Raw genomic sequence first — 443263 nt, 5'->3', positions numbered from 1 at the left:
CTCGGCGGCCGCCGGCGGCCACGACGTCACCCAGGCGGCCTGTCGGGATTGGAAGGTTTAACGACACCCTCTGATTGGGTCCCGCAAGCCCTCTCGAAAACCTGCGCGGGTGGGCGCGCGGGAGCCTGGCCGGGGGAGCGCTGGCGGTCAGGGGGTGGTGCTGGCGATGCGGGCGGCGTGGCGGTAGTCGGCGGCGGTGGTGCGGCGGGTGAGTGCTGCTGCCCGGGGTGTCGCGCCTGTGCGCTGACCTCCTCCAAGCCGGCCGAAAATGATCAGGCCCGGCTGGCCTGACTTTCCGCGACTCGCCTGATGCCCTCGGCCCACCGGTTCACCGCAGCCTGAAGTTTGCGGCTGTTCATGAACAGGCCCAGCAGCGGACCGGACATCGACTCGGTGACCGTCAGCGCGGACGAGTCGTCCTGTCGCCGGCTCAGCACGTGCCTGTGCACGGCCTTGGCCCCGAAGGACACGCCGGTCCAGGTCAGCTGTCGGCGGGGGTCGACGACGGCGAACCGCGAAGCGATCTTCGCCTTGCCGTTGGTCCAGGTGAAGGGGGCGTCCACGGTCACGCCGGCCGGGAGGTTCACCTGGCTGACGGCCGGATCGATCCGCGGCCAACTCGTCGGATCGGACAGCACGCGCCACACTTCCTCGACCGCGGCATCGATGATCACTTGGGTCACCGCCTGGACGGGAGCGACGGCGTCGACGCCGTCGCGCTTGGCGTACTGCTCGTGCAGGACCTCCAGTGAGGGACCGGAGTACAGCAGCGACTTCAACATGGGGATGATCCCTTTCGGGAGTGGGAGGGGCTCGAGAACGTCCGGGCGAAGCGGCGGCTGATTCAGACCAGCCGGTGCAGGGCGGCGATGACCTGTCGCCCGGTGGGCGTGGTGAAGTCGCGCACCATGTCGGTGGCGAAACCCGCCACGGAGGTCACCACGCCGCCCGCGGCCTCGATCTGCCGGAGGGCGGCCTCTTCGGTACGGGGGGTGATGCCGCCGCAGGCGTCTACCAGGACCTGCACGGCGATGCCGTCCGCGAGGGCGTCGAGGGCGGTGCGCAACACGACGATCTCGGTGGTCACCCCACAGATCACCAGGGTGGGACGGCCCGCGGACAGAACGGCTGCGCGCCAGGCGGTGTCGTCCCAGCAGGACGGGCCGGTGCGCACGTAAGGCCGGCTCTCGGGCAGTTCGCCGATCGTCCCGGGGCCGCCGGGACGAGGTGCGGCGGAGACGGTGAACGGCAGGTCGAGGGCCGTGACGATGTCGTTCAGGACCGCGACAGCCCGGCGGATGGAAGCAGCCGGATTGGTGGCACTGGCTTCCACGATGCCTTCCTGCAGGTCGGCGAACACCAGTTGGACAGAAGCGTCATTCAGCATGATTCTCCCTAGAAACCATTCAGCTCATGAATGATTTAGCTACGGTAGCGTACAGGCCATGAACACTGTCAAGCTGACCTCCACGCTCGCCTTCCGGCTCGGCACGCTGGGCGCCGTCGTGAGCGAGCGATTCTCGGCACGACTGGCGGCCCACGGCCTCAAGCCCAAACATGTGGGACTGCTGACGGTGCTGGAATCAGGAACGGCGACTTCTCAGCTGGACATCGCCAAGCTCATGAACGTGGCGCCCAGCCTGGTGGTGTCGCTTGCCGACCGGCTGGAGGAGCTCGGGGCGGTGCGGCGAGAACGCGATCCCTTCGACCGGCGCAGGCAGACGCTCGCGCTGACGCAGGAGGGCCGGGAACTTCTGACGGTGTGCACCAGGGCGGCGGCCGAACTCGACACGGAACTGACCGGCGACCTCAGGCCCGAGGAGGCGGAGGCGCTGCGCAGCGTTCTGGGCACGCTGGCCCGGCACAGCGGCCTGCCGACCGACTGATCCGTCCCGCCGCGGCCCCTTCACGTGAAGGGCTAGAGGCGCGGACTTGATCTCGGTCCTCGCTGGTAACGGCCGGGCTTCAAGATCGACTCATGGCCGGTTTTACCCGTATCTCCTGCCAGTTGACCCGGTGATCCTGTTCACCATGCCCGGGTAGGTGGTGAAGCTGTCTCGCCAGCGCTGTTGTTCCGGCTCCGGGGGTGCGGGCGCCCCGACCCAACAGGTTCCGGCAGGCGGACGATGCGAACGGTGACCATCAGCGTCCCGGTGGCCCTGTGCTCAGCGTCACTGTCTCGTTTGCGAGCTGGGGTGCCTGCGACGCCAGGTCCTGCGAACACTGGATGGTCGTTCGATGTCCGGGACGGGGACCCCGGCATTTTCACGGCCCGACCGGACGGGCCGGCAGGCCGCGATAAGGGAGCGGCTCGCTGTAGACGAGGTTGGTGGTAGTGCTGCCGAGTTCCAACAGCTCGTCCACGACCTCCTCGAGGTGCCCCATGGAGGTCGCGGCGATCTTCAGCACGTAGCAGTCCTCGCCGGTGGTCCGCAGGCATTCGAGGATCTCCTCGCGCTCCTGGAGGAGGTGGTGCAGCGGGGTGTGCCGGTTGCCTGGATACTTCAGGCGTACGACGGCCAACACCGGCAGCCCGGCCTTGGCCATGTCGACGCGGGCGTGGTAGCCGGTGATGACGCCTGCCGACTCCATCCGCCTGACCCGCTCGGTGGTGGCGGAGGCGCTGAGGCTGACCCGCTTTCCCAGCTCGGTGAGGGGGATGCGGCCGTCGCGCTGCAGCTCGGTGAGGATCGCCCAGTCGGTCGCGTCAAGATTCTCGGTCACCAGGCCAAAGTACCGTCAGATCCACGGCCAGACCGCAGCTAAGCCGGGAAGACTCCCTTCAGATAGGCCCGATCAGCTGGATAGCATGAGCCTGTGAAAGTTGGAGTCAACGTTCCGAACTTCGGGCCCGGCACTGATCCGGAGAGGCTGCGCGGCTGGGCTCAAACCGTCGAGGGGCTCGGCTTCGACCTGCTGATGGTCTCCGACCACGTCGCGGTCACGCCTGATGTCGCCGAGCAGTACCCGGCCCCCTTCTACGAACCCTTCACCACGCTGTCGTGGCTCGCGGGCGTCACTCACCGGGTACGGCTGGGGACGACGGTGCTGGTCGTGCCCTACCGGCATCCGCTGCTGGTCGCCCGCATGGCCGCCAACCTCAACCGGCTCAGCGGCGGACGGCTGGTCCTCGGCGTGGGTGTCGGCTGGGCGCGGCAGGAGTTCGAGGCGCTCGGCGTCCCCTTCGAACGCCGCGGCAGGCTCACCGACGAGCACCTCCAGGTCCTCAGGTCCGCCTGGAACGACGCCGACGACTACCGGAGCGGCCAGATCCCCATCTGGGTTGGCGGCAAAAGCGACGCCGCGCTCCGCCGCGCCGTGCTCCTTGGCGACGCGTGGCACCCGCTCCGCTTCACCATGCACTGGCTCGACGAGGCGGTGGAGCGGCTCGGGACGATCGCCGCAGCCGAGAGCCGCCCGACCCCCGCCCTGGCTCCCCGCATCGTGCTGCGTCTCACCGCCGAGCCCCTCACCGAACGCCGCGCGGGCGAGGGGACGATCGACCAGGTGATGGCCGACCTGGAACATCTGCGCCTGCTGGGCGCCGAGAGCGTCCTGCTCGACCCTTTCCTGGGCGACCCGGACGAGACCCACCACCCCGAGACCGCGTGGCAGGCCCTTGCGACCGTGGCCGCCCACCGAAAGGAGCACCCATGACACCCGACGACGAACGCCTGCTGCGCAGGGCCATCGACCTCGCCGCCAAGTCCCGCGCCGCCGGTCACGCCCCCTACGGATCGCTGCTGGCCGGTCCTGATGGCGCCATCCTCATCGAGGAGCACAACACGGTGCGCGCCGACCGGGACATCAGCGCCCACCCCGAGATGAAGCTGGCCCGCTGGGCGGCCCGCGAGCTCGATCCGGCCGCCGCCGCCGCCACTACGATGTTCACCAGCTGCCAGCCCTGCGGCATGTGCACCGGCGCGATCGACCGCTCGGGCCTGGGCCGGGTCGTTTACGCCCTCTCCGCCGAGCAGCACGCCGAGCTCAACCCGAAGGGCGGATTTCCCCACGTCTCCCAGGATGGGCCCGCCCTCTTCGACGAGGCCCGAGTCCCGATCGACGGCTACTACACCTGACACAGCCCTGGATGGTGTGGCGGTGGAATGGACGTAGGGCGACATGCGGGCCTTCGATCTGGGCCGCACATTCGACTTCGTGTTCATCACAGCCAATTCCCTGCTGCATCTGCATGAGGCTGAGGATCTGGTGAGCTGCTTTCGGTCGGTCCGAAGACGCCTTGGCGCCTGGAGGGGTCCCAGTAGCAATGAAGAAATTTCCAACGAAGTAGCGCCTGACCTGCGTAAACGTAGGAGTTGACCGCCTGTGGCGGGTTGATGATCACTACCGCTACGGTCGTTCCGGTACGGCACGTGGAGTGGTGCGTTGTCAGAGAAGATCTTCTCCGAGGAGCAGTTGGAGCAGCTGCGCTCGTTCCCGGAGATCAGCGCAGATGAGTTGATCCGGTATTTCACGCCGACGTCGGCTGACGTGGCGTTCGTGAGTCCCGGCGGGCGAGGCCCTGTCGACCGGCTGGGCATGCTGGTCCAGCTCTGCACGCTGCCGTGGCTCGGGTTCGTGCCCGACGATGTGGCCTCAGCGCCGCCGGCGGCGGTGGCCCGGGTCGCGGAGCGGCTGGGCGTGGCGCCAGCGGCGCTGCGGCTGTACGGCAAGCGCGATCAGACTCGCTCGGATCATCTGGGCCTGGTCGCCAAGTATCTGGAGTGGCAGACCGCCCCGGCGGGCAGCCAGGCGATGAAGGAGCTGGAGCAGTTTCTGCTGGACCGGGCGATGGAGCACGACTCGCCCACGCTGCTGTTCAACCTGGCGCGCGAGTACCTGATGGCGGCCAAGGTGATCCGGCCCGGTGCACTCATCTTGGCCAAGATGGTCGGCACTGCCCGCAAGGGCGCCTCCGATCTTACCTCGCACCTGGTGGGGCACCCTCCACGGCATCGCCGCCGCCCTGCCGCACTTCCGCCGGCAGGGCGGCGGGCACTTCGTGACCGTCGCCTCCATCGGCGCCCACCGGGTGGTCCCGACCAGCGCCGTCTACTCCGCCACCAAGTACGCCGCCTGGGCCATCACCGAAGGACTGCGGCAGGAGCTCGAACCGGGCATCAGGGTCACCACCATCTCCCCCGGCGTCGTGGAGTCCGAACTGGCCGCCTCCATCACCGAGCCGGGCGCGAAGGAGGCGATGCGGACCTACCGCGCGGTGTCAATCCCGGCCGACGCCATCGCGGGCTTGGCGCGGGGCGGGAATTCATCGCGTACTCGGTATCGGTAGCGCAGCGGTGACTCTCCCACCTCCCGTTTGAACGCGGTGCTGAAGGCGCTCTCGGAGGCATAGCCCAGCTCGGAGGCCAGCGATCCGATGCGGACTTCCCCATCACGGAGAGCGCGCTGCGCCAGCAGCATCCGCCAGCGGTTGAGATAGGTCAATGGCGGCTGGCCCGCCACGCTCCGGAAGCGTTCGGCGAAGGAGGTTCGTGACATCGCCGTGGCGCGTGCCAATTCCAGCAGGCCCCAGGGCTTTCCGGGTTCGGTGTGCATGAGGCGCAGCGCCGGGCGCAACCGTTCGTCGGCCAGCAGCCGTAGCCATCCTGGTGGCAGTTCGGCCTGGCCGACGTAGGCGCGCAGCACCTCCAGGAGCAGGAGCTGGCCATACTGCCGGATCGCGAACGCCGAACCGATCCGGTTGCCGGTCACCTCGTCGAAGAGCCGGTCGAGGCTGCCGCGCAGGTTGGTGGCGGCGGTGGATGCCCGGACGTGACCCACAGCCGGGAGCGCCTGCAGCAGCAGCGCCTGACCGGCCGGGTTGAGATCGACGGCGATCCCGATGACGACATCGACGGTGCCGCGGTCGGCGTCGGCGAGCAAGCTGAAGTTCTCCTCGGGAAGGATCTCTTGGCGCGGTCCGTCGCCGGTGCCGCCCTCTTGCTCGATCCATGACCGGTTGTTCAGGATGGCGACGTCGCCCGGTTCGAGCTCGATCGGCCCGTCTACGCCGTCGGTGGTCAGCCGGGCCCGGCCGTACACCATCGCGATGAGCTTCAGCGGGTCCTCGATGGGGGCGCGCGCCACCCAAGGACCCCGAGTCGCGAAGCCGCCTGACACCAGGCCATGGATCTCGATGAGGTCGAACACCTCGGAGAGTTGATCAACGACCATTTCCGTACTCTCGCGCAAAAAGTACGCACTGTCAATTATTCAGAGTTCGTACGCGTGGCGGCAGGCTGGTGGCATGACACACAAGCAGCATCCCCTCGAATCCGGATTCACTGCGGCCTCGACGGCTGATGAGGTCCTCGCGGGTATCGACCTGTCCGGTAAGAACGCCGTCGTCACCGGCGGCCACGTCGGGCTCGGTCTGCAGGCCACCCGTGCGCTGGCCAAGGCCGGCGCCTCGGTCACCGTCGGGTCGCGCGACACCGGCCGCGCAGCGTCGGCACTGGCCGGAATCGGGGGCGTCGAGATCGACCGGCTGGACCTGCTGGACCCGGCCTCGGTCGACGCCTTCGCCAGCCGCTACCTGGAGTCAGGTCGCCCGCTTCACATCCTGCTCAACAACGCCGGCATCATGGCTCCCGCCGAGCTGGTTCTTGACGCGCGCGGCTACGAGATACAGTTCGCGACCAACCACCTGGGCCACTTCCAGCTGACGCTGGGCCTGTTGCCCGCACTGCGCGCGGCTGCCGGCGCCCGCGTGGTCAACACAACGTCCGGTGCAACCCGCATGTCCGACATCCGCTGGGACGACCCGCACTTCGCCACCGGCTATGACGGCCACCTCGCCTATGCCCAGTCCAAGACCGCCAACGTACTGTTCGCCATCGAGCTGGACCGCCGATGCTCTGAGGACGGGATCCGTGGCTACGCCGCGCACCCGGGCATCATCGTCGGCACGAACCTGGGCGGCTCGATGCCCGTAGACCGGGTGCGAGCCATGCAACTGGCCATGGGGCTGGTCGACGAGTCCGGCCGGCCGATCATCGACCCCGAGAGCGGGAAGAAGACGCCGCAGCAAGGTGCCGCCACCATCGTGTTCGGGGCCACCAGTCCCCTGCTCACCGACATCGGCGGCGTCTACCTGAAGGACAACGACATCTCGCCGCTGGACGACGCCGTGGATCCCAACGCCCAGGGGGCCGACCTGATCCGGTCGCAGAACGTCGTGCCGCACTCCATCGACCCGCAGTCCGCGCGGCGCCTGTGGGAGATGAGCGAGCGACTGATCAAAGCGTAACCGCCCTGCCGAGATGACGCCCGCCCGCAAGATACGCCAGAGCCCGGTTGCCCGATGCGATCGGTCGCTTCTCGCGGTCCCGGCCTCGCGGTTCCGGGCTGATCGGTACGCAGCCAAGCCGTCGGCCCCTCACCTACGACCGATTTTGCCGCCACGCGATGGCGGAGAAGGAGCTACGAATGTCATTACAACCTGCAGATGAGGCCCGAACAATCGTCATCACAGGGGGAAACAGCGGCCTGGGTTACGGATGTGCCACTGCGCTCGTGAGCTCTCTCGAGGGGCCGTGGCACGTCATCGTGGCGAGCAGGGACGCGGGCCGCGCGCAGGAGGCGGTCGACAAGCTGGCCACTATTACGCATGCGGGGAATACGGTGGAGGCGATGTCGCTGGACCTTGCGTCCCTGGACTCGGTCCGAGCGTTCGCCGCCGAGCTGACCGGCCGGATGGCCTCGGGCACGGTTCCCCCCTTGCAGGCGCTGGTGTGCAACGCGGGAGTTCAGGCCGGGACCAGGCACACCCAGACCGCCGACGGCTTTGAGTCCACGTTCGGAGTCAACCATCTCGGTCACTTCCTGCTCGTCAACGAGCTCCTGCCGGTTCTGCGGGCACCTGCGCGGGTAGTCGTGGTGGCGAGCGGCGTCCATGATCCGGCGCAGAAGGCCGGCGTGCCCGTTCCCGCGTGGAACAACGCGCCCGCTCTGGCGCACGGCGAGCTCGGGCCCGACGCCGCGTCCGACAACGCCTTCGTGGCCGGTCAGCGCCGCTACAGCACTTCCAAGCTGGCCAATATCTATTTCACGTACGCCCTGGCCCGCCGTCTGCCCGAGGGTGTCACCGCCAACGCCTATGACCCTGGCATGATCCTGGGGACGGGCCTGCAGCGATCGGCTCCGGCCCCGCTCCGATTCGTCGCCAAGCATGTTCTGCCGCACGCCAAGCCGTTGGTGCGTCGGTTCGTGACGGACAAGCTCTACACCACCGAGGAGTCCGGCGCCGCGCTGGCCTGGCTCGCGACCGCCCCCGAGCTGGCCGACACCACCGGCGCGTACTTCCACCAACGCCAGGCCATTCGTTCGTCGCACGACTCCTACGACGTCGCACGCGCGGATCAGCTGTGGGAAGACAGCCTGGTACTGACCGCCCGGCCCAGCTGAACCCAGATGCCAGGGTTTCGATTCGTTGCTGGTTCTGTCATGCAGAACGTTCTTTTGACCCGGATGCCGACCACACCGACGGTCTCATCCGTCGCTGCGAACCTGAGGAGAACGATATGAGCGATCAAGCAGTCCCTACCTTCTCGACGGCTGAGCGTGATCGCAGATGGGATGTGGCGCGCGCGTTCATGAAGAGCGAAGGCCTCGACGCGCTGCTCGTCTTCGGCGAACACGAAGACGCAGGCCCGGCGCCGTTCGCCTACGACATGTGGTTCACCAACGGCAGGGCCGGGACGACGGTCGTCTTTCCGCGAGGCGGCGACCCGATCTCGCTGTTGCCCATGCCGTTGTTCACCATGGACCACCTGGAATCCACGCGCAGAGGCGACATCATGTGGATTCCGCCGGAGAACGTCCGGCTGTCTCGCGACTCCGGCGCGATCGCTGAGACGCTCAACGAACTGGGGCTGGCGAAGGGAAACATCGGTGTTGTCGGCCTGGAACCCTATCTCCCGTGGCACCCCGAGGCCATGGTGCCGTACCAGCTCTGGAACAGCGTCCTGGGGCACTTCCCAGGCGTCGAGTTCAGGCCGGTTACTGTGGCCCTTTCCCGGCTCATCCTGCCACTGAGCCAGGAGGAGATCGCCGCTGTGCGCTACTCGGCGAGCATCGGCGACGCCATGGTGCGGGCCATGGTCGACACCGCCGCCCCTGGAGTGCCAGAGAGCGAGGTGTACGCGGCGGGCATGTCCGCGGGATACGCGCGCGGGACGATCCCCCCAGCCATGCACCTCTGGTCAGGCCCGGACCCCGTCTCCACAGGCTGGCCGCAGTGGGGCTACCGCCCGCAGGCCCCCCGCATCCTGCAGGATGGCGACATCGTCTTCTCCGAGGTGTTCTCCCAGTTCGGTGGACGCCACACACAGCACCAGGTCACGATCACTATCGGTGAAATACGCGAGGACTTCCAGCGCGCCGCCGACGTTGCTCGTGCGTCCTACGACGCGGGCATGCAAGCGCTGCGCCCCGGCCGAACCTTCGGCGAGCTTGTCGACGCGATGCTCACACCGATCAAGGCAGCCGACGGCTGGGTGCTCCAAACAGGAATACACTCGCTCAACCCGATTTAGCGGTGGGCGGCACCCCCAGAGGCATCAGCCGCTTCCCCGGCGCCGAAACCGAGGTCTACCCTCCCATGCCCGACGGCCACCACACCCTCCTGGCCGACCTGGAACTTAAGCCCGGGATGACGTTCGCCTTCGAGCCCAACTATGCATTCGGGCGCCACCTGGTCCACCTCGGTGGCACGGTGATCGTCGGCGACGACGAGCCGATCGAGCTCAACCCCTACACGGCGCAGATACTGCGGGCGGCAGGGACGACGTCTGCCACGTAATGTAACCTGCGGCCGCTGATGATCAGGGGCTGCATGGCTCGCCCGCATGGGCATCGTCCTCATCCTGCCCGCGCGGTCCGCAGACGTTCTGATCGGCCGGGCGCGTCCGTCGTATGGAGGCCACTTCCCAGTCCGGGCTGGGAGCAGATGATCTCAGCGGCCGGGTGCTGCCCAAATGCGCCTCGACCTCCTTGTGCAGGGCCGCGACCTGCTGGTTCAGGGTGGCAAGGCCGGCGATCAGGGCGCGGACGGAGGCGGCGTAGGCGGCGGTGACCACCCGGCCCCGAGAAGGAAGCGCTCGGCGTGCTGGCCATCGAGATCGAACTCCTCCAGCCCGCCACCGCATAACCCTCAGCAAACCCCACAACGGATCAGGGCCCGCGCGGCGCGCAGGCCCTGATCGCGTCCGGGTGTGCGTCCCGGCCTCGGGCGTTACTGACCAGCGGCCGGGAAATGCCGGTCCAGGACGTCGGCCCACTCCGGCAGCGGGACAAACCCGCCGTGGCTATTGAAGCGGCGCGCCTGCAGGGCGACCAGCTCGGCGAGCGCCGCGGCGAACGGGCCGGCCTGCTCAGCAGGCAACGCCTGCACGGCGGCCTGGAAACGAGCGTGTGCGTCCGGGAACAGTTCCCGAGCCTCATGCACGGCGTTCCCGGCTGGCACGAACTGCGTGTTCGGCGACTCTTCCCGCAGGAAAGCACGAGCTTCGTGAGGGACGGTCAGGTCATAGGCAGGCCTCACTGAGGTCCATCGGTGTGTGCTTGCTCATGCCCGGAGCCGTACCCAGCACTGAGCAGGCCGCAGGAACGTCATGGTCAAAGTCCTCGGCAAGGACCGACCCGGGGCTCGCGACACGGCGGCGGTCACAGGAACGCACATCAGTGCACGTCAGGCACTTCGACCCAGATTTTCACCAGGCCTCCGCCACCCGTTAGCGAATCGAGACCTTAGCTCATAGGGCTCAGTATCACTGCAGGTCAGGTGCTACTTCGTTGGAAATTTCTTCATTGCTACCGGGACCCCTGACAGACCGGTGAGGATCTCGTTGGCCTCGGCCATGTTGCGGGCGAACCGGTCGAACTTGGTCACCGTGAAGACGCTGCCGTCCCACACGGCGGCGAGGGCCTGGTCGAGGCCGGCGCGGTTGCGGCGGGTGGTGCCGGAGAACCCGCGGTCGATGTAGATGCGGTCTTCGGGGACGCCGAGGGTCAGGAGTTGCTCGGTCTGGATCACGACGTCTTGCTCGTCGGTGGAGCAGCGGGCGTAGCCGACGCGGGTTCCGTTCACGCGCTCCAGTGTTCCGGATACGGGGGCCTTCAACGGAACAGTTCGCGGAACACCTATACGGAACACCTTGACCTGGGGCGGTTGTCCGGGCGGCTGGTGTTCCGGTGGGGGATCCTCTTACGGAACACCACTCTGATCAACGACACGCTCGTGCTCGCGCTGACCGTCGCCTGAGTGCGACCGGCGCAGCCCGTCCAGCACGAGGGTGATGACACCGTCGGCCTCGGCCCGCCAACCGGGGCGGTCATGGGCCGCACCGATGCCATGCAGTGCCATCATGACGGCACCGGCACCCACGTCGTCGCGGACGGCGCCGTCCTTCACGGCGGCGGCCACCAGGTCGGTGACAGCCTGCTCCAGCGCCCGACTACCCTCGGCGAGCGCACCCGAGCCGGTGGCCATGAGCGTGGCCAGCGTCCGGGCGAGGCCCTGGTGGGCATCCATGTAGCCGACCATGCCACGCAGGAAGGTCGCCAAGGCCTCCTCCGCAGGCAGCGTGGTCTGCAACTGGCGGGCGCGGTCGCACAGCGTGGCGACCTCCTCGTGGTAGACCGCCTCGGCCAGTGCCTCCCGGGTGGGGAAGTGGCGGTACAGCGTGCCGGTGCCCACTCCGGCCAGGCGGGCGAAGTCATCGAAGCGCAGGTCGAAGAAGCCTCCGGCGTCGAAGACCTCCCGGGCCTTGGCGAGCAGGGCCTCGCGGTTGCGCTGGGCGTCGGCCCGCAGCGGCTTGTCGGTGGTCATGCGCTACCTCACGTTGACAAGTGGAGATGACCTCCATATTTTGAAAACTGGAGATGACCTCCAAATCGATCGTACCCCACGAGGTGCAGCGTGAAGATCCTGATGTTCGGCCGAGGCGTGATCGCCACCGTCTACGGCTGGGCCCTGCAACAGGCGGGACATGACGTCGAGTTCTACGTCCGGCCGGGCAGCGCTGCGACGTACGGAGACGCGGTGGACCTCGACCTGCTCGATACGCGGCGCCGGGTGTGGGGGCAGCGCGTCGCCGAGAAGTGGCCGGTGCGCTACCGCGAGGCGCTGGAGCCGGACCACGACTTCGACCTGATCGTGCTCAGCGTGCCGCACCACCGCCTCGCGGAGGCGACGGCCTTCCTGTCCCCGCGAGTCGGCCAGGCCACGGTGCTGGTCTTCGGCAACATCTGGACCGAGCCCCTGGCCGCGATCGGCGCACTCCCGCTCGACCAGATCGCCTGGGGCTTTCCCCAGGCCGGTGGCGATTTCGGCGCGGACGGCGTGCTCCGTGGGGCGCTGCTGCCGTCGGTCATCTTCGGCACCTTCGGCCAGCCTCCGACCGACCGGGAGCGGGCCGTGCGCCAGGCGTTTCGCGAGGCCGGGCTCCGGATCAAGGAGCAGCCTGACTTCCGCGGCTGGCTGTGGGTCCATTTCGTGTCGGATGCCGGCCTGTTCTCGCAGGGCCTGCAGCTGGGTTCCCTGTCCAAGCTGGCCGGGGCGACGGGCGACCTTCGCGAGGGGCTGCTGGCCGGCCGCGAGCTCCTGCCGCTCCTCGAGGCGCGCGGCGTTGACCTGCGACGGCACCGGGGCGGTGTGCTGCTGTTCCGGGCGCCCACCTGGCTGACGGCACCCGTGCTCGCCTGGCTGACTGCTCATGTCGCGCCGGCGCGCGTGAGCCTCACGGCGCACTCCGACCCCGACGCCGAGGAGCCGCGTGAGATCTGCCGGGACACCCTGGCGGAAGCACGCCGGTTGGGGGTCGCGGTACCGCGACTGGAGGCGGCGGAACCGAGCTTCGCCCGCGAGGTGACAGGCTGAGTGAGCGGCTACGAGACTTCCCCGCAGTTCCGCTGTGATCATCCCTTGGCGACGAGGGGTAGGAACGTCGACGACCTCGCCCCACGCCGGGTGCACCTCCTCAGCCGTCCGCGCATCCTTCGAAAGATCGGCCAAAAGGACGGGATCGCACAGCCAGGCCGGGCACGGTGGACGATTCTCCGAATCCCTGGGGTCTACCCCTCCTCCTCCACGCCGCCGCCGTCGGGGAGAGCGCACATCCTCATCCGCCCGAGTCGACTCGCGGAACCCCAGCGCATCCCGCACCTGCTTGCGGTGATACTCGATCGTCGACCCCGACCACCGGTACTCCGCGAACAGGACCGGGTCGACCTTCACCTGCCCCGCCACGTAGTCGACAGCGGCCTTGGGGGCCTCACCTGAATGCCGCGGGAACCGGCCCTTCTGCTCGAAGAACTTCAGCAACAGACCGAAGCCCAGCCGCGTCACGCCCGTCTTGTTCCCCACCAGCTCCCAGTCGCCGTCCAGCAGCGTCCACGTCGCGATCAGTTCCTCCGGCTCCCACTCCCGACGCACCCGAAACTGCCCTCCACCTGACCGTCTCCGACACGAACACGATCAAGCAGAAATTCCGACCAGCCTCATTCACTCACCGTGACGACCACGAACCGCAATCGTGATCTCTCACACAGCTACTTTGGGGCTGGGGTCAGCTTCGGGAGTGGAGGGCCCTGTCATCCCATCCTGGACGACGCCTTACTCGCTACCTTGAACGTCGACGTTAAATAGCGCCGCCGCGCCTTGCTTGACCACCCGTCACCCTCGCCAACCGCCGGGAACAGGAAAGCGCCGAACGGCTCAGAGCCCAAGTTCGCGCAGTTGCGCAGGCCGCAGGGGCCGCCACCCGGTGGTGTCGAGCTTGGCCAGTTCCGCTTCCGCGTCGACGTTGATCACCCCGAAGAAGTTGATGTTGTCGCTGTGTCCAGGCCGGTGGGGCGGCCGTCAGCCGACAGCATCCGGACCAGGTCGTAGGCGCGCACCGTCCCCATCGTGAGCGAGCCGGCCACGCGCAACATGTCGCCCCAGTGCGCGTGGATGCGATCCAGACGACGACGTGGCTGGAGGCGTGCTCCAGCGGGCCGTAAGTGGCACTTTGAGCAGGTTCTCGGCACGCTCGTACGACAGTTCGGCCGCAGCAGAAGAGGTTGGCGGCGGCCGCGGGTGTGCGGAGGTCACGTCGCCGCGACGCTTGACCCTGACGCAGGGTCAACCCCTCAGCATGGTTGGCATGACCACGAAAACCAGTGCGATCGAGGTCGCCGGACTGCGCAAGTCGTACGGCGACCACGAGGTGATCGCCGGAGTCGACCTGACCGTGTCCGAAGGCACCGTCTACGCCCTGCTCGGGCCCAACGGGGCCGGCAAAACCACCACAGTCCGGATCCTGTCCACGTTGCTCCCTGCCGACGCCGGGGAGGCTCGGGTCGCCGGGTACGACGTACGCCGCGAAGCCGACCAGGTGCGCGCGTCGATCGGAGTGACCGGACAGTTCTCGGCCGTGGACGAGTTGCTGACCGGGCGGGAGAATCTGCGGCTGATGGCCGACCTCGGCCACCTCGACCGGCGCCGCGCGAAGAGCGTGGTCGAGCGACTGCTGGAGCGGTTCGACCTGGTCGATGCCGCCGACCGGCGCGCGGTGACGTACTCCGGCGGCATGAAGCGGCGGCTGGACCTGGCGATGACCCTGGTGCCCGGGCCGCGGCTGATCTTCCTCGACGAACCGACCACCGGTCTCGACCCGCGCAGCCGCCGTGGCCTGTGGGGGATCGTGCGGGAGCTGGTGGCCGACGGGGTCACCGTCTTCCTCACCACCCAGTACCTCGAGGAGGCCGACCAGCTCGCCGACCGGATCGGTGTGCTCGACGGGGGCCGGCTGGTCGCCGAGGGCACCGCGGCCGAGCTGAAGCGGCTGGTCCCCGGCGGCCACGTCGAGCTCCAGGTCTCTGACATCGAGCAGGTGGCCGAGCTGGCGCGTCGGCTGCCCGAAGCGAGTCCGGACGCCGAGGCGCTCACCGTGACCCTGCCGCACGACGGCAGCCTCACCGCGCTGCGACGGCTGCTGGACGAGATCGACGACGACGGCGCGGTCACCGGGCTCACCGTGCACACGCCGGACCTGGATGACGTGTTCCTGGCCCTCACCGGCCACCCCACCACCGAGGAGGTGCCGGTATGAACACCGCGACGTACGCCGTCCGCGACTCGGCCACCATGCTGCGTCGCAACCTGAAGCGCATGGCCCGGTACCCGTCGATGACGCTGATGCTGATCGGGCAGCCGCTGCTGTTCCTGCTGCTGTTCGTCTATGTCTTCGGCGGCACCATGGGCGCCGGTCTGCGGGGAGCCCCGGCGGGGGACCGCGGCGACTACCTGACGTTCATCACTCCCGGAATCTTGATGATGACGGTGGCAAGCGTGTCCATCGGCACCGCGGTCTTGGTCGCCACCGACATGACCAACGGGATCATCGACCGGTTCCGGACCATGGCCATCGCCAAGGTCTCGGTGCTCACCGGCCACGTGCTCGGCGCGATGATCCAGACCACGCTCGCGCTCGCGGTGGTCTTCGGGGTGGCGTTCCTGCTCGGCCTGGAGACCGCCGCCTCAGCGATGCAGTGGTTGGGCCTGGTCGGCCTGCTCGCGCTGCTGTCGTTCGCGATGACCTGGTTCACCGTGGCGCTGGGGCTGGCCAGCCCGGACCCGGAGACCGCGAGCAACCTGCCGATGATCTTCGTGCTGCTGCCGTTCGCAGGCAGCGGGTTCGTGCCGGTCGAGTCGATGCCGACCGGGCTGCGGTGGTTCGCCGAGCACCAGCCGTTCACGCCGATCATGGACGCCTTCCGCGGTCTGCTGGCCGGATCGACGGTTGGTTCGGACGCGCTCTGGGCCACCGGCTGGTGCGTGGTGATCGGGTTGGCCGGCTACCTCTGGTCGCGGCGCCTCTACCGGATCTGCGCCGCGAAATAGGAGACTGGTCCGATGCTGACCATCGGCGAGCTGGCGTCGTACGCCGGAGTGACGGTGCGCGCGGTGAGGCACTATCACGCCAAGGGGCTGCTGCCGGAGCCGGAGCGGGACCACTCCGGCTACCGGAGGTACGGCGCCGGCGCCGTGGTCGAGCTGATCAAGATCCGGACCCTCGCCGAGGCCGGGGTCCCGCTGGCGCGGGTGCGGGAGCTGCTGCAGGCCGACGAGGAGGAGTTCGCCGCGGCGATCGCAGACATCGACAGGCGGCTGCGGGCGGAGATCCGGGAGCGGCAGCGGCACCGGGAGCGGATCGCCCGGCTCGCCGCCGGGGACAGCTTGGCGCTGCCACTGGAGGTGGTCGAGTTTCTCGACCGGCTGCGGGCGCTCGGGGTCGACGAGCGGATCGTCCAGGTCGAACGCGACGGCTGGATCCCGCTGGCCGCGCACTCACCCGAGGGAGTCCCGGTGTGGATGGCACGCAAGCGGGAGCAGATCGCCGACCCGCAGCTCATCGACTTCTATCTCACCCTGGGCCAGGCTCTCGACTGGAACGCCGACGACCCGAGGCTGGTCGAGCTGGCCGACAAGATGGCCGCCTACATCACGCGGATGGCCGACGAGCAGGGCGAGGACTATGTCGACGATGCCGACATCGAGCCACCGTTCGCCAAGCTGCTGGACACACTGGCGTTCGACACCGCGCCGCCGGCCCGTCGACTGATCGAGCTGCTGGAGAAGCGGGGCTGGACCGGCTGGACCAGGCTCGAGCGCGTGGACCCGACACGGGGTGCAGCAGAAAGACACCGCGGGTAGCGTTCCCGGGGTTAGCGGTGACGGCGGGCGGTGCCCCCGATCAATCCTCGGCGGGTGCCACTTCAGAGGACTTCCCAGTCGAGCTCGCCGTCAACTGCCTTGGGCTTCCAGTAGCCGATGGATTCGCCGTTCTCCATGGCGTCGGCGGTGGCCTTCAGCAGGGCGTAGTACGAACGGATCCGGATCCCGCCAGGAGTGAAACTCATGCTGCCCTCGTGATCGGTGTCGCCGACGTCACGCTTCACCGAGTCGATGACGAGATGATCTCCCATTCCGTCGGCGCCGACGGCCAGCATGCGCCCGTCCCACCATTCCGATCGGGGATCGGAATATCCCGGATCCCCGACGTCCTCGTGGTCGATCTCGCACAGTCCCCGCCATGTATCCCGGATCTCCGAAACACTCGCGCTCGTGTTGCCCAGGAAACCGAAGGCCCAGGTCTCCTTCAGGTGGATGGACCCGTCGTGCCGCAGCAACGACGCCCGCAGGTCGTCAGGGAAGCGCAGGCCCATCTCGGCCTCCGCCGCCGCGATATCCGCTGCTTTTCCTGGCTTGCCGAGCGTGCGGTAACTCCTTGGGGCATTGGCCTTCAGCCATGACTCGATCCGCCGCCATTGCCGATTGACCGCCCGGGCCACCTTCGCGTTGAGCTTGCGTACTGTCGGGGCGGCGTCCTTGGGCCGGCAGTCCTCGTCGGGGGTTTCCGCAGCGGACGCTGCCGGCTCCCGAGCAGGCGTGGACATGGACGCGGGCGGATCGTCGTCACTCTGGATGGCCAGGAACAAGCAGGTAGCCGAGCTCTCCGAGGGCACCTCATCGCATGCCCCGTCCTGGAGCGGTTTCCCCCTCGTGATGACGACCTCGTTGGCAGTCACCGCCGCTGGTTCCTTGGAGAAGACCGCGGACTCGAGCGCTTGCGTGCCGGAAGCCAGCAGAACAAGCACTAATCCGGCCGCACCCCAGCGGGTCAGACGGCGGCGATCTGATGCGCTCAGCGGCTCCCGTGGCGGGCGAACTCTCGCGGGGCGGTCCAACCAGGACGGCCTGGTGGCGTAGCGCTCGAAATCGCTTTCAGTGGGGATCCCGAGAATCGGGACAGGAGGCCGCTCCTCAGAAGCCGGAGGGCTCGCAGGGGGAGAGGGCGAGGTGCCGGGCTCCTGCTGCACCGGCTGCGGTTCAATGGCGGCGCGCCGACGAGAACACACGATCATCACGGCTACCGCTGCCGCGATGGCCATCGCGAGCGCGAGCCATACCGTCCGTGGAGTCATTAATCGCCGCACGCCCGGCAGAGTATCTGGAATTGGTCTGTAAGGAGATCAAGAACCTGGTGTGTGGAGACGCGCACGCCGGGTGCGGCGGCCGGGCGGGCCGGGGAACCCACCGTGGGCAATCACGACAGGGCGCCCCGCCGCGGAAGACAACGTCGAACGCGGCGACGTCGTACGACGAATCGGCAGGTGCGCCTGTCCCCCGTGCGAGCTACCCGCGAATGTCCACCGTGCGGGGACTGATTCCAGACCGCCGGATCCCTAGCGTTTCCCTACGTAGCGGCGGCGCCCCGTCGCGCAGTCCCCCACGTAAGGGAGTTGTCATGCGGTTGTTGAAACAGTTCGTGCCCGTCGCGGTGGTCGCATTCGCCGGCGGCGCGATCGTGGGCGCGGTGCAGGGGAGCCCGCTCCTCACCTTGCTCCTCGGCGTCGCGACGGCCGTGCTCGCGGTCTTCGTGTACACCAGGGTGGTGCGGTGGTCCGAGCGCCGCGCGCCGGTGGAGGTGGCGGCGCAAGGCGCCGCCCCCGCCCTCGTCCGGGGGACGCTGATCGGTGTCGCGGGGTTCGCGGCCGTCATCCTGAACATCGCCTTCATCGGCGGCTACCGGATCGACGGTATGGGCTCGGTGGCGGGCGCGGTCGGGCTGTTCGGCTTCATGGCCGCCGCCGCGGTGACGGAGGAGCTGCTGTTTCGCGGCATCCTGTTCAGGATCGTCGAGGAACGTACCGGCACGTGGATAGCGCTGGCTCTGACCGGCCTGCTGTTCGGCCTGTCGCATCTGTTCAACCAGCACGCCAGCCTGTGGGGCGCGATCGCCATCGCGATCGAGGCCGGCGCCATGCTCGCCGCCGCCTACGCCGCCACCCGCACCTTGTGGGTGCCGATCGGCCTGCACTTCGGCTGGAACTTCGCGGAGGGCGGCATCTTCGGCACCGAGGTCTCGGGCAACGGCGCGACGCAGGGGCTGCTGCACGGCGTCACGTCCGGCCCGGGCCTGCTCACCGGCGGCGAGTTCGGACCGGAGGCGAGCCCGTACGCGGTCGTGTTCGGCCTGCTGCTGACGATCGTGTTCATGTGGCTGGCCCGCCGGCGCGGCAACGTGGTCCCGCTCCGGCGCGGCGCGACCGCTACGCTCGCCCAGTGATCGATCTACGGCGGGTCACTGACCTGTGGCGGCGGTGCGACGTCGTGGTCCGGGATTTACCTTTCGGGCTGCTGCTGGCCGTCGCATCGCTCCTGCCGGCGCTCCACGGCAAGGGGACGCAGGTCGGCGACCTGCCGGCCCGGCCGTTCGACGCGCTGGCGTTGGTGATGATCGCCCTGGAGTCCCTTCCGCTCGCGGTGCGCCGGCGGTGGCCGGCAGTGTGCCTGGCTCTGGTGTCGCTCGGCTTCGTCCTCGACCAGGTCCACGCCTACCACGTGTTCGCGAGCAGCGCGATGCCCATCGCGCTCATCAGCGCAGGCGCCCACCTGGAGCGCCACCGGCGCGTCACCGTGGTCCTCCTCTCCATGGCGTACGTGCCGCTGGCGCTCGCGCTCGGCCGGCTCGGCGCGACCGAGAAGGTGGAGGGTTACGTGGTGTTCTACCTGGCACTGGCCCTCGCGTGGGGCATCGGAACCTGGCTGCGCTCCACCCGGGCCGCCGAGGTCGAACGCCGCCGCCACCTCGCCGAGGCCACCCGCGCCGCCGAACGCACCCGCATCGCCCGCGAACTCCACGACGTCGTGACCCACCACGTGACGGCGATGGTCGTGCAGGCCGAAGCGGCACGCTACCTGACCGCCGCGCCCGATCGCCTCGACGCGACCCTGAGCGCCGTCACCGACACCGGCCGGCGGGCCATCACCGACCTGCGGCGCATGCTCGACCTGCTCAAAGCCGATCACGACACCGACGTCAGCATGCCCTCCGCCGGCGAGCTCCACACGCTCGTGGAGCACACCCGCCGGGCCGGGCAGCCAGTGGAGTTCACCGAGGAGGGCAGTGCGGCGGAATCGGCGGGCAGCGCCGAGTTCGTGGCCTATAGGGTCGTGCAGGAGGCCCTGACGAACGCCCTCAAATACGCCCACGGCAGCCCCACCGCGGTCCGGGTGCGCTACGGCGAGAAGGAGATCAGCGTGGAGGTCGGCACCGACGGCTCCGGCTCCCGGACCGCCTCTCCCGGCGGGAGCGGGCGGGGCCTGGCCGGGCTCCGCGAGCGGGTCGACGCCCTGGGCGGCGAGTTCAGCGCCGACCAGCAGCCGGGAGGCGGCTTCCTCGTACGGGCCCGCATCCCGGCGGGGAACCCGTCGTGAACGCACCTATCCGAGTCCTGATCTGCGACGACCAGGCGCTGATCCGCACCGGCTTCGCGACGATCATCGACGCGCAGCCCGACCTCGAGGTGGTGGGCGAGTGCGGTGACGGCCGAGCCGCGGTCGACCTCGCCCGCCGTCTCAAGCCGGACATAGTGGTGATGGACGTACGGATGCCGGTGCTCGACGGCATCGAAGCTGCCCGCCTGCTGGCCGGCGCCGGTGTCGACAATCCCGTCAAGGTGCTCGTGGTCACCACCTTTAACCTGGACGAGTACGTCTACCAGGCGCTGCGCGCGGGGGCCAGCGGCTTCCTGCTCAAGGACGCCCCACCGGCACAGCTCCTGCACGGCATCCGCACCGTCGCGACCGGCGCCGCGCTGCTGGCCCCCGAGGTGACGCGGCAGCTCGTCGGCAGGTACGCCTCCCGCATCCGCCCCACCCAGACCACGCCCGACGAGACCGCGCTGACCCCGCGCGAGCTGGAGGTGCTGCGCCTCATCGCCGACGGCCGGTCCAACAGCGAGATCGCCGCGACGCTGGTGATCAGCCAGGAGACCGTCAAGACGTACGTGTCGCGCATCCTCACCAAGCTCGACGTGCGTGACCGTGTGCAGGCGGTGGTCTACGCCTACCGCAGGGGCCTGGTGACCTGAGGCGCACCGCCCGGGAACCTTCATGGTGTGATCGCCCCAGACGTCAGGAACTGTCCGTGACCCTGTTCGACCATCAGCGCCCGGCCGTCGGCCCCGCTACGGCGTGTGTACCCGGCGAGCAGGGTGACGAGCCGATCAAGCTGTTCCGGGTCCAGGCGGCCGGTCGCGGGCGCCAGGCACGCCGGATGTCGTCCTCCAGGCTGGGCCTGTCACCGGCCGACGGCGACCACCGCCGGGTCCGGGCGGTCCTCACCTACCTGGGGATCTGACCTTCGCGTGTGCGAAGAAGGCCAGCCCGGACGGGTGCAGCGCGTCGCCGCGATCCCAGAGCGCGGGGTCGACGGAGTCGCGCTGACTGACCTGCTCGACCACCTCGAACCCGTACGCACCCAGCAGGGCGGCCATCTCCTCGGGGCTGAAGAAGGAGACCCAGGGCTCGCCTCCCTGGGCGGCGGCACCCGCGATGGCCTGGGCGTACTGCCGGCCCGCCTCGTCGCGCAACTCCTCCGGCACGAGGTAGTCCAGGACGAGTTCGGTGCCGGGCGCGAGGGTGGTGAACAGGCCGAGCGTCCGGCCGATGGCCTCGCGGGTGAGATACATGCTGACGCCCAGCCAGCTCACGAACGCCCGCCGGGACGGGTCGAACCCGCCCGCCACGAGCTGCTCGGTCAACGGCTCGTTCTCGAGGTCGACGGCGACGAACGAGACGGTGCCGGGTAGCGGGATTCCCGCTTCGGCGAGGAGTTCGCGTTTCCATCGCGAGGTCGCGGGATGGTCGACCTCGAAGACGCGTGTCTTCTCTGCGCGGTAGGCGAAGGAATCGAGACCCGCGCCGAGAATGACGTACTGATCTGGAGCACTTTCGGCCAGGCGGTCCTCTGCGTATCGGCTGCGCGTTACTGCGGCGGCCCGGGCGCCCGCCAGGATGGGGTGGTCACCGCTGGCGCGGTGGTAGCCGATCGCCTCGTCCGCACGGCCCGCGAGCAGGGGCTGCGCCAGAGTGTCGGCGAAGATCCGGGGCTCGTCATCGACGATGAGGTGGGCGGCGCGAGCGGCTGCCGCCATCAATGCGGTTCTACTGGGATTCACACAGAATAGATTAACTACACAATTCTGCATTATATCACAATAGAAAAAATTATAAAAGCATTTAGGTGTGACAATTAAGCGTCAATACCGCAGTTGTCCATCTGACGGCCGGGAAATCAGTCAGCGCGTCCACCAGCGGGCGGTCGAGCGGGTGTCGCGCAGGGCGTTCGTGGCGCAGTGCACCTCGCCGCCGAGCAGGTGCGCCCACGACAGGTCCGCCACCCAGCGCACGTGCACGCCCTGAGCCGCCAGCACGCCCCGCGCGGCCTGCCGGAACAGATCGTGCCCGCCGACGACCGGGCCGTGCGGGTCGGGCGCGGCGAACTCGCCGGCCGTCAGCGACAGCCCGTTGGGGATCCCGGGCGTGTACGCCTTCAGCAGTGATGGATCGGCCTCGCTCGCGCTGAACAGCACGGGCACCCGCACGATTTCCGAGTGCCGCAGGCCCGTCGCGGCCAGCATGGTGTCGAGCTGGGCATCGATGTGCCTCGCGGCCCTGTCATTGGCGGTCATCAGCGCCTGGTCGCCCAGCAGCCCTGCGACCGTAGGGGAGCCGGGGAACAGCCGGGTGCCGCCCGCGCCGGCGGCCTCGGCCCGGCGCAGCAGCCGCGCGGCCATGCGGGGGTCGGCGACCATGAGGGTCCATCCGCGCGCGTTGCGTGCGCGGACGACATGCATGGTCTCGTCCACGTGGCCGACCATCAACCAGCCGGTGTCGAGCACCACGGGCGGCTGGAGGCCCTGCCCCATGCCGGTCAGCAGGCGGACGAAGGCGGGATCGGGACGCCGGGTCCGGCCGGTGCCGTAGACCAGCCGTCCCTGCGGGTGGCCGGCATACGGCGGGAGCGACTCGACGTTGCCCGTGGAATTGCGCAGGTCGGTCAGGTGGTCGCGGCGGGTGAGGCTGAGCTGCTGCACCACGGCGACCCCCGGTCCGCGCAGGTCGCGGAAGAGCAGCCGGGCCATGGGCCGGGGCGTGGGCGCATTCGCATCGCCCAGGTCCAGCACGTTGCCCGACCTGACCAGCACACGCATGGTCCTGACGCCGCCGGCCACGGGCATGGAGGCGGTGGTCGGCTCGAAGATGTCCTGCCACCAGGTGTCCTTCCACCACTGGGACGTGCCCGCGACGAACCTGGGCGAGCGCACACCGGCCGCGCGCGTGGCGTCACGCAAATCGCGGGCGAACTCCTGCCACCCTCCAGGCAAGCCGTCGGGGAAGGGCAGCGCGGGCGGTGAGCCCGGGCCCGTGCCGGGCTTGCCGGCCAGCACCTCGACGGCCGGCTGCAGGTCGTTCTGGAGCAGCAGGGGGGCCTCGCGCATGCGGACGCGGGCGGTGGAGCGCCGGCCGCGGTCGGTCACGGTGAGAGTGATCGTTACCCGGCCGTCCCACCGGGTCCCGTCGCGTACGATGTCGCGTCCCTCGACGCCGAGCTCCAGGCCGGCGCGCAGATCCGCGGCGGTGAGCAGGCCGCCGCCCTCGGGCAGCGTGGGCCGGAAGTCGTCGGTCAGGCGGTCGCCGTAGCGCCGGGCGAAGATCCGCACCTTGTCCTGGGCGTCGGCACTCAGCCTCCCGGTGGCGGCGTCGCCGAGGCCGGGCATGGCAAGCAGACGCAGCCTCGCCAGGTCGGCGGCGTCGCGCTCGCCGTTCACCCGGGCGTCGGCGGCGTCGTTGCAGGCGGCCAGCCGGGCGTCGGCCGCGCCGCCGGGAGCGTCCAGGTCGACCTCGGCCACCCGGCAGCGGCGCTCGCTGTCGTCGAGGTTGGGCAGGAAGATCGCCTCCCCGGCCGTGCCGCCGCCCGGCGGCGCGGCATCGACCTCGCCGTCGTGGTCGGCGTCGGCCAGCAGCACCGGTGCGGGGGAGCTTGTGACCGGCCCGGCGGCGGGGGTGGAGAGCGGCCAGGCTCCGGTGAGCGTGGCCACTGCCGCGCAGGCAGCGGTGGTCGTTTTCGCGGGCATCTTGGGCCTCTCTGGTCGAAGATTTAGCATGGTCGAGCTAAATACAAGATATCACGGCTGTGATATAAAAGCAGCGTGCCGAAAGTGGTCGATCCCGTAGAACGCCGTCGCGAGGTGGTGGACGCCCTGTTCAGGGTCGTCGTACGCGACGGTCTGCAACGCGCGTCCCTGCGCACCGTCGCCAGCGAGGCCGGGCTCAACATCGGCTCCCTGCGCCACTACTTCGCCACGCAGGAGGAGCTGATGCGCTTCGCGATGACGTCGATGATCGAACGAGTGACCGAGCGGTTGCGGGCAGCGGTCGAGGAGGCGGGCGACCTGGCGGCGCTGTCCGCAGAGGAACTGCTGGAGCTGTCCGCCCGGTTGCTGGGTGAGCTGCTGCCCCTCGACGAGCGGCGTCGCGCCGAGGTCACGGTGTTCCTCGACTTCGCCGCCGCCTCCAGAACCGACCCCGCGCTGCGGGACCTGGCCAGGCAGGTCGCGGTGGGCACGCGCGAGTTCGTCAGCCGCGTGCTCGAACGTCTGGAGGTGAGGGGCACCCTGCGCCGGGGGCTGCGGCTCGACCTGGAGACCGAGCGGCTGTCGTCCCTCGTCGATGGCCTCGGCATGAACGCCGTACTGCGTCCCGAGCTAGTGAGCGGACACGACTGCCTGCAAGTCGTGCGCGCCCACCTCGGCGCGCTGGCCGCGTAGGGTCACCGCCGGCCCGGCGCGGCCCGGACCGCAAGGACGCCGTGCTGCCCGAGGCCCTGGCCCGGGCGCTGCGCCGACTGGACGCGCACCCCGAGATCGTCCGCATCGTGCTGCGCTGCGGCCCGCCCGATGTGCACGTGCACATGTGCACGCTCGTTCCCGACCACGCCCGCCGTACCCTTCGGGTCGACTACAGCGGCACCCGCCGCCGTGCCCTGGCTGCCGATGTCGCCGCCATGCTGCGCGCCGGTCAGCTCGAGACCGGGCAGCAGGCATGGACCCTTGCCGAGGCCGCCGGAGAGAGCTGAGCGCTCCAACGCCTCTTCACGAGCAGGTATTCAGACAGTTCCAATATCCGAGGGTGCCGTTAGGCACCAGCGACTCCGGCTTGCGCGCCAAGGGTGAAACGGAGCAGGCCATCGCCCGCGGCGAGGTCCACATAGAAATGATCGAAGCTCACCAGCACACCGACCTCGCCGGCCCTTCGGCCCGGGGTGATCTCCACTCCAGGGTGGAGATCACGCTGTCTCATGCCGTGGGTTGAGGACACCCGGATGGGGCACCGATAGCGTCTCTCGACATGCGCCTGATGCTCCCCGAGCCCGCCGTGCGGGGCAAGCTGGCCCGGGGCGGGGCCGCCGAGGAGGTCGAGTTCGCCGCTGCGATAGCAGATCGTACGGACACCGGCGTCGACCGCGATCGATACCCGCGGCTGGTGGCCGCCACCGTCAGCGCGGCGGTCCGGTCCGCCACGCTGCGCTGGGTGCACGCCGACATGCCGGGTCTGATCGCAGCGCAGCTCAAGGATGCGATCCGTCAACCCGCCGCGGGCCTGCCCGTCCCATAGGCCACCCCCGAACGCATCTCGCACCTTCGCAGACATCGGCGCCGATGCCGGCCTGGCCGGCGCCGCGTACACCCTTGCTCCCAGGAGAGGACCCTCATGCGTCGCATCCTGCCCGCGATCGGGCTGTTCTTCCTGTCGCCACTGATAGCGGAGTACCTGCTCGGCGACCTTCCCATCACCGCGCTGTACGCGCTCGTCGCGCTCGCCCCGATGTACGGCGGCGCCTCGCTGCTGATCCGCGAGGTCTGCCGCCGCTTCGGGTGGGGCTGGCCGAGCATGCTCACCCTGGCGCTGGCCTACAGCATCCTGGAGGAGACGATCGTCACCCAGTCGCTGTTCGACCCAGACTACGGCGGCATGCACCTCCATCTGCTCGACCGAGGCTACGTCCCGGCGCTCGGCATCGCACTGCCGTACACGCTGTTCGTCCTTGCCCTGCACGTCGGGTGGAGCATGTCGGTACCGATCGTGCTGGTGGAGTCGATCGTCCGCGAACGCCGCGACACTCCATGGCTCGGGCGGATCGGCGTCGCGGTCGTCGCGATCGTCTGTGCGGCCGGATTGACCATAAACCTCCTGCGGTCGCGCAAGCCGGGCGGGTTCGTCGCCTCACCCGCCCGACTGGCGGTGAGCGCGCTGGCGGTGCTCGCGTTGATCGGGCTGGCGGTATTCCTCGGTCGTCGGACTCGCCGGACGCGAGCGGTCGACGCGCCGTCGCCGGCGGTCGGCGGACGGTCGGTTGGCGGGCGGTCGGTTGGCGGGCGGACGCCGGCACCGCTGCTGCTGGGCCTGGCGTCGCTGGTCCTCACGTCCGCGTTCATCATCGCGTGGTACGGGGGCCGGCCCTCGCTCCCGCCGTGGGTGTTCGTCGGCGCCGTACTCGTCGCCTACCTCGCCGCTGTCCTGCTGGTCGCCCACTGGTCGGCCCGGACGGGTTGGACGCGGGCACACCAGCTCGCCCTCGCCGGCGGCGCGCTGCTCACCTACACCTGGCACGGGTTCCAAACCAGGACGTTCATGCCCACCCCGCCCGCGATCCTGCTGGTAAGCCACATCGTGATGGCGCTCGGTGCGGTGCTCGTGCTCGCGGTGGCGGCCGTACGGCTGCGTGCCGACAAACTCTTGAGCCGGTAGCGGCCGGCTCACTAACGAGCTGACGACGGTGTGCCTGGGGAGGCTCACGGCACCTCGTAGCCAACACCGAGCAACGCTTTCCGCGCATCCGTGACAGCCCTTGCTGAACCTATCGAGATTCGATAGATTTTCATCGTAACTCGATGGAAGGATGGGTCATGGGAACGCTGGCAGTGCGTGCGCTTCGCGCCGTGCTCGTGGTGGTGCTCGCCGGCACCGTGCTCGTACAGGCATCGATGGTGTGGGTGTTGGTCAGCGGGAGCGACCCGGAGGACGGGGCGCTCCCGCTGACCCCGCTGCGCGTGATCACGATCCTGGGCATGGTGTCGGTCCAGGTCGCCCTGGTCTGCGTATGGCGGCTGGTGACGATGGTGCGACGCGGAACCGTGTTCTCCCACGCCGCCTTCCGGTACGTGGACGGCGTGATCGGCGCGATCGTGGCGGCCGCCCTCGTGTGGTTCGCGGTCACGGCTATCAATGCGCCGGGCCAGCGGGACGACCCGGGCGTCACCGTCATCATGGGCGGAATTGGCCTGGCCATCCTGGGGGTCGCGCTCATCGTGTACGTGCTGCGGATGCTGCTCGCCCAGGCCGTCGCGCGCGACGTCGAAGCGGCGCAGATGCAGGCCGAGTTGGACGAGGTGATCTGATGCCGATCGTCGTCGACATCGACGTGATGCTGGCCAGGCGCAAGATGTCCGTCGGCGACCTCGCGGACCGCGTAGGAATCACGCCCGCCAACCTGGCGGTACTCAAGAATGGCCGCGCCAAGGCGGTGCGCTTCGCGACGCTGGCCGCGCTCTGTGAGGTACTCGAGTGCCAGCCGGGCGACCTGCTGCGCTGGGAGGCCGAGGACGCCGCGGGCGGGCCGGTTGACTTGCACCGCACCGTCTTGGTCGACGACCGCGACCTGCGGACGTGACCCCCCACCGAAATCCCCGTCCTTCCAGCGCGGAAGGGCGGGGGTTCGTCGCTGGGCGGGCAGCCAGGGCTTCGCCAAAGCCGCTTTACACCCGATTCGCGATGATCTGTCAGGTCGACAGGGTTCTGGAAACGTGACAGGTACGGCAGTGCGCGGGTCCCTACCACGACGAGGACCAGGACTACGACGACTGAGAGCATCGGCGGGACTGCCGAGTTGCCGACACATCCCGGCTGAGGTCGGACGACCGGCAGACTTCGGTGTCCGCTGTACGGACCGGGTGCCGATCGCCAAAGGTTCCCGAGGTCCTGGCACCCCCGTCACCATACCCACTGATCGACCGAGTGGCGGCTGGCCGGAGCCATAGGAGTTCCGGGCCGTCTCGGCGGTCTCCTGCTGCTGGGCGGTCTGTGCCGCGGCCTGGGCGGCGGTGAGCCGGCCGCGCCGCCATCGCGCGGATCTCCGAGCTCAACCATATGTGACCGTGTGGCCCTCGGCAGGTTCGCCCGGCTCCTCGGCTTCGGGCACGTTGCCGATCGCCAGGGTGAGCTTGTCCGCGCTGGGCGCGCTTGAGGAGGTGGAGGGCAGTCGCCGCGAAACTGTCGTGCTGTCGGATCGCTGACGATCGGCGCCCCCGGAAAATTCTTCAAAGAAATCCGGGAGGCGGTGTCGGATCGGGGCGGTGGTGTTCGTAGCAGGGGTGAGGCCGCCCGCAAGGGGGACGGCGCCGAGGTAAAGGAACCGCGATCATGAAGCTGACGACCGTGACTCAGGTCACCATCGATGGAGTGATGCAGGGAAACGGCGGTGCGTCGGATGAGGACCGCAGGAACGGATTCGAGCGCGGCGGATGGGCCCCGGGGGCGGGTGACGACGAGACCAGGACGTTCATCACGCAGACCTACCAACGCGCCGAGGCGTTCCTGTTCGGCCGGCGCACCTACGAGTTGTTCGCCGGCTCCTGGGGATCAATCGACCAGATGGGCGCACATCCCATCGGCGTGGCCCTGAACGAGGCCCCCAAGTACGTTGCTTCGACCACGCTCACCGCGCCGCGTTGGGAGAACACGACTGTTCTCCGCGGTGACCTCGCGGCGGCCATCAGTGAGCTGAAGGCCAAGCCCGGGGATGAGCTGCAGGTGCACGGCAGTGGCATCCTGACCCAGTGGCTGCTGGAGAACGACCTGGTCGACGAGATGATTCTGATCGTGATCCCGGTGATCCTCGGCCAGGGCGCGCGATTGTTCCCGGAGACCGGTCCGGACCTTGCGCTCGACCTGGTCGAGTCGCGGGTCGACTCGAAGGGCGTGACGATCCAGGTCTACCGGCCGGCCGGGCGCCCCCGGTATGCAACGGCCTGAGGTCCCTACCGCCGAACCACGCTGTCTTGACACCACAGGAGATGATCTTCAGATGCGGTACCTGGTTTCCGTGATCGATGACAAGAGCAATCCCGGCAGCACGGACAGGCTGCCTGCCATCAGCGCGTTCAACGAACGACTGATCGCCGAGGGCTACTGGGTTTTCGCGGGCGGACTCGCGGACACCGACGCGGCCACGGTCATCGACAACCGGGGCGAGCAGGCGGTGTTCAGCGACGGGCCTTTCGTGGAGTCGAAGGAGTACCTCGCCGGCGTCTGGGTGTGGGAGGCCCCCGATCTGGATGTGGCGCTCAAGCTCGCCGCCGAGGCGTCGAAGGTCTGCGATCGGAAGATCGAGGTGCGGCCGTTCCAGTGAGCGACGTCGAGGAGGCGATCACCCAGGCCCACCACGACGAGTGGGCGCGGGTGGTGGCCGCCCTGACCAGGCGCTTCGGTGACCTCGGCATGGCCGAGGAGGCAGCGGCCGAGGCGTTCACGACCGCCGTCGAGCGGTGGCGGGCCGACGGCCTGCCCCCAACCCGGGCGCGTGGCTGACCACCACCGCCAACCGCAAAGCGATCGACCGGATCCCCATCGAAACCCCGCGCGCAGCGGCAGGCGTTCGGCTGGCCCGGCAGGCGAACCCGTTCCCGGACGCGTCGCCGGTGCAGGTCACCCTCTGAACAGACTGGCAAGCAGATCGCTCTGCACGTTTAGTGCTTGTACAAGGTCGCTCTCGACTTCCTGACGGCCACCTGGGCGGTGGAGCTCGCGCCCAAGGGCGTGCGTGTCGTGTCTGTGGCGCCCGGCATCACCGCCACCCCGTGCTGCCCCACGCCGCGTTACCGCCGCTGGCCGGGTGTGTCGATGTGACTGTGCTGATGGCACAGGCCAGGGCGGACCTGGCAGACTGCCGGCTCAACGGAGATCCATTCTGTTGACGGATGGTTGTGGAAGATCACCCGTTCTGCTGGATCTCCGTTCTCAAGTCTCCGGTGTCCGTCGATCCCTTGACGTCCCACCCCAAGCGCTAACGGGCCGGCCGGGGGAAGCGTGCGACGAACCGGGCGCCGGATGCGCTGTCTTCGATGGTCAGGGTGCCGCCATGGTCTTCGGCGATCTGCCGGGCGATTGGCAGGCCCAGGCCGCTGCCGCCACTGTCCTTGGCACGGGCGTCCTGCAGGCGGGCGAAGCGCTCGAAGATGACCTCCCGCTGCTCGTGCGGCACCCCGCTCCCGTCGTCGTAGACTTCCAGCACCGCTGTGTCGCCTCGGTGCTCGACGGTGACCATGACCGTTGAGCTGGCGTGGCGTTCGGCATTGTCCATGAGGTTGTTCATCAGTCGGGTGAGACCGATCCGCTCTCCGTAGACCATCACGCCGCTGCTGAACCTCCTGACCACCCTGACCTTGCTCTGCCGATGGTCGAGCTCGCCGTCCACCAGGACGGCAAGGTTGAGGAGGTCGTATTGGCCGGTGCCACCGGCCTCAAGCCGGGAGATCTCCAGCAGGTTGGTCACCAAGTCCTGCAGTCGCTCAACAGACTCCAGCAGCCTGCCCGCGGTTTCCACCCAGTCGGTCTCCTCCCGCCGTGTGAGCGCCTCCTCGATCTCGGTATGCATCGCCGTGAGCGGGTTGCGCAGGTCATGGGAAGCGTCCGAGGCGAACCTCAACTGGTCCTGGATCGCCGCCTGGGCCCGCTCCAACGTCTGGTTGGTGGTCTGCGCGAGATCCTTGAACTCGTCATCATGGCTCGGCAGCGGAACCCGCTCGCTCAGATTAGAGGGCCGGATCGTGGCAAGTTTCCCGCTGATGGCGCGCACCGGTTGCAGGATCTTGCTCATCATCCAGTACGTCCCGAGCGCTGTCGCCGTGATCAGCAGGAGCGAACCACCGATGAGTCCAGTCAGTACGGCCGCGCTGCCGTAGAGCGGAGGCTGGGGAGCGGCAATCAACAGCAGCAGTGTGGCGGAGACGCAGACCAGCGCCATGACGGCGCTCGCCACGGTGGTCACACGGGTTTTGACGGAGTAGTGATGCCACTCTCTCAAGCTGATCATTCCGGAAACGTCCTGCACGTGGCTGTGACAGGTCCAGCAATCAAACAGTAATTGAAGACGCACGCTCGCCAGCCAGGGACCTCCTTTAACGGGACTTTCGTTCCGATATTCGTCGACCCCGGTGTCTCTGCGCACAAGGGTCTTGACCCTCCGTGCGGGTTCGCGCGATCAGCCCCAAAGTAGCTCTACGTAGCGACGACTACCGTTCGTGTTCTCAGAACACGACATCGAGCTGGAACTGCTCACCGACCCGTGCCGGGCATCTACATACCCCCTCCGAGCACGGGGCGGCGTTGTACGCCTCCTTCGCCGGCACGGCCGGGTCCGAGCGGGAGCACGTGCCAAGGCCAGGCCCCCACCCGTGCGGCATTGCCGTGCCATGAGCCATGGGCACGGCGGGCAGGGGATCCGGCCGCCGCCCGCTACCAGTACGCCGCCTCCCGACGATGGGGGAGGGTGTAAGTCTTGACGGGTAGAGCGAGCAGAAAGCCACTGCACTGTACCGTTACTGATCAGTGGGGTCCGTGCTCTCGTCGATGGGTGGCGGCGCCAGAGCGGGACGGTAACAAGGAAGTGGGACGGGCTCAATAGGGCGCGGCGGCCCGCTGCCACTGCTGGCTGGCGCTGCCCTTTTGACAGGTGTACTGGATGGCCCGCGCTCCGGCCCGGGTCGAGCCGTAGCGGATGTCCAGGCACTTGCCGCTGTGGCGGGCGGTGAGCAGGCCGCCGCCACGAACGTTGATGATGTCCCACTGCTGGTTCGCGCCGGTGCCGCAGTTCTGCTGTGTCACCGGTACGCCGTCGGCGGTGGACGAGGATGGCACGGTGAGGCACTTGTGGCTGTGCCGGGCGATGAGCCGGTAGTAGCCGGTGCCCAGGTCGAGCACTTGCCAGTGCTGGTTCTGGTCCGCGGCTGTGCCGCAGTTCTGCTGTGTCACCCTTGCCCCGTCGGCGGTGGACGACGATGGCACGGTCAGACACTTGCCGCTGTGTTGGGCCCGCAACTCCTCATACGCGGACCCGGAGCCGACACCGGCCACCACGCCGGTCGCGGTGTCGATGGAGACCCGTGGGTACCAGCTCATCAACAGCGACCTATCGGAGGGGAAGCTGAGCGGCAGCCAGACGTACTCGGAGTCTTTGACCTTGCCGCCCCAAGCGTTTCCATGCCGGTCGCCCATGTAGAGGTAGGAGGTCGTGTCGCTGCCCTGCACCGGTAGGACGGACGAAACCTGCGAGCCGTAGGCGATGCTGTCACCGACGTTCGCCAGGTCGCTCCAGGGGCCGGCGATGCTGGTCGCGGTAGCGTACTTGGCCTGGTTGGGTTGCCAGCCGGTGACGCCCGAGGTCACGAGGAAGTAGACGCCGTTGCGTTTGAACATCGCCGGCGCCTGCCGTCTGACGCCGCGCAGGGTGGCCACCCTGGCGGCGACCCGCAGGTAGTTGGGGGTCAGGCGGAAGATGGTGAGGTCCTTCTGCTCATTGGTCGTCGAGGTCAGGTACGCGCTGCCGTCGTCGTCGCGGAATACGGCCACGTCGAAGGATTTGACCCCGAGGGGCCGGAAGCTGCCCCAGTACTTGTAGTCGCCGTCCACCGTGAGTGACGCGGCGACCGCGACCCGTCCCTCACTGGAGTCTCCCTCCTTCTTCTCCTTGCGCATCCACAGCACGTACTGCTTGATGCGGTCGTTGTAGATGACCTTGGGCTGCCAGAGGGCGGCGGCCACCCGCAGCTCGGGGGCCGAAGCCTCGGTCAGCACGTTGTTGCGGAACTCCCAGGTGCGCAGGTCGGTCGAGCGGTACACCGAGATATACCGGAAGCGGTTGTTGGGGTAGGGATTCTCGCCGAACCAGTAGTAATAGCCGCCCACCTTGATCATGCCGCCGTCGTGCCCGTGCAGCACGTCGCCGGCGGAGTCGGTGAACTGTACCCCGTTGGTCACCGTGACGGGGGTGGCGTCGGCCTCGCCTGCGACCGGGAACGGTTGTAGCAGGCCGACGCAGGCTGCGGCGGCCAATCCGAGGACGGTGTGCAGTGCCCTGCGCATGGAAACGTCCCTCCATTGAGCCCTTACGGTAAGCGCGGTTCCATTGAGGTCGGCGCTCTTGCATGGCGGCGGGTTCATCGCGGTCCACTCGGCTGCGTACCGGCAGCGGGCTGCTCGTACGGCGGCTGCCAGCTGGCCACCTCCTGGTCGGCCTACTGGCGGCTGGCGCGGGCGGTGACCGCGACCAGGTGCCAGGGCTCGTCCAGGTCGTTGGCGTAGGCTTCGCGCTGGACGGCGCTCCAGTCGTATGCGCCGGAGTCCCACGCTTCGGCCAGCGGGACGTGGTCCACGTCGAGGCGGGCGGCGTCGCCGGTGGTCTGGTCGTCGTAGTAGGACACCCAGGCCCCGCCCGACAGCCGACAGCAGGTCCCGACCTGGGGCGGGGTGACGGGCTTCGTCGATGAGGACCTCAGCACGGGTGTTATAGCCGTCGCGGTCGGCGTCGACCCAGTGACGGAATGACGTGCGCTGGTAGCCCTCGCGCCGCTCGGTGGCCACCGCCAAGGCGACGACCGCGTCGGCCAGCAGCGGCCCCTCCGCGCGCTGCGCCACCGCCAGGGGCGCGTGCTGGGCAGCGTGCGCGGCCGTCGCCGCGGCGGGCAGGGGGCGGTGGCCATCAGAGTCATGCTCGCCATGAGGGTTGCGCCGTGATGCCGGTGGTGCTGATCGGATGGTTGCGCCGCGGGGGGGTGGAACATGCTGGTCCTCTCGCAGTTCACTACACACGGCAATGTTCGACTACTGACTGTAGCCACACTCAGCTGAGCGATCTCTACCAGCAGAGTGACACCCGCCTAACGACCAATCCGCCGAGCTCGCCGATGACCACGACGCAGCCAGGAGCGAAGAAGCCAGGCGGCGACACGGTCAGCCCAGCCCTCGGCACACGCGCCATGCGGCGGCCAGCGGGCGCAACGCGGACCTGGCGGCGCCCGTAGCACCGTTGCCCTTGCCCGGCGCTGGGCAGTCAGGCATGCCCGAGCAAAGGAACCACCCGATCAGAGAAGACCAACCATGATCGTGCGTCGCCTCGATCTGAGGCAGATCCAGGCACACAGCCCCAGAGCAACTTCGCGGGCATCGGGTGTCGTCGACATCAGGATGACTGCGGTCGCTGTAGTCCCTGGAGGAGCAGGTCGACCAATCGGCGAGGGTCATAGCGCGGGTCGCTGTCACGTCCGATGCAGAGGTTGCCGATGCCGCGCATCAGTTCGTAGGCGTGCGTACCGGGCCTGATTTCGCCGGCGTTGACTGCGGCGTCGAGCAACTGCGCGCAGACGGGCACCAAGCGGTCGAGGAAGTAGGCGTGAAGCGCGTCGAAGCCGCTGCTGTCCGATTGCAGTGCGTTGGCGAGCCCGTGCTTCGTGACGAGGAAATCAACGAACAGGTCGACCCACTGACGGAGTGCTGCGAACGGAGAATCGGCGTTGGTCAGCAAGGCAGGGCCGGCCTCGGCGCAGGTCTCGATCTGGTGCCGGTAGACGGCGATGATGAGATCCGCTCGCGTCGGAAAGTGGCGGTAGATCGTGGCCGTCCCGACGCCGGCCTTGGCCGCGATGTCACGGATCGGCGCTTCCACGCCTGACGTGACGAAGATCGCGGCCGCCGCGTCGAGCAGAGTCTCCTTGTTGCGCCGGGCGTCCGCCCGTTTGGGCCGGGCTGCATGCCCTGCACCCCGGTCGCTGTCGTTCATCGCGCCGTTCCCTCCGCTACCCGGTTGCTAAACGGGACAACGTCCCATATCGTCAAACGGGACAAGGTTCCGTTTGCTCATGATGTCAGAGCAGGGGCCCGTCAACCAAACCGCGCATTGTCGCCACGCAGGCTCGACGCCGGGCCTGCGGCGCGTCAATCCGGCTACATCACCCACGAAACAGCAAGGAAGATCTTCCTATGAGCGAATCAGCCATGGCGATTACGGACGAGGCCATCAGTGCTCCTGTCCTGTCGGTCAGTCCGGTAGTGCTGTCAGCTCCCGGCCGCGCCGTGGACCTGCAGGTGCGAGTCTCCGCGCCCATGACCGGAAGCGAGCTGCCGATCATCCTTCTCTCGCACGGTCAGGGCTACTCGAACAACCTCTCCTCGCTGAACGGCTACGCCCCACTCGCCAATTTCTGGGCGGCGCACGGCTTCGTCGTGGTCCAACCCACCCATCTGAGCTCGAAGACGCTGAACCTGAATTCTGACGACCCTGAGGCGCCGCTGTACTGGCGATCACGGGCCGAGGACATGAAGCGCATCCTCGACCAGCTCGACGAGCTCGAGGCCGCCGTCCCGCAACTCCTCGGGCGCCTGGACCGAAGCAAGGTCGCCGTGGCCGGGCACTCGATGGGCGGGCACACCGCGAGCCTGCTGCTGGGCGCGCGGCTCACCGATCCCCACGACGGAACGGAAGTGAACCTGGCCGAGCCCCGGATCAAGGCGGGTGTGCTGCTTGCCGCGCCCGGCAGAGGCGGCGATGCCGTAACCGAGTTCGTGGCCGAGAACTATTCGTTCTTCTTGACCACGGACTTCTCCGAGATGACGACGCCCGCGCTCGTGGTCGCCGGCGACAAGGACACCTCTGCCCACCTGACGGTTCGGGGTGCGGAATGGCACACCGATCCGTACTTCCTCTCCCCGGGCCCCAAGTCCCTGCTCACCCTGTTCGACGCAGAGCACGGGCTCGGCGGGGTCTCTGGATATGACGTCGCCGAGACCACGGACGAGAACCCCGAGCGAGTCGCCGCGGTCGGCCGGCTCACCTGGGCCTACCTCCGCACCGAGCTCTACCCCGGAGATTCCGCCTGGCAGGCAGCGCGTGACGCGCTGACGGCCGGCCCCAATCCGCTCGGACGGGTCGAATCCAAGTAAGCCCAAACCCGACTGCGGGCCGCACCCGGCGCGGCGTCCCAGCCGAAGGGATCATCCTCGCAGGCCCAGGCCGGGCGGCAACCCCGCCACGTTGTGTACACCTGTCCGGGACCCGGTCTCGTTTCCCTTGGAGATCCCCCTGCTGTCGTCCGGGTCGTCTTGACAGGAACCCGACCGCCGACCCGCCACCGCGTACTCGCCCGCGTCTGTGGTGAAAAGGTGCGCGCTGAAGGCTCAGGGCGGGCGGCCGGGGCCACCAGTGCGGGACGCGGCGCTGAGACGCGCATCGATGGCTATCTTGGGTTCTCGGCCTCTTCTCGCAGGTCAGAGCGAGATGATCTTTTCAGGCACGTTGACCGGCCTTGAAGGCATGTTCCATCGAAGGCGTGCCCGGGTGTTCGGCCGAGCTCGCGATTCCGGTTGGGGCCGATATCGACGCTGGTGGCTGGTCTGGTCGGCGGCTGCGTCGGCAGCGCCGGGCGGGGGCGCGCTGTTCCGGTGGCACGGCAGCGAGTACCTGCCCAGCCTGTGGGGCTGCAGGTCACATCAACGATGGCGCCAGCCACCTCGCGGGCCTTGATGCGGGTCCCGAAGTTCCCGAAACTCCATTTCTCCGGTCAGCGGTGAATCAGCGCTGACCATCTGTCGCGGGCAGGCGGGGCCGAACCCCTCAAACCGTCCCGCTTCGTCAGCGCCACGCCCCAGAGTCCCATCCGTGCCCCGATCCGCAGGTAGAGGAAGCGCGCCCCTCCCCGCCACCCGACACCCGAGTTGAGGACGGCGCGCGCGGCATCATCCCTGTCCTGCTGGCCTACCTCGCGCCGGTATCCCTGTGGGTCGGGGGTGGTTCATGGCGGCGGCGCTCCTGATCAGCAGCGAGTCGATCGCGTTCACGGCGTACGCGTCGTTCCGAGAGAAGTCCATCTCCGACGACAACGAGGAACGCTTCAGCCTGTACGTGGCGATGGCGGTGCTCGGCCCAGTGCTCGCGGTGTGGCTCGTGATCGCCCCGCAGTGGCGAACCAATCGTGGTCGGGATGCAGCAACGCGGTGCGCCGCCTGTCCTCATAGCCCACGACGCTCGCCTATGCCGAGTGGAGGGCCCAGAACGGCCCCGGTCCATATGGAGGGACCGGGGCCGTTCGTCGTCGCCGGGCTTGGTCTACCTCTCCCTCGGAAGCTGTAGGTCACAGGCTGCGGGCGGTGATGTCGCCGTTGGAAGTGGTGGCGTGGATGTCGAGTTCGGCGGTGCCGTCGTTCTTGAGGGCGTTGGTGATGCGGCCGTGGCTGGTGCCGGCGTCCAAGGCGGCCGAGACTCCGCCGGCGGCGGCGATCGAGATGTCACCGGACTGGGTGCGGAGCACGACCTTGCCGCCCGTGGCCTCGGCGATGCGGATGTCGCCCCGTGCGGTGCTGATCTCCGCCGGGCCGCCCAGCCGGCCGACCTCGACGTCGCCGTCGACCGCGGTGAGGCGCAGGCTCGCGGTCTCGTCGAGCTTGATCTCGCGGTACGCGCCTTCGAAGGCGACGTCGCCGAGACGGCCGACGGTCCGGAGTTCGGCGCTGGCGGCTTTGGCCTCGATGCGGGAGCCGGCGGGCAGCTTGACCGTCACCTCGATGGATCCGGACGGGCCGAGGTACTGGTTCTTCACCGAAGTCTCGATCCGCAGGACGCCGTCAGCGTATTCGACCGTGGTCTGCTCGGCCGCCGTCACGTCGCGGCTCTTTGAGGCGTTCGTGGGCCGGACCTCGACCGCGGTGTCGGCCCGGTCGGCGGCGATGAGCTGGACGCGTCCCGCGGGGATGTCCAGGACGGCGGAGATCGGGGCGGGGGTGTCGAACTTCTGCATGATGGGCTCCTTGTGCTGTGTTCTTTCGAGGTCCACCATCGCCGTCCGCTCTGATACGGGGCCGTCGCCGTCCTGACGCAGCCGCTGACACACGGCGGAGAGTAGCCACGCCTACCCGCGTGGGTGGGCGCGCTCGGGGCCGGCCGGGTGAGCGCCGCTGGTCAGGTGAGGGGTGCCGGCGATGCGGGCGGCGCGGTGGTGGTCGGCGGCGACGATCTGGTGGCTGCGGGCGGTGCCGGCGAGGGTGGTGGCCACCGAGGCGGTGCGGCGGGGGAGCTCGGCAAGCGAGGGCTCCCACCCGGTCGACCGGCCATGCCCCGGGTTGCCGACGGCGAGCTCGGCGTGCGCCTGGTCCAGCTCAGAGGTCAGCTCCAGGAGGTTCTGGAAACCGGCGGCCAGGCCGCGGTCAGCGCGAGCGCCATCAAGGCCGCTGATCTTCTCATGGCGATCACTGTGATATCGGCTCCGGGCCGCGCGGGCCGGCGGTCGGCGAACACCGCGGGCGCGCTCGCCGCCGCCGCCACTGCCTCGACTGCCGCCTCGCGGTCGCCCCCACGCACCGCGTCGACGAGCTCGACCTGCAGATCCAGGAAATCTTCCGCCGCCCTCAGCCACAACCGCCCGAGCAGCACCGGCAACGACCCGAACGCGTGGTAGATCGCCCCGTTCGACACCCCGGAGGCCGCCGCCAGCGCTCGCACCGTGAACCGCTCCGGACCACCGTCGGCCACCAGCTGCTCGGCGACATCCAGCAACCGATCGAGATCATGCGTCCGACGACGAGGCATGCCCACCACTATAACAGAGCACGTGCTCTGGAATTGTGTATCGTTGTCAGCATGATCTTTCGACAGCCAGGAGTTGTGATGTTCGACCACGGGAGTGGCTCATGAATCCGCAGGATGCCCAGTCTTCGCTCAATCAGATCCGCGCCTCCCAGGACAAGTCCCGCGAGGAGGTCGTCCGCCAGATGTTCCCCTGGCCCTATGTGATCGTCTCGGCGCTCGGGCTCTTCGCCACGTTCGCGTCGATCGATCTCGAGCTGCCTTGGCGCGCCATCGCCTCAGGGCTCGGGACTGCCATCTACGTGGGCGTGGGATGCCTGTACTCGTTGCGGGTCTCCGTCCGCGTGAAGCCCACGCTTCAGATGATCGGGGTCTTCTTCGGGGTTACGGTCGTTCTCCTCCCAGTCTTCTTCGTCGTCTTCGTCGTCGGCCGAATCGCCGGCTTCGCCTTCTTCGGTGTGCCGGCGCACGGACTGCTGTCCCAGGCCGCGGTCGGCGCCGCCGCGGCGGCCGTGGTGTACATCGCGATCATGCCCGTGGTCCGCAGGATCATCACGTTGATTGCACTGCGGGCTTATGGACCCACAGTTCGATGACGTTCCTGCACGTACCCGCGCGGTTGCGGAAAGCGGCGGCGTGGGGCCTGCACGCCGCTGATGATCCGGCCGCGGAGGAGCGCTCGTGGCTGGTCTGATCGCGACCGGCCTGATACACCCGGCCGTACCCGCTCGCGGTCGCCTTCATCACCAACGAACCGACCGCTCCTGATCGGCTGGCTCCACCACCCGCTTGAGCTCTGCCGCCAAAGACGGGTCGAGGCGCAGTAACTGCTGCAGCCGAACCCCGGTTGGGATGGGCGAGTTCCGCACCAGTGTTGTTGCACCCCTGGAGCCCAGGGTGCAAGGCGCGGCGATAGGCACCAAGGGCATGGTCGTATGGCGGCCAGGTGGTCTTTCTGCTGTCGATGGTGGTCTTGAAGGGGCTGGCGGCCCGCCATGCGGGCCGTGGAGTCATTGGGGTTGGGTCGACCGGGGGAGCCTCACCAGAGCAGAGCTTCTTCCCGACGGGCGTACGCCTCGCTCAAGCGGTAGGTGGCCTTTACTCGAGCGGCAGGGCGTGCCGTCCGGCAACCTGGCGGATCTCCTCCAGCGGGTACGGCGTCTTCCTGCTCTCACTCTGCAGATCGTGGTAAAAGTCGTTCAGCACAGTGGCCAGCGGGCTGTGCCGCGACAGCAGGGCCGCGACCCCACCAGACACGCCGGCCGGCCGCTCTCCCGCGGCCCATCCCCGCACCAGCTCGCGACGCCGCGGCAGTCGGCGCGGTGGAAGGCGCCGGTCAGCCAGTTCACCTGGTACGTCAGCGTGTAGGTGCGGTCAAAGGTGAGGTGTCGGCGATAGAAGGCCTGTTCCTCCTCTGACAGGTTGAACCGGGTCGACACGGCCTGCCCGACCGACCCGGCCAGGCGGTCCAGATGCGGCGCGATCGCATCCAGCGCGCGGCCGATCCGGTCATCGTTGAGCAGGGCGGGCTCGACCCCGAACGCCTCACCCACCGCCCACTCGCGGGCCCAATCCTGCACATGCACCAGCGGCGCGGGCGAGGTCAGCCGGTTGGCCACCAGCACCTCGATCACCTGCCCATGGGTCAACTCCGCGACATCCCGCACCGGACAGGCCGCATCCACCAACTCCCGAATCCGCAACCGCGAGCAGAACCCCGCGATCACCGGTAATGCTCCGAGCATCTTCTCGACACTGGCCCGGCCCCACTGCGCACGCTGTCTCACCCGCCACGTCCTACCGCGACGACGATCACCACAGCAACCCGGCGATCTTCGAACCACCCGACGTGCGGAAAACGGGGCTAGCGGAAGCACAGGAAGCTATCGCGAACAGCTGAGCTCGTCGAGCCAGTCAGGCCGGGCCCGAGGCGGTGTTCGCCGCGGTGCCCGGCCTGGTCAATCGGGATCTTCTTCAGATCGATGGCGATTCGCCCGGCGCTCAGTTCGTAGCTCACCAGTCTGCCGTTGGTGGCGAGCCAGAAAATGGCCAGCGTGCCAGCCGGGCCGTCGTGGTCTACTTGTCGAATGCGGAGTCATCATGGGGGCGGTGTGACCTGGCGGGCGATGCGCTGGTACGGGGAGCGCGAGTTTCCTCGACGCGCTGTGTACTCCGGCTGGATACCGCGACGACGGGCCGCGCCGGATCCGCGGCAGCATCGGCGGTTGCTCTACGCCGGCTCCACGCTCGTTGATCTGGCCATGTTCGCGTCCTTGCCCGACGCGCGGGTGCCGGCCCGGCCCGGCGGGCGGCCGGTGCCGAGTCGCTGCGCGACGACGCTATGCATCACTCGCGTGCACCCCGCCGGCTGCCTCATCGGGGACGTTGCGGCGATCCGCGACCGCGTTGTCGCGCTGGTTGGCGACTCGGAGGCGCTCGCATGACCATGGACCGGCGGGTCCGGCGGACGCGATCGCTGCTGCGCCAGGCGGCCATCGAGGTCATCCGTGAGAAGGGCTTTCGCGCAGCCCGGGTACGCGACATCACCGAGCGCGCAGACGTCAACCGAGCCACCTTCTACGCGCACTATGCCGACAAGTACGCGTTCGCCGAGGCGATGGTGCGCGATGAGATCCGGCACGGGTTCGCCACCCGGCTCCCGGCTGCGCCGGTCGCCGACCTCGTCCACGCCCTGGCGGTGCTGCTGTGGGAGGATTCCAGCCGGGCGGACGGCTGCCGGCGGAACATCGACGATCTGCGCCCGCTGATCCAGCGCGCGGTGCGCACCGAGGTGTCTCGCTTGCTCGTCGAACGGTGCGCGTACGAGTCGGCCGTGACGGCGCACATCGTCGGCTCGACGATCGTTGGCGCGGTTTGTTGGTGGCGGGAGAACGGGTTGCCGGCCACCTCACCCGGCGAGGTGGCCGACGAGGTGACCCGAGCGGTGTTGTACGGGCTGAGGCCGGCCTCAGGGTGACTCGGGTACTTCTGCGGTCATGAGCTGCTCGCCGTTCGGCACCATGCCCGCCTGCGGCGGCGTACAGGATGCCGCTGAACGCCGCCAGCTCGCGGTTCCGTGCGCACCATGCCCGTCCACCAGCGGGCTCACCATCGAAGCTCCTCCCCGACCGGTGGGCGGCCCGCCCGCGGGCCGTCGAGGAACAGTGCCGCAGCCTGGCTGTGCAGCTGGAATGGGAAGTCATTGACGACGCGCTGCTTCCACGGTCGGCTGAGGATGGCGTGCGTCATCCGGCGCGCGCCACGCGGACGTCGCATGATCATGTCAGCGAGCTCCCACGCCCGGTCCACCAGGTGCTCGCGCGGCACGATCTCCGACACCATGCCGTACTCGAGTGCCTGCCGCGCATCCACCGCCTGGCCGGTGTAGATGTGGTACGCGGCTCGCTTGGTGCCCATCAGTTCCTGGAACGTGAGGCTTTGCCCGTCACCGGGCGCGGTCGACACCAGGAAATGCGGGTCGAAGAAGCGTGCGTCCTCGGTGCAGATCGTGATGTCACAGGCGAGCGCGATCTCGGTGTGCGGTCCGGGCCCGTTGACCGCTGCGATCGTCGGGACGTCGATACCGAAGACGAAGTTCTGCAACAGCTTCGCCGCGTCCTCGTACATCTTGGCAATGTCGTCAACCGTCCGATCGAAATGCCCGTCGGCGCTGCGCCGCGCGTCCAGCCAGTGGTCGCCGGTACCCGTGAGGATGAGCACCTCGTTCTCCGGGTCGTTACCGACCTCCAGCCATGCCTGCCCCCAGGCGTTGTGACCGGCAAACGTCTGGACGTACGAGTCGCCGTCGGTGTGCATGCGGAGCTCAAGGATGCCGTCGCGGCGGCGCATCACGAAGAAGTCGCGATACTTCTCCGCGTACTCGGAGAAGTCAGGACGGCTGACAAGCCCCGCCCATCTGGCTGTGTTCAACTGATCGGTCATGCCCATCATGTTCCTCACCGGCCACAGCTGACTCAATCCTCAAAAAACGGCCCGTGATGGATACCCGACAAACCACGGAAAACGTTGGTTTCGGGCCGAGCGGCTTCGCCATCACCTCCTTCTCCGCGTCATACCGAGAACCGCCTCGCGCCGACCGACACACAGACCACCTGGCCAGCGGGTAGGAGCGGTACGGCGCAGCCCCACCCGCCAGATACGTGCACGCCTCGGCATGCAGCCCGAGATCTTCATCGACCACCATCCACGACACCGACTCGTCTGCGGCCACCGCTCGCTCAGGCCAGTAGTACCGCTCGAGCGCATCTGACACGGCTGACATGCCTGAAGACCCCTGAATACTGTGAAGGCAAGTGCGCGCCCACGTTACTTACCTGACATGGCTGACTACTAAAAGTCCATTCCGGACCGGACAATGACCACCGGCGACTCACTCCCCGAGGGGGCATGCAGCGTTCCGCTGAGAAACCCATGATCAGGCCGCTGTAGCCAGGCGAGCGGGATGGTCCCACCCAGATCCTCGTGCACCTCAGCGATGCGTTGTTCCTCCTGCTCTGTGCAGGGGCGGCCGAGCACAGCGACCAGATCGAGATCGCTGCGGGTCGGCTGGTAGTCACCGCCCGCGAGCGACCCATGCGCCCACATTGAGACCAACGGCACCACTGGCCGGATAGCGGCGATGAAGCGGTCGAGAAGGCATGTGGTGGCGTCATCGGTCATGAGGCCGACCCTCTTTTCTAACGGATCCTTCGGTAGGACGCGGGGGAGAGAACACCTCTCGAAGCAATCGCGATACCCATGGAGTTGATCGACTCGAAGCGCTTGGTCTCGCCTGCCGCCGAGACTGCCCGGTCCGGAGCATCCCCCCACGCCGTAACAACCTTGCGGGCGTCGGTTGGGCTGCTCCTTCACCGGTTCCGCAGGCCGGGCCGGCAGCAGGGCGAGCACTTCTCACTCCGCCTCGAGCCCGCTCCCGAGGCCGCCTCCGGGGTCGCTCGCGAGGCCGGCTGGGTTTCCTGATGCGGCGGGCGACGGCGGGTAGTCGTCGACGGTCATGGAGTTGTAGAGGCGTGCGCTCTTGGTGGTGAGGCGGAGGAGGGCGCGGCTGGGCCCCGCGGGCAGGGCGGAGAGCAGGCGGGCGCCCTGGGCCAGTCCCGACACGCCGAGGCGTGAGGTGGGGATCAGGGTCTTGGCCGCGCTGAGCGCGGCCGCGCGGCTGCCGCGTATCTGCTCGGCCATCGTGCGTTCGTAGGCGGGGAAGGCGCGCTCGTGGTCGCCGTCTGCTCGCGCCAGCTCTCCGGCGAGGACGTAGGCGCCGACGACGGCCAGGGTGGTGCTGCCGCCGACGGCCGGGCCGGGGCAGTAGCCCGCGTCGCCGACGAGCGTCACCCTCCCTCGTGACCAGGTGTCCATGCGGAGTTGGATGATCGAGTCGAAGTAGAACGCCGGGGTGTGGTCGAGCTCGTCCAGCCAGTGGTCCACGTCGGGGTGCATGCCGTCGAACGCTCCGCGCAGCAGTTCCTTCTGTCGGGGCACGTCGTGGTGGTGGTAGTCGAGCTCGTGCTCGCTCCGGAACAGGAACAACGCTCGGGCGTCGCCGAGGTGCCGCGCGCCGTACATGCCGGCCGTGCGGCCGACGCCGACGTGCATGAGGAGCTCGCCGTCGAGGCCGGAGGTGTTGGGCAGGGTCAGCACTCCGAGGTAGGCGCCGATGAAGGCGCTGAAGCGGGACTCGTCGCCGAACAGGAGGCGGCGCACGTTGGAGTGCAGCCCGTCCGCGCCGACGACGAGGTCGAAGCGGCGCGGCGCGGCGTTCTCGAACCGCACCTCGCCGTCGGGCGAGATCGCGGTGATCGAGTCGCCGAAGATGTATTCGACGTCGTCGCGCGTGGCGTCGTAGTAGATCTCGCTCAGGTCGTCGCGCATGATCTCGACGTGCCGGTCGGAGGTGGCGCTGAAGATCTTGGAGAGGTCCACCCGGATGGGACGCCGTGAGCCCTCCCGGTAGACGGTCATCCGTTTCGTGCCGGTGGCCCGCTCCTCGACGCGCGGGAGCACGCCCATCTTCTCCGAGATGTTCATCGCGGGCCGGAACAGGTCGACCGCGTGGCCGCCGGTCTTGCGCAGAGTCGGCGCGCGCTCGACGACGGTGACGGAGAAGCCGTGCCTGGTGAGCCAGTACGCCAGCACCGGACCGGCAACGCTGGCGCCGGAGATGAGAATCCGCATAAGCATGTCTCCTTACACGCGAATGTCTCGTTCAGCCCGTCTGTGCGGCGTGGATCGCCATCTCCGGTCGTCCTCACCGAAGATCACCAGCAGCGGTTTGCCGAGGGGACTCAGCCGCTCCGGGAGCGCCCGCTGCTCCAGGTAGTCCCGGACTGCCTGCATCGCCGCGGCGAACGCACGGAAGCTCATACCGCGCAGATCGTCCACGAGCTCTTGCGGGATCTGGTAGCCCTCGCGGCTGAACCCGGTGCTCGCCATCTGGCGGATCTGCTCGTCGGTCGGCGGCCACTGCGAGGGACCGATTTCGGCGGACTCCTGCGCGATGAAGGCTTGCATGTGGGGTCCGGTGTTGATGAGCGCGAGCGCGGTCACCAGGTCGGGTCGCTGTTCGGCGAGGGCGGTGGCGACCACGCCGCCGCTGGAATGTCCGACCACGATGGTGTGCTTGACGCCGAGCCTGTCCAGTGCCTCGCCGACCCGGCGTCCCTGGTCCGGAAGCGCGTAGCTGCGGTCGGCCGGTTCGGCTGACCGGCCGTGCCCGGGCAGGTCGATCCGGATGACGCGATGGGATCCGGTCAGCATCGGTACCAGCGCGTCCCACGAGCGGGTCGAGGAGGCGGACCCGTGGATGAGCAGGAGTACGGGGGCGTCGCGGGGACCGTCCTGGCACACCTGGATGTTGCCGTCCTCCAGGGACAGGGTCGCACTCTCGGTGGCCTCGGCGTCGCTTCTCAGGTGCGGTCGCCCGTCAAGAATAGTCATGAGGCCACTGTCGCCGCCGGTAGGCGCCCGCGTATTGAACGAATGTTCCCTCGGTCGGCCCGCGTAGCATGGGACGGTGCAGACGTTCGTGCACGGGGCGGCTGTGTGGGACGTCGCATCCCCGCAGCGGCCCAGCAGGGTGGCCGGTGTCACCATGGCGGGGTTCCGTGTCCGTGACCTGGACGCGCTCCGGATGGTCCCGCACCCGGCCGTGACGCTGCTTGTGGAGTTCGGCACCGGTTCGCCCGTCGTGGACTACACCGCCGGGCGGCAGCAGCGGGGAAGTGTCGTCGCCGGGCCCGGGCTCGGGTCCGAAGGCCCGGTCCGGGCGCGGGGTGAGAACGTCGAGTGCGTGCAGGTGCGCCTGTCCCCGGTGATCGCCCGCGCGGTTCTGGGCGCCTCGCCCGCCGACCTCGACGGCGCCGTGATCGCCCTCGACGACCTGTGGGGCCGGGAGGCGTCACGGATCCGCGAGCAACTGGGCGATGTCTCGTCGTGGCAGGATCGCTTCGCGTTGATGGACACGCTGCTCGCCCGCCGGCATGAGGCGGGGCCGCCGGTGGACCCGGAGGTGGCCTGGGCCTGGCACCGGATCGCCGGCAGCCGTGGCCTGGCCCGGGTCGACGGACTGGCGGCCGAGGTCGGGTGGAGCCGCAAGCGCCTGTGGTCCCGATTCCGGTCGCAGCTCGGCCTGCCGCCCAAGCGCGCCGCGAAGCTGGTCCGCTTCGACCATGCCGCCCACCGCCTGGTCGCGGGTGAAGGCCCGGCCCAAGTCGCGGCCGACGCCGGCTACGCCGACCAGTCCCACCTGCATCGGGACGTCGTGGCGTTCACCGGCGCAACCCCCGCGACCGTGGCCGGTGAGCCGTTTCTCGCCGTTGACGACATCGCATGGCCAAGCCTCACCTCCAGGGATCTCCGGCTCGGTCGCCGGCCGGAGGTGAGGCGGCTACCGCTGTGAACGTCGCCGCGGTCACCTGCGCTGGGCGGGCCCGGCGCCGCTCAGCGGTCAAGGGCGCCGGCCGTACCGGTCCGATTCAGCCGAGAATCAGCGGTAAGCGTAGTGATCTGCAGGAGGTGTGGCTGCCCGGGAGGGCCAGGCCTTATCTGGTGGATGCTGCCTGCCTGGTGGCCTTGATGGTGGTGATGACTTTCCGTATCAGGGCAAGTGCGTGGTAGGCGATCAGCGGCGGTGGGGTTGAGCCAGTATCGGGCTTTCGTCTAGAGGCGAGCCTACAGACCGGAACATTTGTTCAAGACACGGCGCGCACCGGCGGCGACAGTAGGCCCATGATTATTTCCCTGGGGTTCGATGACCCCGCTGTTTCGGCGACGCCGACCTGCGGTTTCCGCGCCGGCAGGCTGATGTGAGCAGCGCGGCACGGCGCCGGCGGCGCCTCTTGATCGCCTCGGCTGTCCTCTTCGTCGTCGTCGGGTTGCTTCTCGTGAACGCGGTGGTGGTGTCGGGGCAGAGCGCCGAGGCCAGTGGGAATCCGACCCTGTCCCTCGACGGCGGGGACATCTACGTGCGCCAGGACGGCCCCCCCGATGCCCCGGCACTCGTACTGATCCACGGGCTCGCCGCGTCGACCCGCTCGTGGGACGCGCTCGTTCCGCTGCTGACCAAGTCCCATCGCGTCGTCCGGATCGACCTGCTCGGGCACGGCCGGTCGGCCAAACCGGCCGGCGCCGGCTATGGGATGCCGGAGCAGGGACGCCGGGTCGGTGAGGCAATGGACCGGCTCGGGGTCAAGCACGCCGTAGTGGTCGGCCATTCCACCGGTGGCGCGGTCGCCACCGCTCTCGCCGAGCAACGCTCCGACCTGGTGACCGCGCTCGTGATCATCGACACCGCACCCCGTTTGGACGCCGCCATCTCAAGCGGCTTCGTCGGCGGGCTCTTGGACGACCCCGTCATCGGGCAGCTGCTGTGGCGGCTTCGGACCGACAGCATGATCCGCAACGCCGCGAGCACCGCGTTCAGCCGCCCCGGTTACAAGGTCCCGCAGGCGGTCGTGGACGACGCGCGCGGCATGACCTACCACGCCTTCATCGCGACATCGCAGGACGGCGACGACTATGTGAACCAGCGCGCGCTCCCAGAGCGGCTGAGTCCCCTCGGCAAACCGCTGCTGGTGATCTTCGGTGAGGACGACCGGAGATGGCGATCGTCCTCCGCCGCCGAATACCGCGCCGTTCCGGACGCGAAAGTCGAGTTGCTGCCCGGTGTCGGGCACTCGCCCATCATGGAGGATCCGCCGCGGACCGCCGCGCTTCTTCTGGCCTTCGCCGCGAGCCACACCACCCAGGCGCACTGAACGAGATGATGCGCCCATGGCGGGACCCGGTGCTGCCGGCACAGCGGGACCGGCCTGCGGTGCGGGTGGCTCTGGCCGATGTGCTCAAGCCGCACGTGTACGCCAACGACAACAAACTTCGCCTAGGCTAGGGAGATCGCGATGCCACACACCAGTTCGGACATTTACTGGGAGGAACACGGCCAGGGCTCTTTGACACTTGTCATGTTGCCAGGATTCGGCGCCTCGACCGACCTCATGACCGGAATCGCGCGACACCTCAGCGGGTTCCGCGTCTTGATCTTCGACTTGCCCGGACATGGTCAGTCCGTACGCGCGCCGGCGGACGGGAGACTGCCCACGCTGGCCGCGACCCTGCATGAGGCGATCAACGACGCGTGCGCCGACGCTTACTGCCTGGTCGGCTATTCCCTTGGTGGTGCGATCGCGGTGCGTATCGCGCTTGACCACCCGGATGAGGTGCGTGCGCTGGTTGGTGTTGTTCCGTGGAACGCCGCGGGGACGACTGCCGGGGACGAAGTGATCGCCGGCTTCGATGCCGCGTACGGCAATCTCGAGGCCCTCACGCAAGCAGTGGCGGCAATCTCCGTGGATCCGTCGAAGACCTCGAGTCTGACGAGCAGCATGCTGACCGTCACCGAGCAGATGTGGCACGGCTGGCTGGCCGGCGGTGCGCTGACAAGCCAGGCCGACGAGCTGCCTGAGATACGCATACCGACCTGCTACATACTCGGCGGAAAGGACATCGTCGTAGATCAAGCCAAGCAGCTCGACGACGTGCGGCGCATCCCCGGAAGCCGTGCGGTCCTGCTGAGCGAGCTCGGACACCTGTGTGGTCTCGAGATGCCCGACGTCGTCGCGAACGAGATCTCGCACTTCCTGGAGAAGGAGATACGCGCCGATCCAGTTGAAAGCCGTTGAGAGGCCAGAACGCCGAGGGAGTGCGTGGTGAGCCCCACGATGACCAGGCAGGTGAGGAGCGCGAGGCTGAGCAGTAACACGATCGTCAGCCGCCGCCGGTTCGCTGGTGCACAGGGATCTCCTGGGCGGTGTCGGGCGAGATCATCGCCTTGGACAGTATCGGCAGCGCCGTCGCTGCCTGTGGTCAGCGGGGTTGGTTGCGGATGGTCCGGCCACGTTCGGTGATGAGCTCGTCCAGGGCGTGGTCCGTTGCTCCGCGCCGTCCTTGGTCAGCAGATGATCGCCCTGGATGACCTGGTGGAACCGGTTGATGCGTTCGGCCGCGTCGAGGCCGCGAATGCCGATGGTGATGCTGGTCTGGGTGGCGTGGAAGGTGGTGACCGGCCTTCAGCGGCGGTGCGGGCAGCGGCATTCATGCGGCCACGCGGGCGCATCTGCTTGCGGGCGTCGGCGGGGTCGAGACCGTCGATGGCGAGGTAGCACAGGAACGGGCCGGGGGCCTGGCGGGCATGCCTTCGGCGGAGAGGGACGGTGGGGGCGTCCGTTGGCGTGGCGGCCTGCCGTTGCTGACCGGGGTTCGGGCGAACCGGTCAACTTGCCGACGGTGAAGGCGCTGCCGTCCCAGACGGCGGCGAGGGCCAGGTCAAGGTCGGCGCGGTTGCGCGGGCCGCGTTCGGCGGGGTGTCGACGGATCAGGGTGGGGACGTGGGCCTGCCGGATGGTCCGCTTCAGCATGTTGTGAATCTCCCGCAGGGTGTCCGGATCGTCAGCCACTGTCGAGGACTCGTTTGAGCAGGTCGGCGATCATTTTCGATTCCGAGGGGGAGAGGGCGTGCAGTAGTTCATTCTGGGCGTCGGCGATGAGGGCGCTGAGCCTCTCCAGATGGTCTTTCCCCGCGGGGGTGAGCGTGACGATATTGCGCCGGCCGTCGGCCGGGTCGGGACGCTGCTGCAGAAATCCTTGCTCGACCATCGCATTGACCCCCGTCACCACATCGCTGCGATCGATGCCGGTGCATCTGCCCAGATCGGCTTGGCTGGATGGGCCGAACTCATCGAGGGCCGACAGCATCGCGAACTGGCGTCGGGAACTCGTGCCGGCTAGCGCTCGGTCGGTCAGCCGGTTGGCCGCGATCGCCGTCTGATTGATCAGCCAGCTCGGCAGGGCGCGCAGGCGGGCGGGTGTCGGGTGCGTAGTGCTGTCCACCTCGCCAGGTTAACCGATTGTTGGTGTCACCATCAATCTTGTGTATGGTTGGTGGCACCATCATTGGTGGCACCCACAGAAGTCGGGGTGCTGCCTGACCGCCACGTCACAAGGAGACTCGGATGACTGTGAATCCCGCATCGCGCCCCAGCCTGGGCCGGGCGCTCGGCGAGCTCAACCGGCTGGTCGGCACGTTGCACCGTCGCGCTCTGGCGGACTTCGATTCGGATTTCGCGACCTGGATGCTGCTGACCCTGCTGGAGGAGGAGGGCGTGGCTCTGTCGGTGGAGGAGGTGGTTAGGGGGCTCGACCAGCGTATGGACCTGACCGAGGCGGACACGCTGCGGCTGCTGGAGCGCGCCGCGGCAGCCGGCCATGTCGCCTACCTTCACGACAGCATCCCCGCCACGGCGGAACTGACCGAGGCCGGCACGGCTCACTTCGCGGCGTTGTATGCGCATGCGCGCGAGAGCACTGACGCGGCTTTCGAAGGCATCGATCAAGCCGATCTCGACACCGCTCTCACAGTGGCGTTGGCGGCCAAGGAACGCGCTGCGGCCGCGCTGGCCGAGTGACTCGACACCAAAGGAAACACTGCCATGTCATTTCTTTCTCGATTCGCGCGAGCGAGCGCGGTCACCGCGCAGACCCCGCTCGCGCTACGTGCGGCTGTTGTCGCGCTGTTAGTCAGCCTGATGGCGGCGCCGTTCGGGGTGACCGCGGCGTCGGCTGACGCTGACACGAATGCGGCGAAGTACTACGGCATGTGGAATTACGACCAACCCAATGTCGCGACGCTGAACAACGTCGCTGTGCTGGCCTGTCCCGACGGCGGTGGCGAATGCGACCAGCTACTGCCGCTGCCGCTGCAAGTACCCCAGGTCGGCTGGGTGGTGTTCTCCCCTGGTCCCAACGGGACGGTCAACGGGCACACCGATCAGGGCTGCACCTGGAATTTCCGCGTCCATCCCACCGGGCTGGAGTTGTCGTCCACCACCCAGGAATGCTTCAACCCGGCGATCGGTCACTCCAGCAACCTCACGAAATGGTCCGTCCAGGTCAAGGGCAACCGGGAGACGGAGCAGATCACGGCTCTCAGCCATCAGCCCAACGGGGCAGAGCTCATCGGCACCATGAAATCCGGCTCCCGTACCAAGGTGGTCGGCGGCCAGGACAACGGCAAGTTCGTCAAGCGGTTCCTCGGCGACTACCGCTACAACCCGGCGGACCGCCACACCCTCACCAACGTCGTCTCCACCGACAAGGGCACGGTCTACCCGGAACAGGGCACGGTCCGGTTCAGCCCCAAGCCTAAGAGCCGCGGCAAAATCAACGCGCACACGCCGGACGGCTGTGACTGGACGCTCTCCGTGCGCGGCAACACCGCCGAACTCGATCCCGCCACACAAACCTGCCACACCGCGAATGGCGACAGCTCACTGCACTACTGGGGGCTGGTCACCGACGACGGAAAGCACATGAACGGCTTGCGCGCCGGATCCACCACCGCACCGGGCCAACCCCCGACCAACACCTTCCTGTTCGTCGGCGCGCTGACCAGACCCGCGAACAACTAACCCACACCCGTGGGGATGGTTCACCGCTTCCCCGGAGGTGAGCCATCCCCAATCCTCAAGGCTTGACCGACCCCACAATCCGGGTGTCGCCATCGACCCCGTGGCGGTGGCGCTTGCGGTCACGGCCGAAGCGTATCTCTCGGTCGCTGAACGAGCCGATCCCTGGGAAGCCTGCTCTCCCCAGTCCGAGGTCCACCAGGACCCGGTGCGCGCCGGTGTCGATAAGGAAGGAGCCGATGCTGACCGGGAGCCGGCCGTCGGCATCGAGGTAGGGCGCGTGGGCGGCCCACCCGTCCGGACCGACGCGGGGAACAGGACGGCCGGGTCGAGATGCGCCTCGCCGTCGGGCAGGTAGGTGACGGTGGTCGTCCCCAGGGCGATCTGACTTCGCGATGCCGCGTCGAGCACGATATCTCCTCATGTGTCAGGCGAGCTTTACCTCAATAACAATTGGTTAGTAAAGCGGCGAGCGACAAGTACGCACTTACAAGTGCGTACTGTGCTGCCCGGCCCCACCAGGACGAGCCGGACGCGTCCCCGACCGGAGCGGGAATTCCTACGGCGGGATGAGGGCCCCGATCACACGTCACCGCCGGCCCAGCAGAATCGGCGGCATCGCTCGTGCAGCGCTTGTCCTCACACATTTCGAGTACGACTACCTACCGGCAATTCGCTGAGATCACGTCAGTGGGTCGAGTTCCCACTTGGTGTCTGCATCGCGTGACCTGCACCGCCACACGGACTGAGCCTCAGGCGTAAAGGCGGAGTGGGAGATACGGTGGTGCTGAGCGACCGCGACAGCCTCACGCGTGAGCAGGGCCACCCGGATCCTGGCTGAGCCGCCGGGCTGCGGACCCGGCCGATGTGACGCTGATCACATTCCTTCGAGTGGCGTCACACTTCGGCGCCCAAAGCAATCTTAAGGGTGTTCTCAATGAGAGAGCCCGCCGCATGGAGCCGCTCCGTGCACAAGAAGTCAAGCACCTTTTTGACTCGACGTACTCCGCGACGCCGGACAGGTCGTCGAGGAGCTCCCAGAGCAGCAGATCGCCCGCCACGTCCGCGTAGAGCAGGCGCCGCAGCCACACCACGTCGCGCGGCAGCGCCCCGGCGCGCGGCGAGGCCGGGCCGCGCAGGATCTGCCACAGCGCCCACGCGTTGAGCACGCAGATCGCCGCGGGCAGGAGCCGCGCCCCGTCGTCCCACGGCCAGAAACTCGCTGTCGCGACGACGGCGAACCACCGCCCGCCGTCGTACCCGGCGGCGACCGCGGCGGCAGTCAGGTAGAGCGCGACGGCGACGGCGGCCGGACGCCCGAAGCTGGTAGCGGGCGACGGCGGCCCGGAGTAAGGCGACGATGCGGATGATCTTATTGGACCGGCCGGGCCGCTCGGGCCGGTCAGCCGAGGCCGAGGTAGGACAGGACGACGGCCACCCGCCGGTGCAACAACGCGTCCGAGTACTGCGACAACACCACGACCCCGACGACGGGATGCGTGGCCCGGACGCGGTGCGCGGCTTTGATGCCCTCGAAGCCCTGACGCCATCCGCCGCCCCGCATACGGATGGACGATCACGTCGGGCGCCGCGGACGCTCGCGCGCCGCGGGGCCTCGCAACGGGCCACCCTGCCGCCGTCGGCTTTCCTCGGGATGGCCGGTTCGAGGCTGGCCGGCATCCGGTCGGCGCCGCCGCCCAGTGTGACCCTCAGTCGCCTGACCAAGGCCAGGTCGCAGTGGACCACGTGTCCGTTGCCGGCCGTTGACGCGGATCAGCCCGCTGGACAGGTCGTTGTCCACGCCGCTGCCGGCCTCCTACAACTGCCGCGACCAGGCCCGTGGCGCCTCATCGGTGCCGCTGGCCAGCCACCGCTGCTCCCAGCCCTCTCCAGGGAACTCGGGCAGCCACTCCAGCACTCTCGTCACTCCGATGCGTGATCTCTCGCCGTGCCCGATCGGGCACGGGATGCAGTTCACAACGCGGGCCGCCGCCTGTCACCCTGTTCCAGCCCGAGCAGCAACAGGCAGCTCAGGTGTGGCTCAGCGCAGTTCGCCGGTGATGATCCACAGATGGCCGAATGGGTCGCGGATGCGGCCCGAGCGCTTGCCATAGGACCGGTTCTCGATCGGCACGACCACCTCGGCGCCGTGGGTGATCATGCGTTCGCCGACTGCGTCCGGGTCGGCCACCTCGATCTCGAGGAGAACTGCGGAGCCGCCGAGATCACTTGGTGAGAGCCACCCCCACGATGAGACGGCGGGCGAGACTCGGAAGGACGAGCCACCGATGCGGTGATCAACGACGGTGGGTCGGCCATCGTCGCTCAGTGGAGCCCGGAACACTTGCTCGGCGCCAAGGGCGTCCTGGTAGTACGCCGACGCGCGGTCCGGGTCAGGCACGATTAGACGAGGAGAAATGTTGATATTTGGCGTCATACACCCATCGTGGAGTCGGGCGCCGGAGGTGTCTTGAACATTTGGGAACGAACCGCGCCCGCATCGACCGTCAACTGGGGCCTGGTGGCCGGTCGCCGGCTGACATACTCTGCACGGTCAGGCCTTCGGCCCGCAGCCACTCGGTGGGCGTGCACCCGGTCAAGGCCCGCCACTCCCGAGTGAAGTGCGCCTGATCGGCGAATCCCGACGCGGCGGCCACCGCCGCCAGAGCGACCTCTCCGGCACCGGCGGCGGCCACGAGCCGGCCCCGGGCAGCCTCGAAGCGGACGAGCCGTTGATACTCCTTCGGCGTCACCCCGAACTCGGCACGAACCATACTGCCCAGGTGCCGCCGGGAACGCCCGAGCAGCTGAGCGGCCTCCTGCACCCGGGTGGTCCCGGACAAGACCGCGAGCGTGGCCCGCAGTTCGTCGTCGTTGGCGCGTGCGCCGTGCCGGGCCAGGCCGGTGAGCAGGGAGTGTTCGACGAGGGCGCGACGTTGCGGCCAGGACCGGCAGGCCGCCAGGCGCTCCGGCAGGTCCGCCATCGCCGGGACGACGTCGGCGAGGTCGGCGATATGCCCGGCCAGCGTCGCCGCCGGGAGTCCCAGCAGTGCGCTGGCACCCAGTGGGCTGAGCGTCACCCATACGCCGCGCGTACATCCCTCTTGCCTCAGCTCAGCCGCGCTCAGATGGAGTCCGGCTACAACGGCCCGGAGCCGTGTGCGCGAGCCGGGCCGCCCGACCCACGCGATCTCGAGCGAGTCCTCCTCGGGGATCGTGATCGACACCGTGGACGAGGGAAGCCCGCGATGAACGCCGACCGAGCCAGGCCCAAGATCGTACGCATCCAGCGTCGTCACGAACGGCGCCAGCGCGGTGGACATCCGATCAACAGGCACGGTCACCCTGCCACAGTACGGCGGCTGAGGCCGTGTAGCCGACGCATGCCGGCAACAAGGGATGCCCGTAACTCGGATCTGCGGCTGGACGAGCACGTGCGCGTCCACGGCAGGGCAGCGGCGTGTGCACCGTCCTGCTGGACGACCGCGGCTACGTCGCGCTACTGAAGCTGGCGGAGATGGACTGGGCGCAGGAGATGACCGACAGCGATGAGAAGCGGCTGTCGCTGATGGTGTGGCTGAAGTGCTGTCAGCGGCTGGGGCGGTTCCCGCGGCTGGCCGAGATCCCGGCCCAGGTGATCGAGCACGTACGGAATGGGCTGGGCCTGCCGGAGCAGGTCGGCATGATGGACGTGGCTGAAGGGGGTGCCCCCTTCCAAGATCGCCCATTTCGCGGCCGAGGCGCGGATGACCGGCGTCGCCGCGGCCGTGGACGCGGGCTATCCCGAAAACGCCGACCTGGCCATTGATGAGCAGGGCCGGCCCTCGCTCAAGACCAACAAGTCCGCCGGGCGCAGCGCCGAGGCGCTCAAGCCGGCCACGGCGGTCAAGGGCCGGCTGCCGGAACGCTCGCTTCTGGAGATTCTGACCCGGACCACCCGGCATCTGCCCCGGTTGTGGGGGGAGGGGAACGCGGTGGCCGCCGACGGTACCAAGTACGACATCTGTGGACAATCTGATCGCCGAGTTCCATATCCGGTACGGAGGCTTCGGCGGCGTCACTTACCCCCACATAGCCGACAATTACATCGCGCTGTTTTCCAGGTTTGTGCCGTGCGGGGTGTGGGAGGCGGTCTACATCCAGTCGTTCCCCGTCCTTGGTTCAGTGCGCCTGTTCGGGTTCGAGCTGCTGCCGCGCATCCGCAACTTCCGGGCCCTGACCTTCCATCGGCCTGAGCCGGGTATGCGCAACCGGCACATCGACGCGCTGTTCGGCGAGCCGATCCATTGGCAGCTGATCGAGGATCGCTGACAGGATCTGACGAAGTTCGGCGACTACGTCTACAACCTGAAGCGCCGCTGGAGGACATGGAAGTCCACCTCGACCTCGAGGGGGAGGCGGGGGCTCGGCGTTGACGAGCCCCCGCGCCTGGCGGGGGGTGGCGAAGAACACGCCGACGCGCGCCCGCCACGGGGCGATGAGGTGCCGCGAGCCGCGGTTGGCTCAGTAGTCGGCGTCCCAGGTCGGGGCGGTGTCGCGGGCGATGCGGATGTCGTCGTTGGAGGCTCCGGCCGCGATCATCGGCCAGACCATCTCCTGCTGGTTCACGCGGAAGTCGATGACGACGGGGACGTCGTTGATCTCCATGGCCTTGCGGATGGTCGCGTCGAGGTCCTCGGCGTGATCGCAGCGCAGGCCGACACCGCCGTACGCTTCGCCCAGAGCGGCGAAGTCAGGCAGCTGCGGGGTGCTGCAGTCGACGCCGAAGTGACGGTCGTCGAAGAACAGGGACTGGAGCTGGCGCACCATGCCCAGGCCGGAATTGTTGATGACCGCGACCTTGATCGCGATGCCCTCGACGGTGCAGGTGGCCAGGGTGCGGCAGGTCATCTGGAAGCAGCCGTCGCCGTCGACGGCCCACACGGTGGTGTCGGGATGGGCCAGCTTGGCGCCCATCGCGGCGGGCAGCGCGTATCCCATTGTGCCCGCGCCGCCGGAGTTCAGGAACGAGCGGGGCCGTTCCAGCGGAAGGTAGTGGCTGGCCCACATCTGATGCTGCCCGACGCCGGAGACATAGACGGCGTCGGGGCCGGCGAGCTGCCCGATCCGCTCGATGACCTGCTGTGGCGCCAGCGAGCCGTCGGCGGGCCGGTCGTAGGTCATCGGGTGGGCGGCGCGCAACGCTTCGATGGCGTCCCACCAAGGTCCGGAAGCCGGCCAGGGGGTGGGGCCGCCGATCTGGCGGACCGCTTCTATCAGGCCGGTCAGGACGTCGCGGGCGTCGCCGACGATGGGGATGTCCACCGCGCGGTTCTTGCCGATCTCCGCCGGGTCGATGTCGGCGTGCACGATCTTCGCGTGCCGGGCGAAAGTCTTCGGGTCGCCCGTGACGCGGTCGTCGAAGCGGGCTCCCAGCGCGACGACGAGGTCGGCTCGCTGCAACGCGGTGACCGCGGGCACCGTGCCATGCATCCCCGGCATGCCCAGATTCTGCGGGTGGCTGCGCGGGAACGCGCCGCGGGCCATCAGCGTGGTGACCACGGGGACGCCCGTGAGCTCGGCGAAGGTCATCAGCTCGCCGGCCGCATCGGCTTTGATGATCCCGCCGCCGGCGTACAGGACCGGCCGCTTCGCCGCGCGCAGGGCGGCCGCCGCCTGCGTGAGACTGCGCGGGTGCGGGCGCGACGTCTGGGGCACTCCTGGCAGGTCGATCCGCTCCGGGCGCACGTACGGCGCATGTTCCTGCAGGACATCCTTGGGAATGTCGACCAGGACCGGGCCGGGGCGGCCGGTGGTGGCGACGTGGAAGGCTTCCGCGATCGCACGCGGGATGTCCACGGCCGCGCGCACCAGCCAGTTGTGCTTGGTGATGCCCTGGGTGATGCCGCAGATGTCGGCCTCCTGGAAGGCGTCGGTGCCCAGCAGGGGGCGAATGACCTGGCCGGTCACCGCCACCACAGGCACCGAATCCATCGCGGCATCGCACAGCGGCGTCACCAGGTTCGTCGCGCCGGGCCCGGAGGTCGCCATGCACACCCCGGGCCGGCCGGTCGCGGTGGCGTAGCCGGCCGCCGCATGACCGGCGTCCTGCTCGTGCCGCACCAGAATGTGGCGCAGCCGAGTGGAGTCCATCAGCGGGTCGTAGGCGGGCAGGATCGTCCCGCCCGGCATCCCGAAAATGAGCTCCACGCCCGCTTCTTCCAGGGCCTGGACCAGGATCTGGGCACCCGTCATCGTCTCTGTCACAGCGTCTTCCTCATGTGAGCGCGCGTGTGCGTCATCCCCGATGGGCTCGCAGACATCGCACGTTGCTGGATTCGGACGGCTCTCACCATTCCGCGAAGAGCGGATCGCGTACGGATCGAGCGACGCGATGGAGAGCCGGAGCAGACAACCGCACGAGGATCTACTCGAAGCAGTAACGACGAACCCGCCCGCGACCCCGTGATTTCAGGGCCTGCCCGGTGTCTCCGCAGGTTCCGTCCGCCCACTATAGGCGCCCGCGCCAACTGATCGGCAACCACCCCCGAGGCACGCACGCGAATTACATGGCGAGATCAGAGGCAAACCCCTCGATTCCCAACGTGATCAACAAGTTGCTCGTCATGGGCCGCCAAGAGAGCCGAGAGCACCGATGCTCAACCACGGCTGCCTGGCATCCGTACCCGCCCCCTCCCTGGTCTGCTGCGTCAACCGCGACTTCGTACTGACCGTCCGCCACGGCGAAGCCCCCGACCTGGCCGCCGTGCGCCGCCGCCTGGAAGACCAGCACGGCCTCTGGCCCGCGGCCCAGAGGCCGTGCGAGACCGAACGCGCCCAATTCACTGCGGTGTTGCAGACCATCCGATCCTCCGGAGCCGGCCTGGAGGGGTCGCGCATGGTCGGCCGGGACCTCGCCGACAAGCTCCGCATTGTGCTCCCCGGCGTGGAGGAGGTGACGATCGGCCGCGTGCTGCACAAGGCGGGCATCGAGATCGCCATGCGCGTGCAGGCGGGAGCCTCTCCAGGAGACATCGCTGCGGCCTTCACCATGGCCGTTATCGATTTGGTCGCACCCGCGCTGGGCGACGACCAGCCCGGTGAACGCGCCGAACCTCCGCCGGGCCCGTGCTGGATCAGGAACGGTGCCACGATCGCCACGGCGCCCCGGTCGCTCGTGCCAAGGCATCCCTCGCCACCGCTCGGGGTGGCTGCGCCAGCTACCACCCCCGGCTTCGCGAGGTCATGCGGATTCGCCGAAATGCATCCATGCGGCCCGGAGGGCCGCCGTCGACATCCTTCGGGAGGGTCCCGGTGACAGCGGACACCGGACACCGATGACCTGGCCGTACTCGAGGGTGTGCCGGGGACGGCACCGAACCTGGAGGCAGGGCTTCTGGCGCTCGCGGCGCTGTCACTGCCGGCCACAGCCGTCCCGGGTGCTGAGGATCGCATCGCTACCGCCGCGGCGATGAAGGACCCGTACGACACCTACCTGGCCAGCTTGGACAGCGACGAGTCACGGCGCAGCATGGGCGGATGCCTCGACCGGATCACCCGCCTCATCCTCGGCTGCCCGCTCGATGATGCGAGCGTCAGCGGACGCGGCCCAGCAGTGGTGGCTGCTGCGCTACGAGCACACCGTGCACCTGCGGGCCCAGATCCTCCGGCAGGGCTGGTCTGACGCCTACGTCAACAAGCATCTGAGCGCACTGCGCCGCGTGCTGGAGGAAGCCTGGCGGCTGGGCGGGATCACCGGAGAGGACTACCAGCGCGCCCGCAGCGTCAAGGACGTCAAGATCGAACGCGGCCCCGCCGGCTGCTACATCCCCGACGAGGTGATCGGGGCGCTCCTGGCCACCTGCCTGGCCGACGACACCCCCGCCGGCGCACGGGACGCCGCGCTCATCGCCGTGCTCGACAGCTGCGGCCTGCGCCGCGCCGAAGCAACCAACCTAGCGATGAACGACTACGGGGCCTTGACCGCGGGCAGGCTACGCGTTGTCGGCAAGGGCAACAAGGAACGGCATCTGCCGCTCTCGTCGTTCGCCACCGGGCTGCTGGAGCGCTGGCTGGCCATCCGCGGCGACGGCGCCGGAGCGCTGTTCCCACGCCTGGAACGCAACGGCGCCCCGCGGATGAAGAACGGCCGGCCCCGGCACATGCAGCCCCAGGGCATCGCCGACATCCTGACCAAGAGAAGCCAGCAGGCGAAGACCCGCCGAGTACGGCCCCACGACATGCGCCGCACCTTCATCAGCAACATGCTGCCGGTCGTGGACGCCATCAAGGCCGCCAGACTGGCCGGACACGCCAGACCGGAGACGACCATGGCCTACGATCTGCGCCCCGCCACCGAGCTTCGGGACGACATCGAGAGGCTGCGCGTTCCGCCTGTCCGCCCTCTGAACCGCCGCCCGGACGACCAGCGCGCCCTGTATAGCAGCCCCGGCCCGGCGGCCGAGCTTTCCGGCGCCCTGGAGAAGAGGTAACGATGTTCAACCTTCGCGCCAGCGAGGAGTGCGGCCAAAGGGTTCAGCCCCGAGCGCCTGCGGCCCCTCGCCTCCCGGTCGATGACCCTGCAGGATGGCCGGCAGAAGCTGGTTGCCGTCCCCGCGTGCCCGCACTGCGAGGTGGACTGAACGTCCGCAACGACGGCCGGGACCGGGGTGCGCCTCCAGCGGGCCGAAGGTGTCCTGGCCGAACAGCGCGGACGCGATGGACCCGGCGCTGCTCCCGATCGCTGACGGCCACGGCTGCCCCGAGATGGAGGCCGGAGTGCCCGGTACCGGCGGCGACAAGCCCTGCGAGGTCTGCGGCGACCCCCTTGAGATCTGCGCAGATCAGCGGCGCCTGACCTACGAACGTTGCTGCCCAGCGTGCTCGACCCGGGACACCCACGCGTGTGGCACGTTATGCGGCATCAGCTGGGGCGTGTGCCCCGATCATGGAGCGACGCTCGCGGTCAGCAGCGCGGCCACCGCATGCCAGGAGTGCGGCCGCAGCTGGCCGGACGACCGGTTGAACCAGCCGTGCCCGGACCCGATCACCAGGACTGAGGAAGCACGACATCTCATGCGTACGGGCATGTGCGGTGGCCACGCGATGGCGCTCGCCGCGGTGTACGGCATCGAAACCGAACCGCTCCGTCCAGGTCAGGCCGCCCCCGAAGCCGGGGAATGGGACTACGGGGGTGAGGCCGCCCTGTACGTGCGCCGCCGCTACCAACTGCCGACGGCCAAGCGGCGCGCCCGCATCATCGTCAACGGTCTGCCGGGCACCATCCTCGGCTTCCGTGGCGCCTACCTGCAGGTGCGCTTCGACAGTAACCCCACCGGCCGCGTCCTGCGCCACCCGACCGCACACGTCACCTACCCGACAGCCGAGCAGCCCGGGCCCGAGCCTGCCCGCCGGCCAATCGGCCCGCCTCCAGCAAGGAGATGCCTTGTGACCACGCAGCCGCCTCGGCTCACCCGCGCCCATGCCACGCCGCTGCTCCTGCCCGCACCTGCCGGACACCTCCCCCGAACGGTTCTGGTGCTCACCGACGATGAACGCCTCACCTACGCCACCGCGCAGGCCGTGCTCGATGGACAGGCCGGGAGCACCGTCCTCACCCGAGCCGAGCTGCTCAACGCGGAGATCCGCGTGCTGCCCGGCACCGGCGGCCGTCTCGCCCCGGCTGCGTCCTCCGGCTGGACGACGTGCTCCACTACCTCAACGAATGGCTGGCCAGCGAGCATCTGACATCCGCTTCGGACCCGGCGACACACCTGAGCAGGGGATGACGACCTCAGGCAAGCAAGGAGCCGCCGGCACCCGCGCAGGGAGACACCGCGACATGATCCATCCACACGCAGCATGTTCCAGCGCCGAGTTCGCCGCCGCGTGGTGGGCGAACTCGGGCACGGGCGGCGAGTCCGGCTCCAGGTGAGCCACCACGCCGTGGACCCGATCCTGGGCGACGCTCTGGCCGAGGCGGAGATCGACCTGAGCGACGGGCGTCTGGCGTTCGCTCTTCCTTCTGCCGCCATGGAGATCACCCATGACGCTGTTGTCGTCCAGCACGCCGACACCGCTGATCCTCCGCAGATCGTGTGGCAGCCAAGCTCCGATCAAGCCGGCTCGTAGGTTCCGCGCGGCCGCACGATGCCTGGTGCGATTCCGCCGCCCGGCGAGGCTCTCGCTGGGCAGGAGCGGGAGCACCTCGTGGTTCCACAGTCGCGGTTTCGCAGGTCCGCGGCTGGTGCATCAACGAACGGAGACGAACGTGAGCGGACTGTACGACGACGGCGCCCGCGACGGATCTGCTGGCCCAGCGGGCTTCGAAGGTCAGGACGCCGAGGATGACATCGGCAGCTACGACGACGGCGCCTGCTACGGGCCCGATGACAGCGAAGGACGGCGATGAATCACCGGCAGCAGATCGGCGTCACCTGTCTAGCGCTCAGGCGTATGAGCGGCGCAGCGCCCGCGTCGTCTTCGTCGAAGAGCTGGCCGACGCCGCTCGGCAACTGCAGGTCCAGCGCGCCGAAGTTCGCCGACGAGAACGCCACGGCGTTCGCTGCGGACACACGCCGGCTGTTGGCCGCCGCCGGTGAGCTTCACATGCGCGCTGGCCAGCTGGACACCCTCGACCGGCGCGCACGTACACGCCCACGCCCGGCGGGCTCGCCCTACCGTGACTGGCCGTACTGATGTCGGTGGCCTACGGGGGCCTCGGCTTAGCTGATGAGATTCACGGTGCGGCGGAAGGTCGCGGCAGCGGCTTCCAGGTCCGCGAGGACCATGCGCCAGTCCGCGGTCTCGTCCTCGTCCATGTCGACCTAGTTCTGTTCGCCGAACTCGCGGGCGAACTCGCCAACGTGCTCGGCGGTCTCGGCCAGCTTGTTCAGCACGGTCCCGACGCTCATCCCGCCGGTGGGGCGGTGCGGAATCGGTAGAGCAGCAGCGGGATCTTCGGCAGCGGCACGACGTTCTCCTCAGGAGGTCAGGGGCTGGTCAGTGGGGTTGCCTTCAGCAGCGGCCGTGAGGGTCTTGTGGACGACGCCGACGGAGACCTTCACCCCGGCGGCGATGGTGCGGATGGATTCCCCACGCCGGCGACGGTCGAGGATCGCGGCGCGTTTGTCGTCGTCGACCACCGGGCGGCGGCCGCCGACCTTGCCCTGCTTTCGGGCGGTCTCCAGGCCGTTCTTGGTCTTGCGGACGATGTCGCGGCGGCGATCCTCGGCCAGGGCGAGGGCCAGGTCGAGGATGAAGGAGCGTTCGGTGTGCTCGCCGACGGCTATGCCCTCCAGCACCTTGACGCCCACGCCTTGCTGGAACAGGTCGTTGAGGACGATCAGTCCTTCCAGGAGGTTGCGGCCGAGCCGGTCGACTTCCTGGACGGTCAGCAGGTCGCCTTCGCGGATGTAGGACAGCGCGGTGAGGAGGTCGGGCCGGTCGCTGGTGGCGAGCTTGCCGCTGGCCTTCTCCTCGATGACCGTCAGGCAGATCGGATCGAGGGCGTCGTGCTGCCGCTGGGTCTTCTGCTTGTCGGTGCTGACCCGGACCAGTCCGATGAGCGCCATGGCGAAGCACCTCCGTTCATCAAACGTCACGCGCGAGGTACCTGAACGGCAGCAGAGCGCGATCGAAGATGAACGGAAAAATGAACACCCGAACCGGACACGGCGCACGGAGGTCCCCGTTCGGCCGGGTGTTCTTGGTTGCGTTCGTCAAACGGTCGTTAGATGAACCTGGACGAAGAGCGCGACCTGATCACCGGAAGGCGCGACGCCACGCGGCTCGGCTTCGCTTCATGGGGTGTGGTGATGAGTTTTGACTGGGCGCGATGAGTTCTGCTGTTGAAAGCGGTCCACCTCAGGACCCCATGTAAGACGGGCCGGGAATCACCGGGCCGAGCAATACAGAGGAGGACCCTCATGGGCAAGATCTTCAGCCACATGACGATGTCGTTGGACGGATACATCGCGCAACCGGATGACCAGGTCGGCGAGCTGTTCGACTGGTACGAGTCCGGAGACGTGGCCGTGCCGAACCCCAACGAGGACATCTCGGTCAAGGTCGATGACGCGGGTGCGGAGGCATGGCGAGACCTGACCGAGAACACCGGCGCGCTCATCGCCGGCCGCCGCCTGTTCGACATCGCCGGTGGCTGGAACGACAAGCATCCGGCCGGCGCACCCGTTGTCGTGGTCACGCACCGCCCGCCGGCGGATGCCGCCGCCAGGTGGCCGACGACGACGTTCGTCGACGGAGTCGAAGCGGCGATCAATCGGGCGAAACAGATCGCCGGCGACCGGAACGTCACGATCGCCAGCGCGAACGTGACGCAGCAGGCACTCGCTCTCGGCCTGGTGGACGAGGTGTGCGTCAGCCTCGTACCGGTGCTGTTCGGCGAGGGTATCCCGTACTTCTCCAAGATCGAGGGCGGGCACCTCCTGCTCGACGACCCGATCGTCATCCAGAGCCGACGTGCCTTGCACTTGCGGTATCCGGTCCGTCGCTAGCCTCTGTTCGGGGCCGGTCGCACGCGCGAGCTCACCGATGAGGCCGCCGCCATCGCGGTCCGGCCGGCCAGGGCCCGCCGCTGCCGCGTGATCATGACACGTTGCCTACTCTAAACGGCGGGCCGCCAGGGCTGAGCGGTGCCAGCCCTGGCCCAGCCCCCGTGCGTCACGGGGTGCTGGGTCGCCCGAGTGGGACGCCGTCCAGCTCCAGGTGGCGACTCATGTCGAGCTCGAAGCGCCCGTACAGGTTCAGATGGGACCAGAACAGAGCCGTCAGCCCGCGCCGGTCGGCCGGGCTCAGCCGTTTTCGCCCGGTAGCGCTCATCCGTTAACGCTACGTGGGGATCCCGAGACATTACAGAGAGCTACTTTGGGCTGGTTGCATGGACCCGAGTGGGGGGCCGGCTGCGCCGCGCCGAAGTGGTCGGCCTGGACCTGGACCAGCCGGAGCCAGCCGACCCCGCCCGGCTGCGCCAGGCCAAGAAGGCGCGCCTCGTTGGTCTGCGCGGTAAGGGCCGCACCAGTTGCACCGTCTTCCTCGGCCGCGACGCCCGCCAGGCGCTGGCCGACTACCTGGCGGCGGAGCGGCCGGGTGACGCCGCCGCCAGCACCGTGGCGGCCGCTCTGCTACTGTCGACCCCCTCCATCGCTGCCTGCCGCCCCGACGGCCGCCTGTCACCCCGCTCGATCAACACCATCCTCGGCGAGATCGGCCGCCTACACCACGCCCAGGTGTCCGACCCCGAGCACAGGCTCGGCACGCTTCGCCCGCACGACGCCGGCACACCTTCGCCTTCGCGCTGTCTTAGGACTCCGGCCACAACCGCGCCGAGCTCGAGCGGCGCCTCGGCCAGGCCAACGACCGCTACCTGCGCCTGTGCGCCAACCCGCCCGACGACGTCGCCGCCGGGTATATCGAGAATCTGTGCCCCGCCGAGATCCCCACAGTGCCGCTGCTGCCTTCTGACCTGCGCAAAACGCCCATCGCGTGTACCGGGTGATCGCAGTCTTACAGACACCCCAAATCGGGCGGATATGGCTCTGAGTAATAGTCTCCTGAGGGAAGCAAACCGTACACCGTCCCCGGCAGCCGAAGCGCATCACGTCAGGTCAACGCCGTGGCCGCTGAAGTCGACGGCGACCTGGTGACCATCATTTGGACGCGGAAGTCGTGGGGATGGGGACCGAAATCTTGGCCTGAACCGGTCAGGTGACGCTCTCACGTCGCCGGAGACGTGGGTGAAGTGGTCCAGGTAGCCGGTCCAGGAGTGCACCTCCAGCAGGGCTTCGGGCAGGTCCACGATGGGCATGCGGGCGTCGATGTCGGCGCGCAGCGCGGTCAGCGAGGCGGGCTCGTCCAAGCGGTCCAGGCCGGTGAGCACCAGGTGGTCCTTGCCATTTTCGTCTTTGGCCAGGCGGACCCAGTCGTTGCGGCCGTCGTCGTCGCCGGCCAGGCCGGCGGCCAGTTGGCGGTAGGCGAAGTCCAGCGTGCCCGCCCATCGCTCCACATCGGCGCCGGGCCGCGGGGACAAGTTCAGCTCATCGCAGATGCGGGGCCGGGACCGCTCCCACTCGGCGCCCTTCAGCAGCCCGGCGGTGGGGTCGCCCCACTTGCGCAGGCCTGGCACGAACACCTCATGGCGGCGCAGCGATTCGCGCAGCCGCTCGACGGCCGCCACGGTGTAGGCGCCCTTGTTGAAGGTGCCCGCGTGCTCGCCGCGCTTGGGGAAGACGCGCCGGTGCCAGGCCGAGGTGAGCAGGTCCGCGGGAACCTCGCGGGGGTCGATGTCGGTGCGGCGGCGCTCGATCGCTTTGAGGAAGTCCACCGCTTGCAGGACCTCATGGCCGCGCCGCACCCCTTGCCCAGGTGTCTCGGCCACGCCGGCGTCGAAGTCGAGGTGCTTGAGCAGCTTGGGCAGGAAGCGCCGGACGGTGGCGTAGCGATCCAGCAGTTCTTCTTGGAAGTCTTCATCCGGTTCGCGGGCGATGTCGCCGATGACGTCGGCGGCGGCGTGGATGGCGGCCAGATCCATCTCATCGAGGGCGGCGCGGATGTCGCCGTCGAGGATTTCGGCGACGGAGCGGATCTTCAGCCACACTTCACGCAGCACGATCGCCGCGGTGTCGAGGTCTTTGAGGGTGCGCATCCGCTCCTTACCGGCTCGATGCGCCGAGGTGCGCAGCAGATCGCCGACCGCCAGGTCGAACACCTCGATCGCGTCGTCGGCCGACTGCGGGGCCATGGTCGCGGCGAAGGCGACCAGGGTGGCGAGCCTACGGTCGCCGGCCAGTTCGGCGACGGCCTGGGCGCGGGCGGCGTGGGCGAAGCGGGCCAGCGCGGCGATCTTGCCGGGCGGCACCGCGCTCAGGTCCCAGCCGGCCGCGCCCAGGTCGCGCAGTTCCACATGCCGATCCAGGGCTTTGACCAGGCCGGTGCCGCTGACGTCGGTGGGGCTTTTGCGTAGGCGGTCCAGCCGGGAGACCCGCAGGCCCGCCTCGACCTTGACCAGGTTCTCCAGCACGACGACCTGGTTCGGGCTGGGGGCGGCGGCAAGCAGCGCGTACTGGCGGGCGGCGACGCGCTCGCGCAGCGCGGCGATCAGCCGCTCCAGGGTGGTGACGCCGGGCAGCAGGATCTTGGCCTCCAACAGGCGGTGGGTGGCCAGGTCGAATAGCACGATCGGGCGCTCGCCCGTGGTCCAGGCCCGTTTGTAGAGCCAGCAGGCCAGCGCGAACCACTGCTCGCCGGCGAAGGCGGTGAAGCCGTAGGCGGTGCGGATCTGCTCCTGATGATCCCAGCGGGCCTCCTTGCTGCCGTACCCCTTCAGGTCGGCCGCCTGCAGGCCGAGCTGCTCGGCGACGTAGTCGACCACCGCGGCGGGAGCGTGCTCGGGATCGTCGAGGAAGCAGTTCCGCTGTTCACCGGCATAGCCGAACGCGTGACGGCCGTACTCGGGCACGAGATAGATGCGGATGGGAACTACGGCAGAAACGGGCCGCGCTCTTGGGGATGAGGGGAGGCTCACTACGTTCCCAGGGGATTGACACCCACGCCCTCCTCCGACACCGGCAATAAACCGAATGCACGGAACCGACCGGGTGGTGTTGCATACAGACGTGACCGGCGGACCCCTCGCACTCCTCCAGGAAGCAGTCGACCGTACACGGGCGCTGACGCAACGCCGGCCGCCGGCTCAGCGGCGACGGCTGCAGCACGGCGCTGCCTCGGGGTGATCCGGACGTGAGCGCTCTCCTTGACCGTCCCCTGACGGCACGGGACGACGACGGCCTCGGGGTCCGCTATGCCCGGCCGCGCCGACCTGGTCACGACGCGTCAGACGCTCGGCCGGCCCAAGGGCCTGCGCCGCACACATCAACTCCGGCAGGGAGAGGCACCGAACACATGAAGGACACCGAGATCCCGCGGGCGGTGGCCGCGGCCGTCGACACGGCCGCCGAGTACGGTCTGGGCGCCGACGACGCCGCTGTGCTGCACAACTCGAACCGGATCGCCGTCCGGCTGCGGCCCAGCGGCGTGCTCGCCCGGGTCGCGCCCCTCGCGCACCGCCTCGACTTCGAGGTCGAGATCGCCCGGCACCTCGCCGGGACCGGCAGCCCAGTGGCGGGTCTCGATCCGAGGGCCGAGCCCCGCGTCCATGTCCGCGATGGCTTCGCCGTCACCCTCTGGACCTACTACGAGCCCACCGCCGCACCCGAGAGCCACCCGCCCGCTGCCTACGCCGACGCCCTGGCCCGGCTGCACGCCGGCCTGCGCCGCATCAACCTCGCCGCACCGCACTTCACCGACCGCGTCGCCGACGCCCTCCGGGTGGTCGAGGACCCCGCCGTCAGCCCGGACCTCGGCGCCGCGGAACGCGCCCTGCTGACCGACACCCTCCACGAAATCAGCCGCGCGATCCTGGACCGCGGCACGCGGCAACAGCTCCTGCACGGCGAACCGCACCCCGGCAACCTGCTCGCCACCGCGGACGGACCGCTCTTCATCGACCTGGAAACCGCCTGCCGCGGCCCCGTCGAGTTCGACCTCGCGCATGCTCCGGAGGACGTCGCCGCGCACTACCCGGGCGCCGACTCCGGGCTGCTCGCCGACTGCCGGATCCTCAGCCTCGCCCTCGTGGTCTCCTGGCGTTGGGACCGCGACGACCAACTCCCCGACGGACGCGGAAGGGGCCGGGAGTGGCTCGCCCAGCTGCAGGCCGCCCTCGACCGCCGGGAGCACGCCGCCAGTGGCGGCCGCTGAGCGGCGCCCCCGCCGAACTGGCCACACTGCGCCGCCTGGTCGGCGACGGCGTCTCGGTCACCGAGGCCGCCCGCACCCTCAAGATCGGCCGCTCCACTGCCTACGAGGCGCTGGCCCCGCCCATCCGCCGGCCATTACGCCGCGTGACTTTGACAGCATCCGAGCGAGCGAACACGCGACAGCTGATTACGCGAGGTCGCCAGTTCTGAACCCGTAGAGGAGAGCGCCCTGCCGCTGCCCCAGATCCCGCTCGACGACCCGCGTGTCCTGGCCCTGGCCCTGGCCAAGGCTCACCAGCAGCTCGCCCCACGACGGGCGCTCGCCCCGACCTGGGAGGAGCTGACTGACAAGGAGCGGGAGGGCTCCCTTCCCGATGCCCGGACACCACTCCGCGTCCGAACTCCAGGCGAAATCCTGGGCACGCCTGCCTCTTCCGCCTCGGCGCAGACACAGCCGAACGCATCACTCGCGAAGACGCCCCGCCAATCGCCGCTGCGGACCCCAACGGGCTTATTTCGTTACCGGCAGGCCTTTCACTGTGGGATGTCCATCACCACTGAGCGCGCCCAGCAGGCGCAGCCCGTCCTCGGTGGGGCTCCCGGGTGCCGCGGACAGCACCAGCAGCTCCATGCCCGATTCATCCGGCAGCGCGAAGTTCTCCTGGTGCAGTTCCAGCAGTCCGACCAGCGGGTGCCGGTACGCCTTGCGTCCATGTGTGCGGGCGCGTACGTCCGCGCGGGCCCAGAGGCGGCGGAAGCGCTTGCTGCCCATCGCCAGCTCGCCGATGAGCGAGGCCAGGCGCGGGTCGTCGGGGTATTTGCCGGCCGCCAGTCGCAGGTGCCCGACGACGTCGAGGGTGCATTCCTCCCAGTCGGCGTACAGGCCGCGTTCGGCTTCCTCAAGGAAGATGTGCCGGGCGGTGTTCAAGCCCGGCATCTCCCGGCCGTAGAGGAGCCCGGCGAGGCGGTTCGAGGCGACCACGTCCAGCCGGTGGTCCATGATCAGGGCGGGCGCGTCGGTGACCAGGTCGAGTACGCGCAGCAGCTCCGGCCGCAGGCGCCCGCTGGGCGACTTCGCGCGGCGGCGGCGCTGCCGGGCAAGCCGGTACAGGTGCCCGCGTTCGGTCTCGTCGAGGCCGAGGACGCCGGCGAGCGCGTCGAGGACCTGCTCGGAGGGCTGGGTGGCGCGGCCCTGCTCCAGGCGTACGTAGTAGTCGACGCTGACCCCGGACAGGTGCGCGACCTCTTCGCGGCGCAACCCTTCGACGCGGCGGCGGCTGTCGGTGGGGATGCCGACGGCGGAAGGGTCGACCCGGGAGCGCCGGGTGCGCAGGAAGCCCGCGAGATCGTCCATGCCCCCAGTATGGCTCCGGTAGCGCACGTGAAGGTGGTCCTGCTGTTACCAGGAAGTCCCGTCCGATGGAAGAGGCGTCCCTGAACGACGCGGCCTCGGCGGCCGAGCATCTATGGCGACACACTTCCTTGAAGGGAACAGCCATGAAGACGCTCATTGTCTACGCCCACCCTGAGCCGCGTTCACTGAACGGCGCACTGAAGGACCTCGCCGTGTCCACTCTCGAAGCCGCCGGGCACGAGGTGCGGGTGAGCGACCTGTACGCGATGAACTGGAAGGCCGTGGTGGACGCGGCGGACTTCGGCGAGCACGCCACGAGCCCGCTGCAGGTGATACCGAGTTCGGCCGGGGCATACGACGCCGGCGCGCTCACGCCCGACGTGGCGGCCGAGCAGGAGAAACTGCTGTGGGCCGACACGGTGATCTTCCAGTTCCCCATGTGGTGGTACACGATGCCCGCGATCCTCAAAGGCTGGGTGGACCGGGTGTTCTCCTACCACTTCGCGTACGGCGTCGGAGTGCACGACGAGACCCAGTACGGCGAGCGTTTCGGTGAGGGGACGCTGCAAGGGCGGCGGGCGATCCTGTCGGTGACCGTCGGGGGCTTGGAGTCCCACTACACCGATCGCGGGATCAACGGCCCGATCGAGGACCTGCTGTTCCCGATCCACCACGGGATCCTGTACAACCCGGGCGTGGAGGTGCTGCCGCCGTTCGTGCTGTACGGCACCGACCGGATGACCGACGAGGACTACCCGGACGTCGCCAAGGCATGGGAGCAGCGCCTGCTCACCCTGGAGTCGACCGAGCCGATCGCGTTCCGGCGCCAGAACTTCGGTGACTACGAGATCCCATCACTGCGGTTGAAGGAGGGCCTGGAAGTGCCGGGCCGCAAGGGTTTCGGCCTGCACGTGCGGGATTAGCCGCCAGCGAGGGACAGGACGAGCGACCACCCGCATCAGAACGGCCAGTGACGACAACCCGAGCCCCGACGGCTCGCTGCGGAACCGGCCCCGGTCCGGGGCCGGCGTCTCATTGTCGGACGGTGGCCGGCCAGCGGCGGACGTCGGTCATCGCGGTGCCGTCGCTGTCGGCGTCGATCCAGGCGGCCAGGTCCGCGATGGAGATGTGGGCGAGCGCACGAGACCAGGCGTCCTGGGCAGCCGCCATGGCTCGGGCGATGGCGCATGGTCGCGAGCATCGTTCGGCGGGGAGGCCGAGCGGCCCCCGCTGTCTGATCTCGGCACATCGGTAGGCCGGTTCGTCTCCGTCGATGGCCTGCAGCACCTCCAGCGCGCTGATCTATGAGGCAGTCCTGGTGAGGGTGTAACCGCCGATCTGGCTCGCGACAGCGCCTGCAAGTGCTTGGCCGGTAACGCCGGGGGAGTGCCGTGCAACTCGGCCAGCCGTGCCGCCGGCACTGGCTCCTGGGCCCGGCTGAGCGTGACGCAACTGTGCAGTGCCCATTCCACGCCGGCTTCACCGGGCTGTGCCGCCGCAAGCGGTGACCTTACCGGCCCTCCGTAGGCCTTTAGCCTCTCCGCCCACCCGGCGGCGAGGATGTAGCTGGCGGGGGTGAAGCCCTCCAGGAATCGGATGCCGGAGGGAGCGAGAAGGGCCCGGCCGGGGCGGGGGAGAGGGCGGTCACGGTCAGCCTCCGTGTGCGGTGAGTGTGTAGCCCTCTGGGCCCTCGAAGGAGAACATCGGCCCGAAGGGGCTGTCCGTCATCGGGGTGAGGATCTTGATCCCGGCGGCAGTGAGCTGGTCGTGGAGCTTGTGAGCATCGGAAGTCTGGAACCAGAGCACCACGCCGAGACCAGGCCGTGCGGCGTTGGCGAGGTCGATGCCCGGGAGGAGCTCGCGGACGGCGAACGGGGTCGGCTTGGTGTCGAACACGACCCCATGCGGCGGCGAGACTGCGGCCCGGCGCAGGCCCAGATGCTGCTCGCAGAAAGCCGCCGCTGCGTCCACGTCGCGGACCTGCAGGGCTACGAAGTCGGGGCCGTCGATGGCGACAGACATGGTCTTCCTCGATTCTTATGTCAGAACTTTGACATAACCGAGACTAGAACGCCGGGGTCGCCCATGTCAAAATGCTGACATGATGGAGAGCATGCCGGCCGAGCCACCCCACCTCGCGGAAGACGTCACCCAACACGTGGGATACCTGATCAAACGCGTTCAGGCGGCCCTGCGCGGTGCCATGGACGGGGTCCTGCGCGAGCACGGGCTGACCGTGCCGCAATACGCCACTCTCGAGCTCCTGGCCCTGCACCCCGGCATGTCCAACGCCGACCTCGCCCGCGCGACCTTCGTCACCCGGCAGTCCGGAAACGTCGTCCTGCGGGGCCTGCAGGAAGCGGGACTGATCACCCGCCCCGCCACCGCCGACCACGGCCGCGCCCGGCCCGCCCACCTCACCGAGGAGGGCCACAGAAGCCTGGCCGCGGTCCAGGCCGCCGTCTACGCCATCGAACGGCGCATGGTCAAGGCGATCCCGCCACAGCGCATGGCAGCGCTCCTCACCGACCTCGACCGCATAGCGGCAGCCCTGGAGGAATGACCTGCCAAAGCCGGGCACTGCGTCCTGCAGACCGGGCCAGTGGTTCGCCGGCATTGCCGCACGTCACCGCTCGTGCATCATCCTTTGAGGCGCGGGCCGGCGTGCCCGGCCAGACACAGCCAGCGGCCCTCTTCCTTGACCCAGGTCTGGGTCATCGGCATCCGGAACGTCAGGCGGTCGCCTTCGCCGGTAACGACGTCGTCGGCCGCCACGCAACGCAGCACCGCGACCTGCCCGACCACCACCACCTCGGCATCGGTCAGGGACTGCTTCTTCCACCTGATGGCCCCGGCTGTGTTGGACAGCACATAGTCGTCTCGATCGAACTGCTCGCCCAAATGCGACGTCCAGTGAAAGTCCGGATGCAGCAACCGGCGTAGCCGATCAGGATCTCCTGCGGCCAAAGCGCGGGCGCGCTCGAAGGCCGCCTCGATGACCTCCTGCTCCGCATTCATGTCCGGAGTCTCAGCGTTGACACGTAAGAGATCAAGGCTGGTGTCCGATGTGGTGCGGCAGGTTCCGTAACCGGCGCGGGCGCGAGTCACCTTGTGTTCGAGGACACCCCTGCCGTTCACCTCGACATTTGACGGCGATGTGGGTGGCGCCCTGTCGGCGATGGCGGGCAGGGCTTGGAGCGCGAGGTCGAGGACGTGAACAGCCCGTCCCCGTGGGGGTCAGTCGTCGCTTGGGAGCCTGGCCTCGCCTGCCGGCTGGCGAACCGCGGTCTCGACGAGCTTGCCGACGTGCGCTGCGGGAACGACGATGCCGGGAGTCTGGAGTGTCCAGCGGAGGAAGGCCTCAACGCTCATGGCGGGCGTTTCGCCGAGATAGGGCCTGATGTATACCGGTGTGTTCGGTTCACTGCGCCAGCTGGCGGCGAGCGCGCCGATGTCCACCGCGTCATAACCGAGGACGTCCAACAGCCGGGCGGCCTCTGTCTTGGCCTCCGCGTCGTCACCGGCGATGGGCAGGGCACTGCGGTCCGGCGCGCCCGAGGGCCGGGCGAGGGTGAACAGCTGGTGCGGGGTGATGTTGTTGAATGCCTTGACCACCTGCGAGCCCGCGAGGTGGCGCTGCATCAGGGTGCTGGAGGTCAGTTCGCCCGCATCCAGTTCGGCCAGGTGGCCGTCCCGCTCGGGGTAGTAGTTCGCCGTGTCCAGCACTGTCTTGCCGGCCAGAGCTTCGGCGGGGAGCAGTTCGTACGCCTTAAGCGGGATGGCCGCCACCACCAGGTCTGCGGCGCGTGCCGCTTCTGCCGGTGTGGCCGCTCGGGCATGCCCGCCCAGCTCAGCGACAAGATCAGCGAGTGTCTCAGGCCCTCGCGAATTACTGAGGACAACCTCAAGGCCGGCCGCGACGGCCAGTCGGGCAACGGAAGAACCGATCATTCCACTGCCGATGAGTCCGAGCGTTTGGGGCACGGATGCTCTCCGTTCGTTCGTGTAGATGCCGCGATATGAGCCGGTCGCGCGTGGCTCGCCACACAGCGTGGAACCGCCGCGACCGCCCGACCAGAGCCGCGTTCTGCGTACTCACGGCGTGATCACCCGCCGCACGCTCAGACGTAGGGTTGTCGCGTGGACGACCGGACCGAGCTGAGCGAGTTCCTCAAATCACGCCGTGCCCGCCTGCGCCCGGAGGACGTCGGGCTGCGCGATTACGGTGGAGTGCGCCGGGTGGCGGGCCTGAGGCGTGAGGAGTTGGCCAGGCTGGCGGGCGTGAGCATCGCCCACTACACGCGGCTGGAACAGGGCAAGGGCGACAGCGTCTCCGGCGAGATCTTGGACGCCGTCGGCACGGCGCTGCGCATGGACACCGACGAACTGGCTTACCTGCACCGGATCGCACGGCGTCCCGTGCCGTGTGCCGCGGCCACAGCCTCGTCGGAGGTGCCTCCCAGCTTGCGCTACCTGCTGAAGTCGTTCGTGATGACGCCGGCGCTGGCGGTCGGCCGGCACACCCAGATCATCGGCTGGAACCAGCTCGCCGTGGCGGTGTTCGGCGACTTCCCCGCGCTGCCGGAGAACCGCCGCACGTTCTCGCACCTGCTGTTCACCGAGCCGTACCTCCGCGAGCTGCACCGCACCGGCTGGGAACGGGCGGCACGCGAGCACGTGGCGCATCTACGCGTTCTGCTCGGGCGGTATCGCGGGGACTCCGGACTCGCGGCGCACATCGACCACATGCGGGAGCTGAGCGCGGACTTCGCGCGGATGTGGGCGGAGCACCCGGTCGCGCAGGTCAGGTCCCGGGCGTACGTGCTGCACCACCCGGTCGTGGGGGAGCTGACCCTGCACGGCGAGCTCATCAAGCTGCCCGACGAGCCGGCGTGCTGCGGGCTGGACCTGTTCGCCGCCGAGCCGGGCTCGGCATCTGAGCAGGCACTGCGGAAACTTGCGAGCCTGTAAGCCGGCACGCGGGCAGCTCCGGCCATAGTCGGGGGGCCGATCCGGTTCTTCACGATGTCGAATTTCGGTACCCCTTCGAGGGACGCTGTGCGAAGGTTCTGCAGAAGATCACGCAACCGGGGAGTTTGATGTGGAACGGGCGCAGTCGTCCATCGTGGACGGTGCCGCGAGCGTCTTGGGGGAGCGCCGGTGACCAGCGACGCGGTACCGATGTGGATGATCGAAGCCGCGACCGAGCGGCGGCTGGCCGGTGATGTGGAGGGCGCCTGCGCGGCCACGGGTATCGACCTGGACATCGATTTCGCGAAGGTGGCCGAGGCATGCGGCCTGGAGACCGCCGACGTGATCGCGGACGACCTGCGCCATCTGGCCCCTGACCTGCCGCGCTGGCACATGCCCCGGGTACTCCACCCACCGGGCGCGATCTGGAACTGGACAGGCGTGCTCCGCCGGTACCTGGCCGGAGGCGGCGCGAACCTGACGGTCGGCCAGGCGTGGAAGGACCCGGTGCGGCTGAAGCTGCAGGTGCGGACCAAATGGGAAGGGAACGATGTGTTGGCCGTGGACGAGCGCGTGGCGGAGATCGAAGCGCTCCAGCGCCGCCTGAGCGACCACACGAGGCCGAGCGAGAAATGACCCACCCAGCAGACATGACTCCGGCCGACCACCCCGCGCGCCTGGAGCAGGGACACCCGTTCCGGCAGTGGAAGACCTGGCGGATACCCGGCACCGAGCTGACCCTTACCGGCTACTCTCGCGCGAACGACAAGACGTTCTTCCACATCCCCGAGTTGCGGTGCAGCCTCGACGCGGGGCTGTGCGAAGGACGACAGGTGGATACGGTCTTCCTGACCCACACCCACCACGACCATTCCAAGGACCTCGACTACCTGGCCGCCAATCCCTCCGGCACGGACATTTACCTGCCCGCCGAGGCGGTGCCGTACGTGGAGTCCTACATACGCGCATCCGCGGAACTGAACCACGGAGCGGGGTTCGATCCCGCCCTGGCCACGGGCCACCGCCTGCACGGAGTGCGGCGCGACGACGAGTTCAGCTTCGGACGCCGGGGGCACCACGTGCGGGTGGTCGAGTGCGAGCACAAGGTGCCCTGTGTGGGATATGCCTTCTCGCAGCGGAGCAAGGCGCTACGGCCGGAGTTCGAAGAGCTGCGGCAATCCCTGGTACGGCAGGGCAGGGGCGGCGAGTTCGGCCGGATCATGGCGCGGAAACGCCAAGAGGGAGTCGAGGTCGACCACGAGGTCCGGCGACCGCTGTTCGCCTTCCTCGGCGACACGCACGTGAACGTGTTCGGACGTAATCCGTGGCTGTTCGAATATCCGGTCATCATCACCGAATGCACCTTTCTGGACGATACCGAACTGGAGCGCGCGAGCCGGATCGGGCACACGGTCTGGAGCCAACTGCGACCCGTGGTCGAGGCCCGACCACAGACGCTGTTCGTCCTGACCCACTTCAGCCTGCGCCACTCCGACCGGCAGGTCCTCGCGTTCTTCCGGCAGCAGTGGGAGCAGGCGGGAGGTGCGCGGCCGGACAACGTCCTCCTGTGGGTCCACCCGGACAGCCACCTGCCCGAGCAGCACCAGCACCGCACGTCCTGACCCGCCACGCCAGGACCGCAGCCCACCCGAGCTCGCCCAGACCTGCACGCCGACCACTCCGGCCAGGTGGAGGGGTCGGCCGATGGCCCTCTGGACCTGCTGATCTCCACCCGCCTGCCGGCGGGAGCCGTCGAAGGAGAAGCTGCGCACGCTGCCGCGGGTGGAGAGGGCTCCGGCGACACCGGCCGCAGCGGTGCGGGTGCCGGTCGAGGCCACCGACGACCAGATCGACACAGCCACCGGCGAGCGAAGCGATCCGAGCCCACCCTGCCAGCCGATTCGCGTGGTCCAGTCCTTCCTGCCGCGGCGGTGAGGTGATGGAGTGCGGGACGAGGGCCAAGGGCTGTCCCCTTGATTACCCAGGGTCGCCGTTCGGACCACCGAGGTTGAAGATCAAGCCAATAGCCTTGGCGGCGTCCGGAGCCTGTCTGACGCCGGCCTGATATGCGGGTTCCCAAGCGGCGCGGTCGGTGATATCCGGTCCGAACGCCTCTATCGCCTCGGCGTCCGGCACCAGCCGTACGACCACCCCTTCGTCTGCCGAAACACCGTTGGTACCGGTCATGTGCGCCATCGGCTCAGCGACGATCAACACACCCGCATCGGCGGCCAGATCGACGTTGGTGCCGGCCCTGAGAGCACCGTCGATATAACGACGCCCATCGATGGTGATCGGCGGCGCGGTCGCGGGGAAGGCGATGCTGGCCGCCACGGCCTCAGGCAGAGATGCGGAGCCGTGCCTGTCCCATATCACCGCCTCGCCGGTCTCGGCGTCCACCGCTGGGATCAGGAGCGGCCGATCTGGCCATTCCGCTGCGCCGACCAGCGACCGCATCCGGGCGATGGCGGCATCCTCGCCGCCGGTCGAGGCGGTGATAGCGAGTCGGCCGACCCGGCGCAGGGCCTCGGCTCGCTCAAGCCCGGTATCGCCGAGCGTCGCAAACACTTCCGCAAGTCTCTCCGGATCTGTCCGTACACCGCCACCAGGATCGGTCGGCGGGGGCAGCGCGGCGAGCCGTTCGAGGTCTCCTCCACTGGCCAGGATCGCTCCCACGATCGCGCCCGCCGACGTACCCACGATCAGATTGGCCGCGCCCAGGTCCGTCCCTTCCCAGCGCAGCCCCGCCGCCAGCCCGGCCAGCCACGCCGTACCGACCGGGCCGCCGGGCCCCAGAACGACCGCGGTCTCCACCTTCACTGCCCAGCCTCCTCAAGCACGATGTCTCGGCCGAGGAAACCCGGCCGGTCCTCCAGGAAACGCATACCAGACGCCCCTTCGCCCATCACGTCGTCCACCCGGCGGGTTTGTGCTGCGGGGTGCCATGGGGCGCGGCCGTCGCCGGCCGTCCGCGTTCCCGACCAGCCAAATCCGTCGCTTCAACAGAGGTGAAAGCCATGACCAGACCCTAGAGAACAGCAGCGACACTCGCATCGGCCGAAAGCCCCAGCCTTCACCGTGACGATCGGCCTAGGTCTCGTCCCGTCACATCGAAACTTCCTCGAGAACCACCCGCTCACCGTAGACGCTCGACGGAGCGGTGATGAGCGCCACCAGGGCGGCTTCCTTGGCCTGGCGACTCGCTCTGTCAGAGGTGAGCAGCGCCGAGGCTTCCGTCGTCCTGATCGCCGGAGGTGGTGAGCAGGAAATCGGGCGGTGAGCCGTCCCAGTCGGCGTCCAACGTGTTGAGAGCCGCGACGATTTTTCTCTCTTCGTAGGTGAAGTGCGATTCCAGCAGCGCGGCCAGGCCGTCCAGTTCGGCTCGCACACGCTGGGGCTGGGCCGCGTCGTCGGTGCCGAGACCCTCCAGCAGGTCCTGCAGCCTGCGCAGGATCTCGCTGACGATCCGGTGGTCGCGTGTCAGTTCCTGAAGTACGGGCCGCAGCCGGGGGAACTGCTCGGCCAGCGCGGGAAATGCCGCGGCATCCTCGCCGGTGTGATGACGCTCCAGGACCGAGCAGAAAGCCAGGCAATGGGCCCGCAGCTCGCGGGGTCGCTCGGCGTGGCCCGCCAGGTGGGCGTCAACGTCCTCGCTTAGCCTGGCGAGCTCTTCGCGGAGCCAGAGGTGCACGTTGAGCAGTTGGTTACCGAACGCGCTGAGGCGGTCGTCACGGGTGGGTGTTTCCATGGGTGTCCCATGTTCCGGCGCCTCCATGCCCTCGGCGATCTGCTTGCCGGGTACACCGCGACGCTGACGACGGATCTCATCACTCTTCTCGCCGGCAGTCAAGCCGGCCATGGCGGTATGCCGGAGGAGGACGACCCCCGGCAATGCGTCTGCCTGAGCAAGTCAGGAATGTCGGGTCCTCAATACTCGCGCATAGCCTCGTTGCCACCGATGGCGTGACAGCAGCCAGTCCGTCCAGGATCAGCAGCCGCAGGCGACGGCGTGGACGGGAGCCGTCAGCGGGTCGGCAGGCCGCCTCTCCACGCCGGAGCCGGTCACGACGGGGAAGCCCTCGCGCGCCCAATACTCGAAGCCGCCGATCATCTCCTTGACGCGATAGCCGTGCTTGGCGAACTCCAGCGCCGCGCGGGTCGCGCCGTTGCACCCGGGCCCCCAGCAGTACGTCACCACGGTCACGTCGGGGGAGACGATCGATGGCGCCCGGGCGGCGATCTCTGCCGTGGGCAGGTGAAGCGCGCCCTCGATGTGGCCCTGGCGCCAGCTCTCCCCGCTGCGCGAGTCGACCACGACGATGCGGGAATCGCCCGCGGCGAGATCGGCATGGACATCGGACACGTCCGTCTCGAACGCCAGACGGGCCGAGAAATGAGCGACGGCGGCGGCCGGGTCGGCGGCCGGAGTGACGAGAACAGCGGACATTTTCGGGACTACCTCCAACTCGTTTCCTCTGATGGTGCCGCCCGCCCCCGTACTCTCACGAGTGGCATGAATGCCCAATACCGCTAATATCCAGCCATGCTCCAGCGCTATGACAGCAACCGCACCGTCTCGGTCCTGGCCTTCGACGGCATGAGCCCCTTCGAACTGGGGTGCGTCGTCGAGGTCTTCGGGCTGCCCCGGCCGGAGCTGGACATCCCGTGGTACGACCTGGTGGTATGCGCCGAGCACGACGGCCCGCTCCGAGCGGTCGGCGGCTTCACCGTCCAGGCGACGCACGGGCTGGACGTGTTCGCCGAGGCGCGGACGGTGATCGTCCCGGGTGTGCCGGACGTCCACGCCGAGGTCTCTCCCGCGCTCATCGGCGCGTTGCGACGGGCGCACGAGCGGGGCGCCCGCATCGTGTCGATCTGCTCGGGGGCCTTCGCCCTCGCCGCGGCCGGGCTCCTGGACGGCCGGTCGGCCACCACGCACTGGAGGTACGCCGACCTGCTACAGGAACGTTTTCCTCAGGTCGGGGTCGATCCCGGCGTGCTGTACGTGGACAACGGCGACGTTCTGACGAGCGCGGGTAGCGCGGCCGGCATCGACTTGCTGATCCACCTGGTCCGCCGGGACCATGGCCCGAGCGTGGCCAACACGGTGGCCAGGAGGCTGGTCGTGCCGCCGCACCGTGAGGGCGGCCAGGCGCAGTTCGTCCAGGCCGCGGTCGCCCCCGTCGAGGACGACGACGCCGTGGCGAGGGCGACTGAATGGGCGTTGGCCAATCTCTCCCGTCCGATCACGGTGGCGGTGCTGGCCCGTGTCGCCGGGATGTCGCAGCGCAGCTTCGTCCGGCATTTCAACCGCAGGACCGGCACAAGCCCGCTGCGCTGGGTGATCGCACAGCGGATCGCGGCCAGCCTGCCCCTGCTGGAGTCGTCCACGGTGCCGGTCGAGGAGGTCGGGGCCGCCGTCGGTTTCGAAAGCCCGGTGACCTTCCGCCACCACTTCAGCCGCTCGATGCGTACCTCCCCGTCCGCGTACCGGAAGGCGTTCGGCCGCTGACTTGGCCGCCTGCTCGCGTCAGGCGTCGCGCCTGCGGTGAAGGCCGCCTCGCCAGGACGCGACCAACCCCTTGACGACAAGCCCTTGTGTATCGATAAAGTTGCGAGCGATTTATCGATACATATCGCGCTGAAGGATTGTCCAGTGAGCAATGTTGTCGTGCCCGCCATCATCAACCTCGATGTCGAGGGTCCGGTGATCAACCGGCATCTTTACGGCCACTTCGCCGAGCACCTGGGCCGGTGCATTTATGGCGGGTTCTATGTGGGGGAGGACAGCGACGTCCCGAACGCCGATGGGATCCGGCTGGATGTGGTGGAGGCGCTGCGTGCGCTGAACATCCCGAACCTGCGCTGGCCGGGTGGCTGTTTCGCCGACGAGTACCACTGGATGGACGGCATCGGGCCGAAGGACCAGCGTCCGGCGATGGTCAACACGCACTGGGGCAACGTCGAGGAGAACAACCACTTCGGGACGCACGAGTTCATGGCGCTGTGCGAGCTGCTCGGCGCCGAGCCGTACATCAGCGGCAACGTCGGGTCGGGCACGGTCAAGGAGATGAGCGACTGGGTGGAGTACCTCACCCGCGACGGCGATTCGCCGATGGTGCGCCTGCGCAAGGCGAACGGGCGCGAGGAGCCGTGGCGGGTGCGCTTCTGGGGGCTGGGCAACGAGGCGTGGGGCTGCGGCGGCAACATGTCCGCCCAGCAGTACGCCGCCGAGGCGCGCCGGTTCGGCACCTACTGCCGCGACCACGGAGACAACAAGCTCCACCGCATCGCCGCCGGCGCGAACTCCGGCGACTACGCCTGGACCGAGACGCTCATGAAGCAGCTCGGCGAGCTGGGGTGCGCGTATCGGCCCGCGGGCTTCATGCAGGCGCTGTCGTTCCACTACTACACGATCCCGGGAACGTGGCAGGACAAGGGCGATGCCACGGTGTTCGACACCGACGACTACTACGCCACGATGGCCCAGGCCGCACGGGTCGACGAGCTGATCACCGGCCACTCCAACGTCATGGACTGCTACGACCCGGGCAAGAACGTGGGCCTGGTGCTGGATGAGTGGGGGACGTGGTGGAACGTCGAGCCCGGCACCAACCCCGGCTTCCTCTACCAGCAGAACACCCTGCGCGACGCCCTCGTCGCGAGCCTGCACTTCGACATCTTCCACCGCCACGCCGACCGCCTCGTCATGGCCAACATCGCCCAGACGGTCAACGTGCTGCAAGCCATGATCCTCACCGACCCCGACTCCGGCGCGCTCGTGCTCACCCCGACCTACCACGTGTTCGAGATGAACAAGGGCCACCAGGACGCCGCCTCCCTGCGGGTCGACCTCCCCGCCGGCGTGCCCGCCCGTGAGACGCTGAAGACCGTCTCGATCTCGGCCAGCCGCAAGGACGGCCGCGTACTCCTCTCACTGTCCAACCTGGACGCGGCCGAGCCGATCGACATCGACCTGGACCTGCGCGGCGGCGCCGTGGCCGACGTCCGCTCCCGTCTCCTCACCGCCGAGAAACTCCAGGCTCACAACACCCCCGAGACGCCTGCCGCCGTCGCGCCCCGAGCGCACGATCAGGTCACGACCACCGCGTCCGGGCTGCGGGTACACCTGCCCGCACACTCCTTCGTCACCGTGGAGGGACGCCTCGCATGAGCGCCCCCGGGCGCATCACCATCGGCCGAAGGGCAAGCCTTCCGGCTCTCGTTCTTGGCCCGCTCCTCCACGCGGGCAGCCGTCCGCTGTGGCCATACTTGCCTGGTGCGGCGCAGTAGGCTCAAGTAAGCGGCGACCGCAGTCGGACGTGGTCGGATCGGATCCGGCCGAAGGAGGCAGGACCTGAGGAGCGGCATGGTCACCATGAGCGACGTCGCCAAGCTGTCCGGGGTGTCGAAGATGACGGTCTCCAACGTCATCAACGGCCGCGCCGGAGTCAGCGACCAGGTCCGCCGCCGGGTGCTGGAGGCGATCCGCCAATCGGGTTACCGCGTCAACGTCTCCGCCCGGACCCTGAGATCCGGGCGGACCGGCGTCATCGGGCTGGCCGTGCCCGAGATCGACCGACCATACTTCGGCCAGCTGGCCGCCCACGTGATCGACCAGGCGCGGGCTCACGGCTTCCACGTCGCGATCGAGCAGACCGGCGCGGCCGCGACGGGGGAGCTCGAGGCGATCACCCATTCGCACATCCTTCACTTCGACGGGCTCATCCTCAGCGCGGTCGGAGTCGATCCTCAGGATTCACGGCTGACCGCGGGCGACTACCCGATCGTGATGCTCGGCGAGCAGAACTTCGAGGCCAAATTCGACCACGTCGCCATGCCCAACGAAGAAGGCACGAAAGCGGCGACCACCCATCTGATCGACCGTGGATGCCGCCGGATCGCGATCGTCACCGGCAGCACCCTCGACGGCGTGAACGTGGTCACGCGCCGCTACCAGGGCTACCTCGCCGCGCTCGCCGAACGGGGGCTCGACGCCGATCCGGCGCTGCTGTACGCCGTCAACGGGATGACGCTCGAATCGGGCCGCGACGCGGCCCACCACCTTGTCGACGCCGGTCACGAGGTCGACGGCGTGGTCGCGGTGACCGACACCGTCGCCCAGGGCGTCCTCCGCGGCCTCGCCGATCGCGGCGTCCGAGTCCCCGGCGACGTCCGTATCGTCGGCTTCGACGACATCCCCGAGTCGGCGTACATGGTCCCCTCGCTGTCCACCGTGGCGCCGGACCACCGGTGGATGGCCGCCAAGGCCGTCGAGCTGGTGACCGCTCGCATGCAGGACCCGTCACGCCCGGCCCGCGAGTACACCGCGCCCTTCGACCTGATGGCTCGCGAGTCCACTCGCTGACGCACGCCCCGCATGACCGAGGAAATTCGGTCGACGGCCGGGTGCGGCCGCTGCCAGCATGGGACGTGATGTACCGAGCGTAGAAACACTTCGATCACTGCCAGGGGATGGTCCCCGGGCCCCGCGGCCCGGCGTTTCGACCATCGCCCCCTTCGGGCTGCTTTTCATGCAGCATTCCCACCTGTGATCGAAAGGACTCTTCGTGGAGCTCCACGAGTACGCAAGGTACGACGCTGTCGGCATCCGTGACCTGATCAAGTCGGGTGAGGTCACCGCCGACGAGGTAGAGGCGACGGCGCGGCAGGCGCTGGAAGCGGCGAACGCGAAAGTGAACGGCCTGGCGCTGCCGGTGTTCTCCCCGGCGCTCGACCACGCCGCCGACGGGCCGCTGTCCGGTGTGCCCTTCCTGATCAAGGACCACGGGCCCGTGGCCGAAGGGGTGCCGTTCACCCTGGGAAGCCGTGCCCTGCCGGGCATCCTCGCCTGGCGCGACACCGATCTGATGACGCGCTTCCGGGCCGCCGGCCTGGTCACCCTCGGCCTGACCACCGTGCCGGAGATGTGCGTCAGCTTCTCCACCGAACCCCTCAGATACGGCCCGGCACGCAACCCATGGAACCTCGACAGGGGTGTGGGCGGGTCGAGCGGTGGCGCCGCCGCCCTGGTCGCCGCGGGGGCGGTGCCTGTCGCGCATGCCAGCGACGGGGCCGGCTCCATCCGGGTCCCGGCTTCCTGCTGCGGGCTGGTCGGGCTCAAACCGAGCCGGGGCCGCATCACGCCCGGACCCGATGCGGGAGAGCTGATGCTCGGCATGGCCTATGAGTTCGCGCTGACGCGCACTGTCCGCGACGCCGCTCACCTGCTGGACGCCGTCCAGGGGCCGGGGATCGGCGACAAGTACACCGCGCCGCCCCCGCGCCGGGCGTACGCCGACGAGATCGGGACCGATCCCGGCCGGTTGCGGGTGGCGGTGACCACCGAAGGCTGGGCGGGGACGACGGTGGATCCCCAGGTGGCCGCGGCGGCGGTCCAGGCGGGCCGAGTGCTGGAGCAGGCCGGGCACACCGTCGCCGAGGCGAGCCCGGTGGTCGATCGGGAGGCCGTCATGCAGGCCTGGGTGTGCGAGGGAGTCGCGATCGCCGCCACGCTGCTGCTGGCTCCCCGGGGACCTGACGAGGCGGAGATGGAGGCCGTCTCCCGGCAGTTCTTGAAGGCGGCCAGGGAGTACAGCGCGCTGGACATGCTGGCCGCGCTCAACGCGCAGAACCGGGTGAGCCGGTCGGTGGGCGCGTTCTTCACCGGCTATGACCTGCTCGTCACCCCGACGCTGGGCCGCCTCCCGGCGCCGCACGGCACCCTGCGGTTCGACGATCCCGGCCAGACTCTGACGAGCTGGCTGGAGTCGTTGACCGAGTACGGGCCGTTCACTCAGGTGTTCAACGTCACCGGCTTGCCGGCGATCAGCCTTCCTCTCGCTCACAGCGAGGACGGGCTGCCGATCGGCGTGCAGATCGTCGCCGCTTACGGGCGTGAGGACCTGCTGTTCCAGATCGCCGCTCACCTGGAACAGGCCATGCCGTGGAAGGACCGTATTCCGCCGGTCTTCGTCGGAAATCTCTGACGCGGAAGGCGGGCCTGCTCTCCAGCGGGGGAGCGGGCCCGCGCTTGCGAGGTCACTGATCCCGTGGGCCTTCGGGTGGCGTGGCGGGGCAGACGCAGGACAGGGCATGGCGGAGGACGGTGGCGAAGGAGTCGGTGTTGCCGGGTTGGAGCCAGTGCCGTCCCGCCACGCGGATGGCCCCGGCGACCGCGGCGGCCATGACGGCGGGGAACAGGTCGCGTCCGGGATCTGTGCCGGTGCGCGCCGCGATCGCCTCGGTGAGCGGGCCCTCCGCCATGGTGAACGCTTTCAGCGCTTCGCCCTCCAGCTCGGGCGTCGACATGATCATGCGCAGGCCGGCCTTGTCGGGCTCGGGGTCGGTGTAGAGCTCGATCATGGCCGCGATGATGGCCTGGTCGAGCCGCTCGTCGGCGGGCCGGGAGCACAGCGCCTGGCCGGCGCGCTTGGACTGGTCGGACTGGAAGGCGCAGATCGCCTCCCCTCTGCTGGAGAAGTAGTTGTTGTAGGTGCGGGATGAGACACCCGCGGCCTCGGCGATGTCATGGACGCGCACAAGGGCCAGCCCGTGGGGACCCTGCTCTATGGCCAGGCGCAGCGCGGCATGGCTGATCGCTTCCCGGGTGGCCTGCTTGTTGCGCGCCCGGAGGTCCATGGCGTCATCGTTCATGGCCCAACCCTATCCGATATTGCGTGACGCGCACTAGGTGCGCGGCACGCAAGTTGTGGGTAGAGTGCGATGGGACGCCTGGCACTCGCACCTGGAGAGTGCCAACGGCAAGGCGTGTGCCGGGACAGCGAGGTCCGCCTTCCGGCGGACCGTCCGTCGCGGGCGCGGTCCCGGCAACCCCCATCAAGAGCAGGAGCAATGATGACTTCGAAGATGATCGCGTTCGACGAGGACGCCCGGCGCGGTCTCGAGCGCGGCATGAACCAGCTCGCCGACGCCGTCAAGGTGACCTTGGGTCCCAAGGGCCGCAACGTGGTGCTGGAGAAGAAGTGGGGCGCTCCCACGATCACCAACGACGGTGTGTCCATCGCCAAGGAGATCGAGCTCGAGGACCCCTGGGAGAAGATCGGCGCAGAGCTGGTCAAGGAAGTCGCCAAGAAGACCGACGACGTCGCGGGTGACGGCACCACCACCGCCACCGTGCTCGCCCAGGCGCTGGTGCGTGAGGGTCTGCGTAACGTCGCCGCCGGCGCCAACCCGATGGCCCTGAAGAAGGGCATCGAGGCTGCCGTCGAGCGCGTCAGCCAGGAGCTCTCCAAGCTGGCCAAGGACGTGGAGACCAAGGAGCAGATCGCCTCCACCGCCTCCATCTCCGCCGCCGACCCCGAGATCGGCTCGCTCATCGCCGAGGCGATGGACAAGGTCGGCAAGGAAGGCGTCATCACTGTCGAGGAGAGCAACACCTTCGGCCTCGAGCTCGAGCTCACCGAGGGCATGCGCTTCGACAAGGGGTACATCGCCCCGCTCTTCATCACCGACTCCGACCGGCTCGAAGCGGTCCTGGACGATCCGTACGTGCTCATCGTGAGCGGCAAGGTCTCCGCCAACAGAGAGGTGCTGCCGCTGCTGGACAAGGTCGTCCAGTCGGGCAAGCCGCTGCTGATCATCGCTGAGGACATCGAGGGCGAGGCCCTGGCGACCCTGGTCGTCAACAAGATGAAGGGAGTCTTCCGGTCGGTGGCGGTCAAGGCCCCGGGCTTCGGCGACCGTCGCAAGGCCATGCTCAACGACATCGCCATCCTGGCCGGTGGACAGGTCATCGCCGAGGAGGTCGGTCTCAAGCTCGAGAACGCCACCCTCGACCTGCTCGGCCGCGCCCGTAAGGTCGTGGTGACCAAGGACGAGACCACGATCGTGGACGGCGCCGGTGACGCCGAGCAGATCGCGGGGCGGGTCAACGAGATCCGCGCCGAGATCGAGCGCACCGACTCCGACTACGACCGTGAGAAGCTCCAGGAGCGCCTGGCCAAGCTGGCCGGCGGCGTGGCGGTCATCAAGGCCGGTGCCGCGACCGAGGTCGAGCTGAAGGAGCGCAAGCACCGCATCGAGGACGCCGTGCGCAACGCCAAGGCGGCCGTCGAGGAGGGCATCGTCCCCGGTGGTGGCGTGGCGCTGCTGCAGGCCGGCGCCAAGGCCTTCGACAAGCTCGAGCTCAACGGTGACGAGGCCACGGGCGCGGCGATCGTGCGCAAGGCTCTGGAGGAGCCGCTGAAGCAGATCGCGGTCAACGCCGGCCTCGAGGGCGGAGTCGTGGTGGAGCGCGTTCGCAACCTCACCCCGGGTGAGGGCCTGAACGCCGCTTCCGGCGAGTACGTCAACATGTTCGAGGCGGGCATCCTCGACCCGGCCAAGGTGACGCGCTCCGCGCTGCAGAACGCCGCCTCCATCGCGGCGCTCTTCCTCACCACCGAGGCCGTCATCGCGGAGAAGCCCGAGAAGACCCCTGCCGCTCCGGCCATGCCGGGCGGCGGCGACATGGACTTCTAGGGCGGGTGGGGTAGTGCCGCGTGGCACTACCCCAACGACAGGCACTGCACCGCGGGACGAAATGCGCTCCCTGCCGGCCGACTGCGTCTCGGTCGGCCTCCACCGGGCGGCCGCGATCGCGGGCCGTTTCCGCGGCGGCGTCCGCGCCCTTGTCGCGCACGGGGTTCGCGGACTACAACCGCGGCTGACGGCCGGGACGTCCCGGCAATGCGAGCCAGCCCGCGCCGATCACCGTCGCAGCGCCGGCCACGACCACCCCCAGCAGTACGCCGGCGACCACCAGCGTGAGCTCGTCGGGGCGGATCAGCGGCTGGCCGCGCAGCGCCTGCCACAACGTGAGGCCGGTGAGGCCGGCGTACCCGGCGGAGGCGATGAGGACGAGCCGGGTTCGGACGGTCTCCGCACCCAGCAGCGGTACCTTCCCGGCCGGCAGTGACAGCAGTATGGCCAGCAGAGGCAGCACCTGCAGCGCATGGATGCCGATGAAGTGCGTGACCCGCAGGTCGCCTCCGGCGGTGTTCCAACCGGTGACCGGCATGATCGGCCCACCGTCCACGACGCCCACGCTGTGCCCGCCGATGATCCCGGCGAAGCCGCCGTCGCGCAGCGAGTCCCGCTGCGCGGTGGTCGGCCGGGTCATCATGAAGGCCATCCCCATGCCGAACAGCGAGATGACGGTCCCGGCGCGCACCGCCCAGGTGAGCGGCCGGCCGCCGATCTGGCGGCGCATCAGGAAGACGGCGACCACGAGGTTGGCGAGCCAGAGCAGGGCGATCGACGTGGCCATGGTGGCCCACAAGACGGCGTCGAGGGGAGTGGCGACATTGAAGTGACTCTGGCGGCCCCGCACCACCTGGCCGACGATGATCACGTACTCGATCGCCAGGGTGGCCGCGATGACCGCCGCGGACCACCGGACCAGCCGATGCCGTGGCAGATAGGCCACCAGCCACGACCAGGTCACCGCGTAGACCACGATCGACACCGCGAACTTGAACGGTTTGAACCAGATCGGCGCACCGACCAGGACGCGATCGTCCAGCACGATTCCGGCGAGCGAGATCACAACGAACGGCGCGGTCGCCGCCGCGACCAGCAGCAGCGGCCGGTGCCACGCCTTGACGCCCGGCCACGGAGTCGTCTCGTGCATCGCTGCCATCTCCCTGTCGTGAGCGCGGAGGGGACGTCGCGCCAGGTGCGGACCGTGCGACGCATGCCAGCAGCATGATGGGACAGGAGGTTCGGGGATCGCGGCGGCGGCGAGCTTGTCCGTTTCGCTGGGATTTCTGTCCGCACAGCTCAGCCGCTCACTCGTATGGTGTAGCCATGATGGGGCGGCTGATCGTCGTTGTCGGTTTCGACGGCATCGAGCTCGTCGATGTCGCGTGCGTGACCACCGGCTTCGACTTTGCCAACAAACAGGGAGCCGACCCGGCGTACCAGGTCGTGTTCGCGACCCCGATGGGCCGGCCCGTGCGGTGTGACTCCGGGCTCGAGTTGTCCGGGCAGGGCCGGATCGACGGGATGGACGGCCCGATCGACACCCTGATCATCTCGGGTGGGCAGGGCCACGAGGCCGCCGCCGCCAACCCGCGGTTCGTCAGCCACGTCGTACGGCTCGCCGGGCTGTCGCGGCGGGTCGCCTCGGTGTGCACCGGGGCGACCGTGCTGGCCGCCGCCGGGTTGCTCGACAACCGGCGGGCCACCACGCACTGGTACGAGGCCAGACAGCTCGCTACGCGTTTCCCGCAGGTGCACGTCGACCCGGCGCCGATCTTCGTACGGGACGGCGCGGTGGCGACGTCGGGCGGGGTCACGGCTTCTCTGGACCTCACGCTCTCCTTCATCGAGGAGGACCACGGAGCCGAGATCGCCCGGCGCGTGGCCATGGGCATGGTCACCTACCTGAAGCGTCCTGGGAATCAGGCGCAGGTGAGTCTGTTCAACAAGATTCCGCACTCCGACCAGGTCCTGGTGCGGCGGGTCATCGACCACGTGATCAGCCACCTCGACGGCGATCTCAGCGTCGCCGGGCTGGCCGCGCTCGCGGGGGTGAGCGAGCGGCACCTGAGCAGGCTGTTCGTCGAGTACGTCGGCCGGACCCCCTCGCGGCTGGTGCGCGATGCGCGCCTCGAAGCGGCTTCCCTGCTGCTCACCGCGACGCGCGAACCGGTCGCCGCCATCGCCCGCCGCTGTGGGTTCGCCTCCGCCGAGTCCTTACGGCAGGCGTTCGTGGCATGGGCCGGCGTCTCGCCGTCGCGCTTCCGCTCCAGCGGACCCCGGTAACGCGTAGCCGGGCTCCCCGGCGTGCTCTTCTGGGGCGTACCGGCCGCCGTCTTGCTGCCTCACCAGGCGACCGGCAGCCGCCACACCCCGTAGGCCAGCGCGCTCTCGCGCATCGGGACCTCCTCCGGCGCGACCGCCAGGCGGAGGGTGGGGAAGCACTCGAACAGCGCACGGTAGGCGATGCGCATCTCAATGCGGGCGAGTTGTTGTCCCAGGCACTGGTGCACGCCGTGCCCGAAGGCCAGGTGTTGCCGGGCGTTGTCGCGGTCTAGCCGCAGGGTGGCGGGATCGTCGAACCGCTCCGGGTCGCGGTTGATCGCGGGCAGCCCCATGACCACGGTCTCGCCCTTGCGGATGAGCCTGCCGCCCACCTCGACGTCCTCCAGGGCGGCGCGGTTGGGCGCACCCCTGTGGACGATGGTCAGGTAGCGCAGCAGTTCCTCGACCGCGGTGTCGGTCAGCGAGGCGTCGGCGCGGAAGGCGTCGAGCTGCCCGGGGTGCCGCAGAAGGGCGAAGGCGCCGAGGGCGAGCATGTTGGCGGTGGTCTCATGCCCGGCCACGAGCAGGGTCAGGGCGATGTTGGTCAGCTCCTCGTCGCTCAGGTCGCCGTCGGTGATGAGGCCGCTGATCAGGTCTTCCGCGAGTTGGGAGCGCTTGCGCCCGACCAGGTCGCGCAGGTAGCCGGCCAGGTTCGCCATGGCGGTCATGGCCTGCGCCTCGGAGTTGTCCAGGTCGACGAGCAGGGTGGTCTCTTTCTCGAAGAACTCGTGGTCCTCGTACGGGACGCCGAGCAGTTCGCAGATCACCAGGGAAGGGACCGGGAGCGCGAACGCCTGCACGAGGTCGACGGGCGGACCTGCCTCGGCCATGGCCTCCAGCCGGCCGGCGACGATCTGGGCGATGCGCGGTTCGAGGGCCTTCATCCTGCGCACGGTGAACTGGCCGGTGAGCAGGCGCCGATACCCGGTGTGCTCCGGCGGGTCCATGCTGGCGAACCAGCCGGGCGCGGCCGGCTTGTCGTGTCCGCCGGGGCAGCGGGGAGTGCTTGAGCTCCGGCCGGACGCTGAAGCGGGAATCGGCCAGGATCGAGCGGGCGGGGTCGTAGCCGGTCACGAGCCAGCCGACATGGCCGTCGGGGAAGGCCAGGCGGGCCAGCGGCTGGGAGGCGCGGTGTCGCTCCAGCTCGGGAGGCGGATCGAACGGGCAGCCGGGCTCACGCCGGACGGGCAGGGTCACCGGGGTCTCGGCGTTCTGATCGTTCATCGGGTCAACTCCAATGCGGGGTCGCAGCCCTCTGCCTTTCTGACAGTGGACTCTCTTATGAGAGTAAACCATCATTTTCTAGTACGGCAGAATGAGCACATGGGCAACGGCGGGCTACGCGAGCGCAAGAAGGCCAGGACCAGGGAGACGATCCTGCGCGAAGCGTTCAGGCTCTTCCGCGAGCGGGGCTACCACGCCACCACCACCGAGCAGATCGCCGAGGCCGCGGAGGTTTCTCCAGCCACCTTCTTCCGCTATTTCCCGACGAAGGAGCATCTGGTCACGCTCGATCGGTTCCCGCCGCTCATGGAGGCACTCGCGGCCCAGCCGCCGGGCGCGCCGGTCACCGTCCTGCGGGGTGCGTTGCGCGCGGCGTTCGCCTCCTTGACGGCCGAGGAGATCGCGGCCGGACACGCGCGGGAGGTGTTCGCGACGACCGTTCCCGAGCTGGTGGCGGCCAATCTGCGCAGGACCCCCGGCTTCCTGCGGGAGGTCAGCGAGTTGCTGGCGGACAAGACGGGATGCGGGCGGGACGATCCCCGGCTGCGGAACGCCATGGGGGCGGTCTTCGGGATCGTGGCCCTGGTCTGGCTGGAGTGGGCGCAGGACGCCTCAATGGACGGGCCCGCCGAGCTCGACCGGGCGCTGGAGCATCTGGAGTCGGGGCTGGGCGGGTGACCGCGCCGGTCAACGCCAGACGACGTCGTCGAGGAAGGCTTCCACGGCCGTTGTCACCTGACCGAGGACCTCGGCGCTCCTGACGAGCGGCCCCGGCACCATCATGCCGTGGCCGGCGCCGGCGACCTCGAGCACGTACGGCGTCAGCTCCCGCGCCAGCGCGCCGTCCCAGAAGTCATCCGCGGTGCCGCCGACGAGGAGGAACGGCTCCGTGGCGCGGCGCAACGCGTCCACGCACGCGGGAACCGTGAGCAGCGGCGTCAACCAGACACCCGGCAGGCCGCGCTCCGCCGCCACGGCGGCGCCGAACGAGCCGAGCGACTTACCGATGAGCAGCGGCGCCGCGAGCCCGTCCACGACCGGCGCCACCTGCTCACGGACCCAGGGCAAGCGCTCCTCCAGCGGCCGGCCTGGCGGTGGTGTCCACGAGATCAGCTCGAGGTGGGCTCCCCGGCGAGCGGCGGCTTCGCCCGCGTAGGCGAGCAGCCCGGCCAGCGGTCCGTAATTCCCGCCGGGGATGACGACGGCGTGCCGGTCGGAGGCGGCATTCATGAAGGTCAGGCCAGGCCGTGCGCCCGGCACCATTCTTCGACGCTTCCGGACCTGGCCTCGGCCGTCTGCCGCCAGCTCGGATCCTCGGCGATCGCCTCGGAGACCGAAGCGTAGGGAGGCAGCACGGTGACGAGCCCCGTGATCCGGAAGACGCGCAGGATGCGCTCCACGTCAGTGACGAGGGTGAGCGTGCCACCCTGCGTGCGCTGCCGCTTGAGGCCGCCCACCAGGACCCCCAGGCCGGTCGAGTCGAGGAACTCGACTCCGCTCATGTCTGTGATGACGTGGCGGATGCCCTTGCCCGCCAGGTCCACCAGCCGCTCACGAACCAAGGGAGCGGTCTCCACATCGACCTCGCCCGCGACCTTGAGCACGGCGCAGTCGCCGACCGGGCCGATCACCTCTAATTCAAAGTCTCGCATGTGCGACCCACTTGTCATCGGTGACAGTGACAGGTAAATCTGTAGCGGTACAGTAGCTTGCCTGAGAAGGCGCTGTCAATGCGTACATATCTATGTCATTGTCCACGATGACACCAGGGGGACGGATGCGGGTGGAAGAGGCCATCGGCCGGCAGATCGCGCGCCTGCGCACTGAGCGGCGGCTGTCGCTCACCGAGCTGGGCGAGGCCCTGGGGCGCTACCTGGACAGGCCGTGGAGCCGGCAGGCCGTTCACCAGGCCGAGCGTGGCCAGCGCTCCTTCACGGCCGCGGAGCTGACCGGCCTCGCCCTGGCGCTGGACACGTCCATCCCTGCGCTGTTCCGGGTGGAGGACGGCGGGGTCGAACTGCCCGGCGGGGCCGTCACTCCGGAGGATTACAGGGGCGTCCTGCTCAACAGGGAGCGGGAGTCGCCCATCGACGGGGTCGAGGAGTTGATCCTCGCCTTGCACGACATCAAGGCCGTTCTCTCCCGCCCCGCGCTGGCCCGGCTGGCGCGGATCGGGAGAGTGGCCGATCAGGTGTAGGGGACCGACCTCAGCCCAGGTTCAGCAGGGGTACGAGGTACTCCTCCTCGTAGTCGAGGTGGGCCTCGACCTCCCCGGTGAGCCGGTTGACCTCGTTCAGGAGCGTGCCGGGGGACAGGTCGTCGGCGGCGAGGAGGGTCTGGAGCTGTTCGAGCAGCCGCTGGACCACCTCGTGCTCGGCACGCAGCCGCGCCATGACCTCGGCGAGCTCCGGATAGCGGTCCTCCAGCGCCGGGAACACGAACCCGTCCTCGCGCGAGTGGTGCTCGTGCAGGTTGTTGCACATGGTCAGGCAGTTGACGCGCAGCTGCGCACCCAGGCTCGAGCCCGACGCGGCGACCTCCGCGCGGATGCGGGCCAGCTCCCTGCGGAAGGCGTCGTGCACCAGCTTGAGCGCGTCGCCCAGAGGGCCGGCGGGCGGGCCGAAGATCGGGATGAGCGCCACCACGGGCAGGATCCGGCCGGATGTGGCCTGGTAGCGGCCCCAGCCGGGATCGGCCTCGACAGCACGGGCGAACAAGCGCTCGCGTTCCTGGCCCTCCAGCACGAGCGCCTTCGCCTGGTAGGTGAAGACGCCGTCCTCCACGGTCACCTGCGGGTCGGCGAGCAGGTTGTGGTACCAGGCCGGGTGCCGGGGCGCGCCGCCGGCCGAGGCGATGACCAGGATGCGGTCGCCGTCGGGCAGGTAACCGAGCGGCGTCGTATGGGACGCGCCCGTCTTCGCTCCGACGGTCGTCAGCAGGAGCAGCCTGGCTCCTTCGAACGGGCCGCCGACCTGGCCGCGGTTGGCCCGGAATTCCTCGATGATCTGCTGGTTGAAGTCAGTGGGCATGCGTGTATTCGCTCCAAGGCGGGATGGATGTGATGACGTGGGAACCTCGCGCGCGCAATGCGCGGCGGGGGCAGGTGCGCTCAGGCACGCCCAGTGATATGTGAAGCCACGGTGTCATCCCCCTTGATACGGCGCCTCCATGCCACCGCCGTCCTCCGGGCCGGCGTCACGCGACGCGACGGCCATTACAAGCGAATCCCGGGGAGGATGTCAACCCGGATATCGAAGAGACGCAGGCGAGAGTCGAACTCGCTCGGACAGGATTTGCAATCCCGCCTCCGCAACCGGCGAACTGCGCCAAGCCGCCCCGGCCCCCGTCGGGTCGAGGCGGAAGTGCGCGAGGACGGAGTCGAACCGCCACAGCCGAAGCGTCCGGTTTACAGCCGGGTGGGCTCACCGACGTGCCCAGCTCGCGCATGGTCGGCCCGCGGCCCCAGCAGTGTGCTGGTTCAGGACATAGGAAACCCATGTCGCAAGACATAGGAAACTTCAGCGGAGTGTGTCTCGAGACATAGGCAACCGCCGCGATCAAGAGCCTGGGCAGTGTGTCCAAGGCCAGAGTTGTCATCACCGCCGTTGTCGTCGAGGGCCGGTCCCAGGCAGAGGTCGCCCGCGCCTACGGGGTCTCCAAGGGCTGGGTGTCCAAGCTCGTCGCGCGCTACCGTGCCGAGGGTGATGCGGCGTTCGAGCCGCTGTCGCGTCGGCCGCGTACCTCGCCGAATGCGGTCGACGCCGAAACGGTCGAGTTGATCGTCCGGCTCCGCAAGGAACTCGCCGAGCAGGGACTGGACGCCGGGCCGGACACGATCGCCTGGCACCTGCGGCAGCACCACGGGCAGACGGTGTCACGGGCCACGATCAGCCGCTACCTCACTCGCCGCGGCCTGGTCGTGCCTGAGCCCAAGAAACGTCCCCGCTCGTCCTACATCCGCTTCCAAGCAGAGCTGCCGAACGAGACCTGGCAGGCCGACTTCACCCATTACCGGCTCGCCGACAGCACCGACGCCGAGATCCTGTCCTGGCTGGACGACCATTCCCGCTACGCCCTGTCGGTGACCGCGCACGCCCGCGTCACCGGCCCGATCGTGCGGGCCACCTTCCGCGCCGCGGTCGCCGCCCACGGCGTGCCCGCCTCCACACTGACCGACAACGGCATGGTCTTCACCACCCGCCTGGCCGGCGGCCGCGGCGGCCGCAACGCCTTCGAACACGAACTACGCCGCCTGCACGTCCAACAGAAGAACTCCACCCCCAACCACCCCACCACCTGCGGCAAAGTCGAACGCTTCCAGCAGACGATGAAGAACTGGCTACGCGCCCAGCCCCACCAGCCCACCACCCTGGCAGCCCTGCAGGCACTTCTCGACCGCTTCTGCGACGCCTACAACCACCACCGCCCGCACCGATCCCTGCCGCACCGCGCCACCCCGGCAGCGGCCTACGCCGCCTCGCCCAAGGCCCTGCCCTCCGGCAGCCGCGACGCCGACACCCACGCCCGCGTACGCCACGACCGCATCGACCCCTCCGGCGTCGTCACCCTGCGCGTCAACGGCCGACTGCACCACATCGGCATCGGACGAACCCACGCCCGAACCCACGTCATCCTGCTCGTCGACGACCTGCACGTCCGCATCGTCAACGCCATCACCGGAGAACTCCTGCGCGAGCTGATCCTCGATCCCACCCGCGACTACCAACCCCAGGCAAACCCCAACAAGACGAAACCCCCGAACCCGTAGGTTCGAGGGTTTCCGATGTCCTGAGACATCACAACCGCGGCCCCAGCAGGATTCGAACCTGCAACAGACCCGGCTTCGTAGGCCGGCGCTCTCTCCATTGAGCTATAGGGCCAGAAAATTAATGATTCGTACCCCGTACCGGACTCGAACCGGCGATTTCCTGGGTGAAAGCCAGGCGTCCTGACCGCTAGACCAACGGGGCCTTGAATTTCGTCGCCGACATGCTCTGACGTGGACCGACAGGATCTCGAAACCTGAACTCCTGCTTGCAAGGCAGGTGTGATGCCTTTTCACCATCAGCCCAAAGAAAAAGGCCGCCCGGTACGTACCCGGCGGCCTCTGGACGGTCTCTCGCGAGGGTTATCCAGAAGCCGTGCCGGCGAGCACGAGCGCGCCGCGGCACGCCGCGTGGCGGCAATAGACGCGTTCGGCTGCGAATCGCATGGCTGGCCTTTCCTTTTGTTCATCCGACGTGCTCGACAATAACCGGTGAGGCTCGGCGATTGCCAATGATTTATGGTGAGGTATGCGGATCGGAGAGCTCGCCGCGCTGATCGGGGTGTCCACCCGTACCGTGCGCTTCTACCACCAGCACGGGGTCCTGCCGGAGCCGCCGCGCTTGGCCAACGGCTACCGCGAGTACGGCATGCGCGACGCCATCGCCCTGGCCCGCGTCCGCCGCCTCGTGGAGCTCGGGCTGAGTCTGGAGGAGGCGCGCGACGTGATCGCGGACGACCGCTCCAGGCAGCTGCCCGAGCTCCTCGCCGAGATCGACGCGGACCTGGCCAGACAGGAGCACGAGATCCGGGCGCGCCGCGCCCGCCTGGCCGAGGTGCTCGAGCGGGCCGAGACCGGAACGCTGGGCCCCGACGACACGGCCTCGCCCGACCTGCTGGCGTTCCTGCGCGCTGTGGACCTGCCCGCCTCGAAGGCGGCGGCCTGGGACCGTGACCTGCTGGTGCTGATGGACAGCGTGGCGACGGACGGCGATCGGGAGCGGGCGTTCGCGATGTTCGGCTCGCTGGCCGCCGACCCGGAGGCGGCGGCGCGCGGGCACGAGTTCTACCGGCGGCTCGACGCGCTCGCCGACGCCTCGCCGGACGATCCGAGGGTGGCGCCGCTGGCCGCGATGCTCGCCGACTACAGCGTGGAGCACGTGCTGGCGCACACGGGCCCGCACGGCTGGGAGCCGGGGGCGGTGGAGCCGTTCCTCGACGGACTCGCTCCCGCGCAGGCCGAGGTCGTACGGCAGGCGATGCGCCTCATCGCCCGCCGCTGACGAGCGGGGCGACTCCGTCGAGCACGCAGTCGAGGCCCTCCTCGAAGTCGGGGTTGGCGTCTTCGCCCTCGATGACCCTGGCCAGCGCGGGGTAGCGGCCGGTGGCCAGCATCCGGGTGAGGTACGGGCCCGAGGCGATCTGCCACTCCTGCTCGTTCATGCCGGTGGCCCGCTCGGCCCGCAGCTCGGTGATCTCGCGCCTGACCGCGCCCAGCACGTACGCGTTCACGGTGCCGACGACCCGCATCACGGTGCCGACCGGCGCTTCGCCCATGCAGGCCAGTGAGGCTTCGAGGAACGCCAGCGCATTGGGCCCGAGACGGGGCCGGCTGCCCAGCAGGTCGGCGAACCACTCGTGGCGCAGGGCGGCCTGCCGGGTGCGGCGCGAGAGATCCCCCAGCACCACCCGCCAGTCGTCTCCGGCCGGCCCGGAAGGGACGATCTCTCCGTAGACCTCGTCCACCATCAGATCCAGCAGCTCTTCCTTGGTGGACAGGTAGCCGTACAGCCTCATCGGGCCGGCGTCGAGCGCGGCGGCGACCTTGCGCAGGGACACCGCGTCGAGTCCATCGCGGTCGGCGAGGTCGATGGCCGCGCGGACGATCCGCTCCCTGCTCAGCGGGCTGGGCGCCGGCCGGCTCGGCGGCTCCGGCCGCTCCCAGACGAGAATCGGCTCCTGTGGTGCCGTCATCGCATCGCGCCTTCCGTAGAACCTGCAGCCTGATGATACACCGTCCATCCTGATACAGTGTATTGCCCAATACAGTGTATCGAAGGGAAGTCTCATGATCTCTCCCCGCATCGCCGTCGTCGGAGCCGGGCTCGGCGGCCTCACCCTCGCCCGGGTCCTGCAGGTCCACGGCCTCCCCGTCACCGTCTTCGAACGCGAACCGTCGCCTGACGCCCGCTCCCAGGGCGGCACCCTCGACATATACGCCGGCGGGGGTCAGACGGCGCTGGACAGGGCTGGGCTGCTCGACCGGTTCCACGCCCTGGCCCGGCCGGAAGGGCAGGAGCAGCGGATCCTCGACGAGGCCGGGACCATGCTGCGCCACTGGGAGCCCGCCGACGGCGACGCGAGCAGGCCGGAGATCGACCGGGGCCAGTTGCGCGGCCTGCTCATCGACTCGCTCGCCGAGGACACCATCCGCTGGGGCCGTCCGGTGGACGAGGTCACCGGCGAGGGCCGCGTGCTCTTCCGCGACGGCCCCAGCGAGGAGTTCGACCTCATCGTGGGCGCCGACGGGGCCTGGTCCCGGGTACGTCCGAGCCTGTCGAAGGACGTGCCCGCCTACACCGGCGTCACCTTCGTGGAGACCGGCTTCGACGAGGCGCGCCACCCCGAGCTCGCGCGCCTGGTCGGCAACGGCTCCATGTCGGCGTACGGCGAGAACAGGGCCCTGGTCGCCCAGCGCAACAGCAACGGCCACATCCGCGTGTACGCCGCCTTCCGGGGGCCGCAGGACCTGCCTGCCTCAGAGGTGCCGGCGATGTTCGACGGGTGGGCCGAGAACCTGCGCGATCTCCTGCGGCACGCCGACGACGAGTTCGTCACTCGCCCCCTGTACACCCTGCCCGTCCACCACACCTGGGAGCACACGCCAGGCATCACCCTGCTCGGCGATGCGGCGCACCTGATGCCGCCGCTCGGCGTGGGCGCCAACCTCGCCATGATGGAGGGCGCCGAGCTGGCCGACGCTCTCGCCGCCGCGGCCGACCCCGACGAGGCCGTCCGCGCTTACGAGAGCGTCATGCTGCCACGTTCGGCACACTTGGCCCGGCTCACCACGGACGGCCTGGCGGCTCTCTTCTCACCCGAGGGCGCCAAGGGCGCGCTGCGCTTCTACGATCAGGTCAAGGGCCCCCAGTAACGGCCGTCGTAGCTGCTGTTCAACGGATCGCGAAGGCCCGGCGTGCGTGCGCGAGCAGCTCGCGTACGGCGGGGCGGTGCCCGGCCCGCCACACCAGCGCGAGCAGGGCGGGGGTTTCGACGTCGGCGATGGTGCGGGCGACGAGGCGGTCTCCGTTTCGGGCGGCCATCGAGTCGCTGAGGATGCCGACGGCCATGCCGCGGGCGGCGAGGTCGGCGATGGCGTCGGCGGCGCTGGCCTGCAGGGTGATCACGGGCTGGAGGCCCTGCGCGGCGCACGCCTGGTCGAAGACGGCGCGCAGCCCGGTGCCCGGCGGCATGCACACGATCGGGTACGTGCCCAGGTCGCGCAACGTGACCTGGGGGAGCGCGGCCAGGGGATGGCCGGGCGGAACGGTCAGGACGAGGCGCTCGCTGATGATCGTGAGCGCCTCAAGCCCCGCTGGGGCGGTGGTGGCGGTGCCGACGAGGGCCAGGTCGAGGGCGCCGGCGTGGACGCCTTCGACGAGGCGGTCGGAGTTGTCCTCCTGGAGGGTGATCTCCACGCCGGGATGCGCCCGATGGAAGGCCGCCAGCGCGTCGAACAGCGGCGTGATCGTGCACCCGATCACCATCCCGAGGGTGAGCTGCCCCCGGATCAGGCCGGTCACCTCACCCACGGCCTCGCCGACCGCCCCCGCGGCGGCGAGCGTTGCTCTGGCGTGCTCGAGCGCCGCCTTGCCCGCGACCGTCAGCGTGGCGGTGCGCCCCGACCGGTCGAACAGCTCGGCTCCCAGCTCGCGCTCGAGCTGGCGAATCTGGGCGCTGACGCCGGACTGGCTGATGTGCACCCGCTCGGCGGCCCGCGTGAAGTTCTGCTCCTCGGCTACCGCGACGAAGTACTCCAACTGCCTCAGTTCCATGACTGGAAATTCTAGTTCCTATGAGAACCATCTGTTGGACTTCTGGAAAGGGCGGCGGCAGGCTGGACGCAGCGAACGCCTGAGGAGGAATCCATGCCGGACCATGACAAGGCCATGCGGCCCGAGGACATCACGCGCCTGTTCGTCGAGCGGTCCAACGCCGGCGACGCGGCCGGGGTCGCCGCGCTGTACGAGGAGGACGCGGTGCTGGCCTACCCGCCCGGCAGCCAGACGGTGGGCCGGGAGGCGATCCGCGAGCTGTGGGAGAAGGTGCTGGCCGGGCGGCCGCACTTCGAGCGGGAGGAGCCTCTGCCGACGCTGGTTGCCGGGGACATCGCGCTCACCTCGACGCCGCCCAAGGACGGCGCCGGCGCGCGGGCGCAGGTCGTACGGCGCCAGCCGGACGGGAGCTGGCTGCGTATCATCGACCAGCCCGAGTTCGTCGCACCTGCCGGCTGACCGTCCAGCCGGAACAAGATCCCCCGGAACCGGGTGGCGCCGGGGGATGGGTCTCTCGTTCGTTCTTGGTCAGCGATCGCGGCTGCGGGTCATTGCTCCGGCGTGCCGTACACGCTGACTTCAGTGAGGTGGAAGGACAAGTTGGCGCTGTTGTGTGTGCCGACCACCCGGACGTACCGGGCCTTCGCCTCGGTGTTCAGTGTGTCTCCAGCGTCGGTCACGGCCCGGGCGCCGCGGCGGCCACCGAGGGTGTACCAGGTGGTGCCGTCGAGACTCCCCTCCAGCCGGTACTCGTAGTAGCGCCCGCCCCCGACATAGTTGCGCACGTTGACGCGTGAGATGTCGTTGACCGTCCCCAGGTCGACCTGCCACCAGGTGGTGTCCCAGGTCATCTGACTGGCGAAGTACGGGGAGTTGGCCCGGTTGCCGTCGTTGGCGTGCTCTGGGCCCCGGCTCGGCTCCCAGCTCAGCGCGGTGACCGGTTTGCGGAGGCTTTGCAGCGTGTCCCGCGCGCCGTCGCGTGCGGTCGAGGGTGTGGATGCGGGATCGGTCAGTATGGCGATTGCCTCCTGGCCGGTGTGCCGGTTGGCCGCGCTGACGAACAGGCCGACGTCGAGCGTGGCCCCGGCGCCCGGGACGCGGGCCGACCCGACCAGCGACCAGTTCTTGCCGTCGCTGCTGCATGAGCCGGTGAGCTGGTCGCCGGACTTGCCGATGCGCACCTGCACGGGTGGTGTGAACCCGCCCACTTCGGTGTACGAGTCGAACTGCCCGTTGCCATCGGAGTCCCAGCTGAATACGCAGCCGTGACCGGGAGTGATGGCGATGTTCGCGTAGCCGGTGGACCCGGGGGCGGCCAGGTCGTCACTCACCACCAGCCCGGTCCGGGTGAACTCCGACGAGCCGTCCTGCCGCAGCACCGTGCTCGCGAGCTGCTGCCCGTCGGCCAGGGCGTCCGTGCGGTAGGCAGTGGCCAGCTCGTTGGTCTCCCGCCAAAGGTCCGCACCACCCGCCGCGATCGCGATCCCGTCGCCGGTGGGGGCGAATTCGGCCTGCGTGTTGCTCATCGTCTGGTACGACGCGGGCACGGCTCCGGCGATCAGCAGGCTTGTCGAGGCCATGTCCTGCTGGGCGACGTCGGCGGATCGCCAGGACGCGGTGACGTCCAGCGCCGGAGTACCGCCTGGGGCCTCGCCGGCAGGAACGGTCACCGTCCACGTCGTGGTGAGCCTGTCGCCTGGGGCGACGTGGTCGGCGCGGGCCGGGGACGTCGCCTGCACCCGGTATCCGTCCGGGGCATCGAGCCGGAGCGTGACCTTGCCGGTGGGCCGCAGCGCGTTGTCGTTGGTGAACACGGCGGTGACCTGCACCGTCCCGCCTGGCTTGACGCCCTTGCGGTCGACGCCGACGGTCACGGCGCCGTCCGGCAGTGCGGCCACCCGGCTCGCTTCGAGGTAGGAGTCGCCGCGTGGCTCGGAGGCCAGCTCGGTGCCGGCTCTGGCCCAGTCTTTGGCGACTGCCGCCCAGTCGATCGGCTCGGGGTACTCCTTGCCCGAGCGCAGCGCGGTCTTCAGGCTGTCGAAGAACAGCTGCCACCGCTTGGCGTAGTACTGGCCGACGAGGCCGTTCATCTCCCTGCGCGCGTAGTCCTGCAGACGGGCGCCGTCGGCCCAGAGCGTGACCAGCGACTTGAGGTTGTAGTCCAGGGTCGCCGCCTCGGCCGGGGTGGCGGCCTGCCGGTGGGCTTCCTTCTGCCACACCCCGAGCAGGAAGTGCTCATCGGTGCCGAGCAGCCGGTCCATCAGCCGCATCTGGTCCATCCACCGGCCGGTGAGTCGCTCGAAGCGTTTGAGGTCTTTGGCGTGGTAGGCGGCGCGGATCTCGGGCAGCTCCAGCCGGCTGTGGTTGGCCAGCACCTGCCGTGCGACGTCGACAAGGTCGTAGCGGTAGGCGCCGGAACCGCGTAGGCGCCGGTCGATCTGGAGCAGCTCGTCGAGCGCTTTGTCGAAGGTGGCGATGTCGTACTGCAGCGGGTAGCCGGTGTTCGCCAGGCCGGGCTCGTCGTCGTACAGGCCGGTGACGTGCCGGCTGTCCGCGCCGGCGGGCCAGCTGTAGACGGTGTCGAGGAGGATCCGCCAGGCCGCCTTGGCATGCGGGTCGTCGCCGCCGTACCGGGCGGTGGCATAGTCGTCGAACCACTGCCGCATGTCGACCGGGCCGTCCTGCCACGGCATGTCGGTGAAGAACGCGACCGCGGCCGGGTTGTTGTCGATGGCCTCGGGCATCAGCGCGATGCCGTTCATCGCCGTGCCGGGCTTTTTGCGCCAGGCGTGGAACTTTTCGTTCCACAGCGTCAGTCTGGCGCCGAGGTTGACGTGACCGCCGAAGTTCCAGATGGTGCCGAACGCGTATCCGGTGCCGAAGAAGTCCTTGTCCCGGTCGGTGGTGCCGGATTCCTCGCTGATGCCGTCGACGATGAACATCTTGCTGCGGTCGATGGCCTGGAGCGTCGCGGGCAGTGGGTTGCTCTGCCAGCCCAGGATCGTCCACAGCGCATCGGGATGGGCGGTGTTCAAGGCCCGCTGCACCGCTTGTGACGCCTGCGCCACGTTGACCTTTCCGGCTGTGCCGCCCTCGTGCAGCAGGTCCATCTTGTACATCGTGCTGGAACCGAACAGCTCGGTCTGCACCCGGTAGAACGTGGCCGCGACGCGCTCGAAGATCGGATCTGTCGGGTCGAGCCAGTGGGGGCGTTCGAGCTGGTTCCAGGTGCCCTGCGGGACCGTGTTGGCTTCCGGGTTGCGGACCTTGAAGTCGGTCGGCACGGTGCCGAAATAGCCGGGCAGCACGGGGACCATGCCCAACGAACGCAGGCGGTCGGCCATCTTACGGCCGAGTTCGATCCGTTGATCGATGAGTTGCTGGGAGATCGGGCTGTCGGTGCAGCACATGTTCTGCAGCAGCCACCAGGATTGGTGGCCCGGCTGCGGGATCCACTCACGCATGTCCTGGCCGGAGTAGCCGAACTCCATGAAGGTGCGCTGGTAGACCGCCTCCTGGCCCTCGTAGACGAGCACCTCGTTGATGCCGTGCAGCGCCAGGACATCGATCCGCCGCTGCCACTCCGACCAGCTCAGATACGCGCCCGCGTAGCCCTGGTTGGTGTCGTTGAGGGCGAAGCGGTGATCCACCGAGGAGGTCTTGGCGATGGGTGCCGCGGGTAGCGGGAGATGCTGGGGCAGGTCGACCTGCGAGCCGTTGATCGCGACGTCGGCGTGTGCCACCTGGCGCAAGTAGTAGCCGAAGCCGGTCAATTGCACCGCGGGCGTCGTGCCGGCGACGACGAGGCCGCCCTTCTCGGCATACACCTCGAACCGGTCTCGGCCCGTGCCCTTGTCGATCGCGCGCAGGGTGACCTGCTTGGCGCGCGATGTCCCGATCAACCGTTCGAGGGCCTGCGCCGCCGGACCGTCGAGCCGGGCAGGCGCCGACTGTGCGGGCGTGTCGGCCGCCGCCCTGGGTTGGGATACGAACGGGGCGGCGAGCATCGTCAGCAGGACGGCGAGCGCCATCAGGGGCGGTCGCCATCGTCGCGGTAAGAGTGCGGCGGGGCTTTGCGGTTCGCGGGAATGGGTCATCGGCGGCCACCTCCGAGGGGGGCGAGCAGGGGCAGCAATTATGTAAAGACTTTTAGTAAACTCTTTGCGAAATATACTCAGCCGTAGCGACCGAGAGGTCAAGACCCGGCGACGGTGAGGGGGCGTGGATGAAGGAGGAACGGCCGGCGGGCACACCGGTGCTGCGCAGAATGAACCGGGCGGCGGTGCTCGACGCCGTTCGACGCCGCGCGCCCGAGCCGGTGCGGTTGGCCGAACTCACCCAGCTGACCGAGCTCACCCGCCCGACGGTCGCCCAAGCTGTAGAGGATCTGCTCGCCGCCGGCTGGCTACGGCAGCACGCGCCGCAGCCGGCCACGGTGGGCAGACCGGCGACGCGGTTCTCACTGAACGGCCGGGCGGCACCCGTACTCGGCCTGGACGTCGGGCCGCACACCGTGACGGCGGGGATCGCCGACCTGGCCGGTGAGCGCCTTGCCGTGATTCGCCGGGCGGTCCGTCACCGCCGCGCCCGGCACCTGCTCGAGGCGGTCGATGAGACAGCGGGTGAGGCGCTGGCGACGGCCGGCCTGGCCGCCGAGCAGATCACGGCCGTCACCGCGGCGACCCCGGGCATCGTCGAGGTGACCACCGGCCGGGTGCTGTTCGCCCCGAGTGTGCCGGGCTGGTCGGAAATCGACCTCGTCGGCCACCTGCGGGCTCGATTCAGGTGCGGGGTCACGGTGGAGAACGATGCGAACCTGGCCGCTCTGGCGGCGGCTCACCAACGCACCGGCTCGGGCACCCTGCTCGCGGTTCAGTGGGGCGAGCGGCTCGGAGCCGGTGTCGTCATCGACGGGCGGCTGCATCGGGGCGCGGGACAGGCCGGTGAGATCGGATTCATCCGTCCGGTCGGGGACCTTCCCGACGCGACCGGGGACGGCCGGGGGCCGCTGGAGCTCGCGATCGGCGGCAAGGCGATCGTCGATCTCGCCCGCCGCCGCGCCGCGGAGCATCCAGGGTCCAGGCTCGCCCGTGCGACTGACGCGGCCGCCGTCTTCGCGGCCGCCGACGGGGGCGACCCGATCGCCGCCGAGGTCGTCGACCGGGTCGCCGCCGTCTTCGCCGAGGCGATCGCACCCGTCGTCCTCGTGCTGTCCCCGCACGCGATAGTGATCGGTGGTGGCATCGCCCGGGCCGGCGCGGTCTTGCTGGACGCGATCGCACGGCACCTCGAAGACCTGACCCTCACCCCGCCAAGCGTGGAATTGTCGGAGCTGGCCGAGGGCTCCGTGCTCGGCGGCGCGATCCAGATGGCCCTGGACGAGGTGTGGCGCGACACCCTCACTGCCTGCTGAACGACCTTGGCGCTGTGGCGCAGGACGGCCGGTCGGACGCCGATGGCGTGGCGCTCGCCTGCTCAGAGCTGTTGCAGCCCGCCGAGCACCCGTTCCAGCAGGCCGGGGTCAGGCCGTCCGCCGGGCAGCCGCGGATGGTGCAGCCGCAGCAGCCCCTCGGCCGCCATGTCGGCGATGAGCACGCGGGCGACCCCGAGGGGGATCCGCAGCACCGCGGCCACCTCGGCCACTGAGCGGACCTGACGGCACAGCTCGCTGATGGCGGCGTACTCGGGGGTGATGAGGGCGAAGGCGTGCGGCGGGGCGTCAGCGGAGCAGACCAGGGCCTCCATCGCCAGCTTGATGCGGGGCGCGGTACGCCCGCCGGTCACGGCGTACGGCCGGACGGGCGAGTCCTGGTCCTGCTCGTCGGGGTCGGGCGGCGGCTGCCAGCCGCCGCCCCAGCGCGGGTCGGTCATCCGCGCTCACCTGGTCTGCCGGGAGCGCAGCGCCGGGGTGAGCACCTGCCCGGCCCGGTCGGCCAGGAGCGTCATCTGGTACGCCACCACGCCCATGTCGCAGTCAGGGGCGGCCAGCACGGCCAGGCAGGATCCGTCGCTGATGGACACGTTCAGCATGAGCCCGCGCTGCATCTCGACGGCGGTCTGGATGACCGGGCCGCCCCCGAACAGTGAGGCCGCGCCCTGCGTCAGGCTGGCCAGCCCCGAGGCGACGGCGGCCAGCTGGTCGGCGCGCTCGGGTGGAAAACCGGCAGAGACGGCGAGGGGCAGCCCGTCGGAGGTGACGACGGCGGCGTGGGCCACGCCGGGAACGGACCGGACGAAGTCGGTGATCAACCAGTCGAGGTTGTTGTCGCGGGTCATGGGCCTTCCTCGCGGGTCGTGCTCCCTGATGCGAAGGGAGGAATGCTGCGCGTGCTGATCTCGTCGCGTGCGGCTCGGAAGCCCCGCTGGTAGCTGGTCATGCGGTCGCGGACCTCCTCGGGAGAGGTCTGCGGGATGGGTGCGACGCCCTTGGGCACCGAGGCGGTGTCGGCGCTGCCGGGCACCAGGTTGGCCTTGGGCACGCGTTTGGGCAGGCCGGAGGCGGTGGTGCCGTCGTTGGCGGGGAAGGCGGCGGCCTCGGCGGCGCTCCACCCGGCGTCCACCTCGGGTGAGCCCCAGCCGCTGTCGGATTTGTCGCGGTTGAACCAGGCCGACTCCACCGCGGCGAAGATCGGCAGGTAGCCGTCGGTGACGGGCTCGGCGGCCGAGCGGTCCAGGCTGCCGGAGAGCGGGTCGCCGGGGATGGCGGCCCGGTCGCCCGGACGGCCGGCGAGCGGGTCGCCGGCGATGGGCCCGGCGCCGACGTGGCCGCCGGGGCTCGAGTCGTTGGCGATCGGGCCGCGGAGAGCGGGGCCGGGGGTGGGAATGGGGGTGCCGCCTCGCAGGACGTCGAATCGCGCCCTGGCCGCGGGCGTGTCGAACGTGCCGTACCAGCCTGCCGCGGGCTCCTCGGGTGCGGGATCGGTGGCGAACGACGGCCAGTCGGCCATGTCCGGCGTGCGCTGGCGCGGCGGCGGGGGCACGGGCGGACGAGGGTCCCAGGAATCGGGGCCGGCGAACGGCCGGCCGAAGGCCGCGCCCGGAGTCGGGTAGGCGGGCGGCTGCAGCAGCGCCTCCGGCAGGAACACCGTCGCGGTCAGGCCCCTGGCGTCGTTCTGGCGCAGTTGCACGCGGATGCCGTGGCGGTTGGCCAGCCGGGCGACCACGAACAGGCCCATACGGCGCGAGACCGAGATGTCCACCGCGGGCGCGCGGGAGAGGCGCTCGTTGGCCTGCGTGAGCTCGTCGGGGACCATGCCGATGCCGGTGTCGGTGATGGTCAGCATGATGCCGCCCCCACCGCCGGCGCCGTCGACGGTTCCGGCGGCGACGACCACCGGGGTGGTCTGGGGCGAGAACGACAGCGCGTTCTCCACCAGCTCGGCCAGCAGGTGGATGATGTCGTTCACCGCCTGCCCGGAGACGGCGCTGGGAGTGGTGATCCGGGCCGTGACCCGCTCGTAGTTCTCCACCTCCGACAGGCACGCGCGTACGACGTCGGCCACGCTGACCGGTTTGTTCCACCGCCTGGGAGGCTCCTGGCCTGCCAGCAGCAGCAGGTTCTCGTTGTTGCGCCGCATGCGTGTGGCCAGGTGGTCGAGCGTGAACAGGCCGGCCAGCCGCTGCTCGTCCTGCTCGCCCTGCTCCAGCCCGTCGATGAGCTTGATCAGCCGCTGCACCATGGTCTGGCCGCGCCTGGACAGGCTGACGAACATGGCGTTGACGTCGGCGCGCAGCCTGGACTCCTCGCCGGCGAGGCGGACGGCCTCGCGGTGGACCTCGTCGAAGGCCCGGGCGACCTCACCGACCTCGTCCAGGGAGTCGACCCCGATGGGGGCGATGGCCACGGTGGACTCGTCGCCGGTCTCGCGCAGCGTGCGCACGGTCTGGGGCAGGCGGACGCCGGCAATGTGCAGCGCCTCCGTACGCAGCCTGCGCAGGGGCCTGACCAGGGATCGGGCCATGATGGCGGTGGCGATCAGGACCGCGAGCAGCAGCAGGAGGCTGTAGGTCGCGGCCAGGAGCGCCTCGCGGCGGGCGGCGTCCTGCAGCGTGCGGCTCTGCACGATGATCGACTCGCCGAGGCGCCGCTGGACCGTCCACATGCCGTCGACGGTGCCACTGATCGCCTGGAACCAGCGGTCGGCGTCGTCGCTGCCCTCCGGATCGAGGTCGATCCGGTCGCCCTCCGTGACCTGGGCGAGCGCGCGCAGCCTGATCACCTCGGCGCGGTCCACCAGCGTGCCGGTGACGGTGTCGTCGTAGGTCTGCAGCTCGTCCAGCGTGGCCACCGACCGGAACACGGAGACCTCGCTCTCCTGCTGGGCGCGGGCGGCCGTGAACCGGTCGAGCTCGCCACTCTGGAAGCGGCCCACCGAGGCCACCGCCGCGAGCAGGCCGCGTTGCTGCGAGGCGGCGTCGTGCGCCTTGGCCAGGGCCGACAGTGCCCGGACGCTGTTGGCCAGTGCCTCCTGGTCTCCACCCTGGCTGATCTGGTCGTGGAACTGCTCGAAGGCGTCGATGATCTGGGAGTACTTCGTCAGCGCGGGCAGGGCGAGCAGCTGGGTCTTCAGCACGGTGTCGCGGGTCGCGGCGATCTCCGGCAGGCGGCTGAGCATCTGCTGGGTGATGGTCCAGGCGCTCTCGCCGTGATCGGTGGTGATCACCCGGGCCTTGGCGCGGACAGCGGCGGCCGCCTGGTCGACAGGGGCGAACTGCCCGCGCATCGGCTCCTCGCGTTCGGGCGTGCGGCCGGCGGCGATGTAGTGGACCGCGAGGTCCCGTTCGTAGGCGAGCTGGTGGGTCAGCTCGATGACGGCGTCGCCGAGCTCGGCCTTGTCCAGCACGCGCTGGTACTGGCCCGCCGCGGCCCACGAGGTGATGACCTGCTGCGCGCCGACCACGACCCCCACCCCGGTGGGGATGACGATCAGGGCGACGAGACGCGCGCGCACCCGCCAGTCCCGCAGCCGCAGCCTGCGCTTGTGTCTCCTGTGGGTGTGGGCTAACCGGGGACGAGGGCCGAGCGCGGTCGGTTGCTTCGTCACTGGCTCCCCACTCTTTCGCCTGAACGCGCGCCGGCATGCGAGACGCGTGATGCGCGCCCGGAGACGAAGAGCAATTTGAGCACACACCGGCGAGCTAGGCCAACCTTACAAAGCACGTGACTCCCATTGGAATGGTTGATTGACCGCGAATTCGGTCCGGCCCCTCCTGATTGCCGAAAAGTGGACAGCTACGGACAATTCGTGAGGATCTTCCAAGTCATGAGTCATGACATTTCATGGCAATTACCTCAGTCCCTCCTGTACGATCACCGACTGTCCGCGTGACTGCTGCCGGTTCTCGCTTGTCAGGCGTTCAGCGCGGTCTTTCGGATGCGTGACCCGCCAAGGAGAAACCACAATGGAATCCGGTTCTGCTTTTCGCGCGTTCCTGGCGTTACTGGCCACCACCACGCTCGCCGCGTGCAGCGGCGGCACCGGCTCCGTCACCAGCACGGCTCCGTCGGGGCCCCTGGAGAAGACCACGCTGACCATCGGCGTCAGCCCCACGCCCTCATCTGCGCCGGTGTTCATCGCCGACCGCAAGGGGTTCTTCAAGGCGGAGGGCCTGACCATCAAGACGGAGATCATCCAGGCGCCGCAGGCGGTCATGCCGAAGATCCTCAACGGCAGCATCGACATCTTCAAGGGCAGTTACGTCTCGCTCATCAACATCCAGGACAGCGGCGCCGCCAAATTGAAGATCCTTTCAGATAGTTTGCAGGCCGCGCCCGGCATCGCGGGCGTCGTGGTACGCAAGGATTCCCCGCTGCAGACGCCCAAAGACCTCATGGGCAAGACGATTGCCGTCAACTCGCTGAACAACCTCGGCACGATGTCCATGAGCGCGCATTTGAAGACGCATGAAGTGACGCCTGAACAGGTGAAGTTCGTGGCCATCGATTTCCAGGCCCAACTGGCCGCGCTAACGAGCGGTCAGGTGGACGCGGCGTGGATGGTGGAGCCGTTCCTGTCGGCCGCCCAGCAGGCCGGCGCCCGGCTGCTGCTCGACACCAATACGGGGCCCACCGACGCGCTGCCGATCGACGGCTTGGCCGCCACGGACCAGTGGGTGGCCAAGAACCCGAACACCACGGCGGCCTTCCAGCGCGCGGTCGCCATGGCGCAGCGCCTGGCCGCGACCAACCGCGCCGAGCTGGCCGAGGTCGTCCCGCTCTACACGCAGACGCCCAGGCAGGCGGTTATGACCATGGCGATGGGCACCTTCCCGACCTCGCTCAGCCCCAAGCGCATCCAGCGGGTGGCCGACCTGATGTACGAGTTCGGCTACCTGAAGTCGAAGGTGGACGTGGCGTCCATGGTGGTCCAGGAGCCCGGCAGGCCGGCGGGCTAGCCGGCACCGTACAGGCGCTCGATCGTCTCCACCTGCCTGGCGGTGAACCACGCGCGCTCGCGCACGCCCTGCGACAGGCCGCCGGGCCGCTCCCCGTCGTGCCTGGCGTACTCCTCGGCCCACAGCCCGGTCTTCACCCGGCTCGGCAGGTTTCCCATGCCGGGCCGCCGCCGCAGCCGGCGCAGCGCGCCCAGGTCCAGTTCGGCGGCGGCCACCAGCGACTCGCCCGGGCCCGCCTGAGCGAGCACCCGCCCCTGGTGGTCGAGCACCTCCGAGCCGCCGTTGGTGGAGTCGCCGGGGATCGCGATGCCCGTCAAGCCGCCGCTGTTGGCCGAGACCACGTAGGCGAGGTTCTCGGTGGCGCGGGCGCGGCGGGCGATCGCCTTCGGGGTCAGCGCCGGGGATGAGGCCTCGGAGGTGGGGTGGCAGAAGACCTCGGCGCCGCGCAGGGCCAGCGCGCGGGCCAGCTCCGGCATGAGGATCTCCTCCGAGGCGAGCACGGCCAGGTTGCCGATCTCGGTGCGGGCCACGGGCAGCACGCCGTCGATGCCGTAGATCTCCAGATAGCGCTCCCACACGTCGTACGGGCTCGGCGTGAACATCGAGTGCAGCCTGCGGTAACGCAGCACGACCTCCCCTTGCGGGGACAGGATCACCGAGGCCTGGAAGTACAGCTCCGGGAAGTGCTCGTCGCTCTCATAGGCGTTCACGCACAGGAACACCTCATGCCGGGCGGCGATCTGGGCCAGTGCCTCGTATTCAGGGCCGCCGGGGTCGAGCGCGGCCTTCTCGCGCCACTCGGCGAAGCTCTCGCGCATCGGGAACCCGGTCATGACGTATTCGGGCAGCACCACCAGGCGCAGGTCGCGGCCGAGCCAGGCCTTGCTGCCGCCGACCTGCTCGCCGATCCGCCCGATGGCGGCGCGGATGGCGGCGCGCGGATCCGGGTCGGCGTTGACGGCTCTGGTCTCCATCTGGAGCGCCAGGGCCGTGTAGGCGGTCACGGGCGCCCGTTGGCCGCGCACCAGCCGGCCCAGGTGGTGGCGCCCTTGCCGAGCTGCTTGTTGTAGAAGGAGCTCCAGGAGTTCTCGCCGGCGCCGGGCGCGGTCGGCGCCGCCTTGTAGAGCGGGTAGTTCGCCTCGACCTCGGCGCGCAACCACGGCTCGACCTCGGCGTAGGAGTTCAGCGACCAGCTGCGGGCGTGGTAGGTGAGCTGGCCGCGCACCTCGCTCTCCGCCAGACACATGAACGGCGCCCACGGGCTCGTACGCGCCCAGCTGATCTTCGTTTTCATCGCGCCGGAGGGGACGGTGCCCGGGATGGTCCTGACGGCCGCCTCGCGCTCGTCGACGGAGAAGTCGAACATCTCCTGCGCCGCGTACACGCCGCCCACGAGCCCGAACCGCTCGCCGAGCGCGGTGCCGAAGTCGGCGCGCACGCCGATGTCGCTGGTCCACACCGTCTCATCATGCATCGCGCGCACCGGCGGGCCCGCGTAGGAGGGGGTGACGTTGAACGGGCCGAAATTCACCGTGTCGTTGTTGATGGGGATGACCGGATAGGTCTTCTGGTCGATCGGGTTCTTCCACTCCCGCAGGATCCGGGTCGGGTCGGCCGGGTCGGTGTAGAAGACGATCTCGCGGGAGAGCTGGTAGAGCTGTGTCGTGTCCGGCACCCGGTACAGGCGCCTGATGTTGTAGCCCTCGATGTTGAACAGCTTCTGGCCGTGCCGTATCGCCGGGTCGAGGCTGTTGCCTTCGACGTTCGCGTACACGCTGCCCGAAATCCGGAAAACCATATCCCTGCCGTCGGGGCGTCCAAAAGTCTGGAGCGAGAGAAGGCCACTTCGGTCCGTGACCGTTTTGTAGACCGATCCCGGAAATGTCGGATTAATGCTCTCATCGTCGCCGCCGCCCCCGGGGCGCTCACGCTCACGAAGAGAGCGGCGAGAGCCAAGGACCTGATGACTTTGCGCTTGACCATGGGTGCGCTCCGGGCGGTTGAGCGGACTGGGGGAGCCCATTGTGATCATGTCCCGCGCGGCACTGTCCATCGTACCCTAAAACTGCAGTCGACTTAAACTTTGCAGTAGACTGCAGGCATGGGTGAAGGGCTGCGGGAGCGGAAGAAGCGTCAGACCAGGCAGCGCATCTCGGACGTGGCCGTCGGGCTGTTCGTGGAGCGCGGCTTCGAGAATGTCACGATCGCGGAGGTGGCCGAGGCCGCCGAGGTGTCGGTGAACACCGTCTACAACTACTTCGCGGCCAAGGAGGATCTCGTCCTGCCGCCGGAGGAGGCCTCGCCGGATCGGCTGGCCGGCATCGTACGGCGGCGGCGGCCGGGCCAGTCGGCCGCCGCCGCGGTGCTGGCGATGCTGCGCGAGGAGGTGCGCGGGCGCGAGCGCAGCGTCGGGCTTACGCCGGGCTTCGGGCCGGTGCTGGAGATGATGCGGGCCGCTCCCACGCTGGCCGCCCGGCTGGAGGACCTCGGCCACAAGATGACCGAGGCACTGGCCGCCGAGCTGGTCGCGGAGACCGGCGCGGCCGAGAGCGATCCCTTGCCGCGGGTGATGGCCTGGCACATCGGGTGCCTGCACGCGCTGGTCTACGCCGAGATCGGCCGCCGCACGGCGGCGGGGGAGCGGCCCGACGCGATCGCCGCGGCGGTGCTGGAGTTGCTGGAAGTTGCGGAAGGCGTGCTGGGCGAGCAGGTGCTGGCCTATGCCGTACGAGAGGAGTGAGCGGTGTTCAGGGTGACGATCAGGGGAAAGTTCAAAGGGCTCGACGACGCCGGACGAGCCGCCGTGCTGGCCGCGAGCGGTGCCGCCTACACCGAGGCCGGGACTTTCACCCATGACCAGAGCGTCACGGCGTTCACCTTCCGCTGCCAGGTGCCGGCCGGGCCGGACGGCGGCGAGGACGAGGCGGCGCTGGAGGCGATGGCCGCGCTGGAGGCGCATGGGCATCCGCACGAGATCCTCAAGCTCGCGGTGACTGACATGCGCGACATCAAAGTGCGGCGCCGCCGCTAGTCCCATATATGGGATATATTCCCTGATATGAGACAGGCTGAGGAGGTGGAGGCCCGGCTCGCCGGGCGGCTCTCGGAGCTGCGCCTCGAGCGGGGCTGGTCGCTGGAGGAGCTGGCGGGCCGGTCGGGGATCAGCCGCTCGACGCTGTCGCGGCTGGAGCGGGGGGAGATCAGCCCGACCGCCGCCCTGCTCGGCAAGCTGTGCCACGTTTACGAGCGGACGATGTCGCGGCTGCTGGCCGAGGTGGAGTCCGAGCCGCCGCAGGTCGTACGGGCCGGGGCGCAGGCGGTCTTCCGGGACGAGGAGTCGGGGTTCGTCCGGCGTTCCGTGTCGCCGCCGCACCCCGGGCTGCGTGGCGAGGTCGTGGAGGGGACGCTGCGGCCTGGGGCGGACATCTCGTACGAAGCGCCTCCGGTGCCCGGGCTGGAGCAGCACATCTGGGTGCTGGAGGGGGCGGTGGAGATCACCGCCAACGGCTACGCCTACACCGTCGAGACGGGCGACTGCCTGCGCTTCCGGCTGTGGGGACCCTCCCGTTTCCGCTGCCCTGGCCCGTCCCCGGTCCGGTACGCCATCCTGGTCGTCCTCCCGTGACCGCCCATCCCACCTCCGCCACCGGCGCGTGTCCGTCGCCTTCCCCGAAGGGCCTCAAGGGAACCCGGCCCGGGCCGGAGCGTACTTGGACCCCAGTCGAGATGAGGAACCGTATGCACAGCATCGAACGCCTGTCCGCCGAGGAGTTCGACGCCACCGTCAAGGACCTGGCCGACCTCCTGGTCGACGCCGTGGACAGCGGCGCGTCCGTGGGGTTCCTGGCGCCGTTCGGCCATGAGGAGGCCGCCGCCTGGTGGCGGGCGCAGGAGCCGGCGGTGGCCGGCGGCAGCCTCCTGGTCTGGACGAGCCGCGACGAGGGCGTCATCACCGGCACCATCAGCCTGGCCCTGGCACGCAAGCCGAACGCTCGCCACCGCGCCGAGATCGTCAAACTCATGGTCCACCGCGAGGCACGGGGCCGGGGCCTGTCGCGCGCCCTGCTGGCCACGGCCGAGCAGGCCGCCCTCGACGCCGGTGCCGACCTGCTGCTCCTCGACACCGAGACGGGCAGCACAGCCGAGCACGTCTACCTCACCGGCGGCTGGACCCGCTATGGCATCGTCCCCGGCTACGCCGGATCCCCGGACGGCACGCTGCAGGACTGCAGCTTCTTCTACAAGCGGCTCACCGCGCCGGGCCCGCTCACAACGTCTGCCTGAGCGCCTCGAGGTCGGCCAGGCGCTGGGCGGGCGCCAAGCGGGCGGCCGCGGCGACGAGCAGCAGCTCGGTGACGGCGATCTCGTGCGCGAGCGGCGCGATCGGCCCGGCGGCCTCGCGTGGCAGCCTGATCAGCACCTCCGCCTCGGCCGACAGGGGCGACTCCCAGGCGTCGGTGACGAGCAACAGCCGCGCGCCCCGGGCGCGAGCGGCTCGCACGAAGCGGGCGGTGTCCGGTGAATACCGCCGGAAGTCGTAGGCCACCACCACATCGGAGCCGCCCAAGTCCAGCACGGTACGGGACCGGGCCTGCGTCGAGTCGGGCACCCGGTGCGCGCCGGGGCGCAGGCTGGCGAGCTGGCGGATCAGGTATTCGGCGGCCAGCTCGCTCAGCGGCCCGCCCAGCGCCCACACGGACCCGGCCTCGGCGAGCAGGGCCGCCGACGCGTCGAGCAGCGGATCGGTGGCGGCGGCGAGCGTGCCGTCGAGGCCGGCGCGAAGGTCCTCGGCGGCGCGCCGCACCTCGGGAACTTTCATGCCGGACGCGGAGCTCTCGGCTGTGCCGGGCGATCGCGTGACGAACTCCAGCAGCCGCGACCGGTCCCGCGCCCCGTCACGCACAGCGGTCTGGAAGTCGGCGAACCCGGCGTAACCCAGGCGGTCGAACAGCCGCGACGCCGTGGGCGGACTCACCCCGGCGCGCTCGGCCAGCGCCCGCAGCGAGCCCAGCGCCGCGAACGGATAGTCGTCGAGCAGCACCCGCACGATCGCCCGCTCTCCAGGTGGCAGCTCGGGATAGACGGCGCTGAGACGGTCGGCTACCGGATCGTTTCCCACGATGACAGATGTTACATCAGATCCCGATTGTGGAGCTTCATGAAACAGATGTTACGGTTCCAGGCATGAGAACCTGGCATGGTCTGATCGACAGCGACTACCGGCGCTGGCTGCCGGTCACCGCCGACACCCCGTCCGTCTCTCTCAACGAGGGCAACACCCCGCTCCTGCGCTCGGCGCACCTGTCGGAGCTCACCGGCTGCGAGGTCTGGCTGAAGGTCGAGGGCGCCAACCCGACGGGCTCGTTCAAGGACCGCGGCATGACGGTGGCGATCAGCAGGGCGGCCGAAGCGGGTGCGCAGGCCGTCATCTGCGCCTCCACCGGCAACACCAGCGCCTCGGCCGCCGCCTACGCCGCCCGCGCCGGGGTGACGGCCGCCGTGCTGGTCCCCAAGGGGCGGATCGCGCTCGGCAAGCTGAGCCAGGCCGTACGGTACGGCGCCGAGATCGTCGAGATCGACGGCAACTTCGACGACTGCTTGCGCGTGGCCCGCGAGCTGGCCGCACACCATCCGATCGCGCTGGTCAACTCCGTCGGCAACGAGCTGCGCCTGTCCGGGCAGCGCACGGTCGCCTACGAGATCGTGGACGCCCTCGGTGAGGCGCCCGACGTGCACTGCCTGCCGGTGGGCAACGGCGGCAACATCACCGCCACCTGGGGCGGCTACCGCAACTACCACAGCGCGGGCCTGGCCGGCCGGCTGCCGCGCATGTGGGGCTTCCAGGCGGCCGGGTCGGCCCCGCTCGTCCACGGCGCGCCCGTGGCCGACCCGGATACGGAGGCCTCCGCGATCCGCGTCGGCAACCCTGCCACCTGGGACGGCGCGCTCGCCGCCCGCGACGAGTCCGGCGGCCTGATCGCGGCGGTGACCGACGAGCAGATCTTCGCGGCGTACCGGATGCTGGCCCGCCGCGACGGCGTCTTCGCCGAGCCGGCCTCGGCGGCGGGCGTCGCGGGCCTGCTCGACCAGCACGCGCGGGGCGCGCTGGAGCCAGGGCTGCGGATCGTGATCACGCTGAGCGGCAACGGCCTGAAGGACCTGGACGCCTCCCTGCGCGACGGCTACACCTCGACGGAGACGTCCTCGTCCACCTCGGACGTGGCCCGAGCCCTCCACCTGGCCGCCTGACCGCCCCTTGTCCGCCGGGGCATGGGCGGTTTGTGGAAGCGGTATCGTGCGTTCGCAGATGAACGCGCGGAAAGTTGTCGGATACCTCCATGCCTGAAGCATGGTGTTGTGGTGTGGGATCGACCCCATGAAGGATGAAGGGAAGCAGCGCAGGTTCCCTACGGGCGACCTGGCGCGGGTGGCGGTGTTCGCGGCGCTGATCGCGGTGCTCGGCCTGCCCGGCTCGCTGAACGTCTTCGGCAACGCGGTCCCGATCACACTCCAGACGCTCGGCGTGATGCTGGCGGGCGCGATCCTCGGCACGTGGCGGGCCGCGCTGGCCGTCGCGGTGCTGCTGGTGCTGGTCGCCGCGGGCCTGCCGCTGCTGGCGGGCGGGCGCGGCGGCCTGGGCGTCTTCGCCGGGCCGTCGGCCGGGTTCCTGATCGGCTGGGTCCCCGGGGCGGCGCTGACCGGCTGGCTCGTCGAGCGTGCGGGCCGCAATCCGGGCATCGTCCGCCTGGTGGTGGCGTGTCTGCTGGGCGGCGTCGGCGTGATCTACCTGTTCGGCATACCTGTCCAGGCGGCCATCACCGGCGTGTCCCTGGGTAAGACGGCGCTGCTCAGCGCCGCCTTCCTGCCCGGCGACCTGATCAAGGCGGTGCTGGCGTCGATCGTGGCCCGGGGCACGCAGCGGGCCTACCCGGATGCGGTCCCGGCCGTGCACCAGGAGCGACTGCGTACCGGCGCGGGGCGTTGAACCCTCGATGCCGGTAGCAGCACACGTGATGCGGCACGCCGCCGAGCGCCCTTCGCGCCTGGCGGTGTGCGGCCCCGAGGGGGAGCTCACCTACGTCCAGCTCGCCGAACGCGTCCAGGGAGCCGCCCGCCACCTGCTCGGCCTCGGAAGCGGGCCGGGCACGCTGGTCGCGATCGGCCTCACGGACCCGGCCGACGTGCTCACCGCCGTGCTGGCGGCGGACCTGGCAGGCGCGACGCCGCTGGTGGGCGACCCGATGTGGGACCGGGAGCGGTGGTCGCGCGTCGCCCCGGCATCACCGAACGCGGCCAGGCCCGCCGTCCACGTGGACGCGCCGCTGCCGTACGTGGCCGGTCCCGCGGTGACGCATGACCCGCGGCCGGAGGACAGGGCGTGGGCGTGCTTCACCTCGGGCAGCACCGGCAGGCCGCGCGCCATCGTGCGCGCCCGCGCGTCGTGGACGGCGTCGTTCCCGCACCTCAGCGACCTCGCCGGGATCGGCCCGGACGACGTCGTCCTGGTCCCCGGCCCGCTGGTGTCGAGCCTGTACGCATTCGCCGCCGTACACACCCTGGCCACCGGCGCGACGGCCCTCCTGCCCGGCCGCCGGCCCTCCAGGACGCTGGGCGACCTGCTGGCCAGGGCCACCGTCGTGCACATGGTGCCGCACCGGCTGCCCGACGTGCTGGCACACCCGGGGACGCTGCGTACGGCCGTCGTCGGCGGTGCGGCCCTCGACCCGGACACGCGCGCCGCGGCCGTCCGGGCGGGGGTCCGTGTCGTGTCCTACTACGGGGCGAGCGAGCTGTCGTTCGTGGCGGTGGACGTCGACGGGGGTGGGCTGCGCCCTTTTCCGGGCGTGGAGATCGAGGTCCGGCCCACGACCGGCGGGGCAGGCGCTCTCGGCGAGGTGTGGGTGCGTTCGCCGTGGCTGGCCGACGGCTACCTGGGCGATGCGGCCGGGCCGTTGCGCCGTGACGGTGACGGCTGGGTGACCGTGGGCGACGTGGCGGAGCCGTACCGGGTAGGAGAGGTGCTGCGGGTGCGGGGGCGCGGTGACGGTGCGATCCAGACCGGCGGCGCCACAGTCGTGCCCGAGGACGTGGAAGAGGTGCTCAGGAAGGTGCCCGGTGTGGGGGACATCGTCGTGATCGGCTCGCCGCACCCGTCGCTGGGCTCCGTGGTCACGGCGGTCATCGAGGCCGAGTCCGCCTCCCCGCCGCCGCGCGCGCTGCTGGAGGCGATGGCCAGGGGCGGCCTGGACGCGGCGCAACGTCCGCGCCGCTGGTACGCGGTGCCGAGCCTGCCGCGCACTCAGACGGGCAAGCCCGCGCGCGCCCTGGTCGCGGCACGTCTGGCGGACGGCGACCCCGACATCCGGCGGCTGGCCTGACATGCCGGACGAACCCATGGTCGGGACGGCACCCGTCATCGTGGCGGCACGGCGTACCCCCATCGGCACGGCCGGGCACGCGTTCAAGGGGCTGACCGTCGATCGGCTGGCCGCGCCCGTGATCGCGGCCGTGGCGCGCGATCTGGCCGGGCGGCGGGTCGATGACGTGGTGCTGGGCAACTGCATGGGGCCGGGCGGCAACGTGGCCAGGGTGTCGGCGCTGGCTGCGGGCCTGGGCGACGAGGTGCCCGGCCTCACGGTGGACCGTCAGTGCGGCAGCGGGCTGGCCGCGATCCTGGTCGCCGCCCAGGCGGTACGCGCGGGCGAGATGGACCTGGTGATCGCCGGAGGGGCGGAGAGCGCCTCGACCGCGCCCCTGCGTACCCATCGAGGCGCGGCCGAGCCGTACCCCAGGGCGTCCTTCACCCCGGACGGGCGGCCCGATCCCGACATGGGGCCGGCCGCAGAGGAGCTGGCGGCGGCACGCGGCATCGGCCGGGAACGCCAGGACGCCTACGCCTGCCGCAGTCACGCCAGGGCGCTGGCCGCCAGGGAGGCGGGCCGGTTCAAGGGGGAGATCGTCCCGATCGGCGGGCGCTGCGACGATCAGCGGCCCAGGCCGCTGCGGGCGGCGTCACTGGCCCGTCTGCCTGCGGCGTTCGTGGCGGAAGGTACAGTTACGGCCGGTAATTCCTCGCCGGTCAGTGACGGCGCCGCGGCCGTGGCCATCGTGCCCGAGCGGTTGCGCGCGGGCCTGCCGGGGATGCGGCTGGTGGCCGGGTCCGTCGTCGGGTGCGATCCCGAGCTTCCCGGCTGGGGCCCGGTGCCCGCGGTGCGGCGGGTGCTGGCGCGTGCGGGGGTGGAGTTGGAACGGGTCGCGGCGGTGGAGATCGTGGAGGCGTTCGCGGCGCAGGTGCTGGCGGTCACCGACACGCTCGGGCTCGACACCATGGACGACGAACGGGTGTGCGCCGACGGCGGCGCGCTGGCCCTCGGGCATCCGTGGGGCGCGAGCGGCGCGGTCGTGGTGACCAGGCTGTTCAGCCGCCTGGTCCGCGCGGGCGCCCCGCCGGGGACGCTGGGGCTCGCCGCGGCCGCGGTCGGCGGCGGGCTCGGCGTGGCCGCCCTGTTCGAGGTGGTCGGTCCAGGACGAGATGGAGGGCCGGCATGATCGGGATTCGCAGCGTTCCGGGTGGTACGCCGTGATCGAGTTCGCCGACGTGCACGTACGGCTCAGTGAGCGTGACGTGCTGCGCGGCATCACCGCCAGGCTGCCCGAGCACCGGGTCGGCGTGGTCGGCGCCAACGGCTCGGGCAAGAGCACGCTCGCCCGCCTGATCAACGGCCTGGCCCTGCCCACCTCGGGCAGTGTCACCGTGCTCGGCCTCGACACCCGCCGCCACGCGGCCAAGATCAGGCGGGGTGTCGGGTTCCTGTTCACCGACCCGGACGCGCAGATCGTGATGCCGACGGTGGCCGAGGACGTGGCCTTCTCCCTGCGGCGCAAGGGCCTGACGCGCGATGAGGTCGACCGGCGCGTGCACGACGTGCTGGCCAGGTACGGCCTGGGCGACCACGCCGACCACCCCGCCCACCACCTGTCGGGTGGCCAGAAGCAGCTGCTGGCCCTGTGCTCGGTCATGGTGCTGGAGCCGGACATCCTGGTGATGGACGAGCCGACCACGCTGCTCGACCTGCGCCACTCCCGCCAGGTCGCCGACCTGCTGCGCGAGATGCCGCAGCAGGTGGTGGTCGTCAGCCACGACCTGCCGCTGCTGGCGGACTTCGACCGCGTCCTGGTGCTCGACCAGGGCAGGATCGTCGCCGACGACACCCCGGACGAGGCCATCGCCCACTACCGGAAGATCATGGCGTGAACGGCCTGACCGGCGCCTTCGTCCCTGGCGACTCACCGCTCCACAGGCTGCCGCCCGGGGTCAAGCTGGCCGGGCTGGCGCTGGCGTGCACGGTGCTGGTGCTGCTGCGCTCGCCGCTGGCACTTGCCGGGGCGGCGGTCGTCGTGGCGGGCCTGTACGCGCTGTCCGGGGTCGGGGTGGCGGCCGCCTGGGCGCAGGTCAAGCCGGTGCGGTGGTTCGCGGTGATGTTGTTCGGGATGCAGTGGGCATTCGTGGATCTGCAGGGGGCGATGTCGGCGACGCTGCGCGTGGTGCTGGCCGTGGCGCTGGCCGGGCTGGTCACGCTCACCACCCGCGTGTTGGCCATGATGTCCACGCTGGAACGCTGCCTGGCCCCGGCCAGGTTCGTCGGCTTGGACCCGTTCCGGCTGTCGCTGCTGCTGTCGCTGACCGTGCGCAGCGTGCCGGTCGTGGCCGGGCTGGCCACCCGCGTCCGTGAGGCCCAGCGGGCCAGGGGCGTCGAGCGCAGTCTGCGGGCCTTCGCCGTGCCGCTGGTGGTCAGCTCGCTCCGGCACGCCGACGCCCTCGGCGAGGCGCTCAGCGCCCGCGGGCTGGACGACTGACGTCTATCCCAGGTTTGACTTATATAAGCGGAACCTGAAACACTCGGGTCGTGCACGCATTCGACGTCCTCGGCGACCCAGTCCGGCGACGGATCCTGGAGCTGCTGGCGGGCGGCGAGCAGAGCTCGGGCGAGCTCACCGCCGTCATCCAGCGCGAGTTCGGCATCTCCCAGCCGGCCGTCTCCCAGCACCTGCGGGTGCTGCGTGACAACGGCTTCGCCGGCGTGCGGGCCCAGGGCACCCGGCGGCTGTATGCCGTCGAGGCGGGTCCGCTGCAGGAGGTCGATCTCTGGCTGGAACGATTTCGCGGCTTCTGGAACCAACGGCTGGACGCGCTGGCGACGGAACTGGCCCGCGGCAAGCGCGAGCGCCGCACGAACGAAAAGGACACCTGATGGACATTGTGGACGAGCTCCTGAAGGCTCAGCGCGAGCTGAAGGACGGCGAGATCAAGACCGTGGTGCTGCGACGGCACTACGACGCCGAGATCGAGGACGTGTGGGCCGCCTGCACCGACGCCGAGCGGCTGGGCCGCTGGTTCCTGCCCGTGACCGGCGACCTGCGGCTCGGGGGCACGTACCAGCTCCAAGGCAACGCGGGCGGCGAGATCCTGCGCTGCGAGCCGCCGAGCCTGCTGAAGGTCAGCTGGCTGTTCGGCCCGAACCCCGGTTTCTCCGAGGTGGAGGTGCGCCTGTCCGCCCAGGACGGCGGCACGCTGTTCGAGCTGCGCCACAGCGCCGAGATGCCGCCGGAGATGTGGGACCAGTACGGGCCCGGCGCGACCGGCGTGGGCTGGGACCTGTCGCTGCTGGGGCTGGGCCTCTACCTGTCCACCGGCGGCCGGGACGGGATCGACGAGAACACCTTCCACGAGACGCCGGAGGGCCGTCGCTTCATCACGGCCAGCAGCCAGGCGTGGGGTGAGGCCCACCTGGCCGCGGGGGGCCCGCCGGACCAGGTCGCCGCCGCCGTCGCCAACACCACCGCTTTCTACGCTCCCGAATAGTGCCGAGAACGACTGGGCGGGGATGCCTTCGCGCCCGAGGACGGCTGGGCCAAGCGCCGAGCACCCCGAGACTCACCGTACTGGGGTGCCCGGCTCAGTCCTGAGCGTACGGCGCTGCCTCGCGGCCGCATGGCCATGTCAGGGCAGCCGCAGGAAGATCTTTGCGCGTTTCCGCGCGTTCGCAGTGTGCCCGCTGTAGCGCCCGCGAAATCATGCCGCATGTCATATGCGCAGGTCAGGGGTATATTTCCGGCCGAAGTGGGGCGCAACGGGCTGCTGGTCATCGCGGCACGGTCGCTGCGGACCTTCGGCTACGGATGCACCAGCGTGCTCCTGGCCGAGTTGCTCGCCCAGGACGGCGACGCCCCCTGGCAGACCGGCCTGCTGCTGGCCGTTGCCTCGGCCGGCTCGGTGTTCGCGAGCCTGATGCTGGGCCTGTTCGCCGACGTGTGGGGACGGCGGCGGACGCTGATCGGGTGCGGCTGCCTGATGGCGGTGACCGGCGTCGTGTTCGCGCTCTGCGAGTCCTACCCGATCCTGGTCGCCGCCGCCTTCATCGGGACGATCTCGCCCTCCACCAACGACAACACGCCGTTCTCCGGGGTGGAACAGGCGATCCTCGCCCAGACCTGCCCCCAGGCCCGCCACACCGCCCTCTTCACCTGCTACAACGTCACCGCCATGGCCTCCGGCGCACTGGGCGCGCTGGCCGCCGCAGCCCTCGGGCTCCAGCCTTGGACATCGGCCCCCGACGCCGCCTTCGCCCTGTACGCGATCCTGGCCGCCGGCACCGTGACGCTGTTCTGGCACCTGTCGCCGCAGGCCGAGGCGCCCAAGACCGCCCGCCCCGGCCAGAGCGGGCACCGCGTGCGGGTGCCGGGTCAGGTCCGCCTGCTGGCCGGGCTGTCCGCGCTGGACGCCCTGTCCGGCGGGCTGGCCGTCCAGGCCGTGCTGGCCTGGTGGTTCGCCCACCGCTACGGCGCGACCACCACACAACTGGGCCTGGTGTTCTTCGCCGCCAACCTGCTGCCCGCCCTGGCCCAGCTCACCGCGCCACTGCTGGCCGCCCGGCGCGGCCTGCTGGCCACCATGCTCCTTCCGCACACGGTGGCCAACCTGCTGCTGGCCTGCATCCCGTTCGCCCCGGACCTCACCACCGCCGTCGCCCTGCTGCTGCTCCGCCAGACGGTCTCCAAGATCGACGTACCGGCGCGGCAGGCCTTCACGGCCGCGGTCGTTCCCGCCGCACACCGCACGGCCGCCGCCAGCATGACCAGCCTGGCCCGCAGCATCGCCGTCTCAGCCGCCCCCATCGCCGCCACCACACTGCTGACCGGCACCCTAGCCGCACTGGGAGCCCCGCTGCTGCTCGGCGCGGCCCTGGGCCTGGGCTACGACCTCGCACTCTGGCGCGCCTACCGGGACGCCCCCCTGGCCGAAGGCTGAGCGCCCCGGACGGGCACGTGAGGGCCTTGCGAGGTAGGGTGAGTGAATACTCACAAACTCACGAGAGGTGGCACCGATGAGGCTCGCGATCTTCGGAGCGACCGGTGGCACGGGACAGCAGCTCGTGCGCCAAGCACTCGACCTCGGCCACGAGGTCACCGCCGTCGTGCGCGACGCGTCCAGGCTGCCCGCCGAGCTGCGCGGGCGCCTGGACGTCGCCGAGACCGACGTGATGAACCCCTACGCCATCACCTCGGCGGTCAAGGGCCGCGACGCGGTGCTCTCGGCGATGGGCACGCGCGGGAGCGGCCCCACCACCGTGCAGTCCGACAGCATCTCCTCCATGATCAAGGCCATGACGCAGGTCGACGCGCGGCGCCTGCTGATGGTCAGCGCCAGCGGCCTGGTCACCGACGCCGGCGACGGCCCGGTCACGCGGTACGTGCTCAAGCCGCTCGTTCAGCGCATGTTGCGCCACTCCTACGCCGACCTGGCCAAGGCCGAGCGGTTGCTGCGCGCCAGCGACCTGGACTGGACGATCGTCCGGCCCTCGCGCCTGACCGACGGCGAGCGCAGCGCCTACCGCACGGCCCGTGACCTCAACGTCAGGCGCGGCCTGACCACGAGCCGCGCCGACGTGGCCCACTGCATGCTGGAGCTGGTAGCCGACCGCACCTCGATCCGCCACGTCATCTCGGTGGCCTCCTGACCCCGGGAGGTCTATCCGCTGACGAGCGCCGCGGGGTCGCGCTCGGGCGGGCCGGCGGGCCACCATACGCCGTCGCGCTGGGTGAAGGGGTACCAGCGGCCGTCCCGGCCGTAGCGCAGTTGCAGGGCGCCGAGGGTCCAGCGGTTGCGCCACGCCTCGACCTGCGGCGGGCGCTCGCCCTCCCAGCCCGCCTCCAGCAGGGCCTGCGCTCTGGCCAGGTCCCGGCGGGGCGGCGTCCAGGCGCTCTCGTGCACGTCGAGGCCGTGCGTGCCGCCGTACCTCCATGCCTGCACGGCCGCCTCGAGTCCGAGGTCGAGATCGTGTTCGGCGGCCAGGCGTATCCGGTCCTGATACTCGGTGAGCTCCGGCAGGCGCCCGTGCAGCAGCAGCTCGCGCGCCCGGGAGGCGGCCGAGGCGGCCAGCACCCGCAGCGCGGCCACGTCCATGCCGGGCGTACGGTCCGCGGGCGGATCCAGGGCGGGCGGGGCGAAGGCGACCTCGAGCGGCGGGGGCTCGGGCAGCGGTGACACGTCTGCCGCGAACGCCTCAGCCGCCGGCACACCGCCGGCCGCCTGTTCGGCGGCTGTCTCGTCGCCGGGAGCGTCGCGGCGCTGGAGTGCCTCGACCAGCTCGCGCTCGCCTCGCCCGCGCATCAGCAGCAGCACGAACGGGTCCGCGTCCAGCAGCCACGATGCCTGGTAGCACAGGGCGGCGGCGTGCTTACAAGGGTGGCCCCAGTCGGGGCAGGAGCACTCGGGCTCGAGGTCGCCGACGGCGGGCAGCAGCGGCACGGCGGCGTCCTCGGCGGCTTCGACCAGGTCGTGGGGCATGTCGCGGTCGAGCAGGGCGGCGATGTGGCCGCTCTTGGCGGCGACCTGGTCGAGGAAGCGTTCCCAGGCGGCGTCGGTGAGCTGCTCGACGCGCACGACGGTGTCGTACTCGCTCTCGGTGACGGCGGCGATGCGCCCGGGGCTGACGGTGATGGGGCCGATCTGGCCGGCCTTGGCGTACGCGCGGCCCTTGCGCAGCAGGACCTGGTCGAGCGAGGTGTCCTCCATGGCCTTGACCCAGGCGCGCCCCCACCAGGAGGTGGCGAAGCGGGCGCCGGCGCGCTGCGGGGGGAAAGAGGGGAATCCACGTGCGGCGGTCATCTCAGCTCCACGAGAGCGGCGAGTTCGGCGTCGGTCAGCTCGGTGAGGGCGGCTTCCCCGGAGGCGAGCACGGCCTCGGCGAGCGCCCGCTTGGCGGCGAGCATCTCGGCGATGCGGTCCTCGATCGTGCCCTCGGTGATCAGGCGATGCACCTGGACGGGCCGGGTCTGGCCGATGCGGTAGGCGCGGTCGGTGGCCTGGTCCTCGACGGCCGGGTTCCACCAGCGGTCGTAGTGGATGACGTGGTCGGCGCGGGTGAGGTTCAGGCCGGTGCCGGCGGCCTTGAGCGACAGCAGGAACACCGGGGCCCGGCCGTCCTGGAAGCGCGCGACCATCTCCTCGCGGCGGGCGACCGGGGTGCCGCCGTGCAGGAGCTGGGTGCTCACGCCCCTGGAGGTCAGGTGCCGTTCCAGGAGACGGGCCATGGTGACGTACTGGGTGAAGACCAGCACCGCGCCGTCCTCGGCGACGATGGTGTCGACGAGCTCGTCCAGCAGTTCCAGCTTGCCCGAGCGGCCGGTCAGGCGCGGCTCGGTCTCGTGCAGGTACTGGGCGGGGTGGTTGCAGATCTGCTTGAGCCCGGTCAGGAGCTTGACGATGAGGCCGCGCCTGGCCATGCCGCGGGCGTCGGCGATCCGGGCCATGATCTCGCGTACGACCGCCTCGTACAGGCCGGCCTGTTCGGTGGTGAGCGGGACGGGACGGTCGGTCTCGGTCTTGGGCGGCAGCTCGGGCGCGATGCCGGGGTCGCTCTTGCGGCGGCGCAGCAGGAACGGCCCGACCAGCCGCGACAGGCGTTCGGCCGCCTTGTTGTCACCGGATTCGACTGGTTTGGCCCACCGTGCCCTGAACCTGGCCAGCGGGCCCAGCAGCCCCGGCGTGGTCCAGTCAAGGATGGCCCACAGCTCCGACAGGTTGTTCTCGACGGGGGTGCCGGTCAGCGCGACGCGGGCGGCGGCGGGGATCTCCCGCAGCGCCTTGGCGGTGCCGGAGGCGGGGTTCTTCACGTGCTGGGCCTCGTCGGCCACCAGCAGGCCCCACGGGTGTGCGGCCAGGCGGGCCGCGTCCATGCGCATGGTGCCGTACGTGGTCAGCACGAAGCCCTCCTCGGCCAGCGTGCGGCTCGCCCCGTGGAAGCGGCGCACGGGCACGCCGGGCGCGAACCTGGCGATCTCCCGCTCCCAGTTGCCCAGCAGCGAGGCCGGGCACACCACGAGCGTCGGCCCGGTGCCGGCGACGGCGTCGGCGCGGTGCAGGTGCAGGGCGATCAGCGTGATCGTCTTGCCCAGGCCCATGTCGTCGGCCAGGCAGCCGCCCAGCCCGAGCGACGTGAGTCGGGCCAGCCAGCCCAGCCCGGCCAGCTGGTAGTCGCGCAACGTGGCGGCCAGCCCGTCGGGCGGGCCGGCGTCGGCGGGCTCGGACAGGCGTTCGCGCAGCTCATGCAGCCAGGCGGTGGGATCGACGGCGACCTGCTCGCCGTCGACCTCGGCCGTGCCGGTCAGGGCGGCACTGAGGGCCTCGATGCCGGTCAGGGGCTTGAGGTCGCGCTGGCGGGCCTTGCGGGCCAGGTCGGGGTCGATGAGGATCCACTGGTCGCGCAGCCGTACGACGGGGCGGTGCGCCTCGGCCAGGGCGTCCATCTCGGCGGCGGTCAGGCGCTCGCCGCCGAGGGCGAGCTGCCAGTCGAAGCTGGTCAGGTGGTGCCCGCCGAGGAACGACGGCAGGTCGGAGGGCTTGCTGTCGCGTTCGCCGATGACGGCGCGGGCGCTCAGGCCGCGTACGAGGGCCTTGGGCCAGTGCACCTCGACTCCGGCGGCGGCCAGGCGCTCGGCGGCTCCGGCCAGGAGGTCTTCGACGTCGCCGTCGGTGAGGGTGAGGTCGTCGGGCACGGCGCTGTCGAGCAGGCGCTCCAGGCGGGGCCAGGTACGGGCGGCACGGCGCACGGCCAGGGTGGCCTCGATCCTGGCGCGGGGGCCGAAGCCCGGGTCATGACCGCGCCACAGGTCCGCGGCGTCGACGACGAGCGAGGGGTCGGCCAGGCTGTGCAGCTGGGCGACGGCGCGGAACTCGGCGGCGGCCAGGTCGTCGGCCTCCAGGCGCAGCGACAGCCGTACGCCGGAGTCGAGCCCGGCCGCCACCTCCTCTGCCCAGGGGCGCAGGTGCGGCACCTTGACGGGCTTGGCGGCGGCGTAGGCGGTCAGGCCGGTGGCCCGCACGGCGCCGGGGGAGCGCGGCATGGCGTCGGCGACCGCGTCGAGGAACGCCCGCACGAGCGGCTCCGCCTCGGGCAACCACACCTCTCCCGGGCGCTCGCCGCCCCCGTCGCGGCCGTCGGATGCGGAGGTGGGGCGGTCATCGTGGGCAGGAGCCAGGACGTCCCACGAAGTCGCGCTCGGGTTGCCACCTGCGGTGCCGGGGGTGAAGGACCCATCGACGGGGAGGGGGGTGGCGCGGGCGGAGGCGGGCATGGAGGCGGCCAGCTCGCGGATGCGCTGGACGTCGGCGGCGTCCAACGGCCCGGCGCGCCACGAGTCGTGATCGCCCGCCGTCACCCCCGGCAGGATGCGGCCCCGGGTGACGAGCTGGAGGGCCACCAGCGCGACCGCGCCCCAGAAGCGGGCCGCCGGGTGGGCCCGCGGGTCCATGCGTGCCCTGGCCAGCGCCGCCACCGCCTCGCCCACCGGGATGAGCCTGGCCGCGACCTGCCGGGTGCCCTCGTGCGGCTCGGCCACCGTCACCGCGGACGGCCCGTCCGGGTCGAGGAAGACCATATGCCCGGACCTGGGCGGGTCGCCGGGTTGGAAAACTGCCGAGTGCCGTACCAGATCCGTCATCGAGGTCACGGCCGTACAGTGTACGGTACGCTGGGGTGCGGTTTCCCACACCCTCCGATCAGAAGCCCGCCTCATTCCCGGCATACCCGATCATCCCTAGCCTTGACCCCATGACTGATTGGCTGGTTGGACTGATGGAGAGCCTCGGAGCACCCGGGGCGGGGATCGCGATCGCGCTGGAGAACCTGTTCCCGCCCCTGCCCAGCGAGGTGATCCTGCCCCTGTCGGGCTTCACCGCAGGCAGGGGCGAGATGGACCTGCTGGACGTGCTGGTGTGCACGACGCTGGGCTCGGTCATCGGGGCGCTGGCGCTGTACTGGGTGGGGGCGCTGCTGGGCCGCGAGCGCACGCTGGCCATCGCCGCCAAGCTCCCCCTGGTCAAGCCGTCCGACATCGAGAAGACCGAGGCGTGGTTCCGCAAGCACGGGCGCAAGACGGTGTTCTTCGGCCGGATGATCCCCATCTTCCGCAGCCTGATCTCGATCCCGGCGGGCGTGGAGCGGATGCCGCTGGTGACGTTCACGCTGCTGACGACCGCCGGCAGTCTCATCTGGAACACGATCTTCGTGATGGCCGGCTACGTGCTGGGCGACAACTGGTCGCTGGTGGAGACTTACGTGGGCGTCGGGACCAACGTGGTGATCGCGCTGGTGGCGCTGGCGATCGTGGTGTTCGTCGGCGTGCGGCTGGCCGAGCGGCGCAGGGGCAGGCATGCGACTCGCCGTTGAGGGCCTGCGGCTGCTGGGCGCGGTGGCGCTGGGCGCCGTCACCGCGCCGCTCGAGCTGGTGTTCATGCTGCTGGCGCTGCCGTTCCTGAGCCATCCGAACGTCGGCGCGGCGGCCCGGCGGCTGGCCCGCTTCGAAGCCCGCCGCCTGCGCCTGGACCCCGGCGCCCTGCAGGAGGGCGGGCCGGTGCCCTACCTGGCCGCCCGCGTCCCGGTGGGCGTCCTGGGCGGGCTGGTGATCACATTGCTCGTGTACGGGGTCGGCGCGGCGGTCCTCATCCTCGCGGCGTGGGGGCGCGGCGAGGCGTTCGACGGGATGCGGCCGTCGATCCCGCTGGTCGCCTACATGGTGGTGGCCGGGGTCGTGCTGCTGTTCCTCGACCTGTCGGGCGTGGTCGGGGTGCACGCGCTGGAGCGGCGGCTGGCGCTGCGGATGCTGGGCCCCGACCCGACGCGGGCGCTGGAGCGCAGGATCGCCGAGCTGGCCGAGAGCCGGGCCGGGATCGTGGCCGCCGTCGACTCCGAGCGCCGCCGCATCGAGCGCGACCTGCACGACGGGCTGCAGCAGCGCCTGGTCGCGTTGTCGATGCTGATCGGCCGCGCCGGGCGGGGCCGTCCCGAACTGCTGGGGCAGGCACACCAGGAGGCCCAGCAGGCGCTGGCCGAGCTGCGCGAGGTGGCCTGGCGCGTCTATCCGAGCGGCCTGGACTCCCTGGGCCTGGGGGAGGCCCTGGCGGGGGTGGCCGAACGTTCGAGCGTTCCGGTGCGGGTAGCCTGCGACCTGCGGCGTCGGCCGCCCATGGCGGTGGAGACGGCGGCGTACTTCGTGGTGTGCGAGGCCGTCACCAACGCCGCCAAGCACGCCGGCGCCACGCTCATCACGGTCGAGGTGCACGAGGAGGACGCCGCGGTGATCGTACGGGTGCGAGACGACGGCACGGGCGGCGCGCAGGCGATCGGCGGCGGCCTGTCCGGGCTGGCCAGGCGGGTGGCGGCGCTGGACGGCACGTTCGAGCTGAGCAGCCCGGCGGGCGGGCCGACGACGATCACGGCGGTGCTGCCGTGCGGGTGATCCTGGCCGAGGACTCCACGCTGTTGCGGGAGGGCCTGGTGCGGCTGCTGCTGGAGGAGGGCCACGAGGTTCCGGCCGCGGTCAGCGACGGGGACGCGCTGGTGGCTGCGGTGGCCGAGCACCTGCCGGACGTCGTGGTGGTGGACGTACGCATGCCGCCGACCCACACCGACGAGGGCCTGCGGGCGGCGCTGGAGATCAGGCGGCGCTGGAGCGAGGTCAAGGTGCTGGTCCTGTCGCAGTACGTGGAGAAGCGGTATGCCACGGAGCTGATGAGCGCGGACGTCGAGGGCGTCGGCTACCTGCTCAAGGACCGGGTGGCGCAGGTGGGCGACTTCCTGGACGCGCTGGAGCGGGTGGGCGCGGGCGGGGCGGCGTTCGATCCGGAGGTGGTGCGCCAGCTGCTGGCTCGCACCACGCAGGTGGACCCCCTGGCGCGGCTGACGGCACGGGAGAGGGAGGTGCTGGAGCTGATGGCGCAGGGGCTGACCAACGCCTCGATCGCCCAGGCTCTGCACGTGTCGCAGAGCGCGGTGGAAAAGCACGTGAACTCCCTGTTCGACAAGCTGCGGCTGTCGCACACGACCGGCTACAGCCGCCGGGTGCTGGCCGTGCTGCACTTTCTGGAGTCGTGAGGCCGCCGTTGACAATTTTATTTGTCGGTGGGAGGGTGGAGACATCCCACCGAGCAAGGAGCTGAACAACGTCATGTCGAAGACCGTCGCGACCAAGCTGCTCATCAAGCCGGAGTCCAAGGTGTGGATCTCCGACGCCGCCCACCTGCCGCTGGTCGGGGCGTTGCCCGAGGGCGCGCGCCACGTCGAGGACCTCAAGGAGGCCGACGTGGCGCTCATCTTCGCCGCCGACTCCGCCTCGGCCCGGCAGATCCTGGACCGGCACCGCGACCAGGTCACCGAGCCGCCGATCGTGTGGGTCGCCTACCCGAAGGGGAACAAGGCGGACATCAACCGGGACACACTGTGGCCGATCGTGGGCGAGTACGGGCTGCGTCCCAACGGGCAGGTGGCGGTGGACGAGGTGTGGTCGGCGCTGCGCTTCCGCGCGCTCAAGGAGGGCGAGGCGCCCTTCACCGGTGGCCGGTGAGCCCGCATCACCCGATGGGCCCCCGAAGCTCCGGAGCGTCCACACGACGGGGATCAGCGCGCATTGCACGGTCGCCTCGGGGCTTGAGCAACAGCGGCGACGCTTGCCCTCGTTGGTGGTGCGTGAGCAGTTGAGTGAGCAGGTGGGTCAAGGTGGGCCTGTCCTCGGCTGGAAGCGGTCCGAGTAGGTCGTCCTGCACCTTGTCGAGCGCTCCGTCCATGCGTCGCAGTTGCCGATCACCCGCCGTGGTGAGGGTCACCAGGTTGCGCCTTCGGTCATCCGGGTCCGGCGTGCGCTCGACGAAGCCCTGCTCGGCGAGTTCGTTGATCGCCGCCACGACGTCGCTGCGGTCCATGTTGCACCGGCGACCGAGCTCGGCCTGACTGGCCACCCCGAACTCGTCCAGCGCGGCCAGGCGTGCGGGCGTCTCTTCCACTACATCGTTGGCGCAGCCAATGAATCTGTGTATAGTGGGTCGCGCCAATGTTGGAGACGCCAACGAAAGGATGTCATTGCCATGTCCACGGATACTCTGATCGCCGACCGAATTGAGATCGCCGACCTGTTCACCCGCTTCGCGCTCCTGCTCGACCAGAAGCGGTGGGAGGATGCAGGCACCGTCTTCGCCGACGATGTGGCGGTGCACTCGCCGCGCGGGGGCGAACTCCGCGGCATCGACAAGGTCGTCGGCTTCATGCGACAGGGGGAGGTCGAGGGGCAGCAGGCCCAGCACACGACCACTGACCTGCTGGTGGACGTCGACGGCGACCAGGCGGCCGCCTCGGCGAACTCGATCGTGTACTACTACCGCGACAGCCAGGCACCCCATTTCACAGGCGGCCTGCGACTGGCCTCCACCGTCGTACGGACGCGGGCGGGCTGGCGCCTCCGTGAGGTGCGGATCACGCCTGCCTGGACACGCGAGAACTGATCTCTCTCCGGGAAGCTGTGGACACCCACGGGAGTAGGGGTACGCACCACCGGCAAGCATGTCGTCTGCGTAGCGGTCAGATGGGCGCTGCGGGGGCGGAATCGGTCGATGACGCCCCGGCAGCGGATGGGTGCCGTCCGGTCGTGGCAAAGGTCGTGAAGTACATCGTCTCGGCGAGCAAGGTCGTGTCGGACTCGCCTCTGCCTCACCGCCCTGGTGTCCCTCATCGCCCTCATGAGCGCCTGAAACCGCTTGAACGTCATCACCCAGCAGCCCGCCGGCGACTACCAACCCGGCCAGCGGGAGTAACCAGCTCTGATGAGACTGAGAAGGGAAGACCTCGCCATGTCCACGCCCACGACGACTGAGCAGGACGACGTCCGGTCGCGTCTGCCCGACCCCAGCCGGTTCATCCCCGAACTGGCAGCAATCGCCGGAGCCATGTCCAAGGCAACCGAGAACGGTTCAATACGGCAACCACGCTCACCCTGAGCGCGGCCAGCTCGAACCTGTAGCGGCCCGAGCCGTCCAGGAACTCGCGGTCACTCACAGCTTTGCGCCTGACCGCCCAGAACCGAGCCGAAGACCGCGACGGCTGGACGGCAGGGGGGCGGAGCCGGTGGCGGTCTGGGCGAGGAGCGCGCCGGACAACACGATCAGCCCGCCCACGATCTGGAACACGCCGAGCGTCTCCCCGACCAGCCCCCAGGCCACCACCGCCCCGCCGATGACCTCCAGCGACGCCACGGTGGCACCCACGCCGGCCGAGAGCCGCCGCACGGCGTTCACCCCGATGATGTACGCCACCACGGTCGCGACCAGCACCATCCACAGGTACGCCACCAGCACAGGCAACGTCCGGCCACCCGCGGCGGGCGCGGCGGACACCGTGAACGCGTCCCACGGGATGTCCCAGGGCCGCGCGAACGGGATCAGCACGACGGCCGCCCCCGTCATCCCCCAGGCGATGAGCCCGAGCGGGTCCACGTCGTCCCCGAAGCTATCGTTCATCAGGAAATATCCGGCCGAGCATGCCCCGGCCAGCAACCCCAGCACCAGGCCCAGCGCGTCCAGCCGTACCTCCTGCCACGCCTCGACGACGATCCCGAGGCCCACGACCGCGACGACCGCCCCGACATACGCGGTCCGCGCGAGCCGTACCTTCCGTACGAGCCGCACCCACGCCACCACCATCACCGGCGCCATGTACACCAGCAGCAACGCGACCCCCACAGGCAACCGCGTGATCGCGACGAAGTACAGCGACTGCACCCCGGCCACTGCCATGACCGCGTACAGCCCGAAGAACGGCAACCTGGAGCGGGAGATCCGCAACGCCCGCGGCCTGATCAGGGCCAGCACGGCCACCAGTAACAGCCCCGCCCCCGCCATCCGCGCCCACACGGCCTCGATCGGCGTCAGCCCGGCGGTGATGAGGTATTTGGCCATCGGCCCCGAAAACGCGAAACACCAGGAGGACACGAACGCGAGCGCGAGCCCCGCATACCTCATTTCACATCACCTGCACCGTAATCACCGTCCAGCAGGTTTGACACTGACATGTGCGGCATCCCGGGTGCAATGAAATAACGGCACTCCGCTCGGCTCCTGGCGATCAGGCGGATCAGGCGGATCACCGCCAGGGTCGTGGCCGGGTAGCCTTCCCGAGCGGGGAACCCGTCGACCGGGCTCGGACCACGCCGCTGTGTTGACCTTCCCCCTGGGTGAAGCAGCAGCATCGTCGGCACCGGCCACGGTGGCCGGGACGAGGAGGAGTGGTGCGGCTGCTGACGATCGGGGCATTCGCCCGCGCCGCGCGACTGTCGCCGAAGGCGTTGCGGCTGTATGACGAACTCGGGTTGCTGCGGCCGGCCGCGGTGGACGGCGAGTCCGGATACCGGTTCTACGATCCGACGCAACTGGAGCGGGCCCGGTTGATCGCCTGGTTGCGGCGGCTGGGTATGCCGTTGGCGCGTATCCGGCGGGTGTGCGACCTCCCGGCACCCGCAGCGGCCGAAGAGATCGCCGGCTACTGGGAACAGGTGCTGGCCGAAACCGCCGCCCGCGGGCAGTTGGCCACTTTCCTCGTCGACTATCTGTCGGGAAGAGGAAGCACCGTGGAAGAGACGGCGACCCTACTCGGGATCCGTTACGCCGCCCGGTCGGAGTCGGGACTGGGGCGCACGAGCAATGAGGACTCCGCGTACGCCGGCCCCCGGTTGCTGGCGGTCGCCGACGGGGTCCGTGGCTCGGGCGGGGACCTCGCGAGCGCGGCGGCCATCGACGCGCTCAAACCGCTGGAGACCATGGCCGCGTCGGCTGAGGATCTGCTCGGCGCCCTCGCCGACGCGGTCGGTGAAGCCGACCGGGCCATCGGGGAAATCGCCGCGTCAACACCGTCGGGTGAGGCGGTGACCACGCTCACCGCACTGCTGTGGTCGGGTTCCCGGCTGGCGCTGGTGCACATCGGCGACACCCGGGCGTACCTCGTACGTGACGGTGAGCTGTTTCAGATCACCCATGACCACACTTACGTGCAGGCGCTGGTCGACGAGGGCCGGCTGACCGCGGAGGAAGCGGCCTCGCATCCGCAACGCTCGCTGCTCGCACAAGCGCTGACCGGTACGGGCGGGGTCGAGCCGGAACTGTCGCTGCACGGGGCCGTGGCCGGTGACCGGTACCTGCTGTGCTCCGACGGGCTGTCCACCGTCGTACCGGCCGCATCACTGCGCGAGGTACTGACCGGGCCGGGCGCCCCCCAGCAAGTACTCGACGAACTGGTCACGCGGGCGTACGCCGCAGGCGCCCCCGACAACATCTCCTGCGTCGTCGCCGACGTGGTGAGCCTGGAGACACCGGCCGCGGCCGCTTCCGGTGGCACCGGACAGTGATCACGTCAACAGCGCGGTCGCTCGGCGCGTACACGGTTGACCGCCGCCCGCTGGCCATCGCGGCCTACCGGCGGCTGTGGGTGGCATCGGGGGTCTGCGCGGTGGGCGGCTCGTTCAGCGTGGTCGCTGTACCGACGCAGCTGTTCACGGTGACCGGCTCCTCTGCGACCGTGGGCGCTGCGGGGGCGGTGTCGTTCATCGCGCTGGTCGTGGCGGCGCTACTGACCGGCGCCCTCGCCGACGTCATGGACCGGCGGAGAGTGTTGCTGGCGGCCCACTGCGGCCTCGCGTTCACGTACGCGGCCTTGTGGACCCACGCCGTGCTGGGCGGGCGCTCCGTTCCCGTCTTGATGATGTTGGTCGCCTGCCAGGGGCTGACCCTCGGGGCGATCATGACCACGATGGGCGCAGTGGTGCCTCGGCTTGTCCCGATCGAGCTCCTCCCGGCAGCGAACAGCCTCAGCTCTCTGACCCGCTACGCCGGGTCGATCCTGGGACCGGTACTGGCCGGCGCGTTGATACCGGTTGTCGGGCTCGGCGCGCTGTACCTGTTCGACGCCGTCGCACTGCTGGCCGTCGTGCGGGCCGTCGTCAAGCTGCCACCGCTGCCGCCCCACCCTCACCCGGACGGACCGTCGAACGATCCGCCCGCCACGCGTCGCCCCACGATCGGCCAGGTACTGGCCAGTTTCCGGTACTTGGCGGCCAGCCGGCTGCTGGTGGCGGTGCTCGCGGTGGACCTCACGGCGATGGTCTTCGGCATGCCGACAGCCCTGTTCCCGGAACTCGCCCAACACACCTACGGCGGACGTGCGGGAGGCGGCCTGGAGTCGGGATTGCTCTATGCCGCCTATCCGGCCGGGGTCGTCATGGCCGGCCTGTTGTCCGGCACGTTCACCCGCGCCCGACGCCACGGTGCGCTCATGGCCGCGGCCGCCGCCGCGTGGGGCATCACCGTCGTCGTCCTCGGACTGGCGGCACAGCTGTGGATCGCACTGGCAACGCTCGTCCTCGGCGGCGCGGTCAACTTCGTGCTGAGCACCTTCCGCAACGCCATCACCCAGGCACACACCCATGACGCCATGCGCGGCCGGATCCAGGGATCGCTCACCGTCGTCCTCTTCGGGGGTCCGCACATCGCGAACCTTCTACACGGGGCCGCCACATCGATCCTCGATGCCCGAACAGTGATCTGCGCTGGCGGGCTGCTCACCACGGCAACCGTGGCGGCGATCACATGGGCAGCGCCAGAGCTGCGGACCTACACCACTGGGCAAATGATCGAGCGGACTCCACATGGCCGGTCGGGGTCCAGCGCGTGATCCGTGCCTTCTCGGGGATGCTGGGCTGCGGGAGCCACCGGTGTATTTAATTTCAAATGATACCGTTTCGAATGAAACGGATGGCTGATAATATGGACTCATGACCGCCGACGTTCCCCACGGAACCACCGCCTCGCGTGCGACCGACCGCCCCGGGGATGCCTCGCCTTTCGCTCTCGGCTTGCTGTTGCGCCGGGCGCACTGGCGCGTGGCCGCGGTGACGACGGAGGCGCTTCGCCCGCTCGGCATCGAGTTGCGGCATTTTGCCGTGCTGATCGTGCTGGTCGACCGCGGGCCCACGGTGCAGCGGGACTTGGCGGCGGCGACGGGATCGGACAAGGCGGGAATCATGCGGGTCGTGGACGACCTGGAGCACAAGGGGCTGGCCGTACGCAAGACCGTTCCGGGGGACCGGCGGGTGCGGGCAGTGGAGATCACGCCTCAGGGCCTCGAGCTTTTCGACGCGGCCCATGTGGCGGCGGAGCCGGTGGCCAAGCGTCTGGCAGCCGAACTGCAGCCCGGCGAGCCCGAGCTGCTGGCGGATCTGTTGAGCCGGTTTGTCTATCCCGCAGGCGGTGAGGCGTAAGCGCCCGCGCGGTCAGGGCTTCGTCGCCGACGGGGATCGAGCCGTTCTACCCGATGCAGCACGGGTTTGCCGAGGGCGTCACCACGAGAATGTGCCCGGTGGCCGCGACGTGCTCTACCCAGGCATTGTCACGGATAGCTCCTGGACGCGTGGCAGGCGGACTGGTCGATGGTCGCGGGACCGTCACCACTCCACCTGCCATCGCGCCCCGGCGGTCTACAGGTCCGGGATGTCGTGGTGGTGGCGCCGGATGTGCGCCGTAAAGGCCCGCAGGTATCCGGTCAGGAACTCGGCGGTGGACGGCACCTGGATGTCGCCTTCGTCGTCAATCAATTCCTTGGTGAACTGGATGTAGGCCTCGGGCTTACCCAGCACCGGGGAGTTGGTGAAGGACAGGATGGTCTTGAGGTGCTGCTGTGCGACCGCGGTGGAGATCGGGCCGGGTGAGGCTCCAATGATCGCGGCCGGCTTGCCGTCCAGCACGTTGGATCCATAGGGCCGGGTCGCCCAGTCGATGGCGTTCTTCAGCGCGCCCGGGATGGACCGGTTGTACTCCGGGGTGATGAACAGGAGGGCGTCGGAGGCTTTGATCGCGTCCTTGAACTCCTGGGCCACGGCGGGGTAGCTCGCGTCGTGGTCGTGGCTGTACAGGGGCAACTCGCTGATGGGGATCTCCGTGAGGCGGAGTTCCGGCGGCGCGAGACGGCTCAAGGCCAGAGCGAGCCTCCTGTTGATCGATTTCAGGGACAGGCTCCCGACGATGTAGCCAACGGTGTAAGTCATTGCATTTCCTCTCAAGGCATGAACTTGCCATCGTCAAAATTGACGGTCTGGCCGGGGATGAAAGTCGGTGTCGGAAGAGCCGAGCAAGCCGCCCAGGTCACGGGCGGGCGAACGGCTGCACCGGTAAGTGGCACGCGGCGTTGTCCACCTCGGAGGAGATGTCGGCGGCGATGGTGCGCCGCTCAGAGTGCCGGCCAGCCCAGCCGGCCGATGCCTTCGGCGCCTCGTCGCTGACAGCGGTGGCGATGACGGTGTAGCCGTTGCGCGGGAAACGTCCGGGCAGGAGAGCTCCGATGCCTCCGGTGATGACGACGACTCCTTCGGTCTTCATGGTCCTTCTCCAGCGGCCTAACTCTCGACGAACGTGACCGTCTCGTCGAGCGGCGCCCGGCCCGTACGGGCGTAACCCACCGTGACGTCCTCGAACCCGATCGACATGCCGCAGAAGAGGATGAGCTCGTCCGGGGGCGACAGGACCTCCGCGACGGTCTTGCGATACTTCGCCCACGCCATCTGCGTGCAACTGTGCAGCCCTTCGGCGCGGAGCAGCAGCATGACAGTCTGCAGAAACATGCCGACGTCGGCCCATTGGGGCAGGCCCATGTCGCGGTCGATGTAGCAGAACAGGGCGGCGGGCGCGCCGTAACAGTCCCAGTTCGCGGCAGCGGCCCGCTGGCGCGCCTCCAAGTCCTCACGCGAAACACCGAGTGCGCCGTAGTGCTCCTCACCGAAGGCGAATCGGCGCTCGCGGTACGGGGACTTCAATGCGGACGGGTACATCTCGTACTCCCGCTCGTCCCAAGGGTCGCCTGCGGCCAGGCGCTCGCCGGCGCGCTTCTTGACCTCGGCCAGCGGCCCGCCGGTCAGCACGTAGGCGTGCCACGGCTGGACGTTCGATCCGGACGGCGCCCAGGCCGCGGCGGACAGGACGCGCTCCAGCACCTCCTTCGGGACAGGTCGATCAGTGAATCCGCGCACCGCCCGTCGACTTCTCACCGCCTCATAGACGTCCAAGATCGCCTACCTCCCCATCTGCTCAACGTGCCTAGCTTCATTACGTCTACGACGGTATCATTCGCGACAGTATCATTCAATACTATTCAGTCGGCATGATCCAGCACCCGATGGAGGAGAACCATGTCCTTGATCGTCAGCGAGCTCTTGTTCTGTGCGGCTATCGCGGCGGCGCTGGCCGGGGTGTTCCTGCACCGGCGGACGTCAGCCCTGGAGCGGGCTTGCTCGCCGCAGGAGCAGCAGTTGCTCGTCATGCTCGCGCACGACGAGATCGACGAGGAGGAATACCGCCACCGGCGGGACACCACCCCCGCACCCCTCTCGGCGGCGCTGATCAGCGGGCTTGCGCACCCACGTGGCGCCCCTGGCGGCCTGACGAGCGGCGAGGTGACACCATGAGACCGGGCTTGCCGCTGCGGCGGATCAGCCTCGGCTCGACGCGGATCCGGCTCACCGCCATGGCCATGGGCACGGCGTTCGCCCTGCTGGTGCCGCTCGGCATGGTGGGGGCATCGGCCGCCGCGCACGCTTCGGCCGCCCCCGACCGGTCAGGAGCCCGCGACCAGGCCGGGCTCACCGCCACCGCGGCCCGGATCCGGAATCTGGCCGGCACCATCGAGCCACACATACCCGGCATCGACCTGATCCAGGTCGTGGGCGCCGATCAGCGTGTCATCGCCGCCTCGCCCGCGGCACGCGGGCGAGGACCCCTGAGCCAGGTGTGGCCCTCGCCCGCCCAGCCCCAGGCCGACGTCGAGGTGTGCGCCACGGGCACCGGCCGAGGGTGTCTGCGCCTGGCCGCCGTCCGGGTTTCACCGTCCCCTGCTTCCCCGGTGGTCTACGCCGGCCGGATGGTCTCGCCCATGGCGTCGTCCCGGGTCTTCCGTCTGTGCTGGACCGCCCAGATCGGGCTGCTGATCCTCCTGGCCACCGCGGCGACGTGGAGGCTGACCGGGCGCACGCTGGGCCCCATCCAGCTCCTGCGCGCGCAGTTGGCCGCGATCAACGTCAGCGACCTGAGCACCCGCATCCCGTACCCCTCCTGCCGCGGTGAGGTCGCACAACTGGTACGCACGATCAACCACACACTCGGACGGCTCGAGGAGGCCAAAGCCTCCACCGAACAAGCGCTTCAGCGGCAGCGCCAGTTCGCCTCCGACGCCTCGCACGAACTGCGCACCCCGCTGGCCGGCCTGCGCGTGCGCCTGGAGGACGCCCAGATGCATCCCCTCGACACCGACCTGCCCGACCTGGTCCGGCACGCGCTGGACGATCTGGATCGGGTCCAGGGCATCATGACCGACCTGCTCCTGCTCGCCCGGCTGGGTGCCACCGCGCCCCAGGCCATCCAGAAGGTCGATCTGACCAGCGTGGTCCGCACCGAGACAGGCCGGCGTGACGATCGCCACCCGGCGGTCTTGGACCTGCCAGAGCGGGTCGTCGTCGACGCCGTGCCGGGGCAGATCGCCCGGGTGCTGACGAACCTGCTGGACAACGCACAACGGCACGCCACCAGTCAGGTACGGGTAGGGCTGCGCCGCTCAGGATCGCACGCCGAACTGACGGTGAGCGACGACGGTGGCGGAGTGCCACCGGCCGACCAGGAACGGATCTTCCAGCGGTTCGTCCGCCTCGATGAGGCCCGCAGCCGCGACCGCGGAGGCACCGGCCTGGGCCTGGCCATCGCCCGCGACATCGCCACCGCCCACCACGGCACCCTGCACGTCCAGCAGGCTGCGATCGGCGGCACCAGCTTCATCATGCGGCTGCCCCTGGCCGCCCCCGCCGAGCAGGCAAGCCCGCAGCGGCCGCAGCCCACCCCGCCGAACCCCGGCACATGACCGCAACCACCAGGCCAGGGCTACACGCTGTATCCGCCGGCCGCTGTTCTCAGACGTGCTGGTTGACGAGGATGCCGAGGGGTCCGGGTCCGCCCGGACCAGAGGCTTATGGGCTGGTTGAGGCTGTATGAGGAGTGGACACTGCGGACGACCAGCGCAGTTGCGGCGTGATGGCTCCGACCACGGCGACGGCGCCGAGGCATAGCAAACCGCCGCTGATCAGGGCTGTTGTCCCAGAGGTAGCGTCCGCGACTAGGCCCCCGCGCATGTTGCCGATGTCGGCCCGGCTTGCCCGACGATCTGTTCAGCGGCGCTGACACGGCCGAGTAGTTCGCTCGGGGTGTGCGTCTGGAGGATGGTGCTCCGGGACACCACGGAGGCACTGGCGACCGACGTGCTGGCCCGGGCGGCGGCGGGCTGTCGGCGGGGACGATCTCCTCCGACGTAGTACGCCCGGCGGTCTCCGCAGAGGACGCGCTGCGTGGCCACGAACAGCCGGCAAGTGATACGGCGTTACGATCGTTGACACTCTTGGCGGCCGATGTTTGACTCGGCCGGGTGCCGGCTAGATCCTCGGCTGCTCGGCTGCCTCACGAGGCTGGCGTCTATCGGTTCCGCGACCGGCGCGGCCAGATCCTTTACCTGGGGCGCGCCACCGACCTTCGGAGCCGGGTGCGGTCTTACTGGGGTGACCTGCGCGATCGCCTGCACCTGGCGGAGATGGTCGCCCGAGTCGCCCGAGTGGAGGCGGTAGCGTGCGACTCGGTGCACGAGGCCGCGTGGCTCGAGCGCAACTTGCTGGAAGCCGACATGCCTCCCTGGAACCGCGGCCTGGGCGGTGAGGAGACGTCGATCTACATCGTGGTCGACATGCGGCGGGGTGAGAACGAGCCATGTTGCACGGTTGACAGCCGTCCACATGGTGCTGGACGTCAATCACACGGTGGCCGGGGTGTCCCGCTGTCGGCGCCGGAGCAGGAATAACGCGCTGTCGCCGAAGCTGGAGGCGGCGTCCCCAATCAGCAGCCGGCGAAAGCGCGAGTCACGTATCAAGAGGTGCATGGGGGGCGCCATGGAGAAAGATCCGCGCGGACTGGGCGCCTTCGGGGGTGAGCGACGGATCTGACAGTCGGGCCATGTACGGCTCGAGCAGCCTCGTGAGGTCCTTGCCGATCGCGTCGAGCTCCTCAGGGGTCAGGGGGACGCTGACTCCTGAGACGAATGCCGCCTCGTGCCAGGCCTTCGCAGCGGAGATCCGGGTTTCGGCCCATGCGGCCATGCGGGCGGCCTCCCTCTCGATGAACACCCGCTCCAGCTCGACCGCCGCCGCACCGCCTTCCGCGACAGACCATTTCTGCTCGTGGTCGGTCAGCTGCCACAGCCGTTCCCGTTTGTCTCCTGAGGGCTCGGCCTCGGTGACGTAGCCGTACTTGGCCAGTTGGCGGAGGTGGAAGGAGCACGATGCCTGGGAGGTGTCCAGGTGTTTGGCGCAGGTGGTGGCCGTCGCTGGGCCGATCCGTCCGAGCAGGTCGATCAGGTCTAGCCGCAGCGGGTGCGCCAGGGCCCGCATGGCCCGCGGATCGGTGATTCGCATATGTCAAAGATATCTTTGACAGTTGACGACAGGGCGACTTACGATCACAAAACATGACGTATCGTCGGCCTTTCGGGGGCAGAGATGAGTAGTCGGGCCGCTCAGGTCGAGGCCGGGCCGCATCGCATCAGTGTCACCCTGTTCGGCAGTGGAGAACCGGCTGTGATCATTGAGCCTGCGTTCGGCGGAGACGCGGAGTCTTGGCGGGGGGTTGCCGAGGCCCTGGCCGAGGAGACGACGGTGGTGACCTATGACCGAGCGGCCTACGGTTCCAGCAGCAGGGCGCTGGACAACCGAGCGCCAGACGATATCGCCCGTAATCTCCACGAGGTTCTGGATGCGGCAGGCATCGCTCGCCCCGTCGTACTGGTCGGCCACTCGGCCGGCGGCGTGTATGTCAGAGCGTTCGCCGGGCTCTATGACACGGAAGTCGCCGGCATGGTGCTGGTCGACTCCAGCACCGAAGGCCAGGCACAGATTCTTCGCGACTGCCTTCCCTGGCGTGCCAGGTTTTTCGAGGCAGTGACCCTGCCTTTCCTCATCGCTGTTTCCCGGGAAATCCGTAATGGCGCCGACCGGCGGTCGATCATGCGCGAGCACCGAGCTCTGAAGCGGTTGACGATGGCCGACCAGCCCCTGCACAAGGGGGAACTGGGCGACAGGCCTCTCGTTGTGCTGACCCGCAGCCCGGGCAACAGTGACACGGTCCCCGAGGATTGGCGCCGCTGGCACCGCCTCAACGCAGCCTTGGCCCACCTGTCAGCCAACAGCCGGCATGTCATCGCCGATCGAGCCGGTCATTACATTCACGACGACGATCCCCAACTGGTCATCGCCGCGATCAAGGACGTGCTGTGCAGCGTACGGACAGGAAGCCGACTCGACGACGTCACCCCCACCCGGACCGGCCCGTCAGCCACGGACGAGCCCACCGGCTGACCCAGGTCCGAGGAAGCGATCAACATCTTTACAGGTATTCGGCAGATCACCATTGGATTTTGCGAATGACGGAACTCGCCGACCCAGCCGCCGCTGTCGAACGGTTCGATTGCCAACGTGTGAGGCACCCGCGGGGCGCTCGCCAGACTCGCGGGGGCAAGGCCTTCCACGCGGAGACGAACGTGTGCTCGACCCCTCGCTGATCAGGGGGCAGGTGGCGACGTGCCGGCTCGAGCGTCAGCGTCGGACTTCGTGAAGTAGGCGGCGCTCTCCGCGTCCGTCGGGTAGTACGACTCGATCGCGACCTCGTCCAGTGTGATGTCCATCGGGGTGCCGAACGTGGTGGTCGTCGAGAACAGCCGCAGTTCTCGTTCGCCGAAGCGAAAGATCATCGGGATCACGACCTCGGACTCGATCGGGTGGCTCGCGTCCTCGGAGCCGGGCGCCAGAAACTCCTCGTAGAGCGCGGTGAGCTCGGAGTCGGGAGCAGCGGCAAGCTGACGCGCGATTCGGGTACGGAGCACCGCACGCACCTCGGCCAGATTGACGATCCGAGGAGCGAGCCCGCGCGGGTCCAGTCCCAGCCGCACCATGTTGATCGGCGGCCGGAGCAGGTCGGGGGCAACCTCGGCGAGGAACGGGTCGATGGCGCGATTGGTCATGACGATGTTCCATCGGCGATCGAGGACCAGCGCCGGGTACGGCTCGTGTGCGCGGAGCACTCTCTCGATCGCGTCCCAGGCCGCCGACAGCGCGTCCTCGTCGAGCGGCCGCTCGGCGTAGCGGGGTGCGAAGCCGGCGGCGAGCAACAGCCGGTTGCGCTCACGCAACGGCACATCGAGCTGATCCGCGAGCCGCAGGACCATGTCGGCGCTCGGGTTGGACTTGCCGGTCTCCACCAGGCTGACGTGACGAGCCGAGACGTCGGCAGCGATCGCGAGATCGAGTTGGCTGAGTCGCCGGCGATGCCGCCATTGCCGCAAGAGCTCCCCGACCGTGTGCATGACCGCCGATGCTACTCCTCGTGGAGCGGGGCGCCATGAAATCGGAGTTCATCGACAACCGTCGCAGCGGCAGAAACACTCCTTCCATGACTGCAGAGAACAAGAGCATCGTCCAACGGGCGCTGACGGAACTGGTCGGGACGGGCGACGTCGACGCACTCGCGCCGTTGCTGAGCGATGACTTCGTCCATCACAGGCCGGATTCGACCTCGTCGAGCAAGGCGGAATGGCTCGCCGCCGTACGCGCCGCGCTCATCCCGCTCGCCGACATGCGAGTCGAGATCCATCACGTGCTGGCCGACGGTGATCACGTCGTGATGTACTCGCGGCGCTGGCTTCCGGGTGCCGAGCCAGGGATCGCGGTCGTCGATATCTGGCGGCTGGACGACGGGCTGATCGCCGAGGCGTGGGAGATCATCGAGCCGGTGGCCCAGGCGGCCGCCAATCTGGTGTGGTGGGAATCCGCTGATCACTGACCTGGCCACGAGCCGGGAACCGCGGTCGTGGACACCTGGGGCATCGAGGACGGCCCGATGCCCCGACCCCCGGCGGCGGCGTTCCCATAGTGCACGTCGAGATGTCGGTTTCAGGGGCAGATGACGACGCGGCCCCGGGTTCGGTGCGCCACCGCCAGGTAGGCGTCCCTGCCCTCCTCGATGCTGTAGCGGCGGGCGATCGGCAGTGGACGGAATTGACCGGACTCGAAGTATGGGGCCAGCTGTGCAAGCCGTTCACCGGACTCGACCACATCGAGCCTCAGGCTGTTGCACCCGAGTATCCGGGTTTCCTTGCGGTACAGGTCGATCTCTACTGTCCGTGTGCCCACCGCGCTGATCACCACGAGTCGGCCGCCGTGCGCAAGCGACGCGAGTGCGGACGCGGTCGTGACACCACCGACCGCATCGTAGACCACGTCCACACCTCGGCCGCCGGTGAGCCTCTTGATCTCGGTGCCGAGGCCGGTTTGACCTGGTCGAGGCCTATCACCTGGGCGCCGCGGGCGCGGGCGATCTGCGCGACCGCCCCGCCGACTCCGCCGGAAACGCCGAACACGGCGATCGTCTCGCCCTTGTCCAGTTCTGCGGTTTCGACCGCGCCGAGCCAACCGGTGACGAAGTTGACGCCGACGGCCGAGGCCTCTTCGAAGCTGAGGGACTCGATATCGACCTGGCCTTTGAGGGACGTTGACCGGGGTTCGCCCAGCGTGGGGCAGAGGACCGGGCAGGCGAGCGTGGCAGGCCGCGCTCGCATGAACCCAGCCCGGAGGCACAGTGAGGTTCACCAGACGGGAGTTCATGCGCCTGGCCGCGGCGGCGGCAGGTGCCGGAGTGTGCGAAGCAGGGACGACGACGGCTCGCGGTCTGCGCAAGTACGTCGACCGGCTACCTCGTGTGCCTTTGGCGGTCCCGGACACGTCGGTGTACCCGGACGCCGACTACTACGAGGTGACCATGCGCCAGCTGCCATGGCGCTTCCACGCCGACCTCGGCGAAACCGTCGCCTGGGGGTACTGGGCATCCGATCCCTCCGGCCGAGGCAGGCCCGCCGGGCTCGGCTGCCTCGGGCCGGCCCTGGTGGCACGGCGGTACCGGCCCTCGGTCGTCCGCTACCGCAACCATTTGCCGACCACGCATCTGCTGCGCGAGGCGATCGATGAGACCCTCTGGCGGCAGCTGCCCGGCGTATCCCCGGATCCGCCCGGCGGGCGGCACATGAACATGCCCGCCGGCGTCACCGTATGGAACGTGGTCCACCTGCACGGAGGCTGGGACCCGCCGCAGTCGGACGGCAACCCGGCCGCCTGGTTCACTCCCCAAGGGATGCACGGCCCCCTGTACGCCTCCCTGCCGGGAGCCGCGCCCAACGAGGCGATCTTCGCCTACGGCAACCGCCAGCAGGCGACCATGCTCTGGTACCACGACCACGCGATGCAGCTCACCCGGCTCAACAACTACGCCGGCCTGTCCGGGGTGTACGTGATCCGGGATCAGGCCGAGGAGGCGCTCGGCCTCCCTCAGGGGCGCTTCGAGGTCCCCCTGATCGTCCAGGACCGTACCTTCAACCGGGACGGCTCCCTCTACTACCCCTCCAAGGGAGTCAGCTCCTACCATCCCGTCTGGTCTCCGGAGTTCTTCGGCGACACGCCGGTCGTGAACGGCAAGGCCTACCCGTTCCTGGAGGTCCAGCCACGCCGTTACCGGCTGCGGGTCCTCAACGGATCCAACTCGCGCTTCTACCACCTGTGGTTCGGCGACGGCCGGACCCGGCTGCCGTTCTGGCTCATCGGGATCGGCGGCGGCCTGCGCGGCGACGCCCTGCGTTCCACGGACCTGCTGATGGCCCCGGCGGACCGGGCGGACATCATCATCGACTTCGCCGCCGTGCCCTTGGGCAGCGGCGTCACGCTCATGAACGACGCCGCCACGCCGTACCCGAGCGGAGGCGGCGGGCCGGCCATCCCCGAGATCATGCGGTTCCAGGTGACCGAGCCCCTGAGCACCCGCGACCCCACGACGCCGCCGGGGCAGCTGGCGCTTCCACCGTTCGAGCCGATCAAGCCGGATGCGCGGACGAGGTGGCGGGAACGCGTCCTCACCGAGACCACCGACCGGCACGACAACCCCGTCCACCTGCAGATCAACGGCCGCTTCTTCTTCGAGCCGGTGGACGACTTCATCCGAGCCGGCGCCACCGAGGTGTGGGAGTACATCAACACCACCGGGGACGCTCATCCCATTCACGTGCATCTCGTGCAGTTCCAGCTGTACGACCAGCAGAGGTTCCGCGCCGAGGAGTACGCCAGGGACTACGGCCGGTGGCTGGCGGCGGGTCGCCCTCCCGGGAAGAAGCTGGAGCTGAAGAGGTATCTCGTCGGCCGGCCCATGCCCCCGGCCGCGCAGGAGCGGGGCTGGCGCGACAGCTTCATCGCCCTGCCGAAGATGGTGACCAGGATCATCGCCACCTACACCCCGGCGCCACCCATCCCCGGCATCAACGGCACCGCCACCACCTACCCGGCCGACTACATCCACCACTGCCACATCCTCGAACACGAGGACAACGACATGATGCGCCCCTGGCAGCTCGTCAGCTGACCACGGCCGACCGCGTTGATCATCGATTACGCGGCCCGCCGGCGGCGGTAGATGAGCGGTACGCACAGGTTCGTCGCCGATATAGGGTGCGCCAATGGAGCGGATCTTGGTGGTGGGTGTCACCGGTGCGGGCAAATCCACGCTCGCCCGGACCTTGAGCCGTCGTCTGGACCTGCCCTACCACGAGATGGACGCGGTGTACTTCACCGGCCCTGATTGGGCCGTGAACGAGAAGTTGACCGAAGACGTCTCACGAGTCACCGCCGAACCTCTCTGGATCGTCGACTCGCTCGGCTATCCGGAAGTCCGTGACCTGCTCTGGGGCCGGGCCGACACCGTGATATGGCTCGACTACGCCAAACGCGTCATCATGCCCCGGATCCTGCGCCGGTCCCTCCGGCGCACGGTCACCCGCGAGGTTCTCTTCGGCGGCAACAGGGAAACCTGGGCGGACTGGCTGAGCAAGGAGCATCCGGCCTGGTGGGCCTGGTCCCAGCACGCGACCCGCCGCCGCGAAATCGACCGCCGCACCCGCGACCCCCGCTTCGCCCCCCTCAGCACACTCCGCTTCGGCCACCCCGACGACACCGCGGCCTGGGTGGCATCCCTCTGATGCGGATAGGCGTTGGGCGTTCCGGTGGCCCTCGAAGCGCCGTGGACCGCCGGCCGATCAGAGCGGCCGCTGCTTGACTTCGAGCAAGCTCCAAGACCTAGCGTCGTGGTCATGAGTGCTTCAATGCGGCCGGAGCCCACGGTGAGCGAGCGCGGGCCTGTGCGGCGCGACGTGCCCGAACTCAGCCGACGCCGCCGGTTCCTGGTTCTCGCGATCTGCTGCGCCAGCATCGTCGTCGTGGTGATGGACATCTCCATCGTCAACGTCGCGCTGCCGGCGATGCGCGGGGATCTGCACGCCTCGGTGTCCGGCCTGCAGTGGACGGTCGACGCGTACACCCTGGTGCTGGCCGGTTTCCTGGTGCTGGCCGGGTCCACCGCTGACCGGGTCGGCCGTCGGCGGATCTTCCAGGTCGGCCTGGCCACGTTCGGGCTCGGCTCGCTGCTGTGCAGCCTGGCGCCGAGTATCGGCTGGCTGATCGCGGCGCGTGCGCTGCAGGCCGTCGGCGGCACGATGCTCAACCCGGTGGCGATGGCGATCGTCGCCACCACGTTCCCCGACCGGGCGGAGCGGGCCAGGGCCATCGGCGTGTTCGGCGCGATGTCCGGCCTGTCGCTGGGGCTGGGCCCGATCCTCGGCGGCGCCCTGGTCGACGGCTTCGGCTGGCGCTCCATCTTCTGGGTCAACGTGCCGATCGTGGCCGCCGCGATCGTGTGCGTCGCGCTGTTCGTACCGGAGTCTCGTGCCGCCCGGGCGCGCCGTTTCGACCCGGTGGGCCAGGCACTGGTGATCGTGGTGCTGGGCAGCGTCGTCTACGCGATCATCGAGTCCGGCAGGTTGGGCTGGACCTCGCCGGTCATTCTCGGCCTGCTCGCCGTCTCCGTGCTCGGCGTGCTGGGCATCCTCGGCTACGAACCGCGCCGTGTCGACCCGCTGCTGGAGTTGCGCCTGTTTCGCAGTGTGCCGTTCAGCTCGGCGATCGCGACGGCGCTGTTCGCCCTGTGCGGGTTCGGCGCGTTCCTGTTCGTGACCGCCCCGTACCTCCAGGACGTGCGTGGCATGTCGGCGCTGGCGGCCGGGCTGTGCCTGCTGCCGGTCGGGGTGCTGATCGTGGTGCTCTCCCCGCTCACCGGCCGGGTGGTCGGCGGGCGCGGTCCTCGACTGCCGCTGGTGGTCTCCGGGGCCGCGCTGGCGCTGGGCGGCGGCGCGTCGATCTGGCTCGGGCCGGCCACTCCGCTGCCGGCCGTGCTCGCGATCTATCTGCTGTTCGGCGTCGCCCTGGGCACCGTCAACCCGCCGATCACCAACTCGGCGGTCTCCGGGATGCCCGCCTCGATGGCCGGGGTGGCCGCCTCGTTGGCCTCCACCGGCCGGCAGACCGGCACCACCCTGGGCGTCGCGATCTCCGGAACGATCGTGGGACCGGCCGTGGGCCGCGGCGGGACGGCGTTCACCAGCGCGGAGCACGGCGTGTGGTGGCTGCTGCTCGGACTGGGGGTCGGCGTCCTGGTCCTGGGGCTGGTCAGCACCGGGCGCTGGGCCTTGGACACCGCCGCGCGGGCGGCGGCATTGTTCGAAGGCGTGGACACCGGCGCCGCGGCCGGCTGTCGGGTGGAGGCTCGGTAATGTGCTCGATGCCGATGCGTTCACGGTGGCCGCCGCCTTCGACCGCCTCCGGTACCGGCACGCTAGAGCCAGCCGGCGTCGCGAGATATGCGGATGGCATCGATGCGGTTGCGCCCGCCGACCTTGCTGATCGCGTTCGACAGGTAGTTGCGGACCGTGGCCTGCGACAGCGAGAGCTGGGTGGCGATCTGGGCGATGCGGATGCCGCTCGCCGCAGCACAAAGCACCTCGGTCTCGCGGGCCGTCAGCGGGCTGCTGCCCGTCTCGAGCGCCGCCGCGACGAGCTCGGGGTCGATCACCCGCTCGCCTCTCGCGATCCGCCTGATCCCGTCCGTGAGGGTCTGCGCCGGGGCGTCCTTCACGATGAATCCCTTCACGTGCACCTTCAGCGCACGCAGCAGGTTGCCCGGCTGGCTGAGCCCCGTGAGCACGAGAGTGCGACAGCCGGGAAGCCGCGCGGACAGTTGCTCGGCGGCCGACAGCCCGTCCAGCCCCGGCATGTCGATGTCCAGCACCGCGACGTCGGGGCGCACCCGCAGCGCGGCGTCCAGTACCTCGTCCCCGCGCTCGATCTCGGCGACCACCTCCATGTCGTCCTCCAACGACAGCAACGCGACCAGCGCGGACCTGATCATGTGCATGTCCTCGGCGATCAGCACGCGGATCACGCGACCTCCTCGGGAACCTCGACAGACAGCCGGAAGCGGCCGTCGTGGACACCGGCCTCGGACGAGCCGGACGCGGCTTCGGCTCGCTCGGCTACCCCGGCGAGCCCGGAACCATTGCCCAGGCCGGGGGCGCTGCGGACGCCGTCGTTGACGATTTCCAGCCGAATTCTCCCGCGCTGCCGGGAAAGCGTGATGGTGCAGGAACCGGCCTCGCTGTGGCGCAGCAGGTTCGTGGTGCCCTCTCTGATGGCCCACGCCAGGGCGCTCTGCGCGGACTCGGACAGCGACGGCACGTCCGCCACGTCGAGCCGGGTGTCGACGCCTGCGGCGCCGAGCAGGGCCGCGGCGCCGTCGATCTCCGTACGCAGCGACACGGTGTGCTGGTCGCGGGTGATCGCCCGTACATCCCGCAGCGCGTCACGGGCCACGCCGGTCAGGCTCTCGATCTCGGCGCGGGCGGCGACGGTGCCCTTGGCGAGCAGGCGGAGGGCAAGGTCGCCTTTGAGGGAGATGGCCGACAGGCTCTGGCCGAGCAGGTCGTGCAGGTCGCGCGAGACGCGGATGCGTTCGTCGCCGACGGCGGTGGCGGCCAGCTCGGTGCGGGTGGCCTCCAGCTCGTTCAGCAGCCGGACCAGGCGGGCGCCGCCGACCAGCGTGCCGGCGTACAGGATGAGGCTGAACAGTGCGTACGCGCCCAGGAGGAGGGCCTGGGGGATGGTGTGGGCGTCGTCGCGCAGCATGGCGATCACCTCCTTCACCGGGTTGTGCAGGAGCTGCGTGATCGCCGCGAACAGCATCAGACGGCCGCGTAGCAGCATCACGATCGAGGCGAGGGCGAAGGCGGTGAAGGCCTGCCAGTTCGAGCCGAGCCACCACAGGGGGACGTTGGCGAGGACGGCGAGCGCCACCAGGGTCCAGGGCCAGCCCGCCGGGCGTTCGCCCCTGGAGGCGGCCAGGCTGTGTCGCAGGCCCAGGCAGAGGGCCAGGGCGAAGGCGGCGGTGGCGGCGACCGGGTTGCCGGGTGGGCCGTCCATGCCGAGGGTCGTGTAGACGGGGACCTGTACGGCCAGCAGGACGTGCAGGACGATCAGCGGCCAGAGGGGATGGCGCACGACCCACCGCGGCACGATCGGCGGGGTCATGGGCGGGCCTCGGACGTGGCGATGTGGGGCTGCACGTCAATGGTTTCGGTGGTGTCGTCGGCGCGCACCTCCAGGCGTACTCCGCTGGTCAGGACGGTTGCCGTGATCGTGCAGGCGCTCACTCCGTCGGTGCGCAGCAGGCCGGTGACCGTCGCGCGCAGGGCCGCCCGGGGCTGCGGCGCGATCGTGTCGGGGATGCCCGTGCGGGGCAGCTGCAGGCGGGTCTCGATGCCGGCCGCAGAGAGCAGGGCGGCGGCCGTGTCGAGTTCGGCTCGGAGGGACGGCTGGCGGTAGCCGCGTACCCGCTGCCTGGCCTCGGCGAGCGTACGCCGGGAATCGTCGGCGAGCCCGGACAGCTCCGCCACCAGATCAGCCCTCTTGTCGAGCGGGGTCGTCAGCAGGTCCGCGGCGCGTGCGCCGCGGACCGCGAGGGACTCCAGGGCAGTGCCGAGGGTACGACGGAGGTCGTCGTCGATGCGGCGCCGCTCCTGTGCGACCGCCCGCTGGGCGAGCACCTCCCTGGCCGACTGCAGGCGGACGAGAGCGGCGGAGAGCCAGACGAGCAGGAGTATGGCCCCGCTGCCGCAGAGCACCGAGAGGGTGAGCCACGGCGCGGCGTTCCATGGCAGGCCCAGCAGCAGGGAGGCGGGTGCCGCCGCGATCATTAGCGACAGGTACGCGACGAATGACCACGGGCCGGGCAGGACCAGGACGGCCGACACGGCGAGGCTCGCGTAGGCGCGGGGCCACATGTTCCCGGCCAGTGGAGTGGTGGCGAGGATGATGACCGCCATCGCCGCGAATGTCCAGTGGCCGGCCTGGAGGCGGGTGGCACGTGCCGCGTACCAGACGTGGCGCAGGTGCAGAGGCAGGTACACCGCGGTCGCCGCGATGCTCCACAGTCCGGTGCGGGAGTCGTTGCCCACATAGCTGAACGCCAGCGCGACCTGCAGCAAGGGCAGCAGGCCGCTGCAGGCGACCGCGCCGACCGGAGCCAGCCGGACGACGCGGTCGGATCGCCACAGCTCCGCCAATCCGCCCACCTCCCGTCCTCTCACCTGGCTGACCAGAGTAGAGGCCGCGGCCGGGTGCCGGGTGCCGGGTTCGGCTGCCGGTGCGGTCTCTGGTGTACCAGCGTGCCGAGGACCCGGATCCGCGCCGATCGCCGATCGACGGAGGCGGGGGCCGAAGGTGGCGGTGTCGTGGCCGTTCATGGACGAGATGGTGCGCACCACGAGCCCGGCGAGATCATTCTCCTGCGCTGATGACCCGGCCGAGGTTGTCCATCTCGTTGCCGCGACCGGCCGTCAGGCGCTGGGTCCACTCCTCGTCGTGCATCGCGTCCATGGTCATGACGACGTGGACGCCGTCGCCGGAGGGCCGGATCTCGAGCACGGTGAGGAAGTCGTACGGCTCCACGCCCGGGATGAAGTCGGCCAGGGAGGTGTAGGAGAGCCGCGCGGGCTCGTCCACCTCGACGAAGGTCTTGCGCGACTCGGTGCTCAGCGGCAGCCCGGCGCCCTCCATGAACGCGACCTGCTCGGGCGCGGTCGCGGTCATCGTGTAGATCAGCTCGCCGCCGGGCCGCAGGTCCAGCTTCCCGACCTCCACGGTGAAGCCGTCGGGTGACCACCAGGACTCGATACCGGCACTGGTGGTCCACAGGCGCCACACATGCTCCGGTGTGGTCGCGTAGGTGCGCTCGATCCGGACGGTCTTGGCCACGGGTGAGACGGTCATGAATGCTCCCTTTGAGGTGGGGTTACGCGAACCGATCCTCCACTCGAAGGCCCGGAGCAAACAGATGCAAATGTCACCGGACGGGTGATGAGTTTCGGCTTGGGGCCTGTTCGGGGTTCAGGGGCATCGGGTCATTGGTTTGCCGGTGGGGGTCAGTGCGTGTTCGACCCGTGGCGGGACCTCGGCGTGCACCGTCCGGGATACCAGGCCGTCGCGTTCGAGGTTCCGGAGCGTCAGGGTCAGCATGCGCTGGGAGATCCCGGGGATCTGCGCACACGCATGTGCCTTTTGTAGGGCTTTCAATTGACGCATCATGGGGCTACTTACCGCTGGTAACCATCGCGTGACCAGCGCACAGAGCCAGGAGCAGCTCCAGCCGATGATGGGCTGGGTCGACACCGTTCCCATGCCGCTCGTCCGCGTGATCGGAGTCCTGGAAGTCCTCGGCGCGGCCGGCCTGATCCTGCCGCCGCTGACCGGGATCGCGCCCTGGCTCGCCATCGCCGCGGCGATCGGCCTCGTCCTGATCCAGATCGGCGGCATCGCGGTCCACCTGAGCCGCGGCGAGGCCCGGCTGATCGGACTCAACATCGCCCTCCTGGCTGCCGCCGCGGCAACCGTCTGGCTCGGCACCGTCTGGCTCTGAACCGTCTGCCCAACGTCCCGGCCTGGAGTTCGCCGGCTACTCGGGACTTGAGCGACAACCGAACGGCCAGTGGCGTTAGCGGGCCGCCGGGGGTCGTTCCTGGAGGACCCCCTCGATGTGCCGGGCACGGTGCTGGAGTTCGTGGCCGAGCAACCGGAGGTTGAGGACCCGGCCAAGGTGAAGCAGTACACCGAGCGGCGGGAGACGCCGTTCGATCATCTGCGGGACATCCGGCGGCCGTACGGGTGGAAGGACTTCGCAGCGGGCGAGCCGGAGTTCGCGGCGTGGGTCACGGCCCGCCCTGGACGTCGGGCGACGGCCCGAAGGCGATCTTCACCGATGGGTTGGGGTGGCTGCGGGAGCGGAAGGTGCGCGGGGTGGTCGGCGGGTACGTGTTCGGCTGGGTCTCGGGCCGGGCGTCTGTGAGGGTTTTGTGGACGACGCCGATGGAGACCGGGCTTTGGGCTGATCACGACAGGTTCGGGGTCACCACGGGATGACGCCGTCGTCCTCAAAGAACGAACCGGTCGGGCCGCCGTCGGGCAGCGTGGCGAGCCGGATCGCCGTGGCTGCGCCCTGCTCAGGAGTGCGGGGTCCATGGAAGCCGGTGAAGTCGGTCGCGACCAGGCCCGGGCAGGCGGCGTTGATCAGGATGTTCGTACCGGCGAACTGCCGGGCGTACTGCACGGTGACGGCGTTGAGGAACGACTTCGACGGCGAGTAGGCCGCCATGATGGGGCCGATCTCGACGTCCGGGTCCGCCTGCCGGGTCAGCGAGGCGACGGCGCTGGAGACGTTGACGATGCGTGGCGACGCCGAGCGCTGCAGCAGTGGCAGCATCGCGTTGGTCACCCGGATGACACCGATGACGTTGGTCTCCACGACCGTGCGGACCACGTCGAGGTCGAGCGTGGTCGGGTCCTGCACCCACCCCGGCCCCGTCTCTCCCGAGATACCGGCGTTGTTCACCAGGACGTCCAGGCGCCCGGCTCGCCGTTCCATCAGTTCCGCGGCATCGGTGACGCTCTGGTCGCTGGTGACGTCCAGCGGCACCCCGAATGTGTCCACCCCGGCGGCGCGCAGCTTCTCAACGGCGGTCTCGCGCCGGGCCTCGTCGCGGGCTCCCACGCCCACTCGGTACCCGAGGGCGCCCAGCCCGGCCGCAATTTCGTACCCGATTCCCTTGTTCGCGCCGGTGACCAGCGCGATCTTCGTTTCGCTCATGCCGTCGATGTTCGCTCGCGAACGAGCGGCGCATCCAACACCGATACAGTGCCCTGTCATACCTGGTAGGTATCACTGAGGTATGGTGTGGCCGTGGACACCCTGGAGACCCGCGAGTTGAGGTACTTCATGGCGGTCGCCGAGGAACTGCACTTCGGCCGCGCCGCCGAGCGCCTCGGCATGGCCCAGCCACCGCTGTCCCGGGCGATCCAGCAACTCGAGCGGCGCCTCGGCGTCTCCCTGCTGAAACGTAACCGCCGCGGTGTCTGGCTGACCGGCGCCGGAGAGGTGCTGCTGCAGGAGGGCCGCGCTGCCCTCGACGCGACCGCCGCCGCCGCTCGCCGCACCCGTCGCGCCGGTGGCGCCGACAGACCAGGTGCCCCCCGCAACCGCCTGGTGCTGGCAGTGAAGGCCGCCGCGTCTCACGAACTGCTGCAGAAGCTCCTCGACGCCTACGCGGCCGAGCCTGACGCCGCCGAGATCGAGGTGCTACCGAGCGGCATGTGTGAGCAGGAAGAAATGCTGCGCGATGGCCGCGCTGATGTGGCGCTCATGCACGTGCCGTTCAACTCCCTCGCCGGGTTCGACAGCGAGGAACTGATGACCGAGGGGCAGATCGCGATCCTGCCCGCCGGGCACCCCCTCGCGGCGCACAAGACTCTGTCCCTGGCCGACATCAGCGACATCCCCGATCTTCCGCTCGCCCGCTGGTCCCGCAACGGCACGTATCCGCCCGGCCCAGGCCCCGAGATCCACGACCAGACGCAGCTGGCCCAGCTGATCGCCCTCGGACGCACCGTGGCCGTCTTCCCCGACTCCGCCCGCGCCCGGCTATGGGCCGAGCACACCGCCGTCCCCTTGACCGACGCACCCCCCGTCGTCACCCACATCGCCTGGCCCGCGCACAGCCGCTCCCTCGCCCTCGCCGGGTTGATCCGCACGGCCACACAGCTATGACCCTCTCTTGCCTTCCATCACCTGACCCGCCCGCGCCCTGCCCACCCACTCCAACCCGCATGGCATCCTCATCGGAACGGCCGGTGACGACAAGACGGGCCCCGCCCGGCTCCTTGACGTCACGGGCCGTTCGGTTGCCGCTCAAGCACCTACTCCCTCGAACAGCTCGACGAAGGCCGTGTCGCGTCATCGAGCAGGATCTCCTGGACCTCGCTTGGGCGTTGTCGTTGAAGCGATCCGACGTCGCGTCCGTCAGGCGATGCCGCCGTTGGTGAAGATGACCTGGCCGTTGACCCACCGCCCCGGTCCGGCGAGGAAGGAGACGGTTTCGGCGATGTCGTCCGGCGTGCCGAGACGCTCCATCGGGGGCTGCGCGGCGAGGCGGTCGATGGTCTCCTGGTCCTTGCCGTCGAGGAAGAGCGGGGTGGCCGTGGGGCCGGGGGCCACCGCGTTCACGGTGATGTCGCGGCCGCGCATCTCGCGGGCCAGCACCAAGGTCATGGCTTCGACAGCCCCCTTGCTGGCGACGTAGGGGGCGTAGCCGGGGAACGCGAGCCGGGTCACCGAGGTGGAGAAGGTCACGATGGCCCCGCCCGGCCGGACGCGGCGCGCGGCCTGCTGGGCGACCACGAACGTGCCGCGGATGTTGGTGCGGTGCATCCTGTCGAGCGCGTCCAGGTCGAAGTCGGCGACCGGGCCGAGGACCATCACCCCGGCGGTGTGGACGACGACGTCGATCCCGCCGAACGCCGCCTCCACCTGGTCGAACGCGTCGGACATGGCGCTCTCGTCGGCGACGTCGCCCGCGACCGCGACCGCCCGGCCGTGGTCCGCTTCGATGGCCTCTACAAGATCGTCGGCGGCGGCCTTGTTGCCGGCGTAGTGGACGCCGACGGCCATGCCGTCGGCGGCGAGCCGGTGGGCGACGGCTCGGCCGATGCCCCCTGACGCTCCGGTGACCAGTGCGACCCTCTTGATGTTCGACATGGCGATGCCTCCAGGGCTGTCATTTATGAACGCATGGTCCATATAAACATATTGTGGACGCGGCGTCCATATGTCAGGGTTGGGGGAGTGTGGACGAGGGAGGTCTGCGGATGCCAGAGCACGAACCGAACCTGCGGGTGCGGCGTGGCCGCGGGCGGCGCCCGGCGGACGAGGTGCGCGCCGAGATCCTCGCGGCGGCGGGTGCCCTGCTGCTGAACGAGGGCATGGGCACCTTCACCATCGAGGGAGTCGCCGACGAGGCCGGCGTCAGCAAGACGACCATCTACAAGTGGTGGCCGTCCAAGGGGGCGCTCGCCCTCGACGGCTACTTCCACGCCGTCGAATCCACCCTGACCTTCCCCGACAGCGGAGACATCGAGGCGGACCTGACCTCGCAGATCCGCGCGTTCGTCCACCTCCTCACGCGGACGCCCGCCGGACGCGTGATCGCCGAGCTCATCGGCCAGGCCCAGACCGATCCCGACCTGTCCGCCGCCCTCCTGGAGCGCTACTCCGGCCCGCGGCGAGCGCTCGCCGTGGAGGCGATGCGACGCGGGCAGTCACGCGGACAGTTGCGCCCCGACATCGACCCCGAGGTCCTGATCGACCAGCTCTGGGGCGCCTGCTATCACCGTCTGCTCCTGCCCAACCAGCCCATCACCGACGACTTCGCGGTGAGCCTGGTCGCCAACCTCCTGCGTGGCGTCGGGCCAGGCACCGGCTGACACCAAGCGACAAGTCCTCGCCGTCGAAGGCTCAAAGTCACAATTCCGGCTGGGGGAGAAGCGGGGAGGGGCACGCTGACCAGCGGGAACTCTCGGCCGCGCTCTTCGTCATGGCGAAGGACATCTGGTGGGGGCCGGCCATCCGGGTCGCCACGGACGAGGTCGTGACGATGCGGCCACTGTCGCGGAGCAGTGGCACTGGCCGGCTGGATGTTCGGGTCAGATTGGGTGCGGTGGTCAGTGACGGCGGGCTGTGATGATCCAGGCACGCGAGTCGAAGTACACGCCGCTGTCGGTGTTGTGGGCGGCGAGGGTGTCGCGTAGCCGCGTGCGTGCTTGCTCGGCTGTCGCGGTGTCGAGGCCGGCAAGCAGGTCTTTGTATTCCCGTAGGCGCAGCACGTTGTCGAAGGCGGCGGCGGTGTCCGGGCCGTAGAAGACGGGCTCGTGCACGTCGGTGAAGCTGACTTGCGTGAAGCCTGCCGCCGCCAGGATGCCTTGCGTGATGGCCGGATCGGCGAGTGAGAACGGGCCTGGACCGCCGGTGGGAGGTGCGGGTGTGGCCGTTGCGGCGGTGAGGCTCTGGCGGATCGCGGAGGCCCATTCATTGCGGTCGCGATCTTGCCAGACCAGCAGCACGAGGCGCGCTCCGGGGCGCAGAGCGCGCCCGATATTGGTGAACGCGGCGACTGGGTCGGCGAAGAACATCGCTCCGAACCTGCTGATACAAAGGTCGAAATGCGTCGATGGGAAGCGGTGAACCTGAGCGTCCGCCTGCTGGTAAGTAATGTTGGGCAGCCCCTGGTCGTCACTGAGCTGACGGGCCTGTTCGAGCATTGGCGCAGAGAGGTCGACGCCCACCACGCTTCCGGTGACGGCGGCGCGGGCGGCCTCGCGCGTGGACTGCCCCGTACCACAGCCGATGTCGAGCACACGGTCGCGCGAGCCGACGCGGGCAGCGGCACGGAAGAGGTCGTTGTGCAGACGCAACTCTGCGTCGTAGTCGAACAGGTCGGTCTGCCTGGTCCCGTGCTCACCCGCGGTCGGCTCGGAGTTCGGCCGCATCTGGGGACCCTGCTGGTTGGACATCACCGTCATCGGATCCTCTCGATACCGATCAGGCCTTCGCGGAGTACGCCTCGCGTCTGGTCCAGCGACACTGTTTCCGGCGGGAGGTCCGCCGGCCACCAGGTGGCGACCGCCTTGGCGGAGAACGCCGGATCGGCGCCGGGCGAGAGGGCGACGGCGACGTCATACGGGCTCGTCTCTTGCCGGCGGAGATCGGTGATGGCGACGACGATCCCGGCGTGCCAGAGCTGGCGCTTGGCGGCGGTCTGCGCAGGCCGGGTCCATGCCTCGACGCCCGTCGGGCCGGCCGCCGCCAAGGAACGGTTCACTGCTCGATCCTCGTGGCAGACGCGGTGGCCGCGTAGCCCGCCAACATGTCCGCCACTTCTTCGGGGCGGCTGAGTGCGACACAGTGGCCGCCCGCGATCTCGTCGGGGACGATACCCAGGCGCTCGGGCACCAGCCGGCGAAAGAAGCCGGGCGGGAAGAAGCGGTCCTCGCTGCAGATCACGAACCTCGTCGGCACGTTCGGCCACGCATCCAACGGCCACGGAGCGGCCGTCGCGGCCCTGGACGGATGGTCGCGTCCCTTGCCCATCGCCTCCTCGGCCAGCTCCCGGGGTACATCGTGGTAGAAGCTCACGAATGGATCCGCGCTGCCGGTCAAACCGCCATCGCGCTTGGCCTGCTCCTCCACCGCGCTCTGGTAGCCGGTGTTGGCCCACCACTCATCCGGCGACTCACCCGGCGACGGGATCATGCCTGCCAGGAGGACCAGCACATCGACGGGCAGCCGATCGGCGACCAACGGGGCGGTGAACGCACCGAACGAGTGGCCCACGACCACCAGGTCCTGCTTGTCACCGACGGCCTCGACCACGGCGTCGGCGTAGTCCGCCAGGGTCTTAGACTCGTCATCACCTGGAAGGTCGGGAGCCAGCACGTCGTGCCCACGCGCTCGTAGCTCGGCCTCCACCAGGTGCCAGGACCATCCGACGTCCCCTCCGCCGTGGATCAACACGAATGTGCTCATTGGACTCTCCCTTGATCGTTGGAACCCGGATTTATCGGTGGAACTCGGAGCGCACGACGACGGCGACCGCGAGCACCACGATCACGCCGCCGACGAGGGTCGGCACCGTCACTGGTTCGGCGAGGATCAGCCATCCCAGGCACACGGCCACCAGCGGGTTGACGTACGCGTACGTGGCCGCCAAAGAGGTCGCCGTCGACTGCAGCAGCCAGATGTAGGCGGAGAACGCCAGGACGGATCCGAACAGGACCAGGTAGCCCCACGCCGCCCAGGATCGGGCCGAGTAGGCGGCCGGGTCGAAGCGCTCGCCACCGGCCAACCCGATGATCGTCAGCGCCCCACCACCGATGAGCATCTCGTAGACCGCGACCACGAACGGGTCACGAGGCAGCGCAATCCGCGGCTGGTACCACGAGCCGAACGCCCACGACAGGCCTGCGACGAGGATGACTGCCATGGTCCAGACCGGAAAGGCGCCACCGAGACCGTTCGCGGTGACCACCACGACCATGCCGCCGAAGCCCATCGCCACACCCGCCACCGTCCGACCAGCGGGGCGGTCGCCCGACAGGACACGGTGGCAGATCACCCACAGCGGCACTGCCGCGATCAGCAACGCAGTGATCCCCGACGGAGCCCCGCCATTCTCGGCAAGGGTCACCAGGCCCTGGCCCATCACGAGCAGCAAGAGCCCGATCTGCGCGCACCCCAGCAGCTGCTGGCGGGTCACGGCCAGTCGACCCAGACCGTCACGCACCGCCAGCGCACCGCCCACCAGCAGGCCGGCCGTCAGGAAGCGGACACCGGCGCTCACGAGGGGCGGCATCTCCTCGACCATGATCCGGATCGCGAGGTAGGTCGAGCCCCAGACGACGTAGACGATCGCCAGGGCGGCCCCGACGAGCAGGAGAGGGCTTCGAGCTTTCGTCGGTGCAACGGTGGTTACTGTCATGCCAGCCACGCTAGGAGCCAGGCGCCATCGTGAAAAGCGATTGTTTCCGATCAGCTCGATCGCTAGGAGCGATGGTTGGGAGTACGCTGGGACCTGTGACCGATCTCGAACTGAGGCACTTGGCCGCGATGGCCGCTGTAGCCGAGGAGGGCTCGTTCGGCCGGGCGGCGGCCCGCCTCGGCTACACCCAGTCGACCGTGAGCCAGCAGATCGCCGCGTTGGAGAGGTCTGTCGGCGGCCCGGTGTTCGATCGACCGGGTGGGCCCAGACCGGTACGGATCACACCACTCGGCGCCGTCGTCCTCGAGCACGGACGCGAGCTGCTGGCGAAGGCGGCAGCCCTGGCCGAGGCCGTGGACCGGTTCCAGGCCGGCGACGGCCGGATCGACATCGGCACCCTCCAGAGCGTATCCACGGTGATCTTGCCGGTCTTCGTACGCCGGCTGCGCGACGAGCACCCCGGCTGCGACATCCGGCTGTCTGAGGAAGAGCCGGAAGCGCCTCAGATCGGCGATCTCGACCTGCTGTTCTACGACAGCCCCCTCAACGGCGACGTCGAGCATGTCAAGCTGCTCGACGATCCGTACCTGCTGGTGGCCAGGCGCGGCACCTTCTCCGAGCATTCAGTCCCGCTGGACCAGCTCGACGGCGCACCGCTGGTGGCCTGGCCGTCGACCTGCGACCAGCCCAGGATGGAGGAGGCATTCACCCGCGCCGGCGCGAACCCGAAGATCGTCTTCCGTACGGCAGGCAACGAGACGCTGCTGTCGATGGTGCGAGCCGGGATGGGATCGGCAGTGCTGCCGTGGCTCGCCATCCACGCTGCCGACGCCGAGTCCGACGACCGGCTCCGCGTCCACGAACTGCGACCGGCCATTCCCCCACGCAAGGTCTGCCTGCACTGGCGGGCCGGCCGTACCCACTCTCCCTTGGCAGCCCGAGCGATCGAGATCGCCATCGAAGTTGCGTCCGACCTGGCCGACGAGCTGGCCCTTGAGTACTCCGGTCCGACCACGTAAGCAGGGGTGGCGCGGCACCCTGCGCCGGTCACTCGGCACCCGGACCGACGCGCTCAAGGTCGCAGGCATCACCCGCATCTTCGCCGAGCAGATCTCGACCCGCGCCACTGGTCGCCACGGCCGGTTCCCATTCCTGCGTTGGCTGCCAGTCACCGCGCGGGCGTTGTGGACCCCTGGAGGGTCAGGTGGTGACCTCGGCCAGGCGGCGGGTGAGGTAGCGGCGCTCGGGCTCGGCGGTGGCCAGGGCCAGCGCCTGGCGGTAGGCCTCGGCCGCCTCGGCACGGCGGTCCAGGCGGCGCAGCAGGTCGGCGCGGGTGGCGGGCAGCAGGTGGTAGCCGTCCAGAGCCCCTTGCGTGGTCAGGCGGTCGACCAGTCGCAGCCCGGCCTCGGGGCCGTGGGACATGGCGACGGCCACCGCCCGGTTGAGCTCGACCACGGGGGAGGGCAGCAGGCGGGCCAGGCGCTCGTACAGGACGGCGATCTGCGGCCAGTCGGTCGCCTCGGGGACAGCGGCGGTGGCGTGGCAGGCGGCGATGGCGGCCTGCACCTGGTACGGGCCGGCGGCGCGGCGGGCCAGCGCCTCCTCCAGCACACGTACGCCCTCGTCGATGCGGGCGCGGTCCCAGCGGGCGCGGTCTTGCTCCTCCAGGGGGACGAGCGTGCCGTCGGGGGCGGTCCTGGTGGCGTGGCGGGCCTCGTGCAGCAGCATCAGGGCCAGCAGGCCGCCCGTCTCGGGCTCGCCGGGCATGAGGCCGGCCAGCAGCCGGGCCAGCCGGATGGCCTCACCGCGCAGACCCCGCCCGCCGGAGCTTCCTGAGCCCTCGTTGACCGGCTCGTCGGTGTTTCCATGGCCCTCGTTGACCGGCTCGTCGGCGCCTCCGTAGCCCTCGTTGAACAGCAGATAGAGCACGCCGAGCACGGCCTGCAGGCGCGCCGGCAGCAGGTGGGGCGGGGGCACGCGGAACGGGATGCCCGCCGCGCGGATCTTGCGTTTGGCCCTGACCAGGCGCTGCGACATGGTCTGCTCGGGCACCAGGAACGCCCGGCCGATCGCGGCGGTGCTCAGCCCGGCCAGCGTGCGCAACGTCAGGGCGACCTGCGCCTGGAGTGACAGCGCCGGATGGCAGCAGGCGAACATCAGCCGCAGCCGGTCGTCGGGGAAGTCGTCCACGGCCGGCGGCGGGCCCTCCGGCAGCGCGGCCTGTTTCAGCTTGGCGGCGCCGACGGCCTCGCGCCGCAGCCGGTCGGTGGCGCGGTTGCGGGCGGCCGTGGTCAGCCAGGCGCCCGGCCGGTCGGGCACGCCGTCGCGCGGCCAGCGCTCCAGCGCCGCGGCGAAGGCGTCCTGGGCGCACTCCTCGGCCAGGTCCCAGTCGCCGGTCAGGCGGATGAGGGTGGCGACGATCTGGCCCCATTCGCGGCGGAAGACGGTCTCGAGGTCGGTCATAGGTCCAGCAGCGGCCTGATCTCGATCGAGCCGTAGCGGGCCACCGGATGCTTCGAGGCGATCTCGACGGCCTCCTCCAGGCCGGAGCACTCGATGACGCTCAGCCCGCCGATCTGGTCCTTGGTCTCGGCGAACGGCCCGTCGGTCAGCAGCACGTCGCCGTCGCGCACCCGCACCGTGGTGGCCTCGGCGGCCGGCCGCAGCCCGAGCCCGCCCCTGACCACGCCCCGCCGCGTCATCTCCTCGCTCCAGCCGCCGCACCCGTGGCGGGCGATCTCCTCGGGAACGTTGGACTCGTCCAGCCCGATCATGAGCACGTACTTCATGGAAGCCGAGGATACGTTCCAGGCGGTAGGCGAGGACTGCCCCCCGGCCCGGCAGCGCGTTCTTCGGGGTGATCATGCTGGTGCCGAATGCCGTCAGACCGACAGGGCCTGTGCCAAATCGGCCGCCGGGCCGAGGGGAAGGGCGCCGTGCAGCAGCTCGACGCGGTGCACCAGCCGGGGCGAGGCCAGCGACACCCCGCAGGCCGGCGCTGAATGCGGCGATCGCGCGGGCAGGGCGGAGGCGGGCAGGAGGGTGAGTCCGTGGCCGGCGGCCACCAGGTTGACCACCGTGTGCACGTCGTCCCCCCGGTAGTCGAGCCCCACCGGGAACCCCTCGCCCACGAGGTCGCGCAGCCGCGCCAGCGGGCACAGCGGCGTCTGCAGCCAGCGCGCGTCCACCAGGTCGGCCAGCCGCAACGCCGACCGCCCCGCCAAGGGGTGGTCGGCCGGCAGGGCGACGACCAGTTCCTCCTCGGCCGCCCCGGCGGCCGTCATCGGGCCGGCGTCCGGCAGGCGCAGCGGGTCGCTGGGGGCGGCGATGCCGTCGGCCAGGCCCAGGTCCGCCTCCCCTTCGGCGATTTTCGCGGTGACCTCGTCGCGCCCGCACGTGTGCAGCGTCACCTCCAGGCGCGGCTGCGCGGCCCGCGCCCGCGCCAGCCGGGCGGCCAGCAAGGGGTTGATCGCCAGCGGAGAGGCGGCCAGGCGTAGCCGGTGCCGGGGCTGGGCGGCGGCGCGCAGCACGTCGGCGCGGGCCGCGCGCAGCCGCAGCAGCAGCGGCCCGGCGTGTTCCAGCAGCCGTCGCCCGGCCTCGGTGGGCTCGACCGGGCGACGGCTCAGCAGCGGCAGGCCGAGGTCGGCCTCCAGCGCGGCGATCTGCTGGGAGATCGCTGACTGGGTGTAGCCGAGTTCGGCGGCGGCCGCGGAGAACGAGCCGTGCCGGGCGACGGTCACGAACGTGGTCAGCAGATGAGGATCCATCAGCATTGCTTATAGCAGATGCAGAAATCATCGTTGGCGCTTAACCAGGGCCGGTTGCCACGATGGGGGCATGAGAATCGCCCTTGTGGGAGATCGTTCTCCCAGTGTTCGCTCGCACGTCCGGATTCCGCTGGTGGTCGAGGCGCTGCGGGAACGGGACGACATCGCGCTCGACCCGTACTGGATCTCCACCACCGACGTGTCCGGTCTGGAGCGCTTCGACGGCATCTGGATGGTGCCCGGCAGCCCGTACCGTGACGAGGCGGGCGCCGTGGAGGCGGCGCGCATCGCCCGCGAGCAGCGGATCCCGTTCCTGGGCACGTGCGGCGGGTTCCAGCACATGCTGCTGGAGTACGCGCGGCACGTGTGCGGGCTGGACGTGGCGCACGCCGAGAACGAGCCGGGCGCGCGTGAGTTCCTGCTCACGCCGCTGGCGTGTTCGCTGGCCGGGCACGAGGGGCTGGTGCGGATCTCGCCCGGCACGCTGATGGAGCACATCATGGGGCAGTCCACCACGATGGAGTCCTACATCTGCTCCTACGGGCTGAACGAGTCCTACAAGCAGACGCTGGCCGGGCACGGGCTGGTGTTCTGCGGGCACGCCGACGACGGCGCGGTGCGCGCGGCCGAGCTGCCCGGTCATCCGTTCTTCCTGGCCACGATGTTCCAGCCGGAGTTGTGGGGGGACGGGCGGCGCCCGCACCCGGTGATCTCGGCGTTCGCCGCCGCGGTCGTCCGCCACCGTGCCGGGCGCGAGGCGGCGTACACGAGTTAGCCGCCCTACTCGGGCCCGTGGGAGATCATCCGGCGGTGCGTTCGGCGTGGCGGAGCGTGCGCAGGCCCGGGAGCGTCATGGTGCCCAGCCGGGCGCCCGTACGCGGCTCGAGGCGCAGCACCTGCTCACCCGCTCCGGCCAGCAGTTCTCCTTCCAGGTACGCCAGCCCGCGCGCCTGCCCCGGCAGGTCCCAGGCGGCCTGCGGCGCGAGGGTGGCACCGTCGGACACCAGCAGCCGCCTGCCCGCTGCCATGAACAGCCGCCCGCCGCCCGCCACCGCGAACGCCTCACCCGAGCCGCCGGCCTGCCAGGCACCGGAGTCGGAGCCCCGGACCGGCGGGGAGGCCGGACCCGGGGTGATGAGCCTGCCCGGCAGCCCCGTCCGGGTGATGGTCAGGTCGCGGGTGGAGGCCAGGATCACGCGGCCGGTGGAGGCGTCGAACACGTACAGCCGCGCGTCCTCCACCGCCAGCGCGTGCGCCTCGGGCGGGCCGAGCCCGAACGGGGCGGGCAGGTCCAGGCAGTACGCCCAGCGCTGGTCGAGGTGGAGGACGTGCACGAAGGCGTGCACCCCCGGGCTGAGGTCCTTGCCCGCGGCCAGGTCGCGGGTGTGCAGGTGGGCGTCCTGGTGGGTGTAGAGGGTGTAGAGGATGTTCTGGACGGGGTCGAGGACGGCCTGGCGGCCCTGGCCGTGCATCTCCTCCTCCTGCCCGGGCGGGATCTGCCGCTTGTCGCGCGTCAGCAGGGCGCCCATCGTGCCGCTGTCCAGGTCGTACACGCGCACGCGGTAGCGGTCGGGGGCCTGCGGGGGCAGGCGATCCAGGATGTACATCGCGCTGCCGTCGGTGGAGAACGCCTCCGGCTCGATGTTCCCGTCGAGGTCGAGGGTGCGCTGCCGTCCGGCGGTGGCCAGGGTGATCGTGGTACGGGACCGCGGGCCCGGCGGCGGGCCGAGCGCGGCCAGGTCGGTGGAGACGGCCTTGACCTGCCGGGTTTTCGGGCCGGCGATTCGCAGGTCGTCGATGAGGGTGCCGTTGCCGGCCTGGTAGGTGCGCAGGTGGCCGTCGTTGAGCTGGTAGAGCCTGGCCCAGCGGTGTTCGGCGACCGTGCCGGGGTAGGTGGCGCGGACCGTGCCGCTTGCCAGGTCCACGACGGTCAGCCCGGCGGCGGTGTCGGCGAACAGCCGCCCGGGTTGCGGGGCCTTCGCGGGTGCGGTCCGGGGCCGCTCGTCGGCGGCGCAGGCCGACAGGACGGCGGCGGCGCCGCACAGGATGAGCGCTCGGCGTCTGGTGTAGGGAGCCATGTCATGCCTACACCGCCCGCGCCTTCAAGGTTCTCCTCCGTCCAGGAGGGTGACCCCGGCGTCAGGTCCGGTGGGGGAGGGCGGCCAGTTTGCGCAGGCAGTGGCGCAGGATGGCGACGACCACGGGACGGGCGAGCGGCCACAGGGCCCGGCCCAGGAGCCCGAACGGCAACCGCAGCCGCTCGGCCCAGATGACGCGGGTGCCGCCGTCTTGCGCCCGTATCCGGATGACGCCCTCGCCGCGCACCACGCGGCCGGTGTGGACGACCCGCACCAGCGACGGCGGCTCCCAGCGGGTGATCGTCATCGTGTCCAGGAACCCGAACGGCCGCACCCCGGTGTATGCCTCGACGGCGTGCTCGCCCACCTGCCGGGCGTCGGTCATGAACATCCACTCCCGGTGCCGGTCCCAGTCGGTGACCAACGCGAACACGCGTTCCGGCGGTGCCGGTACGTGGACGGCGGCGGCCACGTACACGGGCCTCACCGGGACCCCGGGGGCGGCTGCGAGGTCAGCGGCACAGGGCTCCTCCATCGTTTTCCGGCCGTACGCCGGCGCTGCGGCCATTATCGCAGGCGGGCCGTGGCGCGACCGTCAGGCGGGCGGCCAGTGTCTGAGAACGACGTCGAGCGCGTCCAGCGCTCTGGACCACGAAGTGTCCACGTCGCGCGGGTGGTGGTGGAACAGGCCCGCCGTCTCCAGGGACACATATCCGTGGAAAGCGCCGCCCAGCAGCCGTACCGCATCCGTCTGGTCGGGGTCCGGCAGCTCATAACCGCGCAGTATCGCCCGCGTCATCTCCGCGTGGCGGCGTGCCGCGCCGGCGGCCGCCGCGTCCGGGTCGAGATCGATCTGCATCGCGGCGTACCTGCCCGGATGCTCCTTCGCGTAGTCCCGGTAGGTGTTGGCGAAGGCCACCAGCGCGTCCTTGCCCGCGCGGCCGGCCAGCGCGGCGGCGGCCCTGTCGGCGAGCTCGGTCAGGGCCAGCTCAGCCACTCTTTCCCGCAGGTCCTGCGCGTCCTTGACGTGGGCGTACAGGGCGGCGGGCTTGACGTCGAACGCGCGCGCGAGCGCCGAGACGGTCACGTTCTGAAAGCCGATCTCGTCGGCCAGGTCCGCCGCCGCCCGGGTCAGGCGCTCCGCCGTCAGCCCCGCGCGTGCCATGTGCCGCCCCTTCCCGCCAACTTAAAGGCTTTAATTATTTGCATAATACCCTTAAGCAGAGCTAGCCTCGCCGCTCATGAGACCAGTCACCGAGCGCGACATCCGCGCGTCATTCATCAACTGCTCCAAAGGAGAGATCAAGCGTCTCAACCTCCCCAAAGACTTCACCGACAGCCCCTGGGAAGACCTCGACTTCCTCGGATGGCGAGATCCAGGTGCGCCCGAACGCGCCTACCTGGTGGCCGAACGCGATGGCGGCCTCGTCGGGATCGCCCTGCGGGTCACCTCCAGCGCGTCGCGAGGTTTCACCTCACGCAGCATGTGCTCGCTGTGCCTGACCACGCACACCAGTGGCGGCGTGGCGCTGATGACCGCGCGCCGTACCGGTGAGGCCGGCCGCCAGGGCAACTCGGTCGGGCAGTATCTCTGCACCGACCTGGCATGTTCCTTGTACGTACGCGGGAAGAAGGAGGCACCAGGGCACGGGGTCATCGACGAGTCCCTCACCCCGGCGGAGAAGGCCGCCCGTACGCAGGCCAACCTGCTGACCTTTCTGGACAAGGTGGCCGGGTGACCGGCCTGGCGATCACGTGCCGTTCGTGATCGCCGTTCAGGCGTGCCAGCCGGTGACTCCGCCCGGCACCGGCGCGCCCGGCTCGTACGGGGTGCGGGTGAAGATGAACGTGTTGAGGTCCAGATGGTCGGCCGCCACCCGCAGCGTCTCGCCGGCGTAGTAGCCGTCCAGCCCCAGCCACGTCCCGTCGGGCTGGGCCACGAACCGCGAGGCCCGCCCGCCGCCCCCGACCGGCTCCAGCGCCAGCCCGCGTTCGGGCAGCAGCCGCAGCGTGTACGGCTTGGGCCCCCAATGCCACAGCCCGGTCAGCGCCAGCAGATCGGGATCGGCCGCGACCGGCTGCCATTCGTGCGGCAGGCGCGGCTCGTACTCCTGCAGGATGTCCAGCAGGTCGGTCAGCAGCGTGCCGCTCATCCCCGAGGTGGTGTTGGCCATGAACAGCACCCCGACCCCGTCGGCGGGATCGGCCCACACGGTGGCCAGGAATCCCGGCATCGACCCGCTGTGGCCCGCCAGGCGCCGCCCCGAGACCCGGGCCAGCTGCAGGCCGAGCCCGAAGCCGCCGGTCCAGGCGTCCCCGTCGTCCACGCCGGCCGGCTCGCGCATCTCCGCGAGGGTGTCCGGGCTCAGCACGTCGCCGGTCTCGCCGCCGACGAACGCCGCCCATCGCGCCAGGTCGTGCGGCGTCGACCACAACTGCCCGGCCGGCCCCATCGCGTCGGCGTCGTGCTCGGGCTCGGCCAGAACGACATCGGCGTACGGGTGGACGGCGTAGCCGGTGGCGTGCGGCGCGCGCGGCCGGGCGGTGGTGTCGTTCATGCCGAGCGGCTCGAGCACCTCGGCCTGCAGCGCCTTGAGCCAGGTGGTGCCGCGGACGCGGGCGACGAGCTCGCCGAGCAGGGCGAAGCCGAGGTTGGAGTAGTGGAAGCGCCGCCCCGGCCGGTGCTTGAGCTCGCCGGGCCCCAGGCGTTCGAGCAGGTCGGCGACGGGGACGCCGGGGGTGCGCTCCCACCAGGCGGTGGGCGGTTCGGCGGTCAGTCCCGCCGTGTGCGACAGCAGCTGGGCGATGGTCAGGTGGCCCAGCGGTGTGCCCGGCAGGTGCTCCTCCAGCGTGTCGGACAGCCGTAGCGCGCCCTCGTCGCGCAGCCGCATGACCACGACGGCGACCATGCTCTTGGTGATCGACCCGATCCGGTACTGGGTGGCGGGGGTCGGCGGCGCGTCGTCCACGCGGCCGCGCCCGCCGAACCATGCCTGCCGACCGTCGCGCACGATCGCCGCCGTCAGCGACGGCACTCTGCATTCGGCCTGTTCGACGGCCAGCCTGCGCAGCAGGGCGCGCGCCGTCGCATCTCCCACCTGGCTCATGGGCGACAAGAGTACCGGTTAGATGAGCACCAGCCGCGGGCCGATCAGCTCGCCCTGGTGCGGCTGGGGGTGTGCCTGGTCGTGGTAATAGTGGCCGGCGTACCAGACGACGACGTTGGTGCCGTTCAGGCTCTCGCCGTTGAGGAAGCGGTTGATGGCGGCGCGGTCGCGCGGGCCGGGGTTGCCGTCGTCGAGCTCGCGCGGGTGATGGCGCAGGAACCACAGGTCGGAGACGCCGTAGGCGTCGGCGGTGCCGTCGAGGGGTCCGGGGTGGATCTGGTAGCCGCGGCCGGAGGCCTTGTCGCGTACCTGCCAGTAGAGGGCGGGGTGGCGGCGTTTGCGGCTGGTCTCGCGGATGATCGGCACGGGTTCGGGGATGATGGAGCCGGTGTCGTCGATCTGTTCGATGACGTCGTTGCCGGCCCCGTCGATGTCGAAGTCGAGCCGCCAGTAGGCGTGGTGGCGGTGCACCAGGCAGGTCATGGGGTTGGCGGTGGCCGCGAACCCGAAGCGCGGGCTGATGTCGCCGTTGTCGCCCAGGCGCCAGTCGCTGGCGTAGCGGTACCAGCCGGCGGCCAGCTCGCTGACGATCCGCAGCTCCTGGCCGTCGTGGTGGAAGGCCACGCCCTGGAAGTTGCCGGCGTCGGTGGAGGGGCGTTCCAGGATGGTACGGGGCGGGTGTTCGCACAACCGCCAGCCCCAGCCGACCGGGTCGGTGCCGACGGCGTTGAAGCGGGTTTCGAAACTGGCATCGTCGCGGAAGGTAGTGCCTTCCTCGTATTCGACGTTGAGGACGGGTACGTGGGCCTGGCGCAGCACGAGCCTGCCGCGGTAGCGGACCTCGCGCAGTTCGACGCCGCCGCCCACGCCCGGGTTCTGCGGTGCCGAGGCGCGCGGCCGTACGACCAGCAGGTTCCACAGTTCGGTGGCGCCGCGGTGGACCCGTACCCGCACCTGGTCGGGGCCGCCGTGGTCGGTCAGCGCGTCGACGCCTTCGGGGACGCTGTGCTCGCAGTCGGCGTGCATGCGCACGTTGACGCCGGCCGGTGTCCAGTCGACGGCGCGGCCGGCGAGGTCGACGGCGACGATGCGGTGGCGCAGCCCGGTGGGCTCGCCCGGCGTGTACATCCCGAGGGTGGGGCGGCGCACGGTGGTGCCGTCGGGGTTTTCCAGGTCGGCCAGCGGCGGCATGGGCCGGTAGACGACCACGTCTTCCCCGGTGGGGAAGCGGGGGTCGGCGCGCAGGATCTCGGCGGCGGCCACCAGCTCCTCGCGGCTGGGCGGCGGCCGGTGGGCGCTGGGCCGCAGCTCGGCGCGTTCGGGCCGGTCGAGGGTGCCGCGCAGCTCGACGGCGCGGTTGCCGACCGGGTCGAACACGGTGGCCTGGAACGGCGCGTTCTCGCCGGGGTCGTGGCCCAGGCCGGGCGCGAAGGCCACGGTGAGCCTGGCCGGGTCGGCGACCTCCAGCGCGGCCAGCGCCTCGGGGTGCTCGGCCACCGCCTGGCGCAGCTGCTGCGCGGTCAGGCCCGCGCGGGGGACGGCTTCGATCGTGACGCGTACCTCGTCGCTCATGTGCTGTCTCCTGGGCGCGGGTGACCGGCAAAAGGCCGCTGTGGCGTTATCGGGGCGGGACGGCACGGCGTTAGCGCCCCGCCGCCGGCGGCGGGGCGCCGGAGACTCACTCGGCGGGTGTGGGCTGCGCGGCCTCAGGCAGGATCTCGAACTGCCGGGCGATGGCGGTGAAGAGGGACTCGTCCTCCTCCGGGATCGCCGATCCGCATCCCAGCACGAACCGCACGTCGTCGTGTACGACGAAGTACTCGCTCACGGCCCAGATCCGTCCCGCGTCGTGTTTGGCGAAGGTGAGCCGCGCGCCGGTGATGCCCGCGACCTCGGCCTCCGTCAGTGCGAACTCGGAGAACCCGGCGGCTTCGAGCGAGTGCCGGGCCATCTCCGCCGCCTCCGTCGCCGTCATCTGCGGGCGGTGGAACGCTGGGCGGAAGACGATGATGCTGTGCCGCCTGTCGGAGCGGTCGCCGTACCGGGCGGTCTCCCACGGGCTGTTCTTCAGGTTGGGCGGCCGCTCGTCCCACCCTTGCGGGACGTGGATGGCGTAGCCGAACTCGGGCTTGACGAAACGCTGCCACTGCACGAAGTGCTCCTTGGCGTCGATGCGCCGAAGGTGGAGGAGGGCAGCAGTGTAGGACTCGCCTGTACGCGCGGCGCGTTCACGTACGCGCCGCTTGAAGTTCTTGTTCGCTGTCATCCTGACCCTCGGCGACCACGGGCTCGTCCTCCGGCGAAGAGCCCGTGAAAGGGCAGATGATCAGCGATCCGAGGATCTGTCCCCTTTGCCTCCACCGAGCAGCCCCGCCGGGAGGGCTGAAGGAGGTTGGGCGGTGGATCAACGCCTGGTTCAGGGTAAGCCGCCCAGATCCGGGATCGCAACCTGAGATCACCAGGAGTGGTCGCCTGGATCCGTACGGTCATACACGCAACCGTGAACCCCTGCAAGTCAGGCATGTCTTGATGCGCAGAGTTACTGATACATCTGGTTCGCCATAGTTGAACCCTTTCCTCGGCATTCTCCTCGCTTCTCCGCTTTGAAGTTCCGAAGATGGAGCAGAAACGATCCCGCCCACACAAGGAGGCCGAGGGTGGCTCTAACCTGGGACGTCATCTTCGCTCAGCTCATCCGCAAAGAACGGCAGGGCTACTGGGGCAACTGGTCGCTGAATCCGGCGATCGTTCCCGGCGCGGTCGGTGTCCTGGACCCGAACACGGGGACCTTCACCTCGGCCGGAGTGGTCATTCCCGGCCTGACGACCACGTCCCGGCCGATCTCCCAGCAGTGGTCGGTCATGTCCGAGCACGTCTCGCGCAAGGAGGTCGATCTCGGCGCCGACGCGACGGTCGTCGATCCGGACACGGGTACGAAGGTGAACGCGGAGCTCACGGTTTCCTGGTCACTGGAGCAGACCGGGTCGATGATCTCGGAGTTCGCGGTGACCTCAGAGGAGCTCATGGACAGGAGCCTGCTCAGGAGCCAGTTGGAATGGCTGGAGTCGATCGCCGAAACGCAGAACATGAGCGCCGGCGACCGGATCAGCCAGGGCTTCGGCGTGGTCACGAGCGTCATCTGGGCCGACAGCGGCGTCAACGTCGCAGCGCAGTCGGAGAACACGACGTTCTCCGTGAGCGGCTCCGTTGGAGCGGTCCACGATCTGCTCGGGCAGGGGTCGGGCAAGGGATCGTACGTGACTACTTCTGCCGACAAGAGCGTCTCCAAGCACATCTGGCCCGAGAGTCCCGGTGCGCCGGCTCCGAGTCCCGTGCCCGTCGCCTACACCTTCGCCTCGTTCGACGGCAAGACGGTGATCGAGAACTGGACGAGCGTCCTGCAGGGCTTCGAGCTGCTGCTGAACAGCGTCCCCGGCTGTACCTATGTCGTGGAGGCGAGGTTCTCCTACGACACGGCCGCGGGCAGGCGCGAGAGCAGGGACGCGGTGATTCCCGCCGGGCTCAGCGCGACCTTCGCGGCGATTCCCATCGACGCCGGCAATCTGGTTCTCGATCTGGCTTTCAAGGGCGTGTTCTCCGACGACCACAAGCACCTCGAGTGGCCCACACCGCTGGGCCAGTGGGCCGGCGGCGTGCGCCAGGTCGACCTCAGAGGCGTCTGGCCGGGCAGTACCTCAGCGCTGGACGTCCAGTCGGGCAAGTCGTACTGAAGGGCGGAGGTCGGACGAGGCCCCGCTGTGTGTCGCCGCCCCGGCTGCGGCGGGCAGCGGGGCCCTGGCCGGAGCCGATGTCGCGGCCGGGCTCGTGCGTCAGCTCTGGAGGGATCTCCAGGACTCCACTGTCGCTTCGGCGATGATTTCGATGCGGCGTCCGTATGCCAGATGCCCATCAGACACGAAGCTGCCATCCCTGAATGGCAGCTCGCAGAACGAAGCGCGGAAGTGCCCGGGAGATCCGCCCGGCGGAAGCGGCGCGTACGCCGCGAATGGCGCCATGTCGTAGCTCGGCTGTGCCCCGTGCTTGTTCCGCGCCACCTGATGAGCCGCCACGCGAAGCAGCGCGTCAAGGCCCTTGTCCACGAGGAGCTGCAGCTGGCGGAACTGGCCGTCGAGGTACTTCTCGTGGGCCATGGAAGGATGCTGCAGGAGGTACGCGCAGACCACAGGCGCGTGCCACCTGTACATCTGAGGATCAGCCTGCTCTTCAGCCAGGATTCCGTGGTAGTAGTCCACGCACATGCCCAGCGGGCCGGCAATCGCACCGCAGTCGCACTGACCCGGCGTGGGGCTGTCTGTCATGGCCCGCAACATAGGTGGCCGGCAGCGGCCTTGTCGACGACTTTTCGGCGCAGTCTCATGTTCTACGCCTGGCGGAAATCCGGCTGCCAGGGAGCCGCGGGCACGCCGAGAATGGATGGTCATGGACATCAAGTTCGTCCGTGCCCGGGGACGCCAGGACTGGGTACATGTCACACGCGACGACGGCAGCGGCCTGAAGTGGCCGTGGGCGAAGGCCGGCGACCAGCCTCCCCATGATCTGATGCACTTCCTCATCGAGGGCCACCTTCCCCTGCGGAACGGATTCTGGGACCTGGTCGCCGACGGCGTCGAGTTCGGTTTCCTCAGTGCCGAGGCCGACCGCATCGCCCGGGGCGTGCCCCCGAAGGGCCTGGCCGGCCGGGACCTGGGCGGGCTGGTCCTCGCCGAGTGCGTCGTCGCCGGCATCAGCACCGCCACCTGGGTCGACGCTGATGACGAGCAGTGCCTGGCGTGGGTGGACCAGCAGTGCCGGCGTCGAAACCTGCCCCGGCCGGACGTGCTCACCGCCAAGACGCTCCTTCCCGTGCGGGCCAGGATCCGGGAGGTCGTCGCGGCATGGCGGCGGCTGCCGCTCGGAGAATCACTGGATGTGACCTACCAGCCGTCGACCGGCCGGCGGCGGCCGGCCTGCACCGAGAGAGTTTCTTGATCTGAGCGCGTGTGGTCCTGCCGGCTCGCCACGTGCAGCCGGCAGGGCCTCGTCCGTACGGATATCCCTTTTCCCGGGCAGACGCATTGTTGACCGGACCTATGCGGAGCATTCCTCGTCCGGCGATCACGCGTCCCGAATAATGCGTGTCGAGAAAAGGGAAATCGTGTACTCGCTCTGCTCCTGGAGTCCCTATGCGCCCGCCGACCAAGAACGTCAAGCAGGGATGGCAGAACGGCCTCAGGCTCGGCGTGGCCGTGACCATCGCCGCCGATCGCCTCCCACATCGACCGGACGTACCCCGCCGATGCGCTTGAGACCTTGAAGGCGCTTCCAACTCCGGAATGGTCGTACTGCTGGTCGCGACCTTCGGTGATCGGGGTGTCCCCGCTGAAGTACCAGTCGTGGAGTGGCCCGATGTCGTCGTTCTCGTCGGCGATGAAGCCGTCCACCGACACCACGTTGTGCATGATCACTGTGCCCACAGGTTCTCCTCAGGTCTCCTTGCGCAGTCGCCTCCGATCTTGTCGTCCCCAGGGGAGACTGGCTTGTAAAAAATCAATCAGCGGGCATCGGGCCGCTGTCCGGCGGGAACCCCCGCTCGGCGGGGAATCGGCGCCGCAGGGCCAGGTATTCCGTCGGGGTGTGGCCGGTGAAGTCCTTGAACTCCCTGCTGAAGTGGGCCTGGTCGAAGTAGCCCGCCGTTTGGGCGAGTTGCGGCCAGTCGACCGGACGCAGGGCGTCTACGGACAGGATCAGGCGCGCGAAGCGGTAGATCCGCGCCACCCGCTTCGGGGTGACCCCGACATGAGACTTGAACTGCGTGGCCAGGTGATTGCCGCTCACCCCGGCGGCATCGGTCAGCGCACCGACCGGGACCGCGCCGTGGGAGGTCTCCAAACGCCCGCCTGCGTGCCGGACCAGATCGAGACCGCGCGACGGTGCCTCGGCAAGCCGCGATCGCAGCTCCTGCTCCAATACCCGCAATGTCTCGGTGGCCGATGCGATGTCGCCGACCTGGTTGCGAATCCGGTCCAAAGACCGTTGCCAGACGGCGTCGACCGGCACCCATCGGTCCCGCAGCTCGGTCGCCGGCATGTCGACGAACGGCGAGATCTCCCAAGGCTTGAAGTGCACCCCGATGAGCCGCACCGGTGTGGGGTACTCGAAGAGGAAACGCCTGGTCCATACACCCATGAACCACCCATCGGTGAGCACTGCCGACGGTACCGAAGGGTCGGAATCCCACAGGCGGGCGGGTCCGCCCAGGTTGACGAACAGGTGTGCCGACGGCATCGGCGGGACGTTCATCCGCCGGTGGCGCGGCACTCCGGTCAGGCAGTAGATGTCGTCGATGAACCGGTCGAGCGGCGGGGCGGGCACCCGGCCGACGTATTCCATGGACTCAGTGTGGCCGACGAGAGTCACTCACCAAACCTTCACCCTTAGTGGTCAGCGCACCAGGTCAAGGCCGGGCGTCCCCAGCAGGTCCGTCAGCTCGTGCAGCTGGTAGTAGCCGGGCAGCCGCCCTACGGCTTCCCGTCGCCCTCTCTTCAGCCCGGTAGCGGAGAGAAATCACTGAGCGCGCCCCGGACGCTTTCCCAGATCTGTGTGAGCGTCGCCGCCTTCCAAAGATGCGACGATAAGGTTTCCGATCAGCAGGGCGTCCGCCTCAGCCATCGCTCAGGGGCCGCTCTGACGGGCGAAACGCGGGTCGGAGGGATCGGCTGCGTCGCGAGAGATTTCTCCGGGGCCGTGTCGATCTGCGGGCCACTCATTCGACGTCAGGGTGCGAGAGCCGAGAGGCGGCCCGCTGGACGAGGAGAACGCGATGGCGAAGTACATGCTGATCATGCGGGGCACCGACGAGTCGAACGCGGCCATGATGGCCGACATCGACGAGATGATGGCTACGACCCGCCAGTTCATCGAGGACCTGTTCAAGGCCGGCGTCTACGTCGCGGCCGAAGGGCTGGACGATCCGGGTCAGGGCGTCGTGGTCGACTTCAGCGGCGAGGTCCCGGTGGTCACGGACGGGCCGTACGGGGAGACCAAGGAACTGTTCGGGGGCTTCTTCCTGCTCGATGTCGCCTCGAAACAGGAGGCGGTCGAGTGGGCCAAGCGGGTCCCGGCGGCCCCCGGGTCCAAGATCGAGGTCCGGCGGGTGCCCGGGAGCGACGAGGTCCCGCAGGTCGGCGAGTGATCGTCAAGGACTGGGCCGGGCCCGAGAGCGACGGCCAGATCTGATGGGTACGGCCGATGTCGAGGCGGTCTGGCGGATCGAGTCGGCGCGGATCGTCGCTGCGCTGACCCGGTTCACCGGCGATTTCGGGCTGGCCGAGGACGCGGCCCAGGAGGCGGTGGCCGAGGCGCTGGTGTCGTGGCCGCTCGCCTCTCCGGCGAATCCGGCCGGCTGGCTGATGGCCACGGCCCGGCGGCGGGCGATCGACGCGATCCGCCGCCGGACCGCCCTCCAGGACCGATATGCCCTGCTGGCGGCCGACCCGGCGGTCGGCTCGGCGGCCGACGAAGAAATCGACCCCGACAGGATCGACGACGACGTCCTGGCGCTGATGTTCGTCAGCTGCCACCCGGTGCTCTCCCCCGAGGCCCGGGTGGCGCTGACGCTGCGCGTGGTCGGCGGCCTGTCCAGCGAGGAGATCGCCCGCGCGTTCCTCGTACCCGTGCCGACCGTGCAGGCCCGCATCACCCGGGGCAAGAAGACGATCGCGGCGGCCGGGGTACCGTTCGAGCTGCCGCCGGCCGGCGAGCGCCGGGAGCGGCTGGGCGGCGTGCTCAGCGTCATCTACGTGATCTTCACCGAGGGGTCGACAGCCACGTCGGGCGACCGGCTGCTGCGCCCCGACGTCGCGTACGAGGCGATCCGGCTGGCCCGCACGCTGGCCGCGCTGCAGCCGGAAGAGCCGGAGGTGCACGGCCTGCTCGCGCTGTGCGAGCTGACGGCCGCGCGCTTCCCGGCCCGGACCGGCCCGGACGGTTCGCCGATCCTGCTCGAGGACCAGGACCGGCGGCGGTGGGACTTCTCGGCGATCCGCCGTGGGCTGGCCGCGCTGACCAAGGCATCGACTCGCGGCCTCGGCCCCTACGGCCTGCAGGCCGCGATCGCCGCCGCCCACGCGTCGGCGCCCTCCGTCGAGGCGACCGACTGGGACCGGATCGTGCTGCTCTACGAGGCGCTCGGCCGGGTCGCGCCCTCGCCGGTGGTCGAGCTCAACCGGGCCGTCGCCGTGGCCATGGCCTCGGGCCCGGCGCAAGCCCTGGCCATCGTGGACGAGCTGATCGCCTCGGACCGGCTCCCCGGTTCGCATTTGGTTCCGACCGTACGCGGCGAGCTGCTGGCCCGGCTCGGACGGCGACCGGAGGCGCGCGCCGAGCTGGAGCTGGCGGCCCGGCTGTGCGCCAACCAGCGCGAACGCTCAGTACTGCTGCGCAAGGCGGCCGAGCTGGGCTGACGGTTTTCAGCATCGGATCTTCCAGAAGTGGTGCAAGACGTCGATCGGCAAAAATGTCCATACCTCAACAGTCGGGCGGGCAGCCCGGACATCCGCCGCCATTTGCAGCATGAGGGACGTCGGCTGGCGACTTGGCTACGGATGAGCCGATACCTCGGATCGCGTTTGTGTCATGATCGGATGCGATGAGCAGTGGTGAGGACTCCGATCCCTTACTGGGTGAGGCACGCCGGCGCCACCTGAATCAGGTGAACAGTGTGCTTCGTCGCCCTGGCATGTACGGCAGGGATGAGGCGGCGGAACGGCTTCTGCTGGAGGCGATGGCCGCCGTGGACGGGAGCCTGACGCGGTGGTGGGCGGAGTGCGATCGACTACGCGAACGCGACGCATTCGCCGCGACGGGCGTCATGGGCGCCTACAGCGATATTCTTCCCGCCAACGCCTTGCGTGATGCCACGGCCTCCGTCTACGCCGGGATCGCTCATCGTCTCGGCTGGCTGGAACTGGATCGGGTGCTGTCGGGGGCGGAGTTTCAGCAGTTGAGTGCCGACATCGGCGGGTGGGTGACGCAGGACCGCACGCTGTCCGAGGTCATTGAGACGTTCGGGCCCCCGTCGCTGTGGATCGGCGGAACCAACCCGTTCTACTCCAAGACCCTTGCCTACATCACCGCCAATCGCGACGACGACTTGATTTGCCTTCACCTGTGGAATGCCTTCGCGAACACCGCACCCGAGACCGGTTTGCGGGGCGCCCACCCCGAACCGGTGGTGCTCGCCGTACGTCATCGGCCAGGCCCTTTTTCCGGCGCGTTCTCGTTCACGCCCGAGGGCCTGCACCGCAGGCCCGGCGCCGGCCGGCGCAGTCCGCTCAGGCCAGCCGTCTGGATCTTCCACGGTGACCACGCCCGACAGGCCTCCGGCGTGTTCGACACGCTGGACGCCGGACTCGCCTGGGCAGCCGAGCACCAGGTGACCGGGATCCTGGCCGAGTACCCTCACGGCGGCGCCTACGACGTCGCAGTCAGCGAAGGCCGCTTCACACCCTCGAAAGCGCACCATGGCACCGCCGATCACGTCGCCACCTTCAGCCCGGGGTTACGTCATATCCACCTGACCGGCGGCCGTCCAGACCAATAGACGTCCGCTCATGCCGCTGATCGGTTGCATCGCCGCGTACGCCCTGCGTTTTCCTCGAGCCTCGTGTTCCAGATCGATGCTCAGGCTTGTGATCAGTGGTCGAACGCTTCGTCGCTCCACCGCCACCACGCCTCACCGTTGTCGATGCACAGGAGGAACTCGGGAATCTCACCACCGTCCGGGTACTTGAGGGTCACGGCTGCCCGGACTTTCTCGTACGCGGCCTCCCATTCCTCGACGTGGTTGTCCACGTCATCGGGCAGGCGGAATCCCTCGCTTGGTCATGGGGTCGATCATGGCGTGACGTTACCCGGGCCATGCTCATTTCGCGTGCGGTCTCGGCTGCATGGCGTGCGGCGCGGTCCGCTTGCGCCAAGCCTTCAGGACGGACTCGGCGAGCGTGGCGGATACGCCCGCCGATGTGTCCACCTCCAAGTCGTAGAGGCCGAAGGTGTGGATCAGGTCCTCTTCGACTCGGCTCCGGCGAAAGACGAGGTGCGACAGCGGTATCGGCGTCCGGCTGCGGAGCCGGACGCCGATACCGGTCAGGTCAGGCCGCTGACGTGCCGGCCCGGCCGAGATGCCGGGCCAGGAACTCGTTGTCGACCCCGACCCAGCGCATGGCGCGGTGGGTGCCGGGGTTGGCGAGCAACGTCTTGTCCTTCGAGGCGAAGGTGTCGAACAGCGCGAGAACGGATTGGCGGTCGACGTACTCCTCGTCCAACGGGAGCAGGAACTGGATCGGGACGGTGATGCGTTTCGCCGCCTCGATCAGCGCCTGGTGCACGAAGAACCCGCCACCGAAGATGGCGGCGGTGATCCTGGGTTCGACCGCCGTCAGCGCGATTCCGATCGCGGTGCCCAACGACATGCCGCCGCCGTAGCCGATCGGCGCCTCGGTGCCGATCTCGGGCAGTCTCTGCAGGGCGTCCAGGGTCGCCTGCCATTCCGGGACGGCACGCTCCGCCAGTGACGTGACATAGCGGACGCTGACCGACTCGAAGCGCTCGATGTCGCCTGCCGCCAGAGCCTGCTGGAGGTCGGCGCGGGCCTGCTCGTCTTCGGCCGTGCGCGGGCGGTCGCCGTGTCCGGGCGCGTCGATGGCGACCACGGTGAAACCCCAGGTGGTCACGGTGTCGTGGGCGCGGGCCAGGAGGCCCGGTGTCTTCTTGTGCAGGCCGCCGCCGTGACCCATCAGCACCAGGGGGGCGTGATCGGGGCCGGATACGGGCGACCAGAGCACGCCGGGGACCTCGCCCACGGTGAAGTCGCGTTCGAGGACACCGTTCGACGATGTGTCCGTGGTGAAACGCACAGAATGCATAGGTTTGTTGCCTTTCGGGAGTGCCTTGTTGTTGCGGCGCTCCCGGCGATACCTACGTCAATCGCCGACCGTGAAGACGAGGGGGAGCACCCACGTGCGTACAGCGTTCATGGGTCTCACCTCCTTGCGCGGTGTCACGGCTCCGGGAACGTTACCAACCCGAACGCGGCCCGCCAAACTTTCCTGTCGACCAACGTGGCGGGCCGCCACTGCACTCATCTGCCGCGACCGCGTGGTCGCCGGACTCGGACCGAGCGCACGGCAAGCGGCATGACAGTGCACGGAACCGGTTGTCCTTGCTCCGCCCGAATGGCAGCTACCGGTCGACCTCATACAGACTCGGCTCCCGCAATCGCCGGTAGGTGAGGTGCTTGTCCGCAGATCGCGCCCACGTGGGGCGCTATCGGACGATCACATCGCCGACCGGCGGATGTGGCGCCGTTGCGGCGATCCTCCCCGAGAAGGCGGCTATTCCCCGCCGGGCACCTGGTCCTTGACCTCGTCGTAGCCGACCTTGGTGGGTGCCTCGGCCGGCGAGTAGATCACGCGGATCACGCCCGTCGGAAACGCCTCCGTCGCCGTCATCCTCAGGTGGTACGGCGCGTCGCCGTCGTCGAACAGCCTGCGGCCCTTACGCGCCGCCACCGGGTGGACCAGCAGGCGCAGCTCGTCGACCAGCCCCGCGGCGAGCAGCTGCTGCACCACGGAGATTGAGCCGGGGATGAGGATGCCTCTAATGCCGGCATCGGCCTTGAGCGAGGTGACGGCATCGAGGAGATCGCCCGTGATCAGCTCGGAGTTGCGCCAGGAGAACTCCAGCGGCTGGCGCGAGACGACCACCTTGCGCACGTCCCCCAGTTGCTTGGCGAACGGTGCGTCGTCTCCACCCGCCGCCTCACGGCCGGGCCACGCTCCGGCGAAGCTGTCGTAGGTCTCGCGACCGATCAGCAGCACGTCAGCGGTGTCATAGTCCTCGCCGACGGCACGGCCCATGTTCTCGTCGAAGTACGGGAAGTGCCAATCGGGATCGATCTCGGCCACACCGTCGGCCGAGATGAACAGCGTAGAGATGACCTTTGCCATCGCGGTGATCCCTTCGAGTCGGGTGGTGTCGGTAGACAGACCGGCGCAGCATCCCAAACTCATCGGCCGGCCACAAATCCGTCCCGACGGAGAGTCGCCATTCCGAGCACGTCGTGATGCATCGGAACAGACCGCAGCGTGGTACGTAACAACCACTTCGGCAAACCGTACGGACGTGCGCGCACATCGGCACGAGCGGGCCCTGAAACTCCCAGCCTCTGCTCCTACCAGCAGCGGACAGGATTGGCGTGCAGATCGCTCTCGCCGCAGGGCCACACGCCGGTGTCCAGCGGAGCCAGATCGGTGTCGGCGATGACGAGGCTGCCATCGCCCTTGGCCCAGTCTGTGGTGAGGACGAAGAACAGCCGTCCGCCCTCCAACAGCAGCATCCGGTCGACGCCTTCCCCTTCTCCCTCGCACAAGACGTGGACGGAAAGGTCAGCATCGATGATGTGGAGCTTGCCGTCGCGCCAGAACGCGGCCCGGCCGTCGCCGCTCAGCACCGGGCCGACGGTGTAGTGGCCGGGTAGGTACGGGCCATCGGTCATGCTGCCGTCTCGATGCAGCCGCCGGACCCTCCGGGCCGAGGACAGGTCATTGTCCATTTCGACGACGCGGATCCTGCCCCGGCTGCTGACCAGCAGGCCACCGTGGCTGGGCCACTCGGCCACCGTCGCGCCGTCCCGGTCGTACAACCGTGTCGAGAACGCGCCATACCCCTGGCTGCCGACCAGGAAACCGCCCGGCCCGGCGATCGCCCGTTCCCCTGTCGGGTGCGGCGGCGTCACCCAGACCAGGTCCCCGGTCGCCAGGTCGAGGCAGAAGCCCATGCCGATACCGCTGGACCACTCGGTGTAGGTGGCCAGTACCCGGTCCGCCGAAACGAGCAGCCCGGCTCGGCGCTCTGGAGCCAGATCCCGCGGCCGCCACGGCGGCATGGGTTCGGCACGCCAGCCGTTCGCCGCGCTCATCTCGACGACGCCCTCATGAGACAGATGCACATCGGGCAACTCGGCCGACCAGCGTCTCGCGCCCGATCCATCGGTGCGCTCGACGCGCACGCTGCGGTACGGGTTGCTCCGCCACGCCACGACGAACCCATCGGGCAGAACGACGAACGTCCCGATCCGCTCATCAGGCGCACGCGAGAGATCCACCCGCCGACCCGGCGCACCCTGTACCGTCGTCTCCACGAGCGCGGCGTCGTCGGCCAGCCAGACACCACCGTCCGGCGCGACGCGCATCTGGCCGCTCAGCGCGCCAACGGACCGGCTCCAGCGTAACCGGCCGTCCAGGTCGACCGCACGCAGGACGGATCCCGACGTCGTACCGCATACAACGTAGACCGGCCCTGTCGCGCCGGCGCAGGCCAGCGGCCCGTACCACCCCGGCTGTCCCACTCGTTCGATTCTCGTCACGAACCGTGATCATCCTGGTACCGGTCCCCATCCACAACCCCGACCGAACCGTCAGAGAACAGCGGAACGTGTACGTGCCGGAACGTCCGCTCATCGGCAAAACGGCAGCTCGTCACCGCCTGGCCCGTGCAGCAGCGGGCGCCGAATACGTGGCGCTGCTGGCCCACGACGGACAAGCCAAGGCGCAGCCGCTCTTAGCTTGCCGCCACCTCACCTTCCGAGGCAGGCGGCGTGTGCTCCCTGGAGTGCGGGCGCGCGGTCGACCATGGAGGTGAGCGCCTCGGGCTTCATGACGGTAGCCGCGTTGACGAGCTGCCAGGCAACGTCCGCCCACTCGCCCTTGACGTCCTGAACGTCGAGGGCGGCGGCTTCGAGTGCGGCCTGGTGCTTGGTCTGCCATTCGCTCGAGGCGGTGGGGCCTGCGTCTGCCCACTCGGTGTCGAGGTGGCCCTGCCGTGCATGCTGAGCTTGGGCATCAGCGTCGTCGTAGGCAGCCAGGAACGTCCGGCATGCCTCGGTGATGGCGTTCGGCACGCCAGAGAGCGTGAGCATTCCTGCGGCGTAGAGGATGCCGAGGACGAGCGCAGCCGTGACGAGCACAGTGGCCGCGGCTGTGAGCGCGAGCTTCATTCTCAGGTCTCCATCGGTCTGTGCGCTACTCTTCGGCGCGGCGATAATACGTCGTGTCACGCTCTTCCCAGATCGCCGCCGAGCTCGTGGGTGTTACCTCATCGCGGACGCGCGAGCCGCGTGTAGTGGACGTCGGCGCAGGTGTTCGGTCGGCTCGTGCGTCACCGGCACCTCTCACACGGTCTTGCTGTCGTCCGACTGAGTGACGACCTCGAGGCGGCGGGTCTCGGGTGCTCTCGTCTCCCGCAAAGATCAGCTGGGTGCCGGCGGCGAGTTCCTCGGCGGTGGGCGCGTCCGTGGTCCGTAGGTGAGCCACGAAAGTCACGCGGATCTCGAGCGTCACCATAGCTCGCCGGCCTCTTCGATGACCTCTCGGCTGGTGCCGCCGATCTTCGCGGCGACCCGAAGGCGGAGGCCCAGGACCCTGCTGTGCACCCATGCGCGGGCTCGCTGCCGCCAGGGGGCGGAGGTGGCGCCGGGCGCGTGTCCGGGATCAGCCCGTACTCCTTGGCCAACTCCTCGGGGATCGGACCAGCAGATCCCCTTACTCGCCAGTCTCGCGCATCGGCTGGTTCCGGAAGGCCGTCGGTTCGTCGCTGCAATGATCAGGGCCCCGCCATCTTGAGAGTGTGGGGCCTGATCGCTGCCCTCCTGCTATGCGGGCCTGCAGTATTTTGCGAAGCCGTCCTCGAATCCTCTGCCGTAGGACAGTTGGAAGGCTTCCTTGTAGCCGACCCCGTAGGCGTCCTCGCTGGCCGTTACGGTAGGCCCGAACGGTTCCTGAACGCAGTAGTTCAGGGCTCGCGATTCTCCCTGCGAGTACCCTTCCGTGCGCCCTCTGTCGTAGCCCTTCTGGTACGGGGTGGGGTCTGACGCAGCTGTCGTCACGGTCGCTTGGGCGTCCGAGGTCGGAACGGGCGAGGCTTGCGCGCCTGCAGGCCAGAGCGCGAAGGCGGCGTAGAGCGCGGCTCCGAGGATGATGGAGTTCCGTTTGATCTGCATGGTTGTCTCCTCTTCTCGGGGATCAGAGACATTTGCGGTGACCGCTTGAGGCCATGGGGCGGCCCCTGGTCGTTACACCCTCATCGTTACCTCCACCCCCGTCGCCGTGCCGTGACGCTGACGTGATGTCGGCGATCAAGCCGCGCGATTACTCGCAATCCCGGCCTTCCAGGCATGTGAGTGGGAGAGTTCTCGAGAGCGCGACCGCCCCGGCATCGCGTGGGGAGTCCGTGGCCGCCGGGCTGTTGCTCTAATCTGGGCGCAGAACGGCAGGGGAGTGAGAGTTTCCGTGGCGCATGGTCCAGACGGTTCAGTCGCTGTAGCCTTAGAAGCCGTCCTTGAACGCATCACTCGGAATCATGAAACGAGTGAACTATGGGGGCGTTAGCGCCATCCGCCCTGGTCAACGAGCAGAAGCTCCTTCCGGCCATCGGCTACGTCAGGGTGTCCATGATGCTGGGGGAGAAGATCTCACCCGAGATTCAGATGGACGCCATCCGCGCATGCGCCGCCCGCAAGGGCTACTACATCCCGGACGGGGAGTGGCCCCGGGGCGGCTGGATCATCGAGCTGGACGTCACCGGCCGGAACTTCAACCGCGACATCAAGATCGCCGTCGAGGCCATCGAGCACGGCAAGGCGTACGCCATCATCGTCTGGGAGTTCTCCCGATTCGGCCGAGACCGCGAAGGCAACCCGATCCACCTGGGCCGGATCGAACGGGCTGGCGGCGAACTGCTGTCCGCGACCGAGGAGGTCGACGCGCGCACCCCGTCCGGCAGGCTTGCCCGGGGTATCCACTTCGAGTTCGCGGCCTACTACTCGGATCTCGTCGGTGCGCGGTGGGGGGAGGCGTTCCAGAACCGGCTCAAACGCGGCCTCCCGCCTCTCGGCGGCAACTACTTCGGGTACATGCGCCGGGGCCGGCAGCCCCACCCGCTGTTCCACGACCGGACGCTCCCCAACCCCGCGGATGGCCCTGAACGCTACGAGCCGGACATCGCAACGGGCATGGCGCAGGTCCTCGCCGACAGCTACGAGTGGTGGCTAAAGGAGCGCAGCTTCTACAAGGGGGCGGTACGGCTCAACTGTCAGGGCATCCGGACACCCGGGGGAGCCGAATGGGGGGAGAGCGAGTTCGGGTGGATGCTCGACCGTGGCTTCGGCGCCGGGTTCATCAGCGTTCATGATCCGGAATGCAGATGCGGGAAAGCGTCGGCATGCAGGCAGAGGGTGCTGTTCCCGGGCGCGCATCAGCCGGTGATCACGCAGGAGACGTGGGAGGCGTACGGCGAAGCCCGCCAAGAGATGAAGGCCCAGCCGCGAAAGGACCGCACACCCCTGCACCCGTTTTCCGGATTCATCACCTGCGGTCATTGTGGCGGGGGCATGCACATGACCACGAAAGGCGGTCTGCCGGGCTACCTCTGTGGGGCGAGGATCCGGCAAGGAGCGAAAACAAACGGGGTGAAATGCACGAGCGTGTTCGTCCAACGATCGTTGGTGCAGGATGCCGTGTTGGAGGTCCTCAAGGACTGGTCAGACGCCATCGAGAGCGCCGCCGCGAACGCACACGTGGCTCCACAAGCCCCCGTTGAGCCTGAATCAGTGCGGCTGGAACGCGATCTCGCACGAGTAGACGCCGATCTGGCCAGGCAGACCGATCTCCTGTCACGCGGCATCATCTTCGAGAAGGATTACGTGCCAGCACGAGATCGGCTCTACGCCGAGCGTGACGCGATCATGCGGCGGCTCGAGGACCTGCTTGAGGGCCTGCAGGAGCCGGAAGAGACGCAGCTCGATGCCCGCGACGCCGCCCCCGTGATCGAAGGACTCATCCAAGAATGGGACATCCTGCCGGTAGAAGACCGCAGACGGCTGCTCATGACGGTCGTTGAGCGGATCGAGGTTTGGCGGGAGCGTCTCGCTCCAGCGCGGATCGTGGTCGTGCCGCGCTGGGCGGACGGCGCACCGATCGTGCATGAGCTGCCCGGCCGGCACCGGATGGAAGCCGTGCGTGGCGCGATCGTCAACGTGCTTGCAGATTCGCCAGCGGGAGAGCGGTACGGAGTGCTCCTTGAGGCTGTCAACGCCGTGCAGCCGTCGTCCAGAGGATTGTTCACGCGGGCGGTGAAAACGCTGACGGAGGAGGGCGTTCTCATTCGTGAGGTGCTGCGCGGGCAGCAGGGCACGGTGTATCGCTTGCTGCAGCGCTCCCGCTAGCGCTTTCGTCAGCGGGTTTCAGCTCTCTGCTGGTCGCTGACAGCTTTCATCATGGTTCGGAGGTCATGGGGTGCGGTGGGTAGTTCGTGCGCTCTCCGTGGATCTGAGACGCTCCCGGGGGTTTCGTGGATCTTCCCTCCGGAAGTCGTTGCGAATCTTGAGCGACTCTGCAACTCTGGTCGTCCGCACCACCCGAAACCCCAGCTGACCAGCGGAAACGCCCACAAAGGAGCGGCATGGAAACCAGGCTCTACACCCGCACCAACCCCGCCAACGGGCAGATCGAGATCAAGCACTTCGCCATCGACCGCAAGGCGGAGCCGGGCGACTTTGGCCCCGTCTGGATGGCCCACTTCTACGGCACCGACGCCCCGGCCGACTTCTACGCCCCCGGCGACCACTACAGCCAGGTCGACGCGCTGGAGGTCGGCGACACCTGCTACATCGCCGACCTCGACGGCACCCTGGACGACTTCCTGCCGAGACTACGCAAAGAGCTCGACGCCGAAGGCTGGATCCTCCTCCCGCCCCGCGGAACCCGCTACCTCGCACACGCCACCGGCGAGGCGGGCAACTGGCACACCCTCACCGGTGAGCCCGTCACCGGCAACCACATCGTGGTCATCACCGAGGCCGAGCCCACCTGCGACGAGGACGGCACGCTGGAACTCGCCCCCACTAACCGCGTCGCCGCCGTCATCGACACCGGCGTCCCCGCCGACGAGCCCGCCCCCTACGTGGCCGAGCGGCTCGACCAGCACGGATGGCTCGTCGTCGGCGAGGGCGACCCCGCCGCCGACGATTTCGGCGGCGACGAGTTCCACGAGGTCGCCCCAGCCGACCCGGCCGCCGCCGTCGCCGTCGACTACGACGCCGGCCGCCCGGTGAGGCACTACGAGGTTGGGCGGCCTGTCCTGGACGAGCGGCGCTCGCTCGCCAGGGCGGTCGTGTGCGCCGTGCATGTCGCGGCCGAGGGCTTCGACGACTCCGACGCGTACGGCCTCACCCGCGACGACGTGCAGGAGATCCTCCTTCCGGCCTCCCGCGCGGCCGTCGACGAGCGGCTCGCCTTCGAGCAGGTCCCCACCCTCGGCGACGCCGACAGCGCGTGCAAGCAGCGGCTGTTCGCCGAAGCGTGCAGCGGGATCACCAACGCGGTCGCCATGATCCGCCAGCGGGCCACCTGCCGCTCCTGCGACGCCCACGCCACCACCCGCACCAAGAGCGGACAGCCCGCCTGCGCCAACTCTGGCCACTAGCACCATCTCGCTATCGGAATCGCTATCGACTTGAACGTCCAAAACCGTGCAGCGGCAAAATGCCGCACCGCTAACAGGGCGGACCTTGCAACTCTGCCCGATTAGAGGGTTTGCGATACCGGCGAACGAGCCACGCAAGTCCAAACATGACTATCGAGCCGGTAGCCGTGAGGGCAAGGCACAGAACAAGGGGAAGCGGCGTGAAGAGGGACAACCCGCTGAACAGCGCGAGGGGAAAGAGGGCCAGATCCAGTACGGGATGTTGCTGGGCCCAGCGCTGCAGTTCGAACCGCGGAACCCAACCAGCCACCGCAAGAGCTCCGTAAAACAGCCCAACAACAATACCTACCGCGATCCCATGCTTCTCGGTTCCCCACGTCGCCGCATGTACAGCCACAACGGCAAATAAGACAGTCATGATCCACCGGCGTAAAGGCCGACCGAATAAGGCGGGTTTGCTGGCGGACTCTCCGTAGTCATTCATGGGCCAAGTGTCGCATCAGTGTGAAAAATAAGCCACCGTCGTCACCTGCCACGGCGACGTCATTGCTCGCATCCAGTAACTACCGGATGGGCCCCCAGCAGGCCCACCTCCATCCGCTAGCGGAATCGCTAGCTGAAAGGTATGACATGATTCGTCCCCCGATCGAGCGCCCCAAGGTCGGCCGCGCCACCAAGATGACCGAAGAAGAATGGGCCGCCTGGCGCGAGCGGCAGCTTCTCGGCAACTCCTGGGCTGCCGCGTCCGCCCAGATCGCCGCCGCGGCGATCCGCGACAACCCCGCCCTGCTGGATGAGTTCCGGCTGTACGCGGCCCAGTTCCCGCACTACAACCGGCACACCCTCGCCAACAGCATGCGGCTGTGGGCGCAAGACCCCGACGCGACCCGCGTCCAGGGCGAGAAGTGGTGGCACGGCGAAGGACGTGAGCTTCGCGACGGCGCCGTCCCGGTGTGGATCGAGTCGCTCTACCAGGGCAACCGGCGCGAGGAACGCGAGAACCCGCAGACCGGCGAGACCGAGGAGATCGTCCGCCGCACCCGGGCCATGGTCGGCACCGCCGTGTACGACGTCTCCCAGACCCTCCCGAAGCAGGGCGCCGCCTGCACCCTGTGCCAGACCGAACCCGGGCAGGAATGCCCCGCCACCTGCCCGGTCTACCAGGGCGAAGCCGGCCACATCCCCACGCGCGGAGCCGTGCTGATGGAGGCGTTCAACCAGCTCAAGCTGGTCGGCGGGCTCGACCTCGAGGAGATCCTCGGCCAGCTCGGCGACGACCCGTACCGGGACGGCGACCGGGTCGAGGGCGTCAACTCGTTCGTCATCAGCGTCCCCAAGCCGGGCGGAAAGGGCACGCGGGCGTTGCGCGTGCACGTCTCCCACGACGACAAGGGCCGCACCCGCTACGCCGTCGTCAGGGTCGGCGTGTTCTGGATCGGCCTGGACGCGCTCGAATACGACCGCAGCACCTACGGCGGCAGCCGCCGTCCGGACTACCTGCGCGTGCAGTACGGCGACGACCCCGAGACCGGCAAGTACGAGTGCGACCAGGGTTACCGGTCCCGCCCGGGCGCGCCTGTCGTCAACACCATCACGCTCGCCGGAGACGGCGTCTACGACCCGTCCAACACCAGCGCCGACGGCAGGCACGGACCGTACGTCGGCAGGCCCGGCCGCTACAACACCGTCAGCGTGCCGGACAAGACCGAGCGGGCCGTGCGCGCCATCGTGCACCAGCTCACTCAGCACTGGCTCAAGCAGCCCAGCCTGGACGAGCTGCGCGACGCGCACGACCGCTACCACGCCCCCTCCCGCAAGGCCGGGCACGACCGCAAGGCCCAGCGGCTGCGCGAGCAGGTCGAGCAGCTCGCCGCCGAACTCGCCGAGCAGGAGGAGGCCGCCGCCGCCCAGGCCGCGCTCCTCCAGCAGGAGGGCGAGCAAGGCGAGCCGGTCGAGGCGAGCGCCTGATCATCCCTTACCTCGCGCGGTGGCCCACCCTGGGCCGCCGCACCCCCTTTCACACAGGAGAACCATGAAGCGCCTCCTCCCTCCCATGCCGCCCCAGATCGCGGCCCTGCCCCAAGAACGCGGCTTCCCCGTCCCGTGGGTCGCCGACTGGGCAGACGGCAAAGAGACCGTCGAGTTCGACCCGGTCTACGGCCGCATCCTCATCTGCGACTGCGTCCCCGGCGAAGGCCGCGCCACGCTCGGCATCAACTGCTCCGTCCGTCAGCGCCAGGGCATGCGCGACCGCCTGTGCGGCACCTGCGGCAACCCGCTCACCGGACCGATGGTCATGATCGGCGAGAAGGACATGCCGTACTCCCTCGAACCCGGCCTTCACCTCGACTGCGCGGTCTTCTCCCTGCTGGCCTGCCCGAGACTCCTCCACGCCAGCGAGCGCGCCGGAGTGGTCGTCCTGGACGGCTACACGCTGATGGAAGACCGGATCCTCGGCGTCCGCGACGGCGAGCTCGTCCGGAGCCTGCTGCCGCCCCTCCTCGGCGCCGTGTCCGGCGGCGCTCTGGCCTTCCTGGTCGCCGTCATCCCCGAGAACGCGCAGCGCTTCCGCAGCGCGGACTGGCTGGACGCGAACCGCCACGTCCTGACCGCCGCCTCGCCCACCCCTTCGGAAGGACACCAGTGACTCACGCCACCCATCTGCCGCTCGACGAGCTCGCCCGGCGCAGCGGCCGCCCGCGCGAGGCCCTCATCGAGGAGGCGCTTCCCGGGCTGCCGACCGGCGTGCACAACATGCTGCGCCGCAACGACGTGCACACCCTCGGCGACCTGCTCGACCGGGGAGAGACCGGCCTGGCCGAGATCCACTACTTCGGGGGGCGCTCCCTGGCCCTGGTCAAGGCCGCGCTGATCCGCAGCCTGCCGTCCATGGTCACTCCAGAGGATGCGGCCCGGATCCTGCGCAGCATGCTGGACCAGGGGGAGCTGTTCACCCGCCTCAATAGTGACGGCAGCACACTCGATGTGCGCTCCGGACGCGCCAACGAGTTCCCCGCGAGGTCGATCACGCACGTCACCGTCAACGCGACGGCGGAGGGCTCGCAACGCGATAGCGCCCCCGACGCTGCCCGGCCGCGACGCCGGACCGCCCCGCGTCATGCGCTGCGCTCGAATCCTGCTACGTGGATGAGAAACCAGAAGCTCTACGAACAAGTTCCGCCGGGACAAAGGCAACCGTCTATTAGAAGGACTCTCTTCAGTATAGTTTAATTTCCAGATTGGAGCCCGACCCGAGAAGCTCTTGGTTGACGATAAAGCGGTGGAAATAGGCCAGCGATTCCCGGGGAGAGATTCCATCGGCCTCTCTGTAGCTAGCGCTTGATCCGAGCGGAAAGAAAACAGTAATTTCCAGATCCCTTCGGCCAGCAAAAGGCATGAGGTCGATTACGCCGGTCGCGCTAATTTCGAGAGACTCGACTCCTTGCATTTGAGCAAGCGGCTGTAGATCCGGAAGTGCACCGGGAGCTGTGCAGTGGATATGTGGGATGCCGTGGAGGGAGGTTAACGCGTCAGCGCATTCGGGTAGCGCGGTTAATAGCGCTTGAATTATGTCCCGGTTAGGTTGGAGGACTTCGCGAGCGAACTCGACCGGATCAAATGAGGTCCAAAATGTTACAAAAAAAGGAGTAGCAGCTACAGCCGGAACCTGCCTAACGACTCGCTTTGCCATGGGCAGGGCACCTTCGAATTTGGTGCCAAGCAGCACTCGCAGTACTCCGGCTGCAGCCTCTATGTCGAACACATCTATATCAGACAAGAGATCAATAGCAATATCGCCCGCAGCGATGAGTACTTGCTCATCGGCTCGAGTTCGAGGAGGCAGAAGCCGAGAGGCTGCCATTTTCACTAGTTCCAGCACTTCTGATGGCAGTCGAGGAGATGTTTCTAGGCAGGCGAGAGCCATGAGTCCCCGTGAACGAGTTTTAGTGCGGTCTCCTCGTATAGGACGCAGCAAAGCTTTGAATATGCGTTCCCTTTGTTGAGGAGTAGCGTGGCCAGCAGCCATCACTAGTGTCTGACTCCACTGTGGATCGAGAGCGTGATCGAGCAATTCCTCAATGGAATCGCCGTCAACTGCGGACTTAGCCGCCAGATACTCCTGGAAGGTTCTATGAATAAAGCCGACCGTTCCAACAGTAGGCTCTTGAAGCAATCCACTCCTAACAAGCAGACTTCGGTATATTTCTTGAGGTGTCATCGTTACCTTGTGAAGTGTGCTACTGGTCCGTGCAATTTGCTGCTCCACCCTATCTATCGCAGCGTCGGAAAGCTTATTGCGTAGCAGCCAGAAAGCAAGATCCTGTAGTATTAAGCGCCTTTCTGGGCGTCCTAGGGTTCCCAATTGCCTAATATTGCGCTCTGGATCTCTTCGTTCAAGCATGGCCAACGCAGCATCATAAATCCCCATCTTGTCGTGAGGCAACTCCGCGTGCCTATCGCGATAGAGAGCACAGATGAGGGCGCAGAGCAGTGGAGTTGTAGCCAGATTACCCAACTGACGCTTGGTGAGAATTTCGTGGATTAGATCTGATTCATACCCTTTTAGTAGGCTCTGCTCCTCTGCGTCGATGATCTCGCTACGCACCGCTGCATACCATTGACGTACGAATCCTTTGATGGCCTCTCCAGACATAGGTGCTAGCATGGTGCTCTTTATGTCGGAGTGCGCGAGCCAGTCGCTAGGTACTGCTCCTGGGCGCGATGTGACCACATAGCGGCAATTCGGATAGTCGATGGTGAGCTGGTGAAGCCATTGTCTAACTCGTTCGTGCTGATCTTCAGGAAGTTCATCAACGCCATCAATAAGGATCAAGCCTCTACCGGCAGCCAGAACTCTTCCCACCCAGCCCTCAGGCATATCATCTGCTACATGACGGCCAACGTGTAGTACGAACTGGCTGGCATCAGGGAGTTGCGCATCTACATAGTTTCTTAAGGGTATAAAGAAAGGCTCCAAGCCGCGCCATTCTTCAAGGCCGGCTGGAAAGTCATCCCGAGCTGCTCTCACAGCGAGCCACTGCAGCAGGGTCGTCTTGCCTGAGCCAGCCTGCCCTCTAACGAAAACACGCGACGAAGTCTTCAGGAGGGACTCAATCGACTTCGCGCCTTCTGAGATCAGAGCTGCGGGGTGATCCATCCTTCGAGACGTCTCTAGGCTCACGTATGCAAGAGTGAGTGGATACCCTCGGACTGTTGTATCAACCCCGAAAAGTCGAAGATGATCCAGGCGGGCTACTATTTGTCGCTTGTATGCGGTTGCGAACACATTATCAAGTACCGTCGCATCAGCTGTGACCGACTCCTTTATTTCCGCCGCTGGCAACCTGGCCAAGACTTCGTCTATCTTCTCAATGATGATAGTGTCTCGCCTCAGAAGCTCTATGAAGGAATTAGCGCTAAACTCGGGCAGGCTGGTCGTTAAGGAAATTATATAAGCGCAAGCCTCGCGAAGTATTTGATCATACATTTCGGCGCCTTGCTCGCTGAGATCGCGAGTCGCATTCCTGTCCCTTCTTTGAATGAGTCGCTTGAGCCGGAGGGCATCTAGATCTCTCTCGAATATCGCCTTATCTGTGAGATCCGCTTTTGTAATGGATTCGGCTACACCCGCTATAGCTGCAGCGCGTTCATTATCTGCGATACCCCTAAACTCCACTTCGATGTAATCCTCAAGTCGGCGAAGCACGCGCTCCTCAAGATCTTCTACCCAGCGTCGAGCTTTTCGTTGATTAAGTGCCCCGGTTACTCTGTCGCGAAAGTAGTCCGTGGTATCGGCCGTAACATTTTCAGCTAAAGCCGAATCGCCCACCCATATCTTGAAAGCAGTCTTCACCACGGCGCCGGCCAGCATAAGCACTATCTCGTTCATACCCGCCATGGTCACATGACTGTGTGCTCATGGGTAGCGCTTTGCGATGTTTTCGAGCAGTTCGTTCGCTCTGCCGTTGGCAATTATCCGATAACTGCCTAATCGCTCCTTATCTCCTTTATTGTCGGATATAGGGGTTTACGTTCCTTAGCCCCAGCCTCTGGAATCGCACAGCTACCACCTGTGGAGGCAACCGATGCGACGGCCTCCCGCACTGCTGCATGAGTCCGCTGATCGTCAGCGTGGCGCAGGCCAGAGGTCATCGAGCAGCGGCGGCGCAAGCTGGCCCGACGTTTCGCCGATCCCGCGTTCCGGCAGGCGTACAGGGACTTCGTCCGCAACCACCGGCCCGGCCGCTAGCAGTGAACTCGGGCCGGGCGGCGCACTGCGCTGGCCAGACGGCGGATCACCACTACGGTTCGGCCAGCCACTGAGTATGATCGCGGCTATGAGCGACCAGTTGGGCGAGCCGCTCACTCCGCAGGAGATCGAGGCGTTCCTGGAGCGGTACGCGGCGGGAGACCCGGTCGCCGAGATCGCGGCCGACTTCGACGTGAGCATCGGCACCATCGTCAGCTACGCCAGCGCGAGGAAGGTGCGGCGGCCGAAGAACACGGCGCGCCGGTCGCGGCACCACACGCTCACGGAGGAGCAGTTGGCCGAACTGCGCGTCGCTTACCCCGACCCGAACCGCCCGGTCGCAGAGATCGCCCGCTCCTTCGGCGTCACGGTGGGAGCTCTGGTGCGGATCGCGCTGGCCGAGGGCCTGCGCCGTCCCAAGTGATGGCGCAATCAGGCATCGTACGGGCTCCGTCCTCGGATGACGGAAGCCTTTCCGTCATCCTCCAGCAGCCCAGGGTATTGACGGCTCCTCACCGTCACATGAGGATCGAGGCGCGCAACAATCCGCAACTCGACAGGAGAGCGATCATGCGCCTCACGTTCGTCGCGAAGGATCCGGACAGCAACCCGACCCAGTCGCCGACGCTGTACCGGACAGACCGGGAAAGCTGGGTCGTGCAGGGCTGGGTCGTCACCGACCCTGACGCCCTCAAGCAGATGAACATCCCTGACGGAGAGACCGCGGTCGAGATCCCGGACAGGCTGGTGCCGTTCTTCCGGACGGACACGTGATCGTCTCGGACCAGGAGTTCGACGCGCTGCTGACCGGCTTCGACCATAGTGCCATCCATCTCGAGACTCGCGAGGCGTACGGCACGGAGATCGAGCTGCCGCACATGGCGAAGTGGGCCGCGGGGGAGCCGGACGACCTGGAATGGCTGCAGGGCTGGTGCGCGACGCTGCGCGAGCATGCCGCCGCCGGCCGAACGGTGCGCCGGGCCCGCCTCGTGTCCGAGCCGCTGAGCGACTACCAGCGCTGGTCCCACAGCATCGCCCACCCCATGGTCGAGGCGGGCGAGGACATCCGGTGGGTCCCTCGGCGACTCCTCACGGTTCCTGGCCACGTCACCATGCTGCCCGCGAACGACTTCTACGTCTTCGACGACCGCGTGGTGGTGTTCTTCACTTACGCCGGGAACGGCCTGGTCACCGAGAAGATCGGATCCACTGACCCGAGAGACATAGCCCTCTGCCGCGACGCCTTCGAGGCGGTCTGGAAGCTAGCCATCCCACATCGTGACTACACGCCCCACTAGCCCGGCCCGGCAGATCGCCGAGGAACTCGGCACTCGCCTACGGGAAATACGCACGGGCGCGGCCCTGACCGGCCGCGCCCTCGCCGCGCAAGCAGGCTGGCACTTCACCAAGGTCAGCCGGATGGAACACGGCGTGAAGATTGCCACCGAGGAAGAGATCCGGATCTGGTGCCGCATCTGCGGTGCTGACGACCAGGTGCCGGACCTCATCGCCACCGTCCGAGCCATCCAGTCGATGTACCAGGAGTTGCGTCGGCAGACCCGGGCGGGCATGAAGCGGCTCATGCAGGCGCCTGTCCCCCTGTACGAGCGGACCCGGCGGTTCCGCATCTACGAGCACAACGTCATCCCGGGCCTGTTCCAGACAGCCGACTACGCGCGGGCCATGCTCTCCTTCTGGTTCGGGTTCCTCGACGCTCCCAACGACCTCCACGCGGCCGTCGATGCCCGCATGGACCGGCAGCGCGTCATTCACGGACCGGGCAGGCGCTTCGACGTCATCTTGGAGGAACAGGCGCTGCGGACCTGGTTCGGGACCGCCGCCGTCCAGGTGGAGCAGCTGGAGCGGCTGCTGACGATCATGTCCCACCCGCACGTCTCGGTGCGCATCATCCCTATGATGATCGAGCGGCCATGTGTGGCGTCAGCCGGATTCTGGATCTTCGATGACGAGTTGGTGACGCTGGAGACGCCAACGGCCAGCCTGGAGGTCACCAGGCCCCGGGAGATTGAGCTCTACGACCGTATGTTCGGGCACTTGGCCAGCGTTGCGCTCATGGGCGCAGCCGCGCGCGGCCTGGTGCAAGCCGTCATAGATGAGCTCCACGCCCACTAATCGGCGCAACAAGTCGCAACTTTCTAGCCGTCGGTGGCCGACCATTCCTACGGTCCGTGATATGGACAGTCACGGGTCCGCAACCCCCACACCATCGCCCGCGTCGGGCGTCACGAGCAGGCCTGCCGGCGCCGCTTCCGTGACGCGGCGTCGGCAGGCCGAACCGGCAATCCAGCCCTCGGGCCTCAAGTGCGCGTGTCCGTCGTGGTGCGTCGAGGACCACGCCACCCAAGAGCCACTCATCCACCGCTCCGAGGCGCGCGGCGTGGCCCTGGTGCTCGAAGGGGCTGGCCTGTCGTACGTGCCGACGCTGCTCCTCCACCTGGAGGAGGAGCCGGGCGAGGCCGGTCCCGCCGTCGTGCTGCGCTTGGACGGGACACACGTCGCCTGCCTCATGCCTGGCGAGGCGACCAGCGCCGCACTGAGGATGATCGGACTCGTTGAGCAGGTGAGCGAAGGATGAGCGAGCCGCTGACCGACGCAGAGCTGGACGAGGTCCTCGCCAAGGCCCACGCCGAGCTGCTCGCATGGGTGGAACGCCACACACCACGCGCGCACATCGCCGAGTTCATCGCCCGGCTCACCGAGGAGCAGCGATGACGATTCAGCTTGGCGCACATCGCGAGGAACCTCCATCCGTGAACGAGAGCGTATGCGTGTTTTGTGACGTCGCGATCGTCAAGGTCAAATACGGGGGCATGGTTCCCACGGAGCACTGGGACGCTGTTGAGCGTCAGCCTGGTGTGCTCTTCACAATGGAGTGCCCGAAACGGCCACGGTCAGGCATGAGCAACGGCTCGTTTGATCTTCACGAGCCCCGATAGACTCCCCGGCCTGCCTGCGAATGGCGGCGGACCGGGGTCGGTGGCCCCGCACAGTCCACACCCAAGGGCGCATCCCTCCGGATGTGCGGGGCCACCTACTAAGCGGCGCGGCGGCGCTGCCCTTCGACCGGTCCCGCCGCCGCGCCTCTTGCCCCGCCCTTCCGGGTGGGCGGGGCAAACCTAGAGACTCCCCCGCCCGAGCTGACCTGGAGGACCTTCCCGGGCGGGGGTGCAGACGCCGTCCTCGGAGGGTGCTCCGCGCCGCCAGGCTGTCCGCACTGGCGTCGCAGCGGAGGTGAATTCCCCCTTCGGGGACGGCCTATCGCTTTCCAATCTGGGAGAAGCAGAAGGCACCGGCGGGAGTCGTCGGATCCTGGGCGCCAGCCCAGTCAGGGCTGGCCGGGGCGCGGGCGCGAGTCTTCGTCCCGTCGGGCACGACGAAGGGGTCTTATGTACGGACGCCGCCATCGGCGAGCTAGTCCTGGCGGGCGCTGAAGGGGATCTTCTTCTTGTGCAGCCAGATGTTCAGCGCCGTCTGGACGAAGTCTTGGGGGCCGTTGCCGGTGATGTCGCAGGCTGCGGTGAGGCGGGCGTCGGTGAGGGGAGTGATGCGTACCCCGAGTTGGCGGTCTTCGTTCTCTTCGGCGGTGCCGTAGCGGCGTTTCTTTGGGGTGCGCTCGCGGAAGGGGCGATCTTCCTTGGCGGGGACGGGGATGTCCTCGGGAACGCCGACCGCTGTGGCGTAGTCGTTGATCGCCTCGTGGGCGATGGCCTGGGGGCCCATGCCGGTGCGCTCGACGGCGGCGGTGAGGCGCTCGTCCATGTCGCGGGGGACGCGTACGTTGAGCGGGTACATGGTCTTCGGCTTGCCGATGCGGCGCGAAGTCGCTGGCGGTTTCGTCTTCGTGGTCGTGGCCGGCGCTGGCTTCGCGTGTTCGCTGAACTGCGCCTCGGGCACGGCCTTGCCGCGAGTTGCCGCCTTGCCTGTGCTGGCCATAAGGGTCCGTCGCCTCCGCTGCCGGTGTCCATTCGCGCCTCCAGTCTTCTGGCATTGCGCACTTTGCGCAACTGTGGTTGCTCGCGGGAGCGCTAGCGTGTCCCGTGATCAGCACGACCGCTCACGCGCTTCCGAGACAGTCTCAGGAGCGCTCATCCCGCGTTCCCCGAGGTGATCGACCCGACCACATCCCCGTACGCTCTGAGAGCGTCTGAGACCCCCACAGAAGTCGTTGCGGATCCGCATGGACTCTGCAACTCTGGACACCCCACCGACCCCCGCACCACCCCAGCAGGGGAATAGGGGACTGCAATCTCGCTAGCGAAATCGCTAGCCTCACCCGAACGGAGCCGCACGTGCACGACATGATGGCCGCCATCCTCGGCGACCTCGACCCCGACACCGCCGCCAACCGCATCGCCCTCAAGCAGATGGTCACCAGACAGATCACCTGCCCCAAGACCGGCGTCGTCCTCGACGTCCGCCAGGCCGTCGCCTGCACCCTCCGCAACCAGGACGGCAGCCACATCATCTGCTTCGTCTTCGAGGCCGCCTACTGGGACGCCAACCGTGCCGAGATCGACAACGCGGCCGCCGCGATCAACTCCACCGTCGAGGTCCTCGACGGCCGCGTGCTCTTCGCCAACTGACCGTCACCCTCGGCCCGGCCGAACGGCCGAGCCGACCCTCCACCCCCTCGAAAGGGACCGACATGCCCAACCAGAACCGCCGCCTCCTCGCCGTCATCATGGACCGTTCCGGCTCCATGGCGCGGGTGAAGCACGACGCCGAGGGCGGTCTCCTGACGCTCCTGCAGGAGCAGAAGGCCAACCCGGCCGAGACGCTCGTCTCCCTCTACGATTTCGCCCGCGAGCACAGCGTCGTGTACGAGTACGCCGCCCTGGACGACGTCCCGCTCTACGAGCTGCGCCCTTCGGGCAGCACCGCGCTGCTCGACGCGATCGGCATCACCATCAGCCGCATCAACGAGCAGCTCGACCAGATGCCCGAAGGCGAGCAGCCTGGCGAGATCAGCCTCGCCATCCAGACGGACGGCGAGGAGAACTGGTCCAAGCGGTACAACCTCGCCCAGGTCAAAGCGCTCATCACCCAGCAGCGGGCGAAGGGCTGGAAGATCGTCTTCCTCGCCGCCGACCAGGACGCCATCACCGTCGCTGGCCGGATGGGCATCGACCCCGACATGGCGCTGTCGTACGGCTCGAACAAGACCGAGGAGTCACTGACCCGGGCCGGGCGGATGCTGTCGCGCGGCGGTGGCGGGTTCACCGACGACGACCGCAACGCCACTAGCTACTAACCCCACAGCGGCCCCGCCCCACAGGCGGGGCCGTTCCCATCCCTCCCCGAAACGGAGAAACCTCGTGACCACGACCGCCAGTGCGAAGAAGTTCGACCGGATCCGCAAGCTGCTCGCCAAGGCCGAAGGCACCACCAACGAGCACGAACGCCAAGCGTTCATGGAAGCCGCCCAGGGACTGATCGCCAAGTACGGCATCGACCAGGCCCGGCTCGGCTACCTCGCGTCCGGCCGGGAGAAGCCCGAACTCCGCTCCATCGCCGTCCTCGACCCGTGGAGCAAGGAACAAGCCGCCCTCCTCCACGGCATCGCCAACGCCCTGCGCTGCCGCGCCGTCGTGAGGCGCATGCCGAGAAGCAAGGTCGGGACCGTGGAACTCGTCGGCTTCGCCTACGACCTGGAACGCGTCGAACTGCTCTACCCCAGCCTGCTGCTCCAGATGCTCGGCGGCATGCACCAGCAGCACGTCCCCAACGGCGAGTCGACGACCATCTACCGCCGCTCGTGGATGTTCGGCTTCATCACCGAGGCCATCGCCAAGCTCGAAGCGGCCGAGAAGCACGCCGCCGACGAGCAGACCGCCAAGGACCAGCCGGGCGAGGTCAGCACGGCACTCGTCCTCGTCAAGAACGACGAGGTCGTGGACACGCTGTTCGCCAAGCTCTATCCCAACCTGCGCAAGTCCCGCGCCGTCAAGGTCAACGGCGACGCATGGAACCGCGGAGCCGACGCCGGCCGCCGGGCCGACGTCGGCGGTGCCCGCATCGGCACGCGACTCGCTGGCGAAATCTGCTAGCAATTCCGCCAGCAATTGTGGGGCGACGCTCGAGATCGTGGCCGCACCCTCCCACCAGCCCATCTGAGGAGAACCATGAACCAGACCAGCTACGACGAACAGGCCGAGCCGATAGACCCCGGCCAGCACGCCCCCGACCTGATCCGCGCCGTCGGCGACAAGCTCAACCAGCACTGGCCGCACCTGCTCAACGACGGCGTCCAGTACCGCGTCGCGGTGGACGCCCTTGATGGTGCCCTCGAGTATCGGTGCGAGGCGGACAGATGAGGCCCTCCGACCTCGACCCGGCCGAGCTGCAGCGGCTCCAGCACGCCGCCGAGCTGCTCGCCCAGCACGCCCACGTCATCACCAACGCCCTGCACTGCCACGCCGAGCAGATGGACACGGCCGCCCAGCGGGCCACGGACGCGTACGAGGCGGGACATAGCAGCCTGCTAATCGCCAACCAGGGCTACCGGATGGCGGCCGAACTGCTCACCGATACCGCCACCAAGGAGCGCGACGTGGCCAACCTCATCGACGCCTGGAAGGAGACCTGATCATGGCCCACGGCTGGATCATCACAGAAGACCACTGCGGCGGCACCTACAAAGGCCGCCTGAGACTGATCGGCACCCCGGCCGAGAAGATCGACCTCGAGGTGCGCCTCCGCTCCAAGGGCGAGGGGACGCCGTTCCTGATCTACGACGGCGACGGGCACCTCGACTACGCCGGGCGGATCATCGTCCCGCCCGGGGAGGAGGGCGGCGAGCTGTGGTTCGCGCCGCTCGACTGGGCCAAGGCCGACACCGGATCGGCCGAGATCCGCTACCACAACGCCGACAACGGCAAGTGGGAGGTCCTGTGAACAGGACTGTAGCCGAGCTGATCGCCAGGGCCGGACTGCCAGACGACGCGGACCTCAAGACGACGCTGCGCACCCTGACCTGGCACGTCACCACCCCGTTGAAGAACGTGGGCATTGACACCATCGGCGCCCTGGCCGCCCGCGCCGAAGCGGAGCTGCTGCAGGTGCCGCAGTTCGGGCTGCGCCGCCTGGACATGCTCAAGGCGGCGCTCGCGGCCCTGCCGCCGCGCAGTCCTCGCAGCATCGCCATCGATGACGACTGCGAGGTCCGCGTCTTCGACCCCGACCCCGACCAGGGCGACGTGTCCCGCATGTACGTGATGGAGGCGCACGGCGTCTCCATGCTGGTCTACGTCCGCAACGACGGCTCGGGCACGTACGTGCACGTCGAGAACGAGGGCATCCCGCCAGAGCATGGGCCGCTGCTGGTCGAGGTGAACAACAGCGGCGAGAACACCTACGACGTGCCGGGCGGCGAGGACAGCCCGCCGGCCGCCACGTTCCATCTGCAGTGCGCCGCCTGCGAGCACGACTGCACCAGCAGCGGCAACTACTGCATCCACTGCGGTCGCCTCGTGGATGGCCGGTGGGTGTTCCCGCTGTGGCCGGACCGCGAGAAGGCCGCCATGCCGGACCACTACGGGTGGCTCATCACCCGCGACTACCGGCACGAGGCCCAGCACCCCGACTGCCCGGACGCCCCCACGTGCCTCGTGGACGCGTGCGGCATGGGAGGGCCCGCCGACGAGATGACGCAGGACATCTCCGACCGGCTCCACATCCAGCGTGAGGGTCTGCCGTTCCGGCTGTTCGACGGTGACGGCACGCTCTGCTTTGAGGGCCGCCTGATCGTCCCCGAGGGCCAGGAGGACGGGCCCGCCCTGTTCGCCCCGCTCGACGCGGCGAAGAAGCATGCCGGATGCACCACCATCGCCTACGCCGATGAGCACGGCGAGTGGAGGCCGCTGTGATCCTCGACCCCAGCCACGCCGAGATCGAGAAGAAGCTCGCGGCCGACCCGATCGTCCAGGCCATGGCCGAGGGCCTGCGCGGCGTCCCGATCGAGAACCTCGCCCACGACGGCGGCACCCCCCGCCACGAGTTCATGGGCGCCGCCAACGACGAGTACCGCAAGCGGGGTGGCCAGATCGGCGGCCACCTGGGCGCGGTGGCTAGGGCGCTGCTGCAGCTCCTCAAGGCGGAGCGGCCGTGAAGCGGCCCCCCATCACCACGGCGGAAGAGTTCGTGCAGGCCCTCGCGGAGGGCGGCATGCCGTTCGCTGACGACGACGCCCGCTACTGCCCGGCCCACGGCTGGGAGTGCGACCACCAAGACAAGTGCTCGCCCGACGAGTGCGAACTGGAAGGAGATTGCTGCCGATGATCACCAAACCGCCTGCCCGGTATCTGGAGGCCGTGGACGAGCTCGCGGCCGACCCCATCGTGAAGAGGATGGCCGCGCGCCTGGCCGACGTCCCCGGCGAGCAGCGCGTCCACGCTGACGGCACCCTCGACTACCGCTTCATGTGCGAGGTCGCCGACGACTACATCGACGCCGGCGGCCAGCACCGCGGCCCCGTGGGCGCGATCGCCCACGCGGTGCTGCGCCTGCGCGCCGAATCAGCTCTGACCGAAGGAGATTCCCGCTCATGAGCATCAGCGCCTACATCGGACGCGAGGACATCAAGGAGGTCGTCGGCCTGCTCGGCGCGGCGCCGGGCGATCCCAACTTCGGCGTGGAGATCATCCCGACGACCGTCAGCGGCGAAGAGGAGAACCCCGTCTCCATCCACCGCGCCGCCGTGACGTGCGCGGAGATGATCGCCGAGGGCGCCATCGACTATGGCGCCCGGCAGGGGCTGTTCAACGTCGAGTACTCCTTCGAGGACAGCAACGACGGGAGGGTCACTTCGGTCACGCCGATCGAGGAGCACGACCCCGACGCGGACCGGCAGGTGGCTCGCGAGATCGTCGCCGAGCTCACCGAGCGGTTCGACCTCGACCGCTACGCCAAGCTCGGTCTGACCGGCGACCAGGTGGCCGACCTCGTCAAGCTCGCCTTGGCCGTGTGCAGCGCGTCGGAGGAGTCGAACCCGCTGCACTGGGCCATGGACTTCTACAAGGACCCGGACGAGCTGGTGCGCGTCGGCGCGGCCGCCTGGCGCAAGATCCGCGACCCGTACGGGGCGATCTGATGGGCGTCCACACCGTCACCATCGATGCCCGCGACACGCGGGTGCGTGTGCTGCCAGCCGACGATCCGGAGCTGGGCGACCTGTTCGACGGTACCCCTCCCGAGGGGTACGCGCTGCAGCTGACCGGCCGCAACGATGAGGCCGTCATCGTCAGCAGCCACATCAAGATCGCGGCCATCGTCCGCCGTCTGGCGGTGGAGGCCCGTCACCGGTTCACCGGCAGCGGCGTGTCCACCCGCTCGGAGTACAGCCTGCCGGTGGACGTCGTTGCGGCGCAGCTGTGGCACGCCGGGCACGTACCGGACGAGGACGGGGCGCTGCTGGCGGCCGGGACGGTGGTCGACTGCCTGCGGAACGCGGCGTTCGACGTGGAGCTGCGGCCGGTGGGCACGCATCCCCGACCCTCCCGACGACAGTACGTAGTGATCTCTATTGGGTACCGGTCTCGGTTAGACCAAGGTCGCCATGTTTGCCTGGATCTAGACCCTCTATATAGAAGTTTCAGGAGCGGAATAGCGCGCGTGCACTACCCTGAGTTTTAGGCAATAGTTTCAACGTTATGGCGCCTGATCCCATCCCGGTCCCGGTTGACCTTTCTCTAGAGGCAGCGTGCTGAGAAGCGGAGTAGTCATGCGCGATTATGGTTGGCTAAGTAAGATTACGCGGATCCTCTTCGCAGGAGCTGTTCTTCCGGCCTCGCTCGCCGTGGCACCGGCCCATGCTTGGCCCGCAGGCTTCTTCCGGCTCTGGAACGCCGAGCGAGGCGTGGAGCCCCGCCACCAGCGCATGATGGACGCAAGGGGTCCCGAGAGGGACATGGACGGGTTTGTCCGACTGACCAACGATCCAACTACCCGTCATGACTCGGAGCTGTGGAAGTTTAGATTTCCCCGCTCAGGCACCCTTGGTCAGGCGAGATTGGTCAACAAACATACAGGGCAATGCATAGCATTCGATACCGCTCCGACGCCAGGTGGTGGTAAAGGGATTCTCCTGAAGCCATGCACTGATCCCAGCACCCTATGGGTTGTCATGCCGCAGGGCGAAAACAAAGTAATGTTTCGCACGCCTGGCTCGCTGACTTGGGCTGCCTGTTTGGTCAAAGGAAGAAGCACCGACGGCAGGATCGATTATCTACGCGCCAGAGCATGTGAGAGCCCTCTATACACCTTTACGAGAGTCTGGGAATACGACTTCCCGCCATGGCGGAACTTCTGACCGGGTCCTCCAGAGCCTGGACGCCGGTCACCGCCACCTCATCGGAGCGGGAGGGATGTACTCGAAGCTGACGAGCCCGAGCCGGCACGGGTCGAGCGTGTCCTTGTGCTGGTTCCGCCGCTTGCTGCTGATGTGGAGTTTGGTGGCGCGGGCCTGCCGCTGCCACCGTGGCGACCGGTCCCGGTACGAGCCCGGAAGGCGACATCATGACCGAATAGGCGCGGGCGCTGCTGCTGAAGGCGGCCGACGTCCAGGAGGCCAACGGGCTGCACCAGCATGGCTGGTACGACCATGCGCAGCAGGCCCTCGACACCCCCGACCCGCGCAAGTCCCGGGTCTGCGCGCTCGGCGCGATCAACATCAACGACTCGACCGGCCCCCCGACACGGACCGATCACTACGAAACAAGATCAGATGGTCTCCAAGTCTCCGCCGTGCATACGTTTAACCAAGGTTCACCCCTGCCATGACATTGGATCTTGGATTTCCGCCTTCGTACCTGTATGCGTAGAAAAGGCCAACACGGGTGGGAGATCGTTTATGTGGCCTTTTTGGCGTCATCGCTCCATTCAAGCACGCCTCACACTCCTTGCCGGGGCGCTATCCCTGATCGTCTTCACCGTGATCGCGGTAGGTCTCGACCTCATGATCCGCACCGCGATCCGGGACAACATCTTCCGCGAGACGCAGCGTGTGGCGACCGACTGGATCGCGTCGATGAAGCCTAGCCGCCCTCCGGTTGCGATCCCAACCACTGCAGTCAACCTCCTGCAACTCGTCGACTCGCACGGACGGGTGGTGACGGCCAGCCCCGCCCTTGCCGGGAAGCCGCCACTCAGCACTGTCTGGCCGCCCTACGACGACCGCATCCTCCACCTCACCGAGTGCTCCCACGGCGGCTGCGTCATGTTCACGGCCAACCGCGTTTCACCCCAGGAGGCCCGCTTCGTGTGGGGGGGCGAGTCTCACATCGTCTACGCCGGAAGGGCCGAACCGCCCGCCCTGGCCTCGCACATCCTGGAGGTCAGCACGCTGACCGCGGCCCTGCTGGCCAGCGTCTTCACCACCTGGATGATCTGGTCGCTGGTCGGACGGACACTGCGACCCGTGGAAGCGATCCGCGCCAGAATGTCGGAGATCAGCGTCAGCGAACTGAGCTTGCGGGTGCCGGAACCGGCCTGCGACGACGAGATCGGGCAACTGGCGCGCACGGCCAACAAGACCCTGTCCCGGCTGGAAGAGGCAGTGGAGCAGCAGCGGCACTTCGCCTCCATCGTCTCCCATGAACTCAAAACCCCGGTGACCGGCCTCCAGACCCAGCTCGAAGAAGCGGTGCTGTATCCAGACGACGTCGATCAGGGCAAGGTGATCCAAGCAGGGTTGGCGACGACAGAGCGGCTCCGAGCACTGATCGACGACATCCTGATCTTCGCCCGAATCCGCACGGTCCCTCCCGAGCCTCCCGAGCCGGTCGACCTCGGGGCGCTGGTAGAGGAAGAGCTGATCACGACGACGTGGCCCGTGCCGGTGCACATCCAGGTAAAGGGCAACGTGACGGTCCTCGGCAACCGCGTCCAACTCACCGAAGTGCTCAACAACCTGGTCGTCAACGCCCAACGGCATGCCGCAACCGGCGTCGAGGTCAGTGCCGAGCGCAAGGATGGCCAGGCGGTGGTCACGGTGAGCGATGACGGAGACGGTATCGCCCTGGAGGACCGCGAACGGGTTTTCCAGCCCTTCACACGACTCAACGATGGGCAGCGCAAGGACCCCACCGGTACCGGGCTCGGACTCGCCATCTCCCGCGCCATCGCCGCCACCCACCATGGGACACTGAAGATCGAGGACAGCACGCGAGGCGCACGCTTCGTCCTCCGACTGCCGCTGCTCCAGCCCGGCACCACAGACCGTCAGGCATGACCGCTCCACTCATTGGTTCGACTCGGCGGACTCAATCAAATAGGAAGCATGGGCGACTGTCAGTGCCTCCGCCGACGTTCGGCCAGGACTGACTACCCACTCGGCGAGATGACGCAGGGCGGCGGGCCTGTACCCGAACGAGCTGACCAGCTCGTACTCAGGCGCGGAGCTGGCACGTGAGGCTGCCCGGCTGCTGGCCGCCCACCTCGTTAAGCACGGGCTGGCGGAGTGGCCGAACGACGGGGACACGATCAGGATCGTGGGCCTGAACTGGGCGGACAAACCGGGCCAGACCGCCGGGTCGATCGCCGCGGTGATGCGGGCGGCGGCTGCTGGCTGATCTCGCTAGCTAATACGCTAGTGGAATGGCCGACACCCCTCCCGGCCTGGCGAAAGGATGTGTTGCGTTGAGCGAATCCCCGCTGTGTGCAGCTCCCCGATGCAGCGGACAGCGGGGGCCTCGCCAGGCCGAACCCGGCCAGCTGATCTGCGCCGCCTGCACGACCCGGTTGCGGCGCGATATCGAGATCACCCCCACCCTCGACCGGTGGCTCGCCCACCACGTCGCTCCCGGGAGCGGGGGAGGGGTGAAGGTGTCCGGAAGCCGCGAGGCGCCAGTCCCGGTACGGCTGGAGGTCATCGACCACGCCGCCCACATGCGGCACGTGCTCACGTCGTGGGTGTGGCTGGTCGCCGAGCACCGCGGCCTGGTGTATCCGGAGCGCGCCAGCGTGGAGGACCTGGCCGTGTGGCTGGCCCGGCACGTCGGGTGGGCGGCTGGGCAGGGGTGGATCGGAGACATGTGTGATGAGCTGGCCGGGCTGCGGCGCACGGCGCATGCGCTCGCGCCGTGGCAGGTCCACGTGCAGGAGCTGGTCGGGCCGTGCCTGAACTGCGAGCTGCGCGCCCTGATCCGGGTGGCGGGGGGGACCTACATCGAGTGTGACCTGCGGGTCGGCGGATGCGGCTATCTGTGGTCGGCCTCGGAGTATCACAGTCATGTGGCCGAGCTAGTCGAAGTCGAGACTGCAAGGACTAATATGCTGGACATGATGAGGCGACACCCCGGCAGGCTGCCGCCCGCCGAGCAACGCGCGAAGGCCGAGACAGCCCTGACCGAAGCGACCGAGCGATACGAGGCCGCACGCAGGGACGCTCAGGAGGCGTACGACCGCGCGATGGCCGAGCCCACCGCGGCCTGGCACGAGGCGATCCGGGCGGCTGCGGCCTCACCCGAAGGGGTTCCTGCGGCGGACAAGAAGAGCCTGGTGACGCGGGTTACGATCAGCAAGATCACCGGCCTGCATTTCAAAGTGATCCAGGCGATTGTCAACACGCCCGCTGAGCCGTAGCATCACGCGCGAAGTCCCGGCACAAATAATGGGGTGCCGGGGCTTCGTCATGTCCGGGGGTGGCCCAGTCTCTCCGGGGACGCTGAAGACGTTTACGCGCGGCAATCGGTTTACAGCAAGCACTCTTTCCTGATCACTTTGCGATCACGGTTGCGGAGCGGCCGGGGTGTCCTTTCCGCCGTTCCTTCACAATTCCTTGCATGCCGTCGCGTATCAGCCCGCCCCTGCGCCGGGCCCAGCTCGGAGAGACACTGCGGGAACTGCGCGCCGCCAGCGGCCTGAAGCTCGACGAGGTCGCCCAGAAGTTGCGCTGCTCGCGCGGCAAGGTGTCCAACGTCGAGAACGGCAACTCGCTGGTGACGCCCGGCTACGTCCGCGACGCCCTCGCGCTGTACGGCGCCGACGAGCCGACCCAACGGCGGTGCATCCAGCTCATCATGGACGCCCGCACCGAGCCGTGGTGGAAGCCCTACGGCAAGGTTCTCGGCGACTACGTCATCTACGAGACCGAGGCCCGCGTCATCCGCTACTGGCAGGCGCAGGTGGTGCCCGGCCTGCTGCAGACCCTCGACTACGCCCGCGCGGTCATCGCCGCCGACCGGCCGTGGGAGGAGCACGACCTGGTGCGGCTGCGCGCCCGCGCCCGCATTGCCCGCCAGACGCTGCTGTCCGCCGACGACCCGCTCGCGGTGGAGGCCATCATTGGCGAGCAGGCGCTGCGCCAGCCGATCGGCGGCCCCACGGTGATGGCCGACCAACTCGGCAGACTCCTCGAGGAGGCCGGCCGGTCGACGACGTCGATCCGCGTGCTCGCCGGTGCCGCGGTCATGTCGTCGTTCGTGCTGTACGCGATGCCGGACATGCCGCCGGTGCTGTACCGGGAAGGAGTGGATGAGATCGTTGATCACGGCGGTGTGCCGGAGTTCGAGCTCCGCTTCGAGCACCTGGCCGCCGCGGCGCTGACTCGAGGAGAGTCGGCTGGTCTCATCCGTTCGATCCGTGAGGAGTTTCTGCAGCTTGTTGACCGAGGAGTGGCGTAAGGCCCCGGAGTCGGAGTCCGCGGGGTGTGTCTGGGTGCGGCTGCATCGCGGCCGTGTGGAGGTGGCCAGGACGCGGGTGTCCGGCGGCGGGCCGGACGAGGAGGGGCCGGTCAGTCAGTTCACCCCGCACGAGTGGCGGATCTTCCTGAACGGAGTCCGCACCAGCAGCCGATTCGATCTCCCCGGCTAGCACCCGACTTCCAGGGCCGCCCCCCGCGGCCCTGGAGACGCCGGTTACCGGCGGCGACTGTGCCTGCTGCCGTCGCGCAAGCCCGCCATGTAGGCGGCATACACCTCCACTGGCTGCCGGGATCGCGCCAGTACGGCCCGCCTGAACGCGACGGTGGAGACGGACGCCAGCACAGCACCGCACGCCATCAGCAGGAGCGACGGCCCGCTGATCACAGCGAGCACGAAGGTGGAGCTGGCCCCGGCACCGGCCAGTGCGGCCAGCGCCCCCGTGGGTGTGGTCATCGGTTGTATCGCCCCTTCGCCGTTGAGGGTGGTTAAACGTTGAACGCCACACTCTGTCACCTCTGGAATCCAGCGTCATCACGCTGATATCGATTGTTACTTTTTTTCACACTCTGCTCTCGGGCACACTGAGTTTCGTTATTGTGCTCGTGGCACTTCGGTGCCAAGGGTGAAATGTGCCGCGCGAATCGGTAGACAAGGCAGGGGTCGGACTAATTGCATAGCCCTTCGGCAGATGACACGTGTCGCTGACTGCGTATCTACCAGTCAGTAGCCAAGTCAGTCGTTGCCTGGACTACTCCTGACCCATTGCCCGAAAGGCTCCTAGCTCATGCTGTCGCGACTTCCCCGAACGACCCGGACCCTCCTCGCCACCGCCGGCGTGGCAACTCTGCTGCTGACCGGAACTGCAGCCGCGCATGCGGAGGAACCCACCCCGACGCCGACCGTCAGCGTCGACACCACTGCGGCCCCGGCACCAGCCGAGACGCCAACCGCGACGGTCACGCCGACGCCGGGCAAGACCACGGAGACGAGCAACACGACCTACACCAAGGTCACCAACCTGGACGGCACCGTCACCGTCACGAAGACCACGACGAAGACGATCACCACGACGGAAACCAGCACCTACCCCTCCACCAGTCAGGTGCCTGCCTCACTCCAGGACCACATGGGCGGCTGGTAGCCACCCCCGCAACCCGTAGGAGGCACCATGCCGCGCCGGTACAACCGTTCGTGGCTGGCATGCGTCCTGGCCACGGCCGCCAGCTGGATGTTCAGCGTGGCGGCCGTGGTGGGCGCGGCCCCGCTCGCCGGAGACGAACTGCTGCTGATCGCCGTCTGGCTGGTCACCGCGGCTATGCCAGTGACGAAGCTGGCGGCCCAGTTGTATCCCGTCCAGCGCCGCACGATCGCCGCCTATCGTGCCTACCGGCTGGGGGTGTTGCACGCAGAGGAGAACTACGCCGCACATGCCGCTGAGCGGATGACCTGCAAGTACTAGCCCGGCCTCTCTCTGGCAGGGGCACTCCACGGGGAGATGATGTACGAGACACTCGGCCTCGGCGAGGATGCCGAGAAAATGTACCGGCGCATTCTGACTGACGGCCCTCTGCCAGCGGCGATGTTCACGGAGGGCACGGCTGAGGCCACCAGCATCGAGGTGTTGCGCGCGGAGGGGCTGGTCTTCGGGCGCGACCGGCTGACCGCCGCGCGCCCGGGCCTGGCCCTGGGGAGCCGGATCCTGCGGCGGGCTGAGGGGGTGGTCGCCGCGCAGGCTCGGCTGGCGGAGCTGGAAGAGCTGTATGTGGCAAACGTGCGCCACCATGCCGAGCGGATCCCGGTCGAGGTGATGACGGACGGCGAGCAGGTGCGGCGTTCGTTCGTCCAGATCGAGCAGGCGGCCCGCAAGGAGCTGATGTCGTTCGTGACGTGGCCGTACCGGGTGATGAGCGAGCCGCCGCCGCCCGCTCCCGGCGAAGAGCATCCTCGATGCCGCATCCTCCTGGAGGAGGAGGTGTTCAAGGACCCGGCGGCGCTGCAGGCGGCGCAGCATTCCAGGGACAGCGGGTGCGAGATCCGGGTGATCGACAAGCTGCCGTTCAAGTTGCTGATCGGCGATCGCAGCCAGGCCATGGTTCCGCAACTGCCGGGCGAATCGCTGCCGGTGCTGCTGGTGCATCCGGGCGTGATCCTGGACAGTCTGGTGGCGGTCTTCGAGACCTACTGGGCGCAGGCGCTGCCGCGCCGGTCGGCCTGGCGCAACAACGGCACCGACGAGGCACGGCCGACCGAGCAGGAGATCACCATCCTGCGGCACCTGGCACGCGGGGCGACCGAGGGCGCGATCGCCACGACGCTGGGCATCTCCAGGCGCACGGTGATCCGGCGTGTGCAGTCGCTCATGGACCGGGCCGGGGTCGACACCAGGCTGCAGCTCGGTGTGCACGCGGTGCGCAGCGGCTGGCTGGGCCGGTTGCTCGACTGATCAGGCGGTGTCGAGGCCGAGCTGGGCGTCGGTGAGGTCGGCCAAGCTTTCGTGGTGCTTGAGCAGCGCCTCTATCATGCGTTTCTTGTCCGTGGGCTTGGCTCCGGGCAGTGTGTTGATTTCCGCGATCTGCCGTTGAAGCCGGGCGGTGAACGCGCTGATGTCCACGTGCGCATCTCCGGTTGACGCCTGGTCGGCGGCGCGTTCGGCCAGCTCTTTGCGCAGCCATTCGGCGGCTTTGCCTCGGCCGAGCTCGTCGAGCTCGTCGGGATCGATGTTGCCGTAGGCGAGCGCCATCATGACGACGAACCGGTCATCGGCGCGGCGCCGGCCACTTTCCCAGTGGGATATGCCGCTGTTGGAGATCTGCTGGCGGGGCGACAGCGCGGAGATCGCCTCGGCGGCCTGGACCAGCGACATGGCGTCCAGGCGTTCGGTGCGTTTGGCCTTGAAGAATGCGCCCTGTTCTTCGAACGCTGCTTCGCCGCGTGTACTGGTGGTTGGCACGAGGCTCGACCCTTTCCTACCTGGCGCTTGGGTGCGCACTTTGCGCTTCGGCGTCACAGTAGCAGTCCGCGTTGCCGTTTGGACACAGGCAACTCCTGTCAATTCGACTCCATATTCAGAGGCGATTGCTCGCTCTGCCAAGTACTGTCATCTCCAAAACGCACAAATCTTGACGCAGCGCACGGTGCGCACTAGGGTCGCAGCGTGCGCAAGATCCGTCCTAAACAAGATCAACTATCGAGCGTGGGAGAGGAGAGGGAAACCGTGAACAAGCTGGGAGAACGCGCTACAGCAGCGTTCAACGTGCTTCGCAAAGCGAGCACCGACGACGTGCGCGACACCGACCCGGACGTACCCGCAGACGTGCTGCGGACCCTCACCGAAACCCGGCTCGTCACCCTCGCGCCCGCAGCGGGCGGCGGCCGACGTATCACCGTCACCACCGAGGGATACACGTCGCTGGCCGCCTCGCTCGGCACCGACTACCGCGTCACCCTGGCGAAGCTGCGCGACGGCCTGCCCGTCTCCCTCGACGAGCTGATGAGCCTGGACCTGATCCGGGTCGCCGATGTCCGCAAGATCCTCGGCGTCAGTCACCGCACCGCCAACCTCCTGGTGGAGAAGGGTCACCTGCCGCACTTCGAGGTGCACAGCCGCTCCCACCGCGTCCCGTACGCGGCCGTCGTCCATTACCTGGCGCAGCGGCTCGTCTTGCCCCGGACGACCACGTGTTCCTGCCCCTGCACCTGCACCGCCGCCTGACCCGAAACGAGACCCCCATGAACCACACCACGCGCGCCGCGAACGCCGATCTCGCTAGCGATTCCACTAGCCAGATGGCGCCCGTTTCGGAGTGCACCGCCCCTCACGGTGATCGTGTAGCCGACGCGCAGAGCCGGGGGTGCCCGCTCGACCCGGGCACCCCCGCCTCCTTCGCCGACCGCTTCACCAGCATCCTCGCCGAACAGGCCCACGCCCTGCCCGGCGAGCAGCTCCTGGCCCTCTACGACGAGGGCACCCAGCTCGGCGGCGTCTCCCAGCTCCTCATGGGCGTCGTCCGCGCCGAGCTGGCCGACCGCAGCGAGCTCCCCCCGACCGCGCCCGCCACCGGAGGACAGCGATGAGATTCGGCCGCCGCCCGTACGACGACGCCGCCGACGTCGATCACCTGGCATGGGTGACCGCCCTGGCCAGCGACGACCAGACCGTCAGCCAGCCCCCGGCCCAGCCGGTGTGGCGCGACCCGGCCAACCCGGCCGAGCAGCTGCTCACGCCCGCCGACGAGCACGACTACACCTGGTTCGAGCGGGGGAGTGCCTGGTGAGCGCGATTCTCTACCGCGAAGGCGACCGGGTCACCCTGACCATCCCCGGCATCATCTACCGGGTCGACCCGGAGGACCCGGCCCGCTACCACCTCCGCCACGGAGACCAGGGCCTGGTGTATTTCCGCACCGACGACGCCAGCATCGATCACACGCTGGTGGCCACGGCCGACTGGCCGCCGCTGCCCGGCGACATCTGGCGCGACCGCGACCGGAAGCGCTGGTTCTGCCAGGTCGAGACCGACCCCGACCGGCCGACGATCATCCTGACCAGCGAGTTCGCGGCCGTCTACACCGGCGAGCACGGCCTGATGAAGGCCGTCCGGAACTACGGGACGTTCCACCTGGAGATCCCCGGCCGCGTCCGCCTCGAACGGGAGGGCGGCCGGTGAGCGACCCCATCTACCGCCTCGGCGACCGCGTCCGGGTCACGTACGAAGGCGTCATCGACAAGGTCGACAAAGGCGACCCGCACCGCTTCGGCTTCCGCGTCGGCCAGTTCGACACTGAGTACTTCCGCACCGACGACGCAACGACAAGGCACGAGTTGGTGGCCGCCGCCGAGTGGCCGCCGATTCCCGGCGACACGTGGACGGACAGCACCGGCAAGGACTGGCTCGCCCACGCGACCGAGGACAACGGGTACGGCATCGGCCTGACCTCGGAGTTCGGTGCCCGCTTCGAGGACAAGGACGGGATCAAGACGGCGGACCAGCTGTACGGGCCGTTCCGGCTGAAGACTCCCGGCAAGCGCCGCCTCGAACGCCCGGAGCGCCCGTGCTGACCGCAACGGCGGGGACCGCCCGCCGGCTCGGCCGGTTCCGCCCGGACAGCCGCCGCGGCCGCAAGGAACGGCGCGGCAGGTTGGGCGGGTCGTCGATCGCCGCGGTGATCGGGAAGTCGCCGTGGGCGTCGCCGTACTCGGAGTGGTGCCTGCAGAAGGGCCTCATCCAGCCGGAGCCGTCGACCCCTGAGCAGATGCGGGGCCACTACTTGGAGCCTGGCATCCGGGCCTGGTTTGCCGACCAGCACCCGGAGTTCACGGTCCGCTCCGGCGGCACGTACGTGCACGTCGAGCGGGACTACCAGCTGGCCAGCCCGGACGCGTTGTGCTTCCAGGACGGCGTGCTGGTCGAGGGTGCCGAGTTCAAGACCGACGCCGACGCGTACGGCTCCGGATGGGGCCGCCCCGGTACCGACGAGGTGCCCCTGTACTACCGGGTGCAGGTGGTCTGGTACATGGACACGTTCGGTGTGCCCCGGTGGCGGTTCGGCCTGCTGGACGGCCGCCTGTCGTTCCGCGAGTACGTCATCGAGTACGACGCCGTCGAGGCGGCGATCTTGCGGGACGCGGCCGAGGACTTCTTGGCGTCGGTGTTCTGGGACGAGATGCCGGACCTCGACCCCCACCCGGCCACGTACGCCACGGTGCGCAAGCTGCACCCGAAGATCGACCGGGACGCCACGGTGCAGCTGCCGCCCGTGCTGGCGGCCGAGCTGCGGGCCGCCGTGCTCGATGTGGGCGCGGCGGAGACGCGGAAGCGGCTGGTCCTGTCCAAGGTCGGCACGTTCATGGGCAATGCCCGACGCGCCATGCACGGCGGCTACGACTACGCGCTGCGCCAGCTGTCGAGCAAAGGCCTGCCGTATGTGAAGCCCGACAACCACCTTGATCAGGTGCCACCGCCTGATCTTCCTGACGACACCACGGAGGAGGCCGCGTGAGCGACAATCTGCCCGCCCTGATCGAGGAGATGAATCACCGCATCGGCAAGCACACCGCCGAGTTCGAGGCCGCGCTGCCCAAGGGGGTGACGGTCGCCCAGCTCAAGCAGGACGCCCTGAACAGCCTGCGCGCGACACCGAAGCTGGCTCAGGCATTTGCGCCCACGGTGCTCGGGGCGCTGATGACCTGCGCGCAGCTCGGGCTACGGCCTGGGGTATCCGGTCTCGGCCACGCGTGGCTGCTGCCGTTCAAGAACTACAGGGAGAACAACCGACTCGAAGCCCAGCTCATCATCGGCTACCGCGGCTACGTGGATCTGGCATACCGCCATCCGGCCGTGCAGGGCGTCGTGTCGCGCATCCGCTACGCGAACGACAGGTACAAGCTCGTCTACGGCCTCGACGGCGACACGCTGGAGCACGAGCCGCCCGCTGACGGCGGTCCCCGCGGCGAGGCGGTGCTGTACTACGCCATCGCCCGGGTGCGCGGCCACAGCATCATCACCGAGCCCATGTCGCGCCGGGAGATGGAGGAGCACCGCGACAAGTTCGCGATGGCTAAGAGCCGGGAGCGCGGCATCGTCGGCCCCTGGCGTGACCACTTCGACGAGATGGCGCGTAAGACGATGATCCGGGCGCGTCTCGTCAAGGCCATCCCGACCGCGCTCGACATGGCGATCGGCCTGTCCGTGGACGAGGGCGTGCGGCTCGACTTCGACCCGACCGCCAACCCCGCCGAGGTGACCACTCATCCCGACCAGATGGACGAGGAGGAGGCGGCAGACCCCGGGCAGTCCGTACGCGAGTCCGTCACCATCCGCGAGTCGTTCCCCAGCGGCGGCTTGACCGGCAGCCAGGACCGCGAGATCTCCAGGCTCATGCGCGACCGCAAGATAAGCAAGGAGCAGGCCCTGGATCTGGTGGAGCGCAAGTTCGGCGAGCGGAAGTCGGCCCGGCAGCTCAGCGAGGAGCAAGCCGCCGAGCTGATCGAGGAGCTGAAGAAGATTCCGCTGCCCACGATGGAGGGCGAGGTCTTCCCGCCCAGCCACCCGTCGACCGAGCCGGACCAGCCGGCCACGGCCAAGGCGGTGCGGATGGCCACCCGCCCGCAGATGAACATGATCCACGCCACGCTGGCCGAGCGGGGCATCACCGACGACGACGCGGTCCGCGCCGAGATCGGCCGCATCCTGGGCGAGAAGATCGAGAGCCGCAAGGATGTGACGTTCGACCAGGCCGCCCGGGTGCTCGACCACCTCGACGCGCCCGACGCGCCTCCGGCCGGACCGCCTACGAGCCCGCCCATGCCGGACAAGGACGAGCTGGTGCGGGAGCACATCGTCGAGCTGATCCGCGCCGAGTGGGCTCGAGCGGGCGGCACCCCGCAGACGCTGGCAGGGGCGTTCCGCAAGGCCATGAACGTCGGCCACCGCGAGGCCGCCACGAACGAGCTGAACGCCTTCCTGCAGCAGTTCCACGCCGGGAAGCACCAGCCCACCTCAGCGGCGGCGCGGCAGCGGGCCAAACTCCTCGACGGGATCAACGCCCGGTTCGACGGGCTCGACGAACAGCTGAGCAGCGACGAACGGCTGCGGGACATGTCGAGGCTGCTCAACCGGCCGGTGCACCGCCTGCAGGACCTTACCGCCGAAGAGGTGGACACGGTCCATGAAGTGCTCGGTGACTGCGCCGGGCTCGCCAAGAAGTGGGACGACGCCATCAAGGCGGCCGAAGCCGCGTGGACGGTACAGCAGTAACCCACCCCTGGATCCACCCCGGCCCGCACATCGCGGGCCGGGCTCCCCAACCCCTCAAGGAGAACCCATCATGCCCATGTCCCACTACGCCATCAGGAACACCCCCACGCCGGATCAGGTCGGGCTCGACGTGACGCCCGCCAACACCACGCTCGTCATCGCCGAGTTCCGTCTCACCGCGGCGCGGGCCGACGCGAAGGATCTGGTGGACACGGCGCTCGTGCTGGACAAGCTGGAGCAGATCATCCCGGCGATGCGTCGCCAGGTCGAGGCTGACATGGCCGCGCACAGGCAGGCCGAGCAGCAGCGCATCACCGCCGCCGCCCAATCCAGCCCGCCGGTGCAGGAGGTCACCGCGCGGCCGCCGTTCCAGCCCGCGCAGCCCGTCCAGCAGCCCGTCCAGGAGCCGCAGCCAGAGCGCGTCCGGCCGTACCTCGAACAGGCACCCGCACAGGCCGGGCAGGGCGTGCAGCCGCAGCCCGCGCCCGAGGCCGGCGACACCACCGTCTTCCCCCGACCGCCGCAGCAGCCTGCGGGGCAGCGGTGATCTTCCGGACGTTCCAGGCGCATCACGGCATCCTCGTGACCTGCGCCTGGGACGCCACCCACCAGACCTTCTACACGCGAGGCATCTCCCGCCACGGCCGCACGCTGTGGGAAGACGCCAGCGGCATGCCCACCATGCTGCTGCTGCGAGCCGCCCTGCTCGGCCACCGCATCGCCCTGCCGGGGCAGGAGGTCGAGCACCTGCTTCATGACCGCAACACCGCTGCCCATCACGCTAGCGGTTCCGCTAGCCTTCCTCGAAACGGATGCCCATGACCACCACCCCGACCGGCGAGATCGAGAACCTGGACCCGGACATCACTCCGGCCATCGCCGCCCACGTCCTGTTCCACTTCCACCGGGGCGGCCTGCCCGGTCCGCTGTTCTACCGGCGGCTCCTGACCGCTATCGAGGTGGCCAGCGCCGACCAGCGCGCCGCCCTCGCCCTCGCTTTCCCCGGCTGGGTGAAGGCGTTCGAGCTGGCCGCCGACCGCGACAGCGGCGGCCCCTCCCGTCTGGTGCGCATCTCCAGGATGGGAGGCACCAGATGAGCCGCCGCATCGGCGACGCGCTCGCCCTCTCGCTCGGGATCGTGGGGCTGGCCGCCGTGTTCGTGGTCGGTCTGGGCGTTTCCGCCCTGCTCATCATGGGCCTGACCTACCTGCTGCACCGCTGGTGGGAGGCCATCCCACCGATGAGCTTCGGCATGGCCGCCGGTGTCGCGGTCCTGCTTGTGCTGCTGGTCAACGTGCTCACCTGGCTGAACTTCGCCGGAGGCAGCAAGTGAACACCGTCACCTACCTGCTCGCGATGGCGGCCAAGGGCTACGAGTTCGCGGCGCGTGTTCTGCTGATCGCGATCGGCTGGATCATCCTGTGGGCCGACGTCCAGCTCCTCGTCCAGCTCGCGTGGGAGCTGTGATGGCGATCTCCACGAACGGCGAGGCCCAGGCCGTCAACCATCTGGCCCGCCTCATCTTCGGCCTCCCGCTCAACAGCATCGCCGTCCCCGACAGCGACACGGCGCGCGAGGCGCTCGCCCTGCTGGCCGACTCCGCGTACCGCAAGTACGGCGCCGGGATCGACGGCAAGCAGGTGCGCGACCTGTGGCCGCGTGCGCGCGGCTGCTCCTGCAACCGCGACCCGGTCGAGTGCAACCACGAGGCGGCTCGCGGCCAGGCCGAGGCGACGATCGCCCGCCTGCGGGAGGGCATCGAGGACGTCGCGATCCGGTCGCTGCTCTACTGCGAGGACCGGTACAGCCACGACAACGCGGCCCGGCTCAACCTGCAGGCGCTGCTCGACGACACCGCGCCGAAGGAGGCGGAGTACACGGTGATCCCCGCCCACGTGCTGGGCGGCGGAGACCTCACCGCGCTCGGCTTCGTCCTCGGCGCCCCGGTCGACGATGACCCGCTGCTGCGGCACGCCACCCTCCCTGAAGGGTGGCAGCAGCGGCCGCCCAAGGATCCCGGGTGGGTCTTCATCGAGGACCAGCACGGGCGGCCCCGCTGCCGGATCTTCAACGACCGGGCCACGAACGGCAGGCGGTGGGCATCCATCACGATCCTCCACGTCGCCATCTACGTCCGCGAGTGCGTGAACGCAGGCATGACGCCCGTCCTCGACGAGGAGTGGGCCACACGCGACGAGGTGCTCGCCGCTCTGGAACGGCTCCGCTTCTACGAGCAGGAGGCCGTCAACATCTGGGGCGACCGCACCACGCCGACAACCGAGCCGATCGTGCGGCGGGCGCGGGCGAACCTCGCCCGCGCCGCCGAGATACGTGCGGCGCTCGGCACCGCAGCGCCATCCACCACCATCACCGCCACCACCGACCAGCAGAAGGGCTAAACCATGGCCAACGAGACCACGAGCACCGAGATCAAGAGCAACGACATCGTCCGGGCCGACATCGAGGACATGACGCAGATCGCCGCCCGCACCAACGTCAGCCTGGCCGACCTGGAGCGGGTTACGATCGTCCGGACTCCGATGGTCGGGCACGGCACCACCAGCGTGGTCATCATGCACACGGCCGACGCCGCGGCGCTCGCCGAGACGGCCATGAAGGACCGGCTGCTGTGACGAGCCGGTACGTGCTGCCGGACCCGCCCGGCTCTCCGGCCGATGCGCTCACCACGACCGGCTGGGATCCGCGGTTCGCCACGTTCTGGGCGCAGAGCTACGTCGGCGACGAGCAGACCGTCTTCCGCTACGGCGTCACCCCCCGGGAGATCCCGACGCTGGAGGAACTCGCCGAACTCCTGCGCACGCACGGCATCCACCTCCCGCCCGAGATCGCCCACCAGCTTGGCCGGGACATGCGGAGCGGGGGCAGCCTGTGAGCCGCGTCCTGGGCCAACTGGCGTTCGCGTTCTTCACGCTGCTCGGCGCGGTCGGCCTGATCGCCGGCCTGTGGCGGATCAGCAGCAAGCCGCGGACCACCCCCAGCGGCGACCCGGTGTCGCGCGGCCTGGAGCCGCGGGTCCTGACCGCCGTGATCGTCGTCGTCTTCGCCGCCGAGCTGGCCGCCGTCTGGGCCAGCTGGCCCACCACCTGAACGAGAGGAACCCCCTCATGAATGCTCTCAAGAACGGCACGGCGGTCTTGACCGTCGCCGTTCTCCTCACCGCCGCCTGCGCGGCAGCGCCCACGCAAGGGCAGGTCACGCACCGCCGCTACCAGCCGCCCCGCATGTGGACGTCCACGAGCTGCGCGGCGTGGAAGACGACCACGTACAGCATCGGCAAGAACCGGCACACCAGGACCACGTGCGTGGCCCGCTACACCAACATTCACCGCAGCCTGCCGGAGTGGTACCTGACCCTCCGCGACGGCGGGAACGAGGGTGAGCGGGTCGTCGACCAGGCCACGTGGCGTCACTGCCCCGAGCGTTCGGTGTATCCCGCGTGCGAGACGGGAGACACGTGGTGAACGGCCTCATCTGGATGCTCGGCTACCCGGTCTTCCTGTTCATCGGCATGGCAATCGGCTACCTGGTCGTCATCCGGCCCGCCGCACGGGAAATCGACCGGGCCATGGACGCGGCGGCGCAGACGCAGAAGAAGCTCCTCGACGCGCGAGCCGACCATCGCGCCGCCCAGGCCCAGGCGGACGCCCACGGCGACGCGCTCAACGACATCGTCGACCTCGCCGACTGGTCCGCCGGTCTGCCCGCGGCCCGCGCCATCGCTGGTCAGGCTCTGGAGACCGGCTCCTACCCGGGCCGGTTGCGCGCCGCCCAGGACGCGCTGGAGCAGGCCGAGAAGGAGATCCAGGACCTGCAGGCGGAGAACGTCCGCGTCGCCGAGCTGGCAGTCGCCCCCCAATGACGTACCAGACCACCGTGTCCGTCTCGGCCTGGCTGCTCGTGTGGCTGCCGGCCGGGATGGGCGTGGCCGGAGCCACGGTCGGCCTGCTGCTCGGCTGGTGGGCGCGCGGACAGGACGACCAGCGGTGATCGCCGTCTACGTCATCGTCGGCTTCTTCGCCGTGATCGGCGTGCTCGTCACCGTGATCAGTCTGCTCGTGGCGGCCAGCGTCGTGCTCGACCTGCGCCGCGACCGGCGCCGCATCGAGCTCGAGCGGCTCGCCGACCCCACCCCTGACCCGGACCTCGACGACCCGTCCCTCGGCGGGCTCGTCGTCGAGGTCCCCACCCGCCTAAGGAGGCAACAGTGACATCACCCCCGCTCATCACGATCACCGTGTACGGCACGCCCGGCTCGCAGGGCTCGAAGCGGCACGTCGGCAAGGGCCGGATGGTCGAGCAGACCAAGACCGTCAAGCCGTGGCGGCAGGACGTGCGCCAGGCCGCCATGGACGAGATCGACCGCCGCATCGCCGCCGGTGAAGGGTTCGAGCGGCTGGACGGCCCGATCGTCGCCGAGATGGTGTTCACGATGGGCGACAAGCCGTCCGGCCGGCCGACCTGGTGGCCGTCCGGTGTCCGCTGGTCGAAGACCCTGTGGTGGCGTCCCGCCAGCGCGCCCGACATCTCGAAGCTTCTGAGGTCTACCGAAGACGCTCTCACGCAGGCCGGGGTGTGGAGAGACGACGCCCGCGTCACCGAGTATCGGCGGCTGGCCAAGGTGTATGTCGGCCAGCCGGGTGAGACGGACGCGCTGCGTGTCCCGGGCGCCGTGATCCGGCTGTGGTCGGAGCTGGAGGTGGCCGAGTGATCCGGCTGATCGCGCTCTTCCTCGTCCTGGCGGCGACGCTGGGCTCCGCATGGTTCGTGTTCCAGGTCGATCAGGGGGTCGCTGTGCTGATCCTCGCGGTCGGCGCGCTCCTGATCACGCCCGCCTTCTACAAGATCATGGACGGCCAGCTGGACAAGCCTGACCAGCGGGCGAAGGACGGCGAGGAGTGACCCGGGCGTCGCAGCCGTGCGGCTACGGTCCCGGTCCGTGCGGCCAGACGCCCACCCGGTTCTACCTGTTCGGGTGGCGGTGCGCCGAGCACGCGCCGCCCCCTCCACCACCGGGCTACTGCGCGCCGCTGCGCTGCTACTGCCCCGACAACGAAGGACGCCGATGTTCATCCCCGAGTACGAGCGCCCCGACCGCAAGCGCGGACAGCGACGCCACAAGCGCGCCCGACTCCAGCTCCCCATCACCCGCGTCACCGACGCCTCCGGCAACGTCCTCTGCGTCATCGAAGGGTGGGGCGTCGACGCCGACGACATTGCCGCCGCCCGCTCCCTCCACCGGCGCGGCCTGCCCGGGGGGCTCGACCCTAGCCCCGACCCGGCATGAGCTGTCGCGCTGCGACGACTGCAAGAAGCCGATCCTGTGGACCATCACCGAAGCCGGGCGCCCGTTCGCGGTCGACCCGAAACCGAACCCGGACGGCAACACGGTGTGCATCCGCGACGGGCTCGGCGTGTGGAGGTCGCGCCGGCCGACCGCCGACCGGCCGAAGGCGCTGTTCGAGCAGGTCTTCTATCCGCACGTCGCCACCTGCACGAAAGGCGTCCCGGAGCAGCTGCCGGACAACGTGACCCGGCTCGACGACGCCCGCCGGAAACGACGCGGCCTCCCGCCCAAGAACCGCCCGTGAGGGCCCGGCACCGCCAAGGGCCGGGCCCTCACCCGATCAACCCCTCAACGCCAGCCTCCTCGAGGCTGGCCAAACGTGAAAGGACCCTGATGAACCACACGAAAGCCGTGGACTCTGAGCGGAAGCGGCCCGCCGACCGCTCGTACGTCCTGTACGAGCGGTCCCACTACCGGGAGATCTATCTGCGCCGCCGGCGGAAGGGCGACCCCGACGTGTGCATCCAGGCGGCGAAGGCCCGCAACGTGCCGTGCGGCCCGCCCATCGCGATGGCGCTCACCGTCAAGACCAGCCGATACACCTCTCACCGCAGCGAGTTGCGGCGCGCTGTGTGCGCCGCCCACCTGCCCGGCTTTGCCGGGACGGGGGCGACGGGCACGAACGCGCGCCGGGCCGCGACGGAACGCGTGCTGGCCGACCACGCCGACCTGTACGAGCGGTACCTGGACGAGGAGATCGCCAAGCGGGTCGCCGACATCACGAAACAGGCCAAGGCCAAGCTGGACCAGCTGCTGGGCGGCGGGGGCGCAGGCTGATGAATGGGCCAACCCTGACGACCGAGCAGAAGCGGCGTTTCGAGGAGATCCTGGAAGAGATCCTCGGCGGCTACCCCATCGACCGGGGCATCGTGGATCACGTCATGGCGAACTTCGCTGCCGCGATGGACTACTGGTGCCAGCCGGACCAGCTGACGATCGTCTACACCGGGTCGCGGCTGGCGGACCGGCAGAAGGTCCGCAAGGACCTGACCGAGCTGTACGACCGGTACGGCGGCTTCCGCCTCCTCATCGGCTACGACCGGGTCAAGGACAAGCCGTCCGGCGGCGACCGGTACGCCTACGAGTGGGCGGCGGCCGTCCCGGATGTGACAGTGGAGCTCCACCCCGCGCCGTGGCACATCCCCGAACTGGCGAAGGCGGCCGGCCCGATCCGTAACGGCTACATGATCGGCCTCGTGCAGGGGCGGAGCGGCCGGTACGGCATGCTCGCGCACCTGTTCGACGGGTCGACCGGGTCCGCGGGGGCCGCCGCGTTCGCCCGGCACGTCGGCATGGCCGTGTGGGGGAGGCCCGCATGAGCCGCAAGAGCGACGTGGAGAAGATGGTCCGCAGCGAGGCCAAGAGACACCGCTTCACGGTGGAGAAGGTCGGCAACGAGTGGAAGGTCACGAACCCGGCCACCGGCCTGTCGCAGTGCGTGCCGGACAGGGTAGGTGGCGAGAACCTGCTGAACGCGCGGTCGAGGGTGCGGCAGCTCGCCACGCGCACCCCCATGCAGGCGGCCGTCGCCGCCGACACTCCCGAGCAGGAGCGGCGGCAGGGCGCCAACTGGGCAATCCAGGAGCTGATCGCCGCCGCGTACCGGTCCGGTGTGACCTTCGACATCGAGCACGGCCGCCTGCGCATCAACGCCCACATGGACAACCGGTCCTGGGTGGACGTGCTGCGCAGGCGTGAGGCCGAGGTGATGACGTTCCTCGTCGGCGAGTTCGCCCGGTACCCCCAGCCCGTCCCCGGGTCCGACCCTGGACCTGAGCCCGACCCTGAACTTGAAACGCCGCAAGGAGCTGATGAGTCAATGCCGAGGATCGGCGACGTCGCCCGTATCGACAGCGGGAGCCGCAAGGAGGACCTGGCCGCCGACGCGCAGGCGCTGTGGGGGCTGCTGCGCGAGCTGGCCGCGAAAGACGGCGACGAGCGGGGCAGCAACGCCCGGCAGGACGGTGTCCTGTGGACGGGCACGCTGTCGTCGATCCTGCGTACGGTCGGCCACGACTGGGATCCGGTCTACCGGGAGGAGGTGGTCACTCACCTGAAGCAGACCGGCCACATCCGCTGCCAGCAGCGCGGGAACCCGTCGATCTGGTGGATCCGCGACGCCTGGGACGACGGCGGACTCACGGTCACCCGCAAGCCGACACCTGCGGATGTGCCGCGCAAGACCGCGAAGCCGGCACCGGCTCCTGTGGCATCCGCAGCGGCACCGGCAGCGCCCGCGCCGGACCAGTTCGCGCAGTTCATCGACATGCTGCAGCAGGCGCAGACGGCGGCCGCCACGATCGCGCAGCTGGAGAGCGAAATCGCCAGTCTGAGGCGCGAGGTCGACGAGAAGGACGCGATGTTCCTGTCCGTGCGGGCGGAGCTGCGGGCCGACATCGAGGCGTTGCAGGCCGAGAACAGGCGGCTCAGACAGGAGCTGGCGAAGCTGGAGCCGTTTAAGCAGTTCATCAAGGCAGTGAAGGAGACGGATCTGTGAGCCTTCTCGCTAGCGAGCGCGCAAGTGAAATGCTGCAGGCGGGGGCCGCGGGCTGCGAAGCGCGCCTCGATACGCCTGACGGCAGAGCGTGCGGGGACGAGCCGGTGGGCCGGTTCGAGTCCCGTTGCCGGTGCTGGCTGGCGCACCGGCGAGTGGCGCTGCTGTGTTCGCACCATCTGCGGGAAGGCCGCACTGGGCTGGGCGGTTGTGCGGCCTGCTGGAGTGTGGGTTACCCGTGCCAGCGGGCGATCCTGCGCGAGGCGACGTGACCGTGGCGTGCAACGTGCGGAGCTGGGGGCCGGACGGGCCGGAGTGCGGCGGCGAGACGGTGACGCGCCTCGTCCTGACGTGCGCCCACCAGCACCTGGAGGCGGACGAGCACTGCCAGGATCACGCCGGGGACGTTCTCGGCGGTGGCGAGCTGTGGTGTTCGCCGTGCGGGCGGCGCGGCCACATCTGCCGGTCGTGGCCGATCGCGGAGTACGACCAGGACGGGAACCGGCGCGACCTGCAGGGGGGACGATGACCGGCCAGGCCGGAGCCCGTGCCGGCTGCGTCGCCAGGAGCGGCCCGCACGAGGAGGAGTGCGGCGGAGAGGTGGTAGTGCGCCTCGTCGCCGGGTGCATCCATGAGCACCTGCTGCTCGCCGCCGCGTGCCAGTACCACGTCCAGGAGTTGGCCGAGCGGCGCATGCACTGCGTGCTGTGCTTCGACGTCGACGGGCACCAGTGCGTCGTGGCTGTCCTGGGCGAGCTGGACGGGGACGGCAGGCTGGTGGTTCTGCGTGGATAGGTCCGGGTCGTACCGTGATCAGCGTGATGCCCTTCCCTCAGGGCGCGCCAGTTCGTCGAGCGCGTTGAGGGGGTTGGGTGAGCGCACGCCTGGTGGGCGAGGTGGCGGCGTGGTTGGCTACGCCCGCGGCGAAGGAATTGACGGCGGCCGAGCGGCTGGTGTTGCTGATCATCGCCGAGCGGACGTGGAAGGAGACGCGGCGGTTCCGTGTGCATGCGATCGACAAGTGGGACAACGGCACGTCCATCACCGCGACGGAGACGATCGCGATGCGGGCTGGGGTGACCGTGGACGGGCTGACGAAGATCCTGCGCCGCCTGGCCGAGCACGGGGTCGAGGTGCGTGTCCCGATCGGGAGACGGCGTGACGGGTCGCCGGTGTTCGCGGTGCGGGGGAGGGCGACCGACTACCGCATCCCGGAGCTGCCCGCGTCGGTCGAGTTGCCCGCCCGCCCGTCCGGGTAACTCGACTGTGCTGGCCTGTGGATAACCCGCTGATGATCATGGTGTGTCCGATTTATGACCGGACGCGCGGGCGGGCATTCGCGGCCCAGCGGGCGGGCAATCGTCTGAATTGCCCGCCCGCGCGGGCGGGCCCAACCCTCTTACAACACCCCTACATAAACCCTCTTCTTGTGGTGACCGTCCACACACCTACAGGTGGAAAAGGCAAGATCATCGCCCGCCGGACTTGTGGACAACCCGCTAGCGAAATTGCGAGTGAGAAGGAGAAACCCATGGCCGCAGACCCCGACATCGAAGCCGCCTGGAAGACCATGCGCGCCAACGTACGCCGCATCCTCCAGCCCTACGTCCAAGACGCCCTCCTCGAGGAGCGCGTCACCGACATCTCCGACTGGCTCAACGCCAACGGCTGGAAACCCCCGCTCCGCAGAATCGACCCGATCATCGCCGCCGGTCGCGCAGCCCGCGACCAGGCCGCCCGCACGGAGCAGCAGTGACCGGCGAGACCGCCCCGTCGTGCTGGTGCGCCGACCCCGGCCGCACCGACGACGAGATGTACCAGTGCCCTGCCGGCGACGCAGGCGAGGACTGCCTCGCGCACGACTATCTCGCCACCGGCGGCGCCCTCCCGTTTCGCGGCCACGGCCGCTACCCCCTGCCGTCCGTCAGCGACTTCGCCAACGCAGTCGACGCCGCCCAGACGGCCCGCACGGAGCGGCAGGTGACCAGCAGCCTCGACGAACTCCGCGTGACCCTGACCATCCAGCTCACCCCGATGTTCGACCAGATCGGGCAGGCCATCCGCAGCCTCGGCCGCGGATTCACGCACATCCTCGACGCCTGGCACAGCCAGGACCCGCGGCAGCGCCGCATCCTCCTCAAGGAACGCGACCGGCTCGCACGCGACGAACGCAACGCCCGCTGGCCGGCCGCCACCCGCACGAAGACCGCCTACCACCAGAGACGACGATGAGCCTCGCCAAGCACCAGCCCGAACCACCGCCGCTCAGCGACGACTGCGTCTGGCTCCAGAGCATCGACCAAGCCGACCCCACCTGCTACCAGCACAACCTCACCGCCGACCAACACCGTCAGGACCAGGGGACACGAATGACCCTCGTCCGCAACAGCGGCATCCCGAAAGGCCCCAAGTGAGCGCCATCCCCGCCATCACCCTCATCTGCAACCACAGCGCCTGCACCACCCACGCCGTCCTCATCGGCGCAACCGACCCCGCCGAAGCCCGCCGCGAAGCCGCCACCCGAGGCTGGACCAGCCACCACCACCAAGGGCGCGGCCACCAGCACGACCACTGCCCCGAACACTCAAAGCCGCCCAGACCAGCCAAGACCAAGCGCACCCTTCGCGATCGAGCCCGCAACCTCGCACGCCAAGCCCTCACCCTTCCACCGCTGCCCGCGCTCGGCATGTCCTCTCGTCGCTGACTGGTTTGTGCTCATAAGTCCGATTCGCAGCGATCGCTAGCGAAACCGCAAGCGTGAATCATCCCCTCGAACCCCCCAGACGCGTCTGCAGACCACCACAGAGACGCGACTGGGGGGTTTCTGGTGTCATCCCATCAAGAGCATGATCAAAAGCTGTCAGCGTGGATCTCAGCGCTTCAAGATCAAGGGAGCGCAGCAGACGAACCCGACAAACCCGGCGTCAGCAACTGGCGCTATTAGACGCGGGGTCCAAGAAAGAGTTACTAGACAAGCCATCCAATAACGCCGATCCACAACCCTCGTCAGTCCAGACTGACAAGCGCCTATGGGTGTCAAGCTGGGCTGACAAGCACCCGTCTCGTCAACCTAGGCTGACGTGATCGCCAAGCGCTGTGTGTGTCTCTGCGACTCGACACGGGGGGGTGACCTGGAGTCGGGGGGTGCGTTCCCGAGCATCCATGAGCGCTCGCAGCGCTCCCTAGGGGGTGCGCGCGGGGGTGTCCTGGGGGGTGTCTCGGGAGGTGCGGCGGGGGTGCGTTACAGGAGATGGCCGCGCGTTACACGTGTCGGCGTATAGTCTGACCTGAGGAAACTACCGTTATCACCTCGTTATGAATGAGTCGGTAACGCACCTCCTTTGACTCTCGATTCCTAGACGTGAGACTCAACGCACGACACAAGATCAGCGCAACGGTGGCCACGGCCGCCGGTGTGCTGGCTCTCTGTGTCCTCACAGCGCCCGCCAACGCGGGCATGTCCATGGACGACTGCCCCGTGGGCGTCGTCTGCACCGAACCGCCCGCGTCCCCAACGGACACGGGCACAACCCCCGGGGAGGTCATCACCACAACGAAGCTGGTCACGGTCACGGCGACGGCTACGGCCACCGCCACGACTACGGCCACCGCTACGGCCACGGCCACGCACACCACTACGGCCACAGCCACCACTACGGCGACCGCAACGCAGACGGTCACGGCCACGCCCGCAGTCTCGTTGCAGACGATCACAGCGCAGCCGCAGCCAACGGCCGCGCCCGTGGTCCCGCCGACGTGGCCCGCCGCCTCGTCCACCGAACGCCAGGCGTCGGAAGAACCCATTATCTTGCCGACTCCTGACAACGGTGGACCGATGGCAAACGCGGTCAACTCGCTAGCGAAACAGCTAGCGAACCAGGCCAACGCCGTCGCCAACACGGGCATACCGCCTCAGGTGGCGGTCGCTGGTGGCGGTGCTGGACTGCTGGCATTCGCCATCATCGGCGGCGTGACCGTGATCATCCTCCGCGCGCGGAAGGCGAACAAGCGCCGCCGGAAGCACGCTGCCCCTAGCGAGACGCCGCAGACCAGCGGCGACGCGCCGACCGAAACCATCCCCAACCCGTAACCCCTATGGCGCGCCCGCAAAGGGCGGGCGCGCCCCCTCTCAACAGGAGAAACAAGTGGAATTCAAGCTCTCGCCGACCGCCATCCTTGACCGCATCCTCGCCGCGATCGACGCCGACCCGCGTCAGTCCGGCTCCGGCGGCTCGTGGGACCGTGACGTCCGCCGCGCCGGACTCCCCGTCATCGCGTCTCACGTGATCGCGGGCACGTTCAAGCTGGGCAAGGACCAGCCGAACTACGCCGACGACATGATCGCCTGCCCCGAAGGCGTCGAGGCCGACGTCATCGACAAGCGCGACGGCAACAAGCCGAAGATCTTCCGCAGCACCATCGGCAAGCTGGCGCTCGGCGGACTCAAGGACGACGACCCGCTGGCGCAGACGCCCGCGCCGACCGCCGAAAAGCTGCGCACCATGCGCGCCGAGATCCAGCGGGCGGAAGAGCTCATGCAGCTCCGCGCGCGCGTGGCGGAACTCGACATGCGCAACGCCGACTTGCAGCAGGAGAACACCCGGCTCACGGAGGAGTTGAACGCCGTCCGTACGGAGCTGAACAACGTCAAGGCCGCGAACCCCAGCCCCAAGCCTGCCCCTAAGGGCGCGGCCAAACCCGCTAGCGGCACCGCCAGCAAGTAACCCCCAACGCCGCGCCCCCGCACCCCCGGGGGCGCGGCACCTACCCGAACGGAGATCAGACCATGATCAGGCCCGACGCGGTCGCCGCGTACGCGACCGCCGCCACCGCCTCACTCAACCGCGTGCTCTGGATTCTCGGCCTGGGCATGCTCGATGCGAAGTTCCCCGTCAAGGACGGGGCCGTACTCGCCAACGTGCCGCGCCGTCCGCGCCGCACCATGTACGCGCGGCTCGTGAACATGCCCGACACCCTGTCGCGCACGGTCGCGATCAGCGCCTGGTGCGTCTATGACGAGATCCTCTCGCAAGTTGGGCGCGGCGAGATGATCAACCCTGCTGTACTCCGCTCCCACACGGCAGCGCTCCGCGATCACGCGCACATGATCGAGGGCGCGAACGTGGTCAGCCTCGCCGAACGCGTCATGGGGCACGCCGCCATGGCGGTCGCCGACACCTTGCCCGACATCCCCGTACGCGACTGACCTACCCAGCCCGCCGCGCCCCCACTTCCCCGGGGGCGCGGCCCTACCCGAAAGCGAGCCACCATGGCTGACAAGCGCCCCACCAACGAACTGATTCAAGACGCCGTACTCATGTTCATGGGGATCATGGCGCGCACCAACGGCCCGTCCCTGGTCATCCCCTGCCCGATCGTGGGCGACACGGAAGACCTGGTAGTGCCGCCCCGCAGCGACACGGCAGAGGCGGCCGTACGCGCCTACGCCGATCACGCGCCATCGTGGATCGGCGGGCCAGTGAGCCGCGCCATCATCGCCATAGATGAACTGTCCTACGTGACCGTGTGCCGCGCGGAGTCGGCGAAGGGCACGCCGATGCGTCACGCGTGCCGCCAGGAGATCCGCCGCTTGCTCGGCGTGCTCCGCCAGATCACGGATGACCTGGCGGAAGCCGCGCGGATCAACTAGCCGCGCGAACCGAGCGCCGCACGCCAACCAGGCGTGCGGCGCTTCCATTTGCCCCGCCCCCCACCCCCCGCCGCCGGCCGCGCGGGCGCCTGCATCCGGCGTCGCTTTTCTGCCTCATGCTGGTGGTGTGTGGGTGGATCTTGTTTCGGCTGCGGGCCGGTGTGGGGTGTCGGTGGGGTCGGTTCGGCGGTGGGTGGGGGAGGGGTGGTTTCCGCCGGACGCGGCCGGGCCGACGACGCGGTTGGATGGGTCGGGTCGGCGGGTGGTGCGGCTGGATCGTCTGCTGGTGGTGGAGCGGGCCATGCGACAACGGCGGTGCAACCGAGGAGCCCGGCCGGGGGCGTTGCGCCCGAAGAGGGCGCGGTAGGCGCCAATCAGTAGGAAGATCAGCACAAGGACGAAGGTGAGCGCGCCGATGATCGAGTTGGCGGTGAGGACGAGCTCGTCGACGAGGTGGCGAAACTCGCTGAGACGCTGGGGGAGCCCGCTGCATGGTCCCAACACTTGGTGTCCACTCTCGATTCGCGCCCCCGCTGGCGGGCCAGCTCCGTTGTGCGGTCGCTCTTCCTGACGACCTGCTGCGGGGTACGAATCGATGTGTGGTTGTGCGGGATCCGGTAGCGGGCGCCTTCTAGGAACAGAACAAGATCCTTTAGAACCCCTCATAATCCTCGTTATGGGGGTGTATGGTGATGATCTCCCCGGGACCCCGGGAGGATCACCACCTACCCGAAAGCGAGCACCATGACGAGTCCCGACGCGCAGCTGTACGCCGCGGTGCTGCAACGCGCCCGCACCCGCTGGCCCGACGTCACACCCGAAGGCATTGCCGCCGCGCTGCAGACCCGCGCGCCGGAGGCCGCCGCCTTGTACGAGGTCGCCGGCCCCGAGCTGGAGCGGCTCGCCGTCGGCAACCCCGCCCTGCAGGAGGCGCTCACCGAGATCGCCACCCGCCCAGGCGAGGGCGCACCGTGACCGCCGAGCTGGCGCCACGGCCGGCCGGTGACCTCGCGTTCCCGCCCGGCCTGCTCGGCTACGTTCAGGACCTGACGAAGGCGTGGCTGCTCAGCTACAACTCCCCGAACACCCGCGACGCCTACCGGCGCGACATCGAGATGTGGTTCGCCTTCTGCACCGACACCAAGCTCGATGTCGCGGAGGTGCGGCGGCCGCACGGCGACGTCTACAAGCGGTGGCTCGACCTGCAGGCCGGCCAGTCCCTCCCCGCGAAGACGCTCGCGCGGCGGCTCGCCACAGTGTCGTCCTGGTACGGCTACCTGGTGGAGGAGGAGGCGGTCGAGTTCAACCCGTTCGAGCGGGTACGGCGGCCGAAAGTGAACCGGCAGCACTCCGAGACGGTGGGCCTCACCCGCGCCGGAGCCCGCGACGTACTCCACGCGGCCGACCACGACCACGGCCGGGAACGGCTCCGCACGGCGGCGCTGATCCGGCTGCTCATGGAGACCGGCATTCGGGTCACCGAGGCGCTGGCCGCGCAGCTGCCCGATCTCGGGCACGAGCGCGGCCACCGCACCCTGCGGATCGTCGGCAAGGGCGACAAGCCGAAGACGCGGAAGGTCCCGCCGGCGGCGGCGTACGCGATCGATGTCTACCTGACCCACCGCGCCGAACGCGCCGGGATGACGGTGGAGCAACTGGACGGGCCGCTGTTCGCGTCCGGCTCCGGCCAGCGGCTCGACCGCAAGGACGTGTACGAGCTGGTAGAACGCATCGGCCGCCAGGCCGGGATCACCGGGCTGCACCCGCACCAGCTGCGGCACACGTTCGCAACGCTGGCGGAGGAGGCGGGCGTCAGCGTGAAGAAGATCCAGGAGGCGCTCGACCACGTGAACTCCTCGACCACCGACATCTATCTGACCGCAGCCAGGCGGCTGGAAGATGACCCGTCCGACCTGGTCGCCGCAGCGATCGAGTGACGTGGAAACTGCCGCTGACGTGGCTATTAGAGTTTCTCCCGAGTATAAACGTGGCCAAAACTCGGGTACCCTCATGGAGTTACTGACTAGTGCGCCAGAATGGCGTACCTGAAGTCTTTTGTGGCGCTAGACTGCCCTTAGTCGTTGCCTGGAAACTTCTCGAAACGCGGGCCGCTGTCGCGAGGCGGCCGAGCATGTTCGGTCTCCTCAGTCCGAGGTATCGATCAACGAGAAGGGATCCTCATGGAGGGGATGCTAGGCACGGGCCCTGAGGGGTCGGGCGATCGGGCTGTACTGGTGCTGTTGGCACTGCTGCAGCTGCTGCTGACCTCGCTTGATTTATACCTCAGGGTGCGGGGGCTCAGCTAGGACACCTAGCCGGGCCCCCGCCAGGTAGGCGAACGGTCCCGTTCCTCGGCATCGATACTGAGAGCGGGGCCGCTTCGTCTGTACTCGTATCTTAGCAAGACGGGGCCGCACTTTCCGCCAGACAATCTGATATCACAGATTATTTAGCAGTCCAGATATTGCTTTGCTGCGAGCTTTTCTATGTTCGTGTCTCGGAAGTTTTAAGATAGTTCCTTGGCGTAGTTGGATGTGTCCTAATCGGTGGAAGCAGTCTTGGACTAGCCGTAGTCGCTAAGACGGCCGACTAACAGGTGTCCGCATCGTAGTGAAGTTAGTGAGGTCCGGCGCGCTTACGGTGGGGCCGGTTGCGGAGTCGTGCGCGCCGCTTGCCATGGCTTGACAACCGTGTGTACCCTCATGATCAGTCTGGGATTCGTATAGGTACGCGAGGTTTCCTCCCGCGTGCACGGTTCAGGCGACGCGCTGAGAGCGTCTCTCCCGCACGAACACGAGCTTCCCGATATCCCGGGGTACCCCCGGGACGATCACGTCTCAGATTCAAGATCGCGAGCTAGGCCCTGGATACTCCCCGGTCCAGGGGCCTTTTGCATGCCCTCACCAGCACCGAAAGGCCCTTCCCTGGCTTGGACAAGGGCCCTCGCCTGCTGACGGACCGCCTGCATCCAACCCTGCGGATCCGCGTCGTAGAACTCGCACTTCTCCTGCCAGCGGGCGAGTCCATCACGGATGTCGTCGAGTGAATGAACCCACTCGCCCTCGTCGGCGGTTCCGTGCCACACGACGCCGGGACGGTTTGCATCGCGACAAAGATCAAACCCATGCAGGTACTGCAGAGCCGTGAGGACCAAGGGAGGGCAGCCGGCGGATGCCCCCTCACCCTCCACCCACGAAGCCGCCCAGGCATGCACGGCCTCACGGGTCACGTCACCCGCAGCTAGCGCTCGCCATCGAGCAGCCACCTCCTCACGGCTTGGCGGTGGCAGCGACGAATTGGGGACGCTCATGCGCCCACCATTTCAGCCATGCAAGCCATGGGTCCACACCGATCAACCTCTTGATCACCCTTGCTGGCGCCGACGACGCGCTTGGCCTCCCTCCGAAGGGCCTCTCATGTGGTGGCACTCGATCGACTACCTCAAGCGGGACGGCCGCCAGCGCGGCATGCTCGTACACCGCGGCTTCTCGCTCCACCGTGTGCCCCGGCTCATGCTGTGGTGCCGCCTGCGCGGGCACCGGCCCGTGGTCGACGGGTACGGCCCGCACAAGCCCGGCCTGGATGCGGCCCGCTGGGTGGCCTGCGGCCGATGCGGCGTCCGCCCCGACCCGCAAGGCAGTCTCGACCCTGACGGCTGGGAGGTCGGCCAGTCCTACGACGGGCCATACGCAGGCGACGAGATGAACGACCCGCTGATGAGGGCACTCCTCGGCCCCGGGAACACGGTCATCAAGGGAGGCATGCACCTGCCCGGCCGGTGGCCCGCCACACCGACTGGGACGCTCGGAGGCGAGCTCGTCATCGGTCGCACGTTCGGCGTCTTCTCCGCCGAGGTCACCATCGGCGCGGCCGGCGCGGAGCACACCCTCGCGGCGCATCTGCGGGTGTGGCCGTTCGGCGCGTTGTACCTGCACACCGAAGGGTTCGGCGCGTGGCTGCAGCGCCGCCTCATCCCCGAGGGCTACACGTCGCGGGCGATCAACGTGTCGGTCGACGACTGGGCGATCCGCTGGCAGCTTTGGGCCCGCGAAGGCGAATGGTCGCGGAATGACCCATGGTGGATGCACGGCCGGATCAGCCTCGACCTGGTCCAAGCGCTGTTCGGCCCGAAGCGGTACAGCTACGAGACGGTCGACGGGCCAATGCTGGGCTGGGTGACGATGCCCGAGGGCGACTCCCACCAGATGCAGTTGAAGCTGGAGCGGGTACGGCTCGGCCGGCCCCGGCTCAACCGCGCCGCGAAGTACCACTGGTCGGTGGAGTGGACCGCGGACTCGCCCGGCATCGAGACCAGGCCCGGTAAGGGCGGCATCATCAGCGCGTCCGTGCGGGTGCCGGACGAGGCTGTCGAGGCCCGTTGCTGGGACGTGCTCGCGTGCGCGCTCATCGCACGGAAGCTCGGCGAAGACCGAACCCGGTACGGCTACCGCCCCGAGAACATGGAGGGTTGATGCGGCGGATCGAGCACATGCGGCTGCACGAGATCCCGCGCGCTGTCCGCAACCCGAAGGAACACGACCTCGACGGCATCCGCGCGTCGGTGGAAGCCTTCGGCTGCACCGTCGCCGGCGAGCTCGACGAGCGGACCGGCCGCCTTGTCGTCGGCCACGGCCGCCTGCAGGTGCTGGAGCAGATGGCGGCCGACCGGGTGTCTCCGCCCGAGGGGATCCTGGTCGACGACGACGGCACATGGCTGGTGCCGATCGTGCGCGGCTGGTCGTCCCGCTCGGACGCGGACGCGGAGGCGTACCTGGTCGCGAACAACCGCACCACCGAAAAGGGCGGCTGGGAAGAGCGGATGCTCGCCGAGGTCCTCGCCGACGTGCGCGACGCCGACCCGGACCTGCTACTCGCGGCCGGTTACACCGATGACGACCTGGCCGACCTCGCCGACGCCATCGCAGGCGCGGACGGCAGCGACCGCGACGAGGAGCTGCCCGACCCGGGCGACGCAAACGAGGACATACGCCCCGAGGTGTGGGGCATCATCGTCACCTGCGACAACGAGACCGAACAAACCCGTCTCCTCGAACGCCTGGCCGACGAGGGATGGCAGGTCCGCGCCCTCATGTAGCCGCTCAGTCTAGTTCGAGAGGACTTTTGCCAGAGCGACGGATCTCGGTGTCTATATAAAGGAGAAACATCCTGTCGGCTAGTCGCACCCATAGAGCATCGAGGAACCTCGGACGATAGGGCTGCTGATCTTTCGCCAATGTGAACCGAGGAATGATCTTGCCGCGATCTCTAGCGAGTGACAACTTAAGGCCACGCGATTGCTGGAGCACGATGAACCAGTTTAGGTAGACGTGCGCGATGGTCCCAAGGATAAGGTCAATGCGTCCCCGGCCTCGGGAGAGGACAGCGGCTGTCGCGAACGCTAGGCCGCTGGCAAGCTTTAAGAGCTTCCCCGGACGCTCGTTGACCAGGGCAACAAGCTCTTCAGCACGGATGTCAGCGCGCCAGCGGTCGACGTATTGGTGGCGGGCCGACCAGCGCACCAACCTGCGCGCGAGCCAGGGCGAGATGTCACACATCTCATTGACTAGGAGTCCTAAAAAGACGCCGATGATGATCTCGACTGTATTCAACGCGTACCACCGACCAGGAGCGCCATAAGACGGGCCAGGGAGACAAACCCGAGCGCTGGTCGCGGTTCGAACGCTGCGGGCCGACGCTGAGCGAGAAGGGACCGGGCGGCGGGAACGCCGTCGCCTGTCAGTCGGTAGAAGCGGCGGCGAGGGCCTGATTGGTCTGGACCGAGTTGTTCCCACTCGCCAGTGATCCAGTGCGCGTCTTCGAGTCGGTCGAGCACCTTGTAGACGGTGGGACCGGCCCGCTTAGTGGCTTTCATGATGGCCCAACCGTGCACCTGCTCGTCGTTGTCGAAGGCACGGACAAGGACTTCGAGTACGTCGAGGGTGGGCTGGGTGATCCGTTCGAGACCTGCCATGTCGCTATCGTACCTAGGTGAAATAAGGGCTGGGCGCCCTTTGGCCAAACTGCTCTGGAGGAGGTGTGGTGCGCGCCCAGATCACAGTGTCGTCGCCCGTCAAACGCTCCGCACGTGTCCTCCAGCTCCAGGGCCTGTTCGATGTGCCCATCGAGGAGAAGCTGACCAACGCCTGGTCAGTGGAGCTGCCCGTCGAGGACAAGCTGTGGAACGTCGGCCTGCTGGTTGGCCCGTCCGGCGCGGGCAAGTCGACGATCGCGCGCAAGCTGTGGCCGGAGGCCCTCGTCGGCGAGCAGGAGTGGACGGACCGGGCGCTGGTCGACGACTTCCCGAAGGGCATGAGCGTCAAGGACGTCGTGGCCTTGCTCGGCGCGGTCGGCCTGAGCTCGCCCCCGGCGTGGATGCGGCCCTTCAGTACGCTGTCGAACGGGGAGGCGTTCCGCGCGGGCCTGGCCCGGGCGCTGGCCGACAGTGACGGCCTGGTCGTCATCGACGAGTTCACCTCAGTGGTGGACCGGCAGGTCGCGAAGGTCGCGTCGCACGCCGTGCAGAAAGCGGTACGGCGGCGCAACCGGCAACTCGTGGCCGTGACCTGTCACTATGACGTGCTCGACTGGCTGCAGCCGGACTGGGTGTACGACGTCACCGCCGCCTCGTTCACCTGGAGGTCGGTTCAACCCCGGCCCCCGCTCCGGCTCGACATCCACGAGGCCGACCGCTCCCTCTGGCAGGTGTTTAGCCGCCATCACTATCTGACCGCCGAATTGCATCGCGGTGCCCAATGTTTCGCCGGATACGTGAATGGCGAATTAGCGGCTTTCACGAGTTACCGCCATTTCCAGCACCCTCGCACGAGGAATCTGAAAATGGCGCACCGCACGGTCGTCCTGCCGGACTATCAGGGGCTGTCGCTCGGCGGCCGGATGACCGAGTGGATGGGGCAGTACCTGTACGAGCGCGGCTACCGGCTGCGCGCTGTGTCCGCTCACCCGGCGCTGAACGCCTACCGCGCCCGCAGCCCGCGCTGGCGGATGCAGCGTAAGGACCGCACGCTCGGCACCAGCAGCAAGCACGCCTGGATGCACGAGCAGTCCCTCGACCCCCGGCGGCTCGGAGTGATCTCCTTCGAGTACGTGCCACCCGTCACCCCCCGTTCAGGGCGGCCAGTAGCGCCAGCTCAGGGTCCACCTTCTTCCTGAACCGGGGCGCGACCTGGTCAGCCGGCACGTCCCGTATCCGGGACAGGCGGATCGCGCCGGCGTCGTGCTCGGCGAACGCACGCCGCCAGTCTGGGGGCGCGCGGAAGAGGCGTCCTTGCTGGCCCTTCGCTTCCAGCAGCCGCACTGCAGGCTTCGGGTTCGACCACAGCCAGTGGAAGCAGCCCAGCCTGGCCCACGGGGATTCCCAGTCGCGGACGATCTCGCCCAGCACGGCGGAGCCGAGAATGACCCCCCGGTGGAGCGGCCCGGCCAGCTCGATGCCGAGTTGGTCCATGAGTTTGAACCCGCGCGGGTCGATCTTGGTTCCGGCCTGGATGAGGAGTTCTCCCTGGTAGGCGGTCGTCCACGTGCGGTTCTCGACCGGTTTGAGACCGGCGATGGTGAGGGCGGCCCAGGGTTGCTGAATGGTGATCATTCGCATTTCTTGCATTTTCGCAGATTAACCCATTAATCCCGACCGCGAACTGTGTGCGTGGTCACATCGATTCTTTCGGGGGTTCCCCTCATGGGCCGTCCCAATAAAGCGCGTGCGGTCGCCATTGCGGAGCGCCGGACAAAGGCCGTTCAAATGCGGCTCGCGGGCCTGCCGTACCGGGCCATCGCCGACAAGCTCGGCTACGCCTCCGACGCCGCCGCGTCCAAGGACGTCACGCGGGCCCTGCAGATGGCGTCCAAGGCGCAGCAGGAGTCCAGCGAGGAGCTGCTGCAGATCGAGATCGACCGGCTCGACCGCATGATGGCGTCGCTGTGGACCAAGGCGTGCGGCGGCGACGTGAAGGCGGTCGAGGCCGTCGAGCGGCTCATCTCGCGGCGTTGCACGCTGCTGGGCCTGGACCTGATCAACCGCAATGGCGCCGAGAACAGCGACGTGATCAGCCTGCTCGGCAATCTGTTCCAGATGATCGAGGCCACCAACGGTCAGGTTGCGCTCCCGGCGTCCGTCACCGCCGACGCGGACTTCGAGGTGGAGGCGGTCGAGGTGGTGGGGTGAGCGGCGTCGTCACCCTGTCGCCGAAGCAGGCCAAGTCCATCGCGGAGGCGACTGCCCGCATCAACATCTGGTCGGGCGCGGTCCGCAGCGGCAAGACGATCGCGTCGCTGCTGCGGTGGCTGATGTACGTGGCCACCGCCCCGCGCGGTGGTTCCCTGGTCGTGGTCGGCAAAACGAACGACACCATCGCCAGAAACGTCTTCGAGCCGCTCATGGACCCGGCGCTGACCGGCCCGGTCTCCCGCCGCATCTTCTACAACCGGGGCGCGCCGACCGCGAACGTGCTCGGCCGCCGGATTGAGATCATCTCGGCGAACGACATCCGCGCCGAGAGCAGGTTGAGGGGCATGACCTGCGCCGGGGCGTACGTCGACGAGGCCACCCTGATCCCCGAGACGTTCTGGGACCAGCTCCTGGCCAGGTGCAGCGTCACCGGCTCGATGATCTTCTGCACCACGAACCCCGACGCGCCGAACCATTGGCTACGGAAGCGGTTCATCCTCCGCCAAGGCGAGCTGGACCTGCAGTTCTGGCACTTCGTCCTCGACGACAACCCATCGCTCGACCCGGCCTACGTGGCCAACCTCAAGGCCGAGTACTCCGGCTTGTGGTACCGGCGCTACGTGCTCGGCGAGTGGTGCATGGCCGAGGGCGCCGTGTACGACATGTTCGACCCCGACCGCGACATCGTCGACACGCTGCCGCTGATGGAGCGGTGGATCGGCGTCGGCGTCGACTACGGCACCGTCAACCCGTTCAACGCACTGCTCGTCGGCGTGTCCGTGCCCGACGAGCACGGACAGCGGCGCATCTACCTCGCCAGCGAGCTGCGCTACGACTCCAAGAAGGAGCGCCGCCAGCTCACCGACGCCGAGTACTCCAAGCGGCTGCAGCACTGGCTGGAGAACATCCCGGCCAGCCACGGCCCCGGCACGTACGGAGTGCGGCCGGACTGGCTGGTCGTCGACCCGTCCGCCGCGTCGTTCATCACGCAGCTGTACCACGACGGGTTCGCCCCGATCGCAGGCGACAACTCGGTGCTCGACGGCATCCGCACCGTCTCCAACCTGATCGCGGCCGGGAACCTCAAGGTGCACCGCTCCTGCGAGGGCTGGCTGTCGGAGATCGGCTCCTACAGCTGGGACGACAAGAAGGCCGCCGCCGGTGACGACGTCCCTATCAAACTCGACGACCACGCCCTCGACGCGGGCCGGTACATCCTGCACACGGCGCAGGCGGCATGGCTCCCGCTGCTGGAACCCGTCCCCGCCTACTGATCGTCTCCTGACCTCCGACTCCCCGGGCCCTGTCCTCGTGCTCCTACGGTCGCACGCCTTCGAGCGGCGACAGGCCCTGGGGTTAGACGGCTCCGCGACGGCACCTTCCGGCCGCCAGCGTCGAGCCCGGTGTGGTCCTGGCCCGCGGTTGTTGAGGGGCAGCCGCCGGCCGGGACCACACTCACACGCCCACGAAGGGAGACGGCGAGCATGGCGGGCGCCAGCAACACCTTCGACGGCGGCGCCGCGGCGACCGAGATCACACCCGCCAACTCCGGCGGATCGTCCGGAACCCCGTTCGCCTCTACGAGCGGCCTCGCCTACAGCTCCGCCGAGGTGCACCGCGGCCCGCTCTCAGCCACGTTCGCCGCGGGCACCACTGGTTCCGCCGGGTACACGCTGAGCGGGACCGGCACGCGCTGGGCCCGCTGCTACGCCAAGCCCAGCGAATCCAGCTTCAGCCTGATCACCCTGAACCTCTCTGGCGGCGTCAGCTTCCGCATCGAGATCGATCGTGGCCAGGCGGGGCTGTCGCAGTTCGCTCCTCCTTTCCAGACCACCTACTTGCATACCGCCGCTTTCTCGCCGCCCAGCGGCTGGATTCGGGTGGAACTGCAGGCTGTCAACGGTTCGGGGACGGTGGCCGCCCGGTTGTATGCCAATCCCGAATCGCTCGTGCACACGCTGGAACTGTCAGGCCCGGTCGCCGTGAGCGGCTCCTGGAGCGGGGTCGCGTTCGGGGGGAGCAACAGCGGCACCAGTCCCTCGTGGATCGACTCGGTGGCCTGGTCAGATCAGGGCTGGATCGGCCCTCTCCTGGATGACCCTGTTGCTGCTCGGCCAGTCAGCGGTAACGCTGCCGCGCACCGCGCCGCCGCCTGGTAGCCCCCGCACCCCACGTCCAACGATTTCCAAGGAGGGCCGTTTCGTGGCCGACTTCGAGTTCAACATCTCCAAGGGGCGGTCGGTGGAGCTGTACCGGCGCGTCCGGACCGGTGATCCCGCCACCAGTGCCCTGGTCATCGTCGTTCTGGCGGCAGCCAATATCGAGTCAGACGCCATCCTGAAGGACAAGGCGTCCCTCGCCGACGTGCTCGCCGGCGCGACCGACGAGGCCACCAACACCGGCTATGCCCGGAAGGTGCTGGCCGCTGCTGACCTGAACGACGTGCTGCCGGACCTGGCCAACGACCGCACGGACATCGACGTCCCCGACCAGACGTGGCTCAACGTCCAGGCGGCTGGTGGCGCCTGGTCGAAGGTGCTGGTCTGCTACAGGCCTGCGACCGGCTCACCTGACACCGCTATCGTGCCGATGACCAGCCATGACTTCTCGATCACGCCGGACGGCTCGAACGTCGTCCTGCAGATCGACCCCAGCGGCTTCTACCGGGCGGTGTGACCCATGTCGAAGTGTGGATACACGGCAGCGACCGTCAACTCGGCAACCCAGGTCACTGTCCCGGTCGCGCTGACCGCGAACACCGCCAAGAGCGTGCTCGGCGTCCTCGCCCCTGCGGGCTTCGGCCTGGAGCTGAAGAAGATCCGCGTCGGCCTGTACGGCAGCGCCGCAGGCACGCCTGGTGACATCGAGCTATGTGCGGCGACGTTCGCCGCCAACGCGCCAGGCACCGCATCTACGGCCGTCACGCCGCAGCAGGTGTACGGCCGCGTCATCGCGCCCGGTTTCACCGCCGCGCACACGTGGACGGCGGAGCCGACCGCGCTCACGATCATCGACACGTTCCCGCTGACCCCGAACGGCGGCTTGGTCGTCTATGACCTGCCTCTGGGGGATTCGCCGGACTGCGCGCCCGCCACGGGTTTCGTGCTGCGCGCCAAGTTCGCGGCAGCCGTCAGCCTGTCGGCCTGCATGTGGGTCGAACGGTGCTGAATGCCTACTGTCCGCCCATCCATCTTTCAGGCGATCAGCGCGACGACTACGGTTACGCCGCCGGGCGGTTATCAGGCGGGTGACCTGCTGCTGGCGTTCCTGTCGTATGAGTCTCTGTCCTGGACCGCCACCCTGACTGGGGGGACACCTGAGTGGGAGCCGCTCACGTCGAAGGTCACCTCCAGCGGCACCGGGTCCAGCACCCTGGGGGTCCTCGCCTCCGGCATCTGGTGGAAACCCGCCACGGCTGGAGAGACGAGCTGGACTCTTGGCGGGGGCCCCGAGGTCGATGGCGCGTACATGGCGATGGCGGTGGTCACTGTCGCTGACGCGCTGCTCGAGGCTCCGCAGTTCGCCGTGTCGGCCGACCAGACGTCCACGGTGTCCGGGACGATGCTCACGTCGATAACCAGTCCCGCCGGGCCGACGCCCGCCCTCGGCGACATGGAGTTGCGGTGGGTCGGCGGCGACAACTACCCCACCTCGGCGAGTCGTGCATGGACGGCGCCCGGCGTGACGACCGAGGTGGCCGACCTCAGCGCCGACTACGTGGCCGCGCAGCTGACCAGGCAGAACACCGCGTCCACGGCCGCCCGCGCCCACACGGTGTCGCCGGGCGTGTACGCCGCTCACGGCTTCACGCTGCGGATACGTCCCGCCGCTGTGGCCACTGCAACTGTGCTGTCACCGGTCGCCGCCGTGCACCGCGCCGCTCACTGGTAGAGGAGGCGGAGCCATGGCCCGGGCCGGCCGCGCATATCCCAACCGTCCAGTGGTCGTCCGAGCGGCCGACGTCGTCCTGGGGCGTGTCGAGGGGCAGGGCCTGGCCCTCGCCGTGCTCGCCGCCCACTCGCGATCCGCTGGCCAGGTGTCCGGCGGAGGCGGACCGCTGCCTGTGGCCGCGACCAAGGTGGTCGTCATCGGTCAGGTGGCCGGGACCGGCTCGGCCGCCTCTGCGGGTGCGGTCCATACGGCACGGATCGGTCAGGTCGCCGGGAGCGGTACGGCTACGGCCGCGATTCGGCGCAAGACCCGCGCGACCGGGCAGGTCACCACGACCGGTTTCGCGTTCCCGGTGCGCAGCGACCCGATCGCTAACCACGTCACCGGCTCCGGCCTCGCCCTTCCGGTACGGGCGGGCAAGGCCCTCGCCATCCACCCGGCGACCGGTATCGGGCAGGCCAGGCCTGTCGCGTATGCGCGGGGTGGGCCGCTCGGTCGCGTCGTCTCCACCGGCGCTGTGCTTCCCCTCTCTGCCACGAAGCTGTTCGCGATCGGCCGCGTCACTGGCGCTGGGCAGGTCAACCCGGTGATCCGGCGCACTCCGCCGCTCCGGGTCGGCCTGCCGATGAGGTCCTGGTCGGCGCGCTATCTCGGGAGGGGGACGGGTGTGGACGCGATGAGCTCGCTGTCGCTGGAGTATCTGCGGTTCTTCGTCACCAACGCGGTCGGGTCGGAGCTGGTGGAGATCGCGTTCACCCAGCCGGGCGTCGAGCCGACCGAGGGCCAATGGCAGCCGGCGTCGTGGGGCGCGGTCGCCCAGGGCGGCGCTGAGGCGCGCATCCGGGTCGGGCCCGGCGGCTCGGTGACCCTGCTTGACGGCACCTACCAGGGGTGGGTGCGCGTGACCAGGCCCGACGAGCGTCCGGTGCTGCAGTCCGGGCTCGTCCCCATCATCTGAGCGAGGTTGACGTGACCGTCGATGAGGCCGTGCAGAACGCGGCCCGGCTGCTGTCCAACGCCGAGCTGGAGACGGATCTGGCCCGGATGGAGCGCATCGAGAAGCTCGCCGACTCGTGGCTGTCGCTAGCGAATCTACTAGCTGAAAGAGAGAGGGTGTGACGTGCCACTCCCCACCACAGACCAGGAGTGGCCGCCCCCGCGCATGAAGCCCGAGCTGCGCATGTACGCCCAGCACGGCGCCTGGTACGGCGGCGACCCGGACCAGTTGGCGAAGGTGTACGGCGGCGGGGTGATCCCGGGGGTCGGGCTCGACCTGAAGGGGTGGGATCGGCCGCTGACGCACGGGGGCGGGTTCCTCAACCGGATCTCGCGCTGGTTCTGGGGCGCGCCGATCCCGGCTGGGCAGTCCCGCTCGACGAAGCTGCATGTCCCGATCGCGGCGGACATCGCGGGCACGTCCGGCGACCTGCTGTTCTCCGAAGCGCCGACGCTGCGGGTGAGCGGGAAGACGGGCAACTCCCGGCTGGAGACGATCCTCCAGGAGGGCAGCGTGAACGCCATCCTGCTGGAGGGCGCTGAGCTGTGCGCCGCCTACGGCGGCGTCTTCCTGCGGGTCGGCTGGGACACCGAGATGCACGACCACCCGGTGGTGGACGCGCTCCCGGCGGACTGCGCCGTCCCGGAGTTCGTCAAGGGCCGCCTGCGGGCGGTCACGTTCTGGCGGATCCTCGAGGAGGATCACAAGGACGTGTGGCGGCACCTGGAGCGGCATGAGTTCGGCCGCGTCTACCACGGGTTGTACCGGGGCGATGACGAGAAGCTGGGCATGCAGGTGCCGCTGACCGACCACCCGGAGACGGCGATCTTCGCGGAGATGGTCGACGCCGACGGCGGGTTCGACTCCGGGTTCCCGCGCGGGCTGCTGGTGGAGTACGTCCCGAACATGCGCCCCCATCGGCTGCTGCGGGGCACGAGTCTGGGCCGTTCCGACTATGCGGGGGTCGAGCCGCTCATGGACTCCCTCGACGAGACGTTCACGAGCTGGATGCGGGATCTGCGGCTCGGCAAGGGCCGCATCATCGTGCCTGAGGTGTACCTGACGAACACCGGCCGAGGCCGGGGCTCAACGTGGGACCCTGACCGCGAGGTGTACGCGCCGCTCGGGATGCTGCCGCCGCCGGGCGGCTCCGGCAGCAGCATGATCACCGTCTCGCAGTTCGACATCCGCGTCGCCGAGCACCAGCAGACCGCCAAGAGCTTGCTCGCGCAGATCCTGCGCGGGGCGGGCTACTCCGTCCAGAGCTTTGGTGAGGCCGGGGAGGGGGCCGCCGCGACCGCGACGGAGATCCACTCCCGCGAACGCCGGTCCTTCACCACGCGCGGCAAGAAGCTCAACTACTGGACGCCCGCGCTGGCGTGGCTCGCGGAATGCCTGCTCGCCGTCGACGCGCACATCTACCACACCAAGGTCGTCCCGGAGCGGGCGAGCGTGGAGTGGCCGGACGGTGTCATGCCCGACCCGGAAGCGCTGTCGCGGACGTTGGACATGCTCAACCGGGCCCAGTCCGCGAGCCTGGACACCCGCGTCCGCATGCTCCACCCCGAGTGGGACGAGACGCAGGTCAAGGCCGAAGTGGACCGGCTGCGCGACGAGCTCGGCCTGAACGTGCCCGACCCGGACGAACTGCGCGACGTCATCGTCCCCGAGGCGGCCGATGACGTCGGCTCCGGCAGGGCGAGCTGATGGCCACGCCCGAGCAGGAGATCGCCTCCGCGCTGGAGCAGGCCCGCGAGGTCGCCCGCATGTACGCCGATGCCGAAAAGGTGCTCCTGCAGCGGATCGCAGCCCGCATCGCCGACGATGTCGAGACGGCCGACGACGACCCGTCCGCGTGGCAGGCCAATCGGCTGGCCGAGATCGTTTATCTCCGTCGCGAGGCCGAACGCATCATCAAGCGGTTGGAGGCGGCGGCCAAGGCCGCTGGCCGCAACGCGGTCCTCGGCGCGTGGACGGCCGGGATGGACCAGGCCGTCATCACCGCCATCCGCGACGTACACGACGCCAAGGTCCGCAAGCGGCTGGAACGGACCCTGCGGGACGCGCGCCGGCTCGGCTCCTCCCAGTTGATCAACCCGGGGCAGGGCGTGAACGAGCTGGCCCGCCAAGCGGTCGACAAGCTCGACGCCGTGCACCTGTCCATCCTGCGCTTGGTCGAGGACATCTACCGGCAGGTGATCGCGGAGACCGCGGGCCGTGTCCTGACCGGCGCCCAGACCCGCCGCCAGGCGGCTCAGGAGGCGCTCGACCGGCTCACCGCCCAGGGCATCACCGGGTTCACCGACGTCTCGGGCCGTAGCTGGGACCTGGAGTCCTACGTGGCGATGGCGATGCGGACCGCGACCGCCCGCGCGGCCGTGGACGGCCACCTGGCCATCCTGCGTGACGCTGGGATCGACCTGGTGATCGTGTCCACCACGCCGTACTCCTGCACGCTGTGCGACCCGTGGGAGGGCAAGGTCCTCACCCAGTCCGGGACGGCGGGCGAGCGGCCGGAGACGAACGCCCTCACCAACGAGCCGATCACCGTCCGCGTCGCGGCGACGGTCGAGCAGGCCCGGCTCGCTGGACTGCTGCACCCGGGCTGCCGCCACTCGCTGTCTGCGTACCTGCCCGGTGTAACCCGGCCCGCGCCGAAACCAGACGTGGCCGCGGACTACGGCGACACCCAGGAGGTGCGCCGTCTGCAACGCCAGGCCCGCCGGTGGGAACGCCGCGCGGCCGCGTCGATCGACCCGGACGCCAAGCGGAAGGCGAACGCGAAGGTACGCGAGTACCGGGCGCGCGCCCGCGAGCTCGCCAAGGACAAGGGCCTTCGCCTGCCCCGCTGACCCCCAGCCCCGGCAGGGGCTGACCTGCACTTTTCTCCACCATGGCCCGCCAGGCGCGGGCCTTCGTCATGTCTGGCTCCAGGAGGGCCCATCGTGAAGCACCACCCGCTGCAGGCCGCTCTGCCGACCGCGCCCGGCGCGCTGCTCGGCTACCGCAAGTCCGGCCGCCCCATCTACCTGATCGCTGGCGGCTCTGAAGGCGCACCCGAAGGCCAGCCCGCCGCCCCCGCGCCGGAGGGCGGGACCGAGGTCACGGGCGCACCCACCGGCCCCGGAGCTGGGGCGGGCACCGGGCCGGAGAAGCCTACGGTCGCGGACCCGCGCGTAGTCGCCGACCTGCCCTCATGGGCGCAGAAGCTGATCCGCGACACCCGGAACGAGGCCGCGGACTTCCGTAATCAGCTCAAGGAGCTGAAGACGGCGTCGGAGGCGAAGCCGGACGGGCCCACCGCCGAGGAGCTGGTGGCCACGGCCCGGCAGGAGGTGGCCGCGCAGATCGCTAAGGCGCTCGGCGTCGCTCCGGAAGAGGAGAAGCCGCTCGAACCGGCGCAGGTGATCGAGCAGCTCACCGCCGACAAGGAGACGCTGACCAAGGACCACGCCGCGCTCGGCGACCGGCTGCGACGCACGCAGGTCGAACTCGCCGTGGTGCGGCAGGCGGTCAAGCTCGGCGCCGATGTCGACGCGCTGCTCGACTCGCGCAGCTTCCTGGCGAACGTCTCGGGTCTGAACCCGGACGACAAGGAGTTCGCCAACACGATCACCTCCACCATCACCAAGGCGGTGGAGGACAACCCCAAGTTCAAGGCGGTCGCCCCGGCGGCGACGCACACCAAGTCCGGAGGGGAGTTCGGCGGCGGGCCCGGCGGACGCACCGGCGATGACCAGCTCACCGTGGACGACTTCCGCAAGCGCCGCCGCGGCGCGAAGGAGTCTCCCACCGCGTAAGGAGACGGCCTCATGGCCAACACTTTTCTCACCCCGCAGGTGATCGCCCGCGCCGCGCTGGCGACCCTGTACGAGACCTGCGTCATGGCGCAGCTCGTGCACCGCGACCTGGACGAAGACTTCGCCGGCAAGGTCGGCGACACCGTCAACGTCCGCAAGCCCGCCACGTTCTCGGCGTACGAGTACGACCGCAGCCAGGGCATCCAGATCCAGAACGCGACCGAGACGGCGATCCCGGTCACGCTCAACCACTTCGCCGACGTTTCCTTCGCTGTGACGGCGGAAGAGATGACCTTGGAAATTCAGGACTTCGCGACGCAGCTCCTGAACCCGGCGATGGAGGCGATCAGCCAGAAGATCGACAACGATCTCCTCGCGCTGCGCGACGACGTCGTGCAGGAGGTCGGCAATGGCGGCCTGCCGAACCTGCACACCTGGGACAGCCCCAAGAGCATGATCGACGCTGACCGGGTGCTGAACGAGCGCAACGTCCCGCCCTCCATGCGCAGCGTCGTGGTCGGCCCGCAGATCAAGGCCAACTGGCTGTCCGACCCGCTGTTCCACCAGCTCGACGTTCGCGGCGACACGGACGGCCTGCGCGAAGCGTCGCTGGGCAGGCGCGTGTTCGGGTTCGACGCGTTCAGCACCCAGAACATCAAGGTGCCGCCGCAGACGTCCGGCAACAGCAAGTCCGAGGTCGGCGTCGCGTTCCACAGGACGGCTTTCTGCCTCGTGACTCGGCCTTTGGTTTTGCCGCAGGGCGCCGCGAATGCCGTGGTCGCGAACTACAAGGGCTTCTCGCTCCGGGTGGTCATGGACTACGACATCGACCTCAAGCAGGACGTCGTCAGCATCGACACCCTCTACGGCACCAAGACCTTGGACGCCAACCGGGCCGTGCTGGTCAAGGACGTGGACGTGCCCTAACCCGTCTCATCCCGCTAGCTGGATGGTTAGCGGGATGGCGGGCTCTCAACGACTTACAGGGAGAAGCAGAGATGGCGTACAAGCCTCGTCTGACCGAGAAGACCATCACGCTCAAGGGCGCCGACATCGCCGCCGGGTCCTTCGTGCTATGGCGCGCGTCCGTGCCGTGCCGGATCATGGCCGTCCGGGCCTACCGCGTCGGCGGCACCGGCGCGGCCGTCAACGCGACCAAGAACGGCGCGTCCATGCTGACCGGCGACCTGTCGGTCAACGCGGCCAGCACCTGGCTGGCCGGGTCGCTCGGGTCGCTCGCCAACCGGCGCATGGTCGAGGGCGACACGCTCGCCGCGACCGTCGTGTCCGCGGCCGGCACGCCGACCGACCTCATCATCCAGATCGACATTCAGAAGGACGCCAACTTCTGATGCCGGGGCCGCGCACTCCCGTCGACCACATGGGCGCCCTGACGGCGCGGGAGAACGTCAACGCGATGGGCGCGCTGGGCACGGTGGAGGGCATCCACGCGGATGTCGCCTCCACCTACCAGTACAAGAACGTCAACACCGGCCAGGTCGTGCAGTACTCGCACCGGTCCGCGCGCCTGGACGCGCTGGACGCGTGGATCCTGATCGGCGCTCCCGAGGAGCCCCCGGCCAGTCCCGTGCAGGGGCAGGCCGGTCCCGGGCTCGCCGACGTCGGCAGCGCGATCATCCGCCCGGCCGAGCACGAGCCGAAGAAGGAATGGGTCGCCTACGCGATCTCGCGCGGCATGGCCGCGCGGGATGCGCAGGCCCTGTCGAAGGCGGCGCTCATCACTGAGTTCGGCCAGGAGGGGGACGACGATGGCCAGGACTGAGCTCACCATCACTCCGATGCCGCGCGCGGGCCTGGACCTGGGGGCCGCGCTGGCGAACCCGGCCACGGTGGACGGCCACATGTTCACCTGGTCGGACAAGCGGCAGATCCGCGTCAAGAACACCAACGCCTCGCCGAGGACGGTCACGATCGAGATCCCCGGCACGGTGGACGGCCAGGACATCACCGACCGGCCGTACGTGATCCCGGCCACCACCGGCGACGTGCTGATCCCGCCGCTCCCGGCCGTGTACCGGCGGCCGGACGGCAAGGTGTGGATCAACTACTCCGACCCCTCCGGGGTGTCGGTCGCGGTCCTCGAACAGCCGTAGGGGGTCGTTGTGCTGGTGTACGCGACCCCGGACGACTATGCCGACTACACCCGCAAGCCCGCTCCGGCCGACATCGAGGGAGAGCTGGAGCGGGCCTCGGAGCGGATCGACGAGCTGCTCACGGTGGCCGTCTACCGCACCGACGACACGGGGATGCCGATCGAGCCGGACGAACGGGAGGCGCTGAAGCGGGCCACGTGCGCGCAGGCGGCCTGGTCGCTGGCAGTCGGTGACCCGTACGGCGTCGCGTCCGCCTACAAGGACGTGCAGATCGGCAGCGTGAAGCTCGGCGGCCGGACCGATGCGGGCGGGCCGCCCCGCTACGCCCAGGACGCCGTGTCGATCCTGCGCAGAGCGGGCTTGCTGCCGGGCTACGTCATCGACGGCCCCTACTGGTAGCCCGGCCTATTCGGGCCAAACGTTGTCATGACGTGCGGGTGTGTGCCCGTGGTCACCGGCTGCCGCCGACGCGGTCGGCCCACGTGCGGGGATCACGGTCTTTGAGCGCGGCAAGGGCCGAGTTGGCTTGTTGTTCAACGGGATCCCCGGTGGCGTCGAAGAAGATCCCGTATTGGTTCCAAGGCGTGTCCTGACGGATCTGCTGCCGTCGCGGGCTGGTGATGAAGAGCCGCACTCTGTCTCGCTCCCACGGCAAGCATTCGACGAAGTCGAGTGTGCAGTCCCACTGAAGAAGAACTTCTGGGTTGCGATGGATCTGCTCCCGGAGAAGACGCGCAAAGGTGCGTCCGATCCATTCCCAGGCTCGTTCACGATCTGCGCGTTCGAGTTCCGCCAGGTAGGCGCTCCGACTGAAACGGAGTTCGGGCGCGTCAAGATGAGGGTTGTCTGGATTTCGCCACTCGTTCCAGATGATCACGTCGCCTTCTTGACGCACTGTGACGTAGAGGGCACCGCAACATCCTTCCGTGCATGGAGCTTCAGCCAGACGTGCCTCATGCGGCTCCGGCTGTGGCACCAGTCTGTCTAGCAGGTAGTCGGGATCGTCGCCTGGCCCAGCTGGGAAGAGCCCGCGCAGAAGGTCACGTCCGTCCACGAGCAATTGTGTGCTGACGACGTCATGCCTTGCCGGGCCGGGCACGATGACGTTGAGAACAAGCTGGTTTGCCACGTCGCCCAGGGTAGGCGCAAGCAACTGGGCCTGAACATCAGCCGATCACCTCCACGCATCCTCCTCAACGAGCGTTAAGTGCTCACGCTGCCCCTGCCAGATGGCTCTGCCTCCAGGGGCGTTGACCACCTTTCAGCGCTGGATCTCAGCTGGAAACGCAAGGAGGAACGTGGGAACCACGCTGCCGCTGTGGATGCTGCCGCACACGGCCGACATCGAGCCGTTCCGAGGTAACGGCGCGTATGGGCCGGTTTACGACCCGCCCATCGTGGGCGAGCCGTGCCTGATCGACGACGAGCGCCGCATGGTGCGCGACGACGAAGGCACCGAAGTGGTGTCGAACACGACGCTGTTCTTCCGGCCGGGCACCCGCTGCCCGGCCGGGAGCAGGATCACCGCCTACGGGCGGCAGATGATCGCCATCACCAGCTTTGACCGTAACGGGGGCCGCCTGCCGACCCCGGATCATGTGGAGGTGGTGTGCCGGTGAGCAGCACCGAATTCCGGGTGCACCACAGCCCCGCCGAGGTCAACGCCCGCTGGAAGGCCGGTGCCGTCAACGGGCTGACCCTCGCGGCCGAGCACATTCTGCAGGTGTCACGCCAGCGGGTCCCGCTGGATGACGGCGTGCTGGAGCGTTCGGGCCTGGCCAGCGTGGACGCCAGCGAGCTGCGGGCCGCCGTCTCGTACGACACCGAGTACGCGGTCTACCAGCACGAAACCCAGGGGCTGCGGCACCTGGCCGGACGCGAGTGGAAATACCTGGAGAACCCGGCGCGTGAAGAGGCCGAGGTGGTGGAGCGGATCATCGCCGCGGCGATCGAGCGGGCCCTGTCGTGAGCCGCACCTTCACCAGAGATTTGCTGACCGGGCTCGCGCAGATGCTGGCCGCCGCCGGCGTCGCAGAGTGGGACCCGGACGGCATCTACACGCCCGCGCAGACGGCGCTGACGATCGGCGGCCTGCCGACGTCGCCTGACGCGGCGATCGCGCTGGCCATGTACGGGTCCGGCACCGGCATGGACGACGTCGTCAACGCCGACACCACGGTGCAGATCCAGTTCCGGATGCGCGGCGGGCCCGACCCCCGCATCGTCGACGACCTCGCCGATGGGGTCTACGACCAGGTGCACGGTCTGGCCAACCACCAACTCGCCACGGGGGCGTTCGTGCTGCTGGCGCAGCGTCGGCTGGTCACGCCGCTGGGCCGCGACGACAGCGGACGCTGGGAGCGGGCCGACTCCTACGAGGTGGTCGCGCACCGCCCTTCAGCGCACCGCAACGGCGACTAACCCGCCCACTCTGACCGATCCCTTTCCCGCTAGCGGTTCCGCCAGCGGGCTTTCTCGCATGCCTTGAGGAGGCACTGACATGGCTCTTCGCAGCCTGCTGGCCAAGGACTGGGTGGTGCAGGTCAACACCAGCCCCGGAGCCGCGCCGACCTGGACCAACATCCGCGGCCTGACCAGCTTCGAGCAGGAGATCAAGACCAAGACCGAGGACGACTCGGACTTCGACGGCGACGGCTGGAGCTCCGACGCCGTCACGCAGCGGACCTGGACGCTGAAGGCCAAGGGCAACCGCAAGCGCGACACCGGCTCGGCGACGTTCGTGCCCGACCCGGGCCAGGACTTCGTCCGCCAGGCCGGCCTGATCGTCGGCGTCGAGGCGAACGTCGAGGTCCGCTGGTACAGGCGGGACGGCAGCCCGGACGCTTACCAGGGGTGGGCGGCCGTCGACTACAAGGGCGGCGGCGGCAAGACGACCGACCTGGAGCCGTTCGAGCTGGAGCTGATCGGCCAGGGCGCGCCGGTCTCGATCGCAAACCCGGCGGCCTGACCCATGGCTCAGTTTCGCGACCTTGACGAGTTCTTCGACGACAGCCTGTCGCTGCCCATCGGCGGCAAGACGTACCGGATCCCGCCCGCCGACGCAGAGACGGGCCTGTTCTGCCAGCGGCTGATGGCGGCCGGGATCGACGCCGCCAACGGCCGCGAGGTCGACGCGGCCAACCTCGACGACGACGGCGAGACCGACCTGTACCGGCGGGTCCTCGGCACCGCATACGCCGAGATGATCGCCGACAAGGTGACCTGGCCACGCATCAAGCACGCCGGGGTGACGGCGTTCCTGTGGATCGCCGGTGACGCCGACACCGCGGCCAAGTACTGGGACGCGGGCCCGGAAGAGGAAGCCCCGGAGGCGGGGGCGGCGAGTTCGACCCCGTCACGGGGCTCTACGAGTGGTACGAGCCGGACCCCGCGCATCAAGGCGGTGACGGCCAAGCGGTCGGCTGGGAAGACCTCCTGACCCGCTGGGCCCTGATCGAGTGCGACCTGCACTCCGTGTACGGCATCGACCTGACCTCGCCGGAGTCGCTGTCCGGCCGGTCATGGCGGTGGCTCCGGACCAGGATCCTCGGCCTGCTCGACGCGGACACCCGCATCGCCCGCGCCCTCACCCCTGACAAGGACTGACTCGGCTGGAGGTGAGAGCGCTGTGGCGTTGAACGTCGGCGAGCTGTTCATGACCCTGGAGTTGCGGGAGCGGGTGAGCAGCGGCCTGTCCTCGGTGATCGCCAAGGCCCGCGCCGCCAGCCCGCTGTTCGGCGCCGTCATGGACACCATGGCGGCGGCCGGGGTGAAAATGAGCGACGCGGTCGCCTCAGCCGCGAAGGAAGCCGGGCTCGCACTGGCCGAAATGGTGATCAACGCGGCCCTGTCCGGGACCCGGCTGGGTGAGGTCGTCTCGGCGGTGCTGGGCAGTCTCGGCGGGCTGTCCGGGGCGATCTCCAAGGTGTCCGCGGTGTCGAGCGTCTTCGGCTCCGCGATGGGCACGATGGGGTTCGCCGCCCGGTTGTTCGAGTCCGAGTCCAGCCGCAGTTTCCTGAAAGTCATCGGGGTTCTGGCGCTCCTGGTGGCCGCCGTAATCGTCGCCCGCAAGGTGATGAACGGCGAGATGTCCGGCCTGCGCGCGGCCATGATCGGGTTCTCGCCCGTTGCGCTGGCGTTCCAGCTCGTGAGCGCCGCGATCGGCAAAGCCATGGACGCGCTACGGCCACGCGTGCAAGCCGCCGCCGGCATCGCGGCCGGGGTGCGCGGCATGTGGACGGCCACGCAGGAGGCGCGAGACCGGATCAGCCAGGCGTACGAGCGGATCTCGAACGCCGTCACGAACCTGCGGCGCGCGCACACCGCGTGGACCGTCATCTCCGGGCTGGTGCGGCTGTCGTCCCTGACCGTGCGGGGCGCGCTCACCACGATGAGCACGGGCCTGCTCCAGTTCGGGTCGGCCACCCTGTCGGCCACGCCGATGGTGCTCGGCCTGGCCAGCAAGGCCGGTCTCGCGCTCGCCGGGATGGGCGCCGCCGGTGTGGCCGCGGGCGGCGTGCTGGCCGGGGTGTTCGCCGGGATCACGGCAGGGATCGCGGTCATCGGCATCAAGGCCGCCATGGAGAGCGCGAAGGTCAAGGCCGCGTTCGACGACCTGAAGAAGAGCGTCAAAGCCGACCTGGCGCAGGCCGCGTCCGTGCTGCAGGGGCCGCTCACGCAGGCGGCCGGGTCGGTCAAGAGCATGTTCTCCACGCAGATCGCGCCCGCCCTGCAGCAGATGTTCCAGCAGATCGCGCCGCTGATCGGCCAGCTGACGGCCGGTCTCGGCGCCTTCATGGGGCCGATGCTGCCCGCCATTCAAGGTGTTGTCGCCGCGGTGGTCCCGATGCTGAGCCAGGTGGCCGGCAGTCTGGGCACCTTCGGGTCGCAACTGGCCGGTTTCCTCGCGCCGCTGTCGGCCGCGTTCGCGGCCAACAGCGGTTTCCTGGCAACCCTGGTGACCGGGCTCGGTGGGCTGCTGCAGGCGGTCGGGCCGCTGCTCGGCTCGCTGGTGCAGCTCGGCGCGACCGTGGCCGGTCCGCTGTTGTCGGCGCTGACGCTGGTGGCGCAGACCCTGTCCGGGCAGCTCGGGCCGGTCCTGGTGCAGCTCGGTCCCGCGATCGGCGCTTTGCTGGCGTCGTTCGGTCAGCTCGTTGCCGCGTTGATCCCGCTGCTGCCGCCGATCCTGCAGCTCGTCGCCACGTTCGCGACCGCGCTGGTGCCGGTGCTGACGCGGGTGGCGCAGGCGTTCGCGGCGTCGTTCGGGCCGGTCCTGACCCAGATCCGTCCCATGATCGGGCAGATCGCGACCTCGTTCGGCCAGCTGATCATGGCGCTGGTGCCGCTGCTGCCGCCGATCATGCAGCTGGTGACCACGCTGGTCACCGGCCTGGTCCCGGCGATCACTCCGCTGATCCCCGTGGTCGGGCAGATCGCCGCTGCGCTCGGCGGCGTCCTGGTCCAGGCCGTGACGATCCTGGTCGGCGCGATCACTCCGCTGCTGCCGCCGATCTCGCAGATGGCGGTGCTGTTCGGGCAGACCATCCAGCAGGCGATCGTCGCGCTGTCGCCGATCTTCACGCAGCTCGCGCAGATCTTCGGCCAGCTGATCGCGGCGATCCTGCCGATCCTTCCGCCGATCATGCAGCTCGCGACCAGCTTGCTGCCGCCGATCGTGCAGCTGGTGACCGCGTTGTCGCCGATCCTGCTCGGGCTCGCGACGATCTTCACGAAGATCGTTTCGGCGGTGACGCCGTTCCTGCCGCCGCTGATCGAACTCGGCACAGCGGTGTTGCCGATGGTCATCAGCATCATCACCGCCTTGGCCAAGGTCTTGACCGGAGATTTCCAGGGCGCGTGGGACACCATCAAGGCCGGGGTCAAGCAGTTCGGCGACACCATCATCGGCGCCTTCAAGAAGCTGTGGGACCTGGGGAAGGACCTGGTCAACGGCATCAAGAACGGGTTCGTCAACGCCTGGAACGGCTTCGTCTCCTCCGTCGGCAACCTGTTCTCCGGCTTCGTGTCCTGGATCAAGAAGCTCCTCGGCATCTCCTCGCCCAGCAAGGTGATGGCGGCGATCGGCTCGGACACCGCCAAGGGCTGGCTGGTTGGCCTGCAGGGCGAAGAGTCCAAGATCAAGGACACGGCGGGCCGGATGGTCGACGCCGTGGTGAACGCCTTCAAGTCCGGCAAGATCACGTCCGGGGTGAAGGACCATCTGGTCGAGTCGATCCGCTCCGGCAACACCGAGCTGGCCAAGCTCGCCAAGGAGCGCGAGACGATCGTCAAGACGATCGCCGACGCGATGGCCTACGCCAAGCAGATCGCTGACCAGACCCGCCAGTTCGCGAACCTGTCGAACATGGGGTTCTCCGACCAGAACCCGGCCAGCGCGGAGAAGATCCAGGAAGGGCTGAAGGCCCGGCTCGCGCTGATCAAGACCTGGGCCAACACGATCAAGAAGCTGGCCAAGCGCGGCCTGTCCAAAGGGCTGCTGCAGCAGATCATCGAGGCCGGGCCCGACGCCGGTACCGAGCTGGGGCAGGCGATCCTGCAGGCGGACTCATCCACCTTCAAGAGCATCAACTCCACGTACGGGATGATCGAGAAGGCCGCCAAGCAGGCCGGGAAGGCCGCCGCCGACGCGATGTTCGACGCCGGCAAGAACGCGGGCAAGGGCTTCCTGACCGGGATCGTCTCGCAGAAGAAGCAGATCGAGGCGGCGATGAAGGACATCGCCAATGCCCTGGTCGCGCAGATCAAGAAGTCGCTGAAGATCAAGTCGCCGTCGCAGATCTTCGCCGAGATCGGCGCGTTCACCATGTCCGGGCTGGAGCACGGCATCGTCGAGGCCGCGCCGAAGATGCTGGCGCGGGCGGCCGGGGTCGCGGGCCAGCTGACGAAGGCGTTCACGCCGAAGCCGGTCGCGACGCTCACCCCGGGGATGGTCGGCGGCCACTACGGCAACCAGACCGTGGTGAACGTGACGAACAACTACCCGCAGGCCGAACCGACGTCCAAGACGGTCAACAAGGGCCTGCAGTACGCGTCGGTGCTCGGCCTGGCCTGATACGCGGGGCCTGACGGCCCGCCCTGATACGCGGGCCTGACGGCCCGCCCTGGAGCGTCGCCCCCCGTCCCTCCCTTCCTTTTCCGGACCCCACCAGGAGGGAGGGACGGGTGGCGATCAACGTCGGCGAACTGTTCATCACCCTGGACCTGCGCGACCACTCGTTCTCCACCCGGCTCACGCGGGCGCTCGCCACCAGCCAGCGAGCCTCCACCTCCTTCCGCGGCTCGATCAACCAGGCCACCACCTCGGTCGTGCGGATGGGCACCGCGATCGTCGCCACCGCCGCCCGCATGGCGCTGCTGTCGGCCGCGACCGGCGCCCTGACCAACGGCGTCGTCTCGCTGGGGGCGGCGCTCGCTCCCGCTGTCGGCCTGGTCGCGGCGCTGCCCGGGGTGGCCGCGCTCGGAGCGGCCGGACTCGCGACCCTGTCGGTGGCCCTGTACGGGGTCCAGGACGCGTTCACGCCCGCTCTGGGGGAGGACGAAGAGAAGTTCCAGGAAGCGATAAAGGGCCTGTCTGGGGCCGCTCAGGCCGCAGCTAGGGAGCTGCGTGCGCTACGGCCCGTGCTGCTCGGCCTACGCAACCTCGTCCAAGACGCGCTGTTCCAGCCGCTGCTCGGCCACCTGACCGCGCTGGTCGACGTGCTGCTGGGGCCGGTCGCGATCGGCATGAGCTCGGTCGCGGCCGCGCTCGGCCGGGTCGCCGCCCGGGTCGCCGAGTTCGCCCGCTCCGACACCGCCATCTCGGCGATCACCGTGACCTTCGCGTCGCTGCGCTCAGCCGTCGACGCCCTGGCGGTCGCGATCGATCCGGTACTGACCGGACTGACCCGCATCGCCACCGTGGGCGCCGGTTTCGCGGCCGGGCTCGCCCCCGAACTGGCGCTGCTCGCCATCCGCTTCGGCAACTTCCTCACCGCTGCGGCCGACTCCGGCCGTGCGCTCGGCTGGATGCAGGACGCCGTCCAGGTGCTGCGCCAGCTCGGCTCGATCGCTGCCGACGTGTGGCAGATCGTCTCCGGCGTGTTCGACGCGATGCGCGCCGCCGGAGGAGACGCGCTCGGCGTGCTCGGCACGATCCTCGACCGGATCAACGCCTGGGTGAACAGCCTGGCCGGGCAGCGCACCCTGACATCCGTCTTCGTCGCCCTCGGACAGATGGCCTCCGCGCTCGCCCCGGCCATCGTCGCCGTCGCCGAAGGCATCGGCCGGCTCGCCCCGCTGGTGGCGGCGCTTTCGGTGCAGCTCGGCCCGATCCTGACCTCCGCCATCCAGTCCGTGGTGCCCGCGCTGGCCGCGCTGTTCCCCGGCGTGTCGGCGATCTTCGCCGCGCTCGGACAGGCCGTCGCCGCCGTCGCGCCCGCGCTGGTGCCGCTCGCGCAGGCCATGTCATCCATCATGATCGCGGCGGCTCCGCTGCTGCCGCTGATCGGACAGCTCGCCTCGCTCGTCGCGCAGACCCTCGCCGCAGGTGTGCAGGCCGCCCTGCCGTCGCTGAACCTGCTGCTCGCCGCGTTTTCGATGGCTGTCACCGCACTCGGCCCGGTGCTTCCACTGCTCGGAGCGCTCGCCGTCGTGGTCGTCAACAGCGTGATCCCGGCGCTGGCCCCGCTGCTGCCGCAGCTCGCCGTGCTGATCGCGCATCTGGTAACCGGGCTGGTCCCGATCCTGGGGCCAGTGATCGTGCTGCTCGGCCAGGTCGGAGGGCAGCTCGGCCAGGTCCTCCTGCAGGCCCTGGTGAACCTCGCCCCGCACCTGCTCGCGCTGATCAGCTCGCTCGCCCAGCTACTGCCGGTGCTCCTGCCGATCCTGCCGCCGCTGCTGCAGCTCGTCACCACTCTGCTGCCGCCACTGATCACGCTGGTGCAGGCGGTCGCGCTGCTCCTGACCGGCGACTTCATAGGCGCGCTGGCCACGGCCGGCCGCGGCATCCTGGACTTCCTGGTCGTCGTCGACAACCTCGGCTGGCAGCTCCTGCAAGGGTTGTGGAACGGCATCCAGGCGGCGGCCGGGTGGTTCCGCGACGTCATCTGGGGCTTCTTCCGGAACATCCTCCCGGACTGGGTGCGGCAGGCGATGGGCATCAGCTCACCGTCCACGGTGTTCGCCGAGATCGGCCAGTTCACGATGCTCGGCATGGCGCAGGGCATGCAGTCCTCGGCCCGCACGGTGCTGGCCACCGCCTCGCGCATCGCCGGGGACCTGGAGCGGTCGTTCCGGCCGGAGCTGACCGCGAACATCGGCTCGACCGGCCGCGCCGTCACCGGCGGCGTGGGCATGGACCGGGCGGCCGGGGTGAACATCCACGTCACCACGATCAATCCGGCCGCCGAGACCACGTCCGAGACCGTCAACAGAGGCTTGGCCTACGCCGGGATGCTGGGGGTGCTGTAGATGCCGACGTACCTGCTCGACGGGGTCGCCCTGGACCATCCGGCCGGGTGCTGGCGACTGAAGAAGGGCACCAAGCGCAGGCCACTACCTGGCCTGCGGCAGGTCCAGGTCAAGGTGCCAGGCCGCGCCGGGGAGCTGCCCATCGTCGGCCTCGATCATGAGACGACGACGATGCCGCTCGTGTTCACCGTGTACGGGCGCACCCCCTCGGGCGCGCCCGGCGGGTACGAGCAAATGGAGCACAACCTGGAGGCGCTCGGCGCGCTGCTCGGCGTCAAGCACCGGCTGATGAAGCTCACCTTCGTCGCCGGGACGGTCGTCCGGCAGGCCGACGTCATCCTCGACGGGATCAGCGAGCCGGAGATCAACACCGATGCGGCGATGGCCCGGCTGACCGCCGTGATGCGCATCCCGGGCGTGTACTGGCGTGACGAGTTCGACACCACCTGGGCCGGGGCCGCCAACGGCGCCGACCAGCTGGTGACGACCCTGGCCGGTGCGACCGGCCCCATCATGGACGCGCTGGTGCGCTTCACCGGACCGGCCGTCAACCCCGCCCTGACCGACGTGGCCACCGGCGCCACGGTTGCCCGATCGTCGGGGCTGCTCGCGGGTGAGCGGCTCCTGATCGACTGCGGGCAGATGCGGGCCCGCCTGGTGACGACCGACACGTGGGACCTGACCGCCGGGACGGATGTGACCGGCCAGATCGCCGCCGTAGGCCCCGGCTCCGCGTTTCGGTGGCTGCACCTGACCCCATCCATGGCGGTCGGCGACCCGCACTCCCGCACGGTGCTCGTCACCACCACGGCGACCTCTACTACGGCGGCGTCCGAGGTCGAGATCCGGGCCCGCCGCGCCTATTTGTAAGGCACTTGACGGGAACGTGGCGCACGGACCTGTACTCGGACGACCGATCGCGATTACAAGAAGCCTCTCACCATCAGCGCCCCCGTGCCCCCAGTCGCGGGTGTCTGGTGGAAGACCGAGTTCCTCAGATCGCTTCCGGCCGCCGAGGAGGCGCGGCCCATGTGGGTCATGATCGAGTTCGGCGAGGTGCAGGGCATGACGCTCCTCACAAACAAGCCGTACAGGCTCGAGCTCACGCAGGGCTTCTGTTTCACCACGACCGACGACACGACGTTGCCGGGGTGGTTCTCCCTCGGGGACTGGAAGCTCGAGTCTCGCGTTCAGCTCGTCACGCTGTACCGATGGGCACGCGCATCAGCGCTTGTGGTTCTGTGCATTCGGCTGTCGCACCAGTGGACGGCTTGGCAATGCCGTTGGCGACTTCTGCCGGTCTTCAGCGAGCACCTCGCTGAAGACCGGCAGAAGTCAGCATGTTACTCCAGGTGATATCTCCAATCTACGCGGGAACGCCCCACTTAGAGACGTTCATCTGTTCGCATCAACGCCGGCCGGTGGTGCAATCGCCACCTATCGAGATACAAATACCGCTCACATCAATCAGCTTTGGTTCGGAATTTGCCGAATGCGGCGCGAACAGACGGGCAATAGTAAAGAGAATATAAACTAGCACTACAGCAAGCCTTCGCCTGCCATAGTCGGAGTAATGGTGGCTCTGGTTCATAGTAAACCTCCACTTTAAGAGCCGCTTTCAACTCGGACGAAGGAAGCCTACGTCAAGTGAAGCCGTGCGGACGACGCACAGATTTCAACCTTCGACTTCGGCCCACACATCTTGAAGCCGAATATCTCGGCGCAAAGTAATCACGAAAGTGACTGATATATCGGAGGCGGTGTGCTCGATCTCCGATTGGCTGCCCATAGTCCGAATGGAGCGCGGATTGGCACGCTGCCGCAGCCGCTCAACGTCGAAGCGGCCTGGCCGCTGAACGACGTCGGCAGCCTCCGGCTGGCCTACTCCTCCAGCGCGGTCGGCGCGGAACTGCTCGCGCAGCCGTGCGAGGTCGCGGTTGAGTGGTCCACGGATGGCGTTACCTGGACCGAGCCGCCTGACGGCCGGTTCCTGCTGATCCGGCGACGCGCCGACCAGGTGGACGAGACCGGGCTGGCCACATGTGAGCTGCCCGGGTATGTGTGGATGCTGCGCAAGGTGATCCTCTACCCGGGTGCTGCTCCGCTGGTCGACGGTAAGCGGCCGTTCCTGTCGGCGATGCCGGGGGCGATTCTGCAGACCTTCCTGCTGGAGGGTCAGGCGCGCGGCGCGCTGCCCGCCCTCACCTGGGACTTCACCCCGACGCACGACAGCGCCGGGCAGCCGTGGGCGAAGATCCTGACGATCTACTACCGGCCCGGCCTCGACGCGCTCACCACGCTCATCAACCTCGCCGAGCAGGGCGTCTGCGACTTCCGCATGAGTGGGCGGACGCTGCAGGTGTTCAACGCCGACACCGCGCTCGCGCGTGACTTGGCGGCCGGGGACGCGCCGGTGGATCTGCGGTTCGGCCGCGACGTCATCGCTGCTCCCGACGTCGGCACGTTCGAGGACCTCGCGTCGGCGGCGCTCGTGGTGGGGGATGACGGGTTCCGCGCGTCGTACACGTACGGCGGCGCGGTTGCGCCGTGGGGGCGGTGGGAGACCTACATCGGGCAGGGCGGCGTCTCGGATCCGGGGACCGCGCAGTTGCTCGCCGAGGCGGTGCTGCTGCGCTCCGGGCACGAACGTGTCCAGCGCACCCGCCAGATCAGCCCCTACACTGCGCGGTGGCTGCCCTGGCGGGACTACCGGCCAGGAGACCGGATCCTCGCCCCCTCCGAGGGCGGGTTGATGGAGAGCCTGCGGGTCCGGCAGCTCACCGTGACCCGCGACAAGGACGGCGTCCTCGGCGGCAACCTCGTGTTGAACGACCGGCTGCTGGAGCGGGACCTGCGGTTGGCCCGCCGCACGGCCGGCATCGTGGGCGGCAGCACTGCTGAGGGCGGGTCGGGGGCGCGGCCCGCGCCGGAATCCCCGGCCCCCCGCACTCCGGCCGCTCCGTCCGGGCTGATCGTGAACCCGGTCGCGTACGTTGACGAGCACGGCCTACCCAGGGGACAGGTGACCGCCACGTGGGGCGCGGTCACCACCGACGTGGCCGGGGTCGCTCTCAACGTCGGCGGCTACGAGCTGTTCATGCGCATCAACGAAGCCGGAGCGCCCTGGTTCCTCGTCGCCTCGACGGAGGCCGCCGACACCAACGCCACCTTCTCCCCGCTGGTGGTGGGGCAGCAGTACCAGTTCAAGGTCCGCGCCGTGAACCTCGGCAAGAAGGGCCCGTTCTCCAGCTCGGTCGCGGTCACCATCCCGGACGACGTGGATGCGCCGCCGGTTCCGACCGCGCCGACGCTGGAATCCCGGCTCGGCGTCGTGCACGTCACCTGGGACGGACTCGGCGTGGGCGGTGCGCCGATGCCGTCCGATCTGCTGCATGTCCTGGTCTGGATGCAGGACCCCCTCAATCCCGGCTGGGAGGACATCGGCTATCTCGACGCGGCCGGGTCGCTCGTCGTACCTGGCCTGCCGTACGGGGCCGACAGGGAGTTCTCGTTCACCGCCGTCGACCGGTCGGGCAACACCTCGGCGCGGAGCTCGTCGGCGACGATCGCCGCGGTGCAGCTCGTCCAGGGCGACGCCGCCGACGAGTCGATCACCACGGGCGCGATAGTGGCCAACGCGGTCACATCGGCGAAGATCGCCGCCGGACAGATCCTGGCCGGGCACATCGCCGCCAACCAGGTCACCGCGGCGAAGCTGGAGGCCGTCCTTACCCTCTCGACGCGGATCGTGGCCGGCGCTCCGGCCGGGGCGCGCGTGGAGCTGAACGGAAGCGGGCTGGCGGCGTACGACGCCTTCTCGGTGCAGACCGTGGCCATCTCGTCGGCGTCCGGCGCGGTGTCGATCGTTGGGCAGCTCGCCACCGGCATCCTCGGACGGCGGATCGTCGTCAACCCTGCGGGCGCGGCCGATCCGGAGATCCGCTTCTACCCGGGTGCGGGCGTCAACTACGCCCGCATCTGGACCGACACCGACGCCGCGATCCGCCTGTACTCCGGCAACAGTCCGGACGGCACCCGACGCTCGGAGGTGATCCAGCGCGGCGACGAGTGGCGCATGCACATGGTGCAAACCGCTGACGGCCTCGCCGGCGGCGGCTACATGTTCGCGCAGCCGGGCCAGCTGGAGGTGGGGTACAACGACATCGCGGGCCGCCTGAACCGGTGGCAGTTCAACAACGGCGGCGCCGGGTCCACGACCGGGTACACAGCGTTCCGGGGCACCTTCAACTACGAGGCCGCAGCGGGACTGGTCATGTTCGCTCGCAACCTCACCACGCCTGCGGCATCGCACTTCGTGTCGTGGCTGGTGACCCTGCAGTCCAACCCGCGCGTGGTGATCACCGCAGACAACCCGAACCCGGCTCGCCTGGTGTTCCATGTCAACTCGCCCGGCACCACCGGGTTCACCCTGCGATCTCACGAGACCTCGACACCCACCAACTTCACGACACTGCTGTACGTGTGGGCCTGGCGACAACATGGAGCGTGATGGGCATGCGTACCTGGCGGATCACCCGCGTCGAAGAAGGACCGGACGCGTGGACGTTCCTGTACGAGCCGGTCGACGGCGAGGGCGGCACGTTCGCCGCCAGCTTCCCGAAGGGCGTCTTCGAACACCGCATGGCCGAGCATGGGCTTAAGTCCCTCGATGAGGCGATCGAGGCGCTCATGTACGAGCCGCTGCTGTCGTGGATGCACGCCGAGGGAGACCCCGACGCGCAGGTCAGGCTGGAAGGTGACGCGGCCTCGGCGCGGGCCCGCCTGCAGGAGCAGATCGCGGCCTGCCGCGACAGGTACGGCCAGGTCCTCACCGACGCGCCCGCCGCCCGATCCGGCTTGAAGGCGCAAGCGGCGACCGATCCGCTGCAGGTGCTGCGCGACCGCGTCCGCATCGACACGGTGCGGGTGGCCACGATCCGGCTGGAGATCGACCGGCATCTGCTGGGGGGCGCGTGACCGAGGACCTCCGCGAGGACCTGCATGTCGATCCGAACGCCGTGGTGGCGGTTCTGCGCAGGCGGATCGATGAGCTGACGTACGAGAACGCGGTCCTGGCTGTCGCCGTCGACCAACTCCAGGCGCAGCTCAAACAGCGAGAGGGGACAGCGCATGCAGGTGATCGTTCCAGGTGAGCCGATGCGGTACGGCCTGCGCTTGGTCGTCTGCGCGCCGAACGGGGCCGTCTCGGTGTGCGTCTCATGAGCGTCGTTTCCAGTAGGTCGCGATTCCAAGAGCTAATGCGGCGCCCGCGCTGAAGGCCACAAAGGTCCGGTTCGGTGCAGGCGCTTTTCTGGGGCGAACTATCGGCCGCGCTGGAATGTGCACTGATTCCTCTAGCTCTTTATCCATGATGCGACAGAACGTGCGATTGCGACGACTATACGCATTAGCGCGATAATGCTTGGATGTGGCCTTCCAGTGCTCTCGGCCTAATTCTCCTTTAAAGTAATAACTCGCGACGTGCCGCATTTCCTCGTCGCGTATCATGCCGAGTGCATACATCGCATACCATTGGCTTGTCCATGCATTGGCGGTGAGCGTCAATCGGGTCATGAAGTCATCTTGTGCGCCGCTCCACGCTGAGCCATCTGCTTGTATTAGTGCGGGATCGTCGAGTGTGAGACGGATCATTTCAAGGTGCAGCATTCGCCATGTTTGCTGGCTTGCGACGCGGACGCTGCGGGCCTGCATTATCGCTGAATATGCGATACCGATCAGCGATAGCGCCGTCAGTATAGTAGCGGCAGGCCCGTATGCCTGTCCTATGTTACTGAGTAGTTCCCAGTCATTTGCTGGAACTAGCATCGTGAAATCTCTAAGGAAGACAGGTGAGGCGAGTAAGACCAAGCCAACGCAGAAGGTGGCGACCAGAAGTGCAAGGGTAATGGTTGTATGGCGCGCCCACTGTTTCATTTTCCATCCCTACCGGATCGTGGATGGGGTATTACCCCATCCACTCCTGTCTATTTCGATGTCTGTTGCGTCATTGATAATTGGGATTCATCTTCTTATTTCGTTCGTGTCCCGCTGGGTTCGTTGTCATAAAGCCTGCGGTTGGGAGGGGCCACGTGCAAGTCATCGAGCCGGGTGCGCCAATGCGGTATGGCCTCCGCTTGGTCCCCTACGCGCCGAACGGGGCACGTCTCGGCGTGCTCGGGCAGCATCTCGGGTGGGAGGCCGCGGCCCCGCTCAACGATGTGCCGTCGCTGCGGCTGACCTACTCGGGGTACGCGGCCGGCGCGCAGTGGCTGGCCTCGCCGTGTGAGGTTGCGGTGGAGTGGTCGGTGGGCGGCGCGTGGGCGGAGCCGCCGAACGGCCGGTTCTTGAGGATCAAGCGGTCGGGCGATGACGCTGATCAGGCGCTGTCGCGGTCGTATGAGATGCCGGGCTGGGCGTGGCAGCTGCGCAAGATTGTGCTCTACCCGAGCCTGGGGATGATCGAGGGCAAGCGCCAGTTCCCCACCACCAACGTGGGCGACATCCTCTCCCAGGTCATCGACGAGGCTCAGGGCCGTGGCACCGTGCCCGGCCTCGACTACGACTTCACCCCGACGCGCGACTCAGCCGGTCATCCGTGGGCGGTCACGATGACGCTCGGCCTGGACCCCGGCACCGACCTGCTGCAGCTGCTGCTGAACCTGTCGGAACAGGGCGCATGCGACTGGCAGATGCAGGGCCGCACCTTGCGCGTGTTCAACGAGAACACGACGCTCGGCCGCCAGCTCTCCAGCGGGCCCGGCCCGGTGGAGCTCCGGCTAGGCCGCGACGTCGACCAAGCCCCGGACGATGCGACGTTCGAGGACGCCGCGTCGGCCATCCTCATCACCGGCGAGGAGGGCCTGTCGGTCGAAGTCACGAACCCGGGCGCGGTCCGGCCGTGGGGCCGGTGGGAGGCTTTCCAGAGCCAGGGCGGGGTGAAGGACGAGGCGACCGCGCGGCTGCTCGCCCAGACGGCGCTGCAGCGCGCCAGCGGGGAACGGGTGCAGCTCACCCGGCAGATCAAGCCGTACGCGGCGCGGTTTCTGCCGTGGAAGGACTACCGGCCGGGTGACACGGTGCGCGCGCCGGGCGATCAGGCGGTCATGCAGGGGCTGCGGGTCCGGCAGCTGATCCTGTCGGTGGACACGGACGGCGTGATCAGCGGCAACCTCGTCCTCAACGACAGATTCCTCGAACGCGACATCAGGCTCGCGCGCCGGGCCAACGGCATCCTCTCCGGCGGGGTGACCGAGGGCGGCAACGGCGGCGAACCGGCCCCGGAGGCCAAGGACCGGGTCCCGGCCGCGCCCACCGGTCTGATCGTGAACCCGCAGGCGTATCTCGATGCGGAGGGCTACTCGCACGGCCTGATCATGGTGTCGTGGCTGCCGGTCAGCACGGACGTCAACGGCGTCGCGCTGGCGGTGGACGGGTACGAGCTGATCGGGCAGACGCCGCCGGGGACGGGCGCGGAACGGGTGCTCGGCCACACCGATGGCACCAGCATTTCCTACAGCCCGTTGACGCCGAAGTCGCAGTGGCGGTTCGGGGTGCGCGCCACGAACCAGGGCGTCAAGGGGCAGCTCGCGGCGTCGCCGGTCATCACCATCCCGGACGATGAGGACCCGCCGCCGAGCCCGTCCACGCCGGTCGTCGATTCCCGGCTCGGGATCGTGCGCGTCACCTGGGACGGCCTCACCAGCTCGGGGACGGGCATGCCGGTCGACTTTCACCGGGTGCTGGTCATGATGCGTGACCCGCTGAACTCGGCCGACGAGGGCCAGGCGGTGGAATGGCTGGAGCAGGCCGGGACCGCGGTGGTGCCGGGTCTGCCGTACAACACGGACCGGGAGTTCTGGCTGGTCGCGCTCGACCGGTCCGGGAACGTGTCCGGCGAGTCGGCTCGGGTGGTGGCCGCGACGCACCCGCTGGTGGATACCGACCTGATCGGCGAGGTCATCGACGGCGCCGAGCACATCATCTCCGGGTCGATCCCGGCGGACGCGAAGATCGTGGCCGGGACGATCACGGGCGGCCTGATCCAGGCGCTCGCGATCCAGGCCGGGCACATCAGCGCCAACGCGGTCACGGCCGACAAGATCGAGGCGGGGGCCATCCAGACCGGCCACCTGGCCGCCGCCGCGATCACGGCCGACAAGATCGCCGCTGACTCGATCACGGCGAGCAAGATCCAGGCGGACGCGCTGAGCGGCAAGGTGATCACCGGCTCGATCGTGCGTTCCAGCCCCACGGGGCAGCGGTTCGTCCTCGACTCCGCCACACTCGACCTGCGGTTCTACCCGGGCGCGCTCGGCAACAACAACTACTCGCGCTTCTACGCCGTCGATGGGCTCTATCCGGGCGAGACGACCTCGTTCATCACGTCGGGCACAAACTCCTCCGGAAGCGCGCGGGCCGAACTCCAGGTCGCCGCCGGCCTGGTACGGCTCGGCATCCGGCAGCCGTCGTCATCCACCCGCAAGGGAGGCGGCCTCGACGTCGCCGAGGGCTACGGAAGGTTCGGCTACGACGACGGCTTTTCCAGTTCGCAGTCCTACATCCACTGCAACAGCTCCGGCCGCTGGTATCTGCGCGGCCGGGTGTGGGACACCGCCACGGCCGATCCGTACGACACCGTGCACGCCGGGTCGTCCGTCAGCCCGCCCGACACCGGGGGTGGGACCGTCACCTACGGGCCGACCATGGCGTCCAACATGGGCCCCGTCTGCACGGTGAGAGACGGCGCGGCCAACGCGAACTTCTACTGGTGCGAGGACCTGTCGAACCAGTCCGCTTTCTCCACCGCCTGGTCTCAGGGCGGCGGCGTGTGGTCCGGCAAGGCGCTGTATTGGTGGGCGCACCGCCATTGATCATCGAAAAAAAAGGGGGGTGCCCACGTGCCCGATATCTGGACTATCTGGGACGCCGAACTCGGCTACAGCACGACCAGCCTGCTGCAGAACGGTGGAGAGCAGGCCAACCAGCTCGCCAGCCACGACGGTGCCGAGCCGATGTGGGGGATCAGCCGGGTCCGGCCGGACGGCGTCCCGCACATGCACATCATCCCGCACTCGACCTGGGAGTGGCGGTGCGCCGAGTACGGGATCGATCCCGACGACATGGACACGCTGCTGGACATCGTGCTGCATGAGCCGTGGATCCCGGACCCGGGCGACGCGCTGGCCGCCGTGCAGCCAGGCGCGGCCGCGGTGCTGAAGGAGATGCACGGCCTGCCGACGTGCTGGACGCCGGGCGTCCCCGACGCTGACCGGCTGGCCGCCCATCTGGCCCGGATCGAGGCGGTCAAGACGCACCGCGTCGTCATGGTGCCGGAGAACCGGAAGTTCCGTCAGGACGTGGTCGACTATGTGGGCCTGGCCATGACAGTGCCGCTTGATCCGCTGGAGCCGGTCAAAACGCTGACCAGGTTGGACCCGGCGCGGGTGGCGGCCCGCCGCAAGACGGTGGACTACTACCGCGCCAGCCGTTCTGGGCCCGTCATGCCGAACTTCGACATCAAGCCGCCGAACACCTTCATGGGGCGCAAGCCGTGGCCGGTGGTGGCCGGTGGATGAGACTCCGAACCTCGCGCTGGCGCTGGCCGAGCTGCGCGGCGCGGTCGAGCTCGGGTTCGAGCGCACGAACGGCTCCACCGCGCTCATCCTGCAGCGGCTCGACCAGGTCGACGACCGGCACGCCGAGCTGGCCAAGTACGTCGAGACGCTCCAGACCAGGCTGGCCGAGGTCGAGAAGACGGCCGTGACGACCACGCAGCTCACCGACCGGACCCGGCAGATCATCGCCATCGTCGGCGTCCTGGTGACGCTCGCAAGCGCGGTGATCGCGCTGATACAGCTCACCAGGAGCTGACCAGCGCCTTGTCCTCCCCTCCTGCCGGCACGGTGTTCCCGTGCCAGGACGGCGTGCTGCTCGTACCCGCCGTCCTCCCGATCCACATCCCCGCCGATGCGTTCGGCCTGACCGTGGCCGAATGGCTCAACCTCCAACCCTCACGAGAGGTGACCCCGTGAAGCAGGTTTCGCGCGCCGCCTGGAACGCCGCGCCCCCGACCGGCACCTACACCCGAGTAGCCTCCACGCGCGGCGTGAAGATCCATTACACCGGCGGGCCGGTGCCCGCCGACATCGCCGGGCCGAAGAAGCACAAGCTGTGCGTGCAGCTCGTCCACCAGATCCAGCAGATGCACATGTCGGGCGGCCGTGGCGAGAAGTACATTGACTTCGGCTACAACCTGGCATGTTGCCCGCACGGGTACGTGTTCATCGGCCGCGGCGCGCACCATCTGCCGGCTGCGAACGGCCCAGGTCTCAACTCGCAGCATTACGCGGTGCTGGCGCTGGTCGGCGACTCGGGGTTCACCAAGCCGAACGACACCATGCTGCACGCCCTCCGGGACGCGATCGAGTACCTGCGCGACAAGGGCGACGCCGGGAACGAGATCAAGGGCCACCGCGACGGCTACGCGACCTCCTGCCCCGGCGGGCCGCTGTACGCGTGGGTCAAGGCGGGCGCGCCGCGCCCGGACAAGCCGATGGAGAAGCCCATCAGGGTCGTCTACAAGGACAGCGTCCCCGTCTGGCCCGGCCGCGTCATCAAGCTGGACGACCCGTACATGCAGGGCAACGACGTGCACGCCTGGCAGTACAAGCTCAAGAAGCGAGGCTGGACGATCGACGTCGACGGCATCTACGGCCCTCAGTCCAAGGCCGTGTGCGCCAGCTACCAGGAGAAGGTCGCGCTGAAGCCGACCGGCGTCATCGACGAGGAGACCTGGGACATCACCTGGTCCTGGAAGCCACCCGCGAAGTGAGGGGCGGGCTGGAGCTCGTCCCAGTCAGCTTTGGGCAAGCGTGCGCGTTCGTCACCGGCGCGCTTCGAAGACGGCCGGAATCCGCCTGGAAGGCGCCGCAGCAGGTGGAGCGGTCTCGGCCGTGGGTCGCAGGATGTCAGGCTGGGTGAGATGGTGGCCCAGATATTAGACGCATCGTACTCCGGGCCCGGACATGGCCCGAGGCGGCCTCGACAAAAGCCAGGAGCGCGAGCTGCGAACGCTTTGCCTGCTCGTCTCGCGCGGCCTCATCCGCGGCATGATGGATGGCAGTGGTGATCTCCAACGCCTCCGACGCGAGCTGATTCAACTCAGCGTCCGGGTTGAGCAGCCGCAGCCTGAACAGCGCCGCCTTTGCGTTCGTGCGCTCGCTGAGCGACTCAGTGCGAGCGCTGATGTACGCCGACCCGCTGGGGTCTTCGCGCTTCCGATACCAGCGGGCGCTCTGGCTGGCTCGGTACGAGGTGATGGCGCCGGCGAATGCACTGTAGGCGGCGAGCTGTTCCTGCCAGAGCCGCTCATCGCGGGCTTCTAATCGCGCCTGCTTTGCGACTCGCGCCTGAAAGACGTAGGTGGCTGCGGCGCCGAGCAGTGTGCCAACGATGGCGATGAGGCTCGTGATCGCACTCTGCATCCCGTCAGTTGAGCATGCTCTGCGTGATCCCGGGAGGGGCCTTCTATGTAGCCCCTCAGATCGTCAAATTGCTGCAGCCCCGGGCTCATCTCGGCACGCGGCAGAGAGGGCCCTGCTGGCCGAAAGCACTGACCTTGAGCGGTCTGTCCATCCGGGCGGGCCCTTTCGCATGTCCAACCCCTTCTTTGGAGGAACCCATGCACGGAGAGCCCGTAACCTACGGCAAGCTGGTTGAGCGGAAGGTCACCGCGTCCACCGCGGGCTCCTACCTCGGCCTGCTCGCGGTCCTGACCGTCCTGCAGGCCATCAACGCCGACCTCGACCTCATCGCGTTCCTGCCCGACTGGCTGGAGTCGCTCACCATTCCGCTGCTGCCCGGCCTGATCACGTACGTGTCCGGGTACAAGGCCAAGCACACGGCCCGGCCGGACCTGCCGCTGGACCAGCGGTAGCATCTGATCATTTCGCGACCCGAGCGGTCCTCCGCGGGAGGCGCGAGGCAGTCATCGTGAGGCGGCGCTTTTGCGCGGCCCGGGACAACGGGCTGCCGCTGAGCATGGAAAGAGGCCCACCATCCTCCGGGATGGTGGGCCTCTTTCGTGCGTGACGCGGCTGACTTCCTGCGCTGTGCCCGACTCAACGAATCCCACCGTTACGGAGTGCTCCGTCAGGTGATGCGCAGCCCTGCCGTATTACTAGGCCGTGTTATCCCGGCGATGTCCTGGTCAAGGTTCGACCATGCAAGAGCGCTGGAGTCGCCGTAGAGGGAATGCCTCAGGATGAGATTCCCGCGAACGAAAGACTGCTCTATGGGCTCGCGCAAAAAAAGCCTGCGAAAGCTGAAACGCCGGATTAAGGAAAAGGCTTACACGGCTGGCCGCGCATGGAAGGAGGCGGGGCCTGCACTCCGCATAACGGCCAAGGTAATGTGGCCGCTTGGGGTGGCCCTGGCCGCGCTCGGCATTCTTGGCGACCTGAATGGCTGGTGGACAGATCGCTCGTTTCTAACCAATCTCCTATCGTCGCTTACAGGCGTGCTATTTGGCATCCCGTTCGCTCTTATCGTATTGCAGCAAGTCGCTGCCCATCAAGCAGAGCAAATGGAAAGAACTGTGTTTAAACGCCTAGCCAGACGAGAGTTTTCTTCCATAACGGAAGCCCTTGATAGGCTCTATGTTCGAGACGACGAGAGTAGGCTGCAACAACTAGAGGACCTGCTTAAGAATGGTATTCGCGCTCTACAGTCGCATGCCGAAGACGCCGATGACGAGCCTCGGAGAAGACACGACAGGGGAGGAGGCGACGTTGCGCGCGATAGCATAGAGGACAGGGTGCGGAGCGTTGCTCGATTCGACGAAGCGCTGACTCTATGGAAAGCAGTTATTGAAGATCAGGAAAAATGCGATCGTCTCTGGGAGAGCGCTCTGCGTACGGCTCGGTATATTGATGACCATATTGGTCCTCGATATCTTGAGTTGGATATACCCTGGGTGCCAGCGGCAGATCGGGGTGGGCTTTCGAGTACACTTGAAAGATGGCCGGCGTTTAACTGGTTCAATGATCTGGAGAGTTTGAGGTTCAACACCGGTACGGAACATGAGGCATTTACAACTGCTCTGAATGCATATGACGCTGCCCTGGAAGCCCTTCAACGTATTGAGCTGGCCCGAAACGTTGCGGTTAAGTGGCTAGGCTATATTCGCGCCGACGATTGATTTGCAGAAACGCAAGCAGTGCGGGTTTCAAAGATACGATCAGGCAGTACCGGCATCTTTGCCAGCGTCCGGCTCGTGAAGATCCGCCAGCCCGAGGCCCAGTGTCTCCAGCAGCTCCGTTAGCTCGTGCAGTTGGTAGTAGCCGGGCAGCCGTCCCACAGCCGCGCCGGCCCGGGTAACGAGGTACCAGACCTCGCCCGGCCGCACATCCGGCATGATCATCTGGACGAAGATCCAGTGCGCGTTGCCGGGCAGAACGTCCACCGGCTGGACGCGGATGCCGCCCGGAGCCTCGAAGTAGCGAGCCATGATCGCGGTTAGCTGAGCGGCGAGAATCGTGGCAGGCCCGTGAGCCAGATCTCACGCAGTTCGTCGTCGGCCTGCTCCGTGGCGGTGCGAAGCCTGCGGATGGCGACGCGCACCTCGTCCAGCGTCAGGTCGTCGCCGAGGGCACGGAAGGCTTCCCGGACGGGCTTCAGCGCGGCCTCTATGGCCTGTTGTGGCTCATCCATATGGCGACGTTACGTCTTTGCTTCGACGTCGTCACCCCCCTCGCGCAGCTCGGCCTGGGATATATGCGAAGCCCCCGCTCGCCTCTTCGGAGGCGAGCGGGGGCCCTTTTGCATGTCCCAGAAGCAGTGTTCCAGCGCGATAAGGAACGGGGTCAGCCGAGCAGGTACAGAACTCGCTCGGCCTGGCGTTCCAAAGCGCCGACCGGGTTGTGGGGCGTGGCGGGCCCATCTGGCCCGAGCATGAGGAACCACCCCAGCGCGGACAGACGGCGAAACTCCCATACGCGGTCAGTTTCTTGCGGGGTCAGGTCGATGCAGGACAGCAGCCGCTCTGCGTCCAGGGTGCCGTCGATGCGGGAGATGTGCTCGGCTACCTCGCCGAGTTCGAAGGCGCGATCGCTGCGACCGGAGTCTTCCCAGTCGATGAGCCGCACCTTGCGCTTGTCCCGATCCCACAGGTAGTTGGCGTGGTTTCCGTCAGCCAAGCCGAGAACGGGTGGCAGCGGGTTTTTGGTGAGTTTGTCCGGGGCGGCGGAGGCCAGCCAAGCTGCACCCGCTTGGAGCGCCTGCCGCACCAACGGGTCCTCGCCGAGGTCGGGTTGCTTTTCGGCCCAGGCGCGGACCTTGTTCACGGCTATGGCCGGCCGCCAGGCGGCCGGCTCGATCTTCTCGACCACGCACGCCGGGACCTCCTGGTGCAACCGGTTGAGAGCATCGGCCATCGCGCGGATCTGTTCTTCGGTGACGTGCTCGCCGCGCAGGACGCAGCCGGGCAACCTGCTCATCACGATCATGGGGGGACAGACGTCGAGCTCTGCCCGGACGGGCGTGGGCGCAAGGCCAGGCACGTGTTCGGCGAGGAGCGTCAGCGCCGCCCATTCCCGGTGGGGCTCGCCTCGCTCCCACGACGTGTATCGCTTGGTCACGATCTCGTCGCCGAGCTGGAGGTTGTGCGTGCTGAATCGATCATCCGTCACGTGTGCCTCCGCCCTTCTGCCCCTGACTTGGAGGACAGGTCCTCCAGGTCCACCCTCCCTCTTCGGAGTTGGGCGGGGGGCTCTTTTGCGTATGCGCTGTTAGAAGGGCCAGCTCGCCGAGCGGCGGGCCTCGAGGATCGGATCAGCTTGATCGGCGGGGTGGCGGGCGAGAAGTGGAGATGCTCGCAGACGTAGCGCCAGGCGGTCGCGATATCGACGCCGACCTCTGCCAGCATCTCCCCTTTGCAGAGGTGGACGAGCACGAGTAGCGCCTGCTGACCGGGGCTGAGGCGTCGCCACAGCCTGCCAGAGCCATCGTCGTTAACAGTGCACTCTGTGAGACATTCGCGACAAATATGCCTCTATCGCACCTTTCGTTACTGGCCTACTATCTGAATGCCTTATCTGATCTTTACACCTGGAGGTCGGGTGCACACCCCCCGCAAGGTCTGCCTTGCCATGCCCAAAAATGGGAGGGCAGGGTACCGAGCAACCCTCGTCACAGGCATAGTGACAGCGTTGCTCCTATCCACCGGCCACACGGCTGGGGCTCTAACTCCGTTATCCGTAGTCCCCACACCCAGTCCATCGGCCAAGCCGCAATCTGTGGCGGAACGACCTGATCGTGTCTCCGCAGCTCTGACCGCGCGACTGCAGGGCAGTCGCGTGTTGGTTACGAATGAGACCACCGAGACCTCGCTGACTTACGTCAACCCCGACGGCACGATCACCCTGGAAGCCTCCAGCGAACCCGTTCGGGTCAAGCAAGGCAAGACGTGGACGCCGATCGACACCAGCCTGATCACCGCCGACGGGGTGCTCAAGCCGAAGGCATCCATGGCAGACGTGGAGTTCTCCGCCGGAGGCGAGGGCAAGCCCTTCGCCAAGTTGGAGCGTTCCGACAAGCAGTCTTACGCCCTCATTTGGCCAAGCCCGCTGCCTGCGCCGAAGATCGAGGGCAGTAGGGCCACGTACCCTGACGCTGCCGGACCTGGAGCGGACCTTGTCCTCACCGCCCTGCCCACCGGCTTTCGCCACGACGTCGTCCTACGTGAGCGTCCGTCCGGCCCGGTCGAGTACAAGATTCCGATCCAGGCTGAGGGGCTGAAGCTCAAAAAGACCAAACAGGGTGGGATCAAGCTCACCGACGACAAGGGCAAGGCGATCGCCTTGGCGTCCAAGCCGGTCATGTACGACACCCTTGCCGGGCACCCAGAATTTACTCCAACGCAGGCAGGCGAGCCAAGAGCAAGCAACGACCCTGGCGGTATCGAGACCCAAGTCGTTTCCGACCGGAACAAGCAAACCCTGGTACTCAAGCCTGATGCGAATTTCCTGGCCGACCCGGCCACGCAGTTTCCGGTTACTGTAGACCCGGTCGTCACGCTGGCATCCACCGCTGCGGTTAGTGTCTACAGCGACGGCGATGTTTATGATCATCAGTTGCAGGCTGGCACCTACCATCCGGCCTCGGGCGGGTGGAAGGGACGTACCTTCGTCCGGTTCGACGTTTCTTCCTTGGTAGGGCAAACGGTCACCGATGCTCGTCTGGAACTTTGGCGTAACTATGTAGTTGGCTGTGAGAACGCCACGGCCTCCGGGGTGGAAGCGCGACAGGTGACCTCGGCGTGGGATCGAGCCACCATCAACTGGTCTACTCAGCCGACCAGCACTGCCCAGGACGCGGTGGTCGATCCGATCGCCGACCCTAACACCTACATGTGCGCTACCCAGAAGGGCACGCGGTCGTTGCGTCTGACGCCGATCGTGCAGCGATGGGCCAGCGGGACTGCCAACCACGGTGTGGTGCTGCAGGGTAAGGACGAAACCCAGGCGGAAAATTACGGTCTGTACGCCTCGGGAACCAACGGCGATGGTCCTGGGCCGAAACTCACCGTCACCTACGGCTCCACTCCTGCCACCGACCGCCTGAGTGTGAGCCCGTCGGCAGCCGCGAGCGGGATCATGTATGCAACCTCCACCACACCCACCCTACGGGCCTGGATAAACGACCCTGATTCCGCATCGCTGCGCGCGGAGTACGAGGTGGAGCACGACCCGAATGCCGCTGGGCAGGGCAGTGGACTGATCTGGTCGGGTGCCGTGGACAACGTTCCCGCGAATACCGAAGCAAAGATCACCGTTCCATCGGGCAAGCTTGCCGACTCCTGGAAGATCCGCTGGCGAGCCCGCGCCTTTGACAACGCGTCGTATTCGGCCTGGTCAACTTGGCAGAATGCGACCGTTGACGCAGAGGCTCCCGGAGTCCCGGCCATTGTCTGCGATAAGTATCCGGCAGGTGCTTGGTCAGCGAGGGTGACTGGCGCGTACTGTACTGCCGAGACCCCTTCCTCCGACGGAACTGGCTATTACTGGGGGCTCGACGACTCGACAACGCCCAACCTTCACGCCAGCCAGAGCAGTGGTAGCACCGTCCTGGCCCTGCCCATCGATATTCCCGATGGCTGGCACACCATCTACGTTCGCGCCCGGGACAAAGCCCACAATGTTTCTGCGGTGGCCTCCTATAGCCTCGGTCTTGGCCCGGGCAGTCTGGTCAGCCCGGCCGACAAAGCCCGCGTCCAGCGGGCGGTAACGCTGGCCACCTCTGCGCCTCCAGATCGAACCTCGGTCCGTTACTACTACCGGCCCGTCGGTGATGTCTTCAACCTCTACGAGATCCCGCCCGCCGACGTAACCGTGCCCGGCTCCGGCGCACCGCTCACGGCATGGCCGCAAACCCGCGATGACACCAGCAAGAACTTTCTCGACCTCACATGGAACATGGCCAAGACCTTGACCGATGCGAAAATCGCAGACGGTCAGATCGAGGTAATGGCGTACCTCTTTGGCGGCAGCAAGCCCGAAGAATTTGTCAAGCACGCCATCGTGACCCTAGACCGCTCGGGATTTGGCAGCTCTTACGCCACCACCGATCTCGGTCCCGGCCGCGTCGCCCTGCAAACCGGAGATTTTGCCGTCGAGGCTTCGGATGCCAGCCTCTTCGGAATCAGTGTCAACCGGACGCTGACCACACTAGCCCCAGCGGCTGATCGCCCAGATGAGCAACTAGCCGAAAACAAGATATTCGGGCCTGGCTGGCGCGCCGGCTTCCCTTCCGTTCCTTCCGGCATCGCCGACTTCTCTCCCACCAGCGCAGGCGAGTCCGGATCTCTCCAGCTGATCGGTGCTGATGGCGCGACCCTGTCGTACGTCAAAGACGGCACCACACTCACCGGCATCGGCGACGCCGCTGACGGCTCTCGGATTACCGCTACTGGCGAGGAACTGACCGTCACGGACTCCGCAGGCGGCATAACGGTTTACACCAAGGTCTATGGCAAGTGGGTGGTGTCGCGTACGCAGACGCCTGCAGCAGAATCCGCTGTCACCTACTACCGAGACAGCCAAGGACGCGTGACGCGCATCCTGGCTCCCGTCCCCACGGATGTAGCCTGCACGACCACCCTGGTAGCAGGCTGTCGGGCGCTCGAACTTTCCTATGCGACCTCAACTACGGCGACGGGTATCGCCTCTGGCTGGGGCGACTTCAAGGAGCAGGTGAAGAGCATCTCGTTCACCGCCTTCGACCCGGAATCGAACGCCATGAAGACGACGACGCTCGCCTCCTATCTGTACGACTCGACGGGACATCTGCGGCAGATCACAGATCCGCGTACCAACCTGTCGACGATGTACTACTACACCGGCGAGGGCCGCATCTCCCAGATCACCCCGCCTGGCCTGGCCCCCTGGCGGATGGAATACGACTCTCATGGACGTCTGGCACACGTACAGCGTGAGGGCGGCGATGTGGACCCCACCCAGGCTGTGGTGTACGACGTGCCGATAGACGGTACGGGCGCTCCGATCAACCTGACCGCAGCCCAGACCGCCAAGTGGGGACAAGCTACTGATCTACCAGTGGTAGGTGCCGGGGTCTTCCCTGCTTCGCACGTGCCTGCCCGCGGTGCGGACGGTGCGTACCAGCCCGCTGCCGGTGATTGGGAGTATGCCAGCCTGGTCTACACCGATGTCAACGGCCGTCCGGTCAATACCGCCGGCTACGGCGCGGGCGCCTGGCAGGTCTCGGCGATCCGGTATGACGACAAGGGCAACACGGTGTGGGAACTCTCCCCGGAGAACCGTGCCCAGGCCCTCACGCCGACAGCCAACACAGACTCATATGTAGCTGGGCGTACTGATACGGCCGATCGAGCGAATCTGCTGGCCACGATCAGTACCTACAACGCCGACAGCGACCCGCTGACCGTCACCGACCCCGCCCGGCAGGTGCAGCTCGCCGACGGCACCATGGTCTCGGCGCGCAAGCTCACCACCACCAGCTATGACGAAGGTAAGCCCTCCTCGGCAACCACCTATCATCTGGCCACCATGACCAAGGCCGAACCAATCGTGCTGGACGGCACCGCCACCCCCATGGCGGCGGACGCGCACACGGTCAAGACCGGCTACGACCCGATTAAATCCGGTGATCCTTCGGGCTGGGATCTGCGCCAGCCCACCAGCACCACCACTGTTATGCCCGGTGGAACTGACATCGTCAGAAAGGTCCGCTACGACCAGGCTGGTCGAGAGATCGAACGTCGTCAGCCCGCCTCCGGTGAAAACGACGCGGGAACCACTCGCACCGACTACTACAGCGCGGGAGCACACCCCAGCTCGACAGAATGCGGTAACAAGCCGCAGTGGGCCGGATTGCAGTGCCGGACGTTCCCGGCCGAGCAGCCGACAGGCAAACCGCTGCCGGTGACAACGACGACGTACGCCTACTACGGTGGGGCGGCGACGAGCGTTGACACCGCCGGAACCACCGTGCGAACCACGACTCGCGTGTTCGACACGGCGGGCCGTCCGTGGAAAGAAAAGATCGAGGTCGTTCCACCGGCTGAGGGTGGTGCCGCGCTTCCCGAGTCCACGATCAGCTACGACTCCGCCACCGGCTTGCGGCTTGGCATCACTGCGGGAACGAATACGCTGTCCAACACCTTTGACAGCTTCGGCAGGGTGAAGACCACCACGGACGCCGACAGCAATACCACCACGATCGGCTACACGCTGGACGGGCAGGTCGCCTCACTGGCTGATACGCGGGGCACGACCACGTACACCTACAACGGTATCGACGCCGCCGGACGTCCGGAGCGGCGCGGACTGCCCACGGCGCTCACCGCGGAGCGGCTGGGATCCTTCACGGCGGCCTTTACCGGAGACGGCCAACTGGCGACGCAGAGCTATCCAAACGGCGTGACCGCGACCACTGGCTACGACAGTACCGGTTCTGCCACACGTCTCGACTACGCCAAGGGAACAACCCCTTGGCTCAGCTTCCGGGACAACAGCGACATCTTCGGTGAGGTCGTGCACAGCACCTCCACAACCGGCAGCACTCAGCTCCATACCTATGATGGCGCTGGTCGCCTGACTGGCACCGCCGATATTCAGGGCGACCGCTGTACCACCCGCCGCTATACCCTGGACGCAAACAGCAATCGCGCCGCTCTGAACACCTATGAATCGAACGGCGCTTGCACCACCGGCACCCCCACCACCAAGACCGGTACTTTTGACACCGCCGACCGCATCACCAATACCGGCTATAGCTATGACGCCCTGGGACGGACCACGACGGTCCCTGCCGCCGACGTCACCGGCAATGGGGACCTCACCGTCACCTACCACGCCAACGACATGGCCGCCTCACTCACCCAGAACGGGACCACCAAGGCCTATGGCCTAGACCCGAGGGGACGAATCCGCACCATCAACACCACCACTGCAGGCGGTGCGATAGGCACGACTGTCAACCACTACACCGGTGCCGATGACAGCCCGTCCTGGGTCGCCGAATCCGACGGCACCTGGACACGCAACATCCTCGCCTTCAACGGTCTCGCTGCCGTCGAACGCAGCGACAACACCGCGCAGATCAAACTGACCAACCTGCACGGCGACGTGACAGCTACCTGCGATAACAACGCCAACGCTGGCCTCGCAGCCTACTACGAATATGCCGAGTTCGGCCAGAAAAAGCAGGGCACGGTCAACGAAGAGAGATATGGTTGGCTCGGCAAAGACCAACGCTCGAGCGGCGATTCCGTTGGCGGAATCATCCTCATGGGAGCCCGCCTCTATAACCCGGCGACGGGGCGTTTCCTCCAAATGGACCCGATCCTGGGAGGCAGTGACAATCGTTATGAGTACGCTTCGCAAGACCCGATCAATAATCTGGACCTTGATGGCAGGAAAAAGACATCTAAGAAGATCCCAGCGGGCGCGAAGAAGCTAATGAAGCCGATGTCGCAGGGCGGCAAGAGCTGGCAAACATGCGGATCAACCTATTTCGGGTTCGGTTGGGACTGCATTGGCCATATCGCTCACGAAGACGTCCCCGATGTGATCCGCGATCTCGCTAAGATAGTCGCAGGCACCGCAATATGTGCGGCTGTGAGCGGAGCTGGCGGGGAAGTGACGGCGTTCATCACAGCCGCTTGCGGACTGGCTACGGCAGTCGCGTCGTACTATATGTCCGAAATTACATGGGCAGACGATAAGAGTAACGGGCGAGGCGTCGACTACCACTGCTGGAACAATCCCTGGAGCAACGGGTGTACGTTCACGCCCACCAAAAAAGAAAAGGTAATGGCAGCATAGGATGGATCCCCAAAGGTGAAATGGACGCCCCTTATCCTCATAGGCGTAGCTCTCATTGTCGCCGCCATTTCGCTTGCCTTGAAGGCAAGCCCTGATCCTGACATGCGCCGACTAGGCGGTCTCCTCGGCGCCGTGGGAATCGTGATAGGCACGGCAGCCCTCGTGGTCTACCAGATCCGCCGCCTCATCGAACGGGATCGAGACCGCCGCATGTGATCGCAAGATTAGGTGTTCCGCATGGGAGATCCCATGCGGAACACCTACGTATATGGTCGAGCCGAGCATCTCGGTTCGACCATTGAAGTCGGCTACCGTATCTGATGCGACTGCTTCGCTCACGCGTTCGATGTAGCCGCGCCGGCTTCATGAATACCAGGGGCACCCCGGAAAGGGGAACGGCCTCCGGATAGCAGCGCTACCCCTAGCGCCCGGAGGCCGACCCATCGCTACCCGAAACGTAGCCCACCATGATCGCCGAAACGGAGGTGGTGTCTCCATCATGACACCTTCGGCGAGTCCTCCGCGACGGGTCGGCCCGGGGTTGTCCCAGGGTGGGGGGTGAGACTGGTCATGGCCTGTAGGAACGTCAGGCCTGTTCCGGTCGCGACGGTGTGACCGTCTGTGTCACGGGCGGTCGCGTTGATGCGGCCGCCCTGACCGGTGCTGAAGGTCAGGGTGATGTCGTGGCCGTCGCGCAGCAGCTGGTCGGCGTCGAGTGGCCGGGCGGGGTCGAGGACCTTGGCGCCGCGATCTGGGACAAGGATGATGACGTGCTGCTCGGCCATCAGGCGGAGGGCGTGCCGTACGGTGGCTCGGCCGGCGGAGTGGCGTTGGGCCAGCTCCCGTTCGGAGGGGAGCCACGTCCCGGGCCGGTATTCGCCTGACTTGATGTCCTCGGTCAGCCGGAGGGCGATGCTTTGCGCCTTGGCGGGTGGCCTAGGCATGCGCGTGGTCCATTCGGCTCCTGGGCGGTCTCGCGGGTCTTTCGGCACGTCGGCCCCACTTTAGACGTGGCTGTGCACGCCGCGTTAGCCGATCGTTTTCCGCCTCTCTCGCCTCGGTACTCCTATGGTTGCTTCTGGTCCAGTTATGGTACATATTGAGTCGGTGCCGCTGCTAGGGCACGACGCAGCCTGATGGAGGCAAGATGTCCGGTTCCGCCGTGCCATGCCGCCTCCCCCTTGACTGACCTGGAAGGACCCCTCATGCCCCCCACAGCTGACGACACTGCCGATGACGCCGTGGATGCCTCGTCCGAAAGGCTCTTCCTGCCCTGGGAGGTCGCGGCACTGATGCGCGTGGATCCCAAGACGGTGACCCGCTGGGCGCAGAAGGGCCGCATCTCCAGCATCCTCACCCCGGGCGGGCACCGCCGCATCCCCTCCTCAGCCGTGCAGCGCCTGCTCAATGGCCCCCAGACGGCGAGCGACCGATGAGCCAGCAGCCTCCGCTGTACGGCCGCGCCGCCCGTACCTACGCCGAGGGCCTGCGCGACATGTCCGCCGCCGAGGCCGAGCAGATCCGCGCCGCCGGCAAGCTCGAGCAGCGCGAGCGCGAGGTGGCGCTGGCCGATGAGCGGGCGCGACTGGCCGACCAGCGCAAGCTCAACCGAGCGCGGGCCAAGCTCACGCTCAAGACCGAGAAGCGCAAGACGCAGGCACGATGGGCGGCTGAACGATGGGCCAAGATGCGCGGTGCCGTCGCCGCAGTGGCGGCCCGGGTCGCCGACGCGGTGCCGTTCCTGATCGGCGGCGTCGCGATGGGCTCGCCGATCGTCATCGCCTGGCGCGGGCAGATGCAGTTCGCCGCCGAGATGCTCGGACTGGGCGGCTGGTCGTGGATCCTGCCGACCGCGCTGGAGGGCGCGGCCTGGTACCTCGCCTACCTCACCCACCGGGCGATCAAGGCCCGCCTGCCCAGCCTGCGGTACCGCATCTGGACGTGGATCCTCACCGCGGCCGCCGCCGGGATGAACTTCTGGCACGGAGCGGAGACGACGACGGCGAAGGGCGTGACGCTCGCGTTGTGCAGCGTGCTCGGCATCCTGCTGTTCGAGCTGACCGCCGGGCAGAACGCGCAGGTCGCGGGCGGCCGGTCGTTCGCCGAGATCCGCACCGCCACGTGGCGGTGGATCCGCTTCGGCCGTCTGCAGTGGGCGGCGCACTCGATCCGGACCGCGCTCGGCCCGGCCTGCAGCGTGGAGCAGGCGTGGCACCTGGCCTGGTGTGACCGGTACGGGATGGGCCCCACCTCGACCCGGGAGGAGCGCACACTCGGCAAGGCCATCCTCGCCGCCCGCCACAAGGCGGACCGGGAACTGGCCGGCGCGGGCGAACTGGTGATCGGCGCGGACGGCCAGATCCTGCGGCCTAAGCGGCTGGCGCCGGAGAGCATCCGCACGGCCGAGCTGTACGACCTGGTCGGCCAGACGGAGATGGCGAAGGTCGGCGACTACCTCGCCGAGAGATTCCCCCTCATCGCCCACGGCCATCTCGCTAGCACAACGGATAGCGAGACGGGACGGGGGAGCGGCGCCTCTTCCCTGGTGCCGCTCCACCCGCTGCGCGGCGTGCACGGTGGCGGCCTGGGCGACCGTGCGCTCGTGCACGCGAACGGCTCGATGGGAGTGCACGTCGACCGGGCGAACGGCCAGCGTGTGCCCGGCGCGTCGACCTCGACGGACCTCGACGCGTCGACCTCGACGCGGCTCGATGCATCGAACCGTCGAGCCCTCGATGCATCGACCTCGACGGACGGGGATTCATCGAGGCCCCGCCGCTCGACGCATCGAACCCCGCCCCCCTCGACGCATCGAGGCGGCAAGCGGCCGTTCCAGGAGCTGCGCATCGACTTCGCCAAGGCCCTCGCCGATGGCCGACTCGACGAGGACGACCTGTCGGCCGAGAAGATCCGCCAGACGCTCGCGTGCGAGTGGAAGCGCGGCAAGGCGCTGCTGGATGAGTTCAACGCCGACCCCATGCAGATCCGCGTGCTGGGCCGCGAGGAGAAGCCGTGAACGTGACCGTACGTAGCCGCCTTCTCGGCTCGGCACTGCGCCGGTCGTCGCCTGGAGGCCTGAAACCGGGGGCCAATACCCGCGCGCGGGCGCGCGCGCCCGCGCGAGGCTACCCGCCCCGCCCGACAGTCACCATCCGTAGCAGCCGGAGGAGTCCGATGCCGAAGTCCGTGCCCCAGGCCCGCCGTGACCGGGCGCTGGCCAGGCGCGCCGCCGCCATGACCCCGGCGGAGGAATTCGCGGCGGCCGTCGACTACCTCAAGCAGGTCCTCAAGGCCCGCGGCGACAGCGCCCTGTACGTGCACTACGCCGACGAGATGTTCAAAGCCGCTGACGACGCGGCCGGTATGTCCGACTCCGGAGGTAGGTGATGGTCGCCGTGCGGCGTATCCGCACCCCGCGCGAGGCCGCCGAGGAGATCGGCACCGTCGTGCAGCTGCCCGGCACCAGCCCGGCCCCCCTCGACGAGCTCGAGCACGACGACCAGGCGGGCGAGCTCGCGCCGGTCGACGAGCGCGGCCCCGGCCGGCTGGAGCGGGCGATTACCACGCTGGCGCAGGCGCGCGAGCGGTTCATCGCCGCCGTGGTGGGCGAGTCGGTGCTGGCCGAGCAGCTGCCGTCCGTCGCTGAACTGTGGTGGCAGACGTGGACGGGCGGTGGCCACGACACGAAGCCCGGCCGGGTCGTGACCCGCGTGTGGGGGTTCGCCGTGGTGCTGCCTGTGCACGCGCTCGGCCAGCTCGCGCTGTGGTTCGTCCGCTATTGGCCGCGTGCGCTGGTGGCCCTGATCGTGGTGCGACTGATGGCGCTGATCAACCCGATGTTCTCCGACGTGCTCGCGTGGCTGATCGACGCGCTCGCGACCCTCGCCCGCCTCCTACTCACCTGACCACTCACCTGAAAGGTGCCCCTCATGATCGCCAAGTTGGTCGCGGCCGGGCTCGGCCTGGCCGTCACACTCGTCTTCCTCGCGCCCGCGCTGGCCACGCAGGCGCGCGGCAAGGCTCCCCGCTTCGTCGGCGCGACCCTGTTCCTGGCCGGGGTCGGGCTGACCGGCCTCGCGTGGCTGTTGATCACGCTCGTCACGTCGGCCCCGTGGCGGACCGGGATCGGCGTGTTCGCGCTGGCCGGGCTACTCGGGTCCGGTTTCGCGATCTTCTGGGACGTCAAGGACGGCAAGCTCGACCGGACCGGCCAGTGGCTGCTGTTCGTGGTGCCGTCGATGCTGGCCGTGGTCCTGTTCACCGGCCCGGACGCGGTGCCGTGGCTGGCCGACCAGGCGGGCGCGGCATTCGCCCAGTTCGCGGCGCAGGCGGACCGGTCATGATCGAGATGATGCTGGTCCTGTCCCTGGCGATCGCCGCCGGGGTGGTCTCGGTCGTATTCAAGAAACGGCCCGATATACGGCAGGCCGCGGCCGCCGGGTGGCGAGCCGGGTGGGAGCAGACCCGGATCGAGTTCACAGCCGGGTACGCGCAGGTACGCACGCAGTACGAGCGGGCGCAGACTCACTTGCGCGGGCAGGACGACGTCGCCTCCAAGATCCTGTCCGGGCTGCTGGCCCTGCTGGCGGGATTCTCGATGACGGTCGGCGGCGCCCTGTACGGCGGCGGGCAAACGATGCTCGCGGTCGGCCGGATCGTCACGACGACCGTGCAGGCCGTCCGAGACGGCTACGCCGACGCCCGCGCAGACGTCGTCGCCGCCGACGAAGTGGCCGAGACCGTCAAGGACGACGCCGAAATCGTCGAGGCGGTCGAGGCGGTCGAGGTGCTGCCCACACCGGCCGCAGCTGCCCACGGGCCGGGGCCGGACCCGCCTGCCGGGCCCGCCTCAGCCCAACTCGCCACCATCCCCTCAACCCCCTCAACGGAAGGAACCTCTCCCATGTCCGACACCATCGCCAGCGAGGCCGCGAACCTCGCCGCCCTCCGCCAGATCTTCCTCACCGCCGCCGAGAACCTGACGCACGACATTTCGGCGCTCGACGGGATCAACGCCGGGATGGCCGCCAAGCTCGCCGAGCACGGCAACATCCTCAACGACATCCGCGTGCTGAAGGACACCCTCGCAACGGCCCGCCACCGCGCGAACGAGATTGCGGTGGAGATCGCGGTCCTGCGTGGCTGACGTGCTGGATGGCCGCCCACCACCTTCCCCGGGGTGGGCGGCTCGTCCTGGACGCCAGCCCCCTCGCTTGGAGACGCGACATGTCGAAGACGACCGCCGAACTCGGCGGCAACCTGTCCCTGCCCGCCCCATTGCCCGCCCCGGCGCCCACCCAGCCGGTGGAGCCGCCCGAGCCGCCGGTGTATGAGATGGCTCCCAAGCGGTGGCTGCGCACGCACAGGCCGATGCTGGCCAACCTCGCCCCGATCGGGATGTGCGGCGGCGCGCACCTGCTCGGCTGGCTCTACACCGTGACCGGCGTGTGGCCGGTGTGGGCGCTGCTGTGGTCGACGGCGGCCGTCCTCGCCGCGGTGGTCGTGGTGGCCCGCACAGGCGGCCGGGTGTGGTGGGGCAGCGCCGTCGGCGTGCTGGTGTGGCTGCTGCTGGCCGCCACGGCTGGGCTGTCGGACGTCGGGGTGTTCGTGTTGTGGACGGCCGCGCTGGTGCGGTCGGTGCCGTTCTGGCGGGCCCACCAGGCGCGGTACCAGCCGCAGGCCGCCGACCCGGACGACCCCGAGGAGGAGCAGGCGGAGGGAGAGGAGCCGCTGACGCGTGAACAGGTGTTGTGGCGGGATGAGGTGGTGCCGAACAACTCCGTGTACGCGCACACCGAGCTCGGCGTGCCGGAGCGGGTGGCGGGCGGGTTCCGGGCGCTGATCATCGGCGCGCGCGGCAAGTCGCAGTTCGGCAGGATGGTGGCCGGTGTCGACACGATCTCCTCGGCGTGGGGGACCGGCTCGTCTCAGGTGACGGTGGAGGAGACCCGGCCGCCGGACAACTCGCGCGCCATGCTGACGATCATCTCGTCCGATGACCTGCTCGCCGCGACCCACTTCCTCGAGGAGGAAGGCGCGGCGATCGACCCGCAGGCGGGCCTGGCCCGGGTCGCCACGTTCTTCGACGGCCACCCCGCGCACGCCCAGTTCTGGACCCCTTCAGGCGGCATGCAGATGGGGCTCATCTTCGGCCGGACCGAGTCCGGCAAGACCCGCTACGCCGAGACCAAGTTCATCCTCGCGCAGCAATGCGCGCAGCTCGTCGCCGCGGTGCTCGACGCCCAGGATGGCCAGTCAATGCCGGAATGCCTGCAAGCCGCGCAGATCAGCGCGGTCGGTGTCGAGGGCGTGTACCGGGGACTGCGCAGCCTGCTGTACCTGTCGCAGCGGCGCAGCCAGTTCCTGGCCACCGTGCCGTGGATCGACGAGCTGGGCCGCGAACGGTCGGGTAAGGCGTTCCTGCTGCCGGGCGATCAGCTGATCGACCCAGCCACTGGCCGCCCGTTCACCATGCCGGGGGTGTGGGCGCTGTTCGACGAGCTGCCGCTGCTGCTGAAGAACGCCGAGGTCGGCAAGGATGCCGTGAAGATGCTCGGCACGGCCGTGATGACGATGCGTAAGGCCGGGATCGGCGTCGAGGGCATCGCCCAGAACATCGGCCTCGACTACCTGGTGGATCAAGGGCTGCGCTCCAACCTGGCCGGTAACGTGGCCGGGTTCCGCACCAAGAGCAGCGACGACCACCACATGGTCGGCCTCGAAGCCGACCCCTCCAAGCTGGAATCGCACTTCGTCTCCACGGGCCTGGCCACGCCGGGCCTGTGCTACCTGAACGGTCCTGATGCGCGCCCGCGAGCGAAGGCGCGGGGCCTGATCTGCAAGGACGTGTACGGGCTGACGCTGCAGCCGCCAGCGGGGCGGCTGGATCACTTGTCGCTCGGGTGGCTGGAGCAGTACGGCGACATGGTGGCGCGCGGCATAGAGCCGGACCTGCTTGGCGATGGCACCGCTGCTGCGGTGGTGGCGGGGCCGACGCAGGGCGACGTCGAGGCCGCGATCGAGCACGTGCTGAAGGACGGGCCGCTGCCGGTCGACCAGCTCGTGGCGCGGATCGGCGGCCGGGTCGCCGACTGCACGCTCGGCCAGATCGAGACCGCGCTGGCCGCGCTGGTCAAGGCCGAACGGTTGTGGAGGCGCGGAGAGGTGTGCCAGTTGCTCGAGCGGGTGGGCGTGTGATGAGGGTCGCGGCGGTCGGGGTGTGGTGGGGCTGGTCGCAATTGCTGGCGGTCGCCGCCGGCGCGGATTCACCACCGTCGCCGACGACCTGGGAGAGCCGCGCACGTTCTGGGAGGAGCGCGGCGAGCTGCTCGTCACACAGTGCAAGCTGCCGGCCAGGACGTACGTTGACGACCGGGCCGTGCGGTTCGCTGGCGACTGGGCTGCGGTGCTGGGCGGCGTCGACGCGCTGGTGGAGACGTGCCCGCGCCACTCGGCGAAAATGATGATCGAGACGCTGTGCATCGCGCAGGCGCGCATCTCCGGCTCCCCGCTCGACCGGCACGAACCAAAGGGGACCTGGAGCGCGCGGGCACACGCGCCGCACTCGGCTAGCGAGTGTGCAGGCGGTGCTGGAGCCGCGCACGCGTCGCTATCGCCCCGAGCGCGATCATCGCGACCCCCAGCACCAGGTGCAGCCAGTTGTCGGCCGTGTTGAACGGGACGAAGTTGGCCCCGCCGCCGTGCGGGACGAACAGCCCGTAGAGCCAGAGCACCAGGTAGATGATGCCGCCGATGAGCAGGAACCCGCGTGCCCCCGCCCACGTCCCGGCCAGCAGGACGCCGGCGACCCCGAACAGCAGGTGGACGATGTTGTGCAGGACCGACACCTGGAACAGGCCCAGCAGCATCGCGCCCGACTCGTGGCTGGCGAACTGCATCTGGCCGTAATTGGTGGTGATGCCGGGGATGAAGCCGAGAATGCCGATCAGCAGGGACACGGCGCCAGCGATGAGTGACGCCAGCTGGACTGGGGTCTTGGTGGCGGAGGAAAGAACGCCGCTCATGGCGCCTCCCTTGTCGTACCGGTGATAACCATCTGCGCCTACCCCTCAGGGCGGCCCTCACGCACTGTGACCTGCGTGAATTCTCATTCGAAGTCGTCCGGGTTGAGCTCCTTGATGCGGAAGCACGGGTCCTCGTCGTAGCGGCTGCGCCCGTCGGCGTCGTCGCCCTCCTCGAAACCGGGTGTCGCGCTGGGTGTGACCTCCAGTACCTGATCGACCTCTACCAGCGGGCGCGTGCGCGGTCAGCTAGAGCTGCGCGCGGCGCTGCTGGTAGCGACCGGTCATGTGCTGGCCGGGACGCGCGAAGCGGCCGAGCTGCGCAAGCACGCGGGCATCTAGTCGTGCTTGGGCCAGATCGGACCCTGGTCGGTCCAGATGACACCCTTGTTGCGGCACAGGCAGAAGGGGTGGCCGATCGGGTCGGTGTAGACCCGCCAGCCGTAGCCTTCGGGGCCGATGAAGTCCTGCTGCAGCGTCGCGCCGAGGTCGAGGAGGCGGCGCTGCTCGGACTCGATGTCGTCCACTTCGAAGTCGAGGTGGAACTGCTTGGGGTGCTCGCTGTCGGGCCACTGCGGGGCGCGGTAGTCGTCCACCCGGATGAAGGCCAGCTCGATCTCGCCGAATTGGATACCGGCCCAGTTATCGTGGCTGCCTTCCTTGATCGGGCGGCCCGTCACTTCGGAGTAGAAAGCCGCCAGCTTCATGGTGTCCGGGCAGTCGATGATGAAATCGGTGAGTCGCAGCATTCCGTGAGCTTGCCACAAGATCACGGGAGCCTGAGAGCTGCCCCGAACACGAGGCCGGGCTTGTAGTTCTCGAGCTTGGCAACGTCGGCTCCGACCGCGTCCACTGCTCATCAAACAGGCTTCGAAACAGGCCTTAGGTGCTGCTGGCCGGTGATCGTCGGGCGGGGGTCTGTGCGGGCGTGTGCGGGCGCTGGAGCGGGTTTCGCGGGCCTGGTGGGTATCGGGTAACACCGGACGCGAAGGAGCGTCCTGTGCGGTTGTGTGCATGCCGTCAATAAGTGTGCCTGTCTGGAGTGGTCATTAGTTGACCAGCGCGCTAGGGTCCATCCGTAACGGACCCTTTGGCCAGTCCGGAGGGGGTCAAGTGATCGGGGAAGGACGTGTGACGATCGGCAGCGCAGAACGTGAATGCGGCGCCCGTCCGCGTGTTTCCGCCCCTCACCGTGGCGTCATCGCCGTGAACGTGAATCGGCGCGAAACCCCAGCAGTGTGCCCCGCTCGGCGTCGACGAGATCGCGGCCGTCGCCTTGCCGCATGGCAGGCGCACGGCGGAGGGGAGAGGCCCCGGACATGAGAAAAGGCCCCGCGTACGGGGCCCTCTCGAAGTCGCGATACCCGCGACCAGATCGTTCAGCTCCAGGCGGCCAACCAGACGAGCTGAGCGGCTGAGTCGCCGGTCCGGCTTCCTCACAACATCGCGTTGAGGTGTTTCGTGCAGCGGCCCGGGGCCGTTGCCGGGGGCTTCTGCGCGCCAAAACCCGTGACGCTTGGAGCCGACCATAGCACGCGCCCAAGCGGCTGCCCCAGCATGCCCGGAATCGGTCGCGTGCAGGACAGCCGCGTCCCCATCGCCCCCCGCCCCCGATCGTCCGGCGGGCGAGCCTCGTCCGCTGATCCCGGACGGGCACATCCTCGCGCCCGCGCACGGCTTGTGGTCCGAGGCGGTGCAGTATCTCGTTGAGGCCACCGGCCGGCGCGCCGACTGGATGCGTAATGCTCTGCGGTTCGCCTGGCAGGTGATGAGCCGCTCGACGTGGGCGATGCTGACCGCGCCGAAGAAGGGTGCCACCTGGAAGCACCTGGCCGCCGACCTCGGACTGTCGGAGCGGACGATCGCGAACCTGTACTCGTGGTTCATCAAGGCGGGGTTGCTGGCCCGCGCGGTGCCCGGCACCACGGTTCGCTGGAGGAAGGGCACCCGGTGCGGGCTGGACGACGATGGGCGCGGTAACGAAGCCGCCCAGTACCTGCTGATCATCCCGGCCGACATCCTCGAAGCGGACGACGAGACCTTGCCCGCGACTGCGGCCCCCTCCGCGAGCGAGGAGGTTCCGTGGCCGTGCGAGACCGTGCCGACCCGCCCGCACCTGGAGCTGGTGTCCGACGTTTCCGCAGGCAGCGCCCCTGTGGATGGATCTTGCATCCCCAAGCCCTCCCCCCTTGCTGTAGGTGAGGAGACTCCCCGTAACGCGCGCGCGAGACGACACACCGCGCTTGCGACACCGGCCAGCGAGTGGCGGGCGACCGTCACGCCGGTCACCAGGAAGGACAGGCTCGCAGCGTGTGAACGGCTGATTCGCGAACTACCCCCGTTCCGGAGGCTTTCGGCCCGCCATCTGCGCTCGGTGCTGCGGTCCGCCTTCGACCTCGGCGCGACCATCAGCGACATCCGGCACGCCCTCGATCACCGGCCGGACGGCTCTCCCTGGATCCACACCCACAACCCGCGCTGGCTGCCGAGCTGGATACGGCACCGACTGTCCGCGTGGATCACCCCGGACGGGCAACTCGTCACCCCCTGGCCAGTCCAGCAGCGCGCTGCCGAACACGCGGCGCTGGTGGCCGAGCAGCACGCCCGCCGCGACGCGTACGAGCGGGCGAACCAGGCCCGGCTCGGCGGCCCCATCAGCTACAGCGAGAGGCGGACACGGTGATCAACATCCCCGCGTGGGCGCGACCTGCCTCTCCGGCGAGGCACAGGGGGCAGCGCCCCCGTATCGGCCCTCAGTGGGCGCAGTGCTGCCAGTACCTCGTTCAGGGCCCGGCCGACGGACCGCCGTCCGGGCTTGAGTTACGCAGCGCGTCGTGAGGCCGTCATGCTGTCCTGGTGTCAGGCACAGTGCCGGGCTCGCCGTCAGACCAATCAGCCACGGCGGAGCCCGGGTCGTAGTGGAAAGTCGCTCCTTCGCTGCAGTGGCCGCGACCGTAGTCGCAGCTGATCCACTGCCCGAGATTCTCGCGGTCCGGCCACTGCGTGGTGTCCCACGCCACTTTCCACGCGTGGCAGCTCTCGTCGCGGAGCTCGAACTGCGGCGGCGGCGTGAACAGGCCTCTACTGCCCAGAGCAGCGAAGACGGCCGTCTGCATCTCAGCCCACTTCACGGAATCCTCTTGGACGATTTGGTTTGGGAAAAAGCCGCTGACGGCGGCGCGGACGCTATCCCAGACGGCGTTGTTCTCGTCTTCAGTCAGGAAGCGCAGGGGCGGGGGAAGCGGGACCGGCGTGGTGGTCTGATTTTCGGACATGCCGTCACCATGGCATAGAGGCGTTGCCCCGTCACCATGGCCGCTTCGCGGATGGTGCCCTTCCCCGGTCTCCTGCGTCGCACCTCGCTGGTCTGCCGCAGCGGGATTCAGAAACGCGGCTCGATGCACCTCTGGGGATTCCGAGCCCATGCAGAGGGGAGGAACGGCGGACGCGCCGGCCGATACCGCGCCACGGCTGCGGCTGCGGGGGAACGCCGGCCACCTATTGGCGATCACCGCGCTAAAGGCCCCGAACTAGGACATATCATCGACCACTCACCGTTTCACACCCTCGTTGACCTGGTGTTCTTTCCGGTAACAATCAGTTACGGACAACAAGGTGCCCGATTTTGGAGCCTTTACGTTATAGATTTGCGGCATATCTGGCGTGCGCGATTGCTAGCGAGATCAGTTCAGGCCAGCTTGCTGGCGCGCGCGAGCCCGGCGGCGCTGCTCGCGGATGATGGCCGTCAGCTCCTCGACGGAGCGGCCCCCGGGGACATAGGCGGCGCGGGCGGCATCCTCGGGGGAGAGAGCGTCTCGGCGGGCCCGCGCTTCCGCGAGGACTCGCCCGGCGGCAGCAAGCGCTTCGGCGCGGGTCGTCATAGATCCACTTTCGCACGAGCGTGCGAACGGCTGCCCGTGAGATGCCTCACGTGCTGGCCGATCCGCCCATCGCTCGGCGGCTCGCCCGTGCTGCTCTACTCTTGCGACGAAAGCAGGCGGGAGAGGGGTTTGCGTGAAGCCGGGCGCGGATGGTTCACTCGTTTCATCCTTCGATGCGGTTCTCGAGCGCATCACCTACGCCAACGAGGAAACCGGCTACACCATCGCCCGCGTGGCCACCGAGCGCTCCGGCTCCGAGCTGCTCACCGTCGTCGGCCCGCTGCTGGGCGCGCAGGTCGGCGAGTCGCTGCGGCTGCACGGCCGGTGGGGCTCGCACCCGCGTTACGGCCGGCAGTTCGAGGTGTGGTCCTACAGCACGGTGCTGCCGGCCACCGTGCAGGGCATCCGCCGCTATCTCGGCTCCGGGCTGATCAAGGGCATCGGCCCCAAGATGGCCGAGCGGATCGTCGACCACTTCGGCACCGACACGCTCGAGGTCATCGAGCAGGAGCCGCAGCGGCTGGTCGAGGTGCCGGGCCTGGGGCCCAAGCGGACGAAGATGATCGCGGCCGCCTGGGAGGAGCAGAAGATCATCAAAGAGGTGATGATCTTCTTGCAGGGTGTCGGCGTGTCCACCTCGATCGCGGTGCGCATCTTCAAGCAGTACGGCGAATCGTCGGTCTCCGTCGTGAAGACCCAGCCGTACCAGCTGGCCGATGACGTGTGGGGGATCGGGTTCAAGACGGCCGACACCATCGCCCAGGCCGTCGGCATCCCGCACGACAGCCCCGAGCGTGTCAAGGCGGGCCTGCGCTACACCCTGTCGCAGGCCGCCGACGACGGCCACTGCTACCTGCCCGCCCCCAACCTCGTCGCCGACGCCGTCAAGATCCTCGATGTGCCCGCCGACCTGGTCGCCGCCTGCCTGGAAGAGCTGGTGGCGAGCGAAGGCGCCGTGCGCGAGCCCATCCCGGCCGGCGAGAACGTCGTACCGGCCGTCTACCTGCCGCCCTTCCACCGCGCCGAGCTCTCGCTCGCCTCCGGCCTGCTGTCGCTGCTGCGCTCGGGCCATGACCGGCTCAAGGCCTTCGCCGACGTCGACTGGGAGCGGGCCGAGAGCTGGCTGCACGGCCAGACCGGCGCCGAGCTGGCCACCGAGCAGCGTCAGGCCGTCCGCCTGGCGCTGACGGAGAAGGTCGCCGTGCTGACCGGCGGGCCGGGCTGTGGCAAGAGCTTCACCGTGCGCTCGATCGTGCTGCTGGCCCGCGCCAAACGCGCCAAGGTCATCCTGGCCGCCCCCACCGGCCGCGCCGCCAAGCGCCTGGCCGAGCTGACCGGCCACGAGGCCACCACCGTGCACCGGTTGCTGCAGCTGCGGCCCGGTGGCGAGGCGACCTTCGACCGTGACAACCCTCTGGACGCCGACCTCGTCGTCGTCGACGAGGCCTCCATGCTCGACCTGCTGCTGGCCAACAAGCTCGTCAAGGCCGTCGCCCCGGGCGCGCATCTGCTGTTCGTGGGCGACGTCGACCAGCTGCCCTCGGTCGGGGCGGGGGAGGTGCTCAAGGATCTGCTGGCCGCCGACGACATCCCGCGGGTGCGGTTGACGCAGATCTTCCGCCAGGCCCAGGAGTCCGGCGTCGTCGTCAACGCCCACCGCGTCAACACCGGCCACCACCCGATCCTGGAGGGCATGAGCGACTTCTTCCTGTTCCCGTGCGAGGAGCCGGAGGAGATCGCCGCCCTGACCGTCGACGTCGTCGCCCGCCGCATCCCCCGCCGTTTCCGCCTCGACCCGCGCCGGGACGTACAGGTCCTGGCGCCCATGCACCGCGGCGCCGCCGGCGCCGGCGCCCTGAACATCGCCCTGCAGGAGGCCCTCACCCCGGCCCGCGAGGGCATACCGGAGCGCCGGTACGGGGGGCGCGTCTTTCGCGTGGGCGACAAGGTCACCCAGCTGCGCAACAACTATGACAAGGGCGCCGCCGGGGTGTTCAACGGCACGGTCGGCATCGTCACCGACATCCGGCCTGATGAGCAGAAGCTGACCGTCGTCACCGATGAGGACGAGGCCGTCGACTACGCCTTCGACGAGCTGGACGAGCTCGCCCACGCCTATGCGGTCTCCATCCACCGTTCCCAGGGCAGCGAGTACCCCGCCGTGGTGGTCCCGCTGGCCACCAGTGCCTGGATGATGTTGCAGCGCAACCTCCTTTACACCGCGATCACCCGGGCCAAGAAGCTCGTCGTCATCGTGGGCTCGCGGCGGGCCCTGGCGCAGGCCGTACGCACCAAGGGTGCCGGTCGGCGGCACACCGGTCTCACCCACCGCCTCTGATCCGAACCCCTTTCAGTCACAAGTGATTGAAATGTGACCGAACTTCCCCAATTGGTTCCTCGTCTTACATGCAGGAGCATTAAGGTTTTTGGGGTGCGTTTGGTGCTATGGGGGAAAGGACAGTGTTGAACGTTACGCCCGCTTGGAGGAAGCCCGCCACGGCAGTCGCGCTGCTGACGGCGGCCACACTGACGGCTTCGTGCTCATCGGGCGGCGGCGGTGGCACCGCCGCTCAAGGGGGAGCGGGTGCGCCCGAGGCCACCACGTCCGCCACCCCCCAGGCGCCGACCGTCAAGATCAGCCCTGCGGAGGGCAGCTCCAAGGTCAGCCCTGAGAAGAAGGTCGTCGTCACCTCCGCCGGCGGCGCGCTGGAGACGGTCACCGTCGAGGCCGACGGCGAGGAGGTCGAGGGCGCCTTCAACACCGACAAGACCAAGTGGATCTCCAAGACGGCGCTGAAGCCCTCCACCGGCTACACCGTCTCGGCCACGGCCGGCGCCACGACCGCCACCAGTACGTTCACCACCGTCAAGCCCGAACGCGCACTGCAGATCGCCGACGTGACCCCCACCGCCAAGGGCGAGACCGTGGGCGTCGGCGCCCCCATCATCGTCACCTTCAACCAGCCGGTCACCAGCAAGGCCACCATCGAGCGCGCCCTGGAGGTCGAGGCGGAAAAGCCGGTCGACGGCGCCTGGCGCTGGATCAACGACACCATCGCCATCTACCGCACCGCCAAGTACTGGCCCGCCCACCAGAAGGTGAAGTTCAACGCCCACATCAAGGGCATCAAGGGCGGCAAGGGCCTGTACGGGGTCAAGGACTACTCCGCCACCCTCAAGATCGGCGCCAAGCAGATCAGCAAGGTCGACACCAAGAAGCACATGATGTACGTCTACAAGGACGGCAAGCGCGTACAGACCATGCGCATCAGCGCGGGCATGGCCACCACGCGCGAGTACACCACCACCTCCGGCGTGCACCTGACCATGGAACGCGGCAACCCCGTGCGCATGATCTCGCCCGGCCGTAAGAAGGGCGACCCCGGCTACTACGACGTCATGATCAATCACGCGGTCCGCATCTCCAACTCCGGCGAGTACGTCCACGCCAAGGACAACGTCTGGGCCCAAGGCGTGCGCAACGTCAGCCATGGCTGCGTCAACGCCCGCCCCGACCAGGCAAGATGGTTCTACGACAACTTCCAGCGGGGCGACGTCGTCGACATCACCGGCACCAGCCGCGAGCTGGAGTGGAACAACGGCTGGGGCTTTTGGCAGATGCCGTTCTCACAGTGGAAGAAGGGCAGCGCCCTCAATGGCAAGGACAAGGCCTGATCTGGTGCACATCCGTCAAGGTCGCGACAGCGACGTCCCCCTCGTCTTGGGCATGTTCGACAGCGCCGTCGCCTGGCTCGTCTCCCAGGGACGCACCGGCCAGTGGGGCAGCAGTCCCTTCACCGGCAACGACAAGCGCACCCGCCAGGTCACCGGCTGGCTGGAGCTCGGCGACATGCGCATCGCCGAACTCGACGGCCGGCCCGCCGGCTGCGTCGTGGTCGGCGCCGCCCACGACTACGTCGCCCCGGCCACCGAGCCCGAGCTGTACGTCCAGGCCCTGGTCACCGACCGCCGCTACGCCGGCCACGGCGTAGGCCGCGCCCTGCTGGACTGGGCCGTCGCCGAAGCCGGCCGGCGGGGCGTCGGGCTGGTGCGGGTCGACTGCTACGCCGGCGACGACGGCCGCCTGGTCGCCTACTACGAAAGCTGCGGCTTCACCCGCGCCGCGCCCTTCACCGTGGGGGAGTGGCCCGGCATGCTCCTGCACCGCCGCCTCTGAGCTGTGGGCCGCTTGCCGCGCCGGGGCCGGCGTCAGGAGAAGCCGGCGGCCCGCCCCAGCGGCGTGGTGTCACCCGGCCGCAGCGGCGAGGCCAGGAACACCGGCGCCTGCGCCATGAACCGCGGCCGGCTGCCCAGATGCTCCTGCGCCGCGTGCACCGTGAACGGATGCACCACATACACATCCCCCGGTGAGCCCGTCGCCAGCGCGATGGGCCGCTCCCGCCCCGCCTCGTCGAACACCGGCCCCATCTGCATGGGATCCAGCACCCGCTCATCCAGCAACGCCGCCATGTCGCGCTGCGAGCCGGCCCGCACCCGCGTCGGCGCGTCCCGCGGCCCCACCTCCGACAGCAGCACCAGCAGCAGCAGCGTCTCCGGCCGGCCGCTCACCCCGTAGCCGCCGTCCGCCCGGGCCGTGTTCGCGTCGATGTGCCAGCCGCGATCATCTGCGGCAGGCACCACCGGGAACCGGATGGGCATGTTGCCCACGCTCCCGCGCGGCACCCAGCCGCCCGCGCCCGCCACCGCGTCCAGCGCCGCACGCAGCCGTTCGCTGTGCACGATCTGCCCGAACGGTCCCTCCCCGGTCAGGTCGGCCGTCCACACCACCGGCTGCGTCCAGCCCGAGGGGTCGTCGGGCGACAGGCCGATCCGCTCCCACAGCAGCGCCCTGGCCGCATCGCCCACCTGGCGCGGCACCACCGCCTCGACCTTGGCGAACCCGTCGGCCACGAATGCCTCGACATCGATCACATCCACAAACGGCACGCTAACAGCGCCGTCCACCGATTTTCCCCCGTGTGATCACCGGTGGTCGCCGTGGCCCCTCGTCTGCACGAGCGACTTTCCTGGCCCGCATCCAGGCCACCGACCAGCGCTACGACACCGGCCACGGCGGCGCCCTGTCGCCGGCCGAGATCAACCGAAAACCGCACCCCTTGCTTCGGGAGCCGCGGCCTCCGGATGGATGACGCCCCGCCCAGCTCACCAGGTCTTGCCGGCCTGCTCCCGGACCGTACGGTTGATGCGGTTGAAGAAGTTGGTCAGCGCGATCTCCAGGTTGATCGCGGACAGCTGCTTGTCGTCGAAGTGGGCCGCGGCGGCGTCCCAGATCTCATCGGTCACACCTGGCGCGCCGTCCTGGATCCGGGTGGCGGCCTCGGTCAGCGCGAGCGCTGCCCGCTCCGCCTCAGTGAAGAAGGGCGTCTCGCGCCAGGCGACCACGTTGTGCAGCCGCTCGTCGGTCTCCCCGTGCTTCTTGGCCGACGCGACCCCGGCAAAGACGCACGGGCTGCAGCCGTTGATCTGGCTGGCCCGCAGGTGCACCAGCCCGAGCACGAGCGGGTCGACTCCGCCGGCGTGGATCGCCTTGTACAGATGCTGGATCGCTGTCATCACGTCGGGATTCGCCGGGCTCTTCAGGCGTGCTTCCATCGGTCGTACTCCTTCATCGGTTACCTGGGCCCCTCTGGGCCCGTCATTACCCATGACGGAGCAGATCCGAGGAAGGTAACAACATGTCCAACACCAGCCCGGCGGACCCGGTGGGCGAGGCGTTCGAGGCCCAGCGCGACCGGCTGCGCGCGGTCGCCTACCGCATGCTCGGATCGCACGCCGACGCCGAGGACGTCGTCCAGGAGGCCTGGCTGCGACTCTCCCGCCAGGACACGGCCACCATCCACAACCTCGCCGGCTGGCTGACCACGGTGGTCGGCCGGATCAGCCTCGACGTCCTGCGATCGCGCCAGGCCCACCCTGAGGCGTCCTACGACGACCGGCTGCCCGAACTCGTCGTGACGGTCGACGACGGCCCCGCGCCAGAGGACGACGTGGCGCTCGCCGACTCGGTCGGGCTCGCGCTCCTGGTCGTCCTGGAGTCGCTCGGACCGAGCGAGCGGCTGGCGTTCGTGCTGCACGACCTGTTCGCGGTGCCGTTCGACGAGATCGGCCAGATCCTCGGCAAGTCTGCCGACGCCACCAAGATGCTCGCCAGCCGCGCCCGCAGGAAGGTGCAGGCGAGCGAGCGGCCGACGGCCGCCGGACGGGAGCAGCGAGAGGTGGTCCAGGCCTTCCTGGCGGCGGCTCGCCTCGGCGACTTCGAGGGGCTGCTGCGCGTGCTCGACCCCGAGGTGAAGCTGACCGTCGACACCCCCACCGGTGTGGTCGTCATCCTCGGCGCCACCAAGGTCGCCGAAGGCGCATCCACTCGAGTCGCCACCGGCGCAGCCACGAGAGGGCGAGCGGTGCTCGTCAACGGCCTTCCCGGGTTCGTCTCCTGGCGCGAGGATGGAACTCCGCTCTCGGTCATGGCGTTCACCGTCGTCGACGGCCGGATCGTCGCCATCGCGACCGTGATTGCCCCGGCCAGGCTCGCCTCGATGGACCTGCCGGTTCCGGGGTGAGTCACCGCCGAGGAGCACGGCGACGTTGTACGCCCTGGCGGATGCGCCCAGTCAACGACGATCCCGGCGGCCGGGGCAGTGACCCGCGTTCGGGGTACTGGCGTTACCTCCTGCACTCCCGCCACCGTGCTTACCCTGGGGTTATGGGCCAGATCGACTACCGCTCCGAGGTCCGCGAGTTTCTCAGCTCGCGGCGGGCGCGCATCACGCCCGAGCAGGCAGGACTACCCGCCTACGGCGGCAACCGTCGCGTCAAGGGGCTGCGGCGGGAGGAGGTCGCGATGCTCGCCGGCGTCTCCATCGACTACTACGTCCGCATGGAGCGGGGGAACCTGTCCGGGGCCTCCGACAGCGTGCTGGACGCCCTGGCTCGCGCGCTGCAATTGGACGAGGCCGAGCGGGAGCACCTGTTCTCGCTGGCCCGGGCTGCCGGCTCGGGCCCGCGGCGTCGCCGCACGCCGCCGACCAGTGTGCGGCCGGTGATCCAGCAGGTGCTGGACGCCATCACCGACGCACCGGCCTGGGTGCGCAACGGCCGCCACGACATCGTCGCCATGAACCGCCTGGCCCGCGCCCTGTACGCCCCCGTCCTGGCCGACCCGCGCCGCCCGGCGAACACCACCCGGTTCGTCTATCTCGACCCGGCGGCGCGCGAGTTCTTCGTCGACTGGGACCGGATCGCCAACGACGCGGCCGCCATGCTCCGGCTGGAGGCCGGCCGCAATCCGCACGACCGGGGGCTGATCGAGCTGGTCGGTGAACTCTCGACGCAGAGCGAGGTCTTCCGGCAGCGCTGGGCCTCCCACGACGTGCGCTTCCACCGCAGCGGCCACAAACGGCTGCGCCACCCGGTGGTCGGCGAGCTCGACCTGAACTTCGAATCGATGGAGCTGCCGTCTGAGCCCGGCCTGACTCTCAACGTCTACACCGCCACCCCGGGCAGCCCCACCGCCGACGGACTCAAGATGCTCGCCAGCTGGGCAGCCACCCAGGACCTCGCCGAGGCACAGCAGACGGCCCCGGACCAGCACTGACCCACGCCACCGGCATCCTGACTCCGCACCCCCAAGAACGCACCCCGCACCGCGCCGATGCCCGGCCGATCCGGCGGGAGGGACCGCCAACCCCGGCTGGGGGGTTCTGCCATTACCTGTAACAGCAGGCCCTGCCGCGTGCCCGAGCATGCGCGTTTGATGGAGGTTGACCAGGGAGAACCCGGGCATTCGGGTGACCGACCTGGACCAGGCCTGCCGGTCGATCGGCTGGGGGTAGGTCCGACGACGAATACGAAATACGGAAAACTCTGATGCGAGCTACTTTCATGTACGGTGCCGGTGACGTGCGCGTGGAGAACGCGCCCGACCCGGCCCTGCGGCAGCCCACCGACGCGATCGTGCGCATCGTGCGCTCGTGCATCTGCGGCAGCGACCTGCACCCGTACCACAATCTGCCGGCCTCGGAGCAGGGCACCCCGATGGGGCACGAGTTCCTCGGCGTCATCGAGGACCTCGGCTCGGAGGTGTCCGGGCTGAAGCGCGGCGACCTGGTGGTGGCGCCATTCGCCTACTCCGACAACACCTGCGTCTTCTGCCGCGAGGGCCTGCACACCTCCTGCCTGCACGGCGGATTCTGGGCCCGCGGCGAGGTGGGCGGCGGCCAGGCCGAGGCGATCCGCGTCCCGCAGGCGCAGGGCACGCTGGTCAAACTGCCCGTCGGCGAGGACTCAGAGCTGCTGCCGTCGCTGCTGACCTTGGCGGATGTGTACGGCACCGGCTACCACGCCGCCAAGCAGGCCCACGTCAATGCGCGCACCACGGTGGCGGTCATCGGCGACGGCGCGGTCGGGCTGATGGCGGTGCTGTCGGCCAAGCGGCTCGGAGCCGAGCAGATCATCCTCATGGGCCGCCACGACGAACGCACCAAGCTCGGCATCGACTTCGGCGCCACCGACGTCGTGCCCGAGCGCGGCGCCGAAGGCGTCGAGAAGGTGCGCGAGCTGACCGGCGGCGAGGGCGTGCACACGGTGCTGGAGGCGGTCGGCTACATGAACGCCTACGAAACCGCGGTCGGCATCGTCCGTCCCGGCGGGGTGATCAGCCGGGTCGGCGTGCCGCAGTACGAGGACGCGCCGATCGGGTTCGGCAGCCTGTTCGGCCCCAACATCACGCTGACCGGCGGCCCCGCCCCGGCGCGCGCCTACATCGAGGAGCTGCTGCCCGACGTGCTGGAGGGCCGGGTGGAGCCGGGCCGGGTGTTCGACCGGACGATCGGCCTGGAGCAGGTGCCCGACGGCTACCGCGCGATGGACGAGCGCACCGCGCTGAAGGTCCTCATCCAGCCCTGACGCGAAGGAGAACGATGGCCGCCTGGACCAGCGATGAACTCACCGCTATCGGCGACGCCGAAGAACTGGACCTCGCCTCCCGCCGCCACGACGGCACACTGCGCCGCCCGGTGACGATGTGGGTCGTCCGCGCCGGCGACGACCTGTACGTCCGCTGCATGAACGGCCGCTCCGGCGCCTGGTACCGCGGCACCCGGACCCGCCACCAGGGCCGCATCTCGGCCGGCGGCGTCGAGGCGGACGTCGCCCTCACCGACGCCGATCCCGCCGACGCCGCCGTCCACGACCGGATCGACGAGGTCTACCGCACCAAGTACCGCCGCTACGGCGCCGGCATCATCGGCGGCGTCGTCAACCCCGAGTCGCGAGCCGCGACGATCAAACTCGTTCCGGAAAGGTGATCATGAAGCACGTCAGGCTGGGCGATCTGGAGGTTTCCCGCATCGGGCTGGGCTGCATGGGCATGTCCCACGGCTTCACCGGCGCCGGCAGCGACGACGCCGAATCCATCCGCACCATCCACCGTGCGCTCGACCTGGGCGTCACGTTCCTCGACACCGCGGAGATCTACGGCCCGTACGCCAACGAGGAACTCGTCGGCAGGGCCATCGCCGGTCGGCGCGATGAGGTCGTGCTGGCGACGAAGTTCGGTCTGGTCTCCCACGCCGGCGGCGGCGCCTGGAACATCGACAGCAGCCCGGCCAACATCCGCACCGCGGTCGAGGGCTCGCTGCGGCGCCTGGGGACCGACCGGATCGACCTGTACTACCAGCACCGGGTCGACCCCAAGGTGCCGATCGAGGACACCATCGGCGCGGTGGCCGAGCTGGTCAAGCAGGGCAAGGTCCGCCACATCGGCCTGTCCGAGGCGTGGCTGGACACCATCCGCCGCGCGCACGCGGTCCACCCGATCACCGCGCTGCAGTCGGAGTACTCGCTGTGGACCCGCGACCAGGAACCGCAGGTGCTGCCGCTGCTGCGCGAGCTGGGCATCGGGTTCGTCGCCTACTCCCCGCTCGGCAAGGGGTTCCTGACCGGGAAGATCCGGTCGCAAAGCGACTTCGGCCCCGACGACTTCCGGGCGACCAACCCCCGCTTCACCGGCGAGAACTTCCAACGCAACCTGGCGCTCGCCGAGGAGGTGCAGGCGATCGCCGCCGAGGTCGGCGTCACGCCCGCGCAGGTCGCGATCGCCTGGCTGCTCAGCAAGGGCGACGACATCGCCCCCATCCCGGGCACCAAGCGGGTCTCGCGTCTGGAGGAGAACGCCGCCGCCGCCGACGTCGAACTGACCGCCGAGCAGATCGCGAAGCTCGACAGCCTGCCTCCGGCCGCCGGTGGGCACCACAACGAGGAGCAGATGCGGATGATCGAACGCTGACAGGTCATCCCTTCCGCGCACCCACAGAGAAAGGACGTCCCATCGCGCAAGTGGTGCTGCGCTGGCTCCTCCAGCGCGACGTCGTCGTGATCCCGAAGTCGATCCGGGCCGACCGGATGGCCGAGAACTTCGACGTCTTCGACTTCGAGCTCACCGACGATCAGATGAGCCGCATCGCCGCCCTGGACACCGGCGCCTCGCAGTTCTTCGACCACCGAGACCCCGCCGTCGTCAGCCGGCTCGGCAACATCCGCCTCACGGACTGACCCTCGGCCGGCGCCGCACCATACCGAGCACGCACCTGGCAACGGAGGAAACCACGCATGAACGTCCTGGAAAAACGCCCCACCAGCAAGGGCCCGGCCGAATGGTTCACCGGTGAGGTCTGGTTCGACGTCATCCACGCCGGCACCGAGCCGTCGCGGATGCGGGTCAACATCGTGCGCTTCGCGCCCTGCTCGCGTACCGCCTGGCACCGCCACGCCGCCGGACAGACCCTGCACGTCACCGACGGCATCGGCCTGGTGCAGTCCCGCGGCGGCCAGATCGTCGTGATGCGGCCCGGCGACACCGTCTACACCCCGCCCGGCGAATGGCACTGGCACGGCGCCGCACCCGACCACTTCATGGCCCACCTGGCCATGTGGGAAGGCACCGGTGGGCCGGCACACCCGAAACCGAGTGGGGTGAGCAGGTCACCGACGAGGAATACCGCGCCCGCCCCGCCACCGGCTGACACCGCGAGGGTGACTGTGACCCCGCCGTTCGCCCGCGCGGCAGGCGAACGGCGGGACCGGACGCTTGGCGGTCAGGGGTTGTGGAAGGCGACCTCGGGAGCGGCCGGCGACGGGCCGTCGAGCAGGGGCTGCTTCTTACCCTTCAGGTGCAGATCGAAGAAGGCGGCCACGTAGGTGCGGGTGATCTCCAGCGAGCGCTGCGGCGGCAGGTCGCCGGCGCCGGACATGCCGGCCGCCTTCTGCAGGATGGACAGGTCGGTGAAGCTGGTGTGGCCGGTACGGGCCACCGTGAGCCAGCGCTTCCAGCCGCTCATCTTGCGCCAGCTGTCATCCCAGGTCTGATCTTTGCCTGGCGCGTGGTCGGCCTGGCTGCCCAGGAGCAGGAAGGGCCGGTCGAGCGTGATGGCGGGGTGGAAGGTGCCGTCCAGGTTCACCGCGGCCCGTACGCGCCTGTCGGCGGCCATGGTGGCGGCGCCGGCGTCGCCACCGAGGGAGTGACCGGCCATGCCGATCCGCTTGGCAGCGATCATGCGGGCCTTGTTCCAGGCGGGGTGCCGGCCGGTCAGCTCGTCGATGACGAAGCTGATGTCCTTGGCCCGGTTCCTGGTGATGGCCGCCTGCCCGCCTTCGGGGGGCTTGGGCTGGTCGCACAGGGGAGCGCAGGTGATCGTCTGCCCATCGGGGAAGGTCGTGCCGGAGGATTCGTAGGCGTGGTCGACCAGTGCGATGACGTAGCCGCGGCTGGCCAGGTCCTCGGCCAGGAAGGTGAGGCTGGCGCGCGGCAGGCCGAGCCCGGGCGACAGCACCACCAGCGGATGGCGGCCGGGTTCGGCGGGGACGCCGGTGCGGGCGTAGGTGCGGGTGGAGCTGATGATCTCGGGAGACAGGCCGGCGCCCGGGGCCTTGCGCTGCAGCAGGGACGCGGCCTCCGCGGTGGTCATGTAGGGGGCCCGGCTACCAACGGGGCCGCCGGTGGCGGAGCTGGCGGGATAGTACATCGAGATCATGAACCGGCGCGGGCCCGATTCGGGCACCCAGGGGTCCTTGCGGCTGTTGTCGACCAGGTACAGGATGTCGCGGCCGACCGGGTCCGGGCCGGAGGGGCGGGGCAGTTCCAGCCGGACCGCTGCGGCCGCGCTGGGAGTGCGGGCAACCTGCCCAGAGGCCGCCGAGGCGGTCGTGGCGCAGGTCACAGCGGCCAGGCTGAGACAGGCCGTCAGCGCGGCGGCGGGCAGGCGCAGCCGGATGGGGTTGGTCGTCATGGCGTCTCCTCGTTGGGGCGGGTCATACGTCGCGACGACGTACGACGATCAGGGTCAAGACGGCGGCTGCCAGCGGCCACAGCGCGAAGGCGGCCCACGAGCCGGCCACCGTGGGCAGGGCGGGGTCGTCGAGTTGCTGCGGCAGGCCCAGACAGGTGCGCCAGACGTAGAAGGGGACCAGCGCGTACAGGTCGTTGAGCCACTGGTGGACGGTGGGCTGGAAGAAGGTGGGCACGATGACCAGCGCGGCGCAGACGGTGACGACGGCGCCGGCGGTGTGCCGCAGCAGCGCGCCGATGCCCATGCCGGCCAATGCCGACACCGGGGCGAGCAGCGCGTTGGCGGCCAGCACGCGCAGCACGCCGGGGTCGCCGAGCCAGACGGCGACGCCGCGGCCGGACAGGATGGCCTGGCTGACGCCGAACGTGCCCGCGGAGATGAGCGTGCCGGTGGCGAGCGTGACGGTGGCGGTGACGGTGAGTTTGGCGGCCACGACGCGGTGGCGGGACGGGACGGCGATGAGGGTGGTGCGGATCAGGCCGGTGGCGTACTCGCCGACGATGGTCAGGGCGCCCAGGCTGCCCGCGCCGATCATGAGCATGCAGGCGGCCAAGGCGCTGAACGCCTCGTTGAGGGGGTTGAACCTGGCTCTCTCCATGGCGGTGAAGCCCGGCCAGCTGTTGTAGGCGTCCAGGCTGCTCTGGGCGGCGAGCGCGACGATGGCCAGCGTGCCCAGGCCGAGCAGGCAGGAGGTCGAGCGCAGGGACCAGAGTTTGATCCACTCGGCGGCGAGCAGGTCGCGGAAGCGAGCGGGCCTCATCGCCGCTCACCTGCCAGGTGGTCGGCGCGGTCCGCGGTCAGCTCCATGAACGCCTGCTCCAGCGAGGCGGTACGCGGGGTGAGCTCGTGCAGCATGATCCGGCGTTGATGGGCGAGCTCGCCGACGCGGGCGGCACTCAGCCCGGTCACGGTCAGCGCGCCGCCGCCATCCAGCCGCACGTCCGGCTGCGCGTGCGCGCCCTCCATGGCGAGGACGGCCGCCAGCTCGACGGGGTCGGGCGTGCGCACCGTGACGGACGCACCGCCGCCGCGGGCGGCGAACTCGGCCAGGCTCTCCTCGGCGATCAGCTCGCCGCGGCCGATGACGACCAGGCGGTCGGCGGTGTTCTCCATCTCGCTCATCAAGTGGCTGGAGACCAGCACGCTGCGGCCTTCGGCGGCCAGACGCCGGAACAGGCCGCGTACCCAGCGCACGCCTTCGGGGTCCAGGCCGTTGATCGGCTCGTCGAACAGCAGCACCGGCGGGTCGCCCAGCAGGGCGGCGGCGATGCCGAGCCGCTGGCGCATGCCCAGGGAGAACCCGCCGATCCGGCGGCGCGCCACCCTGGCCAGCCCCACCTCCTCCAGCACCGCGGCGACCCGGCGGCGGGACAGGCCGTTGGCGCGGGCCAGCGCGTGCAGGTGGGCGGCGGCGGTGCGGCCGCCGTGGACGTCGCCGGCGTCCAGCAGCGCGCCCACCTGACGCAGCCCCGCCCGGTGGCGGGCGAAGGGGCGGCCGTCGATGGTGGCGCTCCCGGCGGTGGGGCGGTTCAGGCCGAGGATCATGCGCAATGTGGTGCTCTTGCCGGCGCCGTTGGGGCCGAGGAACCCTGTGACGTGCCCCGGCCGGACGGTGAACGTGAGGTCCTTCACCGCCGTCACCGCGCCGTAGCGCTTGGTCAGTTGGTCGACTTCGATCACATGACCCACGCTGTCGCAGGTCACAGACGTGCCGCATCTGGCCGCGGGCCGGTTTCCGCGCGGGCGGGGTGGCCTGGGGGCATAGGCCTGCGGGCCGATGCCCGGCTCGAGCGCAGCCGAATACGATCGACGGGTGCGCGACAAAACGCCCAGACCGCCTCTTTGGTCGCGGTTGCCCCGTGGCATGCGGACACTGCTCACCTGGTGCGGCCTGGCAGTCCTGGCGCCGCTGCTGTACGCCATGACGCTGACCGACGGCCAAGACCTGCTCCCCGTGGGGGCCGCCCACGCCACGTTCGCCCTGGCCATGGCCGCCCCTCTGGCATGGGCACGGCGATGGCCCAGCGCGGTGCTCGCGGTGCTGCTGGCGGAGATCGTCGCGGCGACGACGCTGGGACAGCCGGCGCAGCGGATCTGGCCGCTCCTGCCGTTCGCCGACGTCCCGGTCGCGCTCCTCGCGGCCGGCCGCTCGCGCCGCGCGGCCCTGGCCGCGGCCGCCGCCACCGCGCTCGTGCAGGAGGCGGCCTGGCAGGTGGACCTGCTGCGCCAGGGCCTGCGCGCCGGGGCGCCCGGCTTCCTCGCGCTGTCGCTCCTGCTCGGCCTGGGCATCGTGGTCGCCTGGATGGCCGGGACGTCCATCCGGCAGCGGCGCGAGTACGCCCAGGCGCTGCGCGCGCACGCCGAGGTCCAGGCGATCACCGGCGAGCGGCTGCGCATCGCCCGCGAGCTGCACGACATGGTCGCCCACAGCATCGGCATCATCGCCATCCAGGCCGGCGCCGGCGCACGCGTGATCGGCAGCCGGCCGGAGCAGGCGCGCGAGGCCTTGGGCGCGATCGAGGCCACCAGCAGGCAGACACTGAAGGGGCTGCGGCACATGCTCGGCGTGCTGCGCGAGCAGCCCGCCCCGCCGGTGGAAGGGCTGGCCGACCTCGAGCGGCTGGCCGAGACGATCACGGCCGCCGGCCTGCGCGTGGACGTGCGCAGGCACGGCCGGCCCCGTCCCCTGCCCGCCGCCGTCGACCGGTCCGCCTTCCGCATCATCCAGGAATCGGTCACCAACGTCCTGCGCCATGCCGGCACCGGCCACTGCCAGGTCGTGATCGGCTACGGGAGCCAGGAACTGCGCCTCGACGTCGTCGACGACGGACGCGGCGCCGCCGGCGACGGCAACGGGCACGGGATCGCCGGCATGCGCGAACGGGTCGCCCTCCTGGGCGGCGACTTCAGCGCCGGCCCCCGGCCCGGCGGCGGCTTCCGCGTCACCGCCCGCCTGCCGCTCACGACCGCGGCCGGCCGCGCGGCCACCGAGGTGGGGGCGCCGTGACGATCCGCGTCGTGCTGGCCGACGACCAGCCGCTGATCCGCGCCGGCCTGCGCATGGTCATCGACACCGCCCCCGGCATCGAGGTCGCCGCAGAAGCCGGGACCGGAGCCCAGGCCGTCCAGCTCACCAGGCGGCTGCGTCCCGACGTCGTGGTGATGGACATCCGCATGCCCGGCATGGACGGCATCGAGGCCACCCAGACCATCATCGCCGAGTCCCCGGCCACCCGCGTGATCATGTTGACCACGTTCGACGACGACGACAACGTCTACGCCTCCCTGCGCGCCGGGGCGAGCGGATTCCTGGTCAAGGACATGGCGCTGGAGGACATCCTGTCCGCCGTCCACGTCGTCGCCGCCGGAGACGCCCTGATCGCGCCCAGCGTCACCCGCCGCCTCATCGAGGACTTCGCCCGCCGCCCCGCCCCCGCCCCGCAGCCGCGCGAGCTCCCGGGCGTCACCGGACGCGAACGCGAGGTGCTCACCCTGGTCGGGCGCGGCCTGTCCAACGCCGAGATCGCGGCCCAGCTGCACATCAGCCCCGGCACCGCCAAGGCGCACGTAGCCAGCCTGCTCGGCAAGCTCGACGCCCGCGACCGGATACAGCTGGTCATCATGGCCTACGACGCGGGCCTGGTGTCCCCGTCGCGCTGACCCCACCCCGCTGTTGCTGCGGCGCTTGCTCCGGGAGGGATTCGCCCGCACCGGCCGCTGTCGGCCACGTCAGTGGCGGTGCCGCGAAGCCGGGCCGGGTCACTCTCCGGCGGGGCCGATCTGCGTGGCGGGCTTGCCGAGCAGGCGGGCACGTACCCAGCCGAAGATCGACGGCCCGCCCGCGAAGCACCACAGCGCCACGACCGGGTCGCAGATGGCGCAGCCGAAGGAGGAATGCGCGTCGAAGGGGAGAATGGGGCTCCCCTTGAGGTGGTGCACGACGTCCCAGGCGGTGTGGAGCAGCCAGCCGATGCCGATCCAGGTCCAGCTCTTGAGCCCTCGGTAGGCGACATAGGTCATGACGAGCGGCAGGACGAGCTCCCAGTACCCCAGTCCGCCTCCGCTGAGGTAGGCGGCGCCCGCACCGCCGACCAGCACGGCGTTGACCTGGCGTCGATGCGGCTCGGGGATCAGGGATATGAGGCAGACGGCGATCAGCCCGATGACGATCGGCATGATGATGAACATGGGGTGGGGCACTCCGTTCTGAGGTGGGGGTGCGGTCAGTTGGCAGAGGCCGCGGCCTTGTCCAGGCGCCGCAGGGACAGCAGCCCGCCGATCCCCGGCAGCCAGGCCAGGGCGGCGGCCACGAGGGTGCGCCGCGGATCGCGGGCGGCGGCCACGACGGTGAACAGGTACGCGCACCCGTGGATCGGCCCGGCCAGCGAGGAGACGGCGGGCAGGTGCACGGTGGCGAGGTTGCCCAGCAGGACGATGAGCGAGGCGAACTCGACCGCGGCGGCGATGCGCAACGGCCTTGCGGTACGGCTCACACTCACACTCCCGTGGTGGAGCCGGGCCGCACGATCATCAGGACCGTCACGACGGCCCACAACAGGTTGAAGACGCCGGTCGGCATGCCCAGGCGCGCCGTGGAACCCCGCAGCGCCGAACCCCCTCGAGCGCGGCGACCAGGCGCTCCTGCCCCGGCAGGACCAGCAACGCCAGGACGCCGGCCGCCGCGGCGGTGAGCACGATCGAGACGATCAGCCACGCGTCGCCCAGGACATGGAGACTGCCGGCGGTGGCGAGGCCGAAGACCGGCACGGCCAGGCCGATGACGGAGTAGACGCGGCAGATGCGGTGCAGGAGCCGGACGGAGGCGAGCGAGGGCGCGTCCGGTCCGGCCCGGCGCACCGCGGCGGGGAACATACTGGCCGCCACGGTCACGGGGCCGACGGCGATGATGGCGGCCAGGACGTGAACGGACAGGAGGAACTTGGTCACCGGCCGGCCCCCTGCCCGGCGGCCGCGCCCCAGGTGGTGTCGATGATCGGGTTGTTCCGGATGCCTTCAATGGCAGACAACGGCGTACTTTCCTCGGTCGAAGATGTGCGGTGCGGACGGTCACAGGGCCGGGGGAGAGGTCTCGGCTGGACCACACGACGCCGCGGCGCGCGTGGGCGAATGCGTATGCATCAGCGCTGCTCCCTTCTTCATGTGCCCGGATCTCGCAGCGCAAAGGCTAGACCGGCCGCCCCACGGCTCCCCATGGGCTGAATCGACAATTTCCAACGAGTTCCCGCCATTCGGCCCCACCTGCGAAGACGACCGCGTCAGCCGCCCCACCTGCCCCTTTGCGGCTGGCGAGTTCTCGCCTACGGTGTCCTCATGCACACGGTGGCGGTCCTGGCGCTGGACCATGTGGTGGCGGCCGACATGGCGACGCCGATCGAGGCGTTCGGGCGTGCCCGGCTGGCCGACGGACGCCGGCCCTACCGCGTCCTGGTCTGCGCCGCCACACCGCAGGTGGCCAGCGACACCTTCACCCTCATCGCCCCGCACGGCCTGCAGACCCTGCGGGAGGCCGACACGATCGTCGTGCCAGGATGCTCCGAGCAAGCCACCCCGCCCACCCCGCAGGTGCTCGACGCCCTGCGCACCGCCGCCACCGCCGGCACCCGGATCGCCTCCATCTGCGTGGGAGCCTTCACCCTCGCCGCAGCCGGGCTGCTGGACGGACTGAGCGCGACCACGCACTGGGTGGCGGCTCGCCGGCTGGCCCAGATGTACCCGCAGGTGGATGTGCAGCCGGACGTCCTGTACGTCGACAACGGCCAGATCCTCACCTCAGCCGGCGCCGCCGCCGGCCTGGACCTGTGCCTGCACATCATCCGGCGGGACTTCGGCTCGGCGGTCGCCGCGGACTCGGCCCGGCTGTCGGTGATGCCCCTGGAACGGGAGGGCGGCCAGGCCCAGTTCATCCTCCACAACCAGCCTCCCGTCCCCCAAGGCTCACTCCTGGAGCCGGCGCTGACGTGGATCGAGGACAACCTCGCCCAGGACGTGACATTGGCGCAGATGGCCATGCACAGCGGGATGAGCGAAAGGACCTTCAGCCGCCGCTTCCGCGAGCAGACCGGCACCACACCACTGCAGTGGCTGCTGCGAGCACGCGTACGCCGCGCCCAGTTCCTGCTGGAGACCACCGACCACGGCGTCGAACGCATCGCCGCGCAGGCCGGTTTCGGCTCGGCCACCGCGTTCCGGGAGCGGTTCAAACGCGTCGCCGGCGTCACACCGCAGACCTACCGCTCCTCCTTCCGGACGAACGCCTCCTGACCTCCCGCCCGCCCTTACGTGACGGACGAGCCCGCCGTCCTGGCGGCATCGACCGCCTCACACCAGCGCGAGCTGCGCCGCACGCGGCTCGCGCCGCTCGACCGCAGACGCACCGCACCGCATCCCGTACATCTGGCACAACTGCGCGATCTGCCCCGTGATGCGCCCCTCGTAATCCGCCGACGGCAACCCCGAGCGGTCATACAGCTCCTCATACCGCTCCACCAACTGCGGATGCGCCTGCGCCAGCCACTCCAGATACCACGAACGCGTCCCCGGCGGCAGCCGCAGCACCACCGGCTCCACCGCCCCCGCCCCCGTCGCCGCGATGCGCCGCACCGTCGCCGTCAGCTGATCCGTCGCGTCACTGAGCAGCGGCAGCACCGGAGCCATCAGCACCCGGCACTCCACCCCAGCCTCCACCAGCGCCGACACCAACTCCAGCCGCGCCTGCGCACCCGGCGCGCCCGGCTCCACCGCCCGCCGGATCCGCTCGTCCACGAACGCGATCGACACCGCCACCCGCGCCCCCGCCCGCGCCAGCAACTCAGCATCCCGCACCACCAGCGCGCTCTTGGTGTAGACGGTGAACGGCACCGCCGCCTCCGCCAGCGCCCCGATCACCCCCGGCATCAGCCGGTAGGTCTCCTCAGCCGGCTGATAGCAGTCACCGCTGAGACCCACCGCCAGCTCCTGACCGTCCCAGCGCGCCAGCTCCGCCCGCAACCGGGCCACCGCGTTCGCCTTGACCACGATCCGCGTGTCGAAATCACGACCGGCATCCAGGCCCAGCCGCCGATGCCCCGCACGGGCGCCGCAACCCCGGCAGGCGTGGGCGCAGCCACGGTAGGGGGAGACGGCCCACTGCTGGGCGATGCCCGCGGTCTGCGGCACCCGCTCGATCACCGTGCGGGCCTGCAGCTCATAGAAACCGTCGCGCGCCACCGCACGCCGCTCGATCAGCGGACGCTCGTCAGCGGCCTGTTCGACAAGCGAAAGCGCGTCCCAACCCACACCAACCAATGGAACACGCATTCGACTGGGTTTTCAAGCAGTTCCACCACACCCGGACACCATCTCCGCAGGATCCCACGATAAAATTGGCACAGCCGTACCAATTTTCTTATTGGGGGACCCCCATGCCCTGGCTCCTGCTCTCCCTCGCCATCGCCTCGGAAGTCCTGGCCACCTCCGCACTCAAACTCAGCAACGGCTTCACCCACATCGCCTGGACCATCGTCGTCGCCGCCGGCTACATCACCTCCTTCGTCCTGCTCTCCCAAGCCCTCAAGCTCCAACTCGAGATGGGCACCGCCTACGCCGTCTGGTCCGGCGCCGGCACCGCCGCCATCGCCCTCATCGGCGCCGCCTTCATGGGGGAGACCCTCACCCCGCTCAAGATCGGCGGTATCCTGCTCATCATCGGCGGCGTCATAGTCCTCAACCTCGCAGGTGGCCATTGAACCCGCACCAGGACACACCGGCAGACCACCCCCGCCCCGCGCACACCTCGAAAACAGACGCCCGCACCCCCGCCCGCCACGAGCCGGCACCGGCACAGCAGCACCACGCACCCGAACACCCCACGCCGCGCAAGCAGCCACAGCCGGGCAGGCAACCGGGAGAGCGGCCCCACCCAGGCCAAGGATCCCGGCCGGGGGAGCGGCCCAACACCGCGACCCCCACCTCCAGCCCCACACAGGCCCGCGGACGCCGCCGCCGCGCCACCCTCCTGGCCGCCGCCGTCGACCTGCTCACCGAAGGCGGCTTCGCCGCCGTCACCCACCGCGCCGTCGCCCAGCGCGCCAACCTCCCCCTCGCCGCCACCACCTACTACTTCGCCTCCCGCGACCAACTCCTCGCCGAAGCCTTCGCCCAACTCGTCGAAACCGAACTCGACACCACCCGCACCTGGATCACCCACCACGGCCTCACCGCCCTGGCCGACCAGGTCGCCACCGCCGACCGCACCCGCCAACTCGGCCTATGGGAGCTGTACGTCCACGCAGGCCGCGACCCCGTACTCCAGCAAATCGCCCGCCGCTGGACCGACGGCTGCGTCCGCATCGTCGCCGACACCCTCCACCTCCCCGACACCGACACCCGTGTCCGCCTCCTCTACACCACCCTGTCCGCCCTCTGGCTGGAACACGTCGTCGAACAACGCCCCCTCGACCAAGCCCGCGCCCTGCTCACCCACGCCGTCAAAACGGCAGAAAACGCATTGCCGCCCCCCTGACCCCCACCTACACTGCCCCCGTGCTGAAACCCCACTACCCGATCACCACCGACCGCCTCCTACTGCGCCCCTTCACCCCCGACGACCTCGACGCCGTCCACGCCTACGAATCCCGCCCCGACGTCGCCCGCTACCTCTACTGGGAACCCCGCGACCGCGACACCACCGGCACCTTCCTCGACAAAAAGATCACCCGCACCGCCATCCTCGAAGAAGGCGACGCCATCGACCTGGCCGTCACCCTGCGCCACACTGGCAGGCTCATCGGCCAAAGCCTGCTCATCTGGACCAGCAAACAACACCGCCAGGGCGAAATCGGCTACGTCCTCCACCCCGACCACCACGGCCACGGCTACGCCCCCGAAGCCGCCCGCGAAATGCTCCGCCTCGGCTTCGACAGCCTCGGCCTGCACCGCATCACCGGCCGCCTCGACGCCCGCAACACCGCCTCCGCCCGCGTCCTGGAAAAACTCCACATGCGCCGCGAAGCCACCCTCATCGACAACGAATTCGTCAAAGGCGAATGGACCAGCGAAACCATCTACGCCATCCTCCACACCGAATGGACCCCATGATCCACCACCTCGCCCTGCGCGCCGACTGGGAAGCCGCGCAGAAAGCAGGGGAGTACCGCATCTCCACCCTCGGCCGCACCCTCGACCAAGAAGGCTTCATCCACTGCAGCCGCGACCTCACCCAGCTACGCGGCGTCCACACCGCTTTCTACGCCCACCTCACCGACCCCCTGCTCGTCCTCGACATCGACCCAACAAACCTGGACATCCGCGTCGAAAACGGCTTCCCCCACCTGTACGGCCCCCTGCCGATCACGGCCGTCACCGCCGTACACCCCTACACCCCCTGAACGACCGCCCGGACGCGCGGGGGAGCGGCGACCTCAAGCAGACCCGGCCATGTACGAACGACCGCGCCACCCACCCGCCGCGCGGCAGGAGGTGCCGCGGCCAACTCAAGGGAGGGTAACCACAAGGGGAAAGCCCTTGCATGAAGCCGCCCGAGACCGCGGCGCCGCACAAACCGGGCCCACACCCAGCAACCAGGTGACAGGCGCCACGCATCAGGCGCACGAGCAGGGCGTACCAACGCCAGACAACCAGGGGACAGGGGAGCCGACGCTCACCTCACGCCCAGCGGCCACCAGTCGGAGACACGCTCACCCGCACCCGCGCCACCCACACAATGGTTGCCATGGACACCCGAACGGCCGCCCAACGCTTCGCCGACACCTGGCAACACGGCTGGACCCACCACGACACCGCCGCCATCATCGCCCTCTACCGCGACGACGCCGTCCACACCAGCATGCCCTTCCGCCCCCCGCACCAGGGCAGACAAGCCATCGCCAACTACATCCGATGGTCATTCTCCGGCGAGACCGACCCGCACGTCACCTTCGCCACGCCCATCGTCGACGGCGACCAGGCAGCCATCGAATTCCGAGTCCACGCCCACGACAACGGCCGCCCCATCACCCTCGCAGGCTGCGTCTTCGCCCGCTTCGACCCCGACGGCCTCGCCACACAGACCCGCGACTACTGGCACACCATCGACGGCCACCAATAACCCCGCCACCAACTCCGCGCCCCGGCCGGCCCCCACAACCGGCCACGCACCGCAACACACCGAAGCAACACACATGGGGGAAAAGATCAGCGCGCCACCCGGACAGGCGCCGCCGAAGACCGCACCGGCCCACGCGAGGCCATCGGCACAGGCGCCGGAGCCGGCTGCGGACGCGCCATCTGCTGCGTCTGCTGCTGCTCCTCAGCACGCCGCTCGGCGCACCCACCCGCGCAATACCCATTGGTCACGATCAGACGCCCCCGCAGCGGCGTGTACGCATCCTTACCCGAAGCGGGCACAACCCCCTGACACACCGGACATAACACCGACTGACTCCCCACGTGCTGCTCCTCTCGCAGTGCGAATGGCAGGATCTCCCAGCCTAAACAACGCATCCCGCCAAGGACAGCGAATCAACAGAGCGTCAAACCCTCGGTCAATGCCCGGGGGAGCCCCGCCACGCCACCACATCCGGCCACGAAACCCCGGCCCCACCGCGCAATCCGACTCCGGGCGCCCCCGCGCGACAAGCCCCCGCCGCGCCGCCGAGAGAAAAATCACACCAGACCCACCGGCCTCGCTATCCCGTCCCATTCAATCTGGTCCACATCCACGGGTCAGGCTCCGACGCGGGTCGTTCGCGCGAGTTCCGGCCCCACCTCAGCGACAGCCAAGCGCTCATTTACCGCCGCCCGCCGAACTCCCAATCGTGAACCTCGATGCCGGCATACCGGTCCGAGGTCAGAACGACCTCATCCCCAACGAGACGACAGCACTATAGCGATCTTGTGTCAGGTCTACTGAGACTGTGTCAGCTCAATTGAGACGGGACAATGAGCGAGATGACCGACCGGGTCACCCCCTTTCAGAAGGGGCTACTTGACATAATGTTCATTATCAAGCAACCAGAATAAAGCGGCCACACCCGGGCAGACGCTCTGCATGCCCGCCCTGGACATCACAACCCCCAGCCTCATCGCGCTCACAGCCGTCATCACCGCACTCGCCATCTGGCTGATCATCCTGGCGGTCCGGCTCACCCAGCGCCCGCGCAACCGGCCCGGCATCAGCGTCGACCTGGTCGACCAGGTGCGCGAGCTCAAAGCCCTCGGCCAGATCCAGGAAGCCGTCTTCCTCGTACGCGGCGAGACCGGCATGAGCCAGCGCTCCGCCGCCCGCTTCGTCAACCGCCTCTGACCCCTCCCACCCCAACCTGGACATTCAATCTCAAACCAGACAGAAGCTGGATTCTGTCTGGTTTGAGACAAAGTGGTAAATACAGCGACAAACACCCCTTAGTGGCGGTCGCTCGCGCGAAGCGCCCCCGGCCCCTGGGGGCCAGGGGTCCGGGTGGAGTCGCCGCGTCGATGCCGAAGGATGGACGGGACGGTGACGGCCCTCTCCCCCGGGTTGGAGCTCCCGGAAGCGGGGTTTCGGCTCAGGGCGGGTACGCGGCCGAGCCGCTACCACAGGCGGATGATTCGGGCAAAGCGGGTCAACTAGGGCTGGTCTGGGCGGGTTTTTGCGGTGAAATGTCACCGGCAGTGGACGATCCATGTCAGCATCAAAGACATGTATGGGCCATATGGGACTGTCATAAAGGCATGGGACAGAAGGGAACGCCCCTCCCGCTGAGCAGTCCCCTGCCGCCCGATTCCGTGTCCCCCTACCCTGCCTGGAAAGAAGTCCCGCGTTGCGTATCTTGCTGCTGTGCTCCTCGTTCAACGGCCTGACCCAGCGTTGCTGGCTGGAGTTGCGCCGCGCCGGCCATGAGGTGAGTGTCGAGCTGGCCGTCTCGGAGCAGGCGATGGTGGAGGCGGCCGAGCTGGCCAAGCCTGATCTGGTGATCTGCCCGTTCCTGAAGGAGCGGGTGCCGGAGCAGTTGTGGCGCGGCCACCGTACGGTGATCGTCCACCCGGGGCCGCCCGGGGACCGGGGGCCGTCGTCGCTGGACTGGGCGATCCTGGAGGCCGAGCCCGAGTGGGGGGTGACGGCGTTGCAGGCGGTCGAGGAGATGGACGCGGGCCCGATCTGGGGGTATCGGACGTTCGCGCTGCCGTCGGAGGCGCCGCGTAAGTCGGCGTTGTACAACGGGCCGGTGGCGGATGCGGCGGTGGAGCTGGTGGCGGAGGTGGCGGCCAAGGCGGCGGACGCGTCGTTCGTGCCGGTGCCGCTGGATTACCGTTCGCCGGAGGTGCGGGGCCGGTTGCGGCGGGCGATGCGGCATTCCGATCGGGAGTTCTCCTGGGAGGAGCCGACGGAGGACATTGTGCGCCGGGTGCGGGCCGCGGACGGGTCGCCTGGGGGTCGGGCGACGTTGTGTGAGCTGCCGGTGCGGGTGTTCGACGTGTATCGGGGGCCGGATATCGCGGGCCGGCCGGGGCAGGTGGTGGCGCGGCGTGAGGGCGCGGTGCTGGTGCACACCGGCGACGGTTCGGTGTGGGTGGGGCATGTGCGGCTGGAGCAGGAGGGGGCGATCAAGCTTCCGTCGGCGCTGGCGCTGGGTGATCTGGTGGCTTCGGCGCCGGAGCGTTCGGGTTACAGCGAGATCACCTATGACCGGAGTGACGGTGTGGGGGTGGTGAGTTTCGACTTCTACAACGGGGCGATGTCGTCGGATCAGTGCCGCCGGTTGTCGGCGGCACTGCGGTATGCGGCGGCGCAGGACACGCGGGTGCTGGTGGTGCGGGGCGGGGAGGTGTTCTCCAACGGCATTCATCTGAATGTGATCGAGGCTTCGCGTCATCCGGAGTTGGAGGCGTGGATGAACATCAACGCGATCAACGGGGTGTGCCGGGAGATCGTGGGGTGTACGAGTCAGCTGGTGGTGACTTCGATCGGGGGGAACGCGGGCGCGGGCGGGGTGATGATGGGGCTGGGCGCCGACCGGGTGATCATCCGGGATTCGGTGGTGCTGAATCCGCATTACCGGACGATGGGGTTGTTCGGCAGTGAGTACTGGACGTACGTGTTGCCGCGCCGGGTGGGTGCGGAGACGGCGCGGAGGTTGACGCAGCAGGCGTTGCCGGTCGGCGCGGCGGAGGCGGTCGAGGTGGGGCTGGCGGATCGCATGCTGGGTGGTTCGCGGCTGGACTTCGAGCGCAGGGTGCTGGAGTACGCGGAGCGGCTGGCGGTGGATCCGGGTTATGATCGGCTGCTGGCGGGCAGGCGGCAGGCGCGTGAGGTCGATGAGCGGCGTAAGCCGCTGGATGCTTACCGGGCCGAGGAGCTGGCGGAGATGAGCCGGGACATGTTCGACGACCGTAACGAGTTCCGGGCGGCGCGGCGGGCGTTCGTGCACAAGGCGAAGGCGTCGGTGACTCCGGAGCATCTGGCGGGTCATCGTGAGTTGTCCGGCGCGTCGGCCCCCGGGGGCGCTGTGGCATCTCATATGTGAGATATGGTCTCGTGTTGTGGCAGATGATTACCTTGTGCGGATCGGCCGGCTGATCCGGGATGCGCGCCAGCATCGTGGTTGGACGCAGCTTCAGCTGGCCGATGCTCTGGCGACGTCTCAGAGCGCGGTCAACCGGATCGAGCGCGGCAACCAGAACATCAGTCTTGAGATGATCGCCCGGATCGGTGAGGCGCTCGACAGTGAGATCGTCTCGCTGGGGTATGCGGGGCCGATGCATCTGCGGGTGGTGGGCGGCCGCCGGTTGTCGGGCAGCATCGACGTCAAGACGTCGAAGAACGCGTGCGTGGCGTTGTTGTGCGCGTCGTTGCTGAACTCGGGCCGGACGATCCTGCGGAAGGTGGCGCGGATCGAGGAGGTCTACCGGATCCTGGAGGTGCTGGCCTCGATCGGGGTGCGGGCGCGGTGGATCAACGAGGGCAGCGATCTGGAGATCGTGCCTCCGGCGAGGCTGGAGCTGGAGGCGATGGACACCGAGGCGGCGCGCCGTACCAGGAGCGTCATCATGTTCCTGGGGCCGTTGATGCACCGCACGGAGCAGTTCCAGATCCCGTACGCGGGCGGCTGTGACCTGGGCACGCGTACGGTGCAGCCGCACATGTCGGCGCTGAAGCACTTCGGGCTGGACATCACCGCGACCGGCGGGTTCTATCACGCCCGGGTGGATCGGGGGGTGTCGCCGTCGCGGCCGATCGTGCTGACCGAGCGGGGCGACACGGTGACGGAGAACGCGCTGCTGGCGGCGGCGCGGCACGACGGTGTGACGGTGATCCGCAACGCCTCCTCCAACTACATGGTGCAGGACCTGTGTTTCTTCCTGGAGCAGCTCGGCGTGCGGGTGGAGGGGGTGGGGACGACGACGCTGACGGTGCACGGGCTGGCCGACATCGAGCGGGACGTCGACTACTCCCCCTCCGAGGACCCGGTGGAGGCGATGAGTCTGCTGGCGGCGGCGGTGGTGACGTCGTCGGAGCTGACGATCTGCCGGGTGCCGGTGGAGTTCCTGGAGATCGAGCTTGCGGTGCTGGAGGAGATGGGCCTCGACTGTGATCGGGGGCGGGAGTATCCGGCGGCCAACGGGCGTACGCGGCTGATGGATCTGACGGTGCGGCCGTCGAAGCTGGTCTCCCCCATCGACAAGATCCATCCGATGCCGTTCCCGGGGCTAAACATCGACAACGTGCCGTTCTTCGCGGCGATCGCGGCCTCGGCGCAGGGTTCGACGTTGATCCACGACTGGGTGTACGACAATCGGGCGATCTATTTGACGGAGCTGACGCGGCTGGGGGCGTCGGTGAAGCTGCTGGATCCGCATCGGGTGCTGGTGGAGGGGCCGACGCGGTGGCGCAGCGCGGAGATGATGTGTCCGCCGGCGCTGCGGCCGGCGGTGGTGGTGCTGCTGGCGATGATGGCGGCGGAGGGCACGTCGGTGCTGCGGAACGTGTACGTGATCAACCGCGGGTATGAGGATCTGGCCGAGCGGCTGAACGCGTTGGGAGCGCGCATCGAGACCTTCCGCGACATCTAGCGTTTCCTGTCGGTGCCGGCCGCTACGGTCGTCCTTGGATCTTTTCTCGTGCGAGGGGCATTCGAGGGGAAGGTGGCGGCCGGTGCGGCCTGCGGAGCTCGAGTGGGTGACGGTGGCGGAGGCGGCTGACCGTTATGTGGAGCTGGTGCGGGCCAGGACGGTGACGGGGGCGTTGTCGCCGTCGACGGCGGAGGTGTATGCGCGGGATGTGGCGACGCTGGTGGAGCTGGCGGGCGCCGAGGTGGTGCTGGACGATCTGACGGGCGCCGATGTGGACGCGCTGCTGCTGGCGTTCGCGCGCCGGCCGGACGGGCGGCGGCGCACCGCGAGCGGTGGGCAGTCGCCGTCGTCGCAGGCGCGTTTTCGCCGGTCTATCTCGGCGTTGTTCAAGCATGCGGTGTTGGCGGGGTGGGTGCAGGTCAATCCGATGACGGCCTCGACGGTGACGGCCAAGGAACGCGGCGGGCTGCGGCCGCAGCGGCGGGCGTTGACGCGGGAGCAGGCGCAGGGGCTGATCGGGGCGGCGCGCGCGTTGCCGCAGGACGTCCCGGCGGAGGGCAAGCGCCGTGATCAGCGTACGGAGTTGCGGGACGCGGTGATCGTGCTGCTGCTGTCGACGGTGGGGCCGCGGGTGTCGGAGCTGGTACGCGCGAACGTGGAGGATTTCTTCACCAACGACGGGGTGCGTTACTGGCGGATCTTCGGCAAGGGCGGGCGGACGCGGGATGTGCCGTTGCCGGATGACGTGGCGAGGGTGTTGCAGGAGTATCTGGAGCGGGGGCGGCCGGCGGTGGCCGACAAGGCGTTGCTGCTGTCGTGGCGGGGGCGGCGGCTGGCGCGGGGCGATGTGCAGGCGGTGATCGACCGGGTGCAGCGGCGGGTGGATCCCGATCAGCGGCGTTCGGTGACGCCGCATGGGTTGCGGCATACGACGGCGACGCATCTGCTGGCGGACGCGGTCGACATGGACGCGGTGCGGCGGGTGCTGGGGCACAGTGATCTGTCGACGCTGGGCCGGTATCGCGATGAGCTGCCGGGTGAGCTGGAGGTGGCGATGCGCACCCATCCCCTGTTGCGCGGCAAGAGCGGGCGGTGAGGTGTTCGAGGGGGCCGTTCCCCGGGCGGGCGGCAGCAAGAACGGAGATAACTATACCGGTATCACGGGTATAGAGTGGTTTACATGGTGCGACCTCCGCTGACCCCTGAGGAGCGGCTGCGCGGCGAGCAGCTCGGCTCGTTGCTGCGTCAGGCCCGCGGCGAGCGCAGCATCGTCGAGGTCGCCGCGGCCGCCGGCATGTCCGCCGAGACCCTCCGCAAGATCGAGACCGGCCGGATCGCCACGCCGGCGTTCTTCACCATCGCGGCCCTGTCCGACGTGCTCGGCATCTCGCTCGACCGCCTGGCCACCCGCTCCACACCCGCCCCCACCTGACCGGCCCAACCGGGGGGAAGTGTCGGTGCCCTGCCCTAACGTGTTCGCATGGACGACAGCATCGTGATCACCGGGGCACGGGTGAACAACCTGAAGAACCTGTCCCTGCGCATCCCCAAGAACAAGCTGGTGGTCTTCACCGGGGTGTCCGGGTCCGGCAAGTCGTCCGTCGTGTTCGACACCGTCGCCGTGGAGTCGCAGCGCCAGCTGAACGAGACCTCCTCCTGGTTCATCCGCAACCGGCTGCCGCCCGGGTGCGCACCCTCGTCGACGTCGGCCTCGGCTACCTCACCCTGGGCCAGCCGACCAGTTCGCTGTCGGGCGGTGAGCGCCAGCGCATGAAGCTGGCCGGTGAGCTGTCGAAGACGGGAGCGGTGTACGTGCTGGACGAGCCCACCACGGGCCTGCACATGTCCGACGTCGACACCTTGGCCGCCCTGCTGGACCGCATCGTGGACGCGGGCAGCACCGTCATCGTGATCGAGCACGACCTGGAGGTGATCGAACGCGCCGACTGGGTCGTCGATCTGGGGCCGGGTGGCGGCAAGCATGGGGGCCGGGTCCTGTTCGAAGGCACCCGCAGGCGTTGTTGTCCGTCCCGGGCTCGGTGACGGGCGCCCACCTCGCCGACTCGTCGGACCGCGAGGGCGGTACGGTGCCGGGCGCCTGACCCGGGCCGGGGACGGCGTCGTGCTCGTAGACATGGCCGTCGGCCTGGTCCCTGCCGATGTCCCGGGTTACTTGCGGGGTGGGATTGCTCGCTGCGGCGTCGCGAGCGTGGATGGGCGTTCCGGGAGGTACGGGGCAGCGGTGGTGGACGTGGTGCCGGGCGGGGGCTGAGGGGGGACTACCTACACGGAGGCCGAGACGAATAGGTACCTATATGGGGATTTATCCCGTCTCGGTGTTTGGCGTGGTCGAGCAAGCTGAGTAAGTGCTCTGTACACATGCGCCAACACGGGGAGGGGATGCAATGCCAGCCATATTGCAGCCGCAAGTCGAGCACGGCGTCGTTCCGAGCCAACCCGCGCTGCGGATGTTGTCGCGGAACGGGCTTTTGGCCCTGGGGGACGGCCTGGCCGTTCGCGCCGGACTGGTGGGACGCGACCGCGCCGTCTCGTGGCTGCTGTCGGCACAGCCCTCGGCGGTGCCGAGCGCCCGGCGGATGACCGCGGTCCGGTTGGCCGCGTGGGGATTGCAAGAGCAGGCCGAGGATGCCGACGTGCTGGTCGGCGAACTCGTAGCCGACGCCCTGCGGCACGCCACCGGCAGGATCAGGCTCACGCTCTGGGTGGAGGAAGGCCTGTTGCGCGGTGAAGTGGAGGACGTCAGCGCCCAGGCCGCGCCCACAGCCGCCGCACCGCGCCACACCCCGCGGCTGAACCGGCTGGCGTGCTGCTGGGGGATCGCCGGCAAGGTCGTGTGGTTCGAGCTTGTCACCTCCGAGCGGGACTGCCCGCACACCCACCCGGACGGCACCGACCGAAAGGAATGACGCATCGTGCGCCAGACAAGGATCCGCGTCTCCAAGCGGCCACACCGCCCAGCACAGGGCATGGACCTGCGGACCCCGTCAGGGCGGCCGCTGCCGTACTGACACCCATGAACAACAGCGGAACCGGCGGCGTCGGTTCCGCTGTTCAAACGAGCACCTCAAGGCCGGTCATGGCCGTCGGCGCGAGCCCGCTCCCCCACCCACACCGCGATCTGCGCCCGCGAGCTGAACCCCAGCTTGCTCAAAATGTGCTCGATATGCCCCTCGGCGGTCCGCTGGGCGATCACCAGGGCCGCCGCGATCTCCTTGTTCGTCAGCCCCTGGGCGACCAGATCGGCGATCTCCGTCTCCCGCCGTGTCAGCGGCGTCTCCCCCTTGGCCGCCTGCTCGGGCTTGTCCTCCCGCAACGCGTACGCGAGCGCCTCATCCAGGGGTAGGCCGGCGCCACGCCGCACGGCCGCCTCGAACGCCGCCTCCCCCAGAGCCTGACGCATCGCCGCCTGGCACTCCTCGTGGTAGCGGGCCAGGTGCCCGTACCCCGACAGCGGCGCCCCAACGGAGCTCCACATCGTCTCCAAGACCCCCAGCAGCCGCGCGGCCTGCTGGTGGTGGCCCTGACTGGCCGCGATCCAGGCCAGCACCTCGATGTTGAGGCCCGCGCCGAGCCGGTCACCGAGCGAGCGGTTGAAGGTCAGGCTCTGCGTCTCCAGCTCCGCCGCCCGCGCCAGGTCCTCCTGCCGCCACACCTCCACGCCCAGCGCCATCATCGTGTACGCCTTGTGCCAGCCCTCCCCGTAGGCATCGCACACCGTCAGGCACTCCTCGCCCGCCGCGATGGCGCGCGAGGAGTCCCCCAGGAACGAGTGGGCGAGCGTCAGCCGGATGAGCGACAGCGCGATCCCCACCGGGTCGCCGTGCCGGCGGTGGCGGGCCAGGGCGTCCCTGTATAGCTCGATCGCGGCCTCCGTCCGCCCCTCGTACATGGCCACCATCCCGGAGAACAGCGCCACGTAGGCCAAGACCGGCTCGTCGTGCAACCGCTCCCCGATACGGCGGCTTTCCTCCAGCATCGCGGTGGCGGCGGGCATGTCGGCCTGAATGACCGCCAGCCAGCTGGCAGCCCACAGCGCCTCAGCGCGCACCGTGCCGGGCTCGGTGTCGGCGGCCAGCGCCCGCGCCAGCCAGCCGCGCCCCTCACCCAGGTAATAACTGGTGATCCAGTGATACAGCAGATCGCCCGCCATGCTCAGCGCCGCGGGGGCCCCCTGCGGCGTGCTCAGCCAGCTGTCGAGCGCGGCCCGCAGGTTGGCGTGCTCCCTCTGCAGCCGGGCGAACCAGGCGATCTGCTCGGGCCCGAACAGCTCCGCCCGCGCCTGCGCGGCAAGGTCGCGATAATAACCACGGTGCCGTGCCTGCAACTCGGCCTCGCGGCCGGAGCCGGCCAGCTGTTGACGTCCGTACTGGCGAAGCGTTTCCAGCATGCGGTAGCGCACGCCGCCCGGGTGGTCTTCTCGAATCAGCACGGACTTGTCCACCAGGCCGATCACCAGGTCGATCACATCCTCCCGGGCGATTCCGTCCCCGCTGCAGACCGTCTCGGCCGCCTCCAGGTCCAATCCCCCGGCGAAGACCGAGGCCCGCTGCCACAGCAGGCGTTCTTCTTCCAGGCGTAGCGCGTAACTCCAATCGATCAGTGCCCGCAACGTCTGGTGCCGGGGCAGTACCGCTCTGGACCCGGCGGTCAGCAGGCGGAAACGGTCGTCGAGCCGGTCGAGCAGCTGCTGAACCGACAGGGCGCGCAGCCGGACCGCGGCCAGTTCGATGCCCAGCGGCAGCCCGTCCAGACGGCGCACGATACGGGTGACGACGTCGCGGTTGTCGTCGTCGACGGCGAATGCGGGCAATACCGCGCGGGCCCGTTCGGTGAACAACCGCACCGCATCCTGCTTCACCAGCGTCTCCAACGGCGGCCGCGGCACCTCCCAACCCGGCAGCGGCAGCGGCGCCACAGGCACCACCTGCTCGCTGGCGATACCCAGCGCCTGCCGGCTGGTGGCCAGCACCCGCAGGTCGGGGGCCGCGCGCAGCAGCGTCTCGGCCAGCACCGCACATTCGCCCACCATGTGCTCGCAGTTGTCCAGGATCAGCAGTGCCTGCTTGTCGCGCAGGTAGCGGGTCAGCACCCGCATCGGGGGGTCGCCGATCTGATCGCGGATCTCCAGCGCCTCGGCCACAGCCTGGGCGAGCATGGAGGAGCAGTCCAGCTCGGCCAGTTCGACCAGCCAGACGCCGTCGCGAAAGGCCCGCCGTACCTCCTGGCCGACCCGCAGCGCCAGGCGGGTCTTGCCGACTCCGCCCACGCCGGTCAGCGTCACAGTCCTGGAAGCGGACAGCAGCTGCTTGACCTCGGCCACCTCGTGCCGACGCCCCACGAAACTCGTCACCTCGGCAGGCAGCCCGCCGCTGGGCCGCCCCCGGACGGTGCCGGCAGTCACCGCTGTCATTGGCGCCTTCCGCGATGCGGCCGGCGGGTCTCCATCCGACCGCATCCCACGTGGTCCAGGTTATGTCCCGGCCGTTATCCCAGACGAGCACGGTCAAGAACCCACAACAAGATTTGGCCATCGCATGGCGTAACAGCGGCACGGCTACGGCGTACTTCACCGGCAGGCCGGCAGGGGGAACGCAAGAAAGGACGCGCGGCAGGAGAAGGAGTTGTTCGCCCGAGAGCCGGACTAACTGCGCGATGCGCGGCCGTACTCGCCGCACTGACACATCAGGCGTCCAGCGTGGCCGGCACCGGCACGGGCAGCTCGAACCAGACGACCTTGCCCCGGCCCGTCGGGACGCTGCCCCAACCCGACGACAGCACCTCCACCAGCAGCAGCCCGCGCGACCCCTCATCGTCGTCGGCGGCCAAGCGCGGGCGAGGAAGCAGAGGGCTGGAGTCCTCGACCTCGCAGCGCAGCAGCCCATCGGCGGCCGACAGGCTCAGGCGCACGATCCCACGCGCATGCCGCACCGCGTTGGTGACCAGCTCGCTGATCAGCAGCTCGGCGAACTCACACACGTGCTGCAGCCCCCATTCCACGAGCTGGGCCCTGGCCGCATGCCGAGCCCTGAACACCGAGCAGGCCCCAGGCGTGAACGTCCACGACGTCAGCGGCGCGTTCATGCCGCCTGCCCGCTCAGTGCAGGCACGACGCTGCGGCCGTCCGGCAGCAGCTCGCCCGTGTCGTCGAAGAACACGACCCCGTTGCACAGAAGTCCCCATCCTTGCTCTGGGTGGTACGCCACCAGACGCGCGGCCTGATGATCGATGGCGTCCGCGGGAGGACAAGGAGGCTGATGCGTGCACATGATGCTGATCCCCCGTTCCTCACATCCAGCCTTCTCCTACACCTTCAGACTGCCTCACCACCCGCCACAAAAAGACGTGAGAAACCCCTACTTGGGTACCTATTTCGAGTACCTACGTAGTCCCGAGAAGAAGTCAAGCCCACCCCACGGCAAGCTGGAACCCATGAGCTTCCCCGTAGGGCAGGTCGCCAAGCTGGCCGGCATCACCATCCGCACCCTGCACCACTACGACCAGATCGGCCTGCTCACCCCCGGCCAGCGCACCCACGCCGGCTACCGCCGCTACACCCACGCCGACCTCGCCCGCCTGCAGCAGATCCTCCTCTACCGCGAACTCGGCTTCCCCCTCGACGAGATCGCCGCCATCCTCAGCGAAAGCACCACCGACGACCTCGCCCACCTGCGCCGCCAGCACCAACTGCTCACCCGCAAAGCCGAACACCTCCACCAGCTCATCGCCGCCGTCGAACGCGCCATGAACGCCCACACCACGAACATCCCCCTCACCCCCGCCGAACGCCTGGAGGTCTTCGGCGACTTCCGCCCCGAAGACCACGACGCCGAAGTCCAGCGCCGCTGGAGCCACACCCCCGAATACGCCGAAAGCAGCCGCCGCATCGCCTCCTACACCAAAGACGACTGGCTCCAGATCAAAGCCGAAGCCGCCGCCATCACCGCCGACCTGGCCGCCGCCTTCCAAACCGGCCGGCCCGCCGACAGCCGGCACACCATGGACCTCGCCGAACGCCACCGCGGCCACATCACCCGCTGGTTCTACACCTGCACCTACGACATCCACCGATGCCTGGGCGACCTGTACACCGGCGACCCCCGCTACACCGCCGTCTACGACGCCCACGCCCCCGGCCTGGCCGCCTACCTCCGCCAGGCCATCCACGCCAACGCCCGCCGCACCACCTAGGCATATCCACGAGAACTACATCGCCACCGTCGGCACCCTCCGCCCGCGCCCTTCACCACGCCCCGCCTCCAATCGGGTGCGATCACCCACATCGGCGACCCACCATCCACGTCGAGGAGCCGGCGTTTTCCCTCGCAGATAAGGGGTTGCCTGGCGTAATGGATGGCGCTTACATCACCCACGACCTTTACAATGTAGATCACTAAGCTTTGAGGCCGAGCGCCGCCGCCGTCACCGGCCGTGCCCGCCCCGGTTGCATCAGCAGGTCCGTCGAGTCAGACAGCTGATCCACGCACCCCACCACCGGCAGGTCCCTGATCGTGGGATCGGACACCGACGCCATCAACGCCTCGGCGAACCGGTCCCCTCCGATCACCTCGAACGGCCGGTCGAAGAAGGGCCGTACCCGCTCATCCACCGGCTCGGCCAGCGCCACGCGGTTCTGCAGCGCCGCCACCCGCGCGTACGCACCCGACAGTCCCTGCTGCCGCTCCCGCCAGGAGCGGGCAGCCAGTGCCGCCCCGAGGCTCTCCCCCAGTTCGGTCGAGCCCGGCATGCGCGCCAGCGCGCTGCCGAGCCATTTCGCGTACGGCGGGTAGCGCCGCCGCAGCAGCAGCGCCAGCCGCATCACCTCCCGGGCCAGCCGCGCCCCCACCACGGCCGAGCCGAGCTCGTCGCCCACCTCGCCGCACCGGCCGGGGAACGGCTCCTCCTGCGCGATGCGCCGCCACTGACACGCCAGCACATACCGCCACACATCCCGCGGATACCAGCTCAGCGCCGCTCTGGCCGCCTCCAGCCCGCCCCCTGTGACGGCGCCGTCCAGCCCGTCGTGGAACACCTCGCCCCGGGTCACCTCGGCCAGGCTCTGCCACGGCGCCGACAGCCAGTCCAGCAGCGACACCCCGTCCCGGGGGTCGAAGCCGAGCCGTTCCACCAGCCACTGCCCCAGCTCCGTCACCGTCACCCCGGGCTGCATGTTGCCGTGGTAGCCGAACACGGTGGGAAAGCCGCGGAAACGCGCCGGCAGGCCGGCCACCACCTTCGCCCGCACCTCGGCCACCGCCTCTGGGGCCACGAACACCAGCACCCGCGGCCCCCAGTCGTGGTCGGCCGAGCGGGCGGTGTCGAACGCCAGCACCTCCGACCCCGGCCCGATCAATGCGGCACTGTGCGCCACCCCGGGAACCAAAGGCGCCACCACTTCGCCGTAGAAGGCGCGCGACAACTCAATACCAGGAACAAAATTGGACATCACGCCGTCAACTCTGCCCCAGCGCCGTCCGAACCTCACCCGGTTTTCCTCCGGCCCCGACTCTGCGGTGACAGGGCGGGTCAGGGGGTCACGTGGGAGGCCATCACGCGCCGCCGCCGGTAGCCGATCCGCTCGTAGACGGTGATGGCCGCCGCGTTGCCGTCGTCCACCATCAGCGCCGCCCGCCCGTAGGCCGCCAGCAGCTCACGCGACACCCACCGGCACACCCGTTCGGCCAGGCCCCGCCCGCGAAAAGGCGCCCGGGTGGCGACCCCGGCCAGCAGCCCCACCGTGGGCGCCGACCAGGCGTCCGCCGCCACCGCCGCCAGCCGCCCCTCCACGCGCACGCCCGCCCAGCGGCTCACCCCGGCGATGCCTGGCACCGCGTACGACTCCGGCGCGGCCGAGGCCAGCAGCGCCGCGATCTCCGCGTCGGCGGCCGGCTCCAGCCAGCCCACCTCATCAGGCGAAGCACCTTCCAGCGTGTGCAGGCTCATCCAGGAGAACTCCCCGGCCGGCTCCACCCCGTCCAGCTTCGCCGTCACCTCGCGTACCAGCTCCCGTTCCCCGAACGGCCGGAAGGAGGGGCCCAGCTCGGCGAGTGCGTGGCCCACCAGCTCCACCGCGCACGAGACCCCGCCCCACACGCCCAGCCGGTCCCGCCGCGACGCGCCGGGACCGGCGGCCACGACCGCGTCCCCCAGCGCCCACGCCCGCGCGCCCCCGCGCAGGCCCTGCGCCGCCCATACCAGCAGGTCGTCGTCGCCGCACGCCTGCCGCACCTGGCGGACGTCGCGCAGCTCGCGGATCGTCACAAGATCGCGCCGGGCCGGTACGCGGCCGCCTGCGGGTGCGCCGCCACGACCTCGCCCACCCGCTGCGCGACCGCCTCCACCTGGTCGGCCGCCGCGCCGGTGAACGACACCCGATCGGCCAGCAGCCCGTCCAGCTGGGCGCGCTCCAGCGGGAAACGGGCGTCGGCGGCCAGCCGGTCGAGCAGCTCGTTGGCGGCGCCGCGCGAGCGCATCGCCAGCGCCGCCGCCACCGCGTGCTCCTTGATCAGCTCGTGCGCCGTCTCCCGGCCCACCCCGGCCCGCACCGCCGCCATCAGCATCTTCGTCGTCGCCAGGAACGGCAGGTAGCGGTCCAGCTCCGCGGAGATGACCGCGGGGAAGGCGCCGAACTCCTCCAGCACCGTCAGCATCGTCTCCACCAGCCCGTCGAAGGCGAAGAACGCATCCGGCAGCGCCACGCGCCGCACCACCGAGCACGACACGTCGCCCTCGTTCCACTGGTCGCCCGCCAGCTCACCGGCCATCGAGGCGTAGCCGCGCAGCACCACGGCCAGGCCGTTGACCCGCTCGCAGGAACGGGTGTTCATCTTGTGCGGCATCGCCGACGAACCGACCTGCCCCTCCTTGAACCCCTCGGTGACCAGCTCGTGCCCGGCCATCAGCCGGATCGTCTTGGCCAGCGACGACGGCGCCGCCGCCAGCTGCACCAGCGCGCTGACCACCTCGAAGTCCAGCGAGCGCGGATAAACCTGCCCGACGCTGGTGAAACGCTCGGAAAAGCCCAGGTGGGCGGCCACCCGCCCCTCCAGCTCGGCCAGCTTGCCCCGATCGCCGCCCAGCAGGTCGAGCATGTCCTGAGCGGTGCCGACCGGGCCCTTGATGCCGCGCAGCGGGTAGCGGCCGATCAGCTCCTCCAGCCGCCGGTAGGCCACCAGCAGCTCGTCGGCCGCCGTGGCGAACCGCTTGCCCAGCGTGGTGGCCTGCGCCGCCACGTTGTGGGAACGGCCGGCGATCACCGTGGCCTCGTGCTCGACGGCCAGCTGCGCCAGGCGGGACAGCAGCGCCACCACCCGGTCACGCACCAGCAGCAGGCTGTCGCGCACCTGCAGCTGCTCGACGTTCTCCGTCAGGTCGCGCGAGGTCATGCCCTTGTGCACCTGCTCGTGGCCGGCCAGCGCGTTGAACTCCTCGATGCGCGCCTTCACATCGTGCCGGGTCACCCGCTCGCGGGCCGCGATCGAGTCGAGATCGACCTGCTCGACCACCTTGTCGTAGTCGTCGATCGCGCCCTCGGGGACCGACACCCCCAGCTCGGCCTGCGCCCGCAGCACCGCCAGCCACAACCGCCGCTCGGCGACGACCTTGTAGTCGGGAGACCACAGGCGGGCCAGGTCCGGCGAGGCATAACGGGAGGCCAGGACATTCGGGATACGCGGCTTGGACGTCACGTCGGACAAGTCTATTGACCTGCCGGCGCCCGCACGGCACCGGGCCGTACGGGCGCTTCGGCGCCCCGATCAGGAGACTGGGGTGAGGACCTCCGCGGCGACTCTCAGCTGACGTCCTGCGTCAACTGCGTCGATCCCCGTGGGGCGGCGGCTGGTGGGTCGCCAGCGCCTGCAGCGCCAGCCAGGCGATCACCCGGTCCTCGGTGGCGTTGATCGACAGCCCGGTCAGCTCCTCGACCCGGGCGATGCGCTGGCGCAGCGTGTGCCGGTGGATGCCGAGCTGTGACGAGGCGGCCTCCCAGCCGGCGTTCTCGCTGAGGAACACCTGCAGCGACCGCAGCAGCACCGGGTTGTCCAGCAGCGCCAGCAACGGTGAACGCAGCGCCGCCTGCGCGGCCGGGTCGAGGCGCTGCAGCACCAGCCGCCCGGTGGCCAGCTCGCCGAAGACGACCATGGGCTCGGCGTCGGCCACGGCCACGGCCAGTGCCTGCTCGGCCTGCTGGCGGCTGAGCTCGGCGCGGACGAGCGGCTGTGCGGTTCCCATGCCGCAGCGGGCCGGGACGCCGTCGGCGGCGGCCGCGCGCACGCGATCGGCCCAGCGGCCCAGCTCGCCCTCCGGGACGAGCACCGTGACCTGGGAGGAGTCGGAGCTGACGAGCTGCGGCAGGTCCAGCTCGGCACACCAGTCCAGCACGCTCTCCTCCAGCGGTACGGCGCGCGAGCGCGAGCGCAGCAGCGCCACGGCCACGTCGCCGGCGGGCCGGTTCCATCGGGCGGCCACCCGCTCGATGAGGCCCTGATCCCCCGACATGAGCGCGTCCACCGCGTCGGCCCTGGTCAGATGCCAGGTGTCGCCGCCGCTGAGCGGGTTGAGCGCCAGGTCGAGCAGGAGCGCGGCGTGCTGGGCCAGCTCCCTGGTGAGGCTGATCCTGTCGGGGCGCGCGGCCACCACCAGGTGAGCGCGCGGGCGGACGGGGTCGCCCACGCCGTACACGGTGATGTTCGGATGCCGGATGCGCGAGCGCTGGCCGGAGGCGGCGGCACGGGCGTCGTCGATGTGCACCCGCGCGGCGCCCACGGCCGCGTGCACCTTGCCGTGCCGGTCGAGCAGCACGGCCCAGCTGTCGATGCGGGCGGCCAGCACGGTGACGATGCCCTGGGTGCCTGCGCTGCGGGCCACCCTGGTCATGGCCGAGACACCCTCGGCGGTCAGCCGCGCCTGGGCCGCGTCGGAGCGCAGCAAATCGGCGTTGAGCTCGAAGGTGACATCCTGGAAGGCGACCCCGGCGGGCACCTCGAGGACCGGCAGGCCGCACGCCTGTGCCGCCTCGACGAGAGCACGCGGCGTCCTGACATGGTGTGGCCCGACGCCGAACCCGATCGCGGCCACCCCGGCCTCGGCCAGGCGTTCGGCATAAGCACACTGGCCTGCGGGGTCGTCGAGGGTGAGCCCGACCGTCAGCAGCAGCTCGCCGCCCTGCAGCCACGGGGTGGGGTCGGCGAGCTCTGACAGATGGGTCCAGCGGATGGGCCGGTCGAGGGCGGAATCGCCGGACAGCACGCGTAGCCGGAAGCGCTGCGCGACGTCCCCGACCGTCTCCAACATTGCCAATCGTCGCCCTTATCCCCGCTCAATGGACATTTGGCCACATGCTGCGCCCAGGCGCCAATTCATACCATGGCCATCACGTTGCGTAACGCCGGGTGACATCTTCCCTGTTCCCGGCCCTATCGAGGAGGTCACGTGCGAGCCGCGGTATTCGAGTCGGCCGAGTCCCCCGTCACCATCCAGGACGTGGACCTGGCCCCGCCCGGTCCGGGCGAGGTACGGGTGAAGATCGCCGCCGCCGGGGTGTGCGGATCGGACCTCCACGTCCGGCGCGGCGAGTGGGACGTCCAGGCTCCCCTGGTGATGGGCCACGAGGGCTCCGGCGTCGTCACCGCGCTCGGGCCGGGCGTCACCAGCCTGGCCGAGGGCGACCACGTGGTGCTTTCATGGGTCGCCCCCTGCGGCCGATGCCGGTACTGCCGGTCCGGCCACGAAGCCCGCTGCCAGGTCGCGGCCAACGTCGTGGCCCCGGGCGGCGTGCTGCAGGACGGCACCAGCAGGCTCAGCCGCGGCGGCGAGACCGTCTACCACTACCTGGGCGTCTCGTCCTTCGCCGAGGAGACCGTGGTCCCCGCCTCCGGCGCGGTCAAGGTCCGCGACGACGCCCCGCTCGACACGGTGGCCCTGGTCGGATGCGCGGTCGCGACCGGGGTCGGCGCGGTGACCAACACCGCCGCGGTGGTGCCGGGCAGCACGGTGGCCGTGATCGGCTGCGGCGGCGTCGGACTGTCCGTCGTGCAGGGCGCCAAGCTGGCCGGCGCCGAGCGGATCATCGCCATCGACACCCGGCCGGAGAAGACCGCCCTGGCCGCCGCGCTCGGCGCCACCGACCAGCTGCCCGGCGAGGACCCGGTCGAGGCGCTGCGCGACCTGCTACCCGACGGCGTCGACTACGCCTTCGACGCGGTGGGCCACCAGTCCACGCTGGAGGCCGCGATCAAGATGCTCGGCCTGGGCGGCGCGGCCGTCGCGGTCGGGCTGCCGCCCAAGAACACCCTGGCCCGCTTCGACCCGCTCGTGCTGGCCGAGGCCGACCAGCGCATCCTCGGCTCCAACTACGGCAGCGTCCGCCCGGCGATCGACATCCCGGCGCTGGTCGACCGCTACATGGACGGCCTGCTCCGGCTCGACCAGCTGGTCAGCCGCCGCGCCGCCCTCGACGAAGCCCCCCTCGCGCTGGAAGCCCTGGCCAGCGGCGAGGCACTGCGTACCCTCCTGATCCCCTGAGGAGACATCCCCCATGACCCAGACCCCCGTACAGCAGGCCGAAGACGGCCTCAGGCAGGGCGCGATGTCGGCCGGCGAGGTCGTCGCCCAGGCCATCGCCAACATCGCGCCGAGCGCGGTCATCGCCTTCAGCGTGGCCGGCATCTACGCCGGCTCGGGCAACGCCTCGTGGCTGTCGTTCACGCTGGCCACGATCGTGATCCTGGCCGTCGGCTACTGCATCGCCCAGTTCGCCAAGCGGCGCGCCTCGGCGGGCTCGCTCTACAACTACGCCGCGCAGGGCCTGGGGCCCTTCGGCGCCTACCTCACAGGCGTCACGCTCATCATCGGCTGCTTCGGCATCGCGGCCGGCTCCCTCGGCGGGGCCGTCTACCACTTCAACGTCTTCCTGTCGCAGATCGGCCTGCCGATCGAGGGCACGGCATGGAACGTCGTGCTAGCCGTCGCGATCGGCTCGCTGGCCACGCTGTTCACCGTCTGGGGCATCCGGCTCTCGGCCAGGATCTCGCTGATCCTGGAGATCATCTCCATCACGATCATCACGCTGATGCTGGTCGTGGTGCTCTTCTGGGGCGGCGGCCCAATCGTGGACACCGACCAGCTGACGCTCTCGGGCGCCTCCCCGCACGGCATCGCGGTCGGCATGGTGCTGGGCATCCTCGGCTTCGTCGGTTTCTCCAGCTCCGACGCGCTCGGCCGGGAGGCCAAGGACCCGTTCAAGGCCATCCCGCGGGCCATCATGTGGAGCGCCTTCGGCGTCGGCCTGCTCTACATCTTCGCCTCCTACGTACAGGTCGCCGGCTTCCACGCGCTCGGCGACCTGGGCACGAGCGCGAACCCGCTCGACGAGCTGGCCAAGGCCGCCGGACTGCCCGACTGGATCAGGCCGGTGCTCAGCCTCGGCGTCACCGCGTCGTTCTTCGCCGTGGTGGTCGCGCCGATCAACGTCATCGGACGGATCGTGTTCGTCATGGGCAAGGAGGGCGTACTGCCCGCCTCGCTCGGCCGTACCCACCGCACCCAGCAGACGCCGCACCGCGCCATCCTGGCCGTCGCGCCCGGAGTCGTGCTGCTCACCTCGATCCTGTTCGCTCTCGGCGTGGACGGCATGGAGATCGTGGTCAACATCGACACCTACGGCACCTACGGCTACATGATCGCCTATGCGGTCGTCGCGCTGGCCGCGCCGATCTTCCTGCGCCGCGAGGGGGTACGACTGCCGTTGCTGTGGCCCTGCGTGGTGGTGTCGGTGGCCGGGATGGCCTACGTGTTCTGGGTCAACGTGGTGCCCTGGCCGCAGTGGCCGCTGAACGCCGTGGTTCTCGCCTTCCTGGCCACCGTCCTGGTGGCGCTGGCCTGGTACGGCTACCTGCGCACGGCGCGACCGGCCGTGACCCAGACGATCGGCACCACCGAGACCGACTTCCCCGAGATGGCCTGAGACCGGGTCCGGCCGCCAAGGACGCCGGCCTGGCGGCCCGGACCGCGCCGAACCCGTGGACAGCTGAACGTGCCGCGGATCGCGGAGATGTGCGGCCCGGCGCCGATGGCGCCTCAGGACTGCTGCTCGTGACCCGGTGATCTACGGTGGAGGGCGGCGACCAAGGGTTTGAGCAGGGCGTGGAGCTCCTCAACCGAGGGCACGGCCGAGCAGTGGCCACGATCACCTGGTCCAACGCCGCGAGCAGCATGGCGAGCACCAGGCCCGCCATCACCGGACGGACCTGCCCCTTGGACATGCTCATCCCCGCCGCCTTTACTAAGTAGATTTCTACTGTCCGGACACACGGAAGCGCCCGCACGGCACCGGAGCCGTACGGGCGCTTCGACGGGGCCCCGATCAGGAGGCCGGGGTCAGGACCTTCGCCTCGTGCTTGGGCTCGGCCGGCTTGCGCCGCATCCGCTCCTTGGCCCGTTCGACCATCGTGTAGAGCGTCGGAACGAGGATCAAGGTGAGCAGGGTCGAGCTGATCAGACCGCCGATCACCACGATGGCCAGCGGCTGCGAGATGAACCCGCCCGACCCGGTCACTCCCAGCGCCATCGGCGTCAGCGCGCAGATCGTGGCCACCGCCGTCATCAGGATCGGCCGCAACCTGCGCCGGCCGCCCTCGATGACCGCCTCCACCACGCCCATGCCCTGCTCGCGGTACTGGTTGATCAGGTCGATCAGCACGATCGCGTTGGTCACCACGATACCGATCAGCATCAGCATGCCGATCAGCGCCGGCACGCCCATCGCCGTGTCGGTCGCCACCAGCAGCCCGATCGCGCCCGTGGCCGCGAACGGGATCGACACCAGCAGGATCAGCGGCTGCACGAAGCTGCGGAACGTCGCCACCATGATCATGAAGACGATCGCGATCGCCGCCAGCATCGCCATCCCCAGGTCGGAGAACGCATCGGCCTGGTCAGCCGACGCGCCGCCGATCTCGTAGGTGGCGCCCGAGGCCAGCGCGAGCCCGTCCAGCTTGGTCGTCAGCGCCTGGGTCACGCTGCCCAGGTTCCCGGCGTCGGCCACCTTGCCCGACACCGTCGCCGAACGCTCACCGTCGATCCGCGTCACCTGCGTCGGCCCGGCCACCTGCCGCACGTCCGCCACCGACGACAGCTTCACCAGCCCGGCCGCGGTCGGCAGCTTCAGGTCCTTGATCGCCTTGATGTCGTCGGGCGCGTCCGCGCCGCGCAGCACCAGGTCGCTGGAGCGGCCGTCCAAGGTGATCTGGCCCAGCGGCGCGCCGCGGAACGCCTGCGCCACCGCCTGCCCCACCTGCGCCTCGCTCAGCCCGCGCTCGGCCGCCTTCTGCCGGTCCACCGCGACGTCGACCCGCGGCGCGCTGGCCTCCAGGTTGGAGGCCACATCGCGCAGCCCCGACACCTCGCCCATCGCGGTCTTGACCGTGTCGGCCGCCGTGCGCAGCGTCTCGGCGTCGGGCGCCTGCACGATCACGTCGATCGAGTCGGAGGAGAACCCGCCCCCGCCGGCGCCGCCCACGGTGACCTCGCCGACGGCCGACAGCGCCTTGATCTGGTCGCGCAGCTGCTGCTGCACCTTCTCCGGGTCGGAGCCCTCCTTGATCGTCACCGAGTACGACGCCCGGTCCGCGCCGCCGCCGACCGCGCCGCCCTGCATGGCGTTGCCGCCGCCCACGTTCACCTGGTACGTCTCCACCCCGTCGACGTCCTTCAGCACGCCCTCCACCTTCTGGGCGGCCTTGTCGGTGGTCGCCAGGTCAGTGCCGACCGGCATCTTCTGCGACAGGGAGATCGTGTTCTGGCCCGAGGCGTCCAGGAAGTTCGTCTGCAGACCGCCCGCCAGGCCCATCGTGGCGACGAACACCGCCACCCCGATCAGCACCGTCGTCAGCTTGAACCGGGTGGCGAAGCGCAGCACCGGCAGGTACGCCCGCTGCAACGGCGAGCGCAGCTCCTTGGCCTCGGCCTCCTCACGCTGCTTGCGCGCCTGCTCCGGCGTCAGATCCGGCGCCTTCAAGAACCAGTACGCCATGACCGGCACCACCGTCAGCGACACCACCAGCGAGGCCAGCAGCGCCACCGCCACCGTCACCGCGAACGGGCCGAACAGCTCGCCGACCATGCCGCCCACGATCGCGATCGGCGCGAACACCGCCACCGTCGTCAACGTCGAGGCCGTCACCGCGCCCGACACCTCGCGCACCGCCGCCAAGATCGCCTGCAGCTTGGCCTCGCCGTAGCCGAGATGCCGCTTGATGTTCTCCAGCACCACGATCGAGTCGTCCACCACGCGGCCCACCGCGATCGTCAGCGCGCCCAGCGTCAGCATGTTCAGCGAGTAGTCGCCCACGTACAAGACGATCAGCGCGATCACCACCGACAACGGGATCGACACCGCCGTCACCAGCGTCGAACGCACCGACAGCAGGAACACCAGGATGACCAGCACCGCGAACGCCAGCCCCAGCAGGCCCTCGGTCGTCAGGCTCTGGATCGACTCCTCCACGTACGGCGCCTGGTCGAACACCACCGACACCGCCGTGTCCGAGCCGTCGCCCAGCGCCTTGGTCAGGTCCGGCAGCTTGTCGCGGATGTCATGCGAGATCGACACCGCGTTGCCGTCGGGCACCATCGTCACCGACACACCCAGGCTCGACCGGCCGTCCGTACGGGTGATCGTCGTCGCGTCCGCCAGCCCCCGCTTGATCTCCGCGACGTCGCCCAGCTTGACCGGCTTGAGCGGCTTCGGCTTGACCTGCTGCTGTGCCAGGGCCGCCTGGCTCGGCTGCCCCTGGCCCGGCCGCGCCGTCTGCCCGGTGGGGGTCCGCGTCTGGGACTGGCCCGGCTGCTGCGTGCCCTGCTGGGTGCCCTGCTGGTTGACCGCCGCCGGCTGGGCCGGGGTCAGGTAGAGGTCCTTCAGCTTGGCCACCGAGTCGACCCGCGCGCCCACCTGCACCGTCAGTGACTTGCCGTCGGAGGTCAGCGTGCCCGCCGGGATCGGCGTGCCGTTGGCCTTCAGCACCTCGGGGATCTGCGAGGCCGACACCCCGGCCGCCGCCATCTTCTTGGCGTCCGGCTCGATCGTCACGACCTCGTCGCGAGTGCCCGTGACCTGCGCCTCCCGTACACCCTCCACGCCCTGAAGCTCCGGCACCATGATCCGGCGCAGCTTGTCGGCCATCGCCCGCTCGTCGCCGCCGTCGCCCACCGCCAGCACCACCACCGGGATGTCGTCGGTGTTGCCCGCCACCACCTGCGGATCCACCCCGTCCGGGAGCGTGACCCTGCCGATGGCCTGCTGCATCTTGTTCAGCGAGGACTCGATGTCGGTGCCGAAGGCGAAGGCGACCTGGATCTGCGCCAGGCCCTCCTTCGACGTCGAGGTCATCTGCTCCATGCCGGTCAGGCCCTGGAAGGAGTCCTCGATCGGCTTGGTGATCTGGTCCTCGACGATCTCGGGCGAGGCGCCCGGATATGACGCGACCACGAACGCGCCGGGAAAGCTCAAAGACGGCAGCAACTGCTGTTTCAACTGCGGAATCGTGAACGCGCCGAACGCGCTGAGCACGATCGCGATCAAAATCACAAGTGTGCGGTTGACCAAGCTCAACCGGGCGAATGCGGTCACAGGCGTCCCCCTCCAAGAGTTCGCCCCAGACTAACACTTCGCCTTGTACGAATATTTAGACAGATTGAGCTTTCCTGATAACCTTCTCAGGAAGCGAGAGGTGAGTGTGAGCGACGAACGCGAAGACCTGATCCGCCGGATCACCGAGACGCAGCGTGGTCTGGGGCGAGTGTTCGCCCAGCACCGATCCCCCCTGTTCTCCTCCAACCTCACCATGCGGCAGCTCCATGTCGTCATGCTCCTGGCCCTCAACGGCTCCGCCTCAGGACAGGACCTCGCCCACCACCTGGGCGTCAGCCTCGGCACCGTCACCGGCCTCGTCGACCGCCTCGTCGCCCACGGCCTGGCCACCCGCCACGAGGACCCCCAGGACCGCCGCGTGCGCCGCGTCGAGCTCTCCCCCGCCGGCGCCGCCCTGGTCGAGGAGATCAACAACGCCGGCTTCGAGCACTACCGCCGCATCCTCGAACACCTCGACACCGACACCCTGCGCTCCCTCGAACACATCACCCGCACCATCCGCGCGGTGGCCGACAAGCTCTACAACGACTGACCCTCGCCGCCGGTTTCCATCCCCGATCGCGGATCGCGCCCCGTTCCCATGACCCGCCGACACCCCTCGGTCAGATGGCGGCGGGCGATCGGGGCAGCGGCGCGGTGCGCGCGTAGCCGAGAGAGGCGATAGTCAGCGTTGTCCTTCCCGCCGTAGCCCCCGCAGACCAGTACCGCCCCCAAGCAGGTCGAGCGCGCAGTCGGGACCGCCGAGGCGCCGTTCGAGCGGCAGTTCACCGCTGGAGACGCCGCCGGCCGAGATCGGCAAGCAGCAACGAGTGCAAGCCACCGGATTGGCCCGGGCCGCGGACGTGTGCACATCCCGGCCACTGCTTCGCAGGAGCGGGGCTGCCTTCCGGTTCAACGGGAGCGGAGCGACGGGATGAGCGCGGCGATGGCGTCGAGGATGCGGTCGAGCCCGTGCCGGAAACGATCGTCCGGGGCCAGGTGGGCGGTGCGGGAGTCGAGAACCGATCGGCTGAACAGCGGGAAGGCGCCGGACTCGACGACCTCGCGCACGTACGGCCCCATGTAGTCCCGCTTCCAGCGCTCGGGATCCAGGCCGGTACGGCGGGCCTCCTCCAGCCAGCCGATCTCACGGCGGATCGCGCTGTGGATGAAGTCGTTGAGCATGCCGACGAAACCGGTGATGTCGTCGATGTCGAGTCCGATCCCGTCGAACGCGCCGAGCGCGAACTCGTGCACGCGCAACAGGTGGGGGCCCAGCGTGGGCCGGCCGGTGAGCAGCGCGATCAGCCAGGGGTGGCGTAGGCCTGCGGCGCGGATCTGCCGGGCCAGCAGCGTCAGGTCGGAGCGCCAGTCACCGGACGGGCTGCCGGGGAGCTCGATCTCGCCCATCACCAGGTCGATCATGAGATCGGACAGGTCGTCGCGCCGGGGCACGTAGCGGTAGAGCGACATGGCGCCGGTGCCCAGCTCGCACGCGATCCGCCGCATGGTCGCGGCTTCCAGCCCTTCCGCGTCGGCGATCTGGACGGCCGTCCGGGTGATCTGCTCACGGCTGTAGCCGGGGCGCCGTCCCGGTCCGGAGCGCTCGTGCCGCTCCGGCTGCATCCAGATGCTGGTCGGTTCCTCGTCGGCCATGCGCACCCCTTCTCTCCATTTGCGTACATGGTACCTGAATGGCTATGGTCCATTTCAAGTACGCAGTACGCGAAATGGAGAAGGCATGGATCGATCGCTTCGCGCGGGCGTGATCGGCGTGATGCTGGGCATGATCACAGCCCCGTTGGACGGCATGATGCTCGGGCCCGCACTGCCGACGATCATGAAAGATCTCGGCGGTCTGGAGTACTTCTCCTGGGTGGCGACGGCCTATTTGATCTGCATGGCCGCCTCGACACCGATCTGGGGGAAACTCGGCGACCTGTACGGCCGCAAAGCGGTCTACATGGCCTCGATCGTGGTCTTCCTGCTGGGATCGGGCCTGTCGGGAGTCGCTCAGGACATGATCCAGCTCGTCGGCTTCCGGATGGTGCAGGGGCTGGGCGCGGGAGGTCTGATGACCGGGGCTCTGGCACTGATCGGCGAGCTGGTGCCGCCCCGGCACAGCGGCAGGCTCATGGGGCTGTTCGGGACGATGATGCCGATCGCCTTCATCGCCGGACCGTTGCTCGGTGGCCTGTTCGCCGAGCATCTGGGCTGGCGGTGGGCGTTCTTCGTCAATCTCCCCATCGGCGCGGCCGCCTTGCTGCTCATCGGCACCGCCGTACGGCTGGAGCCGCGCCGGATCAGAGCGCGCGTCGATTACCTGGGGGCGCTGCTGCTGACCGTGGCGCTGGTGGCGCTGAGCCTGGTCGCCAGCTGGGGCGGCACCCAGTACGCCTGGGCTTCGGCCCCGATTCTCGGGCTGATCCTGATCGGGCCGGCGGCGCTGGCCGCCCTGGTATTCGTGGAACGGCGCGCGGCCGAACCGATCGTCCCGCTGCGGCTGTTCGCCGACCGCAACTTCACCCTGGCCCAGGTCATCCGCTTCCTGGGCGGCGTCGGCATGGTGGTCGCGGCCACCTTCCTGCCGCAATACATGCAGCTGGTCCACGGCGCCTCACCGATCGCCAGCGGCATGCTGATCCTGCCCTCGATGCTGGGCATGGTCACCGTACTGATCGGCACCGGCCGGCTGATCAGCCGTACCGGCCGCTACCGGATCTATCCGATCCTCGGCGGCGCCACCGTGGCGGCCGGCATGCTCGTGCTGCTCATGCTGCGGCCCGGCACCAGCCTGGCGCTCGCCTCCGGCCTCACGCTGATCGGCGGCCTCGGCGTGGGCCTGCTGATGCAGTCCACCACGATCATCACCGTCAACAGCGCCGAGCCCCGCGACATGGGAGCGGCCAGCGGTTCGGTCACCCTCTGGCACACCATGGGCGCCTCCCTGGGTGCGGCCGCCCTGGGCGCCCTGTACACCGCCCGGCTGCAGGACACCCTGATCGACCGCCTCGGCGCGGCGACCGGCACCCGGATCGCCTCCGGTCAGTTGACTCCCGGCGCGCTCGCCCAGCTCCCGGCCTCCGCCCAGGAGGCGGTTCACCTCGCCGTCTCCAGCGGCATCCACGCCATGGCCCTCGGCGCGGCCGCGCTGGGCGTCCTCGCCTTCGCGCTGGCCTGGTTCATCCGCGAGGTCCCGTTGCGCGACCGGACCCCGTCGGCCGAACCCGCAACCGCGGCCGCGTGAGGGAGCGACGCATGCCGCACAGCGTGAAAGCCCAGATCGTGGTGGATGTCATCTGCTCGCACTCCTACCTCGGCTACACCCGCTTCGCCCGCGCCGCCAACCAAGTCAGGTCCGAGGGCGTGGAGGTGACGGTGGAGTTCCTGCCCTTCGAACTCGCCCCAGGCGCCCCCACCGACGGACGGCCGCTCCTCACCGTCCTGGAACAGACCTTCGGCCCGCAAGCGGTCGCCGGCGCGCTCGACTTCGCCGAAAGCGCGGCCCGCGAAGGCCTCCGGCTCGCGTACGGCAAGGCCATCGCCACCGGCACCTTCGACGCTCACCGCCTCATCGCCGACGCCGCACACCAGAACAAGGCCGAACCCATGGCGGAGCGCCTCTTTCGCGCCCACTTCACCGACGGGCTGCACATCGGCGAGGCCGCCACACTCGCCCAGCTGGCCGCCGAGGTCGGCGTCGCCATCGGCAGCGTGCCTCCCGCCACCGTGCGCGCCCGGCTCGACCGAGTGCGCCGCCTCGGCATCACCGGCGTGCCGGTCTTCCTCATCGAGCACCTGCCCCCGCTCACCGGATCCCAGACCGAGACCACACTGCTTGCGGCCCTGCGAGAGGCCGCCGCAACGAAGGGAGAACACCGTGACCGATGACCCGCTTCGGCTGGCCGTCATCGTCGGCAGCGTCCGCGACGGCCGCCTCGGCCCGACCGTGGCCGGCTGGTTCGCCGGCCAGGCCACAGCGCGCCCGGACCTCGACGTCGACGTGATCGACCTGGCCGACGCGCCGATCGGGGCGGCGGCTCCGTCGATGTCCGTGCCGGAGCCGGTGCTGAGGGCGCTGGGCGAGCTGACCCCGCGGCTGGCGGCCGCCGACGCGTTCGTGGTGGTGACCCCCGAGTACAACCACAGCTACCCGGCCGCCCTGAAGAACGCGATCGACTGGCACAACACACAGTTCCACGCCAAGCCGGTGGCGTTCGTCTCCTACGGCGGCATCTCCGGAGGCCTGCGCGCGGTGGAGCACCTGCGTGCCGTCTTCGCCGAACTGCACGCCGTCACCACCCGGGACACCGTCAGCTTCCACGGCGCCTGGGAGTGCTTCGACGGCAACGGACAGCCGAAGGACCCCGTCGGCCCGGCCACGGCCGCCAAGACCCTCCTTGACCAAGTGAGCTGGTGGGCGCGGATCCTGCGCGACGCCAAGGCCACCAACCCCTACACCGCATAACGGAAAGGCGTGATCATGATGAGATTGACCGGAAAGACGGCGTTGGTGACCGGCGCGAGCCGCGGCATCGGCCGCGCGATCGCCACCCGGCTGGCCCTCGAAGGCGCCCGCGTCGCCGTGCATTACGGCAGCAACCACGCCGCCGCCAAGGACACCGTCGCCGCCATCGAAGCAGCCGGCGGACAGGCCTTCGCCGTCCAGGCCGAGCTGGGCGCGCCAGGCGACGCCGAAGCCCTGTGGGCCGGCTTCGACGCCCACGCCGACGGGCTGGACATCCTGGTCAACAACGCGGGCGTCCTCGGCGACCAGACCGAGATCGACGGCGTCACCCGGGAGGGCTTCGAGCGCCTGTTCGCGGTCAACGCCACCGCCCCGTTCTTCATCACCCAGCTCGCCCTGCCGCGGCTGCGCGACGGCGGGCGGATCATCACCGTGGGCACGATGCTGACCCGGGGCGCGGCCATGCCCCGGGCGATCGACTACGCCATGTCCAAGGCCGCGCTCGACGTCCTGACCACCGCCCTTGCCAAGCAGCTCGGACCGCGAGGCATCACGGTCAACCTCGTGGCCCCCGGCGTCATCGACACCGACATGCACCAAGGACGCCTGGTCGGCGAGGCCCTGGCCTGGCTGTCGTCGCAGACGCCCCTCGGGCGGCTGGGCACGCCGCAGGACGTGGCCGACACCGTCGCCTTCCTGGCCTCCGACGACAGCCGCTACATCACCGGACACCGCCTGGACGTCTCAGGCGGGACGACCATGTAGCCTCCGCTGCCGGGCAACCCGACGCTCGTCTGCTTGCCACGGAGGGCAGATGAGCCCCTACCGCCACTGAGCGTGGAAAACCGGTATCTGAACCTCGATGTGCTGATCACTGTGGCCGTGACGTGCATCCCGCGCCGTTCTTACGGCCGAGCGGCGTGGTGGTGTCCGTGCCGGTGACGGTGATCATGTGCGAGCGGGCGTCCCGGGGAGGGCGCGCGGGGCGCCGGTTTCGAACGGATCGGCCGGCTCCGGCGAACCATGGGCGAAGCTCTCCGCAGTGCGAGCGGTTCGTTCAAGACCGTGCGGTGCCGCGCCGCCGAGACTTCCGGCATGACCGATCGAGCTTTCACCCCCGCGCTGGGCCGCTTCGCCCCCACGCGTCTCTATGACCCGGTGGCCGCCCTGCTGCGCGAGCGCCTGTGGCGCAGCCTGCTCGCGATGCACGTGGCTCCCCAACCCGACGACGTGATCATCGACGTGGGCTGCGGCACCGGCTCGTTGGCGCTGCTGCTGAACCGTGTCGAGCCGCGGGCGCGTCTCGTCGGTGTCGACCCCGACCCCGACGTGCTGGCGATGGCGCGGCGCAAGGCCGATGCCGCCGGCGCGGCGCTGCAATGGCGGGCCGGCATGGGTGATGTGCTGGAGGAGATCCTGGGTGCCAGCTCGGCGAGCACGGTTGTCTCCAGCCTTGTCCTGCATCAATGCCCGATCGCGATGAAGCGGGCGATACTCGCCTCGATGTACGCGGTGCTGCGGCCCGGCGGGAAGCTGGTGGTCGCCGACTACGGGCTGCAGCGCACGAGGCTGATGCGCCTGGCGTTCCGCCTCGTGCAGCTCGCGGACGGCACAGCCGACACCCAGCCCAACGCCGACGGCGTTCTGCCCAGGCTGATGTCCGAAGCCGGGTTCCGTGACGTGCGCGAGGCCGAGGTCGTGTCAACGCTCAGCGGATCCATCTCGGTCTACGTCGCTCGCCGCGATTGACGGGCGCAGCACCGGCAGCACGGCGGCCGGCGTGAGGCCCATCATCTCGCGCATCCGCCGGGTGAAGTGCGCCTGGTCGGCGAAGCCGCCTGTGATCGCCGCGTCGGCCGGCGACTGCCCCTCGCGCAGAGCCTCAGCCGCGCGGCGCAGGCGCAGCCAGATACGCCAGCGTGCAAGCGGCATGCCCAGCTGATGCCGCGCCAGGGCGCGCAGGCGTTGGGGCGAAAGTCCGACTTCCGCAGCCAGGCGCGGCATCGGCTCCCCCCGATCCGCAAGCAGGTCCATCGCCGCCAGCAGGCGGGAGTCGAGCCCGCTGGACGGGTGCGCGCCAGCGCGGCGGACATCCTCCTCACCGAGGCCACGCAGCTCGGCGGCGGCGGTGATGCCGTCGCCGCACCGCTCGCGCAGCCAGTCGGCGAACGCGCAGTGCGGCTCGACGAAGAACGTGAGCAGGCTCCCCGCTGCGAGCATCCGATGCCGCGTCATCGGTGGCACGATCAGCGCCGCGGCATGATGCAGATCATTGGAATCGTCCGCCATGGCCACCTCGCCCTGGAAGGCGATGGCGACCTGGAAGGCGGCATGACGATGCATGGCGCTGTCCGTCGACGGACCGCGATAGAGCGCGTACCCCTCGCGAACGGCGAAGTGCGGCGTCATCTCCTCCCCGGCCCTCACAGCGTCGATGCTGCCAGCCATGAACGGCGCAGGCGAGTTCGGGGTGTCGGCAAGACTTCTGCCACCAGGTACACGCGTTGACGTTTCTTGCGCACCTGAGCGCGGCTATGTGAAGGCCCCTCCTGGTGCAGCGTCCAGCCGCCGCAGCGATCCTTATGATCCTTTAACATCTAGGACTCTAAAGTACTAGGAGCCTAGATAAATGGAGGTGCAGTGATCGAGTTCCATCTGGACGGCAGGTCCGGTGTCTCGCCGTACCTGCAGCTGGTCCATCAGGTCCGGCAGGCGCTGCGGCTGGGTCTGCTGCGTGAGGGTGACCAGCTTCCGACCGTCAAGGACGTGGTGGCGCGGCTGGCGATCAACCCCAACACGGTGCTCAAGGCCTACCGGGAACTCGAGCACGAGGGCCTGGCAGCCGCCCGGCCGGGCGTCGGGACGTTCGTGACCAAAACGCTGACCGACGCCTCGCTGGCCGCGCACGGCCCGCTGCGCCAGGACCTACGGCGCTGGCTGGCCAAGGCCCGCCTGGCCGGCCTCGACGACGAAAGCATCGAGGCCCTGTTCATGACCACCTTTCGGACCGCCTCGCAGGAGGACATAGCATGACCGAGCCAAGCCAGGGCATCAGTAAACACAGCACCGCTGTCCTGCGGGCCCAGGGGCTGGGCAAGAAGTACGGCAAGCGCTGGGCGCTGACAGACTGCACCATCGACATCCCCGCCGGCCACGTCGTCGGACTGGTCGGCCCCAACGGGGCCGGCAAGACCACGCTGCTGAAACTGGCCTGCGGCCAGCTGCAACCGACCTCAGGCACCATCACCGTGCTCGGCGGCCACCCCGCCGGCGGCCCGGCACAGCTGGCCAAGGTCGGCTTCGTCGCCCAGGACACCCCCGTCTACGCCGGGCTCAGCATCGCCGACCACCTGCAATTAGGAGCACGGCTCAATCCCGGCTGGGACGCCGCGCTCGCACGAGAACGCATCCAGCAGCTCGGCCTCGACCCCGCCCATCGGGCGGGAAAACTGTCCGGCGGCCAGCGCGCCCAGCTCGCCCTCACCCTGGGCCTGGCCAAACGGCCCGAACTGCTGATCCTGGACGAGCCCGTCGCCTCACTCGACCCGCTCGCCCGCCGCGAGTTCCTGCAGATCCTGATGGAGGCCACCGTCGAGCACGAGCTCAGCGTCGTGCTCTCCTCCCACCTGGTCTCCGACCTGGAACGAGTCTGCGACTACCTGATCGTCCTCGTCGACTCGCGCGTCGAGGTGGCCGGAGAGGTCGACAAGCTCCTGGCCACCCATCACCGGCTCACCGGTCCACGTCGCGACCCCGATCGCCTGCCCGCCGACCAGCATGTGGTCTCCGCGCGCCACACCGACCGGCAGAGCACCATCGTCGTCCGCACCGACGCCCCGATCCACGACCCCGCCTGGACGGTCACCCAGCTCAGCCTGGAAGACCTCGTCCTGGCCTACATGGACAGGCACACCGCCGAGAACCGGCGAGTCGCCCTGGAGGTACAGCGATGATCTGGCTGACCTGGCGCCAGCTCCGCGGCTCGGCCGCGATGATGGCCGCCGTACTCGTCATCCTCACCGTCGTCCTGGCCCTGACCGGCCCCGGCCTGGCCTCCGACTACTCCGCCGGGATCGCCGCCTGTACCCAGGACGACACCTGCGTCCGCTTCTTCGACCGCTTCTTCGGCCAGTACGACACCCCCTTCGTGGCCGTCAGCCTCGTCGTGCTGCTCCTGCCCGCTCTCGTCGGGCTCTTCTGGGGAGCACCGTTGATCACCCGCGAGCTGGAGGCAGGCACGCACCTGCTGGTGTGGAACCAGAGCATCACCCGCAGCCGCTGGCTGGCGGTCAAGCTCGGGCTCACCGGCCTGACCGCCATGGCCGCCGCCGGCCTGTGCGGCCTCGCGGTGACCTGGTGGTCCGCACCCTTGGACAAGTCGGCCCCGGAGGGCTTGGCCCTGATGGCTCCCCTGGTGTTCGGCGCGCGCGGCATCGCCCCGATGGGGTATGCGGCCTTCGCCTTCGTCCTGGGCGTGACCGTGGGCATGCTGGTGCGCCGCACACTGCCCGCCATGGCCCTCACCCTGGCCGTCTTCGCCGCGATCCAGCTCGCCATGCCGCTGCTGGTCCGGCCCCACCTGATGCCCCCGGTCACCTCGACCTTCGAGATCAGCGAGGCGAACATGGATGGGATCTCCATGTCACGGGACGGAGGTGGAACTCCGCGGCTTTTCCTGAAGTCGGTCGTTCCCGGCCACGCGGGTGCCTGGGTCCTGTCCAACGACCTGGTCGATCCGTCCGGACGCTCGATCGGCGGCGACGACGGAGGCGCCGTCCAGGTCTCCACGACCTCGGGACCCTGCTCACCGCGGGGAGCAGGACCGCGCGCGTGCCCGGCTGAGATCAGCAGGCTCGGCTACCGGCAGAAGGTGACCTACCAGCCCCTTGAGCGCTTCTGGCCGTTCCAGTGGACCGAGACCGGGATCTACGCCCTGCTCACCCTCGGCCTCACGTGGTTGTGCTTCTGGTGGATCCGCAGGCGCCTGTCATGACCGTCAAAACCGTGGCAGCCGGGCTCGCCCTCCTCCTGGCGGCGGCCTGCACGGCGCCGACGCCGCCGCGCAGCCAGGCGAGCACCGCAGCCAGTACGGCCTGCGCGGCGCCCCAAGGAGCCCCCGGCGCGGAGACGCCCACCACGATCGACGTCATCGAGCAGGCGTACTTCTGCATCCTCGGCAACTACTACAGCGGCGCGACACTGGACGCCCGCTCGCTGCTGAGCGCCGGATTCGTCGCCCTGACCCAGGAGCTCAACCGCGACGGACGCGACGTACCCGAGGCCACCATGCCGGCGCTGACCGGAGACCGCAAAGCCGACTGGGCCGCCTTCGAGACCACCTACCGCAAGACCACCGATCAGGTGCCCGGCCTGCGCGACAAGCTGGCCGTCGTCACCCTCGAGGCCATCGTGGCCGGCCTCGGCGACAACCACGCCCGCTGGACGCACGACGTCAAGCGGCCGCCCGGCTACTACGACGGCGACGGCTACGGCCTGGGTCTCCAGGCGAACGTCAACGGCCCGCAGGTGGACGGCAACCCCGGCGTCGCCCTCCCCCCGCTGTTCGTCACCACCGTGCAGGGCGGCGCGGCGCGAGCGGCCGGGCTGCGCCCAGGCGACATCATCGAATCGATCAACGGATCGGCGCCCTTCATCGACGGGAAGGCCACCCCCGCGATCGCCGCCCTCTACCCGCAATACCCGCAAGCCCGCCCGGTCCGGCTGCGGCTCCTGCGGCAGAGCACCGGCCGCCGCTGGAGCGTGACGCTCAAACCCGGCCTCTACCAGCGAGACCTGGCCGCCCTGCAAGTGGTGAGGTCGAAGCTGCTGGATGACGACATCGCCTATGTACGGCTGACCGGATTCGCGCCCGACTCCGCGAACAGGGTTCTCAAGGCGATCTCCAGGGTGCGCACCGGCCGGACGTTGTCCGGCGTTGTGCTGGACCTGCGCGGCAACGGCGGCGGCAGCCCCACCGAGGCGATCCGGCTGCTGAGCGCGTTCGTGCACGGCAAGGTCACCGCCTTCCAGTGCACCGTGGACGGCAGGTGCGCGGCCTCGCGGACCGACGACACCGTGGAACTGCTCAACCTGCCGCTGGTGGTGCTCACCGACCGCAGCTGCGCCTCGGCCTGCGAGCACTTCAGCTCCGCGGTCAAGGACCTGCGTGCCGGCCGGCTGGTCGGCACCAGAACCGCCGGGGTCATCTCCGGCCCGGCGCAGTCGTACCTGCTCGGCAACAACACCCTGCTGGGCTTCCCATCGAGGCATCACCTCGGGCCCGACCGCGAGGTGATCGACCGGATCGGCGTCCCACCCGACCACTACGTGCCCCTGACCCCCGAGGACGCGGCAGCCGGGCGCGACGCCGCCCTGGCGAAGGCCCTGACCTTGCTGCACAAGTGAATGGACCTCTCCATGAGACAGATCCTGGCCGTCGCCGTGGGACTGGCCGTCCTCACCGCGTCCGCCTGCTCCGCACCCGCACCACCCCGGTCTGCTGCCGGCCCGTCGGCCACGCCGACCGGACCCGCCACCCTGCCCGCCCCGACCGGCGCCCATCCGGTGGGCACCACCGCCCTGTACCTGAAAGACCTCTCCCGCCCCGATCCCTGGAACCTCGACGCCGACGCCAGGGAGCTCAAGGTCACCCTGTGGTACCCGACCAAGCAGCGGGACGGGCAGCGGGCGCCGTACATGACGCCGAAGGAGTCGGAGCTCACCCTGAAGGGCTTGAGGGTCACGGACGTGCCGTACGACACGCTGAGCAAGACGCGGACGAACGCCGTCAAAGACGCCGAACCGGCGGGGCGGAAGCTTCCGCTGGTGGTGCTCTCCCCCGGCTTCACCCAACCGATGAGCACACTCACGTCCCTGGCCGAGGACCTGGCCAGCCGAGGGTACATCGTGGCCGGGATCGACCACACCTACGAGAGCTATGCCACGACCCTGCCCGGCGGGCGGGTCGCCGAATGCCTCGCGTGCGACAGCGACGCCGACCCGGGCTTCGGCACGGGGGTGGTCCAGGGACGGGCGGCCGACGTCTCCTTCGTGCTCGACCAGCTGCCATCGAAGTGGGACGGTTCTGACCTGATCGACCGATCCCGCATCGCGATGGTGGGCCACTCGATCGGCGGGGCGAGCGCCGTGGCGGCCATGGTGAAGGACTCCCGAGTGCGCGCCGGAATCGACATGGACGGCACCACCTACGCCCGGATCCCCAAGAGCGGCCTCTCCCGGCCGTTCATGTTCATGGGTTCGCCACCGCACACGCCCGGCGGCCGCGACAATTCGTGGGACCGCGACTGGAAGCTGCTGACCGGGTGGAAGCGCTGGATCGTGCTGTCGGGCGCGGAACACCAGTCCTTCACCGACAGCCCGCTGATGGCGGGCGCCCTCGGCATCAAGACCCCCTCCGGGGTTCTGCCCGCGGCGCGCGCCGCCGAGCTCACCCACACCTACGTGGCGGCCTTCCTCGACCAGCACCTGAAGTCGCAGCGGCAGCCCATCCTGGACAAGCCGTCCTCGCGCTACCCGGAGGTCAAGTTCTGTCCTGCGACTTGCGGTCAGTCCTGAGGCCCTGGGCATGCTCCTCGGCGGCTGGGCTTGTCTGATCGACGGCAGGGAGGAACATGCTCAAGCCCCGCGCCTTTACAATGTAGATTCCGTAGTCAGCCGCGACAGCACCTCCGGCAGATCGCCCTCGTGCACCACCGTCAGCCGCCGCGTCGCCCGCGTCACCGCCACGTACAGGTCCTGGCCCCCCATCGGGGACTGCCCCAGGATGCCCGCCGGATCCACGACCACGACCGCGTCGAACTCCAGCCCCTTGGCCTGCCCGACCGTCAGGGCCACCACCGGCGCGTCGAGATCCGCCTCAGGGAACAGCGCGCGGACCTCCGCGTGGCGGGCGTTCGAGGAGACCACGCCCACCCGGCCCTCGCCGATCAAGGCGACCTCCTCGCCCACCAGGCCGGGCAGCCCGGACAACGGCATGCGCACCGCGCGCGGCCGGGCGCCGCCCTCGCGTACCGACTCCGGCGGCTCCTGGTCCGGCGCGAACGCCCGCAGGACGTCCGCGGCCACCGCCATGATCTCCACCGGCGTACGGTAGTTGACCAGCAGCCGCTCCTCGCGCCAGCGCCCCGCCAGGTGCGGGTCCAGCACCTCACCCCACGAGCGCGCGCCCGCCGCCGACCCGGTCTGCGCCAGGTCGCCCACCACGGTCAGCGACTTCGCCGGCACCCGCCGCATGATCATCCGCCAGGCCATCGGCGACAGCTCCTGCGCCTCGTCCACGATCACATGCCCGTACGCCCACGTCCGATCCGCCGCCGCCCGGTCGGCCGTGGTCAGGGCGAGCCCGTCGTCGGCGTGCCGCTCGGCCAGCACGTCGGCCCGATCGAAGATGCCCTCCTCCAGCACCCCGGTCGACTGCAGCACCTCCTGCGCGTACAGCTCCTCCGAAGCCAGCTCCTGCGAAGCCTGCCGGGCCGCCACCCGGCGGGCCGAGTCGTCCTCGCCCAGCAGCTCGGCGGCCTCGTCCAGCAGCGGCACGTCCCCGGCCGTCCACTCGGCCTCCGACGGGCGCAGCAGCTCGTGCCACTCCAGGCCCGAGGGCGCCACCGCCCAGAGCGTGTCGAACGACGACAGCAGCTCGGAGATCAGCCGCTGCGGCGTCAGCTCCGGCCACAGCTCGTCCACTGCCCGCCGTATCGCCGGCTCGCCCCACAGCCGCTGCGAGGCCAGCTCCAGATCCAGCTCGTCCAGGTCGCCCTCCAGGTCGAGCGGCTGCGACAGCTCCGGCTCGCCCTCGATGACCAGCTCCTCGATGTGCAGCGACTCCTCCAGGGCCCGCGCCTCGGCCTTGGCCAGCTCCTTGAGCATCTCGGTGACGTACAGCTTGCGCGCCATGTTGTGCGGCAGGCGCACCGCCCGCGCCCGGTCGCGCAGCCGCATGCACCTCTCGCGCGGGACCCGCAGGAGCAGCCCGTCCAGCTCGACCACCAGGTCGCCCTGGGGCACCCCCTGGCGCAGCTCCAGCGCGCGGGCGACCACCTCGGCCATCCGCACGTCGCCCTTGACCACCGCCGCCGCCGGAGTGTCGGCCGCGCTCACCCGCACCCCCGGGAACATCTCCCCGACCGTGGTCATCACCACCTGCGTCTCTCCCAGCGCCGGCAGCACCTGGCTGATGTAGCGCAGGAACATCGGGTTGGGGCCCACCACCAGGACGCCGCGCCGCTCGAGCGTGTCGCGGTGGGTGTAGAGCAGGTACGCCGCCCGGTGCAGCGCCGCCACCGTCTTGCCGGTGCCCGGCCCGCCCTGCACCACCAGCGCCCCCTGCAGCGAGGCGCGGATGACCCGGTCCTGCTCGGTCTGGATGGTGGCCACCACGTCGCCCATCCGGCCCGTCCTGCCCCGCCGCAGCGCCGCCAGCAGCGCCGCCTCGCCCACGAGCGCGCGCCTGTCGCCGTCGCTCATCCTCTCCAGGTCGAACACCTCGTCGTCGATGCCGACCACCGTGCGATCTTTCAGATGCAGGTGCCTGCGGCGCACCAGCCCACCCGGATCGGTGGCCGTGGCCACGTAGAACTGGCGGGCGGCCGGGGCCCGCCAGTCGATCAGGACCGACTCGTGGTCCTCGTCGCGCAGCCCGATCCTGCCGACGTACGTGCTGGCGCCCGAGGCGTCGTCGATGCGGCCGAAGCACAGGCCGCGCTCGACCGCGTTGAGCTGGGCCAGCCTCCTGGCCTGCTCCGAGGCCATCGCCTCGCGCTCGACCATCGCCTGGCGGGTGCCGCCGGCCCTGGCGTACACCTCACGAAGCGCCGCCTGCGCGTGCCCCCTGGCGGCGTCGAGCCTGCCGTACAGCCAGGACACAGTGCGCTGTTCGCTGTCAAGGGCTTCCGCGAGACCATCTTGACGATTAGTCATTCGGTGGTATACTCCTAACCGGAGGGCTGTGGAGCTCGTGCGTGCAAAATGGAGCATCCGAGCTTAACTCCGTACGCGTCCGCGCGCAACGTCAACCGGCCTGCGACTGCCGTCAGACGGGGTCGCGCTGGATCGGGCAGGTCATGCAGTGGGCGCCGCCGCGGCCCTTGCCCAGCTCGAACCCCTCGATCTCGATCACCTCGACGCCGTGCTCACGCAACTGCCGGTTGGTGAACTGGTTCTTGTGATAGCCCACCACGACCCCAGGCTCCAGCGCGAAGAAGTTGTTGCCCGAGTCCCACTGCTCGCGGGCCTGCTGGTACTCGTCGCCGCCGGTGGCGATCAGCTCCAGCCGGCCGATCCCCAGCGCCTCCTGCACCGCCCCCACGAAGCTCGCCTCGGTACGCACGTCCAGCGTGCCCGGCTTGTCGGCCGGGCGCAGCGAGTAGGTGGCGGCGGTCTCCAGGAAGGGCGGGTAGACCGCGGCCTTGTCCACGTCCAGGAACGTGAAGACAGTGTCCAGGTGCATGTAGGAGCGACGCCTGGGCACCTCCACGGCGATCACCCGTTCGACCGCGCCCCCGGCGAACAGCGACAGCGCCACGTGCTCCACCGTGCGGGCGTTGGTGCGCTCACTCAAGCCGATCACCACTGTCCTGTTGCCGATGGGCATCATGTCGCCGCCCTCCATCGCGGCAGTGCCGTAGTCCTCCTCGTCGAAACGGCTGTCATCTCCTTCGTACGGGTACCAGAAGGCGAAGTCCCCGCCCGCGAACATCGGGTGAAAGTGGTAGATCGTGCTCTGGTTCATGGTCTCCAGCCGCCGCGCGTGGAAGAACATCGGATTGAGCGACACCCCTCCGTACAGCCAGGCCGCCGGGTCACGCTGGTAGAGGGAGTTCGGCAGCGGCGGCAGCACGAACTGGCCGGCCCGCGCCGAGGCGGCCACCAGCGAGCGCGACTCCAGGCCCTCGATCCCGTACTCCTGCTTGGTCAGCCCGCCGATGAGATGCGCGGCCAGCTTCTGGCCGCTCCAGCCCGCCAGCGTCTCCCGTACCCCGTCCACCAGGGCCGGGCCGAGGGTCAGATGGGTGACCGCCTCCTCCACGGCATGCTGCTTGGCCTCGAACCCGGCATCCAGCGCCTGCGCAAGCAGCTCCTGGTGGTAGAAGACCTCGACGCCCCGCTCCCGCAGCAGGGCGGCGAACTCGTCGTGCTCGCGCTCGGCGTGCTCGACCCAGAGGATGTCGTCGAACAGCAACTGCTCGCGGTTGCCCGGAGTCAGCCGCCGCAGGCTCAGCTCCGGCCGATGCAGGATGACCTTCCGCAACCTGCCGACCTCCGAATGCACCCCGTACATGATCATCCCCTCAGCCGGCGACGTGGCCGGTCAGTACGCCCACGGCCACGGTGACGCGCCCGCCGCGCCATGGCCGTCAGCATCGTCAGCGGGAGCTTGTGCGGTAGTCATGACCGAACAGGTCATTCCGCCCCGGAACCGCCCGAAACAGCGCCTTCGTGATCCTTTGCCGAAGGTTGTGCCAGCAGGGCCGTCGCAGCCGGATTCGTGCCGACCTTACGGCACCGCACCGGGCGGGCGCGCCTCGGCACCATGGCCAACGGCGAGCCCCCAGAGCGAGGGTGCTAGCTTGTCCGATCGTGTCTGACTATCTGCGGGACCTGTTCTCCCTCGACGGCAGGCGTGCCCTCGTGACCGGCGGCAGCTCCGGCATCGGTTACGCCATCGCCGAGGCCATCGGCCGGGCCGGGGCCGAGATCGTGGTGGTGGCCCGCAGGGAGAGCGAGCTCGACAAGGCCGTCGCCCGGCTGCGCGAGCACGGCGTCACCGCCTCCTGGATCAGCGCCGACCTCGCCGACCGCGACGACGTCCAGCGCGTGTGCGCCACGGCCGGCGACATCGACATCCTCGTCAACGACGCCGGCAACAACATCCGCAAGCCCATGGCCGAGCTCACCGTCGATGACTACGAGCTCACCATCGCCGTGAACCTCACCGCCCCCTACCTCCTCGGCCAGCACTTCGGGCCGGAGATGGCCGCCCGCGGCCGGGGCCGCATCATCAACCTCGGCTCCCAGCAGTCCATCAGCGCCTTCGGAGACAGCGGCGCGTACGGCGCCGCCAAGGCCGCCATCGCCGGCCTGACCCGCTCCCAGGCCGAGGCCTGGTCGCCCCGCGGCGTGTGCGTCAACACGATCATCCCCGGCTTCGTGCTGACGCCGCTCACCGAGCCGGCCCAGGCCATCCCGGGCCGCGTCGAGGCGCTCGCCGCCCGCCACATGGTGGGCCGCAACGGCGTGCCCGAGGACTTCGCGGGCGCGGCGGTGTTCCTGGCCAGTGACGCCTCCGCCTTTGTCACCGGCCAGGTGCTCTTCGTGGACGGCGGCTTCTCCGTGCACTGACGGTCAGCCGACCGAACCGGGCGCCTTTACTTTGTAGATTACTTACGCCGGATCTCCCTCACAGCCGCCCCCTCGTGCCAGGTGGTCATGACGAGCTCGTCACCGTCGACCCGCGTCCACACCACCTCGGTCAGCTCGATCCGGAACAGGTGCGACTCCGGGCTGGTCAGCGCCGCCTCATCGGCGACCTCCACGGCCCGACCGGCCAGCTTCACATCGCCCTCCCACGACGACGGATCGGCCGTATCGGGCTCGGGGGAGGCGACGTGGATCGCCATGCGCGGATCCCGCCGCAGGTCGTGAACCTTGACCGCGCCGGACATCGACCCCGTCCACAGCTCGCCGTCCCTGAACGTGGTCTCGATGCCGCTGACCCGGGGCGAGCCGTCCTTGCGCAAGGTGGCCAGCACCCTGTGCTTGCACGTGTCCAGCACGCGCCGCGCCGCCTCGGCCAGCTCCGGCGCCTGCCGTTCGAACTCCTGCCATGAAGCCATGGCGTACATCCTGGCCGCCCTCACCGACAAAATCCTCGAGGAGGGATGCCGACCTGCCCGTCACCGTCCACCACGACCTCGGCCGACTTCTCCACGCTCTGGCCGAGCACGGCACCAAGAGCGTGTACGTCGACGGCGGCCAGGTCATCGCACCTTTCTGCGCGCGGGTTTGATCGACGAGATCACCATCACCACCGTCCCCGCCCTCCTGGGACGGGGTGCCGCCGTTCGGGCCACTCGGCCACGTCTCGACGCAGGCGCCGTCCAATCCACCTACAAGGCGACTCAGGCGCGGCGGCGGGCGCGGTAGGCGCTGGCCTTGGCGCGGTTCTGGCAGGACAGGCCGCAGAACCTGCGCGAGGCGTTCCTGGTGATGTCCATGAAGACCAGTTCGCACCCGTCCGCCTCGCAGCTACGCAGCCGCCGCCCCTGGCCGACACCGATCACCATGGCCAGGGCGGTGGCGGCGTCGGCCGCCCAGGCGTCCACCAGATCCGCCCCGGGCGCGTGGAAGGCCAGGACGGGTGGGTCGCCGTGCAGGTTGGGCACGGCCGCGTGGCGCACCAGGGCCTCGTTGAGCGTGGCGACGTCGCCGGTGAACGCCGGGTGCAGCTCGGCGGCCACACCGGCGAGCCGGTCGGCGTCCACGCCGGTCAGCGCGCGGCCGGGGGTCCAGCCCTGGCGGGTCAACGCCTGCTCCAGCGCCGCCCGCCGGTCGGCCGGCGGGTCCACGGGACGGCCGTGGGCCCGGGCGACGGACAGCTCGTTGACCAGCAGGACGGCCAGCTCCGCCCACCTGCCGACATAACTGTCTATTTGCGATTGACCAGTGATGCGCCAAGCCTCTATCGTCACTGGCATAGCTTATCTAGACAGTGAGGGATTGCCATGAGTGCATCGTCCAGGCTCGCCCGCCGCATGTGGCATCAGCTCGAGCCGATCCACGCTGTGCTGTACTTCTCGCCGCAGGCGTTCGAGGAGGCGGCCGCGCTCGGCTACGACGTGGAGTCCCGCTGGCCGAGCTACTTCGCCTACCGCACGGCCCCGCTCGGGCGCGCGGGCAGCCGGCTGGCCACGGCGGCGTACTACAGCTTCAGTCCGCGCACGATCGGCGAGCACGTGCCCGCGGTCTGGAAGGTCGCCTCTCCCGAGCGGGTGCTCGACGCGCGGCTGACCGCGGTCGACAGGACCTACCGCCACCTGCTGGGCGACAAGGTGACCGGGCCGGACGTGACGGAGGCGGCGGAGCTGGCCAGACGGGCCGCGGAGAGCGTGACGGTGGCCGGGCGGCCGCTCGCGGCGGCCAACCTGGACCTGCCCTGGCCCGCCGAGCCGCACCTGGTGCTGTGGCAGGCCGCCACCGTGCTGCGCGAGCACCGCGGCGACGGCCACCTGGCGGCGCTGCAGGCGGCCGGGCTGGACGGTTGCGAGTCGCTGGTGTCGTTCGCCGCGATCGACGCCGCCCCGGTGGCCAACTTCGCCGGGCGCGGCTGGAGCGAGCAGGAGTGGAACGCCGCCCGGGAACGGCTGGCCGCGCGCGGCCTGGTCGGCCCCGACGGGCAGGCCACCGAGCAGGGACGGGCACTTCGCGACCAGGTGGAGCGGATGACCGACGAGCTGGCCGCCGAGCCGTGGCGGCTGCTGGGCGACGAACGCGCCGAGCGCCTGGCTCAGCTCGCCTCCCCGTTCCTCGGCGCGGTCTTCGAGGCCGGGCTCCTGCCGATGACCAGCACCCTCGGCATCGCCACCGTCAAGGCCCCCGACTAGCCCCGCCAGAGGATGACCGTCGACCTGACGGCATCAGCCGAAGCCCATAGGCACGGCGATGTTCGTGACGTGCAGGTACGTCTCGTGCTCGCGTCGGAAGAGGCCCGGCTGCTCCTGATCCGCCTCTCGGACGCCTCCCCCCGTCAACCACCGTACCGTGTCAGTCGCACCGCCTACCTGATCTTCCCCCAAGGGAGGCAGTGCTTCGGTGGCCGCACCGGCGTCCTCTGCGGCGTAGCAGTGCAACGGTCAACGGGTTGTCGGTCTCTGGCGGTTCCCCCAGCCGTTGTCGATCTCGTCGTCGCGGGTGCCCGCTCTGCCGAGCAGCCGCGGCGCGGTCCGGCGACAGTGGCGGTGGCGACACTCACGTACGCGCTTCCGCAATAATTGCCGCTATCGTTAAAGATTAACAGCGTAACGAAAGCAGGCAACAATTAACACCAACGTTAACGATGTGGACGCCACGCTGGCCGCGCTCGCCGACCCCACCCGGCGCAAGGTCATCGACCTGCTGCGTGAAGGACCGCGACCGGCAGGCGAGCTGGCGCAGGCCGTGCAGATGAGCGCCCCCGCCCTCAGCAGGCACCTGCGCGTGCTGCGGGCGGGCGGTCTCGTACGCGCCGAGGCGGGCGGCGCCGACGCCCGGCTGCGCCTCTACACGCTGCGCCAGGAGCCGTTCGCCGCGCTGCAGGCCTGGCTGGACCAGGTGCAGGCGTTCTGGGCCGAGCAGCTCGGCTCGTTCAAGGACCACGTGGAGCGGGGCCGGTGAGCTCCGTCCGGGCCGGCGTCACCGTCCCGGTCGATCCGGCGACCGCGTTCCGGACGTTCCGGATCTTCACCGACGAGATCGACCGCTGGTACGTACGCGGCCTCCACAGCTGGGTCGACCCGGCCCGCGCGGTGGGCATCCGCCTCGAGGACGGCTACCTGCGCGAGCTGTGGTCCGACGGCGGCCACGTCGACACGGGCAAGATCATCGCCTGGGAGCCGCCGCGCCGCCTCGTCTGGGCCGACCTCATCAACGAGAGCGGCCGGATGGAGATCGAGGTGGCCTTCAGCCCGGTCGAGGGCGGCACCGAGGTGATGCTGGAGCACCGCGGCCTGGACACGCTGCCCCCGGACGTGGCCGGGCGCATCCGGCGCGGCTACTCCTGGAACATCGCGCTGCGCTGGTTCGCCGGCCAGTGGAAGGGCTAGCGGCGGCCGTACTTCTTGTGCACGGCCTGCTTGCTGACCCCGATCGCGTCGGCGATCTGCGCCCACGCCAGCCCCGCCACCCTGGCACGCCGCACCTGGACCGCCTCCAGACGCTCGATCTCGCGGCGCAGCGCGGTGGTGGCGTGCAGTGCCAGCAGCGGATCGTCGTCCTGTGCCTGTCTCACGAGGGTCGCCAGGTCGTTCGTCATGCCCTAAAGGTAATCCAGGAGCAGCTGGTTGATCTCCTCAGGACGTTCCATGGCCGGCAGGTGCCCGGCCCACTCCAGCTCCACCAGCCGCGCCTGGGGCAGCTCACCGGCCAGGTGGCGGGCGCTGGCCACGAAGTACGGCAGATCGTGCGCGCCGGCCACCACCAGCGCGGGAACGTCGATCTCCGCCTGCACGAACTCCCCCGCGACCTGCTCGGGCTCCGGATCGGCGGCCAGCTGCACCTCGAACGCGTGCCGCTGCATCTCCACCACGCGCCCGAACGCCTCCTGCGTCGCCTCGGGGCCGAGAAGGGTGCGCGCGTTCAGCTCGGCCGCCCCCTGGACGTCGCCCAGCTCCAGCAGGCGCCCCTCCTCCTTCCAGTACGCCCGCACGTCGTCCGTGGGCTCCAGCGTGGAGATGGGGTTGAGCAGCACGAGCCGGTCGGCGAGCCCGGCCGCGGCCAGCTCCAGCGCGACCCGGCTCCCTCCGGACGACCCGACCAGCGCCGCGCGGTCCACCTGGAGAGAGGCCAGCAGCCGGGCCACGTCGCCCGCATCGCTGTAAGGCCCGTCCGCCTGGAACGCGCTGCGCCCGTACCCGCGCAAGTCCACTGTGATCACCCGGAAGCGGGCGGAGAGGGCCTCGACCTGGGCGTCCCACATGCGGGAGTCTGCCGCGCTCGAATGCAGCAGCACCACGGGCTCGCCCGTGCCGCGCTCGGCATGCCAGATCGTCATCGCGCCTCCACCACCAGTCGTACACCCAGCCCGATCAGCACCACGCCGGAGATCTGCTCCAGCCTCCGCCGCACCCCGGGGCTGCCGAGCCACGCCTTGGCCTTGGCGACCGTCCAGACGAGCAGACCGTACCAGAGCAGGTCAACCAGCACCCACACCACGGCCAGCGTCACGAGCGTCAGCGGCACGTTCTGCCCCGCTGGGACGAACTGCGGCAGGAACGACATCGCGAACACCGCCGCCTTCGGGTTGGCCAGGCACGTCCCGACGCCCGCCAGGTAAGGGGCGCGCCAGCCCGGCACGACCGCCCCCTCGGGCGCCCCCTCCGACTGCCGGGAGCCCTTGCGCGCCTGCCACAGGGACTGCGCGCCCATCGCCACCAGCACCACGGCGCCCACGATCCGCATCACGTCGTAGGCCAGCTGCGAGGCCACCAGCAGCGCCGACAGGCCGAACGCGGCGGCCAACCCCCACAGCAGGATCCCGGTCTCGTTGCCCAGGGTGGCGGCCAGGCCCGAACCGCGGCCCGCGCGCAGCGTCTGGCGCAGGATGATCGCGGTGCTGACCCCCGGCACCATGGCGATCAGGACGCACGCGCCCGCGAAAGCTAGAAGATACATGCCGGGCATGGTCGCAGAACCGCGTCCGAATATCGCCCGATTTATACGTGCATCGCGTGGGCGGCCTCAGCCGTACATCTTGTGCAGTTCCGCGACCGCCTCGCACATCGCCGCCCGCAACTCCGGCGGCCCGAGCACCTCGACTGCGACCCCCATGCGCAGCAGCAGCCAGCGCGCGTGCGTGATCGACTCGATGGGCACCGTGAGCGTCAGCCAGCCCTCCGGATCGGGCTCTCCCGCGGCGGCCAGCGCGGCGCCCACGACGTCGGAACCCATCGTGTACGCCAGCAGGTCGCCATAGCCGGGGGCCAGCTTGATGACGGCCTCGGCGGTGTACATCCGCTCGCGGAACTCCTTGGCGTAGTCCTGCCAGAACGCGCCCAGGTCGAACCCCTCGGGCCGGGCGAACCGGCCGGGCGTCGTCTCCAGCGTCAGGATCCGCGCCACCCGGTACGTGCGGGGGCTGCCGCCCTGCGGCGCGGCCACCATGTACCAGGACCCGCCCTTGAGCACCAGCCCGTACGGGTGCACCACCCGGTCGACCTCCTGCTGCCCCCAGCGCCGGTAGGTCATGTGCAGCGGCCGCTGCTCCCAGACCGCCTCGGCCACCTCGCTCAGATGCGGCACGTCGTCGGCCGTGCGATACCAGCTCGGCACGTCCAGCAGGAACCGCTCGCGCATCCGCGAGGCGTGCGAGCGCGGCTCGGGCGGCAGCGCGGCCAGCAGCTTCAGCTCCGCGGTGGCCACCACCTCCGACAGGCCCAGCTCGGCAGCCGGTCCGGGCAGCCCCGCCAGGAACAGCGACGAGGCCTCCTCTGCCGTCAGCCCGTTCAGGCGGGTGCGGTAGCCGTCGAGCAGCTGGTAGCCGCCCGCCGGTCCCCGGTCGGCGTAGACCGGCACGCCGGCCGCCGACAGCGCCTCGACGTCGCGGTAGACGGTGCGGACCGACACCTCCAGCTCCGCGGCCAGCTCGGGCGCGGTCATGTGGCCGCGCGTCTGCAGGAGCAGGAGCAGCGAGAGGAGGCGGCTGGCACGCATGCACCCATTGTATTGCGCACATATGTCGTGTTTGTATGAACGCGTGGAGCGTTTGCGAGCCATCATGAACACCCTGCGCACCAACGACAGCGTCTCGGTCGCCGAGCTGGCCGCCGAGCACGGCGTCTCGGAGATGACCATCAGGCGCGACCTGGACGAGCTGGCCCAGCAGGGGGTGGTGCGCCGGGTCAGGGGCGGGGCGCTGTCGCTGCTGCTGCGCGGCGAGGAGCCGCCGTTCGGCGTGCGCGAGCGGGAGGCGGTGGAGGCCAAGCAGCGCATCGGCGCGGAGGTCGCGGCCCTGATCGCCGATGGGGAGGCGGTGGTGCTGGACGGCGGCACGACCGCGCTGGAGGTGGCCCGCGCCCTGCACGACCGCCGCCTGACCGTGCTGCCGCTGGCCCTGCAGTCGGTGTCGCTGCTGGCCGCCGCGCCACGCGTGCGGCTGGTGCTGCCCGGCGGCGAGATACGCCAGGGCGAGCTGAACTTCATGGGGCCGCTGACCGAGAGCTCGTTGAAGGCGTTGCGGTTCGACACGGCGGTGATCGGCTGCTGCGGGCTGTCGGCCGAGCACGGGCTGACCGCGCACGACCTGCCGGAGGTGGCGATCAAGCAGGCGGCCATCGCCTCGGCGCGGCGGGTGATCGTGGCGTGCGACTCGGGCAAGTTCGCGCGTACGGCCTTCGGCGCGGTCTGCCCGATCTCGCGGCTGGACGTGGTGGTGACGGACTCCGGCATACCGGGCGAGGAACGCGACGCCCTGGTGGCGGCCGGGGTGACGGTCAGGGAGGCCGCGTGAGACCCGCGCCCGGCACCCGGCAGGGCGTCCTCAGGCGGGAACGTACGGCGGTCTACCTGCTCTTCTTCCTGGCCGGCACGGCCATGGGCACCTGGACGGCCCGCATCCCCGCCATCAAGGAGCACCTCGGGCTGGGCGACGGCCAGTTCAGCCTCGCCCTGCTGGCCATCGCGGGCGGGGCGATGGCCGGGATGACCGCGGTGGGCCGGCTGGTCGACCGGCACGGCAGCAGCCGCGTCATGATCCCGGCCGCTCTCCTGCAGGGCGTCGTGCTCGTGCCGCCCGCCTATGCCCCGAGCCTGTGGGCGCTGGCGGGGACGCTGCTGGCGTTCGGCATCGTGCACGGGATCCTGGACGTGGCCATGAACGCCAACGCGGTGGAGGTCGAGCGGGCCTACGGGCGGCCGATCATGTCGTCGTTCCACGCCGTCTACAGCATCGGCGGGTTCACGGGCGCCACGGCGGGCGGTCTGTTCGCCCACCTCGGCCTGTCGGCCGCGGCCACGTTCCTGTCGATGGGCACGGTGATCGCGCTGCTGGCGATCTGGGCCGCCCGCTGGGCCCTGCGCTCGGTCCCGTCCTCCGCCCAGGACCCGGACGGCTCTGACTCTGGCTCTGGCGGGTCGGACGCGCGGCCCAAGGGGATCGTGTTCCTGGGCGTGCTGGCGTTCTGCTGCCTGGTGGGCGAGGGCGCCTCGGCCGACTGGAGCTCGGTCTACCTGCGCGAGGACCTGGCCGCCTCGCCGGGGTTCGCCGCCGCGGGGTATGCCGCGTTCTCCATCATGATGACGGCGGGGCGGCTGGCGGGTGACCGGCTGGCGGCCAGGTTCGGCGCGGTGCCGCTGGTGCGCTGCTGCGGGCTGCTGGCCGCCGCGGGGCTGGGGCTGGCGCTGCTGGGCGGGCATCCGGTGGCGGGGGTGATCGGGTTCGGCTGCTTCGGGGCGGGGCTGTCGTGCATCGTGCCGCAGGTGTTCTCGGCCGCCGGCCACCGCAATCCCGCCTTCGCGGGCCGGGCGCTGGCGCGGGTGGCCTCCATCGGATACCTGGGGCTCCTGTCGGGGCCGGTGTTCATCGGCGCCGCGGCCCAGCTGGCCGGTCTGCCCCTCGCGCTGGCCATCCCGGCGGTGCTGGCCGCCTTCGTCGCCCTGACCGCCACAGCGCTGCGCACCCGAACGCCTGTCCGCTAGCTGCTAGCGCGAGGCGTGTTCCTCCCGGGCGGACACCACCTCGGGCATGCGCTCCTCCACCCACTCCAGGAGGGGGATCAGGCGCTCGGCGGCCTCGCGGCCCAGCGGGGTGAGGCTGTATTCGACCCGGGGCGGGATCGAGGTCTCCGCCACGCGCAGCACCATGCCGTCGCGTTCGAGGGCGTGCAGGGTCTGGGACAACATCTTCTCGCTCACCCCGTCGACGCGGCGGCGCAGCGCGTTGAAGCGATAGGGCCCCTCGTGCAGGGCCACCAGCGCCAGGATCGCCCATCGGCCGGTGAGGGTCTCCAGCACCGTGCGCGAGGTGCACCTGCGCGAGAAGACATCGGCCACCAGCTCATCGAACTCCTCCATGGCTGCCAGCTTACGCCTTTGGGCGTACTTTCTTGTAGAAACTACTATCAAATAGAAAGTACCGATGGGAGAGAAACCATGATCGTGGTAACCGGAGCGAGCGGGCACCTGGGCCGGCTGGTGGTCGAGGAGCTCACGAAGCGGGTCCCCGCCGCGCAGGTCGTCGCGGCCGCGCGTACCCCGGACAAGGCCGCCGACCTCGGCGTCGAGGTCCGCGAGGCCGACTACGACCGGCCCGAGACGATCGAGGCCGCCATGCGGGGCGCCGCCAAGGTGCTGCTCATCTCCGGCATCGAACCCCAGCGGGTGCGGCAGCACGCGGCCGTCGTGGACGCCGCGAAGCGGGCCGGGGCCGCGCTCGTCTACACCAGCGCGCCCAGGGCCGACACCACCGAGGCCGCCCTGGCCGCCGACCACCGGGCGACCGAGGAGTACATCAAGGCGTCCGGGGTGACGTACACGATCCTGCGCAACAACTGGTACAACGAGGTCTACGAGCAGTCAATCGTCACGGCGCCCCAGCACGGCGCCGTGTACGGCGCCGCGGGCGACGGCCGGGTCGCCTCCGCCTCCCGCGCCGACTACGCTGCCGCCGCGGCCACCGTGCTGACCGGCGAGGGCCACGACGGCCAGGTGTACGAGCTGGCCGGCGACACCGCCTGGAGCCGCGCCGACCTGGCCGCCGAGATCTCCAAGGTCACCGGCAAGGAGGTCGCCTACCGGAACCTGCCGAAGGACGAGTACGCGGGCGTCCTGGCCGGTGCCGGCCTCCCGGGCCCGTTCGCGGAGCTTCTGGCCGACGTGGACGTCAACATCTCCCGTGGCTGGCTCGACGAAACGCCAGGCACGCTACGCGAGCTCATCGGCCGCCACACGCGGACGATCGGCGACTACGTCCGCTCCCTGCTGGCCTGACCCCCGCAGCCGTCTTGGGGGCGCCCCGCCTGCCATGGAGGCGCCCCTTCAGGGGCCGAACTGCTGCCACCCCAGCCGGGCGACCAGGGCCACCACGACGCACAGCAGGACGATCCGCACGAAGCCGGCGCCGCGCCTGAGCGCCATCCGCGCGCCGAGCTGGGCCCCGGCCACGTTGCACACGGCCATGCCGAGCCCGAGCGCCCAGTTCACGTGCCCCTGGAGGCCGAAGACCACCAGGGCCCCGAGGTTCGTCCCGACGTTGATGATCTTGGCGGAGGCGGAGGCCGAGACGAAGTCGAGCCCGAGGATGGTGGTGAAGGCGATGATCAGGAACGTGCCCGTACCGGGCCCCACGATGCCGTCGTAGAAGGCGATCCCGATCCCCGCCGTCGCCACGGCGGCGAACACCCTGGCGTCGGTACGCAGATGAGGCACCGGCACGGCCCCGAGCGAGGGCCGCAACGTCACGAACGCGGCCACGCCGAGCAGCACCACCATGACGGCGGGCCGCAGCACCTCGGCCGAGATCGCCGCGGCCGCCCATGCTCCCAATCCGGCGCTCAGCACGGCCAGTCCCGCACCGGGGAAGGCCACCTGCCGATCGATCTTGGTGGAGCGGGCGTAGGCGACGGCGGCCGACGCGGTGCCGAAGACCGAGGAGAGCTTGTTGGTGGCCATCGCCTCGACGGTCGGCATTCCGGTCATCATGATCGCGGGAAGCTGCAACAGCCCGCCGCCGCCCACGACGGCGTCGACCCACCCCGCGCCTGCCGCTGCGGCCAGCAACACCAGGACCTGCTCCAGCGGCAACGCCACTCCCCGTTTCCCCCGATAAACGTCAAGAGTTTACAAGGTGCACTTTGCCCGGTTTCCGCCGCCCATCGCCGCCCGTGCCCACTGGTCCACCATCGCGCGGCCATGGGCGGGATAATGGCCAGGAACGCTGGCCACCCCCGGCCAGACCGAGCACGAGGCAAGAGGACAGTCCCCGGTGAGCCAGCTGGTCGAACTCCACTCACGCAAGGCCGCCCGCATCCTGGACAGCGCCCGCGCACTGGTGCTCGACCACGGCGCGGGCAAGGTGACCGTGTCCGAGATCAGCCAGGCGGCCGGCGTCGGAAAAGGCACCGTCTACCTGTACTGGCCCAGCAAAGAAGATCTCATCCGGGGCCTGTTCGCCCGCGACCTGCTGGCCACCCTGGAAGAGCTCATCGCCGCCCTCACCACCGACCCCGCCAATGTCCGCCCCAGCCGCATGGCCCCGCTCATCGTCGGCACCGCCCGGAAGCTCCCGCTGGGACAGCGCCTGCACAACGGCGACCCGGAGTTGCTGCGGCTGCTCGTCCAGGACCCCGGCGACCGCGACCTGTACGCCCGCACCAACCCCGCCGCCATGGCCAACGCCGTCCTGCCGATCCTCCACCGCCACGGCCTGATCCGCCACGACCGCCCCCTGGCCGGCCAGACCTACGCCCTGCACGCCGTGCTCATCGGGTTCCTGGCCACCATGTCGGCCCCGGCCACCGTCCCGGCCGCCGCCCCGCCGGGCGTCGACGACCCGGCCGCGCTCCTCGCCGACACTGTCGCCACCCTGGTCGACCCCCCGGACCCGCCCGGCGAAGAGGCCGAGGCCGCGGCCGCCGAGGAGATCATCGCTCTCTTCCGCGACATCCGGGCCGCGGTCCTGGACCTGATCGACCGCAGCCAGACCCTCCAGCAGTGACGGTGGGCCCGGCCCGTACTGCGGTCGCAGTAGAGCGGGGGGTACCCAGGGATGAGGGAATGTCCCGAGGTCAGGCCTACCGTGGAGGGGTGCGTCCGCAGGCCTGGCTGAGGCAGAAGCTCCTTTCCCGCCCCTATGTGGCGGACACGATGCTGGCCGCGTGCGCGTTCGCGATGGCGCTGGTGGCGCCGGGGCCGCCGGTGGCGCCCGGGGCGGAGTGGCACGGCCGGATGCAGCACCTCACCGCGCACGGCATCGCGCTGGCCGCGGTCGTCTGCGGGGCTCTGGTCCTCCGGCGGCGGTGGCCACGCGCCGTCCTCGCCGTCACGGTCGCCGGGTTCGTCACCTACGACATGATCGACGGCAGGCGTGCCCCGCTGGATCTGGCGATGGCGATCGCGGTGTACACGGTGGCCTCGCGGTGCCCCCGCCGGACGGCGTGGGTCTACGGAGAGCTCGTCGCGCTCCTGGTCATCGTGGTCAGGGTCGTGTTCGGCGGGACCGCGTGGCTGGCGCCCGACGTGCTGGCACCGATCGCCTTCGTCGGCATGGCCACCGCCGCCGGAGACGCGCTGCGCAGCCGCCGGGCCTATGTGGCCGCCGTCGAGGAGCGGGCGCGCCGGGCCGAGGAGACCCGCGAGGAGGAGGCCGAACGCCGGGTGATGGAGGAACGGCTGCGCATCGCTCGGGAGCTGCACGACGTGCTCGCCCACCACATCGCGCTGATCAACGTGCAGGCGCAGGTCGCCGAGCATGTGCTGGCCACCGAGCCCGAGCAGGCCCGCACGGCGCTGGGCCACGTCCGCCATGCCGGCAAGGAGGCGCTGGAGGAGTTGCGGACGACGGTGGGGCTGCTGCGCCGTCCTGGCAGCCGCGACGAGCTCCTCACCGAGCCCGCGCCGGGGCTGGACCGGCTGCCCGAGCTGGTCGACTCGTTCACCGCCGCGGGGCTGAAGCTGGGCTGGATGGTCTACGGCGACCCGCGACCGCTGCCCGCTCCTGTGGACCTCGCCGCGTTCCGGATCGCCCAGGAGGCGCTGACCAACGTGAGCAAGCATGCCCCGCGGGCGACCGCGACCGTGCGGATCAGCTACACCTCCGACGAGGTGATCGTCGACGTGGCCGACGACGGTGCCGGTCATCCCGGCGGGAGCTCCTCGGGGACCGGTCACGGGCTGATCGGCATGCGAGAGCGCGCCCTGTCGGTCGACGGCACCTTCCTGGCCGGGCCCGTGGCGGGCGGTGGCTTCCGGGTGCACGCCGTGCTCCCCGCCTCCAGGAAGAACCGGTCATGACGATCACCGTGCTGCTCGCCGACGACCAGGCGCTGGTCCGCGCCGGCTTCCGGGTGCTGGTCGACTCGGCGCCCGACCTGAGGGTGGTCGGCGAGGCCGCCAACGGTCATGACGCCGTACGGCTGGCGCGCGAGACCAGAGCCGACGTGGTGCTGATGGACGTCCGCATGCCCGGCATGGACGGGCTTGCCGCGACCAGCGAGATCACCTCCTCTTTGGCCGGGGTGCGGGTGCTGGTCCTGACCACGTTCGAGATCGACGAGTACGTCTTCGCCGCGCTGCGGGCGGGCGCCAGCGGCTTCCTCGGCAAGAGCGTGGAGGCCGGCGAGTTGCAAGAGGCCATCAGGGTGGTGGCCCGGGGCGAGGCACTGCTGTCGCCGGCGGCGACCGCAGGCCTGATCAACCGCTTTCTGGCCAGCCCCGGCGTCACGGCCACGCACGTACCGGAAGACCTCGCCGTGCTCACCGAACGCGAACGCGAGGTGATGATCTTGGTGGCCCACGGACGCACCAACGACGAGATCGCCGACCTGCTCGGCATCAGCCGGGTGACCGCCAAGACGCACGTCAACCGGGCCATGACCAAGCTGAAGGCGCACGACCGCGCCCAACTGGTGATCATCGCCTACGAGACCGGCCTGGTCCGTCCCCAGGCCCGCTGATCGGCCGGGACCCACGGGCGCGGTAACCCGCCCCCGGCGCCTACTGCGATCGCCGCAGTTCAGAACCCTCCTCCAGGCGGACGCTCCGCCGAGACGACGCCGCGAGGCTTGGTAGTGCCCACAACGATGCCGGCGCGGTGCGTCCGGTGCGCCGGCCGTGGTGCCGCTCTGCTCCTGCCGGCCCGGGCGCGACCGGCGCCTTCCGGGCTCGTTCACGATGCCCCGGCGCGGTGGACGGCGGGCTCGTCCCCGCCGCCCCTCCGGCATCGGCTACATGAGGAGATCAGTGACCAACACCACCCGCGGCCCAGGCCTTTGCCGCGATTTCCAGCACTCGCAGAGTCCGGATCAGCTCAGCCCACAGGGTCCCAGCGTCGAGATCGTCATTCCCGTCCACAACGAGGAGCGGGCGCTCCCGGGATGCCTGCGCACCCTTCACGCGCACCTGCGGGAGCGGATGCCGTTCCCCTGGCGGATCACCGTGGCGGACAACGCGAGTACTGACCGCACGCTGGAGGTGGCCCACGAGCTGGCCGCCGAACTGCCCGGGACGGACGTGGTCCACCTCGACCGGAAAGGCCGCGGCCTGGCGCTGCGTACGGTGTGGGGCGCGAGCGAGGCCGACATCGTCGTCTACATGGACGTGGACCTGTCCACCCGCCTGGACGGGCTGTTGCCGCTGATCGCGCCGCTCGCCAGCGGCCACTCCGATCTCGCCATCGGCAGCCGGCTGGCCCCCGGCGCGCGCACCGTGCGCGGCCCCCGCCGCGAGCTGATCTCCCGCTGCTACAACGCGATCATCCGGCTCACCCACGGAGCCCGTTTCAGCGACGCGCAGTGCGGCTTCAAGGCCGCGCGTACGGACGTGCTCGGCCCGCTGCTCGAACGGACGCAGGACGACGCCTGGTTCTTCGACACCGAACTGCTGCTGCTCGCCGAGCACAACAGCCTGCGCATCCACGAGGTCCCGGTCGACTGGGTCGAGGACGTGGACACCCGGGTCGACGTCGTCAGCACCGCCGCGGACGACCTGCGCGGACTGTGGCGAGTGGCCCGCATGAAGGCGTCGGGCTCCGCACGGGTGCCGTTGCCCAGGCGTCCCGCCCCCGCCGCCGAGCACCCCGACGCCGTGCTCGCCCCCGCCAGGGCAGGCTCCCGGATCACCTGGGAGGTCGGCTGCTTCGTGGCCATCGGCGTGCTCTCCACGGCCGGCCAGGCCCTGCTCTACTGGCTGCTGCGCGCGTGGTGGCCGCCCGTGCTCGCGAACCTGGTGTCGCTGCTGGTCCTCACCGTGCTCAACACCGAGGCCAACCGCCGTCTCACCTTCCGCTGGTCCGGCACTGGCGCCGGGCGGGCACACCTGGGGGCCGGAGCCCTGTTCCTGATCGGGTACGTCGTCACGTCCGCCGCCGTGCTGCTGTTCCGCCATTACCAGCCCGAGGCGTCGGCCGCGGCCGAGACGCTGGTGCTCACCGCCTCCTCCGTGCTGGTCACCGCTGTCCGCTTCGTGGTGCTGCGGCTGGCCGTCTTCCGTCGTACCACCCCCTGACCCCGCCGCCATTTCCAGAGAGCGACACACACGATGACTCTGCCGTCCACCCCACGTGCCGCAGCCCGTCCGCTCCCAGGCTGGGCGGCTCGGGCCGCGCTGGCGGCGATCCTGCTCCTGGCCGCCGGCCTGTACGGCTGGGCCCTCGGCTCCCTCGGCTGGGGCAACAGCTACTACTCCGCGGCCGTGAAGTCGATGGGTCAGAGCTGGACGAACTTCCTGTTCGGCGCCTTCGACCCGGCGGGTGTGATCACCGTCGACAAGCCGCCGGCGGCGCTGTGGCCGCAGGTGCTCAGCACCAAGATCTTCGGCCTGCACGGCTGGGCGATGATCCTGCCCCAGCTGCTGGAAGGCGTCGCGGCGGTGTTCCTCCTGCACCGCACCGTGCGCCTGTGGGCGGGCGAGGCGGCGGGGCTGCTGGCCGCGCTGGTCCTGACCGTGACCCCGATCACGGTGGCGATCAACCGCGACAACAACCCGGACACGCTGCTGGTGCTGACGCTGGTGGCGGCGGCGTACGCGCTGACCCGGACCTTGCGGACGCCATCCGGCCGGGCCGGCCTGCGGTGGCTCTGCGCCGCCGGGTTCCTGATCGGCCTCGGCTTCATGGCGAAGATGCTGGCCGCCTGGATGGTGATCCCCGCCTTCGCGGCAGCCTGGCTGGTCGGCGCGAAGGGCCCCTGGCTGGGCCGGCTCGCCAGGCTGCTGGTCGGCGGGGCCGTGCTCGCGGTGTCCTCCCTGTGGTGGGTGGCGATGGTCGCGTTCTGGCCGGGCGAGCGGCCGTACATCGGCGGCAGCACCGACGGCAGTGCCTGGGACCTGGTGATCGGCTACAACGGCCTCGGGCGGGTCCTCGGCGGGAGCGGCGGCGGCATGGGCGGCGGCCTAGGTGGCTTCAGCATCTCCTTCGGCGGGGCGGCCGGTCCAGGGCGGCTCTTCAACGAGCAGGTCGGCGGGCAGATCAGCTGGCTGCTGCCGTTGTGCGCGGTGGCGCTGGCGCTGGCCGTGGCCGTCGCGGTCCTGCGCCGGCGCGGAGTCACGATGCCCGGTGAGCCGCTTGGCGCGGCCGGATGGGTGCTGTGGGGGACGTGGCTGGTGGTCTGCGGCGTGGTGTTCGCCACGCAGCAGGGGATCTTCCACCCGTACTACACGACGCAGCTGGCCCCCGCCATCGCCGCCCTCACCGCCGGCTTCGCCACGACGCTGGCCCGCGCCCACCGGGCCGGGGCTCGCTGGGCACTCCCGCTGGGAGCCGGGGCCGTCGCGGTGACCACGGCCTGGGCACTGGCCATGATCGGGCGGGTGCCGTCCTGGAACGGCTGGCTGGTGTGGCCCGTGGGCGTGGCGGGAGTGGCGGCGATCGTGCTGCTGCTCGTGTCCGCCGGCCGGCGACGGCTGCTTCCCGCCGCGCTCGGCGTCGCGGTCCTGGCGGTGCTGTCCGCTCCCGCGGCCTGGGCGATCAGCGTGCCCGGCTCCCCTTCGATGATGGGCGGCGCCAATCCCACCGCGGGTCCGCTGACCATGCCCTTCGGCCGGGGAGGCGGAGGCGGCGCTACTCCGGGCGGATTCGAGCTCCCGGAGGGGATGGGGCTCCCGCCAGGCATGGAACTCCCTGAAGGGATGGAACTCCCGCCGGGCATGGAGCTCCCCGAAGGATTCCCCGGCGGAACGGGAGGATTCCCCGGCGGTCGCGGAGGCATGCCGCCCGGGTTCTCCGGCGGCTTCCCCGGCGACGGCACCGCGCTCAGCTCCGACCAGCGCAAGATCCTCGACTATGTCGTCCAAAACTCCGGCTCCGCCCGGATCAAGCTCGCCGTCGAAGGTGGCGCCATGTCGGCCTCCGGTTTCATCCTCAACAGCGACGTCACCGTCATCGGCATGGGCGGCTTCGTCGGCATCGACGACGCCCCGAGCGTCCGGCAGCTGAAGGACTGGACGGGTTCCGGGCAACTGCGCTTCGTCCTGGGATCCGGCCGGGCCGGCTTCGCCGCCATGCTGGGTGGGACGACGAGCACGAACCGCGCGCAATGGATGAAAGAGAACTGCGCCGAAGTCCCCGCCACCGCCTATGGCGGCAGCTCCACCGCCTCCTCGCCCGGCAGTCCGGCGACCGGCGGCCCCATGGGAGGCGGCACCACCCTCTACGACTGCGCCCCCAAGCGCTGACAGCCGAAGGCGCTGACCAATTGAACCGAAATGGTCAGTTGGTCTGATAGCGTGGCGATGACGTGAAAGAAGGGGAACGGGCATGAAGAATGCTGCAGTGCGCGGCCGTGCGCTGGTGGTCGGGCTCGGGATCGCGGGCATCGCCACCGCGCTGCGGCTGCGGCAGGTCGGCTGGGAGCCGGTGCTGGTGGAGCGGGCCCCGGCACGCCGCTCGAACGGGTACTTCATCCTGCTGTTCGGCGCCGGGCTCGCCTCCGCGGAGCGGCTGGGCGTCCTGGAGGCGATCGGCGACCGTACCCCACAGGCCGTCCCGTACGAGGTGAACCGGGCCGGACGCCACACCGTCGGCATGAGCCTGGCGGGCCTGCCCGGCAAACCCCGGGTGGTGCTGCGCGGCGACGTCGAGCAGGCGCTGTTCTCGGCGCTGCCGGCCGATGTGGAGATCCGCTTCTCCACCGTGCCCACCCACATCACCCAGGACGACTCGGCGGCGGAGGTCACCCTGCGCGACACCGCCTCCGGCGCCACCGTGACCGAGCGCTTCGACCTGGTGGTGGGCGCCGACGGGATGCGCTCGACCGTGCGCAAGCTGGCCTTCGGCCCCGAGAACTACCTGCGTCCGCTGAACTACATGATCGGCGCCACCGTCCTGGACAAGCCGATCGAGGGCCTCGGCCAGGACCAGGGCCTGACCCTGGCCGAGCCGGGACGCTCAGCGTGGATCTTCCCCTTCTCCGACCACGCCCCGGGCCTGCTGTTCTCCTACCGCACCGCCGACGTCGACGCCGAATTCGCCCGCCCACCTATCGAGTCCATCCGGGCCGCGTTCGGCCCGCAGCCCACCGGACCGCTCCTGGAGAGGTTGCTCACGGCGTTCGAGCAGGCTCCGGAGTTCCTGTTCGACTCGGTGAACCAGGTCAAGATGCCGCGCTGGCACCAGGGTCGGGTGGTCCTGGTCGGCGACGCCGCCTGGTGCGTGACCCTGTACGCGGGCATGGGCGCCTCCAGCGGCATCGCCGGAGGCGAGCTGCTGGGCACCATGCTGCAGCGCCACCCCGGTGACCTGCCGGGCGCGCTGGACGCGTGGGAGGCCCGGATGCGGCCCTTCATCCAGACCGAGCAGAACAGCGCGCTGATCATGCGCAGGATCTTCACGCCCCACGACCGCAAGGAGCAGGTCCTGCGCGCCGCAATGCTCCGCCTGATGCGCATGCCGGTCATCGGGCAGGCCATGGGCAAGATCATGAACGGCGCGGACATGAAGAACAAGACGTTCGACGTCGCCGCCGTGTGACCCGGCCCCAGCACGATCGGAATACGATGACCGCCCGGATGAGCCGGCTGATCGAGGGCCTCTCGCACGCCACCTGGCCCCACTGCTGATCCACACAGGGCTGCGCCTCCCTCTGGCGTACCGCCTGCACGGCGGCGACGCCGGCCTGCTGCGGCTGCTCACCCAGCAGGCCGGCGACCGCGAACTGTTCGCCCGCACCACGCCCAGCGCCCTGTGCGAGACGGGCATGCCGGTCCTTCGCCGACACGGCCTGATCCGCCGCGACCGTCCCCTGCCCGAGTAGGCCTACGCCGTACACGCCGTGCTCACCGGGTTCAGCGCCGCCATGTCGGCCCCGGCCACCGCTCCCCTCGGCGCCGACGACCTTGACGAGATCCTCTCCGACACCGTGGCCCAACTGCTCAAGCCGCCCGTCGCCCCCGGTGGGCCGGCCATCGCCGCAGCCGCCGAGAGACCGTCGTCGTCCTGCGCCGGATCCAGAAGGCGATGCTGGACCTCGTCGAGCGCAGCCAGACCCTCCAACAGTGAGCGGGGACGAGCCCGCTCACCGGGAAGACGTGAGGGACACGCGAGCCGCGTGACCTCGGCATCATGATCGGCCACGGCGGGCCCTGGTGCGAGGGCCCGGGTGCGAGGACGCCAGGCGGCGGCTCAGCGGGCGGCGGTCAGGGTGCGTTTCCTGGAGGCGTAGATGTCGTCCACCAGCCCATACGTGCGCGCCTGCTCCGCGGTGAAGATCCGGTCCCGCTCGATGTCCTTCCTGATCTCCAGGATGCCCCGCCCCGTGTGCCGGGAGAGGATCTCCTCCTGCTGGTCGCGCATCCGCAGGATCTCCCTGGCGCGGATCTCCAGGTCGCTCCCCTGGCCGCGCCCGCCCTCCGCGTGGGGCTCGTGCAGGAGGATGCGGGCGTGCGGCAGGGCGGCGCGCTTGCCGGGTGTGCCCGCCGCCAGGAGGACGGCCGCCGCCGAGGATGCCTCGCCGATGCAGACGGTGTGGATCTCCGGCTGGACGAACTGCATCGTGTCGTATATGGCCGTCATCGCCGTGAACGACCCGCCGGGAGAGTTGATGTAGATGTTGATGTCCCGGTCGGGATCGAGCGACTCGAGCGTGAGCAGCTGGGCCATCACGTCGTTGGCCACGACGTCGTCGATGGGCGCGCCGATGAAGACGACCCGGTCCTCGAAGAGCTTGGTGTACGGGGTCGTCTCCTTGACGCCGTACGAAGTGCGCTCCGTGAACGAGGGCAGCACGTAACGGCCGCTCATATCAGTTCATCCCTTCTGCGATGTGGTCGACGATGCCGTACTCGAGCGCCTCCGAAGCGGTGAACCAGCGGTCGCGGTCGGAATCGGCCTGGATGCGCTCCAGCGGCTGGCCCGTGTGGTGGGCGATGATCTCGGCCATCCGGCGCTTGGTGTAGAGCATGTTGTCGGCCTGGATCTGGATGTCGCTGGCCGAGCCGCCGATGCCGCCGAGCGGCTGGTGCATGACGACGCGGGCATTGGGCAGGGCGTAGCGCTTGCCCTTTGCACCCGCCGACAGCAGCACCTGCCCCATGGACGCGGCGAACCCCATCGCCACCGTCGCCACGTCGCACGGAATGAACTGCATCATGTCGTAGAGCGCCATCCCAGCGGTCACGGATCCGCCCGGCGAATTGATGTAAAGCGTTATGTCGCGCCTGGGGTCTTCGGCCGCCAGCAATAGGAGCTCCCCGCAGAGCCGGTTGCAAATGTCGTCGTCAACCTCCTGGCCGAGAACAACGATGCGCTCCTTCAGCAGCCGCTGGCTGAGCTGGTCAGGCCAGGTCGCGCGCTGGGTCTCCGTCATGACCGGTCGCCTTTCTGTGCTGGGTATTCCGGGAAAAACGCTAGACCCGGCGGCCGGTAATTCTGGGATTATTTCGCTGGGGGCGCATTTCTCTAAGGGCGCATTCCACTGAGAGCGAATAACCGTCGACATACAATCGCGGATGTGAGAAGGAACCTGCCCCGCCGATGGGCGTGCCTCATCCTGGGCGGCGCGCTGCTGATGCCGTACATGATGGCCGGGGTCCTCGCGACCCAGTGGCAGGGGCAGAGCGCCAACCTGTTGCTGCCCATCCAGATCGGGGTGTTCGTGGCGGTGCTGCCGGTGGTGGCCCTGACCGGGCTGTTCCTGCCCGTTCGCGGGCTGGAGGTGAACGCGGCGCAGGGCCTGCTCGGGGCGCACGTCGAGACCCCGCCCAGGCAGGCGGGCCGCTCCTGGCAGGAGCGCCGTCGCACCGCCGCCTGGTTCACCCTGCACCTGGCGATCGGCGGCCTGGTCAGCGGCTGCACGCTGGCGATCGTGCCGTTCACGCTGGTCACGCTCGCTTTGCCGTTCGCCGGAGGGGCTACGCCGATCATCGGGATCGCGGTCGAGCCGGGATGGCCGACCGTGCCGTGGGTGGCGGGCGGGCTGGCGCTGCTGGCGGCGCTGGTCGCGGTGGCGGCGGGCGCGGGCGAACTGCTGGCCAGGCTGGCTCCCGTCCTGCTCGGCCCCACCCCGGCCGAACGCCTGGCCGCCGCCGAGGAGCACGCCCGTACGCTCGCCGAACGCAACCGGCTGGCCCGCGAGCTGCACGACTCGGTCGGCCACGCGCTCAGCGTCGTCACCCTCCAGGCCGCGGCCGCGGGCCGGGTCCTCGACCGCGACCCCCAGACGGCGAGAACCGCCCTGGCCGCCGTCGAACAGTCCGCCCGCGCCGCCCTGGAGGACCTCGACCGTGTCCTGGGCCTGCTACGCGAGGACGGCCCAGCCGGCGTCGCACGAAGCGACCATGCCCGGCCCGAAGTCCCGGCGAGCGACCATGCCCGGCCCGAAGTCCCGGGGAGCGACCATGCCCGACCCGGAGCCCCGGCGAGCGACCGCGAACCTGCCGGCGACTCCCGCACCGACCACAACCCCGCCGGCATCTCCCCGGGCGACGGCGATCCGGCCGACGTCGCACAGCACGACCGCGGCGTGGCCGGCGTCGCAGGGGGTGCCCGCCTCCCCTCCTTCCCCGTTGGGACCTCAGCCGAAGTACGGAGGGACCGCGATCCGGCCCAGCGAGCCAGGCGCGATCGAGCCGGGCAGGGTCCGGAGCGAGCGGGAAAGGGCGTGGCGGCCCAGGGGCAGTCAAGGGCGCCCAGGGCCACGCTGGCCGACCTCGACGAGCTGGTCGCCGCCTCGGGCGCGCAGGTGCGGCAGGAGGTGGGCGATCTGTCCGCCGTGCCCGCCGTGGTCTCCAGGGAGGCCTACCGCATCGTCCAGGAAGCGCTCACCAACGCCATCAAGCACGGCCGCGGCCCCGTACGCCTGACCGCCGCCGTGCAAGATGACGACCTGCGCCTCGAGGTCACCAACCCCGCAGGCGGGAACGGCGCCCGCTCCGGAGGCAGGGGCGTGACCGGCATGCGTGAGCGCGTCCGGCTGCTCCGTGGCGAGCTGGAGGCCGGGCCCACCGAGGCCGGATGGAAGGTTTCGGTACGCCTGCCACTACGGTCGAGCCCATGACGCTCAGAGTCGTGATCGCCGACGACGAGGACCTCATCCGCGCGGGCCTGCGGATCATCATCGACGCCGAACCGGACCTGACCGTGGTCGGCGAGGCCGCCGACGGCGCCGCGGTCGTGCCCGTGGTGCGCCGCGAGCGGCCCGACGTCGTCCTCATGGACGTACGCATGCCCGCACTCGACGGCATCCAGGCCACCGAGCGCCTCCTGGCCCTCGACGACCCGCCCAAGGTGCTCGTGGTGACCACGTTCGAGAACGACGACTACGTCTACGACGCGCTGCGCGCCGGGGCCAGCGGCTTCCTGCTCAAGCGCGCCAGGCCGGACGACCTCCTGCGAGCCGTCAGGCTGGTCGCCGCGGGCGAGTCGCTGCTGTTCCCGGCCGCGATCCGGATGCTGGCCGGGCGCCGCCCCCAGAGCTCGGCGCGGGTGCCCGGGATCGACCGGCTGACCGGCCGCGAGGGCGATGTGCTGCGCCTGATGACGAAGGGCCTGTCCAACAACGAGATCGCCGCCGAGCTGGTCGTCAGCCAGGAGACGGTCAAGACGCACGTCGGCAACGTGCTGGCCAAGCTGGGCGCCCGCGACCGCACCCAGGCCGTGATCGCCGCCTACGAGTCCGGCTTCGTCTCCCCCGGCTGAGCCCTTCGGCCCCATATCCCGATCGACGGGTTTGTCCTTGGGGGAGAGGAGGAGAAGGGCCCTGCTGAGGCCGGAGGGAGTGAGCGGTGGCGGGCAGGGCCGGTGGTCACGGCCGGAGGCCCGCGCGGCGCAGGAGCTCGGAGGCGGGCAGCAGGGTGGCCTCGGTCGCGGTCAGCCCCGTTGCTGCCAGTGCCTGGTCGACGAGCCGCAGCCCCACCGCGTATCCCGCCATGTCGGGAATGCCGCGAGGCTCCTGCCCGAAGCTCCGCATCGCGCTGTCCCCCAGCACGTACGCGGGTGTGTTCCCCATCCCGGCGAGCTCGAAATCCGCCATGATCCGCTCGTATGCCGTCTCGTACGCCTCCCCGGTCACCATCGACGACCACGGCCCCATCGCCTCGGGACCCGACAGCTCCCGTACGAACGCCTCGGCCAGCCCCTCGGCGACCACGTGCTCGCCCACGGTCACCGTCACCGGGTTCCATTCGACGTTGGTGTAGCGGACGTTGTGGTGGAACTCGTGCACCGCGAGGTGCGCGATGCGGCCGATCACCTCGTCCGAGGGCCAGGCCAGCAGGTAGAGCCAGCCGGGAGCGCCGCCCATGCCGTAGTAGCCGCCGGTCACCTTCATCAGGTGCTCGTTGTCCGGATCGCCCAGTACAAACATGACCTGCAGTGAATCGACCTGCTTGGCACCGTGGAGCCGCTCGGAGGCGCGGCCCAGCTCCCGACCCACCTGGCCGAGCACGTCGGCGTCGATCATGCGCTGGACGGCGGCCAGGTAGCGCGGGTCGTCGGCGTCGACGCGGAGGCCGCCACCCTGGTGGTGGATGTCGACGATGTCGCCGGGCATCGGGATCGCCTGGCGCATCGGCGCCAGCATCTCCCGCAGCGCGCCGGGCCGCCGTCCGAGCGGTTCCTGAAGCAGGGCGGCCATGGCCGTGAGCGTGTCGTGAACGATGAACTCCATGCCGCGGACGCTAAAGCCTCACGTAACGTGAGCCTCAAATCGATTTCAGAGCGGGCCTCCTTCGCCCGCGTCGTCCCCTGGCGTCGGCCCCGGCGTGATCTGGCCGCTCTGCGACGGCGATGGCGACGGAGACTGCGACGGCGAGGGCCGCGGCTCGGGGCTCGCCGGCGTCGGCGGCGGCGTCGGGACGAACACCGTCGGCGGCAGCTGCCTGGGCTGCGGCTCGCTGTCGCGCCTGCCCAGCAGGAGCAGCAGCAGGATCGCCGTCACCAGCAGCACCAGCAGCACCAGCGCGAGCGCGGCCGTCAGCACCCGCTTGCGGGTCTCGGTCAGCGGCCTGCGCCGCCGCGTCGGCCCGGGCAGGGCGGGCGCGCGGTCGGTCAGCCAGTACGGCACGAAGTCGGGCCCGTGGGCCTGCCCGATGAGCGTCCCGCCCACCATGACCGGCTCCAGGAAACGTTCCGCCCCCGGCCGGCCCGGCACGTACGGCACCGCCACCCATGGCGCGTGCCCGTCGTTCAGGTCGAGCACCTCGGGTGTGCCGTCCAGCACCGCGCCCCGCGACCGCCCGGGGCGCACGAACCAGCCGCGCATTCCGGACCGCTCGCCCCTGGCCTCCTTGGCCGCGGTCACGAACCTCTCGCGCGCCGCCGCGTCGAACGCGGCCCCTCTGGTCAGCACGGCCAGGGAGACCGCGCGCCCGTCCGGTCCCTGGCCCAGGTACACGAAACCGGCTGGAGCCGCGTGCAAGCGGGCCTGGACCACGTATGGACCCAGCCGAGGCGGATCGCCGTACTGCAGGGGACTTGCCACGTTTGCCATGAAAGCACAGACGTGGCGTCGTGCACGTTTGCGGCGCGTTTGGTGGAATGGCGTCATGAGCGTCGCCGAAGAGTTGCCAGGCGGAAACGACGTGGCGCTGCTGCGTCAAAGTCTCGACGAGGTCCGGCGTGTCATCGTCGGCCAGGACCACATGGTCGAAAGGCTCATCGTGGCCCTGCTGGCCCGCGGGCACTGCCTGCTTGAAGGCGTCCCAGGCGTCGCCAAGACCCTCGCCGCCTCCACCCTGGCCACTGTCGTGGGCGGCACGTTCGCCCGGATCCAGTTCACCCCCGACTTGGTGCCGAGCGACATCGTCGGCACCCGCGTCTACCACCCCTCCAACGAGAAGTTCGATGTCGAGCTCGGTCCCGTGTTCGTCAACTTCCTGCTGGCCGACGAGATCAACCGCGCCCCCGCCAAGGTCCAGTCCGCGCTGCTGGAGGTCATGGCCGAGCGGCAGGTCACCCTCGCCGGCGTCACCCACCCGCTGCCCAAGCCGTTCATCGTGCTCGCCACCCAGAACCCGATCGAGTCCGAGGGCGTCTATCCCCTGCCCGAGGTGCAGCGCGACCGCTTCCTGTTCCGCGTACGGGTGCCGCACCCCAGCGCCCACGAGGAGCTGGAGATCCTCCACCGGATGAGCGTCACCCCGCCGGTCCCCGAGCGGGTGCTCGACCCGGGCAAGCTGCTGACCCTGCAGCAGGCCGCCGAGGAGATCTCGGTGCACCAGCTCGTCGCCGACTACGTGGTACGGCTGGTCATGTCCACCCGTAACCCCGCCGAGTACGGCCTGGCCGACCTCGCCGAGACCATCGAGATCGGCGTCAGCCCGCGGGCCACCCTGGGCCTGGTCGCGGCCGGTCGGGCGCTGGCCCTGCTGCGCGGCCGCGACTACCTGCTGCCCGACGACGTACGCGACGTGGCCGTGGACGTCATGTCGCACCGGCTGATGCTCACCTTCGACGCCCTGGCCGACGGCGTCGATCCCGAGCAGGTCGTCAGGCAGATCCTGCACGCCGTTCCCCCGCCCCTCGTCGTCTGGAACCAGAACCGTTGAGCACTGACGAGCCGGTGAGCGACCAATGAGCACAGCGGAACAGGCACTGCGGCGGCTGGAACTCACGGTCACCCGGCGGCTGGACGGGCTGCTGCACGGCGCCCACCAGGGGCTGCTGCCGGGGCCGGGCAGCGAGGCCGGTGACAGCCGCGTCTACGTGCCCGGCGAGGACGACGTGCGCCGCATGGACTGGAACGTCACCGCCCGCACCACCGTCCCCCACGTACGCGACCTGATCGCCGACCGGGAGCTGGAGACCTGGGCGCTGGCCGACCTGTCGCCCAGCATGGACTTCGGCACCGCCGACACCGACAAGCGCGACCTGGTGGTGGCGGCCGTCGGCGCGATCGGGTTCCTGTCGAGCAGGATGGGCGACCGGTTCGGCGCGCTGGTGCTGCACGACGAGTACGTGCACCGCATGCCCGCCCGTACCGGCCGCCCCGCCCTCTACGGGCTGCTGCACTCGCTCATGGACGCCCCACGCGGCCGGATCGTGCCCGACGCGCCCGACCTGGCCGAGGGCATCGAGGTGCTGTCGGCCAGCCGCAGGCGGCGCGGCGTGCGGCTGATCGTCTCCGACTTCCTCGACGCCCACCCCACCCTCGACCCCGACGCCGAACGCCCGTGGGAGCGGCCCATCAGGCGGCTGGCGGCCCGCCACCAGGTGCTGGCCGTGGAGGTGATCGACCCGCGCGAGCTTGAGCTGCCGGACGTCGGCCGGGTAGCGTTCACGGACCCCGAGACCGGGAACGTACGCGAAGTGCATCTTTCACCCAAGGTTCGGCAAGCATACGCGGAGGCGGCCGCCCTGCAGCGCGAGGGCACCCGCGTGGCGCTGCGCCGCGCCGGCATCGCACACCTGGTGCTGCGTACAGACCGGGACTGGGTGTTCGACGTGGCACAGTTCGTCCTGCGCCAGCGCCGCATGAGCCACCTCGCCCACAGGAGACCTACGTGACATTTTTGGCCCCCGGGTGGTTGTGGCTGTTCCTGCTGGTGGGGCTGCTGGTGGCCGGGTACATCGCGTCGATGTTCGCCCGCCGCCGCTACACCGTGCGCTTCACGAACCTGGCCCTGCTCAACCTGGTCGCCCCCGCGGGGCCCGGCTGGCGCCGCCACGTCGCGCCCGCGCTGTTCCTCGCCATGATGGCGCTCCTGGTCGTCGGCGCGGCCAAACCCGCCGACCAGGTACGCGTGCCGCGCGACCGCGCCACCATCATGATCGCGCTGGACGTGTCGCTGTCCATGGACGCCGACGACGTCCAGCCGGACCGCATCAGCGCCGCCAAGGCCGCCGCGCAGGCGTTCGTCAGGGAGTTGCCCGACCGCTTCAACGTCGGCGTGGTGTCCTTCGCCCGCTCCGCCAACGTCGTCATCTCGCCCACCACCGACCACCAGGCCGTGGTCACCGCCCTCAGCACCCTCACCACCCGCCCGGGCACCGCGATCGGCGAGGCGGTCTTCAACTCGCTCGACTCGCTGCGCTCGTTCGACCAGCAGGCCGCCACGGACCCGCCGCCGGCCGCGATCGTGCTGCTGTCCGACGGCGACAACACCTCGGGCAGATCGGTGAACGAGGCCATCGACGCGGCCCAGCAGGCCCGCGTGCCGGTCTCCACGATCGCGTACGGCACCCAGGAGGGCACCGTCAACATCGACGGCAGGCCGGTGAACGTGCCGGTCAACAAGCAGACCCTGCAGTCGCTGTCCGACGGCACCAGCGGCCGCGCCTACGCCGCCGAGTCCGGCAGCGAGTTGCGCGAGGTCTACGAGCAGATCGGCACCTCGCTCGGCTACAAGCTGGTCAACCAGGAGATCACCCAGTGGTTCATCGTGGCCGCGATCGTGGCCGGGCTGCTGGTGGCCGGGGCGGCGGTGCTGTTCGGCTCACGCATCCCCTGACCGCTCCTCCCCCTTCCCCAAGGCACCGCAACGGGTTCACCGAGACAAAGCGGGAAATCAGCGGATAACGTCATCTTTTACTTGCATTCGCAGGATTCCACCAGTAACGATGTAGTGCATGCAAGATGGCGTCGAGATCGACGAGCTGGACCGCGCGATCGTCGCGGCGCTCCAGCTGAACGGGCGAGCCCCCTGGAGCCTGATCGCCCGGCTCGTCGGCGCGAGCGAGTCCACCGTGGTCCGCCGCGCCGCCGTGCTCGGCGACAGCGGGCTGCTGCGCGTCATCGGCGTCGTCGACGTGCTGCGCTGCGGCATCGGCGTGCCGGTGCTCAGCCGCTTCCGATGCAGGCCCGGCAGCACGTACGAGGTCGCCGCGGCCATCGCGGCCCGGCCCGAGGCGAGGTTCGTCGCGGTGGTGTCCGGCAGCGCCGACTGCGTGGCCGAGTTCGTCGTGCCCACCCACGCCGCCATCGGCCGGGTGATGGTCGCCGACGTGCCCGGCGACGGCCACGTCACCGAGAGCGAGACGCACGCCGTCATCCGCACCTTCGTCTCCAACCACGACTGGAACCCCGGCGTGCTCGACCCCCAGGCCACCGCCGAACTGCGTGACGCGGCCGAGATGCCGTTCGAGGACCGCTTCAGGGAAGGCACGCCGGAGCGGCTCGACGAGCTGGAGCTGGCGATCGTCGAGGCGCTCGGCCGGGACGGCCGCATGTCGTACAAGGCGCTCGCCCAGGCCGTCGGCAGCAGCGAGTCCACCGCGAAACGGCGGGTCGAGTCACTCGTGCGCCGCGGCTGCCTGCGCTTCCGCACGCTGGCCGAGCCCGACGTGCTCGGGTTCGCCGTGGAGTTCATGTTGTGGCTGGAGGTCGAACCGGGACTGCTGGAACAGGCCGGGCAGCAGCTGGCAGGACACCCCTCGACCCGCTACCTGTCGGCCACCACCGGACGCTTCAACCTCGCCGGGCAGGTGGCGCTGCGCCACTACGGCGACCTGTTCCGCTACCTCACCGACGACGTCGGCGCCCTGCCCGGCCTGCGCGCCGCCGACGTCACCCTCCAGCTCACCACGCTCAAACGCGCCTGGGTCCCCACCCCCGCCGCACGAACGGAGATTCCCCCACCATGACAGAACAGCAGCCCTGGCAATGGGACGAGCAGACCTGGCGCGGCCACGTCGCCCGGGTCCGCGCCGGCCGCAGCCTGCGGCCCGCCTCCTGGCCCGGCGGCGCCCGCGCCGCCGTCGCCCTGTCGTTCGACTCCGACCACGAGACCATCCCGCTGCGCGACGGCGAGACCCGGCCCGGCAAGCTCTCCCAGGGCGAGTACGGCTCCCGCGTCGGCGCGCCCCGCGTCCTGCGCCTGCTGGAGCGCCACCGCATCCCCGCCTCGTTCTTCATGCCGGCCGTCTCCGCGCTGCTGCACCCCGAAGAGGTACGCGACTACGTGGCCGCCGGGCACGAGGTCGCCATGCACGGCTGGATCCACGAGCGCAACATGCAGCTCGACCCGGCCGACGAGCGCGAACTGGCCCTGCGCGCCGCCGGCACCCTCGAGAAGCTGACCCGCGTCCGGCCCGTCGGCATCCGCACCCCGTCGTGGGACTTCTCCGACCACACCCTGGCCATCACCCGCGAGCTCGGCCTGCTCTACGACTCGTCCCTGATGGCCGACGACGAGCCGTACGAACTGCTCCAGGACGGCGAGCCGACGGGTGTCGTGGAGATCCCCGTCGAGTGGATCAGGGACGACGCGCCGTACCTGATGATGGAGCGCTACGGCGCGCTGCGGCCCTACACCCCGCCGCGCGAGGTGGCCGCGATCTGGCGGGACGAGTTCGACGCCGCCTACGCCGAGGGCGGGCTGTTCCAGCTCACCATGCACCCGCACATCATCGGCCACCGCTCCCGCATGGCCGCCCTGGAGGCGCTGCTCGACCACGTCGGCGGGCACGACGGCGTCTGGTACGCCACCCACGCCCAGATCGCCGAGTACGTCCTGGAGCAGGCCCGATGACCGTCGAGACCGCACCCGGGCGGCTGACCGGGGCTCAGCGCAAGGCGATCGTGGCCGGCGCGATCGGCAACACCGTCGAATGGGTCGACTGGGCCATCTACACGACGTTCGCGTCGGTGTTCTCCCGCCAGTTCTTCCCCTCCGGCGACTCCACCGCGAGCCTGCTCTCCACCCTCGCCGTCTTCGCCGTGGGCTTCCTCATGCGGCCCATCGGCGGGGCCATCCTGGGCTCGTACGGCGACCGGCACGGCCGCAAGAAGGGCCTGACGCTGACCATCTCGCTGATGGCCGGCGCGTCGTTCGCCATCGCGATCTGCCCGCCGTACGAGGCCATCGGCATCGCCGCGCCGATCGTGCTGGTGCTGGCCCGGCTGGTGCAGGGCTTCTCCGCGGGCGGCGAGTTCGGCACGTCGTCGGCGTTCCTGGTGGAGTCGGCGGCGCGCGGGCGGCGGGCGTTCGCCGGATCGTGGCAGCAGGTGTCGGTGGGCGGCGGCGTGCTCATCGCCTCGGCGCTCGGCACGCTGCTCACCTCCACCATGGAGGACACGGCGCTGCAGAGCTGGGGCTGGCGGGTCGCGTTCGTCGCCGGCGGGCTGCTCGGCCTGGTCGGGCTATGGCTGCGCGTGTCGGTGCCGGAGACCGAGGCGTTCGCCCAGGTCGAGTCGTCGGGCCGCAGGCGCGCCAACCCGCTGGTCGCGATGGTCAGGGACCATCCGCGGGCGGCGCTGCGCGTGGCCGGCGTGACCATCGCCGGCACGCTGCTCTACTACATCTGGGTCAGCTACATGCCGACGTTCGCCTCCAAGAGCACCGGCATCCCGCTGAACCAGGCCCTGCTCGCCAACACCATCGCGGTGCTGGTCTTCCTCATCCTGCTGCCCTTCGGCGGGCTGCTGTCGGACCGGGCCGGGCGCAAACCCACGATGCTGGCGTTCGCAATCGGCTTCCTGCTGCTGGCCTGGCCGGCCTTCCGCTTCCTCGACGGCGGCTTCGGCTCGCTGCTCGTCATCGAGATCATCGGCATGGTCTTCATGGTCGGATACTCGGCCAACTGCGCCGTCATCATGGCCGAGCAGTTCCCCGCCGAGGTGCGCACCACCGGCATCGGGCTGCCGTACGCGCTGGCCGTGGCGGTCTTCGGCGGCACCGCCCCGTACATCACCACCTGGCTCATCTCGAACGGCCACCGCGACCAGGTCTGGATCTACGTGGCCGCCGCCGCGCTCGTCGGCGTGATCGTCTACGCCACCATGCCCGAGACCAAGGGGAAGGAGCTGACATGACCTCCCACGTCCTGGTCACCGGCGCGGCCGGCGGGATCGGCGCCGGGATCTGTGAGGCGTTCGCGGGCGAGGCCCGCGTCACCGCGGCGGACGTACGGGCCGAGCCGCTGACCGAGCTCGCCGGGCGGCTCGGCGCGGGGACGCTCGTCGCCGACCTGGCCGACGCGGAGGCAGCCGCGGGCCTGGTGGATCGGGCCTGGCAGGAGTACGGCCCGGTGGACGTGGTGGTCAACGCCGCCGGCATCTACCCGGCGACGCCGTTCCTGGAGATGACCGCGATCCAGTGGGACCGGGTGCAGGACGTCAACGTACGCGCGCCCATGCTGATCACGGCGGCCTTCGGGCGGGCCTGCGCGGCGAGCGGCCGCACCGGGTCCGTGGTGAACATCGCCTCCGGCGCCGCCCTGCGCGCCCGCCCCGGCGCGGCGCACTACTGCACGTCCAAGGCCGCGCTGGAGATGCTGACCAAGGCGGCCGCCGTCGAGCTCGGCCCCCTCGGCGTCCGCGTCAACGCGGTCGGCCCCGGCTTCGTCACCGTGGACAGCCCCGCCAACCCCGTCACCGAGGAGTACGCCGCCGCCGTCTCGGCCAACCCCCTGGGCCGGCGCGGGCTCCCGCCGGACGTCGCGGCGGCCGTCCGCTGGCTGGCCGGCGAGGAGGCCGCGTGGGTGACGGGCGCGGTGCTGCGGGTCGACGGAGGGGCCTCGGCGGGGACGAACGCCCTGCCCCTGCACTGGAGCGGAACGAGCGAGGTACAGCGCGCATGACTCACACCATCGTCGGCGGCGGGGCCATCGGCGGCACCGTCGCGTTCCACCTGGCGCGGGCCGGGCACGACGTGCTGCTCGTGGACGCCGACCCCGCCCACGTCGCCGCCATCCGCCGCTCCGGAGTGGTGCTGCGCCGCCCTTCCGGCGCCTCCGAGAGCGTCCCGGTGCGCGCGGCCACCCCTGAGGAGGTGGACGGGCCGCTGCGGCGGGTGCTGCTGTGCGTCAAGGCCCAGGCCACCGACCAGGCCGCCGCCTGGATCGCGCCCCGGCTCGCCGCCGACGGGTACGTCGTGTCGGTGCAGAACGGGCTCAACGAGCCGCTCATCGCCTCCTACGTGGGCGAGCCGCGGGTCGTGGGAGCGTTCGTCAACCTGTTCGCCGACGTGGTCGAGCCGGGGGTCATCCGGGACGGCGGGCCGGGCGCGTTCGTGGTGGGCGAGCTGAACGGCGCCCCCAGCGCCCGGGTCTCCGAGCTGGTGGCCGGCCTGTCCGGGCTCGGGGCCACGGCCACCTCGAACGTCAGCGGATACCTGTGGGCCAAGCTGGGCTTCGGCGCCATGCTCAGCGCGACCGCGCTGGCCGACGCGCCCATGGCCGACCTGATCGACCGGCACAGGCCGTTGATGTACGGGCTGGTGGGCCAGGTGTTCGCGGTGGCCCGAGGGCTCCGGCTGGAGCCGTTCGACGCGTTCTCGCCCGCCGCCTATCTCCCTGGCGCCTCGGAGGATGCGCGGGAGTCGGCCACGGACCGGCTGACCGCGTGGCTGCGTACCCAGCCGAAGGACCGCAGCGGCATCTGGCGCGACATCGCCGTCCGGCACCGGCCCGTGGAGGTGCACGAGCACTACAGGCCCGTGCTCGCGCGGGCGGAGGCGGACGGGATCGCGGTCCCGCTGCTCCGCGCCATGCTCGCCCGCCTGGCCGACGTCGAGACGGGACGCGCCCCGATGACGGAGGACCACCTCAGGGACCTGGAGCACGCTCTCTGACCACCACGGCGTGGGCGGGAGGCCTGGGGAGGTCCGGTAACGTTTTGCGACGTGGCCCACTACTTCTCCGAGCAGCCGAAGACCGCGAGCAGGCCGGGATCGGTCGACCTGGTCCTGCCCGATCTGCACCTGCGGCTGGAGACCGACAGCGGCGTGTTCTCGCCCGAGCGGGTCGACGTGGGCACGCGCATCCTGCTGGAGAGCGTTCCGCCGCCCCCGCAGGAGGGCGACCTGCTCGACCTGGGCTGCGGGTACGGGCCGATCGCGCTGACCATGGCCTCCCGGGCGCCCGAGGCGACGGTGTGGGCCGTCGATGTGAACCGGCGCAGCCTGGAGCTGACCGCCCGGAATGCCGAAGCCGCCCGCCTTTACAAAGTAAGGTCAGTGCATGTCGATGAAGTTCCAGATGAAGTGAAATTTCGGGCAATCTGGTCTAATCCTGCGATCCGTATAGGGAAGCAGGCTCTGCACGAGATGCTCACCAGGTGGCTGACGAGGCTCACGCCCGACGGCGTGGCCTACCTGGTCGTCCAGAAACACCTCGGCTCGGACTCCCTGCAGCGCTGGCTCGGCGAGCAGGGCTGGCAGGCCTCGCGCGAGGCCAGCCGGGCCGCCTACCGCATCCTGAAGGTGACCCGATGAGAAGGCAACTGCGCCCCACCGACGTCAAGCGGCTCAACCGCACCTGGCGCAGGAACACCGGAAACCGCCTCGGCCTGATCATCGAGTCGGTCACGGGGCCGTTCAACATCGGCTCGATCTTCCGCAGCGCGGCCGCGTTCGGCGTGGACGAGATCTGGCTCGCCGGCAACGCCACCCCTCCCACCAACCCCAAGGCGGGCAAGACCGCGCTCGGCACCGAACGCCTGGTCACCTGGCATGAGCCGGTCCTGGCCACCGAGGCGGTCAAGGCCGCCAAGGAGGAGGGGTACGCGGTGCTGGCCATCGAGCTGACCGCGGAGGCCGTGCCGCTGCACCGGGCCGGCCTGGCCCGCGACGTGTGCCTGGTGGTCGGCAGCGAGGACCACGGCTGCTCCCCCGCCCTGCTCGAGGCCGTGGACGGCGTCTGCTACATCCCGCAGGTGGGGCGGGTGGGCTCGTTCAACGTGGCGGTGGCCGCCGCCATCGCACTGGCCGAGGCCCGCCGCCAAGAGTGGGAGAATCTCCCCGAACCGTAACCGAACCGTTCACCCACGGAAGGCATACTCAGGACGTGCTGAGCCGTCGATTCGCCTTTCTCGACCATCCGGGCCCGCTGGCCTTCGCCCACCGCGGAGGCGCCGCCGAGGGCGCGGAGAACTCCGTCGCGGCCTTCGAACGGGCGGTCGGGCTCGGCTACACCTATCTGGAGACCGACGCGCACGCCACCTCCGACGGTGTGCTGCTCGCCTTCCACGACCACACGCTCGACCGGGTGACCGACCAGCGCGGCCGCATCTCGGAGCTGCCCTACCGGGCGGTCAGGCAGGCCCGCATCGCCGGGGTCCACGAGATCCCGCTGCTGGAGGACCTGCTGGGCACCTGGCCGGAGGTCCGGTTCAACATCGACGTCAAGGAGGCGGCCGCCATCGCCCCGCTGGCGGAGACGATCCGGCGCACCAACGCCTATGACCGGATCTGCCTGACCTCCTTCTCCGACGAGCGCCTGGTGCTGGCCAGGGCGGCGCTGGGCAAGGAGGTGTGCTCGGCGCTCGGCCCGCGCGGCGTCGCCGCGCTGCGGGCCGCCGCGTCCACCTCCGGCTACGGCCGCCTGCTGGCCCGCCTGTCACGCTCCGGCGTCCCGTGCGCGCAGGTGCCGGTGGGCTTCCGCGGCCTGCGCGTGACCACACGACGCCTGGTGCGTACGGCGCACGCCATCGGCATGCAGGTGCACGTGTGGACCGTCAACGACCCCGCCCGCATGGAGCGCCTGCTCGACCTGGGCGTGGACGGCATCATGACCGACAACGTCACGGCCCTGCGCGGCGTGCTGGAGCGCCGCGGCCAGTGGCACCCCGGCAGCCTGGCCGCGTAAGTATCCCCCACAAGCCCGTAGCCCGGTCCCTCCCGGGCGCATAGGAGCGACCCGACCCATGCCCGTACCCGCACCCCCCGCGGCCCTCGACGACTCCCCCGCAGCGCGCAGGCGCGAGCAGCGCGGCTGGTACTTCTACGACTGGGCCAACTCCGCCTTCTACACCACGATCATCTCGGTCTTCCTCGGCCCGTACCTCATCCCGGTCGCCAAGACCGCGGCCTGCGCCAAGGACTTCCCCACCGTCGCGTCCGACACGTGCGTGGCCGACTTCGACAAGCTGGCCGCCGCGAACCCCGGCCTGGGGTACGTCGACGTGCTGGGCGCCGACATCAGGCCGGCCGCGTTCTTCGGCCTGACGCTGACCATCGCGGTGTTGCTGCAGATCTTCGCGCTGCCCGTGGTGGGCGCGCTGGCCGACCACACCGGCCGCAAGCGGGAGCTGCTCGGCGGCTTCGCCTACATCGGGGCGCTGGCCACGATGGGCCTGTACTTCGTCGAGGGCGACCGCTACATGCTGGGCGGGGTGCTGTTCATCCTGGCCAACCTCGCGTACGGCTCCTCGGTCGTGGTCTATGACTCGTTCCTGCCGCAGATCTCCACCCCGGAGGAGCGCGACGGGGTGTCCTCGCGCGGCTGGGCGATCGGCTACCTGGGCGGCGGCCTGCTGCTGGCGCTCAACCTCGTCCTCTATCTGCAGCACGAGAGCCTGGGCCTGGGCGAGGGCATGGCGGTGCGCATCAGCATGATGTCGGCGGGCCTGTGGTGGGCGATCTTCACGATCATCCCGCTGCTGCGGCTGCGCAACCGGCCCGTGCCCGTCCACGAGAGCACGGCGATGAGCTCGGTCCGCGGCAGCTTCCGCCAGCTCGGCCGCACCCTGTCCGAGCTGCGCCGCTACCCGCTGACGCTGCTGTTCCTGGTGGCCTACCTGATCTACAACGACGGCGTGCAGACGGTCATCGGCAACAGCGCCGCCTTCGCCTCCGAGGCGCTGAAGCTGGACAAGACGGTGCAGATCACGGCGATCCTGATGGTGCAGTTCGTGGCGTTCTTCGGGGCGCTGCTGCTGGGGTGGCTGGCCCGCGGCTTCGGGACCAAGCGCACCGTCCTGGCGAGCCTCGTGCTGTGGACGGCGATCGTGGTGGCGGCGATGTTCGTGGCGGAGGGGCAGGAGCTGCAGTTCTACCTGATGGCGTTCGCGATCGCGATCGTGCTGGGCGGCACGCAGGCGCTGTCGCGCTCGCTGTTCTCGCAGGTGATCCCCAAGGGGCGGGAGGCCGAGTACTTCAGCCTGCTGCAGATCAGCGACAAGGGGTCGGCCTTCATCGGCTCCCTGACGGTGACGATCGCGCTGCAACTGACCAACAGCTACCGCATCGCCATCGTCTCCATGATCATCTTCTTCGTCGTCGGCTTCGTCCTCCTGGCCCTGACCAACCTCCCCAAGGCCATCCGCGCGGCGGGCAACGAGGTCCCCGACCGCCTCTGACAGCGGCAGCTCGCCCTGAGGGGGCGGGGGCAGGTCGGGTAAGGATCACGGAAGTGGAGCCATCGGGCCGGTGTCCAGCACGATCACGGTGGGTTTCGAAGCGGTCAGCGCGGCCGCCGCCTCCTTGGCCGCCTCGGCGGCATCGGCCACCCTGACGCCGTGGCAGCCCATGGATCGGGCCAGCTCCGTGAAGTCGGGGCGGGCCAGGTCCACAGCGTATGGCGCTATGTCCCGGTCGAGCATGTTCTGGCGGATCTCGCCGAAGCCGTGGTTGTCCATGACCACGACCGGCAGCGGCAGGCCCAGCTCGGAGGCGGTGAGCAGCTCCTGCGCGCTGAACATGAAGGCGCCGTCGCCGAGCAGCGCCACCACGGGCCGCGCCGGATCGGACAGTCGTGCCCCGATCGCGGCCGGCACCCCGTAGCCGAGGGTGGAGTAGCCGACGGGGACCAGGTAGCGCCGCGGTGCCGAAAACCGCCAGTAAGGCGCGGTGCCCAGGTAGGAGACCTGGGAGCTGTCGCCGGCGATGACGACGTCGCGGGGCAGCTCGGCCCGCAACGCCTCCTGGATCCCGCGCCACCTCCCGTCGCCCTGATCGAGCAGGCGAGCCCGGGCCTCCGCCGCCCGCCGCCCACCCCTTTCAGCGGCCTCGCCACCCGCGGTGAGCCGGGGAACCAGCGCCGTCAGGGTCTCCCGCGCGTCGGCGTGGATGGGGAGGGTGGCGCGGAGGTTCTTGTGGAGCTGGGCCGGGTCGAGGTCGATCCTGATGACCACGCCCGACGGGCTCAGGGTCCCCGCGGGTATCTCCGACTCGCCCAGTTCGCTGCCCACGACCAGGACGGCGTCCGCCTCGTTCACCAGCCCTGAGGCGCCGGGCAGCACCCCCGCCGACAGGGGATGCTCCTCGTCGAGCACACCCTTCCCGGCGGTGGTCGTGACGACGGGGGCCCCGAGTGCCTCGGCCACGGCCCGGAGTGACCTGCCGGCCTCCAGCGATCCACCGCCGGCGACGAGTACCGGCCGCTGCGACGCCGACAGCAGCTGCGCGGCCTCCGCCACCGCCTCGGGGGCGGGCGCGGCCCGGCGGGCGTGGCGCGGCGGCGGTGGCACCTCGCCGTCCCAGTCCACCTCCAGGACGTCGAGCGGCACCTCGATGTGCACCGGCCGCGGCCGCTCGACGGCCCACCGGGCGAACGTCTCGTGCACCGCCGCCACAGCCTGGTCCGGTGTGCCGGGACGCAGGCTGCGCGCCACGGCGCCGTCGGCCGCGGCCCGCTGATCCTTCATCTCGTGCAGCCATCCGAAGTCGGCCCGCTCGCGCCCGGTCGGCACGCCCGGCGAGATCACCAGCAGCGGAACCGAGTCGGCGTACGCGGTGGCCATCGCGGCCATCGCGTTCATCAGCCCTGGACCGCTGGTGGTGACGACGAGCCCGGGACGACCGCTGACGCGGGCGTAGCCGTCGGCGGCGTACCCGGCGCCCTGCTCGTGCCGCGTCACCACGTGCCGGATGCCGACGGCGGCCATGCCGCGGTAGAGCTCCAGGTTGTGGGTGCCGGGGATGCCGAAGGCCAGCGTGGCACCGTTGGCGGCGAGCGCCCGCGCCATCGCGGTCCCGGTGGTATGCCTCGCGTTCACGCGGTCAGCTCCTTGGATCGACTGTCATGCAAGATCAGGGGCGCAGCCTCGGAGTCGCTCCACACGACGACCGGCACGGTCGGGATCGCGCCGCCGGCGAGCGCCCCGTCGATGCGGCCCGTCGACGCGCTGCTGATTGTCTCGCGCCGGTCGGACTCCAGCGGGGAAGGGGGCAACGGGTCAGGCGGGATGGGTCCGGCGCCAGTGCCGGGCGATGTCGGCGCGGGTGGTCACCCACACGTCGCCGACCTCGGCGGCGTAGTCGAGGAATCGTACGAGGTCCGCGGCCCGGCCGGGGCGGCCGGCGATTCTGGTGTGCAGCCCGACGCTCATCATCTTGGGCTGCTCCTCCCCCTCCTCGCGGAGCAGGTCGAGCGCGCGGCGCAGGTAGGCGGAGAAGCTTTCGGACTGGTAGCCGTAGGTGTTGAGGTAGCGCCCGTCGTTGTTGTCCAGCGTGTACGGCACCACCAGGTGGTCCCGGTCGCCGACCCGCTCCCAGTAGGGCAGGTCGTCGGCGAAGGAGTCCGAGTCGTACAGGAATCCGCCCTCCTCGGCCACGAGGCGGCGGGTGTTGGGGCTCATGCGGCCGGTGTACCAGCCGTCCGGGCGCCGCCCGGTGGCCCTGGTGTGCAGCTCGATCGCCTGCCGGATGTGCTGGCGTTCCAGCTCCGCGGGCATCTCGGCGTAGTTGATCCAGCGAAGGCCGTGGCAGGCGATCTCCCAGCCGGCCTCGTCCATCGCGGCCACGGCCTCGGGATTCCTGTCCAGGGCCGTGGCGATGCCGAACACGGTCACCGGCAGGTCCCGCCGGGTGAACAGGCGGTGCAGGCGCCAGAAGCCCGCGCGGCTGCCGTACTCGTACTGCGACTCGACGTTGATGTTGCGGATGTTGGCCAGCTCGCGGGTGGGCTCCTCGGTGAGAAACGCCTCCGAGCACCCGTCGCCGTGCAGGACGGAGCGCTCGCCGCCCTCCTCGTAGTTGATGACGAACTGGAGGGCGACTTTGGCGCCGCCGGGCCAGTTCGCGTGCGGCGGGTGCTGACCGTAACCCTTGAGGTTTCGCGGATACATGACAGGCTCCTCAGCAGTCGGGGACGGAGGCGGCGCGGCCCTTAGGCGTGAGCGGGCGCGTGCCGGTGTCCTGGCCGGAGTGGGCGATCAGCGGGGCGACGAGTGCGCCGCTCTGGTAGACGGCGCGGACGTCCCAGAGCCTGGAGACGTCGCGCGTGGCGTCGCCGCCGACCACCACCAGGTCGGCCAGGCGACCCGGCACGAGCGTGCCGACCTGCTCGGCGATGCCGCAGGCCGCGGCGGCGACGGCGGTGGCCGCGCGGATCGCGGCGACGGGGGTCATGCCGGCCGCCACCGCCAGCTCGATGCCGTGCTGGAGGCCGCCGAAGGAGACGTCGTACGGGCCGGCGTCGCTGCTGATGGCGAGGCGCGGGGCCAGGCCGTCGGCCAGCATCGACGAAAGGATGCCGAGCTTCATGTCGAAGTAGGCCTCGATGGCCGACACGCGGCCCTTGTCGGCAGCGCTGAGGGGGCCGTGCTCGGCCTGCCGCCGCAGGTCCACCAGCGTCTCCCACCCGCCGGTCTGGGCGGTGAAGCTGACGAAGGTGCCGGCGTCGTGCACGGTCTCGGCCACGGCCGGGTCGTAGACCATCTGGCCGCTGGAGGCGACGCCGCCACCGAACTCCATCATCTCGCCGGGCACCAGGAACTCGGCGTGTTCGATGCAGTCCAGGCCGGCCTCGACCGCGTTCACCATGGACTGCGCGGCCCGGCAGTGCCCCGTGGTCAGCCTGCCCAGGCCGTGCGCGGTCTCGACCGCCACCTGCATCTCGCCCGCGGTGTAGGAGGGGTAGTACGGGATGTTGCCCGCCGTCGCGCCGCCGGACGCCATGATCTTGATGTGGTCGGCGCCCTCGGCCACCAGCCGACGCACCGCCGCGCGGATCTGGTCCGCTCCGTCGGCCACGCCGTTGCACCAGTAGAAGTGGCCGTACGAGTGGGTGAGCGGCCGCCCGGCCAGCAACATGCGCGGGCCGGTGATGTACCCCCGCTCGATGGCCTCCCTGACGTCGAACACGATGCGGTTGCGGCCACCGTTGTCGCGGATGGTGGTGACGCCGGAGGCGAGGTGGCGCTGCAGGTTGCTGACGGCGATCAGCGCCATCATCTCGTCGGAGTCGAGGACCTGCTGCTCGTACGGGGTGCCGTCGCCGGTCAGGGTGATGTGGCAGTGCGCGTCGATGAGCCCCGGGATGATGGTGGCATCGCCGTAGTCGATCACCCGGGCATCCGGCCGCGCGAGATCGGCCGCGGCGTCGGCGGCCGGGCGTACCTGGACGATGCGGTCGCCCTGGAGCTCTACCACCGCGTCGTTCAGCACTTCCTCGCCGACCGCCGGATAGACGCGGGCCGCCCGGAGGAATCGCTGGTTGGAGCTGAGGTTCACTGGGGTCCTTTCTTGTCTTTTCCATGCGTGCGGGCGCGGTCGTCCCGGTGCGGCGCTCGCGGGCGGCCGTCCGATCAGGCGGGGCGGACCGGGGGCCTGGGATCCCGTCGGTGTCTCCGTGTCCGCCAACGCCTCCAGCAACGAGATCGACGCCGAGCCGCGGATGGGGCGCATCGTCCCTCCTCGCGCGCTGAAGTCCATCAAAAATGACAGACGCTCGCCACGCTTGTCTACCCCTAACCTCCATGATGTCCGCTTCAGCAGCGGCTCCACGACCGACGGCAATGCTGGTCGTCACATCGTTGATTAGATATGACGATAGTTCCTCTGTATTGACAGATAGCCTGTGAAGCTGAGAGTGTCCGACCACTGTCGGCGAGCGCCACCCCTGGAGGTGAACGTGACCGTATCCCTGAACGGCAAGGTCGCCGTTCGTCACCGGAGCCGCGTGGACGGCGGACGGCGGCTACACGGCTCGATGATCCTCATCCCCGCCCAGGCCTTATCAGCGCACCGAAAAATCTGTATCAAACCTGAGGAACGTTACACGGCCTTAATCGGACGTTTCCCACCTTGTAGCCACAGATAGATGAAATCTTCCTCACTTCTTCGCTGTCTCTTCATCGAGACTGACAAACACGGGCCCACCGGCCCGGCCCGAACGGATTCCTGACCCGTGCACGAAGATCCCCGATCGACCTCTCCGCACCTCACCCACCAGGAGCAGTTGCTCCTCGACATCGTGGCCGAGTCGGCCGATCCGGTCGGCGCGCGCATCGCCACGCGCCGCCTGGCCGACAGCGGCGTGTCGTTGAGCGAGGCCAGCACCTCACGCCTGCTGGCCCGGCTCGACGAGCTGGGGCTGACGGCCTCCTCGGGGCGCAAGGGGCGGACGGTCACCGGCGCCGGGCGCCGCCTGGCCCGATTCAACCGGCGTACGCTGCGGCAGGCCAACGGGCTGCACCAGGCACTGGACATCCAGGACGCCCGCCAGCTGCTCGATCTCCTGTACGCGCGGCGCAGCGCGGAGCGCGAGGCCGCCCGGTGGGCCGCGCTCCGGGCGACACCGGCCGACGTCACGCGGCTGGAGGAGCTGCTCATCGAGCACCGGAGGGCACTCGACGCCGGCGGTAACGCACGTCTGTGCGGCATGCGCTTCCACCGGGAGATCTTCCGCGTGTCGCGCAACCGCATCCTCCAGGCGATCGGCGACGTGGTGCTCGACGAGTCGCTGGCGCCCCTGGAGCTGGTGCTCGACGTGATCACCGGCGGGCATGGCACGTTCGCCCAGTCCCAGCCCGAGCACCTGGACGTCCTCGAAGCCGTCCGCACCGGTGACCCCGACGTGGCGGAGCGGACGATGCTCGCGCACGTCAACCGGCTGATCGAGGAGGCGGAGCGGGCGGCCGCCGACCGCGGCGCCGACGTCGTCAAACGCCTGCTCGAACTCACCCTTTGATCCACGACGGATCGATCTGCCCATCGCACGAGTAAGAAGGTGATAGGAGATGGGACGGTCAGCGCCCTACGACCTCGCCGCCCGCTCCGGCGCCCCGGCTGAGATACCGGCGGCGGACCGGCTGCACGCACGACCACATCCCCTGCGCTGGGTGACCGGCGCCCTGGTCGTGGCCGCCCTGGTCCTGCTGCTCACGGCCTTCGTCCGCGGCCAGATCGACTGGCGGGTCGTCGGGGAGTACTTCACGGCCCAGAAGATCCTCTCGGGCTTCGCGCAGACGATCCTGATCTCGGTGCTCGCCATGGTGCTGGGCATCGTGCTGGGGACGGGCTTCGCCGTCATGAGGCTCTCGGCCAACCCGGTGCTGTCGACCATCGCCTGGCTGTACGTGTGGCTCTTCCGCGGCACCCCTGTGCTCCTGCAGCTGATGATGTGGTTCAACCTCAGCCTGATCTTCCCCACGCTCGGGATCCCCGGTCTGTTCGAGGAGCCCACGATCAACGTCATCACGCCGTTCGTGGCCGCGCTGCTCGGCCTGGGCATCAACGAGGGCGCCTACCTGACCGAGGTGATCCGGGGCGGCATCCTCTCCGTCGACGCGGGCCAGGCCGAGGCCGCCTCCGCACTGGGGCTGTCGCGGCGGACCACCCTGCGCAAGATCGTGCTGCCGCAGGCCATGCCGGCGATCATCCCGCCGATCGGGAACGAGGCGATCGGCATGCTGAAGACCTCTGCCCTGGCGGCCACCATTTCCTACACCGAGATCCTGACCAACGCCCAGCAGATCTATTACGTCAACGGCAAGGTCATGGAGCTGCTGTTCGTGGCGGCCTTCTGGTACCTGATAGCCACCTCGGTGACCAGCGTCGGCCAGTACTACCTGGAACGCCGCTTCCAGCGCTCGGCCGTGCGGCGGCGCAGCGTGGCCGACCAGATCATCGCCTCCGCGCTGTCCAGGATGAGGAGGGGCACCCGATGAGTGCCATGGTCCAGATCGACAACGTGCACAAGTCCTTCGGCGGCCTGCACGTGCTGCGCGGCGTCACCGCCTCCTGCGAGCGCTCCGAGGTGGTGTGTCTGATCGGCCGCAGCGGGTCGGGCAAGAGCACCTTGCTGCGCTGCGTGAACCACCTGGAGAAGCCCGACGCCGGACGCATCACCGTGGACGGCGAGCTGATCGGCTACGAGAGGCGCGGCGAGCGGCTGGTCGAGCGCCGCGAGCGAGACACCGAACGGCAGCGGCGCGAGATCGGCATGGTTTTCCAGCGCTTCAACCTCTTCCCGCACCTCACTGCCGCCGAGAACATCACGCTCGCCCCACGCAGGCTGCGCGGGCTGGGCAAGGCCGAGGCCAGAGAGCTGGCGATCCAGTCACTGGAGCGCGTGGGCCTGGCCGACAAGTGCGACGCCTACGCCCGCCACCTGTCGGGCGGCCAGCAGCAGCGCGTGGCCATCGCCAGGGCTCTCGCCATGGAGCCCAAGGTGCTGCTCTTCGACGAGCCGACCTCGGCACTCGACCCCGAGCTGGTCGGCGAGGTGCTCAACGTCATGCGCGCGGTGGCCGAGCAGGGGATGACCATGATGGTCGTCACCCACGAGCTGCGCTTCGCCCGCGAGGTCGCCAGCCAGGTCCTCTTCATGGACGACGGCGTGATCGTCGAGTCGGGCCGCCCGGAGGACGTGCTGGAACGCCCCCAGCACGAGCGCACGCGGGCCTTCGTCTCCCGAATCTTCCACTGAACCCCCACAGCAAGACTTGGAGCCTTCGACATGCCCCACAGAACCGTCGCCGGCGTCCTGGCCGGCGCGTTGCTCGCCCTCACCGCGGCATGCGGCGGATCGGAGCCGGCCGCGTCCGACGCCGCCGCGGCGGAGCCGTCCGCGAGCGTGCCCACGCCGTCGGCCAACGCCGGGATCCGCGCCATGTTGCCCAAGGAGATCCAGGACCGCGGCTACCTCACCAACCTCGTGCAGTCACCCAACGCGCCCATGGAGTACACCGAGGCGACCGGCGGGCCGCTGATCGGCGTCGACCTGGACCTCGTCCAGGCGCTGGGCGCGGTGCTCGGCGTCCAGATCAAGACCTCCACGGTCAACGACTTCACCCAGCTCCTCCCCGCCGTGCAGACCAAGCGCACCGACATCGTCATGTCGGCGGTCAAGGACCTCAAAGAGCGCCAGGCGTCGGTCAGCTTCGTCGACTACTTCATGACCGGCGATCAGTTCCTGACGCTGGCCAAGGACGCGGGCTCGTACAAGAGCGTCGCCGACCTGTGCGGCAAGACGGTCGTCGCCGCGAACGGCACCAGCTACTTCAGCGTCATCGAGAAGCTCTCCGCCGAACACTGCGCGGGCAAGCAGCCCATCAAGTCCCTCGGCGCGGTGTCGGCCGCCGAGCAGCTCATTCAGGTGCGGCAGGGCAGGGCGGTCGCCAACCTGACCGGGCTCGAGCCGCAGGCGTACCAGATGAAGGTGGAGCCGGGAGTCTGGGCGCCGACGGCTGGCGAGCCGATGCACCGTGTGCCCTACGGCGTGGTGTTCACCAAGGACAACGAGCAGCTCGGCAAGGCCGTGCAGGCAGGCATCAACGAACTGATCAAGAGCGGCGTCTACCAGCGGATCCTGGACAAGTGGAACCTGTCCGCCGCCGCGGTGACCGAGGCGGCCGTCAACGGCGGCGGGAAGTAGCGACCGATGCGAACCACGTACGACTTCAGCGGCGCGACCGTCGTCATCACCGGAGCAGCCAGCGGGATCGGCGCCGCCAGCGCGCGTGCCTTCGCCGCCGCCGGCGCCTCCGTATGGGTGCTCGACCTCGACGCCGAGCGCGGCCGGCAGGTGGCGCAGGAGATCACGGCAGGCGGCGGGCGGGCTCGCTTCGAAAGCTGCGACGTGACGCGGGACGAGGACGTCGAGCGCGCGCTCGGCGCGGTGCTCGCCGAGGACGGCCGGATCGACGTGGCGTACTGCAACGCCGGCGTCGGCTGGATCAAGCCCGTGTCCGCCACCGAGCCCGACGAGTGGCGCAAGGTGCTCGACATCGACCTGACCGGCGCGTTCCTCGTCGCCCGCCGTGCCTTCCTGGCCATGCGGGACAACCGGTCGGGGGTCATCCTGTTCACCGGATCGCCGCACGGCTACCGGACGATGGCCGAGACCAGCGTCTACGCCGCCGCCAAGGCGGGGCTCGGCGGGCTGATGAAGGCGCTGGCGTTGGAGGCGGCGCCGTACGGGATCAGGGTCAACTCCCTGCTCCCCGGAGCTGTCGACACCCCGGCGCTACGGGCCGAGGCCGAGCTGTCCGGCGACGCCGACGACGCCATCAGGCGGTGGGGCGCCATCAGGCCCCTCGGCCGCATCGGCCGCGCCGAGGAGGTGGCCGACCTGGCGCTCTTCGTCGCCTCGTCGTCGGCCTCGTTCATCACCGGGACGGAACTGCTGGTCGACGGGGGCGCGATGGCCGCGCAGCCCGCCGGGCTGGCCACCGTCGCACCCAAGTGACCTGTCTCTGAAAGGATCCCCATGCCACTTCCCGACGGCAAGACGTTCGCCCTCGCGGTGACCGTCGACTTCGACGCCCAGGCCGCCTGGCTCGCCAAGGGCAAGAACGACCCCGCCACCATGGCTCGGGGCGAGTTCGGTGCCGAGGTCGGCGTGCCCCGGCTGCTGGACATCTTCGACCGCTACGGAATCCCCACCACGTGGGGCATCCCCGGCCACTCCATCATGACCTGGCCGGACCGCTGCAAGGACGTGCTGGCTCAGGGGCACGAGATCTGCGCCCACGGCGTCTACCACGAGAACCTCAACGACATGCCCGAGCCGATCGAGCGCAAGCTCATGACGCGCCAGATCGAGCAGCACCTCGACATCCTCGGGACCCGGCCCAGGGGCTACCGGGCGCCGTCGGGGACCATGAGCTACAACACGATGGAGATCCTGGAGGACTTCGGCTTCGACTGGCACAGCAGCCTGTCGGGACGGGACTTCGAGCCCTACTACCCGCGGGAGATCAAGGAGATCAACCTGCACGGCGCGACCGTGTTCGGCCGGCCGTACAGGGTGCTGGAGTTCCCGACCTCGTGGTTCCTGGAGGACTGGGTGGCCTTCGAGTACGTGGGCGGCTATTCGATGGGGTTGTCCTCGACCGACGTGGTGCTGCAGCGCTGGAACGACTCGCTGGAGTACGGCCTGAAGTACGTGACGCCGGGCGTGATGACGCTCGTGCTGCACCCGCAGTCGATCGGCCGGCCGCACCACATGATGATGCTCGACCGCTTCCTGGAGCACGTGACCTCGCTGCCGGACCTGTGGATCGCCAGGCTGAGTGACATCTTCGACGCCTGGACTACCGAGTGAAAGGGGGACCGCATGGCTGTCGTGCGCATCGACGCGCGCTACGTGGTGGCGTACCAGGACGGTGAGCACCGGCTGCTGGAGAACGGCACCGTCGTCGTGGACGGCGACCAGGTCGTCTTCGTCGGCCAGGGGTACGAAGGCGACGCGGACGAGCAGGTGGACGCCGGCGAGACGCTGGTGACGCCGGGGTTCATCAACACTCACGCCCACCTGGAGACGGCCCCGCTCGACAAGTCCTTCCAGGAGGACGTGGCGCCCCGCCAGTTCTTCTACACCGGCCTGGTCGAGACTCTCCTGCTGCAGGAGGCGGCCATCGACGAGGCCGGCATCGAGACCTGCGTCGGGTTCTCGATGTCCGAGCTCATCCGCACCGGCACCACCACCGTCATGCACCAGGGTGTGCGGGGCAGGCGGGTGGCGGAGGCGTGCGAGCGGGCGGGCCTGCGGGCCTACATCGCCGACGGTTACAAATCCGGCCGCTGGTACACGCCGGACGGGAACCGGGTGGCGTACGACTGGGACGAGGACGGCGGCTTCGCCGGGCTGGAACGTGCCACCCGGCTCATCGAGGAGTTGCGCGGCCGGGGATCGGGTCGCGTCCAGGGGTTCCTGTCGCCCTGGCAGGCCAACACCTGTACCCCGGGCCTGCTCAAGGAGTCGCGGCGGCTGTCGGACGACCTCGGGGTGCCGCTGACCATCCATGCCGCCCAGGCCGTGTTCGAGGTGATGGACATCATGGCGGCGCACGGCATGACGCCCATCGAGTACCTGGAGTCAGTCGGCTTCCTCGGGCCCAGGGTCGTGCTCGGCCATGCCATCTTCACCACCGGCACGTCGTGGCTGAACCTGCCGGGTGACGACACCCGCCGCATCGCCGACTCGGGCGCGTCGGTCTCGTACAACGCCTGGACGTTCGCCCGGCGTGGCATCGTGGTCGAGTCGCTGCCCGGCTACCGGCGCGACGGGATCAACATCACGCTGGGCACCGACACCACACCGCAGTCCATGATCGAGTCGATCCGCTGGTCGGCGATCCTCGGCAAGGTGGCCGACCGGCGTGCCGACTCGTGGCTCGCGAGCCACCTCCTGGACGCCGCCACCGTGAACGCCGCCCGGCTGCTCGGCCGGGACGACCTGGGCCGGATCTCGCCGGGCGCGAAGGCCGACCTGCTGCTGTGGCGGCTGGACACGCCGGCCATGACCCCGGTACGGGATCCCATCAGGAACCTCGTCTACTACGCCACCAAGGAGGACCTGGCGTCGGTCATGATCGACGGTGCCTGGGTCATGCGGGACGGCGAGGTCCTCACCGTGGACGAGGACGGGCTGGCCGAGCGCCTCCAGCAGGCCGGAGAGCGGTCGTGGCAGCGGGTGCCCGAGCACGACCGGCTCGGCCGGACGCTCGAAGAGGTCTCACCGGGGTCGCTGCGCCCCTTCCGTTTGCCGTCGTAAGGAGTTTCATGAGCGTCATTGAGAGCAAGCTCGCGTCGATGGGCATCGAGCTGCCCGGGAAGATCGGGCCGGGGCGAGGCCTGGTGCCGGTCGTCGAGCACGGGGACCTGCTGTTCGTCTCCGGCCACGGCCCTGAGGACAACGACGGCAACCTGCTCTTCCGCGGGCAGGTGGGCGAGGAGGTGAGCCTCGAGGAGGCGGTCCTCGCGGCCCGCGCCACGGGCGTGCAGTTGCTGAGGACGCTGCGCGAGCATCTCGGCGATCTCGACCGGATCGACCGCATCGTGAAGGCGCTCGGTTTCGTGAACAGTGCGCCGGGCTTCCACGAGCAGCCGCAGGTGATGCACGGCTTCTCCGACCTCATGGTGGAGCTGCTGGGCGCGCGGGGCCAGCACGCCCGCTCGGCCATCGGCACCTCCAGCCTGCCGTTCAACCAGCCGGTGGAGATCGAGCTGATCGTCGCCGTCCGCTGACGAAAAGGAGAAAAGGGGGTCGCCCGTGACTCGGGCGACCCCCCTTTTCTCGTCGAGGGTCAGATGCCGCGGTGCTCGCCCCCGCTGACGTTCATGACCGAACCGCTCACCCAGTCACCGGACGGGTGGACGAGGTAGCGCACGGCGGCGGCTATGGGCTCCGGCCCGCCGTAGCCGAGGGGGAACCGGCTCAGGTAATCCTCCCGCTCCGCCTCCGTCGGAGGCGTGCCGGTCGTGCCCGTAGGGCCGGACGAGATGGCGTTGACCCGGATCCCGAACTGCTCCAGCTGCGACGACAGCGCGACGACCAGGCCGGACAGCGCTGCCTTGGCCGCGGAGTAGGCCGGCGAGTGGCCCACCCCGAACCCGCCCAGCCGCGCCGCGTTGGAGCCGACGAACACGATCCTGCCGCCCCCTCTCGGGATCATGTACGGCAGCGCGGCGCTGGTGCACCACCACGCGCCGTTGAGGTTGACGTCGATCACCCGGGACCACTCCTCGGGCTGCTGGTTCCACGTGTCCGGCCGGGCGGCGTCCATGCCGGCGTTGTTGACGACGATGTCGATCCCGCCGTACTCCCCCGCCGTGGCGCGGACGGCCTCGGAGATCTCCTCCCGGACCGCCACGTCCGCCTGGTGCACGCGGGCGATGCCGTCCTCCCCGGCCGTCACCTCGTCGACGCGCCGGTCGGCCACGACCACAGTGGCGCCGTCGGCCGCCAGCGCCCCGGCGACGCACCGGCCGATGCCGCGCGCCCCACCAGTGACGAAGGCCACCTTTCCCTTCAAAACCGACATGAATTCTCCTTACGTGAGCTTGATGTGGATCTGTTTGGCCTCCAGGTACGCCTCCAGGCCTTGGCGGCCGAGCTCCCGTCCGACCCCGCTGGCCTTGAATCCGCCCCAGATACCCTCGGAGGGTGCCGCCTGGGTGTCGTTCAGCCAGACGACGCCGGCACGGACCGCCTTGGCCACGCGCAGCCCCTTGCGGACGTCATTGGTCCAGATCGCCGCGCCCAGGCCGAAAGCGGTGTCGTTGGCCAGCCGGATCGCCTCGTCGACGCCGTCGAAGGGCAGTACGGTCATGACGGGGCCGAAGATCTCCTCCTGCGCGATGCGAAGGTCGTGGGACGAAGCGTGGAAGATCACCGGAGGGACGAAGTAACCACCGGCGAGCTCCGGCTCGCCGGGCAGCGAGCCGGTGTGCACCGCCCGCGCGCCCTCCTTCTCCCCGATCTCGATGTAGCGCATCACCCGGTCGCGCTGCCGCGCCGACACCAACGGCCCCATCGTGGTGCGCGTATCAAGGCCGTCTCCCAGCCGGATCCGGGCCGCCTGGGCGGCCAGCGCCTCCAGGGCGTCGTCGAAGATCTCGCGCTGGATCAGCACCCTGCTGCCCGCCGAGCAGACCTCGCCCTGGTTGGTGAAGATCCCCCTGCATGTCCCGGCGACCGCCTCGGTGAACTCGGCGTCGGCGAACACCACGTTGGGCGACTTGCCGCCGAGCTCCAGCGTGACCCGCTTGAGCGTGGCGGCAGCGCTCGTGGCGACCTGTACGCCCACGTCGCGCGAGCCGGTGAAGCTCACCTTGTCGACCGCGGGGTGCGCGACCAGCGGGGCTCCGGCCTCGGGCCCGGTGCCGGTGACGACGTTGAGCGCCCCGGCGGGCAGCCCGGCCTCTGCCGCGATCCCGGCGAGTTCCAGCGCCGTCAGCGGGGTGTCCTCGGCGGGCTTGAGCACCGCCGTGCAGCCGGCGGCCAGCGCGGGCGCGATCTTCTGCACCGCCATCACCAGCGGGAAGTTCCACGGCACGATCAGCCCGCAGACTCCCACGGGCTCGTAGGTGATCAGGTTGAGCGCCTCCGGCCCGACCGGCGGGATCTCGCCGGCGAGCTTCGTGGCCCAGCCCGCGTAGTACTCGAAGATGAAGGCGGCCTCGTCCATCTCGGCCAGGGCGTCGCCCAGCGGTTTGCCCGAGTCGCGCACCTCCAGCCGGGCCAGTTCGCCGGCACGTGAGCGGATCCGCCCGGCGATGCGGTTGAGCACCGCGGCCCGGTGGCGCGGCGGCACCTCCCCGTTCCACGCGCCTCCGTCGAAGGCGCGCCTGGCCGCCGTCACCGCCCTGTGCACGTCGGCCTCGGTCCCCGCGGGCACCGAGGCCAGCGGCGCGCCGGTGGACGGCTCGAAGACGGGGATGCGCCCGCCGTCCCGCGCGTCGGCCCACTCGCCGTCGATGAACATCCGCCGCTCACTGCTCATGGGTACGCCTTCCTCACCGCGGCCAGACCTGCGTGTCGATGCGCTGCGGCACGAACCGCCCGGCTGCCTCGTCGCCCTCGAACCGGCCGTCGCGGGCCACGATCCGGCCCCTGGACAGCGTGAGCACGGGCAGCCCGGCCCCGCCCATGCCCTCGTAGGGCTCGTAGTCGCTGCCCCAGCCCCGCTCCCAGACGGGCCAGGTCCACGCGCGGGCTGGATCCCACAGGACCAGATCCGCGTCCGCGCCCACCCGGATGGCCCCCTTGCAGGGATACAACCCGAACGTCCGTGCCGGCCCGGTGGCCGAGACCTCGGCGAACTGGCGCAAATCGAGACGCCCTTCGGTGACGCCGTGCTGCCACAGCATCGGGATGCGCGCGTCCAGTCCGGGCGCTCCCGGTGGCAGGAGCGTGAAGTCGCCGACGCCGGGCAGCTTGTGCTCCAGCCCGTAGGCGCAGTGGTCTGAGGCGACGCTTCCCAGCACGCCGGCGCGCAGCGCATCCCAGAGCCGGAGCTGGTCGTCTCTCCCCCGGACCGGCGGCGTGATCACGTATTTCCAGGCGTCCGGGCGGCTGTAGACGCCGTCGTCGAGGACCAGATAGTGGATGCACGTCTCGGCCTGCACCTGGACGCCCGACTCGCGTGCGGACTCGATGGCTGACAGCGCGTCGCCCCCGGACACGTGGTACACGAACACCGGCGCACCCAGTTCCCTGGCGAAATGGGTGACCAGGCCGATGGCCGCGCTCTCCGCGCTGCCGGGCCGGCTGCCGGGGAACCCCTCGATCGCGGCGCCGGCACCGGCGAGCACGGCGGTCTTGGCGCGTTCGAGAATCGCGTGGTTCTCGGCGTGAAATCCCGCCAGCCCGCCCGCCTGCGCGATCGTCTCCATGACGGCGCGAATCTCGCCGTCGTCCAGCCGGTCGTCGTAGGTGGTGTAGATCTTGAACGAGGCCAGGCCCGCGTCGACCAGGCCCGCGATCTCGCGCAGCCGTTCGGGGGTCATCCGGGTGAGCACGGGGTGGAAGGTGTAGTCGATCGCCGAGGTCGCCGCCTCCTCCAGACGCGCCTCGGCGGCAGCCAGTAGCGGGCCCGTGGTGGCCGGCACGAAATCGATCACGGTGGTCGTGCCGCTCACGGCGGCGGCCCTCGTGGCCGACCCGAAGTCGTCCAGGCCGCGGACGCCGTCGGCGATGGGCCACGCGATGTGTGTATGGGTGTCGATCCCGCCCGGAACCAGGACCCCGCCAGGCGGCGCCTCGATCGTCCGCGTCGCCCTCAGCGTGCCAGGGGCTGCGAGTGCCGCGATCCGCTCCCCGGCGACGCCGACGTCCATGACCTCGATGTCGTGCTCGGCCACCACCAGCGCACCGCGTACGACCAGGTCGAAGTCATCCTGCACTAGCGCCTCCCCGATCCATCGTTTTGACAGATGTATATCAAACTTAAGAGACTCTTGCCTACATCCCTCATATTTGAGGAACAATGGGAAGTGCATCCCCGTCGCCGGACGGGACTACGAAAGGGAGCCACATGACCGCAGCGCCGCAACCGCACCGCATGGACAACCGGGAACTGCTCGACCAGTACCTGGCGGCCGGGTTCGCCGGGCGCGTCGGCTGGGGTGAACGCCCGGCACTCCTGGTCATCGACATGGCGGGCGCCTGGACCCGGCCGGAGGAGATGATCGGCAGCGATCTGGGCGGCGTGCTGGAGAACATCGGGCTGCTGCTCGATGTCGTCCGCAAGACGGACGACATCCCGGTGGTGTTCACCACCATGGCCTACGACGCCACGTTTTCCGATCTGCCCCTGGTCACCCGGCTGAAGACCCCGCACTCGGAGCAGATGATCCGCGGATCCGACCGCGTGCAGCTGGTCCCCCAGCTGCGCCGCCTGCCGCATGAGGCGTTCATCGAGAAGCCTCGGGCCAGCGCGTTCTTCAACACGAACCTGCTCAGCATCCTGGTCGCGCAGCGCGTCGACACCGTCATCGTGGTGGGCTGCAGCACGAGCGGGTGCATCCGCTCCACCTGTGAGAGCGCGCTCGACTACGGCTTCCGCGCCATCGTGCCGGCCGAGGCCGTGGGAGACCGCTCGGCCTCCGCCCACGAGGCCAACCTCTTCGACATCAACGCCCGCTACGCCGACGTGCTGCCCATCCAGGAGGTCATCGGCCACCTCGGAGGGCGGGGTCCAGCGCTCACCGGGTGAACATCAGCAGCCGGTCGAACAGCTTGACGTGGTCGCTCTCGGCGAACTCGGCGACCTCGTCGATGAGCCGGGAGATGTGCCTGGCCATCGCCTCCTCGGCGGCCACGGGATCGCGGCGCCGGAGCGCGGAGAGGATCTCCTCGTGCTCGGGCGCCGACTGGCCGACCGTGCCGTGACCGCCGGTGATCACGTCGAGCACCTTCTCCAGCGGGACCAGCGAATCGTTGAGCACGATGCTGGCCAGGACCTGGAGGAGGTCGCTGCCCGCGATTTCGGCGACGGCCCGGTGGAAGTCCATGCCGACCTGGCGGGTGTCGTGGCCTGCTGCGATGTGGTCCTCGTGGCTGCGCAGGATGCCTTCGAGGCGCTCCAGGTCCTCAGCCGTCGCCTTGGTCGCCGCCCGGCCGGCCAGCTCGCGCTCGACACCGCGCCTGCCGTGCAGGAGATCGAGCAGCTGCTCCACGTTGCGGATGTCCAGCGCCCTGGTGAACGCCTCGTCGCGGCGCTGACGAGTGGACAGCTCCCTGGCGGTCTTCGATCCCTGCTCGGTGAGCGTGCGCCCCTTCTGACCCGATGGCGCGGTGAGCCCGCAGTCGTCCAGGCGCTTGAACATCCGCGAGATCGTCGCCTCACTCACCACCACGCCGGCCTCGCGCAGTTGCCGCCCGGCCAGCCGCGCCCCCACCGGCCCACCGGCCCGCAGCACGATATCGAGCAGCAGCTCTTCTTCGCTGCTGAGCCCCGGTCGGATCTCCGTCTCTGGAGAGAGCTGCCGTGCTCGCCTGCCCACAGCGGGCCTCCTGGATCCAAACGTCTCTCGAAAATGAAGGATGTCTACCACGTCGATCATAAAGCCTTCCCGTACGGGAGGAGCCGTACGGGATGGTGTGAACCCCAGCGGCACACCAGGCCGAGCGGGCAACGCCTTGGGGCCGGACGAGACGAGCGCGTAGGCAGAGGTCCTGCCACGCCGGCGCCGCAACGCGGCAGGGCGGCCGGGCCATGACGACACCGCGGGGCGACGGGCGGGTCAGGACGGGGCCGCGAGGAGCGTGTTGCCCGGACCCTGGCCCGCGAGGAGCATGGTGCCCGGGCCCTGGGCCGCGCCCGGGCCGCCTACGGCCGTCACCGTCTCAGCCGTGGCCTCGCCGCCGCAGTGCGGGCAGGTGACCACGGGGGTGAAGCGCTCGCCGCAGGAGTGCACCAGGAGCGCGGGCGGGCCCCCCGGAGGCGTCGACCAGCGATCCCCCCAGGCCATCAACGTCAGCAGGGCGGGCACGATGTCGCGGCCCGCCTCGGTGAGGACGTACTCGTAACGCACCGGCCGCTCCTGGTACGGCCGCTTCTCCACGACCCCGGCCCCGACCAGGTGTTCCAGGCGGCGGGTCAGGAGGTTGCGCGAGATCCCGAGGTCCTCCGCCAGATCGTCGAACCTGCGCAGCCCCAGGAACAGGTCGCGCAGGATCAGCGGCGTCCACGGCTCGGCGACCACGCCGACGGCCTGGGCGATGGAGCAGTGCATCTCACCGAACCTGTTCATGCACCCAGGATAGTGGGTTGATAAAGTGAACCCATGACAGTTCACATTCAGGACTCACCTGCCAGGGCGTACCGCGAGGCCGGCGAGGCGCATGACGTCGACGCCCTCATCGCCACGCTCGCCGACGACGTGGTCTTCCGCTCACCCCTCAGCGCCACAGCCGGTTTCAGGGGCAAGGAGCAGGTGCGGGAGCTGTTCACGGTCGTGTTCGGCGTTCTGTCCGAGCTGCGCTACCAGAACGACATCGGCGACGAACGCACGCGGACCCTGACCGCGACCGCCCGGCTGGGCCGTCAGGAGATCCACGAGGCGACCCTGGTCGAGGTGGGCGAGGACGGACTGATCGAGGAGGTCACCATGTGGATCCGCCCTCTGCCCGGACTGACGGCGATGATGGCCGCACTCGGCCCCCGCCTCGCCCGCGCCACCGGCACGCCGGGCCTGCCCTGGCTGGTGGGAGCCGCCGTCAAGCCGCTGGCGGCGATGACCCGCCTCGGCGACAGGACCCTGGTTCCCCTTCTGACCCGCCGGCGCCCCCGCTGACTCAACTCACTGCTCCAAAGAGAGAGCACCGCTCTTGACATCAGGGCCCCTAGGCGAGAGCATTGCTCTCGCAAAAGAGCGTTGCCCTCTTCAAGGAGCACTGATGGCCCCCAGACTCACCCCCGCGGCCTTCGCCGCCGGAGGGATCCTCTTCCTCCTCTATCCCGCGATCCGCCCCTCCGCCGACGACGCCGCCACGATCGCCTCCACGGCGTGGGTCGCGGGGCACCTGGCCGCCATGCTCGGGTTCGTGCTGCTCGGCCTGGCCGTGCTCGGGCTGCACCAGGTGCTCGGCGACCGCCTGTCCCTGCGCGCCGCGGCGGTGACCTGGGTGGGCGCGGGCCTGACCCTCCCGTACTACGGCGCCGAGGACTTCGGCCTGAACGTGATCGCCCGGCGCTCGCTCAGCGACCAGGCGCCCGCGCTGATGGAGCTGGTCGAGGAGTTCAGGTACGGGCCCGTGGCGATCACCATGTTCGCCGCCGGACTCTTGTTGCTCGGCGCCGGCACGGTCATGGCCGCGATCTCCGTATGGCGGTCCGGCACGCTGCCCAAGTGGAGCGGGATGGCGCTGGCGTCGGGGTTCGTGCTGTTCATCCCGCAGTTCTTCGGCCCGTACCCGCTGCGTGTCGCGCACGGCGTCCTGGTGATGATCGGCGGGCTCTGGCTGGCGTCGGCCCTGGTCACGGCCCGGACGCGGGCCCGATCGGCGAAGGCGTGAAGACCCGACGCCCCAAGTGCGATTGGATCACCCCGCGGGTGGGAATCCCATCACGGTACCAAGCGTTAGACACCGTGGGAGACAGACCCCCCACGCAAGGGGGCCCTGTAGGAGGCATTTAGACATGGGCGAGCGCGCGCTTCGTGGCACCCGGCTCGGGGCAACCAGCTACGAGAACGACCGTAACACGGATCTGGCCCCGCGCCAGGAGGTGTCCTACACCTGTCCTAAGGGCCATCGCTTCGAGGTTCCGCTTGCAGCCGAGGCTGAAATCCCAGCGACCTGGGAGTGCCGCATGTGCGGCGTGACCGCGGTACGAGTGGACGGCGAGCAGCCGGAGTCCAAGAAGGTGAAGCCCCCGCGGACACACTGGGACATGCTCCTGGAGCGGCGGTCCATCGAAGATCTTGAGGAGGTGCTCAACGAGCGGCTCGCGGTATTGCGGGCCCAGCGTCGTAAGAGCGCCTGACCTCTTCTCACGGTGAAACCCCCGGGCGGCAAGCCCGGGGGTTTCTTCATGCCCGCAACCGCGGCCCCTTCAGGACACCAGAGCCTGGGGAGCCGACTCCTTCAGGCGGGCGTTGGCCCACCGCAGCTGCCGGAGCGTCTGGGGATGGCAGCGTTGCGCCAGCGCGAGCAGGTCCCGCCGTTTCGCCCCCTGGGCGGCCTGAGCCAGCAGCTCCCAGTCCAGGGAGACCTCCGAGGCCACCAGGTACAGGTGGCGGAAGTCGCCCAGCAGGAGCAGCCCTGGCCCCGGGCGGCGGCCGAGCCATTCGGCGGCCTTCTCACGCAGGAGGCCCACCATGGAGGGGTCGCCCGCCGGAGACGGGTCCAGGTCCAGGCCGTAGTCCTTCCCCACCTCGGCCAGGTCCCGTACGTGCTCGTTGCACCAGCCCGCGAGATCGCGGGCGACGTGGTACGTCTCGTGGTCGGTCTTGTGCCGTTCGGACATCCGCAGCAGCACGTGGGCCAGCTCGTTCTCCGAGTGGTGCAGCTCGCGGAGCAGCAGATCGAGGTTCATGACAGGGCCTCCTCGGCCTGGGCGTCGGGACCCCCGGCCGTCTCGGGGACCTCGGGAGAGACGGGCCGGGACGCCGTGGTGGTCGGCGCCCGGGACGGTGTGCCGGGGCAGACCTCCGCCAGCGAGACCCGCGCCGCGGCGGTCTTGAAGATGGGCTGCTTGGAGACCGGGTCCCAGTCCGTGATCGTCAGCTCGTTGGCCGCCCGGCCCGCTCCGGCCCCGGGCCCGCGGCCGCCGGGAAGGTCCCAGTAGCCGTAGTGGAACGGCAGGAAGATCACCCCGTCCCGCATCGCGGTGACCCGCAGCCGCGCCCGTACCGCGCCCCGGGCCGTGGCGATCTCCAGCAGGTCGCCCTCGGCGAAGCCTTCGCGGGAGGCGTCCTCGGGGGACATCTCCACCCACGGCTCCGGGGCCGCCCGCTGGAGCTGCGGCGCTCTGGCGGTCTTGGTCCTGGTGTGGAAGTGGTAGAGGGTACGCCCGGTCGTCAGCCAGAACGGGAACTCGCCGCCCGCCTGCTCGTGCGGCGGGACGTACTCGGCGGCCTTGATGATCGCCCTGCCGTCGGGGTTGAGCGCCTTGTACTCGGTGTCCGACAGCGGCGCCCCGGTGACCAGGTCGCGCCCGTAGTCCTCGCAGTAGCCGGGCGCGCTCCAGAAGCGTCCCTCGGCGTACAGGCGCTCTGTCCCGCCGGGGCGGCCGGCGTCGCACGGCCACTGGATGCCGCCGCTGCCGCGCAACCGCGCGTACGACAGCCCGCTGTAGTCGCACGGGCGCCCGCGCGAGCACTCCTTCCACGCCTCGAACGCCCCCTCCGGGTCGCTCCACTTCACCAGCGGCGCGCCGTCCTTGTCCCGCAGGTCGAGCCGGTGCGCGAGGTCCAGGAAGATGTCCAGGTCGGGGCGGGCCTCGCCGGGCGGCTCGACGGCCTTGTCCGACAGGTGGACGGTGCGGTCGGCGTTCGTGAACGTGCCGGTCTTCTCGGCCCACGTCGCGGCCGGCAGCACCACGTCGGCCAGCTGCGCGGTCTCGGACAGGAAGATGTCCTGGACGACCAGGAACAGCTGCTCCTGAGCGAGGATCGAGCGGATCCGGTCCAGCTCGGGCAGCGACACGGCCGGGTTGGTGCCGGTCACGTAGAGGAAACGGATCGAGCCCTCCTCCGCGTAGCGGAACATCTGCATGGCGTGGGTGGGCGGGGCGTAGTGCGGGATGTCCATGGGGTCGACGTTCCAGACGCGGGCCAGGTCCCGCACGTGGGCGTCGTTGGACCAGTTGCGGAAGCCGGGCAAGTCGCCGTCGGCGCCGCATTCGCGGGTGTTCTGGGCGGTCGGCTGGCCGTTCATCTGCAGGACGCCGCAGCCGGGTCTGCCCAGCATGCCGCGTACGAGATGGATGTTGTTCACCTGGACGGCGGCGGCCGTGGCCTGGTGGGCCTGGTAGAAGCCCTGCAGGACGGTGGACAGCAGCCGCTGCGCGGTGCCGATCAGGCGGGCCGCCTCGCGCAGCGCGTCCGGAGGGACGCCGCAGATCCGCGCGGCCTCCTCCACCGGGAAGTCGTGCACCCTTTTCCGTAGCTCCTCGAAGCCGACCACGTGGTCGCGCAGGTACCGCTCGTCGATCCAGCCGTTGGCGATGATCTCGTGGAGCAGACCGTTCATCAGCGCGACGTTGGTGCCGGGGCGGTTGGCCAGGTGCACGGTGGCGGCGCGGGCCACCGGGGTCTCGCGCGGGTCCACGCAGACGAGCGCGGGCGGGTTCGGGCCGGCGAGCCGGTCGAGGATCCGCGTCCACAGGACGGTCTGGGTCTCGGCCACGTTGTGCCCGTACAGCGCGATGACGTCGGCGTGGTCGACGTCGGTGTAGGAGCCGGGCTGCCCGTCGCAGCCGAACGACTCCTTGAGCGCGGCCGCCGCCGTCGCCGTGCACAGCCGGGTGTTGCCGTCCAGGTGGTTGGTGCCGATGCCGCCGTGCGCGATCAGGGCGAGCGTGTAGTACTCCTCCAGGAACAGCTGGCCGGTGGTGTAGAAGCCGATCGCGCTCGGCCCCTGTTCGTCCAGGAGCTCCCTGGCCCGGACGGCGACCCGTTCCATCGCGGTGTCCCAGTCGGTCTCGACCAGCCGTCCGTTCTGGCGGACGAGTGGGCGTACGAGCCGGTCGGGCGCGTTGACGGCCTGCCAGCCGTACAGGTCCTTCGGCCCGAGGCGGCCGTGGTTGACGCGGTCCTCGGCGCGCCCGCGCACCCCGACCACGCGTCCGCCCTTGACGGCGATGTCCAGGCCGTCACCGTTGCTGTGCAGGATGGTCGCGCTCTGCACCCAGCGGTCCACGTCCTGCGCGTGTACCCCGGGTTCGAGGAAGGAGTCGACGCGGACCGGCCAGGGCTCCCCCGCCCCGTACGGCGTCCGCGTCCCCCATGGCTCGGCGATCCTGTCCACGTGCGGCATGCGTCCCTCCCGCGAGTCGTTCGATCCCGAACGCATGCCCCGTGGGTAAAAAGTCAGTCGCGGTCTTCGCGGAGAACCTCGCCGTGGACCACCCGGCCGCCGTGCGCCGCTCCGGTGTCCTGGCCGGTCGGGAAGAGATGCGAGTACGGGGAGCTCGCGGCCAGCTTCTTGACCCTGCGGTCGAAGAACCAGGCGCCCAGCCGGCGCATCAGGGGCCGGGTGAACGGCAGGATGCACAGGAACCCGAACACGTCGGTGAAGAACCCCGGCGTCAGCAGCAGCGCGCCGCCCACCAGGACCAGGCCGCCGTCGGCCAGCTCACGGTCGGGCATCCGGCCGGACCGCAGCGCCTCCTGCAGCGCCTGCCAGGCCCTGCGCCCCTCACGGCGCACCAGCCACGCGCCCAACAGGCTGTCGGCGATGAGCAGGGCCACGGTCGCGGGGCCGCCGATGACCGAGCCGATCTGGATCAGCAGCCAGATCTCCAGGACGGGGACGACCAGGAAGGCCAGGAAGAGCAGGAGCCGCATCGTTTCCTCGATTCCGCACAAGCGCGTTACAGCACGAACAACGCGCGGCGACCGGAAAGCGTTCCGTCCGTCCTGAGACCACGCTCAGTTACGGCCGCCGCCGCGCAGCCGCTTGGGCAGGCCGGTGACGCCCCACAGGCCGATGCGCCACAGCGCCTCGGACATGACCTTGCCGCTCATCTTGCTCTTGCCGATCGTGCGCTCCACGAACGTGATCGGCACCTCCACCACCCGCAGCCCGTGCTTGGACGTGCGCAGCGTCAGGTCGACCTGGAAGCAGTAGCCCTGCGACTCCACACCTGACAGGCCCACCTTCTCCAGGGTGGCGGCGCGGTAGGCGCGGAACCCGGCGGTCGCGTCGCGTACGGGCAGGCCCAGCATGACCCGGGTGTAGAGGTTGGCGCCCTTGGACAGCAGCTCACGCCGATGGGGCCAGTTGACCACCTTGCCGCCGGGCACGTAACGGGAGCCGATCGCCAGGTCGGCGCCGTCGACCAGCGCCTCGAGCAGCTTGGGCAGCTCCTCGGGCTGGTGCGAGCCGTCGGCGTCCATCTCCACGAGGACGTCGTAGCCCTCCCGCAGGCCCCAGCGGAACCCGGCGATGTAGGCGGCGCCGAGGCCCTGCTTGGCCTCCCTGTGCAGGACGTGCACGTGATCGTCGGCGGCGGCCAGCCCGTCGGCGACCTCGCCCGTGCCATCAGGGCTGTCGTCGTCGGCCACGAGCACGTTGGCCTCCGGCACCGCGGCCCGAATCCGCTCCACGATCGTAGGCAGATTGTCGCGCTCGTTGTAGGTGGGCACGACGACGAGCACCCGGCCGAGAGTCTCCATCATCAATCGTTCCTCATCCGATCGCCTCGCCGCCTGCCACGCCATGCGGCGACTCCTGCCGCCGCCACTCCCATCACCATCAATGCCCATTCGGGAAGCGCGCCCACTTTTGTGGCGATCGTTTCCTGGGTGCGTACGGGCACCTTGACCACATTCATGTCCGCGACCAGTTCGCGGGTCCGCCAGGAGACCTTACCGTCAGGTCTGATGTACGCGGAGATCCCCGTGGTGGCGGCGGCCACCACCGCCCTGTTGTGCTCCACGGCGCGCAGCTTGTACATGGCCAGTTGCTGCGGCGGCAGGTTGGACAGGGCGTAGGTGGCGTTGTTGGCCTGCATCACCAGGGGGGTGCCTCCGGCGCGTACGGTGCCGCGCACGGTGTCGTCGTAGGCGACCTCGTAGCAGTTGACCGCGCCGATCGTGACCGGCCCCATCTTAAGGTCGCCCGGCTTGTCGCCCGCGACCGACTGCCTGCCGACCAGGCTCGCCCGCTTCCACAGGGCCAGCACGATGTCCTTGAACGGCGTGTACTCCCCGAACGGGACCAGGTGCTGCTTGTCGTAGTAGGCGCCGGGCCCGGTCACCGGGTCCCACACGAGGCTGCGGGTGGCGCGGTTCTCGTCGCCGATCGCGACCACGGCTCCGATCAGCGTGGGCACGCCGACGTCCTGGACGGAGTCCTGGATGATCTGGCGGGCGTACGGGTCGCTGTAGGGGTCGATGTCGGTGGAGTTCTCGGGGAGGGCGACGAAGTCGGGTTTGGGGAGCTTTCCCGCGCGTACGGCTTCAGCCAGGCGTTTCGTCTCGTTAGCATGATTTTTCAGGACAACCGCGGGTTCGTCGCCCAGGAAGCCCATGCCCCTTCCCGGGACGTTCCCCTGGACGATGCCGACGTTGACGGTCCGCCCCTCGTCGCCCGGCCTGGGGATCGCCAGGGTCAGGACCGGCACGGCCAGCGCCAGCGCCGCGGGCACGGCCCTGCGCCATGCGGCATTGCCCTGTGGGGCCTCGGGGCCGGCCTGGGGCCTGACCAGGGCGGCGTAGGCCAGCAGGGCACCGCACAGGGCGACGGCGAAGGACACCAGCGGCGCGCCGCCCAGCGCGGCGTACTCGGTGAACAACGACTCGCTCTGGCTGAACGCCACCCGTGCCCAGGGGAACCCGCCGATGGGCACCAGGCCGCGCGCCCACTCCATGGCCACCCACAACCCGCCGAACCACAACGGCCAGGCCCGCAGCCTGAACACCAGCGCGGCCAGCGCGGCCATGGCGGCGTAGAACACGCTTTCCGTGCCGACCAGCATGAGCCAGACGTCGTCGCCGATGGTCCGCACCCAGGCGAGGGTGGGCAGCAGGAACACCACGGCCGTCAGATAACCGAGCCAGGCGGCCCTCCTGGGCCTGGCGCCGTAGAGGGACGCGACGATCAGCCCGATGCCGAGCGGGGCGCACAGCCACCAGTCGAGCGGGGGGAACGCGGCGTAGAGCGCCAGCCCACCGGCCACGCCCGCCACCACCCGTGCGGCGAGCACCCCCCGGCCCTCCACGCGCCCGCCTCGCGCGGATGCGGATGACGCGGGGCCGGTCGTTGACTCGGGAATGGAGGCCGTCGTTGACTCGGACGCGGTGCCGGGCGGCGGCATGGCCCCGGGCGCGGACGTGGGCGCCGACGCGGGCGTAGGAACAGGCGCGGCCTCGGACACGGTCGCGGTGCCAGACGCGAGCACGGCATCGGACGTGGCGGCGGCTGCGGCGTCGGACGCGAGCGCGGCCCCAGACGTGGGTGCCGACGCGGGCGCGGCATCCGAAGAGGGCGCGGTGTCCGACGGGGCGGCTACGGGCGCGGCGTCGGAGGACCAAACGGCGTCGGCCGTGGCGGCGACGGGTGCGGGGGCGGCGTCGGTGGGCGGTGCCGCGTCGGGTGCGGGCGTTCCCCCGTCGCCGGTCGAAGGCGAAGCCTCGGGAGAAAGCGAAGCGTCGGGAGAAAGCGAGCCGTCGGGAAGCGTTCCGTTCACAGGCGCCTCCGGCGCGGCGGCGGCCGGTGGCGGGGCATCGGCATGCGAAGAGTCGCGCCCGGGGGTGGGCGGTAGGTTCGTTCTCTCCTGAACCACTCCGGGGTCTCCTCCGCCGAATCGCACGCCTGCTTGCGAAAACGCTACCGCCCCGCGGGCGCGCTCAAAGCCAGCGCGGCACCAGAAGATCGAAAGAATCGGCATTTCAGGGGGCGGCAGGGTGATCCCGCGGCCTACGGGATCACCCGGCGCACATGTCGGTCCTGCGCACGAGAGCGGGAAGAGGGCCCGGAAACCCTTCGGACCGGACCCGTCTCGTCGGCGGCGAGCGCGGAATTCCGTTGTCTACTGGGCTCCCGGACCCGTCCCGGGTCCAACCCCCCGCCCGGTTGGGGTGCCCCGACTCGACGGACCGACGGCCCTGCACCTGGCTGTGTGGACGAAGTCACGCTCCGTCACGGACGCAGGATCCGACGATGTCAGAGACGGCCAACCGGCCAAGTCCCGTGCTGGACTGCGCAGCAAACTACCGACTCCACCTCAGATGTCAACCGTGTCCCGATCAGCAGAAACATCAAGTTTTCGCAGGTAGGACATGGGCCGGAAGCCGATCAAAGCTCATTTGGGCGCCGGTGAGCGGCTTGGCAGGCCACTCAGCGCCCGCGACAGCGGCCGCTCGTGCACCACCCCGAGCCGCTGTGTGGCACGGGTGAGAGCAACATACAGGTCGCTCGGGCCGCGTGGCGACTGGGCGGCGATGAGGTCGGGTTCGGCCACGATCACCGAGTCGAACTCCAGCCCCTTCGCGTCCGCCACCGCCATCACGGCCACCGGGGCGTCAAGAGCCGCCGCCGCCCCGGCCCGCCCCGAGGAAGACCCCGCAGAACTTCCCGAAGCGGACCCCTCAGAACGCCCCGAACCGGTCCCCGGGGAGCGGCCCGAACCGGGCGTCACCACGACCGCGCCCGTGACCACGGCGGCCACCTCGGCGCCCAGCGGCTCCAGCAGCGCGTCAGGCACCACCACGGCGACCTTGCCGCCCTCCCCGACCTCGGCCTTGGCCAGCTCCGGCAGCGCCGACAGCGGCGCCGACCACGGCTGCACGCCTGCTTCGCGCACAGAGGTCGGAGCCTGCAACGAGGGGTCGATGGTGGCCAGGACGCGGGCGGCCACCGCCATCAGCTCCACCGGCGTGCGGTAGTTGACGGTGAGCCGCTCCTGCCGCCACCGCCCGGCCACGTACGGGTCGAGGACCTCCTCCCACGACCGCGCCCCGGCGGCCGACCCGGTCTGCGCGATGTCCCCGACGATGGTCATCGAGCGCGTCGGGCACCGCCGCATGACGGCCCGCCACGCCATCGGCGACAGCTCCTGCGCCTCGTCCACGATCACGTGCCCGTAGGCCCACGTGCGGTCGGCCGCGGCGCGTTCGGCGGTAGTGAGGTAGGGGCCCTCGCCGCGCTGGCGCTCGGCCAGGCGCTCGGCCTCCATGACGTCGGACAGCCCGGTCAGCTCCAGGACCTCGCGGGCGTAGGCGAGTTCGGCCTCGCGCTCGCGCTCCTCGGCCTGCCTGGCCGCGGCCAGCTCCTCTTCGGCCTGCATCGCGGTGGCGCGCAGCACCTGTTCGTCGATCTCGCCGAGCAGCTCGGCGGCCTCGTCCAGCAGCGGCACGTCCGACTCGGTCCACTCCCCGCCGTCGCGCCGCAGCAGCGCGCGTTCCTCCGGGCTCAGCCCCGAGGCCGCGTACCCGAGGCGCTCCGGGGAGCCGTACAGGCCGAGCAGGAGCCGCTGCGGCGTCAGGTACGGCCACAGCCGGTTGAGCGCGGACTTGACCACCGGCTCGGTGCGCAGCTCCTCGCGCAGGTCGGCCAGCTCCTCCTCGTCGATGAGCCCCTTGCCGATCTTGCGGGCCTGCTGCCTGGCCAGGGCGTTGAGCAGCGAGCGAACGAACACGGCGCGGGCCTGGTTGTGGGGGCGGCGGGAACGGGTGGCCTTGTTCCTGGCGGCCTCGAGCATGGACTGGTCGATGGTGAGCGTGATGCGCCCGATGGTGACATCGACGGGTTTGCGCGGCACCCGCTGCCGGTCGCGCACGGCCTTGGCGATCACCTCGGCCATGCGCAGGTCACCCTTGAGCGCGGCCACCTCGGGGCGCTCCCTGGCGGCGGCGGTCACGCCCGGGTACAGCTCCCCGACCGTGGACAGCAGCACGTCGGTCTCGCCCAGCGAGGGCAGGACCTGCTCGATGTAGCGCAGGAAGGTGAGGTTGGGCCCGAGGATGAGCACGCCGCGGCGCTCGAGGCGTTCGCGGTGGGTGTAGAGCAGGTACGCGGCGCGGTGCAGGGCCACGACGGTCTTGCCTGTGCCGGGGCCGCCCTGCACGACCAGCACGCCGTTCAGGTCGCTGCGGATGACGCGGTCCTGCTCGCCCTGGATGGTGGCGACGATGTCGCGCATGCGGCCCGTGCGCCGCTCGTCGAGCGCGGCCAGCAGCGCGGCCTCGCCGTTGAGCGTGGCGCGGTCGTCGTCGGTGAGCGAGTCGAGGTCCAGCAGGTCGTCGTCGACGACGACCACGGTGCGGCCCTTGGTCTGCAGGTGGCGGCGCCTGGTCACGCCCATCGGCGCGGCCGGCGTGGCGCGGTAGAACGGCTGCGCCACCGGCGCCCGCCAGTCGATGAGCAGCCGCATCTGCTCGTCGTCGGTCATGCCGATCTTGCCGATGTACAGCCGGCCCTCGTCGAGGTGATCGAGGCGACCGAAAACCAGGCCGCGCTCGACCGCCCACAGCCGCGCGAGCCTGGTGGCGTACATCTCGGCGAACGTGTCGCGCTCCGACCTGTTCTGCATCGTGCCGACGGCCCCCGCGGCCAGGACCTCCTTGAGCTGTCGCTGGGTACGCTCGCGCAGCTCGTCGAGGCGGTCGTAGAGTCGGGTGACGTACGCCTGCTCCCTGGCGAGCTCTGTTTGACGAGTTGCCGCCTGACCATTATTGTGGTTAATGGGACACTCCGGGCCATTCTGCTTGTTGTTACGACAAACGACGACATTAGCATGCCTGTTGAGGCACTCCATCTCTTTCCTCTTGATCCCCTCCTGTTACGTCTTGGTCTCACCCCTTGACCGGCACGGGCCAACTCCTTATGTTCCGAGTTAGGAAACTTTCCTAACTCGCTAGCAAGGAGATCCATTCGTGAGCGGTCCGGTCCCGGGGACCCCTAGTCTGCTACGCGCCATCAATGATCGCGCCGCCCTGCAGGCCCTCCTCGAACGCGGCCCGCTGACGCGCCCCGAGATCGGCACGCTGACCGGGCTGTCCAAGCCGACAGCATCTCAACTGCTCTCCCGCTTGCAGGAGGCGGGGCTGGTCGTGCTCGACGGCATCAGGGAGGGCCTGCCCGGGCGTACGGCCGAGGTCTACCGCATCAACCCGGCGGCGGCGTACGTGGCCGCTCTCGACGTCACCCCGGACCGGATCGAGGCCAAGGTGGCCGACATCACCGGCACGATCGTCGGCGAGCACACGCTGCCGACCCCGCGCCGGCCCCACGGCGAGCTCGTGGACCGCCTCGACGCCGCCCTGCGGGGCGCGAACCCGCCGGACAAGCCGCGCAGGGTCGTGATCGGCGTACAGGCAGCGGTCGACCCGTCCACCGGCAGGCTCGGGTACGCCGCGGCCAAGGACGTGCCAGGATGGCAGATCCCCGACCTGGTGCCCGCCCTCAGCGCGGGCCTGGGTGTGCCGGTGGACGTGGAGAACAACGTCAACCTCGTCGCGCTGGCCGAGCAGGCGCACGGCGCCGCCCAGGGTCATCAGGACTTCGTGCTGCTCTGGGCCGACGAGGGCATCGGCGCGGCCATCGTGCTGGGCGGGCGCATGCACAGGGGGGCCACGGGCGGCGCGGGCGAGGTGGGCTACATGCCGACCCCGGGCGCGCCCACGGCCCGCGAGGCGGGGCGCTACGCCAACCACGGCTACCAGGCGCTCACAGGCGGCCCGGCCGTGCTGAAGCTGCTGCGCTCCTACGGCGTGCGCGGCGCCGACTTCCAGCACGCCGTCGCCAACGCCGTCAAGGCGGCCCAGGGCAAGGGGCAGAAGGCCGACGACGCCAGGGCCGGGCTGCGCGACATCGCCGCCCGCCTGGCCGTGGGGCTGGCCGCCATCACCTCCGTGGTCGACCCAGGGCTGGTGATCCTGACCGGCGGCATCGTGCTGTCGGGCGGCGAGACCCTGCGCGAGCTGGTCGAGCACGAGCTGCACGCGCTCACCATCCCGCAGCCCCGGGTCCGCCTGTCGAACGTCGAAGGCAACCCCGTCCTGGCCGGCGCCCTCGATCTCGCCCTCCACACCGTCCGCGACGAGGTCTTCAGCTCAACCGTGGCCGCGTCCGGCGGCTCACCGCAGGTAGCGGCTTCCGCACCTACCTTCTCACCATGATCCCCGGCAGGAGGCACCCCCCGTGCGCTTCGTCCCCCTGGCGGTCACCGCGGCTCTCGCGCTGACCGCGTGCACTCTGACCGGGTGCACAGCGAACAAGGAGGCAGGGCCGTCGCTCGGCGCCCAGCCCAGACCCTCGGGCTCCGCCTCGCAGCCCCTCCCCGCGGCCACACTGGAGCTGTGGCACGGCTTCTCCACCGATGCCGAGGTCAAGGCGTTCGAGGACGCCATCAAGGGCTTCAACCAGAAATTCCCGCAGATCACCGTCAAGGCCGTCAAGGGCGTCCAGGACGATCAGATCACCCACGCCATCCGCGGCGGGAACGCACCCGACGTGGCGGCCTCGTTCACGACCGACAGCGTCGCCCAATGGTGCAAGTCGGGATCGTTCCAGGACCTGACCCCGGTGATCAAGCAGGACGGCATCGACTTGTCGGTGCTGCCGGAGGTGGCGCGGGCCTACTCGAGCTTCGAGGGCAAGCAGTGCACGCTGCCGCTGCTGGCCGACGCGTACGGCCTCTACTACAACAAGGCCCTGATGAAGGGCAACGCGCCGCCCAAGACGCTGAGCGAGCTGACGGCGCTGGCCAAGAAGCTGACCGTGCGCGACGCCGACGGCACGATCAAGGTGGCCGGCTTCATCCCGAGCGTCCAGTACTACGAGAACAGTCCCAGCCACCTCGCCCCCATGGCGGGCGCCAAGTGGTACAACGACGACGGCACCTCGGCCATCGGCTCCGACCCTGCCTGGAAGAAGCTGCTCACCTGGCAGAAGGAGCTCGTCGACTGGTACGGCTACGCCAACCTGGAGAAGTTCCGCAAGAGCCTGGGCGACGAGTGGAGCGCCAAGCACCCGTTCTACGAGGGCAAGGTCGCCATGGTGCTCGACGGTGAGTGGCGTAACGCCATGATCGCCGGCGACGCGAAGGACCTCGACTACGGCACCGCTCCCCTGCCCGTCGCCGACGACCGGCCCGACCTGTACGGCAGCGGCTTCACCGCGGGCACCGTGATCGGCGTGCCGAAGGGCGCCAAGCATCCGCAGCAGGCGTGGGAGCTGATCAAGCACCTCACCACCGACACCGCCTCGCTGGTGACGCTGTCGAACGCGCTGCGCAACGTCCCCACGACGAAGGCGGCGATGGACTCCCCCGATCTCGCCAAAGACGCCAACTTCAAGACTTTTCTGGATATCTTCGCCCATCCGAAGACCTCGACCATCCCCGCCAGCGTGAACAGCGTCTTCAACCAGGAGGCCCTGTCCAGCTTCATCGAGAAGTGGGAGAAGGGCGCCGTACCCGACCTCGACGCCGGGCTGAAGAGCGTCGACAAGCAGATCGACGACAAGCTGAAGCTGTCCGGGGGCTGAGGTGACCTCGCTCGCTGACGTGTGGCGGCGCCGCGAGGGCCTGCGCGCTCTCGTGTGGCTGTCGCCATGGCTGGCCGGACTGGCGATCTTCTTCGTCTACCCGCTGCTGTCCACGGTGTACTTCTCCTTCCACCGCTACGACATGTACACCCTCGAGTTCGCCGGCCTGGACAACTACCGCTACCTGTTCGAGGACCCGAGAGTGCTGACCTCGGCGAAGAACACGCTGTGGCTGGTGCTCATCATGGTGCCGGCGACCGTGCTGTGCTCGCTGGCGCTGGCGCAGCTCGTGGTCAGGCTCAAGGCCGGGGCCGGGCTGTTCCGCACGATCTTCTACCTGCCGTCGCTGGTGCCGCTGGCGGCCGGCACGATCACGTTCGTCTTCCTGATGAACCCGGCGACCGGGCCGTGGAACCAGTTTCTCGCCCTGTTCGGCATCCAGGGGCCCGACTGGTTCGGCGACCCGGCCTGGTCCAAGCCGAGCCTGACGCTGCTGTCGCTGTGGAGCTGCGGCCAGCTCGTCGTGATCTTCATGGCCGCGCTGCTCGACGTGCCCCGGCACCTGTACGAGGCCGCCGCCATCGACGGGGCGGGCCCGTGGCGGCAGTTCCGCAGCGTGACGCTGCCGGCGATCGCGCCGGTGCTGATGTTCTCGCTGGTCACGAACGTCATCTTCGCCCTGCAGTACTTCACGCAGGCGATGATCGCCTCCCGCGTGGCCTCGGGCGCGACCGACTCCCCCGGCAGCTCGTTCTCGCCCGGCTATCCGGACGAGTCGCTGCTCACGCTGCCGCAGTGGCTGTTCCAGGTCGGCTTCCGCGACTACACCATGGGGTACGCCTGCGTACTCGCGCTGCTCCTGTTCGCCACCTCGATGATCTTCACGTTGATCCTGCTGCGGCAGTTCCGCCGGGCCGAGGAGGCGTCATGAGCGCCACGGTGACCGCGCCGCCCCGCACGGTGGCCACGCACACGCGCCACGACGGCGTCAGGGCCCGCAGGCGGCGGCTGCTGGTCTGGATCGCCACCCACGCCCTGGCCGTCGCGCTGGCGCTGATGTTCCTGGCGCCGGTGGTGTTCATCGGGCTGACCGCGCTGATGACCGACCAGCAGGCGCTGACCAGCGACCTGTGGCCACGCAGCTGGAACTGGGACAACTTCGCCGTGGTGTTCGAGAAGTCGATGCTGCTGCGGTGGGCGGCCAACACGCTCATGTACGCGGTGCTCGGGACGCTCTTCACCGTGGTGTCGTCCGTTCCGGTGGCGTACGCGCTGGCCCGCTTCCGCTTCCCTGGGCGGCGGCTGGCGTTCCTGCTGGTGATCACCGCGATGATGCTGCCGCCGCAGGTCATCGCGGTGCCGATCTATCTGGTGTGGGCGCGGCTGGGGCTGACCGACAGCCTGTGGCCGCTGATCCTGCCGATGCTGCTCGGGGACGCGTTCTCGATCTTCCTGCTGCGGCAGTTCCTGGTCACGATCCCGCGCGACTACACCGACGCGGCCAAGGTGGACGGCTGCTCGGACCTGACGATCCTGGTCAGGGTGATCCTGCCGATGGCCCGCCCGGCGGTCGCGGCGGTCGCCCTGTTCCAGTTCTTCTACTGCTGGAACGACTACTACGGGCCGCTGCTGTACGCCGGCGTCGAGCAGGGCCATCTGACGCTGTCGCTCGGCCTGGCCACGTTCAAGGCGTTCCACAGCGTGCAGTGGAACCTCACCATGGCCGCCACGCTGCTGGTGACCGCACCGGTGATCATCGTGTTCTTCTTCGCCCAGCGAGTGTTCATCGAGGGCGTGACTTTGACGGGGGTGAAGGGTTGAAACTGGCCGTGGTCGGGGGTGGCTCGACGTACACGCCTGAGCTGATCGACGGGTTCGCGCGACTGCGCGACGAGCTGCCGGTGACGGAGATCGCCCTGATCGACCCCGACGCGACGCGCCTGGAGCTGGTGGCGGGCGTGTCGCGGCGGATGCTGGCGCACGCGGGGCACCCGGCGCGCGTGCTGGCCACCTCCTCGGTCGAGGAGGGGGTCGCGGGGGCCCGGGTGGTGCTGTTCCAGCTCAGGGTGGGCGGGCAGGCGGCCAGGGAGGTGGACGAGACGCTGCCGCTGCGCTGCGGGTGCGTGGGGCAGGAGACGACAGGCGCGGGCGGGCTGGCCAAGGCGCTGCGCACGGTGCCGGTCGTGCTGGAGATCGCCTCCGTCGTACGGTCGCTCGCGCCGCAGGCGTGGATCGTGGACTTCACCAACCCCGTCGGCATCGTCACCCGGGCCCTCCTCGACGCCGGGCACCGGGCGATCGGGCTGTGCAACGTGGCGATCGGCTTCCAGCGCCACTTCGCCGCCGAGCTGGGGGTGGACCCCTCGCGGATCTCGCTCGGCCACGTCGGGCTCAACCACCTGACCTGGGAGCGGGCCGTCTACCTGGACGGGCAGGACGTCCTGCCGTCCATCCTGCGCACCCACGGCCAGGAGATCGCCGACAGCCTCGGGCTGCGGCCGGCCCTGCTGGAGCGGCTCCGCGCGATCCCGTCGTACTATCTGCGCTACTTCTACGCGCACGACGCGGTGGTCCGCGAGCAGCGCTCGAAGCCGTCGCGGGCGGCGGAGGTGGCGGCGCTGGAGCGCCGGTTGCTGGAGCTGTACGCCGACCCCGCCGTGGTGACGAAGCCGGAGCTGCTGTCGGAGCGGGGCGGGGCGTTCTATTCGGAGGCGGCCGTGGCGCTGATCGCGTCGCTGCTCGGGGACCGGGGCGACACTCAGATTGTCAACGTGCGCAACGCCGGTACGCTGCCGTTCCTCGACGACGAGGCGGTGATCGAGGTGCCGGCGACCGTCGGGGCGGGCGGGGCGGTGCCGCTGCCGGTGCCCGCCGTCGAGCCCCTGTACGCCGGGCTGATCGCGCACGTGTCCGCGTACGAGACGCTCGCCCTGGAGGCGGCCCTGCACGGCGGGGCGGACCGGGTGCGGGACGCGCTGCTCGCCCACCCCCTGGTCGGGCAGGACGAGATCGCCGAGGAGCTGACGGGCCTGCTGCTGGAGGCCAACCGCGCGCACCTGCCCTGGACGGTGGGCTAGTGGCAAGCCCCAGGCTCGTGCTCGCCGTGGACGGCGGCAACAGCAAGACCGACGTCGCGGTGGTGTCGGAGGACGGCCAGGTGCTCGCCACAGGCCGTTCTGGCGGGTTCGCACCGCAGCGCGACGGGGTGGAGGCGGCGGTGAGCGTCGTGGAGCAGGCGCTCTCGACGCTGCCGCGGCCCGCGGGCGGGTTCGACCACGTGTCGGCCTGCCTGGCGGGGGCGGATCTGCCCGTCGAGGAGGAGGCTCTGGCGCGGGAGCTCGCCGCCAGAGGGCTCGGCGGGGACGTGGTGGTGCGCAACGACACGTTCGCGCTGCTGCGGGCGGGCGCGTCGGCCCCCTGGGGGGTCGCGGTCGTGTGCGGGGCGGGCATCAACGCGGTCGGCGTCTCCCCCACCGGCGCCGTGGCCCGATTCCCCGCACTCGGCCGGATCAGCGGCGACTGGGGCGGCGGCCAGGGCCTGGCGGAGGAGGCACTGTGGTACGCCGCCCGCGCCGAGGACGGCCGGGGCACCCCGACCGCGCTGACCGGCCTGATCACCTCACACTTCGGCACGGCGACGGTCGAGGAGCTCGTGCTGGAGGTGCACTTCGGCCGCCTGGCCGAGGACCGGCTGCACGAGCTTTCGCCGGGCGTCCTGGCCATGGCCGCGGACGGGGACGCGGTGGCCAGGTCGCTGGTGGAGCGGCAGGCGGAGGAGGTGACGGTGCTGGCCGAGGTCTGCCTGCGCCGCCTGGGCCTGCTGGAGACGCCGGCGGAGGTGGTGCTGGGCGGGGGCATGCTGACGGCCCGGGATCCGCTGCTGATGTCACTGCTGGACTCGGCGTTCGCGGTACGGGCGCCGCGGGCGAAGCTCGTGCTGGCCGACGTGCCCCCGATCGTGGGGGCGGCGCTGCTCGGCCTGGAGCACCTCGGGGCCGCGGAGGCCGCCAAGACCCGCCTGCGCGCCCGCTACGACCCCTCGGGGGCGGGCTAGGGCCGTCCTGGGCCAGTTGCACGGGGCAGCAGCTGGACCAGGGCGGAGATGAGCAGGGTGACGGCGATGAGGTAAACCAGGCCGTGCCGGAAGGCCGGGCCGACGCCGTCCGCGACGGCGCCGTAGAAGACGATGCCGACGGCCCCGACACCGAGGGCCGAGCCGACCTGCTGGGTGGTCGTGAGCACGCCCGCGGCCGACCCGATGTGCCGGGGGCTGACCCGGGCCAGGACGGTGCTCATGATGGGCGCGAGCGCGAGCCCCATGCCGAGCCCGTCGAGCAGCAGCGCGGGAACGAGCCAGCCGAGCGGCCGGTCCTGCGCGACCAGCGCCAGCAGCGCGGCCAGGCCGGCCGCCCTGGTCAGGCCGCCCAGGGCGATCACCTGCCGGCCCAGGCGTGCGGCGAGCCTTGGAGCCAGGAGCGAGCCGGCCAGGTAGCCCGCGCCGATGGGGATGAAGATCAGGCCGGCCTGGAGGGCGTCGAGGTGGCGGCCGTCCTGCACGTACAGGGCGAAGATCAGGAAGTACGCGGACATTCCCATGGTGAAGGCGAGCTGGGTGAACAGCCCGGCGGTGAAGGCCCGTTCGCCGAACATGGCCGGATCGATCAGCGGCGCGTCGTGGCGGCGCCTGCCGTACGCGGCGAACAGGGCGGCGGCCAGCGCGAACGACAGCCAGATCCACGCCGGCCAGCCCTGCTCGCGGCCCTCGATCAGCGGCAGCAGGACGGCCACCAGCCCGACGGTCACCAGCGCGGTCCCGCCCAGATCGAGGCGTACGGCGCCTTCCGAACGGCTCTCCGGCACCACACGCCCCACCAGGGCCAGCGCGACGGCGCCGATGGGCACGTTGATCAGGAAGCAGGCCCGCCAGCCGAGCCCGAACAGGTCCGCCTGGATGATCAGGCCGCCGGCGAGCTGGCCGAACACCGCGGCGAGGCCCATGGTCAGCGCGTACGCGTTGATGGCCCTGGCCTGGGCGCTCCCGGAGTAAGTGGCGCGCAGGATGGCCAGCACCTGCGGCGTCAGCAGCGCCGCGGACACGCCCTGGGCGATGCGGGCGGCGATGAGGGTGGCCGGCGTGGGTGCCAGGCCGCAGGCGACGGAGGCGGCGGTGAACAGCGCCAGGCCTATGGCGAACATGCGCCGGCGGCCGGCGATGTCGCCGAGGCGCCCGCCGAGGACGAGCCCGGAGCCGTAGGCCAGGCCGTACCCGGCGACGACCCATTCGACGGCGGCCGTGCCGGCGTGCAGGTCGCGCTGGATGGCCGGGATCGCGACGTTGACGATGAAGAAGTCGAGGATGGTGATGAACACGCCGGTCAGGACCGTGGGGAGGGTGCCCGTGCGGGCCGAGGGAGTAGATAGAACAGTCGGTATACTCACAGCCGAATTAGATAGAATGATCGGTATACGGTCAAGGGCGTTCCAGAGATCGACGAGGTGACCATGACGCGACCAGGACCCCGCGAGCGGCTGCTCGAGACCGCCCGCGACCTCACCTACACCGAGGGCGTGCACGTCGGCGTGGATGCCATACTCAAGCAGGCCGACGTCGCGCGCCGCTCGCTCTACCAGCACTTCGGCGGCAAGGACGAGCTCATCGCCGAAGTCCTGCGCACCGCCGGCGCCACCACACGGGAGCGCTACCACCAGGTCATGGACGCCGCCGGCGACGACCCGCGCGACCGCGTGCTCGCCGTCTTCGACGAGCTCGACCGGATCGCCACGCGCTCGCCGTTCCACGGCTGCCGATACACCGCCGCCGAGCTCTCCCTGAGCGATCCCGGCCATCCGGCGCACGCGGCGGTGCGCGCGTACAAGGACGGGCTGCACGAGCTGTTCGCGGCCGAGCTGACCCGCCTCGGCCACCCCTCTCCCGGCTTCGGCGCCGACCAGCTGCTCGTCCTCATCGACGGGGTGCTGGCGCACGCCGTGACCCGCCCCGCCGCCCGCCCGGCCCTGGCGGCCCGCGCGCTGGCCCAGGTCATCGTGGACCAGGCCGGCTCACCGCCCGCCTAGGGGTGTCGGCAAGACTCATGTACTGAGGTACACGCGATTGCGTCGGCCCAGACCAGCAGGGGTCTGTTCCTGGCTGATGGGCCGATCTTGAAAACGCCCTTGCTGTGCCTTGGCGCTATCGGCGGGGTCGGCGGGCAGGCGGCCACAGAGGAGGCTTTCTGCGACGATTCTGGGTGCCGATGAGCGGATCGCCGATGCCCGGCGTTCGCATCGGGTGCTCGCCGAGGGACCCTGGCCGACGATCGGGTCGGTGGAGACTCTCCTTCTGCCCGGGCCGCATGGGTCGGTGCCGGTACGGGCCCATACCCCCGGCACGGGGACAGGGCCGTACGGGGCGCTCGTCTACCTGCACGGCGGTGGGTGGACCGTGGGCACGTTGGACGAGTTCCAGATCCCGATGCGGATCTTCGCCGAGCGGTCCCGATCTGCGTTGACGCAATCGCGTGTACCTCATGACGCGACTCGTACCGACAGCCCGCCTGGAAGTGACGGCCATCCCCGCGAGGCCGCGTTCCTGCCGCCGATCCCGGCGGCGACGAGATCGAGCGCCGTTCCAGCGTCCGTCGCGTGGAGGTCGGGCAAGGCCGCGGTGGCGCGATGGCGTTCGTCATCGTGGGGTACGAATTCCGCTGTGACGGCGAGCGCGATCGGCGCACCACCCTCCATCACCCGCCCCATCACCGAGAAGGCATGACCATGCTCACCTCTGAGGAACAAGCCGTCGTCGACACGGTCCGCGACTTCGTCGACCGCGAGGTCCGGCCCGTCGCCCGCGACCTGGAACACGCCGACGAGTACCCCGGCAAGCTCATCGAGCAGATGAAACAGCTGGGCATCTTCGGCCTGGCCATCCCCGAACCCTGGGGCGAGGCACCGGTGTCCATGCCGTGCTACGCCCTGGTCACCGCCGAGCTGGCGCGCGGCTGGATGAGCCTGGCCGGTGCCATGGGCGGGCACACCGTGGTGTCCAAGCTCATCCTCGCCTTCGGTACGCAAGAGCAGAAGGACCATTACCTGCCCAAGATGGCGACCGGCGAGATCCGCGCGACCATGGCGCTGACCGAACCGGGCGGCGGCTCGGACTTGCAGGCCATGACCACCACCGCGCGCCGGGACGGCGACGAGTACGTGGTCGACGGCGCCAAGACGTGGATCACCAACGCCCGCCGGTCCCAGCTGATCGCCTTGATGTGCAAGACCGACCCCGCCGCACGGCCCCGCCACAAGGGCGTCTCCATCCTGCTCGTCGAACACCGGCAGGGCCTGACGGTCTCGCGCGACCTGCCCAAGCTCGGCTACAAGGGCGTGGAGAGCTGCGAGCTGGCCTTCGACGGCTACCGGGCACCGCACACCGCCCTGCTCGGCACCGAGGAAGGTCACGGCTTCGCGCAGATGATGAAGGGCCTGGAGGTCGGCCGCATCCAGGTGGCCGCCCGCGCGCTCGGGGTGGGCCGGGCGGCGTTCGACGACGCCCTGCGCTACGCACAGGAACGGGAGAGCTTCGGCAAACCCATCTGGAAGCACCAGGCCGTCGGCAACTACCTCGCCGACATGGCGACCGAGCTCACCGCCGCCCGCCAGCTCATCCTGCACGCCGCCGAGCGTTACGAAACCGGTCAGCGCTGCGACATGGAGGCCGGCATGGCGAAGCTGTTCGCCTCCGAGGCCGCCATGAGAGCCGCGCTCAACGCCGTGCGCATCCACGGCGGCTACGGCTACTCCACCGAATTCGACGTGGAACGCTACTTCCGGGACGCGCCGCTGATGATCGTGGGCGAGGGCACCAACGAGATCCAGCGCAACGTCATCGCCGGCCAGCTGGTCAAGCGCGGCGGGCTGGAATGAACCGGTGCCGCCGTGACCGGAGGGTGGGACCGGAGGGTGGTCAGGCGTCCGGGCCGGAGGGGGGCTCGGCGGCCACCTCGGGGGCGCGGTGCTCGTACGGGGTGCTCAGCACGACCGTCGTGCGGGTCGAGACGTTGGCCGAGGCGCGGATCTGCTGCAGCAGGTCCTCCAGCGCCGCCGGTGAGGCCACGCGTACCTTGAGGATGTAGCTCTCGTCGCCCGCCACGCTGTGGCACGCCTCGATGGCCGTCAGGTGGGCCAGCCGCTCGGGGGCGTCGTCGGGCGCGGCCGGGTCGATCGGCTTGATCGACACGAACGCGGTCAGCGGCAGCCCCACCGCGTCGTGGTCGATGATCGCGGCGTATCCGCGCACGACCCCGCGTTTTTCGAGGCGGCGTACGCGCTGGTGCACCGCTGAGACCGACAGCCCGGTCTCCCTGGCCAGGTCGGTGAAGCTCATGCGGCCGTCGCGTGCCAGCAGCGTGACGATCCGGCGGTCGATCTCCTCCATCGCCAAAAGGTTAGCCGGTCATGGTCACGACATGGTCCCGACAGGCGAGGCGCCCATACGCATCGCGTGCTCCATCAGCGTGATGAGCACCTCTCTGCCCGAGTCGCGCCTGCGGGCATCGCAGTGCACGATGGGGATCTCCGGCTCCAGGCCTATCGCCGAACGCACCTCACCCACGGTGAACTGGCGGGTGCCGTCGAAGTGGTTGAGCGCCACGATGAACGGCTGCTCGCGCTTCTCGAAATAGTCGACGGCGGGGAAGCAGTCGTCGAGGCGGCGGGTGTCGGCCAGCACGACGGCGCCCAGCGCGCCCATGGCCAGCTCGTCCCACACGAACCAGAAACGTTCCTGGCCGGGCGTGCCGAACAGGTAGAGCATGTAGTCGTTGGCGATGGTGATGCGCCCGAAGTCCATGGCGACGGTGGTGGTGAGCTTCCTCTCGACGCCTGACAGGTCGTCGATGTGGCTCCCTACCTGGGTGAGCGCCTCTTCCGTACGCAGCGGCCTGGTCTCGGAGACGGCCCCGACCATCGTGGTCTTGCCCGCGCCGAATCCTCCGGCGACCAAGATCTTGATCGCCGTCGGCAGCCGCCAGTGGTCAGAGCGACCAAATTGCATTCAGCACCGCCTGTACATCTCCCGCGCATGCACAACCCGCCCCTGAGGTGCCGTGGTCAGTGGTACCTGTCAAGGTGTGTTGAGAAGGTCGCTCCACATGCCTGGCATCGAGACACCATAGCAACGCCACATTTTCCACTCAAGCCGCAATCTTTTACAAGAAACTAAATGTCACGGTTTGTCGCCTGCCTCACCCTATTCGCCGGACCAACCGGCAATCTGTCAAGCATGCTTGTCATGGAATCCGACACGCCCTTTAACGTGCCGGACCGTAGCCCGAAATGCCGACGAAACCGGCATTGAATCCGATCTGTCTTCGCAGGTAGACGGCCGTGCGGGGGCTGCGGGCCCGTACCGGCTCGATGAGGCCGGCCGCCTCGCGCGCCAGCTCGGCCATCGCGTCGGTCACCTCGGCGCGGCTGACACCGAGCGCCAGCACGTTCAGGTCGCCCCAGCTCATGTCCCTGCGGTACGAGGCCACGTCTCCGAGCAGGTGCAGGTAGCGCTGAACCCGCCAGCTCACCGGCCGCAGCTCGTCCAGGTGAGCCTTCGCCCAGTCGTCGGCCGTGTAGATCCAGTGCGACACGTCCACGAAGCACGAGCCGCGGCTGTCGGCGTTGTCGAGATAGCCGTCGAGCGTGGGGACGGTGCGCGTGTCGCGCCACACCCACGCCCTGGCCATGCCCGCCAGCATCCTGGCGAGCTGGTCGCGCCAGAGCCAGCGCAGGCCGTCGAACTCCTTGACGGTGGCCAACTCGTCGCGCAGATCGGCCAGGAACCGCGTGACCGCCGACCGGGGCACGGCGCCGTCGGCGACGGACAGGCATTCGCTGGTCAGGCGGTTCACCTGCTCGCGGGTGGTCGCGGTGTGGTCCACGAGCCGGTCCACGGCCAGGACCCACAGAGCGGCCCGGTTGGCGACCTTCAGGCGCGCGGCGGTGGCCCAGGGGGCGCTGAAGGCCATGGAGAGGGTCAGTGCGCTGTAATCATCGGCGTTGAAGGCCGCCGCAGGGAACAGCCCCCTGTACATCTGGGCGCAGCGCCGCAGGTCTCTGCCGCACTCAGCGGCCAGCGCGCATGCCCTGCCGAGCTCGAACGCCTCGTCCAGCTCGTGGTCGGGCATCCTAAGGCCGCTCGATGAGCTCGCGGATCATGGGCGACCGTCCCCCAAATACCCCTGGGATATATGCATCTGTTAGGAAATTGTTTCATGATCACGCGCTTCCGATCAAGGTATCAGCAGCGTGGCCGATCAGCCCGCTCCGATGGCTATGAACGACACGTCGTCGCCCCTGGCCTGGCACAGCGCCTCGGCGAGGCCCAGCCCGCGGCGCAGGCCGTCGTGCAGGCCGACCATGACGGGCACGGCGGTCTCGTCGTTCACGGGGACGACGCTGGCGACGATTGCGGCGGTGCCGAGGCGGAGCAGGGCGGTCGCCAGGCCCAGCAGCTCGTCGGCGCCGACGGGGGCCATCTGGCCGGAATCGCAGCTGGAAAGGACGAGGTGGTGGGGGGCGCGGCGCAGGCGTTCGAGGTCGTAGCCGGTCAGCGGGCCGTCGTCGAGGTGGAGGGAGGAGAACAGCGGGCTGTCGGCCCTGAACGTGCCGTGCGCGGCCAGGTGGGCGAGCGGGCTGCCGTCGATGGCGTCGAGGACGGCGGGCGCCGTGGCCTGGCCCCCTGCCAGGACGGCGATGTCGCCGTGCAGCCGGGCGATCTCGCGTATCTCGGCGTCGGCGTGGGGGACGCCGGGCCCGCGTACGAGGGCGATGCGGCCCTCATCGGGACGGCGGGCGGCCCTGGCGCGCAGCCAGGCCCCTGCGGAGGGGGCGACGGTGAACGGCCGGCGGCGCAGGGAGGGCAGCAAGGCCCAGGGGGTGGTGTGCAGGGTGCTGGGCGGCACGACGACGAGCGGCTCCCCTCTCAACGGCCACGCGTCGCCGAGCGGCCCACCGGCGATCGGGCCGAGGAGCGCCTGTTCCAGGCGGGCGCCGAGGTCGTGGAGCTCGCGCTGGTCGGGGTGGCGTTCGTAGGCCAGGCGGCGGAGCCTGGAGCGGGCGAACTCGACCTCGGCGACGGCCCGATCCATCGGTCCCACGGTGTGACGGCGCACGGTGCCGTCCCCGCAGAGCAGGACGTGCAGGGTGCCGTCGACCGCGACCAACTCGACCAGCCGGCCTTCGCCCAGGGCGGCCAGGAGCTGTTCCGTCCGGTCGTCGTCGCGTTCGCTGCGCTCGCGGCCGCCGCGGGTGCGCAGCGTCGTGGCCCGTACGCGGGACTCCAGGCGGCTCCTGTCACGCTCGAGGGTCGCGGCCGAGGCGGCGCCGTCCTGGCGGGCCTGGGCCAGCAGGTGCTCGGCCTGCCGCAGGGCGGCGAGCTGGGCGAGGAGCCGGTCGTCCTCGGGCGGGCACACGGCGGGCACGGCGAGCTCGGTGGCCCGCCACCGCTCCGTCCAGGCCAGGAGGCGGCGCGGCCGTCCGGCGCGCAGGAGGTGCCGCTGGGCGAGCGTGACCAGCTCCGCGCCCTGGGCGGTGGCCAGCGCGCGTAACTCGGACGAGCCGAACGTGAGGCGATGCTCCTCGATGAGCGCCAGGCCGGCGCGGCACGCGTGCAGCAGACGGCGCGACTCCCCTGCCGCCTCGGCCCTGAGCGCCTCCGCCAGCCAGCCGCCCACCCGGGTCGTGGCGGGCCCCTTGTGCCTGACGTCCGCGGCCCTGGCCAGGTGCCGCTCGGCCGCGCCTGGCCTGCCCAGGACGAGCGCGATGCGGCCCGCCAGCAGATGCGCCTGCCACACCTCAGGCGACCCCAGCCCCGCCAGCCGCCCGGCGAGCCGCCGAGCCTCGGCGAGCAGCTTCCGCCAGGCCGCACCGCCATCGGGCGACGCCCCACCCCCGGCAGCGGCCCGCGCCTCGAGGGGTGCCCCGTTCCCGGTCAGGGTGGCGTGTTCGGCTTGGAGGAGGATGAGGCGGGCGTGTTCGGACCACCAGGTGCGGTGCTGGCGGGCGAACAGCCGCCGGGCCTCCCCCGCCCGTTCCATGGCCGTGACCGGGTCGGCGCTCTGGAGAGCGGCCCGGGCGGCGATGAGCAGGAGCTCGGCGCGCCGGGTCGCCTGCCCGCGCAGCCGCGCCAGCAGGCGCAGCCCCCCGTCCGCCTGCTCCAGGGCGTCCCTGGCGAGCCCCGCGGCGAGCAGCACCGCGCACCGGTCGGCGATCAGGTCGAACATCGGCGTGCCCAGCGCGCCGAACCGCCGTTCAGCCTCGTCCAGCAGGTCCAGCGCCGCGGGCAGGTCTCCCGTGCGGAACGCCGCCACCCCCCGGTTCTGCACGGCCACGGCCGAGTCGTGCTCCTGCCGGGTCGTGCCCAGCATGTCGTGGGCCGTACGGAAGTCCGCCTCGGCCGGAGCGACGGAGCCCAGGGCGAGCTGGACGTGCCCGCGCAGGGTCATCGCCCGCGCCGCCCACACCGTGTCGCGCGCCGCCAGCAGGGCGGGCACCGCGTCCCGCAGGTCGTCGAGCGCCTCCGCGTGCCGCCCCAGGATCCAGCGCGCCCCCGCGCGGCGGAACAGCACCCGCGCCCGGGTCGTCCCGTCCGCCCGCGCCGCCGCCGAGTCGAGCGCCGACAACCCCGCTCTGGAGCGCCCGGCGTGCAGCAGCGCGATGCCCAGCGTGGCCAGCACGTCGGCCTCGCGGTCGGCCGAGCCCGCGCGCCGCGCCAGGCGTACGGCCTGCCGCAGCTCCCGGATGGCCGCCTCGAGGTCGCCGAACTCGCGGTGCAGGATCCCCAGCGCCTGCCTGGCGATCGAGGACTCGTACGGTCCGCGCCCCGCGGCCAGCATCGCCTTGGCGGACGCCAGGGCCTCACGGGGCCTCGCGAAGACCATGGCCAGCAGGTCATGCGGATCTTCACGGGACACGAGTCGATGGTAGACCCGTGCTGTATCAGCCGGCCCTCTGGCCGCTCATACACACGTACACGCTAAGAGGGACGGAGAGCATGGCCACATCGGACACCCGATTCTGGGAGCAGCTGGAGATCATCAACGCCGCCCTGCCGGACGGCATGCGCGCGGCGGCGGGCCCGGAGGGGGCCGCCCCGGGCTCCGACGTCCAGCCGCTCTTCGCCCACCTCGACGAGCACGTCCTGGTACGCGACGCCGACGCGCACCGGGCCGCCGCGGCCGTCCAGGGCCTGCTGCCGGGCCCCGACGCGGTCCGCGTGGCCGGGCCGAGGAGCGCGGGCCGCAGCTCCGTACGCAGGCTCTGCGTCGGCTCGCGGGACCTCCACCGCACCGTCGAGCACCTGGCCGGTGAGAACATCGAGTCGAGCCTCGTCCACTTCGTGTCCGTCGCGGGTGTCAACCTGTGCCCGGGCGACGAGCCGGTCCCGAGCGCGGGGCCGCTCAATCCGCCCCTCTCCGGCCGCGACCGGGGCGAGAACGTGACCGTCGCCGTCCTCGACACCGGCCTCGTCCACGACTACCTCGACCACCAGTGGCTGGCCCAGAGCTCGGGCATGCCGAACATCCCGCCGGTGACCGGCGACGTCACCGCCCCCGGCGACGAACTGGACACCTACGGCCTCATCAAGCCGTACGTGGGCCACGGCACGTTCATCGCCGGCGTGCTGCGCTGCGTGGCCCCCGCCGCCGACGTGCGCGTCTACAACGCCTTCCCGTACGCCGGCGCCGCCCTGGAGGACGAGCTGGGCCTGACCCTGCTCCGGACGCTGGACGCCCACGGATGGCCGGACATCGTCGCCCTGTCCGCCGGCACCAGGAGCCAGAACGCCGGCGCGCTGCTCGGCCTGGCCGCCTTCATGGACGAGCTGGCCGCCCACCCGGGCACGCTCCTGGTGGCCGCGGCGGGCAACGACGGCGAGACGCTGCCGTTCTGGCCGGCCGCGTACGCCGCGGAGCCGGTCAACGCCTCCGGCGACGTGGTGATCTCGGTGGGCGCGCTACGCGAGGACGGGCTCGGCCGGGCCTGCTTCAGCAACCACGGGGACTGGGTCACGGTGTACGCGCCGGGCGAGCGCCTGGTCAACGCCTTCACCTCCGGCCCCTACCAGTACGGCTACCCGCACCGCACCACCTGCCGCTTCTCCGACCAGGGCCTCTACCCGGGCTGCACCTGCCTGGCGACGCTGCAGGACGGCGACAAGGCGACGTTCACCGGCCTGGCGGAGTGGAGCGGCACGTCGTTCGCGACGCCGATCGTGGCCGGGCTGGTGGCGGCCCGCATGTCGCAGGAGAAGGTGTCCTCCCGGGTGGCCGCGGCGCAGCTCATGGCGGGGCGGCTGGCCGTACCGGATCTGAGCGGTTTGCTCAGATGAGGGTGAGTTATCGGCTCAGCGGCGGGATGCCCCATATATTGGGCATCCCACCTGAACACAGGGAGCCGCCGCCGTGGACGACACCGCAACTCTGGTCGCGGCTGCCGCGGACGGCGACGCGGGCGCGTGGAAGGAGCTCTACCAGCGCTTCAGCGGGCTGGTGTGGGCCGTGGCGCGGAGCTACCTCGTGAACGCCGCCGACGCCCAGGACGTGTGCCAGACGACCTGGTACCGCTTCGCCGAACACCTGACCAGGCTCAGAGATCCCGCGCGGGCCGGCTCCTGGCTGGCCAGCACCGCCAGGCACGAGGCGCTGCGCGTCCTGCGCACCGGCGGCAGGGCCCTTCCGGTCGGCGACCTGGAGCTGCTGGGGATGGACGTCGACGAGCGCTCGCCGGAGCTCCTGCTGCTGGAGGCCGAGGAGGAGAACGAGCGGGCCGAGCGCGAACAGGCGCTGTGGAGCGCGTTCGAGGAGCTGCCGGAGCGCTGCCGCCGGCTGCTGCGCGTCCTCATCGCCTCGCCGCGGCCGAGCTATCAGGAAATCGCGGACGGGCTGGACATGGCGGTCGGCAGCATCGGGCCCAACAGGGGGCGGTGCCTCAAGCGGCTGGGCGTGCTGATGAACCAGCGCGGCGTGAGCGACATCCGGGGGTGAACGGCATGGACGACGCCATGAACGACGCCGTGAACGACGCTGTGGACGACGGGGACATGGAGCTGGAGGAACTCCTCCGGGCGACCGCCGAGCGGCTCGACCCGGTCCCGGCGGAGCTGTTCGAGGAGGCGATGCGGGCGTATGCGCTCAGGTCCCTGGACGCGGAGCTGGCCGAGCTGATGTTCGACTCGTGGGACGAGCTGTCGGCGACCCGGGTGCGGGGTGGGGGGCGGGCGCGGCTGCTGACGTTCGCGGCGGGCGAGGTGGTGGTCGAGCTGGAGGTGGCCGGCGGGCGGCTGGTGGGGCGGCTGTCGGGCGGCGGGCCGGCGGACATCGTGGTGCAGCGCCGCGACGGCGGTACGCGCGTGCGCGCGGACGAGCTGGGCCGGTTCACCACAGGGGAACTCGCGCCGGGGCCGCTGCGGCTACGGGTCAGCCCCGAGCGCGGCGGCCCGGTGGTGACCACCTGGATCCTGATCTGACTTCCTCGGGGGTCCGGGATCCGACCCGGCCCCAGGCGGCGGTGGCGTCGTCATGCCGCTTGCCCCGCACCGGTCCCCGGGTTCTCTCGAGCTCCCGTACCGCCCGGATCACCGCCTCCGGTCCCTCCCCCTCCAGCGCCGTCACGAGGTCACCCCAGCTCCACCCGTACCACTCGACGAGCCGCGACACCCCGTCGGTGAGCACCCCCACTCCGCGCACGTCCACCACCGCACCGCACACCCCTTGCCGGGCCGCCTCAGGGCGACTGCCCGCCACCCAGAACCCGCCGGGCGCGTTGCGCATCCGCCGCACCAGCTCCACCGTGTACGGCCGCCCGCCCGGCAGCCCCTCCAACCGGTCGTCACTCACCACCCGGACCCCGCCGCCCGCCGGCGCGAAGACGACCGGCGAGTCCCCGAGCACGAGGTACTCCACACGTCCCCGGACGCTGCGCACCATGGCCACCGTCGCGGACGGCGAGTCGGGGTTGCCGAGGTCGCAGGTGCCGGAGTGCGCCGCCATCGTCGCCTCGATGGCCGCCTCCAGCATGCCGGTCAGCGACGTTTCCGGCCGGTCGGCCACCAGCCCCGCCGCCAGCGCGCTCCCGAGCCGCGCCACCAGCCACGGCACATCGTGCACGCACCCGCTGTCCACCCCGGCCGCCGCCGTGGCCCCGTCGAGCACGACGATCCACGACGGCCCGGCGATCACCAGGTCCTCGTTGGGCCGTTCTGACCCGGGCCGGCTGGCGTAGGTGACCTCCGCGAACATGACAGCGACTGTGCCACACCAACGCGCCACCCCGCCTGGCAGCCCACCTCCGGGCCGTTCAGGAATGTCACGCAAGGCACCCAAGCCCGGGCCGGGCGTCAGCCGGCCCACCACCTCGCCGGTCAAGGGGTGGGCCGCCCTTGGCTCACCTACACGATGACAAGGTCGCGGGGTGTGTTGTTGAGGCGTTCCGCGCCCGCGTCCGTGCACACCACGATGTCCTCGATTCGGGCCCCGTGCCGGCCGGGCAGGTAGATCCCCGGCTCCACCGAGAACGCGAAGCCCGGCTCCATCGGCGCCCCGTTGCCCGAGACGATGTAGGGCTCCTCATGCGTCTCGATGCCGATCCCGTGCCCGGTCCGGTGGATGAAGTAGTCGCCGTACCCCGCCTCCGCGATGATGTCGCGGGCGGCCGCGTCGATCGACTCGCACGACACCCCAGGCCGCGCCGCCGCGCAGGCCGCGTCCTGCGCCCGGCGCAGCACCTCGTAGTACGCGCTGAACTCCGCGGGCGGCTCCCCGACGCTGTACGTGCGGGTCGAGTCCGAGCAGTATCCGTTCGGCAGCTGGCCGCCGATGTCGACCACGACCGGCTCGCCCGCCTGGATCACCCGGTCGGACACGTCGTGATGCGGGCTGGCGCCGTTCGGTCCGGAGGCGACGATGACGAAGTCGACCGTCGCGTGGCCCGTCGCCAGGATCGCCTCCGCGATGTCCCTGCCGACCTCGCGCTCGGTGCGCCCGGCCCGCAGGAACTCCGGCACGCGCCGGTGCACCGCGTCGATCGCCTCTCCGGCCTCGCGCAGCGCGGCGACCTCCGCGGGCGACTTGCGCATGCGCAGCTCCCGCAGGACGGTCCCGGCCAGCACCTGCTCGGACTCCGGCAGCACCTCGCGGAAGCGCAGCGACGACATGGCCCACATCCGGTCGGCCAGCCCCACCTTGCCGACCCGCCCGAGCCGGGCGGCCACGAGGGCGTACGGGTCGTCGGTCTCGTCCCACGCCACGAACTCCAGCCCCAGCCGCGAGGCGGGCGACGCCTCCGCCGCGGGCAGCTCCAGGCGGGGCACCATCATGTACGGGTCACCGGTGGCGGGCACCACGAGGCATGTCAGCCGCTCCAGCGGCTTGGCTTCATATCCGCTCACATAACGCAGATCCGGCCCGGGCGTCAGCAGGAGGGCGTCGAGACCGGCCTTGGCGGTGGCCTCCTGGACGGCGGCGAGACGGGACACGGGATACAAGTCTGAGGACGTCACAGCCCATAATCTACTCGGACCGCGCCCTCTAAAATCCGCGAAAAGCTCTCACAACACAGCAGCCCATCGCTACACTCCGTCCAGAGTTGATCACGTAGTGTGGGGTCAATTGTCCAGTTCGACTGCACTTCGAGAGTAGGACCATGGTCGACGTCATCGGCGCGGCCGAGCTGCTCAGCCACGAAAGCCACCACAGCCACGGCAGCGACGGCAGCGACGGCAGCGACGCCGAGATGCTCGCCGCCCGGCTGGCGCACGCACAGCGGCTCGGCAACATGGGCTGGGCGGAGTGGCACATGCACACCGGCGAGACGATCTGGTCCGGCCAGGTGTACCTGATCTTCGGCCGCGACCCCGCCGACGGCCCGATCGCCCTGCCCGAGCTGGCCAAACACGTCGAACATGACGACGTGGGCACCCTCAGCCGGCTCCTGTGGTCGGCCATGGAAGGCGTCGAGCCGGTCCAGGCCGAGTTCCGCATCCGGCGCGGAGGCGAGCTGCGCGACCTGCGCGTCGTGCTCGAACCGCTCATGGGCCCCGGCGGCCCCGTGGGCCTGCACGGCGTCATCCAGGACATCACCGGCCGCCGCCGCGCCGAACGCATGATGTCGGAGTCACGCCGCCAGCTCCTGGAAGCCCGCGAACAGGCCGCCGAGGAACGCCACGTCATGCTCGCCCTGCGCGACGCCATCCTCCCCGACTACGCCGGACGCCTCGACCTGCCGCACGCCAACGTCGCGGTCCGGTACGTGCCCGCCGAGAAGACCGCGAACCTGGGCGGCGACTGGTTCGAGGCCGCCCCCGCCGCCGACGGACGCCTGCTGCTGGCCATCGGCGACGTCTCCGGCCACGGACTGCCCGCCATCGCCCACATGGCCCAGCTCCGCCACGCCCTCGTCGGCCTCGCCATGACCGGCCAGCCCGCGCACCGGCTCCTGGCCTGGCTGAACGACCTCGTCCTGCACCAGCTCAAGGAGACCACCGCCACCGCGATCATCGGCCATCTGGATCCGGAGACCCGCGTGCTCGCCTGGAGCCAGGCGGGCAACCTGGCGCCCATCCTCGTGCGCGACGGGGTCGCCAGCCAGCTCACTCAGCCGCGCGGCGTGCTGCTCGGCGCCGCCTCGGAGCGCCCGTACGAGCTGGCGACCACCCGGCTGCTGCCCGGGGACCTGCTGCTGATGTTCACCGACGGGCTGGTCGAGCGGCGCACCCGCGACATCGACGTCGGCCTCGACCTGGCCCTGGCAGCCGCCCGCGACGTGCCCGCCCGCGACCTGGACGCCGGGCTCGACCACCTCCTGGCCGACATCGGCGGCCCGAACCCCGAGGACGACGCCTGCCTCCTGGCGGTGGCCGTACCTGGGCAAAGCATGTAAGGGCTTGTCAGGGGTGCGACCATAGACGCGTGCTGATGCTTCTCGACACCCCGTCGCTCTACTTCCGCGCCTTCTTCGGCGTGCCGGAGTCGATCAAGGCCCCCGACGGCTCCCCGGTCAACGCCGTACGCGGCCTCATCGACATGATCGCCACCCTCGTCCGCCAGCACTCCCCCACCGCGCTCGCGGCCACCATGGACGCCGACTGGCGGCCGGCCTTCCGCGTCAACGCGATCCCGACGTACAAGGCGCACCGGGTCGCCCACGGCGACGCCGAAGAGGTGCCGGAGGCGCTCGTCCCGCAGATCGCGGTCATCCAGGAGGTGCTCGACGCCGTCGGCATCGCCCGCCTGGAGTCGCCCGGCTTCGAGGCCGACGACGTGATCGGCACCCTCACCCACCAGGCCACGGGCGCCGTCGACATCGTGACCGGCGACCGCGACCTGTTCCAGCTCGTCGACGACGCCCGCCCCGTACGCGTCCTCTACACCGCCCGAGGCATCCGCAACCTGCAGATCGTGGACGAGGCGTTCGTGACCGCCAAATACGGCATCCCCGGGCGCGCCTACGCCGACTTCGCCACTCTGCGCGGCGACCCCAGCGACGGCCTGCCCGGCGTCGCCGGCGTCGGCGAGAAGACCGCCGCCGCTCTCATCACCCGCTTCGGCTCGCTCGACGCCCTGCTCGAAGCCCTCGACGCGGGCGCCACCGACGGATTCCCCGCGGGCAGCCGCACCCGCCTGGCCGCCGCCCGCGACTACCTGAGCGCCGCCCCCGCCGTCGTCAAGGTGGCCCCCGACGCGCCGCTGCCGCCCGCCGACCTCACTCTGCCCGCCAAGCCGCGCGACCCGGAGGCCCTCGTACGGCTCGCCGACCGCTACGGCCTGGACAGCCCGCTCAACCGCCTCCTCGACGCGCTCGGCGCCTAGGCCGCTCTTCGCCGCACGTCAGCACGGCCGTCCTGTGCCTCCCCGCCCGGCCGCACTTTCGACGGGTCCCTGCGGGAGGTGGCAGGTGATGCGGCGAAGCCGGTGGAGCCGATCAGTGCTGATCGTCGAGGAAGGAGTGGACGGCCTCCTGCGCGACCTCCCGCAGGCGGGCGTGCACGATCGCGTTCTCCTCGCGGTCGGTGCGCACCTCCACCACGCGCGGCCCCTCCCCGCGCAGCGCCTTGGGCAGGTCGCTGATGTCCCCCACCAGCGTGTACGGCGTGCCCGTCGCGGCCGCCACATAGCCGAGGTCCACCCCGTGCGGCGTGCCGAACACCCGCTCGAACGGGTCGCGCACCGCCGCCTGGGGCAGCAGCGAGAAGATGCCGCCGCCGTCGTTGTTGACGACCACGTAGCACAGGTCGGGGCGGGGCTCGCGCGGCCCCAGGATCAGCCCGTTCTGGTCGTGCAGGAACGACAGGTCGCCGATCAGCGCGTAGGAGGGCCCGTTGTGCGCCAGCGCCGCCCCCATCGCCGCGGACACCACGCCGTCGATGCCGGAGGCGCCCCTGCTGGCCATCAGCCTGATGCCGCGCCGCGGCCGCATCGCCTGGTCCAGGTCGCGGATGGGCATCGAGGAGCCGCAGAACAGCAGCGCGCCGTTCGGCAGCGAGTCGACCAGGTCCCTCGCCAGGCGCGGCTCGCTCGTGCCGGACGCGTCCAGCACCGCGTCCATCGACGACCTGACCGCCAGGTCGGCCTGCCGCCAGGCGTGCAGCCACGTGTCGTCGCCGGCGGCCACCGGGATCTCCACGGCCTGCGCCACCTGCGTGGCCGACCGGGTCGGGTCGGGCCAGCGGGCCAGGTCGGGCGCCACCACGATGTGCTCCCCCGCCCGCTTCAGCCACGACAGCAGCGGCCTCGACAACCCCGGCCGCCCGAGCGTCACGACCACGTCGGGCCTGTGCGAGTCGGCGAACTCCGGCGTGCCCAGCAGGTAGTGGTAGGTCGAGATGGCGTGGTCGCCGTAACGGCCGCCGCCGTTCGGCTCGGACAGCACCGGCCAGCCCGCCATGCCCGCCGCCGCGACGTATCGGCGCACGTTCGCCGCGCCGTCGCCGACCACCAGCACGCCGCGCCTGGTCGGCGGGATGTGCAGGGCGACCGGCGGGGGCGCGACCCTGGCGCGCACCCACGGGCCGTTGGCGCCGCCGTCGAGCGGCTCGCACCACGAGGAGTCGCCGTCGGGGATCAGCGGCTCCCTGAACGCCAGGTTCAGGTGAACGGGCCCCGGGTCGGACGGGCCCAGGGCGCGCTGATAGGCGCGGCAGGCCAGCGAACGCCAGTAGGCCACCTGCCCGGGACGGTCCTCGGGCACCCCCACCTCGGCGAACCACCGGGCCGCGGTGCCGAACAGCTTCATCTGGTCGATCGTCTGGTTGGCGCCGGTGCCGCGCAGCTCGGGCGGCCGGTCGGCGGTCAGCACCAGCAGCGGCACGCCCGATTCACCCGCCTCGATCACGGCCGGGTGGAAGTTCGCCACGGCCGTGCCGGACGAGCAGATCAGCGCCACGGGCCGCTCGGAGCGCTTGGCCAGCCCCAGCGCCAGGAACGACGCCGACCGCTCGTCGATGCGCACGTGCAGGCGCACCCGCGACTCGGCGTGCAGGGCCAGCGCCAGAGGGGCCGAGCGCGAGCCGGGGGCCAGCACCACGTCGGTCAGGCCGCAGCGCACCAGCTCGTCGACCAGCACCGTGGCCAGCGCGGTAGCGG

The 443263-nt window shown here is 69.6% G+C and carries 485 protein-coding genes, 5 tRNA genes and 6 pseudogenes (1 of these 496 cut by a window edge); 318 read left to right on the top strand and 178 right to left on the bottom strand.

Annotation, left to right across the window (positions count from 1 at the left end):
* Positions 1 to 272: 272 nt before the first annotated feature.
* Positions 273 to 782 carry an SRPBCC family protein gene (locus ACQPWU_RS28815; protein WP_433444852.1) on the bottom strand — a complete coding sequence of 170 codons (510 nt, stop codon included), beginning with the start codon at positions 780 to 782 and terminating at the stop codon, positions 273 to 275.
* A 62-nt stretch (positions 783 to 844) separates the two neighbouring features.
* Positions 845 to 1387: an isochorismatase family protein gene (locus ACQPWU_RS28810; RefSeq protein WP_433444851.1), complete on the bottom strand. Its 543-nt coding sequence runs from the start codon at positions 1385 to 1387 to the stop codon at positions 845 to 847.
* 58 nt (positions 1388 to 1445) lie between these two features.
* Here ACQPWU_RS28810 and ACQPWU_RS28805 point away from each other — a divergent pair, with 58 nt between their 5' ends.
* A complete protein-coding gene (locus tag ACQPWU_RS28805; protein ID WP_433444850.1) occupies positions 1446 to 1886 on the top strand; it encodes a MarR family winged helix-turn-helix transcriptional regulator in 441 nt (146 codons plus the stop codon).
* A gap of 379 nt (positions 1887 to 2265) precedes the next feature.
* Here ACQPWU_RS28805 and ACQPWU_RS28800 read toward each other — a convergent pair whose 3' ends face one another.
* Positions 2266 to 2724, bottom strand: coding sequence for an Lrp/AsnC family transcriptional regulator (locus ACQPWU_RS28800; RefSeq protein WP_433444849.1), 459 nt, complete (start codon positions 2722 to 2724; stop codon positions 2266 to 2268).
* Positions 2725 to 2817: 93 nt separating this feature from the next.
* On the opposite strand from ACQPWU_RS28800, the gene ACQPWU_RS28795 reads away from it, so the two are divergent.
* The 4 genes and pseudogenes from ACQPWU_RS28795 to ACQPWU_RS28780 all read left to right on the top strand — a co-directional run bounded on the left by ACQPWU_RS28795 (position 2818) and on the right by ACQPWU_RS28780 (position 5290).
* Positions 2818 to 3657, top strand: coding sequence for an LLM class flavin-dependent oxidoreductase (locus tag ACQPWU_RS28795; protein WP_433444848.1), 840 nt, complete (start codon positions 2818 to 2820; stop codon positions 3655 to 3657).
* Complete coding sequence (locus ACQPWU_RS28790; RefSeq protein ID WP_433444847.1) at positions 3654 to 4079, top strand: nucleoside deaminase; 426 nt, start codon at positions 3654 to 3656, stop codon at positions 4077 to 4079. The genes ACQPWU_RS28795 and ACQPWU_RS28790 overlap by 4 nt, the downstream gene beginning before the upstream one ends.
* A 307-nt stretch (positions 4080 to 4386) precedes the next feature.
* Positions 4387 to 4842, top strand: a pseudogene (locus ACQPWU_RS28785) (DUF4158 domain-containing protein); the annotation flags it as partial.
* Positions 4843 to 4867: 25 nt separating this feature from the next.
* On the top strand, positions 4868 to 5290 hold the full coding sequence (locus ACQPWU_RS28780; RefSeq protein WP_433444846.1) for an SDR family oxidoreductase: 423 nt from the start codon (positions 4868 to 4870) through the stop codon (positions 5288 to 5290).
* Here ACQPWU_RS28780 and ACQPWU_RS28775 read toward each other — a convergent pair.
* Positions 5209 to 6174 carry an AraC family transcriptional regulator gene (locus ACQPWU_RS28775; protein ID WP_433444845.1) on the bottom strand — a complete coding sequence of 322 codons (966 nt, stop codon included), beginning with the start codon at positions 6172 to 6174 and terminating at the stop codon, positions 5209 to 5211. The genes ACQPWU_RS28780 and ACQPWU_RS28775 overlap by 82 nt on opposite strands.
* Before the next feature lie 73 nt (positions 6175 to 6247).
* On the opposite strand from ACQPWU_RS28775, the gene ACQPWU_RS28770 reads away from it, so the two are divergent.
* The 4 genes from ACQPWU_RS28770 to ACQPWU_RS28755 all read left to right on the top strand — a co-directional run bounded on the left by ACQPWU_RS28770 (position 6248) and on the right by ACQPWU_RS28755 (position 9802).
* Positions 6248 to 7249 (top strand): SDR family NAD(P)-dependent oxidoreductase, encoded by a 1002-nt coding sequence (locus tag ACQPWU_RS28770; RefSeq protein WP_433444844.1) that lies wholly within the window; start codon positions 6248 to 6250, stop codon positions 7247 to 7249.
* A 158-nt stretch (positions 7250 to 7407) separates the two neighbouring features.
* Positions 7408 to 8406, top strand: coding sequence for an SDR family NAD(P)-dependent oxidoreductase (locus ACQPWU_RS28765; protein WP_433445306.1), 999 nt, complete (start codon positions 7408 to 7410; stop codon positions 8404 to 8406).
* A gap of 116 nt (positions 8407 to 8522) precedes the next feature.
* Positions 8523 to 9536, top strand: coding sequence for a M24 family metallopeptidase (locus ACQPWU_RS28760; RefSeq protein ID WP_433444843.1), 1014 nt, complete (start codon positions 8523 to 8525; stop codon positions 9534 to 9536).
* 2 nt (positions 9537 to 9538) lie between these two features.
* Positions 9539 to 9802 (top strand): hypothetical protein, encoded by a 264-nt coding sequence (locus ACQPWU_RS28755; RefSeq protein WP_433444842.1) that lies wholly within the window; start codon positions 9539 to 9541, stop codon positions 9800 to 9802.
* A gap of 22 nt (positions 9803 to 9824) precedes the next feature.
* Here ACQPWU_RS28755 and ACQPWU_RS28750 read toward each other — a convergent pair whose 3' ends face one another.
* From ACQPWU_RS28750 to ACQPWU_RS28735, 4 genes are all read right to left on the bottom strand, one after another.
* Positions 9825 to 10079: a hypothetical protein gene (locus ACQPWU_RS28750; protein ID WP_433444841.1), complete on the bottom strand. Its 255-nt coding sequence runs from the start codon at positions 10077 to 10079 to the stop codon at positions 9825 to 9827.
* Between the two features lie 155 nt (positions 10080 to 10234).
* Positions 10235 to 10543, bottom strand: a complete 309-nt coding sequence (locus tag ACQPWU_RS28745) for a hypothetical protein (RefSeq protein ID WP_433444840.1) — start codon at positions 10541 to 10543, stop codon at positions 10235 to 10237.
* A gap of 243 nt (positions 10544 to 10786) precedes the next feature.
* Complete coding sequence (locus tag ACQPWU_RS28740) at positions 10787 to 11089, bottom strand: recombinase family protein (protein WP_433444839.1); 303 nt, start codon at positions 11087 to 11089, stop codon at positions 10787 to 10789.
* A gap of 117 nt (positions 11090 to 11206) precedes the next feature.
* Positions 11207 to 11830, bottom strand: a complete 624-nt coding sequence (locus tag ACQPWU_RS28735) for a TetR/AcrR family transcriptional regulator (protein ID WP_433444838.1) — start codon at positions 11828 to 11830, stop codon at positions 11207 to 11209.
* A gap of 90 nt (positions 11831 to 11920) precedes the next feature.
* On the opposite strand from ACQPWU_RS28735, the gene ACQPWU_RS28730 reads away from it, so the two are divergent.
* On the top strand, positions 11921 to 12880 hold the full coding sequence (locus tag ACQPWU_RS28730) for a ketopantoate reductase family protein (RefSeq protein ID WP_433444837.1): 960 nt from the start codon (positions 11921 to 11923) through the stop codon (positions 12878 to 12880).
* Positions 12881 to 13132: 252 nt separating this feature from the next.
* Here ACQPWU_RS28730 and ACQPWU_RS28725 read toward each other — a convergent pair.
* A pseudogene (locus ACQPWU_RS28725) lies at positions 13133 to 13435 on the bottom strand (DUF4158 domain-containing protein); the annotation flags it as partial.
* Positions 13436 to 13809: 374 nt separating this feature from the next.
* Positions 13810 to 13908 carry a hypothetical protein gene (locus ACQPWU_RS28720; protein WP_433445305.1) on the bottom strand — a complete coding sequence of 33 codons (99 nt, stop codon included), beginning with the start codon at positions 13906 to 13908 and terminating at the stop codon, positions 13810 to 13812.
* 239 nt (positions 13909 to 14147) lie between these two features.
* Between ACQPWU_RS28720 and ACQPWU_RS28715 the strand changes: the two genes are divergently transcribed.
* From ACQPWU_RS28715 to ACQPWU_RS28705, 3 genes are read left to right on the top strand one after another with little or no spacing between them, the layout of a single operon-like run.
* On the top strand, positions 14148 to 15095 hold the full coding sequence (locus ACQPWU_RS28715) for an ATP-binding cassette domain-containing protein (protein WP_433444836.1): 948 nt from the start codon (positions 14148 to 14150) through the stop codon (positions 15093 to 15095).
* Positions 15092 to 15886 (top strand): ABC transporter permease, encoded by a 795-nt coding sequence (locus ACQPWU_RS28710; protein WP_433444835.1) that lies wholly within the window; start codon positions 15092 to 15094, stop codon positions 15884 to 15886. Before ACQPWU_RS28715 ends, ACQPWU_RS28710 begins: the two co-directional genes overlap by 4 nt.
* Positions 15887 to 15898: 12 nt before the next feature.
* Positions 15899 to 16699: a MerR family transcriptional regulator gene (locus ACQPWU_RS28705; protein ID WP_433444834.1), complete on the top strand. Its 801-nt coding sequence runs from the start codon at positions 15899 to 15901 to the stop codon at positions 16697 to 16699.
* 62 nt (positions 16700 to 16761) lie between these two features.
* On the opposite strand, the gene ACQPWU_RS28700 is transcribed toward ACQPWU_RS28705, so the two are convergent.
* Positions 16762 to 17937: an SMI1/KNR4 family protein gene (locus ACQPWU_RS28700; protein WP_433444833.1), complete on the bottom strand. Its 1176-nt coding sequence runs from the start codon at positions 17935 to 17937 to the stop codon at positions 16762 to 16764.
* Positions 17938 to 18293: 356 nt separating this feature from the next.
* Between ACQPWU_RS28700 and ACQPWU_RS28695 the strand changes: the two genes are divergently transcribed.
* Genes ACQPWU_RS28695 through ACQPWU_RS28680 form a run of 4 tightly spaced genes read left to right on the top strand, consistent with a single transcriptional unit; the run spans position 18294 to position 21191 of the window.
* Complete coding sequence (locus tag ACQPWU_RS28695) at positions 18294 to 19115, top strand: lysostaphin resistance A-like protein (protein ID WP_433444832.1); 822 nt, start codon at positions 18294 to 18296, stop codon at positions 19113 to 19115.
* Positions 19112 to 20266: a sensor histidine kinase gene (locus ACQPWU_RS28690; RefSeq protein ID WP_433444831.1), complete on the top strand. Its 1155-nt coding sequence runs from the start codon at positions 19112 to 19114 to the stop codon at positions 20264 to 20266. The genes ACQPWU_RS28695 and ACQPWU_RS28690 overlap by 4 nt, the downstream gene beginning before the upstream one ends.
* Positions 20263 to 20922 carry a response regulator gene (locus ACQPWU_RS28685; RefSeq protein ID WP_433444830.1) on the top strand — a complete coding sequence of 220 codons (660 nt, stop codon included), beginning with the start codon at positions 20263 to 20265 and terminating at the stop codon, positions 20920 to 20922. Before ACQPWU_RS28690 ends, ACQPWU_RS28685 begins: the two co-directional genes overlap by 4 nt.
* 56 nt (positions 20923 to 20978) lie before the next feature.
* Complete coding sequence (locus ACQPWU_RS28680) at positions 20979 to 21191, top strand: hypothetical protein (protein WP_433444829.1); 213 nt, start codon at positions 20979 to 20981, stop codon at positions 21189 to 21191.
* On the opposite strand, the gene ACQPWU_RS28675 is transcribed toward ACQPWU_RS28680, so the two are convergent.
* Both ACQPWU_RS28675 and ACQPWU_RS28670 read right to left on the bottom strand, forming a co-directional pair.
* On the bottom strand, positions 21172 to 21987 hold the full coding sequence (locus ACQPWU_RS28675; protein WP_433444828.1) for a class I SAM-dependent methyltransferase: 816 nt from the start codon (positions 21985 to 21987) through the stop codon (positions 21172 to 21174). The genes ACQPWU_RS28680 and ACQPWU_RS28675 overlap by 20 nt on opposite strands.
* A 144-nt stretch (positions 21988 to 22131) precedes the next feature.
* Positions 22132 to 23970 carry a protein-arginine deiminase family protein gene (locus ACQPWU_RS28670; RefSeq protein WP_433444827.1) on the bottom strand — a complete coding sequence of 613 codons (1839 nt, stop codon included), beginning with the start codon at positions 23968 to 23970 and terminating at the stop codon, positions 22132 to 22134.
* 84 nt (positions 23971 to 24054) lie between these two features.
* Here ACQPWU_RS28670 and ACQPWU_RS28665 point away from each other — a divergent pair, with 84 nt between their 5' ends.
* The 11 genes from ACQPWU_RS28665 (at position 24055) to ACQPWU_RS28615 (ending at position 29800) form a co-directional block, all read left to right on the top strand.
* Positions 24055 to 24663 (top strand): TetR/AcrR family transcriptional regulator, encoded by a 609-nt coding sequence (locus ACQPWU_RS28665; protein ID WP_433444826.1) that lies wholly within the window; start codon positions 24055 to 24057, stop codon positions 24661 to 24663.
* Between the two features lie 41 nt (positions 24664 to 24704).
* A complete protein-coding gene (locus tag ACQPWU_RS28660) occupies positions 24705 to 24971 on the top strand; it encodes a hypothetical protein (protein ID WP_433444825.1) in 267 nt (88 codons plus the stop codon).
* A 53-nt stretch (positions 24972 to 25024) separates the two neighbouring features.
* On the top strand, positions 25025 to 25207 hold the full coding sequence (locus ACQPWU_RS28655) for a hypothetical protein (protein ID WP_433444824.1): 183 nt from the start codon (positions 25025 to 25027) through the stop codon (positions 25205 to 25207).
* A 36-nt stretch (positions 25208 to 25243) separates the two neighbouring features.
* A complete protein-coding gene (locus tag ACQPWU_RS28650) occupies positions 25244 to 25510 on the top strand; it encodes a hypothetical protein (protein WP_433444823.1) in 267 nt (88 codons plus the stop codon).
* A gap of 96 nt (positions 25511 to 25606) precedes the next feature.
* A complete protein-coding gene (locus ACQPWU_RS28645) occupies positions 25607 to 26644 on the top strand; it encodes a hypothetical protein (protein WP_433444822.1) in 1038 nt (345 codons plus the stop codon).
* A 158-nt stretch (positions 26645 to 26802) separates the two neighbouring features.
* Positions 26803 to 27294 carry a DUF2975 domain-containing protein gene (locus tag ACQPWU_RS28640; RefSeq protein ID WP_433444821.1) on the top strand — a complete coding sequence of 164 codons (492 nt, stop codon included), beginning with the start codon at positions 26803 to 26805 and terminating at the stop codon, positions 27292 to 27294.
* Positions 27294 to 27566, top strand: coding sequence for a helix-turn-helix domain-containing protein (locus ACQPWU_RS28635; RefSeq protein ID WP_433444820.1), 273 nt, complete (start codon positions 27294 to 27296; stop codon positions 27564 to 27566). Before ACQPWU_RS28640 ends, ACQPWU_RS28635 begins: the two co-directional genes overlap by 1 nt.
* Before the next feature lie 749 nt (positions 27567 to 28315).
* The gene (locus tag ACQPWU_RS28630) at positions 28316 to 28927 is read left to right on the top strand and encodes a dihydrofolate reductase family protein (RefSeq protein WP_433444819.1); all 612 of its coding nucleotides are present in this window, start codon (positions 28316 to 28318) and stop codon (positions 28925 to 28927) included.
* Between the two features lie 52 nt (positions 28928 to 28979).
* A complete protein-coding gene (locus ACQPWU_RS28625; RefSeq protein ID WP_350730763.1) occupies positions 28980 to 29303 on the top strand; it encodes a YciI family protein in 324 nt (107 codons plus the stop codon).
* Positions 29300 to 29482 carry a hypothetical protein gene (locus tag ACQPWU_RS28620; protein WP_433444818.1) on the top strand — a complete coding sequence of 61 codons (183 nt, stop codon included), beginning with the start codon at positions 29300 to 29302 and terminating at the stop codon, positions 29480 to 29482. Before ACQPWU_RS28625 ends, ACQPWU_RS28620 begins: the two co-directional genes overlap by 4 nt.
* Positions 29483 to 29647: 165 nt before the next feature.
* Positions 29648 to 29800: an SDR family NAD(P)-dependent oxidoreductase gene (locus ACQPWU_RS28615; RefSeq protein WP_433444817.1), complete on the top strand. Its 153-nt coding sequence runs from the start codon at positions 29648 to 29650 to the stop codon at positions 29798 to 29800.
* Positions 29801 to 29957: 157 nt separating this feature from the next.
* On the opposite strand, the gene ACQPWU_RS28610 is transcribed toward ACQPWU_RS28615, so the two are convergent.
* The 4 genes from ACQPWU_RS28610 to ACQPWU_RS28595 form a co-directional block, all read right to left on the bottom strand.
* Positions 29958 to 31004 (bottom strand): HAMP domain-containing sensor histidine kinase, encoded by a 1047-nt coding sequence (locus ACQPWU_RS28610; RefSeq protein ID WP_433444816.1) that lies wholly within the window; start codon positions 31002 to 31004, stop codon positions 29958 to 29960.
* A 566-nt stretch (positions 31005 to 31570) separates the two neighbouring features.
* Positions 31571 to 33034 carry an RICIN domain-containing protein gene (locus tag ACQPWU_RS28605; RefSeq protein WP_433444815.1) on the bottom strand — a complete coding sequence of 488 codons (1464 nt, stop codon included), beginning with the start codon at positions 33032 to 33034 and terminating at the stop codon, positions 31571 to 31573.
* Between the two features lie 152 nt (positions 33035 to 33186).
* Positions 33187 to 33450 (bottom strand): hypothetical protein, encoded by a 264-nt coding sequence (locus ACQPWU_RS28600; protein ID WP_433444814.1) that lies wholly within the window; start codon positions 33448 to 33450, stop codon positions 33187 to 33189.
* 680 nt (positions 33451 to 34130) lie between these two features.
* Positions 34131 to 34727: a TetR/AcrR family transcriptional regulator gene (locus tag ACQPWU_RS28595; protein ID WP_433444813.1), complete on the bottom strand. Its 597-nt coding sequence runs from the start codon at positions 34725 to 34727 to the stop codon at positions 34131 to 34133.
* Positions 34728 to 34927: 200 nt separating this feature from the next.
* On the opposite strand from ACQPWU_RS28595, the gene ACQPWU_RS28590 reads away from it, so the two are divergent.
* On the top strand, positions 34928 to 35887 hold the full coding sequence (locus ACQPWU_RS28590; protein WP_433444812.1) for an alpha/beta hydrolase family protein: 960 nt from the start codon (positions 34928 to 34930) through the stop codon (positions 35885 to 35887).
* A 1187-nt stretch (positions 35888 to 37074) separates the two neighbouring features.
* Here ACQPWU_RS28590 and ACQPWU_RS28585 read toward each other — a convergent pair.
* The 3 genes from ACQPWU_RS28585 to ACQPWU_RS28575 all read right to left on the bottom strand — a co-directional run bounded on the left by ACQPWU_RS28585 (position 37075) and on the right by ACQPWU_RS28575 (position 38525).
* Entirely contained in the window at positions 37075 to 37737 is a 663-nt protein-coding gene (locus ACQPWU_RS28585; RefSeq protein WP_433444811.1) for a DUF4097 family beta strand repeat-containing protein, read from the bottom strand.
* A gap of 111 nt (positions 37738 to 37848) precedes the next feature.
* On the bottom strand, positions 37849 to 37992 hold the full coding sequence (locus ACQPWU_RS28580) for a hypothetical protein (RefSeq protein WP_433444810.1): 144 nt from the start codon (positions 37990 to 37992) through the stop codon (positions 37849 to 37851).
* A 110-nt stretch (positions 37993 to 38102) separates the two neighbouring features.
* Positions 38103 to 38525 carry a TetR/AcrR family transcriptional regulator gene (locus ACQPWU_RS28575; RefSeq protein WP_433444809.1) on the bottom strand — a complete coding sequence of 141 codons (423 nt, stop codon included), beginning with the start codon at positions 38523 to 38525 and terminating at the stop codon, positions 38103 to 38105.
* A 101-nt stretch (positions 38526 to 38626) separates the two neighbouring features.
* On the opposite strand from ACQPWU_RS28575, the gene ACQPWU_RS28570 reads away from it, so the two are divergent.
* Positions 38627 to 39118, top strand: a complete 492-nt coding sequence (locus ACQPWU_RS28570) for a hypothetical protein (RefSeq protein ID WP_433444808.1) — start codon at positions 38627 to 38629, stop codon at positions 39116 to 39118.
* 603 nt (positions 39119 to 39721) lie between these two features.
* Here ACQPWU_RS28570 and ACQPWU_RS28565 read toward each other — a convergent pair.
* Both ACQPWU_RS28565 and ACQPWU_RS28560 read right to left on the bottom strand, forming a co-directional pair.
* On the bottom strand, positions 39722 to 40309 hold the full coding sequence (locus ACQPWU_RS28565; RefSeq protein ID WP_433444806.1) for a DUF4277 domain-containing protein: 588 nt from the start codon (positions 40307 to 40309) through the stop codon (positions 39722 to 39724).
* A gap of 77 nt (positions 40310 to 40386) precedes the next feature.
* Positions 40387 to 40539, bottom strand: coding sequence for a hypothetical protein (locus ACQPWU_RS28560; protein WP_433444805.1), 153 nt, complete (start codon positions 40537 to 40539; stop codon positions 40387 to 40389).
* 423 nt (positions 40540 to 40962) lie between these two features.
* Between ACQPWU_RS28560 and ACQPWU_RS28555 the strand changes: the two genes are divergently transcribed.
* Positions 40963 to 41499 (top strand): TetR/AcrR family transcriptional regulator, encoded by a 537-nt coding sequence (locus ACQPWU_RS28555; protein ID WP_433444804.1) that lies wholly within the window; start codon positions 40963 to 40965, stop codon positions 41497 to 41499.
* Between the two features lie 128 nt (positions 41500 to 41627).
* On the opposite strand, the gene ACQPWU_RS28550 is transcribed toward ACQPWU_RS28555, so the two are convergent.
* The 4 genes from ACQPWU_RS28550 to ACQPWU_RS28535 all read right to left on the bottom strand — a co-directional run bounded on the left by ACQPWU_RS28550 (position 41628) and on the right by ACQPWU_RS28535 (position 45473).
* Positions 41628 to 42473 (bottom strand): enoyl-CoA hydratase/isomerase family protein, encoded by an 846-nt coding sequence (locus ACQPWU_RS28550; protein WP_433444803.1) that lies wholly within the window; start codon positions 42471 to 42473, stop codon positions 41628 to 41630.
* A gap of 399 nt (positions 42474 to 42872) precedes the next feature.
* Entirely contained in the window at positions 42873 to 43202 is a 330-nt protein-coding gene (locus ACQPWU_RS28545; RefSeq protein ID WP_433444802.1) for a nucleotidyltransferase domain-containing protein, read from the bottom strand.
* A 231-nt stretch (positions 43203 to 43433) separates the two neighbouring features.
* Positions 43434 to 44711, bottom strand: coding sequence for an FAD-dependent monooxygenase (locus ACQPWU_RS28540; RefSeq protein ID WP_433444801.1), 1278 nt, complete (start codon positions 44709 to 44711; stop codon positions 43434 to 43436).
* Positions 44712 to 44723: 12 nt separating this feature from the next.
* Positions 44724 to 45473, bottom strand: a complete 750-nt coding sequence (locus ACQPWU_RS28535; protein WP_433444800.1) for an alpha/beta fold hydrolase — start codon at positions 45471 to 45473, stop codon at positions 44724 to 44726.
* Between the two features lie 76 nt (positions 45474 to 45549).
* On the opposite strand from ACQPWU_RS28535, the gene ACQPWU_RS28530 reads away from it, so the two are divergent.
* The 3 genes from ACQPWU_RS28530 (at position 45550) to ACQPWU_RS28520 (ending at position 48712) form a co-directional block, all read left to right on the top strand.
* A complete protein-coding gene (locus ACQPWU_RS28530) occupies positions 45550 to 46434 on the top strand; it encodes a helix-turn-helix domain-containing protein (protein ID WP_433444799.1) in 885 nt (294 codons plus the stop codon).
* Positions 46435 to 46840: 406 nt separating this feature from the next.
* Positions 46841 to 47791: an alpha/beta fold hydrolase gene (locus ACQPWU_RS28525; protein WP_433444798.1), complete on the top strand. Its 951-nt coding sequence runs from the start codon at positions 46841 to 46843 to the stop codon at positions 47789 to 47791.
* A 141-nt stretch (positions 47792 to 47932) separates the two neighbouring features.
* Complete coding sequence (locus ACQPWU_RS28520) at positions 47933 to 48712, top strand: alpha/beta fold hydrolase (RefSeq protein ID WP_433444797.1); 780 nt, start codon at positions 47933 to 47935, stop codon at positions 48710 to 48712.
* A 766-nt stretch (positions 48713 to 49478) separates the two neighbouring features.
* Here ACQPWU_RS28520 and ACQPWU_RS28515 read toward each other — a convergent pair.
* On the bottom strand, positions 49479 to 49919 hold the full coding sequence (locus tag ACQPWU_RS28515; protein ID WP_433444796.1) for a MarR family winged helix-turn-helix transcriptional regulator: 441 nt from the start codon (positions 49917 to 49919) through the stop codon (positions 49479 to 49481).
* Between the two features lie 122 nt (positions 49920 to 50041).
* Between ACQPWU_RS28515 and ACQPWU_RS28510 the strand changes: the two genes are divergently transcribed.
* Both ACQPWU_RS28510 and ACQPWU_RS28505 read left to right on the top strand, forming a co-directional pair.
* Positions 50042 to 50494, top strand: a complete 453-nt coding sequence (locus tag ACQPWU_RS28510; protein ID WP_433444795.1) for a hypothetical protein — start codon at positions 50042 to 50044, stop codon at positions 50492 to 50494.
* A gap of 120 nt (positions 50495 to 50614) precedes the next feature.
* Complete coding sequence (locus tag ACQPWU_RS28505) at positions 50615 to 51496, top strand: hypothetical protein (RefSeq protein WP_433444793.1); 882 nt, start codon at positions 50615 to 50617, stop codon at positions 51494 to 51496.
* A 1399-nt stretch (positions 51497 to 52895) separates the two neighbouring features.
* Here ACQPWU_RS28505 and ACQPWU_RS28500 read toward each other — a convergent pair.
* From ACQPWU_RS28500 to ACQPWU_RS28490, 3 genes are all read right to left on the bottom strand, one after another.
* On the bottom strand, positions 52896 to 53057 hold the full coding sequence (locus ACQPWU_RS28500; protein ID WP_433444792.1) for a hypothetical protein: 162 nt from the start codon (positions 53055 to 53057) through the stop codon (positions 52896 to 52898).
* Between the two features lie 477 nt (positions 53058 to 53534).
* A complete protein-coding gene (locus ACQPWU_RS28495; protein ID WP_433444791.1) occupies positions 53535 to 53930 on the bottom strand; it encodes a VOC family protein in 396 nt (131 codons plus the stop codon).
* A gap of 70 nt (positions 53931 to 54000) precedes the next feature.
* The gene (locus tag ACQPWU_RS28490; RefSeq protein WP_433444790.1) at positions 54001 to 54837 is read right to left on the bottom strand and encodes a helix-turn-helix domain-containing protein; all 837 of its coding nucleotides are present in this window, start codon (positions 54835 to 54837) and stop codon (positions 54001 to 54003) included.
* Between the two features lie 116 nt (positions 54838 to 54953).
* Here ACQPWU_RS28490 and ACQPWU_RS28485 point away from each other — a divergent pair, with 116 nt between their 5' ends.
* Both ACQPWU_RS28485 and ACQPWU_RS28480 read left to right on the top strand, forming a co-directional pair.
* Positions 54954 to 55301, top strand: a complete 348-nt coding sequence (locus ACQPWU_RS28485; protein ID WP_433444789.1) for a DUF4158 domain-containing protein — start codon at positions 54954 to 54956, stop codon at positions 55299 to 55301.
* A gap of 197 nt (positions 55302 to 55498) precedes the next feature.
* Complete coding sequence (locus ACQPWU_RS28480; protein ID WP_433444788.1) at positions 55499 to 55804, top strand: Tn3 family transposase; 306 nt, start codon at positions 55499 to 55501, stop codon at positions 55802 to 55804.
* Positions 55805 to 55996: 192 nt separating this feature from the next.
* Here ACQPWU_RS28480 and ACQPWU_RS28475 read toward each other — a convergent pair whose 3' ends face one another.
* Complete coding sequence (locus tag ACQPWU_RS28475; protein ID WP_433445303.1) at positions 55997 to 57781, bottom strand: acetolactate synthase large subunit; 1785 nt, start codon at positions 57779 to 57781, stop codon at positions 55997 to 55999.
* Positions 57782 to 58127: 346 nt separating this feature from the next.
* Here ACQPWU_RS28475 and ACQPWU_RS28470 point away from each other — a divergent pair, with 346 nt between their 5' ends.
* The 5 genes from ACQPWU_RS28470 to ACQPWU_RS28450 all read left to right on the top strand — a co-directional run bounded on the left by ACQPWU_RS28470 (position 58128) and on the right by ACQPWU_RS28450 (position 61883).
* Positions 58128 to 58790 carry a hypothetical protein gene (locus ACQPWU_RS28470; RefSeq protein WP_433444787.1) on the top strand — a complete coding sequence of 221 codons (663 nt, stop codon included), beginning with the start codon at positions 58128 to 58130 and terminating at the stop codon, positions 58788 to 58790.
* A gap of 265 nt (positions 58791 to 59055) precedes the next feature.
* Entirely contained in the window at positions 59056 to 59964 is a 909-nt protein-coding gene (locus tag ACQPWU_RS28465) for a tyrosine-type recombinase/integrase (RefSeq protein ID WP_433444786.1), read from the top strand.
* Positions 59965 to 60163: 199 nt separating this feature from the next.
* Entirely contained in the window at positions 60164 to 61219 is a 1056-nt protein-coding gene (locus tag ACQPWU_RS28460) for a hypothetical protein (RefSeq protein WP_433444785.1), read from the top strand.
* Positions 61220 to 61333: 114 nt separating this feature from the next.
* The gene (locus ACQPWU_RS28455; RefSeq protein WP_433444784.1) at positions 61334 to 61603 is read left to right on the top strand and encodes a hypothetical protein; all 270 of its coding nucleotides are present in this window, start codon (positions 61334 to 61336) and stop codon (positions 61601 to 61603) included.
* A gap of 139 nt (positions 61604 to 61742) precedes the next feature.
* Entirely contained in the window at positions 61743 to 61883 is a 141-nt protein-coding gene (locus ACQPWU_RS28450; protein ID WP_433444782.1) for a hypothetical protein, read from the top strand.
* A gap of 1 nt (position 61884) precedes the next feature.
* Here ACQPWU_RS28450 and ACQPWU_RS28445 read toward each other — a convergent pair whose 3' ends face one another.
* Positions 61885 to 62046: a hypothetical protein gene (locus ACQPWU_RS28445; RefSeq protein WP_433444781.1), complete on the bottom strand. Its 162-nt coding sequence runs from the start codon at positions 62044 to 62046 to the stop codon at positions 61885 to 61887.
* Positions 62047 to 62169: 123 nt separating this feature from the next.
* Between ACQPWU_RS28445 and ACQPWU_RS28440 the strand changes: the two genes are divergently transcribed.
* Positions 62170 to 62415, top strand: coding sequence for a hypothetical protein (locus tag ACQPWU_RS28440; RefSeq protein ID WP_433444780.1), 246 nt, complete (start codon positions 62170 to 62172; stop codon positions 62413 to 62415).
* A 39-nt stretch (positions 62416 to 62454) separates the two neighbouring features.
* Here ACQPWU_RS28440 and ACQPWU_RS28435 read toward each other — a convergent pair whose 3' ends face one another.
* Positions 62455 to 63045 carry a recombinase family protein gene (locus ACQPWU_RS28435; RefSeq protein ID WP_433444778.1) on the bottom strand — a complete coding sequence of 197 codons (591 nt, stop codon included), beginning with the start codon at positions 63043 to 63045 and terminating at the stop codon, positions 62455 to 62457.
* Between the two features lie 354 nt (positions 63046 to 63399).
* On the opposite strand from ACQPWU_RS28435, the gene ACQPWU_RS28430 reads away from it, so the two are divergent.
* The gene (locus tag ACQPWU_RS28430; protein ID WP_433444777.1) at positions 63400 to 63987 is read left to right on the top strand and encodes a dihydrofolate reductase family protein; all 588 of its coding nucleotides are present in this window, start codon (positions 63400 to 63402) and stop codon (positions 63985 to 63987) included.
* Between the two features lie 166 nt (positions 63988 to 64153).
* On the opposite strand, the gene ACQPWU_RS28425 is transcribed toward ACQPWU_RS28430, so the two are convergent.
* Both ACQPWU_RS28425 and ACQPWU_RS28420 read right to left on the bottom strand, forming a co-directional pair.
* Positions 64154 to 64312, bottom strand: coding sequence for a hypothetical protein (locus tag ACQPWU_RS28425; protein WP_433444776.1), 159 nt, complete (start codon positions 64310 to 64312; stop codon positions 64154 to 64156).
* A gap of 775 nt (positions 64313 to 65087) precedes the next feature.
* Complete coding sequence (locus tag ACQPWU_RS28420) at positions 65088 to 66947, bottom strand: DUF4158 domain-containing protein (protein WP_433444775.1); 1860 nt, start codon at positions 66945 to 66947, stop codon at positions 65088 to 65090.
* A 443-nt stretch (positions 66948 to 67390) separates the two neighbouring features.
* Between ACQPWU_RS28420 and ACQPWU_RS28415 the strand changes: the two genes are divergently transcribed.
* Positions 67391 to 68248 (top strand): phosphotransferase enzyme family protein, encoded by an 858-nt coding sequence (locus tag ACQPWU_RS28415; protein WP_433444774.1) that lies wholly within the window; start codon positions 67391 to 67393, stop codon positions 68246 to 68248.
* 510 nt (positions 68249 to 68758) lie between these two features.
* On the opposite strand, the gene ACQPWU_RS28410 is transcribed toward ACQPWU_RS28415, so the two are convergent.
* Entirely contained in the window at positions 68759 to 69601 is an 843-nt protein-coding gene (locus ACQPWU_RS28410) for a helix-turn-helix transcriptional regulator (RefSeq protein ID WP_433444773.1), read from the bottom strand.
* 143 nt (positions 69602 to 69744) lie between these two features.
* Here ACQPWU_RS28410 and ACQPWU_RS28405 point away from each other — a divergent pair, with 143 nt between their 5' ends.
* A complete protein-coding gene (locus ACQPWU_RS28405; protein WP_433444772.1) occupies positions 69745 to 70524 on the top strand; it encodes an NAD(P)H-dependent oxidoreductase in 780 nt (259 codons plus the stop codon).
* A 109-nt stretch (positions 70525 to 70633) separates the two neighbouring features.
* Here the strand turns inward: ACQPWU_RS28405 and ACQPWU_RS28400 are convergent, their stop codons facing one another.
* Both ACQPWU_RS28400 and ACQPWU_RS28395 read right to left on the bottom strand, forming a co-directional pair.
* Positions 70634 to 70771 carry a hypothetical protein gene (locus tag ACQPWU_RS28400; protein ID WP_433444771.1) on the bottom strand — a complete coding sequence of 46 codons (138 nt, stop codon included), beginning with the start codon at positions 70769 to 70771 and terminating at the stop codon, positions 70634 to 70636.
* Positions 70772 to 71251: 480 nt separating this feature from the next.
* Positions 71252 to 71623: a VOC family protein gene (locus ACQPWU_RS28395; RefSeq protein ID WP_433444770.1), complete on the bottom strand. Its 372-nt coding sequence runs from the start codon at positions 71621 to 71623 to the stop codon at positions 71252 to 71254.
* Positions 71624 to 71702: 79 nt separating this feature from the next.
* On the opposite strand from ACQPWU_RS28395, the gene ACQPWU_RS28390 reads away from it, so the two are divergent.
* The gene (locus tag ACQPWU_RS28390) at positions 71703 to 72164 is read left to right on the top strand and encodes a MarR family winged helix-turn-helix transcriptional regulator (RefSeq protein ID WP_433444769.1); all 462 of its coding nucleotides are present in this window, start codon (positions 71703 to 71705) and stop codon (positions 72162 to 72164) included.
* A gap of 77 nt (positions 72165 to 72241) precedes the next feature.
* Here the strand turns inward: ACQPWU_RS28390 and ACQPWU_RS28385 are convergent, their stop codons facing one another.
* A complete protein-coding gene (locus ACQPWU_RS28385) occupies positions 72242 to 72619 on the bottom strand; it encodes a nuclear transport factor 2 family protein (protein WP_433444767.1) in 378 nt (125 codons plus the stop codon).
* A gap of 219 nt (positions 72620 to 72838) precedes the next feature.
* Positions 72839 to 73585 carry an NADPH-dependent F420 reductase gene (locus ACQPWU_RS28380; RefSeq protein ID WP_433444766.1) on the bottom strand — a complete coding sequence of 249 codons (747 nt, stop codon included), beginning with the start codon at positions 73583 to 73585 and terminating at the stop codon, positions 72839 to 72841.
* A gap of 156 nt (positions 73586 to 73741) precedes the next feature.
* Here ACQPWU_RS28380 and ACQPWU_RS28375 point away from each other — a divergent pair, with 156 nt between their 5' ends.
* The 3 genes from ACQPWU_RS28375 to ACQPWU_RS28365 all read left to right on the top strand — a co-directional run bounded on the left by ACQPWU_RS28375 (position 73742) and on the right by ACQPWU_RS28365 (position 76194).
* The gene (locus tag ACQPWU_RS28375) at positions 73742 to 74572 is read left to right on the top strand and encodes a helix-turn-helix domain-containing protein (RefSeq protein ID WP_433444765.1); all 831 of its coding nucleotides are present in this window, start codon (positions 73742 to 73744) and stop codon (positions 74570 to 74572) included.
* 189 nt (positions 74573 to 74761) lie between these two features.
* Positions 74762 to 75208, top strand: coding sequence for a hypothetical protein (locus ACQPWU_RS28370; protein ID WP_433444764.1), 447 nt, complete (start codon positions 74762 to 74764; stop codon positions 75206 to 75208).
* 14 nt (positions 75209 to 75222) lie between these two features.
* The gene (locus ACQPWU_RS28365; protein WP_433444763.1) at positions 75223 to 76194 is read left to right on the top strand and encodes an MBL fold metallo-hydrolase; all 972 of its coding nucleotides are present in this window, start codon (positions 75223 to 75225) and stop codon (positions 76192 to 76194) included.
* Positions 76195 to 76549: 355 nt separating this feature from the next.
* Here the strand turns inward: ACQPWU_RS28365 and ACQPWU_RS28360 are convergent, their stop codons facing one another.
* From ACQPWU_RS28360 to ACQPWU_RS28350, 3 genes are all read right to left on the bottom strand, one after another.
* Positions 76550 to 77392, bottom strand: coding sequence for a patatin-like phospholipase family protein (locus ACQPWU_RS28360; protein WP_433444762.1), 843 nt, complete (start codon positions 77390 to 77392; stop codon positions 76550 to 76552).
* Between the two features lie 388 nt (positions 77393 to 77780).
* A complete protein-coding gene (locus ACQPWU_RS28355; RefSeq protein WP_433444760.1) occupies positions 77781 to 78431 on the bottom strand; it encodes a hemerythrin domain-containing protein in 651 nt (216 codons plus the stop codon).
* 129 nt (positions 78432 to 78560) lie between these two features.
* Positions 78561 to 79019 carry a rhodanese-like domain-containing protein gene (locus ACQPWU_RS28350; protein ID WP_433444759.1) on the bottom strand — a complete coding sequence of 153 codons (459 nt, stop codon included), beginning with the start codon at positions 79017 to 79019 and terminating at the stop codon, positions 78561 to 78563.
* A 96-nt stretch (positions 79020 to 79115) separates the two neighbouring features.
* On the opposite strand from ACQPWU_RS28350, the gene ftrA reads away from it, so the two are divergent.
* The 4 genes from ftrA to ACQPWU_RS28330 all read left to right on the top strand — a co-directional run bounded on the left by ftrA (position 79116) and on the right by ACQPWU_RS28330 (position 84561).
* Complete coding sequence (ftrA, locus tag ACQPWU_RS28345; RefSeq protein ID WP_433444758.1) at positions 79116 to 80084, top strand: transcriptional regulator FtrA; 969 nt, start codon at positions 79116 to 79118, stop codon at positions 80082 to 80084.
* 144 nt (positions 80085 to 80228) lie between these two features.
* Positions 80229 to 81746 (top strand): alpha-N-arabinofuranosidase, encoded by a 1518-nt coding sequence (locus ACQPWU_RS28340; protein ID WP_433444757.1) that lies wholly within the window; start codon positions 80229 to 80231, stop codon positions 81744 to 81746.
* A gap of 195 nt (positions 81747 to 81941) precedes the next feature.
* Positions 81942 to 82940, top strand: a complete 999-nt coding sequence (locus ACQPWU_RS28335; RefSeq protein WP_433444756.1) for a LacI family DNA-binding transcriptional regulator — start codon at positions 81942 to 81944, stop codon at positions 82938 to 82940.
* A 202-nt stretch (positions 82941 to 83142) separates the two neighbouring features.
* Positions 83143 to 84561 carry an amidase gene (locus ACQPWU_RS28330; RefSeq protein ID WP_433444755.1) on the top strand — a complete coding sequence of 473 codons (1419 nt, stop codon included), beginning with the start codon at positions 83143 to 83145 and terminating at the stop codon, positions 84559 to 84561.
* 52 nt (positions 84562 to 84613) lie between these two features.
* Here the strand turns inward: ACQPWU_RS28330 and ACQPWU_RS28325 are convergent, their stop codons facing one another.
* On the bottom strand, positions 84614 to 85228 hold the full coding sequence (locus ACQPWU_RS28325; RefSeq protein WP_433444754.1) for a TetR/AcrR family transcriptional regulator: 615 nt from the start codon (positions 85226 to 85228) through the stop codon (positions 84614 to 84616).
* Between the two features lie 201 nt (positions 85229 to 85429).
* Here ACQPWU_RS28325 and groL point away from each other — a divergent pair, with 201 nt between their 5' ends.
* Positions 85430 to 87055 (top strand): chaperonin GroEL, encoded by a 1626-nt coding sequence (gene groL, locus ACQPWU_RS28320; RefSeq protein ID WP_433445301.1) that lies wholly within the window; start codon positions 85430 to 85432, stop codon positions 87053 to 87055.
* Between the two features lie 172 nt (positions 87056 to 87227).
* On the opposite strand, the gene ACQPWU_RS28315 is transcribed toward groL, so the two are convergent.
* A complete protein-coding gene (locus ACQPWU_RS28315; protein ID WP_433444753.1) occupies positions 87228 to 88205 on the bottom strand; it encodes a hypothetical protein in 978 nt (325 codons plus the stop codon).
* A 176-nt stretch (positions 88206 to 88381) separates the two neighbouring features.
* On the opposite strand from ACQPWU_RS28315, the gene ACQPWU_RS28310 reads away from it, so the two are divergent.
* Positions 88382 to 89341 carry a GlxA family transcriptional regulator gene (locus tag ACQPWU_RS28310; RefSeq protein WP_433444752.1) on the top strand — a complete coding sequence of 320 codons (960 nt, stop codon included), beginning with the start codon at positions 88382 to 88384 and terminating at the stop codon, positions 89339 to 89341.
* Positions 89342 to 89400: 59 nt separating this feature from the next.
* On the opposite strand, the gene ACQPWU_RS28305 is transcribed toward ACQPWU_RS28310, so the two are convergent.
* Complete coding sequence (locus ACQPWU_RS28305; RefSeq protein WP_433444751.1) at positions 89401 to 90327, bottom strand: cytochrome P450; 927 nt, start codon at positions 90325 to 90327, stop codon at positions 89401 to 89403.
* A gap of 376 nt (positions 90328 to 90703) precedes the next feature.
* Here ACQPWU_RS28305 and ACQPWU_RS28300 point away from each other — a divergent pair, with 376 nt between their 5' ends.
* Positions 90704 to 91282, top strand: coding sequence for a TetR family transcriptional regulator (locus ACQPWU_RS28300; protein WP_433444750.1), 579 nt, complete (start codon positions 90704 to 90706; stop codon positions 91280 to 91282).
* A gap of 9 nt (positions 91283 to 91291) precedes the next feature.
* Here the strand turns inward: ACQPWU_RS28300 and ACQPWU_RS28295 are convergent, their stop codons facing one another.
* The gene (locus ACQPWU_RS28295; protein WP_433444749.1) at positions 91292 to 91834 is read right to left on the bottom strand and encodes a hypothetical protein; all 543 of its coding nucleotides are present in this window, start codon (positions 91832 to 91834) and stop codon (positions 91292 to 91294) included.
* 89 nt (positions 91835 to 91923) lie between these two features.
* Positions 91924 to 92256: pseudogene (locus ACQPWU_RS28290) on the bottom strand (STAS domain-containing protein); the annotation flags it as partial.
* 125 nt (positions 92257 to 92381) lie between these two features.
* On the opposite strand from ACQPWU_RS28290, the gene ACQPWU_RS28285 reads away from it, so the two are divergent.
* Positions 92382 to 92801: a helix-turn-helix domain-containing protein gene (locus ACQPWU_RS28285; RefSeq protein ID WP_433444748.1), complete on the top strand. Its 420-nt coding sequence runs from the start codon at positions 92382 to 92384 to the stop codon at positions 92799 to 92801.
* A 10-nt stretch (positions 92802 to 92811) separates the two neighbouring features.
* On the opposite strand, the gene ACQPWU_RS28280 is transcribed toward ACQPWU_RS28285, so the two are convergent.
* From ACQPWU_RS28280 to ACQPWU_RS28270, 3 genes are all read right to left on the bottom strand, one after another.
* Positions 92812 to 93633, bottom strand: a complete 822-nt coding sequence (locus ACQPWU_RS28280) for a nitroreductase/quinone reductase family protein (RefSeq protein WP_433444747.1) — start codon at positions 93631 to 93633, stop codon at positions 92812 to 92814.
* 228 nt (positions 93634 to 93861) lie between these two features.
* Positions 93862 to 93932: transfer RNA gene (locus ACQPWU_RS28275), tRNA-Cys, on the bottom strand.
* A 35-nt stretch (positions 93933 to 93967) separates the two neighbouring features.
* Positions 93968 to 94049 (bottom strand) — tRNA-Tyr (locus tag ACQPWU_RS28270).
* 129 nt (positions 94050 to 94178) lie between these two features.
* On the opposite strand from ACQPWU_RS28270, the gene ACQPWU_RS28265 reads away from it, so the two are divergent.
* On the top strand, positions 94179 to 95372 hold the full coding sequence (locus ACQPWU_RS28265; RefSeq protein WP_433434937.1) for an IS481 family transposase: 1194 nt from the start codon (positions 94179 to 94181) through the stop codon (positions 95370 to 95372).
* 37 nt (positions 95373 to 95409) lie between these two features.
* Here the strand turns inward: ACQPWU_RS28265 and ACQPWU_RS28260 are convergent.
* From ACQPWU_RS28260 to ACQPWU_RS28250, 3 genes are all read right to left on the bottom strand, one after another.
* Positions 95410 to 95484, bottom strand: a tRNA-Arg gene (locus tag ACQPWU_RS28260).
* 17 nt (positions 95485 to 95501) lie between these two features.
* Positions 95502 to 95574, bottom strand: a tRNA-Glu gene (locus ACQPWU_RS28255).
* A 30-nt stretch (positions 95575 to 95604) separates the two neighbouring features.
* A tRNA-Ala gene (locus ACQPWU_RS28250) sits at positions 95605 to 95675 on the bottom strand.
* A 223-nt stretch (positions 95676 to 95898) separates the two neighbouring features.
* Here ACQPWU_RS28250 and ACQPWU_RS28245 point away from each other — a divergent pair.
* On the top strand, positions 95899 to 96651 hold the full coding sequence (locus ACQPWU_RS28245; RefSeq protein WP_433444746.1) for a MerR family transcriptional regulator: 753 nt from the start codon (positions 95899 to 95901) through the stop codon (positions 96649 to 96651).
* Here the strand turns inward: ACQPWU_RS28245 and ACQPWU_RS28240 are convergent.
* Positions 96635 to 97342, bottom strand: coding sequence for a TetR/AcrR family transcriptional regulator (locus tag ACQPWU_RS28240; RefSeq protein ID WP_433444745.1), 708 nt, complete (start codon positions 97340 to 97342; stop codon positions 96635 to 96637). The genes ACQPWU_RS28245 and ACQPWU_RS28240 overlap by 17 nt on opposite strands.
* Positions 97343 to 97436: 94 nt before the next feature.
* Here ACQPWU_RS28240 and ACQPWU_RS28235 point away from each other — a divergent pair, with 94 nt between their 5' ends.
* Positions 97437 to 98522 carry an FAD-dependent oxidoreductase gene (locus tag ACQPWU_RS28235; RefSeq protein WP_433444744.1) on the top strand — a complete coding sequence of 362 codons (1086 nt, stop codon included), beginning with the start codon at positions 97437 to 97439 and terminating at the stop codon, positions 98520 to 98522.
* A gap of 19 nt (positions 98523 to 98541) precedes the next feature.
* On the opposite strand, the gene ACQPWU_RS28230 is transcribed toward ACQPWU_RS28235, so the two are convergent.
* Positions 98542 to 99423 (bottom strand): LysR family transcriptional regulator, encoded by an 882-nt coding sequence (locus ACQPWU_RS28230; RefSeq protein ID WP_433444743.1) that lies wholly within the window; start codon positions 99421 to 99423, stop codon positions 98542 to 98544.
* Positions 99424 to 99516: 93 nt separating this feature from the next.
* Between ACQPWU_RS28230 and ACQPWU_RS28225 the strand changes: the two genes are divergently transcribed.
* The gene (locus ACQPWU_RS28225; RefSeq protein WP_433444742.1) at positions 99517 to 99882 is read left to right on the top strand and encodes a YybH family protein; all 366 of its coding nucleotides are present in this window, start codon (positions 99517 to 99519) and stop codon (positions 99880 to 99882) included.
* A gap of 89 nt (positions 99883 to 99971) precedes the next feature.
* Here ACQPWU_RS28225 and ACQPWU_RS28220 read toward each other — a convergent pair whose 3' ends face one another.
* Positions 99972 to 103454 (bottom strand): alpha-N-acetylglucosaminidase TIM-barrel domain-containing protein, encoded by a 3483-nt coding sequence (locus ACQPWU_RS28220; protein WP_433444741.1) that lies wholly within the window; start codon positions 103452 to 103454, stop codon positions 99972 to 99974.
* Positions 103455 to 103648: 194 nt separating this feature from the next.
* Here ACQPWU_RS28220 and ACQPWU_RS28215 point away from each other — a divergent pair, with 194 nt between their 5' ends.
* Positions 103649 to 104836: an ROK family protein gene (locus tag ACQPWU_RS28215; RefSeq protein ID WP_433444740.1), complete on the top strand. Its 1188-nt coding sequence runs from the start codon at positions 103649 to 103651 to the stop codon at positions 104834 to 104836.
* A gap of 62 nt (positions 104837 to 104898) precedes the next feature.
* Here the strand turns inward: ACQPWU_RS28215 and ACQPWU_RS28210 are convergent, their stop codons facing one another.
* The 3 genes from ACQPWU_RS28210 to ACQPWU_RS28200 are packed head-to-tail and all read right to left on the bottom strand — an operon-like array spanning position 104899 to position 108467.
* Positions 104899 to 105294 (bottom strand): DUF742 domain-containing protein, encoded by a 396-nt coding sequence (locus ACQPWU_RS28210; RefSeq protein ID WP_433444739.1) that lies wholly within the window; start codon positions 105292 to 105294, stop codon positions 104899 to 104901.
* A gap of 6 nt (positions 105295 to 105300) precedes the next feature.
* Entirely contained in the window at positions 105301 to 105699 is a 399-nt protein-coding gene (locus ACQPWU_RS28205; protein ID WP_433444738.1) for a roadblock/LC7 domain-containing protein, read from the bottom strand.
* Complete coding sequence (locus tag ACQPWU_RS28200) at positions 105696 to 108467, bottom strand: sensor histidine kinase (protein WP_433444737.1); 2772 nt, start codon at positions 108465 to 108467, stop codon at positions 105696 to 105698. Before ACQPWU_RS28200 ends, ACQPWU_RS28205 begins: the two co-directional genes overlap by 4 nt.
* A gap of 358 nt (positions 108468 to 108825) precedes the next feature.
* Between ACQPWU_RS28200 and ACQPWU_RS28195 the strand changes: the two genes are divergently transcribed.
* Complete coding sequence (locus ACQPWU_RS28195; RefSeq protein WP_433444736.1) at positions 108826 to 109818, top strand: ABC transporter substrate-binding protein; 993 nt, start codon at positions 108826 to 108828, stop codon at positions 109816 to 109818.
* Here the strand turns inward: ACQPWU_RS28195 and ACQPWU_RS28190 are convergent.
* Positions 109815 to 110822, bottom strand: coding sequence for a nitrilase-related carbon-nitrogen hydrolase (locus ACQPWU_RS28190; protein ID WP_433444735.1), 1008 nt, complete (start codon positions 110820 to 110822; stop codon positions 109815 to 109817). The genes ACQPWU_RS28195 and ACQPWU_RS28190 overlap by 4 nt on opposite strands.
* Positions 110819 to 111616, bottom strand: a complete 798-nt coding sequence (locus ACQPWU_RS28185) for a DUF1838 family protein (RefSeq protein ID WP_433444734.1) — start codon at positions 111614 to 111616, stop codon at positions 110819 to 110821. Before ACQPWU_RS28185 ends, ACQPWU_RS28190 begins: the two co-directional genes overlap by 4 nt.
* A gap of 303 nt (positions 111617 to 111919) precedes the next feature.
* Between ACQPWU_RS28185 and ACQPWU_RS28180 the strand changes: the two genes are divergently transcribed.
* From ACQPWU_RS28180 to ACQPWU_RS28165, 4 genes are all read left to right on the top strand, one after another.
* Positions 111920 to 112558, top strand: coding sequence for a TetR/AcrR family transcriptional regulator (locus ACQPWU_RS28180; protein WP_433444733.1), 639 nt, complete (start codon positions 111920 to 111922; stop codon positions 112556 to 112558).
* A 3-nt stretch (positions 112559 to 112561) separates the two neighbouring features.
* Positions 112562 to 112849 (top strand): DUF6204 family protein, encoded by a 288-nt coding sequence (locus ACQPWU_RS28175; protein ID WP_433444732.1) that lies wholly within the window; start codon positions 112562 to 112564, stop codon positions 112847 to 112849.
* A 27-nt stretch (positions 112850 to 112876) separates the two neighbouring features.
* Positions 112877 to 113443, top strand: a complete 567-nt coding sequence (locus tag ACQPWU_RS28170; RefSeq protein WP_433444731.1) for a helix-turn-helix domain-containing protein — start codon at positions 112877 to 112879, stop codon at positions 113441 to 113443.
* A gap of 113 nt (positions 113444 to 113556) precedes the next feature.
* On the top strand, positions 113557 to 114102 hold the full coding sequence (locus ACQPWU_RS28165) for a GNAT family N-acetyltransferase (RefSeq protein WP_433444729.1): 546 nt from the start codon (positions 113557 to 113559) through the stop codon (positions 114100 to 114102).
* Here ACQPWU_RS28165 and ACQPWU_RS28160 read toward each other — a convergent pair.
* Positions 114086 to 114937 (bottom strand): MurR/RpiR family transcriptional regulator, encoded by an 852-nt coding sequence (locus ACQPWU_RS28160; protein WP_433444728.1) that lies wholly within the window; start codon positions 114935 to 114937, stop codon positions 114086 to 114088. The two genes, ACQPWU_RS28165 and ACQPWU_RS28160, sit on opposite strands and share 17 nt — an antisense overlap.
* 65 nt (positions 114938 to 115002) lie before the next feature.
* On the opposite strand from ACQPWU_RS28160, the gene thrC reads away from it, so the two are divergent.
* The 10 genes from thrC to ACQPWU_RS28110 all read left to right on the top strand — a co-directional run bounded on the left by thrC (position 115003) and on the right by ACQPWU_RS28110 (position 123836).
* A complete protein-coding gene (thrC, locus tag ACQPWU_RS28155) occupies positions 115003 to 116067 on the top strand; it encodes a threonine synthase (RefSeq protein ID WP_433444727.1) in 1065 nt (354 codons plus the stop codon).
* 127 nt (positions 116068 to 116194) lie between these two features.
* Positions 116195 to 116803: a biotin transporter BioY gene (locus ACQPWU_RS28150; protein ID WP_433444726.1), complete on the top strand. Its 609-nt coding sequence runs from the start codon at positions 116195 to 116197 to the stop codon at positions 116801 to 116803.
* Positions 116804 to 116810: 7 nt separating this feature from the next.
* Positions 116811 to 118196 (top strand): class I adenylate-forming enzyme family protein, encoded by a 1386-nt coding sequence (locus ACQPWU_RS28145; RefSeq protein WP_433444725.1) that lies wholly within the window; start codon positions 116811 to 116813, stop codon positions 118194 to 118196.
* 1 nt (position 118197) lies between these two features.
* Positions 118198 to 119367: a thiolase family protein gene (locus ACQPWU_RS28140; protein ID WP_433444724.1), complete on the top strand. Its 1170-nt coding sequence runs from the start codon at positions 118198 to 118200 to the stop codon at positions 119365 to 119367.
* A gap of 31 nt (positions 119368 to 119398) precedes the next feature.
* Complete coding sequence (locus ACQPWU_RS28135) at positions 119399 to 120073, top strand: energy-coupling factor ABC transporter ATP-binding protein (RefSeq protein WP_433444723.1); 675 nt, start codon at positions 119399 to 119401, stop codon at positions 120071 to 120073.
* A complete protein-coding gene (locus tag ACQPWU_RS28130; protein ID WP_433444722.1) occupies positions 120070 to 120675 on the top strand; it encodes an energy-coupling factor transporter transmembrane component T family protein in 606 nt (201 codons plus the stop codon). The genes ACQPWU_RS28135 and ACQPWU_RS28130 overlap by 4 nt, the downstream gene beginning before the upstream one ends.
* A gap of 50 nt (positions 120676 to 120725) precedes the next feature.
* Positions 120726 to 121070, top strand: coding sequence for an ArsR/SmtB family transcription factor (locus tag ACQPWU_RS28125; protein WP_433444721.1), 345 nt, complete (start codon positions 120726 to 120728; stop codon positions 121068 to 121070).
* Positions 121070 to 121681, top strand: coding sequence for an SRPBCC family protein (locus ACQPWU_RS28120; RefSeq protein ID WP_433444720.1), 612 nt, complete (start codon positions 121070 to 121072; stop codon positions 121679 to 121681). Before ACQPWU_RS28125 ends, ACQPWU_RS28120 begins: the two co-directional genes overlap by 1 nt.
* Before the next feature lie 258 nt (positions 121682 to 121939).
* On the top strand, positions 121940 to 123127 hold the full coding sequence (locus ACQPWU_RS28115; RefSeq protein WP_433444719.1) for an MFS transporter: 1188 nt from the start codon (positions 121940 to 121942) through the stop codon (positions 123125 to 123127).
* 76 nt (positions 123128 to 123203) lie between these two features.
* A complete protein-coding gene (locus tag ACQPWU_RS28110; RefSeq protein ID WP_433444718.1) occupies positions 123204 to 123836 on the top strand; it encodes an NAD(P)-dependent oxidoreductase in 633 nt (210 codons plus the stop codon).
* 11 nt (positions 123837 to 123847) lie between these two features.
* On the opposite strand, the gene ACQPWU_RS28105 is transcribed toward ACQPWU_RS28110, so the two are convergent.
* Positions 123848 to 124987 (bottom strand): SWIM zinc finger family protein, encoded by a 1140-nt coding sequence (locus ACQPWU_RS28105; protein ID WP_433444717.1) that lies wholly within the window; start codon positions 124985 to 124987, stop codon positions 123848 to 123850.
* Positions 124984 to 127821: a DEAD/DEAH box helicase gene (locus ACQPWU_RS28100; RefSeq protein ID WP_433445300.1), complete on the bottom strand. Its 2838-nt coding sequence runs from the start codon at positions 127819 to 127821 to the stop codon at positions 124984 to 124986. The genes ACQPWU_RS28105 and ACQPWU_RS28100 overlap by 4 nt, the downstream gene beginning before the upstream one ends.
* Positions 127822 to 127931: 110 nt before the next feature.
* Between ACQPWU_RS28100 and ACQPWU_RS28095 the strand changes: the two genes are divergently transcribed.
* From ACQPWU_RS28095 to ACQPWU_RS28080, 4 genes are all read left to right on the top strand, one after another.
* The gene (locus tag ACQPWU_RS28095; protein WP_360699011.1) at positions 127932 to 128549 is read left to right on the top strand and encodes a DedA family protein; all 618 of its coding nucleotides are present in this window, start codon (positions 127932 to 127934) and stop codon (positions 128547 to 128549) included.
* Positions 128533 to 129618 (top strand): sensor histidine kinase, encoded by a 1086-nt coding sequence (locus ACQPWU_RS28090; RefSeq protein WP_433444716.1) that lies wholly within the window; start codon positions 128533 to 128535, stop codon positions 129616 to 129618. The genes ACQPWU_RS28095 and ACQPWU_RS28090 overlap by 17 nt, the downstream gene beginning before the upstream one ends.
* Entirely contained in the window at positions 129609 to 130253 is a 645-nt protein-coding gene (locus tag ACQPWU_RS28085; RefSeq protein ID WP_433444715.1) for a response regulator, read from the top strand. Before ACQPWU_RS28090 ends, ACQPWU_RS28085 begins: the two co-directional genes overlap by 10 nt.
* 73 nt (positions 130254 to 130326) lie before the next feature.
* Positions 130327 to 130722: a hypothetical protein gene (locus ACQPWU_RS28080; protein WP_433444714.1), complete on the top strand. Its 396-nt coding sequence runs from the start codon at positions 130327 to 130329 to the stop codon at positions 130720 to 130722.
* A gap of 7 nt (positions 130723 to 130729) precedes the next feature.
* On the opposite strand, the gene ACQPWU_RS28075 is transcribed toward ACQPWU_RS28080, so the two are convergent.
* Complete coding sequence (locus ACQPWU_RS28075; RefSeq protein WP_433444713.1) at positions 130730 to 131158, bottom strand: MarR family winged helix-turn-helix transcriptional regulator; 429 nt, start codon at positions 131156 to 131158, stop codon at positions 130730 to 130732.
* An 81-nt stretch (positions 131159 to 131239) separates the two neighbouring features.
* On the opposite strand from ACQPWU_RS28075, the gene ACQPWU_RS28070 reads away from it, so the two are divergent.
* Positions 131240 to 131653: a nuclear transport factor 2 family protein gene (locus ACQPWU_RS28070; protein WP_433444712.1), complete on the top strand. Its 414-nt coding sequence runs from the start codon at positions 131240 to 131242 to the stop codon at positions 131651 to 131653.
* A 546-nt stretch (positions 131654 to 132199) separates the two neighbouring features.
* Here ACQPWU_RS28070 and ACQPWU_RS28065 read toward each other — a convergent pair.
* Complete coding sequence (locus tag ACQPWU_RS28065; RefSeq protein WP_433444711.1) at positions 132200 to 133165, bottom strand: EamA family transporter; 966 nt, start codon at positions 133163 to 133165, stop codon at positions 132200 to 132202.
* Between the two features lie 266 nt (positions 133166 to 133431).
* On the opposite strand from ACQPWU_RS28065, the gene ACQPWU_RS28060 reads away from it, so the two are divergent.
* From ACQPWU_RS28060 to ACQPWU_RS28050, 3 genes are all read left to right on the top strand, one after another.
* Entirely contained in the window at positions 133432 to 134544 is a 1113-nt protein-coding gene (locus ACQPWU_RS28060; protein WP_433444710.1) for a MerR family transcriptional regulator, read from the top strand.
* On the top strand, positions 134541 to 135866 hold the full coding sequence (locus ACQPWU_RS28055) for an MFS transporter (protein WP_433444709.1): 1326 nt from the start codon (positions 134541 to 134543) through the stop codon (positions 135864 to 135866). The genes ACQPWU_RS28060 and ACQPWU_RS28055 overlap by 4 nt, the downstream gene beginning before the upstream one ends.
* A gap of 100 nt (positions 135867 to 135966) precedes the next feature.
* On the top strand, positions 135967 to 136452 hold the full coding sequence (locus ACQPWU_RS28050) for a MarR family winged helix-turn-helix transcriptional regulator (RefSeq protein WP_433444708.1): 486 nt from the start codon (positions 135967 to 135969) through the stop codon (positions 136450 to 136452).
* A gap of 216 nt (positions 136453 to 136668) precedes the next feature.
* On the opposite strand, the gene ACQPWU_RS28045 is transcribed toward ACQPWU_RS28050, so the two are convergent.
* From ACQPWU_RS28045 to ACQPWU_RS28035, 3 genes are all read right to left on the bottom strand, one after another.
* Positions 136669 to 137235, bottom strand: a complete 567-nt coding sequence (locus tag ACQPWU_RS28045) for an NADPH-dependent FMN reductase (RefSeq protein ID WP_433444707.1) — start codon at positions 137233 to 137235, stop codon at positions 136669 to 136671.
* Positions 137236 to 137332: 97 nt separating this feature from the next.
* Entirely contained in the window at positions 137333 to 137566 is a 234-nt protein-coding gene (locus ACQPWU_RS28040; RefSeq protein WP_433444706.1) for a hypothetical protein, read from the bottom strand.
* 17 nt (positions 137567 to 137583) lie between these two features.
* Positions 137584 to 138231 carry a nitroreductase gene (locus ACQPWU_RS28035; RefSeq protein ID WP_433444705.1) on the bottom strand — a complete coding sequence of 216 codons (648 nt, stop codon included), beginning with the start codon at positions 138229 to 138231 and terminating at the stop codon, positions 137584 to 137586.
* Positions 138232 to 138372: 141 nt separating this feature from the next.
* Here ACQPWU_RS28035 and ACQPWU_RS28030 point away from each other — a divergent pair, with 141 nt between their 5' ends.
* The 3 genes from ACQPWU_RS28030 (at position 138373) to ACQPWU_RS28020 (ending at position 141074) form a co-directional block, all read left to right on the top strand.
* Positions 138373 to 138648, top strand: coding sequence for a hypothetical protein (locus ACQPWU_RS28030; protein WP_433444704.1), 276 nt, complete (start codon positions 138373 to 138375; stop codon positions 138646 to 138648).
* Complete coding sequence (locus ACQPWU_RS28025; RefSeq protein ID WP_433444703.1) at positions 138645 to 140090, top strand: HAMP domain-containing sensor histidine kinase; 1446 nt, start codon at positions 138645 to 138647, stop codon at positions 140088 to 140090. The genes ACQPWU_RS28030 and ACQPWU_RS28025 overlap by 4 nt, the downstream gene beginning before the upstream one ends.
* 558 nt (positions 140091 to 140648) lie before the next feature.
* Positions 140649 to 141074, top strand: a complete 426-nt coding sequence (locus ACQPWU_RS28020; RefSeq protein WP_433444701.1) for a nucleotide excision repair endonuclease — start codon at positions 140649 to 140651, stop codon at positions 141072 to 141074.
* A gap of 58 nt (positions 141075 to 141132) precedes the next feature.
* Here the strand turns inward: ACQPWU_RS28020 and ACQPWU_RS28015 are convergent, their stop codons facing one another.
* Positions 141133 to 141684, bottom strand: a complete 552-nt coding sequence (locus tag ACQPWU_RS28015) for an ArsR/SmtB family transcription factor (RefSeq protein ID WP_433444700.1) — start codon at positions 141682 to 141684, stop codon at positions 141133 to 141135.
* Positions 141685 to 141768: 84 nt separating this feature from the next.
* Here ACQPWU_RS28015 and ACQPWU_RS28010 point away from each other — a divergent pair, with 84 nt between their 5' ends.
* Positions 141769 to 142623 carry an alpha/beta fold hydrolase gene (locus tag ACQPWU_RS28010; protein WP_433444699.1) on the top strand — a complete coding sequence of 285 codons (855 nt, stop codon included), beginning with the start codon at positions 141769 to 141771 and terminating at the stop codon, positions 142621 to 142623.
* Positions 142624 to 142826: 203 nt separating this feature from the next.
* On the opposite strand, the gene ACQPWU_RS28005 is transcribed toward ACQPWU_RS28010, so the two are convergent.
* Positions 142827 to 143627: a helix-turn-helix domain-containing protein gene (locus ACQPWU_RS28005; protein ID WP_433444698.1), complete on the bottom strand. Its 801-nt coding sequence runs from the start codon at positions 143625 to 143627 to the stop codon at positions 142827 to 142829.
* Between the two features lie 35 nt (positions 143628 to 143662).
* Between ACQPWU_RS28005 and ACQPWU_RS28000 the strand changes: the two genes are divergently transcribed.
* Positions 143663 to 144103 carry a nuclear transport factor 2 family protein gene (locus tag ACQPWU_RS28000; protein WP_433444697.1) on the top strand — a complete coding sequence of 147 codons (441 nt, stop codon included), beginning with the start codon at positions 143663 to 143665 and terminating at the stop codon, positions 144101 to 144103.
* 110 nt (positions 144104 to 144213) lie between these two features.
* Here ACQPWU_RS28000 and ACQPWU_RS27995 read toward each other — a convergent pair whose 3' ends face one another.
* Positions 144214 to 144540, bottom strand: coding sequence for a zinc-binding dehydrogenase (locus ACQPWU_RS27995; protein ID WP_433444696.1), 327 nt, complete (start codon positions 144538 to 144540; stop codon positions 144214 to 144216).
* Positions 144462 to 144878, bottom strand: coding sequence for a hypothetical protein (locus tag ACQPWU_RS27990; protein ID WP_433445620.1), 417 nt, complete (start codon positions 144876 to 144878; stop codon positions 144462 to 144464). Before ACQPWU_RS27990 ends, ACQPWU_RS27995 begins: the two co-directional genes overlap by 79 nt.
* A 20-nt stretch (positions 144879 to 144898) precedes the next feature.
* Here ACQPWU_RS27990 and ACQPWU_RS27985 point away from each other — a divergent pair, with 20 nt between their 5' ends.
* The 3 genes from ACQPWU_RS27985 to ACQPWU_RS27975 all read left to right on the top strand — a co-directional run bounded on the left by ACQPWU_RS27985 (position 144899) and on the right by ACQPWU_RS27975 (position 148961).
* On the top strand, positions 144899 to 146722 hold the full coding sequence (locus ACQPWU_RS27985; protein WP_433444695.1) for a multicopper oxidase family protein: 1824 nt from the start codon (positions 144899 to 144901) through the stop codon (positions 146720 to 146722).
* A 94-nt stretch (positions 146723 to 146816) separates the two neighbouring features.
* Positions 146817 to 147335: a hypothetical protein gene (locus tag ACQPWU_RS27980; protein ID WP_433444694.1), complete on the top strand. Its 519-nt coding sequence runs from the start codon at positions 146817 to 146819 to the stop codon at positions 147333 to 147335.
* A 111-nt stretch (positions 147336 to 147446) separates the two neighbouring features.
* A complete protein-coding gene (locus tag ACQPWU_RS27975) occupies positions 147447 to 148961 on the top strand; it encodes an MFS transporter (RefSeq protein ID WP_433444693.1) in 1515 nt (504 codons plus the stop codon).
* A 62-nt stretch (positions 148962 to 149023) separates the two neighbouring features.
* On the opposite strand, the gene ACQPWU_RS27970 is transcribed toward ACQPWU_RS27975, so the two are convergent.
* The 5 genes and pseudogenes from ACQPWU_RS27970 to ACQPWU_RS27950 all read right to left on the bottom strand — a co-directional run.
* Positions 149024 to 149629, bottom strand: a complete 606-nt coding sequence (locus ACQPWU_RS27970) for a response regulator transcription factor (protein WP_433444692.1) — start codon at positions 149627 to 149629, stop codon at positions 149024 to 149026.
* Positions 149626 to 150771, bottom strand: a complete 1146-nt coding sequence (locus ACQPWU_RS27965) for a sensor histidine kinase (RefSeq protein ID WP_433444691.1) — start codon at positions 150769 to 150771, stop codon at positions 149626 to 149628. The genes ACQPWU_RS27970 and ACQPWU_RS27965 overlap by 4 nt, the downstream gene beginning before the upstream one ends.
* Positions 150768 to 151814 (bottom strand): hypothetical protein, encoded by a 1047-nt coding sequence (locus tag ACQPWU_RS27960; RefSeq protein WP_433444690.1) that lies wholly within the window; start codon positions 151812 to 151814, stop codon positions 150768 to 150770. Before ACQPWU_RS27960 ends, ACQPWU_RS27965 begins: the two co-directional genes overlap by 4 nt.
* 205 nt (positions 151815 to 152019) lie before the next feature.
* A complete protein-coding gene (locus ACQPWU_RS27955; RefSeq protein ID WP_433444689.1) occupies positions 152020 to 152511 on the bottom strand; it encodes an SRPBCC family protein in 492 nt (163 codons plus the stop codon).
* A gap of 132 nt (positions 152512 to 152643) precedes the next feature.
* Positions 152644 to 152778: pseudogene (locus tag ACQPWU_RS27950) on the bottom strand (winged helix-turn-helix transcriptional regulator); the annotation flags it as partial.
* A 76-nt stretch (positions 152779 to 152854) separates the two neighbouring features.
* On the opposite strand from ACQPWU_RS27950, the gene ACQPWU_RS27945 reads away from it, so the two are divergent.
* Together ACQPWU_RS27945 and ACQPWU_RS27940 are read left to right on the top strand one after the other, a co-directional pair.
* Positions 152855 to 153157 (top strand): DoxX family protein, encoded by a 303-nt coding sequence (locus tag ACQPWU_RS27945; RefSeq protein ID WP_433444687.1) that lies wholly within the window; start codon positions 152855 to 152857, stop codon positions 153155 to 153157.
* 69 nt (positions 153158 to 153226) lie between these two features.
* Positions 153227 to 153583: a DUF4158 domain-containing protein gene (locus tag ACQPWU_RS27940; protein WP_433444686.1), complete on the top strand. Its 357-nt coding sequence runs from the start codon at positions 153227 to 153229 to the stop codon at positions 153581 to 153583.
* 60 nt (positions 153584 to 153643) lie between these two features.
* On the opposite strand, the gene ACQPWU_RS27935 is transcribed toward ACQPWU_RS27940, so the two are convergent.
* Complete coding sequence (locus ACQPWU_RS27935) at positions 153644 to 154381, bottom strand: SDR family oxidoreductase (RefSeq protein ID WP_433444685.1); 738 nt, start codon at positions 154379 to 154381, stop codon at positions 153644 to 153646.
* A gap of 93 nt (positions 154382 to 154474) precedes the next feature.
* Here ACQPWU_RS27935 and ACQPWU_RS27930 point away from each other — a divergent pair, with 93 nt between their 5' ends.
* Positions 154475 to 155338, top strand: coding sequence for a LysR family transcriptional regulator (locus ACQPWU_RS27930; protein WP_433444684.1), 864 nt, complete (start codon positions 154475 to 154477; stop codon positions 155336 to 155338).
* Positions 155339 to 155590: 252 nt separating this feature from the next.
* On the opposite strand, the gene ACQPWU_RS27925 is transcribed toward ACQPWU_RS27930, so the two are convergent.
* Complete coding sequence (locus ACQPWU_RS27925; RefSeq protein WP_433444683.1) at positions 155591 to 156325, bottom strand: SDR family oxidoreductase; 735 nt, start codon at positions 156323 to 156325, stop codon at positions 155591 to 155593.
* A 110-nt stretch (positions 156326 to 156435) separates the two neighbouring features.
* Here ACQPWU_RS27925 and ACQPWU_RS27920 point away from each other — a divergent pair, with 110 nt between their 5' ends.
* Positions 156436 to 157050 (top strand): TetR/AcrR family transcriptional regulator, encoded by a 615-nt coding sequence (locus ACQPWU_RS27920; protein WP_433444682.1) that lies wholly within the window; start codon positions 156436 to 156438, stop codon positions 157048 to 157050.
* Positions 157051 to 157287: 237 nt separating this feature from the next.
* Here the strand turns inward: ACQPWU_RS27920 and ACQPWU_RS27915 are convergent, their stop codons facing one another.
* Genes ACQPWU_RS27915 through ACQPWU_RS27900 form a run of 4 tightly spaced genes read right to left on the bottom strand, consistent with a single transcriptional unit; the run spans position 157288 to position 160100 of the window.
* On the bottom strand, positions 157288 to 158136 hold the full coding sequence (locus tag ACQPWU_RS27915) for a class I SAM-dependent methyltransferase (RefSeq protein WP_433444681.1): 849 nt from the start codon (positions 158134 to 158136) through the stop codon (positions 157288 to 157290).
* A gap of 5 nt (positions 158137 to 158141) precedes the next feature.
* Positions 158142 to 158444 (bottom strand): hypothetical protein, encoded by a 303-nt coding sequence (locus tag ACQPWU_RS27910; protein WP_433444680.1) that lies wholly within the window; start codon positions 158442 to 158444, stop codon positions 158142 to 158144.
* On the bottom strand, positions 158441 to 159148 hold the full coding sequence (locus tag ACQPWU_RS27905) for an alpha/beta hydrolase (protein WP_433444679.1): 708 nt from the start codon (positions 159146 to 159148) through the stop codon (positions 158441 to 158443). Before ACQPWU_RS27905 ends, ACQPWU_RS27910 begins: the two co-directional genes overlap by 4 nt.
* 31 nt (positions 159149 to 159179) lie before the next feature.
* The gene (locus ACQPWU_RS27900) at positions 159180 to 160100 is read right to left on the bottom strand and encodes an EamA family transporter (RefSeq protein ID WP_433444678.1); all 921 of its coding nucleotides are present in this window, start codon (positions 160098 to 160100) and stop codon (positions 159180 to 159182) included.
* A gap of 95 nt (positions 160101 to 160195) precedes the next feature.
* On the opposite strand from ACQPWU_RS27900, the gene ACQPWU_RS27895 reads away from it, so the two are divergent.
* Complete coding sequence (locus ACQPWU_RS27895) at positions 160196 to 161119, top strand: LysR family transcriptional regulator (RefSeq protein ID WP_433444677.1); 924 nt, start codon at positions 160196 to 160198, stop codon at positions 161117 to 161119.
* Positions 161120 to 161300: 181 nt separating this feature from the next.
* Here ACQPWU_RS27895 and ACQPWU_RS27890 read toward each other — a convergent pair whose 3' ends face one another.
* From ACQPWU_RS27890 to ACQPWU_RS27880, 3 genes are all read right to left on the bottom strand, one after another.
* Complete coding sequence (locus ACQPWU_RS27890; protein WP_433444676.1) at positions 161301 to 162563, bottom strand: RNA polymerase sigma factor; 1263 nt, start codon at positions 162561 to 162563, stop codon at positions 161301 to 161303.
* Positions 162560 to 162889, bottom strand: coding sequence for a YciI family protein (locus tag ACQPWU_RS27885; RefSeq protein ID WP_433444675.1), 330 nt, complete (start codon positions 162887 to 162889; stop codon positions 162560 to 162562). The genes ACQPWU_RS27890 and ACQPWU_RS27885 overlap by 4 nt, the downstream gene beginning before the upstream one ends.
* Positions 162890 to 162982: 93 nt before the next feature.
* Positions 162983 to 163867: a LysR family transcriptional regulator gene (locus ACQPWU_RS27880; protein WP_433444674.1), complete on the bottom strand. Its 885-nt coding sequence runs from the start codon at positions 163865 to 163867 to the stop codon at positions 162983 to 162985.
* Positions 163868 to 163937: 70 nt separating this feature from the next.
* Between ACQPWU_RS27880 and ACQPWU_RS27875 the strand changes: the two genes are divergently transcribed.
* A complete protein-coding gene (locus ACQPWU_RS27875) occupies positions 163938 to 164642 on the top strand; it encodes a CTP synthase C-terminal region-related (seleno)protein (RefSeq protein WP_433444673.1) in 705 nt (234 codons plus the stop codon).
* 25 nt (positions 164643 to 164667) lie between these two features.
* Here ACQPWU_RS27875 and ACQPWU_RS27870 read toward each other — a convergent pair whose 3' ends face one another.
* From ACQPWU_RS27870 to ACQPWU_RS27860, 3 genes are all read right to left on the bottom strand, one after another.
* On the bottom strand, positions 164668 to 165945 hold the full coding sequence (locus ACQPWU_RS27870) for a hypothetical protein (protein WP_433444672.1): 1278 nt from the start codon (positions 165943 to 165945) through the stop codon (positions 164668 to 164670).
* A 61-nt stretch (positions 165946 to 166006) separates the two neighbouring features.
* Positions 166007 to 166432 carry an SRPBCC family protein gene (locus ACQPWU_RS27865; RefSeq protein WP_433444671.1) on the bottom strand — a complete coding sequence of 142 codons (426 nt, stop codon included), beginning with the start codon at positions 166430 to 166432 and terminating at the stop codon, positions 166007 to 166009.
* Positions 166433 to 166540: 108 nt separating this feature from the next.
* Positions 166541 to 167110: a TetR/AcrR family transcriptional regulator gene (locus tag ACQPWU_RS27860; RefSeq protein ID WP_433444670.1), complete on the bottom strand. Its 570-nt coding sequence runs from the start codon at positions 167108 to 167110 to the stop codon at positions 166541 to 166543.
* Between the two features lie 76 nt (positions 167111 to 167186).
* Between ACQPWU_RS27860 and ACQPWU_RS27855 the strand changes: the two genes are divergently transcribed.
* Entirely contained in the window at positions 167187 to 167684 is a 498-nt protein-coding gene (locus ACQPWU_RS27855) for an FBP domain-containing protein (protein WP_433444669.1), read from the top strand.
* Positions 167685 to 167720: 36 nt separating this feature from the next.
* Here the strand turns inward: ACQPWU_RS27855 and ACQPWU_RS27850 are convergent, their stop codons facing one another.
* The 3 genes from ACQPWU_RS27850 to ACQPWU_RS27840 all read right to left on the bottom strand — a co-directional run bounded on the left by ACQPWU_RS27850 (position 167721) and on the right by ACQPWU_RS27840 (position 171318).
* Positions 167721 to 169052 (bottom strand): serine hydrolase domain-containing protein, encoded by a 1332-nt coding sequence (locus ACQPWU_RS27850; protein WP_433444668.1) that lies wholly within the window; start codon positions 169050 to 169052, stop codon positions 167721 to 167723.
* Positions 169053 to 169070: 18 nt separating this feature from the next.
* The gene (locus ACQPWU_RS27845; protein ID WP_433444667.1) at positions 169071 to 170624 is read right to left on the bottom strand and encodes a hypothetical protein; all 1554 of its coding nucleotides are present in this window, start codon (positions 170622 to 170624) and stop codon (positions 169071 to 169073) included.
* A gap of 106 nt (positions 170625 to 170730) precedes the next feature.
* The gene (locus ACQPWU_RS27840; protein WP_433444666.1) at positions 170731 to 171318 is read right to left on the bottom strand and encodes a hypothetical protein; all 588 of its coding nucleotides are present in this window, start codon (positions 171316 to 171318) and stop codon (positions 170731 to 170733) included.
* A 391-nt stretch (positions 171319 to 171709) separates the two neighbouring features.
* On the opposite strand from ACQPWU_RS27840, the gene ACQPWU_RS27835 reads away from it, so the two are divergent.
* Positions 171710 to 172783: a hypothetical protein gene (locus ACQPWU_RS27835; RefSeq protein ID WP_433444665.1), complete on the top strand. Its 1074-nt coding sequence runs from the start codon at positions 171710 to 171712 to the stop codon at positions 172781 to 172783.
* A gap of 99 nt (positions 172784 to 172882) precedes the next feature.
* Here ACQPWU_RS27835 and ACQPWU_RS27830 read toward each other — a convergent pair whose 3' ends face one another.
* On the bottom strand, positions 172883 to 173371 hold the full coding sequence (locus ACQPWU_RS27830; RefSeq protein ID WP_433444664.1) for a DUF5946 family protein: 489 nt from the start codon (positions 173369 to 173371) through the stop codon (positions 172883 to 172885).
* A 121-nt stretch (positions 173372 to 173492) separates the two neighbouring features.
* On the opposite strand from ACQPWU_RS27830, the gene ACQPWU_RS27825 reads away from it, so the two are divergent.
* Positions 173493 to 174041, top strand: coding sequence for a hypothetical protein (locus tag ACQPWU_RS27825; protein ID WP_433444663.1), 549 nt, complete (start codon positions 173493 to 173495; stop codon positions 174039 to 174041).
* On the opposite strand, the gene ACQPWU_RS27820 is transcribed toward ACQPWU_RS27825, so the two are convergent.
* Both ACQPWU_RS27820 and ACQPWU_RS27815 read right to left on the bottom strand, forming a co-directional pair.
* Positions 173987 to 174526 carry a hypothetical protein gene (locus ACQPWU_RS27820; protein ID WP_433444662.1) on the bottom strand — a complete coding sequence of 180 codons (540 nt, stop codon included), beginning with the start codon at positions 174524 to 174526 and terminating at the stop codon, positions 173987 to 173989. The genes ACQPWU_RS27825 and ACQPWU_RS27820 overlap by 55 nt on opposite strands.
* A gap of 73 nt (positions 174527 to 174599) precedes the next feature.
* Positions 174600 to 175442, bottom strand: coding sequence for a DUF6597 domain-containing transcriptional factor (locus ACQPWU_RS27815; RefSeq protein ID WP_433444661.1), 843 nt, complete (start codon positions 175440 to 175442; stop codon positions 174600 to 174602).
* Between the two features lie 430 nt (positions 175443 to 175872).
* Between ACQPWU_RS27815 and ACQPWU_RS27810 the strand changes: the two are divergent.
* The 3 genes and pseudogenes from ACQPWU_RS27810 to ACQPWU_RS27800 all read left to right on the top strand — a co-directional run bounded on the left by ACQPWU_RS27810 (position 175873) and on the right by ACQPWU_RS27800 (position 178653).
* Positions 175873 to 176288 (top strand): annotated as a pseudogene (locus ACQPWU_RS27810) (YciI family protein).
* On the top strand, positions 176288 to 177514 hold the full coding sequence (locus ACQPWU_RS27805) for an RNA polymerase sigma factor (RefSeq protein ID WP_433444660.1): 1227 nt from the start codon (positions 176288 to 176290) through the stop codon (positions 177512 to 177514). The pseudogene ACQPWU_RS27810 and the gene ACQPWU_RS27805 overlap by 1 nt, the downstream one beginning before the upstream one ends.
* Before the next feature lie 185 nt (positions 177515 to 177699).
* Entirely contained in the window at positions 177700 to 178653 is a 954-nt protein-coding gene (locus ACQPWU_RS27800; protein WP_433444659.1) for a DUF7710 domain-containing protein, read from the top strand.
* A 92-nt stretch (positions 178654 to 178745) separates the two neighbouring features.
* Here ACQPWU_RS27800 and ACQPWU_RS27795 read toward each other — a convergent pair whose 3' ends face one another.
* The 6 genes from ACQPWU_RS27795 to ACQPWU_RS27770 form a co-directional block, all read right to left on the bottom strand.
* On the bottom strand, positions 178746 to 178904 hold the full coding sequence (locus ACQPWU_RS27795; RefSeq protein ID WP_433444658.1) for a hypothetical protein: 159 nt from the start codon (positions 178902 to 178904) through the stop codon (positions 178746 to 178748).
* 299 nt (positions 178905 to 179203) lie between these two features.
* Positions 179204 to 179977 carry an alpha/beta hydrolase gene (locus ACQPWU_RS27790; protein WP_433444657.1) on the bottom strand — a complete coding sequence of 258 codons (774 nt, stop codon included), beginning with the start codon at positions 179975 to 179977 and terminating at the stop codon, positions 179204 to 179206.
* 468 nt (positions 179978 to 180445) lie between these two features.
* A complete protein-coding gene (locus ACQPWU_RS27785) occupies positions 180446 to 181060 on the bottom strand; it encodes a dihydrofolate reductase family protein (RefSeq protein WP_433444656.1) in 615 nt (204 codons plus the stop codon).
* A 224-nt stretch (positions 181061 to 181284) separates the two neighbouring features.
* Positions 181285 to 182478 (bottom strand): hypothetical protein, encoded by a 1194-nt coding sequence (locus ACQPWU_RS27780; RefSeq protein ID WP_433444655.1) that lies wholly within the window; start codon positions 182476 to 182478, stop codon positions 181285 to 181287.
* A 210-nt stretch (positions 182479 to 182688) separates the two neighbouring features.
* A complete protein-coding gene (locus tag ACQPWU_RS27775; RefSeq protein WP_433444654.1) occupies positions 182689 to 183108 on the bottom strand; it encodes a hypothetical protein in 420 nt (139 codons plus the stop codon).
* Between the two features lie 654 nt (positions 183109 to 183762).
* Entirely contained in the window at positions 183763 to 184110 is a 348-nt protein-coding gene (locus ACQPWU_RS27770; RefSeq protein ID WP_433444653.1) for a hypothetical protein, read from the bottom strand.
* 375 nt (positions 184111 to 184485) lie between these two features.
* Here ACQPWU_RS27770 and ACQPWU_RS27765 point away from each other — a divergent pair, with 375 nt between their 5' ends.
* From ACQPWU_RS27765 to ACQPWU_RS27745, 5 genes are all read left to right on the top strand, one after another.
* A complete protein-coding gene (locus ACQPWU_RS27765) occupies positions 184486 to 186333 on the top strand; it encodes a recombinase family protein (RefSeq protein WP_433444652.1) in 1848 nt (615 codons plus the stop codon).
* Between the two features lie 236 nt (positions 186334 to 186569).
* Positions 186570 to 187592 carry a hypothetical protein gene (locus ACQPWU_RS27760; RefSeq protein ID WP_433444651.1) on the top strand — a complete coding sequence of 341 codons (1023 nt, stop codon included), beginning with the start codon at positions 186570 to 186572 and terminating at the stop codon, positions 187590 to 187592.
* 630 nt (positions 187593 to 188222) lie between these two features.
* On the top strand, positions 188223 to 189560 hold the full coding sequence (locus tag ACQPWU_RS27755; RefSeq protein WP_433444650.1) for a hypothetical protein: 1338 nt from the start codon (positions 188223 to 188225) through the stop codon (positions 189558 to 189560).
* A 64-nt stretch (positions 189561 to 189624) separates the two neighbouring features.
* Complete coding sequence (locus ACQPWU_RS27750; protein WP_433444649.1) at positions 189625 to 190239, top strand: hypothetical protein; 615 nt, start codon at positions 189625 to 189627, stop codon at positions 190237 to 190239.
* Positions 190236 to 190823: a hypothetical protein gene (locus ACQPWU_RS27745; protein WP_433444648.1), complete on the top strand. Its 588-nt coding sequence runs from the start codon at positions 190236 to 190238 to the stop codon at positions 190821 to 190823. The genes ACQPWU_RS27750 and ACQPWU_RS27745 overlap by 4 nt, the downstream gene beginning before the upstream one ends.
* Here ACQPWU_RS27745 and ACQPWU_RS27740 read toward each other — a convergent pair.
* Complete coding sequence (locus ACQPWU_RS27740; RefSeq protein WP_433444647.1) at positions 190810 to 193482, bottom strand: NACHT domain-containing protein; 2673 nt, start codon at positions 193480 to 193482, stop codon at positions 190810 to 190812. The two genes, ACQPWU_RS27745 and ACQPWU_RS27740, sit on opposite strands and share 14 nt — an antisense overlap.
* Before the next feature lie 448 nt (positions 193483 to 193930).
* Here ACQPWU_RS27740 and ACQPWU_RS27735 point away from each other — a divergent pair, with 448 nt between their 5' ends.
* The 6 genes from ACQPWU_RS27735 to ACQPWU_RS27710 all read left to right on the top strand — a co-directional run bounded on the left by ACQPWU_RS27735 (position 193931) and on the right by ACQPWU_RS27710 (position 196575).
* Positions 193931 to 194266: a hypothetical protein gene (locus ACQPWU_RS27735; RefSeq protein WP_433444646.1), complete on the top strand. Its 336-nt coding sequence runs from the start codon at positions 193931 to 193933 to the stop codon at positions 194264 to 194266.
* 146 nt (positions 194267 to 194412) lie between these two features.
* Complete coding sequence (locus ACQPWU_RS27730; protein WP_433444645.1) at positions 194413 to 194616, top strand: hypothetical protein; 204 nt, start codon at positions 194413 to 194415, stop codon at positions 194614 to 194616.
* A complete protein-coding gene (locus tag ACQPWU_RS27725) occupies positions 194613 to 195140 on the top strand; it encodes a DUF6879 family protein (protein ID WP_433444644.1) in 528 nt (175 codons plus the stop codon). Before ACQPWU_RS27730 ends, ACQPWU_RS27725 begins: the two co-directional genes overlap by 4 nt.
* On the top strand, positions 195121 to 195975 hold the full coding sequence (locus ACQPWU_RS27720) for a helix-turn-helix domain-containing protein (protein WP_433444643.1): 855 nt from the start codon (positions 195121 to 195123) through the stop codon (positions 195973 to 195975). Before ACQPWU_RS27725 ends, ACQPWU_RS27720 begins: the two co-directional genes overlap by 20 nt.
* Positions 195956 to 196438 carry a DUF6907 domain-containing protein gene (locus ACQPWU_RS27715; RefSeq protein WP_433444642.1) on the top strand — a complete coding sequence of 161 codons (483 nt, stop codon included), beginning with the start codon at positions 195956 to 195958 and terminating at the stop codon, positions 196436 to 196438. The genes ACQPWU_RS27720 and ACQPWU_RS27715 overlap by 20 nt, the downstream gene beginning before the upstream one ends.
* Positions 196435 to 196575, top strand: a complete 141-nt coding sequence (locus ACQPWU_RS27710; protein ID WP_433444641.1) for a hypothetical protein — start codon at positions 196435 to 196437, stop codon at positions 196573 to 196575. Before ACQPWU_RS27715 ends, ACQPWU_RS27710 begins: the two co-directional genes overlap by 4 nt.
* A 699-nt stretch (positions 196576 to 197274) precedes the next feature.
* Here ACQPWU_RS27710 and ACQPWU_RS27705 read toward each other — a convergent pair.
* Entirely contained in the window at positions 197275 to 197796 is a 522-nt protein-coding gene (locus ACQPWU_RS27705; protein WP_433444640.1) for a hypothetical protein, read from the bottom strand.
* 356 nt (positions 197797 to 198152) lie between these two features.
* Here ACQPWU_RS27705 and ACQPWU_RS27700 point away from each other — a divergent pair, with 356 nt between their 5' ends.
* The 17 genes from ACQPWU_RS27700 (at position 198153) to ACQPWU_RS27620 (ending at position 208671) form a co-directional block, all read left to right on the top strand.
* On the top strand, positions 198153 to 198446 hold the full coding sequence (locus tag ACQPWU_RS27700; protein WP_433444639.1) for a hypothetical protein: 294 nt from the start codon (positions 198153 to 198155) through the stop codon (positions 198444 to 198446).
* Between the two features lie 62 nt (positions 198447 to 198508).
* Positions 198509 to 199114 carry a hypothetical protein gene (locus ACQPWU_RS27695; RefSeq protein WP_433444638.1) on the top strand — a complete coding sequence of 202 codons (606 nt, stop codon included), beginning with the start codon at positions 198509 to 198511 and terminating at the stop codon, positions 199112 to 199114.
* A 64-nt stretch (positions 199115 to 199178) separates the two neighbouring features.
* The gene (locus tag ACQPWU_RS27690) at positions 199179 to 199910 is read left to right on the top strand and encodes a DUF2786 domain-containing protein (protein ID WP_433444637.1); all 732 of its coding nucleotides are present in this window, start codon (positions 199179 to 199181) and stop codon (positions 199908 to 199910) included.
* Between the two features lie 75 nt (positions 199911 to 199985).
* Positions 199986 to 200177, top strand: coding sequence for a hypothetical protein (locus ACQPWU_RS27685; RefSeq protein WP_433444636.1), 192 nt, complete (start codon positions 199986 to 199988; stop codon positions 200175 to 200177).
* Positions 200174 to 200449: a hypothetical protein gene (locus ACQPWU_RS27680; protein WP_433444635.1), complete on the top strand. Its 276-nt coding sequence runs from the start codon at positions 200174 to 200176 to the stop codon at positions 200447 to 200449. Before ACQPWU_RS27685 ends, ACQPWU_RS27680 begins: the two co-directional genes overlap by 4 nt.
* Positions 200450 to 200451: 2 nt before the next feature.
* Positions 200452 to 200757 (top strand): hypothetical protein, encoded by a 306-nt coding sequence (locus ACQPWU_RS27675; protein WP_433444634.1) that lies wholly within the window; start codon positions 200452 to 200454, stop codon positions 200755 to 200757.
* Entirely contained in the window at positions 200754 to 201728 is a 975-nt protein-coding gene (locus ACQPWU_RS27670; RefSeq protein WP_433444633.1) for a hypothetical protein, read from the top strand. The genes ACQPWU_RS27675 and ACQPWU_RS27670 overlap by 4 nt, the downstream gene beginning before the upstream one ends.
* Positions 201725 to 201970: a hypothetical protein gene (locus ACQPWU_RS27665; RefSeq protein WP_433444632.1), complete on the top strand. Its 246-nt coding sequence runs from the start codon at positions 201725 to 201727 to the stop codon at positions 201968 to 201970. Before ACQPWU_RS27670 ends, ACQPWU_RS27665 begins: the two co-directional genes overlap by 4 nt.
* Positions 201967 to 202140, top strand: coding sequence for a hypothetical protein (locus ACQPWU_RS27660; RefSeq protein WP_433444631.1), 174 nt, complete (start codon positions 201967 to 201969; stop codon positions 202138 to 202140). The genes ACQPWU_RS27665 and ACQPWU_RS27660 overlap by 4 nt, the downstream gene beginning before the upstream one ends.
* Positions 202137 to 202409 carry a hypothetical protein gene (locus ACQPWU_RS27655; RefSeq protein ID WP_433444630.1) on the top strand — a complete coding sequence of 91 codons (273 nt, stop codon included), beginning with the start codon at positions 202137 to 202139 and terminating at the stop codon, positions 202407 to 202409. Before ACQPWU_RS27660 ends, ACQPWU_RS27655 begins: the two co-directional genes overlap by 4 nt.
* Positions 202406 to 202951 (top strand): hypothetical protein, encoded by a 546-nt coding sequence (locus ACQPWU_RS27650; protein WP_433444629.1) that lies wholly within the window; start codon positions 202406 to 202408, stop codon positions 202949 to 202951. Before ACQPWU_RS27655 ends, ACQPWU_RS27650 begins: the two co-directional genes overlap by 4 nt.
* On the top strand, positions 202951 to 203493 hold the full coding sequence (locus ACQPWU_RS27645; RefSeq protein WP_433444628.1) for a hypothetical protein: 543 nt from the start codon (positions 202951 to 202953) through the stop codon (positions 203491 to 203493). Before ACQPWU_RS27650 ends, ACQPWU_RS27645 begins: the two co-directional genes overlap by 1 nt.
* 903 nt (positions 203494 to 204396) lie before the next feature.
* A complete protein-coding gene (locus ACQPWU_RS27640; protein ID WP_433445299.1) occupies positions 204397 to 204639 on the top strand; it encodes a DUF6197 family protein in 243 nt (80 codons plus the stop codon).
* Positions 204640 to 204709: 70 nt separating this feature from the next.
* A complete protein-coding gene (locus ACQPWU_RS27635) occupies positions 204710 to 206089 on the top strand; it encodes a sensor histidine kinase (protein WP_433444627.1) in 1380 nt (459 codons plus the stop codon).
* A gap of 407 nt (positions 206090 to 206496) precedes the next feature.
* Positions 206497 to 207441, top strand: a complete 945-nt coding sequence (locus ACQPWU_RS27630) for a hypothetical protein (RefSeq protein ID WP_433444626.1) — start codon at positions 206497 to 206499, stop codon at positions 207439 to 207441.
* 200 nt (positions 207442 to 207641) lie between these two features.
* The gene (locus tag ACQPWU_RS27625; RefSeq protein ID WP_433444625.1) at positions 207642 to 208481 is read left to right on the top strand and encodes a helix-turn-helix domain-containing protein; all 840 of its coding nucleotides are present in this window, start codon (positions 207642 to 207644) and stop codon (positions 208479 to 208481) included.
* Positions 208459 to 208671: a DUF397 domain-containing protein gene (locus ACQPWU_RS27620; protein WP_433444624.1), complete on the top strand. Its 213-nt coding sequence runs from the start codon at positions 208459 to 208461 to the stop codon at positions 208669 to 208671. Before ACQPWU_RS27625 ends, ACQPWU_RS27620 begins: the two co-directional genes overlap by 23 nt.
* Positions 208672 to 208715: 44 nt before the next feature.
* On the opposite strand, the gene ACQPWU_RS27615 is transcribed toward ACQPWU_RS27620, so the two are convergent.
* Positions 208716 to 208955 carry a hypothetical protein gene (locus ACQPWU_RS27615; RefSeq protein ID WP_433444623.1) on the bottom strand — a complete coding sequence of 80 codons (240 nt, stop codon included), beginning with the start codon at positions 208953 to 208955 and terminating at the stop codon, positions 208716 to 208718.
* A gap of 331 nt (positions 208956 to 209286) precedes the next feature.
* On the opposite strand from ACQPWU_RS27615, the gene ACQPWU_RS27610 reads away from it, so the two are divergent.
* The 3 genes from ACQPWU_RS27610 to ACQPWU_RS27600 are packed head-to-tail and all read left to right on the top strand — an operon-like array spanning position 209287 to position 210945.
* Positions 209287 to 209643 (top strand): hypothetical protein, encoded by a 357-nt coding sequence (locus ACQPWU_RS27610; RefSeq protein WP_433444622.1) that lies wholly within the window; start codon positions 209287 to 209289, stop codon positions 209641 to 209643.
* Between the two features lie 27 nt (positions 209644 to 209670).
* Positions 209671 to 209961 carry a hypothetical protein gene (locus ACQPWU_RS27605; protein ID WP_433444621.1) on the top strand — a complete coding sequence of 97 codons (291 nt, stop codon included), beginning with the start codon at positions 209671 to 209673 and terminating at the stop codon, positions 209959 to 209961.
* Between the two features lie 36 nt (positions 209962 to 209997).
* Entirely contained in the window at positions 209998 to 210945 is a 948-nt protein-coding gene (locus tag ACQPWU_RS27600; RefSeq protein ID WP_433444620.1) for a LuxR C-terminal-related transcriptional regulator, read from the top strand.
* Here ACQPWU_RS27600 and ACQPWU_RS27595 read toward each other — a convergent pair whose 3' ends face one another.
* Positions 210946 to 211509 (bottom strand): helix-turn-helix domain-containing protein, encoded by a 564-nt coding sequence (locus ACQPWU_RS27595; RefSeq protein WP_433444619.1) that lies wholly within the window; start codon positions 211507 to 211509, stop codon positions 210946 to 210948.
* Positions 211510 to 211716: 207 nt separating this feature from the next.
* Here ACQPWU_RS27595 and ACQPWU_RS27590 point away from each other — a divergent pair, with 207 nt between their 5' ends.
* The 34 genes from ACQPWU_RS27590 (at position 211717) to ACQPWU_RS27425 (ending at position 226821) form a co-directional block, all read left to right on the top strand.
* Complete coding sequence (locus ACQPWU_RS27590; RefSeq protein ID WP_433444618.1) at positions 211717 to 212214, top strand: helix-turn-helix transcriptional regulator; 498 nt, start codon at positions 211717 to 211719, stop codon at positions 212212 to 212214.
* Positions 212215 to 212288: 74 nt separating this feature from the next.
* Positions 212289 to 212576 (top strand): hypothetical protein, encoded by a 288-nt coding sequence (locus ACQPWU_RS27585; RefSeq protein WP_433444617.1) that lies wholly within the window; start codon positions 212289 to 212291, stop codon positions 212574 to 212576.
* Positions 212573 to 212776: a hypothetical protein gene (locus tag ACQPWU_RS27580; protein WP_433444616.1), complete on the top strand. Its 204-nt coding sequence runs from the start codon at positions 212573 to 212575 to the stop codon at positions 212774 to 212776. Before ACQPWU_RS27585 ends, ACQPWU_RS27580 begins: the two co-directional genes overlap by 4 nt.
* Positions 212773 to 213168, top strand: coding sequence for a hypothetical protein (locus ACQPWU_RS27575; RefSeq protein ID WP_433444615.1), 396 nt, complete (start codon positions 212773 to 212775; stop codon positions 213166 to 213168). Before ACQPWU_RS27580 ends, ACQPWU_RS27575 begins: the two co-directional genes overlap by 4 nt.
* The gene (locus ACQPWU_RS27570; RefSeq protein WP_433444614.1) at positions 213165 to 213560 is read left to right on the top strand and encodes a hypothetical protein; all 396 of its coding nucleotides are present in this window, start codon (positions 213165 to 213167) and stop codon (positions 213558 to 213560) included. The genes ACQPWU_RS27575 and ACQPWU_RS27570 overlap by 4 nt, the downstream gene beginning before the upstream one ends.
* The gene (locus tag ACQPWU_RS27565) at positions 213554 to 214501 is read left to right on the top strand and encodes a YqaJ viral recombinase family protein (RefSeq protein ID WP_433444613.1); all 948 of its coding nucleotides are present in this window, start codon (positions 213554 to 213556) and stop codon (positions 214499 to 214501) included. Before ACQPWU_RS27570 ends, ACQPWU_RS27565 begins: the two co-directional genes overlap by 7 nt.
* Entirely contained in the window at positions 214498 to 216258 is a 1761-nt protein-coding gene (locus ACQPWU_RS27560; RefSeq protein ID WP_433444612.1) for a recombinase RecT, read from the top strand. Before ACQPWU_RS27565 ends, ACQPWU_RS27560 begins: the two co-directional genes overlap by 4 nt.
* Positions 216259 to 216328: 70 nt before the next feature.
* On the top strand, positions 216329 to 216805 hold the full coding sequence (locus ACQPWU_RS27555) for a hypothetical protein (RefSeq protein ID WP_433444611.1): 477 nt from the start codon (positions 216329 to 216331) through the stop codon (positions 216803 to 216805).
* Complete coding sequence (locus tag ACQPWU_RS27550) at positions 216802 to 217080, top strand: hypothetical protein (protein ID WP_433444610.1); 279 nt, start codon at positions 216802 to 216804, stop codon at positions 217078 to 217080. Before ACQPWU_RS27555 ends, ACQPWU_RS27550 begins: the two co-directional genes overlap by 4 nt.
* Complete coding sequence (locus tag ACQPWU_RS27545) at positions 217077 to 217355, top strand: hypothetical protein (protein WP_433444609.1); 279 nt, start codon at positions 217077 to 217079, stop codon at positions 217353 to 217355. Before ACQPWU_RS27550 ends, ACQPWU_RS27545 begins: the two co-directional genes overlap by 4 nt.
* On the top strand, positions 217352 to 217591 hold the full coding sequence (locus tag ACQPWU_RS27540) for a hypothetical protein (protein WP_433444608.1): 240 nt from the start codon (positions 217352 to 217354) through the stop codon (positions 217589 to 217591). Before ACQPWU_RS27545 ends, ACQPWU_RS27540 begins: the two co-directional genes overlap by 4 nt.
* On the top strand, positions 217588 to 217725 hold the full coding sequence (locus ACQPWU_RS27535; RefSeq protein ID WP_433444607.1) for a hypothetical protein: 138 nt from the start codon (positions 217588 to 217590) through the stop codon (positions 217723 to 217725). The genes ACQPWU_RS27540 and ACQPWU_RS27535 overlap by 4 nt, the downstream gene beginning before the upstream one ends.
* Positions 217725 to 218657, top strand: a complete 933-nt coding sequence (locus ACQPWU_RS27530; protein ID WP_433444606.1) for a hypothetical protein — start codon at positions 217725 to 217727, stop codon at positions 218655 to 218657. The genes ACQPWU_RS27535 and ACQPWU_RS27530 overlap by 1 nt, the downstream gene beginning before the upstream one ends.
* A 3-nt stretch (positions 218658 to 218660) precedes the next feature.
* Positions 218661 to 218891, top strand: a complete 231-nt coding sequence (locus ACQPWU_RS27525; protein ID WP_433444605.1) for a hypothetical protein — start codon at positions 218661 to 218663, stop codon at positions 218889 to 218891.
* Positions 218888 to 219151 carry a hypothetical protein gene (locus ACQPWU_RS27520; RefSeq protein WP_433444604.1) on the top strand — a complete coding sequence of 88 codons (264 nt, stop codon included), beginning with the start codon at positions 218888 to 218890 and terminating at the stop codon, positions 219149 to 219151. Before ACQPWU_RS27525 ends, ACQPWU_RS27520 begins: the two co-directional genes overlap by 4 nt.
* Entirely contained in the window at positions 219148 to 219366 is a 219-nt protein-coding gene (locus tag ACQPWU_RS27515; protein WP_433444603.1) for a hypothetical protein, read from the top strand. The genes ACQPWU_RS27520 and ACQPWU_RS27515 overlap by 4 nt, the downstream gene beginning before the upstream one ends.
* 17 nt (positions 219367 to 219383) lie before the next feature.
* Positions 219384 to 219740 (top strand): hypothetical protein, encoded by a 357-nt coding sequence (locus ACQPWU_RS27510; protein WP_433444602.1) that lies wholly within the window; start codon positions 219384 to 219386, stop codon positions 219738 to 219740.
* Positions 219737 to 220138, top strand: a complete 402-nt coding sequence (locus ACQPWU_RS27505) for a hypothetical protein (RefSeq protein WP_433444601.1) — start codon at positions 219737 to 219739, stop codon at positions 220136 to 220138. Before ACQPWU_RS27510 ends, ACQPWU_RS27505 begins: the two co-directional genes overlap by 4 nt.
* On the top strand, positions 220135 to 220266 hold the full coding sequence (locus ACQPWU_RS27500; protein WP_433444600.1) for a hypothetical protein: 132 nt from the start codon (positions 220135 to 220137) through the stop codon (positions 220264 to 220266). Before ACQPWU_RS27505 ends, ACQPWU_RS27500 begins: the two co-directional genes overlap by 4 nt.
* On the top strand, positions 220263 to 220487 hold the full coding sequence (locus tag ACQPWU_RS27495) for a hypothetical protein (protein WP_433444599.1): 225 nt from the start codon (positions 220263 to 220265) through the stop codon (positions 220485 to 220487). Before ACQPWU_RS27500 ends, ACQPWU_RS27495 begins: the two co-directional genes overlap by 4 nt.
* Complete coding sequence (locus tag ACQPWU_RS27490; RefSeq protein WP_433444598.1) at positions 220484 to 220987, top strand: RusA family crossover junction endodeoxyribonuclease; 504 nt, start codon at positions 220484 to 220486, stop codon at positions 220985 to 220987. Before ACQPWU_RS27495 ends, ACQPWU_RS27490 begins: the two co-directional genes overlap by 4 nt.
* Positions 220984 to 221178 (top strand): hypothetical protein, encoded by a 195-nt coding sequence (locus ACQPWU_RS27485; RefSeq protein WP_433444597.1) that lies wholly within the window; start codon positions 220984 to 220986, stop codon positions 221176 to 221178. The genes ACQPWU_RS27490 and ACQPWU_RS27485 overlap by 4 nt, the downstream gene beginning before the upstream one ends.
* Positions 221179 to 221341: 163 nt before the next feature.
* Positions 221342 to 221563 carry a hypothetical protein gene (locus ACQPWU_RS27480; protein ID WP_433444596.1) on the top strand — a complete coding sequence of 74 codons (222 nt, stop codon included), beginning with the start codon at positions 221342 to 221344 and terminating at the stop codon, positions 221561 to 221563.
* Positions 221493 to 221867, top strand: coding sequence for a hypothetical protein (locus ACQPWU_RS27475; protein ID WP_433444595.1), 375 nt, complete (start codon positions 221493 to 221495; stop codon positions 221865 to 221867). The genes ACQPWU_RS27480 and ACQPWU_RS27475 overlap by 71 nt, the downstream gene beginning before the upstream one ends.
* A gap of 89 nt (positions 221868 to 221956) precedes the next feature.
* A complete protein-coding gene (locus tag ACQPWU_RS27470; RefSeq protein WP_433444594.1) occupies positions 221957 to 222400 on the top strand; it encodes a hypothetical protein in 444 nt (147 codons plus the stop codon).
* The gene (locus tag ACQPWU_RS27465; protein WP_433444593.1) at positions 222400 to 222942 is read left to right on the top strand and encodes a hypothetical protein; all 543 of its coding nucleotides are present in this window, start codon (positions 222400 to 222402) and stop codon (positions 222940 to 222942) included. The genes ACQPWU_RS27470 and ACQPWU_RS27465 overlap by 1 nt, the downstream gene beginning before the upstream one ends.
* Complete coding sequence (locus ACQPWU_RS27460; RefSeq protein WP_433444592.1) at positions 222939 to 224120, top strand: hypothetical protein; 1182 nt, start codon at positions 222939 to 222941, stop codon at positions 224118 to 224120. Before ACQPWU_RS27465 ends, ACQPWU_RS27460 begins: the two co-directional genes overlap by 4 nt.
* 265 nt (positions 224121 to 224385) lie before the next feature.
* Entirely contained in the window at positions 224386 to 224646 is a 261-nt protein-coding gene (locus ACQPWU_RS27455; protein WP_433444591.1) for a hypothetical protein, read from the top strand.
* Entirely contained in the window at positions 224643 to 224912 is a 270-nt protein-coding gene (locus tag ACQPWU_RS27450) for a hypothetical protein (RefSeq protein WP_433444590.1), read from the top strand. The genes ACQPWU_RS27455 and ACQPWU_RS27450 overlap by 4 nt, the downstream gene beginning before the upstream one ends.
* Positions 224913 to 224989: 77 nt before the next feature.
* Positions 224990 to 225376 carry a hypothetical protein gene (locus ACQPWU_RS27445; protein ID WP_433444589.1) on the top strand — a complete coding sequence of 129 codons (387 nt, stop codon included), beginning with the start codon at positions 224990 to 224992 and terminating at the stop codon, positions 225374 to 225376.
* Positions 225377 to 225648: 272 nt separating this feature from the next.
* Entirely contained in the window at positions 225649 to 225873 is a 225-nt protein-coding gene (locus tag ACQPWU_RS27440; protein ID WP_433444588.1) for a hypothetical protein, read from the top strand.
* On the top strand, positions 225870 to 226349 hold the full coding sequence (locus ACQPWU_RS27435) for a hypothetical protein (RefSeq protein ID WP_433444587.1): 480 nt from the start codon (positions 225870 to 225872) through the stop codon (positions 226347 to 226349). The genes ACQPWU_RS27440 and ACQPWU_RS27435 overlap by 4 nt, the downstream gene beginning before the upstream one ends.
* Positions 226346 to 226531 carry a hypothetical protein gene (locus ACQPWU_RS27430; protein ID WP_433444586.1) on the top strand — a complete coding sequence of 62 codons (186 nt, stop codon included), beginning with the start codon at positions 226346 to 226348 and terminating at the stop codon, positions 226529 to 226531. The genes ACQPWU_RS27435 and ACQPWU_RS27430 overlap by 4 nt, the downstream gene beginning before the upstream one ends.
* On the top strand, positions 226528 to 226821 hold the full coding sequence (locus ACQPWU_RS27425) for a hypothetical protein (RefSeq protein WP_433444585.1): 294 nt from the start codon (positions 226528 to 226530) through the stop codon (positions 226819 to 226821). The genes ACQPWU_RS27430 and ACQPWU_RS27425 overlap by 4 nt, the downstream gene beginning before the upstream one ends.
* A 557-nt stretch (positions 226822 to 227378) precedes the next feature.
* On the opposite strand, the gene ACQPWU_RS27420 is transcribed toward ACQPWU_RS27425, so the two are convergent.
* Positions 227379 to 227921: a hypothetical protein gene (locus tag ACQPWU_RS27420; protein WP_433444584.1), complete on the bottom strand. Its 543-nt coding sequence runs from the start codon at positions 227919 to 227921 to the stop codon at positions 227379 to 227381.
* A gap of 31 nt (positions 227922 to 227952) precedes the next feature.
* Between ACQPWU_RS27420 and ACQPWU_RS27415 the strand changes: the two genes are divergently transcribed.
* The 8 genes from ACQPWU_RS27415 to ACQPWU_RS27380 all read left to right on the top strand — a co-directional run bounded on the left by ACQPWU_RS27415 (position 227953) and on the right by ACQPWU_RS27380 (position 234862).
* Positions 227953 to 228207, top strand: coding sequence for a hypothetical protein (locus tag ACQPWU_RS27415; RefSeq protein WP_433444583.1), 255 nt, complete (start codon positions 227953 to 227955; stop codon positions 228205 to 228207).
* Positions 228208 to 228262: 55 nt separating this feature from the next.
* Complete coding sequence (locus ACQPWU_RS27410) at positions 228263 to 228841, top strand: cell division protein ZapB (protein ID WP_433444582.1); 579 nt, start codon at positions 228263 to 228265, stop codon at positions 228839 to 228841.
* 62 nt (positions 228842 to 228903) lie between these two features.
* Positions 228904 to 229323, top strand: coding sequence for a hypothetical protein (locus ACQPWU_RS27405; RefSeq protein ID WP_433444581.1), 420 nt, complete (start codon positions 228904 to 228906; stop codon positions 229321 to 229323).
* Between the two features lie 63 nt (positions 229324 to 229386).
* Positions 229387 to 229767, top strand: a complete 381-nt coding sequence (locus ACQPWU_RS27400; RefSeq protein ID WP_433444580.1) for a hypothetical protein — start codon at positions 229387 to 229389, stop codon at positions 229765 to 229767.
* 744 nt (positions 229768 to 230511) lie between these two features.
* A complete protein-coding gene (locus tag ACQPWU_RS27395; RefSeq protein WP_433444579.1) occupies positions 230512 to 230742 on the top strand; it encodes a hypothetical protein in 231 nt (76 codons plus the stop codon).
* Positions 230739 to 231704 (top strand): tyrosine-type recombinase/integrase, encoded by a 966-nt coding sequence (locus tag ACQPWU_RS27390; protein ID WP_433444578.1) that lies wholly within the window; start codon positions 230739 to 230741, stop codon positions 231702 to 231704. The genes ACQPWU_RS27395 and ACQPWU_RS27390 overlap by 4 nt, the downstream gene beginning before the upstream one ends.
* A gap of 1479 nt (positions 231705 to 233183) precedes the next feature.
* The gene (locus tag ACQPWU_RS27385; protein ID WP_433444577.1) at positions 233184 to 234239 is read left to right on the top strand and encodes a hypothetical protein; all 1056 of its coding nucleotides are present in this window, start codon (positions 233184 to 233186) and stop codon (positions 234237 to 234239) included.
* Positions 234239 to 234862, top strand: coding sequence for a hypothetical protein (locus ACQPWU_RS27380; RefSeq protein WP_433444576.1), 624 nt, complete (start codon positions 234239 to 234241; stop codon positions 234860 to 234862). The genes ACQPWU_RS27385 and ACQPWU_RS27380 overlap by 1 nt, the downstream gene beginning before the upstream one ends.
* A 4-nt stretch (positions 234863 to 234866) precedes the next feature.
* Here the strand turns inward: ACQPWU_RS27380 and ACQPWU_RS27375 are convergent, their stop codons facing one another.
* A complete protein-coding gene (locus tag ACQPWU_RS27375) occupies positions 234867 to 235376 on the bottom strand; it encodes a hypothetical protein (RefSeq protein WP_433444575.1) in 510 nt (169 codons plus the stop codon).
* Entirely contained in the window at positions 235373 to 235738 is a 366-nt protein-coding gene (locus tag ACQPWU_RS27370) for a PadR family transcriptional regulator (RefSeq protein WP_433444574.1), read from the bottom strand. Before ACQPWU_RS27370 ends, ACQPWU_RS27375 begins: the two co-directional genes overlap by 4 nt.
* 68 nt (positions 235739 to 235806) lie before the next feature.
* On the opposite strand from ACQPWU_RS27370, the gene ACQPWU_RS27365 reads away from it, so the two are divergent.
* Positions 235807 to 236937, top strand: coding sequence for a GNAT family N-acetyltransferase (locus ACQPWU_RS27365; RefSeq protein ID WP_433444573.1), 1131 nt, complete (start codon positions 235807 to 235809; stop codon positions 236935 to 236937).
* On the opposite strand, the gene ACQPWU_RS27360 is transcribed toward ACQPWU_RS27365, so the two are convergent.
* Positions 236882 to 237373 carry a hypothetical protein gene (locus ACQPWU_RS27360; RefSeq protein WP_433444572.1) on the bottom strand — a complete coding sequence of 164 codons (492 nt, stop codon included), beginning with the start codon at positions 237371 to 237373 and terminating at the stop codon, positions 236882 to 236884. The two genes, ACQPWU_RS27365 and ACQPWU_RS27360, sit on opposite strands and share 56 nt — an antisense overlap.
* Positions 237374 to 237526: 153 nt before the next feature.
* On the opposite strand from ACQPWU_RS27360, the gene ACQPWU_RS27355 reads away from it, so the two are divergent.
* From ACQPWU_RS27355 to ACQPWU_RS27280, 16 genes are all read left to right on the top strand, one after another.
* Entirely contained in the window at positions 237527 to 237949 is a 423-nt protein-coding gene (locus ACQPWU_RS27355; protein WP_433444571.1) for a hypothetical protein, read from the top strand.
* The gene (locus tag ACQPWU_RS27350) at positions 237946 to 239226 is read left to right on the top strand and encodes a PBSX family phage terminase large subunit (protein ID WP_433444570.1); all 1281 of its coding nucleotides are present in this window, start codon (positions 237946 to 237948) and stop codon (positions 239224 to 239226) included. Before ACQPWU_RS27355 ends, ACQPWU_RS27350 begins: the two co-directional genes overlap by 4 nt.
* A 210-nt stretch (positions 239227 to 239436) precedes the next feature.
* Positions 239437 to 240111 (top strand): hypothetical protein, encoded by a 675-nt coding sequence (locus ACQPWU_RS27345; protein ID WP_433444569.1) that lies wholly within the window; start codon positions 239437 to 239439, stop codon positions 240109 to 240111.
* Positions 240047 to 240628 carry a hypothetical protein gene (locus ACQPWU_RS27340; protein ID WP_433444568.1) on the top strand — a complete coding sequence of 194 codons (582 nt, stop codon included), beginning with the start codon at positions 240047 to 240049 and terminating at the stop codon, positions 240626 to 240628. The genes ACQPWU_RS27345 and ACQPWU_RS27340 overlap by 65 nt, the downstream gene beginning before the upstream one ends.
* A 3-nt stretch (positions 240629 to 240631) precedes the next feature.
* Positions 240632 to 241120: a hypothetical protein gene (locus tag ACQPWU_RS27335; RefSeq protein WP_433444567.1), complete on the top strand. Its 489-nt coding sequence runs from the start codon at positions 240632 to 240634 to the stop codon at positions 241118 to 241120.
* Positions 241121 to 241843 carry a hypothetical protein gene (locus tag ACQPWU_RS27330; RefSeq protein ID WP_433444566.1) on the top strand — a complete coding sequence of 241 codons (723 nt, stop codon included), beginning with the start codon at positions 241121 to 241123 and terminating at the stop codon, positions 241841 to 241843. It begins immediately after the preceding gene.
* Between the two features lie 13 nt (positions 241844 to 241856).
* A complete protein-coding gene (locus ACQPWU_RS27325) occupies positions 241857 to 242801 on the top strand; it encodes a hypothetical protein (RefSeq protein ID WP_433445619.1) in 945 nt (314 codons plus the stop codon).
* Positions 242802 to 242812: 11 nt separating this feature from the next.
* Complete coding sequence (locus tag ACQPWU_RS27320) at positions 242813 to 242962, top strand: hypothetical protein (RefSeq protein ID WP_433444565.1); 150 nt, start codon at positions 242813 to 242815, stop codon at positions 242960 to 242962.
* Between the two features lies 1 nt (position 242963).
* A complete protein-coding gene (locus ACQPWU_RS27315; RefSeq protein ID WP_433444564.1) occupies positions 242964 to 244547 on the top strand; it encodes a phage portal protein in 1584 nt (527 codons plus the stop codon).
* A complete protein-coding gene (locus ACQPWU_RS27310; RefSeq protein ID WP_433444563.1) occupies positions 244547 to 245692 on the top strand; it encodes a phage minor capsid protein in 1146 nt (381 codons plus the stop codon). The genes ACQPWU_RS27315 and ACQPWU_RS27310 overlap by 1 nt, the downstream gene beginning before the upstream one ends.
* A gap of 93 nt (positions 245693 to 245785) precedes the next feature.
* On the top strand, positions 245786 to 246640 hold the full coding sequence (locus ACQPWU_RS27305; protein WP_433444562.1) for a hypothetical protein: 855 nt from the start codon (positions 245786 to 245788) through the stop codon (positions 246638 to 246640).
* Between the two features lie 12 nt (positions 246641 to 246652).
* Complete coding sequence (locus ACQPWU_RS27300; protein WP_433444561.1) at positions 246653 to 247567, top strand: P22 phage major capsid protein family protein; 915 nt, start codon at positions 246653 to 246655, stop codon at positions 247565 to 247567.
* 71 nt (positions 247568 to 247638) lie between these two features.
* Positions 247639 to 247992, top strand: a complete 354-nt coding sequence (locus tag ACQPWU_RS27295; protein ID WP_433444560.1) for a hypothetical protein — start codon at positions 247639 to 247641, stop codon at positions 247990 to 247992.
* The gene (locus ACQPWU_RS27290) at positions 247992 to 248423 is read left to right on the top strand and encodes a hypothetical protein (RefSeq protein ID WP_433444559.1); all 432 of its coding nucleotides are present in this window, start codon (positions 247992 to 247994) and stop codon (positions 248421 to 248423) included. The genes ACQPWU_RS27295 and ACQPWU_RS27290 overlap by 1 nt, the downstream gene beginning before the upstream one ends.
* Positions 248410 to 248754 carry a hypothetical protein gene (locus ACQPWU_RS27285; RefSeq protein WP_433444558.1) on the top strand — a complete coding sequence of 115 codons (345 nt, stop codon included), beginning with the start codon at positions 248410 to 248412 and terminating at the stop codon, positions 248752 to 248754. Before ACQPWU_RS27290 ends, ACQPWU_RS27285 begins: the two co-directional genes overlap by 14 nt.
* Positions 248755 to 248763: 9 nt before the next feature.
* Positions 248764 to 249153: a hypothetical protein gene (locus tag ACQPWU_RS27280; protein WP_433444557.1), complete on the top strand. Its 390-nt coding sequence runs from the start codon at positions 248764 to 248766 to the stop codon at positions 249151 to 249153.
* A gap of 52 nt (positions 249154 to 249205) precedes the next feature.
* Here the strand turns inward: ACQPWU_RS27280 and ACQPWU_RS27275 are convergent, their stop codons facing one another.
* Positions 249206 to 249883 carry a hypothetical protein gene (locus ACQPWU_RS27275; protein ID WP_433444556.1) on the bottom strand — a complete coding sequence of 226 codons (678 nt, stop codon included), beginning with the start codon at positions 249881 to 249883 and terminating at the stop codon, positions 249206 to 249208.
* Positions 249884 to 250052: 169 nt separating this feature from the next.
* On the opposite strand from ACQPWU_RS27275, the gene ACQPWU_RS27270 reads away from it, so the two are divergent.
* The 13 genes from ACQPWU_RS27270 (at position 250053) to ACQPWU_RS27210 (ending at position 263375) form a co-directional block, all read left to right on the top strand.
* The gene (locus tag ACQPWU_RS27270; RefSeq protein ID WP_433444555.1) at positions 250053 to 250373 is read left to right on the top strand and encodes a hypothetical protein; all 321 of its coding nucleotides are present in this window, start codon (positions 250053 to 250055) and stop codon (positions 250371 to 250373) included.
* Positions 250370 to 250723, top strand: a complete 354-nt coding sequence (locus ACQPWU_RS27265) for a hypothetical protein (protein ID WP_433444554.1) — start codon at positions 250370 to 250372, stop codon at positions 250721 to 250723. The genes ACQPWU_RS27270 and ACQPWU_RS27265 overlap by 4 nt, the downstream gene beginning before the upstream one ends.
* Positions 250720 to 251175, top strand: coding sequence for a minor capsid protein (locus ACQPWU_RS27260; RefSeq protein ID WP_433444553.1), 456 nt, complete (start codon positions 250720 to 250722; stop codon positions 251173 to 251175). Before ACQPWU_RS27265 ends, ACQPWU_RS27260 begins: the two co-directional genes overlap by 4 nt.
* Positions 251176 to 251254: 79 nt before the next feature.
* Positions 251255 to 251722, top strand: a complete 468-nt coding sequence (locus ACQPWU_RS27255) for a phage tail tube protein (RefSeq protein WP_433444552.1) — start codon at positions 251255 to 251257, stop codon at positions 251720 to 251722.
* 3 nt (positions 251723 to 251725) lie between these two features.
* Positions 251726 to 252193: a DUF7426 family protein gene (locus tag ACQPWU_RS27250; RefSeq protein WP_433444551.1), complete on the top strand. Its 468-nt coding sequence runs from the start codon at positions 251726 to 251728 to the stop codon at positions 252191 to 252193.
* Between the two features lie 35 nt (positions 252194 to 252228).
* On the top strand, positions 252229 to 252360 hold the full coding sequence (locus tag ACQPWU_RS27245; RefSeq protein ID WP_433444550.1) for a hypothetical protein: 132 nt from the start codon (positions 252229 to 252231) through the stop codon (positions 252358 to 252360).
* A gap of 22 nt (positions 252361 to 252382) precedes the next feature.
* Positions 252383 to 255826: a phage tail protein gene (locus ACQPWU_RS27240; RefSeq protein ID WP_433444549.1), complete on the top strand. Its 3444-nt coding sequence runs from the start codon at positions 252383 to 252385 to the stop codon at positions 255824 to 255826.
* A gap of 110 nt (positions 255827 to 255936) precedes the next feature.
* Positions 255937 to 258222, top strand: a complete 2286-nt coding sequence (locus tag ACQPWU_RS27235; protein ID WP_433444548.1) for a phage tail protein — start codon at positions 255937 to 255939, stop codon at positions 258220 to 258222.
* The gene (locus ACQPWU_RS27230; protein WP_433444547.1) at positions 258223 to 259092 is read left to right on the top strand and encodes a hypothetical protein; all 870 of its coding nucleotides are present in this window, start codon (positions 258223 to 258225) and stop codon (positions 259090 to 259092) included.
* 159 nt (positions 259093 to 259251) lie between these two features.
* Positions 259252 to 259578: a hypothetical protein gene (locus tag ACQPWU_RS27225; RefSeq protein WP_433444546.1), complete on the top strand. Its 327-nt coding sequence runs from the start codon at positions 259252 to 259254 to the stop codon at positions 259576 to 259578.
* A gap of 406 nt (positions 259579 to 259984) precedes the next feature.
* Positions 259985 to 262732 carry a hypothetical protein gene (locus ACQPWU_RS27220; protein WP_433444545.1) on the top strand — a complete coding sequence of 916 codons (2748 nt, stop codon included), beginning with the start codon at positions 259985 to 259987 and terminating at the stop codon, positions 262730 to 262732.
* Between the two features lie 5 nt (positions 262733 to 262737).
* The gene (locus tag ACQPWU_RS27215) at positions 262738 to 263199 is read left to right on the top strand and encodes a hypothetical protein (protein ID WP_433444544.1); all 462 of its coding nucleotides are present in this window, start codon (positions 262738 to 262740) and stop codon (positions 263197 to 263199) included.
* Positions 263196 to 263375 (top strand): hypothetical protein, encoded by a 180-nt coding sequence (locus tag ACQPWU_RS27210; RefSeq protein WP_433444543.1) that lies wholly within the window; start codon positions 263196 to 263198, stop codon positions 263373 to 263375. Before ACQPWU_RS27215 ends, ACQPWU_RS27210 begins: the two co-directional genes overlap by 4 nt.
* Positions 263376 to 263439: 64 nt before the next feature.
* Here the strand turns inward: ACQPWU_RS27210 and ACQPWU_RS27205 are convergent, their stop codons facing one another.
* Positions 263440 to 264156, bottom strand: a complete 717-nt coding sequence (locus ACQPWU_RS27205) for a DUF6082 family protein (RefSeq protein ID WP_433444542.1) — start codon at positions 264154 to 264156, stop codon at positions 263440 to 263442.
* A 200-nt stretch (positions 264157 to 264356) separates the two neighbouring features.
* On the opposite strand from ACQPWU_RS27205, the gene ACQPWU_RS27200 reads away from it, so the two are divergent.
* The 5 genes from ACQPWU_RS27200 to ACQPWU_RS27180 are packed head-to-tail and all read left to right on the top strand — an operon-like array spanning position 264357 to position 269053.
* On the top strand, positions 264357 to 267092 hold the full coding sequence (locus ACQPWU_RS27200; protein WP_433444541.1) for a hypothetical protein: 2736 nt from the start codon (positions 264357 to 264359) through the stop codon (positions 267090 to 267092).
* 27 nt (positions 267093 to 267119) lie between these two features.
* Positions 267120 to 267797, top strand: coding sequence for a hypothetical protein (locus tag ACQPWU_RS27195; RefSeq protein WP_433444540.1), 678 nt, complete (start codon positions 267120 to 267122; stop codon positions 267795 to 267797).
* Positions 267790 to 268092: a hypothetical protein gene (locus tag ACQPWU_RS27190; protein WP_433444539.1), complete on the top strand. Its 303-nt coding sequence runs from the start codon at positions 267790 to 267792 to the stop codon at positions 268090 to 268092. Before ACQPWU_RS27195 ends, ACQPWU_RS27190 begins: the two co-directional genes overlap by 8 nt.
* Before the next feature lie 8 nt (positions 268093 to 268100).
* The gene (locus tag ACQPWU_RS27185; protein ID WP_433444538.1) at positions 268101 to 268253 is read left to right on the top strand and encodes a hypothetical protein; all 153 of its coding nucleotides are present in this window, start codon (positions 268101 to 268103) and stop codon (positions 268251 to 268253) included.
* Positions 268250 to 269053, top strand: a complete 804-nt coding sequence (locus ACQPWU_RS27180) for a peptidoglycan recognition protein family protein (RefSeq protein WP_433444537.1) — start codon at positions 268250 to 268252, stop codon at positions 269051 to 269053. Before ACQPWU_RS27185 ends, ACQPWU_RS27180 begins: the two co-directional genes overlap by 4 nt.
* Before the next feature lie 136 nt (positions 269054 to 269189).
* Here ACQPWU_RS27180 and ACQPWU_RS27175 read toward each other — a convergent pair whose 3' ends face one another.
* On the bottom strand, positions 269190 to 269705 hold the full coding sequence (locus ACQPWU_RS27175) for a hypothetical protein (protein WP_433444536.1): 516 nt from the start codon (positions 269703 to 269705) through the stop codon (positions 269190 to 269192).
* A 197-nt stretch (positions 269706 to 269902) separates the two neighbouring features.
* Between ACQPWU_RS27175 and ACQPWU_RS27170 the strand changes: the two genes are divergently transcribed.
* The gene (locus tag ACQPWU_RS27170; protein ID WP_433444535.1) at positions 269903 to 270157 is read left to right on the top strand and encodes a hypothetical protein; all 255 of its coding nucleotides are present in this window, start codon (positions 269903 to 269905) and stop codon (positions 270155 to 270157) included.
* Between the two features lie 357 nt (positions 270158 to 270514).
* Positions 270515 to 271420: a hypothetical protein gene (locus tag ACQPWU_RS27165; protein WP_433444534.1), complete on the top strand. Its 906-nt coding sequence runs from the start codon at positions 270515 to 270517 to the stop codon at positions 271418 to 271420.
* Positions 271421 to 271459: 39 nt separating this feature from the next.
* On the opposite strand, the gene ACQPWU_RS27160 is transcribed toward ACQPWU_RS27165, so the two are convergent.
* The 3 genes from ACQPWU_RS27160 to ACQPWU_RS27150 form a co-directional block, all read right to left on the bottom strand.
* On the bottom strand, positions 271460 to 271729 hold the full coding sequence (locus tag ACQPWU_RS27160) for a hypothetical protein (protein WP_433444533.1): 270 nt from the start codon (positions 271727 to 271729) through the stop codon (positions 271460 to 271462).
* 8 nt (positions 271730 to 271737) lie between these two features.
* On the bottom strand, positions 271738 to 271932 hold the full coding sequence (locus ACQPWU_RS27155) for a hypothetical protein (protein ID WP_433444532.1): 195 nt from the start codon (positions 271930 to 271932) through the stop codon (positions 271738 to 271740).
* 152 nt (positions 271933 to 272084) lie between these two features.
* Entirely contained in the window at positions 272085 to 272909 is an 825-nt protein-coding gene (locus tag ACQPWU_RS27150; protein WP_433444531.1) for an aminoglycoside phosphotransferase family protein, read from the bottom strand.
* A 666-nt stretch (positions 272910 to 273575) separates the two neighbouring features.
* On the opposite strand from ACQPWU_RS27150, the gene ACQPWU_RS27145 reads away from it, so the two are divergent.
* The gene (locus ACQPWU_RS27145; RefSeq protein WP_433444530.1) at positions 273576 to 279584 is read left to right on the top strand and encodes a DNRLRE domain-containing protein; all 6009 of its coding nucleotides are present in this window, start codon (positions 273576 to 273578) and stop codon (positions 279582 to 279584) included.
* Between the two features lie 497 nt (positions 279585 to 280081).
* On the opposite strand, the gene ACQPWU_RS27140 is transcribed toward ACQPWU_RS27145, so the two are convergent.
* Positions 280082 to 280528, bottom strand: a complete 447-nt coding sequence (locus ACQPWU_RS27140) for a winged helix-turn-helix domain-containing protein (RefSeq protein WP_433444529.1) — start codon at positions 280526 to 280528, stop codon at positions 280082 to 280084.
* Between the two features lie 261 nt (positions 280529 to 280789).
* Between ACQPWU_RS27140 and ACQPWU_RS27135 the strand changes: the two genes are divergently transcribed.
* The 7 genes from ACQPWU_RS27135 (at position 280790) to ACQPWU_RS27105 (ending at position 286781) form a co-directional block, all read left to right on the top strand.
* Entirely contained in the window at positions 280790 to 281020 is a 231-nt protein-coding gene (locus tag ACQPWU_RS27135) for a helix-turn-helix domain-containing protein (RefSeq protein WP_433444528.1), read from the top strand.
* Positions 281017 to 282600, top strand: coding sequence for a DUF2637 domain-containing protein (locus ACQPWU_RS27130; protein ID WP_433444527.1), 1584 nt, complete (start codon positions 281017 to 281019; stop codon positions 282598 to 282600). Before ACQPWU_RS27135 ends, ACQPWU_RS27130 begins: the two co-directional genes overlap by 4 nt.
* Before the next feature lie 158 nt (positions 282601 to 282758).
* Positions 282759 to 282971 (top strand): hypothetical protein, encoded by a 213-nt coding sequence (locus tag ACQPWU_RS27125; RefSeq protein WP_433444526.1) that lies wholly within the window; start codon positions 282759 to 282761, stop codon positions 282969 to 282971.
* Between the two features lie 8 nt (positions 282972 to 282979).
* On the top strand, positions 282980 to 283489 hold the full coding sequence (locus ACQPWU_RS27120) for a hypothetical protein (protein ID WP_433444525.1): 510 nt from the start codon (positions 282980 to 282982) through the stop codon (positions 283487 to 283489).
* Between the two features lie 24 nt (positions 283490 to 283513).
* The gene (locus ACQPWU_RS27115; RefSeq protein ID WP_433444524.1) at positions 283514 to 283927 is read left to right on the top strand and encodes a hypothetical protein; all 414 of its coding nucleotides are present in this window, start codon (positions 283514 to 283516) and stop codon (positions 283925 to 283927) included.
* Positions 283924 to 284730 carry a hypothetical protein gene (locus ACQPWU_RS27110; protein ID WP_433444523.1) on the top strand — a complete coding sequence of 269 codons (807 nt, stop codon included), beginning with the start codon at positions 283924 to 283926 and terminating at the stop codon, positions 284728 to 284730. The genes ACQPWU_RS27115 and ACQPWU_RS27110 overlap by 4 nt, the downstream gene beginning before the upstream one ends.
* 80 nt (positions 284731 to 284810) lie before the next feature.
* Positions 284811 to 286781 (top strand): hypothetical protein, encoded by a 1971-nt coding sequence (locus tag ACQPWU_RS27105; RefSeq protein ID WP_433444522.1) that lies wholly within the window; start codon positions 284811 to 284813, stop codon positions 286779 to 286781.
* A 371-nt stretch (positions 286782 to 287152) separates the two neighbouring features.
* On the opposite strand, the gene ACQPWU_RS27100 is transcribed toward ACQPWU_RS27105, so the two are convergent.
* Together ACQPWU_RS27100 and ACQPWU_RS27095 are read right to left on the bottom strand one after the other, a co-directional pair.
* Positions 287153 to 287608, bottom strand: coding sequence for a DUF4383 domain-containing protein (locus ACQPWU_RS27100; protein ID WP_433444521.1), 456 nt, complete (start codon positions 287606 to 287608; stop codon positions 287153 to 287155).
* A gap of 335 nt (positions 287609 to 287943) precedes the next feature.
* Positions 287944 to 288354 carry a VOC family protein gene (locus tag ACQPWU_RS27095; RefSeq protein ID WP_433444520.1) on the bottom strand — a complete coding sequence of 137 codons (411 nt, stop codon included), beginning with the start codon at positions 288352 to 288354 and terminating at the stop codon, positions 287944 to 287946.
* A gap of 944 nt (positions 288355 to 289298) precedes the next feature.
* Here ACQPWU_RS27095 and ACQPWU_RS27090 point away from each other — a divergent pair.
* Positions 289299 to 290288 carry a hypothetical protein gene (locus ACQPWU_RS27090; protein WP_433444519.1) on the top strand — a complete coding sequence of 330 codons (990 nt, stop codon included), beginning with the start codon at positions 289299 to 289301 and terminating at the stop codon, positions 290286 to 290288.
* Positions 290289 to 290448: 160 nt separating this feature from the next.
* Here the strand turns inward: ACQPWU_RS27090 and ACQPWU_RS27085 are convergent, their stop codons facing one another.
* Together ACQPWU_RS27085 and ACQPWU_RS27080 are read right to left on the bottom strand one after the other, a co-directional pair.
* Positions 290449 to 290880 carry a hypothetical protein gene (locus tag ACQPWU_RS27085; RefSeq protein WP_433444518.1) on the bottom strand — a complete coding sequence of 144 codons (432 nt, stop codon included), beginning with the start codon at positions 290878 to 290880 and terminating at the stop codon, positions 290449 to 290451.
* Positions 290881 to 291288: 408 nt separating this feature from the next.
* Positions 291289 to 291486, bottom strand: a complete 198-nt coding sequence (locus tag ACQPWU_RS27080) for a hypothetical protein (RefSeq protein WP_433444517.1) — start codon at positions 291484 to 291486, stop codon at positions 291289 to 291291.
* Between the two features lie 133 nt (positions 291487 to 291619).
* Between ACQPWU_RS27080 and recD2 the strand changes: the two genes are divergently transcribed.
* The 3 genes from recD2 (at position 291620) to ACQPWU_RS27065 (ending at position 295663) form a co-directional block, all read left to right on the top strand.
* On the top strand, positions 291620 to 293824 hold the full coding sequence (gene recD2 / locus ACQPWU_RS27075) for an SF1B family DNA helicase RecD2 (RefSeq protein ID WP_433444516.1): 2205 nt from the start codon (positions 291620 to 291622) through the stop codon (positions 293822 to 293824).
* A gap of 122 nt (positions 293825 to 293946) precedes the next feature.
* Positions 293947 to 295161 (top strand): Ig-like domain-containing protein, encoded by a 1215-nt coding sequence (locus ACQPWU_RS27070; protein ID WP_433444515.1) that lies wholly within the window; start codon positions 293947 to 293949, stop codon positions 295159 to 295161.
* 52 nt (positions 295162 to 295213) lie between these two features.
* On the top strand, positions 295214 to 295663 hold the full coding sequence (locus tag ACQPWU_RS27065) for a GNAT family N-acetyltransferase (protein WP_433444514.1): 450 nt from the start codon (positions 295214 to 295216) through the stop codon (positions 295661 to 295663).
* A gap of 32 nt (positions 295664 to 295695) precedes the next feature.
* On the opposite strand, the gene ACQPWU_RS27060 is transcribed toward ACQPWU_RS27065, so the two are convergent.
* Both ACQPWU_RS27060 and ACQPWU_RS27055 read right to left on the bottom strand, forming a co-directional pair.
* Complete coding sequence (locus ACQPWU_RS27060) at positions 295696 to 296424, bottom strand: phytanoyl-CoA dioxygenase family protein (protein WP_433444513.1); 729 nt, start codon at positions 296422 to 296424, stop codon at positions 295696 to 295698.
* Between the two features lie 225 nt (positions 296425 to 296649).
* Positions 296650 to 297099: a carboxymuconolactone decarboxylase family protein gene (locus ACQPWU_RS27055; RefSeq protein ID WP_433444512.1), complete on the bottom strand. Its 450-nt coding sequence runs from the start codon at positions 297097 to 297099 to the stop codon at positions 296650 to 296652.
* An 83-nt stretch (positions 297100 to 297182) separates the two neighbouring features.
* Between ACQPWU_RS27055 and ACQPWU_RS27050 the strand changes: the two genes are divergently transcribed.
* The 7 genes from ACQPWU_RS27050 to ACQPWU_RS27020 all read left to right on the top strand — a co-directional run bounded on the left by ACQPWU_RS27050 (position 297183) and on the right by ACQPWU_RS27020 (position 302703).
* A complete protein-coding gene (locus ACQPWU_RS27050; protein WP_433444511.1) occupies positions 297183 to 298067 on the top strand; it encodes a sigma-70 family RNA polymerase sigma factor in 885 nt (294 codons plus the stop codon).
* A gap of 152 nt (positions 298068 to 298219) precedes the next feature.
* The gene (locus ACQPWU_RS27045; RefSeq protein WP_433445298.1) at positions 298220 to 299101 is read left to right on the top strand and encodes a helix-turn-helix transcriptional regulator; all 882 of its coding nucleotides are present in this window, start codon (positions 298220 to 298222) and stop codon (positions 299099 to 299101) included.
* A gap of 272 nt (positions 299102 to 299373) precedes the next feature.
* Complete coding sequence (locus ACQPWU_RS27040) at positions 299374 to 300411, top strand: zinc-dependent alcohol dehydrogenase family protein (protein WP_433444510.1); 1038 nt, start codon at positions 299374 to 299376, stop codon at positions 300409 to 300411.
* Positions 300412 to 300425: 14 nt separating this feature from the next.
* The gene (locus ACQPWU_RS27035) at positions 300426 to 300812 is read left to right on the top strand and encodes a DUF2255 family protein (RefSeq protein ID WP_433444509.1); all 387 of its coding nucleotides are present in this window, start codon (positions 300426 to 300428) and stop codon (positions 300810 to 300812) included.
* 2 nt (positions 300813 to 300814) lie between these two features.
* Positions 300815 to 301792 (top strand): aldo/keto reductase, encoded by a 978-nt coding sequence (locus ACQPWU_RS27030; protein ID WP_433444508.1) that lies wholly within the window; start codon positions 300815 to 300817, stop codon positions 301790 to 301792.
* Positions 301789 to 302058 carry an aldo/keto reductase gene (locus tag ACQPWU_RS27025; RefSeq protein WP_433445297.1) on the top strand — a complete coding sequence of 90 codons (270 nt, stop codon included), beginning with the start codon at positions 301789 to 301791 and terminating at the stop codon, positions 302056 to 302058. The genes ACQPWU_RS27030 and ACQPWU_RS27025 overlap by 4 nt, the downstream gene beginning before the upstream one ends.
* A gap of 57 nt (positions 302059 to 302115) precedes the next feature.
* Positions 302116 to 302703: a (R)-mandelonitrile lyase gene (locus tag ACQPWU_RS27020; protein WP_433444507.1), complete on the top strand. Its 588-nt coding sequence runs from the start codon at positions 302116 to 302118 to the stop codon at positions 302701 to 302703.
* Here ACQPWU_RS27020 and ACQPWU_RS27015 read toward each other — a convergent pair.
* Genes ACQPWU_RS27015 through ACQPWU_RS27005 form a run of 3 tightly spaced genes read right to left on the bottom strand, consistent with a single transcriptional unit; the run spans position 302601 to position 305531 of the window.
* Entirely contained in the window at positions 302601 to 303791 is a 1191-nt protein-coding gene (locus ACQPWU_RS27015; protein WP_433444506.1) for an alpha/beta hydrolase family protein, read from the bottom strand. The genes ACQPWU_RS27020 and ACQPWU_RS27015 overlap by 103 nt on opposite strands.
* A 22-nt stretch (positions 303792 to 303813) precedes the next feature.
* Entirely contained in the window at positions 303814 to 304611 is a 798-nt protein-coding gene (locus ACQPWU_RS27010; protein ID WP_433444505.1) for a hypothetical protein, read from the bottom strand.
* A complete protein-coding gene (locus ACQPWU_RS27005) occupies positions 304608 to 305531 on the bottom strand; it encodes an ABC transporter ATP-binding protein (RefSeq protein WP_433444504.1) in 924 nt (307 codons plus the stop codon). Before ACQPWU_RS27005 ends, ACQPWU_RS27010 begins: the two co-directional genes overlap by 4 nt.
* 184 nt (positions 305532 to 305715) lie before the next feature.
* On the opposite strand from ACQPWU_RS27005, the gene ACQPWU_RS27000 reads away from it, so the two are divergent.
* Positions 305716 to 306858 (top strand): sensor histidine kinase, encoded by a 1143-nt coding sequence (locus ACQPWU_RS27000; RefSeq protein WP_433444503.1) that lies wholly within the window; start codon positions 305716 to 305718, stop codon positions 306856 to 306858.
* On the top strand, positions 306855 to 307511 hold the full coding sequence (locus ACQPWU_RS26995; RefSeq protein WP_433444502.1) for a response regulator: 657 nt from the start codon (positions 306855 to 306857) through the stop codon (positions 307509 to 307511). The genes ACQPWU_RS27000 and ACQPWU_RS26995 overlap by 4 nt, the downstream gene beginning before the upstream one ends.
* A gap of 99 nt (positions 307512 to 307610) precedes the next feature.
* Here the strand turns inward: ACQPWU_RS26995 and ACQPWU_RS26990 are convergent, their stop codons facing one another.
* Genes ACQPWU_RS26990 through ACQPWU_RS26980 form a run of 3 tightly spaced genes read right to left on the bottom strand, consistent with a single transcriptional unit; the run spans position 307611 to position 308798 of the window.
* Positions 307611 to 308039: a DUF6010 family protein gene (locus tag ACQPWU_RS26990; protein ID WP_433444501.1), complete on the bottom strand. Its 429-nt coding sequence runs from the start codon at positions 308037 to 308039 to the stop codon at positions 307611 to 307613.
* A 35-nt stretch (positions 308040 to 308074) separates the two neighbouring features.
* Entirely contained in the window at positions 308075 to 308344 is a 270-nt protein-coding gene (locus tag ACQPWU_RS26985; protein ID WP_433444500.1) for a hypothetical protein, read from the bottom strand.
* A 46-nt stretch (positions 308345 to 308390) separates the two neighbouring features.
* Positions 308391 to 308798, bottom strand: a complete 408-nt coding sequence (locus tag ACQPWU_RS26980; RefSeq protein WP_433444499.1) for a hypothetical protein — start codon at positions 308796 to 308798, stop codon at positions 308391 to 308393.
* Positions 308799 to 309182: 384 nt separating this feature from the next.
* Here ACQPWU_RS26980 and ACQPWU_RS26975 point away from each other — a divergent pair, with 384 nt between their 5' ends.
* Complete coding sequence (locus tag ACQPWU_RS26975; RefSeq protein ID WP_433444498.1) at positions 309183 to 310133, top strand: GlxA family transcriptional regulator; 951 nt, start codon at positions 309183 to 309185, stop codon at positions 310131 to 310133.
* Between the two features lie 57 nt (positions 310134 to 310190).
* Here ACQPWU_RS26975 and ACQPWU_RS26970 read toward each other — a convergent pair whose 3' ends face one another.
* Positions 310191 to 311168 carry a radical SAM protein gene (locus ACQPWU_RS26970; protein ID WP_433444497.1) on the bottom strand — a complete coding sequence of 326 codons (978 nt, stop codon included), beginning with the start codon at positions 311166 to 311168 and terminating at the stop codon, positions 310191 to 310193.
* Between the two features lie 104 nt (positions 311169 to 311272).
* On the opposite strand from ACQPWU_RS26970, the gene ACQPWU_RS26965 reads away from it, so the two are divergent.
* The 13 genes and pseudogenes from ACQPWU_RS26965 to ACQPWU_RS26905 all read left to right on the top strand — a co-directional run bounded on the left by ACQPWU_RS26965 (position 311273) and on the right by ACQPWU_RS26905 (position 321826).
* Positions 311273 to 311596: a DMT family transporter gene (locus ACQPWU_RS26965; RefSeq protein WP_433444496.1), complete on the top strand. Its 324-nt coding sequence runs from the start codon at positions 311273 to 311275 to the stop codon at positions 311594 to 311596.
* Positions 311593 to 312372 carry a TetR family transcriptional regulator gene (locus tag ACQPWU_RS26960; RefSeq protein WP_433444495.1) on the top strand — a complete coding sequence of 260 codons (780 nt, stop codon included), beginning with the start codon at positions 311593 to 311595 and terminating at the stop codon, positions 312370 to 312372. The genes ACQPWU_RS26965 and ACQPWU_RS26960 overlap by 4 nt, the downstream gene beginning before the upstream one ends.
* A 20-nt stretch (positions 312373 to 312392) precedes the next feature.
* Positions 312393 to 312947 carry a GNAT family N-acetyltransferase gene (locus tag ACQPWU_RS26955; RefSeq protein WP_433444494.1) on the top strand — a complete coding sequence of 185 codons (555 nt, stop codon included), beginning with the start codon at positions 312393 to 312395 and terminating at the stop codon, positions 312945 to 312947.
* Positions 312935 to 313237, top strand: a complete 303-nt coding sequence (locus ACQPWU_RS26950; protein WP_433444493.1) for a DUF952 domain-containing protein — start codon at positions 312935 to 312937, stop codon at positions 313235 to 313237. Before ACQPWU_RS26955 ends, ACQPWU_RS26950 begins: the two co-directional genes overlap by 13 nt.
* A 344-nt stretch (positions 313238 to 313581) precedes the next feature.
* Complete coding sequence (locus tag ACQPWU_RS26945) at positions 313582 to 313956, top strand: nuclear transport factor 2 family protein (RefSeq protein ID WP_433444492.1); 375 nt, start codon at positions 313582 to 313584, stop codon at positions 313954 to 313956.
* Between the two features lie 942 nt (positions 313957 to 314898).
* Positions 314899 to 315153 (top strand): hypothetical protein, encoded by a 255-nt coding sequence (locus ACQPWU_RS26940; protein WP_433444491.1) that lies wholly within the window; start codon positions 314899 to 314901, stop codon positions 315151 to 315153.
* Between the two features lie 496 nt (positions 315154 to 315649).
* Positions 315650 to 317353: an enoyl-CoA hydratase-related protein gene (locus ACQPWU_RS26935; RefSeq protein WP_433444490.1), complete on the top strand. Its 1704-nt coding sequence runs from the start codon at positions 315650 to 315652 to the stop codon at positions 317351 to 317353.
* A gap of 16 nt (positions 317354 to 317369) precedes the next feature.
* Positions 317370 to 318899, top strand: coding sequence for a helix-turn-helix domain-containing protein (locus tag ACQPWU_RS26930; protein WP_433444489.1), 1530 nt, complete (start codon positions 317370 to 317372; stop codon positions 318897 to 318899).
* An 82-nt stretch (positions 318900 to 318981) separates the two neighbouring features.
* Positions 318982 to 319995 carry a tyrosine-type recombinase/integrase gene (locus ACQPWU_RS26925; protein WP_433444488.1) on the top strand — a complete coding sequence of 338 codons (1014 nt, stop codon included), beginning with the start codon at positions 318982 to 318984 and terminating at the stop codon, positions 319993 to 319995.
* 84 nt (positions 319996 to 320079) lie between these two features.
* Complete coding sequence (locus ACQPWU_RS26920) at positions 320080 to 320331, top strand: helix-turn-helix domain-containing protein (protein ID WP_433444487.1); 252 nt, start codon at positions 320080 to 320082, stop codon at positions 320329 to 320331.
* Positions 320332 to 320379: 48 nt separating this feature from the next.
* Positions 320380 to 320673 (top strand): hypothetical protein, encoded by a 294-nt coding sequence (locus tag ACQPWU_RS26915; RefSeq protein ID WP_433444486.1) that lies wholly within the window; start codon positions 320380 to 320382, stop codon positions 320671 to 320673.
* Positions 320571 to 321001, top strand: a pseudogene (locus ACQPWU_RS26910) (ATP-binding cassette domain-containing protein); the annotation flags it as partial. The gene ACQPWU_RS26915 and the pseudogene ACQPWU_RS26910, both read left to right, overlap by 103 nt.
* 303 nt (positions 321002 to 321304) lie before the next feature.
* On the top strand, positions 321305 to 321826 hold the full coding sequence (locus ACQPWU_RS26905) for an ATP-binding protein (RefSeq protein ID WP_433444485.1): 522 nt from the start codon (positions 321305 to 321307) through the stop codon (positions 321824 to 321826).
* 158 nt (positions 321827 to 321984) lie between these two features.
* Here ACQPWU_RS26905 and ACQPWU_RS26900 read toward each other — a convergent pair whose 3' ends face one another.
* The 3 genes from ACQPWU_RS26900 to ACQPWU_RS26890 form a co-directional block, all read right to left on the bottom strand.
* Complete coding sequence (locus ACQPWU_RS26900) at positions 321985 to 324330, bottom strand: ATP-binding protein (RefSeq protein WP_433444484.1); 2346 nt, start codon at positions 324328 to 324330, stop codon at positions 321985 to 321987.
* A gap of 272 nt (positions 324331 to 324602) precedes the next feature.
* Entirely contained in the window at positions 324603 to 325001 is a 399-nt protein-coding gene (locus ACQPWU_RS26895) for an ATP-binding protein (protein WP_433444483.1), read from the bottom strand.
* A complete protein-coding gene (locus tag ACQPWU_RS26890) occupies positions 324998 to 325186 on the bottom strand; it encodes a DUF5999 family protein (protein WP_360714116.1) in 189 nt (62 codons plus the stop codon). Before ACQPWU_RS26890 ends, ACQPWU_RS26895 begins: the two co-directional genes overlap by 4 nt.
* Before the next feature lie 163 nt (positions 325187 to 325349).
* Between ACQPWU_RS26890 and ACQPWU_RS26885 the strand changes: the two genes are divergently transcribed.
* Complete coding sequence (locus ACQPWU_RS26885) at positions 325350 to 326108, top strand: MerR family transcriptional regulator (protein WP_433444482.1); 759 nt, start codon at positions 325350 to 325352, stop codon at positions 326106 to 326108.
* Between the two features lie 202 nt (positions 326109 to 326310).
* Here ACQPWU_RS26885 and ACQPWU_RS26880 read toward each other — a convergent pair whose 3' ends face one another.
* The 4 genes from ACQPWU_RS26880 to ACQPWU_RS26865 all read right to left on the bottom strand — a co-directional run bounded on the left by ACQPWU_RS26880 (position 326311) and on the right by ACQPWU_RS26865 (position 331211).
* Positions 326311 to 327363 (bottom strand): DUF4037 domain-containing protein, encoded by a 1053-nt coding sequence (locus ACQPWU_RS26880; RefSeq protein ID WP_433444481.1) that lies wholly within the window; start codon positions 327361 to 327363, stop codon positions 326311 to 326313.
* 80 nt (positions 327364 to 327443) lie between these two features.
* Positions 327444 to 328178 (bottom strand): GNAT family N-acetyltransferase, encoded by a 735-nt coding sequence (locus ACQPWU_RS26875; RefSeq protein WP_433444480.1) that lies wholly within the window; start codon positions 328176 to 328178, stop codon positions 327444 to 327446.
* On the bottom strand, positions 328175 to 329605 hold the full coding sequence (purB, locus tag ACQPWU_RS26870) for an adenylosuccinate lyase (protein WP_433444479.1): 1431 nt from the start codon (positions 329603 to 329605) through the stop codon (positions 328175 to 328177). The genes ACQPWU_RS26875 and purB overlap by 4 nt, the downstream gene beginning before the upstream one ends.
* Before the next feature lie 121 nt (positions 329606 to 329726).
* Complete coding sequence (locus ACQPWU_RS26865; protein ID WP_433444478.1) at positions 329727 to 331211, bottom strand: PucR family transcriptional regulator; 1485 nt, start codon at positions 331209 to 331211, stop codon at positions 329727 to 329729.
* A 138-nt stretch (positions 331212 to 331349) separates the two neighbouring features.
* On the opposite strand from ACQPWU_RS26865, the gene ACQPWU_RS26860 reads away from it, so the two are divergent.
* On the top strand, positions 331350 to 332441 hold the full coding sequence (locus ACQPWU_RS26860) for a Zn-dependent alcohol dehydrogenase (RefSeq protein ID WP_433444477.1): 1092 nt from the start codon (positions 331350 to 331352) through the stop codon (positions 332439 to 332441).
* Positions 332442 to 332454: 13 nt separating this feature from the next.
* Positions 332455 to 333882 (top strand): APC family permease, encoded by a 1428-nt coding sequence (locus tag ACQPWU_RS26855; RefSeq protein ID WP_433444476.1) that lies wholly within the window; start codon positions 332455 to 332457, stop codon positions 333880 to 333882.
* A 399-nt stretch (positions 333883 to 334281) separates the two neighbouring features.
* Here ACQPWU_RS26855 and ACQPWU_RS26850 read toward each other — a convergent pair whose 3' ends face one another.
* A complete protein-coding gene (locus ACQPWU_RS26850; protein WP_433444475.1) occupies positions 334282 to 337545 on the bottom strand; it encodes an efflux RND transporter permease subunit in 3264 nt (1087 codons plus the stop codon).
* Positions 337546 to 337645: 100 nt separating this feature from the next.
* On the opposite strand from ACQPWU_RS26850, the gene ACQPWU_RS26845 reads away from it, so the two are divergent.
* A complete protein-coding gene (locus ACQPWU_RS26845; RefSeq protein WP_360710007.1) occupies positions 337646 to 338098 on the top strand; it encodes a MarR family winged helix-turn-helix transcriptional regulator in 453 nt (150 codons plus the stop codon).
* A 359-nt stretch (positions 338099 to 338457) separates the two neighbouring features.
* On the opposite strand, the gene ACQPWU_RS26840 is transcribed toward ACQPWU_RS26845, so the two are convergent.
* Entirely contained in the window at positions 338458 to 339201 is a 744-nt protein-coding gene (locus ACQPWU_RS26840; protein ID WP_433444474.1) for a TetR/AcrR family transcriptional regulator, read from the bottom strand.
* A gap of 85 nt (positions 339202 to 339286) precedes the next feature.
* On the opposite strand from ACQPWU_RS26840, the gene ACQPWU_RS26835 reads away from it, so the two are divergent.
* From ACQPWU_RS26835 to ACQPWU_RS26815, 5 genes are all read left to right on the top strand, one after another.
* Positions 339287 to 340792 carry an MDR family MFS transporter gene (locus ACQPWU_RS26835; protein ID WP_433444473.1) on the top strand — a complete coding sequence of 502 codons (1506 nt, stop codon included), beginning with the start codon at positions 339287 to 339289 and terminating at the stop codon, positions 340790 to 340792.
* Positions 340793 to 340803: 11 nt separating this feature from the next.
* Positions 340804 to 341436, top strand: a complete 633-nt coding sequence (locus ACQPWU_RS26830) for a DsbA family oxidoreductase (RefSeq protein WP_433444472.1) — start codon at positions 340804 to 340806, stop codon at positions 341434 to 341436.
* Positions 341426 to 342013: an NADPH-dependent FMN reductase gene (locus ACQPWU_RS26825; RefSeq protein WP_433444471.1), complete on the top strand. Its 588-nt coding sequence runs from the start codon at positions 341426 to 341428 to the stop codon at positions 342011 to 342013. The genes ACQPWU_RS26830 and ACQPWU_RS26825 overlap by 11 nt, the downstream gene beginning before the upstream one ends.
* 15 nt (positions 342014 to 342028) lie before the next feature.
* Positions 342029 to 342778: an SDR family oxidoreductase gene (locus tag ACQPWU_RS26820; RefSeq protein WP_433444470.1), complete on the top strand. Its 750-nt coding sequence runs from the start codon at positions 342029 to 342031 to the stop codon at positions 342776 to 342778.
* A 258-nt stretch (positions 342779 to 343036) separates the two neighbouring features.
* Complete coding sequence (locus tag ACQPWU_RS26815; protein ID WP_433444469.1) at positions 343037 to 343762, top strand: class I SAM-dependent methyltransferase; 726 nt, start codon at positions 343037 to 343039, stop codon at positions 343760 to 343762.
* On the opposite strand, the gene ACQPWU_RS26810 is transcribed toward ACQPWU_RS26815, so the two are convergent.
* On the bottom strand, positions 343715 to 344422 hold the full coding sequence (locus ACQPWU_RS26810; protein ID WP_433444468.1) for a helix-turn-helix domain-containing protein: 708 nt from the start codon (positions 344420 to 344422) through the stop codon (positions 343715 to 343717). The two genes, ACQPWU_RS26815 and ACQPWU_RS26810, sit on opposite strands and share 48 nt — an antisense overlap.
* A 231-nt stretch (positions 344423 to 344653) precedes the next feature.
* Here ACQPWU_RS26810 and ACQPWU_RS26805 point away from each other — a divergent pair, with 231 nt between their 5' ends.
* Genes ACQPWU_RS26805 through ACQPWU_RS26785 form a run of 5 tightly spaced genes read left to right on the top strand, consistent with a single transcriptional unit; the run spans position 344654 to position 349588 of the window.
* On the top strand, positions 344654 to 345046 hold the full coding sequence (locus tag ACQPWU_RS26805) for a GntR family transcriptional regulator (RefSeq protein ID WP_360708915.1): 393 nt from the start codon (positions 344654 to 344656) through the stop codon (positions 345044 to 345046).
* Positions 345043 to 345966, top strand: coding sequence for an ABC transporter ATP-binding protein (locus ACQPWU_RS26800; RefSeq protein WP_433444467.1), 924 nt, complete (start codon positions 345043 to 345045; stop codon positions 345964 to 345966). Before ACQPWU_RS26805 ends, ACQPWU_RS26800 begins: the two co-directional genes overlap by 4 nt.
* The gene (locus ACQPWU_RS26795) at positions 345963 to 347006 is read left to right on the top strand and encodes an ABC transporter permease (protein WP_433444466.1); all 1044 of its coding nucleotides are present in this window, start codon (positions 345963 to 345965) and stop codon (positions 347004 to 347006) included. The genes ACQPWU_RS26800 and ACQPWU_RS26795 overlap by 4 nt, the downstream gene beginning before the upstream one ends.
* Positions 347003 to 348418: a S41 family peptidase gene (locus tag ACQPWU_RS26790; RefSeq protein WP_433444465.1), complete on the top strand. Its 1416-nt coding sequence runs from the start codon at positions 347003 to 347005 to the stop codon at positions 348416 to 348418. Before ACQPWU_RS26795 ends, ACQPWU_RS26790 begins: the two co-directional genes overlap by 4 nt.
* Positions 348419 to 348430: 12 nt before the next feature.
* Positions 348431 to 349588 (top strand): alpha/beta hydrolase family protein, encoded by a 1158-nt coding sequence (locus ACQPWU_RS26785; RefSeq protein WP_433444464.1) that lies wholly within the window; start codon positions 348431 to 348433, stop codon positions 349586 to 349588.
* Positions 349589 to 349663: 75 nt separating this feature from the next.
* Here the strand turns inward: ACQPWU_RS26785 and ACQPWU_RS26780 are convergent, their stop codons facing one another.
* Positions 349664 to 351949 (bottom strand): HelD family protein, encoded by a 2286-nt coding sequence (locus ACQPWU_RS26780; protein WP_433444463.1) that lies wholly within the window; start codon positions 351947 to 351949, stop codon positions 349664 to 349666.
* Positions 351950 to 352061: 112 nt separating this feature from the next.
* Positions 352062 to 353309: an arginine deiminase gene (locus ACQPWU_RS26775; RefSeq protein WP_433444462.1), complete on the bottom strand. Its 1248-nt coding sequence runs from the start codon at positions 353307 to 353309 to the stop codon at positions 352062 to 352064.
* Between the two features lie 299 nt (positions 353310 to 353608).
* Here ACQPWU_RS26775 and ACQPWU_RS26770 point away from each other — a divergent pair, with 299 nt between their 5' ends.
* Complete coding sequence (locus ACQPWU_RS26770; RefSeq protein WP_433444461.1) at positions 353609 to 354370, top strand: SDR family NAD(P)-dependent oxidoreductase; 762 nt, start codon at positions 353609 to 353611, stop codon at positions 354368 to 354370.
* Between the two features lie 38 nt (positions 354371 to 354408).
* On the opposite strand, the gene ACQPWU_RS26765 is transcribed toward ACQPWU_RS26770, so the two are convergent.
* Both ACQPWU_RS26765 and ACQPWU_RS26760 read right to left on the bottom strand, forming a co-directional pair.
* Entirely contained in the window at positions 354409 to 354864 is a 456-nt protein-coding gene (locus ACQPWU_RS26765; RefSeq protein ID WP_433444460.1) for a pyridoxamine 5'-phosphate oxidase family protein, read from the bottom strand.
* Between the two features lie 285 nt (positions 354865 to 355149).
* A complete protein-coding gene (locus ACQPWU_RS26760; RefSeq protein WP_433444459.1) occupies positions 355150 to 355719 on the bottom strand; it encodes a CGNR zinc finger domain-containing protein in 570 nt (189 codons plus the stop codon).
* A 33-nt stretch (positions 355720 to 355752) separates the two neighbouring features.
* Here ACQPWU_RS26760 and ACQPWU_RS26755 point away from each other — a divergent pair, with 33 nt between their 5' ends.
* The 3 genes from ACQPWU_RS26755 (at position 355753) to ACQPWU_RS26745 (ending at position 357828) form a co-directional block, all read left to right on the top strand.
* Positions 355753 to 356631 (top strand): SCO6745 family protein, encoded by an 879-nt coding sequence (locus ACQPWU_RS26755; protein ID WP_433444458.1) that lies wholly within the window; start codon positions 355753 to 355755, stop codon positions 356629 to 356631.
* A 454-nt stretch (positions 356632 to 357085) separates the two neighbouring features.
* Positions 357086 to 357400, top strand: coding sequence for an ArsR/SmtB family transcription factor (locus tag ACQPWU_RS26750; RefSeq protein WP_433444457.1), 315 nt, complete (start codon positions 357086 to 357088; stop codon positions 357398 to 357400).
* Positions 357397 to 357828 (top strand): SRPBCC domain-containing protein, encoded by a 432-nt coding sequence (locus ACQPWU_RS26745; protein WP_433444456.1) that lies wholly within the window; start codon positions 357397 to 357399, stop codon positions 357826 to 357828. The genes ACQPWU_RS26750 and ACQPWU_RS26745 overlap by 4 nt, the downstream gene beginning before the upstream one ends.
* Here the strand turns inward: ACQPWU_RS26745 and ACQPWU_RS26740 are convergent.
* The 4 genes from ACQPWU_RS26740 to ACQPWU_RS26725 form a co-directional block, all read right to left on the bottom strand.
* The gene (locus ACQPWU_RS26740) at positions 357825 to 358037 is read right to left on the bottom strand and encodes a hypothetical protein (protein ID WP_345002864.1); all 213 of its coding nucleotides are present in this window, start codon (positions 358035 to 358037) and stop codon (positions 357825 to 357827) included. The genes ACQPWU_RS26745 and ACQPWU_RS26740 overlap by 4 nt on opposite strands.
* Before the next feature lie 3 nt (positions 358038 to 358040).
* Entirely contained in the window at positions 358041 to 358775 is a 735-nt protein-coding gene (locus ACQPWU_RS26735; protein ID WP_433444455.1) for an alpha/beta fold hydrolase, read from the bottom strand.
* On the bottom strand, positions 358772 to 359395 hold the full coding sequence (locus ACQPWU_RS26730; protein WP_433444454.1) for a LysE family translocator: 624 nt from the start codon (positions 359393 to 359395) through the stop codon (positions 358772 to 358774). The genes ACQPWU_RS26735 and ACQPWU_RS26730 overlap by 4 nt, the downstream gene beginning before the upstream one ends.
* Positions 359396 to 359461: 66 nt before the next feature.
* Positions 359462 to 360433, bottom strand: coding sequence for a helix-turn-helix transcriptional regulator (locus ACQPWU_RS26725; protein WP_433444453.1), 972 nt, complete (start codon positions 360431 to 360433; stop codon positions 359462 to 359464).
* Between the two features lie 43 nt (positions 360434 to 360476).
* Here ACQPWU_RS26725 and ACQPWU_RS26720 point away from each other — a divergent pair, with 43 nt between their 5' ends.
* Positions 360477 to 361229: a DeoR/GlpR family DNA-binding transcription regulator gene (locus tag ACQPWU_RS26720; protein WP_433444452.1), complete on the top strand. Its 753-nt coding sequence runs from the start codon at positions 360477 to 360479 to the stop codon at positions 361227 to 361229.
* Entirely contained in the window at positions 361226 to 362416 is a 1191-nt protein-coding gene (locus ACQPWU_RS26715) for an MFS transporter (RefSeq protein WP_433444451.1), read from the top strand. The genes ACQPWU_RS26720 and ACQPWU_RS26715 overlap by 4 nt, the downstream gene beginning before the upstream one ends.
* Positions 362417 to 362419: 3 nt before the next feature.
* Here the strand turns inward: ACQPWU_RS26715 and ACQPWU_RS26710 are convergent, their stop codons facing one another.
* The gene (locus tag ACQPWU_RS26710; protein WP_433444450.1) at positions 362420 to 362791 is read right to left on the bottom strand and encodes a winged helix-turn-helix transcriptional regulator; all 372 of its coding nucleotides are present in this window, start codon (positions 362789 to 362791) and stop codon (positions 362420 to 362422) included.
* Positions 362792 to 362869: 78 nt separating this feature from the next.
* Here ACQPWU_RS26710 and ACQPWU_RS26705 point away from each other — a divergent pair, with 78 nt between their 5' ends.
* Positions 362870 to 363706: an SDR family oxidoreductase gene (locus ACQPWU_RS26705; protein WP_433444449.1), complete on the top strand. Its 837-nt coding sequence runs from the start codon at positions 362870 to 362872 to the stop codon at positions 363704 to 363706.
* A 48-nt stretch (positions 363707 to 363754) separates the two neighbouring features.
* Here the strand turns inward: ACQPWU_RS26705 and ACQPWU_RS26700 are convergent, their stop codons facing one another.
* Positions 363755 to 364519, bottom strand: coding sequence for a TSUP family transporter (locus ACQPWU_RS26700; protein ID WP_433445296.1), 765 nt, complete (start codon positions 364517 to 364519; stop codon positions 363755 to 363757).
* A gap of 181 nt (positions 364520 to 364700) precedes the next feature.
* On the opposite strand from ACQPWU_RS26700, the gene ACQPWU_RS26695 reads away from it, so the two are divergent.
* From ACQPWU_RS26695 to ACQPWU_RS26670, 6 genes are all read left to right on the top strand, one after another.
* A complete protein-coding gene (locus ACQPWU_RS26695) occupies positions 364701 to 365432 on the top strand; it encodes a TetR/AcrR family transcriptional regulator (protein WP_433444448.1) in 732 nt (243 codons plus the stop codon).
* A gap of 89 nt (positions 365433 to 365521) precedes the next feature.
* Positions 365522 to 366727, top strand: a complete 1206-nt coding sequence (locus tag ACQPWU_RS26690; protein ID WP_433444447.1) for a sensor histidine kinase — start codon at positions 365522 to 365524, stop codon at positions 366725 to 366727.
* Entirely contained in the window at positions 366724 to 367389 is a 666-nt protein-coding gene (locus ACQPWU_RS26685; RefSeq protein ID WP_433444446.1) for a response regulator transcription factor, read from the top strand. Before ACQPWU_RS26690 ends, ACQPWU_RS26685 begins: the two co-directional genes overlap by 4 nt.
* Before the next feature lie 286 nt (positions 367390 to 367675).
* The gene (locus ACQPWU_RS26680) at positions 367676 to 368938 is read left to right on the top strand and encodes a glycosyltransferase (RefSeq protein ID WP_433444445.1); all 1263 of its coding nucleotides are present in this window, start codon (positions 367676 to 367678) and stop codon (positions 368936 to 368938) included.
* A 33-nt stretch (positions 368939 to 368971) separates the two neighbouring features.
* Positions 368972 to 371104 (top strand): ArnT family glycosyltransferase, encoded by a 2133-nt coding sequence (locus ACQPWU_RS26675; RefSeq protein ID WP_433444444.1) that lies wholly within the window; start codon positions 368972 to 368974, stop codon positions 371102 to 371104.
* Positions 371105 to 371186: 82 nt separating this feature from the next.
* Positions 371187 to 372398 (top strand): FAD-dependent monooxygenase, encoded by a 1212-nt coding sequence (locus ACQPWU_RS26670; RefSeq protein WP_433444443.1) that lies wholly within the window; start codon positions 371187 to 371189, stop codon positions 372396 to 372398.
* Between the two features lie 651 nt (positions 372399 to 373049).
* On the opposite strand, the gene ACQPWU_RS26665 is transcribed toward ACQPWU_RS26670, so the two are convergent.
* Both ACQPWU_RS26665 and ACQPWU_RS26660 read right to left on the bottom strand, forming a co-directional pair.
* Positions 373050 to 373667: an ATP-dependent Clp protease proteolytic subunit gene (locus ACQPWU_RS26665; protein ID WP_433444442.1), complete on the bottom strand. Its 618-nt coding sequence runs from the start codon at positions 373665 to 373667 to the stop codon at positions 373050 to 373052.
* Position 373668: 1 nt separating this feature from the next.
* On the bottom strand, positions 373669 to 374232 hold the full coding sequence (locus ACQPWU_RS26660; protein WP_433444441.1) for a ClpP family protease: 564 nt from the start codon (positions 374230 to 374232) through the stop codon (positions 373669 to 373671).
* Between the two features lie 144 nt (positions 374233 to 374376).
* Here ACQPWU_RS26660 and ACQPWU_RS26655 point away from each other — a divergent pair, with 144 nt between their 5' ends.
* Together ACQPWU_RS26655 and ACQPWU_RS26650 are read left to right on the top strand one after the other, a co-directional pair.
* On the top strand, positions 374377 to 375921 hold the full coding sequence (locus ACQPWU_RS26655; protein WP_433444440.1) for a histidine kinase: 1545 nt from the start codon (positions 374377 to 374379) through the stop codon (positions 375919 to 375921).
* Positions 375918 to 376562, top strand: coding sequence for a response regulator (locus ACQPWU_RS26650; protein ID WP_433444439.1), 645 nt, complete (start codon positions 375918 to 375920; stop codon positions 376560 to 376562). Before ACQPWU_RS26655 ends, ACQPWU_RS26650 begins: the two co-directional genes overlap by 4 nt.
* 106 nt (positions 376563 to 376668) lie before the next feature.
* Here ACQPWU_RS26650 and ACQPWU_RS26645 read toward each other — a convergent pair whose 3' ends face one another.
* Together ACQPWU_RS26645 and ACQPWU_RS26640 are read right to left on the bottom strand one after the other, a co-directional pair.
* On the bottom strand, positions 376669 to 377532 hold the full coding sequence (locus ACQPWU_RS26645; RefSeq protein WP_433444438.1) for a DUF2268 domain-containing protein: 864 nt from the start codon (positions 377530 to 377532) through the stop codon (positions 376669 to 376671).
* A gap of 45 nt (positions 377533 to 377577) precedes the next feature.
* Positions 377578 to 378354, bottom strand: a complete 777-nt coding sequence (locus ACQPWU_RS26640) for a hypothetical protein (RefSeq protein ID WP_433444437.1) — start codon at positions 378352 to 378354, stop codon at positions 377578 to 377580.
* Positions 378355 to 378409: 55 nt separating this feature from the next.
* Between ACQPWU_RS26640 and ACQPWU_RS26635 the strand changes: the two genes are divergently transcribed.
* The 12 genes from ACQPWU_RS26635 to ACQPWU_RS26580 all read left to right on the top strand — a co-directional run bounded on the left by ACQPWU_RS26635 (position 378410) and on the right by ACQPWU_RS26580 (position 389880).
* On the top strand, positions 378410 to 379411 hold the full coding sequence (locus ACQPWU_RS26635) for an AAA family ATPase (protein WP_433444436.1): 1002 nt from the start codon (positions 378410 to 378412) through the stop codon (positions 379409 to 379411).
* 25 nt (positions 379412 to 379436) lie between these two features.
* Positions 379437 to 380369, top strand: coding sequence for a DUF58 domain-containing protein (locus ACQPWU_RS26630; protein ID WP_433444435.1), 933 nt, complete (start codon positions 379437 to 379439; stop codon positions 380367 to 380369).
* A complete protein-coding gene (locus tag ACQPWU_RS26625) occupies positions 380366 to 381313 on the top strand; it encodes a VWA domain-containing protein (protein ID WP_360713311.1) in 948 nt (315 codons plus the stop codon). The genes ACQPWU_RS26630 and ACQPWU_RS26625 overlap by 4 nt, the downstream gene beginning before the upstream one ends.
* 118 nt (positions 381314 to 381431) lie before the next feature.
* A complete protein-coding gene (locus ACQPWU_RS26620) occupies positions 381432 to 382445 on the top strand; it encodes an Lrp/AsnC family transcriptional regulator (protein ID WP_433444434.1) in 1014 nt (337 codons plus the stop codon).
* Positions 382442 to 383332: a polysaccharide deacetylase family protein gene (locus ACQPWU_RS26615; protein ID WP_433444433.1), complete on the top strand. Its 891-nt coding sequence runs from the start codon at positions 382442 to 382444 to the stop codon at positions 383330 to 383332. Before ACQPWU_RS26620 ends, ACQPWU_RS26615 begins: the two co-directional genes overlap by 4 nt.
* Entirely contained in the window at positions 383329 to 384615 is a 1287-nt protein-coding gene (locus ACQPWU_RS26610) for an MFS transporter (protein WP_433444432.1), read from the top strand. The genes ACQPWU_RS26615 and ACQPWU_RS26610 overlap by 4 nt, the downstream gene beginning before the upstream one ends.
* The gene (locus ACQPWU_RS26605; RefSeq protein WP_433444431.1) at positions 384612 to 385382 is read left to right on the top strand and encodes an SDR family NAD(P)-dependent oxidoreductase; all 771 of its coding nucleotides are present in this window, start codon (positions 384612 to 384614) and stop codon (positions 385380 to 385382) included. Before ACQPWU_RS26610 ends, ACQPWU_RS26605 begins: the two co-directional genes overlap by 4 nt.
* Positions 385379 to 386374 carry a ketopantoate reductase family protein gene (locus ACQPWU_RS26600; RefSeq protein WP_433444430.1) on the top strand — a complete coding sequence of 332 codons (996 nt, stop codon included), beginning with the start codon at positions 385379 to 385381 and terminating at the stop codon, positions 386372 to 386374. The genes ACQPWU_RS26605 and ACQPWU_RS26600 overlap by 4 nt, the downstream gene beginning before the upstream one ends.
* 51 nt (positions 386375 to 386425) lie before the next feature.
* Complete coding sequence (locus ACQPWU_RS26595) at positions 386426 to 387016, top strand: class I SAM-dependent methyltransferase (RefSeq protein ID WP_433444429.1); 591 nt, start codon at positions 386426 to 386428, stop codon at positions 387014 to 387016.
* Positions 387013 to 387552: a TrmH family RNA methyltransferase gene (locus ACQPWU_RS26590; RefSeq protein WP_360703258.1), complete on the top strand. Its 540-nt coding sequence runs from the start codon at positions 387013 to 387015 to the stop codon at positions 387550 to 387552. The genes ACQPWU_RS26595 and ACQPWU_RS26590 overlap by 4 nt, the downstream gene beginning before the upstream one ends.
* 38 nt (positions 387553 to 387590) lie before the next feature.
* On the top strand, positions 387591 to 388388 hold the full coding sequence (locus tag ACQPWU_RS26585) for a glycerophosphodiester phosphodiesterase (RefSeq protein WP_360703284.1): 798 nt from the start codon (positions 387591 to 387593) through the stop codon (positions 388386 to 388388).
* Between the two features lie 58 nt (positions 388389 to 388446).
* Entirely contained in the window at positions 388447 to 389880 is a 1434-nt protein-coding gene (locus ACQPWU_RS26580; RefSeq protein ID WP_433444428.1) for an MFS transporter, read from the top strand.
* 45 nt (positions 389881 to 389925) lie between these two features.
* Here ACQPWU_RS26580 and ACQPWU_RS26575 read toward each other — a convergent pair whose 3' ends face one another.
* From ACQPWU_RS26575 to ACQPWU_RS26560, 4 genes are read right to left on the bottom strand one after another with little or no spacing between them, the layout of a single operon-like run.
* The gene (locus ACQPWU_RS26575; RefSeq protein ID WP_433444427.1) at positions 389926 to 391518 is read right to left on the bottom strand and encodes a thiamine pyrophosphate-binding protein; all 1593 of its coding nucleotides are present in this window, start codon (positions 391516 to 391518) and stop codon (positions 389926 to 389928) included.
* Positions 391515 to 391694, bottom strand: a complete 180-nt coding sequence (locus ACQPWU_RS26570; protein WP_433444426.1) for a hypothetical protein — start codon at positions 391692 to 391694, stop codon at positions 391515 to 391517. The genes ACQPWU_RS26575 and ACQPWU_RS26570 overlap by 4 nt, the downstream gene beginning before the upstream one ends.
* 4 nt (positions 391695 to 391698) lie before the next feature.
* Complete coding sequence (puuE, locus tag ACQPWU_RS26565; RefSeq protein WP_433444425.1) at positions 391699 to 392589, bottom strand: allantoinase PuuE; 891 nt, start codon at positions 392587 to 392589, stop codon at positions 391699 to 391701.
* 10 nt (positions 392590 to 392599) lie between these two features.
* Positions 392600 to 393976 carry an amidohydrolase family protein gene (locus tag ACQPWU_RS26560; protein ID WP_433444424.1) on the bottom strand — a complete coding sequence of 459 codons (1377 nt, stop codon included), beginning with the start codon at positions 393974 to 393976 and terminating at the stop codon, positions 392600 to 392602.
* A 676-nt stretch (positions 393977 to 394652) separates the two neighbouring features.
* Here ACQPWU_RS26560 and ACQPWU_RS26555 point away from each other — a divergent pair.
* The 8 genes from ACQPWU_RS26555 to ACQPWU_RS26520 are packed head-to-tail and all read left to right on the top strand — an operon-like array spanning position 394653 to position 401719.
* Entirely contained in the window at positions 394653 to 395435 is a 783-nt protein-coding gene (locus ACQPWU_RS26555; RefSeq protein WP_433444423.1) for an FCD domain-containing protein, read from the top strand.
* A gap of 49 nt (positions 395436 to 395484) precedes the next feature.
* The gene (locus ACQPWU_RS26550; protein WP_433444422.1) at positions 395485 to 396414 is read left to right on the top strand and encodes an amino acid ABC transporter permease; all 930 of its coding nucleotides are present in this window, start codon (positions 395485 to 395487) and stop codon (positions 396412 to 396414) included.
* Complete coding sequence (locus tag ACQPWU_RS26545) at positions 396411 to 397175, top strand: amino acid ABC transporter ATP-binding protein (RefSeq protein WP_433444421.1); 765 nt, start codon at positions 396411 to 396413, stop codon at positions 397173 to 397175. Before ACQPWU_RS26550 ends, ACQPWU_RS26545 begins: the two co-directional genes overlap by 4 nt.
* A 30-nt stretch (positions 397176 to 397205) precedes the next feature.
* Positions 397206 to 398123 (top strand): transporter substrate-binding domain-containing protein, encoded by a 918-nt coding sequence (locus ACQPWU_RS26540; protein WP_433444420.1) that lies wholly within the window; start codon positions 397206 to 397208, stop codon positions 398121 to 398123.
* A gap of 6 nt (positions 398124 to 398129) precedes the next feature.
* Complete coding sequence (locus tag ACQPWU_RS26535) at positions 398130 to 398936, top strand: SDR family NAD(P)-dependent oxidoreductase (protein ID WP_433444419.1); 807 nt, start codon at positions 398130 to 398132, stop codon at positions 398934 to 398936.
* Positions 398937 to 398957: 21 nt separating this feature from the next.
* Positions 398958 to 399794 (top strand): polysaccharide deacetylase family protein, encoded by an 837-nt coding sequence (locus ACQPWU_RS26530; RefSeq protein ID WP_433444418.1) that lies wholly within the window; start codon positions 398958 to 398960, stop codon positions 399792 to 399794.
* Positions 399795 to 399806: 12 nt separating this feature from the next.
* Entirely contained in the window at positions 399807 to 401246 is a 1440-nt protein-coding gene (locus ACQPWU_RS26525; RefSeq protein WP_433444417.1) for an amidohydrolase family protein, read from the top strand.
* An 8-nt stretch (positions 401247 to 401254) separates the two neighbouring features.
* The gene (locus tag ACQPWU_RS26520; RefSeq protein WP_433444416.1) at positions 401255 to 401719 is read left to right on the top strand and encodes a RidA family protein; all 465 of its coding nucleotides are present in this window, start codon (positions 401255 to 401257) and stop codon (positions 401717 to 401719) included.
* Between the two features lie 59 nt (positions 401720 to 401778).
* Here ACQPWU_RS26520 and ACQPWU_RS26515 read toward each other — a convergent pair whose 3' ends face one another.
* Genes ACQPWU_RS26515 through ACQPWU_RS26505 form a run of 3 tightly spaced genes read right to left on the bottom strand, consistent with a single transcriptional unit; the run spans position 401779 to position 405379 of the window.
* Entirely contained in the window at positions 401779 to 402516 is a 738-nt protein-coding gene (locus ACQPWU_RS26515; protein ID WP_433444415.1) for an SDR family NAD(P)-dependent oxidoreductase, read from the bottom strand.
* 9 nt (positions 402517 to 402525) lie between these two features.
* A complete protein-coding gene (locus tag ACQPWU_RS26510; protein WP_433444414.1) occupies positions 402526 to 403977 on the bottom strand; it encodes an aldehyde dehydrogenase family protein in 1452 nt (483 codons plus the stop codon).
* Positions 403978 to 403990: 13 nt separating this feature from the next.
* Positions 403991 to 405379: an amidohydrolase family protein gene (locus tag ACQPWU_RS26505; RefSeq protein ID WP_433444413.1), complete on the bottom strand. Its 1389-nt coding sequence runs from the start codon at positions 405377 to 405379 to the stop codon at positions 403991 to 403993.
* Positions 405380 to 405510: 131 nt separating this feature from the next.
* On the opposite strand from ACQPWU_RS26505, the gene ACQPWU_RS26500 reads away from it, so the two are divergent.
* Positions 405511 to 406191 carry an isochorismatase family protein gene (locus tag ACQPWU_RS26500; protein ID WP_433444412.1) on the top strand — a complete coding sequence of 227 codons (681 nt, stop codon included), beginning with the start codon at positions 405511 to 405513 and terminating at the stop codon, positions 406189 to 406191.
* Here ACQPWU_RS26500 and ACQPWU_RS26495 read toward each other — a convergent pair.
* Both ACQPWU_RS26495 and ACQPWU_RS26490 read right to left on the bottom strand, forming a co-directional pair.
* On the bottom strand, positions 406181 to 406981 hold the full coding sequence (locus ACQPWU_RS26495) for an FCD domain-containing protein (RefSeq protein ID WP_433444411.1): 801 nt from the start codon (positions 406979 to 406981) through the stop codon (positions 406181 to 406183). The two genes, ACQPWU_RS26500 and ACQPWU_RS26495, sit on opposite strands and share 11 nt — an antisense overlap.
* A 240-nt stretch (positions 406982 to 407221) precedes the next feature.
* Positions 407222 to 407731: a winged helix-turn-helix transcriptional regulator gene (locus ACQPWU_RS26490; RefSeq protein WP_433444410.1), complete on the bottom strand. Its 510-nt coding sequence runs from the start codon at positions 407729 to 407731 to the stop codon at positions 407222 to 407224.
* Between the two features lie 33 nt (positions 407732 to 407764).
* On the opposite strand from ACQPWU_RS26490, the gene ACQPWU_RS26485 reads away from it, so the two are divergent.
* The 3 genes from ACQPWU_RS26485 to ACQPWU_RS26475 all read left to right on the top strand — a co-directional run bounded on the left by ACQPWU_RS26485 (position 407765) and on the right by ACQPWU_RS26475 (position 409464).
* Entirely contained in the window at positions 407765 to 408274 is a 510-nt protein-coding gene (locus ACQPWU_RS26485; protein WP_433444409.1) for a nuclear transport factor 2 family protein, read from the top strand.
* A 103-nt stretch (positions 408275 to 408377) separates the two neighbouring features.
* Positions 408378 to 408995, top strand: a complete 618-nt coding sequence (locus ACQPWU_RS26480; protein ID WP_433444408.1) for a hypothetical protein — start codon at positions 408378 to 408380, stop codon at positions 408993 to 408995.
* A gap of 124 nt (positions 408996 to 409119) precedes the next feature.
* A complete protein-coding gene (locus ACQPWU_RS26475) occupies positions 409120 to 409464 on the top strand; it encodes an RNA polymerase-binding protein RbpA (RefSeq protein WP_364846137.1) in 345 nt (114 codons plus the stop codon).
* 69 nt (positions 409465 to 409533) lie between these two features.
* Here ACQPWU_RS26475 and ACQPWU_RS26470 read toward each other — a convergent pair whose 3' ends face one another.
* The 6 genes from ACQPWU_RS26470 to ACQPWU_RS26445 all read right to left on the bottom strand — a co-directional run bounded on the left by ACQPWU_RS26470 (position 409534) and on the right by ACQPWU_RS26445 (position 418905).
* Positions 409534 to 410016, bottom strand: a complete 483-nt coding sequence (locus ACQPWU_RS26470; RefSeq protein WP_433444407.1) for a hypothetical protein — start codon at positions 410014 to 410016, stop codon at positions 409534 to 409536.
* Positions 410013 to 412496, bottom strand: coding sequence for a molybdopterin oxidoreductase family protein (locus ACQPWU_RS26465; protein WP_433444406.1), 2484 nt, complete (start codon positions 412494 to 412496; stop codon positions 410013 to 410015). The genes ACQPWU_RS26470 and ACQPWU_RS26465 overlap by 4 nt, the downstream gene beginning before the upstream one ends.
* A 17-nt stretch (positions 412497 to 412513) precedes the next feature.
* A complete protein-coding gene (locus tag ACQPWU_RS26460) occupies positions 412514 to 412990 on the bottom strand; it encodes an FxsA family protein (RefSeq protein ID WP_433444405.1) in 477 nt (158 codons plus the stop codon).
* A gap of 84 nt (positions 412991 to 413074) precedes the next feature.
* Entirely contained in the window at positions 413075 to 413824 is a 750-nt protein-coding gene (locus ACQPWU_RS26455; protein ID WP_433444404.1) for a polyprenol monophosphomannose synthase, read from the bottom strand.
* On the bottom strand, positions 413824 to 415368 hold the full coding sequence (gene lnt, locus ACQPWU_RS26450; protein WP_433444403.1) for an apolipoprotein N-acyltransferase: 1545 nt from the start codon (positions 415366 to 415368) through the stop codon (positions 413824 to 413826). Before lnt ends, ACQPWU_RS26455 begins: the two co-directional genes overlap by 1 nt.
* 1083 nt (positions 415369 to 416451) lie before the next feature.
* Positions 416452 to 418905, bottom strand: coding sequence for a HelD family protein (locus ACQPWU_RS26445; protein ID WP_433444402.1), 2454 nt, complete (start codon positions 418903 to 418905; stop codon positions 416452 to 416454).
* A 118-nt stretch (positions 418906 to 419023) separates the two neighbouring features.
* Here ACQPWU_RS26445 and ACQPWU_RS26440 point away from each other — a divergent pair, with 118 nt between their 5' ends.
* The 6 genes from ACQPWU_RS26440 to ACQPWU_RS26415 are packed head-to-tail and all read left to right on the top strand — an operon-like array spanning position 419024 to position 425691.
* The gene (locus ACQPWU_RS26440) at positions 419024 to 420268 is read left to right on the top strand and encodes an ROK family transcriptional regulator (protein WP_433444401.1); all 1245 of its coding nucleotides are present in this window, start codon (positions 419024 to 419026) and stop codon (positions 420266 to 420268) included.
* A gap of 22 nt (positions 420269 to 420290) precedes the next feature.
* Entirely contained in the window at positions 420291 to 421637 is a 1347-nt protein-coding gene (locus ACQPWU_RS26435; RefSeq protein WP_433444400.1) for an ABC transporter substrate-binding protein, read from the top strand.
* Position 421638: 1 nt separating this feature from the next.
* The gene (locus tag ACQPWU_RS26430) at positions 421639 to 422568 is read left to right on the top strand and encodes a carbohydrate ABC transporter permease (RefSeq protein ID WP_433444399.1); all 930 of its coding nucleotides are present in this window, start codon (positions 421639 to 421641) and stop codon (positions 422566 to 422568) included.
* Positions 422565 to 423458 carry a carbohydrate ABC transporter permease gene (locus ACQPWU_RS26425; protein ID WP_433444398.1) on the top strand — a complete coding sequence of 298 codons (894 nt, stop codon included), beginning with the start codon at positions 422565 to 422567 and terminating at the stop codon, positions 423456 to 423458. Before ACQPWU_RS26430 ends, ACQPWU_RS26425 begins: the two co-directional genes overlap by 4 nt.
* Positions 423455 to 424714, top strand: a complete 1260-nt coding sequence (locus ACQPWU_RS26420; RefSeq protein ID WP_433444397.1) for a 6-phospho-beta-glucosidase — start codon at positions 423455 to 423457, stop codon at positions 424712 to 424714. Before ACQPWU_RS26425 ends, ACQPWU_RS26420 begins: the two co-directional genes overlap by 4 nt.
* Positions 424714 to 425691, top strand: a complete 978-nt coding sequence (locus ACQPWU_RS26415; protein ID WP_433444396.1) for an N-acetylglucosamine kinase — start codon at positions 424714 to 424716, stop codon at positions 425689 to 425691. Before ACQPWU_RS26420 ends, ACQPWU_RS26415 begins: the two co-directional genes overlap by 1 nt.
* Here ACQPWU_RS26415 and ACQPWU_RS26410 read toward each other — a convergent pair.
* A complete protein-coding gene (locus tag ACQPWU_RS26410; RefSeq protein ID WP_433444395.1) occupies positions 425688 to 427076 on the bottom strand; it encodes an MFS transporter in 1389 nt (462 codons plus the stop codon). The two genes, ACQPWU_RS26415 and ACQPWU_RS26410, sit on opposite strands and share 4 nt — an antisense overlap.
* Before the next feature lie 63 nt (positions 427077 to 427139).
* On the opposite strand from ACQPWU_RS26410, the gene ACQPWU_RS26405 reads away from it, so the two are divergent.
* Together ACQPWU_RS26405 and ACQPWU_RS26400 are read left to right on the top strand one after the other, a co-directional pair.
* On the top strand, positions 427140 to 427712 hold the full coding sequence (locus tag ACQPWU_RS26405) for a TetR/AcrR family transcriptional regulator (protein WP_433444394.1): 573 nt from the start codon (positions 427140 to 427142) through the stop codon (positions 427710 to 427712).
* Between the two features lie 690 nt (positions 427713 to 428402).
* Positions 428403 to 429557, top strand: a complete 1155-nt coding sequence (locus ACQPWU_RS26400; protein ID WP_433445294.1) for an acyl-CoA dehydrogenase family protein — start codon at positions 428403 to 428405, stop codon at positions 429555 to 429557.
* Between the two features lie 40 nt (positions 429558 to 429597).
* Here ACQPWU_RS26400 and ACQPWU_RS26395 read toward each other — a convergent pair whose 3' ends face one another.
* The 4 genes from ACQPWU_RS26395 to ACQPWU_RS26380 all read right to left on the bottom strand — a co-directional run bounded on the left by ACQPWU_RS26395 (position 429598) and on the right by ACQPWU_RS26380 (position 434596).
* Complete coding sequence (locus ACQPWU_RS26395; RefSeq protein ID WP_433444393.1) at positions 429598 to 430068, bottom strand: Lrp/AsnC family transcriptional regulator; 471 nt, start codon at positions 430066 to 430068, stop codon at positions 429598 to 429600.
* A gap of 24 nt (positions 430069 to 430092) precedes the next feature.
* Positions 430093 to 430686, bottom strand: coding sequence for a GTP-binding protein (locus tag ACQPWU_RS26390; RefSeq protein WP_433444392.1), 594 nt, complete (start codon positions 430684 to 430686; stop codon positions 430093 to 430095).
* A 256-nt stretch (positions 430687 to 430942) separates the two neighbouring features.
* Entirely contained in the window at positions 430943 to 431809 is an 867-nt protein-coding gene (locus ACQPWU_RS26385) for a terpene synthase family protein (protein ID WP_433444391.1), read from the bottom strand.
* A gap of 129 nt (positions 431810 to 431938) precedes the next feature.
* A complete protein-coding gene (locus ACQPWU_RS26380) occupies positions 431939 to 434596 on the bottom strand; it encodes a CHAT domain-containing protein (RefSeq protein WP_433444390.1) in 2658 nt (885 codons plus the stop codon).
* Positions 434597 to 434676: 80 nt separating this feature from the next.
* Here ACQPWU_RS26380 and ACQPWU_RS26375 point away from each other — a divergent pair, with 80 nt between their 5' ends.
* From ACQPWU_RS26375 to ACQPWU_RS26365, 3 genes are all read left to right on the top strand, one after another.
* A complete protein-coding gene (locus ACQPWU_RS26375) occupies positions 434677 to 436014 on the top strand; it encodes a S8/S53 family peptidase (RefSeq protein ID WP_433444389.1) in 1338 nt (445 codons plus the stop codon).
* 73 nt (positions 436015 to 436087) lie between these two features.
* Positions 436088 to 436669: an RNA polymerase sigma factor gene (locus tag ACQPWU_RS26370; protein ID WP_433444388.1), complete on the top strand. Its 582-nt coding sequence runs from the start codon at positions 436088 to 436090 to the stop codon at positions 436667 to 436669.
* A gap of 5 nt (positions 436670 to 436674) precedes the next feature.
* Positions 436675 to 437151, top strand: a complete 477-nt coding sequence (locus tag ACQPWU_RS26365) for a hypothetical protein (protein ID WP_433444387.1) — start codon at positions 436675 to 436677, stop codon at positions 437149 to 437151.
* On the opposite strand, the gene ACQPWU_RS26360 is transcribed toward ACQPWU_RS26365, so the two are convergent.
* Together ACQPWU_RS26360 and ACQPWU_RS26355 are read right to left on the bottom strand one after the other, a co-directional pair.
* Positions 437102 to 437923 (bottom strand): protein phosphatase 2C domain-containing protein, encoded by an 822-nt coding sequence (locus tag ACQPWU_RS26360; protein WP_433444386.1) that lies wholly within the window; start codon positions 437921 to 437923, stop codon positions 437102 to 437104. The genes ACQPWU_RS26365 and ACQPWU_RS26360 overlap by 50 nt on opposite strands.
* Positions 437924 to 438072: 149 nt before the next feature.
* Complete coding sequence (locus tag ACQPWU_RS26355; protein ID WP_433445293.1) at positions 438073 to 439167, bottom strand: M24 family metallopeptidase; 1095 nt, start codon at positions 439165 to 439167, stop codon at positions 438073 to 438075.
* Positions 439168 to 439325: 158 nt separating this feature from the next.
* On the opposite strand from ACQPWU_RS26355, the gene ACQPWU_RS26350 reads away from it, so the two are divergent.
* Together ACQPWU_RS26350 and ACQPWU_RS26345 are read left to right on the top strand one after the other, a co-directional pair.
* The gene (locus ACQPWU_RS26350; protein WP_433444385.1) at positions 439326 to 440561 is read left to right on the top strand and encodes a PP2C family protein-serine/threonine phosphatase; all 1236 of its coding nucleotides are present in this window, start codon (positions 439326 to 439328) and stop codon (positions 440559 to 440561) included.
* A gap of 35 nt (positions 440562 to 440596) precedes the next feature.
* Positions 440597 to 441490 carry a 5'-3' exonuclease gene (locus ACQPWU_RS26345; protein ID WP_433445292.1) on the top strand — a complete coding sequence of 298 codons (894 nt, stop codon included), beginning with the start codon at positions 440597 to 440599 and terminating at the stop codon, positions 441488 to 441490.
* Between the two features lie 112 nt (positions 441491 to 441602).
* Here ACQPWU_RS26345 and menD read toward each other — a convergent pair whose 3' ends face one another.
* Positions 441603 to 443263, bottom strand: the 3' portion of a protein-coding gene (menD, locus tag ACQPWU_RS26340; RefSeq protein ID WP_433444384.1) for a 2-succinyl-5-enolpyruvyl-6-hydroxy-3-cyclohexene-1-carboxylic-acid synthase. It continues 7 nt past the right edge of the window; 1661 of the gene's 1668 nt are visible here — the last part of the coding sequence; its start codon lies off the right edge, out of view; it ends in the stop codon at positions 441603 to 441605.

The organism is Nonomuraea sp. CA-141351, from assembly GCF_050944675.1.
Classification (GTDB): Bacteria; Actinomycetota; Actinomycetes; order Streptosporangiales; family Streptosporangiaceae; genus Nonomuraea.
The sequence above is the reverse complement of the archived record's forward strand: the minus strand, read 5'-3'. Positions and strand labels throughout refer to the sequence as shown.

Bases quoted from the DNA above. Each gene is read 5' to 3' on its own strand.
- ACQPWU_RS27205 (WP_433444542.1), bottom strand. From the start codon at position 264,156: ATGAAACAGTGGGCGCGCCATACAACCATTACCCTTGCACTTCTGGTC.
- ACQPWU_RS27735 (WP_433444646.1), top strand. From the start codon at position 193,931: ATGAGCGACCAGTTGGGCGAGCCGCTCACTCCGCAGGAGATCGAGGCG.
- ACQPWU_RS27695 (WP_433444638.1), top strand. From the start codon at position 198,509: ATGCCCAACCAGAACCGCCGCCTCCTCGCCGTCATCATGGACCGTTCC.
- ACQPWU_RS28605 (WP_433444815.1), bottom strand. From the start codon at position 33,034: ATGCGCAGGGCACTGCACACCGTCCTCGGATTGGCCGCCGCAGCCTGC.
- ACQPWU_RS26705 (WP_433444449.1), top strand. From the start codon at position 362,870: ATGATCGTGGTAACCGGAGCGAGCGGGCACCTGGGCCGGCTGGTGGTC.
- ACQPWU_RS27385 (WP_433444577.1), top strand. From the start codon at position 233,184: ATGTGGTGGCACTCGATCGACTACCTCAAGCGGGACGGCCGCCAGCGC.
- ACQPWU_RS27710 (WP_433444641.1), top strand. From the start codon at position 196,435: ATGAGCGAGCCGCTGACCGACGCAGAGCTGGACGAGGTCCTCGCCAAG.
- ACQPWU_RS26815 (WP_433444469.1), top strand. From the start codon at position 343,037: ATGGGCGAAGCTCTCCGCAGTGCGAGCGGTTCGTTCAAGACCGTGCGG.
- ACQPWU_RS27755 (WP_433444650.1), top strand. From the start codon at position 188,223: ATGATTCGTCCCCCGATCGAGCGCCCCAAGGTCGGCCGCGCCACCAAG.
- ACQPWU_RS26650 (WP_433444439.1), top strand. From the start codon at position 375,918: ATGACGCTCAGAGTCGTGATCGCCGACGACGAGGACCTCATCCGCGCG.
- ACQPWU_RS27980 (WP_433444694.1), top strand. From the start codon at position 146,817: ATGGAGCGGATCTTGGTGGTGGGTGTCACCGGTGCGGGCAAATCCACG.
- ACQPWU_RS27480 (WP_433444596.1), top strand. From the start codon at position 221,342: ATGTTCATCCCCGAGTACGAGCGCCCCGACCGCAAGCGCGGACAGCGA.
- ACQPWU_RS28040 (WP_433444706.1), bottom strand. From the start codon at position 137,566: ATGAAGACCGAAGGAGTCGTCGTCATCACCGGAGGCATCGGAGCTCTC.
- ACQPWU_RS27840 (WP_433444666.1), bottom strand. From the start codon at position 171,318: ATGACAGCGAACAAGAACTTCAAGCGGCGCGTACGTGAACGCGCCGCG.
- ACQPWU_RS28365 (WP_433444763.1), top strand. From the start codon at position 75,223: ATGACTCCGGCCGACCACCCCGCGCGCCTGGAGCAGGGACACCCGTTC.
- puuE (WP_433444425.1), bottom strand. From the start codon at position 392,589: ATGTATCCGCGAAACCTCAAGGGTTACGGTCAGCACCCGCCGCACGCG.
- ACQPWU_RS27890 (WP_433444676.1), bottom strand. From the start codon at position 162,563: ATGACCGACCTCGAGACCGTCTTCCGCCGCGAATGGGGCCAGATCGTC.
- ACQPWU_RS26670 (WP_433444443.1), top strand. From the start codon at position 371,187: ATGAAGAATGCTGCAGTGCGCGGCCGTGCGCTGGTGGTCGGGCTCGGG.
- ACQPWU_RS28010 (WP_433444699.1), top strand. From the start codon at position 141,769: ATGAGTAGTCGGGCCGCTCAGGTCGAGGCCGGGCCGCATCGCATCAGT.
- groL (WP_433445301.1), top strand. From the start codon at position 85,430: ATGACTTCGAAGATGATCGCGTTCGACGAGGACGCCCGGCGCGGTCTC.
- ACQPWU_RS27085 (WP_433444518.1), bottom strand. From the start codon at position 290,880: ATGTCCGAAAATCAGACCACCACGCCGGTCCCGCTTCCCCCGCCCCTG.
- ACQPWU_RS26810 (WP_433444468.1), bottom strand. From the start codon at position 344,422: ATGACGCCGCACTTCGCCGTTCGCGAGGGGTACGCGCTCTATCGCGGT.
- ACQPWU_RS27015 (WP_433444506.1), bottom strand. From the start codon at position 303,791: ATGACGACCAACCCCATCCGGCTGCGCCTGCCCGCCGCCGCGCTGACG.
- ACQPWU_RS27900 (WP_433444678.1), bottom strand. From the start codon at position 160,100: ATGACAGTAACCACCGTTGCACCGACGAAAGCTCGAAGCCCTCTCCTG.
- ACQPWU_RS27580 (WP_433444616.1), top strand. From the start codon at position 212,573: ATGAGATTCGGCCGCCGCCCGTACGACGACGCCGCCGACGTCGATCAC.
- ACQPWU_RS27815 (WP_433444661.1), bottom strand. From the start codon at position 175,442: ATGGAATACGTCGGCCGGGTGCCCGCCCCGCCGCTCGACCGGTTCATC.
- ACQPWU_RS27100 (WP_433444521.1), bottom strand. From the start codon at position 287,608: ATGAGCGGCGTTCTTTCCTCCGCCACCAAGACCCCAGTCCAGCTGGCG.
- ACQPWU_RS28425 (WP_433444776.1), bottom strand. From the start codon at position 64,312: ATGAGCGCTACCGGGCGAAAACGGCTGAGCCCGGCCGACCGGCGCGGG.
- ACQPWU_RS27065 (WP_433444514.1), top strand. From the start codon at position 295,214: ATGTTCGACAGCGCCGTCGCCTGGCTCGTCTCCCAGGGACGCACCGGC.
- ACQPWU_RS28505 (WP_433444793.1), top strand. From the start codon at position 50,615: ATGGCGGCGCCGTTCGGGGTGACCGCGGCGTCGGCTGACGCTGACACG.
- ACQPWU_RS26545 (WP_433444421.1), top strand. From the start codon at position 396,411: ATGAGTGCCATGGTCCAGATCGACAACGTGCACAAGTCCTTCGGCGGC.
- ACQPWU_RS27415 (WP_433444583.1), top strand. From the start codon at position 227,953: ATGGCAAACGCGGTCAACTCGCTAGCGAAACAGCTAGCGAACCAGGCC.
- ACQPWU_RS28080 (WP_433444714.1), top strand. From the start codon at position 130,327: ATGTCGAAGACCGTCGCGACCAAGCTGCTCATCAAGCCGGAGTCCAAG.
- ACQPWU_RS27770 (WP_433444653.1), bottom strand. From the start codon at position 184,110: ATGCAGATCAAACGGAACTCCATCATCCTCGGAGCCGCGCTCTACGCC.
- ACQPWU_RS28640 (WP_433444821.1), top strand. From the start codon at position 26,803: ATGGGAACGCTGGCAGTGCGTGCGCTTCGCGCCGTGCTCGTGGTGGTG.
- ACQPWU_RS28695 (WP_433444832.1), top strand. From the start codon at position 18,294: ATGCGGTTGTTGAAACAGTTCGTGCCCGTCGCGGTGGTCGCATTCGCC.
- ACQPWU_RS28245 (WP_433444746.1), top strand. From the start codon at position 95,899: ATGCGGATCGGAGAGCTCGCCGCGCTGATCGGGGTGTCCACCCGTACC.
- ACQPWU_RS26685 (WP_433444446.1), top strand. From the start codon at position 366,724: ATGACGATCACCGTGCTGCTCGCCGACGACCAGGCGCTGGTCCGCGCC.
- ACQPWU_RS26610 (WP_433444432.1), top strand. From the start codon at position 383,329: ATGACCGTCGAGACCGCACCCGGGCGGCTGACCGGGGCTCAGCGCAAG.
- ACQPWU_RS26600 (WP_433444430.1), top strand. From the start codon at position 385,379: ATGACTCACACCATCGTCGGCGGCGGGGCCATCGGCGGCACCGTCGCG.
- ACQPWU_RS26525 (WP_433444417.1), top strand. From the start codon at position 399,807: ATGGCTGTCGTGCGCATCGACGCGCGCTACGTGGTGGCGTACCAGGAC.
- ACQPWU_RS28410 (WP_433444773.1), bottom strand. From the start codon at position 69,601: ATGGACGATCTCGCGGGCTTCCTGCGCACCCGGCGCTCCCGGGTCGAC.
- ACQPWU_RS27585 (WP_433444617.1), top strand. From the start codon at position 212,289: ATGGCGCCCGTTTCGGAGTGCACCGCCCCTCACGGTGATCGTGTAGCC.
- ACQPWU_RS27790 (WP_433444657.1), bottom strand. From the start codon at position 179,977: ATGCATTCTGTGCGTTTCACCACGGACACATCGTCGAACGGTGTCCTC.
- ACQPWU_RS27430 (WP_433444586.1), top strand. From the start codon at position 226,346: ATGAGCCTCGCCAAGCACCAGCCCGAACCACCGCCGCTCAGCGACGAC.
- ACQPWU_RS27330 (WP_433444566.1), top strand. From the start codon at position 241,121: ATGCCTACTGTCCGCCCATCCATCTTTCAGGCGATCAGCGCGACGACT.
- ACQPWU_RS28470 (WP_433444787.1), top strand. From the start codon at position 58,128: ATGCTCAACCACGGCTGCCTGGCATCCGTACCCGCCCCCTCCCTGGTC.
- ACQPWU_RS28550 (WP_433444803.1), bottom strand. From the start codon at position 42,473: ATGATGGGCATGACCGATCAGTTGAACACAGCCAGATGGGCGGGGCTT.
- ACQPWU_RS27460 (WP_433444592.1), top strand. From the start codon at position 222,939: ATGAGCCGCAAGAGCGACGTGGAGAAGATGGTCCGCAGCGAGGCCAAG.
- ACQPWU_RS28430 (WP_433444777.1), top strand. From the start codon at position 63,400: ATGGGCAAGATCTTCAGCCACATGACGATGTCGTTGGACGGATACATC.
- ACQPWU_RS27905 (WP_433444679.1), bottom strand. From the start codon at position 159,148: ATGAGCACATTCGTGTTGATCCACGGCGGAGGGGACGTCGGATGGTCC.
- ACQPWU_RS28595 (WP_433444813.1), bottom strand. From the start codon at position 34,727: ATGAACGACAGCGACCGGGGTGCAGGGCATGCAGCCCGGCCCAAACGG.
- ACQPWU_RS27675 (WP_433444634.1), top strand. From the start codon at position 200,452: ATGGCCCACGGCTGGATCATCACAGAAGACCACTGCGGCGGCACCTAC.
- ACQPWU_RS26465 (WP_433444406.1), bottom strand. From the start codon at position 412,496: ATGCGTTCGGGATCGAACGACTCGCGGGAGGGACGCATGCCGCACGTG.
- thrC (WP_433444727.1), top strand. From the start codon at position 115,003: ATGAGAACCTGGCATGGTCTGATCGACAGCGACTACCGGCGCTGGCTG.
- ACQPWU_RS27870 (WP_433444672.1), bottom strand. From the start codon at position 165,945: ATGGCTCCCTACACCAGACGCCGAGCGCTCATCCTGTGCGGCGCCGCC.
- ACQPWU_RS26790 (WP_433444465.1), top strand. From the start codon at position 347,003: ATGACCGTCAAAACCGTGGCAGCCGGGCTCGCCCTCCTCCTGGCGGCG.
- ACQPWU_RS27300 (WP_433444561.1), top strand. From the start codon at position 246,653: ATGGCCAACACTTTTCTCACCCCGCAGGTGATCGCCCGCGCCGCGCTG.
- ACQPWU_RS28350 (WP_433444759.1), bottom strand. From the start codon at position 79,019: ATGTCCGCTGTTCTCGTCACTCCGGCCGCCGACCCGGCCGCCGCCGTC.
- ACQPWU_RS27355 (WP_433444571.1), top strand. From the start codon at position 237,527: ATGCGGCTCGCGGGCCTGCCGTACCGGGCCATCGCCGACAAGCTCGGC.
- ACQPWU_RS28710 (WP_433444835.1), top strand. From the start codon at position 15,092: ATGAACACCGCGACGTACGCCGTCCGCGACTCGGCCACCATGCTGCGT.
- ACQPWU_RS27530 (WP_433444606.1), top strand. From the start codon at position 217,725: ATGGCGATCTCCACGAACGGCGAGGCCCAGGCCGTCAACCATCTGGCC.
- ACQPWU_RS26350 (WP_433444385.1), top strand. From the start codon at position 439,326: ATGGTCGACGTCATCGGCGCGGCCGAGCTGCTCAGCCACGAAAGCCAC.
- ACQPWU_RS27095 (WP_433444520.1), bottom strand. From the start codon at position 288,354: ATGCTGCGACTCACCGATTTCATCATCGACTGCCCGGACACCATGAAG.
- ACQPWU_RS28700 (WP_433444833.1), bottom strand. From the start codon at position 17,937: ATGGCCATCGCGGCAGCGGTAGCCGTGATGATCGTGTGTTCTCGTCGG.
- ACQPWU_RS26490 (WP_433444410.1), bottom strand. From the start codon at position 407,731: ATGAACAGGTTCGGTGAGATGCACTGCTCCATCGCCCAGGCCGTCGGC.
- ACQPWU_RS28510 (WP_433444795.1), top strand. From the start codon at position 50,042: ATGACTGTGAATCCCGCATCGCGCCCCAGCCTGGGCCGGGCGCTCGGC.
- ACQPWU_RS26360 (WP_433444386.1), bottom strand. From the start codon at position 437,923: ATGTTCGCGGAGGTCACCTACGCCAGCCGGCCCGGGTCAGAACGGCCC.
- ACQPWU_RS28110 (WP_433444718.1), top strand. From the start codon at position 123,204: ATGAGGCTCGCGATCTTCGGAGCGACCGGTGGCACGGGACAGCAGCTC.
- ACQPWU_RS28150 (WP_433444726.1), top strand. From the start codon at position 116,195: ATGAAGGATGAAGGGAAGCAGCGCAGGTTCCCTACGGGCGACCTGGCG.
- ACQPWU_RS27935 (WP_433444685.1), bottom strand. From the start codon at position 154,381: ATGAGCGAAACGAAGATCGCGCTGGTCACCGGCGCGAACAAGGGAATC.
- ACQPWU_RS28220 (WP_433444741.1), bottom strand. From the start codon at position 103,454: ATGGCGCTCGCCGTCCTGCTGACGATGCTCGCCGCCCCGTTCGTATCC.
- ACQPWU_RS27975 (WP_433444693.1), top strand. From the start codon at position 147,447: ATGAGTGCTTCAATGCGGCCGGAGCCCACGGTGAGCGAGCGCGGGCCT.
- ACQPWU_RS27215 (WP_433444544.1), top strand. From the start codon at position 262,738: ATGCGTACCTGGCGGATCACCCGCGTCGAAGAAGGACCGGACGCGTGG.
- ACQPWU_RS27685 (WP_433444636.1), top strand. From the start codon at position 199,986: ATGAACCAGACCAGCTACGACGAACAGGCCGAGCCGATAGACCCCGGC.
- ACQPWU_RS26920 (WP_433444487.1), top strand. From the start codon at position 320,080: ATGGTGCGACCTCCGCTGACCCCTGAGGAGCGGCTGCGCGGCGAGCAG.
- ACQPWU_RS26475 (WP_364846137.1), top strand. From the start codon at position 409,120: ATGGGCGAGCGCGCGCTTCGTGGCACCCGGCTCGGGGCAACCAGCTAC.
- ftrA (WP_433444758.1), top strand. From the start codon at position 79,116: ATGCTCCAGCGCTATGACAGCAACCGCACCGTCTCGGTCCTGGCCTTC.
- ACQPWU_RS28770 (WP_433444844.1), top strand. From the start codon at position 6,248: ATGACACACAAGCAGCATCCCCTCGAATCCGGATTCACTGCGGCCTCG.
- ACQPWU_RS27830 (WP_433444664.1), bottom strand. From the start codon at position 173,371: ATGACAGACAGCCCCACGCCGGGTCAGTGCGACTGCGGTGCGATTGCC.
- ACQPWU_RS26375 (WP_433444389.1), top strand. From the start codon at position 434,677: ATGGCCACATCGGACACCCGATTCTGGGAGCAGCTGGAGATCATCAAC.
- ACQPWU_RS28805 (WP_433444850.1), top strand. From the start codon at position 1,446: ATGAACACTGTCAAGCTGACCTCCACGCTCGCCTTCCGGCTCGGCACG.
- ACQPWU_RS28285 (WP_433444748.1), top strand. From the start codon at position 92,382: ATGCGGGTGGAAGAGGCCATCGGCCGGCAGATCGCGCGCCTGCGCACT.
- ACQPWU_RS27170 (WP_433444535.1), top strand. From the start codon at position 269,903: ATGCACGGAGAGCCCGTAACCTACGGCAAGCTGGTTGAGCGGAAGGTC.
- ACQPWU_RS28045 (WP_433444707.1), bottom strand. From the start codon at position 137,235: ATGACTTACACCGTTGGCTACATCGTCGGGAGCCTGTCCCTGAAATCG.
- ACQPWU_RS28590 (WP_433444812.1), top strand. From the start codon at position 34,928: ATGAGCGAATCAGCCATGGCGATTACGGACGAGGCCATCAGTGCTCCT.
- ACQPWU_RS28705 (WP_433444834.1), top strand. From the start codon at position 15,899: ATGCTGACCATCGGCGAGCTGGCGTCGTACGCCGGAGTGACGGTGCGC.
- ACQPWU_RS27040 (WP_433444510.1), top strand. From the start codon at position 299,374: ATGCGAGCTACTTTCATGTACGGTGCCGGTGACGTGCGCGTGGAGAAC.
- ACQPWU_RS27850 (WP_433444668.1), bottom strand. From the start codon at position 169,052: ATGAGCCAGGTGGGAGATGCGACGGCGCGCGCCCTGCTGCGCAGGCTG.
- ACQPWU_RS26510 (WP_433444414.1), bottom strand. From the start codon at position 403,977: ATGAGCAGTGAGCGGCGGATGTTCATCGACGGCGAGTGGGCCGACGCG.
- ACQPWU_RS28295 (WP_433444749.1), bottom strand. From the start codon at position 91,834: ATGAATGCCGCCTCCGACCGGCACGCCGTCGTCATCCCCGGCGGGAAT.
- ACQPWU_RS26535 (WP_433444419.1), top strand. From the start codon at position 398,130: ATGCGAACCACGTACGACTTCAGCGGCGCGACCGTCGTCATCACCGGA.
- ACQPWU_RS28675 (WP_433444828.1), bottom strand. From the start codon at position 21,987: ATGGCGGCAGCCGCTCGCGCCGCCCACCTCATCGTCGATGACGAGCCC.
- ACQPWU_RS27650 (WP_433444629.1), top strand. From the start codon at position 202,406: ATGAGCATCAGCGCCTACATCGGACGCGAGGACATCAAGGAGGTCGTC.
- ACQPWU_RS27110 (WP_433444523.1), top strand. From the start codon at position 283,924: ATGATCGAGATGATGCTGGTCCTGTCCCTGGCGATCGCCGCCGGGGTG.
- ACQPWU_RS27405 (WP_433444581.1), top strand. From the start codon at position 228,904: ATGATCAGGCCCGACGCGGTCGCCGCGTACGCGACCGCCGCCACCGCC.
- ACQPWU_RS28500 (WP_433444792.1), bottom strand. From the start codon at position 53,057: ATGCGGGGCGGCGGATGGCGTCAGGGCTTCGAGGGCATCAAAGCCGCG.
- ACQPWU_RS27360 (WP_433444572.1), bottom strand. From the start codon at position 237,373: ATGATCACCATTCAGCAACCCTGGGCCGCCCTCACCATCGCCGGTCTC.
- ACQPWU_RS28120 (WP_433444720.1), top strand. From the start codon at position 121,070: ATGGACATTGTGGACGAGCTCCTGAAGGCTCAGCGCGAGCTGAAGGAC.
- ACQPWU_RS27030 (WP_433444508.1), top strand. From the start codon at position 300,815: ATGAAGCACGTCAGGCTGGGCGATCTGGAGGTTTCCCGCATCGGGCTG.
- ACQPWU_RS28105 (WP_433444717.1), bottom strand. From the start codon at position 124,987: ATGACCGCCGCACGTGGATTCCCCTCTTTCCCCCCGCAGCGCGCCGGC.
- ACQPWU_RS28180 (WP_433444733.1), top strand. From the start codon at position 111,920: ATGGGTGAAGGGCTGCGGGAGCGGAAGAAGCGTCAGACCAGGCAGCGC.
- ACQPWU_RS27340 (WP_433444568.1), top strand. From the start codon at position 240,047: ATGACCCTGTTGCTGCTCGGCCAGTCAGCGGTAACGCTGCCGCGCACC.
- ACQPWU_RS27080 (WP_433444517.1), bottom strand. From the start codon at position 291,486: ATGACGACCCGCGCCGAAGCGCTTGCTGCCGCCGGGCGAGTCCTCGCG.
- ACQPWU_RS28240 (WP_433444745.1), bottom strand. From the start codon at position 97,342: ATGACGGCACCACAGGAGCCGATTCTCGTCTGGGAGCGGCCGGAGCCG.
- ACQPWU_RS27130 (WP_433444527.1), top strand. From the start codon at position 281,017: ATGAGCCAGCAGCCTCCGCTGTACGGCCGCGCCGCCCGTACCTACGCC.
- ACQPWU_RS26780 (WP_433444463.1), bottom strand. From the start codon at position 351,949: ATGACTAATCGTCAAGATGGTCTCGCGGAAGCCCTTGACAGCGAACAG.
- ACQPWU_RS28520 (WP_433444797.1), top strand. From the start codon at position 47,933: ATGCCACACACCAGTTCGGACATTTACTGGGAGGAACACGGCCAGGGC.
- ACQPWU_RS26425 (WP_433444398.1), top strand. From the start codon at position 422,565: ATGAGCGCCACGGTGACCGCGCCGCCCCGCACGGTGGCCACGCACACG.
- ACQPWU_RS28540 (WP_433444801.1), bottom strand. From the start codon at position 44,711: ATGCGGATTCTCATCTCCGGCGCCAGCGTTGCCGGTCCGGTGCTGGCG.
- ACQPWU_RS26820 (WP_433444470.1), top strand. From the start codon at position 342,029: ATGATGAGATTGACCGGAAAGACGGCGTTGGTGACCGGCGCGAGCCGC.
- ACQPWU_RS27325 (WP_433445619.1), top strand. From the start codon at position 241,857: ATGGCCCGGGCCGGCCGCGCATATCCCAACCGTCCAGTGGTCGTCCGA.
- ACQPWU_RS28650 (WP_433444823.1), top strand. From the start codon at position 25,244: ATGCGCCTGATGCTCCCCGAGCCCGCCGTGCGGGGCAAGCTGGCCCGG.
- ACQPWU_RS27035 (WP_433444509.1), top strand. From the start codon at position 300,426: ATGGCCGCCTGGACCAGCGATGAACTCACCGCTATCGGCGACGCCGAA.
- ACQPWU_RS28585 (WP_433444811.1), bottom strand. From the start codon at position 37,737: ATGCAGAAGTTCGACACCCCCGCCCCGATCTCCGCCGTCCTGGACATC.
- ACQPWU_RS28720 (WP_433445305.1), bottom strand. From the start codon at position 13,908: ATGGGGACGGTGCGCGCCTACGACCTGGTCCGGATGCTGTCGGCTGAC.
- ACQPWU_RS27885 (WP_433444675.1), bottom strand. From the start codon at position 162,889: ATGAAGTACGTGCTCATGATCGGGCTGGACGAGTCCAACGTTCCCGAG.
- ACQPWU_RS28065 (WP_433444711.1), bottom strand. From the start codon at position 133,165: ATGAGGTATGCGGGGCTCGCGCTCGCGTTCGTGTCCTCCTGGTGTTTC.
- ACQPWU_RS28455 (WP_433444784.1), top strand. From the start codon at position 61,334: ATGTTCCAGCGCCGAGTTCGCCGCCGCGTGGTGGGCGAACTCGGGCAC.
- ACQPWU_RS27395 (WP_433444579.1), top strand. From the start codon at position 230,512: ATGACGAGTCCCGACGCGCAGCTGTACGCCGCGGTGCTGCAACGCGCC.
- ACQPWU_RS26500 (WP_433444412.1), top strand. From the start codon at position 405,511: ATGACCGCAGCGCCGCAACCGCACCGCATGGACAACCGGGAACTGCTC.
- ACQPWU_RS28140 (WP_433444724.1), top strand. From the start codon at position 118,198: ATGCCGGACGAACCCATGGTCGGGACGGCACCCGTCATCGTGGCGGCA.
- ACQPWU_RS27775 (WP_433444654.1), bottom strand. From the start codon at position 183,108: ATGAAGCTCGCGCTCACAGCCGCGGCCACTGTGCTCGTCACGGCTGCG.
- ACQPWU_RS27800 (WP_433444659.1), top strand. From the start codon at position 177,700: ATGAGCAGTGGTGAGGACTCCGATCCCTTACTGGGTGAGGCACGCCGG.
- ACQPWU_RS26915 (WP_433444486.1), top strand. From the start codon at position 320,380: ATGGACGACAGCATCGTGATCACCGGGGCACGGGTGAACAACCTGAAG.
- ACQPWU_RS27420 (WP_433444584.1), bottom strand. From the start codon at position 227,921: ATGGGTTCTTCCGACGCCTGGCGTTCGGTGGACGAGGCGGCGGGCCAC.
- ACQPWU_RS27605 (WP_433444621.1), top strand. From the start codon at position 209,671: ATGCCGCGCCGGTACAACCGTTCGTGGCTGGCATGCGTCCTGGCCACG.
- ACQPWU_RS28235 (WP_433444744.1), top strand. From the start codon at position 97,437: ATGATCTCTCCCCGCATCGCCGTCGTCGGAGCCGGGCTCGGCGGCCTC.
- ACQPWU_RS27140 (WP_433444529.1), bottom strand. From the start codon at position 280,528: ATGCCTAGGCCACCCGCCAAGGCGCAAAGCATCGCCCTCCGGCTGACC.
- ACQPWU_RS27295 (WP_433444560.1), top strand. From the start codon at position 247,639: ATGGCGTACAAGCCTCGTCTGACCGAGAAGACCATCACGCTCAAGGGC.
- ACQPWU_RS27175 (WP_433444536.1), bottom strand. From the start codon at position 269,705: ATGCAGAGTGCGATCACGAGCCTCATCGCCATCGTTGGCACACTGCTC.
- ACQPWU_RS27125 (WP_433444526.1), top strand. From the start codon at position 282,759: ATGCCGAAGTCCGTGCCCCAGGCCCGCCGTGACCGGGCGCTGGCCAGG.
- ACQPWU_RS28335 (WP_433444756.1), top strand. From the start codon at position 81,942: ATGGTCACCATGAGCGACGTCGCCAAGCTGTCCGGGGTGTCGAAGATG.
- ACQPWU_RS26725 (WP_433444453.1), bottom strand. From the start codon at position 360,433: ATGCGTGCCAGCCGCCTCCTCTCGCTGCTCCTGCTCCTGCAGACGCGC.
- ACQPWU_RS26785 (WP_433444464.1), top strand. From the start codon at position 348,431: ATGAGACAGATCCTGGCCGTCGCCGTGGGACTGGCCGTCCTCACCGCG.
- ACQPWU_RS27785 (WP_433444656.1), bottom strand. From the start codon at position 181,060: ATGGCAAAGGTCATCTCTACGCTGTTCATCTCGGCCGACGGTGTGGCC.
- ACQPWU_RS28230 (WP_433444743.1), bottom strand. From the start codon at position 99,423: ATGGAACTGAGGCAGTTGGAGTACTTCGTCGCGGTAGCCGAGGAGCAG.
- ACQPWU_RS27610 (WP_433444622.1), top strand. From the start codon at position 209,287: ATGCTGTCGCGACTTCCCCGAACGACCCGGACCCTCCTCGCCACCGCC.
- ACQPWU_RS27160 (WP_433444533.1), bottom strand. From the start codon at position 271,729: ATGGCTCGCTACTTCGAGGCTCCGGGCGGCATCCGCGTCCAGCCGGTG.
- ACQPWU_RS26970 (WP_433444497.1), bottom strand. From the start codon at position 311,168: ATGCGTGTTCCATTGGTTGGTGTGGGTTGGGACGCGCTTTCGCTTGTC.
- ACQPWU_RS27990 (WP_433445620.1), bottom strand. From the start codon at position 144,878: ATGCGAGCGCGGCCTGCCACGCTCGCCTGCCCGGTCCTCTGCCCCACG.
- ACQPWU_RS28225 (WP_433444742.1), top strand. From the start codon at position 99,517: ATGCCGGACCATGACAAGGCCATGCGGCCCGAGGACATCACGCGCCTG.
- ACQPWU_RS28300 (WP_433444750.1), top strand. From the start codon at position 90,704: ATGGGCAACGGCGGGCTACGCGAGCGCAAGAAGGCCAGGACCAGGGAG.
- ACQPWU_RS26905 (WP_433444485.1), top strand. From the start codon at position 321,305: ATGCCAGCCATATTGCAGCCGCAAGTCGAGCACGGCGTCGTTCCGAGC.
- ACQPWU_RS27335 (WP_433444567.1), top strand. From the start codon at position 240,632: ATGTCGAAGTGTGGATACACGGCAGCGACCGTCAACTCGGCAACCCAG.
- ACQPWU_RS28400 (WP_433444771.1), bottom strand. From the start codon at position 70,771: ATGGCGGCTGCCCAGGACGCCTGGTCTCGTGCGCTCGCCCACATCTCC.
- ACQPWU_RS26635 (WP_433444436.1), top strand. From the start codon at position 378,410: ATGAGCGTCGCCGAAGAGTTGCCAGGCGGAAACGACGTGGCGCTGCTG.
- ACQPWU_RS27510 (WP_433444602.1), top strand. From the start codon at position 219,384: ATGAATGCTCTCAAGAACGGCACGGCGGTCTTGACCGTCGCCGTTCTC.
- ACQPWU_RS28630 (WP_433444819.1), top strand. From the start codon at position 28,316: ATGAAGCTGACGACCGTGACTCAGGTCACCATCGATGGAGTGATGCAG.
- ACQPWU_RS26885 (WP_433444482.1), top strand. From the start codon at position 325,350: ATGAGCTTCCCCGTAGGGCAGGTCGCCAAGCTGGCCGGCATCACCATC.
- ACQPWU_RS27740 (WP_433444647.1), bottom strand. From the start codon at position 193,482: ATGAACGAGATAGTGCTTATGCTGGCCGGCGCCGTGGTGAAGACTGCT.
- ACQPWU_RS28635 (WP_433444820.1), top strand. From the start codon at position 27,294: ATGCCGATCGTCGTCGACATCGACGTGATGCTGGCCAGGCGCAAGATG.
- ACQPWU_RS28005 (WP_433444698.1), bottom strand. From the start codon at position 143,627: ATGCACACGGTCGGGGAGCTCTTGCGGCAATGGCGGCATCGCCGGCGA.
- ACQPWU_RS27465 (WP_433444593.1), top strand. From the start codon at position 222,400: ATGAATGGGCCAACCCTGACGACCGAGCAGAAGCGGCGTTTCGAGGAG.
- ACQPWU_RS28645 (WP_433444822.1), top strand. From the start codon at position 25,607: ATGCGTCGCATCCTGCCCGCGATCGGGCTGTTCTTCCTGTCGCCACTG.
- ACQPWU_RS28145 (WP_433444725.1), top strand. From the start codon at position 116,811: ATGCCGGTAGCAGCACACGTGATGCGGCACGCCGCCGAGCGCCCTTCG.
- ACQPWU_RS26735 (WP_433444455.1), bottom strand. From the start codon at position 358,775: ATGACGATCTGGCATGCCGAGCGCGGCACGGGCGAGCCCGTGGTGCTG.
- ACQPWU_RS27055 (WP_433444512.1), bottom strand. From the start codon at position 297,099: ATGGAAGCACGCCTGAAGAGCCCGGCGAATCCCGACGTGATGACAGCG.
- ACQPWU_RS27290 (WP_433444559.1), top strand. From the start codon at position 247,992: ATGCCGGGGCCGCGCACTCCCGTCGACCACATGGGCGCCCTGACGGCG.
- ACQPWU_RS27625 (WP_433444625.1), top strand. From the start codon at position 207,642: ATGCCGTCGCGTATCAGCCCGCCCCTGCGCCGGGCCCAGCTCGGAGAG.
- ACQPWU_RS27345 (WP_433444569.1), top strand. From the start codon at position 239,437: ATGGCGGGCGCCAGCAACACCTTCGACGGCGGCGCCGCGGCGACCGAG.
- ACQPWU_RS27615 (WP_433444623.1), bottom strand. From the start codon at position 208,955: ATGACCACACCCACGGGGGCGCTGGCCGCACTGGCCGGTGCCGGGGCC.
- ACQPWU_RS27760 (WP_433444651.1), top strand. From the start codon at position 186,570: ATGGAAACCAGGCTCTACACCCGCACCAACCCCGCCAACGGGCAGATC.
- ACQPWU_RS27230 (WP_433444547.1), top strand. From the start codon at position 258,223: ATGCCGACGTACCTGCTCGACGGGGTCGCCCTGGACCATCCGGCCGGG.
- ACQPWU_RS28815 (WP_433444852.1), bottom strand. From the start codon at position 782: ATGTTGAAGTCGCTGCTGTACTCCGGTCCCTCACTGGAGGTCCTGCAC.
- ACQPWU_RS28810 (WP_433444851.1), bottom strand. From the start codon at position 1,387: ATGCTGAATGACGCTTCTGTCCAACTGGTGTTCGCCGACCTGCAGGAA.
- ACQPWU_RS28625 (WP_350730763.1), top strand. From the start codon at position 28,980: ATGCGGTACCTGGTTTCCGTGATCGATGACAAGAGCAATCCCGGCAGC.
- ACQPWU_RS27020 (WP_433444507.1), top strand. From the start codon at position 302,116: ATGAACGTCCTGGAAAAACGCCCCACCAGCAAGGGCCCGGCCGAATGG.
- ACQPWU_RS26485 (WP_433444409.1), top strand. From the start codon at position 407,765: ATGACAGTTCACATTCAGGACTCACCTGCCAGGGCGTACCGCGAGGCC.
- ACQPWU_RS28205 (WP_433444738.1), bottom strand. From the start codon at position 105,699: ATGACCCGCGACAACAACCTCGACTGGTTGATCACCGACTTCGTCCGG.
- ACQPWU_RS26730 (WP_433444454.1), bottom strand. From the start codon at position 359,395: ATGTATCTTCTAGCTTTCGCGGGCGCGTGCGTCCTGATCGCCATGGTG.
- ACQPWU_RS26605 (WP_433444431.1), top strand. From the start codon at position 384,612: ATGACCTCCCACGTCCTGGTCACCGGCGCGGCCGGCGGGATCGGCGCC.
- ACQPWU_RS28415 (WP_433444774.1), top strand. From the start codon at position 67,391: ATGAAGGACACCGAGATCCCGCGGGCGGTGGCCGCGGCCGTCGACACG.
- ACQPWU_RS28315 (WP_433444753.1), bottom strand. From the start codon at position 88,205: ATGCACGAGACGACTCCGTGGCCGGGCGTCAAGGCGTGGCACCGGCCG.
- ACQPWU_RS28465 (WP_433444786.1), top strand. From the start codon at position 59,056: ATGATGCGAGCGTCAGCGGACGCGGCCCAGCAGTGGTGGCTGCTGCGC.
- ACQPWU_RS28775 (WP_433444845.1), bottom strand. From the start codon at position 6,174: ATGGTCGTTGATCAACTCTCCGAGGTGTTCGACCTCATCGAGATCCAT.
- ACQPWU_RS28165 (WP_433444729.1), top strand. From the start codon at position 113,557: ATGCACAGCATCGAACGCCTGTCCGCCGAGGAGTTCGACGCCACCGTC.
- ACQPWU_RS28765 (WP_433445306.1), top strand. From the start codon at position 7,408: ATGGCGGAGAAGGAGCTACGAATGTCATTACAACCTGCAGATGAGGCC.
- ACQPWU_RS27855 (WP_433444669.1), top strand. From the start codon at position 167,187: ATGAGACCAGTCACCGAGCGCGACATCCGCGCGTCATTCATCAACTGC.
- ACQPWU_RS26890 (WP_360714116.1), bottom strand. From the start codon at position 325,186: ATGTGCACGCATCAGCCTCCTTGTCCTCCCGCGGACGCCATCGATCAT.
- ACQPWU_RS26665 (WP_433444442.1), bottom strand. From the start codon at position 373,667: ATGAGCGGCCGTTACGTGCTGCCCTCGTTCACGGAGCGCACTTCGTAC.
- ACQPWU_RS26645 (WP_433444438.1), bottom strand. From the start codon at position 377,532: ATGGAGTTCATCGTTCACGACACGCTCACGGCCATGGCCGCCCTGCTT.
- ACQPWU_RS26445 (WP_433444402.1), bottom strand. From the start codon at position 418,905: ATGGAGTGCCTCAACAGGCATGCTAATGTCGTCGTTTGTCGTAACAAC.
- ACQPWU_RS28355 (WP_433444760.1), bottom strand. From the start codon at position 78,431: ATGGCCGGCTTGACTGCCGGCGAGAAGAGTGATGAGATCCGTCGTCAG.
- ACQPWU_RS26950 (WP_433444493.1), top strand. From the start codon at position 312,935: ATGGACCCCATGATCCACCACCTCGCCCTGCGCGCCGACTGGGAAGCC.
- ACQPWU_RS28790 (WP_433444847.1), top strand. From the start codon at position 3,654: ATGACACCCGACGACGAACGCCTGCTGCGCAGGGCCATCGACCTCGCC.
- ACQPWU_RS27730 (WP_433444645.1), top strand. From the start codon at position 194,413: ATGCGCCTCACGTTCGTCGCGAAGGATCCGGACAGCAACCCGACCCAG.
- ACQPWU_RS27635 (WP_433444627.1), top strand. From the start codon at position 204,710: ATGTGGCCTTTTTGGCGTCATCGCTCCATTCAAGCACGCCTCACACTC.
- ACQPWU_RS27370 (WP_433444574.1), bottom strand. From the start codon at position 235,738: ATGGCAGGTCTCGAACGGATCACCCAGCCCACCCTCGACGTACTCGAA.
- ACQPWU_RS26400 (WP_433445294.1), top strand. From the start codon at position 428,403: ATGACCATGCTCACCTCTGAGGAACAAGCCGTCGTCGACACGGTCCGC.
- ACQPWU_RS28195 (WP_433444736.1), top strand. From the start codon at position 108,826: ATGGAATCCGGTTCTGCTTTTCGCGCGTTCCTGGCGTTACTGGCCACC.
- ACQPWU_RS27400 (WP_433444580.1), top strand. From the start codon at position 229,387: ATGGCTGACAAGCGCCCCACCAACGAACTGATTCAAGACGCCGTACTC.
- ACQPWU_RS26345 (WP_433445292.1), top strand. From the start codon at position 440,597: ATGCTTCTCGACACCCCGTCGCTCTACTTCCGCGCCTTCTTCGGCGTG.
- ACQPWU_RS27525 (WP_433444605.1), top strand. From the start codon at position 218,661: ATGGCCAACGAGACCACGAGCACCGAGATCAAGAGCAACGACATCGTC.
- ACQPWU_RS28325 (WP_433444754.1), bottom strand. From the start codon at position 85,228: ATGAACGATGACGCCATGGACCTCCGGGCGCGCAACAAGCAGGCCACC.
- ACQPWU_RS27155 (WP_433444532.1), bottom strand. From the start codon at position 271,932: ATGGATGAGCCACAACAGGCCATAGAGGCCGCGCTGAAGCCCGTCCGG.
- ACQPWU_RS27500 (WP_433444600.1), top strand. From the start codon at position 220,135: ATGACGTACCAGACCACCGTGTCCGTCTCGGCCTGGCTGCTCGTGTGG.
- ACQPWU_RS27105 (WP_433444522.1), top strand. From the start codon at position 284,811: ATGTCGAAGACGACCGCCGAACTCGGCGGCAACCTGTCCCTGCCCGCC.
- ACQPWU_RS28185 (WP_433444734.1), bottom strand. From the start codon at position 111,616: ATGGTTTTCCGGATTTCGGGCAGCGTGTACGCGAACGTCGAAGGCAAC.
- ACQPWU_RS28760 (WP_433444843.1), top strand. From the start codon at position 8,523: ATGAGCGATCAAGCAGTCCCTACCTTCTCGACGGCTGAGCGTGATCGC.
- ACQPWU_RS27825 (WP_433444663.1), top strand. From the start codon at position 173,493: ATGGACATCAAGTTCGTCCGTGCCCGGGGACGCCAGGACTGGGTACAT.
- ACQPWU_RS28395 (WP_433444770.1), bottom strand. From the start codon at position 71,623: ATGTCTGTCGCCATCGACGGCCCCGACTTCGTAGCCCTGCAGGTCCGC.
- ACQPWU_RS27875 (WP_433444673.1), top strand. From the start codon at position 163,938: ATGAGAATCGCCCTTGTGGGAGATCGTTCTCCCAGTGTTCGCTCGCAC.
- ACQPWU_RS27250 (WP_433444551.1), top strand. From the start codon at position 251,726: ATGGCTCAGTTTCGCGACCTTGACGAGTTCTTCGACGACAGCCTGTCG.
- ACQPWU_RS28030 (WP_433444704.1), top strand. From the start codon at position 138,373: ATGTCCTTGATCGTCAGCGAGCTCTTGTTCTGTGCGGCTATCGCGGCG.
- ACQPWU_RS28095 (WP_360699011.1), top strand. From the start codon at position 127,932: ATGACTGATTGGCTGGTTGGACTGATGGAGAGCCTCGGAGCACCCGGG.
- ACQPWU_RS27010 (WP_433444505.1), bottom strand. From the start codon at position 304,611: ATGAGGCCCGCTCGCTTCCGCGACCTGCTCGCCGCCGAGTGGATCAAA.
- ACQPWU_RS26965 (WP_433444496.1), top strand. From the start codon at position 311,273: ATGCCCTGGCTCCTGCTCTCCCTCGCCATCGCCTCGGAAGTCCTGGCC.
- ACQPWU_RS27050 (WP_433444511.1), top strand. From the start codon at position 297,183: ATGTCCAACACCAGCCCGGCGGACCCGGTGGGCGAGGCGTTCGAGGCC.
- ACQPWU_RS27645 (WP_433444628.1), top strand. From the start codon at position 202,951: ATGGGCGTCCACACCGTCACCATCGATGCCCGCGACACGCGGGTGCGT.
- ACQPWU_RS28545 (WP_433444802.1), bottom strand. From the start codon at position 43,202: ATGACCGATGACGCCACCACATGCCTTCTCGACCGCTTCATCGCCGCT.
- ACQPWU_RS27655 (WP_433444630.1), top strand. From the start codon at position 202,137: ATGATCACCAAACCGCCTGCCCGGTATCTGGAGGCCGTGGACGAGCTC.
- ACQPWU_RS26975 (WP_433444498.1), top strand. From the start codon at position 309,183: ATGCACACGGTGGCGGTCCTGGCGCTGGACCATGTGGTGGCGGCCGAC.
- ACQPWU_RS26530 (WP_433444418.1), top strand. From the start codon at position 398,958: ATGCCACTTCCCGACGGCAAGACGTTCGCCCTCGCGGTGACCGTCGAC.
- ACQPWU_RS26390 (WP_433444392.1), bottom strand. From the start codon at position 430,686: ATGCAATTTGGTCGCTCTGACCACTGGCGGCTGCCGACGGCGATCAAG.
- ACQPWU_RS28715 (WP_433444836.1), top strand. From the start codon at position 14,148: ATGACCACGAAAACCAGTGCGATCGAGGTCGCCGGACTGCGCAAGTCG.
- ACQPWU_RS26550 (WP_433444422.1), top strand. From the start codon at position 395,485: ATGGGACGGTCAGCGCCCTACGACCTCGCCGCCCGCTCCGGCGCCCCG.
- ACQPWU_RS26775 (WP_433444462.1), bottom strand. From the start codon at position 353,309: ATGTACGGGGTGCATTCGGAGGTCGGCAGGTTGCGGAAGGTCATCCTG.
- ACQPWU_RS26765 (WP_433444460.1), bottom strand. From the start codon at position 354,864: ATGGCTTCATGGCAGGAGTTCGAACGGCAGGCGCCGGAGCTGGCCGAG.
- ACQPWU_RS27545 (WP_433444609.1), top strand. From the start codon at position 217,077: ATGACCACCACCCCGACCGGCGAGATCGAGAACCTGGACCCGGACATC.
- ACQPWU_RS27225 (WP_433444546.1), top strand. From the start codon at position 259,252: ATGTGGGTCATGATCGAGTTCGGCGAGGTGCAGGGCATGACGCTCCTC.
- ACQPWU_RS28405 (WP_433444772.1), top strand. From the start codon at position 69,745: ATGAAGACGCTCATTGTCTACGCCCACCCTGAGCCGCGTTCACTGAAC.
- ACQPWU_RS28090 (WP_433444716.1), top strand. From the start codon at position 128,533: ATGCGACTCGCCGTTGAGGGCCTGCGGCTGCTGGGCGCGGTGGCGCTG.
- ACQPWU_RS28000 (WP_433444697.1), top strand. From the start codon at position 143,663: ATGAAATCGGAGTTCATCGACAACCGTCGCAGCGGCAGAAACACTCCT.
- ACQPWU_RS26630 (WP_433444435.1), top strand. From the start codon at position 379,437: ATGAGCACAGCGGAACAGGCACTGCGGCGGCTGGAACTCACGGTCACC.
- ACQPWU_RS28215 (WP_433444740.1), top strand. From the start codon at position 103,649: ATGAAGGAGGAACGGCCGGCGGGCACACCGGTGCTGCGCAGAATGAAC.
- ACQPWU_RS26675 (WP_433444444.1), top strand. From the start codon at position 368,972: ATGACTCTGCCGTCCACCCCACGTGCCGCAGCCCGTCCGCTCCCAGGC.
- ACQPWU_RS26480 (WP_433444408.1), top strand. From the start codon at position 408,378: ATGGCCCCCAGACTCACCCCCGCGGCCTTCGCCGCCGGAGGGATCCTC.
- ACQPWU_RS26900 (WP_433444484.1), bottom strand. From the start codon at position 324,330: ATGACAGCGGTGACTGCCGGCACCGTCCGGGGGCGGCCCAGCGGCGGG.
- ACQPWU_RS27860 (WP_433444670.1), bottom strand. From the start codon at position 167,110: ATGGCACGCGCGGGGCTGACGGCGGAGCGCCTGACCCGGGCGGCGGCG.
- ACQPWU_RS26865 (WP_433444478.1), bottom strand. From the start codon at position 331,211: ATGTTGGAGACGGTCGGGGACGTCGCGCAGCGCTTCCGGCTACGCGTG.
- ACQPWU_RS26710 (WP_433444450.1), bottom strand. From the start codon at position 362,791: ATGGAGGAGTTCGATGAGCTGGTGGCCGATGTCTTCTCGCGCAGGTGC.
- ACQPWU_RS27750 (WP_433444649.1), top strand. From the start codon at position 189,625: ATGAAGCGCCTCCTCCCTCCCATGCCGCCCCAGATCGCGGCCCTGCCC.
- ACQPWU_RS26945 (WP_433444492.1), top strand. From the start codon at position 313,582: ATGGACACCCGAACGGCCGCCCAACGCTTCGCCGACACCTGGCAACAC.
- ACQPWU_RS27965 (WP_433444691.1), bottom strand. From the start codon at position 150,771: ATGACCCCGCCGATCGTGCCGCGGTGGGTCGTGCGCCATCCCCTCTGG.
- ACQPWU_RS28305 (WP_433444751.1), bottom strand. From the start codon at position 90,327: ATGGACCCGCCGGAGCACACCGGGTATCGGCGCCTGCTCACCGGCCAG.
- ACQPWU_RS26880 (WP_433444481.1), bottom strand. From the start codon at position 327,363: ATGTCCAATTTTGTTCCTGGTATTGAGTTGTCGCGCGCCTTCTACGGC.
- ACQPWU_RS28575 (WP_433444809.1), bottom strand. From the start codon at position 38,525: ATGCCTCGTCGTCGGACGCATGATCTCGATCGGTTGCTGGATGTCGCC.
- ACQPWU_RS27920 (WP_433444682.1), top strand. From the start codon at position 156,436: ATGCCAGAGCACGAACCGAACCTGCGGGTGCGGCGTGGCCGCGGGCGG.
- ACQPWU_RS26365 (WP_433444387.1), top strand. From the start codon at position 436,675: ATGGACGACGCCATGAACGACGCCGTGAACGACGCTGTGGACGACGGG.
- ACQPWU_RS26855 (WP_433444476.1), top strand. From the start codon at position 332,455: ATGACCCAGACCCCCGTACAGCAGGCCGAAGACGGCCTCAGGCAGGGC.
- ACQPWU_RS27555 (WP_433444611.1), top strand. From the start codon at position 216,329: ATGCCCATGTCCCACTACGCCATCAGGAACACCCCCACGCCGGATCAG.
- ACQPWU_RS28310 (WP_433444752.1), top strand. From the start codon at position 88,382: ATGATGGGGCGGCTGATCGTCGTTGTCGGTTTCGACGGCATCGAGCTC.
- ACQPWU_RS28170 (WP_433444731.1), top strand. From the start codon at position 112,877: ATGAGACAGGCTGAGGAGGTGGAGGCCCGGCTCGCCGGGCGGCTCTCG.
- ACQPWU_RS27255 (WP_433444552.1), top strand. From the start codon at position 251,255: ATGGCTCTTCGCAGCCTGCTGGCCAAGGACTGGGTGGTGCAGGTCAAC.
- ACQPWU_RS28735 (WP_433444838.1), bottom strand. From the start codon at position 11,830: ATGACCACCGACAAGCCGCTGCGGGCCGACGCCCAGCGCAACCGCGAG.
- ACQPWU_RS28535 (WP_433444800.1), bottom strand. From the start codon at position 45,473: ATGACTATTCTTGACGGGCGACCGCACCTGAGAAGCGACGCCGAGGCC.
- ACQPWU_RS28280 (WP_433444747.1), bottom strand. From the start codon at position 93,633: ATGCCCACTGACTTCAACCAGCAGATCATCGAGGAATTCCGGGCCAAC.
- ACQPWU_RS27955 (WP_433444689.1), bottom strand. From the start codon at position 152,511: ATGACCGTCTCACCCGTGGCCAAGACCGTCCGGATCGAGCGCACCTAC.
- ACQPWU_RS27440 (WP_433444588.1), top strand. From the start codon at position 225,649: ATGGCCGCAGACCCCGACATCGAAGCCGCCTGGAAGACCATGCGCGCC.
- ACQPWU_RS26795 (WP_433444466.1), top strand. From the start codon at position 345,963: ATGATCTGGCTGACCTGGCGCCAGCTCCGCGGCTCGGCCGCGATGATG.
- ACQPWU_RS28555 (WP_433444804.1), top strand. From the start codon at position 40,963: ATGACCATGGACCGGCGGGTCCGGCGGACGCGATCGCTGCTGCGCCAG.
- ACQPWU_RS26515 (WP_433444415.1), bottom strand. From the start codon at position 402,516: ATGTCGGTTTTGAAGGGAAAGGTGGCCTTCGTCACTGGTGGGGCGCGC.
- ACQPWU_RS28070 (WP_433444712.1), top strand. From the start codon at position 131,240: ATGTCCACGGATACTCTGATCGCCGACCGAATTGAGATCGCCGACCTG.
- ACQPWU_RS27135 (WP_433444528.1), top strand. From the start codon at position 280,790: ATGCCCCCCACAGCTGACGACACTGCCGATGACGCCGTGGATGCCTCG.
- ACQPWU_RS26660 (WP_433444441.1), bottom strand. From the start codon at position 374,232: ATGACGGAGACCCAGCGCGCGACCTGGCCTGACCAGCTCAGCCAGCGG.
- ACQPWU_RS26940 (WP_433444491.1), top strand. From the start codon at position 314,899: ATGCCCGCCCTGGACATCACAACCCCCAGCCTCATCGCGCTCACAGCC.
- ACQPWU_RS26990 (WP_433444501.1), bottom strand. From the start codon at position 308,039: ATGTTCATCATCATGCCGATCGTCATCGGGCTGATCGCCGTCTGCCTC.
- ACQPWU_RS26620 (WP_433444434.1), top strand. From the start codon at position 381,432: ATGCAAGATGGCGTCGAGATCGACGAGCTGGACCGCGCGATCGTCGCG.
- ACQPWU_RS28495 (WP_433444791.1), bottom strand. From the start codon at position 53,930: ATGACGCCAAATATCAACATTTCTCCTCGTCTAATCGTGCCTGACCCG.
- ACQPWU_RS26895 (WP_433444483.1), bottom strand. From the start codon at position 325,001: ATGAACGCGCCGCTGACGTCGTGGACGTTCACGCCTGGGGCCTGCTCG.
- ACQPWU_RS28435 (WP_433444778.1), bottom strand. From the start codon at position 63,045: ATGGCGCTCATCGGACTGGTCCGGGTCAGCACCGACAAGCAGAAGACC.
- ACQPWU_RS26460 (WP_433444405.1), bottom strand. From the start codon at position 412,990: ATGCGGCTCCTGCTCTTCCTGGCCTTCCTGGTCGTCCCCGTCCTGGAG.
- ACQPWU_RS28385 (WP_433444767.1), bottom strand. From the start codon at position 72,619: ATGAATGCGGAGCAGGAGGTCATCGAGGCGGCCTTCGAGCGCGCCCGC.
- ACQPWU_RS27845 (WP_433444667.1), bottom strand. From the start codon at position 170,624: ATGAGCGACGAGGTACGCGTCACGATCGAAGCCGTCCCCCGCGCGGGC.
- ACQPWU_RS28015 (WP_433444700.1), bottom strand. From the start codon at position 141,684: ATGCGAATCACCGATCCGCGGGCCATGCGGGCCCTGGCGCACCCGCTG.
- ACQPWU_RS26840 (WP_433444474.1), bottom strand. From the start codon at position 339,201: ATGGCCGACGAGGAACCGACCAGCATCTGGATGCAGCCGGAGCGGCAC.
- ACQPWU_RS28390 (WP_433444769.1), top strand. From the start codon at position 71,703: ATGATGGAGAGCATGCCGGCCGAGCCACCCCACCTCGCGGAAGACGTC.
- ACQPWU_RS27540 (WP_433444608.1), top strand. From the start codon at position 217,352: ATGAGCCGCCGCATCGGCGACGCGCTCGCCCTCTCGCTCGGGATCGTG.
- ACQPWU_RS26385 (WP_433444391.1), bottom strand. From the start codon at position 431,809: ATGCCCGACCACGAGCTGGACGAGGCGTTCGAGCTCGGCAGGGCATGC.
- ACQPWU_RS26640 (WP_433444437.1), bottom strand. From the start codon at position 378,354: ATGGCAAACGTGGCAAGTCCCCTGCAGTACGGCGATCCGCCTCGGCTG.
- ACQPWU_RS27715 (WP_433444642.1), top strand. From the start codon at position 195,956: ATGAGCTCCACGCCCACTAATCGGCGCAACAAGTCGCAACTTTCTAGC.
- ACQPWU_RS26590 (WP_360703258.1), top strand. From the start codon at position 387,013: ATGAGAAGGCAACTGCGCCCCACCGACGTCAAGCGGCTCAACCGCACC.
- ACQPWU_RS28670 (WP_433444827.1), bottom strand. From the start codon at position 23,970: ATGCCCGCGAAAACGACCACCGCTGCCTGCGCGGCAGTGGCCACGCTC.
- ACQPWU_RS26740 (WP_345002864.1), bottom strand. From the start codon at position 358,037: ATGACGAACGACCTGGCGACCCTCGTGAGACAGGCACAGGACGACGAT.
- ACQPWU_RS27310 (WP_433444563.1), top strand. From the start codon at position 244,547: ATGGCCACGCCCGAGCAGGAGATCGCCTCCGCGCTGGAGCAGGCCCGC.
- ACQPWU_RS27805 (WP_433444660.1), top strand. From the start codon at position 176,288: ATGGGTACGGCCGATGTCGAGGCGGTCTGGCGGATCGAGTCGGCGCGG.
- ACQPWU_RS26405 (WP_433444394.1), top strand. From the start codon at position 427,140: ATGACGCGACCAGGACCCCGCGAGCGGCTGCTCGAGACCGCCCGCGAC.
- ACQPWU_RS27880 (WP_433444674.1), bottom strand. From the start codon at position 163,867: ATGGATCCTCATCTGCTGACCACGTTCGTGACCGTCGCCCGGCACGGC.
- ACQPWU_RS27000 (WP_433444503.1), top strand. From the start codon at position 305,716: ATGCGGACACTGCTCACCTGGTGCGGCCTGGCAGTCCTGGCGCCGCTG.
- ACQPWU_RS27765 (WP_433444652.1), top strand. From the start codon at position 184,486: ATGGGGGCGTTAGCGCCATCCGCCCTGGTCAACGAGCAGAAGCTCCTT.
- ACQPWU_RS27165 (WP_433444534.1), top strand. From the start codon at position 270,515: ATGGGCTCGCGCAAAAAAAGCCTGCGAAAGCTGAAACGCCGGATTAAG.
- ACQPWU_RS27600 (WP_433444620.1), top strand. From the start codon at position 209,998: ATGATGTACGAGACACTCGGCCTCGGCGAGGATGCCGAGAAAATGTAC.
- ACQPWU_RS28440 (WP_433444780.1), top strand. From the start codon at position 62,170: ATGTCGGTGGCCTACGGGGGCCTCGGCTTAGCTGATGAGATTCACGGT.
- ACQPWU_RS26520 (WP_433444416.1), top strand. From the start codon at position 401,255: ATGAGCGTCATTGAGAGCAAGCTCGCGTCGATGGGCATCGAGCTGCCC.
- ACQPWU_RS27285 (WP_433444558.1), top strand. From the start codon at position 248,410: ATGGCCAGGACTGAGCTCACCATCACTCCGATGCCGCGCGCGGGCCTG.
- ACQPWU_RS28025 (WP_433444703.1), top strand. From the start codon at position 138,645: ATGAGACCGGGCTTGCCGCTGCGGCGGATCAGCCTCGGCTCGACGCGG.
- ACQPWU_RS27115 (WP_433444524.1), top strand. From the start codon at position 283,514: ATGATCGCCAAGTTGGTCGCGGCCGGGCTCGGCCTGGCCGTCACACTC.
- ACQPWU_RS26615 (WP_433444433.1), top strand. From the start codon at position 382,442: ATGACAGAACAGCAGCCCTGGCAATGGGACGAGCAGACCTGGCGCGGC.
- ACQPWU_RS27450 (WP_433444590.1), top strand. From the start codon at position 224,643: ATGACCGGCCAGGCCGGAGCCCGTGCCGGCTGCGTCGCCAGGAGCGGC.
- ACQPWU_RS28570 (WP_433444808.1), top strand. From the start codon at position 38,627: ATGAATCCGCAGGATGCCCAGTCTTCGCTCAATCAGATCCGCGCCTCC.
- ACQPWU_RS27705 (WP_433444640.1), bottom strand. From the start codon at position 197,796: ATGGCCAGCACAGGCAAGGCGGCAACTCGCGGCAAGGCCGTGCCCGAG.
- ACQPWU_RS27925 (WP_433444683.1), bottom strand. From the start codon at position 156,325: ATGTCGAACATCAAGAGGGTCGCACTGGTCACCGGAGCGTCAGGGGGC.
- ACQPWU_RS26470 (WP_433444407.1), bottom strand. From the start codon at position 410,016: ATGAACCTCGATCTGCTGCTCCGCGAGCTGCACCACTCGGAGAACGAG.
- ACQPWU_RS26830 (WP_433444472.1), top strand. From the start codon at position 340,804: ATGCCGCACAGCGTGAAAGCCCAGATCGTGGTGGATGTCATCTGCTCG.
- ACQPWU_RS27380 (WP_433444576.1), top strand. From the start codon at position 234,239: ATGCGGCGGATCGAGCACATGCGGCTGCACGAGATCCCGCGCGCTGTC.
- ACQPWU_RS28050 (WP_433444708.1), top strand. From the start codon at position 135,967: ATGACCGCCGACGTTCCCCACGGAACCACCGCCTCGCGTGCGACCGAC.
- ACQPWU_RS27680 (WP_433444635.1), top strand. From the start codon at position 200,174: ATGAGGCCCTCCGACCTCGACCCGGCCGAGCTGCAGCGGCTCCAGCAC.
- ACQPWU_RS27470 (WP_433444594.1), top strand. From the start codon at position 221,957: ATGAACCACACGAAAGCCGTGGACTCTGAGCGGAAGCGGCCCGCCGAC.
- ACQPWU_RS26455 (WP_433444404.1), bottom strand. From the start codon at position 413,824: ATGATGGAGACTCTCGGCCGGGTGCTCGTCGTCGTGCCCACCTACAAC.
- ACQPWU_RS26395 (WP_433444393.1), bottom strand. From the start codon at position 430,068: ATGGAGGAGATCGACCGCCGGATCGTCACGCTGCTGGCACGCGACGGC.
- ACQPWU_RS27915 (WP_433444681.1), bottom strand. From the start codon at position 158,136: ATGTCCAACCAGCAGGGTCCCCAGATGCGGCCGAACTCCGAGCCGACC.
- ACQPWU_RS26540 (WP_433444420.1), top strand. From the start codon at position 397,206: ATGCCCCACAGAACCGTCGCCGGCGTCCTGGCCGGCGCGTTGCTCGCC.
- ACQPWU_RS26755 (WP_433444458.1), top strand. From the start codon at position 355,753: ATGAGTGCATCGTCCAGGCTCGCCCGCCGCATGTGGCATCAGCTCGAG.
- ACQPWU_RS28100 (WP_433445300.1), bottom strand. From the start codon at position 127,821: ATGACGGATCTGGTACGGCACTCGGCAGTTTTCCAACCCGGCGACCCG.
- ACQPWU_RS28210 (WP_433444739.1), bottom strand. From the start codon at position 105,294: ATGACCGACCCGCGCTGGGGCGGCGGCTGGCAGCCGCCGCCCGACCCC.
- ACQPWU_RS26580 (WP_433444428.1), top strand. From the start codon at position 388,447: ATGCCCGTACCCGCACCCCCCGCGGCCCTCGACGACTCCCCCGCAGCG.
- ACQPWU_RS26835 (WP_433444473.1), top strand. From the start codon at position 339,287: ATGGATCGATCGCTTCGCGCGGGCGTGATCGGCGTGATGCTGGGCATG.
- ACQPWU_RS26800 (WP_433444467.1), top strand. From the start codon at position 345,043: ATGACCGAGCCAAGCCAGGGCATCAGTAAACACAGCACCGCTGTCCTG.